The sequence below is a fragment of the Bradyrhizobium sp. BR14999 genome, assembly GCF_056106085.1.
The window spans coordinates 565,493-1,016,309 of record NZ_CM148536.1; the positions used below are offsets into that span (position 1 = coordinate 565,493).

Genomic DNA, 450,817 nt, shown 5'->3' on the forward strand with positions numbered 1-450,817 from the left:
GACCTGGCTGAACCGCGGCGACCTGCCGCTCTACCGCGAGCTCGGGCCTGAGAATGGCAATGGTTACGCGGAGGTTGGCGACGCACTCCAGGGCCAGAAGCGCTCGATGGTGCGGGTCAATGCACGTGGCGAGGTGATCGTCTCGGTCGCGGTCCCCGTGCTGCGCTCGCGTGCCATCCACGGCGCCTTGATGCTGTCGACCCAGGGCGACGACATCGACCAGATGGTCACCGCCGAGCGCCTCGCCATCCTGAAGGTCGGCGGTGTTGCCGCAACGGTCATGATCATGCTGTCGCTGCTGCTTGCCAGCACGATCGCAGGTCCGGTGCGCCGGCTCGCCGACAGCGCCGAGCGGGTCCGCCGCCGCATCAAGGCCCGCATCGAGATTCCCGATTTCACCCGCCGCCGCGACGAGATCGGCCACCTCTCCGGCGCGCTGCGCGACATGACCAGCGCGCTCTACAGCCGCATCGAGGCGATCGAGATGTTCGCCGCCGACGTCGCCCATGAACTGAAGAACCCGCTGACCTCGCTGCGCTCGGCGGTCGAGACGCTGCCGCTGGCGCGCAACGAGACCAGCCGCGCACGTCTGCTCGAGGTGATCGAGCACGACGTCAAGCGGCTCGACCGTCTGATCTCGGACATCTCGGACGCCAGCCGCCTCGATGCCGAATTGCAGCGCCAGGATGCGATCCCGGTCGATTTGCGCCGCCTGCTGACGACGCTTGCGTCCGTCGCCAACGAGACCAAACTCGGCCACGACGTCGCGGTCGAGACCCGCTTCGAGGGCCGCGGCCCGACCGACACGTTCGCCGTGACCGGTCACGATTCACGGCTCGGACAGGTCGTCTCCAACCTGCTGTCCAACGCACAATCGTTCTCGGAAGCCGGCAGCAAGGTACGCCTCACCTGCCGCCGCGCGCGCGGAGAGATCGAGATCGTGATCGACGACGATGGCCCCGGCATCCGCGACGACGCGCTGGAGCGCATCTTCGAGCGCTTCTACACCGACCGTCCGCATCAGGGCTTTGGCCAGAACTCCGGCCTCGGATTGTCGATCTCCAAGCAGATCGTCGATGCCCATGGCGGGCGCATCTGGGCGGAGAACCGCGCAGGCCCGCTCGATGCCGACGGCGCGCCGACGGTCACGGGCGCGCGCTTCGTGGTGAGACTGCCGGCGCTATGAGCGACGGCGGTCCCAGCGTGCACGCCTCCGCCGTCAAGGTCGGGAATTTTGCCGTGCTGATCCGCGGTCCCTCGGGCTCCGGGAAGTCGCGCCTTGCCTTCGATTTGATCATGGCGGGCCGGTCGGGCCTGATCGAAAGGGCCGTTCTGGTCGGGGATGACCGTGTCCATCTGGCGACAGTCGGCCATGAAATTGAAGTCCGCCCCGCTCCGGTATTGGCTGGCCTGATCGAGATCCGGGGCTTGGGAATCCGCCGCTGCGACTTCGTGGAGCATGCGATGGTCGGCCTCGTGGTCGATCTCGACGCGGCGGACGCCGAGCGCCTGCCTGCGACAGAATCGCTGAAAACCAGCATTTCTGGTGTCGAAATACCGCGAATCCCTGTTAGCCGCGGCTATTCGCCCCTCCCATTGGTTGTTGCGGCCTTGACCACTACCAAGAGTTCATCTTCCGTTAAGCCCTCAGCCGATTGTTTGAAGGGAAATGGTAACCATATGAACCCCACTATCGCGACCGAATAGACCGGCGCAGCTCCCCTCATCCATCCGTCTAGATTCAGGGAGATACGCAACATCCCCTCTTGCGCAGGGGCTCTGGATGGTCAAAGTGGCGCGTTCGTGCGGCGCACCAAAAGCGCCCGCGAGGAGTTTTCCGATGATTGGTCTAGTACTTGTGACCCACGGGCGCCTTGCCGACGAATTCAAGGCAGCGCTTGAGCATGTCATGGGCCCACAAAAGCAAATCGAAGCGATCACGATCGGTGCCGAAGATGATTCCGATCTCTGCCGAAGCGACATCATCGAGGCGGTTAACCGCGTCGATTCCGGCGACGGCGTCGCGATCCTCACCGACATGTTCGGCGGCACGCCGTCGAACCTCGCAATATCCTGCATGAGCCGGCCCAAGGTCGAAGTGCTCGCGGGCATCAACCTGCCCATGCTGGTGAAGCTCGCCAAGGTGCGCGAGGAGCGTCCGCTGCCCGACGCGATCGCGATGGCGCAGGAAGCCGGCCGCAAATACGTCACCATCGCCAGCCGCGTGCTCGCCGGCAAATGAGCGACGACGCGCCGCAAGCCGCAACGGGCGTGCCCGCGGGGGCGATCTCCAAAGAGCTTCTGATCATCAACAAGCGCGGCCTGCACGCCCGCGCCTCGGCGAAGTTCGTCCAGGCGGTCGAGCGCTTCAACGCGCAAGTGTGGGTGACGCGCGGCGGCGAGACCGTCGGCGGCACCTCGATCATGGGCCTGATGATGCTGGCTGCGGGTCCCGGCACGACCATCACGGTCGCGGCTGCCGGCGACGAAGCCGAAGCGGCACTCACGGCGATCACCGAGCTCGTCGAGAGCAAGTTCAACGAGGAAGGGGTTTAGGCCCTTCTCTCGCCACGCGCCGTGCTGCGCTCCCTCGCCCCGTTCTTACGGGGAGAGGGTTGGGGTGAGGGGCCTCCCTCCGCGCATGAGACCCGGATCGCAAGAGCGATCCGACCTCTCCCCGCAAGCGGGGAGAGGTAAAGAGAGCTCACTTTCCCGGCGGCACGATGTAGATGTTCCAGCTCATCGCCGGACCGGCCTTGCCGTGGGTGAAGCGGCGCGTCGTCATCACCATGCGCTCGGCGTTCGGCGCGACTTCCGAGACCCACTTCTCGAACTTGGGCAGACGTTCGTCGGTCGCATCGAACACGCCGATGAAGCCGTAGGTCCTGACGTCCTCGAGCGAGGTCAGCCCGGACGCCCAGGCTTCGTTCGGCGTGAACGGGCTGGGGTGATCGGGGCTGTAGAACACCATCGGCTGAATCGTCTCCATGGTCCCGGCGACGACCGCCCAGCGCGAGGCAAAGCGCGCGTGCCAGGCCTGCGTCAGCTCGCGCGCCAGCTCCGAGCGCGCGCCATAGGTCGCCGTGTTGCCGGCATTGGCCGCCATCTCGCGTGCGGCGATCCAGGGCGAGGCGGCGAGCGTGGCGCCGCTGAGCACGAGCCAGATCGCGGCGATGTTGAACAGCACCGAGCTCTGCACCCGCAATGCGGGGATCGCGACCAGCGCCAAGGGCACCAGGAAGAACAGCGAGATGCCCCAATCGGTCTTCATGTAGATGCTGAACACCAGCGCGCCGAGCGGCGGGCCGAATGCGACGATGATCTGGATGATCCAGACGTTCAGCGCCCGCGAGAGGTTGACGCCCGGATTGGTCCCGCGTGCCCAGGCTCGCGTGACGATGCGCAAGGGCGCGCGCATGAGCAGCGTGAGCCACGGCGGCACCAGCGCCATCGCCAGCGCGGCGAGCGCGGCCGGCAGGGCCAGCAGCGCGAAATTATGCAGGAAGTAGCCGGCGACGAGCTGATGCACCTGGCTGCTGTCCTCGAGGCTGTAGGTGTCGCCGGCATAGGTCAGCGGCACGAAATGCGCATCCGCCAGCCAGACGATGTGCGGGATCATCGCCACCACCATCGTCGCGATAGCGACCCATGGCGCCGGCGACGACAGGAAGCGCAACCGCTCGGGATGGATCAGCGCGGCAAGGCCGATGGCGCCGATCATGGTCAGCACCCAATATTTGGTCATCAGCGCCAGCGCGCCGGCCAGCCCGAGCAAGACTCCGGATTGCCAGCTCCGCTTCGCGAAGGCGTTGAGATAAGCGAGCACGAGCAGCGGCAGCGTGACGAGCTGGAGCAGATCCGGGTTGTACTTGAAACCCTTGAAATTGAAGATCGGGTAGAGCGCGATCATCACCGCGACCAGGAACGCACGCCGCGCGTCGACCACGCGCAAGGCAACCAGCCAGCAGATCACCATGCCGACACTGACGGTCGCCATCGCAAGCGCATAGGTCGCCCAGTCCGCCGCCGGGAACAGCTTGAACCAGAGGCCGGCGATCCAGCCCGACAGCGGCGGATGCTTGCCATAACCCCAGAGCAATTTCTGGCCCCAGCCATAGGCTTCTGCGACGTCCATGTGAACGTCCTGCGCCGCCTTGAGATTGATCAGGATGAAGGTCCAGAGCACCGCATGCAGGATGGCGAGTTGGATCACCAGCCAGAGGCGGGCCTCGGGGCGGATCGCGCAGGCAACCAGCCAGGCCCGGAAGCGGTTGTAACTGAGCCGGGTCTTGGTGCGCGCTCTGGCGGAGGGAAGTGACGTGGTCGACATGGAGCGTTGCGTAGCGCGTTTTGCGCTGGAGTGAAATCAGCTTGGCGTGAATGAAGGACGCGGGGATCCCGAGCACGAAAAATCCGCAATCACCGGGCCAGCAGTTCCGGGCGATATTCAAAGTGCATCGTGTCGTAGTGATACCATTTGCCGCCCCAGATGAACCCGTGGCGTTCGAAGATGTCGACGATCTCCTGCGGAATCCTGTTCTTGTACGGGATGGACTTGCCCCGGCCCGCCCACAGCCAATAGTCGGAATATCGCAAATTCAGGTCGATCGCGGCTGCATAGCCATGCATGCTCATCTTTCCGGTATCGGCGACCGGCCGGCACGACAGCACGCCGGCAATTGGAAATGCAGCGGCCTTCAGCGCCGGCGCGAGCTTGTCGATTTCCGCCGACACCTCCTTGAGTCGGTCCGCTACGCCATTGATCCGGGTCACCTGGATCGCCTTCCCCCATGTTCGAGGCAGCCAGATGATGGTGACCAGATTCCGCTGAACCGCTCCACTGTGACAGTCGCCATACATCTTCCTGAAGAATGCTTCGTTTCGAAATCTTCCTGGATCGGCGTTCAATGCGGGCGGCGCATAAACGCCGACGGGATAAGGCAAACGGAGCTGGTCCACGATCGAGGCGTCGCGCAGGCGCTGATCAAACGACTTGTCGTCGATGCCGTCGTCGACCGGCATCGCCGTGCCATCGCGCCAGACAATTTGCTTGCCGTCGTGACCGGACAGAGCCTCGGGATAGGCGCGAACCAACCGATCGAGAAGCTCGGCTCTGGTCTGGGCCTTCGCCGGGGCAGAGGCAAGCACGAGAACGAGGAGGACGCGTGCTGCCCGCAGCGCCGTCATCATCGACGCTTGCCGGTCTGATCGAGCAGCGCGACATTCGCCTCCTCGATCGAATTGAGCTTGGGATTCCATGTATTGGGCGAATACCATGAGAAGCGCTCAAAGCGGGCCTTGAGATCTGCCGCTTCGAAATATCGTCCGCGTCGCGCAAAGATCTCGTTGCGCGCGATACGGAGTTCGTCGTTCGAAAGTCCACGCAGATCAGCGGACGTGAGCAGACGTCGATCGGAATCGGGAAAGATGAAGCCGCTCTGAGCCGGGCCGCCGGATTCATAGCGTTCGATCAAGGCGACATTTGCCTTCTCGACGGCGCCGAGCTGAGGGTCCCAGGTCCGGGGGACGTACCAGGCGAACTTGCTGAATCTCGCTGTCAAATCGGGCGCGCTGAAGTAGCGTCCTCGCCGGGCAAAGATCTCGTTGCGCGCAAGGCGCAGCTCATCCTTGCTCAGCGCCCTCAGATCGGCATCGGCAAGCAGCCGGCTATCGGAATCCGGAAACAGGAAATCCGACTGAGTCCTCGTCACCGGCGCGGAAGACGGAAGGTTTGAGGTGGGCGCCGTCACCGTCGCCGGCACGTCGACTGCCGCGACCTGCCCTGCCGCTGCGCCCGAAAAGTAGAATGAGCCGTCGATTGGTGAGGTGGAAACCCAGGGCTGCTGGGCGCTGCCGGTCGCACGCTTGACGATGAGCCCCACCTGATTGAACGTCTGCAGCACGTCGAGCCCGGGTCGCTGCATCGTTTCGACCAGCGCCCGCGTGTAGGGACTATGCCCGTCGGCGCCGTCGAGCGCGACGTTTCCAGGCTGGGTGGCGTAGGAGAGCAGCGTTCCCTCCGGAGCCCGGATCTGCGCCAGGCCGCCGTCGGAGCCACGCAGGCCACGCCCGCCGAATGGATTGTTCCTACAAGCATCGAGGATGACGATGTTCAGCTTGGTTCCTGCTCCATCCATCTGGCGAAGCACCAGTGCGGCATCGACCATCTGGAAATCCACGTCGGTCTCGCGCGTCGGATTCGCCGTGATCGGCACGAGATAGTTCGTCCCGCGAACCTGGATGCCGTGCCCGGCGTAGTAGAACAAGGCGACGTCGGCGCCGATCAATTGGTTGCCGAAGCGCTGGACCGCGTTGTCGAAGCCCGCCTTGTCCAGCTCGACCTGGGCACTCCCGCCGACCAGCGCGAAGCCGAGCCGCTGCAACGTATCGGCCACCAGCTGCGCGTCGTTCGCGGGGTTCTCCAGCCGCGGCACGCTCCGGTAAGCGGAGTTGCCGATGACGAGGGCGACACGCTTTTCAGCGGCGGCCGGGAAGGTGAAACATGCGGCAAACAACAAGGCAGAAAGAATCTTCCAATACATGGCCCGCTTCCATGACAGAAAGCTGGAGGAATAACAGAGCGCGCCCCTGAAATCGATGGCCGCGGAGCTCGGGAACGACCGCAGCCGCTAGAACGGGGCGGCCGGCGACACCGCCCCGATGCCCAAATCGAAACATTGCCCCATCCGAGCGGTTCAGCCGAGCACAGGGGCTGCCGAGCGCGTCGCCCCTGCTGCCGCGGGTGGTCAAGTGAATGGTTGCCGCACGGGGATGTGAGTGGTATCCCGCGCCCATGACGACCGTCCCCATTTCCAACATCCGCAATTTCTCCATCGTCGCCCATATCGACCATGGCAAATCGACGCTGGCCGACCGCCTGATCCAGATGACCGGCGGCCTCTCCGACCGCGAGATGGCGGGCAAGGAGCAGGTGCTCGATTCCATGGACATCGAGCGTGAGCGCGGCATCACCATCAAGGCGCAGACGGTGCGCCTCGCCTACCGCGCCAAGGACGGCAAGGATTACATCTTCAACCTGATGGACACGCCCGGCCATGTCGACTTCGCCTACGAGGTCTCGCGGTCGCTGGCGGCCTGCGAGGGTTCCCTCTTGGTGGTCGACGCCAGCCAGGGCGTCGAAGCGCAGACGCTCGCCAATGTCTACCAGGCGCTCGACAACAACCACGAGATCGTCCCGGTCCTGAACAAGGTCGACCTGCCCGCCGCCGAGCCCGAGAAGATCAAGCAGCAGATCGAAGACGTCATCGGCATCGACGCCTCCGACGCGGTGATGATCTCGGCCAAGACCGGCCTCGGCGTCCCCGACGTGCTCGAAGCCATCGTCACCCGCCTGCCGCCGCCGAAGGGCGACCGCGACGCGACCTTGAAGGCGCTGCTGGTCGACAGCTGGTATGACGTCTATCTCGGCGTCGTCGTGCTGGTGCGGATCGTCGACGGCACCATGAAGAAGGGCCAGCGCGTCCGCATGATGGGCACGGGCGCGGCCTACGACGTCGAGCGCGTCGGCTTCTTCACGCCGAAGATGCAGCAGGTCGACGAACTCGGCCCCGGCGAGATCGGCTTCATCACCGCCGCGATCAAGGAGGTCGCCGACACCCGCGTCGGCGACACCATCACCGACGACAGGAAGCCGGTCGCCGACATGCTGCCCGGCTTCAAGCCGGCGATCCCGGTGGTGTTCTGCGGCCTGTTCCCGGTCGATGCCGACGACTTCGAGACGCTGCGCGCCGCGATGGGCAAGCTGCGGCTGAACGATGCCAGCTTCTCCTTCGAGATGGAGACCTCGGCCGCCCTCGGCTTCGGCTTCCGCTGCGGCTTCCTCGGCCTGTTGCACCTCGAGATCATCCAGGAGCGGCTGTCGCGCGAGTTCGACCTCAACCTGATCGCGACCGCGCCGAGCGTCATCTACAGGATGAAGCTGACCGACGGCCAGGAGATCGAGATCCACAACCCCGTCGACATGCCCGACGTGGTCAAGATCGCCGAGATCGACGAGCCCTGGATCGAGGCGACGATCCTCACTCCGGACGAATATCTCGGCAGCGTGCTCAAGCTCTGCCAGGACCGCCGTGGCTCGCAGAAGGAGCTCACTTACGTCGGCTCGCGCGCCATGGTGAAATACGATCTGCCGCTCAACGAGGTCGTGTTCGATTTCTATGACCGCCTGAAGTCGGTCTCCAAGGGCTACGCCTCGTTCGACTATCATCTCACCGATTACAAGCCGGCCGATCTCGTCAAGATGCAGATCCTGGTCAATGCCGAGCCGGTCGATGCGCTCTCCATGCTGGTGCATCGCACCCGCGCGGAAGGGCGCGGCCGCGCCATGGTCGAGAAGATGAAGGAGCTGATCCCGCCGCACATGTTCCAGATCCCGATCCAGGCGGCGATCGGCGGCAAGGTGATCGCGCGCGAGACCGTCCGCGCGCTGCGCAAGGACGTCACCGCAAAATGCTACGGCGGCGACATCACCCGTAAGCGCAAGCTTCTCGAGAAGCAGAAGGAAGGCAAGAAGAAGATGCGGCAGTTCGGCAAGGTCGACATCCCGCAGGAAGCCTTCATTGCTGCGCTGAAGGTGGATAGCTGAGGCGACGGCTTTCAGTTCGCCAGACAGGTCCGGTCCAGGCAGTTCGGACCGGAAATAAAAAATGCGAAAACAACCCCATGCACAGTAGCCGGGGGTTGTTTGCATTGAGATTTTTCGATTTTACGAAATTCGTTTGACGCGTCGGGCAAAACACTGGCAGAATGGTATCATCGAAACCCTTGCCTTACAGCCGTATATCTATTCCACGCCCCTCTGCGCGATCCTGATCCCATCGGTGATCCGGTCGCTCGGGTGCAGCACGACGCGGTCCCCGGCGGTGAGACCTAGTCGAATTTCGGCCATGCGGCTGTTGCGGTGGCCGATCTGGACGAGAGTCGTTTTTGCACGATCGTTCTCGTCGGCAAAAACGGCCCATTGGTCGCCTTTTCGGAACAAGGCGCTCACCGGCACCGTCAAAGCGTCCTGAGCACTCCAGGTGGTGACGTGGACGATGACCCGATAGTCGTGTCCGAGTGAGACCCAGGCCTCAGTCGGGTCGCTGAAATCGATGGTGACGCGGACCCGCTGCTCCTCGATGCCGAGCGCGGAGACTTTCAGGAATCCGGACGGGTCCACACGGACCACCTTTCCCCTGATGGGCTGCCCGCCCCAGCCGTCGATGCGGACCGGCGCGCCGACCTTGATCTGGACCGCGTCGGTTGAGAGCAGGTCGGCCACGACTTCGAGATCGAGCGGGTTGCCGATATCGACCAGCGGCGCCCCGGGCAGGACCGTGGCCTCGCTGTCCTGGATGATCTTTAGCACCCGTCCGCTCGCAGGCGCGACCACCCGAACACAGCACGTCGGCTCGGCCGAGGGCGCGGCGTTGGCAGGATCCATCAACCGCGCCGCGAGGCTGGTCCGCACCGCGCGGCGCATGTCGACCTGAGCCTTCGCACTCGCCAAGGCGGCCTCGTTAGTGGCGACCTCGAACTTCACCTTGTCGAACGCCTGTGCGGAGATGGTCTGCGTCCGCGACAGCGCCTGGGCGCGCTGGAATTCGGTCCTTGAAAAATCCAGCGCGGCCTCGATCCGCTTCACTTCTGCCTCCTGCTGCTGGATCGCCGCATCCGCGGCCAAGACTTCGGCTTGGAGCTGATCCCGCGAGCGCACGTCGATGAAGCCCGGAAGCGCCGGCTGCATCAGGGCGATGATGGTCTGATTGGCGACGACCTCGTCGCCGACGTGAAGCGAAGGTCCCTGCTCGCCGAGCGGATGCGAAATCCTCAAGACCTTTCCCGCGATGGGCGCCGAGACCGTGTAAACATGGCGGACATGGGTTTTTCCGTCGTCATCCGCCGTGACTTCGATCGGCCCTTTCGAGACGGTCGCAAGATCCACCAGAACCGGGCGGGGCCAGGCGAACCAGGCCAGGCCTCCCGCGATCGCTGCCAGGACCGCAGCACCGACGATACGTTTGGTCCACTTTGCCGGCATGGCTAGTCTCGCGTCTTGAGGACCGCGATGAGGTCCAGTTTGTCGATGCGTTCGCGGATAATGACTGCGGAGGCGACGGCCGCCAACACCACGACCGAGGTGGCGATGACGTAGGTCGAATGTTCGACGACGAGACGCACGCGCATCAGTTCGCCGGCCAGGTTCGTCTTCATGACCCAAGCGAGGGCGTAGCCCATCACCCATCCCGGCGGCTGGGCGATCAGGGTGAGGATGGCGAGCTCCAGCAGCAGGATGCGCAGCACCTCAACGCGCGTGAAGCCGAGCACGCGCAGGCTGGCCAGCTCGCGCGCGCGTTCGGACAGCGAGATGCGGGCGTTGTTGTAGACCACGCCGAACGCGATCACGGCGGCGAGCCCGGTGTAGATGCTCGCCATCGTGGTGACGAGCAGCGCCACGGTCTTGCGGAAGTTCGCCAGCGAGACGCGCTGCAGCGCCACGCCGCCAACCGTCGGCATGGACTTCACGGCGGCGTAGAAGTCCTCCGTCCGGTTCTCGTCGAGGCTGAGATTGACGCTGGTCACGACGGGCGCCTCGCGCATCAGCTTGCGCAGTGCCGCGATCTCCATCATGCCCCTGATGCCGAAATAGTCCTCGACGGTCGCGACGACCGGCACCGTGACGGTTCGCCGGGCTCCCTCCAGCAGATCGATCTCGACGCTATCGCCGGGCCCGACGCCGAGGATGTGGGCGAGCATGCCGGAGATGGCGAGGCCCGTTTCCGGGAGCACGACCGGCCGAAGCTCGACGTCGATGATGCGCCTGAGGTCGGCGTCGGCCGGCCGGCCGCTGATGACGATGCGGCGTTCGACGTTGCCGTGGCGAATCCGGACCGGCACCTCGCGGAACGGCTCGGCCGCAAGAACGCCTGGTAGCCGGTTCACCTGCTCCACGACATTCGCGATCCGCTTCTCGGCAAAGCCGACGGTTGCGTCCTGTCGGTCAGCGAGGAAGTAGGTGACGTCGATCAGGTGCTCCATGCTGTCCCGCGTGAACAGCGAGACCACAAGGATCGCAGTCGCCAGCGCCATGCCGAGCGCGGTGAAGAAGGCCCGCACCGGATGCCGGGCAATGTTGCGGATCATCATCAGTGTCGGCTGTGACACGATCTGATCGAGCTGGATGCTCGCCGGAAGCAGCCGCCGATAGACCGGCGGCGCCGGCGATTGCATGGCGACGGCGGGCGGCAGCTTCACCACCTCGCGCAGCGCCCGGAATGCGCCGATCGCGGCGGCAGCCGCGCTGAGCGCGCCCGCAGTGACGTACAGGTCCGGCGCCTGCGCGAATACCAGGAACGGGAAGTGGAAGAATTCGCCGAACAGCGCGGTGACGCGCAAGCCGAGCCAGGTGCCGGCGACGCCGCCCAGGATGATGCCGATCACGACGATGAAGGCAACGAACTTGAAATAGTGCAGCACGATGCTGCTGTCGGCGTAGCCGAGCGCCTTCAGCAGACCGATCTGCTCGCGCTCGAGCGCGACCAGCCGGGTCAAAGTGAGATTGACCAGGAACGCGGCGACCAGCAGGAAGATCGGCGGCAGCGTGCGGCTCATATTGTTGAGCATGTCGAGCTCATGATCGAGCCAGGCGTGCGAGGTCTGGTCCTTGCGGCCATGAGCCGCCTGCCCCCCATAGGGGTCGAGCAAGGTATCGAGCCGCGAGATCACCTCGCGCTCCGAGGTGCCGGGTTGCAGCTTGACCGAGACCGCCAAAAAGGCGCCATCGAGATCGTAGACGCCGGCAAGCGCCTTCACCGACATCCAGACGATCGCGTAGCGACGGTCATCCGGCATCAGGTCGCCCGGTCCAACGGTGTAGACGAATTCGGGGGACAGCGCGGTGCCGACGATGACGAGCTCGCGCTTCCTGCCGTTCAGGATGGCCGAGAATCGCGCCCCTTCGGAGAAGCCGTGAGCCCGTGCAAACGGCTCGTTCACGACGACCTCTTCGGCCCGTCCGGCCTCAGGAAGACGTCCGGAACGCATGTAGAGTCGATTGAGGTGCGGCTCGCCGTTATCGGGCAGCGAGACGAACTGGGCGCTGGCGGGCTCGGAGAAGCCGGGAATATCCAGCAGCGCCAGCTTGGCGATGCGGGTGTCGACGACGGCGACACCGGGGATCTCGCCGATCCTGGCGGCGAGCGCCTTAGGCGCGCGCTTCGCCTGGGCGAACACGTCGGCGAAGCCATAGCGTTCGTAATAGGCGGTCCGGGTCTCTTCCAGGGAACGATGGGAGCCGACCGCAAGCACCAGCGTCGCAACGCCGCCTCCGACGACCAAGGCGACGGCGAGCACCTGAGCCCAGAGCCGCCTGACGTCGCGAAACAATTTGATGTCGAGCGCTGTCATGTCGTCACCAGGTGAGCTCGGCGGCTTGCCGCCGGCTCGCGTTCTTCTGGATCCGGGAGATCCGCCCGTCGGCGAAGAACAGCACCCGGTCGGCGACCTCCTGGATGCTGGCATTGTGGGTGATGATGACCGTGGTGGTGCCGAGCTGCCGGTTCACCCCGAGCAGCGCTTCGATGACGCGAATGCCCGTCTTCGAGTCCAGCGCCCCGGTCGGCTCGTCGCACAGCAGCACCGCCGGTCGTTTCGCGATCGCGCGTGCGATGGCGACGCGCTGCTGCTCGCCGCCGGAGAGCTGGGCAGGGAAATGATGCATCCGCTCCTCGAGCCCGACGAGAGCCAGCGCGTCGGCTGGCCGCATCGGGTGCTGGGCGACCTCGGTGACCAGTGCGACGTTTTCGTAAGCGGTGAGGCTCGGCACCAAATTGTAGAACTGGAAGACGAAGCCGACATGGTCGCGACGATACTTCGTCAGCTCGCGCTCCTCGAGATCCGTCAGGTCAAGGTCGCGGAAGAACAGCCTGCCGCTGGTCGGCCGGTCGAGACCGCCCATGATGTTGAGCAAGGTCGTCTTGCCGCTTCCGGAGGGACCGAGCAGCACGACCACCTCCTTCTCGGTGATATCGAGGTCGACCGCGTTGAGGGCGTGCACCATCACCTCGCCGGAGACGTAGGTCTTGGTCAGCGCTTTCGCGGTGAAGACTGGCACGCCCATCGACGTCCTTTCAAGCCAGTGCCGTTCGCGGGCATCTCCTCGCGCGAGGGTCAGCCGTGACGATAGCCGCCGGAAGAGCCCTGACCGGATTGCCGGTTGAGATGGGGAAAGAACGCCGGCACCTGCGCAGCGTACCGCGCATAGGTCTCGCCGAACTCGGCCCGGGCCTCGCGCTCCTCGTCTCTGGCAAGCTTCACATACATGACGGTCAGCACCGGAAACATCGCCAGCGTCAGAAGCGTTGGCCATTGCAACAGGAAGCCGAACATTACCAGCACGAAGCCGACATATTGCGGGTGGCGGACGTAGTTGTAGGGGCCGGTGGTGGCTAAGCTGCGGGTCTGCTGCGCGTCGTAGAGCACTTTCCAGGCGGCGGAGATCAGGACGAACCCGGCGCCGATCAAGATGAAACTGAGAATGTGGAAGGGTCCGGCGTGCGGATTCGTCTTCCAACCGAACATCATCTCGAGCAGGTGGCCGGCATCATGCGAGAACCAATCGACATTCGGGTAGCGCGACTGCAGCCAGCCCGAAAGAAAGTAGATGGTGAGCGGGAAGCCGTACATTTCGACGAACAGCGCCACCAGAAACGCGCTGAAAGCGCCGAAGGAGCGCCAGTCGCGGGAGGTCTGCGGCTTGAAGAAGCTGTAGGCGAACTGGATGAACACCGCCGAGTTGACGATGACGAGGCTCCAGAGGCCGTAGGCGGGCGCGGCGTCGTGCATCACGCGCTCCTCGAATCGTTCGGCCGGCCGCTGCCGTGATGGTGTCCGCCGTGCATAAAGAGGTGCATCAGGGGACAGGCGAGGAGCGGCAACCAAACCAGGAGGCCGAGCACATGGGCTCTGTGCTCGGTAAACAGAAGCGCACCAGCGATGGCCAGGAATCCGATCAGGACCAGACCGGCCTTGGCTTTGACGGACATGCCCTCCTGCGAGGGCTCTCCATACCGGGAATGGTCCTGTACCGACATCGGCACGCTCCTATGTTCTTCGGAGCATAGGAGCAGCGCTGCGATCATTGTTGACGCAGATCAACGGCTCTCAAGACGCGGCGACAGAGCTACGAAGCTCATCCCTTGACATTGCTCAAAGCCGATCTGCCGCGGAGGCCTACCATGTAACTCCCGCAATCCGGAGAACCGAACATGATCACCAAGAAATTCGTCGCCGCCATTGGCGTCGTGTCCCTGCTGGCCGTTCCTGCGATGGCTCAAACCACGGACAAAGAGAAGAACGGCCATCACTACAGCGGCGGGCCGAAGACCGAAGTCCCGCATCACATGGGCAGCAAGAAGGAGACCACCGGCGCTTCAACGAAGACTTCATCGGGCGGTCATCATTACACCGGCGGACCCAGCACCTCGACGCCTCACCACATGGGCGACAAAAACAAATAATACCGTCATTCCGCGCGCCCGGTCGTCCGCCTTGCTTGCCGCACACGATGGATGCCGGGCTCGCGCTACGTGCGACCCGGGATGACGGGCGCGGGGGCTGCCTTGGTAGCGCTGCTATCCTCCTCGACGTTCGACAGGATTGGCTGCTTTTGGTTAGTGGTCTCATTGCTTCCGATCAACGCGCAGCCATAGCCTGATTGACGCAAGTTGAACAAAGGCAAGGTAGTTGGCGGCAAGCCTGTCGTAGCGCGTTGGGGTCCGGCCTAACGCAACGTCCGTGACGCGGCCCTCGGTTCGGCGCTCATGGGCAAAAGCGGACATCGATCAGCCGAAAACTTCATTAAACCGACGAAAATGACCCCAAACGGACCTCAACTATCATCCACCAGGCTCCCGTTTAGGTATCCAGAGCGCACGGACGATTGCCGGGACCCCTGCACGGCAACGTAAGAATTGTGAGGAACGGATCGACCTCATCCGACTTTGTCGTCACGTACCCCTTCCGTGGTAGCGCCCTCGGAGCGTTGATTTACCCCCTGCGGACCGGCCCGACCGATCGGGCGATAGGTGCGCAAGTGGATGATCCTCTTCGCAACAAGCTCTTAGCCCTTCTTCCCCGACGGGACCTCGAGTCTGTAAGGGAGAGGTCGTCGGTCGTCGGATATGCCCAAGGCGATGTTGTTCAAAAGGAGGGGCAGGAAGTCACGGCCGTTCACTTCCCGCTATCGGGCATGTTCTCGCTTTTGGTCGTGCTGAAAGATGGTCGGACGGCCGAAACCTCCGTCGTCGGGCGGGAAGGCATGATCGGAGCCCGTGCGGGCTTTGGGCCCCCGCGCACGTCCCTCGTTCGCGTCGTCGCCCAGCTACCGGTTCAAGCCTTGAAAATTTCAGCGAAGGAGTTTCGGAACTTGGTGACGCACAGCGCGCCTATGGCGAAGCTGTGTGTCAGGAGTGCTGACGTGTTGCTCGACCAAACCAGGATGACAGCTGCCTGTAATTCGCTGCATGGCGTCGAACAGCGCTTCTGCCGGTGGTTGCTCCACACGGCGGACCGCGCGGAAAGCGATCACTTCGTACTGAAACAGGAGCTACTGTCTGAGATGTTGGGCGTGCACCGCACATACGTCACGGATGTCGCAAACAGGCTGCAAAAACGAGGAGCCATTGCCTATTCGCGGGGAAAACTTCAGATCCTGGATCGCAGCCTCGTGCGAGATTTATCGTGCGAATGCTATGGCCTTCTCAAGCGAAATAGTTCCTAGCATTTCTTTCGAGCTCGCGAATATTTACGTCGACAACCAGACATAACGGGTATTTACTTCTTCGATCACCGCACCGTCCTTAAGGCAGTTATCGGTGAAGAGAACGCCGGTTGCGCTCCCGCCCCAACTTAAATGGAGCAGCGCCGATGCGACGCCGTTTCAAACAAACCAGCACCCTCGAACAGCGGCTGCTCGAACAGGCAGAACGTCTGCGCCAGCGGGCCCAAGCCACTCCGCCCGGCGTTGAACGCGAAGGACTTTTGCGTCGTGCGCGCCAAGCCGAGACCGCTTCCCGCGTCAACGACTGGCTTCGTCCAAGGAATTGCCGCCGCCAACCTAGCGCGGAGCAGCAATTCAATATGGTCGGATACCGAGCATTTATTATCGGCGAGGATGGGCACATCTGCGATGCGCGGGTGATTGAGGCGGCCAGTGATGAAGCCGCTGTCAAGGCCGCACGGCGCTTGATCAATCGCCACGGCGTCGAGATATGGCAACTCGGTCGCAAGGTCGCGATCCTTGACGCCGATGATGCAGCGCCGAGTGCTGCCCCCACGCTCCCGCCTGCTTAATAGCGAAGCAACGCGATGCTCATTCTAATCGACAATCCGGAGCGCCGCGCCGAGCTGATCTCGCGAGTTCGGGCCCGTATCGATTGCGAAACTGAAGAGGTGAGCGAAGCGCTGTGCGAAGGTCGCCCAGCGACCCGCGCCTTACGCTTGCTTGAGACGCTCACGAAAATCCTGGCAGAGCTGGAGGTGCAAAAGTAAGCCGCCTCGGTTGGCGGCCTTTTTCATTTCGAACGTCACCTATTGGCCCTTCGCGACATTGCACTGCCGCGCGATCCCGGTCGCTAACGGGGCATAGGATGTGCAGAGGACTCGTCGTTCAGAGATGAGCACGCGGCAATAGCCATCCCATGATCTTCTGATACGGATCGCGACGACTGCGGACGAATGCGTTCTCGTTCTGCTGAGCGGCGGTCCTGGCGAATTCGGAAATCCCCTCCATAGACTGCCGTTTATCCTTCGGAAGCTTCGCCCATTGGCGAATGATCTTCCGGCGGGCTTCGCGTTGCTTTTCCCTTACGTCAGGCATCGGGACGCTCCTTGAAGAGGATTTATTCCGGTCGACCTAGTATTGTTTGGGCTCACTAGAACTTCAACGTCCAATCAAGAACTCTTAGCCCCCCTGATCGTGCGGCAGGAGCGAGTCTCATATTGGCTTTGCAGGCCCGCCGGCCTAGAATTGCGGCGATCGCAGGACGGGCGAAATGCAGTATGTTTGCGACGCACCGAAGGGCAAGACCTGGTTCCGTATCGAGACGGAAGGTGAAGCGATGCATGAGTCGCGCCTGATGGGTCACACAGTTGAGAAATATTTCCGCCGCGAGCGGGAGAAGGCAGTCCAGTCCTGGCGTCCCGAGCGGCCCAACGCGATCGAGCGCGACATCGGCCTCGAGGCCCATATACAGCGAGAGATGCCGCTTTTCCTCACGCTGCGCGACAGGGAGGGCAATGCACTGACGACAGCGATGCTGCCACCCGGTGGCAAGGATCGCGGCGGGTTCCGGATCATCATCGTTGCCGCATCCAATGCCGATCCTTATCCTCAGCACGACGCGGCCATCGCTGCACTGGGAGCGCATTTCGGTCTCACACTCGATCGCAACCGCTGCTTCCCCTACGGCCGCCAAGGAGCCTGACAAGTATCGCCGCTTGATTGGAGCGATGTCGGCTCATGGCCCTTCGCGTCTTTTGCTGCGATTGCACAAAAGCGGTCGGTTTCGGGGCGAAGCGGACATCGACGAAGGTCCGGTAGCCGAGGAGGCCAGCCTGACGCCTTCAGTCGAATTGCGTCCATGATCGACGAGGAGCAGCGACCGCGCGGTCATCTGGAAAGCCACCCCTGAGAATGGGCGACCGATATCATGCCTTCAGGCGATAGGATGTGGAAGGCAGTTGTTGCAGGGTTGTGTGGAAGCATCACGCATTCGCTGCTGATGTATTTCAAATCTTGGGCTGAACTGCTTCCGTCATTCCAGCCCTACGAAAGTCTCCAGACGACACTGAGCCATGTAACGGGCACCGCAATCCATCCGGTGGTGCCTTGGTTGCTTTCATTCCTGAATGGCTCAACCTTCGTCAGTTTCATATTTGGACGTCTTTATCGATGGCTGCCAGGCAACGTCGGTGCGATCAAAGGAATGATATACGGTGTGCTCGGATGGGCGATTATGGGACTGGTGTTCTTTCCTATGATCGGCCTTGGGCTATTCGCACTCCAGGTTGGACTTGGCATTTCACCCGCACTGTTCTCGGTGGCAATGCTCCTAACCTACAGCGTAACACTGGGCATCGTTTACGGCGCACTCAATTCCTGACTTGTTTGAATGTGAGCAGCGCATGTCCGTTTGGGGTCACAAGCGGCGGTCGAAGCGAGCGCGGCCCCGCGTCGGCCGCTCTACCGACAATAGCCGACATCACAACAGGATCAGCGTTGGTTCGGCTAAGGGGCCAACAGGCGACATTCGCAAAATGAAAGAGGCCGCCAACTGAAGCGGCCTTAGTATAGCTCCCAATTCCTTCGGTCGGGCGCTCTTTTGTGAGCGCCGGGCGTCAATTTTCCAGTCCGGTAGCGCTAATCGCAACGGCGGATCCTGCGAACCGAACCGTCGTCGCGCTCGATCGTGACGGTGCGGCATCCACCGCGATATCCGCGATCATATCCGTAAGCGCGATAAGCGGGTCGATCGTACTCTCGGTAGTAACGCCGCTCCGGGCCCACTCTCACGCCGCCGAGCGGAGTTTCAACGGCAACCTGAGCTGACGCGGGCGCAATGGAGATCGGCGTGGCGATAGCGAAACCAGCAACCGCCATTACACCGGCCAATAACAGAGTTCTCATACGAGTTCCTCCTGAGTATTGCAGTTGCTTTCCAACATCCCAGGTAGGGCAAGGTTCCTGCACGACATTCATCCAAACGGCGGGCGGCTCAGATCTAGGTCGCCCGCCTCGGATGGAATGCGGATAGTGCTGGCCCGCCGCGCATATTCCTGAGCCAAACAAAATGCCGACCGGAATGCCTGTTGAGGGTCAGACTCCGAAGAACTCGCTTTCAGCACAACGAGTCAGCCTTGCTTCAATCAGCCGACATCAAGGCGGAGTTTGGAGGTCTGCGTCGAGCCAAAGCGGCGGTGCATTTCTGCAGCTACACAAGAGGACGAAAGGTCCGAGCCCCTTGCGGGAATGCCGGCTAAACATTCGCCGCAGTCGGCAAACTGCATTGGCAAAAATCGCGCGCACTTCGGATTTTCAAAAGGCATGGCGCAAGTTGACGATTCGACCAATCAACTTGATCCCGTCTCTACAGTTGCCCTCGGGATGCCAACTGAGGTGTTTCAGCGGCCGGTGCGCACTGGCTCCGAGACGATCTGAAGCAAGTCAGGTCGAATAGGAACAATTGGTGAACTCCGCCGTTCGTAGCGCACCGGCCGATGAACGTTCCAGGTCAGCCAAGAAGGCCGCTCAAACTCGCAAACGCCGCGCGGCGTGAAGGAGGCACAAATGTCGACATGCGAAACCTGCGGCAATGACTATGACAAGGCTTTTCAGGTGGTGATGAACGGCCAGGCGCACACGTTCGACAGCTTCGAGTGCGCAATCCATGCCTTGGCGCCAACGTGCAAGCATTGCGGAACGCGCATCGTAGGACACGGCCTGGAAAAGAGCGGCACCTACTATTGCTGCGACCACTGCGCCCAGAAGGAAGGCGTGACCGACCTCCGCGATCGTGTGTAGAGCCAGGAATAGACTCGGCGGTGTTGCACGCACCTTCCTCGGGAATTTTGGCGCCCACTCGGGGAGGTGAGATGAAACGGATTGCCGTTGCTGGGCGCCGCTTTCGCGAGAATAGACGACCGACGAGCCTGCGGTCTCCGCTGACTTGAGACGATCTCAGTACGAGTTGCGCTATGGCGCCCGCAAATAATCGCCTTGTTACGGTGTTCGGTGGAACGGGGTTTCTCGGCCGCCGCGTTGTTCAACATTTGCTCCGGTCGCCCGAGTTTTTCGTTCGAATTGCATCAAGACATCCCGAGCGAGGCAGACAGCTTTTTGGTCACGACGACCCACGCCTCCAATCCGTGAACGTCGATCTACGCGACGAGGGTTCGATAGCCGCTGCTGTTGATGGCGCATACGGCGCCATCAACGCGGTCAGCCTCTATGTTGAACACGGACAGGAGACTTTTCACTCCGTGCATGTGGAATCAGCCCGGCGATTGGCGGCCAGGGCACATCGAGCGGGCGTCAAGCGGCTCATCCACGTTTCCGGAATCGGCTCTGATGCCACCTCGCCGTCCCTCTATATTCGCAAGCGTGGCGAAGGCGAACTCGCGGTCCGCGCAGCATTTCCTGAGGCTACGCTGGTTCGCCCGGCGGTCATGTTCGGCCCGGATGACGCGTTTCTCACCATCATCCTCAAGCTGCTCCGCCGATATCCGATCTATCCGATGTTCGGCCGCGGATCGACGCGATTGCAGCCGGCCTATGTTGACGATGTGGCCGACGCGATCACAAGAGCGCTTCTGAACACCGAATCGAACGCAATCACGTATGAATGCGCGGGTCCTCGCATCTACACCTACGAAGAGCTTCTCAGAACCGTCGCGCACGCAGCCGGCCGCAGCCCCGTGCTGATTCCTGTACCGTTTACTGCTTGGCATGTCGCAGGATGGATTTCGGAGCTGCTTCCAAGGCCACCCATCACACGGAATCAGGTGGAATTGATGCAGATCGACAGCATCGCGTCGGTGGGAATGCCAGGATTTTCCGAGCTTGGAATCCCGCCGCAGTCAGTCGAACAGGTTGTACCGGCCATGTTGCGGGAAAGCTCGTAGGATGAGTTGAGTTCTTGCGAAACCCATCGCCCAAATGGGCGGACGCAGAATCTGGTAATGCTCTGTTAGCTCGATCCGATTTGTGAGGAAGAGGTTTGATGGGTTTCGCTTCGCTCTACCCATCCTACGAGCTGGACTCTGTCAGCTCCAAGGAGTTCTAATGTGTGTCTTGCTCCACATTACCGTGGGAGGAACTCACATGAAAAAGCTCTTGGTGATAGCGGGCTTGGTGGCGTTCTCATTCCCAGCGACCGCGCAAGACACGCCGACGCGGGTCACCCCTGATGCACTTGCGTGGAAGGAAAACCCGAGCTTTCCCAAAGGTGTCCAGCTCGCAACGCTGGTTGGAGACTCAACAAAAGCGGGGGATGTGGTTGTCTTGCGTATCAAATTTCCCCCTAATTTTCAGATGCCGCCGCACACTCATCCCTATTCCGAGGTCGTGACCATCATAAGCGGCGATATCGGGACTAGTCACGGCGAAACGTTCGAGAAGAAGGGCGAGTTGTTAAAGCCAGGCTCATTGTGGGTATATCCGGCAAAGCACCCTCACTACGCCTGGACCGGAAACGAGGAGGCCGTTCTCCAAGTTCAGTTTGTCGGTCCTGGAGGCATCGATTACATCAATCCAGCCGACGATCCGCGCAAGAAGTAAGCGTGGTCCCTACCGTCTTCGTGGCTCCCGATCGGATGGAGTGAAGCAGTTGGATGTGACCTTGATCCTCGCTACCAAATAGAGGACCATCGCGTTCCTGACCGCTCACGGCAGAATGGGCGAGGAAACGCAGCAATGAACGCAACTGCCGAATTCGGCTTGGTCGACCGTGCCCGCGCCATCGCGCCGCTGATTGCGAGCGAAGCGAATGAGATCGAGCTCACGCGGCGGCTGACGCCTCCTGTCGTCAATGCCCTCACCGAGAACGGGCTCTATCGCGCCCTCCTCCCGCAAAGCCTCGGCGGCGCTGAAGCCCCGATCGAGATCTTCATGCAGATGCTGGAGGAGATCGCGAAGGCGGATGCCTCGACCGCCTGGTGCCTCGGCCAGTGCAGCGTCTGCGCGATGATCGCGGCCTCGCTCGACCGTGACACCGCGGAGGAGATCTTCAATACCGCGCCCGGCATCCTCGCCTGGGGTGCGATCGCGCATGAGGCGCGCGCGGTCGAGGGCGGCTATCGCGTCACGGCGCGGTGGGATTTTGCCTCGGGCTCGCGGCAGGCGAGCTGGCTGGGGGCGCATGTGCGTATCGTCAATGCCGACGGCACGCCGCGGAGGAATGCCGACGGGTCGCCGGAGGTGCGCACCATCCTGTTTCCGGTCGCGAGCGCTGTGCTGCACGACGTGTGGCAGGCGATCGGGCTTGCGGGCACCGGCACCGATTCCTACGAGGTCAGCGACCTCTTCATTCCCGAGCGCTTTACGGCGTTTCGCGACGTGCCGTTTGCGCTGCGCGAGACGGGTCCGCTCTACAAGATCGGTACCGGCTCGACCTTCAGCCTTGGCTTCGCCGCGGTCTCGCTCGGCGTGGCGCGGGCGACACTGGATACGGCCATCGCACTGGCGCGTGGAAAACATCAGTCGCTCGCGGCCAGCGCCATGCGCGACAACGGCGCGGTCCAGGGGCTGATCGGCCGCACCGAGGGGGACTTGCGCGCTGCGCGCGCCTATCTCTATGCGACCGCGCATGCGATGTGGCGCGATCTCTGCGCGACCGGCGAGTTCAGTGCGGCGCATCGCAGCGCGGTTCGCTTGGCCGCGACCTGGACCATCCACCAATCGGCGAAGGTGGTCGACGCCGCCTATCACATGGCCGGCGCGACCGCGGTGTTCCGCAGCAATCCGTTCGAGCGACGGTTTCGCGACATGCACGCCATCGCGCAGCAGATACAAGCGCGCGACACGCACTATGAGGATGTGGGGAAGGCGATTTTGGCGGGGGGACGCTGAACGGCAGCCGCGATGACGTTGCACTCCCTCGCCCCGTTCTTACGGGGAGAGGGTTGGGGTGAGGGGCCTCTCTCCGCGGATGCGATCGGCGTGAGACCGGTACCCCCTCACCCGTAGGGCTATCGCTTATGCATTTCGCGGGGACCACCCGCGAGTTTGCTCCGCCTCTCCCGCTTGCGGGAGAGGCCGACGCGTCCCGGGCGATGCGAAGCATCGTCCCGAGCGCGGCGGGTGAGGGCTCGGGGAGAGGTGAGGGAGCATCACGCTCTTGCGCCGCACTCACGCCACCAGCGCAGCGTCCTCGTCCGCGGCATCGATCCCACGCTGCGCCGCCAAGAGGCTGATGATCTCCGCATTCGGCCTTGCCTTGCTGAACAGAAAGCCCTGGCCCTCGTCGCAGCCCTCGGTGCGGAGGCAGCTGAGCTCGGCTTCGGTCTCGACGCCTTCGGCGGTGATGGTGACCCCCAAGCCCTTGCCGAGGCTGACGATGGAGCGGATGATCGCCTGGGCTTCGCGGTTGGCCCCCAGATCGCGCACGAAGGACTGATCGATCTTGATCTTGTCGAAGGGGAAGCTGCGCAGATAGCTGAGGCTGGAATAGCCGGTGCCAAAATCGTCCATCGAGATGCGCACATCGAGCGCGCGCAGCGCATGCAAGGTCGCCAGCACCTGCGCGCTCTTTTCCAGCAGCAGCGTCTCGGTGATCTCGAGCTCGAGCCGGCGCGGCGGCAGGCCGGAATGTTTCAGCGCGTCCGTCACCATCGACAGCAGATTGCCGCTGCGGAACTGGAGCGGCGACAGGTTGACGGCGACGCGGACGTCGTCCGGCCAGGCCGCCGCATCCAGGCACGCGCGGCGCAGCATCAAGCCGCCGAGCGGATTGATCAGCCCGGTGTCCTCGGCGACCGGAATGAACTCGGCCGGCGAGACCATGCCGCGCTCGGCATGCGGCCAGCGCACCAGCGCCTCGAAGCCGGTGATGCGGCCGCTCTGGAGGTCGATCAGCGGCTGGTAATAGGGGCGCAGCACGTCGTTCTGGATCGCGTCGCGCAGCTCGACCTCGATCTTGCGCCGGCTCTGCGCTTTTGCATCCAGCGCCGCCTCGAAGAAAGCGAAGGTGCCGCGCGCATCGGCCTTGGCACGCGACAGCGCCATGTCGGCGCCCTTGAGCAGCTTTTCGGACTCATCGCCGTCGCCGGGCGCCATGGCGATGCCGATCGATGCGCCGATCACCACGGAATGGCCGTCGAGCAGATAGGGATCGGCGATGGCCTCGAGCAGGCGTTTTGCCAGCATCACCGCGTCCTCGGGACGTGCCAGGCCGCTTTGGACGATGGCGAACTCGTCCGAGTTCAACCGCGCCAGCGCGTCCTCCTCGCGCAAGGTGGAGCGCAGCCGCTTGGCGACGCCGCGGAGCAGCTTGTCGCCGACCGCGTGTCCCAGCGTGTCGTTGACCGCCTTGAAATTGTCCAGCCCCAGCATCAGCAGCGCGACCTTGTCGGTGCTGCGCCGCGTATGCAGCAGCATCTCGTCGACCTGCTGGCGCAGCAAATTACGGTTCGGCAGACCGGTCAGCCCATCGTGCTGGGCCATGAAGGCGAGCCGCGCCTCGGCGCTCTTGCGCTCGGTGATGTCCATCAGCGCGAGCAGCACCGCGGGCCGCTCGGCATAAGTCAGTTCGCGCGAGTAGATTGCAAGGTCGATCAGCGCGCCGTCGGCCTTGACGTGCTTCCAGGTGCGCCCGGCCTGCTCCGCGCCGGTTGGATCGGTGGTCCAGGGCGGCTCGCTGTCGAAAGCCTGCAGGGAGCGGATCTTCAGCCGCTCGAACTCGGCGCGGCTATAGCCATAATGCGCGATCGCGGCATCGTTGACGCCGAGGATGCGTTCATCGTCCAGCGCGCAGACGATCATGGGGACGGGATTGCCGTCGAACAGCAGGCGGAACGAGGCCTCGCGCTGCTTCAATTCGGTGATGTCGACGCGCAGGCCGACGACGCCGCCATCATCGGTCAATCGCTCGTCGATCAGGATGACGCGGCCGTCAGCGAGCTTCTGCTCGTGACGCGCGCCGGGCTGATAGAGCTTTTGCAGCCGCTCGGCGATCCACTCGTCCTCGTGGCCGATGGCCTCGGGATAGTCACCGCGGGCGACACCGACGCGCAGCGTGTCCTCCAGGCGCGCGCCTTCGACGAACAGATCGGCGGTCTTGCTGTAGATCTCGGCGTATTTCTTGTTCCAGAGCAGGTAGCGGCCGTCGGCATCGAGAAACACGATGCCCTGCGGCAGGATGTCGATGGCCTGGCGCAGGCGCTCATGGGATTTGTGCGCTTCCGCGATCGCGGCTTCCGCCTCGGCGCGGCTGCGCAAGAGTTCATCGCGGTCGGCAGGCGGATGAGGCGTGCGCGCGAAGCGCGGCTTGCGCGGCTGTCGGCCGGCTTGGACAAGCACGTTGCGCTTTCGCTTTGCTGTCTTTCGAGACCCCAAACTCAACTTCACTCGTCCCAGTCACGCCCAGTGACCGCAAGTTTTGGGGCAAGTGTCTGAAAAAAAAGTAATCTTGACCGGCTGCGGCCCGCGCGAGTGGCCGCTTGCTGCCTGTTTGCGAGGCGCGACTGCGTCGACGGGCGCCGCCAACCTCATCCCGGCGCCGCGGTGAAGGAACGATCTGGCGCAAAATTGCGCGCGCGCTTGAATCATTTCCGAAATCGCGCGCGATTGCATGCGACCCGCGGTTATTCCTCACGTCGCGCACGAATTTTGGTCAATGCAGAACAGGGTTATCGCGCGATTAAGGATCGACCATCGCGCGTGCGACTTTGGGATGACGCGACGGATCTTGGCTGGCCGTGTGATCGCCGCATGGCCCTCAATCCTTAACCCTGACGCGGCGTTGGGTTATAAGGATTCGGCATGAGTCCCCGCCGCCTCGCTCCTCTCCTGCTTTTTGTGACATTCCTGGCCGCCGGTAGCGCGCTGGCCCAGGACAAGGGCAGCGTCACCCCAAAACCGCTGCCGCCGCTCGCCAATCCGAACGACCCCTCCCTCGCCGCCAAGGAGCTGTTCGCGCGCAAGCTGCTGCCGTCGAAGGGATCGGCCCATGTCATCGGCTCCTACACCAAGGGCTGCATCGGTGGTGCCATGCAGATGCCGCTCAACGGCGACAATTGGCAGGTGATGCGGCTGTCGCGCAACCGCAATTACGGCCACCCCGACATGATCGCCCTGATCAAGCGGCTCGCGGCCAAAGCGCACAAGGACGCCGGCTGGCCCGGCATCCTGGTCGGCGACATCGCGCAACCCCGCGGCGGACCGGCGCTGTCGGGCCATGCCAGCCATCAGATCGGTCTCGATGCCGACATCTGGCTGACGCCGATGCCGGACCGCCGGCTCTCGCGCGAGGAGCGCGAGGAGATGTCGGCGGTGATGATGGTTCGCCCCGACCGGCTCGACGTCGATCCGAAGGTGTTCACGCCGGGCCATGTGCTGGTGCTGCGCGATGCGGCGCGGGAGCCGGGGGTGCAACGCATCTTCGTCAATGCCGCGATCAAGAAGGCGCTGTGCCGCGAGGCCAAGGGCGACCGCGCCTGGCTATCGAAGATCCGCCCCTGGTGGGGCCACGACTATCACTTCCACATCCGCATGCACTGCCCGGCGGGCGCCGGAGAATGCGAGGGCCAGCCGTCGCAATCCGAGGACGAAGGCTGCAAGGCCTCCGATCTCGCCTATTGGTTTTCGGATGCAGTGCTGCACCCCAAGCCGCCGCCGGAGCCGCCGAAACCGAAGCCGCCAATGACGCTGGCCGACATGCCGGCGGCATGCAAAGCCGTGCTGCATGCAGCGGATGCGAAGCCGTAGCCTCTCAGCCGTCGTCCTGGCGAAAGCCAGGACCCATTACCCCAGGGTGGAGACGTGACACGAGCTGATAACTCCAGTCTTCGCAAAACTACTCCCTGGGCAATGGGTCCTGGATCGGCGCTCCGCTGGTCCAGGACGACGAACGAGGTTTGACCTGAGGCCGAGGGCTGCTATCTTCGCGAGCAGCGATATCCCTGCCGGCCGTAAGCCGTCGCAAGGCCCGTGGAACAGCGCGTCCGCCCGTCGCATCAGACCCACCCAACGCCAGATTTGCGCGCGTCACCGCGCGCGAACTCGCACGGAGCGCTATCCATGTTTCGTATTGCCGCACTTGTCACCGCCTTCGTCATCCTCGCGGGCGCAAGCCTGTCGCCCGCCGCCGCCGAGGACAAGACCATCACCGTGTTCGCGGCCGCTTCGATGAAGAACGCGCTCGATGAGGTCGACGCGGCCTACACTGCCAAGACCGGCGTCAAGTTCTCCGTCAGCTATGCCGCAAGCTCGGCGCTGGCCAGGCAGATCGAGCAGGGCGCGCCGGCCGACGTGTTCGTCTCGGCCGATACCGACTGGATGGACTACGCGATCGCCAGGAAGACCATCAACGAATCCACCCGCGTCAACCTGCTCGGCAACAGCATCGTGCTGATCGCGCCGAAGGACTCCAAGGTCGACAACGTCGCGATCACGCAAGGCTTCGATCTCGCCAAGCTCGCCGGTGACGGCAGGATCGCGACCGGCGACGTGAAATCCGTGCCGGTCGGCAAATACGCCAAGGCTGCGCTCGAGAAGCTGGGCGCCTGGCAGGCCGCCGAGCCGAAATTCGCCATGGCCGAGAGCGTGCGCGGCGCGCTGACGCTGGTGGCGCGCGGCGAGGCCGTGCTCGGCATCGTCTATGCGACCGACGCCAAGGTCGAGCCGGGCGTGAAGATCGTCGGCACCTTCCCGGCGGATTCGCACCCCCCGATCATCTATCCCGTCGCCGCGACCACGACCGCGAAGGGCGAGAGCAGCGACTATCTCGCCTTCCTGCGCTCGACGGCCGCCAAGACCATTCTGGAAAAATACGGCTTCAAGTTCCTGATCAGCCCCACCACGTGATATCTCTGGCTTGATGTCTGAGATTTCACCCGCCGAATGGACGGCGATCCTGCTTTCGCTCAGGGTCGCCATTGTCGCAACGCTGGTGGCGACGCCGTTCGGCATCGCGCTGGCATGGCTGCTCGCGCGGCGCGATTTCTGGGGCAAGTCGCTGCTCGACGCTACCGTGCATCTGCCGTTGGTGCTGCCGCCTGTGGTCACCGGCTATCTGCTGCTGCTCAGCTTCGGCCGCCGCGGCCCCGTCGGTAGTTTCCTCGCCGACCATCTCGGCATCGTGTTCTCTTTCCGCTGGACCGGTGCTGCGCTCGCCTGCGGCGTGATGGCGTTCCCGCTTCTGGTGCGGCCGATGCGGCTGTCGATCGAGGCGATCGACCGCCGGCTCGAGCAGGCCGCCGAGACGCTTGGCGCGGCACCGTGGAAAGTGTTCTTCACGGTGACGCTGCCGCTCGCGCTGCCCGGCGTGCTCGCCGGCATGGTGCTGGGCTTTGCCAAGGCGATCGGCGAGTTCGGCGCCACCATCACTTTCGTGTCCAACATTCCCGGCGAGACCCAGACGATCTCGTCCGCGATCTATTCGCTGATCCAGACGCCCGACGGCGACGCTGCCGCAGGGCGGCTCGTCATCGTCTCGATCGTGCTCGCGCTCGGGGCACTGATTGCGGCAGAATGGTTCGCCCGCCGCGCCACGGCGCGGCTGCACGGGAATTGACCATGCTGCGCGTCGATGTCGAGAAACAGCTGGGTGAGTTTTCGCTGCACGCGTCCTTCACCAGCGAGGGCCGCGTCATCGGCCTGTTCGGCGCCTCGGGCGCCGGCAAGACCTCGCTGGTCAACATGATCGCGGGCCTGTTGCGGCCCGACCGCGGCAGCATCGTGATCGACGGCGAGACCGTCGACGACACCGCGGCCGGCATCCATGTGCCGGCCTGGCGCCGCCGCATCGGCTATGTGTTCCAGGACGCGCGGCTGTTTCCGCATCTCAACGTGGCGCAAAATCTCGACTATGGACGGCGGATGAACGGCCTGGCCGCCGATCCGGCCCAGCATAAGCGCATCATCGATCTCCTCGACATCGGCGCCCTGCTCGGCCGCCGCCCCGGAAAGCTCTCCGGCGGCGAGCGCCAACGCGTCGCGCTCGGCCGCGCGCTGCTATCGAAGCCGCGCCTCCTGCTGCTCGACGAGCCGCTCGGCGCGCTCGACGAGAGCCGCAAGCTCGAGATCCTGCCCTATCTGGTGCGGCTGCGGGACGAGGCCAACGTGCCGATGGTCTATGTCAGCCACGACGCCGCCGAGCTGCGCCAGCTCGCCACACAGATCGTGATGCTGAAGCAGGGCCGCGTGACGAGTTTTGGCGGGGTGAAGGTGCTGACGTGAAGACGTAGCCCGGATGGAGCGGCAAGCGTAATCCGGGGCGGTGCCGCGGGCGAGAGCGCACCCGGATTTCGCTTCGCTCCATCCGGGCTACGCGGCTGCATCATTCAGAGCTACCAGCCGCGCTCGACGTTGCGCACCTCACCGGTCCTCGCATCGACATAGACTTCCATCCAGCGGCCGACACGATCCCGTCCGTCAACCTCCCATTCGTCGCCAAGGAAGTTGGTGTGCGAGACCGTCACGACGCCGAGATCTGTCGCGACATCGAGTGCGGCCTGCATCGAGATCTGATCGCCGGTGTCATAAGCCATCGCCGGTGCGGCAGCGCCAAGCGCAAGGGCTGTGAGAATCGGAAGGATGAACTTTCGCATTGCATACTCCTGTCAGTCCAAGCGGTTACGCGCCTTAGAACGAGCGGCATGGCGGAGTGTTCCGGGTTTCAAGGTCACGAAACCGCGCAAATCTTCGGCGGTTGCGGCGATTTGGTGGCGGTTCCTCTTCGTGGTCGTCCTGGCGAAAGCCAGGACCCATAACCACCAACTGCGGTTTGGCGAGGACTCGTGGTTGCCACTCTCGGCAACAACTTGTTCCTGGGGTAATGGGTCCTGGCTTTCGCCAGGACGACACCCCAAGTTAAACCCCCGCCACCGACGCCCACACATCGGCGAGCTTGCGCCGCAGCGCTTGCGTGCGGGTCAGCGGCGCGGGGGTCTCGTCCTCTTCCGGCAGGCGCAGGCCGACGACGTTGACGCGGCCGCCGGAGATCGAGCGCGCGACCAGCACGATCGTATCCAACGCGAGCTCGGCGCCCTCCTTCGGCGCGCGATCGAGATGAACATCGAAATAATCGGCCAGCGTCAGCTTGCCGTCGTCCGCGCCGAGCTTCACGCCGTAGATCTCGGCGAGCTCGGCAAGCGTGTGCTCGCCGGAGACCACGAAGTCGCCGAGCAGATGCGGATCGGGCGCCGAGCTCGGCTGCATGTCGACGAAGAAGCGGTCGAGCGCCTCGGCCTTTTCCGGCGGCGCCAGCAGGTAGATGTAGTCGCCCGGCGCGACCGGATCGGCCTCCGTCGGCGTCAAGATGTTCTCGTTGCGGATCACCAGCGTCGGCTTGGACCAGGACGGGATCAGGCCACGGCGGAAATACAGGCTCTTCGGCCGCACCGGATAGCCGACCAGTTGCTGCTCGAGCTGGCCGGGCAGATCCAACTCGACGCGGCGCGGACCGCGCTCGGCGCGCGGCAGCGCCACGTGCAGCTTGCGCGCGGCAGACGCCAGCGTCCAGCCTTGCAGCAGCAGCGAGATGATGACGACGACGAAAGCCACGTCAAAATAGAGATAGGCCTTGGACAGGCCGACCAGCATCGGAATCGACGCCAGGAAGATCGCGACGGCACCGCGTAAGCCGGTCCAGGCGATGAAGACCTTCTCGCGCCAGTTGAAGCGGAACGGCGCAAGGCACGCGAGCACCGCGAGCGGCCGCGCGACCAGCATCAGCATGAGAGCGACGGCGACTGCCGGCAGCACGCTGGCACCGAGCCGGCTCGGCGAGACCAGGAGGCCGAGCAGCACGAACATCACGATCTGCGCCAGCCAGGTTGCGGCGTCCAGGAAGGCCACCACCGAATTATGCGCCCGCGTCGGCCGGTTGCCGATGATGATGCCGGCGAGATAGACCGCGAGGAAGCCTGATGCGTGCATGATCTGCGAGCCGCCGAAGATAACGAGCGCGCCTGTCGTCACGAACGGCGCATGCAGGCCCTGCGGCAGCGCCACCTGATTGAGCGCGATCACGACCAGGCGTCCGCCGATGACGCCGACCACGGCGCCCAGCACCGCCTCCTGAACGAATTCGATCAGCACATGGCCGGGCGAGCTCGAGCCCAGCGAGATGTACTCGACCAGCATGAGCGTGAGGAAGATCGCAAACGGATCGTTGGTGCCGGATTCCGCCTCCAGCGTCGCGCCGACGCGCGGGCGCAGGCGCAGGCCCTGGGTGTGCACCAGCAGGAACACCGCGGCGGCGTCGGTCGAGGCGACCACGGCGCCAACCAGCAGCGACTCCGTCCAGTTGAGATCGAGCGCGTATTTCGCGAATGGCGCCGTGATCAGCGCCGTCAGCAGCACGCCGATGGTCGCGAGCACCACGGAAGGCGCGAGCACGGTGCGGATGCTGGCAAAGCGCGTCCGCAAGCCGCCGTCGAACAGGATCAAGGCGAGCGCGACCGAGCCGACCAGATAGGTGGTGCGGACGTCGTCGAACTGGAGCTGCCCGGGGCCGGAATCGCCCGCGAGCATGCCGATCGCAAGGAAGACCAGCAGTAGCGGCGCGCCGAAGCGCAGCGCAAGCAGGCTCGAGAGGATGCCGGCCATGACGAGGACAGCGCCGAGCAATATGGCGAGACTGACGGAGTCGAGGGAGGCCATCCACCTTCCGGGTAAAAATCGCTGGAATTGCATCCTTATCGTCGGCGGACTCGCGCGCCAACCCATTTTCTCCCGCTCGCGGCAATCTGGCCGCATTTTGCGGCCTTAACGCGCATCACTTCGCGGTGTATCGATGGTCCGGCGGTGCCCTTTGTGGGATTCTGCGGCTCCCTCGAATCAATTCCTCCCGCCCGCTTCCCGACGAGACCGACCCGATGGACATGGACCTCAAGGATTTCATGGAGTTCGTGCAGACCACCGCGCGCAGCGTCGGGGCGGAAATCTCCTCACCCTGGTTCTACCTGCAATTCGGTCTCATCCTGACCGCGGCCGGCATCGCCTATGCCGCGGAGGCGGCCATTCGCATCCGCGTCGACATGACGTCGCTGGCGATGCGCTGGCCGCTGCCGCTCCGGCACTTCGTCCGGGTGATGGTCGCAAGCGCCTCGACGGCGGTGTTCACCCTGCTCGTGATCATTTCACGCGTGGTGATGTACCATGCGACCTGGCCGAGCCGCAGCTATCTGTTGATGGTCGCGGCCAAGCTCGGGCTGGCGTGGCTCGTGATCCGGCTGCTCACCTCGGTGCTGCGCAACGCCTTCATCGTCAAGCTGGTGTCGATCACGGCGTGGTTCGTCGCCGCGCTCTCCATCCTCGGCCAGCTCGATGCGACGGTCGAGCTGCTCGATTCCTTCGCCATTGTGCTCGGCGGCCTGCGGCTGACCCCGCTGTTGGCGCTCAAGGCCGGCGCGCTGCTGCTGATCGCGCTCTGGCTCACCAACATCGCGAGCAATTTCGCCGAGAGCCGGATCAATGCGACCACCGATCTGACGCCCTCGGTGCAGGTGCTGCTGGTGAAAATCATCCGCATCGGGCTGCTTGCGGTCGCGATCGTGATCGCGCTCGGCGCGGTCGGGATCGATCTGTCGGCGCTCGCGGTATTCTCCGGCGCGGTCGGCGTCGGCATCGGTATCGGCCTGCAGAAGATCGTCGCCAATTTCATCTCGGGGATCATCCTGCTCGCCGACAAGTCGGTGAAGCCCGGCGACCTCGTCACCATCGGCGACAACACCGGGCGCATCAGCGCGATGAAGACGCGCTATATTTCCGTCGCCGCTGGCGACGGCCGCGAATTCCTGGTGCCGAACGAGGATCTGGTGACGCAGAAGGTCGTCAACTGGACCTATACCGACAAGAACACGCTGGTGAAGATCGCCTTCGGCACCAATTACGACGCCGACCCGCGCCTGGTCTGCAAGCTCGCCGCCGAGACCGCCACCGCCCATCCGCGCGCGCAGAAGGGCAAGCCGCCGAATTGCATTTTGACCGAGTTTGCCGAGGCCGGCATGAAGTTCTCGCTGACCCTGTGGCTCGCCGATCCCGACGGCATGGACACCGTCAAGAGCGACGTGATGCTGGCACTGTGGGACGCCTTCAAGCGCGAGGGCATCCGGGTTCCCTACCCCGTCCGCGAAATCCGCATTCGAGGTGGCGCGCTACCGGTGGAAACCACCGTAGAAGTCCCGAATTAGGCCCGCTTTTGGGTGCAAAGGTCACGCTTGGCTTGCATGAAGGCCCGCAATCATTAAATTAGGGCCTGAAATCAAGCCTTTCCGCCGAACATCGAAATCAGGCCCCGAGCCCGGAAGACAGTTCCCGCATGAGCTACGTCGAAGCCACTGATACCTCCCTGCGCAAGACCGGACAGATCAAGCTGCATGGGCCGAGCGCCTTTGCCGGCATGCGCAAGGCGGGCGCATTGGTGGCCAAGTGCCTCGACGAGCTCACCGACATCGTCGGGCCCGGCGTGCCGACTTCGCGCATCGACGAATTCGTCCGCGACTTCGCCTTCAGCAACAACGCCTATCCGGCGACGCTGATGTATCGCGGCTACCGTTACTCGACCTGCACCTCGCTCAACCACGTGGTCTGCCACGGCATGCCCGGCGACCGCCCGCTGAAGGAAGGCGACATCGTCAACATCGACGTCACCTTCATCGTCGACGGCTGGTACGGCGATTCCAGCCGGATGTATGCGGTCGGCCCGATCGCGCGGAAGGCCGAGCGGCTGATCGAAGTCACCTATGAAGCGATGATGCGCGGCATCGCCGCGGTGAAGCCCGGCGCCACCACCGGCGACATCGGCTACGCCATCCAGAGTTTCGTCGAGCCGCAGGGCATGAGCGTGGTGCGCGATTTCTGCGGCCACGGCCTCGGGCGCATGTTCCACGACGAGCCGAACATCATCCATATCGGCCGTCCCGGCGAGGGCGTGCAGCTCAAGCCCGGCATGTTCTTCACCATCGAGCCGATGATCAATCTCGGCAAGCCGCACGTCAAAATCCTCTCCGACGGCTGGACCGCAGTGACCCGCGACCGCTCGCTATCGGCGCAGTTCGAGCATTCGGTCGGCGTGACGGCGACGGGCGTGGAGATCTTCACGCTGTCGGAGCGGCACGGCGAGAAGCAGATCGGGTGAACTTTTCGCCTTCGAGAGCGTCGAGTAGCCGCAAACCTTAGCGATTCATCGATTTTGCGGCGAGGCGCACAGCGCCGTTGCCAAATGAGCTAAATGGCAAGTTCTCGACGATGAGCCGCCTGATTGACTCATCGTCGACTGAACAAACTGAGAAGAGAGGTACACCCCTCTCCTTCATGATCCGGTCGCGCGCATCTCCTTCGACGCGATTGATTAGGGTAACTAGTCGTCCGTGAAGAACGCCGATTTCAGCCGGTGACGAGCTGAAGTCGAAGCGTGATCGGGACGAGGATTTGGGACAGCAAGAGAGCGAGCCACCGGATCAGACGGCGGAAGTTGTAGCCGACGGCGGCGAGGATGGCATTGGCGGCGTCGCCCTCGCGATACCAGAGATAATTGCGGCCCATTCGGTGCTCGGATTTGAGATGGCCGATGACCGGCTCGACGGCGGAACGCCGGCGCAGCTCGCGCTTGATCTTCGGTGTCACCCACCGCTTCTGCCCTGAGATGAACACCCTGAACTTGTAGTCGGGTGGCGCATTGTGGCCGCGATAACCTTTGTCGAGAACAAGGCGCTCGATGATGTTGCCGATCAGTGCCTCCATGTCCGGGATGACGGTTTCGAGTGTATGGCCGTCATAGGGATTGCCGGGCAGCGCCTTCACATGGGTGACGAACTGGCCACCCCTGGCGTGCGATAGCGTGGTGGCAACGGAAACCTTGACCCCGAACTCGTAGGGCCGGTGGGCCTTGCCCTTGCCGATGCACTCCACCTCCGGAGCGTGCAGCGAGTAGACCTTCGGTCCACGCTGGTGCTGCTTCTGTTCAAGCACCCGTCGCGCCCGCGCCAGCATGCGCTCCAACCCGATCCCACCGAGCAGGTCAGCGTTGCCACCGAGCTTGCGGCCGATGTCACGGATGACGCGACCCAGATAGGTTCGGAGCGTCTTCAAGGCCCGGTTGGCGCGCTTGAACTGCTTGGCATGGGCATAGCGCTGGTGCTTGATCAGCGCGAACTTGCCGACCCGCCCGTAGGACTGACGCAGCGTGATGCCGGCGGCCTTGGCGAGCCGCACCAGGATCTCACGGGCGCGGTTCAGGAGCCTGGCATCGGTCGGGAACATCACGTTCTTGGGCTGCACCGTGGTGTCGACGATGGCGCGGTTGAGATCGGACGGCTTGATCGCCTCGGTCTTGGTGGCGACCGCAAGGCTCTCCTGCAGCAGGGCTTGCAGCTTCTCCTCGCCCATGCGCTGGCGCCAGCGCGTCAATGAGGAGCGATCGAACACCAGGCGGTGCTGGAAGAACTCTTCGCCGCAGAAGAACTGGTAATAAGGATTCTCCACCCAGCGCTCGCACAACACCTCGTCGGAGAGGTCGTAGGTGTGCTTGAGAATGGCCAATCCGGCCATGAGCCGCGTCGACAGCGGCGGCCGACCTGGCTTGTCCTCATAGACCGCCCCGAGCCGCTGCTCGAGGAACGACCAGTCGATCGTCCGCGAAAGCTTCACCAGCGGGTGACCCATATCGATGATCGCGTCCAGCCGGGAGCGCAGAAGATCGGACTGTCCGCTGTCGCGTCGTTCCTTCGGCTTCATCGTTCCCTCCCGATGCCACCACGGAATCACGACGCGCGATTCGACGGAATCCCGAAAATGAAATTGCAAGCTTTTGGGTCCTCAAAGCCCCAAAGCTTGCAATCTCAAACCTCTCTCCGCTCCAGAAATCGACTCCCGCTCAATGGCTTGGGAGGTTCTTCACGGAAGACTAACTACCCCGCGCACGGTGGCATGACGGAAATGAAGATGTCTCAGAGCATTCAACAAAATGCTCGCATCAGACGCTATGTCATCGACAACAATGACACTCTCATTCTTCACGAGGGAGCCATCGAACGGCGGCCCCATCTTGTAACTCATGTCGGTCTTAAAAAGGGAGATAGGTTTCCCGAGAATCCTTGCGACAGCGTGTGACAAAAGGATATTTCCCTTCTTGATTCCGACAATTCTATCGAAATCGCCGAGAAGCCGCATTTTCTCTGCAAGTATACGAGAAAGGACCTCCAGCTCGTCGTGATCAGTAGCGGCAGCCATGAGGTCGATATAGTACTTGACCAAGACCCGGTCCTCCAGAAGGCCCGTGTCGCGGGCTACGCCACCGCGAACGATATGGCCCCGAGCGATCGTAGAAATCGCCTCTTCAGGCTGACCTTGTTCGACCATTCTTTTGACGGAATCGATCGACCTTTCCACAAACGGCACTTCCTCAGCTTCGCCGAATTTCACCGTTGCTGTGGCAAAGAATCTGGTGGTTGCTTCTTTTCCTGCCAGGATAAGGTGATCTTGTTGGTCTCGACTGCTGTCGCGGCTGAAGGTAGGCGTGTCCCCTACATTAATTCGAACGACATTAGAAAGCCGGGCGATATCCATATACTTTTCCTGAACACGATCCTGCGCGACGAGAATTGAGTCGAATACGGAGAAGACATGAGCCAGCACCGAGCTGTTCTTACTGCTTGTCGGCTTTGAGATAAGGGCGAATCCAAGAACGGGGATGAATTCGTTCTGCTCATCATGTTCATCATCGAATAGCCACATCGGAAAATTGCTTAGAACTCCCCCATCGACTACTTCCTCTCCTCCGCCATGCGAAACCGGAGGAAACATCATCGGGAAGGAGCAGGAAGCCAGCACCGCCTCCGCTATTTCGATAGTCGGCGTAGTGCGCTTGCTGTAAACAAAGATTTCCTGAGTAGTGATATTGGCGGCCACAATCTTCAGTGGACCGCCCTTCAAGTCCTTGAATCTTACCCTGTCCAAATCGGGAAACTTCCGGCCAATCAGATCGCGGAGCCAATTCAGCAGGGCCGACGGGTCGGCCATTCCGCGATAGTAGCGAAAGAAGAACGTTCTCCATGCACTGATCTGGAAGAACCGCGAATAGGGCGCGTCGTAAAGATGCTCCCTGAGCTCAGTCGTCGAGTAACCACAAGCGAGGAGCGCTGCCACAATGGACCCAGCCGACGTCCCGCCCCAGCCGACGAAATTGAGTCCGTGCGATTTCGCCTCCTCGACGGCACCGAGAAGCGCAGCTCCCTTGATGCCCCCACCCGAAAAGACTGCAAAAAAATCTTTCGGCATTACTGTCCTCCAAGAATGCACCATCGATTTCAATACCTCAGACGAACAGCGTTCGGCGCTTTCGTCTTCTATCGGGACATCCAATCGGATTCGAAAGTCTTGTTTGCCGGGTTCAGCCCCTTCGCCCACCGAGCGAGGAACATGAACGGCGTATCCAATATCCCGACAGTGAATTTAGCGATGATCGCTGACAGCACGATTTGGAACAGCACAGCGTCCGGCATGACCCCATAAAACGCGATCAGGAAAAAGACGACGGTGTTCACCCAATTACCTAAAATGGTGCTCACGCCATTTCGCACTGCAAGCGCAAGCCAGCCTTTCCTATATTTTGCCTTGAGGTAGGAAAAAATCGAAACACAAACCAAACCACCAATTGCTGCGATGATTGCGGCAGCGGTTATCCTGGGTGTTACGGTGAAGAGCGTTACGATTGCAGAAGACGCATCGTCAGTCCTGGCTGCGGGTGTCCAGATCGAGACGGTCGTGTAGGCCATGAACGCGACCTGCGCGGCCAAATTCGCTGCCACCAATTTCAGCGCCTCACGTCGACCCCAATACTCCGTTAAAATGTCGTTGGCCAAGTAGGTCACTGAGAAAATAAAAACGCCGAGCGATGTCGTGAGGCCCAAAAATTCAACTTGCTTGGTCACCGTGACGTTCGAGACCAAGATGCATCCCACGGTAAATACGAACACCGCGGTACGTCCGAGATAGACGCATCCAATCAACGCGAAACACATGCTGAAAAAAGCGACGAGGCAATAAAGCTCTGACATGATCTCCCCCGAGCCGCGCCTTATTTTTACGTGTTATTTCATGTTTACACAACCATTATTAAGACACCCTGGATTCGAGGCGCGCTCATGTGCTGCCAGAGTGGTGCGACAGGAAGCACTCGGATGCCACTCGGTGGGGCACTGCGATGCTGAGACGAATGAGGAGACAAAAGGAAGCGCTGAGCTACCTTCTCCAGAGCGCCACGAGGATAGTGGGCTCGGTTCTATCGCCGTCGGCGGAACGACGACGGCGGCCGTTTGTAGGTCGCCGCGAATGCGTCGTTGAATCGGCGGACGCTGCCAAAGCCCGCCGCGAAGGCAATCTCCGCAAAATTCATGGTGGTCTGGTCGATCAGGCGCTTGGCTTCCTGCACGCGCCGGGTTGCCGCGATCTCGCTCGGGCTCGCGCCGGCATGGCGCATGAACAGGCGGAGCAGATGGCGCGGCCCGACCCCCAAGGCTTCGGCAAGCTCCGCCGCCGATCCGCGATCCAGGAATCCCTCGTTGATCAGACGCATCCCGCGGGCGACCGTGGTGGCCGTTCCCATCCAGGCTGGAGATCCCGGCGCGGCCTCCGGCCGGCACCGCAGGCAGGGGCGGAAGCCGGCCCGCTCGGCGGCGGCCGCCGTCGCATAGAAGGTGACGTTCTCGGAGTGAGCAGGGCGAACGGGACAGACCGGCCGGCAATAGATGCGCGTCGAACGAACGCCGGAGAAGAACAAACCATCGAAAGCGCGGGCACGCGCGAGGCGCGCCCGATTGCACGTCTCCCAATCGAGATGCGGTGGCAGCGCCTGCTGGTGTGCCGAGCCTGTCGCCATGGCCTGACAATAATTTCGATGCGGCCTGACGGATAGCTGGAATCGGACTCGATCGGGCGATGAGGTCCGAATTCAGCCAGCCTGCCCGGCCGCTTCGGCTCATGGTGTCGATCGCCCTCAGGAGCGAACCGCATGAGCACACAGGCGCAACAAAGATGTCAGGACGAACGGCCGTCGCATTCGAGATCGGCCTCCTGCTGCTTCTGTCCCTGATCTGGGGCAGCTCGTTCACGCTGATCAAGGTTGCGATCCCGACCATTCCGCCCTTCACGATGGTTGCCGCGCGGGTGACGATCGCGGCTATTCTTCTGGTCCTGATCGCGCTCGCGCAGGGACATGACCTTCCCCGCTGGGGATCGGCGTGGGCGGCCTTCCTCGTGCAGGGGCTGCTGCAAAGCGCGCTGCCGTTCACTCTGATCGGTTGGGGCGAGATGCATATTTCGAGCGGTCTTGCCGGCGTGCTCAACGCGACGCCGCCGATGTTCGTGCTTGCAATCGCGATGATGACGGGGCGCGGGCGACAGACCATCAGCGGCCGCAAGCTCATCGGCGTCGCTCTCGGCCTCGCGGGTGTTGCCGTAACGATGGGCATCGATGCGCTGCCGGGGATCGGCACGGCCGCTCCGCTGGCCCAGATCGCCGTGCTCGGCGCGAGCCTTTGCTACGCGCTCGCGCCGATCTGGGGCCAGCGCTTCTTGGCCCTGCCTGCGATCGTCACCGCGGCCGGAGCGATGAGCTGCGCCGCGCTTCTGATGGTCCCGGCCGCCGCTGTCCTCGAGCAGCCATGGACGTTGGTGCCGCCATCGGCGGAGGCGATCGCGGCGGTGACCGCGCTTGCGGTGATCTGCACGGCCTTTGCGATGGTGATCTATTTCCGGCTGATCCACACGCTCGGCCCACTCGGCACGACCAGCGGCAGCTATCTGCGCGCGGGCTTCGCGGTGGCGCTCGGCACCGCATGGCTCGGCGAGCGCTTTACCTGGTCCAGTCTTGCCGGAATGGCGCTCATTCTCGTCGGTGTGGTGGCGGTCACCGTGCCCTGGCCCGCGCCAAACGCCAAGGGACCAACCAGCGCGCCGTGCCGCAATTGACGGTTGCAAAAACGCTGGGCCCCGGCAATGCTGGCGGCCGATGCCCGCCAAGCCAGACCACGACAAGAGCAAGCCTGAGGACACGCCGCATTATCACGGCCACCGCGAGCGGCTGCGCGAGCGCTTCTACAGCGCGGGCGCGGATGCGCTCAGCGACTACGAGCTGCTGGAGATGGCGCTGTTTGCCGCGCTGCCGCGGCGGGACACAAAACCGCTGGCGAAGACGCTGATCAAGACCTTTGGTTCGTTCGCCGAGGTCGTGCATGCCCCGGTGGCGCGCCTGCGCGAGGTGGACGGCGTCGGCGAGGCCGCGATCCACCAGCTCAAGCTGATCGCAGCGGCGGCGCACCGCGTCGCCAAGGGCGAGGTCAACAGCCGCAACGCGCTGTCGTCCTGGAACGAGGTGATCGATTATTGCCGCACCAGCATGGCCTTCGCCGAGAAGGAGCAATTCCGCCTGCTCTTCCTCGACAAGCGCAACCAGCTCATCGCCGACGAGGTGCAGCAGACCGGCACCGTCGACCATACCCCGGTCTATCCCCGCGAAGTGATCAAGCGCGCGCTCGAGCTCTCCGCGACCGCGCTGATCCTGGTGCACAACCACCCATCCGGCGATCCCTCGCCCTCGCAGGCCGACATCCAGATGACCAAGGCGATCATCGACATCGCAAAGCCGCTGGGGATTTCCGTGCACGACCACATCATCGTCGGCAGAAGCGGCCACGCCAGCCTGCGCGGGATGCGGTTGATCTAGAGCGGAATGGCTTTAGCCTGTCTCCGCTTGGGGATTGTCCCATTGCGGAAGCACCCTCTCCCCAACCCTCTCCCGCAAGCGGGAGAGGGAGTGCACCTCCATTATGACCGGCAATGTCATCGAACGGACTGCCATCCTTTCGGCGTCCAGCGGAGCAGCGCTCCCGAAAGCGGCTTCGGCGCACGGGCCACGACGTTCTCGGCGAGCGTACGCAGCGCGTCGAGCGCGGCGCTGCTGTCCTCGCCCGAATAGAGCACGAGATCGGGCGTCGGAACCGCCAAGATCAGAACGCCACCCTGGGCTTGCGCGAGCGGCGCCCAGCTGTCGATCAGCGCAAGCCGGCTTGTCGCGTAGTAATCGCCCTTCAACGTGCCGAACTGTCCCGGCACGGCCGGCTTTGCAGCGGACATGAGCGGCTTCAAGCTGCTGCGGACATTGGCGATGGCGATGTCGAAGACCTGGTCCGACGTCAAGCCGAGCGCAGCACGATCCTTGTCATTGAAGATCCTGACCGTGCGCGGCGAGTCGAGCACCGGGACGATCACCAGCCCCTCCGCGAGCGGACGCGTCGGGATGGTACCGGCAGACTCGAGCTCGCGAAGCGCCTGCCGCATATAGTCGGTCGAGCGCACCACAATTCGGAGAGCTGCTTTTGTCGGAGCGTCCGTTACGTTGCCGGTCGTTGCGACGACCCCGCCGACATAGGTCTCGATCTCCTTGGCGCAGCCGCTCGTGTTGGTCTTGCAGAAGGCGTAGATGCGATCGAGGTTGGCTTGCAAGGGACCGATCGAAAGCGTCAGAGGGCCCTTGATCACGACTTGTGTGTTACGAACCACGGCCTTTATCCGTGCCGCCACGAAAGCAGTGAACGCAGGCTCGTCGGTGGGGATTCGTTGCGCAGATGCAGGGCCGGCGGCGAGGAGAGAGCCGCCGACGATCGCAGCGGTCAGCCACCGGCACATGCGAGACCGGATACACATACGCCCCGCTCGGGCCTGTTGCGCCAAAGGGCGGGCATGTCGCGACAGCACGCTTGCAGCGCCCTCAGACCGAGGGGCCCCTGGCCAGAGCAAAGGAAAGCATGATCGCATCCGGCGTCTGCTTGAATTCTCTGGTCACCGTCTCGTGCACGAGGCCGGCAAGGTCGCCCAACGGCTTGGTTTGATAAAGGCCCGGAAACATGACCGTCACCGATGCGAGGCGGCCATTGTGCCAGTTGAAACCGACCTTCGGCCTTACGCCGGTTGACTGCTCGAGATCGCCCTCTACGGCCCGTGCGTACTGCATTCCGTTTTTCAGCGCGCCAAAGGCATCGCAGCCGGACAGGGCAAAGGCGAGGACGATGATGACGATGGCTCTGAACATCGAAAGGACCTGAACAGAATGCACGCTCTACGTTGGATTGCGGCAACCGTATCATGCAACACGCCGATCAGACCACAGAAAAGACGTGGCGGCGCCCAGCCGCCGGAGGCGGGGTGTCGCGGCCGTTAGTGGTGGCGGATCGCCGAGCCGGCTGCGGGCTTGCCTACAGAGCGGGGTTACGGTTCGACCCAGCGCTGCACGGCTTCGACTGTGTCGGCCGGCGTGGTGTTGAAGCAGATCGCGGCTTCCGGCGCCAGGCGATGGACGAGGTTGAGCACCCTCTCGAACAGCAGCAGGCGCTCCTTGGGCTCGCGGAGCCCGGCGCCGATCACGATGCAGTCGAAGCGCTCGTCGCGCAGCGCCGCCGTCACGGCGGCCTCGGCGGTCGCATCGAGATCGATCAGGCAGCTCGTGACCTCGAAGCCGAGGCCGCGCAAACGCAGGAGCTGGGCCTCGATGTAGCTGCGGACATGCTCGGGCGTGAGCTGCGGGAATGCGCTATAATCCGCATTGCCGGGCTCGATGCCGATCGCGAGGACATGCTTGGCCATGCGGATCTCCCAACGGAATCACCTGTTCCGCTAACCGATTCCCTGCCGGTCCGGTTCCCGTGAGAAGCTATCGCGCGGCCGCCGCGGCAGTGCTGAACGATGTCGTCGCCTATTGACGCAGCATGATCAGGGGATCGGCGGTGTCGGGAACGCGCCGCCACTGCGCATTGTCGTCGGCCTCGAACTGCCAGGCCTCGCCGGCCTTCGACATCAGGATGATCTGGCCGCGCTCGAGCCGCCATTGCGTCGGGTTGAACTGCGCGATCGCCGCGTCGCATCTCGGCTTGAGGAAGACCTGGAAATTGTCCGGGCCCGCCTCGGTGTTGGTCAGCGTCAGCCCGCAGACCGGCTGGCCGTTGCCGCGCACCATCGACCAGTCGCCGATCATCTGGTCCATCGACTTGGCCATCGAGCGCGCGGCGGCGAGATCCTGCAGGATGTAGACGCCTTCGCCCTGGCGCAGGCCCTCGAAGATGCCGGCCTCGACCTCGGTGAAGTCGATCACGGCCTCACCGGTCGCATCCTGCAAGCGGACGATGTCGAGACCTCGAACGTTCCAGGCGACGATGTCCTTGGTGAAAGGCAGCGCGGTCTTGCAGGCCGGCTCCAGCTCCAGCTTAAAACCCTGGCCCGCGGCGTCGCCCTTGAGCGTGACGACGCAGGTCTTGCTGCGCTCGGTGGTCGACAGCTCCCACTGCCCGGGCATCTGCTTCTTCAGGGTCGTCGCATCCTGCGCATGCGCGATGCCGATCGCGGCCAAGTAGGCCGCGACGGCGAATGCAACGCCCCGAAGAGCTCTCATCAGCGCCCCCTAAACGGCGTTTCCGCAACCGGCGTCAGCGGCGCCTTGCCGGCGAACCAGGACTTGAGATTGTCGACCACGAGCTGGTCCATCGCGTTGCGTGTTACCACCGAGGCCGAGCCGATATGCGGCAGCAGCACGACGTTCTGCATGGACTTGAGCTCGTCCGGCACGTTCGGCTCGGCCGCGAACACGTCAAGGCCGGCGGCGAGAATGGTGCCGGATTTCAGCGCCTGCACCAGCGCCGGCTCGTCCACCACCGAGCCGCGCGCGACGTTGATGAGCACGCCGCGCGGGCCGAGCGCCTTCAGCACCTCGGCATTGATCATCTTGTTCGTGCTGGCGCCGCCGGGCACGATCACCATCAGCGTGTCCACAGCCTTCGCCATCTCGATTAAATCAGGATAGTGCTTGTAGGAGACGTCCTTGGACGGATTGCGGGAATGGTAGACCACCGGCACCAGCGATGCATCGAGCCGGCGCGCGATGGCCTGGCCGATTCGGCCCATGCCGACGATGCCGACCTTGCGGTCGCGCAGCGAGCCGACGCTGAGCGGATAATTCTGCGTCTGCCACAGTCCGGAGCGGACATAGCGGTCGGCCTTGATGAACTCGCGCAGGGTGGAGATCAGAAGGCCCATCGCGACGTCAGCGACTTCCTCGGTCAAGACGTCGGGCGTGTTGGTGACGATGATGTTGTGCTCGGCCGCGTATTTGGTGTCGATGTGGTCGTAACCGACGCCGAAGCTCGCCACCATCTCGATCTTGGGCAGCTGCGACAGCGAATCCTTGTCGGCGCGCACGGTGTGATAGGTCACGGCGACGCCGCGGATCCTGTCGCGCACGGCCGGCGTCAGCCTCTCGAGGTCACCGCGCGTCTCGGCCTTGTGCACGACGAAATGGTCGGAAAACCCGTTGTCGAGGATCGGCCGCACCGGCCCATAGATCAGAAGGTCGATCTTTTCGGACGAAATCGAACCGGTAGACATCAGCTTTCCTTTCCAAGCGCGCTCTCATGCCAGCGCCGTAAAACGAGGTGCGAAACTAGCGCCAGCACCCCATAGATGACAATCCCGGCCAGCGACAACAAAAGCAGCGCCGCGAACATGCGGGGTATGTTCAATCGATAGCCTGACTCGGCGATCCTGTAGGCGAGCCCGGAGCCGGCACCGGCCGTTCCGGCCGCGATCTCGGCCACGACTGCGCCGATCAGCGACAGGCCGCCGGCGATGCGCAAGCCGCCGAGAATGTAGGGCAGCGCCGCGGGCAGCTTGAGAAAGCGCAGGGCCTGTGGCGGCGAGGCGCCATAGAGCTGGAACAAGCCGGCGAGATTGCGGTCGACCGAGTTGAGTCCGAGCGTGGTGTTGGACAGCACCGGGAAAAAGGCGACGATGAAGGCGCAGACCACCACTGCGGTCTGCTGCTCCAGATAGATCAGAAGCAGCGGCGCAATCGCGATGACAGGCGTCACCTGGAGGACGACGGCATAGGGGAACAGCGAATATTCGACCCATTTCGACTGATTGAACAAGAGCGCCAGCGCGATGCCGCCGACGCTCGCGGCGACAAACCCTTCGAGCGTGGTCAGCAGCGTGGTCGCGAGCGACTGCGACAGCACCGCCCAGTCCTTGATCAGTGTCAGAAAGATGACGGAGGGCGCCGGCAGCACGTAGGGCGGAATCTCCTTGATGCGAACCACCAGTTCCCAGGCGAGGAGGCCGGCCGCGAACACGATGACGGGAAGCACGAAGCGCATCGCACGTTGCGCGCCGGACGGTTTTACGGTGACGGCAGCTTGCGCGTTCATAGCGTCGACTGCCCTGCATAGGATGGAGCCAGCGCGGCCGACACTCTTCGGCAATAATCGGAATAGGCCGCTGAGGTGCGAAACTCCTCAGCGCGCGGCTCGATTGTCTCGATACGGAGGTCGGCTTGAATGCGGCCGGGCCGCGCCGTCATCACCACCACGCGCTGCGACAGGTAGACAGATTCGAACACCGAATGGGTGACGAAGATGATGGTCTTGCCGAGGCTGCGCCACAGCGCGAGCAAATCATTGTTGAGGCGGAAGCGCGTGATCTCGTCGAGCGCCGCGAACGGCTCGTCCATCAGCAGGATATCGGGATCGGTGACGAGCGCGCGCGCCAGCGACACCCGCATCTTCATGCCGCCGGAGAGCTCGCGCGGAAAGGCATCGGCAAAATCGGCGAGCCCGACGCTGGCGAGCGCCGCGTCGGCACGCGCGCACGCCTCGGCCTTCGGAACGCGGCCAAGCCTCAAGGGTAGTCGCACGTTGTCGCGCACGCTGGTCCAGGGCATCAGCGTCGGCTCCTGGAACACGAAACCGATGCCGTGGCCCGGCTGCGGCACGCCCTCGTGGCGCGCCACCCGCACGATTCCGGACGAGGGCGTGCTGAGCCCCGCGATCAGCCGCAGTGCGGTCGACTTGCCGCAACCGGACGGGCCCAGCAGCGAGATGAACTCGCCCTTGCGCACCGCGAGGTCGAGCGGGCCGAGCGCCATGACGCCGTTGTCATACGTCTTCGTCACGCCGCGCAGGTTGACGGCGAGAGCCGTCAGGCTGGCCTCGACGGCGGATGACGTTGAGCGCTCTACCATCGATCGCAGGCTGTGATGCGGTGGGATCGAGCTGCAACCTGCACCTCTCCCCAACGGGGAGAGGTCGGCGCGCAGCGCCGGGTGAGGGGGCTCAGGTCCCAGGAGAGAGCGTAACCCCTCACCCGCATCGCATCTGACGATGCGATGCGACCTCTCCCTTCGGGAGAGGTGGACGACGCCGACGCACCTTGCTCAAATCTCAGCATGCGTTACGGCTTGTTCGGGCGCAGCTCGACGCCGACGCCCTTGTTGACGAAGCGCAGCGTATAGGATTTGCGGAAATCGAGATCGGGCTTCACCACGCCCGCCTTCACCATCTTGTTGAAGAAGGAGGTATAGCGCTCGTCGCTCATGGCGCCGATGCCGTTCTTCAGGCTGTCGCCGGAATCAATGATGCCGTGCTCCTTCATCTTGGCGACGGAATAGGCGAGCAGATCGTCGGTCATCTCCGGATTGAGCTGCTTGATCATGGCATTGCCGGCGGAATTGTCGCGGTAGATGTAATTGTACCAGCCGATCATGGAGGCATCGACAAAGCGCTGGACGAGATCGGGCTTCTTCTCGACCACGTCGCGGCGGGTCTCGATCAGGGTCGAATAGGTGTTGAAGCCGTAATCGGCGAGCAGCAGCACGTTGGGCTTGAAGCCGGCCGCCTTCTCGACCGCGAAGGGCTCCGATGTCACGTAGCCCTGCATGGCGCTCTTGGGGTTGGCGATGAAAGGCTGCGGATTGAAATTATAGGGACGGACGTTCTTCTCGCTGAATCCATATTCGGACTTCAGCCACTGGAAGTAGCTGGTCATGCCCTCCTTGGAGACGAACAGCGTCAGCGGCTTGAGATCCTCGATCTTGGCGACCTTGGCGTCGGGCTGCGTCAGCATCACCTGCGGATCCTTCTGGAAGATCGCGGCGATGGTGACGACGGGGACGTTGTTGGCGACCGCATCGAACGACATCAGCGTGTTCGCGGCCATGAAGAAATCGATCTTGCCGGCGATCAGCAGCATCCGGTTATTTTCATTGGGCCCGCCGGGCACGATGGTGACGTCGAGGCCGTATTTCTTGTAGGTGCCGTCGGCGACCGCCTGGAAGAAGCCGCCATGCTCGGCCTCGGCGACCCAATTGGTGCCGAAGGTAACCTTGTCGAGCGTCTCGGCCCGCACTGGCACGCTTCCGACCAAAGCGGCCATCAGGCCCGCCGTTAACGCTCGCCGCAGATGAGAAGGGCTCATGAAGGGACTCCGTCGATCGTTGCTGGCCGATGTGAACGCAACGCGATAAAACCGCATGAAGTTCGGGGACGCGAGCCGGCCGGGCCCGCGTCCCCTCATACCCCAAATTACGTGACAAATTCAGGCAAAGAAACCTCCAAAGAAACCTGCAAGGAAAGCTCAATGATGCCGTCGCGCGACTGGACCGAGAACCGCTGGGCCGATGCGGCCCCGGCCGAGGTCTCGCGCTGGATTGCGGTGCTGCCGCTGGCGGCGACAGAGCAGCATGGCCCGCATCTGCCGCTCGAAACCGACGTGCTGATCGCGAACGCGTATCTGGCGCGCGTGCGCGAGCTGTTGCCCGAAACCGTTCCGGCCAGTTTTCTGCCCGTTGAACCAGTTGGCATCTCCACCGAGCACATCGACTATCCGGGCACGCAGACGCTGCCGATTGACGTCGCGCTGAAGCGATGGACAGGGATCGGCGAAGACGTCGCTCGTCGCGGCGTGAAGAAGCTCGTCATCATCACCAGCCACGGCGGCAACAGCGCGGCCATGATGCTGGTGGCGCAGGATCTTCGCGCGCATCACAAGCTGTTCGTGGTGACGACGTCGTGGTCGCGGCTATCAGGCGCCGACAAACTGTTCCCAGCCGATGAAGTGCGCCACGGCATTCACGGCGGCGCGGTCGAGACCTCGATCATGCTGGCGCGCTATCCCGATCAGGTGCGCATGAATGCGATCGCGGATTTTCCCGCGAGCAGCATCGCGATCGAGCAGCAGTATCGCTGGCTGTCGACGCAGCGTCCCGCGCCGTTCGCCTGGCAGGCGCAGGATCTCAACGCCAGCGGCGCCGTCGGCAACGCGACCTTGGCTGGGGCGGAAAAGGGCGAGCAGCTTCTCGATCAGGGCGCGACAGCCTTTTGCGAACTGCTGAGCGAGGTCGATAACTTCGACGTGAACAGGCTCGCCAAGGGGCCCCTCGGCTAGCTCCCATCTCCCTGGAATTGTTCAGGAAAGCACAGGGTTCGGCGACCGCCTTTCCCGGCTTCGAACCGGACACGAGGAGCCTCCGTCCAACTGGGCACGCGGGCCACAACGGACCGCCTCAACCCCGGATGGAGTTTCACATGTCGATCAAGACCAAGATTGCCGCCACAGCTCTGGCTGCCCTCGCCGTGACCGGCAGCATCGTGTCCACCACTTCCCCGGCCGAAGCCAAGCAGCCCGGCTGGGTCTGGGGCGTGGGCGCCGGCATCGCCACCGCCGCCGTCGTCGGCTCCGCGATCGCCGCCAGCAATGATCCCTACTACTACGGCTATCACCGCTGCGGCTGGGTCGCCCAGTACAACGCCTTCGGCCAGTACGTCGGCCGCGTTCGTACCTGCTACTGATCTGAGTATCTGAGGCCGATCTCCCACGTGGATCCTGCGTCCGACACGGGCGCCTCATCCACCCCGTGTCGTGCCCCCGACCCCGCCCGGCGTCCCCCCGGGCGGGGTCATCTGTTTTGGACTCCGACTTTGTTGCAGTCCCGTCACACACGGGTGCGAACCATCCTCTGCGGCGACGCGCGCCAGTTGCTATTGCGAATTAATCGCAATAAGGTCCGTAGCAAGACGAGGGGCTTGGGACGAAATCGCGCCGGATCGAGATCATCTCGGTCGACCGCGTGAGCACCTAAGACCTGATGACAGGGTCGCCGCGAATCGGCAGGGATGTCGCGGCGGGTGGATGCATTCGCGTTTGGGGGCGTGCGTTTTGACGTTGAGAAGTCACCGTTACAGGTACTTGCGGACGGCTGCGGCGATTGCCACCGGCGTGTTGGCTTTGCCCGCCAAAGGTACCGCGGCCGATCTGCCGCTGAAGGCGCCGGCGCTGAGCGCGGTCTATGATTGGACGGGCCTCTATATCGGCGCGCATGCCGGCTATAGCCGGGGTTCGTCGCACTTTGCGCTGAACGACGGCACCGCAATCGGCGACAGCGGCGTCTTCAGCGGCATGATCGGCGGCGTGCAGGCCGGCTACAATTACCGGCTCAATTCCGGCTGGCTGGTCGGCGTCGAAGGCGATTTCTCGTTTCCCAACTACATCACCTCGAACTCGATCGTCTCCTTCCTGGCCACCCCCGCCAACACCGTCACCCAGCAATGGGACTACACCACGAGCCTGCGCGGTCGCGTCGGCTACACCAGCGGCCCGTGGCTGCTCTACGCCACCGGCGGCTTTGCGTGGATGGGCGAGCGCTATTTCGACACGCCGGCTTCCGGCGCCGAAGTCCCGAAAATCCTGAACACGCGGCCCGGCTGGATTGCGGGCGCGGGCATCGAATACGGCTTCGCGCCGCATTGGAGCGCGCGGCTCGAATATCTCTACAGCCGCTTCGACGGCGCCAATGTCGCCTTCTCCACGGGAGCCCAATACACTTCCTCGTCGCTCGACTTCCAACAGGTCAGGCTCGGCCTCAACCGCAAGGTCAATTGGCCAGGCATGCCGAGCTATGACCCCAAGAACTTGCCGAAGAGCTCCCTGATCGACACGGAATCCGATCGCTGGGAGATTCACGGCCAGAGCACCTATCTGCCGCAGGGCTATCCGTCGTTCCCCGCGCTCTACACTGGGCCGAACTCGCTCTCACCCTCGGCGCAGGCCAAAGCGACGTGGAGCAACAGCCTGTTCCTGAACGCACGGCTCTGGGACGGCGGCGAGGTCTATTACAATCCCGAACTCCTCCAGGGATTTGGACTGAACGACACGGTCGGTGCCGCCGGATTCCCGAACGGCGAAGCGCAGAAGTCGAACTTCCCCTATCCGCATTACAACACCTCGCGCCTGTTCGTGCGCCAGACATTTGGCTTCGGCGGCGAGCAGGAGGAGCTTGCGAGCAGCCAGTTGCAGCTCGGCCAGAAGGTCGACGTTTCCAGGCTCACCTTGCAGGCCGGCAAGTTCGCGGTCGTCGACGTGTTCGACGGCAATGCTTACGCCAAGGACACCCGCAAGGACTTCATGAACTGGTCGCTATGGGCGCCGGGCGCCTTCGACTATTCCGCCGACAAGGTCGGCCTCACCTATGGCGTCACTGCCGAGCTCAACCAGAAGCACTGGGCGCTGCGCGGCGGCTATTTCCTGATGGTCGCCGAGCCCAATTCAAATCATTTCGACACAAAAGTCGGGGAGCGCGGCCAATACGTGCTCGAGCTCGAGACGCGCTTCTCGCTGTTCGGCCAGCCCGGCAAGCTCAGGACCATGGGCTGGCTCGACAGCGCCAACATGGGCAGCCTCCGCGAGACGCTGGATAATCCCGCGCTCAATCTCGACATCGCGCAGACCCGGCGCGGCCGCCTGAAGTATGGCTATGTGCTCAACCTCGAGCAGGCGATCACGGACGATGTCGGGCTGTTCGGCCGCTGGAGCTGGAACGATGGCAAGAGCGAGACGATCGCCTTTACCGACATCAACCGCAGCCTGTCCGCCGGACTGTCGATCAAGGGCACGAAATGGGGCCGGCCGGACGACGTGATCGGCATCGGCGGCGCCATCAATGCCATCTCGCAAGACTATCGGGACTTCCTGGCGGCGGGCGGTCTCGGTATTCTCATCGGCGACGGCGCGCTCAATTACCGCAAGGAGCGCATCCTCGAAACGTATTACGCCTATGCGCTGAACAAGAATCTCACTCTCACTGCCGACTATCAGCTCATCGTCAACCCCGCCTACAACGCCGACCGCGGACCGGTGTCGGTGTTTTCAGGACGGCTGCACGGGGAGTTCTAAAGCGCGATGAAATGAGGCTTGATCGCTGCAATGACGGAGGTGCGCCCCCTCTCCCGCTTGCGGGAGAGCGTCGGGGAGAGGGTGCTTCCGCAGTGGGACAATCCCCGAGAGGAGAAAGCCCTCACCCGGCGCTTCGCGCCGACCTCTCCCGCAAGCGGGAGAGGTGAACCTACGCGGCGCGGATCGCGTCCAGGAATTTTCCGACCTCGAGCTTGAGACGGCTGCTCTCGCCGGACAGCGATCTCGCGGACGCGAGCACGTTGGCGGAGGCCGATCCGGTTTGGCTCGCACCGCGCTGCACGTCGACAATGCTGGCGGAGACCTGTTGAGTGCCGCGCGCCGCCTGCTGCACGTTGCGGGAAATCTCCCGCGTCGCCGCGCCCTGCTCCTCGACCGCCGCGGCGATTGCGGAAGCAATCTCGGACATGCGGCCGATGGTGCCGCCGATCGCCTTGATGGCGCCGACCGAATCCTCCGTCGCGGTCTGAATGCCCGTAATCTGCTGGCTGATCTCGCCGGTGGCCTTGGCGGTCTGCTCGGCCAGTGCCTTGACCTCGGAGGCGACCACGGCGAAGCCGCGGCCGGCCTCGCCGGCCCGCGCCGCCTCGATGGTGGCGTTGAGGGCCAGAAGATTGGTCTGGCCTGCGATCTGGCTGATGAGCTCGACCACGTCCCCGATCCGCCCCGCCGCCTTGGCGAGCTCGCCGACATAATCGTTGGTGCGCCCTGCCTGCTGCACCGCCTCGCCGGCGATGCGCGCGGAATCCTGGACCTGCCGGCTGATCTCGTCGACCGACGAGGCCATTTCCTCCGCCGCCGCGGCAACGGTCTGCACGTTGGTCGAGGCCTGCTCGGAGGCGGCAGCGACGGTCGCGGTGACCTTTTCCGATTGATCGGCCGTATTCGTCAGCGTTCCCGCCGAGACTTCCAGCTCCGACGATGCCGACGACACGGTGTTGATCACGTCGCCGATCATGGCCTCGAACTCGCGCGCGATCTGATCCATGCGCTGGCCGCGCTGAAGCTTCGCCTCGGCTTCGACCGCGGCGGCCTCGTCGGCGGCTTTCTTGGCGACGAGTGAATCCTTGAAGTGCCGGAGCGAGCCCGCGACCTGACCGATCTCGTCGTTGCGGCCGCTCGCGGGAATCTCGACCTCGTGCTGCCCGGCGGCGAGCGTTCCGATCACATCGGCGAGCCGGCCGAGCGGCGTCACCACGCGGCTGCGCAGCATCACGGTCACACCACCGAGCGTGCCGAGCAATGCCAGCACCGCGACGGCCGCAAGCGCCAGCATCGCCAGCGCACCATCACGAGAGGACGAGGCGCGCTCGGCCGCTTCGGCCAGCGCCGCGTCGCGCACGCCGTAGAACATCTGGATGGCTGGCACGATGACCTTTGCCAGCTCATCGCTGTCGATTCCATATTTGCCATCGCTGCGCGCAGCAGCCATCTCCTTGTCCACCGCAGCCGCTGCTTTTCCGAAATAAGATTCCGTTGCCGCCTTCAGCGCGGTGGCGATCCGCGGCGGATTCCCGAGCTGGTCGATGCCGGCCTCGATGCGCTCGCGGTCGGCTTCCACACGCCCCTGCATGCGATCCATCAGCGAGAATTCGGCCGCCGTGAGCGGGCGACGCGCGGACAGCGCGGGGGACAGCGTGGCCGCGCGGCTGCCGGCGGCAACGCGCAGATCCTGCGCCGTCCGCGCCAGGCTCAACAGCGCCGCAAGCGAGGAATCGGCATTGATGACCTTCGCCTCGAGCCGGTTCATGATCGGCTCGATACTGCCGAGGACCTCGGCGACTCCGGGCAGGAAGCCCTTGATCGCAGAGCTATCGCGCGCCGCCAGAGGAAGGCCCATCGCGCGATCGGCCGCGGTGTAGATCTCCTTCAACCGCCGCGTGGCACGGTCGAGGTTCTCGACCATCGCAGCACCGTCATCGAGCACAATGATGGCTCGCCTTGCGCCCTCGAATGCGGCATCGGCGGCTTTCCCCGCCTTCGCGGCATTATCGATCTGGGCCTGTGTGGCTGCGGCATCCTGGAAGATCGGTCCAATGTAGGGGGCGCGAAGGCCGGCGACCTGCTGGCTGACCATCAGGGTCGCCGCAAAAGCGTCGACGGTCTTGATCGCGTCGGAGCGGTTCGTGAAGATGCGCGCCTGGGGTATGAGCACCTCGGCGCCGAGGATGACTGCAAAAACCGTCACCGTCAGCATCGACAGCGCGAAAAGCTTCCCGATCCGCATCCTGGTCCCCGAATACATTCTGCAAATGTCGGAAAACCTAGCCGGCGGCCACTAAGAGCCCGTTAAGTAACGCCCCGTAGTTCCGCGGAGTGCCATCTCGTCGCGGACCTGTCGGAACGCCGTCGATCACGGTTCCCCGTGGTGCCGGATGCGACAGAATGGTCGGCATTTCCTCCCGGAATACCTATATCAATACTCGTGCCCTCATCCGGCGACACTGGCTTACTCTCGGAACGTCAATGCTCTCGATCGAACTCGTCATCGTCGTCGTCCTGATCGTCATCAACGGCCTCTTGTCCATGTCCGAGCTGGCCGTGGTGTCGTCCCGTCCGGCGCGGCTGTCGCTGCTCGCGGCCAAGGGCGTCCGTGGCGCCGAGCGGGCGCTGACCCTGGCGGCCGATCCCGGCAAATTTCTTTCGACGGTGCAGATCGGCATCACGCTGGTCGGCGTGCTCTCCGGCGCATTCTCGGGCGCGACGCTCGGGCAGCGGCTGACGCAATGGCTGGTCGAGCTCGGCATGTCATCAGGCATTGCCGACATCGTCGGCGTCGGCCTCGTCGTCACGCTCATCACCTACGCCACCCTGATCGTCGGCGAGCTGGTGCCGAAGCAGGTGGCGCTGCGCGATCCCGAGAGCATCGCGGTCAGGGTCGCGCCCGCGATGCACCTGCTGGCGCGGATCTCGCTGCCGCTCGTGTTCCTGCTCGATGTCTCCGGCAAGCTGATCCTCACGCTGCTCGGCCGCGGCGGCAGCGCCGAGGAAAAGGTCTCGGAGGACGAGATCCATCATCTTGTCCGCGAGGCCGAGAGCGCAGGCGTGCTCGAGCCCGGCGAGAAGGAGATGATCGCCGGCGTGATGCGGCTCGGCGACCGCCCAGTCGGCGCCGTCATGACGCCGCGCACCGAGGTCGACGAGATCGACCTGAACGATGATCCGGAGACCATTCACGAGATCATCGCAAAGAGCCCGCATTCGCGCTTCCCCGTCTCGGACGGCGATCGCGACAAGCCGATCGGCGTGCTCCAGGCCAAGGACCTGCTGATCGCTTATATGAACCAGCGCGCGCCGGATCTGCGCGCACTCGTGCGCGAGGCGCCGGGCATTCCGGCCTCGGCGGATGCCCGCGACGTGCTGACCATCCTGAAAGCTGCGCCGGTCCATGTCGGCTTCGTCTACGACGAATACGGCGCCTTCGAAGGCATGGTGACGGCCGCAGACATCCTCGAGTCGATCGTCGGCGCCTTTCATTCCGAGGAGGGGCCGCCCGAGCCGGCCTTTGTCAGGCGCGACGACGACTCGCTCCTGATCTCCGGCTGGATGCCGGTCGACGAGTTCGGCGAGCTGCTCGGCATCGAGCTGCCGCCGCACCGCTACAACACGGTCGCTGGCCTCGTGCTGCAACAGTTCAGCATGCTGCCCAATGTCGGCGACGCCTTCGACTTCGCCGGCTGGCACATCGAGGTGGTCGATCTCGATGGACGACGGATCGACAAGATTTTGGCGAGCCGGCGCGGCGAGCAGGCGGCGGCGTGAGGCGCGCGCTCGCTAATATCTTCAGTCGTGTCCCCGCACGGGCGAAGTTTGTGGCACCGCTTCCCTCTCCCCTTGTGGGAGAAGGGATGTTGATATTTTCTGTGTAAAATCAACGCATTGACGGACTGCTGTCTGCCGTTCTGTCTCGCCCGGCCGGGACGCCGGAAAAGGCTGTGGATGCATCGATAAGCCGCCGTCATTGTCGCACTGCGGGTGAGCTAGATCAACGCACGGACGGGCGTGCCGGGGCGGCGAGACGCTGCACGAATCGCCTATGCTGTCCTCATGGCTGAAGAACAACCGTACCTTGCCGACAAGCAGGTCCACGCGATTGAGCCGGGCGCGTTTCTGCTCGACCTCTATCGGCTCATTTGCATGGTCTCGTCATCTCGCGACGTGGCGAGGCAAGGCCTTACCTCGCCCGCCATCGCGATGATGCAGGGAGGCTACTTCAAATCCGAGGTCACGCGCATCTTGATCTCCTGTGCGGCTGGCGTGCGAATCCACTTCGATCAATCGGGGGGACCAGCAGACGAGCCGGGGTCGGATTGCGGAAAGCTGTTTCCAAACTGGGCGACGGACAAGAGCAAGTTCGAGGTGCTCACCTTGCGCGAGGCGTGCAACAAGATCATTCACGCAACTGACATCCGGTTCGATGTCGTAGTCCCCGATGCAGCCAACAACCCAGATGAGGAGGGTGCTTACTACCAACCACGCCTCTACCTGTATGGAAGCAAGGGGCGCAACGATTGGCGCGCCGAACTGTCGTTGCTCGACTTCGCACGCTGGAGCGCGGTGGCGTTCAAATGGTTTGCCTTCTTGGGATGACACATGGGAGCTACAGGTCCGCAGGATGAGTGACAGCAAGGAATTCGGAACGTCGATAGACAAGCCCCTAAAAACCACGCGGCGATCACTCAGCGGAAAGCAAGTCCATTCGATCGTTGCCCGGCGACTTCGTAGCCTCGACAGGCTTAGTTTTCTGGAGAGCTTCGCCATCTTCATGGGCAAAGCCCAGCTTGTTGAGCTAGGACTGAAGAACCTCCTAATGAGCAAGCACGGCTATGACGAAGAGAGGATCAAACGCTGGACGCTCGGGCGCGTGGTAAAAGAACTGGGCGAGCGCGGGTTGCGACAAGACTTCATCCACTTGATGGAAGAGTTGAAGGGGTGTCGCAACTACATTGCGCACGAAATGCTGGCCAACGACGCGCTTATGCGAAGATTGGCAGGAACTGGCGCACATCGCATTGCGTGGAAATCGCTGCGCCGTGGCCTCTATCTGGTAGAAGAGGCGATTGTGGTACACGATTTTCTTTTTGGTGGTGAATGACCAGTCCCACGGCCAAGGTCCTGCTTATCCCGCTCATTGTCGCGCTGCTGACCGGCGCAGCGTCGGCGCAACAGCGCACCTTCTACGACTCGTCCGGCAAGGTCGTCGGCCGCGCCGCTACCGACAGCCAAGGCACGAAGACCCTCTATGACGCGAGCGGGAAGGTCGTCGGCCGCGAGAGCACCAGCGGCAACACGACGACGATCTACGATCCCGCCGGTAGAGTCATCGGACGCGCGACGAACCCCTGAGTCGCGGGCGAAGGCGTCAGAGTCAGTGAAACGTGTCACTGGGTCGGAGGAGCAGACGCATGGTGCCGACCGCCTGCTCAACGCATGGAGCAAGCCAATGAAAAAATATCTGATCGCTGCGGCAGTTCCGTTATTGCTGGCCACTACCGCAGACGCCGCACCCAAGATGCCGTCGATGTTCCACGGCCGATGGTGCGGCGAGAACCATATGCTGAAGCATTGCGGGAAGAACGATGACGGCATCCGCATCACGGCTGACGGTTTCGAGTACGAGGCAGGCGAGTTTGGCTGCCGCCTTATCGGTCTGACACCGCAAAAACCCACGCGGCGCGACGTCGAGTATCGCGCGACGTTCGTGTGCGGTGGCGAGAAGATCAAGAGCCATCGGCTCTACTACCGGATCGGGTTCTACGACGACGACCGGAACGACGGCCTGTTCATGTGGGAGACGGATTCGACGTTCATGAAGGAAACAAAGCACGACTTCTAGGAGAAGCACCTGATGGACATCACCAACACGCGGCAAGGTCGTCGGCCGCGAGTCGACCAGTGGCAATCAGACGACGATCTATGACTCGTCCGGGAGGAACATCGGACGGTTCACGATGCGGCGCTGATGCTCGCCCGCCAGTCAGGACCTCCTAATCAGGACTTCGGTCAGAAAGAAGGTGAACGCATGAAACGTCTTCTTACTGCGGTAGCGCTTGTGCTGCTGATCCCGGCTGTCCCAGCCAAGGCGGACACAACACCGCCGCCGTATCTTCTGCACGTCGGCGACGTGTTTCAGGATCAGACGTTGCACGCCAAGTTTGGCTTCGGCTGCTACAGCGCCGAAGTCATGAAGCAGGGTGTCCTTGCCTCGAACTATCTGGACTTCCTCGACCAGCACGACCCGATGAACAGCAAGACCGGGTGCATGGAATTCAGATCGTCGCGCAACACCTACGACATGATGTGGACCGTGATCCGTGTTCAGGACTGGGAGCACGGTCAACTAGTCTGCCTGCAGCCGTCCATCAACTTCAGCAGTGATAAAAACTTCTGCTGGTGGACGACACCTCGCCGATAATCCCTTCGCCTCTATTCGGACGTGCTGGACTCAGTGTTACGTAACACTGGGTCAGACTAGAGGTGACAACTGGGCCCGTCGGGAGATCCGCCTAGTTCGGGAGGTGGCGCGAAGCGCCGGATGAGGGGGTTCTTTCCGCACAGTTAATCGTAAGAGGAGTGCTCGCGGAGACAACCCCTCACCCGTCTCGCCGCTACGCGGCGAGCCACCCTCTCCCACAGGGGGAGAGGGTACATCCTCACCCGAACCTCACCCCGATCCGCTTTTCCTTGCGCCACGCCACGGTGCAGGACAGATGCTTTCCGTCGGCGTGGACGAACAGGGTGAAACGGTCGGGGATGCCGACCGGGCTGGTGACGTCGAGGGCTGCGCCGGTCTCGGACAGGTTGCGGACGGTGCAGTCGATCGCGCCACCGCCGAACTCGATGGTTCCGGCTTTCAGAACACGATGTCTCGCCTTGTCGCGCCGTTCGTCCATGGGGCTACACCCAAAGTTGAACCAAGCGTTTAACGCAGCCTCTCCGGCAATGAATTATGCGCCGGAGCCGGCGGTCTTGCAACCGAGGCGACGCTCACAGCGCGGGCTGGAACGTCTCGGAGCGCGCCATCCGCCAGCCGTCGCGGAACCGCGGATCTTCCGTGCCATCGAGCAGCTCGCCGGGCCGCAGCGCCGGATAGAGCTGTGCGAAGGATTGCACCTGGGTCGTCGATGTCCGCTGGCTGAAATGGATCGGGCGCAGTTGCTGCGGATGTTCGAGGCCGGCGGCGGCGATCAGCTCGGTCAGCGAGTGCAGCGTCGCATGGTGGTAATTCTGCACGCGGTCGATCTTGAGCGGCACGTAGAGCGCGCGCGCACGCGTCGGGTCCTGCGTCGCGACGCCGGTCGGGCAGCGGTCGGTGTGGCAGCTCAGCGACTGGATGCAGCCGAGCGAGAACATGAAGCCGCGCGCCGAATTGCACCAGTCGGCGCCGATCGCCATGGCGCGCGCCATGTCGAAGGCGGTGGCGATCTTGCCGGACGCGCCGATCTTGATGCGGTCGCGCGCATTGATGCCGACCAGCGCGTTGTGGACGAAATTGACGCCCTCGCGCATCGGCATGCCCAGATGATCCATGAACTCCAGCGGCGCCGCGCCGGTGCCGCCCTCATTGCCGTCGACGACGATGAAGTCGGGATAGATGCCGGTCTCCATCATCGCCTTGCAGATCGCCAGGAATTCCCAGGGATGGCCGATGCACAGCTTGAAGCCCGCCGGCTTGCCGCCGGACAGGCGGCGCATCTCGGCGATGAACTGCATCATGCCAATGGGCGTGGAGAAGGCGCGGTGCGAGGCCGGCGAGATGCAATCCTCTCCCATCGCGACGCCGCGGATCTTGGAAATCTCTTCCGAGACTTTTGCGGCCGGCAGCACGCCGCCATGACCCGGCTTGGCGCCCTGACTGATCTTGAGCTCGACCATCTTGATCTGGTCCTCGCCGGCCACGCGCGCGAACGCCTCGGGGTCGAAGGTGCCATCGCGATGACGGCAGCCGAAATAGCCGGAGCCGATCTCCCAGATGATGTCGCCGCCCATCTCGCGGTGATAGGGGCTGACGCCGCCCTCGCCGGTGTCATGCGCGAAGCCGCCTTTCTTCGCGCCGGCATTGAGCGCACGCACCGCGTTCGGGCTGAGCGCGCCGAAGCTCATCGCCGAGATGTTGAACACCGAGGCCGAATAGGGTTTTGCGCAATCCGGCCCGCCGATGGCGACACGGAATTTTTCCCTGGCATGCGCCTTGGGCGATACCGAGTGATGCATCCACTCGTAGCCCTCGCGATAGACGTCCTCCTGGGTTCCGAACGGCCGCTTGTCGAGCTCCATCTTGGCGCGCTGATAGACCACCGCGCGGGTGTCGCGCGAGAACGGCATGCCGTCCTTCTCGCTCTCGAAGAAGTATTGCCGCATCTCGGGGCGGATTTCTTCCAGCAGGAAGCGGATATGCGCCGAAATCGGATAGTTGCGCAGCACCGCGTGGCTCTTCTGCAGGAGATCGCGGACGCCGAGCAGGGTCAGCGCGGCGAAGATCAGGATCGGGACCAGCAGGATGTCGAAGATCTTGCGGTCGGCGATACCGACGCCGATCAGGAGCGCGGTGACGACCGCGCAGATCGTCAGCACGATGAAGCGCGGCGAGAATGGAAGCAGCAGGGTTTCCATGACCCCCTCTTCCGCCAGTGGCAGGCGTTTCGGAGCTTCTTGCGTCTTGTTGTTATCGGCCACGATCACGTCCTCTCGCCAGCATGAGCGCTACGATACGCCTGTGCCTGTCATACGGATATGACGCGGCCCTTGTTTCAGGCTAGCGAATTCGGCTGAGACAAATCAATCAGCCCGATGGGCGGGCTTTTGCAGTGCAGCAGGAAGATGGGAGAGAAAGGGACGGTCAGCCGGGCAAGACGCTTCACCCACCGCCGTCGTCCTGGCGAAAGCCAGGACCCATAACCCCTAAGCGGGGTTGTTGCGAAGACTGACAACGACCAGCCTTCGCCAAACTTCACTCGGTGGGTATGGGTCTTGGCTCCCGTGCGCAATTGCGCACAAGGCCAGGACGACAACCGAGAGCGCACAAAGAGCGGGCTTACCGCTCGACGAACGCCTTCTCGATCACGAAATGGCCGGGCTTGTTGCCGGAGCCCTCGACGAAGTCGCGGCCCTCGAACATCAGCTTCAGCTCTTCGAGCATCGCCGGGCTGCCGCACATCATGACGCGGTCGGTTGCGATGTCGAGCGGGCCCTGGCCGATGTCGTTGAAGATCTGCTCGGAGTTGATGAGGTCGGTGATGCGGCCGCGGTTGCGGAACGGCTCGCGGGTCACGGTCGGATAGTAGACCAGCTTGTCCGCGAGCAACTCGCCGAACACCTCGTCCTCACGCAAATTCGCGACGAGCTTCTCGCCATAGGCGAGCTCGGAGACCTGGCGGCAGCCATGGACCAGCACGATCGACTCGAACTGATCGTAGACCTCGGGGTCCTTGATCAGGCTCGCGAACGGCGCAAGGCCGGTTCCGGTCGAGAGCAGCATCAGCCGCTTGCCGGGAAGGAGATTGTCGGTGATCAGCGTGCCGGTCGCCTTGCGGCCGACCAGGATGGTGTCGCCTTCCTTGATCTTCTGCAGGCGCGAGGTCAGCGGACCGTCCTGAACCTTGATCGAGAAAAACTCGAGCTGTTCCTCGTGATTGGCGCTCGCCATGCTGTAGGCGCGCAGCAGCGGGCGGCCGTCGACCTCGAGGCCGATCATGGCGAACTGGCCGTTCTGGAAGCGGAAGCCGGTGTCGCGTGTGGCGCGGAAGCTGAACAGCGTGTCGGTCCAGTGGTGGACGGAAAGAACCTTCTCTCGGTAAAACGCGCTCATGATTTTCGATATTCCGAATATTTGCGGTTTTCGGGCAAAAGCATTGCCCGGCCCCTGACAGCGGGGCGGGCACCATCTGCCATGGCGGAGGATTTCGCGTGTGTGATCTACGCCATTGAGACCAATAATCAACCTCGTTTCGGAAGCAATTGATGCCGATCAAACCGGCATTTGGGCTGAATTGGGCGCATCATTAATGAATTTTCTGCCCAGCGCGCGCGGCGGGCAATTTCTTTTCCCTTGGGGGCTCGACGGCAGCACTTAATTTCCATCGCGCTAACGAGAATTTCATTAAGAATAGCTCTGATTTTCACCCCGGTTGGGCGCCGTTTTCCGCATTTTTGCGGCTTTTGGCGACAGGAACGACTGAATCACATGGCAAACGGCGAGCGGATCTTTGTCCAGGCGATCAGGCGCTATTGCGCACAGCACGGCATCACGGTCGATGTCCGCGCCAGTGGCTGGCTGATCGCGATGCGCCGGGGCGACGAGCGCCGCTTCGCTTTCGGCTACGACATCGGCCTCAACAGCGCCATCGCGCATCGTCTCGCCAACGACAAATCGGCCACGGCCGAAGTGCTGGCGCTTGCGGGCGTGCCCTGCATTCCCCATCACCTCTTCCTCAACCCGAAGCTGGGCAAGAATGTTGTTGGCCCCACTTGGCGAGAGGCAATGCTCGAGCTGCTTCGCGACCATCCGCAAGGCGTGGTGGTGAAGCCCAACGAGGGGACATCGGGGCGCTTGGTGTTCAAGGTGACGACGGAGGCGGAACTCGACCACGCGGTTGGTGAAGTTTTCTCGATGAGCGCCGGACTCGTGATCTCGCCCTATGTCGCGATCGAGGAGGAGGTCCGTGTGGTGCTGCTCGATGATGTACCTCTCATCGTCTACAGCAAGCAGCGCGGCACAGATTGGCGACACAATCTCGATGCCGGCGCAAAGCCGGTGTTGCTGGAGGACGGCGAGGCTCGCGAGGCTTGCGTGAGACTCGCCACCCACGCAGCAAACGCCATCGGCATCGCCTTTGCGTCAATTGACGTGGTCCGCGTTGATGGCACCTGGCGCGTGCTCGAGATCAACTCCGGCGTGATGATGGAAACGCTGGGCAAGCTGCATCCGGAGCTGGTGCAGGCGACCTATGACGCGGCGCTGGACCGGGTGTTTGGGGACGACAGGTGATTTGAACTCTCGCCGCGAGCTCGCTGCCCCTCTCCCCTTGTGGGAGAGGGTGGCTCACCGCGTAGCGGTGAGACGGGTGAGGGGTTTCTCTCCGCGCGCGCCCTTTCACGATTGAATTCGCGGATGCATACCCCTCATCCGGCGCTTCGCGCCACCTTCTCCCACAAGGGGAGAAGGAAGAGCAGTGAGTCCGCGGCGCCCAGCCCTGCAACAAATTCAACCTAATTATTCGCGCTCGGCGAATCGTCCATGGCCTTGAAGGCTTCCTCCAGCTGCAGCGAGATCGGCACGTTCAGCCGTTCGCCGGTGGGGAGCCTTGCGGTGAACCATTTGTTGTAGAGCGGGACGAGGTCGCGGTTGGAGCCGAGCTTGCGGAAGGCGCGTTCGACCACGGCGGCGAGTTGCGGTTCGCCCTTCCTGAACATGATGCCGTAGGGGTCGTAGGACAGATAGTCCCCGACCACGCGAAAATATTCCTGCGCCTTGTGACGCGCGATCAGGCCGTAGAGCAGGATGTCGTCGGTCGCGAACGCATCCGCCTTGCCGTCGGCCACCATCCGGAACGACTGCTCGTGATCCGGCGCGGTCACGATGTTAAGGCCGAGCGAGAGCTTTTTGTCGACGGCGTGCATCGCCTGCTCGTTGGTCGTGCCCTTGGTCACGACGACGGTCTTGCCCTTCAAATCCGCGACACCGGAAACGGCCGCTCCCTTCGGCACCATCAGCTTGGTGCCGGCGACGAACATCAGCGGCGAGAACGCGACGCGCTTGCCACGCTCGGCATTGGCCGTGGTCGAGCCGCATTCGAGATCAATCTTGTTCTGAAGCACGGCCTCGATGCGATCGTCCGAGGTGACCTTGACGTAGTCGATTCTGAGATTGGGATCGTCGACCTCGACGCCGATCTCCTCGACGATGGCCTCGCAGAGCTCGAGGCTGTAGCCGATCGGGCGCCCCGCCTGGTCGAGGAAGGAGAACGGCGGCGAGCTCTCGCGGTAGCCGAGCCGCACGGTGTGCGCCGTCTTGATGGCCGACAGCGTCGGGCTGAGCCCCTCGCTGCCGCCGGTCTGTGCGACCGCCGAGGTCGCGAGCAACGATGCTGCTGCGACCCACAGGACGCCGACGATCACTAACCTCGCCAGTGTCTGGCCCATGGTTCGCTCCTATCCATGGCCGGCCATCGCAGGCACTTCGCCCGGAACCATGTCCTCAGGCACGAGGTCGCCCGGTTCAAGCGCATGCTCGGGCCCGAGCTCGCCTTCCCATTTCGCAACCACCGAGGTCGCAAGCGTGTTGCCGATCACGTTGGTGGCGCTGCGGCCCATGTCGAGGAAGGTGTCGATTCCCATGATCATCAAGAGGCCGGCCTCGGGGATGTTGAACTGCGCCAGCGTCGAGGCGATCACGACGAGGGAGGCGCGAGGCACGCCAGCGACTCCCTTGGAGGTGATCATCAGCGTCGCCAGCATCGCGAGCTGGGTGCCGAGCGGCATGTCGATGTGGTAGCTCTGCGCGATGAAGATGCTCGCGAAGGTGCAGTACATCATCGTGCCGTCGAGGTTGAAGGAATAGCCGAGCGGCAGCACGAAGCTCGAGATCCGCGACGAGGCGCCGAAGCGGTTGAGGCCCTCCAGCGTCTTCGGATAGGCCGCCTCCGAGCTCGCCGTCGAGAACGCGATCATCAGCGGCTCGCGGATCAGCTTGAGCAGATGACTGTAGCGCGGCCCGATCACGATGAAGCCGACGATGACCAGAAGGCCCCAGAGGATCGCCAGCGAGAGATAGAAGCCGCCCATGAAGACGACGAGCTTCCACAGCACGGCAAGCCCGTTCTTGGCGACCGTCGCGGTGATCGCGGCCCACACTGCGAGCGGCGCGAACAGCATCACATAGCTTGTCACCTTCAGCATGATGTGGCCGACGTCGTCGATCAGCGCCAGAATCGATTTGGAACGTTCAGGCATCGCGCCCATCGCCACCGAGAAGAACACGGCGAAGATCACGATCTGGAGGATCTCGTTCTGCGCCATCGCGTCCGCAATCGAGGTCGGGATTAGATGGGTCAAGAATTTCTCGATCGAGAAGGCCGAGACCGGCAGGCCGGTCGATTGGCCTGCCGCGGGCAGCGTGCCGGGGAAGTTGGCGCCGGGCTGGAGCAGATTGACCATCACGAGGCCGAGCAGCAGCGATACGAAGGAGGCACTGACGAACCAGCCCATGGTCTTGGCGAAGATGCGGCCGAGCTTGGAGCCCGAGCCCATATGGGCGATGCCGCCGACCAGGGTCGCGAACACCAAAGGCGCGATGATCATCTTGATCAGGCGCAGGAACATCATGGCGATCAGGTTGATGGAGGATGCCCAATCGGCGCGCGTATCGGGCAGGAAGTTGTAGATCGCCGAGCCCATGACGATGCCCAGCACCATCGCGGCCAGAATGTATTGCGTGAACCTGTTGGACATCGCTTACCCCCACGTACACCGGCGCTTCATGATGTCGCAGATATCACAGCGACGCAACACGCTTTGCGTGTGTTCGCGTTGGCCGGATGTTCCCATTGTGAAATGGATCGCGGCGATCTAGCTTTCACGCAGCGCACAACAGATGCGGCTTGCACGTTTTCTTGGCTGCGGCTGCATCAATAATTGCCAAACAATCGAAGAGGGGAACGCCATGAGCGGCAACATCAATCGTCAGATTCTCCTGGTGGAAAAGCCCAGCGGCAAACTTGGCCCCGAGCATTTCAAGATGGTGGAGAGCGCACTGCCGGAGCCGAAGGACGGCGAGGCCTTGCTGCGCGTGCGCTACATCTCGCTCGACGCCGCCAACCGTGCCTGGATGCACGGCGCGACTTATCGCTCCGCCGTCGAAGCCAACAGTGTGATGGCCGGTGGCGCCATCGCCGAGGTCGTCAGCTCGAAGGCGCCGGAGCTTGCGGCGGGCGACATCGTATTCGGCGACACCGGCTGGCAGGAATATGCCGCGGTGCCTGCGAAGCACCTCACCAAGATGCCGAAGCTCGAACCAATGACGCATCTGCTCAGCGTGTTTGGCATCGCCGGCCTCACCGCCTATTTCGGCCTGCTGGAGATCGGCAAGCCCAAAGAGGGCGAGACGGTCGTTGTCTCCGCGGCCGCGGGCTCGGTCGGCTCGATCGTCGGACAGATCGCCAAGATCAGGGGATGCCGCGTGATCGGCATCGCCGGCGGCGCGGACAAGTGCAACTGGCTGACCGCCGAGCTCGGCTTCGATGCCGCCGTGGACTACAAGGACGGCGCGGTGTTCAAGGCGCTACGTGCAGCCGCGCCAAAAGGCATCGACGTCTATTTCGACAATGTCGGCGGCGACATTCTGGAAGCCTGCCTGCCGCAGATGAACAATTACGGCCGCATCGCCTGCTGCGGCGCGATCTCGCAATATGACGGCGCTCCTGCCGCCCATGGCCCGCGCGGCGTGCCCGGGCTGATCGTGGTGAAGCGGCTCGTCATGCAGGGCTTCATCGTGATGGACTACATGAAGGACAGCCAGCGCGCGCTCGCAGACCTCCAGGCCTGGGTCAAATCCGGCAAGCTGAAGGTGCAGGAGGACATCATCGATGGCCTCGAGAACACACCGAAGGCGCTGATCGGATTGCTCGCGGGTGAAAACCGCGGCAAGCGGATGGTCAGGCTCTGACGCCGTATCGTTTGAGCATGATTTTCGAAAAGCCGCTGCAGACTTTGCACTAAGGCCTGTTTACAGTCGCTAGTTTGCGAGGAAAGCCGCGACGAGATTGAGGAGGCCGGCAAAGCAGGCGTCTGTCTTTTCGTAGCGAGTTGCGATGCGGCGGAATGCCTTGAGCTGGCAGAAGAAGTTCTCGACCAGGTGGCGCCATTTGTACATTTCGGCGTCGTGCGGGATGCGCCCGGCGCGGTCGGCCTTGGACGGGATGACCGCTGCGGCGCCGCGTTGGTTCAGATTGGCGCGCAGCCAGTTATTATCGAAGGCCTTGTCGCCGATCAGCGCTTCAAAATCGAGGCCAGTGATCAAAGGCTCGACGCCAATGCTGTCGTGACGCTGGCCGGGCAGCAGGGTGAAGCGAATGAGATTGCCGAGTGCGTCGACCAGAGCCATGATTTTGGTAGTCAGGCCACCACGCGAGCGGCCTATGGCCTGATTTTGAGTCCCCCTTTTGCCCCGGTGCCATGTTGGTGGACCCGGACGAGTGTGCCGTCGATCAGGACATATTCGAAATCGGGATCGTCACAGAGAGCTTTGAAGACCCGCTCCCAGACCCCCTTCTGCGCCCAGCGCCAGAAGCGCGTATACACTGTGAACCACTTGCCGAACGCTTCCGGCAGATCTCGCCACGGCGAGCCCGTGCGCGCAATCCAAAGAACTGCTTCGATAAAGAGCCGGTTGTTACGCCCGGTGCCGCCGGGATCACCGGCTTTGCCAGACAATTCCGGCGCAATCCGCTCCCACTGCGCATCGCTCAACATCAATCGAATCAAGGCTGATCTCCAATTTTCAGCCTTGAATCAATTTTCTACTGATTTGGGAATCCTGTCTGTAAACAGGCCTTAGCGCGGCCCGTCGGATCCGGATCATGCTCTCGTTGCGGCGCAATTGCGCCGGCATAATTGACTTGCGGCAGAGGTCAAAGCGGCGAATGATGCCGCTCGCGAGGCATTACTCGCGACGATTGCGATCGCATCACATTTTCAGAATCGTCGGCGTCACCGACGGGGCAGGAAATACTCAGATGTTCAACACGTTGAAACATGCATCAACGCGCCAGGCGTTGCTGGCCGCAGCGTTCTTCGCAACTGCAACAAGCGCATTCGCGCAAACGCCGACCGAGGCGCAGAAGAGCGCCATCCGCTCGGCATGCCGCTCGGACTTCATGGCGCATTGCGCGAGCGTGACGCCCGGCGGGGTGGAAGCGTATCAATGCCTGGCGAAGAACATGTCGAGCCTGTCATCGGGATGCCAGACCGCGGTTCGCGCGGTCGAGCCTGCTGCGGCTCCGAAGACCGAGGCCGCGCCCGCCGCGCCGAAGTCCGAGGCTCCACCCAAGGCAGCAGCGGCGCCTGCCACGCCGAAGGCTGACTCCGCTCCCGCTGCAAAGCCGGCCGCCGCGCCGGCGCCGAAGGCTGCTGCCGCCACGCAGCCGAGCAGCGCACAGGTTGCGGCGGTCAAGAGCGCGTGCCGCGCCGACTATCCCAAGGTCTGCGCCAGCGTGCCGCCGGGCGGCGCCGCCGCGCTCGAATGCCTGGAGAAGAACAAGGCCAAGGTCTCGCCGGCCTGCGAGAAGGCCGTGAGCGCCGCAGCCGGCGGTGGCGCGGCAGCAACGGCAGCGCCCGCGGGTGCAGCTCCCGCGGCAGCAGCGCCGGCGGCCGCACCAGCGGCGATCGTTTTACGCCCGCTGCGGCCGCGCGAAGAGCTGTTCATCGTCAGGTCGGCCTGCGGCGCCGATATCCGCACGCTCTGCGCCGGCGTCGCGCCCGGCGGCGGCCGCATCGTTCAATGCATCTCCAGCAATGCCGCCTCGCTATCGCCGGCGTGCAAGGACGTGCTCGCCCCGTTCGCAGCGCGATGAGGCGGCGCTGGATCGCGCGCCAAGGCACGGGGCAATGGTTGGCGGCGTGCGCAAGTGAATTCCCGCACGCCTGCAACGACAAACCTTTTGCAAGGATCCGATTTCGATCACGACCAGACCGGGAGGACAACATGCGTTCATTGCTGCTCGTCGCTTCTGCACTCCTCGCCTTCGCGGCGACCATGACATTCGAGGCCACCGACGCCAACGCGGTGGTCTGCGCCCGTGGCGTGTATCGCGCTGGCTGCGCCGGGCCGAACGCGGCCGTCGTGGTCCGCAAGCCGGTTCCGGCCGTCCGCTGCACCCGGGTGCTGGTGAACGGGGTCTACGTGAAGCGCTGCGTCTGACGGTGCGGATGGCCAAGTCCGCGTGGTTTGGCTATGCTTGCGCGCGAAACTGCTTCGGACACGCGCCAAAGGCGCGGTCCGAGAGTGAGCTTCGGCGCGCCACGCTTTGCCGATAATTCTGCTGGCGCCGGACGCCGGAGCACATTAGTCTACCCCTAGATAGTAAGTATACTGTCAATTATGGAGGCAGACGTTGCGGATCGCCGTGATTGGCGGGGGGCCCGGTGGGCTCTACTTCGCCTATCTCTGGAAGAAGCGTCACCCCGAGGATCAAGTCGACCTGTTCGAACAGAACCCGGCCGACGCGACCTGGGGCTTTGGCGTCGTGTTCTCGGACCAGGCCCTGGAATTCCTGCGCGCCGACGACCCCGAAACGGTCGATGCGATCGCGCCGCATATGGAGAGCTGGGAGAACATCACGCTGAACCTGCACGGCGACAGCGTCGCCATCGACGGGGTCGGCTTCTCCTCGATCGGACGGCTCGAGCTCCTCAAGTTCCTGCAGCAGCGCGCGCTCGATGCCGGCGTCACCCCGCGCTTCGACACCCAGATCCATGCGATCGACCAGCTCAACGGCCACGATTTGATCGTCGCCGCCGACGGGCTCAACTCGCTGGTGCGCCGGGCCTATGAGGGCGATTTCGGCACCTCGCTGTCCTACTCCTCCAACAAGTTCGTCTGGTACGGCACCTCGAAACGCTTCGACACGCTATCGCAGACTTTCGTGAAGACCGACCGCGGCGCCTTCAACGCCCATCACTACCGCTACTCGCCCACCATGAGCACCTTCCTGGTCGAATGCGATCACGCGACATGGCACGCCTATGGCTTCGCCTACAAGGACGTCGAGCAGTCCAAGGGCATTTGCGAGGAGGTGTTTGCCGATACGCTTGGCGGCCATTGCCTCGTCTCCAACAAATCGGTCTGGCGTAACTTTCCCTGGGTCTGGAACGAGTACTGGTCGTTCAAGAACATGGTGCTGCTCGGCGATGCCCTACACTCGGCGCATTTCTCGATCGGCTCGGGCACGCGGCTCGCGATCGAGGATGCCATCGCGCTGGTCAAGGCGCTGGAATCGGACGCGCATCTGGCGACCGCGCTGCACCGCTACCAGGCCGCGCGCAAGCCGGTGGTGCAGAAGCTCGTCAACGCCGCGCGCACCTCGGCCTTCTGGTACGAGCATTTTGCCGAGCACATGCAGCTCGATCTGATGGATTTCGCCTACAGCTACATCACCCGGTCCGGCCGCATCGACGATTCCCGGCTGCGGGCGATGTCCCCAGCCTTCATGGCGCGTTACGAGGTCGCCAAGAACGGTGGAGGTGCGGCATGAGCAACGTGATTCGCGACCAGGTGCCCGCGGACAGCGCGGGCGCACGCGAGATCGGCTTTGCCGTCCCGCAAATCTATAACGCCAGCCGCGTGCTGTTCGACAATCTCGACAAAGGACGCGGCGACAAGCTCGCGCTGATCGGTCCGGCGGGCATGCGAACCTATGCTGAGCTCTGCGCAGAGGCTTGCCGCTGGGGCAACGGCCTCGTATCGCTTGGTCTCCAGCGCGGCGACCGCGTGCTGTTGTTCCTCGACGACACGCCGGCCTATCCGGCCGCCTTCTTCGGCGCAGTGCGCGCCGGCTTCGTGCCGCTCCTGATCAACACGTTGACGCCGCCAGACCTCTTGCAATTCTATCTCGCCGATTCCGGCGCGACCGTTGCGGTGGCCGATGCCGAATTCGCGACGCGCTTCAATGCGGAAGCCTGCAAGGATACGGATCTACGCACGCTGATCGTCGTCAATGGCGAGGCGCGCGACCACGCGGCGCCTGTTGCGATGGCAGCTGCAAGCTGGCTCACGCAATTCCCGGCCGAGCTCGCGGAAGCCGACACGAATCGCGACGAGATGGCGTTCTGGATGTACTCCTCCGGCTCCACCGGCCGGCCCAAGGGTATCGTGCATCTCCAGCACGACATGGCCTATAGCGAGGCTGCCTTTGCGCAGAGCGTATTGAAGCTGACGTCTGACGACATCTGCTTCTCGGTGCCAAAAATCTTCTTCGCCTACGGTTTTGGCAATTCCGTCACCTTCCCGTTCTCGGCGGGCGCGGCAACACTGCTGCTGCCGGGCCAGCCGAAGCCCGCGGCGATCTTCTCCGTGATCACGCAGTATAAGCCGACGGTCTTCTTCGGCCTGCCGACGCTCTACACGTCGCTGACCAAGGCCGAAGGTGCCGAGAAGACCGACTTCTCGTTGTTGCGCATGTCGCTCTCTGCGGCCGAGGTGCTCTCCGCCGAGGTCTTCAACGGCTGGAAGACGCTCACGGGCCTCGAGATCGTCGAGGGCCTCGGCTCGACCGAGGTGCTGCACATCTATCTCTCCAACCGTCCAGAGCAGAAAAAACTCGGCGCCGCCGGCCTGCGCGTACCCGGCTACGAGGTCGCGCTGCGCGACAAGGACGGCCGCGACGTCGGCGACGACGAGGAAGGCATCTTGTGGGTGCGCGGCGATTCCAACACGCCGCTGTACTGGAACCGGCCGGACAAATCCGCCGAGACCATCCGCGACGGCGGCTGGATCTACACCGGCGATCGTTTCGTCCGCGATGCCGACGGCTTCCACTTCTTCCGCGGCCGGGCCGACGATCTCATCAAGATCTCCGGCCAGTGGGTCTATCCGCTCGAGGTCGAGCTGTGCCTTGCCGATCACCCGGACATCCGCGAATGTGCAGTGTTCGCGGCCGAGCTGCCGGACCGGCGCATGACGCTGAAGGCGGTGGTGGTGATGAACAACCGCGTCATTGATCAGAGCGAGACGACGCGCAAGCTCCAGGATTATGTGAAGGGCAAGCTATTGCCCTACAAATATCCGCGCGAGGTGATCTTCATCGACGAGCTGCCGAAGACGGGCACGGGGAAGATCGACCGGCAGGCGTTGCTGCGGATGTGAGGCGACGAGGATGGCGCCACACATTAGGTGTCGTCCCGGCGCAGGCCGGGACCCATACGCCGCAGCAGTAGTTGTGGCGTCAGGTGGTCCTTTCCAATCTTCGCCAAATTATGATTCGTGGTTATGGGTCCCGGCCTTCGCCGGGACGACACTGAGTGTTAGGCTGCAATCCCTCACCCACCCTTCCCCAGATGCTCCAGCGCGTCCTCGGCCCGCAGTGGCACCCGTGACGCCTCGTTGTTGAGGTCGACGAGCTGCACCAAGAGCCCCAGCAGTGCCTTGCGCTCAGTGGGCTTGAGCGGCTCAAGCATACGCGCCTGCGCCCGCTCCACGGCGGGGATGATCTCGCGCAGGATCGCGGCGCCGGATTTCGTCAAATAGAGCAGCTTGATCCGCTTGTCCTCGGGCGCCGGCTTGCGCTCGATGAAATCCTTGGCCTGAAGACGTTCGATCACGCTGCCGAGCGTGGAGCGGTCGAAGGCGATCACCGCCGACAGACGCGTCGCGTCGATGCCGGGATGGGTGTGGATCGCGATCAGCGCCGCATATTGCACCGGCGTCAGGTCAAACGCCTTGCACTCCTCCATGAAGATCGAGACCGCGATCTGCTGCATGCGCCGGAACAGATAGCCCGGCGCGGCATAGACCGCGTCCATCGTGATCGGAGGAAGAGGCTTACTCGGCATCGGGCTGCTTCTCCGGGGCGGCATCGGCAAAGGCCGCTAGCGCCTTGGCGGCGGCTTCTGCCTTCAGCAGGCGCGGATAGGCCGACACATCGACGCCAAAGCGGCGGGCGTTGGCGAGCTGCGGCACCAGACAGAGATCAGCAAGCGTCGGCGCATCGCCGAAGCAGAACGGCCCAGGCTCGTCCTTGATCAGCGTCTCGCATGCCGACAGCCCCTCGCGGTTGACCCACGCCGCCCACTCCTGGACCTTTTCCTCGGGCAGGCCGAGCTCGCGCAGCCGCGCCAGCACCTTCAGGTTCTGCACCGGATGGGTGTCGCAGGCGATCGCCAGCGCGAAGGCGCGCACCTTGGCGCGGCGCAGCGGATCCTTCGGCAGCAGCGGCGGATTGGGGTGCATTTCGTCGAGCCATTCAATGATCGCAACCGATTGGGTCAGCACTACACCCGCATCGCTCTCCAGCGCCGGCACCAGACCTTGCGGATTGATGGCGAGATAGGCAGGCGCGCACTGCTCGCCCTTGCGCAGATGATGCGGCAAATGCTCGGCACCGAGGCCCTTGAGGTTCAGCGCGATCCGCACCCGATAGGCGGCGCTGGAGCGGAAATAGCCATGCAGCTTCATCGGAACCCTCCCGTTTTCCCGTTGCTTGTACGTCGTTCGTCACGTTGACGCTAGCCAGATCGTCAGTATACTGTCAATCAACAAGACGATCGGGAGCAGCAACCATGGAAGCCGTGACCAAGACGCCGGAACGCGAGGCGTTCTACAAGAAGATCGACGGCGAAAATCTCACCGCGCTGTGGACGGTGATGAGCGATTTGATCACGCCGGAGCCGAAGAGCGCCTGCCGGCCGCATCTCTGGAAGTTCGACGTCATCCGCGACTACATGACGGAAGCCGGCAAGCTGATCACCGCCAAGGAAGCCGAGCGGCGCGTGCTGGTGCTGGAGAACCCGGGCCTGCGCGGACAGTCGAAGATCACGACGTCACTCTATGCCGGCGTGCAGATGGTGGTGCCAGGCGACGTCGCGCCCGCCCATCGCCACAGCCAGTCCGCGCTGCGCTTCGTGCTCGAAGGCAAGGGCGCCCACACCGCTGTCGATGGCGAGCGCACCGCGATGGAGCCCGGCGACTTCATCATCACGCCGTCGATGACCTGGCACGATCATTCCAACGAGACCAATGAGCCGATGTTCTGGCTCGACGGCCTCGACATCCCGCTGGTGCAGTTCTTCGACTGCTCCTTTGCGGAAGGCTCCAAGGAAGACCAGCAGAAGATCACCAAGCCGGCCGGCGACAGCTTCGCGCGCTACGGTCATAATCTGCTGCCGGTGGACGTGAAGCGGAGCTCGAAGACCTCGCCGATCTTCAGCTATCCCTATGCCTACACCCGCGAGGCCCTGGAGAAAGCCCGCGTAAGCCAGGAATGGGACGCCTGCCACGGCCTGAAGCTGAAGTTCAGCAATCCCGAGACCGGCGATTTCGCGATGCCGACCATCGGCACCTTCATCCAGCTGCTGCCGAAGGGTTTCAAGACCGCACGTTATCGCGCGACCGATGCGACGGTGTTTTGCCCGATCGAGGGCAAGGGGCGCAGCCGGATCGGCGACACCGTTTTCGAATGGGGCCCGCGCGATCTGTTCGTGGTGCCGAGCTGGCACTGGGTCACGCACGAGGCGGATGAGGACGCCGTGCTGTTCAGCTTCTCGGACCGGCCGGTGCAGCAGAAGCTGGATCTGTTCCGGGAAGATCGCGGGAATGCGTGAGGCGAAGGTCTCGTAGGGTGGATTAGCCGAAGGCGTAATCCACCAACTTCGTTCGGCAAACGCAGAAGCAGAAGAGGTGGGTTACGCCTTGCGGTTTGCGCTTTACGCAATCCGCAAGGCTAACCCACCCTACGGCAGCTCGGATCGTGGCTACCGCCAGTGCAACAGCCGCATCTCCAGCCCGCCGATCACTTTCCCCACCGCAAGCCCGAACACCGACAGGATCACCACGCCCGCGAGCAGCTGATCGGTCTGCATCAGATTGCCGGCCTGGAGCACGAACGCGCCGATGCCGTATTGCGCGCCGATCATTTCGGCGCTGACGACGAGCAGAAGCGCGACTGAGGCGGTGATACGGAAGCCGGCGAGGATCGCAGGCAGCGCGCCGGGCCAGATCACCTTGCGCACGATGGTGGCGAAGGGAACGTTGAAGCTCTGCGCCATGCGGATCAGGTTGCGCGGCACCGCATCGACGCCGCTATAGACCGAGATCGCGGTCGAGAAGAACACCCCGAGCGCAATGGTCGCGATCTTCGGCTCTTCGCCGATGCCGAGCCAGAGGATCAACAGCGGCAGCAGCGCGATCTTGGGGATCGGGAACAGCGCCGAGATGAAGGTGATGCCGACGCTGCGCGCGAGCCGCGACAGGCCGATGGCGAAGCCGACGGCAACGCCGGCCGCAGTCCCGAGCAGCCAGCCGACGCCGATGCGCAGCAGCGAGGCCGAAACGTGCTGCCAGAGCGCGCCGGAGATTGCGAGCTCGTAGATCGCGCGCGCGATCGCCGATGGCGCCGGCAGGAACAGCGGATTGACGAGGCCCACGGTGCCGGCGGCCTGCCAGACTGCGATGACGAGCGCGAGCGCGATCCAGCCGCCGAAGCGGCTCGACGCAGGCACGAAGCCCGCACCGCGGAAGCGGACGCGCCGGGTCGCCTCGTCCTTCGCTGAAGTTTCCGCCAAGGCCCGATCAAGCATGTTGGACCTCGCGCTCGGCATCGATCGCCTCATTGCGGATGAGCGACCAGATCTGGTTTTGCAGCGCGAGCAGCTTCTCCCGCGCCGCGGTCTCGCCGCGTTCGGCGCGCGTCATCGGCACGGTCACAACCTCGCGAATCCGCCCCGGCCGCCGCGACAGCACCACGATGCGGTCGGCAAGCCGCGCCGCCTCTTCGAGATTGTGCGTGACATAGACCGCGCCCATGCCGCCATCGGCGAGCAGGCTAACGAAATCCTCCATCAACAGCTCACGCGTCTGCGAATCCAGCGCCGACAGCGGCTCGTCCATCAGCAGGATCGCAGGTTTGACCGCCAGCGCGCGCGAAATGCCGACGCGCTGACGCATGCCGCCGGAGAGCTGTTTTGGATAGGTTTTGCGAAAATCGGTCAGGCTGGTGCGGCGGAGCGCATCGTCGACCAGCGCCCGGCGCTGCGTCGCCGAGAGCTGCGTATGCAGCAGCGGGAATTCGACGTTCTCCTCGACCGTGGCCCAGGGCAAGAGCGCAAAATCCTGGAACACGAAGGTCAGCGGATTGAGGCTGTCCGCCGGCGGCGTCCCGCGCAGCTCGGGCGCACCGGAGCTCGGCTGCAGCAGGCCGCCCAGGATCGACAGCAGCGTGCTCTTGCCGCAACCGGAGGGACCGACGATCGCCACCACCTCGCCGGCGCTGACCGTAAAGGAGACATCGTCGAGCACGGCGAGATCGCCGAAGCGGTGGGAGATGTGGTTGGCGATCAGGTCCATGCGGCGAGCCCGCCTTCTTCACCCTCCCCTGGAGGGGGAGGGTCGGTTCGTACTGAGCGAAGCGAAATGCGAACCGGGGTGGGGTGACGGTCTATCCGCATTGACGCTGACGATGCCTGCTCTCGAGCTTTCTGCGAACGATCGGTGCGAACGACGGACAGACCGCCGCCGTGGCTCACCCCACCCCGCTCGCCCCGGTCGATGCTGCGCATCGCCGGTGCGATCGACCCTCCCCCTCCAGGGGAGGGTGGCAGATCGCTCGCCGCAAGAGTCTGCATCGTCAACATCAATCCGCCTTCACATAGTCCTTCGCGATGATCGCGTTCGCATCGAAGCCCTTGTCGGCAAAGCCCTGCTCCTGCAGCCATTTGATCTGGTTGTCGACGTTCTTCACGTCCAGCTTGCCGTCGGGGTCGATATAGGCACAATTGCCGACCACCTGCTCGACCGGCAGGTTGGTGTACTTGGCAATGATCTCCAAGAGCGGCTTCGTCTTGTCGTTGATCGGCGCGACGCCGTCCTTCATCGCGGCGAGGATGACGTCGTGATATTCGCGGTCGGCCTTCGCGAGCGCGCCGAGCAGTTTTGTCACCAGCACCTTGTTGGTCAGTGTCTTCGGCGAAGCAAACACGGCCCCTAGCTGCCACGGCGTCTCGTCACCGACCCAGCCCAGAAACTTTGCGCCGCCCTCGTCCATCAGCTTGCGCGCGGTGGAGATCGGCAGGAGCGCGGCGTCGACCGTCTCGCCCTTCAGCGCGGCCGCCGCATTCGACAGCGATTGCAGCGGCACGATCTTCACGTCCGTAAGCTTGAAGCCGTATTTGTCGGCGAGCAGGCCGAGCGAATAGTGAAAGCTTGACCCGACCTGCGTCACCGCCACGCGCTTGCCGGCAAGATCCTTCGGCGTCTTCAGGCCGGCGGCATAGGCGTTGTTGCTGGCGAAATAGCCGATCAGGGGATAGCCGGCCTTCTCGCGGCTCATGCCGCCGATCACCTTCAGCGTGCCCTTGCCGGCGAGATTGTAGAGACCTGCGGTGAAGGCGGTGATGCCAAAATCGACGTCACCCGAGGTGGTGGCGACCGCGATCGGCTGTGCCGCATCGAAGAACTTCAGCTCGACCTCGAGGCCAGCCTCACGAAAATAGCCCTTGTCCTGGGCGATGAAGACCGGCGCGGAGGACGACAGACGAAGCACGCCGATCTTCGCCTTCAACGCGTCTTCGGCCCTGGCCGTGCTCATCGCCATGATCGCCAAAAGGCCCACTAGCGCGAGCCGCGCAATCCCGATCATCCCGTTTCCTCCAGTGGTGCTCTTGGTCGTTCTTGCCGTCCGCTACAGGCCCTCGGGCACCATCTGGTCCCGCCCGATGAAGGCGCCCTGTTGTTTCAACGTTTCCTGCAATTTTTCAACGGGGATGTCACGCGGGATCCGGTTTCCGGACAGCGCCAGCGCGGCGGCGGAACCGGCGGCCTCGCCCATCACGAAGCAGGCACCGGAGACCCGCGCCGCCGACTGGCCCTCATGGGTCATCGAGGCACAGCGGCCGGCGACCAGGAGATTGTCGACGCCTTCGGGCACCAGCATGCGATAGGGCAGCTCGTTATAGCCGCGCGATTCCGGGATCGGCGGGAAGGTGAAGACGACGTCGCCGGGCACATGGGCCTCGATCGGCCAGCCATTGACGCCGATGGAATCCTCGAACGAAGCGCAGCCGAGCACGTCCTCGCCGCTGAGCTGATAACCGCCCTTGATGCGGCGCGTCTCGCGGATGCCGAGCTGCGGCGGCAGATCGACGATGTAGGACTTTTCGAAGCCTGGCACGGTGCTACGAAGGAACTCGTACGCGGCGAGGGCCTGCTTGCGGCCCTCGATCTCGCCGCGGGTGAGATCGTCGGGCTCGACGCCGTTGATGGCGTGGCCGTCCTCGCGCGCCACCTGGGTAAAGTTCACCCGCCATTCGATGCCGGATTTTTGCGGCCGCACGATCGCGCTCTTGCGCGGGAATGTGTGGGTGCCGGCCGCGATGGCCTTTTCCATCAATTGCGGAATGGTGCGCCAGGCATCTCCCGCCTTCGCGGGATCAATCCCGTTGAGACGCAGCATCATCGAGGGATACATCGGATGGCCGTGCTCGTCGCCGATCTCGAACGGCGCACCGGTCCACACCGCGAGATCGCCGTCGCCGGAGCAGTCGATGAAGATCTCGGATCGCACCGCCTGCCGGCCGGCCTTGGTCTCGACCATCAGCGCATCGATGCGGCTGTCGTCGCCCATCACCACGCCGGCGCCGAGTGCATGGAAGAGGATGTTCACCTTGTGGCTGGCAAGCAGCTCGTCGGCCGCGATCTTGTAGGCGGCGGTGTCATAGGCCTGTGCAAAGACCTTGCCGAGGATCAGGTGCGGCGCATTGAGACCGTTGAGCCGATCAATCCGCGCCAGCAGCTCGGACGCCATGCCCTGCACCAGCCGCCGGTGCTCGCCATGGACATTGCCGTGCAGGCCGCAGAAATTAGTGACGCCGGCTGCCGTACCCATGCCACCGAGAAAGCCATAGCGCTCGACCAGCAGCGTCTTCCGCCCGGCGCGCGCGGCTGAGGCCGCAGCGACAATGCCGGCGGGGCCGCCGCCGAGCACGACGACTTCATATTCGCCATAGAGCGGCACCTGTCGTGCCGGTTCTTCGATCATCATGGCCCGCATGGCGCGTCCGCTCCCAAATCTCTTGCTTGGGACGACTATGAATTAGCGCGCGAGGAGCTACAATCCACTAAAATACGCGATCAGCTTTCGCGAATCGAGAAAGGTCGCCATGGACATCCTCGTGAACCTGCAAGCCTTCCTCGCCACGGCGGATGCGGCCGGATTCTCCGCCGCCGGGCGAAAGCTTGATGTCTCGACCTCGGTCGTCGCCAAGCGCGTCACGCAGTTAGAGGCGCGGATCGGCACACCGCTGTTTCATCGCTCGACCCGGCAGTTGCGGCTGACCGAGGCCGGACAGCGCTACGTGCATCGCGCGCGCGGCGTCGTGGCTGACGCCACCGACCTGCTCTCGCGCATGGGCGAGAAAGGCCACGATCTCGTCGATCACCTCCGCATCAAGGCGCCGACCTCGCTGACTGTGGCGCGTCTCGCCGACGCCTTCAGCGCGTTCCAGACCCAGAACCCGCGGCTGAAGCTTGAGATCGTGCTGATCGATCGCCCGGTTGATCCCGTCACCGAAGGCTTTGATATCGCCATCGGCGCCTTCCCGCATTCCTTCGGCGGCGTGGTCGACGAGCCGCTGTGCCCGCTGAAGCGGCTGCTTTGTGCTTCACCGACTTATTTGAAGAAGCACGGCACGCCAAAACATCCGCGCGACCTCGTCGAGCATCGCTGCCTCAGCTTCATGCCGACCGGCCCCGAATGGGTCTTCGACGGACCGCGTGGCCGCATCAGCATCCAGGTCAGCCCGCTGCTTTCCTCCAACGAGGGGCACGTGCTGGCGCGCAGCGCCATCGCCGGCAACGGCATCGCGCTGATGTCGCATTATCTCGTCGCGGATGCCTTGCGTGACGGTAGCCTCAAGCCGGTGCTGCGCGATTTCCCAATTCCGGAATTGTGGGTGAAGGCCGCGATTCCCGAACGGCGCCGCAACGCCGCTGCGGTGCAGGCGCTGCTCACGCTGCTGAAAACATCACTGGCGACGTCGCTGTGAGCCTTGCGGCGCGCCGTAGCCCGCATGGAGCGCAGCGGAATGCGGGGACACCGGCCCCGGATTTCGCTTCCGCTCCATCCGGGCTACATGCTTGCCTCGAGACGGTTGCCCGAGAATGACGGACCTGACAGAAGTGCCAGCATGGACTCGACGCTTATGAAATTTCCCCTCCCCGCTTTGATCGCCCTGCTGATCTCAGCCGCTCCCGTCGCAGCCCTTGAGCAAAACTGCCGCTTCATCCAGGCCAAGGCCGATCGCGAGGCCTGCTACAAACGGCAGGAGGACGAGCTGGCGGCCAAGCGCAAGCCTGCACCGGCCACCGACGAAAGCAAGACACTCGAAACCCTACGCCAGATGCGGCAGGAGGACGACGCCGTCCATCGCAGCATCAACAACATCTGCCGCGGCTGCTAACGCCTAACCTTTGCCGCCGCCCCAATTCGCCGCTCGCTTCTCGGCAAACGACGCCAACCCTTCCGCCGCCTCGACGCTCTGGCGCTTGACCGAATGCAGGTGTACGAGCCGCGTGTACGCGGCATCGTCCACCGCCATGCCGCCGAACGAGCTCTCCAGCGCGAGCCGCTTGGTCTCGGCCATCGCCTCCGGCCCGTTGGCGAGCAGTTGCTCGACCACCTTGGCGCCGGCGACTTCGAGATCGGCGAGCGGCACCACCTCGTGAACGAGGCCGATGCGGCGGGCGTCCTCGGCGCCGAAGCGCTCGCCGGTCAGGGCGTACCGGCGGACCTGGCGCACGCCGATGGCGTCGCAAAGCTGGGGGATGATGATCGCCGCGGTCAGGCCCCAGCGCACCTCGGTGATCGAGAATAGGGCGTTTTCGGCCGCGATGACGACATCGCAGGCCGCGATCACGCCGGTGCCGCCACCAAAACAGCCGCCCTGCACCAGCGCGACCGTCGGAACCGGCAGTGTGTTGAGCCGCTGCACGGCCTCGAAGGTCGCTCGCGACGCCGCCTCGTTCGCTTCAGTCGATTGCGGCCGCACGCCGTTGATCCATTTGAGGTCGGCGCCGGCCTGGAAATGCTTGCCATTGCCCCGGAGCACGACGACGCGCAAGTTCGGCTTGTTGCCGAGATCGTCCATGGCCGCGAGCACGCCCGCGATCAGCGCGCCGTCATAGGCGTTGTTGACCTCGGGACGGTTCAAGGTGACGGTCGCGACGCCGCGCTGATCAAGGGTCCACAGAACGGGGCTGGCAGTCATCGGCGCTCCTCCGGTCGGTTTGTTTGCCCTGCACTATGACCGAGGCTGCTTGCCTTGATCCATATCTTTCCGGCGTAGGGCGGCCGCGTCCATCGCATGGCGGCTTGTGTCATGCTGGCGGCTGATGGCACCAAGGGATCAGGACGGGACATCACATGCGCATCTGCATTTTCGGCGCGGGCGCCGTCGGCAGCCACATTGCGGTCCGGCTCGCACGCGCCGGCCATGAGGTCTCGTGCGTGATGCGGGGGGCGCATCTGGAGGCGGCTCGCGCAGGCGGCCTCAAGCTGCGCGTCGGCGATTCCGAGGTCAGCGCCAAGGTGAACGCGTCAGGCGATCCGGCCCAGCTCGGTCCCCAAGACGTCGTGATCTCGACGCTGAAGGCCACAGCGCTTCAGGGGCTGGTCTCCAGCATCAAGCCGCTGCTCCAGGACGACACCGCGATCGTGTTCGCGCAAAACGGCATTCCCTGGTGGTACGGCATCGGCCTGCCGCCGCGGCATCCGGGCCCGCCCGACATTTCCTTTCTCGATCCCGGCGGTCGGTTGCGTGCCTGCATCCCGAAGGAACGGATCGTCGGCGGCGTCGTCTTCTCCTCCAACGAGGTGATCGCGCCCGGCGTGGTGCAGAACCTGACGCCGGACCGCAACCGCCTGCTGATCGGGGAATGCGACGACCGCAATTGCGAGCGCATCACCAAGCTGCGCGGCGTCTTCAACGATGCCCGGCTGGAATCGCCGCCGGTGGCCGAGATCCGCGAGGCGATCTGGTCAAAGCTGCTGACTAACATGTCGCTGTCGGTGCTGTGCCTGCTCACCGGCCAGACCGCGCGCGGCGTGCGCGACGACCCCGCCTTCACTGAAGTCATTCCGCGCATGCTGAACGAGGCCAACGACATCGCCCAGCATTTCATTCCCGAGGTCAAACGCGTGACCCGGAGCGGCCCCGCCCCCAACCACAAGCCGTCGCTGCTGCAGGACTACGAGCTCGGCCGCGCCATGGAGATCGACGTGCTGGTGAAGGCGCCCGCTGCCTTCGCGCGCACCGCCGGGCTGTCGACGCCGACGCTCGACCTGATCGCCGCGCTCGCGATCCAGAAGGCGCGCGACAAGGGGCTTTACTCGGCCTGAGATTCAGGCGAGCCCGTCGATCCAGGCCGCCAGCGCGTCCAGCACCTCGGTGAGCGCCTCATCATTGGTACGGCCGGACTTCTTTAGCACCGCAAACGAATGGTCGCCGGCTTCGACCTGATGCAGCGTCGCCTTCGGGCCGAGCTTCTCGACGACAGGCTTGAGATAGCTCAGATCGGCAAGCCCATCGCGCGTGCCTTGCAAGAACAGCATGGGAATAGCGATGCCGGCGAGGTGCTCGGCGCGCTCGGAGGACGGCTTCTTGTCGGCGTGCAAGGGGAAGCCGAGGAAGGCGAGCCCTTTGACATCAGCTAATGCAGCCTTGGACTGCGCCTGTGATGTCATGCGCCCGCCGAACGATTTTCCGCCCGCCACAAGCTTGAGACCGGAACAGAGCCGTGCCGCCTCAGCGACCGCCGCGCGGATGGCGGCGTGCGCGACGGCCGGCTGGTCGGGACGCCCCTTCTTCTCCTCCATGTAGGGGAAATTGAAGCGGAATGTCGCAATGCCGCGCTCCGCAAGGCCCGCCGCGACCTTCTCCATGAAGGAATGCCGCATGTCCGCACCCGCGCCATGCGCAAGGACGTAGCAGGCGCGCGCGTGGGCCGGCAGCGTCAAGATTGCGGAGACCGTGCCGATGCGTTCAATGTCGAGCTTGAGCTCGGTCGTCTTGCTTGTCATGACGTCGTCAGGCCCTCGCTCAATGGCGCATACCGCTCGCCGGCCATAGATAGTTCAGGACTTGGTCGAGGGTCATCATGATCTCGCGGCGTCCGGCCTCGTTCTTCACAGAGCCGAATTTCTCCTCGAGCGCAAGCTTGGCAAAGCCGTGAACGGTGGACCAGGCCGCCGCAGCCGCTGTCTTCGCCTCCTTCGCGGTGCCGCCGACCAGCTCGGCGACGACGATCTCGAACGCGTGACCGGCGGCCCTGCTCGCCTGCCTCAAACGCGCATCGTCTGCCACGAGGCGCTTGTTCGCAAACATCATCTGGAACCGGCCGGGATGTGTCAGCGCAAAATCGACATAAGCAAGTCCCTGAGCATGGAGCTTGTCGCGCGCACCGTGCTTGCCGGATGCCGCCTCGCGCAAAGCACCGGCAAGCGCGTCGTAACCGCGGATCGCGACTTCGGTGAGAAGCCCCTGCGCGTTGCCGAAATGATGCGACGGGGCAGCCGGCGAAACCCCGGCGCGGCGCGCGGCTTCGCGCAGCGTGAAACCCTCGGCACCCTGCTCGGCAAGAATGGCTTCGCTCGCAGCGATCAACGCCTCCTGCAATTCACCGTGATGATAACCGGGCTCCGGCTTTGGCCGCGTCGCGCCGGCACCGCGCTTGGCGTGTTTCTTCATGTAACTTGACACTGTTCAGATTGCGGCATATCTATCTTAACACTGTTTAGATAGGTGGCCCCGGAGTTCGAAATGACCGAAATGCAGGATATCACCCCAAGTAGTCCCGTAAAGCGGCGTCATCTGGTCGGAGGCGCCGCGCTCGGCATGCTCGCGAGCGCCGTCGGTGGCCTCGCCGGCGGCGTGGCGCTCGGCCAGGGCGCAGCGCTGCCGCAGCAGAAGCCCAGCGGCAAGCGCCGATTCGAGGGCAAGGTCGTCATCGTCACGGGCGGCACCTCCGGCATCGGCCGCGCCGCGACGCTGATGTTCGCGGCCGAAGGCGGCCAGATCGCCTTCTGCGGCCGCAACGCCGAGCGCGGCAAACAGGTGGAGAACGAGGTGCGCGAGGCCGGCGGCGACGCGGTCTTCGTTCGCGCCGACGTCCGCGACGAGGCCGAGATCAAGGCGCTGGTCGACAAGACGATCGAACGCTACGGACGGCTCGACGTCGCCTTCAACAATGCCGGCATTTCCATCGAGCGTCCCCTTCACGAATACAGCGCGGCCGAATTCGACGACGTGATCAGCACCGACCTGCGCGGCGTATTTCTGTCGATGAAGTATGAGATCCCTCACATGCTGGAGAAAGGCGGCGCGATCGTCGTCACGGCATCGTCGAACGCCATTGCCACGACAGCCAAACGCTCGGCCTATTCGGCAGCCAAGCGCGGGTTGGTCGGCCTGGTCCAGGCCGCGGCACTCGACTACGCAAAGCATGGCATCCGCATCAACACGCTGGTTCCCGGCACCACCGACACGCCGATGATTCGCCGGCTCGCCGGCATGGAGAATCTGCCCGATGCAGCCTGGCACGTCGGCATCGCGCAATGGGCCAAATCCAATGTTCCGGGCTTGCAGCGCGTGGCAACGCCCGAGGAGATCGCCGCGTTCGCGCTCGTGCTGGCCTCCGACGATCATCCCTACACGACTGGCGGTCAGTTCATCATCGACGGCGGCAAGACCGCACATGGCGGCTAGATCGGGCGCAGCCTGAAAACACAATTCGCGGCGAGCTCGAATGACGTACCAAGAGGAGCAGCCTTGCGCCCGTGCCAGCCGTTGTGGCAGGCCTGACACGCTGGCTGTCGCAAGGCGCGACATCACCGATCGAGGTTTCCATGTCCTACCGCTCCTCCTGGATGACCGAAGAGCTCGAAATCTTCCGCGACCAGTTCCGGAAATACCTTGCCAAGGACCTGGCGCCGCACGCCGAAAAATGGCGCGAGCAGAAGATGGTCGACCGTTTCGCCTGGCGCGGGCTCGGCGAGATGGGCGCGCTGCTAGCGAGCGTGCCGGAGGAATATGGCGGGCTGGGCGCCACCTTCGCCTATGATGCGGCAGTGCTGGACGATCTCGAGAGCACGGTGCCGGAGCTGACGACAGGCGTCTCCGTGCACAGCGCCATCGTCGCGCACTACATCCTCAATTACGGCTCGGAGGAGCAGAAGAAGCGCTGGCTGCCGAAGATGGCCTCGGGCGAGATGGTCGGCGCCATCGCCATGACCGAGCCCGGCACCGGCTCGGATTTGCAGGCCGTGAAGACCACGGCGAAGAAGCAGGGCAATTCCTACGTCATCAACGGCCAGAAGACGTTCATCACCAACGGCCAGGCCGCCGATCTCGTCATCGTGGTCGCACGCACCGGCGATGCTGGTGCCAAGGGCATTTCGCTGATCGTGGTCGAGACCGCCGGCGCGGACGGCTACAAGCGCGGGCGCAATCTCGACAAGATCGGCCTGCACGCCTCCGACACGTCGGAACTGTTCTTCGACAACGTGACCGTGCCGCCGGAAAACCTGCTCGGCAAGGAGGAAGGCCAGGGCTTTGTGCAGCTGATGCAGCAATTGCCGCAGGAGCGCCTTGCGCTCGCGGTCGGCGCCGTTGCCGCGATGGAGCGCGCGATCAAGCTCACCACCGACTACACCAAGGAGCGCAAAGCCTTCGGCAAGCCGCTGATGGACTTCCAGAACACCGCCTTCACCCTCGCCGAGCGCAAGACCGAGGCGATGATCGCCCGCGTCTTCGTCGACTGGTGCATCGAGCGTCTGATCGCAAAAGATCTCGACACGGTCACGGCGTCGATGGCGAAATATTGGTGCTCGGAGAAGCAGGTCGAGACCGCCGACGAATGCCTCCAGCTGTTCGGTGGCTACGGCTACATGCAGGAATATCCGATCTCCCGCATCTTCATCGATTCCCGCATTCAGAAGATCTACGGCGGCACCAACGAAATCATGAAGCTGTTGATCGCAAGGTCGCTATGATGATCAAGCCGCTGTAGCTCCATTCATCGCGTGCGCCGGTCCGGCTACTTCATCCGCTTGTCGGCGGCGATGAAGTCGATGAAGGTCCGCACTTTCGCTGAGAGATATTTGCGGCTCGGATACACCGCGAACAGCTTTCCCTCGAAAATGACCTGCTCGGACATGAGGTGCTCGAGACGTCCGGCGGCGATGTCATCAGTGACCAGCCATTTCGGCAGGAAGGCGAGGCCCATGCCCTCCAGCGCGGCCATGTGCAGCAGCGTTTCGTTGGCGCTGCGCAGCACCGGATTGAGCTTGACGGTCTCGGGGCCGTGCTCGCCCTGGAAGGAGAAGCTCTCGCCGGGATAAAGCGCGTAGTGCAACAGCGCCTGGCCGGAGAGATCGGCAAAGGTCGTCGGGCGGCCTGCGCGTTTGAGAAACGCAGGGGCTGCAACCAAATAGAACGGGACTTTGGTGATGGGCCGCGCGATTAGCGCCTCGTCGGGCGCGCCGGTCGCGCGCAGGGCGAGGTCGATTCCCTCCTCGACCAGATTGACCAGCCGTCCGCTGAGATCGACATCGAGGCGCACGTCCGGATAGCGCGCCTGATAGTCTGCCAGCACGCCGGCAAAGATCGCGTTCGCCATCCACACCGGCGCGGTCAGCCGCAGCGTGCCGCGCGGAACAACGGTCGCCTTGCTGACGGCGGCCTCGACCTCGTCGAGCGAGTCGAGCATCTGCCGCGCCTGCTCGAAATAGAGTGCGCCACTTTCGCTCAGGCTGACGCGCCGGCTGGTCCGGTTCAACAGCCGGGTGCCGAGCCGCTTTTCGAGCTGCATCACATGCTTGCTCGCCATCGCGGGCGAGATGCGCAGCCGCTGCGCCGCAGTCGCAAAGCTCTTCAGCTCGGCGACCAGGCAAAACACCCTCATGCTGACCAGGTTGTCCACGAGATCATCAATATCCAGGAAATGAACCAATCCTGGAACGGATAATGATCAAAAATGGTGAAACTATCAAATGGTGGCGACCCTCACATCCCTGGAGAACCACCATGTCCACCACCACCTTCGAGACCGCCGCCCCCGGCCGCGCCTTGCGCATCGGCCTCTGGGTCGCGCAGGTCCTCCTCGCCTTCGTCTTTATCTCGGCGGGGCTGGTCAAGCTGACGACACCCATTCTCCAGCTTGCGGCGATGATGCCTTGGGCAGGCCAGTATTCCGAGCCCTTCGTCCGCTTCGTCGCGCTGGTCGATCTCGCCGGCGGCATCGGCATTCTGCTGCCAGCCCTGACACGGATCCTGCCGCGGCTGACCGTGCTGGCCGCGCTCGGCTGTTCCGTGCTGCAGGTGTTCGCGCTGGTCTTCCACCTCTCGCGCGGCGAGGCTCCGATCGCGCCGCTCAACGTCGTCCTGCTGGCGCTCAGCCTGTTCGTGCTGTGGGGACGCAACAGCAAGGCTCCGATCGCACCGCGTCATTTCTGACCGGTCGCCACAGCCATGATTTCAGCCAACGGATGGTCCCGCAGGGGGCTGCTCGCCGGCGCATCAATCCTCACGGCCGGCGGCCCCGCCGCGGCCAAGGAGGATCGTCTCGCCGACGGCGTCGTGATCCTGATCGACAGCAACGAGCCCTACGTCATGGGTCACGCGATCAGCTATTCCGCCAATCTCTCCAAGCATTTTGCCGAGAGGGGCGCGAGATTGCTGATCGAGGTCGTCGCCAACGGCAAGGGCATCGACGTCTTCCGGGCCGACAAGACTCCCCTGGTCGAGCCGCTCGCGACGCTGCGGCAGTCGCTGCCGAACCTCACCTACAGCATGTGCGCCTCGTCCAAGGCGATTGCGGAGGCCAAGGAGCAGGTCTCGATCCCGCTGATAGCAGGCGCGAGCCTCGTCCCATTCGGCATCGGACGCGTGGTCGATCTGCAGCTGAAGGACTGGGCCTATATCCATGCGTGAGGCGGCGCGCGAAGGAGGCTCAGTGCTGTCGCGACGATCGATCCTGATGGCCGCGCCGGCCTGTCTCGCTTTCCTGCGCGCAGGTCACGCCCAGGACAGCTGGCCGCCAGTGTTCGAGGCCGGCCGCAGCCAATTTACTGTGGTGCGGCCCCGCGCGCCGATGCCACAGCTCAGGCTTCAGGACCCGCACGGTCGGGACGCCGTCGTGACGGCCAAGCCGGGCCACATCACATTGGTGAACTTCTGGGCCACCTGGTGCGCAGCCTGCCGGCTCGATCTACCCATGCTCGCAAGTCTGGCGGCATCACGGCCTGACCGGCTCGACATCGTTGCGATCTGCACGGACACCAAAGACCTGCGCAAGATCCGCACATTCCTTGGCGGCCTCGCCGTGCAAAACCTCGCCTGCTATGTCGATGCCTATGGCACAGCGGCCGAAGCATCCACCGCGATGTTCTCGCTTGTCGGCATGCCCATCACCTATCTCGTCGGAATGAGCGGCCGCGTCGAGGGCTACATCACCGGTGCGCCCGAGTGGCTCTCGCCCGCGGGCGCGCGCCTGCTCCAATTCTATCGCGAGCAGGGCTAGCGATCATCAATTCGGATGCCACCAGCGGCCGCCGATCACGACGCCTTCGGAGACGATCTTGCGGTCGCCGATCAGGTGCTCGCCGACGACGTCCTCGTAATCGAACTGGCCCTGCTTGACCGAGATCAGCGTGGCGTCGCCGACGCTGCCCGGCTTGAGGCTGCCGAGCTCGGGGCGCCGCAACGCCATCGCCGCATTCACCGTCGAGGCCGCGATCACATCCGGCAGCTCCATGCCCATGCACAGGAATTTCGACATGGTCGTGACCTGGTCGTAGGCGGGACCGTCGATGCACAGCATGTGGATGTCGGATGAGATCGTGTCCGGATAGAAGCCGTTGGCGAGCATGGCGCGCGCGGTCTTGAACGCGAACGAACCCTTGCCGTGGCCGATGTCGAACAGCACGCCGCGCTCGCGCGCATCCAGCACCGCCTTCTTCACCGTGCCCTGCGCGGTCGCCGGCGTGTTGGGGAAGGGCCGGAACGCGTGGGTGAGCACGTCGCCGGGACGCAGGCGCGCCAGCACGTCCTCATAGCTCGGCGGCGGATGATCGATATGCGCCATCAGGGGCATGCCGACCTCGTCGGCAACTTCCAGCGCAATGTCGAGCGGCACGGTCCCCGACGTGCCCGACGAATGCAGGCCCACGCGCACCTTGATGCCGACGATGAGGTCGCGGTTGGCATCGGCAACCTTCGCCGCATCGACCGGATTCATCAGCCGCAGCTCCTCGCTCTCGCCGACCATGATCCGGTGCGAGAAGCCGAAGATGCCGGCATGCGAGACGTGCAGGTAAGCGAGGATGCGGACCTGGCTCGGCTCGATCACATGCTTGCGGAAGCCGGCGAAATTGCCCGGCCCTGCACTGCCGGTGTCGATCGCCGTGGTGACGCCGGAGAGGCGGCAAAATTCCTCGGCATCGATGCCGAGCGAGGTGCCGCCCCAGTAAACGTGGGTATGGAGATCGATCAGCCCCGGCGTGACGATGAACCGCGAGACGTCGCGGACCTCGGTGCCCGGATCGGCCTTGAGCCCGCCGCCGACCGCCGCGACCTTGCCGCCGGCAAAGGCGACGTCGGTCACGGCGTCGAGCTTCTGGGACGGATCGACCACACGGCCGCCGCGCAGGATCAAGTCGAAAGGCATCATGGTCTCCGGAATTGTGGGCAGGCATTGCAGATGGCAGCCGTGCGACCTTAGTCGCCGTCCTGCCTATAGCAAATCTTGTAGCAAATCTTGCACCAACCGGGCAAAGCGCGGAGGTGATCGGAGCCCGCCGCTCGCCGGTCAACCGTGCCTGCGCCACTCCTTGAAATCATCTTCGACGAATGCGGCGGCGGCCTTTGCAGCAGCATGCAGCCAATCGTTGTCGCGTTTAATCAGGTCTGCGGCGATCGTGGTCGATGCGCCTGCCGTCGCGGCGTGAATGGCGCCGATGTCAAAGCCCATGACGTTGAGCAGATCGAGCTCCAGGCTCATGTTCGCGTGATCCCCGAGATTGATCTTGCGGGAGTCGGGCGCAAGGCGCCGGATCACGAAGCCATTTTGGCGTTCGAGCACGAGGTGTGGATCGGGAGCTCGATACGAACCTTTTGCGAGGTCGAGAAAGCGCAGCTTGCCTTTCCGATCATGCGCCCAATCCCAGGCCGACGGCACCAGCGCCTTAGCTTCCCTGACGATTTGGCCGCCGCACCAATCGGCAATGGCGAGGAATCGCGGCCGGCCCAAGCTGCCGACACCTGCCACGCGCGTCGCGAAGCGATCGAATGCGGCATCGGGCGGTAATTTCTTGCGGAGTGTTGCGGCAACAGCAGACGGTGGCTTCGCTCGCGGATATTTCTCCACGTCGCCCCAGAACTCATGGCGTTCGTCGTCGGTGCATGTCACGTAAGCGCGCATCCAGCTCGCCTGCTCATCCAGGAGCGAGGGCCGCGGTTGTTTGAGACCCTTCTTGTAACCATCGAGAATCGCCTTTGCGGCGTCACCATTGCCGACGTGGGTCATGGCCCTCGCCTTCTTTTTCTTGGCCTTTGGCGCGAGCCGGGCGCTTGTCGCAAGGCGCACGAGGTCGAAGGGATAGGCAATGCTCGCGGCCTCGTCGAAATCGTTGACGCCCCAGACGAGGCGTCCCTCCGCGTCGCGCCAAGTCCCGAAATTTTCGATATGGGTGTCCCCCACGGACGGCACGCGCGGCGCGTCCGTCAACTCCGGGCAGAGCGCTTCGATAGACCTGGCCCAGCGGAAGAAGGTTGCACGAAGGAAGACGAACGGGTCGTCCTTCATCTTTTTGTGCTTTTCGTCGAGGTCGCGCTCGACGACCTTGCATTGGGAACGCAGCCAGCGCTCGAACTCTCTATTGTCGTCCAGAAATGAACGCGGCCCGATCCCGCCGCGGCTATTTGACTTCTGCTTGATCACCGCCAGAACTTTCCAAAAAGAATGATGATGAGCGAGTTCGCGGAAATGATTGCGGGCTGTTTCGCTATGAACAGGCGTCCAGATATTCAACCGCAGAGCGAGCACGATAGACCCGGCGCTATTTTCGCGCTAGTCGGATGATGTTGCGTTGCAATTGGCCCCCGCAGGGTCACAGCAAGCGAACGCGAGGGCGAAACTAAAAGATAGGGAATATGCGCGCGAGCCCACCCAGCATCTGGCGAGCAATACGTTAAGTATCTGAGATTATGGCGATCCCGGGAAGACTCGAACTTCCGACCTACGGTTTAGGAAACCGTCGCTCTATCCGGCTGAGCTACGGGACCGCGGAACCCGAACGTTGCGGGTTCGGTCCCCTCTTAGCAGAGCAGGATGCCGTTCGCCAGCCGCATCGCGGGCCGGGTTGTCGTCAAGGGAAGCGAGGCGGCTGTACAATCTCCTCCCGGATCCCTCTCTGCGGAGCAGCCCACATGATCGAAAGCATCAGCGCCATCACGCTCGGCACGCATGATATGGCGCGTGCTGTGCACTTCTATCGTTCGCTGGGGTTCGAGCTCCTCCATGGCGGCGAAGCCGCTGCATTTACCAGCTTTCGCGCCGGGACCGGCTATCTCAACCTGACGGCACAGCCGGACGACAAGCGCTGGTCCTGGTGGGACCGCATCATCTTCTATGTCGCCGATGTCGATGCGACCTTTGCGCAGGCGCGCGCCGCCGGATGGCAGCCGTCGACCACGCCGCGCGATGCGGAATGGGGCGAACGTTATTTCCATCTCACCGACCCCGACGGCCATGAGCTCAGCTTCGCGCGCCCCCTGCGCCGGCCGTGAAACGGCGGTCGGCTACGCCCTGATATTGTTGTCCCTGACCACCTTGCCCCAATAGGCGACCTGCTTGTCGAAGAAGGTCTTGAATGCGGCGCCGCCCTCGAGCAGCAAGGTCATGTGCTGCGTGTCCTTGAGTTGAGCGGCGGTCGCGGGCTCGCTCAGGATCTCCCTGGACGCCGTCGCCATGGCCGAGACGATGTCGGGCGGCGTGCCCGCCGGCGCGAAGATGCCCCACCAGGCCAGCGTCTCGAAATCCGGAAAGCCGGCCTCGATCGCGGTCGGCGTATCCGGCAAGGCCTGCAGCCGCTCGCGGCCGAGCTGCAGGATCGGGCGCAGCATGTTGGTGCCGAGCTGGGCCGCGACCAGCGCCGCCGATCCTGCGATCAGATCGACATGACCGCCGAGCACGTCGTTCATGGCCGGGCCGCCGCCGCGATAGGGCACGTGCATGATCTCGACCCCGGCCTTGCTGCCGAGCACGGTCATGGCGAGATGGCCGAGCGTGCCGATGCCGACGGAAGCGTATTTGACCGCGCCGGGCGTCGCCTTGCAGGCGGCGACCACGTCGGCAAAGCTCTTGTAGGGACGGCCCGCGCCGGCGGCGATCACGTAAGGCGCGGTGCCGATCAGCAGCACCGGCATCAGCTCGCGCTCAACATCGACCGGCGGCTTGTCGAGGATGGCCGGGATCACCGCGTGGGAATCGAATGTCACCAGGAACGTCGAGCCGTCCGCCGGGCTCTTGGCGACCTGTGCCGCACCGAGCGCGCCGGCGGCGCCCGACTTGTTCTCGACCACGACGATGCGGCCAAGCTTGGTTTGCAGGTTGGACTGCAACAGCCGCGCCATGGCGTCGGTCGATCCGCCCGGCGGGAACGGCACCACCAGCGTGATCTTTCCGGCCTGCGCCGCTGCCGGCGCCATTGCGAGAATGGCCGGCGCGGCCAAGAGCGTGCGTCGTGTGATCGTCATGGTCCCCTCCCTTTGATCTTTGCGCCCCGCTTTTGCTCTTTGGCGCTAGAGCATGATCCGGACTCGAAGGGCCGCGTTAGCGCAAAGTGTGCAGCGGTTTTCCGAAAGATCATGCTCAAGAAAATAACCTAAGCGCGAAGCGCTTAGGTCGTCCCGAAGCCCGACCCCGGTTTTCTGTATTCTGGCCGCGGCGGGCTGAAGATGTCCAGCACGCGGGCGCCGTCGGGGCCGGCGCGCATGGTGTGCGGCACATTGCCAGGCGTGCGCCAGAAATCGCCCTTCTTCACCGGGATCTCCTCGTCGCCCTGGACGCGGACGGCGGAGCCGTCGAGCAACACACCCCATTGCTCCTCGGGATGATGATGCAGCGTGCCCTGCGCATGCGGCGCCAGCGTCACCACCGACAGCATCGCCTGCTCGCCCGAGAAGATGCGCGTGGTCACTCCCGCCGCGAGCTCGCGAAACAAGCCGTCGCTGGGATTATCAATGTTATGGAATTCGTCCTTCTGGCTCACGCCATCCTCCCCTTCGTTCTCGCCTGATCAGGATTTTCCATACGAGCCCTGATAGCGTCCCTCGCGGATCGCCTTCAATGTTTCCTCCTCGCGCGCGACCTGGGCGCGGACGGCTTCCAGCAGCGCGGCGGCGCCCGCGGCGGGAAACGACACCACGCCGTCCTCGTCGCCGACGACGATGTCGCCGGGTGCAATCACGCTGCCGCCGATCGCCACCGGCACGTTGATCTCGCCGGGACCGTTCTTGTAGGGGCCGCGGTGGATCACGGCGCGGGCGTAGCAGGGAAAGTCATCGGCCGCGAACGCCGCAACATCGCGGATCGCGCCGTCGATGACATAGCCCTCGGCTTTGCGCCACTGCGCAATGTTCTTCATGATCTCGCCGACCAGGGCTCGCGTCTCGTCGCCGCCGCCGTCGACCACGATGACGTCGCCGGGACCGACCAGCTCGAGCGCGCGATGGATGGCGAGATTGTCGCCGGGACGGGTACGCACCGTGAAGGCCGTCCCCACCAGCTTGCCGCCGCGGTGATACGGCTTCAGCCCCACCGCGCCCGGCAACCGGGCGAGATTGTCTGAAATGACCGAGGTCGGCGCACCGCGGAAGCCCTCGATGATGTCGGCGGGCGGCTTCGGCACGCCGTTGGCAGCGATGGTGATGGTCATCTCGTCAGTCCTTCCGTGATGTGTCTCAGTCGGCGTGCGCTCGCGCCTTGGCCGGCCAAATCCGGAAGGCGCGCCCCTCCTTCATCCACGCCGCGCGCTCGTCGCGCAACAGGGTGCGGCGGACTTTTCCGGAATCATCGCGCGGCGGGGTGCTGACGATCTCGAAGCTCTCCGGATGCTTGTAGCGGCTGAGCCTGTCCCTCAAAAACTCCGCCATGCCATCAGCGATGGCCTGGCCGTCCGCGTCCGGCTCCGGCTCGATGATGGCATGCACGCGCTGGCCCAATTCCGGATCGGGCAATCCCACCACGACGCAGGAGCGCACGCCGGGGCAGGCGGAGACGGCGGCCTCGACCTCGGCCGGATAGATGTTGGCGCCGCCGCGCAGCACCATGTCGGCGAGGCGGTCGCCGAGATAGAGATAGCCTTCCGCATCCAGCCGGCCGATATCGCCGAGCGATTCCCAGCCGTCGGCGCGGCGCTTCGGCTCGGCGCCGAGATAGTGATAGGTGGCGTCCTTGCCGTCATTGTTGAGGAAATAGATCTCGCCGGTCTCGCCCGGCGCGACGTCGTTGCCGTCCTCGCCGATGATGCGAAGCTTCGCCATGTCGCCGATCTTGCCGACCGAGCCCTTGTGCGTCAGCCATTCCGCACCGGAGATGATGCAGGAGCCCTGGCGCTCGGTCCCGCCATAGAGCTCCCAGATCCTGTCAGGCCCGAGCCAGGCGATCCAGTTCTCCTTCAGCCAGGGCGGCATCGGAGCTGCCATGTGGAAGACCGTCTGAAGACTCGAGAGATCGTAGGCATTGCGCACGCTCTCCGGCAGCGCCCAGATCCGGTGCATCATGGTCGGCACGAAATTGACCCATTGCACGCGCTCGCGTTCGATCTGCCGCAGCGTCTCCTCGGCGTCGAACTTGACGAGGCCGGTGAGCTGGCCGCCCGTGAACAGCGCGTAGTGCGACACGATGAACGGCGCATTGTGATAGAGCGGACCGGGATTGAGCAACGAGACCCCGAACGGAATGTTGAGCGGCGGCGCGGCCACCGTGTCGGTCACCGCCGGATGGTGATCGAGGATCACCTTCGGCCGGCCGGTCGAGCCGCCCGAGGTCATGGCCTTCCAATAACGCGCCACCGGCGGATTGAGCGGCTCGTCCGAAAAACCTTGCGGCACGAAATCCGCGGGCAGGCGGTTCGGCGCGTTCCAATCAGCCTCGCCGCCGACCACCAGCGCCGGCTTGAGGATGTCGAGCACCGCGGCGGCTTCGCCGCGCGGTAGCCGCCACGACAGCGAGGTCGGCGTCGCCCCGCACTTCCACACCGCAAAGGACGTCTCGAAGAACGCGTTGCCGTTGGGCAATCCGATCGCGACGAAGTCACCGGGCTTGACGCCCCTGGCCATGAACGCCTGCGCGCGCCGGTTGGCGCCACGCTCGAGTTCATCCCATGTCAGCGTATCCTGCCCATGACGAACGGCGATCGTGCCGTGTGGTTTGCGTTCAGCGTACCAGCGCGGCACGTCGGACAGGGGCAGCAGCATCAGGCGTTTCCACTTCGTCTTCTTGGCGCCGCCTCACGATGAGGCGTTCACGGTGCGAAGTGTAACAGCCGGAGACGAGCCTTCAAGACGCAAGCCTTCAACGCATGCACATCAGCGCTCCGCGCCGCAGCCCGGACTATCGAACAGCGCCGCAAGCCCGCATGTCGAGGTCAGCATCTTGTCGGCGTCGTGGCCGACGCCCGCGACGTCCCAGACCCGGTGATTGGGCGTGCCGTGGTTGCGCTTGGCCATCGTCTCCGCATAGGCGTGACCGCGGGCGTAGCGCGTGGCCCCTTGCGCCTTCGCCATGCAGCTCTTGTCGAGCGCGGGATGCTCCGGATTGGTGTCGAGGGTGCCGAGCAGATAGATCACCTCGCGCTCGACATAGCGTTGTTCGAGCGCAGCCGGCGTGACGTTCGCAAGATAGGGCGGCCGCTCATCCATGCCGTATTTCCAATTGTTGTAGCCCGGACAGGAGGCGGCGATGGCGGGCACCGGCCGCTCGGCGCTGAAATAGGCATAGGACGACGGGTTGGCGACGACGTAGCGGACATCGATGTGCTGGCGCGACAGCATCGCTTCGCCCTTGCCGGCGATGGCGTAGCGCTGCGCGACCTGGCCGCCGCCGGAATGGCCGGCGACCACGACCTGCTTCAGGTTCGGGAAGATGCGCCGGTCGGCGAGCTTTGCCATGATCGCATCGAGCGCCTCGAACGAGGAGACCGGATTGGGCGCCAGCGCGGCGTCCCCGCCCTCCCATCCCTCCAGCGACCAGCGCAGCATATCTGCCGGCAGCTTGTGGGCCTCGACGTCGATCTCCGCCAAGAACTGCGGCACGATCATGAGCGCGCGCTTGCCGTCGTCGCCCGCTGCGACCTGCGCGGTGTGGGCTGACAGATAATATTCGTCGGCATTGCGCAGCCGTCCATGCAGCACGATGATCGCGCGCGAGATCGCCGGCAGCGGCATCGACCAGTCGCTGGAGAGGTAGAGCGGCAGAATGCCCTGGGCGCCGACCGCGAGCCGCGCGTCCGCAATCGCCCTCACCGGCTTGCGGTTGGGCGCCGCTTCGTCCGCCGCGAAGGCATGGCCGCAAATCAGCACCAGCGCGATTGCGACGAGACCGGCCAACGCTCGCATGACGGACATTCCCCTTCGAAGTCAAATCGATAAAAGTCTAAGCACATCATCTGCGCGCGGCTGTGACTCGCGCGCCACGTCAAGCAAAAAATGTCAGCAGCCCAGCCATGAAATTCCCGGGTTCCATGGGTGACAAGCCGGCGATAAAGAGGCAAAAATCCGACTCGACTCGGGGCGGGTTGAGTTTTGCAAGGAATGCTCTCGTAGAATGTCGGTCGTAGTTGCATCGCGTCGTGCGGCGCTTCTCGTTGCCGCAGCAGGATTTTTTCTGCTGACCTTGCCGCATGCCCAGGCCCAATGGTGGAAGCGCGCGCCCGTCGACTTCGAGGAATGCGCCGACGCCGCTGAAAAATCCTCGACAAAGGCCGAGAAGACCGCGGCGCTTGCCGACTGCAACGCGAAATTCGCCGGCCGCCGCAAGGCTGGCGGCGGCTATTCCTATTACGACTTCCTCCAGGATCGCACCTTCGACATCGCCGGGCCGAATCCGACCCCGGAAGAGCAGAAGAAGATCGACGCAGCCTACACCGCCTATCTCGCCAACCAGCGCCGCATTAATGAAGCGGCCCAGGCCACCGCGCGTCAGCAGCGCGAGCAGCAGGAACAACAGGTACAGCAGTTCCACCAGGTCGCGCTGCGAACCGACATCGAGCGCGTGCCCGTCCCGGTCCAGCGGCCGAAAGTGCAGCAGAATGTCGGCCAGCGAAAGGGCGCGCCCTGCACCAAGGGCTCCTTCTCCTGCGAATGGCCGCGGCTGTCGGAAAGCTTGAACGATTTGAAGAAGTTGTTCAATCCAACGCCGACCAAGCCGGCGAAGAAGGGCTGAGTTTCGCTGTTTTTGTAACGCTGTCGCCACACTCCGCAGTCGTCCCGGCGAAGGCCGGGACCCATAACCACCAAATTGAGTTTGGCGAAGACTCGTGGTGACCAGTCTCGCGCCCCAACTACTCCCTGGGGTAATGGGTCCCGGCCTTCGCCGGGACGACAGCGGAGGTTGTTGCGCCGAGGCTGGCGTCAATTCGCGTGCTTCTTCTTGCTCCGCTTCGGTTTGGCCACCGACGCACTCGCGGGCGCCGCTGCCGTTGGCGAAGCGCTCAGCGCCTTGCGGCTCTCCTGCAATCGCGCGTCATAGCCTGGAGAGTTCACGACCGTCGGCGGTCTTGCATGAGCGAGCGTCGATGCGCCGCAGAGCGCAGCCAGCGCGATCCCGACCGCCAAACAACGCTTCATCGCGCTCCTCCTTCACTCACGCTGCCCCCCGAATCTGCTGCGGCGTCAGCCCGGGCGGCCCCTTGCCCGCGGCTTCGGCTTCCTTGATCAGCGCAACAATGCGGCGCATCAGCGGCACATCCACATTGCTTTGCTCGGCCAGCGCGATGACGGCGCCCTGGAGATAGTCGATCTCGGTCTTGCGCCCGTGCTTCAGGTCCTGCCACATCGAGGAGCGCGCTTCGGGATCGATCTTCATCGTGCGTCCCAGGATCGCGTTGAAGATCACGTCGGGCAGCCGCAGCAAGGCCGGCGTCCATCCCATTGGGATCGGCGTTGCCGAGACCGGCGCGATGCCGGCGGCCTTCAGCGCGGCGAGGCCCTCCGCCATCTGGTCCGCGAACAGCCTTCGCCAGTCGCGGTCCGCCAGTTGCGCGGCGAGCGGCATGTCGGACAGCGCGCTGAGCGCATTGTTCAGATTAATGATCAGCTTGCCCCATTGCACGCCGGTGATGTCGCGGCTCGCGCGTACCGTGAGGCGGGCCACCGACAGCGCGAGAGCTGTGTTCGCATCGTCCTTACCAACATGGATGTCGCCGGAGGTCGATCGGTGGAAACGGCCCTCGCCCATCGCGATCACGTTGAACGGCACCATGCCGGCGAGCACACGTCGATCGCCGAGATGCTCGCGCAGCACCGCGACATTGCCAATGCCGTTCTGAAGCGAGACGATAACGGCGTCGTGCGGCGCATGCCGCGCGATCTGCTCCGCGACATCGGCGGTGTCGGCGCTCTTCACTGTCACCAGCACGATGCCGGCGCTGTGGAAGATCGAAGGATCCTCCGACAACGCGAGCTGGCCAGCACCGAGCTTGTTCTCGGAGCCGTCGAAATCGGTCAACCGCAGGCCGAACCGCTCGATCTCGGTCTTCACCCGCGGCCGCACCAGCAGCGCGACGCGGCGGCCCGCGGCCGCCAGCATGCCGCCGACGAAACAGCCGATGGCACCGGCGCCGGCCACCACGATCGGTCGATCCGTAACCACTGACCTCGCTCCCTGAATGACCGGCCTTCGATAGCAGAGGCGAGGCCGGCTGCCCATCGCGTCGCGGCCGCCTTGTAACCGTCATGACCGCCCCATATGTTTTCGCCCCGGGGGAGCCTGTCAGCGGCGAGCGCTCGCCGAACGAGACGCCAAAGGAGAGCACCATGGGTCTACTCGACGTCCTCAACGGCATGCAGAACGGCCCGCGCGGGCCCAGCGCGCCGAGCTCCGAGAAATCCTCCGGCGGCATGTCGCCGATGACCATGGCGCTGCTCGGCCTGATCGCCTGGAAGGCGTTCAAGCATTTGACCGCAAACCAATCCGGCACGGCGCCGCAACCGTCGCCGACGCCTGCGCCGCCGCCGGTCAACGCCGGCGCGGGCGGTGGCCTCAGCGATTTGCTCAAGGGCGGTCTCGGCGGCCTGCTCGCGGGCGGCGCGGCTGGCACTGTGCTCAGCGGCGGGCTCGGCGATCTCCTCAACCAGCTCCAGCAGAGCGGACACGGCGACACCGCAAATTCCTGGGTTGGCAAGGGCGAGAACAAGCCGATTGCGCCGGGCGATCTCGCCAGCGCGCTCGGCGCCGACCAGATCGACAGCCTGTCCGCCCAGAGCGGCCTGTCACGCGAGGAGCTGCTGTCCGGCCTCAGCCAGTATCTACCGCAGGTGATCGATCATTTGACGCCGGACGGAAGGTTGCCGACCGAGAACGAGCTCTCGGGTCGCATCTGATTGTCGACAAAGGGAGGGGAGCACTGTCATGAGCATGGGCGGCCTGTTGTGGATCATCCTCGTCGGCTTCGTCGCCGGCCTCATCGCGCGCTGGCTCGCACCGGGGCCGAACAATCCGAGCGGCTTCATCCTCACCACCATCCTCGGCATCGCCGGCGCGTTTCTGGCGACCTTCGTCGGCCAGGCCATCGGCCATTACAGCCCCGACCAGGGCGCCGGCTTCATCACCGCGACCATCGGCGCGGTGGTGGTGCTGTTCATCTGGCACCGCCTGGTGGCCAGCGGCGTGATCAAGGGGTAGACCGCTGTCGCTTTGCGGTATGACCTATCAACAAACTCGGTGTCGTCCCGGCCTAGTGCGCAATTGCGCACGAAGGCCGGGACCCATAGCCACCGAACTGAGTTTGGCGAAGACTGGCAATTGCCGACTTTGCGCTACAATCGCGGCCCGTGGTTATGGGTCCCGGCTTTCGCCGGGACGACAGCGGTATTTGCCGCGCTCGGCGAACGCAATCACGTAATCAAATGCATCCCCGCGTCCATGCGCACGACCTCGCCGGTCATGTTGCTGGAGGCCGGCATTGCGAGGAAGCAGACGAGCTGCGCGATGTCTTCCGCGCTTGAGGCGACCTTGAGCGGCACCTTCGCCACCACGCTGTCGCGCACCTGCTTGGCCCCGGCCTCGCCGCGGCCCTTGGTGAACCAGGGCGTGTCGATATAGCCGGGGCACACCGTGTTGACGCGGATCAGCGGCGCCAGCGCGCGCGACAGTGACAGCGTCATGGTGTTGAGCGCGCCCTTGCTCGCGGCATAGGCGATTGACGAGCCGACACCGCTGATGCCGGCGACCGAGGACACGTTGACGACGGCGGAGGGCCGCCCCGAGGCCTTGGCGCCGGCCTCGAGCAGGCTGCGCGCCGCGCGCACCATCTGGAACGGACCGATGGTGTTGACACCGTAGAGGCGCTGGAAATCTTCCGCCGACAAGCCATCGAGATCGGCATGGACAACGTGCTTGGTGGTGCCGGCATTGTTGACGAGCACGTCGAGCCGGCCCCAACCGGCCGTCGTCGCGACGATCTTGCGGCAATCGTCATCCTTCGAGACGTCGCCCTGCGCGACCAAGACTTCCGCGGCGCCGGCCTTGCGACAGAGCTCAGCCGTGGCCTCAGCTTCCTTCTGGCTCGAGGAATAGTTGATGACGAGCCGGGCCCCGTTCCGCGCGAGAATTTCCGCGGTCGCGGCACCAAGGCCGGATGCCGATCCCGTCACGATTGCGCACAAACTATCCTTGGCCATCCTGGTTTCCTTCCCCTGTCTCTGATCTCGGCGCCTTGTTTAGCGAGTTTGCCGCGCCCTGCAAATCGAGCAAACTCCGCTAAGCGGAATTAACCTCCTATTGGTCTTTGCGCCCATGCCTGCGCCGCAGGTTGACCTGCGATCAGCGCTTGTCAGGGCCATGGCTTTTTCCGATCATCGGGCGCAAGAAGAACCTGCGCGCCGGCCCACCGGGGCGGACGCGCCAATGGCAAAACACGGGGAACGCTGTGGCGGAGAGTGACAATATCGTCGTCGAGACCGCGGAAAAAATCTTCGCTGATCTCGCCGATCCGCAAACCATCAACAACGACAAGAAGAATTCGTGGCAGGCACCGCTGTGGCAGGCGCTGAGCGAGGCCGGCCTGCCGCTATCGTGGGTGCCTGACGACCTCGGCGGCTCCGGCGCCAGCCTTGCCGACGGTTTTGCGCTTCTGAACGCTGCCGGCCGCTTTGCGGTCGCCGTTCCCCTGGCCGAGACCATGCTCGCGGGCTGGCTGCTGGCGCAGGCCAAGATCGCATCGCCCGCGGGCGAGATGACGGTGCTGCCGGCCTCGCCAAAGGATCGCATCACGCTCGATGCCGACGGCGCGCTCTCCGGCCGCGCCCGCGGCGTGCCCTTTGCCAAGGCGGCGAAGCATTTTGCGGTGCTGGCGCACGGCAAGGACGGCATTTCCATCGCGCTGGTCGATGCGGCCAAGGCGCGGATCGAAGCCGGGATCAACGTCGGCTACGACCACAGCGACACCGTCACGCTCGACAAGGTTCAGCCCGTCACCGTCAAGCCCGCTCCGAAAGGTTTTGACCAGACTACCTTGATGCTGATGGGCGGTGTCGCGCGCAGTCTCCAGATCGCCGGCGCGCTGGAATCGATGCTCGATATCTCCGTGCGCTATTCCAACGAGCGCGTCGCCTTCGAGAAGAAGATCTCGAAATTCCAGGCGGTGCAGCACAATCTCGCACGCCTCGCCGGTGAATCCGCCGCAGCGCTTGCAGCGGCGACCTCGGCGGCCGATGCCATCGCGAACGCAAAATCGTTCGACGACGAGGTCTATCTCGAAGCCGCCTCCGCAAAGATCCGTTGCGCGGAAGCAGCAGAGAAAGGCGGCGGCATCGCCCACCAGGTTCACGGCGCAATCGGCTTCACCATGGAGCACATCCTGCACCGCTATTCGCTGCGGGCACTGGCCTGGCGCGACGATTTCGGCTCGGAAAGCCACTGGGCCGTCGAGCTCGGCAAGCTCGTTGCAAGACGCGGCGCCGATGAATTGTGGCCGCTCGTGGCTTCGCGCTGATCAGGGGACGACCACAATGACCGCTGCCCTCCGTTTCGATCCGATCCGCCTGCCGGAAAAATGTGAGCAATTGCGCAAGGAAGTGCGCGCCTTCCTCGCCGAGGAAATTGCCGCCGGCACTTTCGATCCGCACAAGCCCAATCGCGAAGACACCGACGCGCCGGAATTTTCCCGCCGGGTCGGCGCCAAGGGCTGGCTCGGCATGACCTGGCCCAAAAAATACGGCGGCCAGGAGCGCTCTTTCCTCGAACGCTACGTGGTGACCGAGGAGATGCGCGTCGCCAATGCGCCGACGCGGCGCTTCTTCGTCGCCGATCGCCAGAGCGGGCCGGTGCTGCTGAAATACGCGCCCGAGCACATCAAGATGGAGATTTTGCCGCGCATCTGCCGCGGCGAGATCTGCTTTGCCATCGGCATGAGCGAGCCGAACTCCGGCTCCGACCTGTTCGCCGCGAAAACGCGCGCGACCAAGACCGACGGCGGCTATCTCATCAACGGCACCAAGATCTGGACCTCGTCGGCGCATATCGCGGACTACATGATTGCGATCTTCCGGACGTCGCCGCCGACCAAGGAGAATCGCCGCCACGGCCTGACGCAATTCCTGGTCAAAATGAAGCAGCCCGGCATCCAGGTGAACCCGATCGGCCAGATCACCGGCCAGTACGAGTTCAACGAGGTCGTCTTCACCGATCACTTTATCCCCGACGATCATGTGCTCGGCGAGGTCGATGGCGCCTGGAAGCAGGCGACATCCGAACTTGCCTATGAGCGTTCGGGCCCCGAACGCTTCCTCGAAACCTATTACGTGCTGACCGAGCTGGTGCGCGCGATCGGTCCCAACCCGGACACGCGCAGTGCCGAAGGCATCGGGCGCCTCGTCGCGCAGCTCCACACCATGCGGCGCATGTCGGTCTCGGTTGCCGGCATGCTGCAAGCCGGCAAGGAGCCGGTGGTGGAGGCGTCGATCGTCAAGGACATCGGCACGGTCTGGGAGCAGCAGCTGCCGCACCGCGTGCGCGATCTCGCCGCCTTCGTCGAGGAGACCGCGACCAACCGCGAGACGCTGGAGCGGCAGCTCGACTTCGCCATCAAGACCGCACCCAAACTCACCATCCAGGGCGGCACCACCGAGGTGCTGCGCGGCATCATCGCCCGCGGACTGGGACTTCGATAGTGCGGATGAGAGCGATGCTCTGGCAGCGCGCGCCCTTCACCTCTCCCATCGGGAGAGGTCGGCGCGTAGCCCCGGGTGAGGGGTTAGGATCCCACGATAGAGCTGAGCCCCTCACCCGATTTGCTGGCGCAAATCGACCTCTTCCTCTGGGAGAGGTGGTTCTTCGCTACTGAGATACTGGAGGCACAAAATGACCACGTACAAGGATATCGGCGTCGAGAAGGTCGGACACGTCGGCACCATCGAGATCCGCCGTCCGCCGCTCAATTTCTTCGACATTTCGCTGATCAACCAGATCGCGGATGCGCTCGACGAGTTCGACCGCGACATCGAGATCCGTGCCTCGGTTTTGTCGGCGCAGGGCAAAGCGTTCTGCGCTGGCGCCAATTTCCAGGATCCAGCACGGCAGGCGCAGGAAGCGCGCGAGGCTGAGAAGACCGCCAAGGGCGATCCGGCCGACAGTCTCGGGCCGATCAACCATCTCTACATTCAGGCCGTGCGCATCTTCCGCGCCAAGAAGCCGATCGTCGCCGCCGTGCAGGGCGCCGCCATCGGCGGCGGCCTCGGTCTTGCGGTATCGGCCGACTTCCGCGTCACCTGCCCCGAAGCGCGCTTCTCCGCGAACTTCACAAAGCTCGGCTTCCATCCCGGCTTCGGCCTGACCGTGACGCTGCCCGAGCTGATCGGCAAGAACAACGCCGAGCTGATGTTCTACACCAGCCGCCGCGTCACCGGCGAAGAAGCGCTGAAGTGGGGCCTCGCCAACGAGCTGGTGCCGCAGGACCAGGTGAAATCAGCCGCGATGAAGCTCGCCGGCGAGATCGCCGAATGCTCCCCGCTCGGCCTGCTCTCCACCCGCGCCACGATGCGCGCCGACCTCGCCGACCGCGTGATGGCCGCGACCAATCACGAGCTCGCCGAGCAGACCCGGCTGCGTGCGACGGAAGACTTCAAGGAGGGTGTGAAGGCGACGGAGGAGCGGCGCGTGGCGAATTTTAAGGGAAGGTGATTGCGGCCGCGGCGCTGCGACACCCTTCGCTGTCGTCCTGGCGAAAGCCAGGACCCATTACCCCAGGGAGAAGTTGCGGCGCGAAGCTGGTAACAACGAGTCTTCGCCAAATTACCCCATGGGGTAATGGGTCCTGGATCAGCGCTCGCTTCGCTCGCTTGTCCAGGACGACAGCAAGGTGTGTGGCCGCCTACTTCCTTCCCACCACGAGCGCGTCGACGATCGTCACGCCCTGCCCCTCCGGGTGTACCAGCACCGGGTTGAGCTCGATCTCCGCGATCTCCTGCGCATGCCGTGCGGCGAGCACTGAGACATCCGCGATCAATTGCGCCATCGCTGTGACATCCGCTTTCGCCGCTCCGCGAAAACCGTTCAGCAGCGGCGCCGCCTTCAATCCCGCCAGCATTGCGCCGGCCTCCTCCGCACCGACCGGCGCCGGACGATAGACGACATCGCGGAACAGTTCTGTGGTGACGCCGCCGAGCCCGACCATCACCATCGGCCCAAACGTCTGGTCCATCATCGTTCCCACGATGATCTCGACGCCCTTCTTCGCCATCGGACCAACCAGCACACCCTGGATCGCCGCGTCCGGCCGCTGCGTGCGCGCATTGTCCAGCAGCGCTTCGAACGCCAAAAACACTTCGCCCTTGGTGGTGATGTTGACGCGCACGCCGCCGACCTCGCTCTTGTGCGCGATGTCGGGCGACTGGATCTTCATCACCAGCGGAAAGCCCACGCGGGCGACGGCTTCATCCAGCCCGGCCTTGTCCGTCACCAGCACTTCGTCCGGCAGCGCGATGCCGGCGGCGCGGAGCAATGTCTTGCTGTCGGCCTCGGACCATGCTTGCGGCTTCAAATGCGCAGAGAGATCGCGCACCGGCAACCGCGTCTCGTCCGCGGGTTTCGGCAGATTGAATTTCGCGTAGTCGACGAGCCGCCGCAGCGCAACGCCGACATGAGTCAGACCCGAGAGGACCACGACACCGGATTTCGCGAGTTCCCGCCGCGCGAAGTCGGAGGGGACCGTGTAGGAATAGAATGCGACCGGCTTCTTCTGCGCCGCCAGCACCGGCGTCAGCTCGGCCTCGTCGAACGGCTTGCGCACCTCACTCGACAGTGACAGCACGATCAGCACCGCATCGACCTCGTCTGAGGCGCTGAGCAGATCGACGCTCTTTTGCAATCCGCCGGAGGTCACGCCTTGCGCGGTGACGTCGATCGGGTTGCCCGCGGTGCCGTAGGACGGCATCAGCATTCGGATCCCCGCCTGGATCGTTTCGGAGAGCTCCGGCACCTGCAAGCCCTGCAGTGCCACGGCATCCGCGCCCCAGATGCCGGCGCCGCCGGAGACGGTGACGACGGCGACGCGATCGCCCTTGGGCAGCGGATTGCTGGCGAGCAGCGCCGCGATCGTCAGCGCCTCGTCGAGATCGTTGGAGACGATGAAACCGTATTTCGCGAACACCGCGTCATAGGCCGCCGACCAGCCGGCCATGCTCGCCGTGTGCGAGGCCGCCGCGCGCTGGCCGGCGCCGGAGCGGCCGACTTTTGTCACGATGACGGGCTTCCTCGCCTCGGCGGCGCGCCGCGCGGCGGCCAGAAACTTGTCGACGTCGCGGATGCCTTCGATGAACAGCAGGATCACGTCGGTCGAGGTGTCCTGCACCAGATAATCCAGGAACTCGCCGGCGCCGAGATCGGATTCGTTGCCGGCGCTGACGACGTAGCTCACGGCGATGCCGATCGCCCGCGCGCGATGATAATAGGCAAAGCCGATGCCGCCGCTCTGCGCGACGATGCCGATCCGCTTGTGCGTCGCGACCAGCGGCACCACACCCGGCTTGACGTCCACCGCGGGACTGAAGGTGGCCGCCACGCGCTGCACCTGGCTGAAGAAGCCCTCGGCGTTCGGGCCGGAGATCCGCATGCCGGTGCGCCCCGCCAGCGCCGCGATCGCATCCTGCATCGCGGCGCTGGCGCCGCCCTCCTCGGCAAAGCCGGAAGAGATGATGACGGCGTTCTTGACACCGGCGACGGCGCATTGCTCGAGCGCGGGCAGTACCGCGCGCGCCGGGATGACGATGACGGCGAGATCGATCGGCGCGCCGATCTCGGCGATCGATTTGTAACAGGCGAGCCCGTCGATGTCGGCATAGTTCGGGTTCACCGGATAGATCTTGCCGGGATAATCGTTCTTGCGCAGCATCGACAGCAGCCGCCCCGGAATCTTCTCGTGATCGCGCGAGGCCCCGATCAGCGCGATGCTGGCGGGCGCGAAGAAGCTGTCGAGCGGATGCGGCATGTGCAGATTCCAGTTGTTGATCTGGTGCTATCCCCGTCATGCCCGGGCTTGTCCCGGCCATCCACGTCTTGCTTCTCAACGATCGTCAAGAACGTGGATGCCCGGGACAAGCCCGGGCATGACGACACAACGAGAAATGTCGCAAGTGGTCAAGCAACGAGCCGGAACGTTACCCCACCTAACAAGAACTCGTTGCCGGCAACCGCATGCCCCTTCTCCCGCGCGGCATGCAGCACACGTGCAGCATCCGTCACCCGAAATTCCAGTGCGCTCATGATTTCGCTGGTGCCCTTGACGAAGCGGAAGGTTGCGTTGGGCAGCTTCAGTTCGGCGTCGGCGCTTGGCGCAACACCGATGATTCTGCCCCAGTGCTCCGCCAGCCCCTGTGGATCCGGGCTCTGCATCTCGACGGCCGTCAGCGCCTGCGTCACATCCTTGCGGATGAATTTTTGCCAATCGGGTCCCGCCGGTGGATAGGCGCCCAGAATGTCGTCGCTGCCTTCGGTGTGGTTGAACTCGATGAAGGCGGCGCGGCAGTCGCGGGGGTGGAGCTGCACGCCGTGATAGGGTGCGTGGTCGATGACATTGGCCGTGCGCACGCCAAGCGCGTTGGCGTTGCGACCGCGCTCGTCCGGATCGTCGCAGCAGAAGATCGCCATGTAGCCGCCGCGGCCGCCGGTCTTCTCGATGAAGCGGCCGGCCGTGGTGCCGTCCTTGAACGGCGCAACGACTTCCAGCAGGATCGTGTCGACCGGGAGCAGCGCGTTCTCCAGACCGTATTTCGCGACATTGCCGTCGCGATAGCACACGGTGAGACCCATGATCCTGGCGATATCCGTGATGACAGGCTCAAGCTGCGGCGCAACCAGGCAGATCTGACGCAGCCGGATATAGGGCGCCATCGTCATGCGCCCTTGAAGGTCGGCTTGCGCTTCTCGACGAAGGCCTTGGCGGCCTCCTTGTGGTCCTCGGTGTCGCCGCATCGGGTGTGATGGATCGCTTCGCCATCGAAGCAATCCTCCAGCGCCAGATGCTCGGCATTGTTGATGTTGCGCTTGATAAAGCCGAGCGCGATCGAGGGGCCCTGCGCCAGCGACAGCGCGAGCTCGTGCGCGGCGGCGTCGATCTCGGCGTCGGGCACGACCTTGGTCACCATGCCGATGGCATGCGCCTCCTTCGCGGTGAGGACCGGCGACATCAGATAGAGCTCGCGCGCCCGCGCGCTGCCGAGCAGCTGCGTCAGAAAATAGGTCCCGCCGTAATCACCGGAGAAGCCGACCTTGGCGAAGGCCGTGGTGATCTTGCAGGACTCGCTGGCGATGCGCAGGTCGCAGGACAGCGCCATCGACAGACCGGCGCCGGCCGCCGCGCCGTCGAGCTGCGCCACGACAGGCTTTGGCATCTGGTGCAGGATGCGCGAGACCTCCATGCCGCGGCGCAGGTTTGCGAGTTTCTGCTCGAACGGCAGCGGCGCCCGGCCCTCCGCCATCGACTTGACGTCGCCGCCGACACAGAAGCTGCCGCCCGCGCCCTTGAACAGCACCGCGCGCACCTCCGGATCGTCAGCCGCGCGCCGCGCCGCCTCGACCAGCCCGCGCACCATGTCGGGGTTGAGCGCGTTCTTCCGCTCCGGCCGGTTCATGGTGATGGTGAGCAGCCCGCCTTCGAGCTTTTGCAGGACCATGTCGTTGCTCATGGGGTGGTCTCCGTTGTTGTTGTCTAGCCGAGCTATCACCACACCGTCATTGCGAGCGAAGCGAAGCAATCCAGGAATGTTTCCGCGGAGACAGTCTGGATTGCTTCGTCGCAAGAGCTCCTCGCAATGACGTCGTGACTACGTCACGCCGTCACTTCTTCACCAGCGGGCAGCGCGACTGCTCCAGCGACTGGAACGCCTCGTTGCCTGGCACGGTGGCGAGCAGCTTGTAATCGTCCCAGCGGCCCTTGGACTCCGACGGCTTCTTCACCTCGAACAGGTACATGTCGTGGATCATGCGGCCGTCCTCGCGGATCTTGCCGTTATGAGCAAAGAAGTCGTTGATCGGCGTCTCCTTCATCATCTTCATCACCGCAGCAGCGTCGGTCGTGCCGGCCGCCTTCACCGCCTTCAGATAATGCGTGACGGAGGAGTAGACGCCGGCCTGTGCCGAGGTCGGCGGCCGCTTCACGCGCTCCTGGAAGCGCTTGGAGAAGGCGCGCGTCTCGTCGTTCATGTCCCAGTAGAACGCTTCGGCCAGCAGCAGGCCCTGCGCGGTCTCCAAGCCGATCGAGTCGATATCGGTGACGAAGGCGAGCAGCGGCGAGACCTTCTGGCCGCCCTTCATGATACCGAACTCCGCCGACTGCTTGATGGCGTTGACGGTGTCGCCGCCGGCATTGGCAAGACCAATCACCTTGGCCTTCGAGGCCTGCGCCTGGAGCAGGAACGACGAGAAATCCGAGGTGTTGAGCGGATGACGGACGTTGCCGAGCACCTTGCCACCGGTCTTGGTGACGACGTTGCTGGTGTCCTTCTCCAGGTCCTGGCCGAAGGCATAATCGGCGGTGAGGAAGAACCAGGTGTCGAGGCCCGACTTCACGGCGGCAAGCCCGGTCACGTTGGCCTGGGCGAACGTGTCGAACACGTAATGCACGGTATAGGGACCGCAGGCTTCGTTACTGAGGCGGATCGAGCCGGGACCGTTGAAGATGATGATCTTGTTGCGCGCCTTCGCGATCTCGCCGGCGGCGAGCGCGGTCGCGGACGCCGCGACGTCGTAGATCATCTCGACGCCCTGGTTGTCGAGCATGTCGCGGGCGATGTTGGCGGAGAGATCGGCCTTGTTGAGATGGTCGGCCGCCAGCACCTGAATCTTGCGGCCCAGCACCTCGCCGCCAAAGTCCTCGACAGCCATCTTGGCCGCGGTCTCGCTGCCGGGGCCGGTGATGTCCGCATAGAGGCTCGACATGTCGAGGATGCCGCCGATCTTGAGCGGCGGCTTGTCCTCCGCCTGCACGGCACTCGCACTCAGCGCAAATGCGGCAGCAAAAATGCCCGACAGAATATGCTTCATCGAAAAAGACCTCCCTTATCGCGCCGTGCTCTGATGGCGGCTTGGTTATTGCTCTTGGCCATTGGTCTTGGCTATCGCTATTGGCGGCAATCATGCCGCATGCGCGAGAGGGCAGCAAGCGCGAGGTGCCGTTACAAGCGCATGATTGCCGTGCATGTTTTCCGCAAAGCGGAATGGTGGAGTGGCGAAATGTTTCCACGTCATTGCGAGCGCAGCGAAGCAATCCAGAATCTTTCAGCGGAGAGACTCTGGATTGCTCCGCTCCTCGCAATGACGGCGTGTGAGGCAATGGCGAAGGATCACATGATCTGCCGTAGGGTGGGCAAAGGCGCACTCTTCGCGCCGTGCCCACCGCCCGCGGTGGCCAAAGACGTGGGCACGCTTCGCTTTGCCGACCCCTACGACAGCCCTTCGTCGTTTGCTACATTTGGGTTAGAACTGGTGCGCACGCAACCTCTCCGGATCACGTGACGCGCCCCCTTCACCTCATCGTCGCAATCCTTCTCGTCGCGGGTCACAGCGCATTCGCGAGCCCATGCCAATTCGAGTCCCAAGGCGAGGGCCGTGTCGCCGCGATCGTCGATGCGCGCAGCATCCGCCTCGACGACGGCCGCGAGATCCGCCTCACCGGCATCGAGCCGACGGCGACGACGAAGCAGGTGCTGACCTCGCTGCTCGCCGGCCGCGACGTGACACTACGGAGCCCTGACGACACGCCCGATCGTTACGGCCGCCAGAATGCGCTGGTCTTCGTCGGCGAAAGCGACACCTCCGTGCAGGCGACGTTGCTCGCCCAGGGCGATGCCATCGTCTCCGCCGAGATCGCGGACAGGGACTGCGCGGCCGCCCTGATGGCGTCGGAGGCCGAGGCGCGGCGCCAAAAAAAGGGCAGCTGGGCTGACTCGTCGGCCATAAAAAACGCGGAAAGTCCGGACGATATTTTGGCGGGGATCGGGCGCTTTATGGTGGTCGAGGGCAAAGTCCGGTCGGTCCGGCAAGCTGGGGCAATGACCTACCTCAACTTCGGACGAAACTGGACACGCGGCTTTGCGGCGACTATCTCAAAGCGCACGTTACCGGCGTTCGAAAGCGCCGGAATTACCCTTAAGTCCCTGGAAAATAGACGTATTCGAGTTCGGGGCTGGGTCGAGGGAAACACGGGGCCGCGTATCGATATACGCCTCGTGGGACAGGTCGAGTTGCTAGGCGCAAACGAGCCGACAGGGGTAAGGCCCTAAAAGGGCCGGGCACGGGTTAAGCGACGTGAATGGGGTGCTAGAACGGCACGAACGAGGTGATGGCCGCCGCCTGCGGGCAGCGCCGGCTGCGCTATGCCTTGTCCTGGGCACGGCCTTGGCGGGTTGCGGCGACATGGGCCGGTTCCAGACCGCTGCGACCCCGCCGGTTGTGGCGATGCCCAAGCCGAAGCCTGCTGTGGCGCAGACCCCCGCCACCGAGAAAGAGCATGAGCGCATCCTGGCGAGCTATGGCGGGACTTATGACGATCCCAGGCTGGAATCGCTCGTCAGCAAGACCGTCGACCGGCTGGTCGCAGCCTCCGACCGTCCCGATCAGGGATACAAGGTCACCATCCTGAATTCCGGCGCGGTGAATGCGTTTGCGCTGCCGAACGGCCAGCTCTACGTCACGCGCGGCCTGCTCGCGCTCGCCAGCGACACTTCGGAATTGTCGTCCGTGCTCAGCCACGAGATGGCGCATGTGCTGTCCAAGCACGCCGCGATGCGCGAGGATCAGGCGCGCCAGGCCGCGATCGTCACCCGCGTCGTCACCGACATGAGCAACGATCCCGATCTCACCGCGCTCGCGCTCGCCAAGACCAAGCTCACCATGGCGAGCTTCTCGCGCAAGCAGGAGATCGAGGCCGACGGCATCGGCGTCGGCATTTCCGCCCGCGCGCATTTCGACCCCTACGGTGCCGCCCGCTTCCTTTCGGCGATGGAGCGCAATGCCGAGCTGAAGGCCGGCAAGAGCTCGCTCGATCCGCGCGCGCAGGATTTCACCTCGTCGCATCCGGCTACCCCGGAGCGCGTGCAGAATGCACAGACCATCGCGCGGCAATATTCAGCGCCCGAGGGCGCCGAACGCGACCGCGAAACCTATCTCGCCGCGATCGACAACCTCGTCTATGGCGAAGACCCCAGCGAAGGTTTTGTCCGCGGCCGCAGGTTCCTGCATCCGAAGCTCGGCTTCACCTTCCAGGCGCCGGACAATTTCACGCTCGACAACACCGCGCAGGCCGTGATCGGCGTGCGCGACGGCGGCTCGCAGGCGATGCGCTTCGACGTGGTGCGGGTGCCGGCCGAGCAATCGCTCGGCGATTACCTGAATTCCGGCTGGATGGAGGGCGTTGAGAAGGCGTCCACCGAAGATCTCACCATCAACGGCTTTCCGGCGGCGTCCGCCACCGCCAAGGGCGATCAGTGGCAGTTCAAGGTCTATGCCCTGCGCTTCGGCAGCGACGTCTATCGCTTCATCTTCGCGACACGGCAGAAGTCGACCGAGAGCGACCGCAACGCGCGCGAGACCGTCAACTCATTCCGCCGCCTGACGCTCGACGAGATCCAGGCCGCGCGCCCGCTGCGCATCAAGGTGATTACAGTGCAGCCCGGCGACACCGTGGAATCGCTGTCCCACCGCATGGCCGGCGTCGATCACCCCGCCGAACGTTTCCGCGTGCTGAACGGACTCGATCGCAACGCCCAGGTGAAGGTGCGCGACCGCGTGAAGATCGTGGCGGATTGACGTGCGCTAAGCGCGCGTCATCCCGGAGGCGCTTGAGCGGCGAACGCGAGATCTAGAGCTACGAGCTTCGCTGCCGTAGAGCCTGTGATGTGGGGACGGCGCGAGCCCTACCGCCCCGCATCCATATCGCCGGCCTCGCGCTGGCCGCTGAGCCAGAGCGCGAGCAGGGTCCAGAACGCGCCCGACAGCAGGTACGCACCCGAGGCGATGACGCCGAGATTGGTCGCGAGCAGCAGTGCCACCAGCGGAGCGAAGCCGGCGCCGAACAGCCAGGCCATGTCCGAAGTCAGCGCCGAAGCCGTGTAACGGTACGTCTGCTTGAAGTTCGAGGCGATCGCGCCCGAGGACTGGCCGAAGGACAGGCCGAGCAGGATGAAGCCGATCACCATGTAGATGGTCTCGCCGAACGCGCCGGCGTCGAGCAGCTGCGGGGCAAAGCCGCTATAGATCGCGATCGCAATCGCCGATCCCATCAGCAGCGACTTGCGGCCGACACGGTCGGCGATGATGCCGGAGAGCACGATCGCGACGACCCCGAACACGGCGGCGACGATCTCGATGATCAGGAAGCGCACCGGGCTTTCGCGGGTGAACAGGAACACCCAGGACAGCGGAAACACCGTGACCATGTGGAACAGCGCAAAGCTCGCCAGAGGCGCGAAGGCGCCGAGCATGATGTTCTGGCCTTCGCGCGCGACGGTGTCGGAGATGCGCGCCGGCTGCAATTCGCGGGTCTCGAACAGCGAGGAATATTCTTCCGTCGTCACCATGCGCAGGCGAGCGAACAGCGCCACGACGTTGATGGCGAAGGCGACGAAGAACGGATAGCGCCAGCCCCAATCGAAGAAGTCATCGGCCGAGAGGTTGCCGGCGAAATAGGCGAACAGCGCGCTCGCCACGATCAGGCCGAGCGGGGCCCCGAGCTGCGGCACCATCGCGTACCAGCCGCGCTTCGAAGACGGCGCATTCAGCGCCAGCAGCGAAGCGAGACCGTCCCAGGCGCCGCCCCAGGCCAGACCCTGGGCGAGACGCGCCAGCGCCAGCAGCCAGATCGCGGCGACGCCGATCTCGTGATAGCCGGGCAGGAACGCGAGAGCGACGGTGGCGGTGCCGAGCAGGAACAGCGCCGAGATCAGCTTGGCGGTCTTGCCGTAGGCGCGGTCGACCGTCATGAAAATGACGGTGCCGATCGGCCGGGCCATGAAGGCCAGCGCGAAGATCATGAAGGAATAGAGGGTGCCGGTCAGCTCGCTCGCGAACGGGAACACCAGGCGCGGGAACACGATCACCGAGGCGATCGCGAAGACGAAGAAGTCGAAGAATTCCGAGGTGCGGCCGATGATGACGCCGATGGCGATCTCGCCGGGACTGGCCTGGTCGTGGCCGTGCTCGCCCGAGTGGAGGTCTGCCATTGCGGGGGTCTGTGCCGTCGCCATTCGTGCGCCCTTAACGTCCTGAAAACCAAAGCCGACCGCCCGGCGCGATGCCGGGCATTCTGGTCCTCTCTGACCCAACATTCCGCACTGCAACATTGGACAAATTGTCCAATGTCCGGATTGTTGCGCCGCAGCTACCCCTTGGCCCCGCAAAGGAAACTCATTCTCATAAGGCTCGGCCCGTGTCCCGTCTCAAGATCCTGGCGCTGCTACCACTGGCAGTTGCGCTCAGCGGCTGCAACTACATCGTGCTGGCGCCCGCCGGCGATATCGCTGCCCAACAGCGCGACCTCGTCATCATCTCCACCGTCCTGATGCTCCTGATCGTCGTCCCCGTGATGGCGCTGACGGTGCTGTTCGCCTGGCGCTACCGCCAGTCCAACAGCTCGGCTCGCTACGAGCCGGAATGGGACCACTCGACCAAGCTCGAGCTGGTGATCTGGTCGGCGCCGCTCTTGATCATCGTCTGCCTGGGCGCACTGACCTGGATGGGCACGCATCTGCTCGACCCCTATCGCACGCTCGGCCGCATCCATGCGGAGCGCGCCGTGGATCAGTCCAAGGCTCCGCTCGAGGTCGACGTCGTCGCGCTCGACTGGAAGTGGCTCTTCATCTATCCGGACTACGGCATCGCCACCGTCAATGAGCTGGCAGCTCCGGTCGATCGTCCGATCACCTTCCGCATCACCGCGTCCTCGGTGATGAACTCGTTCTACATCCCCGCGCTCGCCGGCCAGATCTACGCGATGCCGGGCATGGAGACCAAGCTCCACGCCGTCGTCAATCACACCGGCACCTACAAGGGCTTTTCGGCGAACTATAGCGGCGCCGGCTTTTCCGGCATGCACTTCAACTTCCAGGGCCTCGACGACAAGGGTTTTGACGCCTGGGTTGCCAGCGCCAAGTCGGCCGGCGGCTCGCTCGGCCGCGCTGAATATCTCCAGCTCGAAAAGCCCAGCCAGAACGAACCGGTGCGCCGCTACGGCACCGTCGATTCCGATCTCTACCGGCTGATCCTCAACATGTGCGTCGAGACCGGCAAGATGTGCCAGAGCGAGATGATGGCGATCGACGCCAAGGGCGGCAACGGCCATGAGGGCCTGAACAACACCCTGCCGCTCACTTACGACAAATACGCCCGCCGCGGCACGGTGCTTGGGCCGGAGCCGAGCTTCGTCGCCGGCACCTGCACGCCGGATGCGCCGCAAGGCGCCGCGACCACCGCGTCGATCAAGGCTCCCACCGACACCGCGCCGCTGCTCGGTGCCGGCCTGAAGCGGCCGAGCTTCGCGCCGCTGAAGTCCTCGTCCTTCTTCCTCGGACAGCGTCCGAAGTCAGACTCCTAAAGAGATCCCGCATGTCTCCTGATCTTCTCAAGCTCATCTTCGGCCGGCTCGGCTTCGAATCGCTGCCGCTGCACGAGCCGATCGTCGTCGGCACCTTCGCGGTGGTCGCGCTCGGCGGCGCCGCACTGCTCGGCGGCCTCACCTATTTCCGCCTCTGGGGCTATCTCTGGCGCGAGTGGTTCACCACGGTGGACCACAAGCGCATCGGCATCATGTACATGATCCTCGGCATCGTGATGCTGCTGCGCGGCTTTGCCGACGCACTGATGATGCGCGGCCAGCAGATGCTCGCCTTTGGCGGCTCCGAAGGCTATCTCAACGCCCATCACTACGATCAGGTCTTCACTGCCCACGGCGTGATCATGATCTTCTTCGTGGCGATGCCGCTGGTCACGGGCCTGATGAACTACGTCGTGCCGCTCCAGATCGGCGCGCGCGACGTGTCGTTTCCTTTCCTGAACAATTTCAGCTTCTGGATGACGGTCGGCGGCGCGGTGCTGGTGATGGCCTCGCTGTTCATCGGCGAATTCGCCCGCACCGGCTGGCTGGCTTATCCGCCGCTGTCGAACATCGGCTACAGTCCCGACGTCGGCGTCGACTATTACATCTGGGCGCTGCAGGTCGCCGGCGTCGGCACGACGTTATCCGGCATCAACCTGATCTGCACCATCGTCAAGCTGCGCTGCCCCGGCATGACCATGATGAAGATGCCGGTGTTCACCTGGACCTCGCTCTGCACCAACGTCTTGATCGTCGCCTCCTTCCCGGTCCTGACCGTCGTGCTCGCGCTGCTCTCGCTCGACCGCTATGTCGGCACCAACTTCTTCACGAACGATTTCGGCGGCAGCCCGATGATGTACGTGAACCTGATCTGGATCTGGGGCCATCCCGAGGTCTACATCCTGGTTCTCCCCGCCTTCGGCATCTTCTCGGAGGTCACCTCGACCTTCTCCGGCAAGCGGCTGTTCGGCTACACCTCGATGGTCTACGCCACGGTCGTCATCACCATCCTGTCGTACCTGGTCTGGCTGCACCACTTCTTCACGATGGGCTCGGGCGCCAGCGTCAACTCGTTCTTCGGCATCACCACGATGATCATCTCGATTCCGACGGGCGCGAAGATGTTCAACTGGCTGTTCACGATGTATCGCGGTCGCATCCGTTACGAGCTGCCGATGATGTGGACGATCGCCTTCATGCTGACCTTCGTGATCGGCGGCATGACCGGCGTGCTGCTCGCGGTGCCGCCGGCCGACTTCGTCCTGCACAACAGCCTGTTCCTGATCGCGCACTTCCACAACGTGATCATCGGCGGCGTGGTGTTCGGCGCCTTCGCCGGCATCAACTACTGGTTCCCGAAGGCGTTCGGCTTCAAGCTCGATCCGTTCTGGGGCAAGATGTCGTTCTGGTTCTGGGTCACCGGCTTCTACCTCGCCTTCATGCCGCTCTACGTGCTCGGCCTGATGGGCGTGACCCGGCGCCTGCGCGTGTTCGATGATCCGTCCTTGCAGATCTGGTTCATCATCGCCGCGATCGGTGCCGTCTTCATCTTCATCGGGATTCTCTCGATGCTGATGCAGTTCGCGGTCAGCCTCCTCAAGCGCGAGCAGCTCGAGGACGTCACCGGCGATCCCTGGGATGCGCGCACGCTGGAATGGGCGACCTCCTCGCCCCCGCCGGACTACAACTTCGCCTTCACGCCCGTCGTGCACGACAACGACGCGTGGTGGGACATGAAGAAGCGCGGCTACCAGCGTCCGCTCACCGGCTTCAGGCCGATCCACATGCCGAGCAGCACCGGCACCGGCATCATCCTCGCCGGTCTTGCCACCGCGATGGGATTTGGCCTGATCTGGTACATCTGGTGGCTGGCCGCCGCGAGCTTCATCGCGATGCTCGCCGTCGGCATCGGTCACACCTTCAACTATCACCGCGACTTCGACATTCCGGCTGAAGACGTCATCCGGACCGAGGACGCGCGCACCAAACTGCTCGCCGGAGCCAAGTAAATGACTGTCGCGATCAATCCCTCGCAGACCGGCGAGCCGGTCTTCTACCTCGCCGACGAGCACCCGCATCCGGAAGGCTGGAGCACCTCGCTCGGCTTCTGGATCTATCTGATGAGCGACTGCCTCATCTTCGCGATCCTGTTCGCCACCTTCGGCGTGCTCGGCGGCAACTATGCCGCCGGTCCCGCGCCAAAGGATCTGTTCGACCTCGACCTGGTCGCGGTGAACACCTCGATGCTGCTGCTGTCGTCGATCACCTATGGCTTTGCCATGCTGACGATGCAGCAGAACAAGGTTGCCCAGACCCAGATGTGGCTGGCGATCACCGGCCTGTTCGGCCTCGCCTTCATCGGCATCGAGCTCACCGAGTTCGCCCACATGATCCATGAAGGCGCAACGCCGCAGCGCAGCGCCTTCCTGTCCGCCTTCTTCACTTTGGTCGGCACCCACGGTCTGCACGTCTCTTGCGGCCTGATCTGGCTGGTGACGCTGATGGTGCAGGTTTGGAAGTTCGGCCTGATCGAGGCCAACCGCCGCCGCCTGATGTGCCTGTCGATGTTCTGGCACTTCCTCGACGTGGTCTGGATCGGCGTCTTCACCTTCGTCTATCTCCTGGGAGTTCTGCGATGAACACCGATACTCACGCCGCCCACGCCGACGATCATCACCACGGCGACAGCCACGCCCACGGCACGTTCTCGACCTACATGCTCGGCTTCGTGCTCTCGGTCGTGCTGACCGCGATCCCGTTCTGGCTGGTGATGAGCGGTGCGCTGCCGAGCAAGCAGATCACCGCGCTCGTCATTATGGCCTTCGCGGTCGTGCAGATCGTCGTGCATATGATCTACTTCCTGCACATGAACACGACGTCCGAGAACGGCTGGAGCATGATGGCGCTGATCTTCACCATCGTCATGGTGGTGATCGCGCTGTCCGGTTCGCTGTGGGTGATGAACCACCTCAACAGCAACATGATGCCGATCCATCAGATGACGGGCATGAAGTGAGCGAACCCCGGACCGTGACGGGCAAGGCAAGCGGGACGCGCGGCAAGGCTGCGCGATCCCCGTCCCTGTGGCTCACGGTCCTCTCGCTGACGGCGATTACCCTTCTGATTGCGCTTGGCGTCTGGCAGATCGAGCGCCGCGCCTGGAAATTGGCGCTGATCGACCGCGTCGAGCAGCGCGTTCATGCCCCGGCGGTGCCGATCCCCTCGGCCGCTGCGTGGCCCACGATCAGCGCCGCGAACGACGAATACAGGCATGTCAGCGTCACCGGCCATTTCCTGCATGACCGCGAGACGCTGGTTCAAGCCGTCACCGAGGAAGGCCCCGGTTATTGGGTGCTGACGCCGCTCAAGCGTGACGACGGCACGGAGGTCCTGATCAACCGCGGCTTCGTGCCGTCCGAGCGGCGCGACGCATCGACGCGCCGGAACGGCAATCCCGACGGCCCGGTCGAGATCACCGGCCTGTTGCGCATGACAGAGCCGAAGGGCGGATTCCTGCGGAACAACGTGCCCCAGCACAACCGCTGGTACTCGCGGGATGTCGCCGCGATCGCAGCGGCACGCGGCCTCCACGAGGTCGCGCCCTTTTTCGTGGATGCCGACGCCGGATCACAAATTGCCGGCGGTCCGATCGGCGGATTGACCGTGATCCGCTTTCCCAATAACCACCTGATCTACGCGCTGACGTGGTTTGCCCTGGCCTTCATGCTGGTCGGCAGGCTTTTCGTCACATTCGGCGGCGGGCTGTTCCGCCGCAAACGCTTCGTCCATGAACCGGCCGGCGGCTCCGATGCCGCTGCCCGCAGGACGGGATCAGATGCTGGAACGATCGTCGAGCCGACCTGACGACGCAAAGTCGAGTCCCCGGACGCTTGCCCATGGCGGCGAGCTGGCCGTGACGCTGCAGTCGCAGGCGGACGCGCGCGGCGAGTTGATCGGCACTGCTCCCACCGACGACGAGACCAACCGCAAGAACATGGCGCTGCTGATCCAGCTGCGCTGGACCGCGGTGGTCGGCCAGATCGTGACCATCGGCGTCGTGCATTTTGGCCTGGGTATTGTCTTGCCGTTGGAACGGATGGGCGCGGTGATCGGCGCGCTGGTGCTGCTCAACGTCTCCAGCCTGGTCTGGGTGCGCCATCGCGCGGCGATCACCAACAATGAGCTTTTGGTCGCGCTGATGCTCGACGTCGCCGCGCTGACCGCGCAGCTCTTCCTCTCTGGCGGCGCCACCAACCCCTTCACCTCGTTGTTCCTGCTCCAGGTGACGCTGGGCGCGGTGCTGCTCGACGCCCGCTCGACCTGGTCGCTGGTGGCACTGACTTGCGCGAGTTTTGTGTGGCTGACGCTCGCTTACCGGCCGCTCGACCTGCCGCCAAATCCCATCAGCGAGACCTACAGCCTCACCGTGACAGGCATGCTGCTGGGCTTCGTTCTCAACGCCGTGCTGCTGGTGGTGTTCGTCACCCGCATCAACAGGAATTTGCGCGAGCGCGACGCGCATCTGGCGGCGCTGCGCCAGCATGCGGCCGAGCAGGATCACATCGTGCGCATGGGCCTGCTCGCCTCCGGCGCGGCCCATGAGCTCGGCACCCCGCTGGCCTCGCTCTCGGTGATCCTCAGCGACTGGCGCCGCATGCCCGATCTCGCCGCCGATCAGGAACTCGCCGAAGATCTCGCGGAGATGGAAACCTCGCTGCAACGCTGCAAATCGATCGTCACGGGCATCCTGGTGTCGGCGGGCGAAGCGCGCGGCGAAGGCTCCTCGCCGACGACGGTGACGGCCTTTGTCACTGCACTGGTGGAGGAATGGCGCGATGCGCGCTCGGCGCGCACGCTCTACTTCGTCAATACGTTCGGCGAGGACGTCGCGATCGTCTCCGACGTCGCGCTGAAGCAGGTGATCTTCAACGTGCTCGACAATGCCTACGAGGTCTCGCGGGAATGGGTCGAGCTCGTCGCCGAGCGCGAGGGCGACAATCTCGTGCTGGCGATCAGCGACCGTGGCCCGGGCTTTGCGCCGGAGATGCTGGCGCAGCTCGGAAAGCCCTATCAGTCGAGCAAGGGTCGTGCCGGCGGCGGGCTCGGCCTGTTCCTGGTGGTGAACGTGGTGCGCAAGTTGGGGGGCAGCGTGACCGCCGAGAACCACAGGAAGCGCGGCGCCACCGTTCGCCTCACGCTGCCGCTCGCAACGCTTGCGATCGGAGGGAATTTTGACGCCTGACCGCTCGCTCATCGTCGTCGAGGACGATGCCGGCTTCGCCCGCACGCTGAAACGCTCGTTCGAGCGCCGCGGCTACGAGGTCGTGCTGGCCGCCTCGATCGAGGAGGTGCGCCAAGTGCTGGAGGAGCGATCCTTCGGCCATGCCGTGGTCGACCTCAAGCTCGGCGGCGCCTCCGGGCTTGCCTGCGTCGAGCTCCTGCACACGCATGATCCCGACATGCTGATCGTGGTGCTGACCGGCTTTGCCAGCATCTCCACCGCCGTCGAGGCCATCAAGCTGGGGGCCTGCCACTATCTGGCGAAGCCGTCGAACACCGACGACATCGAGGCCGCCTTCAACAAGGCCGAAGGCAACGCCGAGGTCGCGCTCGACACCCGGCCGACATCGATCAAGACGCTGGAATGGGAGCGCATCCACCAGACCCTGATCGAGACGGATTTCAACATCTCGGAGGCGGCACGGCGGCTCGGCATGCATCGGCGCACGCTGGCGCGGAAGCTGGAGAAACGGCCGGTGAAGTGAGGCGAAGGCCGGGACCCATAACCACAGTGAGTAGTTTGGCGCGAGATGATCATTGGTAGTCTTTGCCAAATGCAATTCGGTGGTTATGGGTGCCGGCCTTCGCCGGGACGACACCGCATTTCTTGAACCGGCTTCGCTCCCATTCTCTCCTCGTTGTTCTGGACCAGCGAGCACCGATCCAGTATCTCCGCGCGAGTGCAGACCCAAACAAAAAGCCCGGCCAAACGGCCGGGCTTTTGATCTCTTGCAATCGACTGAGGCGCTTACGCGGCCTCGTCGGCGACGGTGGTGTCGTCGCCATCGGTATCGTCGGTATCGCCCTCGGCATCCGAATCGGCTTCGCCGTCGGCGGCTTCCGCCTTGGCGTTGGCGCGGCGCGGGCTCTTGGCGAGCTGGGCCTCGATCTCCTTGACCGCTTCGGTCTCGGTCGAGTGCTGCACCACCGCGATCTCGCGGGACAGACGATCGAGCGCCGCTTCATAGAGCTGGCGTTCGCTGTAGGACTGCTCCGGCTGCGACTCCGAGCGGTAGAGGTCGCGCACGACTTCCGCGATCGCGACGATGTCGCCCGAATTGATCTTTGCTTCGTATTCCTGGGCGCGGCGCGACCACATGGTGCGCTTGACGCGGGCGCGGCCCTTAAGTGTCTCCAGCGCCTTCTTGACCAGCGCCGGATCGGACAGCTTGCGCATGCCGACATTGGCGACCTTGGCGGTCGGAACGCGCAGCGTCATCTTGTCCTTGATGAAGTTGATGACGAACAGCTCGAGCTTGGCACCGGCGATCTCCTGCTCCTCGATGGCCAGGATCTGGCCGACGCCGTGAGCGGGATAGACGACGAATTCGTTGGCCTTGAAGCCCTGACGCTGCGTCACGACCTTCTTTTCCTCGACCTTCGGCGCAGCAGCGGGCTTGGCGGCCGGCTTGGCAGCGGCAGGAGCCTTGGCATGAGCAGCAGCAACGGGAGCCTTCGGCGCGGCGGGCTTGGCAGCGTGAGCCTTCGCAGGATGAGCCTTGGCAGCAGCAGGCTTGGCAACGGTCGCTTTCGCGGCCGGTTTGGCAGTCTTGTTAGGCATTGCGCTTCTTTTGTTCTTCGAGGACTTTGCAGCCGGCGCCTTCGTCGCGGTCCGACCCTTGGATGCGCTACGGCTGGCCGCGGCGACTTTTTTGGCCTCCTTATGGGAAGCCCTCGCTGAAGTACTCTTTTTACGCGTTTTCTGTGACACAGCCTGCGCGCGGAAAACTGCCACGCCCCTGTTCGACATTTGGTTTCACGGGAACCCAGAGGGGCCAACGGGGCTGACGGGGTTCGGCTTAATGTGCCCAATATAGCACATTTCCCGCAAAAATCAATGATTTAGGGGTCTTGAGGGCTGGTTTTCGGCGGCAACGCCGCTAATAGGGTTAAGTTTGGGCCCTAATTAGTCTCCCGAGCCCGGGTTCGGAGAAAAATATTTCTCGAACTTGCCTTCCATGCCGTCGAATTCCTTGGCATCGGCGGGTGATTCTTTCTTCTGGGTGATGTTCGGCCAGCTCTTGGCGTAGTCGGCGTTGACCTGGAGCCACTTTTCCAGACCCGGTTCCGTGTCCGGCTTGATGGCGTCGGCGGGGCATTCCGGCTCGCACACGCCGCAGTCGATGCACTCGTCGGGATGGATGACGAGCATGTTGTCACCCTCGTAGAAACAGTCGACCGGGCAGACCTCGACGCAGTCGGTGTACTTGCACTTGATGCAGTTTTCAGTGACGACGTAAGTCATCCAACGCTCCGAAAAGCTCTTTTAAAAGTCGCGGCTTGCGTAGCGCGGATGGCCCGGCGCTGCAAGGTCGGCAACAGCCGATCATGACACTTGTGTGCGTTTGATCGGCCAAGAAATGAATACCAAGCGCAATTAATTGCGCTCGCCGAGCTCTTCGTAGAGCGCGCGGGCCGAGGCGGCATCGCCGCGGCGTTCGTTGAAGGCGGTGACCTTCAAGACGCGCACGGTGCGATCGAGCGCGATGGTGAGGACATCGCCGAGCTTGATCGCATGCCCCGGCGATGTCTCGCGTGCGCCGTTGACGCGAACGTGGCCGGTGACGACCAGTTCAGCGGCGGAGGTGCGCGCCTTCACCACGCGGGCGTGCCACAGCCATTTGTCGATGCGCTGCCGCTCGGTCGTAAGATTACTCCTTCCGGCCGGACAGCTGTTCTTTCAGCGCGGCGAGTTTTGCGAAGGGCGAGTTCGGATCGACCGGACGATCGCGTTCGCGCGGGTTCGCGCTGGAGGCATAGGGACGCAGCGACGGACCGGACTCACGGTCGCGACGGTCGCGGCCCTTGTCGCGGTCGCGGCCACGATGCTCGCGACCACCGTCGCGATCGCCGGGCTTACCCTTGTTGCGATCGCGGTCCTTGCCCTGGAAGCTGCGATTCCTATCCTCGCGGCGATCACCGCCCTCGCCACCTTCACGCGGCTTGCGAAAATCCTTAGCCCCATCGCGGCGATGACCACCATGACGATGGCGCTCGCCGCGTTTCTCGCCGTCGGCTGACTGCGCTGCTTCGCCCGGCGCGGCCGTGGCGCCCTCTGCAGCCGCCTGCGGGCGGTGATGATGACGCTGATGGCGATGGCGCTCGTGGCGCGGCTTGCGGTCCTCATGACGGCCGCCGGGACGCCAGACCTCGACGAGCTCGGGCTCGGCCGGCGTCGCCGCAGCCTCAGATGCCGCAGCCTCAGGCGCGGCAGCGTCAGGCGATGCGGCAGCTTCCGTTGCCGCGGTCTCGGCGGCGGCGGCTTCGAGGCCGGCAGCCTCCGCCGGCGCAGCGGTCTCTTCCACCGGCGGCGCGATGCCGGGGGCATCTTCAGGCGTGACGGGAGCCTCGGGCGAAGCTTCCAGCGCCGGCTCCGCGGGCGCCGCCTCGTCCTGCGGCTCCACGCCGGGCGCGTCTTCGACGGTGACGGGTTCAGCGGCGGCATCCGTGGATGCCTCTGCAGGCAGACCCGCAACGGCCTCCGCCGCGGTCTCGATCTCGGTTTCGGTCGAGGTCTCCGCGCTGCCCTCGACGGGCGGCGTCTCTGCCGCGACGGTCTCGGTCACCACAGGCTTTTGCGGCAGCGGCGGACGCTTCTCCATGCGATAGCCGAGCGCGCGCAGCACGGACGCAAAATCCTCGCCGGCCGATCCCGTGAGCGAGGTCATCGCCTGCGTCACCACGAAGCTGCGGCCGTCGAACGCGCCGGCGGGCTTTTCGCCGGGCGAGTTCTCGCGCCAGGCCAGCGCCGGGCGGATCAGATCGGCAAGCCGCTCCAAAATGTCGACGCGCACGGCGCGCTCGCCGGCCTGCTTGTAGCCGAGCACGCGATAGGCATCGCGCGGCAGCTGCTTGTCGACCGGGAACGAGGTGCGGCCCGACGATGCCAGATGCTGCGCGCCCGAGAGCGCGGAGAGATCGACATTGTCCTGCTTCAGCGCCCACAAGAGCGCGGCGAGCGCGCGCGCGGCGGGCTTGAGCAGGCCGGGGAAATAGATGTGATAGGCGCCGAAGCGGACGCCATATTTGCGCAGGACCGCGCGCGAAGGCTGATCGAGATCCTTCAGCTCGTTCGCGATTCTGGGACGCTCGAGCACGCCGAGCGCCTCGACCAGCTGATAGGCGATGCCGCGGGCGATGCCGGTGACATCCTCGGCCTTCGACAGCTCGAACATCGGCCCGAGCAGCTTTTCGATATGCGTCTTGAGCCAGAGCTCGAGCCGCGCCTGCACTTTTTCACGCGGCGCCCCAGTCAATCTCTCGTCGGAGATGATCCGGATGCGCGGATGCAGCGCGTCGTCTGCGGCGGACAGCCGCGCCACGGCATCGCCGGTCCAACGGATCATGCCTTCCGAGGTCAGCACGAACTGCTCGTCCGGCGCGTTGCCCAGCTTCTCGGCGCGCGTGTTGATCTCGCCGGCGAGCACCGCTTGCGCTGCAGCCTGCAAGGCTTTCGCATCGGAGCCGGCTTCCGCCACGTCCGGTGCAAAGGTGAAGCCGTCGAGGCGGCCGATGACATGGCCTTCGACGATGACTTCGCCGGTCTTGCCGATTTCAGTATTCAAGCTCGTGTTCTCCCGCAGGCGGCGCATCAATACACTGGTCCGACGATCAACGAAACGCTCAGTCAAGCGTTCATGGAGCGCATCCGATAATTTATTTTCGACCTCCCGCGCGATCCCCTGCCAGCGTTCGGGGTCTTTCAGCCAGTCCGGGCGGTTGGCGACGAAGGTCCAGGTGCGAATCTGCGCGATCCGGGCCGACAGCGTGTCGATGTCGCCGTCGGTGCGGTCGGCCTGGTCGACCTGGGCGGCAAACCAGGCATCGGGGACGCATCCCTTCTGCATCAGGAAGCCGTAGAGCGTCGTCACCAGCTCGGCATGGGCGGCGGGCGACAGCTTTCGGTAATCGGGGACCTGGCAGGCCTCCCAGAGGCGTTCCACGGCGTCTTTGCCATGCGCGATATCGCGCACCTCGCCGTCGCGGGCGGCGTGGTCGAGCACGCGCATGTCCTCGGCAACAGGCGCGCGCGTCAGCGCCTCATGGCCCGGGGCTAGGTTCAACGACACCTGGAGCGCGCCGAGCGAGGAGAAATCCAGCTTCGAGTTGCGCCATTGCAGCATCTTCACGGCGTCGAAGGTATGGTTCTGCAGCGCGTTGACGAGCTCGGGCTCGAACGGCGCGCAGCGGCCGGTGGTGCCGAAGGTGCCGTTGCGCGTGGCGCGGCCGGCGCGGCCGGCGACCTGCGCGAACTCGGCCGGGGTGAGGCGGCGGAACTGGTAGCCGTCGAACTTCCGGTCGGAGGCGAAGGCGACGTGGTCGACGTCGAGATTGAGGCCCATGCCGACCGCGTCGGTGGCGACGAGATAATCGACGTCGCCGTTCTGGAACATCGCCACTTGCGCGTTTCGGGTGCGCGGCGACAGCGAGCCCAGCACCACGGCGGCGCCGCCATGCTGGCGGCGGATCAGCTCGGCGATGGCGTAGACCTCGTCGGCGGAGAAGGCGACGATGGCGGTACGGCGCGGCTGGCGCGTGATCTTGCGGTCGCCGGCGAATTCGAGGCTGGAGAGGCGCGGCCGCGTGATCATGGACACGCCCGGCAACAGCCGCTCGATGATCGGGCGCATCGTGGCAGCGCCGAGCAGCAGCGTCTCGTCGCGGCCGCGGCGGTTGAGGATGCGGTCGGTGAAGACGTGGCCGCGTTCGAGGTCCGAAGCGATCTGGACCTCGTCGATGGCGAGGAACGAGACATCAAGGTCGCGCGGCATCGCCTCGACGGTCGAGACCCAATAGCGCGGCTTCTTCGGCTTGATCTTCTCCTCGCCGGTGACGAGCGCGACGCTCTCCGGCCCCGCGCGATCGGCGATCTTGTTGTAGACCTCGCGCGCAAGCAGACGCAGCGGCAGGCCGATCATGCCGGAGGGATGCGCCAGCATCCGCTCGATGGCGAGATGGGTCTTGCCGGTGTTGGTCGGCCCGAGCACTGCAGTGACGCCGGCGCCGGGCGCGCGCTCGGAAGCGAAGGGGGAGGGAGAGAAAGCCATATCCAGGGATTAGGTAGTGGCGATTTGGGCGAATGTCAGTGCCGTTTTGGGGCGGGAGCGCGAAGCGCTTGAAAGTCACCTCGCCCCGCTTGCGGGGAGAGGTCGGCGCGAAGCGCCGGGTGAGGGGGCTCTCCGCGAGTCGAACTGTCTCCGTTTTCGCGGATGCAGCCCCTCACCCCAACCCTCTCCCCGTAAGAACGGGGAGAGGGAGAAGAGAGAGCTCCCCAAACCTCGCGCAACTGTCTCACTTTGCGACGCTTTTCCCGTTAGCCTTAAGCTTCGGAACGACTCTAGAACGAATCGCGGCCGAATCGCTGACTCCCTGATGAGTCCTGTTCCGTTCACGCAACATGTCGCGGGACTCGTATTGGTTGCGCACTAGATGGAGTTTTGCCCGATCGCACAAGCGACGTTTCGGTGGCGGGTTTCTTAAAATTGGGGATGGCGCGGAGTCGAATCAGAATCGGGCGGGAGTCAAATGGATTCCCGTCTCGCCGGCCTGCCAAAACAAAAAGTGCGAAAACAACCCCATGCACAGTAGCATGCCATTGAATTTACACACTTTCTTACCCTCCCCTGGAGGGGGAGGGTAGGCGCACATGGAGCGCAGCGAAATGCGCGACGGGGTGGGGTGATCTCTCCCCACGGGCACTGTTCGTGCGGAGAGATCACCCCACCCCGCTCGCGCTACGCGCGATCGACCCTCCCCCTCCAGGGGAGGGTGAAGGCTTACTGCGTCTTCGCCACGCGTGGCGGCTGGGGAGAGGTGATGAAGCTGGTCGCTTCCAGCATGGCCGGCCCCAGCGGCGTCGGCACTTTCAGCCAGAACGGGACCAGGATGCGCGTGCCCGCCACCGGCGCAAACGCGATCTCGATGTTGCGCTGGGCGGCGAGATATTTGATCACGGGGCGATCGGGGATGTAGCCGGCCACAGGCACGAAATAGAGCGCGCAGACCACGACCGGGCCCCTATAGCCCTTCTCGGCCTTGACGCTCTCCATGCGCTTGAAATCGAGCTTGAGATCGTAGCGCATGCGGCCGTCGAACACGGGCGCTGCGTTGTGGCAAGCCTCTGGCGAGACCGGATCGCCGGTGCCGGGCACGCGCAGCAGCGAGGCCGTCATCGGGTCCCAGACGCCGCGGCGATGCGCCTCGGTGACGACGATGCGGTCCGGATCGACCGGCGGCTCCGGCAGGATCGCGAACTCCTTCACATTGCCCTTGTCGAGCGTGATGCGGATCTCTTCGGTCTTCTTCGAGGTGGTGGTGGAGGCCTGGTAGCCGGTCGCAACCAGCGCGCCGTTGACGACGCGGCCCTGCGAGGCGCCGGTGCCGGACCCGCCGGTGAACGACTTCAAGATCCCGGTGGTGCCGCCGGAGGCCGCGGCCGCGAACACGTCGTCCTGGATGTCGATGTTCCAGGCGCCCCTGCCGACGGGAATGCCCGCCAGCGACGCCTCATATTGCGCCTCGAGCTTGCCCTGCGCCGCCACGGGCTCGGCCGCCCACGCCAAGGCGAGGCCGCACAGGGCCGCCAGGGCCAGCTGGCCGGCAGAGCGCCGCCGGGGCGAAACGGGGGACGAGGTGGGCACGAAGCTTTCCAATCGGGGCGCCAATCGATGCGTTACTTAAGCCGAAATCGGCGGTAGGCAATGCGTCCGGGCGCGCAGGCGCGGAACTCCACCGGATTCTTCCGGCGCGATTACGCCCTTTATGTGATGGTAAGGCGTTCCGATCATTGCCGTTTTGGTGATTGGGGCGCCGCGGGCTCGAACACCTCTCCCCACCCCCTCCGCTGTCATGCCCCGGCTTGACCGGGGCATCCAGTACGCCGCGGCCCCTCTGGTCAACCACAGCCGTCTCGGAGTACTGGATCGCCCGCCTGCGCGGGCGATGATACCGCGGGTGGGCATTGCGCCGGGCACGAAACCCACCCCAAATCCTTGACTACCCGCCCCTTCCCCCCTATACGTCCGCCCGCTCCCTGCAAGGACAGAGAATTCGCCCCCGTGGCGCCCAGAATGGCGGCCGCAACTCGTTGGGGGTTTAGGATAAGGATTTTTGCCATGTCTCGCCGCTGCGAACTGACGGCCAAGGGCCCCCTCGTCGGCCACAAGGTCAGCCACTCCAACATCAAGACCAAGCGCCGCTTCCTGCCGAACCTCGTCAACGTGACGTTCATCTCGGAAGCCCTCGGCCGCAACGTGCGCCTGCGCGTCTCCACCACCGCGGTGAAGAGCGTCGACCACAATGGCGGCCTCGATGCCTTCCTGCTCAAGGCCAAGACCGACGCCCTCTCCCCGCGCGCCCTCGAGCTGAAGCGCGCCATCCAGAAAAAGGTCGGCGACACCGCGCCGGTCAAGAAGGCCAGCTAAGTTTTTCAGAATTGGGCGGGGGCTAAGTTGCGTCGCGTGGCGTAGGCTTAGCCAGTTGCGTTTTGCGTTACGGCCGGATCGGAAGATCCGGCCGCTTTTGTTTGTGGGGGTGATGAGGTCCTGAGCGGTAATTAAATGCTCCTCGCATTGAGATAGTTGAAAACCTGACGCAACTTTTCCGCGCATGCTTGACACCTAACGCGTCTGTAGCCAGCGTCATGCAGATCAACTACAGCTAGATCCACCACGCGCGCCTGCCGAGCCCATTTCTTAGAGAGGTCGAGGCGCTGCTTGGGGCAGGCGTTCTCGAGGTGGTGATAGCATCACCAACTCTGGCACAAGGCCTAAACCTCAATGCAGCAGTCCTTCTGATACCAACGCTATATAGATCGGGAGTGCCACTCACGGGCGAAGAATTCGCAAATGTTGCAGGACGAGCGGGACGAGCATTTGTTGATCTTGATGGTCTCGTACTCCACGTAATGTTCGAGCCCGAGAGTTGGCGCTTGGATGTTTGGGCTCGCCTGATCAACTCGTCGAAAGCTCGATCTCTCGCGAGCGGAATTGTTAGCGTCGTAAACGAAGTCATGGCTAGGTTGGCCAGAACAGGCGTATTCGGCCGACATGACGCGATGGAGTTTCTGGCGAATTCTCAGAGTGCATGGTTCCCTCCGGATCAACCAAACGATACCGAGAGCATGGTCAGTTTGATCGAACGCCTCGATGCGACTGTACTCGGCCTGGTCGAAGCGCTGGATAGCAATAGCGATGAACTTCCCAAACTCCTCGATGCTGCTCTGACTAGCTCTCTCTGGTCTCGGCAAATCGCCCGACTTGCAGCCGAAACCAAGGGGCATCAGCTTTGGATCATGGAAGCGCGCTCGCGGCTCATCTGGAACAAATCGACTGCTCAGCAGAGGCGTAGCCAATTTGCAATGGGAATCGGTCTGGATTCTGGCTTGGCAATCGAATTGGTCGCCGATGGGCTTACTTCGCTTACCGCGAAGCTCTATGGCGATGCTAGTTAGAGCCGGGCTACCTTCACGCATCGCAGCGCGCGAGGCCATAGAGCAGACGCAGCCCATCTTCTCGAATCTTTCTGAGATGAATTCCTGGCTTGAGTCAAACGAAGTTATCGCTCTGACAGATCAGCCAAACTTTCCGACGCCAGAGACCTCAGCAATTTGGAAGCAATTCCGAACCGAAGCGCTGTCTTCACCGATACAGCGGTGGAACGAGCAACGCTGGACTTTGGAACTTGCTCCTCCAACATGGTTCAACGCTAAACTTCCTGCTCGCGTATATGTGGACGAATCGACCGGAAGAGTCTCGATCACCTCGCCCGACTATCGCGAGATAGTTGGCGTTAAACAAAAGCTCTCCAATCCAATCCCTGCACTTATGCAAGTTAACTTTGAAGCCAACGCGAACACGGTCACTATTAAGCGCTTGGGCAGAGGAAAGGCAAGTTGGCATAGCTCGTGACGGCGGAGGGTTCAATGCACCGATGCCTGCCTTCGAATTACAGGTCGACGACCTCGCAGAGTTGATGAGAGGCTGGCGGCTGATGGCTCTGAATTCCCGTGCAGGCCAACAAGATCGTCACGAAGACATCAACCAACCTCCGCAAATCCGCTATTCTCGCCCCGGTAGCATCACCCGGAAGCGCATCCCATGGAGCACGCAGCCAAACCCGACCCAAAAAGCTTCGTCATCTGCTGGGACGGCACCGCGACGAGATCTCGGAGAGCATCTCCAACCTCCTGAAGCTCGATCGCTGCCTGCGCAAGCCCGGCAAGACGCAGCCGCGGCAGATGCTGCCCTACGATCCCGGGATCGGCACGCTGACGACACTCGTAAACGGCGCCTCTCGCGCGTTAACCGTCCATTAACCAACGCAGCCTAGCCTGCGGCAATCGTCCAGCCATCATTAGCTCGAAATGCCTTCCCGGTTCGCTCCAGGAGAAGCGCCGATGTGCGTTGAGTTGTTGACGTATGCCGATCTCAGTGCCCGCCTCGCTATCTCGCGAGAGGCCGCGCGTTCGCTGGCGAGACGCCGCCGGTGGCCGCGCTCGCGGTCGGAGGACGGCAAGGCGCTGGTGAGCGTTGATTTCTCCGAGCTCCGCTACACACCCCGCCCGCGACGCGGCCGCCGGGCAGACCCGATCGATGCCTCCCTGGCCAAGATCGAGGCCTTCAAGATCGCGGCCTTCAAGGCGGAGGTCGCATGGCTCGAAATGGTGGCAGCCAACACAAGGGCCGATTTCGAGCGCGAGCGCGAGCGCGCCGATCGCCTCACGATCGAGCTGATGCAGGCGGCCGCCGAGACGATGGCTGCCAATGCGTGGGCGGCACGACTGGAAGACGAAGTGGCGGACTTGCGGACCGGTCGCCGGGCTGGCGGCGCGATCGCGGGGCACGCCGCGCGTCGATTGGGACATCTGGCCGCTGCGATCGTGCAAGCAGACCGCGCGGCCTGCAGGTAGCACGCGATACTCATCTCCATCCCCGGCATGCCGGAGCAATCACGAGGGAAGCATGACTGGCATCACCGATATCCACGAAATGAAGGCCCGCATCGTCGTGTTCGGGGTCGGCGGCGCCGGCGGCAATGCGGTCAACAACATGATCACGGCCGGGCTGCAAGGCGTCGAGTTCGTGGTCGCCAATACCGACGCGCAGGCGCTGGCCATGTCGAAGGCGAGGCACCTGATCCAGCTCGGCACAAAGGTAACCGCAGGCCTCGGCGCCGGCTCGCAGCCGGAATTGGGACGCGCCGCAGCCGAAGAGGCGATCGATACGATCCGCGATCAATTGACCGGCGCACACATGGTGTTCGTGACGGCCGGCATGGGCGGCGGCACCGGCACCGGGGCTGCCCCCATCGTCGCCAGGGCCGCGCGCGAGCTCGGCATTCTCACGATCGGCGTGGTCACCAAGCCGTTCTACTTCGAGGGCCAGCGCCGCATGCGCTTTGCCGAAGCCGGCATCGAGGAGTTGCTGAAGACGGTCGACACCCTCTTGATCATCCCGAACCAGAACCTGTTCCGGGTGGCCAGCGACAAGACCACATTCGCCGACGCCTTCGCCCTTGCCGACCAGGTGCTCTATTCGGGCGTGGCCTGCATCAGCGACCTCATCGTCAAGGAAGGCCTGATCAATCTCGATTTCGCCGACGTCCTCTCCGTCATGAAGGAGAAGGGCAAGGCCATGATGGGACGGGGCGAGGCGTCCGGCGAGAAGCGCGTGCTCGCCGCCGCCGTGGCCGCGATCTCCAATCCATTGATCGAGAATCCCTCGATCAAGCGCGCCAGTGGCCTCATCATCTCCATCACCGGCGGCAAGGATCTCATGCTGTACGAGGTCGACGAAGCCGCGACCCGCATTCGCGACGAGGCCGACCCGGACGCCAACATCATCGTCGGCGCGTCGTTTGACGACAGCCTCGAAGGCATCGTCCGCGTCTCGGTGGTGGCGACCGGCATCGATAATCTCGACCCCGCAATTCAGGCGCAACCAGTGGAAACCGCCCTCACCCAGCTCGCCGGCCGGCTGCGCAACGACGGCCGGCGCATCGCCGATCGCATCGAGCGCAGTGCACCCCTTGCGCAAGTGGAAAGCCCGCCGCTGCGCCCGCACCACCCCGTGGGGCCACCGGCAAGGCCGAGCCTGGAACATGCACGCCACGCCGCCGACCGGCCGCTCGATCCTTACGGCCGCACCGCTGCGCGCAACGCGCCCGACGAGGCCGTTCTCGATATCCCCGCCTTCCTGCGCCGCGCCGCCAACTGAGCGGTGGCGAGAGGGGAGTTACTCGTTGCAATGCCGGATATGGACCGCTGCTACGCGGCTCCAAAGCGCGATGAAATCAGGTTCGGCCGGAGGTCCACCTCTCCCCAGCGGGGAGAGGTCGGATTGCTATGGCGCGCAATTGCGCGCCTGAGCAATCCGGGTGAGGGGCCGCGGCGCTCAGTGAGCCCGCATCCCCTCACCCGGATCGCATCTTTCGATGCGTATCACCCTCTCCCCTTGTGGGAGAGGGTGGCTTCGCGATAGCGAAGCCGGGTGAGGGGTTCTCTCCGCGCGCGAAGCTATTGCAGTGAGTTCGAGGAGAGATACCCCTCATCCGGCGCTGCGCGCCACCTTCTCCCACAAGGGGAGAAGGGAAAGCAGCCACCTGCCAACTTCACGCGGCCGTGCTGCGCGGGCTCTCCGCTGTTTCCTTCTTGTCCGTCTCCTTGTCGCGAGACAGCCATGCTGGAAAACGAAGCAGGCGTTCGTTGCTGTCTTTCGGCAGCTCGATGGGCGGCGCTTCATTGGCCGAACTCGGCAGGTCCAGCGCGACGTGGCCTGTTCGCACCGCATCCGCGCGCTGATCCAGTTCGCGCAACAGGGGATCGAGCACGCTGTCGATTTCGGTCGCCACCGACACCAGGAAACTGTTGAGCTCGCGCGCCTCGGGCACGACTGCCGCAGCCGACTCGATCGCCTTGGAGAGACCATCGACGACGGGTGCAAACGCGCCGGCGGCTTGCTTGACTCGCGTTTTGATCGCTTCGATCTCGCACAAGACGCGCTCACGCTCCCGCCTTTTCTTCTCTTCCGAAAGGCGGGCTTCGATTTCGGCGATCTGGGCCGTCAGGGTCGTGGCTTCGGATGCGAGTGCATCGCGTCTTCCGCGCGCGCGATCGAGATCGCGGCTGAGATTGTCCACTAAGTCGTCCTTTCCAAACATGGCTTTGCTCCGTACGACAGCCGTTTTGGTCTGTAGGACGGCCTTGGCGCGAACCGCCAGCCTGGCAAGCGAACGAAAGGCTGGATCGGCCGAAACAGGCATCAATTTCGGTCGCGTCACATGGGCCGACATGGTGATCCCCCACTCGTCCACATTAGGCGACGGCATGGTTAACAAGTTGTTAATGTCAACAGGTGAGAGATGGGGCAAAATGCCGGCGACGCCGCCTTCGGCTGCTCGCCGCCGTCCATTTCCGCTATACTCGCCCCGGTAGCATCACCTCGAGGCGCATCCCATGGAACCCGCCCACACCACCAAGCCAGAGCCGAAGAACATCGTCATCTGCTGTGACGGCACCGGCAACGAGATCTCGGAGAACATCTCCAACGTCCTGAAGCTCTATCGCTGCCTGCGCAAGACCGACAAGACGCAGCCGCGGCAGATGGTGTTTTACGATCCCGGGGTCGGCACGGTGACGGAGCCGACGACGTGGAATCGCTGGAAGGCCAATATCAACCTGGTGCTGGGGCTCGCCACCGGCTACGGGCTCGATGACAACGTGCTGTCAGCCTATTGCTTCCTGGTTCAGCATTATGCGCCGGGCGACAAGATTTATTTGTTCGGCTTCTCGCGCGGGGCCTATACCGTGCGGGTGCTGGCGGGGCTGATCCACAAGGTCGGGCTGATCTCGCCGGAGCAGGTGAACCTCGCAGGCAGCGGCCTCATCGCCTACAAGCAATATTCCGGCACCGGGCGCGGCAACGACATCGAGGACCTCACGGATATCGCGACCGACGAGAGCGGGCCGCTGCCGAAGGACCAATTCGATCTCGCCGCGCAGTTCGCGCGCATCACCTCGACGCGCTGGCCGACCATCCACTTCATCGGCGTCTGGGATACGGTGGCGAGCGTGATCGTGCCGCGCGCCGACCGGCTGTATTGGCCGAGCTTCGAGGAGCTCGCCTTCACGCTGCGCAATCCGAGCGTCAAGATCTTCCGCCAGGCGGTCGCGATCGACGAGCGGCGCTGCATGTTCCGCCTGAAGCAATACAGGGAGCCGCAGGAGTTCTGGAGCAACCGCTATGTGCCGGACGAGAAGAAGGTGCCGCAGGACATTCTGCAGGTGTGGTTCGCCGGCGTGCACAGCGACGTCGGCGGCGGCTATCCGGAGGCGGAGAGCGGGGAGTCGAAATATCCGCTGATCTGGATGATCGAGGAGGCCGCGAAGGCGGGGCTGAACTTCAACCCGCGCACCGTGAACCAGCTCGCCTTCGGCATCCAGCGCAAGAACTCACCGTTCAGCTATGTCGCGCCCGCCTTCACCGGCAAGACCGGCGTGCTGCACAACTCCATGACGGCGGGCTGGCGGCTGCTGGAGTATTTGCCGAAGAGCGCGAAGTACAAGGAATGGCCGGAGCGGAAGGTGGCGCTCGGCTTCTACATTCCCGACAGCGAGCCGCGCGTCATCCCCGAAGGCGCGCATGTGCATGAGAGCGTGGTGAAGCGGATGGCGGTGGAGCCGGACTATCGGCCGGTGAATCTGCCGAAGGATTTTGTGACGGTGCCGATGCCGGTGGGGCCGCATGGGGGAGACGATGCGGGCACACTGCTACCCTCCCCTGGAGGGGGAGGGTCGGATCACATGGAGCGGAGCGAAATGTGAGACGGGGTGGGGTGACGGCCTCTCCGCATCGAACACTGCCCGAGTGGAGAGATCACCCCACCCCGCTCGCGCTTCGCGCGATCGACCCTCCCCCTCCAGGGGAGGGTGGCACCCCGCTACCGCCGCTTTCTGCAGTCGCTGCAGCTTTTCATTAAAATTCTCCGCCCTGCCTTAGCGGGATCGCATCATCTCTCTTCCATCATCGCCTCCGATCACCGCGAGACAGCGGAGCTGGAGGAGACGTGCCGCACTATCCGCGCAAATATGCCCGCGTGAAGCCTTCGGGGCTGGTGTCGCGCCAGGCCAAGATCATCACCGACCCGCGCGCGCCCGTGATTCCCTGCACGCTGATCGACTATTCGCCCGGCGGGGCCTGCGTCGATCTCGGCGGACAGGTGAGCATCCCCGATCGGTTCGAGCTGTTGCACGTCAACACCAAGAAGCGCTGCCGCATCGCCTGGAAGCGCGGGACGCGGGTGGGCGTGGTGTTTTAGGGGCTGCGTGCTTACCCTCCCCTGGAGGGGGAGGGTCGGCTCATGTTGAGCGAAGCGAGACATGAGACGGGGTGGGGTGAAGGTCTCTCCACTTCGCACGCTGCCCGTGGGGAGAGATCACCCCACCCCGCTCGCGCTTTGCGCGATCGACCCTCCCCCTCCAGGGGAGGGTCAGAAAGCCTACTTCCGCATCCTGGCCTTCGCGCCCGCGACGATCTGCATGGCGACGCCGGCGGACCAGCCGAAGAGAGCAAGCCAGGCGAAGTTGATGTGCGGATCGAGCCTCAGCACGATGACGGCGACGGAGGCGAGCGCGGTGAGCGTGGCGCAGAGCGTGCCGGCCGAGCTCAGAAATTCCGCAGCGTCGATGGCGTTGTGCGCGTCGTCGAAGGGCATTTGCGGCGTATCGATGCCGAGATAGAAGCCGATGAAGCCGAGCACCATCATCACCAGCAGGAAGCCCTGCGTGGTGAGCGAGGAGATCGCCGATCCCACATAGGCGCCGACGAACAATCCGCACGCCGCCCCCGCCATCGCAAGACCCACGCGCTCGAACACATGGGCAGTTTTGCGAACACCAAAACGCATGGCCGGCCTCCGTGAGGCGTTGAGGAGACAGGTTAGGCCAGTTTTGGGGTGCGTGGAAGGCGAGGAGTTTTACGGATGCGTGAGGTTACTCCCTCTCCCCGTTCTTACGGGGAGAGGGTTGGGGTGAGGGGCCTCTCTCCCCACACGAGCGTAGCGCCGCACCTGTACCCCCTCACCCGGATCGCATCTGCGATGCGATCCGACCTCTCCCCGCAAGCGGGGAGAGGTGAAGAACTCACCGCGCCCCGAACGTGGTCCTGCCGAACAGCGCCTTTTGCGTCGAGGGCTGCGAGCGCCAGTATTGCGGCGGGGCTTCAACCTCGCCGCCGACGTCCGCGGCGGCGTGCCACGCCCACCGGGGGTCGTAGAGCATGCCGCGGGCGAGCGCGACCATGTCGGCCTTGCCGCTGGCGACGATCTCTTCCGCCTGCTTGGCTTCGCTGATCAGGCCGACGGCGATGGTGGGCAATCCGGTCTCGCGCTTGATGGCCTCTGCGAACTGCACCTGATAGCCGGGGCCGAGCGGAATCTTCTGCAGCGGCGAGACGCCGCCCGAGGAGGCATCGATCCAGTCGATGCCGCGTGCCTTCAGCGCCTTGGCAAAGGCGATGGTCTGCGTCAGATCCCAGCCGCCCTCGACCCAGTCGGTCGACGACACCCGCATGCCCACCGGTTTGTCGGCGGGGAATACGGCGCGCACCGCGTCGAACACCTCGAGCGGAAAGCGCATGCGGTTCTCGAGCGAGCCGCCATAGACGTCGGTGCGCCTGTTCGAGATCGGCGAGAGGAACTGGTGCAGAAGATAACCGTGCGCGCCATGGACCTCGATGGCATCGATGCCGAGCCGCGCGGCGCGCTTTGTGCAATCGACGAAGGCCTCGCGGATGCGCTTGAGGCCGGCGGCATCGAGCGCGAGCGGGGCGGCCTCGCCCTCCTTGTGCGGCACGGCTGATGGCGCAACCGCCTGCCAGCCGCCGTGCTCGATCGGAATCAGCTGGCCGCCCTCCCAGGGCCGCGCGCTGGAGGCTTTGCGGCCGGCATGGGCAAGCTGCATCCCGATCGCCGTGGAGGAATGCTTGCGCACCGAATGGAGGATCGGCTTCAAGGCGGCTTCGCAGGCATCGCTGTAGAGCCCGAGGCAGCCCGCCGTGATGCGGCCGATCGCCTCGACATGCGTCGCCTCGATGCAGAACATCGCCGCGCCCGACAGGCTGAGATTGTTGATGTGGGTGAAGTGCCAATCCGTGGCGACGCCGTCATCGGCCGAATATTGGCACATCGGCGACACCACGACGCGGTTCTTCAACGTCAGTCCGCGCAGCTTGATCGGGGAAAACAGGGCGCTCATGCGGGAGTTCCGGGGGATGGAGGATGCTGCAGGGAGTGTAGTGAGGCAAACGCGGATTGCTAGGCGCGCGGCGGGAATGGGGGCCCGTGGGGCCATGCATTGCGGTGCTGGCTTGGCCGAAGGTCGCACCACAATCTCCGCCGTCGTCCCGGCGGAGGCCGGGACCCATAACCACAGGGAGGAGTTTGACGAAGGCTGCTCGTTCGGGATTAGCAACATCCGCGATCGATGGACCTCGCGGTATGGGTCCCGGCCTTCGCCCTAGGGCATGCACATATCTGGTGCGGCGGATTGACTCGGATCGGCCTGGGAGGATTCCAGAATCAGAGTTCTGTGTGATTCGTATTGCGGCACTCCATGATTTGGACGGGGTGCCGCGATGTTGTCACGGATTGACTGGACGCTGGGCCGGTTCGGGGATCGTCGTCTCGATAAAGGGGGGCGGCGTTCGTCGAACGCATGGTTGTGGGCAAAACTGTCTGCCTTCGGCAGCTCTCCAGGGGGAACCGCGCGCTGGAAGTGCGGTTCAACCGCTTTCTTGGCCATGACAAGGTGACGGTGGAGCGGATCATCGAAAGCTGGAGCGAAAGCACGGTCGCTGCGGTAGAGGGCCGCCACGTGCTGGCCATCCAGGACACCAGCGAGATCCACTTCAACACCACACCGCAACGCCGGCGCGGGCTCGGAGAAATCGGCAAAGGCAATAACCACGGCGTGCTGCTGCATCCGCTGCTGGCTGTGGATGCCGATGACGGCAACTGTCTTGGACTTTTGAGCGGGCAGATATGGACGCGCACAGGTCGCCGCACGACCTCGCACGACGATCGGGAGTTATCGGACAAGGAATCGCAGCGCTGGATATCCACTGCCATGGCGGCCAAGCCGCTCCTCACCAAGGCCACAGCGGTGACGGTGCTGGGTGACCGCGAGAGCGATATTTTTGCCCTTTATGCCAGCTCGGCCGAGCAACACTTCCACGTCATCGCGCGCAGCATGCATGATCGCAAGCTTGCCGACCGCAGCGGCTTGTATGAGGTCAGCGATGCCATGGCCGCGGTGGATCGGCGTGCGATCCAATTGCCTGCGCGCGCCGCGCGGCCCGCCCGCCTGGCTCACCTCGAACTTCGCTTTGGCGCAATCGAGCTCGCCCGCCCACAGAGTAAGTTCCTGCGCCATCTGCCGGAAAGCTTGCCATTGGCGGTGGTCGATGTGCGCGAGATCAATGCCGAAACCGGGGTAGAGCCGCTGCACTGGCGGCTTCTCACCTCTCACGAGGTTACCGGCATCGAGGACGCCTGGCGCATCGTCCAATGGTACAAGCAACGCTGGATCATCGAGCAGTTCTTCCGCATCCTGAAGACACAAGGCTTCAAGCTCGAAGACAGCCAGATCGGAACCGCCGATCGCCTTCTCAAGCTGGTCGCGATTGCCGCTAAGGCGGCCGTCATCACAATCCAACTTCTGCAGGCCCGCAATGGCAGTCGCCAACCCATTCTCGCTGCCTTCGACAACGGCCAAATTAACGTGCTCACCGCCCTCAACCGTCAACTCGAAGCCGGGAGCAAGCGATTAAAGAACCCACATCCGCCCGATAGCCTCGCTTGGGCCGCCTGGATCATTGGTCGCCTCGGCGGCTGGGACGGCTACCCATCGTCCAAGCCGCCGGGCCCGATCACCTTCAAGAACGGCCTCGAATACTTCCACGCCGTCGCAGCAGGATGGAGCCTCAGAGATATGTGCATGCCCTAGGGCCTTCGCCGGGACGACAGCTGAGAGCTACTCCACCAGCGTGAATTGCAGCAACAATGTCCGCTGCAGCATCGAGAAATTGTCGTCGGAGATCAGGGTCAGCACGGTGTCGCCCTCGGCCGTGACATGGGCGTCGATGCCTTCCATGTTGTCGATCTCGTGGCCGAGATCGGCGGAAAACAGCATGAGGCCGTCGACCAGCGCGCCCGGCGCGATCGACTTCAAGGGGATCGCGCGGATGCGGATGTTGACGCCGGTGAACCAGGAGAATTTGCGTTCGAGGATGAGGAGATCGCCCGAGGCCAGCAGCACCGCGTCGCTGATGTCGAAGTTCTCGGAGCGCCGCACGCTGAACTGGCCCGGCGTCGGGCCGCCGATCAGGAACGCGACGAGATTGCCGTCGGCGTCGAGCCCGCGCTCGGAGAAGGCGATCAGCGTGCCTGCGAGCGCCTGGTTCTGGTTCTTGGGAACGACGACGAGCGCCTCCAGCCCCTTGTTGTAGGGCAGCTTGCGGACCGCAGGCGGCACCGCGATCACCTCGCCGCGGGCGCGGGTGCCGCCCTTGGCGAAATCATAGCGCAGGATCTGGTTGACGCGCTCGAGCCCGACATAGACGAGGTTGCCGTCGCGCGCGAGCGACTCGCTGTCGTACCAGAGCCGCTTATCCGTGATCGGCCGCCCGTCAGCACCGAGCAGCGGCGCGGCCTCGACGTCCGCGAGCCCAACCATCTCGCGGCCGGAATAGCGGATGGTGCCGGTGAACCAGCCGCCCTGATCGGAGATCGCGAGGAAGCGTTCACCTTTGTTGTCGAGAAAGCGGATGCCGGACAGGCCGCCGAAACCGCGATAGGGCGAGGTCAGCACCAGGCCGCTGCGAAAATCCAGCGAGCCGAAGCGCGTGCGCGCGCGGTCGCGCGACTCGAAATTGGGAATGCTGCGCGCGTTGACCTCGACGCTGACGGGCGCAGCGACGGCGTGCTCGAGCTGGAGCGCGCGCGGCGGCGGCTCGGTCGCGGGCTGCAACTGCGCTTGCGCCCGCGCCAATCGCGGCATCGTCAGAATGGAAAATCCCGCCGCCGCGTGGCCGAGAAAGCTGCGGCGGGATTGATGGTTGCTCACGAATGCAATTTGCGGCGCGGCCGGCCGGGCGCTTGCGTCGGCACGGTGTTGGTCTCGCTGAAGAGCTCGGCGAGCTTCTCGGTGATGGCGCCGCCGAGCTCCTCGGCGTCCACGATCGTCACCGCGCGGCGATAATAGCGCGTCACGTCGTGGCCGATGCCGATCGCGATCAGCTCGACCGGCGAGCGGGTCTCGATCTCCTCGATGATGTGGCGCAGGTGCCGCTCGAGATAGTTGCCGGGATTGACCGACAGCGTGGAATCGTCGACCGGCGCGCCGTCCGAGATCATCATCAGGATCTTGCGCTGCTCGGCCCTCGCCAGCAGGCGCTTGTGCGCCCAGTCCAGAGCCTCGCCGTCGATGTTCTCCTTCAGGAGGCCCTCGCGCATCATCAGCCCGAGATTCTTTCGCGCACGACGCCAGGGGGCATCGGCCGATTTGTAGATGATGTGGCGGAGATCGTTGAGACGGCCGGGATTGGCCGGCTTGCCGGCGGCAAGCCAGGCTTCACGCGATTGCCCGCCCTTCCAGGCGCGCGTGGTGAAGCCGAGAATCTCGACCTTGACGCCGCAACGCTCCAGCGTGCGCGCGAGAATGTCGGCGCAGGTCGCGGCGACCGTGATCGGGCGTCCACGCATCGAGCCGGAATTGTCGAGCAGCAGCGTCACCACGGTGTCGCGGAACGTCGCCTCCTTCTCATGCATGAAGGACAGCGGGTGATAGGGATCGGTGACGACGCGCGACAGCCGCGCGGGATCGAGGATGCCCTCTTCGAGATCGAACTCCCAGGCGCGGTTCTGCTGCGCCATCAGCCGGCGCTGCAGCCGGTTGGCGAGGCGGGCGACGATGCCTTGCAGATGCGCGAGCTGCTTGTCGAGATAGGCGCGCAGACGCTCCAGCTCGTCATGGTCGCAGAGATCCTCGGCCGCGATGACCTCGTCGAATTTCGGCGCGAAGGCATGATATTCCGGCCCACGCGGCTCGTTCCTGCCGTGCGCGTTCGGACGCGTCGCCTCGCCCGGGGTCTCGTCATCGCCGAGTTCGCCGTCGTCGAAGGTATCCGAGGTCGAGGCCTGCGCGCTTTCCATCGCGCTCTCGCTCATCTCCTCCGATGTCGCCTGGGCCTGGTCGGCGCTCATCTCCTGCGCGGCATCGGAATCGGGCGAGCCCTCGGCGCCGGACTGGTCGTTGTCGCCATCCTGGTTCTCGTCGTTCTCGTCATTGTCCTCGGTATCGGCGTTGCGCTCGTCGCCGAGCTCGAGCGCCGAGAGCAGATCATGCACGGCATCGCCGAACCGGGTCTGGTCCTCGAGGACGCCGTCGAGCCGGTCGAGCCGCCTGCCGATCTTGTCCTCGAGAATGGGCCGCCAGAGATCGACCATCTTCTTCGCAGCCGCCGGCGGCGCCATGCCGGTCAGGCGCTCGCGCACCAGCATCGCCAGCGCATCGGCGAGCGGCGCATCGGCGCGGTCGGTGATCTCGTCGAACTTGCCGCGATGGAAATGATCGTCGAGCATCGCGGTGAGATTTTTGGCAACGCCCGCCATGCGGCGCGCGCCGATCGCCTCGACCCGCGCCTGCTCCACCGCCTCGAACACGCCGCGCGCCTGCGGATTGCCCGGCATCAGCTTGCGATGAACTTTCGGATCGTGACAGGCGAGCTTGAGCGCGATGGAATCGGCATGGCCGCGCACGATCGCGGCGTCACGCCTCGTCATCTTGCGCGCGGGCTCCGGCAGCCGCGCCTTGCCGGGCGCAAGGCCGGGACGCTCGGCCGCGAATGAGATGTCGAGCTCGGGCGATTTCGCGATCGCCTTCAGGCAGGAGGCGACCGAGCGCTTGAACGGCTCGGTCGGCGCTTCCTTGTTGCTGCGGAATTTGGAGTTGGAGGTGGTCATATCACCTTAATCCGTCGTCCCGGCGAAAGCCGGGACCCATAACCACCGGCCGTCGTTGGGTCAGGAAACTATCAGCGTCGCTTCAATCGAGACATCACGCGGTATGGGTCCCGGCTCCCGTGCGCAATTGCGCACTAGGCCGGGACGACATCAAACCTCAGCTCAGCGCCACGTTCACCGCCGATTCCGGCAGCTCCGCGTTGAAGCAGCGCTGGTAGAACTCGGCGACCAGCGGACGCTCGAGCTCGTCGCATTTGTTGAGGAAGGTGACGCGGAAGGCGAAGCCGATATCGCCGAAGATGTCGGAGTTCTCCGCCCAGGTGATCACCGTGCGCGGGCTCATCACCGTCGACAGATCGCCGTTGGCGAAGGCGTTGCGGGTGAGGTCAGCGAGGCGCACCATCTTGTTGACGATGTCGCGGCCCTCCTGAGTGCGATAGTGCTTGGCCTTGGCCAGCACGATCTCCACTTCCTCGTCATGGCTGAGATAGTTCAGCGTGGTGACGATCGACCAGCGGTCCATCTGGCCTTGGTTGATCTGCTGGGTGCCGTGATAGAGGCCCGAGGTATCGCCGAGTCCGACGGTGTTCGCCGTGGCGAACAGGCGGAACGCCGGATGCGGCTTGATCACCTTGTTCTGGTCCAAGAGCGTCAGGCGGCCGGAGACCTCAAGCACGCGCTGGATCACGAACATCACGTCGGGGCGGCCGGCGTCGTATTCGTCGAACACCAGCGCGACGTTGTTCTGCAGCGCCCAGGGCAAAATGCCGTCGCGGAATTCGGTGACCTGCTTGCCGTCCTTGACCACGATCGAGTCCTTGCCAACGAGGTCGATACGGCTGATGTGGCTGTCGAGGTTGACGCGCACGCAGGGCCAGTTCAGGCGCGCGGCGACCTGCTCGATATGGGTGGATTTGCCGGTGCCATGATAGCCGGTCACCATCACGCGGCGGTTCTTGGCAAAGCCGGCGAGAATGGCGAGCGTGGTGGCGCGGTCGAAGCGGTAATCGGAATCCACTTCGGGCACATGAGGATCGACTTCGGAATAGGCCGGGACTTCGAGATCGCTGTCGATCCCGAACACCTGGCGCACCGACACTTTCATGTCGGGCTGACCGGAAACTTCCTCAACTTTGGACAGGGCGGCGGTCGTCATCAATCCTCCGAGGTCCCGGGCGGTCCCGAAACCGGTTATTCGCACGTTGGCTGCGGCTGGGTGCTGAAACTCAACCTATCAGAGACAGGTGGCCGGCAGAAGCCCGCCCACCAATCAAAGTTCCATTGTCTTTTCATTTAGATAGGCAAGGAACGCAGTTTTTGGAGGGCTGCCTTGCGAATCACGCTCGATTTCCGGGCGGCCGACGCCTCTGCCTGCGCGGATGGCACTGTTGCCGCATGTGCTTACCTATGTAGGGTCTGAATTCCGGTACTCCAGCCCGCTACAGAGACGACGTGACATCCTTCCTCGATCCCTTCATCGCCTTCGTCTCGGCCCATGCGTGGCTGGCCTATCTGACCCTGTTCCTGGCGGCGCTGCTCGAAGCGGTGCCGGTCGTGGGGTCGGTGATCCCCGGCTCGACCATCATCCTGGCGCTGAGCGCGCTGGTTCCGGGCGGCGAGCTGAAGCTGCCCTGGGTGCTGCTGGCGGCCGCACTCGGCGCGGTGCTCGGGGACGGATCGGCCTATTGGATCGGGCACCGGCAGCAACGCGAGATCCTCGATACCTGGCCGCTGATGAACTATCCGCGGCTGGTCGCGCAGAGCGAGAGCTTCTTCCATCGCTTCGGCACCTGGGCGGTGTTCTTCGCCCGCTTCGTGCCCCCGATCCGCGCCTTCGTGCCCGTTACCGCCGGTGCGCTCGGCATGGCGCCAGCGAAGTTTTACGCAGTGAACATCCCGGCGATCCTGGCCTGGGCCCCCGCGCATGTGCTGCCGGGCGTGCTGGCGGTCTCAGCGCTGCATGAATATGCCGGGCTGCATCATCATGGGCATGTCGGCAAGCACATCTGGATTTTGACCGTGGTGGCCGTGGCGATCGTGGTGAGCGTTGGGCTCTGGTTCATCCGCCGAAGGCACGGCAGCGGTGTCGCGGAAGCGAAGCCGCGGGGTTGAGGACTTTCCCTCGAGTCGTCCTGGCGAAAGCCAGGACCCATTACCCCAAGGCGTTGTTTGGCGAAGATTAGGCGCTCGGTACTCCTAGCGTCCGCATCGGTAGATTCCGCGGTATGGGTCCTGGCTTTCGCCAGGACGACGGCGGAGAGGGCCGCTCTCGCAACGTCCCTAACCAACACCCCCCGCCCTCCGTCCCGGTGCCGGTCCCACATACCGCGCCCGCGGCCTGATCAGCTTGCCGAACTGCAATTGCTCGCTGGCGTGGGCGATCCAGCCGACGCTGCGGGCCATGGCGAACAGAGCGAGCTCGCTGCCGGCGGGCAGGCGCAGGGCGTGCACGAGCACGGCGAGTGCATAGTCGATGTTGACGAACTCGCCGGTCGCCTCCGCGATCCGCTCCGGCACCTCGCGGGTGAACTTTCGCGGTGCGCCGGCGCGCGACAAGGCATTCAGCAGCGATTGCGCGCGGGGATCGCCGCGCTTGTAGACGCCATGGCCGAAGCCGGCAAAGCGCTCGCCGAGCGCGACGCGCTCGCGCACCATCGGCTCGACGTCGCGATCGATCAGCGTCTTCACGAGCTGCGAGGCCAGCACGCCGGCGCCGCCATGCTTGGGCCCTTTCAGCGCGGCGAGGCCGGCGATCACTGCGTCATAGAGATTGAGACCGGTCGAGGCGGCACAGCGCGCGGTGAAGGTCGAGGCGTTCAATTCATGGTCGGCGAGCAGCACGAGCGCGCGGCGGATCAGATCGGGAGCATGCTTGTTGTCGGCCGCCCACGCTTTCGCAACCTGCTGATGCAGCGGTTCGGCCGATGGCTCGGCATTGAGCATGGTCGCGACCAGCAGGCGGACGATGCGCGCGCCGACCATGGCGCGGCCATCGGGCGCGCGGGTGAAAGCGCGCGGATCGGCGCTCGCGGCCAGCGCAAGCACGGCGATGGCGCGGTCGATCGGCGCCGCCCGCCGCGCGGCCTGCCCGATCGTCCGCATCTCCTCTGAAAGAAGGGGCTGATTGTCCGGATCAAACGGATCGACGCCGGAGACGTCCCACAGCAGCGTCGCCGTGTGCTCCAGCGTGTCGCTCTCGGCGAGATCGACGCAGTTGACCCCGCGGTAGATCGCGCCCTCCTCGGTGATGGTCGAGATCTCCGTGTCCATCACCGGCAGGTCGGCGTCGAAGCTGCGCAGGCCCCTCGGCTCCGGCGACGGCACCCGGCGCTCCTTCAGGGCGCGGACGTCCTCGGCGCGGTAGCGGTTCTTGCGGGAATCCGGTGTCGGCTCGGAGCGGATCAGGCCGCGGCTGACATAGGCGTAGAGCGTGGCCGGCGAGATCGCGAGCTCGGCGGCGGCTTCCCGGGCGGAGAGGTAGAGCTCGCTGGAATTTTTCATATTGATTTATGTAATCAAGATTGATCAATCTGTCGAGAGGTCCGACCTTTCCCGTGCGTCAAACAGGAGCTTGGGCCATGAACATCCACCTCACCAAAAGCCAGATCGGGCTGGACGGCGTTCCCGCGGCCGAGACCGTGCTGAGCCATGTCGATGGCGAGCGCGGCGAGCTGATCATCGCCGGCGAGCATGTCGGCAGCCTCGCCGCCAAATCGAGCTTCGAGGGCGTCACCGCCCGGCTCTGGAACGGCGCCAGCAAGACCAGCTTAAGCGAAGCCAATGTCCGGGCGAGCCTGGGTGCCGCGCGCGAGCGCGCCTTCGCGCGATTGCCGGACCTGTTGCCGGCGACACAGGGCATGGGCATCATCGACGGGTTTCGCGCGGCGGTCGCGGGACTTCGCGCCGAACACGGTCTGGAGCACGAGGCCACCATCGTCGGCGCGTTTCCGGTGATCGCCGGCGCGCTGGTCCGCCGCGCAAAAGGGCTCGAGCCGGTCGCGCCCGATCCCAGCGTGAGCCACGCCGCCGACACGCTGCGCATGCTGCACGGGCGGGCGCCTGCAACGCGCGAGGTCACCGCGCTCGATGCCTATCTCGTCACCGTCTGCGACCACGGCATGAATGCCTCGACCTTCACGACGCGCGTGGTGGCCTCGACGCAAGCCGATCTGTTCGCCGCCGTGACCGCGGGCTATTGCGCGCTCACCGGCCCCTTGCATGGCGGCGCGCCGGAGCCGGTGCTTGAGATGCTCGATGCGATCGGCTCGCGCGAACGCATCCAGAGCTGGGTCGATGCGGCGCTGGCACGCGGCGAGCGGATGATGGGCTTTGGTCACCGCGTCTATCGCGTGCGCGACCCGCGTGCCGACGTGCTGAAGACCGCGATCGAGGCACTGGCTTCCAATGGCGCCGACTTGCCATTTGCCGGCGAGGTCGAGGCGTATATCCGTAGCGCGCTGCGCAAGAAGAACCCAGACCGGCCGCTGGAGACCAATGTCGAGTTCTTCACCGCCATCCTGCTCGATGCACTCGCAATTCCGAGGCAGGCCTTTACGCCGATCTTCGCGGTGGCGCGTGCGGCAGGATGGACCGCGCATGCGCGCGAGCAGCAGCGCACGGGACGGCTGATCCGGCCGAGTTCGTCCTATGTGGGGGCCATGCCGAAGGAATGATGAAGTAGCCTGGATGGAGCGAAGCGAAATCCGGGAAAATCGCTTGTGTGAGAAAGACCCGGATTACGCTGACGCTCCATCCAGGCTACGCGGCTAAGGACTAAGGGAAAGGCGACAGCGGAGCTCCCACTCCGCTGTCGTGCAGGCAAAGTCCTGATCTACGACAGGTTGAGAAGGGTCTATACGTCTCCGACGAGCACTGTGGAACGAATGCGCGGCCGGCGAATTGCCTGATCTGGCCCCGCAGAGGAACGCGATGCTGGACTTGCTTGGACATTCGGACGAGGCCAGGATCGGCGAGATCGCGAGGCAAGCAGCGAGCAGGAGCGCTGACGGCGCGGATTCCGAGAGGCGATTCCGGGACTTGCTCCAGGCGCTGCCCGCCGCGATCTATACGACCGACGCAGAAGGCCGCATCACCTTCTTCAATCAAGCCTGCATCGATTTTGCCGGACGGACGCCAGAGGTCGGCGCGATGTGGTGCGTGACATGGAAGCTCTATCTGCCCGACGGCACGCCGCTCCCCCACGATGAGTGCCCCATGGCAATCGCGCTCAAGCAGAACCGGCCGGTGCGCGACGTCGAGGCTGTGGCCGAACGGCCGGACGGCTCACGGATTTGCTTCATGCCATATCCGACGCCGCTGCGCGACGAACGCGACCGACTGGTCGGCGCAGTGAACATGCTGGTCGACATCACGGCTCGCAAGCAGGCCGAGCAGCGGATGATGCTCCTCGCCTACGAGGTCGATCATCGTTCGAACAATCTGCTCGCGGTGACGCAGGCGATACTGCGGCTGACGAAGGCCGAGACCGCTGCAGAATTCCAGGCCGCGTTTCAAGGTCGACTTAGTGCGCTTGCCAACGTGCAGAGGCTGTTCTCGGCGTCGCGCTGGACCGGTGCGAGTCTGAAGACCATCGTCGAAGACGAACTCCGGCCCTACGTAGGCGGAGACGGCGAACGTATCAGCATCACCGGAGACGACATCCGGCTGCCGGCGACGCTCGCCCAATCGATCGCGGTCGCCGTGCACGAGCTTGCGACCAACGCCGCCAAATACGGGTCGCTATCGACGCCTTCGGGCCGGCTGGAGATCCGCTGGGAGACCAATAGTGCAGAACCTCTGGTGCTGCACTGGTCGGAGCGCGGCGGTCCCAGGGTCGATGAGCCGCCGACGCGCAAGGGCTTTGGCATCGGCGCGGTCGATGGCATCATCCGGACCTTGCGCGGACGGGTGACCCGGTGGTGGAAGCCGGAAGGACTGGTTTGCGAACTGTCCTTCCCGGAGGCGTAGCCTTATGCCTCCCGCACCACCGTCTTCAGATAGTTATACGCCTTGATGATCTCGATCAGGCGGTCTTCGGTCGAGCGGTCGCCGCCATTGGCATCGGGGTGGTGCTGCTTCACCAGGGCCTTGTACTTGGTCTTGACGTCGGCGAGCGTGGCGTCGGGGCCGAGGCCCATGACCTGGAGCGCCTTGCGCTCGGCGTTCATCACCTTGCGCGTCTCGGCCTTGGGCTGAGCCTCGGGACCGCGGCGCCAGCTGGCGCGGCCGTTGATCTCACTGAACATGCTGAACGGATCGAAGGCGCCATCGATCTCGGCTTCCGAAGCTTTCTTGCCGCCGTTGGCGCCCATTTTCCAGGTCGGGCGGTGACCGGTCAGCGCATCCTTCTGGTAGCGTGCGACCGCATCGGCATTCATGCCGGAGAAAAAATTGTAGTTCTGGTTGTACTCGCGGACGTGCTCCAGGCAGAAGTGCCAGTACTCGCGCGAATTCTCGCGCCCCTTCGGCGCGCGGTGGCTGCCCTTGTTCTGGCAGCCGGTCCATTCGCAGGCGACCACGGTCTCGCGCGGCATCGCTTCCGGCTGCTTGCCGCGCGGCTTGACGCGGATGGAGTCGAAGAACTTTGATGAATCGATCGGCATGGCTGACTTTGACTACGCAATGCAAAAACCTTCAAGTCTTGACATTGCAATTAGCTGGAAACCCGGTCCCAATTACCTGGGACTCCCGGGTATTGACCGGGTGCGATCGCGCACCTTAATGGCACACACATGGCTATCAGAGACACTATCAGCAACAGGTTGCAAGAAGCTTTCAGGCCGGAAAGTCTGCAGGTCGTCGACGAGTCGCACTTGCATGAGGGCCACGCCGGCCATCGGCCGAGCGGCGAGACACACTTCCGTGTGTATATCGTGTCTGAGGCCTTCAAAGGGAAGAGCCGGGTCGATCGCCACCGCATGATAAATTCGGCGCTGGCGGCGGAACTCGCCGGCGGCGTCCACGCGCTCGCGATCCACGCGAAGGCGCCGGGGGAAGGGTGATCTCCTCTTACCCTTCCCTGGAGGGGGAGGGTCGCTTCACACCGAGCGCAGCGAGATGCGAAGCAGGGTGGGGTGACCGTCTCTCCGCGCTGAGCACTGCCCGAGTGGAGAGATCACCCCACCCCGCTCGCGCTGCGCGCGATCGACCATCCCCCTCCAGGGGAGGGTAAGAATCAAAACGACGTCCCGGCCCGTCTCGGCTTTGCCTCCTCCAGCTCCGCCTCGCGCGGCACCGGTGAGATACGGAGCGCGGTGATGCGGTTGCGTTCGCGGCGGAGGACGCGGAAACGGAAGCCGTGGAAGGTAAAGCTCTGGCCGCGGTCGGGGATCGAGCGCGCCTCGTGAATGACGAGGCCGGCCACCGTGGTCGCCTCCTCGTCGGGCAGGTGCCAGTCCATGGCGCGGTTGAGATCGCGGATCGGCACCGAGCCGTCGACCACGACCGAGCCGTCCGGCTGGGCGCGCACGCCCGCGACCACGACGTCGTGCTCGTCGGAGATGTCGCCGACGATCTCCTCCAAAATGTCTTCCAGCGTCACGAGCCCTTCAACCTCACCGTACTCGTCGACGACGAGCGCGAAATGGGTCTTGCGGCGGCGGAACGCCTTGAGCTGCTCGGAGACCGGGCGCATCTCCGGCACGAACCAGGGCGGCAGCGCGATGGTGGAGACATCGATCCGCGAGGTGTCGCCGTCGGAGGCGCGGATCGCGCGCAGGAGATCCTTGGCGTGGAGCACGCCGATGATGTTCTCGGGCTTCTCGCGCCACAGCGGGATTCGGGTGTATTCGGTCGCCAGCACCTCGCGCACCAGCTCTTCCGGCGGCAAATCGGCATTGATCATCATCATCTCGGTGCGATGGATCATGACGTCGGAGACCTGGAGCTCGCGCAGATCGAGCAGGCCGCCGAGCATGTCGCGATCATGCTTCTCGAACTTGCCTTCGTGGTGCAACAGGTCGACCGCACCGCGCAGGCGCTCGGTCGGCGACAGGATCGCCTGGTGCTCGCCGGCGAGGCCAAACAGCCGCAGCAACAGGCGCACAATGACTTCCACGATCCGCAGCAGCGGCCCCAGCACGTACATGGTCAGCCGCATCGGGCGTGCGACCGCGAGCGCCACGCGGTCCGGCGCGTTGATGGCGATGGTCTTCGGCAGAACCTCCGCGAAGATCACGACCAGCGCCGTCATCACCCCGGTCGCATAGAGCACGCCGACATCACCGAACCAGGCCGTGAATATCGCGGTGGCGATCGCGGAGGAGCCGATATTGGCGATGTTGTTGCCGAGCAGCAGCGCGCCGATCAGGCGTTCGCGCATGTCGAGCAGCTGCGAGACGACGTCGGCGTCATGATTGCCCTGCTTGGAGAGCCTGAGCATGCTGGAGCGCGAGGCGCCGGTCAGCGCGGTCTCGCTCGCGGCGAAGAACGCCGAGACCAGGAGGCAGAGGACGACGATGGTGAATCCGAGCCAGTCCATGCAGCACTCTAGCTTCTTGTTTGGACGCGTTGTCTTGACGCGAACCGGTATCCACTTCGCGCGAAAAACGCTTTGGCGCCGTTCAGCCGCGCATCACGCCTTCTGCGCAAGCTTCTCTTGCAGGAAATCGCGCACCGGGGCGGGCTCGACATCCTTGGCGATCACCGCGCGCCCGACGGCCTCCAGCAGGATGAAGGTGAGCTTGCCGCGCTTGACCTTCTTGTCCTGCGCCATCAGCGCCATCAGCGCGTCGGCATCGGCAAGGCCTTCCTGGGCAAAACCCGCGATGTCCTGCAAACGCGTCGGCAGGCCAGCCTCGACCAGATGCCGCTCGACGCGCGCCGCGTCCTGCTCGCCGATCATGCCGAGCTTGGCCGAGAACTGCGCCGCCAGCGTCATGCCGATCGCCACGCCCTCGCCGTGGAACAGGCGGTCGGAGAAGCCGGTCGCCGCTTCCAGTGCGTGACCAAAGGTATGGCCGAGATTGAGCAGCGCACGCTCGCCGGTTTCGCGCTCATCACGCGAGACGACGCCGGCCTTGGCGCGGCACGACGTCGCGATGGCATGCTCGCGCGCCGAGCCACCCCTGAAGATGTCGGCATGGTTCTTCTCCAGCCAGCTGAAGAAGGCTTCGTCGCCGAGCACGCCATATTTGGCGACCTCGGCATAGCCGGCGCGGAATTGCCGCGGCGACAGCGTATCGAGCACGGCGGTGTCGGCGATGACCAGCACCGGCTGGTGAAAGGCGCCGAGCAGGTTCTTGCCCTGCGGCGAGTTGATGCCGGTCTTGCCGCCGACGCTGGAATCGACCTGCGCCAGCAGCGAGGTCGGCACCTGCACGAAATCGACGCCGCGGCGCAGGATCGCCGCAGCAAAGCCGGCGAGATCGCCGACCACGCCGCCGCCGAGCGCGATGACGAGATCGTTGCGCTCGATTTTTGCGGCGATCAGGGCCTCGCTGACCTTTTCCAGGCCGGCATAGGTTTTGGAGATCTCGCCTTCCTCGACCACGATGCGCGCGGTCGGAATGCCGGCGGCAGCAAGCGAAGCCTCGGTCGGCTCGAGCCAATATTTCGCAACGGTGCGGTCGGTCACAACAGCGGTGCGCACGCCGGGGCGCAAGCGCGCGACGCGCTCGCCGAGCGAGGCTAGCACGCCGCGGCCGATGACGATGTCATAGGCGCGCTCGCCCAGCGCGACATCGACATTGACAGGATCGGAATGTTTCAAGGGCGCAGTCATCGTACGGCACTCGCAACGTCAGCAGGCGGCACGCCGCAGAGATGGGCGTGCAGCGTCTCGATGCATTCCTCGACGATCTTGTCGTGCGGCACGTCGCGCGAGGCGATGGTGAGGTCGGCATGGCGATAGACCGGCTCGCGCTCGGTGAGCAGGCGCGTCACGGTTCCTTCGGGATCGGCGGTCTGGAGCAGCGGGCGATCGGCACGGCGCCGCACCCGGCGCATGATGACGTCGTGGTCGGCCTTGAGCCAGATTGAGACGGCCTTCGCGGCGATGCGCGCGCGCGTCTCCTCGCGCATGAAGGCGCCGCCGCCGGTCGCGAGCACGATCGGTCCACCGTCCAGCAGCCGCGCGATCACGCGGGCCTCGCCGTCGCGGAAATGCGGCTCGCCATGGCGCTCGAAAATTTCCGGTATGGTCATGCCGGCCGCCGCCTCGATCTCGGTGTCGGCGTCGACGAAAGGCAGCTTGAGCCGCGCCGCCATGCGGCGGCCGATGGTGGATTTGCCCACCCCCATCATGCCGACGAGCACGATCGAGCGCGCCCCGAGCGCCGACAGGATGTCGGCCTCAGGCGAACCGGATAGCGGCAACGCGGCGTCGGACATGGATCTCGCTCGATCTGCCGCCAAAGGCGGCATGCTTTTGCCACCTATACGACCCCGCAGGGGGCCTCGCCAGAGGACTCTTGCCACGAAACGGCGAACATGTTGGATGATTTCATTGGTTAATTTGCCCTCCGGACCCCAGCACGATGCCCAGCCTGTTCCGCTTCCTGACGGTCGTCGCCGTGATCGCCGGCATCGTCTATGGCGTGGTCTTCGCGCTGGCGAACTTCGTCAGTCCGAAGCCGCGGGAAATGACGGTGACGATCCCGCCTGACAAGTTTCTCAAGAAATAGCGGCTAGGCTCCAGGGCATGCGCACCAAGCCCTCCGATAGCAAGCTCACCGGCCTGTTCCTCGACATGCTCGCGGCGGAACAGGGCGCCGGGGCCAACACGCTCGATGCCTACCGCCGCGACCTCACCGATTTCTCGGAATTTTTGGGCCGCGCCGGCCACAGTTTTGCGGATGCGGAGACGCAAGTCCTGCGCGACTATCTCGCCGATCTCGATGCGCGCGGCTTCAAATCCACCAGCGTCGCGCGGCGGCTGTCGGCGATGCGGCATCTGTTCCGCTTTCTCCTCAACGAGCGCATCCGTGCCGAGGATCCCGCGGCGATCCTGTCGGGACCGAAGCGCGGCCGCGGCCTGCCAAAAGTGCTGTCGATTGCGGATGTCGACCGCATGCTCCGCCGCGCCAAGGAATTGAGCGAGGCGGCGGATCAATCGCCGTCGAAACGGCTGCGCGCTCTGCGGCTCTATTGCCTGCTCGAGGTGCTCTACGCCACCGGCCTGCGCGTCTCCGAGTTGGTGGCGCTGCCGCGCTCGGCCGCCAAGCGCGATGCGCGCATGATCGTGGTGCGCGGCAAGGGCAACAAGGAACGCCTGGTGCCGCTCAACGACGCCGCGCGGCAGGCGATGGCCGATTATCTCGCGGCGACGGAAGCTGCGAAGGCTGACAAGAACCGCGTGGCCGCCTCGAAATGGCTGTTTCCCTCCTTCGGCGAGAGCGGACATCTGACGCGCCAGCATTTCGCCCGCGATCTGAAGGAGCTCGCGGTCGCCTCCGGGCTTCAGGCCCGCCTGGTCTCGCCGCACGTGCTGCGCCACGCCTTTGCCAGCCACCTGCTGCACAATGGTGCCGATTTGCGCATCGTGCAGACCCTGCTCGGCCACACCGACATCTCCACGACCCAGATCTACACCCATGTGGTCGAGGAGCGGCTGAAGAGCCTGGTGCGCGACCTGCACCCGCTGGTGGAGAAGTGAGGCGTGGGAGGTGCGCCCCCTCTCCCGCTTGCGGGAGAGGGTTGGGGAGAGGGTGTCTCCGCAAAGGGACAACCCCCTAGAGGTGAAAGCCCTCACCCGCGCCTTTGGCGCGACCTCTCCCGCAAGCGGGAGAGGTGACGATCCACCTTGACTTCGGCCACATCTCCGCGGAAAGAGCCGTGGCCTCACGATTGATTTGGCTGGCGTCTCACGAGCACACAGGCCAAACCATTGAAGAAGCTAAACTTCTTTCCACAACCCCAACCTCGTTTCGCTCTCTCGCCCCGTCCCCTTATATTGAGTTGATGCCAGACCAGATGCGCAGCTATCTCGATTTCGAAAAGCCCGTCGCCGAGCTCGACTCCAAGGTCGACGAGCTCAGGATGTTGGCGGCCTCCGGCACCGACATCGCCGAGGAGATCGGACGGATCGAGGACAAGGCGGCGCAGGCGCTGGCCGATCTCTATCTGAACCTGACGCCGTGGCAGAAGATGCTGGTAGCGCGGCACCCGCAGCGGCCGCATTTCAACGACTTCATCAAGGGCCTGATCACCGAATTCACGCCGCTGGCCGGCGACCGCAAATTCGGCGAGGACGAGGCGCTGGTCGCGGGCTTCGGCCGCTTCCGCGGCGAGCCGATCTGCGTGATGGGCCAGGAAAAGGGCGATTCCACCGAAAGCCGCATCCGGCACAATTTCGGCATGGCGCGGCCGGAAGGCTATCGCAAATGCGTGCGGCTGATGGAGATGGCCGAGCGGTTCGGCCTGCCGGTGCTGTCACTCGCCGATTCCGCCGGCGCCTATCCCGGCATCGGCGCCGAGGAGCGGGGACAAGCCGAGGCGATCGCGCGCTCGACGGATGCCTGCCTGGCGCTCACGGTGCCGAACGTCGCCATCATCACCGGCGAGGGCATGTCGGGCGGCGCCATCGCCATCACCACCGCCAACAGAGTGTTGATGCTGGAGCACGCGATCTACAGCGTGATCTCGCCGGAGGCCGCCTCCTCTATCCTCTGGCGCGACGGCACCAAGGCGCAGGAAGCCGCCAACAACATGAAGATCACCGCCCAGGACATGCTCCGCTTCGGCGTGATCGACAGCATTTTGAAGGAGCCGGTCGGCGGCGCCCACCGCGACCCCGCCGCCATGATCGCCACCACCGGGGACGCCATCGCCAAGGCTTTCGACGAGCTCCGGGGTCTCGACGGCGACGCCATCCGCAAGCAGCGGCGGCAGAAATTCCTCGATATCGGCCGGAAACTGGGCTGATTCGGCCGGGTTCGACGACAAATACGGCTCTCTCAGCTCGTCGTCCTGGCGAAAGCCAGGACCCATACCGCGGAATTTCGCGATTGGGGACGCTGGGAGTACCGAACCACGAGTCTTCGCCAAACCACTCCCTGTGTTATGGGTCCTGGCTTTCGCCCGGACGACACCGAGTTTGACGCTGGGGCAACCCCATCTTCCCCAGTAACCCCGCATTAACCCTTTTTTTGCCCAAATCGGCGATCTCTGTTCCAAATCGACCGAAAGGCCCAAGTTACGTCCCAAGTCACGTCCAAAGTCGCGTCCATTCAGTCTTCGTTGACCATGCCACTGGGCCAACGGGCTCGTGATCTCCGCTCGGGTTGCGACCACATGACCCAGAGGTTAGAATTTTAATCAATGGCTTCAGGGCATAAGCGCTGGGGCGTGGTCTGAAAAAGCCCGTCGTGACGGGTCCGGATTTGCGGTCAGGCCATGCTTCAAAAGAATTGGGGTTCGCGCTTCGCTGCCCGGCACGGTGTGGGGTCCATCTTGATTTCTCGTTCGCTTGCTCGCGCGCTTTTGGCTTCGGTTGCGCTGGCCGCCAGCATCGTGCTGGCCGGCTGCGACACCGACCAGGTTTCGCTCGCGACCAACGCCAAGGCCAATCAGCCGGTGCCGCCAAAGCTTCTCGCCGCAATGGCCGAGAAGAACATGGACCTGCAATCGCCGATCCTGGTCCGCCTGTTCAAGCAGGAGGCCGAGCTCGAGGTCTGGAAGCAGACCCGCTCAGGCCAGTTCGCGCTGCTCAAGACCTATCCGATCTGCCGCTGGTCGGGCGATCTCGGCCCCAAGGTGCGCGAAGGCGACCGCCAGGCACCGGAAGGATTCTACTCGATCAATCCGAGCCAGATGAATCCGCAGTCGGCCTATTACCTCTCCTTCAACACCGGCTATCCGAACGCGTTCGACAAGGCGCTTGGGCGCAGCGGCTCGCAGCTGATGGTGCACGGCGATTGTTCGTCGCGCGGCTGCTACGCCATGACCGACGAGCAGATCGCGGAGATTTATTCGCTGGGGCGCGAATCCTTCTTCGGCGGCCAGAAGGCGTTCCAGCTCCAGGCCTATCCGTTCAAGATGACGCCGGTGAACATGGCCAAGCACCGGAACAATCCGAACATGGCCTTCTGGAAGATGATCAAGGAAGGCTATGATCATTTCGAGGTGACGCGGCAGGAGCCGAAGGTCGATTTCTGCGAGAAGAAATACGTGTTCGATGCAGCGAAGCCGGCGGACGCCAAGCGCGACCCGGTGTTCGACGCCTCGGCGAAGTGCCCGGCTTATGTGATCCCCGAGGACATCGCCAGCGCGGTGCGCGAAAAGCAGGCCAAGGACGAAACGGAATACGCCAAGCTCGTCGCCAAGGGCACGCCGGTGGCGCGCATGAACACCGGCATCGACGGCGGCATGAACAAGATCTTCGCTGCCAAGATTCCGGAAGGCTCGACCGGCCTGTCGGAGGGCGCTGAAGGTACCACGCTGCAGATGCTGGCGATGGCGAAGGCGCCCGGCACGATCCCCGGCCACGTCAATCCGCCCAAGCCGAACCTCGATGCGGCAGCAAGCGCGCCGCAGGAAGAGCCGGTCACAGCCAGCAGCGCGCCGGCAACCAGCACCCGCGTCGCCGCGGCTGCGCCGGCCGAGAGATCGCAAGAGAAATCTCAAGGCGGCGGCTTCTTCTCCAACCTCGGCCGCAAGATGGGCTTAGGGACCGCCGACACCACGGCGACGACCACGCCTCCGCCGCAAGCCACGGCGTCCGTCGCGCCGGCCACGACCTCCACGACCCCGCCCACGGCGGCGTCGAGGCTGAAGGCCGCAGTGACCCGCTTCGCGCCGGGGCATGACAAGTCCAAGGACGCCACGAAGGATGCGCCGAAACCGGCCGTCGCCGCCAAGCCCGCCGAGCCGGCGAAGCCAGACACGCGCCTCGCCGCAACGCGCCCGGCGCTGAAGCCGTCGGTGTCGGATGGCGCGGGTGACAGCGGGCAGCTCGCCGGCGCCGCGCCGGTGGTGCAGTCGAACTCGTTCGACAGCCGGTTTGGGGCGGTGAAGTAGGGGCGGTGCGCCGTCCCATCCCAGCCTGACGCCGTCATTCCCCGCGAAGGCGGGGAATCCAGTATTCCGGAGACAGCCGTTCTCGATCGAGAAGCCGCGGCGTACTGGATGCCCCGCTTTCGCGGAGTATGACAGCTGAGGTCGGTGTGAGAGCGGCGCGCTTCACGCGCATGTCCTACGGCGCCAGATACCGCATCAGCTCCGGATTGCTCCGCACCTCGCCTGCCTCGCCTTGCAACGCGACCCTGCCGCGATCGAGCACGTAGGCGTAATCGGCGACGCGGAGCGCGAGGTCGAGGTGCTGCTCGACGATGATGACGGCGATGGTCTTCGCGAGCTCGATCAGGCGCTCGGTGATCTCCTCGATCACGCCGATCCAGACGCCTTCGGTCGGCTCGTCCAGCAGCAACAATTTTGGATCGCCCAGCATGGCGCGGCCGATGGCGAGCATCTTGCGCTCACCGCCGGACAGCGTGCCGGCGGGCTGGTCGAGGCGCTGGCCGAGCTTCGGGAAGATGGTCAGGACGCGATCGACGGCGGACGCATCCTTGCTCACGAGCGAGCCGACCGCGAGATTGTCGCGTACCGACAGGCGCGCGAACACCGAATGCTCCTGCGGGACGTAGCCGATGCCGGCGCGCACGCGCTCCTGGGTGGCGCGGAGGCTGATGTCGCGGCCGTCGAAGGCGACCTCGCCCTTCCAGGCCGGCAGTTCGCCGACGATGGTCTTCATCAGCGTGGTCTTGCCGGCGCCGTTGCGGCCGAGCACGGCGACGCCGCCACGCCAGGGAATGCCGAGGCTGACGTCGAACAGCACTTGGCTGCGGCCATAGCCGGCGTCGAGATGCTTGATGTCCAAAAATTCAGGCACGGCGCAGATAAATCTCCTGGACAGATGTGTTGGCCTGGATCTCGGACACCGTGCCTGACGCCAGCACCTTGCCCTGGTCGAGCACGGTGAGGCGATCGCAGATGTCGCGGATGAAATCGAGGTCGTGCTCGACGATGACGAGCGAGCAATGCTGCTTGATCGGCTGGAGCAGTTCGCCGGTGACGCGGCGCTCCTCCAGGCTCATGCCGCCGGTCGGCTCGTCGAGCAAGAGAAGTTTGGGCTTGCCCGCCAGCGCCATCGCGATCTCCAGCCATTGCTGCTGGCCGTGCGACAGCGCGGCGGCCGCGTCGAAGGCGCGGTCGGCGAGGCGAAACTGCCTCAGCATGGTCATGACCTGGTCGTGCAGCAGCCTGCGCGTGCGCGAGAGCACCAGGTCGAACAGCGAGCACTGCGCCTGCAGCGCGAGCAGGATGTTGTCGTACAGCGTCAGCGACGGCAGCACGGACGTGATCTGGAATTTCAGGCTCATGCCGGCGCGCGCGCGCTCGGTCGGCGTGAACGCGGTGATGTCGGTGTTGACGAAGCTCACCTTGCCCTGCGTCGGCACTTCGGCCCCGGCGATGCACTTCATCAGCGTGCTCTTGCCGGAGCCGTTCGGACCGATCAGCCCGTGAAACTCGTTCTCGCCGACGGTGAGCGCCGCGCCGTCGAGCGCGGTGAGCTTGCCGAAGACTTTCCTGATGCCGGCGGCTTCAAGGAGCGGCATTGCGCTTCTCCTTAGGCTTCGCACCGAAGCTGCCGACCCGCTCGCGCTCACCCAGCACGAAGCTGATGAGACCGAGCGGCCGGAACAGAATCACGAGCAACAGCAAGAGGCCGAGAATGATCGGCCAGACGTCGCGATAATTGTCCGACAGCCAGAAGCTGACACCCTCGACGATGACGGTGCCGATGACGGCGCCGATCAGCGTGCCGGAGCCGCCGAACAGCACATAGAGCACCACCTGCGTCGAGACCACGACGCCGACCATGTTGGGCCAGACGAAACCTTCGTGGAAGGCATAGAGGCTGCCGGCAAGCCCGGCGATGGCGCCGCCGATGGTGAAGATGATCGCTTTCAGATGCTGCGCCTTGTAGCCGAAGAAGGCGATGCGCTGCTCGTTCTCGCGCAGGCCCGCCAGCGCAAGGCCGAATTGCGAGCGCACCAGGAAGCGGCAGAGCAGGTAGACCACGACGAGGATGCCGAGCACGAGATAGTAGAACGCCGGCCCTTCCGAGAATTCGTATGAACCAAGCGACATCGGCGCGATCGAGGGGATGCCGTTCTGACCGCCGAGATAGTACCAGCCGCGCGCCAGGCGGTCGGCGGCATAGGAGCCGGTCAACGTGCCCAGCGAGACGAAGATCACGCTGGAGGGATGCCGTCCCAGCAGCAGGAAGCCGCCGAGCAGCAGCGCAAAAGTGAGGCCGATCAGCGTACCCGCCGGCAGCACCAGAAGGATGTTGGTGATGTCGAGGTCGCGCGCGAGCAGCGCGACGCCGTAGCCGGCCGAGCCAAAGAACAGGGCCTGGCCGAAGCTCATGATTCCGGCATAGCCCCAGACGAGGTCGAACGACAGCGCGAACAGCGCGAGAATGATCACGCGCGTTGCGAACACCGTGAGGTAATCCTGCAGCACCAGCGGCGCGAGCAGCGCCGCGACGAGCACGACCCCTTCCACGATCGGCAGGACTTTTCGCGCCGACGATCGCTCGGCTGGCACGCCTTCGGCCACCGAAACGTCCATCTCGTCCCCGACCGCGGCGTGGACCGCCCGCTTAGCTACACCCATCGATTTCAGCATTCCGAGTTAAAGCCCTCCATGGTGGCCGATCCACCTCTCCCCAGCGGGGAGAGGTCGGATTGCGCCTGGCGATGCGAAGCATCGTCCAGAGCAATCCGGGTGAGGGGCCGCGGCGCCCAGTGAGACCAGATCCCCTCACCCGGATCGCATCTCGCGATGCGATCCGACCTCTCCCTACGGGAGAGGTGAAGATTCAGCATTCCTTGGGATCGACGAGCCCGCTGCTGCGGGCGACGATCTCATAGTTTCCGCCCTTGGCGACCGCGGTGTACATCTTCATCTTGCAGTGCCGCTTGCCTGGCACCATCTCGGCAGGTCCGCCGGGACCTTCGGCGATCTTGGCGTGGTCGAGCGCGGCGGCTACCGACTCGCGGTCGATCTTGCCGGCCTCCTTGACCGCGGCTTCCCACAGCTTGAGGCCGCGATAAGTGCCGGTGGCGGCGCTGCCGGCGGCGAACAGGAAGTTGCCCGGGAAATCCTTCTCATAGGCCGCCTGGATCTTTGCGTCGAACGGGTTCTCCTTGGTCAGCACCTTGAAATAGTCGAGACAGCTGGCGAGGCCCTCGATCTCGGCGGCCTGATTGATGTTGAGCGTGTTCTCGTCATAGTAGACGCAGGCGAGGCGCCCGCCGTTCTTGAGGAAGCCGGCTTCATAAAGCTGCTTGAAGAACGGGCCGACGCCCGGCGGAATGACGGTGTTGAAGACGACGTCGACCTTGTTGGAGATGATGCGGTTCACGGTTGCAGAGAAGTCGATCTGGTCGAGCGGGTAATATTCCTCGAACACGACCTCGCCGCCATTGGCCTCGATCACCTTGCGGGCATAGATGTTGAGCGTGTGCGGCCAGACATAGTTGGCGCTCGGCAGCGCGAACTTCTTGCCGCCGTTCTTGATCAGCCAGGGGATGAACTCGTCGCATTGCTGCGCCGGCGTCGGGCCGGTGCAGAACAGGTAGGGCGTGCACTCCTTGCCCTCGTAAAGCTGCGGATAGATGTAGAGCGTCTTGCCGCGCGCCACGATCGGATCCTTGATCGCGTTGCGCATCGAGGAGGTGATACCGCCGAGCACCATGTCGACCTTGTCGCGCTGGATCAGTTTTCGCACGTTGCCGACCGCGACGGATTCGTTCGAGGCGGTGTCCTCGATGTAGAGCTCGAGCGGCCGGCCGAGCAGGCCGCCGGCGGCGTTGATCTCCTTGATCACCATCTTGGCGACGTTGGCGTCGGCATTGCCGGCATAGGCGATCGGGCCGGTGAGGTCGGTGGCGATGCCGACCTTGATCGGGGCTTCGGCCGCATTGGCCCAGGGCGCCGGGATCACCCAGCTGCCGACGCCGGTCGCGACCGCACCGGACGCAAAGGCGAAATTGGAGAGGAAGCGGCGTCGTGAAAGCTGAGTACGATCGAGCATGTGACTAAACCCCTTTTCCAGCGATGAGGCCCTGCGGGCGGAATTTGATGAAGACAATGGCGAGCACGAAGACGAGCACGTCGGCGACGACGGGCGCCATCACCCAGGGCAGCGCCGCGCTGAGCGTGCCGATGACGCCGGCGCCTGCGACCGGTCCGATGAAGGAGCCGACGCCGCCGACCATGACCGCGACAAAACCCTGGATCAGGAAGCGCAGGCCGAGGTCGGCAAACAGGCTGAACACCGGCACGATCAGCGCACCGGCAAGGCCGGCCAGCGCTGCGCCAAACGCAAACGTGGCGCCGTAGATCAGTGGCGTGGAGATGCCCGACGCGCGCGCCAGCGACGGATTCTCCAGCGTCGCCCTCACGCGCAAGCCAAAACTCGTGCGCGACAGCAGCAGATAGCAGCCACCCATCACCAAGAGCGTGATGACGATGATGGTGAAGCGCCAGGCCGAGATGTGCATGGCGCCGATGTCGATGGAGCCGCCGATAGGTTCGGGCACGGTGAGATAGAAGCCGCCGATCAGACCGCGCACGGATTCGCGGATGATGAGGCCGAGCGCATAGGTGCCGAGCATGGCGACGATGGGCGCGGCGTAGAAGCGGCGGATGATCAGCGCCTCCAGCACGAAGCCGAGCGCGCCGACCACGAAGGGCGCGGCAGCCATGCCGGCCCAGATCGGCAATCCCTTGGCGTAGGCGAGATAGGTGATGTAGGCCCCGAGCAGGACAAACTCGCCCTGCGCGAAGTTGAAGATACCCATCATGCTGGCGATGATCCCGAGCCCCAGCACGATCAGGACGATGATCGCGCCGAAGCTCAGGATCTCGAACGCCGCGACGAACGCGTTAGCCATGCGCCGGAGCCTTTCCCGCTCCGATGGAATCGGAACGGGGCTCTGGATTCTTGTTTTGACGCGTTTTCTTGACGCGAACCGGTATCCACTTCGCTCGAAAACGCTCTGGCGCTCCGTTCGCCTGCATCGAAGCCTCGCTCACATCTTCTTCCAGTCGCCGATCTGCTCGAAGGCATGGGCGGCACGGTAGATCGTGGCTTCCTCGAACATGCGGCCGACCAGCATCAGGCCGACCGGCAGGCCGTCGACCATGCCGCAGGGCAGCGACATCGCGGGATGATGGGTGATGTCGAATGGCGCGGTGTTGGAGATCATCTCGAGCGCGCGGGCAACGTAATCCTCGCGGCTGGCATTGGGGGCCGGCAGCGGCGTCGCCTTCATCGGCGTGGTCGGCATCAGCAGCAGATCGTAATCCCCGAACGCTTTGTCGTAGGCCGCGGTCAGCCGTCGCGAGATGTTGAGCGCCTTGCCGTAGAAGCGTGGGCCGAAATTGTTGTTGATGTAGGTGCCGAGCATCATGAACAATTTCGTGGTCTCGGACAGCGAATCGGCCTGCCGGCGCCAGCCGCGATGAAAGTCCATCAGCGAGGTCGAATAGAGATCGCCGCGGCTGAGGCCGTAGCCGTCGCCGAACATCATGGTCTGGGTCAGGCCTTCGGTGCCGATCGGGGTCCAGATCGCGCCGCCCAGGAGGTGCATCGGGATCGACACCGTTTCGATGCTGGCTCCGAGATCCCCGAAGCGTTTCGCCGCCTCGCGCACGCTCTCATTTACCGCGGCCTCTGCACCCGGCTGCTCAAAGCCTTCCTTGACGATGCCGATCTTCATGCCCTTGACGCCCTGGCCGAGCGCTTTGGTGTATTCCTCGACCTTCGGCGCCTTGATGCGGGGATCGTAGCCGTCGTCGCCGGCGAGCACTTCGAGCAGCAGCGCATTGTCGGCGACCGTCGCAGTCATCGGGCCGGTATGATCGACGTAGATCTCGATCGGCATGATCCCGGTATAGGGCACGAGGCCCCAGGTCGGCTTCATTCCGTAGATGCCGCAGAACGATGACGGCATGCGGATCGAGCCGCCCTGATCGCCGCCGATCGCCATGTCGACCTCGCCGAGCGCGACCACGACGCCCGAGCCTGACGACGAGCCGCCGGCCGAGTAACCCATCTTGTGCGGATTGTGCACCGGCCCGTAGGAGCCGGTGTGGCTGCCGCCGGACAGGCAGAAATGCTCGCAATGGGTTTTACCGACGATCTCGGCGCCGGCATCGAGCATGCGCGTGACGATGGTGGCGTCGAAATCGGGCACATAGCCTTCCAGCGTCGACGAGCCGTTGGTCATGGGCACGCCGGCCAGCATGATGTTGTCTTTCAGCGCGACTGTCTTGCCCTTGAGCTTGCCGCTGGCGGCGCCCTTCACGGTCGACTTGCGATACCAGGCATTGCGGGGGTTCTCTTCGGCTGAGGGCCGATAGCCCGGCGTGCGGGGATATTTCACCTCCGGCACCTCGTCTGGCATCGTGGCCACGAGATTGTAGGCCTCGATCGAGCCCTGCATCAGGCCGCGGAACGAGGCGACGTCGTCGTCGGTCAGCGAAAGGCCGCACTGCTCGGCGACGCTGCGAAGTTGGGCTGGCGTGGGAAGGACAACTGTCACGGCGCTCTCCTCAAAGGCTTCTTGATCCCTGGCGTGGACGGAAGCCGCTTGGGCACCGCGCCTGCACAGCGCGGAGCCGACCGGCTTCACCTCGATATTACAGACGGAAATATTTTCCTTTTCAAGTATTATTTCGAAGATCCGCGTCGGCCAATGGACAATCTCGCTCAGACCGGCTTGATCAGCTTGAAGTCGAGACCGTCAGCCTCGGCGAGATACATCTGCATGCGGGCGTGACCGTTGCGAACGGTGACCGGGCCACGCGCGCCGCCATAAACGACGTTGCGCCCCGCCGCGAGCATGGGAGCCATGGACAGCGAACCTGCCTTGTTCGCGACGGCTTCGAGGAAACGCAGGCCTTCGTAAGTGGACTGGCCAAGCGAGCCAATCGGCGGAGCGTTCGGTCCGAACATCGTGCGATAGCGGCTCTGGAAGTCGTCGTTGGCCCGCGAGCCGATGCCGGGGAAATAGCCAGAGGCGCAGAACATGTTCTCGCTGTTGTCGGCGCCGATGCCGAGCAGCACCGTCTCGTCCATCGCGCCCGCGAGCCGCAGCGTCGTCGCGGCAAGCCCGCATTCGCCGAAGGCACGGTTAAAGGTGATGCTGTCGGTGCCGATCAGCGAGATCAGCACGACATCGGGCTTCGTGGCGCGGATGCGCGCCAGATGCGGCTCGTGATTATCTTCGCCGAGGGGGACGAACTCCTCACCGACGACCTGCCCGCCGGTCTCCTTGATGTAGTTCTTCACGGCGCGATGCGATTGCCAGGGCCAGACATAGTCGCTGCCGATCAGGTACCAGCGCGACGCCTTCTTGACGTCAGCGAGCCAGTGGATCGAGGGCCGGCTCTGCCAGCGCGGCGTCTCGCCGATCGCCATCACGCCCGGCGTGCGCTCGCCACCCTCGTAGACCGGCGTGTAGATGTAGGGGATGCGATGACGCGTGGTGACGTCGCGCAAGCCGACACGGATCGCACTGGTGTGCAGCCCGACGATGAGATCGACCTCGTCGAATGCGATCGCCTGCTCGGCGCGGTTCAGCACCTCGTCAAGCGGCCCGCCGGCGTCGTAAATGGAAAGCTCGATTTCGCGCCCGAGGATGCCGCCGCGCTTGTTGATCTCGGCGACGGCGAGCTTGGCACTGTTGGTCGCACAGGGGCCCCAGACCCCGGGCGAGCCGGTGCAGCAGATGAAGCCGCCGACCCGCAGCTTGTTCGCGCCGCGCCGCCGGAAGAAGGCTTGATCCCTGGGCGACAAGACACCATCAGCCGCCGATGACGACGACAGATTCCTGAACAGCAAGGACGGCGGCAACGCCGGGCCGCCGTGAGCCGGGAAGTTTACCGTCGCGCGCACGCCAACTCCTGTCTGGGACCAGACCTGAAAGCACATTGAGCAGGCGGCCGCGGCTTCCGCCCTTTTGTTGGGCAATGATCCTATTTTGAAAATATTGAATATTCAACAATTGAAGTGCATATAGATGCAGCATTGATTGCAAGACATTCACTCATTTGGGTCAAGACGAAGTCTTAGCCGTGGCAAAACCGTCGAAAGAAAACTCCCCGATCACCGAACACCTCGCCTACCTGCTCGCGCAAGCCAACCGCGAAATCAACCGGCAGCTCGAACTGCGGTTGAGCAAGGAGGGCGTGCCGGTCGAGCAATGGCGCATCTTGAAAGTGCTGTCGGATGGCAACGGCCATTCGATGGGCGAGCTTGCTGATGCCGTGCTGCTCAACCATCCGACATTGACCAAGATGATCGACCGCATGGTCTCGGACACGTTGGTCTACCGCGTGCAGGACCCCAACGACCGCCGCAAGGTGCTGATGTTCATCTCCGACCGCGGCAAGGTGCTGAGCAAGAAGCTCAACTCGCTCGCGGTGGACCAGGAGGAGCACATCCTGGAGAGCTACGGCGACAAGTCGACCAGCGAATTAAAGCGGCTCTTGGAGAGCTTGATCGACAGCTCGAATTGAGGGGTGAGTAAGTTCGGCTTCTCAAAGCACGTCGTCCTGGACAAGCGAGCAGAGCCGAGCGCTGATCCAGGACCCATTACCACCGCATTTGGTTTGGCGAAGACTCGCGGTTGCCGGCGTCGCGCCGCGACTTCCCCCTGTGGTAATGGGTCCTGGCTTTCGCCAGGACGACGGTGGGGTGAGAGCTGAGCGCGACGCACTCAACTGTCATCGCCCGATTTAATCGGGCGATCCAGTATTCCAGAGAAAGCTGTGATTGAGCCGAGGGGCTGCGGCGTACTGGGTCGCCCGGTCAAACCGGGCGACGACGGCGGGGAGTGAGGCGCTGACGTCGCGCCTCACAAATACATTCAAGCCTTACGCATACTTGCCGTGGCAGTGCTTGAACTTCTTGCCCGAGCCGCACGGGCAGTCCTCGTTGCGGCCGACCTTGCCCCAGCTGGCCGGGTTCTTGGGATCGCGAAGGGCGGCGTCGGTGGCCTGGGCGCCGAGCGTGACGCTGGCGAGCGCCATCTCGTCTTCGCCGGTGTTCGGGTCGAACTTGTGCGCCTCCATCGCCGGCAGGATGGGAGCTTCCTGCTCTGGCGGGACGATCTCGACCCGCATCAGCTGCGCCGTCACGGCCTCGCGCAGATGCGCGCTCATCTCCTGGAAGAGGTTGAAGGCCTCGGTCTTGTACTCCTGCAACGGATCGCGCTGGCCGTAACCGCGCAGGCCGATGACCTGGCGCAGATGATCCAGCATGATCAGATGCTCGCGCCAGAGATGATCGAGCGTCTGCAAGAGAATGGTCTTCTCGACGTAACGCATCACGTCGGGACCCCATTGCGCGACCTTGGCCGCCATGTGCTCGTCGGCTTTGGTCTCGATGCGGGTCAGCAGCTCCTCGTCGGCGATGCCCTCTTCCTTAGCCCATTCGTCGACCGGCAGGTCGAGATCGAGCACACGCTTCAATTCATCCTTCAGCCCGGCGACGTCCCACTGCTCGGCATAGGCGTGCTCGGGCACGTGCTTGGCGACGAGATCGTCGATGAAGGCGTGGCGCATGTCGGCGATGGTCTCGGCGACGCTCTCGTCCCTCATCAACTCGACGCGCTGATCGAAGATCACCTTGCGCTGGTCGTTCTGGACGTTGTCGAACTTGAGGAGGTTCTTGCGGATGTCGAAGTTGCGCGCCTCGACCTTCTGCTGCGCCTTCTCGAGCGCCTTGTTGATCCAGGGATGGATGATTGCCTCGCCCTCTTGCAGGCCGAGACGCTGGAGCATGCTGTCGAGACGGTCCGAGCCGAAGATGCGCATCAGGTCGTCTTCGAGCGATAGGAAGAACTTCGACCGGCCGGGGTCGCCCTGACGGCCGGAACGGCCGCGCAGCTGATTGTCAATGCGGCGGGATTCATGCCGCTCGGAGCCGATGATGTAGAGGCCGCCGGGCTTGTTCACGGTCTTGGCGGGCTTGCTCCCCTTCGCCGGCTCGATCTCGACGGTCTCCTCGGCCTTCAGCACGATGTCGCGGAAATGCGCGATGTCGGCCTTGATCTGCTCGATCTTCTTGGCCTTCTCGGCCTCGTCCTCGATGCCGGTGGTCTCCTGCTGGATGCGCATCTCCAGCGAGCCGCCGAGCTTGATGTCGGTGCCGCGGCCGGCCATGTTGGTCGCGATCGTGATTGCGCCGGGCACGCCGGCTTCGGCGACGATATAGGCTTCCTGCTCGTGGAAGCGCGCGTTCAGCACCGCGAACAGCTTTGCCGGCTTGCCGGCGCGGGCCGCGGCATAGAGCTTGTCGAGCGCATTGTCCTTGCCGAAGTCGATCTGCTTGTAGCCGTTCTTCTTGAGGAATTCGGCGAGCACTTCCGACTTTTCGATCGACGCCGTACCGACCAGCACCGGCTGGAGCCGCGAATTGGCACGCTCGATCTCGGCGAGGATCGCGCCGTATTTTTCCTGCTGGGTGCGGTAGACCTCGTCGTCCTCGTCGAGACGCGCGATCGGCAGGTTGGTCGGAATCTCCACGACCTCGAGCTTGTAGATGTCGAACAATTCGTCCGCTTCGGTCGCGGCCGTGCCGGTCATGCCCGCAAGCTTCTCGTACATGCGGAAGTAGTTCTGGAAGGTGATCGAGGCCAGCGTCTGGTTCTCGGGCTGGACCTGGACGTGCTCCTTGGCCTCCAGGGCCTGGTGCAGGCCTTCCGAATAGCGGCGGCCCGGCATCATGCGGCCGGTGAACTCGTCGATGATGACGACCTCGTTGTCGCGGACGATGTAGTCCTTGTCGCGCGTGAACAGCGTGTGGGCGCGCAGCGCCTGGTTGATGTGGTGCACGACGGAGACGTTCTCGACGTCGTAGAGCGACTCGCCCTTGAGCTGGCCGGCATCGCGCAGCAGGGTCTCGATCTTCTCCATGCCGGCTTCGGTCAGCGTCACCGTGCGCTGCTTCTCGTCGACCTCGTAATCGGTCTTGTCGAGCTTGGGCAGGAAGCTGTCGATGGTGTTGTAGAAGTCGGAGCGGTCGTCGAGCGGACCGGAGATGATCAGCGGCGTGCGCGCTTCGTCGATCAGGATGGAGTCGACTTCGTCGACGATGGCGAAGAAGTGCGGCCGCTGGACCATGTCCTCGAGCCGGTACTTCATGTTGTCACGCAAATAATCGAAGCCGTATTCGTTGTTGGTGCCGTAGGTGATGTCGCAGGCATAGGCCGCCTTGCGCTCGGCATCGTCGAGGCCGTGCACGATCACGCCGGTGGTCATGCCGAGGAAGCCGTAGATCTGACCCATCCAGCCGGAGTCGCGGCGGGCGAGATAGTCGTTGACGGTGACGACGTGGACGCCCTTGCCGGCGAGCGCGTTGAGGTAGACCGCGAGCGTTGCGACCAGCGTTTTGCCTTCGCCGGTCTTCATCTCGGCGATGTCGCCCTCGTGCAGCACCATGCCGCCGATCAGCTGGACGTCGAAATGGCGTTGGCCGAGCGTGCGCTTGGCCGCCTCGCGCACCGTGGCGAAGGCGGGCACCAGGAGGTCGTCGAGGGTCTTGCCTTCGGCGATCTGCTTCTTGAACTCGGCGGTGCGGGCCTTGAGCGCCTCGTCGGAGAGTTTCGAGACTTCGGGCTCCAGCGCGTTGATCGCGTTGACGCGGGACTGATATCCCTTCACCCGCCGGTCGTTGGCGGAGCCGAAAAACTTGCGGGCGAGCGCGCCGATCATGCCTAGTTCCTGTGTTCGCGATTTAACCGCGTTGCAGCCAAGAAGTTGTCACCCGCCTGCCTATTCAACTCACCGTGACGCCGATGGCGCCTTCAGCCCGGACTGCGGGGGTCGTCCGCCATATGGGTGGGAATTGAGCAAGTCTGGGTTCAACGGCCAAAAACGCAGCAAAATAAACGCCATCGCCATGGACGCGACCGGGCCAGAGATATGGCCGGCCCCTAGCCTTGTCAACGGCGGCCGCATTGCGGCTAATTCATCATTTTGACAGACTTTTCGCGTTGCCAAGCCCCCCTGATTGGGCGAGTGTCCGCCCCGCTCGAGCAGCCCCCTGCTTCAACATAAGGATTTTCCATGACCACCTCGTTCCCGGTAACCACCGGCCAGCGTTTCCGCCATGCGTCCGCTCTGGCCGGCTGCCTCGCTCTGGCGCTGTCCCTGGCGTTCGCCGGGCCGCTCCGCGCCGCCGACGATCCGGTGCTGGCGAAGGTCAATGGCGCGGAAATCAAGAAGAGCGACGTCGCCATGGCCGAGGAAGAACTCGGACCGAGCCTCGCCCAGATGGACCCGGCGACCAAGGACGAGAACGTCCTGTCGTTCCTGATCGACATGAAGATCGTCAGCAAGGCTGCCGAGGACAAGAAGGTCGCCGACAGCGAGGAGTTCAAGAAGCGCCTGGCGTTCGCCCGCAACCGCCTCCTGATGGACAGCCTGCTCGCGGGCGAGGGCAAGGCCGCCACCACCCCCGACGCCATGAAGAAGGTCTATGAGGAGGCCTCCAAGCAGATCACCGGCGAGCAGGAGGTGCGCGCCCGCCACATCCTGGTCGAGACCGAGGACGAGGCCAAGGCGGTGAAGGCCGAGCTCGACAAGGGCGCCGATTTCGCCGATCTCGCCAAGAAGAAGTCCAAGGATCCGGGCTCCGCCGATGGCGGCGACCTCGGCTTCTTCACCAAGGAGCAGATGGTGCCGGAATTCTCAGCCGTCGCCTTCGCGCTCGAGCCGGGCAAGATCTCCGACCCCGTGAAGTCGCAGTTCGGCTGGCACGTCATCAAGGTCGAGGAAAAGCGTAACCGCAAGGCGCCGGACTTCGAGCAGGTCAAGGCCCAGATCGAGAACTACGTCACCCGCAAGGCCCAGGCCGAGTATGTCGCCAAGCTCCGCGCCGAAGCCAAGGTCGAGCGGCTGGACCAGCCGGCGGATGCGGCAAAGGACGCCAAGCCGGCCGATGCGGCCAAGCCGTCCGACAGCAAGATGGCGCCGCCTGCGAAGAAGTAAGCCGAAGACATTTTCGACGTCGCGATGGCCGGGCATGTCCCGGCCATTTGCGTTTTTGGTGTGGACAGGCGCGGCAAATACAACGGTCGTCCTGGCGAAAGCCAGGACCCATTACCACCGTCATCAATTGTTCACGAAGGCAATCGCCATCGCGCAAACCGATACTTGCTGCGGCGTATGGGTCCTGGCCTTCGCCAGGACGACACTGTGTATGCGGCGCGCCTCTCCCAATCCGCCGAGTGAGATGATAGGAAGCGCCTCCCGCCCCGTTATCGGAAGCCCGCGATGTCCTCCTCCGTCTCTCCCCTCGCCCCGAAACACGTTCCCGATATGCCCGTGATCGCGGGCGTCCGTCTTGCGACCGCCGAGGCCGGCATCCGCTACAAGAACCGCACCGACGTGCTGCTGGCGGTGATGGACAAGGGCACGGCCGTGGCCGGCGTCTTCACCAAGTCGAAATGCCCGTCCGCGCCGGTCGAATGGTGCCGCGCCAAATTGAAGGGCGGCAAGGCCCGCGCCCTCGTCGTCAATTCCGGCAACGCCAACGCCTTCACCGGCAAGACCGGCCGCGCATCCACGGCACTGACCGCGAAGATCGCGGCCAAGGCTGTTGGGTGCAGCGAGAGTGAGATCTTCCTCGCCTCGACCGGCGTGATCGGCGAGCCGCTGGACGCGACCAAGTTCGACGGCGTGCTGGGCCGTCTCGCTGAGACCGCTGAGCCCGGCGATTATCTCGCCGCGGCCAAGGCAATCATGACCACCGACACCTTCCCGAAGGTCGCGACCGCGACCGTGAAGCTCGGCAAGGCCAAGGTCACCATCAACGGCATGGCCAAGGGCGCCGGCATGATTGCGCCCGATATGGCGACCATGCTGTCCTTCATCTTCACCGACGCGCCGATCGCGCCCGCCGCGCTGCAAGCCCTGCTCAAGAGCGGCGTCGAGGACACCTTCAACGCCGTGACGATCGATGGCGATACCTCGACCTCGGACACGCTGCTCGCCTTCGCAACGGGCGCCGCCGCCGCGCATGGTGCGCCAAAGATCAGCCGCGCCAGCGACCCGCGCCTGAAGGCCTTCGTCAAGGCATTCAACCAGGTGCTCGCCAATTTGTCCGAGCAGGTGGCCCGCGACGGCGAAGGCGCGCGCAAGCTGGTCGAGATCACCGTCGAGGGCGCCAAGACCAAGGCTTCGGCGCGCAAGATCGCGATGTCGATCGCCAACTCGCCGCTGGTCAAGACCGCGATCGCCGGCGAGGACGCCAATTGGGGCCGCGTGGTGATGGCGGTCGGCAAGGCCGGCGAGCCGGCCGATCGTGACAAGCTCTCGATCTCCTTCAACGGTATCCGCGTCGCCAAGAGCGGCGCGCGCGATCCGTCCTATGACGAAGCCCAGGTGTCGGAGGCGATGAAGGCGCCGGAGATCGCGATCAAGGTCGCGCTCGGCCTCGGCAAGGGCCGCGACCGCGTCATGACCTGCGACCTCACCAAGGAATATGTCGCGATCAACGGGGATTACAGGTCGTAAGGCAGCATGGCCGATCTCAAGCTCACATTGGTGGTGGCCTGCGCGCTGATCGACGCCGACAAGCGCGTCCTGATCGCGCAACGCCCCGAGGGCAAGGCGCTGGCCGGCCTCTGGGAATTCCCGGGCGGCAAGCTCGAGCTGGGCGAGCGGCCCGAGCAGAGCCTGATTCGCGAGCTCCACGAGGAGCTCGGCATCACGGTCGCCGAGCCGTGCCTGGCCCCGCTGACCTTTGCGAGCTACGGCTACGAGACCTTCCACCTGTTGATGCCGCTCTACATCTGCCGGCGCTGGGAGGGGCAGGTCACGGCGCGCGAAGGCCAAAACCTCGCCTGGGTCCGCGCCAACAAACTGCGCGACTACCCGATGCCGCCCGCGGACATCCCGCTGATCCCGCATTTGATTGATTTGTTGATGTGAGCAGTGTCCCGGACGCTGCGCTGCGTCCGGGACACACGTCACTCTTTCCCCGCCTTCTTCACCGCCTCGGCCAGGCTCGCTTTCGCCGACCCCGGCTTGAGCGGCTGCTGCTGGCTCGCATGCGGGGCCCAGCCGGAGAGCCAGATGATATCGAACGTCGCACGGATGCGGCCGTCGGCATCGGCGAAGCGCTCGGCATAGATCTCGGCCATCCGCAGCAGCGTCGCGCGACGGCTCGGCACGCGCCGCCGCTCGATCAGCACATTGGCCGCACCCATGCGGCGGAGATCCTGCATCAGCGCAAACGCATTGGCATAACGCACCACGACCCGGTCGACGTCGGTGACCGGCAGCGCAAAGCCCGCCCGCTGCAACAGCGCGCCGATATCGCGCAAGTCCGCGAACGGCGCGACGCGCGGCGACACGCCGCCTTCGCATTCGGCTTCGGCGGCCGCAAACGCCTGACGCAGCTCGGTCAGGCTGTCGCCGCCGATCATGGCGGCGAGCAGCAACCCGTCCGGCTTCAAGGCGCGGCGCACCTGCGCGAGCACACCCGGCAAGTCGTTGACGAATTGCAGCGCCAAAGCCGAGACGATGAGGTCGAGACTTTCGGGTGCAAAGGGAAGCTTCTCCGAACCCGCGGCATCGAGCGCGATGTGCTCGATGGCCGGTAGCCTCGTGCGCAGTCCTGCGAGCCCTTCACCGGGCGTCCAAAGATCGGCCGGTGCCTGGAATTCCCGCATCACCGCGGCCAGCCGGTCGGACATGTCCTCGGCGACACGATCGAGCAGGAAGGCCACCGGACCTTGCGCCTGCGCGCGACCCTGCCGCGCGTGCAACAAAGCGCGATCGAACAGGGCGGGAGGGGATTGCGGAGCTTGAGCCATGCCGCTGGTTACGCCGATCCAAGTCGTTCTGGCAATCTCCCCTCTGGTGTCCCGGACGCGGTGCGGCACGCAGTGACGCTCCGCTGCGTCCGGGGCATGAGAGTGCTGCTTGAGCGGATAAGCACGGAACGCTAGCCTTCCCTCATGGCCGCCGAACCCGCCCCCGCCCGATCCATCGCCGCCCCTCTGCGTGCTGCCTGGACGGCTGGCCGCCAGGCGCTGTCGCGCGCGGCGCGGCTTGCCCTCGACATCGCACTGCCGACGCAGTGTGTGTCCTGCCATGAGCCGGTCGACGGCGAGGGCGTTTGCGCTTCCTGCTGGGCGCGGCTGTCGTTCATTGAACGACCTTATTGCCCGCGGCTCGGCATTCCCTTTGTGTATGACCCCGGTCCCGACATGCTGTCGATGGAGGCGATCGCGAGCCCGCCGGCCTACCAGCGCGCGCGAGCGGCGGTGCGTTATGACGACGTCGCGCGCACGCTGGTGCATGCGCTGAAATACCAGGACCGCACCGATTTGGCGCCCGCCATGGGCCGCTGGATGGCGCGCGCCGGCGGCGAGCTGCTCTCTGGCGCAGACATGCTGATCCCCGTTCCCCTGCATTGGCGGCGGGCCTGGCGGCGCCGCTACAACCAGTCCGGGGCGCTGGCGCGGATCATCGCGCGGCAGAGCGGCGTCGAGGTCCGGGGCGAGGTATTGCGGCGGGTGCGCGCCACCGAGCAACAGATCGGCCTGTCGCGGGCCCAGCGCGCCACCAATGTGCAGGGCGCGTTCCAGGTATCCCCCGACCGTCAGCCCGAGATTCAGGGCCGCCGCATCGTCCTGGTCGACGATGTCTTGACATCGGGCGCCACGTTGGACGCCTGCGCGCGGGCTCTGCTGCGCGCCAAGGCCGCCCAGGTCGACGTGCTGGTCTTTGCCCGGGTTGTGGAGACCCGGTAAAGTCCCATATAATTCAACGAATTCATGACATGAGAGCGCCAGACGAGATGACTGCTGCCATCGAGATCTACACGAGGCCGGGCTGCGGCTATTGTTCCGCCGCCAAGTCGCTGTTGAGCCGCAAGAAGGCGACCTTCACCGAGTTCGACATTGCCAAGAACCCGTCCTGGCGCCAGGACATGTACGGCCGCGCCGGCGAAGGCTCGACATTCCCGCAGATCTGGATCGGTGGAACCCATGTCGGAGGCTGCGACGAGCTCTACGCGCTCGACCGCGAAGGCAAGCTCGACGGCATGCTCGACAGTATCAAGGCCGTCTCATGAGCGAGGATCGGACCTTCACCGCCGCCATGGTGCAGATGCGCACCGGCCTAATGCCCGGGCCGAGCCTTGAGCAGGCTACCAAGCTGATCCGGCAGGCGGCTGCGGACGGCGCGGACTACGTGCAGACGCCCGAAGTCAGCAACATGATGCAGCTGAACCGCAAGGCATTGTTCGAGCATCTTCAGAGCGAAGAAGACGACACCTCTCTGAAGGCATATCGGGCCCTCGCAGCGGAACTCGGAATCCATATTCATGTCGGCTCGCTCGCGCTCCGATTCTCGCCTGAGAAGGCGGTCAATCGCTCCTTCCTGATCGGGCCCGAGGGCAACGTGCTCGCGAGCTACGACAAGATCCACATGTTCGACATCGAGCTGCCGGACGGCGAGAGCTATCGCGAATCCGCCAATTACCAGCCGGGCGAGACCGCCGTGATCTCCGACCTGCCCTGGGGCCGCGTCGGTCTGACGATCTGCTACGATGTCCGTTTCCCCGCGCTCTACCGCGCGCTCGCCGAGAGCGGCGCGTCCTTCATCACCGTGCCCTCGGCCTTCACCCGCAAGACCGGGGAAGCGCATTGGCACGTGCTGCTGCGTTCGCGCGCGATCGAGACCGGCTGCTTCATCTTCGCCGCGGCGCAGGCCGGCCTGCACGAGAACAAGCGCGAGACCTACGGCCACTCCCTGATCATCGACCCCTGGGGCGAGATCCTCGCCGAGGGCGGCGTCGAGCCCGGCGTCATCATGGCCAAGATCGACCCGGCCAAGGTCGAGACGGCGCGCCGGGCGATTCCCTCGCTCCAGCACGGCCGCCGCTTCGGCGTCGCCGATGCCAAAGCCGGGCCGGACCATCTGCATCTCGTACGGGGATCGGCATGATCCGCTACGCACTGCACTGCGACCGGAACCACGCTTTCGAAAGCTGGTTTCAGAGTTCGTCCGCGTACGATTCACAGGTGAAGCGCAAGCTCGTGACCTGCCCGATCTGCGGCTCGGCCAAGGTCGACAAGGCGATCATGGCCCCGCGCATTGTCGGCAAGAAGGGGCGCGGCCGCGCTACGCCGCCAGCGGAGGCCACGGCGAGCGCCACGCCTGCGCCCGAGGCTGCGCCGTCAGGACCGACCTCGCTGCTGATGGCGCAGGAGAAAGAGCTGCGCACGAAGCTCAAGGAGCTGCGCGACCACATCGTCAAGAATGCCGACAATGTCGGCGAGCGCTTCGCCAACGAAGCCCGCGCCATGCACTACGGCGACAAGGAGCACCGTCCGATCTATGGCGAGGCCTCGCCCGACGAAGCCAAGTCGCTGATCGACGAAGGCATCGAGGTGTCACCGCTGCCGGTGCTGCCGGAAGACCGGAACTAAACCCCTACCAGCACAGCCACGCCGACCACGATCAACGCGATGCCTGCAAGCTCGCGCGGCGCGATCGGCTGCTTGAACGAGTAATAAGCCACGGCTTGCGCGAACAGCACCTCGATCAAAGCGAGCGTGCGGACATTGGCGGCGGCCGTGAGCGCGAACGCCAGGAACCAGAATTGCGAGGCGAAGGCGCCCGTGAAGCCCGCGAGCATCGACGGCCGCCACAATCCGAGGATTCCCCGCAACACGTCTGGCGCGCGCCAGAGCAGATAGATCGTCAGCACCAGCGTCTGCACGAACAGGCCGAGCACCAGCGTGAACGACGAGGCTGTCACGAACGACACGCCCGGAACCGTGATGATGGCGCCGCGAAAGCCGACCGCGGAGAGCGCGAAGGCCGCCGCGGCGACGAGCCCCGTGATGGTCGGCTTCAATTCCGCAAAGCTCTTCTCGCCGCCGGGCCGCAGCGCAGTGATGACAACGCCGACGGTCGCGATCACGATCGCCAGCACCTTCAGCCAGGTCAGGTGATCGCCGAGGAACACGAAGCCGAAGATCGCGGTCTGGATCGCTTCGGTCTTGAGGTAGGCCGTCGTCACCACGAAGGAGCGGTCATTCATGGCGAGCAGCATCAGCCCGGTGGCGACGATCTGGCTGAGTGCGCCGAGCAAGAGCCACGGCCAGAACACGATCGGCGGCATGCCGACATGATCGCCGGTGGCGACCAGCACCACCGCGAGAAACAGCAGCGAGAACGGGAAGCCGAACAGGAAGCGGATGTTGGTCGCGCCCCAGGTCCCCAGCGGCTTCGTCAGCGACCGCTGCATCGCATTGCGCGCGACTTGCCCGAGCGCGGCAATGATCGTGAAGGGAATCCAGAGGCTGGCTATGGTGAACATGGGGGGATGGGGGGCTACGGGAGTGTTGGTGCAAACTGCCGGGGACGCGGCAACAGGTCAATCATGCGCGCGTCATAGGAGCGATGCTCTCGCGACAAACTCGCTGTCGTCCCGGCGAAGGCCCTAGGGCATGCACATATCTCTGAGGCTCCATCCTGCTGCGACGGCGTGGAAGTATTCGAGGCCGTTCTTGAAGGTGATCGGGCCCGGCGGCTTGGACGATGGGTAGCCGTCCCAGCCGCCGAGGCGACCAATGATCCAGGCGGCCCAAGCGAGGCTATCGGGCGGATGTGGGTTCTTTAATCGCTTGCTCCCGGCTTCGAGTTGACGGTTGAGGGCGGTGAGCACGTTAATTTGGCCGTTGTCGAAGGCAGCGAGAATGGGTTGGCGACTGCCATTGCGGGCCTGCAGAAGTTGGATTGTGATGACGGCCGCCTTAGCGGCAATCGCGACCAGCTTGAGAAGGCGATCGGCGGTTCCGATCTGGCTGTCTTCGAGCTTGAAGCCTTGTGTCTTCAGGATGCGGAAGAACTGCTCGATGATCCAGCGTTGCTTGTACCATTGGACGATGCGCCAGGCGTCCTCGATGCCGGTAACCTCGTGAGAGGTGAGAAGCCGCCAGTGCAGCGGCTCTACCCCGGTTTCGGCATTGATCTCGCGCACATCGACCACCGCCAATGGCAAGCTTTCCGGCAGATGGCGCAGGAACTTACTCTGTGGGCGGGCGAGCTCGATTGCGCCAAAGCGAAGTTCGAGGTGAGCCAGGCGGGCGGGCCGCGCGGCGCGCGCAGGCAATTGGATCGCACGCCGATCCACCGCGGCCATGGCATCGCTGACCTCATACAAGCCGCTGCGGTCGGCAAGCTTGCGATCATGCATGCTGCGCGCGATGACGTGGAAGTGTTGCTCGGCCGAGCTGGCATAAAGGGCAAAAATATCGCTCTCGCGGTCACCCAGCACCGTCACCGCTGTGGCCTTGGTGAGGAGCGGCTTGGCCGCCATGGCAGTGGATATCCAGCGCTGCGATTCCTTGTCCGATAACTCCCGATCGTCGTGCGAGGTCGTGCGGCGACCTGTGCGCGTCCATATCTGCCCGCTCAAAAGTCCAAGACAGTTGCCGTCATCGGCATCCACAGCCAGCAGCGGATGCAGCAGCACGCCGTGGTTATTGCCTTTGCCGATTTCTCCGAGCCCGCGCCGGCGTTGCGGTGTGGTGTTGAAGTGGATCTCGCTGGTGTCCTGGATGGCCAGCACGTGGCGGCCCTCTACCGCAGCGACCGTGCTTTCGCTCCAGCTTTCGATGATCCGCTCCACCGTCACCTTGTCATGGCCAAGAAAGCGGTTGAACCGCACTTCCAGCGCGCGGTTCCCCCTGGAGAGCTGCCGAAGGCAGACAGTTTTGCCCACAACCATGCGTTCGACGAACGCCGCCCCCCTTTATCGAGACGACGATCCCCGAACCGGCCCAGCGTCCAGTCAATCCGTGACAACATCGCGGCACCCCGTCCAAATCATGGAGTGCCGCAATACGAATCACACAGAACTCTGATTCTGGAATCCTCCCAGGCCGATCCGAGTCAATCCGCCGCACCAGATATGTGCATGCCCTAGGGCGAAGGCCGGGACCCATAGCCACAGGATTGGATTTGGCGAAGACTCGTGGTTACCGGCCTCGCGCCGCAACTCTTCCCTGGGGTTATGGGTCCCGGCCTTCGCCGGGACGACATTGGAGTTGTGGATGCAGCGAGCCGCTTACGCGCGGCCTCACACCATCCCTTCCGCCACGACCATGTAGTTCACGTCCATGTCGGAGGAGAGGGTCCATTTGTCGGCGAAGGGGCTGTAGACGACGCCGGTCTGCTCGGTGATGACGAGGCGGTTGTCGAGCAGGTATTTTGTGAGCTCATCGGGAGTGACGAACTTGTTCCACTCGTGGGTGCCGCGCGGCAACCAGCGCAGGACGTATTCGGCGCCGACGATGGCGAGCGCGAAGCTCTTCCAGTTCCGGTTCAGCGTCGAGACCACCATCAGACCGTTCGGCTTCAGCATCGCCGCGCAGCGCTTCAGGAAGACGCCGACGTCGGTGACGTGCTCAATCACTTCCATCGCCAGCACGATGTCGAAGCGCTCACGCGGATCGATCTCTTCCACGATGGTGCAGCGGTAGTCGATCGCGAGATGGCTCTTGTCGGCGTGCAGCTTCGCGGCGGCGATGTTGCTCGCCGAAGGATCGATGCCGATGACCTGCGCCCCCAAGCGCGACAGCGGCTCGCACAGCAGGCCGGCGCCGCAGCCGATATCGAGCACGCGCAGGCCGCCGAGGCAGTTGAGGCTGCGCACATTGCGCTCGAACTTGCGGCAGGCGGCGTCACGGATGTAGCCAAGCCGCAGCGGATTGATCCGGTGCAGCGGCGCCATCTTGCCCCTGGGGTCCCACCACTCCGCCGAGAGTTTTGAGAATTTCGCGATCTCGGCGGCGTCGACGGTCGAACCCGGCGGGATGGTTGCGGAAGTATTTTGCTGCATGCTCATGGTTACGCGCGGTCCTACCGCGTGGTGATCGAACTACGGAAGGCGAGCGGCGAGGCGATGGTCTTGATCGTCTCGATTCCCTCGCCGACGCCGCGAATCGTCACGTCGCCGTAGTTGAGAATCCGTCCAAGAATGGTCTGGTCGACGTCGACGCTCTCGACCTTGTCCAGCGCCATCTCGAAGGTGCGGCGCTTGATGAACCCGGTCTTGTGCACGACCCGGAGGTTGGTGACGTCGGTTTCGGTGGTGAAGCGATGGAACCAGCCCTTGATGGTCCAATACAGGGCCGCCAGAGCCACGAGACCCGCGGCTGTAAGGCAAAGCAAAACGAGCCCGTCGGCGGTTGCCTGCCGCGACAGGATCAGCAGGGCCAACGTTACGATCCAGGCCACGATGGCCGGAAAATAGAAGATCCAGTGCGCATTGGTCGAATACAGCACCCGCTCGCCCGGTTGCAGGATCTCGTCGATATAACGCGCCATGGCCTCGGTTAACCCACTACCCCCGCACCCTGCCCCCGCAGGAACCCGCTTGCCCCCGGCCCCGCCGCTCTGTATACGCGCGGTCGGTATCCGCGAGGCACCCGTCCGGTGCGGTCACCATACTGATCCTTATGAGGGAATGCACGCGTCGTCATGAGCCGCCTCGTGATGAAATTCGGCGGCACGTCCGTCGCCAACATCGAACGTATCCGCAACGTCGCGCGCCACGTGAAGCGTGAGGTCGACGCCGGCCATGAAGTGGCCGTGGTCGTCTCGGCGATGTCCGGCAAGACCAACGAGCTGGTGGCGTGGTGCACCGAGGCCTCGCCCCTGCACGATGCGCGCGAGTACGACGCCGTCGTTGCCTCCGGCGAACAGGTGACGTCCGGCCTGCTTGCCATCGTGCTGCAGGGCATGGGCATCCAGGCCCGCTCATGGCAGGGCTGGCAGATCCCGATCAAGACCAGCGACGCCCATGCCTCGGCCCGGATCGAGGACATCGACGGCAGCGAGATCATCAAGCGCTTTAGGGAACGCAAGGAGGTCGCGGTCATCGCTGGCTTCCAGGGCATCAACCCCGAGACCGGTCGCATCACCACGCTCGGCCGTGGCGGCTCCGACACCTCGGCCGTGGCGATCGCCGCCGCCGTCAAGGCGGACCGCTGCGATATCTACACCGATGTCGACGGTGTCTACACCACCGATCCGCGAATCGTGCCGAAGGCCAAGAGGCTTGATAAGATCGCGTTCGAAGACATGCTGGAACTGGCCTCCCAGGGCGCCAAAGTGCTCCAGGTCCGCTCGGTGGAACTCGGCATGGTCCACAACATGCCGATCTTCGTCCGCTCGAGCTTCGACAAGCCCGAGGATATCGACCCGCATGCCAACCAGCCGCCCGGCACGCTGATCTGCAGCGAGGAGGAGATCATGGAAAGCCACGTCGTCACTGGTATCGCCTTCTCCAAGGACGAGGCCCAGATTTCGGTGCGCCAGGTCGAGGACAAGCCGGGCGTGGCGGCCTCGATCTTCGGCCCGCTGGCGGATGCCAACATCAACGTCGACATGATCGTGCAGAACGTCTCGGAGGACGGCAAGACCACCGACCTCACCTTCACGGTGCCGGCCGCCGACTACACCCGCGCCAAGGACACGATTACCGCCGCCAAGGCCAAGATCGGCTATGCCCGGCTCGATACCGCCACCGACGTCGCCAAGATTTCGGTGATCGGCAGTGGCATGCGCAGCCATGCCGGCGTCGCCGCCCAGGCGTTCTCGGCCCTCGCCGGACGGAATATCAACATCCGGGCCATTACAACCTCCGAGATCAAATTCTCGGTTTTGATCGACACCGCCTATACCGAGCTTGCAGTGCGCACCCTACACACGCTCTACGGCCTCGATCAGACTTAGACGAATTTTCTGTTAGCGGTCGCAGCAAACGCGAAGGTGTCCACACATTCGCGTTTGGCAGGCGTTTTGCTTGGCAAAACAAGCCCCAATTCGCTATAGGCGGACAGGGTGGGCTGCCAGATACTGTGCCCCAGTTGAGGCGATGCCGATTCGGCTCTGGCAACCACCAGGGCCGGCGCCGGACGAGCAAGCTTGTTGTTTTTCTGGATTTCCGGGCGAGCCACCGACGGCCCTTCGGGGCCCGGCAGACGGAGGAGATTGACGGTACATGCGGAGCGCGTCGGGAGGTCCCCGCGTCTTGTTGAGACGGCTCCGCGAAACCATGGCGGAGCAGGTCTCAGCCCAGGAGCGGCTGGACAAGATCGTGGTGCTGATTGCCGCCAACATGGTGGCCGAGGTGTGCTCGGTTTATGTGCTGCGCATCGACAACACGCTGGAACTCTACGCCACCGAGGGTCTCAACCGCGAGGCGGTGCACCACACCGTGCTCAGCGCCCATGAGGGCCTGGTCGGCCTCGTCGCCAGCGAGGCGACGCCGCTCAACTTAAGCGATGCGCAGAGCCACCCGGCCTTCTCGTTCCGCCCCGAGACCGGCGAAGAAATCTACCACTCCTTCCTCGGCGTGCCGATCCTGCGGGCCGGCAACACGCTCGGCGTGCTGGTGGTGCAGAACCGCGCCAAGCGGAACTATGTCGAGGAGGAGCTCGAGGCGCTCCAGACCACCGCCATGGTGCTGGCGGAGCTGATTGCCTCCGGCGAGCTGTCCGCGCTTGCCCAGCCCGGCCAGGAGCCTGCCGCGCGTCATTCCGCGCAGAAGGTCGGCGCCATCCTGTCGGAAGGCATCGCGCTCGGCCATGTCGTGCTGCACGAGCCGCGCGTGGTCATCAAGGACTACATCGCCGAGGACCTGCCGAAGGAAATCAAGCGGCTCGACACCGCGCTCGCCAAGCTGCGCGCCGATCTCGACCGCATGCTGGAGCGCGGCGACGTCGCCGACGGCGGCGAGCACCGCGACGTGCTGGAAGCCTACCGCATGTTCGCCAACGACCAGGGCTGGTCGCACAAGCTGCACGAAGCGGTCGCCACCGGCCTCACCGCGGAAGCCGCCGTCGAGCGCGTGCAGTCCGACACCCGCGCGCGCATGCTGCGCTCGACCGATCCGTATCTACGCGACCGCCTGCACGACCTGGAAGATCTCGGCTACCGCCTGATGCGGCAGCTGGTCGGCCAGGACCACGCGCCTTCACGCGAGCAATTGCCCGACAACGCCATTGTCATCGCCCGTGCGATGGGCCCGGCGGCGCTGCTCGACTACGACCGCAAGCGCCTGCGCGGCATCGTGCTGGAGGAAGGCACCGCAAATTCCCACGTTTCGATCGTGGCGCGCGCGCTCGGAATCCCTGCGGTCGGCGAAGTCCCGAACGCGCCTGGCATCGCCGATCCCGGTGACGCCATCATCGTCGACGGCACGTCGGGCTCGATCTATGTGCGCCCCTCGCAGGAAATCGAGGCCGCCTTCGCCGAGCGCGTGCGCTTCCGCGCCCGCCGCCAGGCGCAGTATCTGGCGCTGCGCGATCGGCCTTGCGTTACCAAGGACGGCCAGAAGGTCGAACTGATGATCAACGCTGGGTTGGCCATCGACCTGCCGCATATCGACGACACCGGCAGCGCCGGCATCGGCCTGTTCCGCACCGAATTGCAATTCATGGTCGGCCAGAGCCTGCCGCGCACCAGCGACCAGCTCGCGCTCTATCGCACCGTGCTGGATGCGGCCGGCAGCAAGCCCGTCACCTTCCGCACCCTCGACATCGGCGGCGACAAGGCGCTGCCCTACATGGAGGCGGTGATCGAGGAGAATCCCGCGCTCGGCTGGCGCGCGATCCGGCTCGGGCTCGATCGTCCCGGCCTGTTGCGCGGCCAGATCCGCGCGCTGTTGCGTGCCGGCGGCGGCCGCGCACTGCGCATCATGTTCCCGATGATCTCGGAGGTCGCCGAATTCGATTCGGCCAAGGCGCTGGTCGAGCGCGAGCTCACATATTTGCGCCAGCACGGCCACACGCTGCCTGAAAGAATCGACATCGGCACCATGGTCGAGGTGCCGGCCCTGCTCTACCAGCTCGACGAGCTGCTGAAGAAGGTCGACTTCATCTCGGTCGGCTCCAACGATCTGTTCCAGTTCCTATTCGCGGTCGACCGCGGCAACGCAAAAGTCTCCGAGCGCTTCGACACGATGTCGGCGCCGATCCTGCGCGCGCTGCGCGACATTGCACGCAAGTCCCATGCGGCGAAGAAGTCGCTGTCGCTCTGCGGCGAAATGGCCTCCAAGCCGATCGGCGCGCTGGCGCTGATCGCACTGGGCTATCGCTCGCTGTCGCTCTCGGCCACCGCCCTCGGCCCGGTCAAGGCGATGGTGCTCGACCTCGACGCAAAAAAGGCCGAGGCGATGCTTGGCCCGTTGCTGGACGCGCCTGCGGGCAGCGTCGCGATCCGGCAGAAGCTGACGGAATTTGCCGAGGCCGAAGGCCTGGCGTTGTAGCGAGCCTGGCGCCGCTTCCGCTCTCCTCGCCTCCGTCCGCCCATTTGAGACTGTACCGATGTCGTCACTCCCCGAAGCCAAACTGGACGTCCTGCTCGCGCATCACGCCTCACTCGAGGCCGAATCGCTGGGCCAACTCGCCTCCGACCGTTATGTGCAGATCACGCGCGAGCTCGCCGAGATCACGCCGCTGATCGAGGCGGTGAAGACCTATCGTTCCGCGGTCAGGGAGCTCGCCGATACCGAAGCCCTGATCGCCGATCCCGCGACCGATGCCGAGATGCGCGGCATGGCGGAAGCCGAGCGCGACGAGCTAACGGCCAGGATCGAGGAGCTGGTCCAGAAGATCCGCGTCGCGCTGCTGCCCAAGGACGCCATGGACGACCGCAACGTGGTGCTGGAAATCCGCGCCGGCACCGGCGGCGACGAAGCTTCGCTGTTTGCCGGCGATCTGTTCCGGATGTACGAGCGCTTCGCCGGCCTTCAGGGCTGGAAGGTCGAGGTGATCTCGGCCAGCGAAGGCACCGTCGGCGGCTACAAGGAGATCATCGCCGAGGTGCAGGGCCGCGGCGCGTTCTCCAAGCTGAAGTTCGAATCCGGCGTGCACCGGGTACAGCGCGTGCCCGATACGGAGACGCAAGGGCGCATCCACACCTCCGCGGCGACGGTCGCGGTGCTGCCGGAGGTCGAGGATGTCGACGTCGACATCAAGAACGAGGATCTGCGCATCGAGACCATGCGCGCGCAGGGCGCCGGCGGCCAGCACGTCAACAAGACCGAATCGGCGATCCGCATCACCCACATCCCGACCGGGATCGTGGTGATGATGCAGGACAGCCGCTCGCAGCACAAGAACCGCGCCTCCGCCATGAACATCCTGCGCTCGCGCATCTACGATGCCGAGCGCCAGCGCGTCGATGCCGCGCGTTCGGCCGAGCGCAAGGAGAAGGTCGGCTCCGGCGACCGCAGCGAGCGCATCCGCACCTATAACTTCCCGCAAGGGCGCGTGACCGACCATCGCATCAATCTGACGCTCTACAAGCTGCCGCAGGTGATCGCAGGGGAAGCACTCGGCGAGCTGATCGACGCGCTGACCACAGAGCACCAGGCCGCGCAGCTCGCCGCGCAGGGCGCGGCGGCCTGACGCGTGAGCAATCCCTTCACCGGACGATCGATCGAGAGCGTGCGGCGCACGCTGGCCACGCAATTGAGATCGGCCCAGCTCGACGAAGCCGAGCTCGATGCCCGCATCCTGCTTGGCGCGGCACTCGGCCTCGACCTCACTGGCCTGATCGCGCAGGCCGCCCGCCCCCTCACGGAAGCCGAGGCGTCGCGGCTCGCACAGCACCTACAGCGTCGCATCGCCGGCGAGCCGGTGGCGCGCATTCTCGGCACACGCGAATTCTGGGGGCTGCCATTTCGCCTGTCCGAAGCGACCCTGGTCCCGCGTCCCGATACCGAGACCGTGGTCGAGCTCGCACTCGAAATCCTTCGCGAGCAGAAGGCATCTCATCCACCCCGCATCGCCGACGTCGGCACCGGATCCGGCGCGATCCTGCTTGCGCTGCTGCACGAAATTCCTGATGCCTTCGGCGTCGGCACCGACCTCAGCCTGACCGCGCTCGTCACGGCCAGGGACAATGCCAGGGCTCTCGGCCTCGCCGACCGCGCCGCCTTCGTCGCCTGCTCCTATGCGGCGGCGCTCTCGGGCCCGTTCGATCTCATCGTGTCGAACCCGCCCTATATTCCCTCGGCCGAAATCCCGAAATTGAGCATCGAGGTGCGCGAGCACGATCCGCATCTGGCACTCGACGGTGGCAATGACGGATACGACGCCTATCGCGCCCTGATCCCGCAGGCGAGCGAACGCCTCGCCCCCGGGGGCGCGCTGATCGTCGAGGCCGGACAGGGCCAGGCCCGAAATATTGAAACCTTGATGGCGGCTGCCGCGTTAGTGCCGGACAGGCCACCCAAGGCCGATCTGGCGGGCATTCCGCGGGCCGTTTCGGCCCGAAAAATGCCCCCATAAAAGCCGGATTGGCCTGTAAAAACCTCTTGGAATATCGCGTGGGAACGACTACGTTTCGGTCAACACATCGGTGCCGGCCCCGTAGACCTACGGGCGAAAGCCGGGCTCTCGGGCGAGAGCTTTACTTATTATAGGTTCCAAGCCGCAGGTCCTGTTGAGCGCGATGGCCAGTGGAGCTGCGCTGCTCTCCGACCGCAACGTGAACGAAAGCCTATTGCGCTTGAAGACTTACGCAAGAAAGCTGGGCCTGTTTCGGCAGGCGATATGAATGGGTTCGCTGGCAATGAATGCTGGCGGGTGGGGAACGCGTCTTTGTTGAACGCGACGGTCGACGAACATCGGCAGGGTTCAGGCTGCTCTTGCACGCGGTGCGTGCGAGAATCGTGAACCGCTGTCACCAGGTCACTCCGAGCAATCAGTAATGCGTGCAACCTTTAGGGCTGGAATTAAAGGCAGGACATGAGAAACGGTCAGAACAAGCAGCGGATGCGCAACCGCAACAACAATAACAACAACAACCGGCGCGGCCAGAACCCGATGACCCGGGTCTTCGAGTCCAACGGGCCCGACATCAAGATCCGCGGCACGGCTTCGCACATCGCTGAAAAATATCTTCAGCTGGCGCGCGATGCGCGCTCCTCCGGCGATCCCGTTGCGGCCGAGAACTACTACCAGCATGCCGAGCATTATTTCCGCCTGATTGCGGCCGCCCAGGAGCAGTTCCGCCAGAACCAGCAGCAGCCGCGCGGTGACGAGCCCATCGCCAGCAGCGACGACAGCGAGGACGATGGCGAGAATTTCTCGGCCTTCGGCCAGGAGCCGGGCTTCGTCCCGCAGCCGCCGCAGCAGCCTTTCATGCGCGACCGCGATGGCCAGCGTGATCACCATCAGCGCGATCATCAGCCGCGCGACAACCAGCAGCCCTATCAGCGCGATCAGCAGCAGCCGCGCGAGCACCGCGAACGCGAGCATCGTCCGCAACCGCAATATCAGCCGCAGCCGCAGAATCAGCCGCAGCCCGTCATCTCCGATGCCGGCAGCGTCGATCGCCTGCCCTCCTTCATCACCGGCGCGCAGCCGCAAGTGAATGTCGGCGCGAATGGCGGCCAGGGCGGCTTCGAGGGTGGTGGCGGCGGTGGCGAGCGCTATCCGCGGCGGCGCCGCCGGCCGCATGGCCCGCGCCCCGAGCGCGAAGCCGCCCCGGTCGCGTCCAGCGACGATCTCGCGACCGGCGAGTAAGCTTCTTCCGATTTCGTGAACTGCATCGTCCCGGCCACGCCGGGACGATTTGTTTTTGGCGATGCGCGTTGGCTGAGTTGCACCTCTCCCGCTTGCGGGAGAGGTCGGCGCGAAGCGCCGGGTGAGGGCTCTCTCCTCTTGGCGAATCTCTCTGCGGAGGCACCCTCTCCCCACCCCTCTCCCGCAAGCGGGAGAGGGAGCGCTCCGTCTTCGCGGCAACGCCGATGGCTCAGCTCCGTGTCACCGTCGTCGAGGACGGCACCAGCACGGGCTTCGCCAACGAGGGAATCAGCCGTGCCCGCTCGCGCTTGGCGGGGATGGCGCGGTAGACCTGCTTGGTGGCTTCGACGATGTGCACGCCCGCAAAGGGCAGTGACAGCGCCGCACCGGCGCGCTCCCACATCTGCGCCGATTTCAATACCCAGCCGCCGGCGTAAGGCGGCATGAACAGCGCCTCGCCCCAGGCCGTCGGCGTGAACCAGGTCTGGCGCAGCAGCTCGGTGATCTGCGAGCGCGAATAGGGCCGGCCATGGCCGAACGGCGTGCTGTCGGTGCGCGTCCATACCCCACGCCGATTCGGGATCACCGCGATGACGCGACCGGACGGCGCCAGCACGCGCCATACTTCGCGCAGCAGCGCAGCCGGATCGTCCGACATCTCCAGCGCGTGGACCAGCAGAATGCGGTCGACCGCGGCGTCAGGAAGCGGCAGCGAGAACTCGTCGACCAGCGAGGCCAGCGCGGGCCGCCCGGTCGGCCATTTCAGGACGCCCTGGGCCGCCGGCATGAACGCGATGCAGCGCTCGGCATCCTCGCGGAACAGTCCGAGATAGGGCGTGGGGTAGCCGATGCCGAGCACGCGCTGACCCTCGGCGCCCGGCCAGCGCTGCCTGATGCCGCGATTGATCATTTGCCGCGCCACGATCCCGAGGCGGCGGGAATAGAACTCGCGGAGGTCGACGACGTCGATGGTCATGACGGCAATGTAACATGCGTAAGGCCGCCGCCGCGCGCGGAATATTGCATTGCCTGCGCAACGTTAACGCCATATTTGTCTGGCGGGGCTGAGCCCGATGGAGATGTCATGGCCGCCGAAATTCGTACTTTCACCTGTTTAAACGACAATTTCGGTTATCTGATCCACGATGTGGAAACCAAGGCGACGGCGTCGATCGATGCCCCGGAGGCAGGTCCCATCCTCAAGGCGTTGGAGCGCGAGGGCTGGCAACTCACCGACATCCTGATCACCCATCATCACGGCGATCATGTCGGCGGGGTCGCCGAACTCAAGCAGAAATTCAATTGCCGCGTCGTCGCGCCGCATGACAAGACCACGAAGATTGCCAACGTCGATTTGCGCGTCGCCAATGCCGACGTGGTGAAGATCGGCAACCTGCTGGCGCGCGTCGTGGAGACGCCCGGCCACACGCTCGACCACGTCTCCTACGTGTTCGACAATGAGAAGACCGTATTCGCCGCCGACACGCTGTTCTCGATCGGCTGCGGCCGCGTGTTCGAAGGCACCTATCCGATGATGTGGGATTCGCTGTTGAAGCTGCGGGCCCTGCCCGACGACTTCAAGCTCTATTGCGGCCACGAATACACGGCATCCAACGTCAAATTCGCGCTGACCGTCGACCCTGACAATGCGGCGCTCCAGGCCCGCGCGGCGGAGGTCGCCAAGCTGCGGGCCGAGAACAAACCGACCATTCCCGTACTGCTCGGCGACGAGAAGCGTGCAAACGTGTTCCTGCGCGCCGACGAGCCCTCGGTCGCCGCCAGGCTGCACATGAAGGGCGCGGATGCCGCCGCGGTGTTCGGCGAGCTGCGCGAGCGCAAGAACAAATCTTGAAGAACAAGTCCTGACGGGGACCGATGCCGACCGCAGCCGAGATCATCGCCCGCCTCGAGCTCCGACCGCATCCTGAAGGCGGGCACTACCGCGAGACGTTTCGCGACCAGGCGACCGACGCGCAAGGACGCTCGCGCTCAACCTCGATCTACTTCCTGCTCGCGCGCGGCGAGCGCTCGCATTGGCATCGCATCGATGCGGTCGAGACTTGGCACTATTACGCCGGCAGCCCGCTGACGCTGCGCATCGCGCATGACGGCGGCTGCTCCCAGCACGAGGTGCAGCTCGGCACGGACCTCGTCAGCGGCCAGCGGCCGCAGGCGATCGTGCCGGCAAATGCCTGGCAGATGGCGGAGACGACGGGCGAGTGGACCCTGGTCGGCTGCACCGTCGCGCCCGCGTTCGAGTTCGCGACCTTCGAGCTCGCGCCACAGGGCTGGGAGCCGTAGCTCCACACAGTCATTCCGGGGCGCCGCGCAACCGGCGAACTATGATGCGCAGTTGCGCATCAGAGAATCCATCTCGGCACCAATGACGCGGATAAATGGATACCGGGTTCGCGCTTCGCGCGCCCCGGAATGACAATCAGCGCTTCCGCAGCACCATGTCCTTCGCCGCGATCAGGCCGCCGCCGGCGATCAGGATTGCGGCGACGGCGATGTTGGCGCTGGCCTTTGCAAAGCCCGCAGCGATGAGGAAGCCGGTGGAGAGCAGCGGCGTCGCGTAGGAGGCGGCGCCGAGCACGCGGATGTCACCGCGCTTCATGCCGATGTCCCAGGCGTAGAAGGCAGCACCGACGGGACCGATGCCGAGCGCGACCACGGAAAGCCATTGCAGCGTGGTCTCCGGCCAGACGGTGGTCTCGAGCGCGGCATGCATCAGCGCGGCGAGCGCCGCGGTCGCAAGGCAGAATCCGGCGACCGCATCGGTCGGCACCGTCTTCAATCGTCGCGACAGCACCGAATAACTCGCCCAAACGAAAGCGGCGATGAAAGCCGCGACCAGTCCCGGCACCGCTCCCGACGCAAAGCCGCTGCTATTGCCGGCAAACAGCAGCACGGTGCCGACGAGACCGAGCACGGCGCCGATGATGTGATGCAGGAACAGCCGCTCGCCCGGCAGGAAGGACGAGAACAGCACGATCAGCAGCGGCCAGAGATAGTTCAAGAGGCCGGCTTCAGCCGGCGGCGCGAAGCGCAGCGCGAGGAAATAGAGCGCGTGATAGCCGAACAAGCCGCCAACGCCGACGACCCAGACGACGAGCGGCTGGCGCAGGCTGTTCGCCGCCTCGCGGCGGCCGATCCAGGTGAGCAGGCCGACGAGACCGCCGATCGCGAATGTCATCGCGGCGAGCTGGAATGCCGGGATCTTTCCGGTCGCCACCGTCATCACTGAGAGCAGCGACCACATCAGGATCGCGGTCAATCCGATCAGCGTCGCGGTGCGGGGAATCATTGTGAAAGGCCTCGTCATTCCGGGATGGCGCGTCGCGCCGGACCCGGAATCTCGAGATTCCGGGTTCGCCGCTGTCGCGGCGCCCCGGAAATGACAGTGCATGGACAAATGCCCGGGACAAGCCCGGGCATGGCGATGTTGCCAATATCAGTCCGCGTGATGCCGACGCATCACACCATGTACTGGCCGCCGTTGACGGTCAGCGTCGAGCCGGTGATGGCGCCGGCCTCATCGGCGGCGAGGAACACGACGGCGCGTGCGATCTCCTCGGGCTCGCCGAGACGGCCGATCGGGATCAGCGGCAGGATCGCCTTTTCCAGCACGTCCTTCGGCACCGCCTGCACCATCTCGGTGTTGATGTAGCCGGGGCAAATCGCGTTCACGGTGACGCCGCCCTTGGCGTTCTCCAGCGCCAAGGCCTTGGTGAAGCCGATCTCGCCGGCTTTCGCCGCAGAATAGTTCACCTGGCCGAACTGGCCCTTCTGTCCGTTGATCGAGGAGATGTTGATGATGCGGCCGAACTTGCGCCCGCGCATGCCTTCGATCACCTGGCGCGACATGTTGAACAGCGAGCCGAGATTGGTGCCGATCACGGCGTTCCATTGCTCGAGGCTCATCTTGTGGAAGGCGCCGTCCTTGGTGATGCCGGCGTTGTTGACGAGCACGTCGATCGGGCCGACCTCGGCCTCGACCTTCTTCACGCCCTCGGCGCAGGCATCGAAACTGCTGACGTCCCATTTGTAGACCGCGATGCCGGTCTCGGCCTTGAACTTCTCCGCTGCAGCATCATTGCCGGCATAGCTCGCCGCAACCTTGTAGCCGGCCGCCTTCAGCGCCTTGCTGATCGCAGCACCGATGCCCCGCGTACCACCCGTGACCAATGCAACACGTGCCATATCGTATTCCTTCCCTTGGACTCTTCGGACGTTTCTGACGCGATCGTTTTTTAACTGCGGATTATGCGGGACGTTTGACGGACATCAAGAACAAAACGCCCGGCATTGAGCCGGGCGTTTCTCTTTAGTCGAGGCGTGCGCAGTTGCGAAGAATATTTGATTTGCAACCGCCGCCTTTTTAGTCGCGTGCAACGCACTCACTGATGTGTGCAGCGCACGCGCAAATGACGCGTAAGTTACGTGTCAGGCTTCCTCAGTCACGTGCCAGACACATCGCGATGCCCATGCCGCCGCCGATGCACAGCGTGGCGAGACCCTTCTTCGAATCGCGCTTCTGCATTTCATGCAGCAGCGTCACCAGCACGCGCGCGCCGGATGCACCGATCGGATGGCCGATCGCAATCGCGCCGCCATTGACGTTGACCTTGGAGGTGTCCCAGCCGAGGTCCTTGTTGACGGCGCAGGCCTGCGCCGCGAAAGCTTCGTTGGCCTCGATCAGGTCGAGATCGCCGACACTCCAGCCGGCCTTCTTCAGCGCGGCGCGCGAAGCCGGGATCGGGCCCGAGCCCATGATCTTCGGATCGACGCCGGCCTGCGCCCAGGACACGATGCGCGCAAGCGGCTTCTTGCCTTCCTTGGCGGCCTGCTTCGCGGTCATGAGCACTACGGCGGCAGCGCCGTCATTGATGCCGGAAGCCGAACCCGCGGTGACCGTGCCGTCCTTCTCGAAGGCCGGCTTGAGCTTGGCCATCCCGTCGAGCGTCGCGCCATGGCGCGGATATTCGTCGGCGCTGACGACGACGTCGCCCTTGCGGGTCTTGATGGTGACGGGAACGATCTCGTCGTTGAACCTGCCGGCCTTCTGCGCGGCCTCGGCCTTCTGCTGCGAGGCGACCGCGAACTCGTCCTGCTGGGCGCGGGTGATCTGCCACTGGCGCGCGACGTTCTCGGCGGTGTTGCCCATGTGATAGCCGTTGAAGGCATCCCACAGGCCGTCCTTGATCATGGTGTCGACCAATTCGAGGCCGCCCATCTTGACGCCGCCGCGCAGGTGCTGGGCATGCGGGGCCATGCTCATGGACTCCTGTCCGCCGGCGACCACGATCTCGGAATCGCCGTTGAGCAGCGCCTGGTAGCCGAGCGCGACGGTGCGCAGGCCGGAGCCGCAGAGCTGGTTGACGCCCCAGGCCGGGCTCTCCACCGGAATGCCGGCACCGATCGAGGCTTGGCGGGCTGGGTTCTGGCCCTGAGCGGCGGTCAGAATCTGACCCATGATGACTTCCGAGACGCGGCCGGGCTCGATGCCACCGCGCTCCAGCGCCGCCTTGATGGCGATGGCGCCGAGATCATGGGCGGGAAGGGTCGCGAACGCTCCGTTGAAGCTTCCGACCGGGGTGCGGGCGGCGCTGACGATGACGACATCGTCTGACATGGGCATCTCCTGAGGTTGATTGGGGGCAGGCGGGGCTGGGAAAACGGCTCGCCAGTCTCGGACGGCATCCTGTTAACGTCGTTGCGGCATGTCAATCGGCCGGAGACCGAATTCATGCCGCAGCGCATTCAAAATAGTGTTCTTGGCGCTTTCGCAAGCACGTTTTTGCTGCCCGATTAACCGTGGCGCACAAAACGGTAGCGTGACCCCTTTGAAAATGCTTATTTTGTTGCGTTGCGTACTCTTCCCGCCCTGCGGCATTGCCCGTCGGGTTCCTGTTCTCCGCGCTTGCAAGTGAGAGCCCATGGCGAAATCAGACCAACCCACCACCATCAAGAAATACGCGAACCGCCGGCTCTATAATACCGGAACGAGCACTTATGTGACGCTCGAGGACCTCGCCGCCATGGTCAAGGACGGCGAAGATTTCCTGGTCTACGACGCCAAGACCGGCGACGACATCACCCGCTCCGTGCTCGCCCAGATCATCTTCGAGCAGGAGAACAAGGCCGGCCAGAACCTGCTGCCGACCACCTTCCTGCGCCAGCTCATCCGCTTCTACGGCGACAGCATGCAGATGGTGGTGCCGAAATATCTGGAACAGTCGATCGCGACCCTGACCCAGGAGCAGGAGAAGTTCCGTAAGCAGATCGCCAACACGCTGTCCGGCACACCCTTTGCTCCGCTCGAGGAGCAGGTCCGCCGCAACATGGAGCTATTCCAGCAGACCTTCTCGATGTTCAAGCCCTTCGCCGCGCCTCGCCCGGCGGCCGGCGCGGAGCCGGAGCCCGATGCAAATGCCGAGGCGCCGAAGGACAGCAACATCGACGATCTGCGCCAGCAGATGAAGGAAATGCAGGAACGCCTCGAGCGGATGTCGAAGAAGGACGAGTAGGTCCTCTCATTGGCGCCAACCCGCCGTGCCACGGGCGGACGATCGGACGCCTTGACCGACTGCTTCCCAATGTCGTCCTGGCGAAGGCCAGGACCCATACTCCGAGGCGGTGGTTGTTGATGCGGGCTGAGGCCGCAAATTGCGACCACAACATCGAGTGGTGATAATGGGTCCTGACTTTCGCCAGGACGACGCTGGAGAGGCATGCCGCCATGTCCGACCGAAGCGCGCATTGGGACAACGTCTACGCCACCAAGGGCGAGGCCGAGGTGAGCTGGTTTCAGAGCAGCCCGACGACCTCGCTCGCGATGATCAGAGCAGCCAACCTAGACCCCGAGGCCGCCATCATCGACATTGGCGGCGGCGCATCGCGGCTCGTCGATGCTCTGTTGCAGGACGGACATCGCGATATCGCCGTGCTGGATCTCTCTGCCAACGCGCTTGACGTAGCGAAGAAGCGACTCGGCGCAGCCGCGTCAACGGTCGACTGGATCGTTGCCGACGCCACGACTTGGCGCCCGGCAAAGACATACGGTCTATGGCACGATCGCGCGGCGTTTCACTTCCTGACCGATCCCCGCGACAGAGCCGCCTATGTCGAGCGCCTGCGGTCAGCACTTGCGCCCGGCGGTCACGTCATCATCGCGACGTTCGCGCCCAACGGCCCGGAGAAATGCAGCGGTTTGCCGGTGCAGCGCCATGACAGCGCGAGCCTTTTGGCGGAGTTGGGGGCGGAGTTCGAGCTAATCGAAGCGCGCCGCGAGACGCATCACACGCCGTGGGATTCGACGCAGGCGTTTCAGTTCAGCCGGTTTCAAAAGCGCAACTAAAGGTCGCTGTCATGCCCCGGCTTGACCGGGGCATCCAGTACGCCGCGGCCTCTCGATCAATCACTTCCGTCTCTGGAATACTGGATCGCCCGGTCAAGCCGGGCGATGACAGCGGAGTGAGTGGCGCGAAAGCGCTCGCAATGACGGAGCTCGCAGCTCAAGCCGCCAGCTTCACCGCATGCGCAAAATCCCAATAGAGTTTTCGCGCCCGGGCGTAGAACGGACCCGGCTTCAACTCGCGCTCGTCGATTCGGATCACGGGCGCGACCTTGGCGAAATTGCCGGATGAAAAGATCTCGTCGGCGGCGAGGAAATCGGCATAGCGCAGCGTCTTCTCGACCACGGTGATGCCGTCGCCGCGAAGCAGGCTGATGACGCGCTGGCGCGTGATGCCGTTGAGGAACGTGCCGTTGGGCACCGGCGTGTAGACCACGCCGTCCTTGGCCATGAACACGTTGGAATTGCCGAACTCGGCGACGTTGCCGAGCATGTCGAGCATCAACGCGTTCTGAAAGCCGCGCGAGGCGGCTTCCGCCAACGCGCGCGAATTGTTCGGATAGAGGCAGGCGGCCTTGGCCTCGACCGGGGCGCATTCGGCGGTGGGCCTGCGGAACGGCGACAGCGTGATGGCGTTGCCGACGGGTTTTGGCATCGGCGCCTCGTAGATGCACAGGCACCAATTGGTGGTCTCGGGGTCGAACAGCACGCCGCCGCCCGAGCCGTTCTGCGCCCAATACATCGGACGGATGTAGAGTTCGGCATTGGCCGCAAAGCGCGCAATGCCCTCGCGCGCGAGCGTGAGCCAGGTGTCGGTATCGACCACCGGCTTGAGGCCAAAATTGACCGCCGATTGATTGGCGCGGGCGACGTGGCGGTCGAGATCGGGCGCCACACCCTCGAACGCGCGCGCGCCGTCGAACACGATCGAGCCGAGCCAGGCCGCATGGGTGCGCGGCCCCATGATCGGCACGTTGCCGTCGTGCCATTTGCCCTCGAAGAAGGTCCAGCTCGGCGAATATTCGATCGGCTTCTTGATCTCGGCCATGACCGGCCTCCCCTTGGAAATATCCGGGCACTATTGTCCCAATTTCTAAACGATTTGCTGCGGAGATTGGGTAAGTTACCCTGTCCCCTTGTGGGAGAGGGTGGCTTCGCGGCACGCGAAGCCGGGTGAGGGGTCTCTGTCCGCGAACTCGATAGAGGTTCTATGCGGATACGGACCCCTCATCCGGCGCTTCGCGCCACCTTCTCCCACAAGGGGAGAAGGAAAATCGCATGCCGCTCGATCCACTCGCAAAGCGCTTGTTGACCATGATGGCTGCCGCCGCGCCGCAGGCACGAAGCCGGCCGAGCGTGGAGGCACGGCGGCAGTCGCTGGCCAAGCTGATGCAGTTCGCGCGCGCAGAAGCACCGGATGTGACGACGTCCGACGGCACGCTGCCCGGCCCTGGCGGCGAGCTGCCCTATCGCCTCTATGCGCCCGCAAGCGCCGGTGAACGCGCGCCGGGCTTCGTGTTCTTTCACGGCGGCGGCCTCGTCGCCGGCAGCATTGCCACGCATGACCGCATCGCGGCGGCGCTGGCGCATGCGACCGGCTGCCGCCTTGTCTCGGTCGACTACCGGCTCGCGCCCGAGCACAAATTTCCCGCCGCCGTCGACGATGCGATCGCCGCTACCGAATGGGTCGCGCGCGAAGCACCAACACTCGGCATCGATGCCGAACGGCTGGTGGTCGGCGGCGACTCTGCCGGCGCCACGCTGGCTGCGATCGTGTGCCAGGAGGCGGTTCAGAACGCAGGCCCCTCCATCGTCGCGCAATGCCTGATCTGCCCGGTGCTGGATTTCGAAGAGACCTCGCCTTCGCGCGAGGAATTCGCCGAGGGTCATTTGATCGATCGCGCCACCATCGAAGCCGATCTCGCCGACTATCTGCCGGGCGGCCTGGATGCCGCCGATCCCCGCGTCTCGCCCCTGCGCGCGACGCGGCTCACAGGCCTGCCGACGGCGATCATCCACACCGCCGAGTTCGATCCGATGCGCGACGAAGGCAATGCCTATGCCCGCAAGCTGCTCGCCGCGGGCGTCGTCGTCGAGCATGTCTGCCACGACGGCATGGTCCACAATTTCCACGCCATGGGCGCGATCCTGCCGCAGGCGCAGCTCGTGCTATCGCAGATCGGCGAGCAGGTCAGGCGCGCGGTCGCGAGGTGAGGTCTTTCCCCTCATCCCGTTGTGGACGAAGAAAGCAGCGTCACACCCTGGCGCCGATCACCGCGCGCGCCGCGGTCACGTATTCAGGCCAATGCGCGTCCGCATAGCGCTCGGCCTGGCGCGCACAAGCAAGGTCAGGCGCATGAGCTGCTGCAATCATGCGCGCAAAGCGCTCTTCGGCAACGGTGGCGTCGTCCGTGGCAAGCTGCGGCGCGGTGGCTACCGCTGCGGTCGGGGCGACGACGAGCCCCGCCAGTCCAGTGAGCAAGATGCGGCGTGACGTTTTCATGGCTGTCATTTCCTGTTGCCCTGTCCTGTTTCTTTTGCGCTTGCGATCGTGAGCGGCGAATGCGTGCGACAAGGTAGCGCTCCACTTCCGCCCGGTCCAGAAGCGCAAATGTGGCAAGCTAGTCCGGCACCGGCACGTCGAACGTGTTGAGCGTGACCGAGACCATGCAGTAAACGCCGACGAGGTAGGAGAGTTCGGCCGCGCCGTGCTCGCCAAACTCCTTCACGGCGGCGCGCCAAGTCAATTCCGGCAGAACGCCGCCGCCGACCAGCGCTGACGCCACGTCATAGGCGACGGCCTCCTGCCTGGTGAGATCGACCGGCCGCTGTCCGGCGACGATGGTCGCGAGCTTCTCGTCGGACAGTCCGCGCCGCTCGGCGACCAGCACATGGGCATAGAGCTCGTAGCCGGAGCGGAAATGCGAGCCGGTGACGAGGATGGCGACCTCGCGCACCGGCGCCGGCAGCAGCGGGTTCGACGCGATCGCCTTGACCAGCTCCCACACCGGCTTGCCGAAGCGCGGCTCGCGGATCCAGGGATTCCAGGGGCCGAGCAGCGCGCCGTCCTCGCGCATGTTCACAAAACCCTTGAAGTGGTCCTTGATGCCGGCTCGCATGTCGTCATAGAGCGGCTTCTGTTCGTCGGTCAGATCCTTGGGATCGAGAATGGGAAGGCGCACGGCGGGGATCTCCTCGTTGAGTAGATGCGAGGCTCGCCTGCAGGCACGAGCAAGGCAAGTGAAGTTGCCGTGACGGGCCCGCTCAGAATTCGAGCGGCGCGTTGTCGACGACTTCCTTCATCACGAAGAAGGTGCGGGTCTGGCGCACGCCGGGCAGCGCGATGAGCTGCTCGCCGTGGATGCGGTTGAAATCCTCCATGTCACCGACGCGGATCTTGAGGAAATAGTCGAAATCGCCGGCGACGAGGTGGCAGTCGAGCACGAACTTCAATTTAGCGATCGCCTGCTCGAAAGTGGCAAAACTCTCCGGGGTCGAGCGGTCGAGCACAACGCCGACCATTACCAGTGTGCCCTTCGCCACCTTCTTCGGCGCCACCATGGCGCGCACAGTCGCAATGAAGCCGTCCTCGAACAGGCGCTGGGTGCGGCGATGGCAGGTGGCGGGGCTGATCGCGACGGTTTCGGCCAGCTCGGCGTTGCTGAGCCGGCCGTTATTCTGCAGCAATCGCAAGATCTTAAGGTCGATACGGTCGAGCCGGGCGGACATGGAAGAAACTTTCATTTCAAATCGGAATTCTGGAATGATTAGATGCTCTAAGCGTCAACTACGCAAGCTATGTCGCAACATTGCCGTCGCATTTGAGAGCACATTTCCTGCCGCAAGTGCTAGTTGCTGCGGCCAGCTCAACGCCAATCGGGATGACCCATGATGCTGGAAAAATTCGCGCGCTACCCGCTCACCTTCGGCCCGACACCGATCGAGAAGCTGGAGCGGCTGTCAAAACATCTCGGCGGCCAGGTCGAGGTCTATGCCAAGCGCGAGGACTGCAATTCCGGCCTTGCCTATGGCGGCAACAAGCTGCGCAAGCTCGAATACATCATTCCGGACGCGATCGCGTCCAACGCCGACACGCTGGTGTCGATCGGCGGCGTGCAGTCCAACCACACCCGCATGATCGCGGCGGTCGCCGCCAAGCTCAGCATGAAGTGCCGTCTGGTGCAGGAAGCCTGGGTGCCGCACGAGGACGCGGTCTATGACCGCGTCGGCAACATCATGCTCTCGCGCATCATGGGCGCCGACGTGCGCCTGGTCGATGACGGCTTCGACATCGGCATCCGCAAGAGCTGGGAGCAGGCGATCGAGGAAGTGAAGGCGGCGGGCGGCAAGCCTTACGCGATTCCCGCCGGCGCCTCCGTGCACAAATTCGGCGGCCTCGGCTATGTCGGCTTCGCCGAGGAAGTCCGCAGGCAGGAGAAAGAGCTCGGCTTCAAGTTCGACTACATCGTCGTCTGCACCGTCACCGGCTCGACCCATGCCGGCATGCTGGTCGGCTTCGCCGCCGACGGCCGCGCCCGCAAGGTGATCGGCATCGATGCATCGTTCACCCCTAGCCAGACGAAGGCCCAGGTGCTCGAGATCGCGCAGAACACGGCAAAGCTCGTCGAGCTCGGCAAGGAACTCGTCACTGATGACGTCGTGCTGATCGAGGACTACGCCTATCCCGCCTATGGCGTGCCGTCGGAAGAGACCAAGGAAGCGATCCGCCTCACCGCGCGCCTCGAAGGCATGATCACCGACCCCGTCTACGAGGGCAAGTCGATGCAGGGCCTGATCGATCTTGCGAAGAAAGGCTATTTCGAGAAGGGCGCGAAGATCCTCTACGCCCATCTCGGCGGCGCGCCTGCGCTGAACGGGTATGCGTACGCGTTCCGGAATGGGTGAGGCACTCAGCTCCCGCCTCATACACAGCTGTCGTCCCGGCGAAGGCCGGGACCCATAACCACCGCGCCTCGTTTGGCGAACACTCGAAGTTCGGTACTGCTACCGAAGGCAATCGACAAATCACGCGGTATGGATCCCGGATCTGCGCGCGCTTTAGACGCGCTTGTCCGGGATGACGATCGGGGATAGGGCGCGCGCCCTACCTCGTCCTGATGATCTGCAGCAGCTCGTCGCCGTAATGCTCGAGCTTCTTGTCGCCGATGCCGGGCACGTTGCGGAGTTCGTCCAGCGTCGTCGGCCAGGCCCGGACGATGCCGTCGATGGTGGCATCGTGCAGCACGACATAGGCGGGCACGCCGCGCTCGCGGGCGACGTCGGAACGCCAGGAGCGCAACCGTGCGCGCAATTCGGGATCGACATCGCCTTGCGGCGCGCTCGCCGCGGGCGCGAGGTCGCCGCGGCGCGATTTGGCCCGGCTCGAACGGATGCGGGTGCCGGGCGCTTCCTCGCGCAGCCACACCTCCGTTTCGCCGCGCAGCACGCCGCGCGAAGAATCCGTCAGCTTCAGCGCGCCGAATGCTTCGCTGTCGCTCTGCAAATGCCCCATTGCCACCAATTGCCGCAGCACCGTGCGCCACTGCTTTTCGTTGAGCTCGCGGCCGATGCCGAACACCGAAAGTTTGTCGTGGCCGAACTGCGTCACCTTCTCGGTCAGGCGTCCGACCAGCACGTCGATCAGGTGCATCGCGCCGAAGCGCTGGCCGGTGCGGTAGACGCAGGACAGCAGCTTCTGCGCCAGCACCTTGCCGTCGCGCATCTTTGGCGGCGTCAGGCAGTTGTCGCAATTGCCGCAACTCTCGCCCATCACGATCTCGCCGAAATAGGCGAGCAGCCGACCGCGCCGGCAATGCGGCGTTTCGGCGAGGCCGACCAGCGCGTCGAGCTTGCCGATCGAGACCCGCTTGAAATCGTCGGACGCGTTGGATTCGTCGATCATGCGGCGCTGCTGCACGATGTCCGAGAGGCCATAGGCCATCCAGGCGGCCGACGGCTTGCCGTCGCGGCCGGCGCGTCCCGTCTCCTGATAATAGGCCTCGATGCTCTTCGGCAGATCGAGATGGGCGACGAAGCGCACGTCGGGCTTGTCGATGCCCATGCCGAACGCGATGGTCGCGACGATGACGATGCCGTCCTCGTTGAGGAAGCGGTCCTGGTTCCGCGAACGCACGCTGCTATCGAGGCCGGCATGATAGGGCAGCGCAGCAATGCCGGCGTCTTGAAGCGCGGCGGCGACCTCCTCGACGCGGTTGCGGGACAGGCAATAGACCACGCCGGCATCGCCCATGTGGCGCTCGCGGATGAATTCCTTCAGCTGCGACACCGCATTGCGCTTGTCGACGATCTCGTAGCGGATGTTGGGCCGGTCGAAGCTGGAGACGAATTGCGGGGCGCCCGTCAACTCAAGCCGCTCGACGATCTCCTTGCGCGTCAGATCGTCGGCGGTCGCGGTCAGCGCGATGCGCGGGACGTCGGGAAAGCGCTCGGCGATGATGGACAGACCAACATATTCGGGCCGGAAATCGTGGCCCCATTGCGAGACGCAATGGGCTTCGTCGATCGCGAACAGCGCCACCTTCGCCTGCGCCAGCATCGACAGGCAGCGCGGCGTCACCAGCCGTTCCGGCGCAACATAGAGCAGGTCGAGATCGCCTGCGATCAGGCGGCGCTCCACCTCCGAGGCCTCCTGCGGATTCAGCGACGAGTTCAGCGCGGCCGCGTTGACACCGGCTTCGATCAGGCCGGCGACCTGGTCGCGCATCAGCGCGATCAGCGGCGAGACCACGATGCCGCAGCCCTCGCGCAGCAGTGAGGGGAGCTGATAGCAGAGCGACTTGCCGCCGCCCGTCGGCATCAGCACCAGACAATTGCCGCCATCCGTCACGTGCCGGATGATCTCGCCCTGCGCGCCGCGGAACCCCGGCAGTCCGAACACCGAATGCAGCACCGACAACGCATCGCGGCCGTTGGCCGGCGCTGGCAGTGGAGCGGTGGAAGGGGAGGACATGGGCGTGTCGGGAACAAGGCCGTGAGATTCGTTACAAGGCCAGTCGCATGACCGCGCGGGCGTGGCAAGGCCGTTTGCGGGGCAAAGGCAGTCTTCCCTCTCCCCTTGCGGGAGAGGGTGCCGAGCGAGGCTCGGCGGGTGAGGGGTTCTATCCGCGAACTCGATAGAGCCTACTATGCTGAGACAACCCCTCATCCGACGCTTCGCGCCACCTTCTCCCGCAAGGGGAGAAGGAAGAGGGCAGCTACACCCCGATCCGTCGCAAAGCTTCCGCGACCGTTACGATCGGCATGTTGCGTTTCCGGGCCGCCTTCAGCGCATGGCGCATCAATTGCGGCGTGCAGCCAAAGGGGCTCGGCGCGTTGGCGACGTCGTGGCCGTAGAAGATCAGCCAGCCGCCGCTTTCGATCGCCTCATCGAAATAGCGATCGATGCCAGCCAGATCGATCTCGCAATCGATCAAAGGCGACGCGCGCAGGAACTGGAGGTCGATGACGTCGCTGTTAACGCCGGGAAGGATGCCGCGCGCCGAGCGATAGGCCCTTGTAAGCTGCGGCTTGCGCCAGACCGAGGCGAGGCCATACGGATAGGCGAAGTTCTGCAGCACGATCGAGGAATCGATGCTGCGGAAATAGTTGCGGTTTCGCTCGATCTCGCGGGCCATGGCGGCCGCGTCGAGATCGACCGCGCACTGATGTGAGAACGTGTGGCAGGCAATCTCGTGACCGGTCCGGTGAAGCCGCACGATCGCGTCATTCGACAGCCCATGCCAATGGTCCGACGGCTGATCGATCAGGCTGCCGGAGAGGTAGAACGTGCCGCGGCCGTCATGCTGCTCCAGGAGCTCGGCACCTTCGCCTGCGGCGCTATCGGGGGCATCGTCGAAGGTGAAGCTCACCATCGGCGCGCGCGCAGGCAACCGGTGCGGCGCGGCGCGGAAATGCCGGGCCAGCCGATTGCTCACGCGTCCCTGGAGTTCCGACCACACGCTGCGTTCCCTGCGATTTCGTATTTCTCTACTGAAACATTCGTGCGCTGGTTGAGGCAAGCCTAACGCTCAAGTAATGCTAACGCGAAACCAATATATTTTGGCTAGCGCGCCGAGACCGGCGCGTCGGCATCCGCGCCGAGATATTGCAGCCAGTTCCGGAACAATGCCGCCGCCGCGCGGCCGGCGGCGATATCGGCGCGCAAATTCAGCGCAGGCAATTCGTTGGTGAGCGCCGGATGGCGCTGGTGCCGCGCCTGCTTCTCGAAGCGAGCAAGCTTCTCTTCCGTCGCTGCGTCAAAATAACTCACGGGCAGGTTCGGATAGTTCTCGCGCTCACGCGCGAGATAGCGGCCGATGTCGCGCAGATATTCGCGCTGGAGCGATAGGGCATCATATTCCGGGTGGCCCTGGAAGAACACGAAGCGGCTGGCATATTGGCGGACGAAGACATCGACGCCAGCCTCCTCCGAACGTGTCAGCACCTGGTATCCGGCCTGAACGAGGTCGCCCTCGGCGATTTCGTTCAGGCGCGAATGCGAGACCTTGAGCGGCGTAGGCGCACCGCGCGTCAGGGGATCATGCGTCACAGTTTCGCAGTCGAAGATGCCGTGACATTTGGCCGGCAGCCGCCGGCGTTCGATACGGTCGAGATGCAGCACCGCCGCATGCGCGGCGAGGCACGACCAGATCGTCGAGCGCGTGTTGACCTTGGCCCAGTCGACGAGGTCGGTCAGGTCGCGCCAGTACGGCTCCTGGTCGAGCTCGGGCGCGACCGGCTCGGCGCCGGTCACGATCAGCCCGTCGAATCTCTGGCGCTTGAGATCCGTAAGATCGGAATATTCGCTCTCGACATGCCATTTGGCTTCCGGCGAGCGCTTCACGGAAGGCAGCGAAAAGCAGTGGAAGCGGATGCGGCGCGGGCCCGCGGCGGCCTGGAGCAGCTTCATGAACTGTCGCTCGGTCGCCTTCAGCGCCGGGTCCGGCATGTTGTTGATCAGCCCGATGGTCAGCTCGGCGCCGCTCCGATCAAGCGCGAGATCACCCCCGGCCGGCACCAGTGCCGGGCTCGACATGAGTTGATCCCTGTCGATCAAGATCGTCATCGACGCCGCCCGCCTACTCCGCGGCCTGGAGACGCGACGACGGACAGGCCTTTTCCAGCGCCTGGTCGATGTCCTCGATGATATCGGCGGAATGCTCGATGCCGATCGACAGGCGGATCGTTTCCGGCAGCACGCCGGCGGTGCGCTGCTGCTCTGCCGACATCTGCCGGTGCGTGGTCGAGGCCGGATGGCAGGCGAGCGACTTGGCATCGCCGATATTGACGAGGCGCGTGATCAGCTTCAGCGCATCGTAGAAGGTCTTGCCGGCTTCCATGCCGCCCTTGATGCCGAAGGTGAACAGCGAGGAGGCATTCCCGTTCAGATATTTCTGCACCAGCGGATAATAGGGGCTGTCCGGGAAGCCCGTGTAATTGACCCAGGCCACGCGCGGATCATTACGCAGGAATTCGGCGACCTTGCGGGCGTTCTCGACGTGACGCTCCATGCGCAGCGCCACGGTCTCGATGCCCTGGAGCAGCAGGAAGGCGTTGAACGGCGAGAGCACCGAGCCCATGGTGCGCTGATAGACGCTGCGCGCGCGCTCGATATAGGCGGTCCTGCCGAAGCGCTCGGCATAGACGAGGCCATGATAGGACGCGTCCGGCTTGTTGTAAGCCGGAAAGCGGTCGGCGTATTTCGCCCACGGGAAGTTTCCGGAATCGACGATGGCGCCGCCGAGCGTGGTGCCGTGGCCGCCCAGGAACTTGGTCAGCGAGTGCACGGCGATGTCGGCGCCGTAGTCGAACGGCTTGAGCAGAATGGGGGTCGCGACCGTGTTGTCGACGATCAGCGGCACGCCATGGGCGTGCGCGATTTTCGCCAGCGCCTCGATGTCGCAGACATTGCCGGCGGGATTGCCGATGGTCTCGGCGAACACGGCGCGGGTATTCTCGTCGATCAGCTTCTCGATCGCATCCAGCTTGTCGCTCTCGGCGAAGCGGCCGGTGATGCCCTGCCGCGGCAGGATGTGCGAGAGCAGCGTGTGCGTGGTGCCGTAGAGCTGCGGCACGGAAACGATGTTGCCGCCGTGATCGGCGACATTGACAAAGGCGAAATGCAGCGCCGCCTGGCCGGTCGCAACCGCGAGCGCGCCGACGCCGCCTTCGAGCTGCGCAATGCGCTTCTCCAACACCGCGCTGGTCGGATTGGCGATGCGGCTGTAACGAAAGCCCTCGGCCTCGAGATTGAAGAGCGCCGCGCCATGATCGGCGCTGTCGAAGGCGTAGGCCGCGGTCTGGTAGATCGGCACGGCGACGGCGTGCGTGGAGGCTTCCGGTTCGTAGCCGGCGTGAATAGCGATCGTCTCGTTGCGCATCGTGCCACCTCCGCGTGGGGCGGGCCGCACTTATTGGCCTCACGGCATGTGCGTTGTCCGCCGTCCTCCTGTTAGAGGCGGGTGGTAAAGCGGACAATAATTCGCCTAGAGATCGAGGAAGTAACCCTAACGCTTGTTGGCGAGGTGGCCAGAATTCGGGTTAAACCGGATTAACGAATTGACGAGGTTTGCTGCGACAGCGGCGTTACTTTTGCCTTCTCCCCCTTTGGGGAGAAGGCAAGTCAACGCGGCGATAGCCAGGCTACACCTAAGCCATCTGCTCCCACAGCCTGTGGGCGAGCACGCCGGCGCGTTTCTCGATCGCGGCCGCGGCATCGAGCGCAAGATCCTCGCGATATCGCCCGGCAATGAGCTGCACGCCGATCGGCTTGCCATCATGGAGGGCCACCGGCACCACCGCGCCGGGCAGGCCCAGCACGTTGATCGCGGAAATGAAGCGGATCTCGCCCCAGAAGATCTCGCGCACGCGCTCGGGACTGACCGTGTCCTCGCGCGGGCCCGGCGTCGGCTTCACCGTGGTCGGCGCCAGCACGACCGGATACTCCTCGAAGAACAATTGCCAGGCGCGGATGTGGCCGTTGCGCGCGGCCGTCGCCTGCATCCAGGCTTTGAGATCGAGCACATTTGCCTTCGTCTTCATGCCGCCCCAGGCCTTGTGAAAATCCTCGGAGGTGACCTTCAGCATGCTGGCTTCCTGCATCACCACGGTCTCGTTGGTGATGATGTCGCACCAGGTCTGCCAGACGCCGTTGATGTCGGGCACCTCGACCTCGCTGACGCGATAGCCGGAACGCTCGAGATGATCCGCGGCTTGGCGCAGCGCCGCGGTGACCTGCGGATCGACGTCCATGTCATCGGGGATCTTTGCCAGCGCGACCTTGATCGGCCCCTTCGGCTTCGGTCCGGCCAGCGGCGCCGGCACCCACCAGGGATCGCGCGGATCGCGTTGGCTCATCACCTCCAGTGCGAGGCGAACGTCGGCGACGTGACGGGCGAGCGGCCCCTGCGCCGACATCAGATGGGCCAGCATCGGCCGCTCGGCGGTGGCGCTTCCGTTAAAAGCGGGGATGCGTCCCTGCGTCGGCTTGATGGTGGCAATGCCATTGCAGTGCGCGGGCCAACGCAACGAGCCGCCGATATCGTTGCCATGGGCGATGGTGCCGATGCCGACGGCGACCGCCGAGCCTGCGCCGCCGGAAGAGCCACCGCAGGTGATGTTCGGATCCCAGGGGTTCAGTGTCAGCCCGTGCAGAGGATTGTCGGTGAAGCCGCGGAAGGAGAATTCCGGCGTATTGGTGAGTCCGATGACGATCGCACCGGCCTTTTTCAAGTTGCGCACCACGGGGGAATCCGACGGCGCGATGAGGTCCTCGTTGGCGGGAACGCCGTTGAAATTTGGCCGGCCTTCGTAGTCGACATTCTCCTTGATGGTTATGGGCACGCCATGCAGGAGGCCGAGCTCGCCGCCCTTCGCGCGCTGCCTGTCGGCTGCATGCGCAGCCTTCAACGCCTCTTCCGAGAGATCGACGACGACGGCGTTCAGCCTCGGATTGATGGCGTGCATCCGTTCGAGATGCGCTTCGACGGTCTCGACGGCGGAGATTGCACCGGAGCGGATGGCAGCCGCAGTCTCGACCGCCGACCATTGCCAGGCCGGCCCCTTGGGACGGCGCGATGAGGCTGGCTTGAGCCGCGTGGCTTTCTTTGCCTTCTTCGCAACGACGCCCTTGCGGCTTGTGCTTTTCTTGCTGGCGGTCTTTGCCGGTTTCTTCGAAGCAGCTTTTTTCCTGGTCGTCGTCTTCGCCACGTCGCATCTCCTGAAATTGCGCCGCAGACGTTACGGATGGCGAAGGGACGTGTACAGGTGCGTTTTCTGCATGGCGCGATGGCGCGGCGCGGCGAATCGTCCACGAACGCGCCGCTGCGCTATTCCGCCGGACAAGCCGCAACGGCGGCTTGCGCGCGGTCCAGCCGGAGGCTCCACAGCGCCAGCACGAGACCGACGGCGGTGATGCCGGCTGCGACCAGAGGGAGCGCCGAAAGGCCGAGCCCGCGATCGATGGTGACACCGCCGGCCCAGGCACCGAGGGCGTTGCCAAGATTGAACGCGGCGATGTTGAGGCTGGAGGCGAGCGTGCGGCCATTGGGGCCAGCCGCTTCCAGCACGCGAAGCTGGAGCGGGGCGACGGTCGCAAAGGCGGCGATGCCCAGCAGCAGGATCAGCACGACCGCCGGGATCTTGACCGACAGTACGGCGGCAAGACCAAGAAGCACCATGGCGAACGCGGCGAGCGTTCCGGTCAGCGCGCCGGCGAGGCCACGGTCGGCGAGCTTGCCGCCGGCGACGTTGCCGATCGCGAGCCCGACGCCGAATACCAGCAGGATCGGCGAGACCGCGGTCTCCGAAAAGCCGGTGAAGCGCGTCAGGATCGGCTGGATATAGGTGAAGACGACGAACAGGCCGGCAAAGCCGAACACGGTCATGGCAAGGCCGAGCAGCACCTGCGGGCGGCCGAGCACCGATATTTCCTCGGCAAGCGAGACCGGCTTGTCGCCGTTCCCGACATGGCCGGGCACGAGCGCGGCGACCACAGCAAAGGCGATCACGCCGATGACCGTCACGGCCCAGAATGCCGCGCGCCAGCCGAGCATCAGGCCGAACCAGGCGCCGAAGGGCACACCCAGCAGTGTCGCGACCGTGAGGCCGATGAACATGGTGGCAATCGCCGAGGCCCGCTTGTCCTCGGCGACGAGGCTCGTCGCCACCACCGACCCCACGCCGAAGAAGGTACCGTGGGCGAGCGATGTCAGCACGCGCGCGGCCATCAGCAGCTCGTAGTTCGGCGCCAGTGCGCAAGCGGCATTGCCCAGTGTGAAGATCGCCATCAGCGCCAGCAGCACGGACTTCCGCGGCATGCGCCGTGTGGCGAGCGTCAGCACCGGCGCGCCGACGAACACGCCGAGCGCATAGCCGGAGATCAGCAGGCCCGCGACCGGCACCGAGACATGCATCTCGGCGGCGACCTGGAGCAACAGGCCCATGATGATGAATTCGGTGGTGCCGATGCCGAAGGCACCAGCGGTGAGCGCAAGGACGGCGGGAGGCATGCGTGGCTCCGATGGATGAGACGAGCCACGCAGATAGCCGCACCGCAGCAAAACCATTAGAATGTCCGCAATCCAATCATTTGTGACGTGAATTCAACATGGCCCGCTTCGACACCAACCGCTCCGCTGAGATGGAGGTTTTCGTCCGCGTCGTCGACTTAGGCGGCTTCACCCAGGCCGCGCAAAAACTGCGCCTGACGCCGTCGGGCGTGAGCAAGTTGATCTCGCGGCTCGAGGCACGGCTCGGCTCGCGCCTGGTCAACCGCACCACGCGCAAGCTGACCCTGACCGAAGAAGGCCAGGCGTTCTACCAGCGGGCCGTGCGGATCCTCGCAGAGATGGAGGAAGCCGAACGCGAGGCGGCCTCCGGTGCGGCCCCGCGCGGTCGCCTCACGGTAAACAGCAACATTCCGTTCGGCATGCTGCATGTGATGCCGCTGATCCCGCGCTTCCTGGAAGCGCATCCCGACGTCACGCTCGATCTCGTGCTCACGGACACGCTGATCGACCTGATGCAGGAACGCGCCGACGTCGCGATCCGTGTCGGTCCATTGCGTGCGTCGCGTCTCGTCGCACGGAAACTCGGCACCAGCCGCATGGTCGTGGTCGGCGCGCCGGACTATCTCGCACGCTGCGGCACGCCGAAGACGCCGGCCGATCTCGCCGATCACCGCGGCATCGGCTGGACCTTTCCGCGCAGTACCGCGGCTGGCCATTCAAGCGCGGCGACCACACCGAGGAAGCGGTGCCGCCGCCCGTCGCGCGCGCCAGCGACGGCGAAGCCGCGCGCCGCCTTGCGCTCGGCGGCGTCGGGCTCGCGCGCCTCGCCCTCTTCCACATCGGCCCCGACATCGAATCGGGCCGCCTCGCGCCGGTGCTGCAAAGCTACAATCCCGGCGACCGCGAAGACATCCACGCCGTCTATGTCGGCCACACCGCGCCGCTTCCGGCGCGCGTCCGCGCGTTCATCGATTTCCTCGCCGAGCACGTGCGGGTGAACGATCCCGTGCTGAAAAGGGCGGGGGACGGGAGATGGAGATTGGTGGGATGAGGCCCGATGGCTAACAGAATGTCAGTCAGCCGGGCGCCGCCATCGCAAGGAATCCATCTCTTCCCTGACTAAAATGCAGCCGTGTCAGCGCTGTTCCCAAGGCAACGTAATGAGGAGCAACGCGCTGTGGCATGGATTCGGCCGAACGTTGTGATCACTCGAGATCCGCATCGGACCTTGTGGAGTTCGTGGCTGGGCCCTCGTACCCGATTGCGGCCTGGGCTGAGTCTACCCACCTGATCGATAGGTAGGCAAAAGAGGAGAATCCAATGACTGAGTTCGCAAGGCCGCGCGCCATTGGCTTCAACCACATAGCTTTGGAAGTCGGAGAGATCGAAGAAGCACTGGCATTCTACGGCCGTCTGTTCAGCTTCGAGCTACGTGGCAAGACCGACACCATGGCCTTCATCGATCTGGGCGACCAGTTCATAGCGCTGCAGAAAGGCCGCCGGCAAGCAGCGGACGACGGCCGCCATTTCGGGCTCGTGGTCGACGACAAGGAAGCGGCGCGCAAGGCACTGGATGCCGCCGGTGTCGCCGTGATCGATGGACCCTTCCTCGATTTTCGCGATCCGTGGGGCAACCGCGTTGAGATCGTGGGTTATGACAACGTCCAGTTCACCAAGGCTCCGAACGTGCTGCGCGGGATGTGCCTGACACACCTCGGCAAGAACGAGCATGCGAAGAAGGAACTCGCCGAGAAGGGCATGGCGGTGGGGCCAGGCTGAAACAGGCCGTGACGCTCTCGTCTCTGCACGGATCAGAACCAGTATCGTTTTTGGAACGCGCGATCGTCGCCTCCGTTGTGTTGACATATCAATCGAAGAAGCCCCCGCATCATCGAAATCTGTCGGGGCAGACTGGCATAGGAGTTGATCATGAAGAAGATCAGCGATGTGATGACGCGCGACGCGAAAGTCGTAAATCCTAACGACACGATACAGAATGCAGCAAAGCTGATGAAAGAGTGCGATTGTGGCGTATTGCCCGTGGGTGAAGGTGACCGCCTCGTGGGCATGATCACAGACCGCGACATTGCGGTGCGCTGCATCGCGGACGGCAAAGGGCCGAACAGCAAGGTCCGTGACGCGATGACCCAAGAGGTGAAATACTGCTTCGAAGACGAGGACATATCTCACGTCTGTACGAACATGAGTGAGATCCAGGTACGACGATTGCCCGTGGTAGACCGGAACAAGCGCCTGGTCGGGATCGTGTCGCTTAGCGATTTGGTGCGCCAGTCGGCAGGGACTGCCAAGGCGCTGCATGGAATCGCGCGGCCGAGCCAGCAGCACAACCAGAGTTCCGCCACCGCCTGAGCCTCTCACCGATGGTAGGCACCTGATTTTAGAGTATCCGCGCATCGCCGGAAACGGCGGCCAGATAGGCCGTTGAAGTAACGGACGCTTGGCCGTCGCCCACTCCCTCTTTTCGCTCCAGCACCGACCTGGAGCGGGGCGTGATTCAAGGGGCAGGTTCAGCACGGTGCTCCGGGAACTTCTTATTTGGATGCCGGGGAACTGAGCTGCATTAACACAGGCCGCGGACGAAAATTTCCGGGAACGACTGCGCCGTGTGGCAGTTATCCAGTCAGAGCAAGTAACTTTTGAAAGGTGGAATCCTTTAAAAAGTGAAAGCTCGAGCCCCGTCATTCCAATCATTGGATGGCGGGGTCTATTTTTGTTTCAGGCAGCCAACTGCAGGACCTTCTCTTCAATCGACCGGCGCGAGATGCCGTACCTGTCGAGCAATTCGTCTTTCGTGCCGGAGCGCGGCAGTCGCGCAACCCCCAGCCGATGCACCGGCGCCGTCGAGCCGACCGCGGTCGACACGGCATCGCCCAGCCCGCCATCGATCGCGTGGTCCTCGACGACAATCAGCCCCCCGGTATCGCGAGCGGCTGCCGATAGCGTGACGACATCGATAGGCTTCACCGAGTAGGCATCAATCACACGGATCGAAATCCCACGTGCATCGAGCATGTCGGAAGCGGCCAACGCCTCATGCACCGTAATACCAGCCGCAACGACAGTGAGCCGATCTTGCAGCGACGAGCGCAGCACCTTGCTGCCGCCGATCGGAAACTCCTCCGCATTGGAGTAGATCACCGGCGTCTTGGGCCGTGTCGTCCGGATGTAGACGATGCCATTGGTACGCGCCGCCATCGCGGTCAGCTGCTCGGCGCTCACCGCATCTGCCGGATACAAGACCGTACTTTCGATCAGGGCGCGGAACATGGCGAGATCCTCAAGGCCCATCTGTGACGGGCCGTCCTCGCCGATCGACACGCCGCAATGGCTGCCGCACAGGACGAGATGGGCGGGCCGCGAATACTGCGCCATGCGGATGAAATCATAAGCACGCGTGAGGAAGCAGGCGAACGTCGCTGCACATGGGATCTTGCCCGCCGCCGCGAGTCCGAGGGCGACGCCGACCATGTTCTGCTCGGCGATGAAACTCTCGAAGAACCGTTCCGGGTATCGGGCCGCGAACGGCTCTGTTCCGGTGGAGTTCTTCACGTCGCCGTCAAGCGCTACCAGCGCGGGCTCCTCGCCAGCGAGCTTCTCCAGCGCGTGCCCGAACGCCTCGCGGGTGGCGACCTTATCGCCCAGCCGATAGGCGGGAGGGGCGTGTGTCGCGGCCACGCGCTGCGGGCGCGCCATCTGGCCGACGCGACGTGGCTCGACGACGGGCGGCGCCTGCGTCTCATCGCCCAGTTCGTCGAGTGCCTGCGCCATCTGCTTGCGGTCGAGCGGTTTGCCGTGCCATCCGTCCGCTCCTTCCAGGAACGAGACCCCTTTGCCCTTGATGGTACGCGCGAGGATGGCGGTCGGGCCACCGTCATGCGCGGTCCGAAATGCCGCAAGGATCGCTGTCATATCGTGACCATCGATCTCGATGGTGCGCCAGCCGAAGCTCGCGAACCGACGCGCGAACACCGCGGTATCGTGGTGATAGGGCGCCGCCTCGCTCTGGCCGAGACCATTGATGTCAACGATCGCAGTCACGTTCGCAAGACCATTGAGCGAAGCAAACTGCGCGGCCTCCCACACGGAGCCTTCCGAGCATTCGCCGTCGCCAAGCAGGCAGAACACGCGGGCATCGATGCGGTCCAGGCGGTTCGCCGCTGCGAGCCCATTGGCCGCCGCAAGCCCCTGTCCGAGCGATCCGGTCGCGACCCTGACCCATGGATTGAGCGGAGTCGGATGGCCTTCCAGCGTGCTATCGATCCGCCGCAGTGACAGCGGATCCTCGCTGATGGCGCCGGCTTCGTGCAAGGCCGCCCACAGGATTGGCGCCGCATGGCCCTTCGACAGAACGAACGTATCGACATTGCGCGCGGCCGCATCGAGCGGATCCCAGCGCATCTCGCGGAAGAACAGCGCTGCCACGATATCGGCGCACGACATGCAAGAGGTGGGATGACCCGAGCCCGCTTCCGTCGTCATGCGGATCACCAGTCGCCGCAGCCGGCGGGCCTCTGCGCGCAGATCGTCCGCATCACGGAAGGCCACAGCGCGCTCACCCTTGGTGGCGAACAGCTTGAGCAGCGAGTCGAACGGATCGATGAACTTCTGGACCGCGTCGTTCTCGAGCTGGGCCGTGACCAGATCGAACGACACCCCAAGCCGGCCCAGATCTTCCATGACGCGCCGCGCGCGCTGCACATCGTGCGTGACCGTGGCCTGCACAGTGCCGTGCTCGCGGAACCCCGCGATGGTCTTGCGCGTCATCGTGTTGATGGTCATTGGACCGATCAACGGCTCGACATACATGAGATCCGGATAGTCCGGGTTCTTGGTGCTGGTGCTCGCCCATAGCATCCGCTGTACCCGCGCGCCTTTCTCGGCGAGCGCCATCCAGCGGTTACTCGCCCGGATATGGCTAAATGCCTGATAGGCGAGCTTGGCGTTCGCGATCGCGACCTTGCCCAGAAGGCTGCGTGGATCAGGATCGGGAGGCAGGCGGTCGGGCACGATGCGCTGCCGCAGCAGTCGATCGACGAGCACATCGATGCGACTGAGGAAAAAACTTGCGACCGAAGCGATGCGTTCGATCGGCTGGCCTGCGTCCAGCCGCCGTTCAAGCGCTCGCAGGTAGGCCTCGGCCACCGCCTCGTAGCGCGCGATCGAGAACAGCAGCGTGATGTTGACGTTGATGCCTTCGAACAGCAGCTGTTCGACGGCCGGAACCCCTGCCGGAGTGCCGGGAATCTTGATGAACAGGTTGGGCCGGTCGACCAGTGTCCACAGCCTCCGCGCCTCCTCGATCGAGGCCTCTGTATCGTGCGCGAGGTGGGGCGATACTTCGAGGCTTACGAAGCCGTCGACGCCCGCGGTCTCCTCATACACCGGGCGCAGGATATCACAGGCGTTGCGTACGTCGCTGGTAATGAGTTCTTCGTAGATGCCGGCTGGGGATCGGCCCGCCGCGGCTGCGCGAACGATGTCATCGTCGTAATCCGCGCCTTCCGCGACCGCCTTCTCGAAGATGGCCGGATTCGACGTGATACCACGCAAGCCTTCCTCGCCAACCCGCCGTGCCAGATCGCCGCTATTGATCATTCGCCGGGTGAGATCATCCATCCAGCAGCTCTGGCCTTGCGCCAAGAGTTCGATCGTCCGGTTCATATGCGGTCTCCTTGGTTCAAGTGCCTGGAAAGCCGACCATGCACTGCCTTTCACGCACTGCCTTTATTGCCATTCGCCCTTGATCAGCGGACCGATGGGATGCTCGCGCGGCGACATCTTGAGCTGGCGGAAAATGTCGGCATTGCGGGCCGTCTCGTGTTCGGTCTCGATATCGACCCCATAGGCGCGCTCGGGATCGACGCGCGCGCCGATCAGGATGAATTCGGCGCCTTCATAGTCGAGCAGATGCGGGTCTTCCGATGCGAAGCGCCGGCCGCGGAATTGCCGCTCGACCGGTTTGGGGTAATGCGCCTCTTCCCGCTCTGACAGTCCCGCGCCGGGCGGAGACCCGGCCTCGGGGTTCTTGATAGACAGAATGTACGCCGCCTGGCGCTCGATATTCAGCTCCTCCTGGACTTCGCCGGGCCGCCGTGGCAGTTCGAGTTCATAGCTCAAATGGAGATTGCGACCGCGCTTGATTAGCGCATAGACGCCTTCGCCGGCGGGCCGGACCGGCGGCAGCGTGCGTTCACCGCGCGTCCTGGTCGCATAATGATGCTCACGGAATTCGTTCTCGACGGCGGGACCGGACTTGATCGCTTCGATGAACCCCCAGATGCGTTCATGATCACGCGCCTCGGGCAGCCGCTTGCGCCCGAGCACCGCCACACGAAGCCGGGCCTGTCGTTCCGGCTTCATCACCATGTAGAAGCGCTGGATGTCGCCGAGGTCTTCGACCTTATCTTCCTCGATCCGGGGTCGGTAGGCAAAATAGATGTCGCCTTTTTCGACGATCTCCTCCGAAACCTCCGCCTCCGGGTCGCCGCGCCTCCGTCGCACAGAAACCATGTCGCAGCCTATCGTGCTCAACCCTTCTGCCCTGCACCCTGCTCAACGGAATGCAAACGCACGTGTTCCTAGGTTCGGGCCGGGACGCGATGCGGCCGTGTAGTTCCTCGCAACGGGGCCCGAGGAGGCTGCGGAAGCTTTAGGAACGACCAAGGCTTGGGCCGCGTTGCTGCTACGCCGGGCGCGGACCCGCTGCCGCAGCCGTGAGTTCGCCATGGAGGAAGAAGGCCTCCGCAATTTCACCATCAATTTTGGGCCGCAGCATCCTGCGGCCCACGGCGTGCTGCGCCTGGTGCTGGAGCTTGATGGCGAGGTGGTTCGTCGCGTCGATCCTCACATCGGCCTGCTCCATCGCGGAACCGAAAAACTGATCGAAAACAAGACCTATCAGCAATCGATCGGGTATTTCGACCGGCTCGACTATGTCGCGCCGATGAACCAGGAGCATGCGTTCTGCCTCGCAGCGGAGCGGCTACTTGGCCTGGAAGTGCCGCGCCGCGGCCAACTGATTCGCGTGCTGTTCTGTGAAATCGGACGGCTGCTCTCGCATCTGCTCAACATCACGACCCAGGCGATGGACGTCGGGGCGCTCACCCCACCGCTGTGGGGGTTCGAAGAGCGTGAGAAGCTGATGGTATTCTACGAACGCGCATCCGGTGCGCGCATGCACGCCAATTACTTCCGTGTCGGTGGCGTGCATCAGGACCTGCCACCGAAGCTGATCGATGACATCGAAGCCTTTTGCGATCCGTTCCTGCGCGTGGTGGACGATCTGGATCGGTTGCTGACGGGACTTCGCATCTTCAAGCAGCGCAACGTCGACATCGGCAGGGTGACGTTGAAGCAAGCCTGGGAGTGGGGATTCTCGGGCGTCATGGTGCGTGGCTCCGGCGCCGCCTGGGACCTTCGCAAGGCGCAGCCCTATGAATGCTATCCGGAGATGGATTTCGACATTCCGATTGGCAAGAACGGTGACTGCTATGACCGCTATCTGGTCCGCATGGAAGAAATGCGCCAGTCGGTGCGCATCATGAGACAGTGCATCGCCAAACTCCGGGCTCCTGACGGGCAAGGTCCGGTCGCAGTGCAGGACAACAAGATCTTTCCTCCGCGCCGCGGCGAGATGAAGCGCTCGATGGAAGCCCTGATCCATCATTTCAAGCTTTACACAGAAGGCTTTCACGTGCCTGCCGGGGAGATCTATGCGGCAGTGGAAGCCCCCAAGGGCGAGTTCGGCGTGTATCTGGTTTCCGATGGGACCAACCAACCCTACAGGTGCAAGATCCGCGCTCCATCGTTCGCGCATCTGCAGGCGATGGACCTACTCTGCCGCGGCCACTTGCTCGCCGACGTCTCGGCGATCATCGGGTCGCTGGACATCGTGTTTGGGGAGATCGATCGATAATACCGTGAAAGGAGATCGCCATGCCACAGATCCAGATCGGCCAGCAGCCGGTCACGCAAATTACCATCATCGAAGCCGAACCGGAGAAGCAGGCCGAAGCCCTATCGCTCATGAGGGAGCGAGCTCGCTTCATGCAGCGTCAGCCGGGGTTCATTTCCGTCAGCCTGCATCGCAGCCTCGATGGGCGTCGTATCGTGAATTACATTCAATGGGAAAGCCGTGATCTCCTACAGGCCGCGCACCAATCACCTGAATTTCGCAAAGCCTGGAGTCAATTCGGAAGTCTCACCGACGACATCGATCCTCATTTGTACGAGGTCGTCGACGTCCTCGCGAAGAGCGAGTGAAACCGACGCTCGATGAGCGCGAGAGCGAAACGCCTCAGCTCATCTGCCCCACGATGATGGAACCGGAGCAGCGCGGGGCTGTTAGGCGGACATGAACATCCGACGCGCTTTTTCGAGGACAGCCCGTCCTGCCTGGAGGGTGGGACTATTTGCACTTGCGCTATCGCCGCTATCCGCCCTTGCTCAAGACGGCTCCGTTCTGACCTATCATGGCGACAACAGCCGAAGCGGCCAGTACGTCGTTCCCGCGCTATCCTGGGATAAAGCCAGATCGGTTCAGCTGGATCGCACGTTCAACGCCCGTGTCGCGGGCTCGATGTACGCTCAGCCGCTGTACTGGCGTCCTCCTGGCGCGAACGCCGGGATGCTATTCGTGGCCACCGAGGACGACGTCGTCCAGGCCCTCGACGCGACGACCGGTAAGGAATTGTGGAGGCGCGTGGTCGGGCGTCCAGTGCGCCGTTCGTCGCTGCCGTGCGGAAATATCGATCCGCTTGGTATTACCGGGACGCCGGTGATCGACCCTGCAACCCAAGCCATCTATTTCGATGCTGCCGTGGAGCGAGGAAACGGCCCGCGCCACGAGGTGTTCGCGCTTTCGACAAAGGATGGCAGCGTTCTCCCCGGCTGGCCGATCGATGTGGCCGACCTTCTGCAAAAGGCAGGACGACATTTCGACCCGAGCGTCCACAACCAGCGCGCGGCGCTCACGCTTCTCGACGACACTGTCTATGTCGCCTTCAGTGGCCATTTTGGTGATTGCGGGAACTATCACGGCTGGGTGGTCGGACTTTCCCTGCGCGAGCCCGGCAAGCATGTCAGCTTCGCAACGCGTGGGCGAGGGGGCGGGATCTGGGCGCCGGGCGGTCTGAGCGTCTCCGAGCATGACATCTACTTTGCGACTGGGAATACGCTCGGCGCGCCGACCTGGAGCGACGGTGAAGCCGTGTTTCACTTTGGACCCGACCTGCGCCGCAGAGACGACAAGAGGGACTATTTTGCGCCATCGGATTGGAAAACACTCGATGCCGCCGATGCGGACCTCGGGGGCAGCAATCCGCTTACTTTCAACATAACCGGAGCGGGCGGGGATCGCGCTCTGATCCTGGCGCTGGGGAAGGATGGCAAGGCTTATCTTCTCGATCGAAATAGTCTCGGCGGCGTCGGCGGCCAGCTGGCGGTCGAAACAGTATCCCAGTCGTCGATCGTCACCTCGCCGGCCGCCTATCGCGTCGGCGATGATGTCTTTGTTGCCTTCCAGGCCTCCGGAGCGCATTGCCCGCAACCCGGCCGAGGTCACGATTTGACGGTCTTGAAGATCGCAGCAGGCTCCCCGCCGGCGATAGCCACTGCTTGGTGCGGTGCGCTCCGCGGCCGCGGCTCCCCCGTTGCGACCACCACGGACGGCCATTCCAACCCGATTGTTTGGATTGTTGGCGCCGAAGGCGACAATCGGCTGCACGCATTCCGCGGCGATACCGGCGAACCGATTTTTGTAAGCGAGGCCTTGAGCGGCCTCCGACGCTTCCAGACGCTGATCGCGACGCAGGACCGCCTCTATGTGGGCGCCGACGGGCGCATTTACGCCTTTCATTTTTGAAAGGCACGCATATGCAGCTTCGCGAGACCGAATGGCACCTCTCCCATACCGGGAACTCGGCATTGGCCTCATTTGTTCAATGGTGAGATCCCCTTGAAGCTGGGGTCTCGCGCTTGCAGCCCCGCCGACGCGGAAGTGATCCCATCCCGCTCGGGGGCCGGTCATCTCGCGAACGGAGCTATAGATGGCGGAATTGGCCTGTCATTCCGAGATGCGGCTGTTCGCGCTGAACGCGACGGCCGATCTTGGCAAAGCCACGGCTCAGGCGTTGGGTTGGTCGCTTGCTGCACACGAGGAGCGTGAGTTCGAGGATGGCGAGCACAAGGCGCGCCCCCTCGATTCGGTACGTGGCACAGACGCATACGTGATACAAACCCTGCATAACGGGCCAAACCAAAGCGTAAACGACAAGCTCTGCCGATTGCTCTTCTTCATCGGCGCTCTCAAAGACTGCGGCGCCGCTCGCGTCACCGCGGTCGTGCCGTATCTTTGCTATGCGCGAAAGGATCGCCGCACCAAGCTCAACGACCCGGTAACGACGCGCTACATTGGCAGTCTCTTCGAGGCTGTTGGTACTGACGCCGTCGTCGCCCTCGAGGTGCACAATCCGGTTGCGTTCGAAAATGCCTTCCGCTGCCGGACCGTCGCACTGACGTCGACAACGCTATTCGTTAAGTTTGCCGCGCACTTATTGGATGAAAGCTTCAGCGTGGTGTCTCCGGATCCCGGTGGCGTGAAGCGCGCACAACTCTTGCGAGAAGCGTTGGAAGCCACGCTGCATCGTCCGATCGGCAAGGGGTACGTCGACAAGCACCGCAGCGCCGGCGTGGTTTCGGGCGACCTCTTCGTCGGCGATGCAGCCGATGCGACGGTGCTCATCATTGACGACCTGATCAGTACCGGAACCACGCTGCTGCGTGCCGCGCAGGCGGCACGGCGCGCAGGCGCCCGTCGCGTATTGGCTTTCGTGACACATGGGCTATTCATGCCTGGGTCCGCCGAGGTCGTTGCGAATCCTGCCATTGAGCAGTTTGTCGTGACCGATGCGGTGCCCGTTCGAATTGACGATGCCGCTGCGCGCGCCAAGGTCAAAGTCCTCCCTGTCGCCCCACTGCTCGCCGAGACGATACGCCGGCTGCACGAGAACCGCGATCTCGCCGACCTCCTGGTCTTCTGAGCAATCCAACCAGCTTGATTGCGTCCGATGCCGCCAGGCGAAGATATTGGCGCGCGACCCGCGGCCACTTCTCGGGACTGCGCGGCTCGGGCTCGAGGAGATGGGCGATCGCAAGACGGGCGCGCAATGTTGCACGATGACACCGATAAAACGTCATTAGCTCGTCGCCCGGACTGTCCTTGAGTTCTTGCCGTATCCGTCGTGTAATGTACTCGCCGATCCATCCTGCCCCAAGGCGCTCGCATTCAAGGTCAAGGAAAGCGATCTCGTCAAATGGATCGACCGCACGCAGGCGCGGATTGAATTCGATGCAGTCAATGATGCGAACTGGATCGCCAAGCCAGATGTGCTCGGGCCGCAGGTCGCCGTGACCATCGATGATCTTTCGGCGACGGATGCGATCGGCGAGTAGGTCTGATCGGCGATCGAGGAAACGGCGTTGCATCTGGTCGATCCACTGTATCAGCCCCGCCGGCATCGCGAGCCGCCTGTCAAGCAGCACGCGCCGATTATAGTCGAGGCTTCGGTACCATTCGGCTAGTCGGACGGCCGACGAAATGAAGGTAGGCTGTGCGCGGCGATAGAACTGGGCAAGGACAGCGGCCAGCCGATCAAGCTCCCAAGTTTTGACATCCCCCTCAACAATGCTGTTATCCAGCATATTCCGCTCGTCGAGGCGACGCATCATGACGAGCCAATCCACCGCCTCCCCTGAGCCGCCGATGGCAAGCCCCTTGGGAGACCAGACCAGCGGCAGGACGTCGAGATATACGTCCTGGGCGAGGCGGCGATTGAGGCGCAGCTCAGCCCGGCACGCGGCCTCACGTTTGGCCACGCTCGAAAAGTCAAGATATGGAAAGCGGACCGGCTTCTTCAGCTTGTAGGCTTTATCCCCGACGAGAAAGACCCATGACATATGGGTCTCGCGAGTGGTGATGGTGGCTGCGCCTTCCGGATACACATTTCGCCGGCTCAGAAAATGTACTTTGTCACGCAGCCGCAGCTCGCGGATTTCGCTCTCGCTCTGCTCTCGCGCTTCCATTGCTGGCGCCCATCAACGCTGCAGGAACGGCGCAGCCCCCGCTTTGCCGAGTTGCATTGATCGCCTGCACCTTAGAGGCCTTCATCCGCCCAATCTGGGCGAGCGATACCACAGGAGCGGTTCCCGCCCCGTCGCCGGGCGGCTTGTCGAAGCCGACGCGAAGGCCTTCCGGAGCTGCGAAACCAAAGCTGGCAGCGCCCGTTGGTAGCAAAGGGAATAAGAAGTGAGAGCGAAAATGGTTGCTCGTGCTCGACCGGGACAGAGCGGTGAGGTCCGGGACGTTTCCATTCCACCTAGTGGGCTTGCCGGTATATTACACATTCCCGAAGGCAGCCGTGCCGTAGTCGTCTTTGCCCATGGAAGCGGATCGAGTCGCTTCAGCCCGCGCAATACGGCAGTTGCCGCCGCTCTCAATCATCATGCGCTAGCGACCCTGCTGTTGGACCTCTTGACCGTCGATGAAGAAGCGAACCGCGCGAATGTATTCAACATTGAGCTGCTGGCCGACCGTTTGCTTGATGCGGTGCGCTGGCTGGATCAGGACCGGACCATGGCTCGGTTTGCGGTGGGTCTGTTCGGCTCGAGCACGGGAGCAGCAGCAGCGCTCATGGCAGCAGCCCGGCTCCGCAACCGAATCGGCGCTATCGTCTCGCGCGGCGGCCGTCCCGATCTCGCCGGCGATGCAATCGATCAAGTCAATGCTCCAACCCTCTTCGTGATCGGCGGCAATGACTTCGGGGTGATCGAGCTCAATCAAGACGCATTTGCGCGGCTTCGAGAACCCAAGGCAATCGAGATCGTTCCGGGAGCCAGCCATCTCTTTTCGGAACCGGGAGCCATCGAACAAGTGACAGACCACGCAGCACGATGGTTCGCCCGTTACCTCACGCCTATGGCTCCAGGAGCAGGTTCGAAGGCAGGACAGCGACATGCCGTTCAGAGATAGAATCGAAGCGGGTCGAAAGTTGGCGGCGCCCCTCGCCACGTACGGGAACCAGCACCCGGCCATTCTGGCGCTCCCTCGGGGTGGCGTGCCCGTGGCAGCTGAGGTCGCAGCCGCGCTGCATGCGCCGCTCGATCTCATCATCGTTCGCAAGGTCGGCGTCCCGTTCCAAAACGAGTTGGCAATGGGTGCCGTCGTAGATGGTGGCGCACCGATCGTGGTGCGCAATGATGATGTCATTCGGCTCGCAGGCGTCAGCGAAGCCGATTTCCAAGCCGAGTGCCGCAAGGAGATTGCCGAGATAGAGAGGCGGCGTCAGCGCTATTTGGGAGATCGTCAACGTCTTGAGATTTCCGGTCGGACGGCAATCGTTATCGACGATGGCATTGCGACCGGCGCCACCACGCGGGCCGCCTTGCAGGCGACGCGAAAACGAAATCCAAGCCGGCTCGTTCTCGCGGTTCCCGTTGCACCGACCGAGATTGTCCCGCAAATGCGCGCAGAATGTGATGATTTCGTCTGTCTTGAGGAACATACCGCGTTCGCCGCCATCGGTTACTACTATCGGGATTTCGGCCAGGTCTCCGACGACGAAGTGCTCGACATGTTACGACGCTTTCCGATTTCGTCCGATCTGCGCCAGTCGCGGGAAAGAGCCCAGCAATGATCGACTGTCCTTTCTGCAAAATCGTCAGCGGCGAGATGCCGTCAGCGAAAGTGTATGAGGACGAGGAACATCTCGCCTTTCTCGACATTCGCCCGCAATCCCCCGGGCACACTCTCATCATCCCAAAGAAACACCAGCGCTGGGTCTGGGACGTACCGAACGTTGGCGCGTATTTCGAAGTCGTACGGACGGTTGCGCGCGCAATGCAGAAGGCGTTCTGCGAGGAAATACATTCCCGCATCATGGGCGAAGAAGTGCCGCATGCGCACATTTGGCTGTATCCCGCTCCAGGTAGGGCGAAAGGCGACCCGAGAGATTTTGAGCGGAATGCGAGAGCAATTCGCGACGCACTTGAGCCGCTATGATCCGGAGTTCTGGGCATCACGTTCGCCGACATTCATCGTGCAGCGGCCTGATGCGCCGTGTTCAGCCTTAGGAACAAGCGCCCTCGATGCGATGTTTTCCCATGAGCGCCACTGCTCGCGAGGCAGCGATGTTCCTGCACCGGATCAAAATCCTCACGCTCGCCGGGTTCACGATATGGATCGACATCTCGTGGCTCATCCTGGCAGCGCTGTTGATCTGGACGCTGGCGCTCGGCGAGTTCCCTCGCACAGTTCCGAATTTGTCCGCCGCCACATACTGGTGGATGGGATTCGCAGGCACGATCGGCCTGTTCATCTCGATCATCCTGCATGAGCTGAGCCATGCGCTGATTGCGCGGCGTTACGACATGCCGATTGCCGGCATTACGCTGTTCATCTTCGGCGGGGTCGCCGAACTGAACAAGGAGCCGAGCAGCGCCAAGGCAGAATTCCTTATGGCGATCGGCGGGCCGATCGCCAGCATGGTGCTTGGCACCATCCTGCTCCTGGTCGCCGCCGCAGGCGAGAAGACCATGTCCCCCGCCGCATTCGGCGTGCTCGACTACCTTGGCGGCCTCAATTGGATCTTGGCACTGTTCAATCTCATTCCCGCCTTCCCGCTCGACGGCGGACGGGTGCTGCGCGCTGGCCTTTGGGGCTGGATGAACGATTTTGGACGGGCCACGCGCATTGCCGCCGGCAGTGGCGAGTTCTTCGGCCTTGCCATGATCCTGTACGGCATCCTGGAATTCATCACCGGCAGCACAATCAGTGGCGTCTGGCTGTTCTTTATTGGCTTGTTCCTGCACGGCGCCGCCGGCGCGGCACGGCACGAGTTGACGCTTCGCCACACCTTCGGCGGGCTTCCCGTTTCCACGCTCATGCAACGCAATCCGATCGGCGTCGCCCCGGATATTTCCATTGCGGAATTGGTCGAGGATTACTTTTACAAGTACTACTTCAAGGCTTTTCCCGTGCTGCGCGACGGCGAACTCATTGGCTGCATCATGGCGAAGGATGTCCGCGATCTTGATCCCTCCGACACCACCCGGCGCCGCGTCGCTGATGTCATGCGCCCCTGCTCGCCGGAGATCATTGTCCCTCCGCATCTGGATGCACTGGAGGCGCTTGCAAGGATGCAGGGCGGTCGGCACAGTCGTCTGCTCGTGGTTGAACAGGGACGGCTTCTCGGCGTCCTGGCCTTGTCCGATATGCTTCAATACCTCTCGCTCAAGCAGGAGCTCGACCGAAACATGCAGGATCTGCCATGGAGCGCTGCCAAGACCCGTAATGCGCGATCTGCCCACTACGGGCATCCCGCCCGCTGACGCGCGAGCCAATGTCCAAGCAAATTCGCTCAGATTGCGTTTAGCGGATGGCAACAGGGAACGCATTGTCCGCAATTGCCCTTGATCCCTTAAGTGGCTGAGGACTTCGGCCCGGTTCTCATGCGCGCTCCCGTCTGACTTGCCGCGCCGGCTTGTCGCTGCGCATGCCGAGAAACACCGGATGTCGCATCTCCCCCTCGCGGGTCCATTCAGTGAACTTGACCTGGCACACGAGCCGCGGCTTGATCCACGTGGTCCGGTCCTCGTGCGGAACGTCCGTAAACGGCTTCTTGTCTGTTCTCAACTTCATCATGCGCGCGTGCAGCGTCGCGAGCATCTCTCGGGAGAATCCCCCACCGCTGTGACCAACATAGACAAGCTTGCCCTTGTCGTACACGCCAAGCACCAGCGAGCCAAAGTGCTGGCGGCTCCCGCGCGGCGCGGTGAAGCCGACGACAATGGCTTCCTGTTCCTGGTCGGCCTTGATCTTGAGCCAATCTTTCGTGCGCCTGCCCGAGTGGTAGAGACTTGCGGCACGCTTCGCGATAATGCCCTCCTCCCCCGCTCGTCGTGCTTTGTTGAACGCCGCCTTGCCATGCCGCTTTCTGTGTCCGCTGTAGTGGACGAGTGGGTGCCGGGTAAGGATGGCGTGCAAACGGTCCTTGCGCTCAAGCAACGGCTTGCGACGCAGGTCGCGGCCATCGAGGAAGAGCAGATCGAACACATAATAGCGGAGACGCGCCTTGCCTTTCAGGGCATTCTGCAGCAGCTGGAATCGGGATCGACCCTCCGCGTCGAGCGCCACTAGCTCGCCGTCAATCACGGCATTGCGCTTGATGATATCGAGCGCTTCGGCGACTGGGGCATAACGCCTGGTCACGTCGTTGCCATTGCGCGAGTAGAGGGAGCCATTTCTGCCTCCGGTTTTTGCGACAAGCCGGAAGCCGTCCCATTTCGTCTCGAAGATCCATTCCTTGTCATCGAATGGCGCGTCGATGAGGGTCGCCAGCATTGGCCTGAGGTCACTTTTTCGCATGCGTCTTGATCAGCAGCCATTGCTTCGGGCTCTTCAGGCGCACGAGCGAATATGCCCCGCGAAGCTTGCTTCCCTTGAGAACGAAGCTCAGGCGTCCTCGCCGCAAGCCTGCTCGCATGGTTCGCTCGCTCTCTGCTGCGCTGGCCGCGCCCTCGGCTTCGTAAGTACCGCCGTCCCATTTTTCAACGAGCCCTGCGCGTCGAAAACTCGCGTCAATGACCGTCGGTTCCAAGGCGAATCGGCGGCCGGTCTTGGCGCGGTTGGAAATCAGTGGCGCGACGGCAGTTGATAGAGCCAGAGCATTTGCATTGCCAGGCTTGGCGCCGGAACCGATGGCCAAGGCACGCGTCGCCAATACACATCTCGATCACCGTCGTGTCGCGCCTGAAGGCCTGTTCCGACGACCGCGGCTATACGTGGTTGGCGAGGCACCCGGCGCAGAGGAAGCTGCGCAGGGCAGGCCTTTTGTCGGTCCGGCCGGCAGGGCGTTGCGCGAGATGCTGGATGAAGCTGGGATCGATCCCCAACAGGTGCGTTTGGCAAACGCCATTCCTTTCCGGCCAATCGCGCATTCCAAAGAGCGGAAGCCACGTAATCGCAGCCCAACAATCGAGGAAGTCGATCGCTATGGCGCAGCAGTGCTGAACGACATTCGGCGGTCCAGGCCAGGCGTGATCGTTGCTCTTGGCAGCACAGCGGCTCGCCTGTTCGGCCAGTCGCAATCGATCCGTGTGACGCGCAAGGCAAAGCTCCAATTTGAAGGTCACCCGCTCCGCATCACTTTCCATCCAGCTTACGTCCGCCGCTTCGGCGGACGGAACGGCGACGCTTGGCGTCACGCGGTCGCCGATCTACGCCGGGCCTGGAACGACTCGGCGGTTCATTTGGATCCAAATCGTGCTTGAGGATCTCGACAGGGCGTACTGCCGACTGCGGCGGGCGCAGTCGACGCATAGCAATGGGCTAAAGAACCCAAGCGCGCGAAATCGTAGTTTGGCGCAGACAATCGTGCAAATGGCGGAGAGAGTGGGATTCGAACCCACGGTACGGTTTCCCGCACACACGCTTTCCAAGCGTGCGCCTTAAGCCACTCGGCCATCTCTCCGGAGCGCCCTCTCTTGAAGGGGCGCCGACGATTTTGCAAGGGATCGCGGGTAAATCGGGCGAATTTTCCGCAACATATTGTATTTACGAGAGAATATCCGATGCCGATCGACGCCCGATCCGCCCGCCGGCTGAACCTGCGGCGGGTTTGGGGCGACGATTCACGTGAGGACGCCAAACCGCCAGGGGGATGCCATGACCGTCTGCAAGACCATCACTGCGCTGAGCCTGATTTCGGCCCTGGGTATCGCCGTCGCCGCGCCGGCGATGGCGCAGGTCTGCACCCGGCAGGGCGTTGACGTGAGCTGCGACGACGGGCGGCGCGGGGTGCTTTCGGGCGATGCCATCGTCTGGCCGGACGGCACCCGCTCGAGCTCGACGCCCCATCCAAGCGTGATCATCGGCAACAAGAGCTCGGTGCATGTCGGGCCCGGCGTGTTCGTCGGCCAGGGCAAGGGCATCGTGCCGCTGGATGATCCCAACGCACCGAACAAGCGGCAGTGCGCGATTCTGGATGGCGTGTCGTATTGCTATTGAGGCACTCGTTTTCCTCTCTCCCCGTAAGAACGGGGAGAGAGACGGAAAGAGCTCAATTCAGCTTCTCGATCGCGACCGCGACACCCTGGCCGACGCCGACGCACATCGTGGCCAGCGCGAGCTTGCCGCCGCGCTTTTCCATGCCATGCACGGCGGTGAGCGCGAGACGGGCGCCGCTCATGCCGAGGGGATGGCCGAGCGCGATGGCGCCACCATGCGGATTGACGAAGTCGGCATCATCAGGCACGCCGAGCTGACGCATGCAGGCGATGCCTTGCGAAGCGAAGGCTTCGTTCAGCTCGATCAAATCGAAATCACTGATCTTCTTGCCGAGCCGCTCCATCAGCTTGCGAGTCGCCGGCACAGGTCCAATGCCCATGATGCGCGGCGGCACGCCGGCCGAGGCGAGGCCGAGAATGCGCGCGCGGGGCGTCAGACCGTGCCTCTTCACCGCAGCTTCGGATGCGAGGATCATTGCGGCGGCGCCGTCATTGACGCCGGAGGCGTTGCCGGCAGTGACCGTGCCGGGATTGCGCACGATCGGCTTCAGCTTGGCGAGACCCTCCAGCGTCGTCTCGGGCCGCGGATGCTCGTCCTTGTCGACCGTGATGGGACCGGCCTTGCCGCCGGGAATGGTGATCGGCGTGATCTCTTCCGCAAAATAGCCGGCCGCAATCGCCGCGCCCGCGCGCTGCTGCGAGCGGATGGCGAAGGCATCCTGGTCGGCGCGCGAGACCTGGAATTCCTCGGCGACGTTCTCGCCGGTCTCCGGCATCGCATCGACGCCGTACTGCGCCTTGAGCAGCGGATTGATGAAGCGCCAGCCGATCGTGGTGTCGAAGATCTCGGCCGAGCGCGAGAACGCCTCCTGCGCCTTGCCCATCACGAAGGGAGCACGGGTCATGGATTCGACGCCGCCGGCAATCGCAAGCTCGATCTCGCCGGAGCGGATCGCGCGCCCCGCAGCGCCGACCGCATCGAGGCCGGAGGCGCAAAGCCGGTTCAGGGTCTGGCCGGGGACCGAATCCGGCAAGCCCGCCAGCAACAGCGCCATACGCGCGACGTTGCGATTGTCCTCACCAGCCTGATTGGCGCAGCCGAAGAACACTTCATCGACCTGAGCCCAGTCGAGATTGGGATGCTTGGCCATCAGCGCCTTGATCGGGGTAGCGGCGAGGTCATCGGCGCGCACCTTGGCGAGTGAGCCGCCGAAACGGCCGATCGGGGTCCGCACGGCATCGCAGATAAAGACGTCACGCATCGTTGTTCTCCCTGAATGCCGCGATCCGGCCCAAATTCTTCAATGTCCGCGGAGTTTTAGGAGGGCGCCCGCGGCAGGTCAATTGACGGTTTCGCGTGCGTTTTGCAGGGCCTGCCGTCCGCCACGCATGCCGCCGTGCGGACAACGTGGAAAACCTCGCCTCTCCGGCCAAAGCGATAGGAGCGAGGGGCGAAATTTTGTAGGTTGCGCCGCCCATGACAATGCAACAGCCCATTCCCGCGCCAGAGCCCGAATCCACGCCCGCTCCGCCGGCGGAAGCCGCCGCGCGCGTGACGCCGATGATGGAACAGTACCTTGAAATCAAGGCGGCGCATCAGGGATTGCTGCTGTTCTACCGGATGGGAGACTTTTACGAGCTGTTCTTCGAGGACGCCGAGATCGCCTCGAAGACGCTCGGCATCGTCTTGACCAAGCGCGGCAAGCATCAGGGCGCGGATATCCCGATGTGCGGCGTGCCGGTCGAGCGCTCCGAGGATTATCTGCACCGCCTGATATCGGCCGGCCACCGCGTCGCCGTGTGCGAGCAGACCGAGGACCCCGCCGCGGCGAAAGCGCGCGGCAACAAGAGCGTGGTGCGCCGCGGCGTGGTGCGGCTGGTCACGCCGGGCACGCTGACGGAGGACACGCTGCTCGACGCGCGTGCCAACAACTACCTGCTGGCAATCGCGCGCGCCCGCTCTTCCGCCGGCGGCGACCGGTTTGGCCTTGCCTGGATCGACATCTCCACCGCCGAGTTCATGGTGACGGAGTGTTCGGGCGGCGAGCTTGCCGCGACGCTGGCGCGCATCAATCCGAACGAGGCGATCGTCACCGACGCGCTCTACAACGACAGCGAGCTCGGACAGACCCTGCGCGAGCTGCCGGCGGTGACGCCGCTGACCCGCGACGTCTTCGACGGTGCCACCGCCGAAAAGCGGCTGTGCGATTATTTCGCGGTCGCGACCATGGACGGGCTGGCGCAGCTGACGCGGCTGGAAGCCACGGCTGCGGCCGCCGCCGTCACCTATGTCGACCGCACCCAGGTCGGCAAGCATCCACCGCTGTCGCCGCCAGCGCGCGAGGCCTCGGGCGCGACCATGGCGATCGATCCCGCCACCCGCGCCAATCTCGAATTGACGCGCACGCTCGCGGGCGAGCGACGCGGCTCGCTGCTCGACGCCATCGACTGCACGGTGACCTCGGCCGGCTCGCGCCTGCTGGCCCAGCGTCTGGCGGCGCCGCTGACCGACGCGCCAGCGATCGCGCGGCGGCTCGACGCCGTCAGCACCTTCGTTGCCGATTCGGCAACGCGCGAAGACATCCGCAGCATCCTGCGCGGCGCGCCCGACATGTCGCGGGCGCTGGCCCGTCTCTCGGTCGGCCGCGGCGGGCCGCGCGACCTCGCCGGCATCCGCGACGGCATCATCGCAGCCGACCAGGTGCTGACGCGGCTGTCCGAACTCGACCAGCCACCGCACGAGATCGCCGCGGTCATGGCGGCGCTGCAAAAGCCGTCGCGCGAGCTCGCATCCGAATTTGCCAGCGCACTCGACGAGCAACTGCCGCTGATCAAGCGCGATGGCGGCTTCGTGCGCCAGGGTTACGAGCCTGCGCTGGACGAAGCCCGCAACCTGCGCGATGCCTCGCGCCTGGTGGTGGCCTCGATGCAGGCCCGCTACGCCGACCAAACCGGCGTGAAGGCCCTAAAGATCCGGCACAACAACGTGCTCGGCTATTTCGTCGAAGTGACCGCGCAGCACGGCGACAAGCTGATGTCGCCGCCGCTGAATGCGACCTTCATTCATCGCCAGACGCTGGCGGGCCAGGTGCGCTTCACGACCTCCGAACTCGGGGAGATCGAGGCCAAGATTGCCAATGCCGGCGACCGCGCGCTCGGGCTCGAGCTCGAAATCTTCGAGCGACTGTCCGCCAAGGCGCTCGAGATCAGTGAAGACTTGCGCGCCGCCGCGCACGGCTTTGCGCTGCTCGATGTCGCGACGTCGCTCGCCAAGCTGGCGGTCGACGAGAACTATGTGCGGCCCGAGGTCGACACGTCGCTCGGCTTTGCCATCGAGGCCGGCCGCCATCCCGTGGTGGAGCAGGCGCTCAAGCGCAATGGCGAGCCGTTCATCGCCAATGCCTGCGACCTGTCGCCAGCGCCTGGACAGAAGTCCGGCCAGCTCTGGCTGCTCACCGGTCCCAACATGGCCGGTAAATCGACTTTCCTGCGCCAGAACGCGCTGATTGCCCTGATGGCGCAGATCGGCAGTTTCGTGCCGGCGACGCGGGCGCGGATCGGCATCGTCGATCGCCTGTTCTCGCGCGTCGGCGCCGCCGACGATCTCGCCCGCGGCCGCTCCACCTTCATGGTCGAGATGGTCGAGACCGCGGCGATCCTGAACCAGGCCGGCGAGCGCGCACTCGTGATCCTCGACGAGATCGGCCGCGGCACCGCGACCTTCGACGGCCTCTCGATCGCCTGGGCCGCGATCGAGCACCTGCACGAGAGCAATCGCTGCCGCACGCTGTTCGCGACGCATTATCACGAGCTGACCGCGCTCTCGGCCAAGCTGCCGCGGATGTTCAACGCCACCGTGCGGGTGAAGGAGTGGCAGGGTAACGTCGTGTTTTTGCATGAGGTGCTGCCGGGCTCGGCCGACCGCTCCTACGGCATCCAGGTCGCCAAACTCGCCGGCCTGCCGCCGGCCGTGATCACGCGGGCCAAATCGGTGCTGGCGAAGCTGGAGGCCCAGGATCGCGGCCAGACCGCCCGCGCGCTCGCCGACGATCTGCCGCTGTTCGCCGTACCCTCGCGCGCCGCGGCAGAAGCTGCGCCGCCGAGCGAAGCCGAGCTTTTGATGGATGCGCTGAAGGCGCTGCACCCGGACGAGATGTCGCCACGCGAGGCGCTGGATGCGCTGTATGCGTTGAAGGCGAAGCTGCCGAAGCAGTCATAGTGCCGTAGGGTGGACAAAGCGACTTGTCCGCCGTAGCTCGAAGAGCGAAGGCGGAAGCGTGCCCACCATGCAACGACGAATCCGCAGGCAGATGGTGGGCACGGCGCGCGAAATGCGCGCCTTTGCCCACCCTACGGTACGAAGCTCACGCAGCCGCCAGCCGCTTCCTTCGCCCGTTCCACCACAGCGTCAGATTCCAGACGATGCAGGTGGCGAGCCCCATGCTGAGGCCGATCGCGGAGCCGAAGTTTGCGGCGCCGAGATGCATCACCGCGATCGCCATACCGAACCCGAGCAGGCCCCAGGCGGAATTGGCGAGCACGGCGGCGGTCGGCGGGCCGCCGATGCGCGGGTGTAGGATCACCATCATGCTGGTGAAGACGATCGGGTAGAGCGCGATGACGCCGGAGACCCGCGGGCCGACCCAGCCCGACGTCGAAACCACGATCGCGACCAGCGTCGCCACCAGCGCGGCGCGGAACGGAATGTCGTACCAGCGACGCGTGACCAACGGCATCTTCACGTGGCGGCACTTGGCGAGCAGCGGAATGCAGATGCCGAAGGCAATCAGGTTCACGGCGAGTCCGGCCGTCAAGGTCCAGTCGAACAGGCGGATGATGGAGGCCAGCACGATCCACACGGCTATCGCGCTGCCGGCACTCACCAGCAGATTGTTCCGCTGCGCCAGCACGACATAGCAGAGGCCAAGGACGATCGTCGCGGCGTTCACCGGAAGGCTCGACAGCGCGCCTTGCGCGATGAAGGCGGCGTCATGGTCGAGCGCGAGGAAGACATAGGAAGGTCCCGCCGAGATCGGCAGCGTCGCCACCAGCGCGCCGATCACCGGTCCCGAGCGTTCGGTGATGATCGACGCCGTCACGACGAACGCCGCGGCGATCGCCATGCGCAGGAGAAGGAAGAAGATGAAGTGGAGGTCGGGGGACATTTTTGGCTTCTTACCCTCCCCTGGAGGGGGAGGGTCGGCTCATATGGAGCGCAGCGAAATATGAGACGGGGTGGGGTGACAGTCTCTCAACAGACACGGTGCCCGAGTGGAGAGATCACCCCACCCCGCTCGCGCTGCGCGCGATCGACCCTCCCCCTCCAGGGGAGGGTATAGAGAGTCACATCCGCTGCATCGACACTGACACCTTCGGGCCGTTCTTGATGGTCTGATAGACCACGCAATAGCGCTCGGTGAGCTTCAGCAACAGATCGAGCTTGTCCTGCGGCGCATCCGTGTCGACCTCGAAGCGCAGGCGGATCTCGGCGAAGCCGACCGGGGTCTCCTTGTCGACGCCGAGCGTGCCGCGGAAATCGAGATCGCCCTCGGCATAGACGTTGCCGGTCCTAAGCGGCACCTCGATCGCGGTCGCAACCGATTTCAGCGTGACACCGGCACAGGCGACCAGCGCTTCCAGCAACATGTCGCCGGAGCAGAGCTCGAGGCCGGAGCCGCCGGTGGCGGGATGCAGGCCAGCCATCGCGATGGCGCGGCCGGTCTCGACCTTGCAGGCGATGCCGTCGCTGTCGGTGGAGCCCTTGGCCTTCAGCGTGATCAGCGCAGCCTTGGGATCGGTCTTGTAGCGCTCCTTGATCGGGGCCTGCATCTGGCGCAATTGGGCAGCGTCCATGTTCGTTCTCTCCCGGAAAGATTGCTCCTCGATGTACCGGCTTGAAGGCGGATTGTCACCACCACATGGCCTGACCGGGACCCTGGGTTGCGTCACGGTCGGGCACGCTGCGGTCGAGCGAACGGTCGAGCGACGTCAGCACACTTCGCTTGAAATTCTCGAACAGCGGCGAATTGCGGTCGCGCGGCCGGCCCAGATTGATCTCGATCTGGTCGAACAGCCGGCCCGGCCGCGGCCGCATCACCAGCACGCGATCGGCCAGCACCACGGCCTCGTCGACGTCATGCGTGACGAGGATCAAGGTCGGCCGCGTGTCGGCCCAAAGGTCGAGCAGATGATCCTGGAGGTCGCGGCGGGTGAAAGCATCGAGTGCGGAGAAGGGCTCATCGAGCAGCAACACCTCAGGCTGCGGCACCAGCGCGCGTGCGATCGCGACGCGCTGTGCCTGTCCGCCGGAGAGCTCGCGCGGCCAGGCCTGCGCCTTGTCAGTGAGCCCGACGCGCTCGAGCGCGCGCGCCACCTTCTCGCGCCGCTCGGCTGCGGGCAGATCGGCAAGGCCGAAGCCGATATTGTCGGCGACGCTGAGCCAGGGCAAAAGCCGCGGCTCCTGGAAGATGATGCCGATCTTGGCGTGCGGCGAACTGATCGCCTCATCGTCGAGCGTCACCGTGCCGGAGCTGGCGCGATCGAGGCCGGCGATGGCGCGCAGCAATGTTGATTTGCCGCAGCCGGAGCCGCCGATGATGGCGATGATCTCGCCTTGGCGGATCTGCGCGGAGAAACGCGCCAGCGCCTGCACGCCGTTGGGATAGGTCTTGCTGACCCGGTCGAGCGCGAGCATCGTCTCAAGCTCCCTTCGCGCGGGAGAAGGCGTCCTGCCAGCGCAGGAAGGGCGCGGCGGCAACCTCGATCAGCCAGTCCGTGAGCTTGCCGAGGATGGCGAAGATCACGATGGCGGCGAGGATCTGTGCGGGCTTGCCGAGCTGCTGGCCGTCGAGCAGGAGATAGCCGAGACCTTCGGAAGCGCCGATCAGCTCGGCCGCCACCACGAACATCCAGCCCAGACCGAGGCCGACGCGCAAGGAGACGACGTAGGCCGGCAGCACCGCGGGCAACAGGATGCGGCGGATCATGGCGGGCCCGGAGAGACGGAAGGTGCGGCCGACCTCGACGATCTTGCGGTCGACCGAAAGGATCGCGCCCATCACGCCGAGATAGACCGGGAAAAACACGCCGACCGCGATCAGCGCGATCTTCGAAGTCTCGAAGATGCCGAGCCAGAGAATGAACAGCGGCACCCAGGCGAGCGAAGGAATCGCGCGCAGCGCCTGCACGGTCGGATCGAGCAGCCGCCGCGCCAGCGACCAATAGCCGGAAATGGCCCCGAGCAACGTGCCTGCAACGACGCCGAAGGCGAAACCGAGCCCGACCCGCCACAGCGTCGCTGTGATGTGGCGGACCAGCTCGCCGGAGCGGGCGAGCTCCGTGATGGTGGCCAACACGCGCGAGGGCGGCGGCACCAGACGTCCGTTGGACCAGCCGAGCCAGACCACAAGCTCCCAGCCAAGCGCCAGCGTCAGCGGCAGCAACAGCCCCAGCATCGGCCGCGCATAACGTGCGACGCGCGAAGGCGCGGCAACGCTGTCGGCCGTATCAGAGGATTGTTGCAGGACTGGCGCGTCGGAGATCATGGTTCTAGCAAGCGCGTCTGGTCGGGGAATGCAACACTACTATTGCCGCGCCCTCCGCCAGGTCTTCCCTTCTCCCCCTGTGGGAGAAGGTGGCGCGAAGCGCCGGATGAGGGGTTCTCTCCACTCGCAACACTGACCGTGAGGAAAGATACCCCTCACCCGGCTTCGCGTGCCGCGAAGCCACCCTCCCCCACAAGGGGGGAGGGTAAGAAGATCAATTCGTCGGCAGCGGGACCTGGTCGTCGATCAGGGCGTCCAGCGTCGCTTTCACGTCGACCTTGGCATCGACGACGCCGGCTTGCTGGAGCGCGAGGCCGGCAGCGAGGATCGACTCGCGCTGGGGCGCGCCGATGCGGCTGTGCGTCAGCTCGGTGCGCTCCTTGAGCTGCTTGTCGACGACGGCGTCAGGCAGTTTTGTGACGGCAATGAAGGTCTTCTTCAGCTCGTCGTAATTCACCAGCGAGTACTTTCGCGCCTCCTCGTATACCGCAAGCACGCGGCGAGCCGCATCCGGATAGTCCTTCAAGAACTGCTCGCGCGCATTGAGGATGCCCCAGGTGTTGGCGTCGGCCTTGCGATAGAACAGTTTTGCGCCCTCCTCGACCTCGGCCTGCGCCATCATCGGATCGAGCCCGGCCCAGGCATCGACGTCGCCGCGGATCAGCGCGGTCTTGCCGTCGGCATGCTGGAGCAGCACCGGCGTGATGTCCTTTTCGGTGAGACCCGCGCCAAGCAGGGCGCGCACCAAGAAGATGTGCGGATCGGTGCCGCGAGTCACCGCAACGCGCTTGCCCTTGAGGTCAGCAACGCCAGCGATCTTGGAATCCTTTGATGTCACCAGCGCCGTCCATTCGGGACGCGAATAAACGTAGATCGATTTGATCGGGTTGCCGTTGATGCGGGCGACCAGCGCCGCCGAGCCCGCGGTCGAGCCGAAATCGATCGAGCCGGCGTTGAGGAATTCGAGCGCCTTGTTGGAGCCGGCCGACTGCACCCAGGTGATGGTGATGCCGTCCTTGGCGAACTCTTTCTCCAGCAGGCCCTTCTGCTTCAGGACCATCGAAACCGGATTGTAGGTCGCCCAGTCGATGCGGATCTCCTTGAGCGGATCCGCCGCCCGTGCCGCAGGGGTCATTGCGAGCGCGACGGCTCCCACCAACAGAATGCGTCGTGTAATCCTGGTCATGCCCAGCTCCTCCAAAACTTCATTGTTTTTCAAGGAGTTATGGCTAGAGGTCAACGAGAAAATCCGTCCCTTGCAAGCGCGCGGTCCGAGAAGGGATTTGCCCAAAGCCGCAGCTTTCCAGCATGGAACGGCTATTGCCAGAGAATGGCGGGTGACAGCGCCTGCCGCCTCTTATATCCGGTGAGACATGGACAGCGTCGCGATTGAGCAGAAGCCAGAGACGGATGACCGCTTCGACACCGCGCGGATCACCGCCGCGGTCGATGCGCTCGCCGAAAAGCACGAGGGCCGCGAGGACACGTTCCGCACGGCCATGGCGCAATTGCTCAAGGCCGAGCTGATCGCCTCGCGCGCCGCGGCACAGGCGATCCTTTTGAAGGACCGTCACGGAAGGCGCTGCGCCGAGCGGCTGTGCCATGTGCAGGACGAGATCATCCGCATCCTCTATTCAGCGGCAACACGGCATCTCTATCGCTCGCCGATCCCGAGCGGCGCCGAGCGCATGGCGGTGGTGGCGACCGGCGGCTATGGCCGCGGCCTGATGGCGCCGGAATCCGACATCGATCTCTTGTTCATCCTGCCCTACAAGCAGACCGCCTGGGGCGAGCAGGTCGCCGAAGCCATCCTCTACTGCCTCTGGGACATGGGGCTGAAGGTCGGCCACGCCACCCGCTCGGTCGACGAATCGATCCGCCAGGCGCGCGGCGACATGACGATCCGCACCGCCATCCTGGAGACGCGCTTCCTGACCGGCGACAAGCCGCTCTATGACGAATTGGTCGAGCGCTTCGACAAGGAGGTGGTGCAGGGCACCGCGTCCGAATTCGTCACCGCAAAACTCGCCGAGCGCGAGGAGCGGCATCGCCGCGGCGGCCAGTCGCGCTATCTGGTCGAGCCCAACGTCAAGGACGGCAAGGGCGCCCTGCGCGACCTGCACACGCTGTTCTGGATCGCAAAGTATGTCTACCGCGTCCGCGACACCGACGAGCTGGTCGAGCGCGGCGTGTTCGACGCGCAGGAATATCGCAGCTTCCGCCGCTGCGCCGATTTCCTCTGGTCGGTGCGCTGCAATCTGCATTTCTACTGCAATCGCGCCGAAGAACGCCTCTCCTTCGATCTGCAGCGCGAGATCGCAGTCCGGCTCGGCTACACCTCGCATCCCGGCATGCAGGACGTCGAGCGCTTCATGAAGCATTACTTCCTGGTCGCCAAGGAAGTCGGAAACCTCACCGCCATCCTCTGCGCCAAGCTCGAGGACCAGCAGGCCAAGCCGGCGCCGGTGCTGAGCCGAATGATGGCGCGGCTGCGGCCCAGCACCGTGAAGCGGCGCGTGCCCGATAGCGACGACTTCATCGTCGACAACAACCGCATCAACATCGCCGCGCCCGACGTCTTCAAGCACGATCCGGTCAATTTGATCCGCATCTTCCGCCTGGCGCAGAAGAACAACCTCGCCTTTCATCCCGATGCGATGCGCGACGTGACGCGCTCGCTCGGCCTGATCAACGGGCAGCTTCGCGAGAATCCCGAGGCCAACCGGCTGTTCATGGAGATCCTGACCTCCAACGACGCCGAGACCGTGCTGCGGCGGATGAACGAGACCGGCGTGCTCGGGCAATTCATCCGCGCCTTCGGCAAGATCGTCTCGATGATGCAGTTCAACATGTATCATCACTACACCGTCGACGAGCATCTGATCCGCTGCATCGGCTTCCTCCAGGACATCGAGCGCGGCGGCATCGAGGAGTTCGCGCTCGCCAGCGACCTCATGCGCAAGACGAGACCCGAGCACCGCGCGGTGATCTACATCGCGACGCTACTGCACGACGTCGCCAAGGGCCGGCCGGAGGATCACTCCATCGCCGGCGCCAAGGTGGCGCGGCGGCTGTGCCCACGGCTCGGCTTCAGCCCGGCCGATACCGAGCTGGTCGCATGGCTGATCGAGGAGCATCTGACGATGTCGACGGTCGCGCAGTCGCGCGACCTTTCGGATCGTAAAACGATCGAGAACTTCGCCGCCGTGGTGCAGTCGGTCGAGCAGATGAAGCTCCTGACGATCCTTACCACCGCCGACATCCGCGGCGTCGGCCCCGGCGTGTGGAACGGCTGGAAGGCGCAGCTGCTGCGCTCGCTCTATTACGAGACCGAGCCGGTGCTCACCGGCGGCTTTTCGGAAGTCGATCGCGGCAAGCGCCTCGCCGCCGCGTACGCCGAATTCCGCATGGCCTTCGCCGAATGGCCGGAGGACGAGCTCGATGCCTATATCGGCCGGCACTATCCGGCCTATTGGCTCAAGGTCGAGCTGCCGCGCAAGATCCGCCATGCCCGCTTCGTCCGCTCCAGCGAGCAGGCCGGCCACAAGCTCGCGATCAATGTCGGCTTCGACGAGGTGCGCGGCGTCACCGAGCTCACGATCTTCGCGGCCGACCACCCCTGGCTGCTCTCGATCATCGCCGGCGCCTGCGCCTCGGCCGGTGCCAACATCGTCGACGCCCAGATCTACACCACGACCGACGGCCGCGCGCTCGACACGATCTCGATCTCCCGGGAATATGACCGCGACGAGGACGAGGGAAGGCGCGCCACGCGCATCGGCGAGATGATCGAGGACGTGCTGGAAGGCAAGCTGCGCCTGCCGGAGGTTGTGGCGCGGCGCACCGTGCGCAGCAAGGCGAAGCCCTTCGTGATCGAGCCGGAAGTGACCATCAACAACCAATGGTCGGACCGCTACACGGTGATCGAGGTCTCCGGCCTCGATCGCCCCGGCCTGCTCTACGAGCTGACCACCGCGATCTCGAAGCTCAACCTCAACATCGCCTCGGCCCATGTCGCGACCTTCGGCGAACGCGCGCGCGACGTGTTCTACGTCACCGATCTGCTGGGCGCGCAGATCAACGCGCCGACGCGGCAGGCCGCCATCAAGAGCGCGCTGACCCATGTGATGGCCGGCGATAAGGCGGTGCAGCCGGCGGCGTGACCCTCGCCCGTCATTCCGGGGCGCGCGTAGCGCGAGCCCGGAATCCATTCATCCGCAGAGTCGGTGGCGCGATAGATTCTCAGGTGCGCAATTGCGCACCATAGCTCGCCGCTCCGCGGCGCCCGGAATGACGAGGGGGGAGGCCTAAACCTCTACCCCTTCATGCCGCAGCAGCCAGCGCTTGCGCTCGAGGCCACCGCCGTATTTCACCAGTGAGCCATCCGCGCCGATCAGGCGGTGGCAGGGCAGCACCACGCTGATCGGATTGGAGCCGTTGGCATGGCCGACGGCGCGAATCGCTTTGGGCATATCGATCCTTGCGGCAAGCGCGCCGTAACTCATCGTGGTCCCGGCGGGGATTTGCGCGAGCGCGGTCCAGACCTTTTGCTGGAACGACGTGCCGGCGATGCGCCATGCGATGGCCGAGAGCTGGCCGAGGTCGCCTTCAAAATAGCCCGACAGCGCAGCCCGCATCTGCGTCGGCGCAGGCTGATCGCGGAGGTCCACCGCACCATAATGCAGCCGCAACAGCTCGCGCATGCGGTGCTCGTAGTCTTCCCAATCGAGCGCGCGCAAGACGCGCTCGGCGTCGGTGACGAGCAGGGCGATGCCGATCGGCGTCGCCAGGCGATCGAGACCGAAGCGTTCAGGCGTTTTGGTTGATCGAGCGGGCATTGCGGCACCGTTGCATCGAAATACGTCCGTCGCACTTGCCATGCCGGCCGTGCTAACGTCCACCCGAAAGCTGACGCTTTTGGGGGAGCTCAACTTGATTTTGATCGCCAATCTTCTGGTGGCGCTGGTCGCCGTCCTGCATGTCTTCTTCCTGATCCTGGAGATGTTTCTCTGGGACAAGCCGCTGGGCTTGAAGGTGTTTCGCAACACGCCTGAGAAGGCCGAGATGACGAAGGTACTGGCCGCCAATCAGGGCCTCTATAACGGCTTCCTCGCCGCCGGCCTGATCTGGGGTCTCATCCACGGCAATCCCGCCTTCGCGTTCCAGATCAAGGCGTTCTTCCTGCTTTGCGTGATCGCGGCCGGCGCTTATGGCGCCGCGACCGTCAGCACACGCATCCTGATGGTGCAGGCGCTGCCGGCGGCGATCGCGCTGGTAGCATTGTTCCTGGCCTAGCTTTTGGCCTGAGACGCTACGGCGCAGCGCCGTGATCCTTGCGCGGCGGCGAGCGTTCCTCCACAATCTTCGGCAGCGATGGCGACCGTTGCAATCAACGGACAAAGACCATCGATCGAAAATTCCGTCAGGAGGAACGACCCAATATGACCAATCGCAGAGCCTTCCTAGCTGCCACGACAGCGCTCGCCTTCGCGTTCTCAGCGAGCCAAGCCCTCGCCCAGAAGAAATACGACACCGGCGCGAGCGACACCGAGATCAAGATCGGCCAGACCGTCCCGTTCTCCGGCGCCTATTCCGTCTACGCCAATATCGGCAAGACCCAGGCCGCCTATTTCAAGATGATCAACGATCAGGGCGGCATCAACGGTCGCAAGATCAATTTGATCCAGTATGACGACGCCTATTCGCCGCCGAAGACTGTCGAGCAGGTGCGCAAGCTGGTCGAAGGCGACGAGGTGCTGTTCACTTTCCAGCTGATCGGCACCGCTGCGAACGCCGCCGTGCAGAAATATCTCAACGGCAAGAAGATCCCGCAGCTCCTCGCCTCGACCGGCGCGGCGCGGTTCAACGACCCGCAGAACTATCCCTGGACCATCGCCTATAATCCCAACTACGTGTCCGAGGGGCGCATCTACGCAAAATACATTCTCGCCAATCATCCCAACGCCAAGATCGGCGTGCTCTACCAGAATGACGACATGGGCCGCGACTATCTCGCGGGCCTCAAGAGCGGCCTCGGCGACAAGGCCGCCAGCATGATCGTCGGCGAGGTCTCCTATGAGGTCACCGACCCGACCGTCGACTCGCAGGTGGTCAAGCTGAAATCGATGGGCGTCGACCTGTTCTACGATGCGTCGACGCCGAAATTCGCGGCTCAGGCGATCAAGAAGCTTGCCGACCTCGGCTGGAGCCCGGTGCATATCCTCGACATCAATGCGAGCCCCGTGTCAGCGACGTTGAAGCCCGCAGGCCTCGACATCTCCAAGGGCATCATCTCCACCAATTACGGCAAGGACCCCGGCGATCCCCAGTGGAAGGACGATCCGGGCGTGAAGGCCTTCTTCGCCTTCATGGACAAGTATTTTCCGGAAGGCGACAAGCTCAACACCGTCAACACCTACGCCTATTCGGTAGCCGAGCTGCTGGTGCAGGTTCTGAAGCAATGCGGCGACAACTTGACGCGTGAGAACGTCATGAAGCAGGTCGCCGGCATCAAGGGCTATACGCCCAGCCTAGCGCTGCCCGGCATCAAGATCACCACGGGCCCGAACGACTATCGCATCAACAAGCAGATGCAGATGATGAAGTTCAACGGCGAGCGCTGGGAGCTGTTCGGACCGATCATCGCAGACACCGGGCCGTCGGGTTAGTGTTGGTCTCGTAGGGTGGGCAAAAGCGCTCTTGCGCCGTGCCCACCACCTCTCCACGATCGCATGAGACGTGGTGGGCACGCGCCGGAATGCGCATTCGCGCACTCCGGCGCTTTGCCCATCCGCACTACGAAGGTATCTCGCCAAAGTTCTTCCCCACCGGCAGCACCGCGTGGCGGATCAGCCGGGAATCCTCCACCGCTGCCTGCCTATGCTTCACCGCTTCGCGATAGACGGGATCGCGGATCATCTCGACGAAGGCAGCAACGCTCGGGTATTCGGCGATGAAGCAATGGTCCCAGCGCTCGTCCTGCGGACCGATCAGCATTAGCTCGAATTTGCCTTGCCAGACGATGCGGCCGCCGAGGCGCTCGAACACCGGGCCGCTCTCGCGGCCATAGGCCGCATAGGCTTCCGCGCCGCTGGCCTTGCGGCCGTCCGGATAGGCCGCCTCCTTGCGCAACCGCACCAGGTTGAGCATGTGGATCGGGCCCGGGCGGTCGTTCTCCCGGAATTGCGCGAAGATCTCCTTGGTCGGATCGATGTGGCCCATGCGAGTTCCCTCTTTCTTGATGCGGGCGATCCTAGCTCCGGCGCCTCAGAAGCGGAACTGCGGCCGGCGAATGCCGCACCTCCTAATCGCGCGTTAAGCTTTGTGTAACCGGGCCTTAAACAGCGACCGCTAGCGTGCGGCGGGGCGGGCTGACCGGGCGTTTTGCGTATGGCGTGGGGAAAGAAAAAGGGTGGGCGGAAGGAGCCGTTGTTCGGCTTGCCCGCGGCGCTCGCCGATCTGCGCCTGACCGCGGCGGACCGCATTCCCGGCGGCGAGGACAAGCCAAAGAAATCAGCGAAATCATCCGCCAAGCGCAAGAGCGAGGATGCAGGCGACGAGCCGCCGCCGCGCGAGCGCAAGGCTCCGGCCGGTCGCAGCGGCGCGAAACGCCGATCGAAATCGCGCGGAGGCCTCAGCCTCGGCCGCCTGGTCTATTGGGGCGCGGTGCTCGGGCTGTGGGGCGTCATCGCCGTGATCGGCGTCGTGGTCTATGTCGGCGCCCATCTGCCGCCGATCCAGTCGCTGGAGATCCCCAAGCGCCCACCGACGATTCAGATCGTCGGCATCGACGGCAGCATGCTGGCGCAGCGCGGCGAGATGGCCGGCGCCAATATCGCGCTGAAGGATTTGCCGCAGTACTTACCCAAAGCGTTCATCGCCATCGAGGACCGCCGCTTCTATTCGCATTTCGGCATCGACCCGGTCGGCATCCTGCGCGCCCTCGTCACCAACGTGCTCCATCGCGGCGTCTCGCAGGGCGGCTCGACGCTGACGCAGCAGCTCGCGAAAAACCTGTTCCTGACCCAGGAGCGCACCATGCAGCGCAAGCTGCAGGAGGCGGAGCTGGCGATCTGGCTGGAGCGCAAGCATTCCAAGAACGAGATTCTGGAGCTCTATCTCAACCGCGTCTATTTCGGCTCCGGCGCTTACGGCGTCGAGGCCGCGGCGCAGAAGTATTTCGGCAAGTCGGCCAAGAACGTCACGATCGCTGAAGCGGCCATGCTGGCGGGCCTCGTCAAATCGCCCTCGCGGCTCGCGCCGAATCGTAATCCGGAAGGCGCCGAAGCGCGCGCGCAAATCGTGCTCGCGGCGATGGCGGATGCAAAGTTCATCACCGACGCGCAGGCCAAGGCCTCGATCGGCCATCCCTCCTACGAGGTGAAGCCGGTCGGCGCCGGCACGGTCAATTACGTCGCCGACTGGATCGGCGAAGTGCTGGACGACCTGGTCGGCCAGATCGACGAGAGCATCAAGGTCGAGACCACGATCGATCCAAAGCTCCAGAGCGTGGCGGAAGCCGCCATCATCGACGAGCTCGCGGCCAAGAGCGTGAAGTTCAACGTCAGCCAGGGCGCACTGGTGGCGATGGCGCCCGATGGCGCCGTGCGCGCCATGGTGGGCGGGCGGAACTATTCCGAGAGCCAGTACAACCGCGCGGTCACGGCGAAGCGCCAGCCGGGCTCCTCGTTCAAACCGTTCGTGTATCTCACCGCGCTCGAGCAGGGGCTGACGCCGGATACCGTCCGCCAGGACGCGCCGATCGAGGTCAAGGGCTGGAGACCTGAGAACTACACGCACGAATATTTCGGCGCGGTGACGCTGACGCAGGCGCTGGCGATGTCGCTCAACACGGTTGCCATACGCCTCGGCCTCGAGGTCGGGCCGAAGAACGTGGTGCGCACCGCGCACCGGCTCGGCATCTCCTCGAAACTCGAGCCCAATGCCTCGATCGCGCTCGGCACGTCCGAAGTCTCGGTGGTCGAGCTGGTCGGCGCCTATGCGCCGTTCGCCAACGGCGGCCTCGCGGTGACGCCGCATGTCGTGACGCGGATCAAGACGCTGGGCGGCAAGCTGCTCTACATGCGCCAGCCGGACGAGCGCAACCAAGTGATCGACCCCCGCTATGTCGGCATGATGAACTCGATGATGCGGGAGACGCTGATATCAGGTACCGCCAAGAAGGCCGAGATCCCGGGCTGGCCGGCGGCCGGCAAGACCGGCACCAGCCAGGATTACCGCGACGCCTGGTTCATCGGCTACACCGCCAACCTCGTCACCGGCGTCTGGCTCGGCAATGACGACAACTCGCCGACCAAGAAGGCGACCGGCGGCGGCCTGCCGGTCGAAGTCTGGACGCGCTTCATGCGCACGGCGCACGAGGGCGTGCCGGTGGCGGCCTTGCCGAATTCACAAGCCAGCTGGGGCCTGTCGAACCTCGCACAGGCGGCCTCGCAGGTCGCGTCGCCGACAGCGGCAGGACCAGCACCGACGAACAATGGCGGCTATCGCCCGCCGTCCCCCACGCGCGCCAATGTGCGCCCCGAGGCAGCCGCAGGGCTTGATGGCTGGCTGATGGACCGCCTGTTTGGCGGGAATCGATAGCTTGGGGCTGAGGGCCTTGGGCCCCTCGAAACAAAAACTGCGAAAACAACCCCATGCACAGTAGACGGCAATCGCCGGCGCGATGCGCGGCTGATGATGCGAAGCGTTTGATGCGGCGGGACTAAACGAGCGAGACGCGCAATCGTCGCGAAGTGTGGCGAAAATCGAGCGAGAGGCTTGGGTGTTGCTCCACCCTGCCCTGTCATTCCCGCGAGGGCGGGGAATCCAGTACGCCGCGGCTTCTCGATTGAACCACTAAGGCTCCCGGATACTGGATCGCCCGCCTGCGCGGGCGATGACGGCTTTTGCTGAGCTGGTAACTCGCCCACCCATCCTCGCATCACCGCTTCGGCAATTCCTGCCTAGCGCGGCAAGATTCTCCGCGGCCCCGCAGCTCCCCGAACGCAAAAACGCCAGTCTCTTCAAGCGTCCGACACCGGCCCGAGATTTGCTCTCCTAGGTTGAGTCCCGAACATTCGGGTTTAGTGTGAAGGAGCGTTCCATGATTTCAGGCCTGTCCAGCGCGGCGCTGCCCTATCTGCGTCCTGCATCGACGTCCGGTTCCAATGCGACATCGACGTCGGATCTCAAACCGGTGGAGTCGACTGCAACCGATGCGGCGACCGCCAGCCCCGGAATAAGCGTCTCCCAACTGAAGCCGCTGCAAGGTGCCAAGCCGATATCGGTGGCGGACAATCCGGTCCTGCGCGACCTCATGGCAACGAACTGGCTGACGACCCATGGTGCGAGCGCCGGTCAACCTTCCATCTCGGACAATGCGCCTGAGAACACCTATGCTCAGGTGAAGGTCGGCGGCAAGGTGGTCGCCACGCTGTACAATGGCGGGTCTTCGACGATGACCAACGAGGCCGCCGCGAAGATCGGCAAGCTGGAGGATCCTCCAGGTCTGGGGGGACCGGATCTGGCGCAATGGCGGGCCGACCAATACGCCGCGCCGCTTGGCGGCACGGTCGAAAAAGCTTCCACCGCGATCACGCAATCGCAATGGACGCCGCGCCAAAGCAGTTCTGCGACCTATAGTCGCGAGCAACTCGATGCCGCCTTTCAGGCGATGCTGGCCGAGGGCCAGAAGAGCGCCATGCAACTGCAATCGTCCTATCTGGCGTCACGCGCGCTTCAGGGGACGAGTGCGGATATCAGTGCGTGAGCGTCGCTTGATGCCGCTCCGCTCTCCGCTGTCATTCCCCGCGAAAGCGGGGAATCCAGTACGCCGCGGCCTCTCGATTCAATTACGACGGCCTCTGGAATACTGGATCGCCCGCTCCAGTGCGCAATTGCGCACAAGGCGGGCGATGACACCTTCCAAGACCGCAGCAGCGCGCCCTAATCCTCGGCCCCATACCGATGCAGGTCATTTCCGTACGTATCGAGCCACTTCTTGGCGCGCTCCATTGACGGACAGACTTTTCCGCAGACGCGCCAGAACCGCGCCGAGTGGTTCATCTCGACGAGATGGGCGACCTCGTGGGCGGCGAGGTAGTCGAGCACGAAGGGCGGCGCGAGGATCAGGCGCCAGGAGAACGACAACGAGCCGGCCGAGGTGCAGGAACCCCAACGGCTGGACTGATCACGGATCGAGAGCCGCTTGACCCTGACGCCGAGCTCGGTCGCGTAGGCCTCCGCCGAGCGCTGAAGGTCACGGCGCGCCTCGCGCTTGAGGAAGTCGCTGACGCGGCGATCGATATAGTCGAAGCCGCCGGCGACGCAGAGAATGCGTTCACCGCTGTCGCGCATCTCGGTCCACACCGTGCCACGCTCACCGGCGCGGTGAACGATGCGATGGGGAACGCCGCGCAGCGGTATCACCGTTCCCGACTGGAACGGAGCGGCCTTCGGCAAGCGACCGAGACGTGCAGCGATCCACGCACCGTGACGCTGCGCGAAGTCCTTGGCCTCGACGAGCGTGCCACGCGGCGGCATGGTGAGGATGGCTTCGCGGTCACTCGGATGAATTCTGAGCGTGTAGCGGCGCGCGCGTCTGTGTCGGCGCAACCGGATCGCGAAAAACTGCGATCCGTGGGTGATGACGAGGGTCTTCGGTTCGTGGGGCCGCCGATAAAGGAGCGCGCGAGTGGCCATGTCTGTCAGTCCGGGGGGCAGGAGGGCGCCCGGATTCTGCCATAACCGCCGCCATGGAAAGCGCTCGGCGCAAAAACAAATCATTTGCCCAATATACAGCGGTCAAGCGTCCGGGAGACCCTACAGACTGGGGTTGGAACCCGTTTTTTTCGCCCCCGCTGGACGCATGCGGCACCCCCAAGGGGTGAGTGCCGACTCACTCCTATAAAGCTACCTAAATACCGCGAATCTGGGACGGAGCCGCCCCCTGTCGGAGCCTCCGACAGGACCTGAATTTTCGACGGGAAAGCCGAAATACGCGACTAGAGCCGTTCCGATGAAATCGGAGCGGCTCTTGTTTCCTGCTTTGACGCGTTTTCTTTACGCGAACCGGTCGCCACTTCGCTCGAAAACGCTCTATTCGGCCGCGAGCGCCTGCAATGAGCTCGGATTCGCCGCCGAGACCATGAAATCATGAATCCGCGGCACGATTTCCGACTTGAAACGCGAGCCGTTGAACACGCCGTAATGTCCGACGCCCTTCTGGACGTAATGAACGCGGCGATGATCGGGAATCGAGCTGCACAAAGTGTGCGTTGCTTCGGTCTGACCAAGACCGGAGATGTCGTCCTTCTCGCCTTCGACCGTCATCAACGCCACGCGCGTGATCTTGGAGGGATCGACGCGTGTTCCACGATGGGTCATCTCGCCCTTCGGCAGCGCGTGCTTCACGAACACGGTGTCGACGGTTTGCAGATAATACTCGGCGGAGAGGTCCATGACCGCCAGATATTCATCGTAGAATTCGCGATGCTTGTCGACGAGGTCACCGTCGCCCTTCACCAGATTGGCGAAGAGCTGCTTGTGCGCATCCATGTGCCGGTCGAGATTCATGCTGATGAAGCCGTTGAGCTGCAGGAATCCCGGATAGACGTCGCGCATCATGCCCGGATGCGGGAACGGCACCTTGGTGATGACATGGTTGCGGAACCAGTCGATGCCGCGCTCCTGAGCGAGGTTGTTCACCGCGGTCGGATTGCGGCGGGTATCGATCGGCCCGCCCATCAGCGTCATTGAGGTCGGCACGAAGGGGTCGCGCCGCGCTTCCATGATCGAGACGGCGGCGACGACGGGCACGGAGGGCTGGCACACCGCCATGACATGGGTGTTGCCGCCGAGGACATGCAGCATCTCGATGACATAGTCGATGTAGTCGTCGAGGTCGAAGCGGCCCTCGCTGAGCGGCACCATGCGGGCATCGGCCCAATCGGTGATGTAGACTTCATGCGCGGGCAGGAGGGCTTCCACCGTGCCGCGCAGCAGCGTGGCATAATGGCCGGACATCGGCGCCACGATCAGCACGCGCGGCTGCGGGCTGCGCAAGGGGCGCGCGAACTTGCGATCGAAGTAGAGCAGCTGGCAGAACGGCTTTTCCCAGACCGAGCGGATCTCGACGGGCACGCGGATGCCGTTGACCTCGGTGTCGTTGAGGCCCCATTCCGGCTTGCCGTAGCGGCGCGTGGTACGCTCGAACAATTCGCAGGCCGCGGCGACCGACTTGCCGACCTCGGTGCGCGCCCAGGGATTGAGGGGATTCTGAAACAGGAGCTTGGTCGCATCGGTGACCGCGCGGGCTGGATTGAGAGAGGCATGTGCCATCTCGTACATCCAGTACATCGGCGTCGTCAGGACCGGACTGCCTTCAGCCGCCAGGGGCGGCGCGCCGCCAAACTCACCAATAGGCATCGCTATATTCCTCTTCGCATCGCAGCATACTGCCGAATGCGCAATATTGCGTCAATGCATGGTTCCGTACATCTACGTGCCGGAAAAGCCAAAACCAGCCTGAATCCACGGGAAAGTGACGTTATTCGCCCGCCGAGAGCAGCGAGCCGTGCTTCCTGGCGCTTCGCAACAGGGCAAGGAATGCCCCAAAAGATGCAACCAGCAGTACTGCATTGATGGCCAATGCCTCCAGCATCAGATCGGTCCGAAAGGTTTGCTCGATCAGGAGCGCGCGCATGCCCTCGAAGGCGTAGGTCGGCGGCAACGCCCAGGCGACGTATTGCAGCCAGGCCGGCAGCACGCTGACGGGATAGTAGACGCACGCCAGCGGCAGGATGGCGAACATCAAGGTCCAGACGATGCTCTCGGCGCCGAGGCCGTTTCGCAGCACCAGGCCCGAGACGAAGATGCCGACTGACCAGCTCGTGAAGATCAAATTGCAGAAGAAGGCGATCAGCGGCAGGCCGAGGGCATAGACGTTGAAGTGAAACAGGAACAGCGCGAGCAGCGTCATCGGGATGATGCCGATGGCGAGCCGGATCAGGCTCATGACCATCAGCGACAGCAGAAACTCGATCGGCTTGAGCGGGCTCATCATGAGATTGCCGATGTTGCGCGCCCACATCTCCTCCAGGAACGAGATGGAGAAGCCGAGTTGCCCGCGGAACAGGATGTCCCAGAGGATGACGGCGCCGATCAGCGTGCCGCCGGCGCGCGCGAAGAAATTGGCATTTTCGGCGATGTAGAGCTGGAGAAAGCCCCAGGTGATGACTTGCAGCGCCGGCCAGTACAAGAGCTCGAGCAGCCGCGGCCAGGACGACATCAACAGGTACCAATAGCGCAGGATCATCGCGCCGATGCGATGCACGGAGATGCCGCGGTGGAGGGACAGCTCGGTCATGGCGGCCCTTTGTAGCCCGGATGAGCGAAGCGACATCCGGGACTTTGCTTGCGGCGTTCCCGGGTATCGCTGCGCTCACCCGGGCTACGGCAGCAACACAGGGGCTCCCTCACCGTGCCGCCTCCTTCGCGCCGTTCACCCGGCCGCGCGCGACGTCCAAAAACACCTCCTCCAGCGTGGTGCGGTTGTAGCGCGCCATGATGGCTTCCGGCGTGTCGTCGTCCTCGATGCGGCCGCGCTTCATGATGATGACGCGGTCGCAGAGCCGCTCGACCTCCAGCATGTTGTGCGACGCCAGCAGGATGGTGGCGTTGTGCTGCTTGCGATAGCGCTCCAGATGCGCCCGCACCCAATCGGCGGTATCAGGATCGAGCGAGGCGGTCGGCTCGTCCAGCAAGAGCAGCTCGGGCTGATTGATCAGCGCCTTCGCGAGCGCAACGCGGGTCTTCTGCCCGGCGGAGAGCTTGCCGTTGGCGCGGTCGATGAAATCGCCGAGGTCGAGATCGTCGGCGAGCCCGGCGATGCGGCCAGCGAGGTTCTTCACCGCATAGAGCTTGCCGAACACGGTGAGGTTCTGCCGCACCGTGAGCCGCATCGGCATGTCGACATAGGGGCTCTCGAAATTCATCCGCCCCAGCACGGACCCGCTCTCCTCGGGCATGCGATGCCCGAGCACCTGCACACGGCCGGAGGTCGGCAGCACCAGGCCCATGATCATCGCGATGGTCGTGGTCTTGCCGGCGCCGTTGCCGCCGAGCAGCCCGGTGATGCTGCCGCGCGAAAGCGAAAAGGAGATATCGTCGACGGCGCGGGTCTGGTTGTAGACCTTGACGAGATGATCGACCGCAATCGCCGCGGGTGCGCTGCGATCCGCGACAGTCGGCCAGCTTGAAGCCTTGTCATTCTCGGTCATGCTGGCCGTTCTTCTGCTATTGCAGCCGATAGCGCAAGGCTTGTAATTCCCGGGCGGTTCCGCGAGCCGCGCGTTTGTGACCTTAGAAGGCACCGCCACATTGGCCGATATGACCGAAATTGCCGATTCCGACTTTCGCCACGCGCAGCGGCATATCCGGCTGGACACGATCCTGCGGCTGCGCTGGCTCGCGGTGCTGGGGCAGCTCGCCGCGATCTTCATCGTGGCGCAGGGGCTGGAATTCAACGTCGAGATCGTCCCCTGCGTCAGCATCATCGCCCTGTCGGCGGCGCTCAATCTGGCGCTCCAGACCGCGGCCAATCCGATGCAGCGGCTGGAGCCGATGCAGGCGGCCGGACTGCTGGCGCTGAACATCGTGGAGCTGGCTGGTCTGTTATTCTTTACCGGCGGCCTCCAGAACCCGTTCTCGTTCCTGTTCCTCGCGCCCGTGCTGATCTCGGCCACGGCGCTGCCGGCCCGCTTCACCTTCGGCCTCGGCCTCCTCGCTGTGGCCTGCGCCTCGGTCCTGTTCTTCTTCCATTCGCCGCTGCCGTGGGATTCCGACGATCCGCTGGTGCTGCCACCGATCTACCTCGTCGGTGTCTGGCTCTCGATCGCGCTCGCGATCGGTGTCACCAGCCTCTACTCCTTCCAGGTCACCGAGGAGGCGCGCAAGCTCGCGGACGCGCTGGCCGCAACCGAGCTGGTGTTGACGCGCGAGCAGCATCTGACCCAACTCGACGGATTGGCTGCCGCAGCCGCACACGAGCTCGGGACGCCGCTCGCGACCATCTTCCTGATCTCGCGCGAGCTGGAAAAAACGGTGAAGGACCCGAGCTTTGCCGCCGACCTGAAAACCTTGCGCGAGCAGACCCAGCGCTGCCGCGACATCCTGAGCAAGATCACCCAGCTCTCCTCCACCGGCGCACCGTTCGACCGCATGAAGCTGTCGGAGCTGATCGAGGAGGTGGTGGCGCCGCATCGCGATTTCGGTGTCGACATCAAGGTGCGGATCGCGGTGGCGGTCGCGGCCGAGCCGGTCGGCTCGCGCAATCCGGCGATCCTCTACGGCATCGGCAACATCGTCGAGAACGCGGTCGATTTCGCCCACACCACCGTCGAGGTGAATGCCTGGTGGAACAAGGACGATATCGAGCTCGTGATCTCCGACGACGGCCCCGGCATCCCACCCGACATCCTCAAACGGATCGGCGAGCCCTATCTGTCGCGGCGGCGGACCCAGGATGAAGGCGGCGAGCGGCGCGGCCTTGGCCTCGGCGTGTTCATCGCGCGTACGCTGCTCGAACGCACCGGCGCCAAGGTCTCGTTCACCAACCGGACCTTTCCGGACCACGGCGCGGTGGTCCAGATCAATTGGCCGCGAGAGCGTTTTGAGGCTATCGAGACGCTTGAAGAAACAATAGGATAGGCCGCGACCTTGCGTCGCACAACGGAGCCGATCGACCATTTGCCGCCTTGGCACCGATCGATTGCGACGCCATATGTCAATGCGCTGGAGAGAGGACAACACCTTGAACGCCATCGCCGAACTGAACGAACAGACCGACCGCTCGCTTCTCATCGTGGAGGACGACAAGCCGTTTCTGGAGCGGCTGTCGCGCGCGATGGAGACACGGGGCTTTGCCGTAACATCGTGCGACACCGTCTCGGACGGTCTTGCGCAGATCGGCAAATCGGCACCGGCCTTTGCGGTGGTGGATCTGCGGCTCGGCGACGGCAACGGTCTCGACGTGGTCTCGGCGCTGAAGAAGAAGCGCCCCGATGCGCGCGCGATCGTGCTGACCGGCTATGGCAACATCGCCACCGCCGTAACCGCGGTGAAGATGGGCGCGATCGATTATCTCTCCAAGCCAGCCGATGCCGACGACGTCGTCGCCGCGCTGCTCTCGACCAGCGCGGAGAAATCCGAGCTGCCGACCAATCCGATGTCCGCCGACCGCGTCCGCTGGGAGCACATCCAGCGCATCTACGAAATGTGCAACCGCAACGTCTCGGAGACGGCGCGCCGGCTCAACATGCACCGCCGCACGTTGCAGCGGATTCTGGCCAAGCGCGCGCCGCGGTAGTTACCATCGCAGTCTCGTAGGGTGGGTTAGCCGAAGGCGTAACCCACCTCTTTTCGTGCAGCAGCTAAAGTGGTGGGTTACGCCGAGCAGATGCGCTTTGCGCATCTGCAGGGCTAACCCACCCTACGACGTCTGCGCTCGCGATCGCCGCTACTCCCAAAAATCCGCGTGCCCCTGCGGATCGACCAGGCGGTTGATCCGCAGCGCAGCCGCCATCGCAAAGCGCACCGTCATCTGCTTGCGCGTGGCGGCAGCAAGCTTGTGCTCGGGCGCCTCGCAATGCATGTGCGCGCCATAGGCGTCGGCGACGATCAGGCCGGTGTCTTCAGGAAAGATCTCGCACGGCAGATCCTGCGTGAAGGCGAAGAACAGCCGGTCGCAATGGGCGCGGTATTCGTGCCATTTCTGGTCGGCGCGCAGATCCTCGACCGATGATTTGATCTCGATGATCCAGATCTCGCCGCGCTCGTTCAGCGCGACGAGATCGGCGCGGCGGCCCGATGGCAGCGGCAATTCGCTGATGCAGGAGAAGCCGAGCGAGCGCAGCAGTCGCGCGGTGCCGCGCGCGACCGCCAGCGCCGTCTCCGACTGGCGGCGGTCCGGCGGCGGTACGAGGGCGATATTGCGGGCGGTGTTGTCCATGGGGGAAGGATAGCCGATTCCGTTGGGATGCACACTGCCGAGAATGGTCGAGCCGTTGCCCATTCTCAAATGTCGTCCTGGCGAAAGCCAGGACCCATTACCCCAAGAGGCCGTTGTCGCACGCAGGCGGTCATCCTGAGTCCTCGCCAAACTACATTCGGTGGTAATGGGTCCTGGATCTGCGCTTCGCTTGTCCAGGACGACATTGGAGAATGATGCTGTCAGATAGCCTTCAGCCGCCGTCCCGGCCCCAGTGCGCAATTGCGCACTAGGCCGGGACCACGGCTAGGATGGCGCCGCCACCACCACGCCTTCATTCCCCCGCAAGTCCAACACGCCCTCCAGCCGCTCACCTTCCCGATCCAGAAACGTCGACAGCAAGATCTCGCTGCCGAAGCGGATGGCGCTGGTGGTTACGGCGATCGGATCGGGGCCGAGATTGAGCGCCACGACCACCGCTCTGCCGCCGGCCTCGCGGCGATAGAGCAGGAGATCGCCTTGCGCCGAGATCGGATGATAGTCGCCTGCCATCAGCGGCGGCGAAGCCTTCCGCAAGGCGATCAGGCGCTTGTACAGGTTCAGGATCGAGCGCGGATCGGCTTCGAGAGCGACGACGTTCTCGCGGATGTGATCCTCCGGCAGCGGCAGCCACGGCCGGACCTCCGCGAAGCCGGCGAAGTTCGAGGAATCCCACTGCATCGGCGTGCGGCAGCCGTCGCGGCCGACACCGATGCCGGGCACGTTCTTCTCGAAGGGATCGCGCGTGTCCTCCGGTGCGATCGCGAGCTGATGCATGCCGATCTCGTCGCCGTAATAGAGCGTCGGCGTGCCGCGCAGCGTCAGCAACAGCATGGCAGCGACACGGGCCTGCTCGGGACCGACGCGGCTTGCGACGCGCGGACGGTCGTGATTGCCGAGCACCCAGTTCGGCCAGGCGCCGCGCGGCAGCGCCTTCTCGTAATCCTCGATGATCTTCTCGATCGAGCGCGCGCTCCAGAAGGTCGAGAGCAGCGCGAAGTTGAACGGCATCTGCGCGCCGGTGAGATCGTTGCCGTAATAGGCCATCAAGCGATGCAGCGGCAGATAGATCTCACCGATCAAGACGCGCGCGCCAAAGCCATCGGTGAGACGCCGCATCTGCGCGATCACGTCATGCACCTCGGGCTGATCGGTCGAGTATTGCGTCAGGATCTTCTCGTTCGGCGGCCGGCCCTCGACGTAATGCGGGTTTGGCGGATTGTCGCGGAATTCGACGTCCTTGATCAGGTGCCAGATCACGTCGACGCGGAAGCCGTCGACGCCCTTCTCCAGCCAGAACCGCATCACGTCATAGATCGCCGCGCGAACATCCGGATTGCGCCAGTTGAGGTCCGGCTGCTGGGCGAGGAAGGCGTGATAGTAATATTGCCCCGTGATCTCGTCGAATTGCCACGCGCTGCCGCCGAACTCGGACAGCCAGTTGTTCGGCACGCCGCCATCGGGCGCCGGATCGCGCCAGATGTACCAGCCGCGCTTGGGATTGTCGCGCGAGGCGCGGCTCTCGACGAACCAGGGATGCTGGTCCGAGGTGTGGTTCGGCACGAGGTCGAGGATCAGCTTCAGGCCATTGTCGTGGGCGGCGGCGAGCAGCGCGTCGAAATCCGCCATCGTGCCGAACAGCGGCTCGATGCCGGTATAGTCGGAAATGTCGTAGCCGAAATCCGCCATCGGCGAGGGGAAGATCGGCGACAGCCAGATCGCGTCGACGCCGAGCGATTTGACGTAAGGCAGCCGCCTGAGAATGCCAGCGAGATCGCCGACGCCGTCGCTGTTCGAGTCCTGAAACGAGCGCGGATAGATCTGATAGAAGATGCCGTCGCGCCACCAATTCTCGTTGCCTTGAGCCATGCCGAAAGACCACCCAAATCTGCGCCTCGCGCGGGAGAACGCGACAGCGACGCCCCGGTTCAAATTGGCAGGTCAATTGGGACGGCCGTGTGACGGCTGTTCCCGAGCTCGTTCCGACTGTTTGGCCCGAATCTTTTGCTTGGCGGCCTGGCAAAAATCGGCATTGTGCGGCCATGACCGAACAAAATGACACCAAAGCCAAAGCCGGCGCGATCATCGTTCCCGTGACGTTGTTCGAGCAGAACTGCACCATCATCTGGGACGAGCCTTCCAAGAAGGCCGTGGTGATCGATCCCGGTGGCGACGTGCCGAAGATTCTGGACGCGATCAAGCAGACCGGCGTCAGCGTGGAGAAGATCTGGCTGACCCATGGTCATATCGACCATGTCGGCGGCGCTGCCGACTTGCGCGACGCGCTGAAGGTGCCGATCGAGGGACCGCATGAAGCGGACAAGTTCCTGCTCGACAACGTGGTCGAGAGCGGCGCGCGCTTCGGTATGACCGGGGTGCGCAACTTTGCGCCGGACCGCTGGCTCAACGAAGGCGACAGCGTGTCGATCGGCGGCTTGCAGTTCGACATCTATCACTGCCCCGGCCACTCGCCGGGCAGCGTGGTGTTCTTCAACAAGGACTTGCGCTTTGCCCATGTCGGCGACGTCCTGTTCGCAGGCTCGGTCGGACGCACTGACCTGCCCGGCGGCAGTCACGCCACGCTGATCAACTCGATTCTGACCAAGCTCTTGCCGCTCGGCGACGATGTCGGCTTCATCTGCGGCCACGGCGCCGGCTCCAGCATCGGCCAGGAGCGGATGACCAATCCGTTCATCACCGGCGAGATGTAAGCGTTTTTTGTTTGAGCATGATCTGTTCGGAAAACCGCTTCACACTTTTCCGGATCATGCTCTACTCGGCGGCGTCCGCCAGTGCAGCGGGTTCGCCGAGGTTACGCTCGCCCCATTCCCGGATCGCGGCGACGACCGGCACAAAACTCCTGCCCTTGCGGGTCAGGCGATATTCGACCTTCGGCGGCACCTCGCCGAAATCCTTGCGGTCGATCAGGCCGCTCGCCGTCAGCGCCTTCAATTCGCGGCTGAGCACGCGCGGGGTGATCTCCGCGCTGCCTTCCGTGCCGCGCAGCAGGCCGCTCCTGATCTCACCATAGCGGCGCGGACCGTCCTTGAGGTCCCAGACGATGCGCAGCTTGTATTTGCCGCTGATCATCTTCTGAAACGCCGCGACCGGACAGGCGCGCGCGGGGTTCGCTCTTGCCTTCGCCATGTCGTCTCCTCCATGCGCAGCCAGCGCGCGGAAGAATAGGAGCGCCGGCGAAAAAGTCCATACTATCAATTTTGTCCATACTTGCAGGATCGCTTGCAAGCCGCAGATGATGACGCACACGACGAAGTAAGGAGCGTCACATGAAGCACTTCATGATCACATATGCGTTCAGGAACGGCACGACGGAGGCCTGGCATCAGGAGATCGGCCGCTTCATCAAGGCGATCGACGGCGATCCGGAGCTGAAAGGGCGGATCGGCTATCGTGTCCTGAAGCACCGCGATGACGGCAGCTATATCCACCTCGCCAGCGTCACCGACGATGCCGCGCAAAAGGCGCTGCAATCGCGCGACTTCTTTAAAACCTATCAGGAGATGACGCGGAAGGTGGCCGGCGGCGAGGTCACGGTGACGCCGATCGAATGGATCGATCAGACGGCGTAGTGTTGAAGCGAAGCTAAGCCACAAATTCCGCTGTCGTCCCGGCGAAGGCCGGGACCCATACTCCGGAGAGGGAGTTTGGCGAAGACTCGTCGTTCGGGACTCATACCGAGCGTCATTGATAGATTCCGCGGTATGGGTCCCGGCCTTCGCCGGGACGACATAGAATTACTTCATCAACCCCGCCGCGGTCAGCGCGCGCGTGATGATCTGGCCGAGATCGAAGCTGCGTGTCCGCTCGCGCTTCGGCTCGGCCGGCTGTGCGGCGACCGCTACGCGGATCGAGCGGGCGAGATGCGGCGCGGGCGTCAGCGCCGGCTTCGGCGTTGCAGGCTTTGCCTCCGCCTTTGGCGCTGTCTCCGCAATCCAGCCGGTGAGGCCGAAGAATTTTGCGATGTGGTAGGACGAGGAGATGCCGGCCTCGATCAGGAACGCGCCTTCCATGCCGTAACGCTGGTCGTTGTCGGCGAGACCGAGCGGCGTGCCGTGCGCCATGTCGGTGATGGCGTAGGATTCGACCAGGGTCTCGCCGTCCTGGTTCCACCAAGCCTGGCGCGGATAGCCGTCGACATTGGTCTCGGCCATCGGCACCTCAGGCAGATCATGCAGATCGAGCCATTGCTTGACGATCTCGTTGGCGTTGCCGGGATTGACGGTGCGGTCGGCGCTGCCGTGCCACACCGACACCTTCGGCCAGGGGCCACGATGGTGGGTGGCGTTGCGCACGAGATCGCCGAGCTCACGCGCGGGACGCGCGGGTGAATGGAACATGCCGTCCAGCGCCTCGCGCAGATTCGAGGCGATGCCATAGGGCAAGCCCGCGATCACCGCGCCGGCTGCGAAAACTTCCGGATAGGTCGCGAGCATCACCGATGTCATGCCGCCGCCGGCGGACAGGCCTGTGATGAAGATGCGCCTCTGATCGATGCGGTGCGCTTCGACCATGTGCGTGATCATCTCGCGGATCGAACGCGCCTCGCCGCTGTCCCGTGCGGTGTCCTCCGGATTGAACCAGTTGAAACAGGTGTTGCCGTTGTTGATGCGCTGCTGCTCGGGCATCAGCAGCGCGAAGCCGTAATGCTTCGCCAGCGTCGACCAACCGGCGCCGAGATCGTAGCCGGAAGCGGTCTGGCCGCAGCCATGCAGCACGACGACGAGCGCGCGCGGCTTCTGCAGCTGCGCCGGCACGAAGGCGAGCATGCGCAACGCGCCGGGATTGTCACCGAAGCCCGTGACCTCTTGCAACGGGCTGGATGAATCCGCGCTGCGGCCGAGCTCGGCAAAGCGCAGACCGTCCAGCTTTGGCAGACGTCTCAACAGATCGACATTTCGGGCTAGTGACACGGCAACTTCCTGGTGGGCAACTTCCAACGTTCAGCCAAACCAGATAGTTGCTGCGTTGCAAAATAAAAAGTCTGTGCGCTGTCAATCCCACGAAAATCGCCGGGATTTCCCGCGGAATCCGCATGTATTAACCGCTATGCCTCAACTTGGTGCAGAGGCGCGGCGCATCCAGGCCAGAAATGCGGCGCAGATCATGATTAATGTCACAAACAGCGCAAGCGAGACGAGAAATCCTGCGCGCGCTGATTGCAACGATTCGACGGCGAAGAACACCGCGCCGATTGCGGCCACTCCGGCCGCATTTCCGATCTGCGCCGTGGTGCCGTACATGCCGGAGGCCGAGCCTGCTGCGACAGGTTTTACGCTCGCGAGCACCGCGCCCGACAACGGCGCCATCACCAATCCCTGACCGTAGCCGAAGACGATCATCGTAAGCGCAAGCGCAAGCGGCGTCGGTGCATCGACATAGAACGCGACGAGCGCGAGCGCGGCAAGACCTGCGATCTGGAGCGCGCAGCCCTCGAGCAACACCTTGGTGCCGCGATGTCGCGCCCGCGCGCCGCTGTGGCGCGAGGCCACGACGAAGGCGAGCGCGAGCGGGATGAAGGCCATGCCGGCCGAGAGCGGCGGGATCTTCAGGCCGCGCTGCATGTACAGCGTCATCACCAGATAGAACGAGAGGTTGGCGACGAAAAAGAAGAACGCCGCGCCGAGGCCGCGCAGGAAGGCGGCGTCCGACAGCAGCGTGAGATCGACCAGCGGCATGCCGCCGTCACGCGCGACCGCGTGCTCCAGCTTCAGGAACGCGGCGAGGATCGCGCCGCCGATTGCCATCACCGCCCACAACCACGGCGCCCAGCCGGCATCATGACCGAACAGCAGCGGGCCGATCAGGCACAACAAGCCTGCGAACAGCACCACGCTGCCCTTGATATCGAGCTTTGTACCTGATCGCCGCAGCACCGACGGCATGATGCGCCAGGCGGCAGTGGCGATGGCGAGGCCGCTGGGGACGTTGACGAAGAACACCGCGCGCCAGCCGGTGCCGGCGAGATCGAGCGTGACCAGCAGACCGCCGAGCAGGAAGCCCGCGGCGCCGGCAAGCCCGAGCACGATGCCGTAGATGGCGAAGGCGCGGCTGCGCGTCTCGTCGGTGAACAACAGATGCAGCGTCGCCAGCACCTGCGGCACCATCAGCGCCGCGGTCGCGCCCTGCGCCAGCCGGGCGATGATCAGCTCCGCGCCGGATTGCGCAAGCCCACACCACAGCGAGGTCAGCGTGAAACCCAGCACGCCGGCGAGGAAGACGCTCTTCGTGCCGTGGATGTCGCCGAGCCGGCCGCCGGTGACCACCAGCGTGGCATAGGCGATCAGGTAGATCGCAATGACGGATTCGATCTGCGCCGGCGACGCTTTCAGATCGACCGCGATGGTGGGAATGGCGACGTTGACCACGAAGGCGTCGACGCCGAACATGAACTGCGCGGCGACGACGATGGCCAGCACCCACCAGCGGCGCGAGGAATCGAGTTGTTGTGTGACGATCTGATGCATCGGCGCATGACCCCGGACTATCGTTGCCCGATCATTTCAGATCGCGCGTGGTGTCGCGATTACCTGCGAGGTAGGATTCCCGCGCTTCCGCGATTGCTTCGCCTCTCCCCGCGTGCGGTAGGGCTATCGCATATGGCGTGAATAATGCTTCGGCATCGGCAGTGGGCTCCCTCTCCCGCTTGCGGGGGAGGGCTGGGGTGGGGGTGCCTCCGCGTCGGGATTGTCGAGAATTGCGGAGGCGATCCCAGTGCGGTGAGAGCCCTCACCCGCCGCGCTCGGGACGATGCTTCGCATCGCCCGGGACGCGTCGGCCTCTCCCGCAAGCGGGAGAGGCCGAGCAAACTCGCGGGTGGTCCCCGCGAAATGCATATGCGATAGCCCTACCGCGTGCGGGGAGAGGCCGGAATTCAAACGCAGTTTGAATTCCGGGTGAGGGGGAGCTTCCGCGAGTCGCACTGCCACTGAATTTGCGGAAGCAGTCCCTCACCCCGCCCTCTCCCCGTAAGAACGGGGAGAGGGAGACGAGACATCTCATCGCGCCTCCGCGCATGCCTGCATTCCGCCGCGCGGGACATCGTGCGATTGCGTTCGCTTCCGCGAGCACGTAGCCTTGCCGCTTCAACAACCAGAAAATCAAAGCCGGAGAGAACGCCATGGCGCGCCTGAAATTCGGAGCCTTTCTTGCCCCGCATCACCCGATCGGGGAGCATCCGATGCTCCAGTTCCGGCGCGATCTCGACCTGGTCGAGCAGCTCGATAACCTCGGTTATGACGAGTTCTGGTGCGGCGAGCATCACTCTTCCGGCTGGGAGATGATCGCATCGCCCGAGATGTTCCTGGCCGCGGCCGGCGAGCGCACCAAGCGGATCAAGCTCGGCACCGGCGTGGTGTCGCTGCCCTACCACCACCCCTTCAACGTCGCCCAGCGCATGGTGCAGCTCGATCACATGACCGGCGGCCGCGCCATCTTCGGCTCCGGTCCCGGCGCGCTCGCCTCCGACGCGCACACGCTCGGCATCGACCCGATGACGCAGCGCGACCGCCAGGACGAGGCGATCGGCGTGATCCGCCGCCTCTTCAACGGCGAGCGCGTCACCGCGAAGAGCGACTGGTTCACCATGAACGACGCCGCACTGCAGATCCTGCCGCTGCAGGAGGAGATGCCGTTCGTGGTGGCCTCGCAGATCTCTCCGTCCGGCATGACGCTGGCCGGCAAATACGGCATCGGCATCATCTCGCTGGGCTCGATGACGACGCAGGGGCTGATGTCGCTGCAACAGCAATGGCAGTTCGCCGAGGACGCGGCGAAAAAGCACGGCACCACGGTGAGCCGCGCCGACTGGCGCGTGCTCCTGACCTGGCATATCGCCGAAACCCGCGAGCAGGCGCGCCGCGAAGCGGGCGCCGGGCTGATGCGCTGGCACAACGAATATAATGTCGGCACGCTGCAGCGGCCGGGTCTCACCGCGTTCTCCTCGCCCGACGAAGCCGTGGACAAGACCGCCTTCGTCGAGGGCGCAGCCTCCACCATCGGCACGCCCGACGATCTCGTCAAAACCATCAAGAACGTGATGCAGGTGTCCGGCGGGGTCGGCGCCATCATCGGCTTCGTGCACGACTGGGCCAATCCGGAAAACACCCGCCGCAGCTGGGACATGGTAGCGCGCTACGTCGTCCCGGAGATCAACGGCTACATCGACGGTCTTCGCAAGTCGCAAAAATTCGTGATCGAGAACCGCGCGATCTTCGAGCGTGCGGGCCAGGCCGTGATGGCCAAGATCATGGAGAACGAGAAGGCCGCCGAGGCGCTGAAGGTGACCGGCCCCGGCCGCGTCGCCATCCCCGCCGTCAACGCCCCGGATTTGCAGAAGGAAGCGGCGAAGCGGTAGGCTGCAGCCATCTCTACTCGTCGTCCCGGCGAAAGCCGGGACCCATAACCACCGAATTGTGTTTGGCGAAGATTGGTAATTGCCAGCTCGCAACAAACTACTTCCTGGGGTTATGGGTCCCGGCCCCCGTGCGCAATTGCGCACTAGGCCGGGACGACGATGGTACGTGTCGCGATTTTGTGCGCAAGACGACCCCCGCTCATCGCGACCGGATCGTGCTATGCTCGCGGAGCTTGCCAACCGGAGCAATCGTCATGTCGATGCAGAATGTGGCCGCCCCTGCGCTTGGCTTCACCCCGCCGAGACGCAATGAGCTGACCCACATCCCCGGCGACGAAGGCTGGCCGATCATCGGCAAGACCCTGCAGGTGCTCGCCGACCCCAAGGGGCACATCGAGGCGAACGGCGCCAAATACGGCCCGGTCTACCGCACGCACATTTTCGGCGAGACCAATGTCGTGCTGCTCGGGCCCGAGGCCAACGAGCTCGTGCTGTTCGACCAGCAGAAACTGTTCTCGTCGACGCATGGCTGGAACAAGGTGCTCGGCCTGTTGTTTCCGCGCGGCTTGATGCTGCTCGATTTCGACGAGCACCGCCTGCATCGCAAGGCGCTGTCGGTCGCGTTCAAGGCCGGGCCGATGAAGTCATATCTCAGCGATCTCGATCGCGGCATTTCCGCGCGCGTGGCGCAGTGGAAGGCCAAACCCGGCGAGATGCAGCTTTATCCGGCGATGAAGCAGCTCACGCTCGATCTCGCTGCGGCCTCGTTCCTTGGCGCCGACATCGGCCCCGAGGTCGACGAGATCAACCGTGCCTTCGTCGACATGGTCGCGGCCGCCGTCGCCCCGGTCCGCCGCCCCCTGCCCGGCACCCAGATGGCGCGAGGGGTGAAGGGACGCAAGCGCATCGTCGCCTATTTCCGCCAGCAGATTCCGCTGCGACGCGGCAATCACGGCGGCGATGACCTGTTCTCGCAGCTCTGCCGCGCCACCCACGAGGACGGCGCGCTGCTCTCGGAGCAGGATATCATCGACCATATGAGCTTTTTGATGATGGCGGCGCACGATACACTGACCTCGTCGCTGACCTCCTTCATCGGCGAGCTCGCCGCCAATCCGGACTGGCAGGACAGACTACGGGCAGAGGTCCTCGCGCTCGGCCTTGCCCCGGATGCACCGAGCAGCTTCGACGATCTCGAGAAGATGCCGCTGACGGAGATGGCGTTCAAGGAGGCGCTGCGGATCAAGCCGCCGGTCCCCTCGATGCCGCGCCGCGCGATGCGCGATTTCACTTTCAAGGGGTTTACGATTCCGGCCGGCACCGCCGTCGGCGTCAATCCGCTCTACACCCATCACATGAAGGACATCTGGCCGGAGCCGGACCAGTTTGATCCAATGCGCTTCACCGAGGAGGCGCAGCGTGGCCGCCACCGCTTCGCCTTTGTGCCGTTCGGCGGCGGCGCGCATATGTGCCTCGGCCTGCATTTCGCCTATATGCAGGCGAAATGCTTCGCGCGGCATTTCCTGCAGAACATCGAGGTATCGCTGGAGCCGGGCTACAAGCCGGACTGGCAGATGTGGCCGATCCCGAAACCGCGGGATGGTTTGCGGGTGCGGGTGACGGCGGTTTAGCGCCACCGCCGTCATTGCGAGCCAACGGGTCCGCGCGAAGCGCGGCCCGATGACAGGCTCCGCGAAGCAATCCAGAATCTTTCCATGGAGGGATTCTGGATTGCTTCGTCGCAAGGGCTCCTCGCAATGACGGAAACCTGCTTTCGTAGGGTGGGCAAAGGCGCGGAGCGCCGTGCCCACCATGTCTCTCCCGGTTTGAACACCGACGGTGGGCACGGCGCGCGAAGGGCGCGCCTTTGCCCACCCTACGGCTTCGGCGCCCGTGGCTCCTACGCCCCCTGATCGAACGCTTTGCGCAAGGCCACATAACCCTGCTGCTGCTGGCTCCAGTTGCGGCCGCCGGTCATGGCACCGTCGATGACGAGGTCGTGGCCGTTGATGAAGCTGGATTCGTCGCTCGCCAGGAACACCGCGGCATGGGCGATGTCATCAGGGAGACCGGCGCGCGGGATCGGCTGCGCGGTCTTGTAGACCTCGCGCATCACCGCCGGCGTCTTCTCGGCCGCGTCGGTCGACAGCCCCAGCGCCTTGCCGAAGATGCCGGTTGCGATCGCGCCGGGCGAGATCGAGTTGACGCGCACATTGGACTCGCCGAGCTCCATCGCTACGCATTTGGTGAGATGGATCACCGCCGCCTTGGCCGCGCTATAGACCGTCGAGGACGAGAACCCGGCGAGACGGCCGGCGATGCTGCCATTGTTGATGATGCTGCCAAAACCCTGCTTCTTCATGTGGGGCGCGGCGTGCTTCATGCCGAGCATGACGCTGCGCACCAGCGTCGCCATCGCCGCATCGAACCGCTCGGCCTCGAGGCCCTCGATGCCGCCGGTCTGCGCCGGGCCGCCCGCATTATTGAACAGACAGTCGATCCGGCCGAATCTGTCGACCGCGAGCGCGATCAGCGCCTGCAACTGCGCTTCGACCGTGACGTCGGTCTGGCGGAAGATGCAAGTCGCCCCGAGCTGCTTCGCCAACGCCTCGCCTTCCGGCACGCGCCGACCCGCGATCACAATTTTGGCACCTTCGGCAACGAAGACTTCCGCGGTACGCAATCCGATCCCGCTCGTCGCGCCGGTGATGACCGCAACCTTGCCGTCTAGCCTGCCCATGGATTGTTCCCGTTTTTGAATGATTTGATTTTCAGATGGCGGACACTGACAGATGACGGCGCCGCGACGGTCACTATTCCCGCCGGCCCGCGGCAAGGCAAGCTTTGCTTGCGCGTCCGACATGCGTAACATTCGCAACCATGGCTCGACTTTCGAACGGGCATCGCGACCGGGCGGGGCATGGGAAAGCTGATCGACGAGTTCCGCAAAGGCTGGCAGGGCGTGGCACCGCCATCGCTCGGTCTGAGCATCGCCTTCGCGGCCGCCTGCTTGCTGATTGCGACGGCGGCGCGCTGGGGTCTCGCGCAGGTCCGGCCCGACGTCTACTTCACCCCGTATTTCCCGGCCGTGTTCTTTGCCGCCGCGTTCGGCGGCTTCCGGATCGGCGTCGTGACGGCACTCGTCGGCGGCGTGCTCGGCGTCGTCGTCAATTTCAGCGATGCCTTTGCCGATCACGCGCGATTTGCCCTGCTGGCGCTTTACTGGGCCGTGAGCGCACTGACCATCTGGGGTGTCGAGCATTATCGCTCGCTGCTGATCGAGCAGCGCCGGATTTCCAAGCGCCTGATCGAGGAAGAAGACTATCGCAAGCTGCTGGTCGATGAGCTCCAACACCGGCTGAAAAACAAGCTGTCGACGGTGCACGCCGTGCTGCACCAGGTGCTGCACGACCAGCCGCAGGTCTGGGCCCGCATCGATCCGAGGCTGCGGTCGCTGGCCACGACCGACGATTTGATCTCGCGGATCGACAAGGCGGGCTGCGACATCCGCGATCTCCTGATCGCGGAGCTCGGGCCTTACGGCCACGTCCGCTTCACGCTCAATGGCGACCGGCTGTTCCTGCCGCCGAAGCTCGCGGTCACGCTGTCACTGATGTTTCACGAGCTCGCCACCAACGCGGGCAAATATGGCGCGTTCTCGGCGCCGCGCGGATTGTTGCAGGTGTCATGGACCGTCAGCGGCGATCGCCTGACCATCACTTGGGACGAGACCGAGGGACCAAGCATCGGCGAGGTGTCGGCGCCGGGCTTCGGCACCAAATTGCTGAAGTCGGCGCTAACCGCCTTCGACGGCAAGACCGAGCTCTCATTCTTGAAGACGGGCCTCCATTGCATCATGCAATGCCGTATCCCCAAGGGCGGCTGACGGACAGCAAAGTTCGGTCGATCGGTCACCTCTCCCTACGCCGGGCAATCGCATATGGCCTTTGGGGCGGCCTGAGCGCGCGCCTCGTGCTTCGAGACGACCGCGGAGCCTGTCATCGGGCCGCGCTTTGCGCGGACCCGGTGGCGGTCTCCTCAGGATGAGGCTAAGATTTGCTGCCGCACACTCCGCCCTCATCCTGAGGAGCCGCCTCAAGCGGGCGTCTCGAAGGATGGCCGCAGGGAAGTCGCTTTCAAATGCGATTGCCCTGTCTCCCTACGGGAGAGGTGTCGACTACGGCTTGCACCGTTTCAACCGAAACTCATCGCGCGATGAAGTTCGATACAAGCGAAAGAGAGCCGCGCGCTCCGCTCGCAGTTTGGCGGGGCTCATTGACCCTCTGTTAATGACGATCGACGTCACGCGTCGGATCGTCGCAAGTTTCGTCCAAAACACCCCCGTATTTCTTCGGACCCCTTAACCAAACTTAAGAGGGAACCGCGCTAGATCGCGCCCATTGCAAAAGCGCGCTGAAACAACAAGATTCATGACTTCTATGAACGACAACGAATATTTTGGCGCGAGCGAAGCCGAGCTCGGATTTCTCAAGGAAATCGTTAGAATGCTGCCGGCCGGCCTCACCGTGCAGGACGCGCACGGCGAGCTTTTGCTGGTTAACGATGCCGCGGCTTCCCAGCTCGGCATGGACGGCAGCCGTCCCTCGCCCGATCTCGCGCCGCGCCGCGAAGCCTGCCGACAGGCGCTGAGCGCCGGCCAGGCGGTCGTCACCGAGGAAGCCCTTCACAACGGCGCCGCGCGCCAGGTGCTGCTCACGACCCATCGTCCTGTCCGCCTCGCCGGACGCCAGCTCCTGATCTCGGCATCCTCCGACATCACCGAGCAGAAGAATTTCGAGGACCAGCTGTTCCGCTCGGCCTATTTCGACGAGCTGACCGGGCTGCCCTCGCGGCGCGTGATCGAGCATCGCACCAACGGCCTGCTCGCACGCGATCGCGGCGAGCGTTTCGCGCTGGCCTTTCTCGACGTCGACAATTTCAAGCATATCAACGACTATTACGGCCACGCCGTCGGCGATGCGCTGCTGGTCGAGCTGTCGAAGCGGCTCGGACGCGACTTGCGCGATTCCGACATGCTCTCGCGCATCTCCGGCGACGAATTCCTGCTGCTGCTGTCGCCGATCCAGAGCCAGGAGGAAGTCGCCGAATTCATGCAATCGACGCTGCAACGGCTGACCGCGCCGTTCTTCATCGACCATTCGGAAATCTTCGCCTCCACCTCCGTCGGCATCAGCCTCTATCCCGATCATGGCAGCAGCTTCGAGACCCTGCGCCAGAACGCCGATATCGCGATGTACCGCATCAAGAACGACGGCAAGGGGTCGGCAGCCTTCTTCGACTCCAGCATGGAGCGCGAGGCGCTGGCGCGGATGAAGGTCGAGCAGTCGCTGCGGCTCGCGATCCTGGAAAAGCGCTTCTGCTGCGCGTTCCAATCCAAGGTCGACATCAGAACGCAAGCGGTGAAGGGTATCGAGGCCCTGGTGCGCCTGCGCGACGACGAAGGCGTGATCCAGGCGCCCGGCTCGTTCATCAACCTCGCCAGCGAGCTCGGGCTGATCGACGAGCTGACCCACCTCGTGCTGGCCGAGATCGTCAAGTCGATCGACCTGATCAACGAGACATTCGGCGCGGAAGCGACCATCAGCATCAACGTCGCCGCCAAGCAGGCCGGCAACCCCGAATTCATGCGCAGCTTCGCGCAGGCGCTGGACGACACCGGTTTTCCGCAGCGTTTCATGATCGAGCTGACGGAAGACGCCTTCGTCGCCAAAAATCATTTCCAGGACGAGATCCTGCCGATGTTCCGCAAGCTTGGCGTCGGCATCTCGATCGACGATTTCGGTACCGGCTATTCCTCGCTCTCGGCGCTCGCCGACATCACCGCCGACGAGATCAAGATCGACCGCTCCTTCATCACCGACATCCATAAGCGTCCGCGCAGCCAGGGCATTCTGCGCGCGATCGAATCCTTGAGCGAAGCGCTCGGCATGACCGTGATTGCCGAGGGCCTCGAATCCTACGAGGAGCTCGCCTATCTCCAGGCCGCAACCAAGATCCGCTACGCGCAGGGCTATTACTTCTCCCGGCCGATCTTCCTGGAGGAGCTGAAGTTCGCAACGACGGTGGCCAGCGAAGCGCGGGTCAACGTGGCCAGCCGCCCGATGCAGCAGAACCGCCAGGGCTATTCGCGAGCGAGCGGGTATCGGCGGTAGGGGTGCGACGGCAACACCCTCAATGTCGTCCTGGCGAAAGCCAGGACCCATTACCCCGGGAAGGGGTTGTGGCGCGAGCTGGTAACCACGAATCTTTGCCAAGCCACCTTTTGGGGTAATGGGTCCTGGATCTGCACTCCGCTTCGCTGCGCTTGTCCAGGACGACGCCGGGGATGGACGACCCGGCAAGCAACCCAATTCCCCCTTTGAAATTACTGGCCTTTTGGTAATACACAGGCTGACTTCCCGCGAGGTACGTCATGTCCGCCGCCTCCTCCATCAGCGACCCCGCCTATCTTCGTGCGCGCGCGATGGAGACGCTGTTCGAGCGGCTGGAAAAGCTGTGCGAGGGCGCGATCGCGATCGACCGGGGCGGGCGGGTCGTCTACGTCAACGAAAAATATCTCACAGCGCTCGGCCTCAAGCGGACCTCTGAGGCGATCGGCCGTCCCATCGAGGAGGTCATTCCGAACAGCCTGATGCGGAAGGTGGTCGAGACCGGCGAGCCGATCCTGCTCGACATCATGGAGCTCGGCGGCGAGCAACTGGTCGTCACCCGCATGCCGATCGAGGACGAGAACGGCAAGGTGATCGGCGCGATCGGCTTCGTGCTCTATGACCACCTCGAGAGCCTGAAACCCCTGCTCGCCCGCGTCGCCCAGCTGGAGAGCGATCTGCGGTTGGCGCGGCGGCAATTGTCCAACGCCCGCGCGGCGCGCTTCACCTTCGCCGACTTCGTCGGCACGACACCGGCCATCGCACAGGCCAAGGAGCTCGCAAGCCGCGCCGCACGGCAGAGCGTCACGGTGCTGCTCACCGGCGAAACCGGAACGGGCAAGGAGATGCTGGCGCAGGCGATCCACAACGCCTCGTCGCGGGCGGAGAAGCCGTTCGTCAGCGTCAATGTCGCGGCGATTCCCGACACGCTGATCGAGTCGGAATTCTTCGGCACGGCGCCGGGCGCCTATACCGGCGCCGACCGCAGGGGGCGCGAGGGCAAATTCCGCATTGCCGACGGCGGCACGCTGTTCCTCGACGAGATCGGGGAGATGCCGCTGCAATTGCAGGCCAAGCTGCTGCGCGTGCTGCAGGAGCGCGAGATCGAGCCGCTCGGCTCGGACAAGATCTCCAGGGTCGACGTGCGCGTGGTCGCCGCGACCAATGTGGATCTGCGCAAGCGCGTCAGCGAGGGCACGTTCCGCCCCGATCTTTACTATCGCCTCAACGTGCTCTCGATCGACTTGCCGCCGCTGCGCCGGTGCCTGGATGATCTTCCCGATATCTGCGCCCGGCTGCTCGAGGACATCAGCGCATCCGGCGACTATGTCAGCGCCCGGATCACGCCGAGCGCGCTCGCCGCACTCGCGCGCTATGACTGGCCGGGCAACGTGCGCGAGCTGCGCAACATCCTGGAGCGAGCGCTGATCCTCAGCGATTCCGGGCGGCTGACGGGCGAGGATTTCGTTCGCATCCTTCCCGTCGGTGCCGAGGTCAGACTAGCTCCGCCCGAACGCCCGGCCGGAACGGTCGTGCCCTATGCCGAAGCCGAGGCCGAGTTCGAGAAGCACACGCTCGAACAGGCGCTCGCCGCCAGCAACGGCCAGATCTCCGAAGCCGCCAGGATGCTGCGGATCTCGCGCGCCACCTTCTACAAGAAGCTCGCCAAGTTCGGCCTCGCCGCGGGGCCGGCCTCCGTCTGAGTTTCGAGACACGGGACTGTCCGAAGTCTCGGATTCCGGACAGCGCAGCTCGCCGCTTTGTCCGGATGACTCCACTGAAATTGCTGGGGTTTCGCCCATTTGCACCAATTGACGCCATCTGGCGCGGACCTTGCTCTTCGCTCTTGCACAATGACGCGTGCTGCACACGCGCATTCGCAACCAGGGAGGACGCAAGATGAGTGAAGCGATCTCGGTCCATCAGCTTCAGGCCAAACAGCCCTCGCACGTCACCGTCGCCACCGCGAGCCTGATCGGCACGGCCATCGAGTGGTACGACTTCTTCCTCTACGGCACCGCCGCGGCGCTGATCTTCAACAAGCTGTTCTTTCCGACCTTCGACCCGATGATGGGAACGTTGCTGGCGTTCGCGACCTATGCGCTCGGCTTCATCGCGCGCCCGCTCGGCGGCGTCGTGTTCGGCCATTACGGCGACAAGATCGGCCGCAAGACCATGCTTTATCTAACGCTGTTGATAATGGGCGCCGCCACTGCGGCGATCGGCTTCCTGCCGACCTACGAGACCGCCGGCATCTGGGCTGCGATCCTGCTCGTCACCTGCCGCCTGATCCAGGGCTTTGGCTTAGGGGGCGAATGGGGCGGCGCGGTGCTGATGGCGGTCGAGCATGCGCCCGCCGACAAAAAGGGCTTCTACGGCAGCTGGCCACAACTCGGCGCACCGCTCGGCCTCGTGCTCGGCACGCTGGTGTTCTCGGTGGTGTCCTCGATGCTGACCGACGCGCAGCTCTATGCCTGGGGCTGGCGTATCCCGTTTCTGTTCTCGATCGCGCTGGTGCTGGTCGGCCTGTGGATCCGCTTCACCATCGCGGAATCGCCGGAGTTCCAGAAGGTCAAGGATACCAAGCAGGAAGTGAAAATGCCGATCGTCGACGCGATCCGGATGTATCCCAAGAACATCCTGCTGGCGATGGGCGCGCGCTTTGCCGAGAACGGCTTCTTCTACATCTACGCAACCTTCGTGCTCGCTTATGCCACGCAATCGCTCGGCATGAACAAGCAGGACATGCTCAACGGCGTCTTGATAGGCGCGGCGATCGAGACCTTCACCATTCCGACGTTCGGCGCGCTCTCCGACCGCGTCGGGCGGCGGCCGATCTACATCTTCGGCGCGGTGTTCTCGGCGCTGATGTCGTTCCCGCTGTTCATGCTGCTGGCGACCAAGAACCCGCAATATGCCTGGATCGCGATCGTGCTGGGCCTCGCCGTCGGGCACGCCGCGATGTATGGCCCGCAGGCGAGCTTCCTGTCGGAGCTGTTCGGCACCAAGGTGCGCTATAGCGGCGTCTCGCTCGGCTACAACCTCGCCTCGATCTTCGCCGGCGCGCTGTCGCCGCTGATCGCGACGGGATTGATGACGGCGTACGCGCCGGCGACCTGGCCGATTTCGCTCTACATGATCGCGCTGGCGCTCATCACTGTCGTGTCGGTCTACTTTGCCACCGAAACGCGCAAGATAGTTCAGGGCTGAGTGTCCCGATCAGGCCTTCCAGCGCGAGGAGCAGCCTGTTCCAGGGCTGCTTCTCGCGATAGGATCAGGCACCAACGGCATGCGGTCGAAACGATCGGGAGGAACGCCGTGAGCCAGCACCCAGCTCTGCCTTACCTGCGCAATTCCGAGAAGGGCAAGATCGTCACCGCAGCCGAGGCGGTCATGCTGATCCGCGACGGCGATACGGTGGCGACCGGGGGCTTCGTCGGCATCGGCTTTGCCGAGGAGATCGCGATCGCACTGGAGGAGCTCTATCTCTCCAACGAGGGCGATGCGCCCTATACGCAAGGCAAGCCGCGCAATCTGACGCTGGTCTATGCCGCCGGCCAGGGCGACGGCAAGCATCGCGGCCTCAATCATTTCGCGCATGAGGGCCTGGTCCGCCGCGTGATAGGCGGGCATTGGGGCCTTGCGCCGAAGCTGCAGCAGCTTGCGATCGCGGGCCAGATCGAGGCCTATAACCTGCCGCAGGGCGTCATCACCCATCTGTTCCGCGACATCGCGGCGCGGCGGCCCGGCCACATCACCCGCGTCGGCATGGGCACCTTCGTCGATCCCCGACACGGCGGCGGCAAGCTGAATGCGCGCACCACCGAGGACATGGTGGAGCTGATCACACTGCGCGGCGAGGAGTGCCTGCTCTACAGGACGTTTCCGATCAATGTCGGAATCATCCGCGCCACCACCGGCGATCCCGACGGCAACCTCACGATGGAGAAGGAGGCGCTGACGCTGGAGGCGCTGGCCATCGCCATGGCCGCGCATAATTCGGGCGGCATCGTCATTGCCCAGGTCGAGCGCGTCGCCGAGGCCGGCAGTCTCAATCCACGCCAAGTGAAGATTCCCGGCATTCTCGTTGACTGCGTCGTCGTGGCGAGGCCGGAGAACCATTGGCAGACCTTCGGCACGCCATACAATCCGGCCTTCTCGAGCGAGATCCGCGTCCGTGCCGCCTCGCTGCCGGTGATGCCGGTCAGCGAGCGCAAGATCATCGCCCGGCGCGCCGCGCTCGAATTGAAGGCCAACAGCGTCGTCAATCTCGGCATCGGCATGCCCGAAGGGATTGCCTCGGTCGCCAACGAGGAGCGGATCATCGATTTGATCACGCTGACGGCGGAGCCGGGCGTGATCGGCGGCATTCCGGCGAGCGGCATCGATTTCGGCGCGGCGATCAACACGCAGGCGGTGATCGACCAGCCCTATCAGTTCGACTTCTACGACGGCGGCGGCTTGGATGCCGCCTTCCTCGGCCTCGCCCAGGTCGATCGTGCCGGCAACCTCAATGTCAGCAAGTTCGGGCCGAAACTCGCGGGTGCCGGCGGCTTCATCAATATCAGCCAGAATGCCAAGGAGGTCATCTTCGTCGGCACCTTCGGTGCGGGCAAGCAGCGCATCGCGGTGAACGACGGCAAGCTCGTCATCCTTGACGAAGCCAAGTCGCGCAAGTTCGTCGATAGCGTCGAGCACGTCACCTTCAGCGGCCCGTTTGCCGCCGCGCGCAAGCAGCGCACGCTGTACGTCACCGAGCGCTGCGTGTTCGAGCTCAGGCCTGATGGCCTCGAGCTGACGGAAGTTGCGCCCGGCATCGACATCGAGCGCGACATCCTGCGCCTGATGGATTTCAAGCCGCTGATCCCGCGCGATCCTGCTCTGATGGACGGCCGCATCTTCCGCGAAGATCTCATGGACCTGCGCGAGCGCCTGCTCACCATCCCGCTCGACCAGCGCTTCACGCTGGACGAGCAGCAGAATTTGTTCTTCGTCAATCTGGAGCGCTACCCGCTGCGCAGCAAGGCCGAGATCGACACCATCGCCTCCATCGTCGAGGCGAGGCTCGCCCCGCTCGGGCGCCGCGTCTACGCCATCGTCAATTATGACAATTTTTCCATCCTGCCGGAGCTGATGGACGATTATTCGGCCATGGTCCGCAGCCTGGTCGATCGCTTCTATTCCGGCGTGTCGCGCTACACCACGTCGGGCTTCCTGCGCATCAAGCTCGGCGAAGCCCTGGAGAAGCGCGGCGTTGCGCCGCATATTTTCGAGAGCGCGGACGAAGCGCAGTCCGATCGGCGGCAGGTCGAAGGAGCCGGCGCAGCGCACGCCATGCAGCAGGCCCAAAAATGATGCATGCTCGTATGCGCCAAATCCGCTTCGCCGGAAGGTTCAATTGCAATGTTCGTAGTGTTGTGCAAATCGCTGTTGCCAGAAGCTTTAAATCAGGAGGGACCATCGTGCGTCGATCACTCATCATAACAACAACCATCCTCGCGCTCGCCGCGGGCGCGTCCGCACGGGCCGACGATCTCAAGATCGCGCTGATCTACGGCAAGACCGGTCCGCTCGAGGCCTATGCCAAGCAGACCGAGACCGGCCTGAAAATGGGCTTTGAATACGCCACCAAGGGCACCATGACGCTCGACGGCCGCAAGATCGTCGTCATCACCAAGGACGACCAGGGCAAGCCGGACCTGGCCAAGGCTGCGCTCTCGGAAGCCTATCAGGACGATAAGGCCGACATCGCGATCGGCACGACCTCGTCGGCCGCGGCGCTCGCCATTCTCCCCGTCGCCGAGGAGAACAAGAAGATCCTGATCGTCGAGCCCGCGGTCGCGGATCAGATTACCGGCGAGAAGTGGAATCGCTACATCTTCCGCACGGCGCGCAACTCCTCGCAGGACGCGATCTCCAACGCCGTCGCGATCGGCAAGCAGGGCGTCACCGTCGCGACGCTGGCGCAGGACTACGCCTTCGGCCGTGACGGCGTCGCCGCCTTCAAGGAGGCGCTCGCCAAGACCGGCGCGACGCTCGCCGCCGAGGAATATGCTCCGACCAACACAACGGACTTCACCGCCGTCGGCCAGCGCCTGTTCGACGCGCTGAAGGACAAGCCGGGCCGCAAGGTGATCTGGGTGATCTGGGCCGGCGCCGGCAATCCGCTGGCCAAGCTCCAGGACATGGATCCGAAGCGCTACGGCATCGAGCTGTCCACCGGTGGCAACATCCTGCCGGCGCTCGCCGCCTATAAGGGCCTGCCCGGCATGGAAGGCGCGACGTACTATTTCTATGCGATCCCGAAGAATCCGGTGAACGACTGGCTGGTCGCCGAGCACCAGAAGCGCTTCAACGCGCCGCCGGACTTCTTCACCGCGGGCGGCTTTGCCGCCGCGATGTCCGTCGTCGCCGCCGTCACCAAGGCGAAGTCGACCGACACCGAGAAGCTGATCACGGCGATGGAAGGCCTGGAGTTCGACACGCCGAAGGGCAAGATGGTGTTCCGCAAGGAGGACCATCAGGCGCTGCAGAGCATGTATCACTTCAAGGTCAAGGTCGACCCGAACGTCGCCTGGGCCGTGCTTGAGCCGGTGCGTGAGCTGAAGATCGAGGACATGGACGTGCCGGTTCGCAACAAGCGGTGAGTGCTTCACCTCTCCCAAAGGGAGAGGTCGCGCCGAAGGCACGGGTGAGGGGTCCGCTCTCTCGTGGGACCTGAGCCCCTCACCCGATTTGCTGCGCAAATCGACCTCTCCCCTCCGGGGAGAGGTGTACCGATGGACCAACGCGGTTTGCTAGAATGGCCCTGACCCTCGAAACCCGCGACCTCACCATCCGCTTTGGCGGCCATGTCGCGGTCAACAACGTCACCTGCACGTTCCGCCCGGGCGAGCTCACGGCCATCGTCGGGCCGAACGGCGCCGGCAAGACCACCTATTTCAATCTGATCTCGGGTCAGTTGCGTGCATCCAGCGGCAGCATCCTGTTCGACGGCACCGACATCACGGGGCAGTCCGCGCCGATGCGCACCCGCGCAGGCCTCGGGCGCGCGTTCCAGCTCACGAATCTTTTCCCGAACCTCACCGTGGAGGAGAACGTCCGCCTCGCGGTGCAGGCGGCGAACGGCACCCATTACGACATGCTGCGGCCCTGGATGGTCCGCCGCGACCTGATTGCCCGCGCAGACAACATCCTCGACCAGGTCGCGCTCGGCAGTCGGCGCGGCGTCGCCGCGACCGCGCTGTCGCATGGCGACCAGCGCAAGCTCGAAGTCGCGCTGATGATCGCGCTGGAACCTGATGTCTTCATGTTCGACGAGCCGACCGCCGGCATGAGCATCGACGAGGTGCCTGTGGTCCTCAACCTGATCGCGCAGCTCAAGCAGGACCGGAGCAAGATCATCCTGCTCGTCGAGCACAAGATGGACGTGGTGCGCTCGCTCGCCGACCGCATCATCGTGCTGCATAACGGCCAGCTGGTTGCGGACGGCCCGCCTGCCGAAGTGATCGCCTCGCCAATCGTGCAGGAGGCCTATCTCGGCGTAGCGCCCAAGACCGCTGCAGGGAGTGCGGCATGACCGACCTTTTAAAGCTCTCCGGCGTGCACACCCATATCGGCCGCTATCACATCCTCCAGGGCATCGATCTCGCAGTTCCGCAGGGGCAGACCACGATGCTGCTCGGCCGCAACGGCGCCGGCAAGACCACGACGCTGCGCACCATCATGGGCCTCTGGCAGGCCTCGCACGGCGAGATCAGCCTCGCCGGCGAGCGCATCGAGAGTCGCGCCACGCCGGACATCGCGCGGCTCGGCGTCGGCTACGTGCCGGAGAGCATGGCGGTGTTCTCCGACCTCACGGTGAAGGAGAATTTGGTGCTGGCGGCGCGCGACGGGCCGCTGGACGATGCCCAGCTCGACTGGATTTTTGGCTTCTTCCCGGCGCTGCGCCGATTCTGGCTGTCGCGGGCGGGAAGCCTCTCGGGCGGGCAGAAGCAGATGTTGTCCATCGCGCGCGCCATCATCGAGCCGCGCAAGCTGCTTTTGATCGACGAGCCGACCAAGGGCCTCGCGCCCGCCATCGTGATGGCGCTGATCGAGTGTCTGAAGGAGATCAAGCGCAAGGGCGCGACCATCCTTCTGGTCGAGCAGAATTTCTTTGCCGCCCGCGAGCTCGGCGACAACGTGCTGGTGATGGACAACGGCACCATCGTCCATCGCGGCGAGATGGCGGCGCTGGCGGCCGACGTGCCGCTGCAAGAGCGACTGCTCGGCCTGAGCCTGGAGGCGCATCAGTGACTGAACTCGCCGCAAATGATCCGCTGCCGAAGCCGAAGCGCGACATCGCGCCGATCCTGCTGCCGGTCGCGCTCGCGCTTCTCATGATCCCGCTGATCGGCTCGACCAGTTCGTGGCTGACGCTGACCGCCGCGAGCCTCGCCATGGGCATGATGATCTTCATCATGGCCTCCGGTCTGACCCTGGTGTTCGGCCTGATGGACGTGCTCAATTTCGGCCACGGCGCCTTCATCGCGGTCGGCGCCTATGTCGCGACCCTGGTGCTGGCGCCGTTTGCGGCCTCGATCCAGGCCGATTCGCTGTGGGTGAACCTGGCGGTGCTGGCGCCGGCAGCGCTGCTGTCGATGGCGGTATCAGGCGCGCTCGGCCTGATCGTCGAGCGCGTGCTGATCCTGCCCGTTTACGGCCAGCATCTGAAGCAGATCCTGATGACGACGGGCGGCCTGATCGTCGCCGAGCAGACGCTCTATGCGCTGTGGGGACCGCAGATCATCCCGATGCCTCTGCCGACTTCGCTGCGCGGGTCCTTCATCCTCGGCGACGTCGCGATCGCCAAGTACCGCGTGCTGGCGATGCTGATCGGCCTCGCCGTCTTCATCGCGATCCAACTCGTGCTCAACCGCACCAAGCTTGGCCTCCTGATCCGCGCCGGCGTCGAGAACCGTGAGATGGTCGAGGCGCTCGGCTATCGCATCCGCCGGCTATTCCTCGGCGTGTTCATGACGGGATCGGCACTCGCGGGCCTCGGCGGCGTGATGTGGGCGCTCTATCGCGAGCAGGTTCACGCCTCCATGAGCGACGACCTCACCGTGCTGATCTTCATCGTCGTCATCATCGGCGGGCTCGGGTCGATCGGCGGCTGCTTCATCGGCGCCGTCCTCGTGGCCATGGTTGCCAATTACGGCGGCTTCCTGGTGCCGAAACTCGCCCTCGTCTCCAACATCCTGCTGATGGTCGCCATTCTGATGTGGCGGCCGCGCGGCCTCTATGCGGTGACCAGCCGATGATGATCCTCTCCGGCGACCCGCCGCGCAGCCGTGTCCTCACGCTTGTTCTCGTCCTCATCATCCTGGCGCTGGCGGCGACGCCGTTCCTGTTCCCGGGCGCCAAGGCGCTGAACGTCGCGGCCAAGATCTGCGTCTTCGCCGCCCTGGTCGCGTCCTACGACCTGCTGCTCGGCTATACCGGCTCGGTGTCGTTCGCCCACACCATGTTTTACGGCATCGGCAGCTACGCGATCGCGATCGCGCTGTACGGGATGGGCCCGAACTGGGCCGCGGTCGCAACCGGCATCGTCATCGGCCTGCCGCTCGCGGCTCTGCTCGCGCTCGCGATCGGGCTGTTCTCGCTGCGCGTCGCCGCGATCTTCTTTGCCATGATCACGCTCGCGGTCGCTTCCGCCTTCCAGGTGCTGGCCTCGCAGCTCTCCTGGCTGACCGGCGGCGAGGATGGGCGCAGTTTCCAGCTGCCCGAGCTGCTGCGGCCCGGCACGGTGCTGGTCTCCAAAAGCCTGTTCGGCTTCGAGATCAACGGCCGCATCCTCACCTTCTACCTGGTGTTCGCCATCTCCGCCCTGATGATCCTGGCTCTGCTGCGGGTGGTGAACTCGCCGTTCGGACGCGTGCTCCAGGCGATCCGCGAGAATCGTTTCCGCGCCGAGGCGCTCGGCTTCCGCACCGTCTTCCATTTGACCTACGCCAACTGCCTTGCGGCGCTGGTCGCCGCGAGCGCCGGCATCCTGAATGCGCTGTGGCTGCGTTATGCCGGGCCCGATACCTCGCTCAGCTTCTCGATCATGCTGGATATCCTGCTGATGGTCGTGATCGGCGGCATGGGCACGATCTACGGCGCGATCATCGGCGCCACCATCTTCATCCTCGCCCAGAACTATCTGCAGTCGCTGATGGGCGTCGCGTCCACGGCGGCGTCGGAAGCCGGCCTGCCGCTGCTGCCGGGCCTGTTGCATCCCGACCGCTGGCTGCTGTGGCTCGGGCTGCTGTTCATCGCCAGCGTTTACTTCTTCCCGACCGGCGTGGTCGGACGGCTGCGCAAGGCCGGCGGCGGCAAGAGCGCCGGCGCCTCGCATTAAGCGAAGATTAATGATGCAGCGCGCCGGTTCGCTGCATGTGGATGCGATCTCGCAATGGGATTAATGCCCAGGTAACTGGCTTTCCTAAGGTTTAGGCCATTTGTGTGGTGTATTCCTGCCCTTCCAGGGAGGGGGAATGCGCCACGTCTTGTCAGGGATCGCAGCCGGAATGTCCCTAGCCGCGAAGAACGGCTGGGAGGCAGCGATTCGGCGCGGGCCGGTGCTGTGGCTGACCCTGTGCGGCGTGTTGCTGGTCGCGGGCATTTTCACCGTGACGGCCATGGCCATCGGCGAATTCCGTGAGCGGACCCTCGCCAACCGCGAGCGCGAGCTGGAAAACACGGTGCAGCTGATCGCGCGGCACTTTGATCAGCAATTTGAAGATTCCGACGTCGTCGCCGCCGATGTGATCGGGCAGATGAACCTGCCGGAGATCACTTCGCCCGCGATGTTTCGCGAGCGCATGTCCGGGCTCGCGATCAACCAGATGCTGCGCAGCAAGATCAGCTCCGTCTCTTATCTCGGCGACATCGCGATCTACGACGCCGACGGCGAGCTGATCAACTGGTCGCGGGCCCAGCCGCTGCCGAAGATCAACATCTCCTCGCGCGCTTACTTCCAGACGTTCAAATCGGATCCGATGGCCGAGCCGGTCATCCTGGAATCCGTCCGCAGTTTCATCATCGACAAATGGACCACGATCGTCGCGCGCCGGCTGAACGGCGCCGACGGAGGATTCCTCGGCGCGATGGTCCGGCGGATCGATCCGGACAGCTACCAGCAATATTTCGCGTCCGTCGCGCTTGCCGAGGGCACGGCGATCTCGCTGTTCGATCGCGAAGGCAAGATGCTGGCGCGCTATCCGCATCTCGAAGAGATGATCGGACGAAGCTTCAAGAATGCGCCGCTGATGCAGAAGGTGCTGACTAAGGGCGGGCAGCACACGCTCCGCGTCCGGAGTCCGCTCGACGGCGAGGAGCGGCTCGGCTCGGCCGCGTCCCTGAATCATTTTCCCCTGGTTATCATCGCGACCAATACCATGTCGGCTGCGCTCGCGGACTGGAGGCAGCAGACCGGCTTCCTGGTCGCTACGGCTGGCGTCTCGGCAGCCGTGATCGCGCTGATCCTCTATCTGATCATCCGACAGATCAACCGGCAGAATCGCGAGGCCCAGGAGCGAATCGAGGCGGAGCGGCGGCGGCTCGATACCGCCCTCAACAACATGTCGCAGGGGCTGATCCTGTACGATGCCGCCGGATACATCGTCATTTGCAACCGCCGCTACGCTGACATGTTCGGTCTCTCCCACGATGTCATCAAGCCCGGCTGTCACATCAACGAGGCGATGTACCATCGCAAGGAGCGTGGCGCGTTCGACGGCAATGTCGAGGAATTTTGCGCCGACGTCATGCGGATCGTCGCCGAAGGCACGGTCTCCACGAGAACTCATCAGCTGGCCAATGGCCGCGCCTTCCACGTCATCAACACCCCGCTCGCGCAGGGCGGCTGGGTCGCCACGATCGAAGACATCACCGAGCGCCGTAACCTGGAGCAGGAGCGCGACCGCAACCACACTTTCCTGCGCGAGATCATCGACCACATCCCCTCGCAGATCACGGTGAAGGACGCGCGCACGCGGCAGTATCTGCTGATCAACGGCGTCGCCGAGCAGCAATTCGGCCAGTCACGCGAGGACGTCGTCGGCAAGACCGCCTTCGACATCTTCCCGACGCCGTCAGCGACGGTGGTAACCGAGGACGACAACAAGGCACTGCAATCTCTCAAGGGGCTCTTCAAGGACGAGCATCCCTGGCAGACCCAGGCCATGGGTCTGCGCTACATCACCTCGACCCGGATCGGCCTCCGCGACAAGGCCGGCGAGCCGCGCTATCTCATCCACGTCGTCGATGACGTCACCGAGCGGCGGCGCGCCCACGAGAAGATCGCGCATATGGCGCACTACGATGCGCTGACCGACCTGCCGAACCGCACCCTGTTCCGCGAGCAGATCGAACGCGAGCTGGCGAAGGTCGCCAGCGGCGGGCAGTTCGCGCTGCTTTACATCGACGTCGACGAATTCAAGGGCATCAACGATTCGCTCGGCCACCATGTCGGCGACGAGCTGTTGAAGGCGATCGCGGCCCGTCTGCGCGGCTGCCTCAATCAGGGCGACCTGATCGCGCGGCTCGGCGGCGACGAATTCGCGGTCATCCAGACCGGGATCCAGTCCTCGGCCGACGTGGTGTCGTTCGTGACGCGGATCTACGAAGCGATCCGGCAGCCCTATCACTGTCTCGGCCATCAGCTCTCCACCGACGCGAGCGTCGGGATCGCGCTGGCGCCGCAGGACGGCTCCGATCTCGATCAGCTCATCAAGAATGCCGACCTCGCGATGTACGGCGCCAAGGCCGAAGGGCGCCGCACCCACCGCTTCTTCGAGCCGGCGATGGACGCCTGCGCCAAGGCGCGCCTGGCCATGGAGCAGGATCTGCGCCAGGCCCTGGTCAACGGCGGCTTCGAGATTCACTACCAACCGCTGGTCGATCTGCGCTCGGGCGAGGTCTCCGGCTGCGAGGCGCTGCTGCGCTGGCGCCATCCCGAGCGCGGCATGGTGTCGCCGGCGGAGTTCATTCCGGTCGCCGAAGACACCGGCCTGATCAACGAGCTCGGCGACTGGGTGCTGCGCATGGCCTGCAACGAGGCCGCGACCTGGCCTGCGCATGTCCGCGTTGCGGTCAACGTCTCGCCGGTGCAGCTCAAATGCGACACGCTGGCCTTGCGGATCGCCGGCGCGCTCGCCGCCTCCGGGCTCGACCCGCGCCGGCTCGAGCTTGAGATCACCGAGGCCGTGCTGATCCGCGACGACGAGGCGGCGCTCTCGATCCTGCACCAGCTCCGCGCCATCGGCGTGCGCATCGCGCTCGACGATTTCGGCACCGGCTACTCCTCGCTCAGCTATCTGAAGCGCTTCCCGTTCGACAAGATCAAGATCGATCGCTGCTTCGTCGCCGACATCGCGGAGACGAACGGCGCGCCTGTCATCGTGCAGGCCGTGGTCAACATCGCCGCCGCCAGCAGCATGACCACGGTCGCCGAGGGCGTCGAGACCGAGGCCCAGCGCGAGATGCTGCGCAACCTCGGCTGCACGGAGATGCAGGGTTATCTGTTCAGCGCGCCGAAGCCGGCCGCGGACATGCGAAAGCTGTTCGGCGGCGATGGCTTGCCCGGAATCTTGCCGGTGGCGGCGGTGGCCTGATGGCGAAGCCAGGCAAGCCTCCGGCCAAGACCGTCGATGTCGCCGATTCCTACGCCGTGCGGCTGATGCAGCATCTGGTGGTGCCGACCTTCGTGATCGACCCGAAGCGCCGCGTCGTGATCTGGAACAAAGCCTGCGAGCGGCTGACCGGCGTGACCGCCTCGGAGGTGATCGGCACCAATAAGCACTGGCGGGCCTTCTACGAGACCAAGCGCCCCTGCCTCGCCGACCTCGTCGCACTGGACCGCCCAGAGCAGCTTCCGGAGTACTATTCGGAATATGCCGCGCGCGGCCATAACGGCCTCGGCTTCAGCGCCGAGAACTGGTGCGTGATGCCGAAGCTCGGCAGCCAGCTCTATCTCGCCATCGACGCCGGCCCGATCCACGACGAGGCCGGCCAGCTGATCGCCGTGGTGGAGACGCTGCGCGACCTCACCGACCAGAAGCGCGCCGAGATGGCGCTGAAGGAGCTCGCCACCAAGGACGGGCTGACCGGCCTGTCGAACCGCCGCGCCTTCGACCAGATGCTGATGAGCGAATGGGCGCGCGCCCAGCGCACGCAGAAGCCGGTGGCGCTGCTGTTCGTCGACGTCGACCATTTCAAGCTCTTCAACGACCGGCACGGCCACCAGAGCGGCGACGAATGCCTGCGCGCGGTCGCCGCTGCCGTCAGCCGGCACGCAATGCGCCCGCTCGACCTCGCCAGCCGCTATGGTGGCGAGGAGTTCGCGCTGATCCTGCCGGACATGGATTGCGATACCGCCTGCGTCGTCGCTGAGGAGATCCGCTGCGCCGTCATGGCCTTGCAGATCGCCCACGGTGCCATCGGCGCCGGCGACCACGTCACCCTCAGCGTCGGCGTCGCAAGCCACATTCCCAGTGGCGCCGATGGCGGTCCCGACCGGCTGCTCGGCGCGGCCGACGAGGCGCTCTATGTGGCCAAACGGCTCGGCCGCAACCGCATCATCTGCGCCGAACGGGTGCTGGCCGAGTTCGCCGCCCTCGGCCGGGAGGCCGCAGCGGTTCCGGCCCCTGTCCGGCGCAAATCGGCCTAGAGCCATTTCCGTTTCGATGGAATCGGAACGGGGCTCTAGATGCTTGTTTTGACGCGTTTTCTTTACCCGAACCGGATCCACTTCGCTCGAAAGCGCTTCGAGCGCGAGCCGGTGAGAACCGGTTGCCCGCCCCTCGCCAATCGGCTACATGAAGCCTCGACTAGCACCCGTAGCTCAGCTGGATAGAGCGTTGCCCTCCGAAGGCAAAGGTCACACGTTCGAATCGTGTCGGGTGCGCCAATAAATTCAATTGGTTAGGGGCCGTTCGGCCGTTCGATCTCTTCGCTTGCGTAAGCGATGGGTAAGCAAATCAATGGAATTAGGCTCTTTCGACGACCATCGAGTTGATGTCCGCCTCCATCGTTGCATCGGTTAACCGCGATCCCCGCAAGCCACTAACGAGATCACACTCGCCCACCTGTCGCAGAGCATCCGCCGCGCCAGTCAAGAACCCAACCAATCGCCCGCTGCCCGATGAAGCCGCCCAAGTAGCCCAGCATCGAATGCGCCGCGCGCGTGGTGCCGTAGTGCGCTGTGTTATGATTCCCCATCACTCAGGCGCCGTACTCATGTGCCGCAAAGCCAATCTTGCCGACGACCGCATCAAGAAGCTCTGCAGCAGCATCACCGAAAGCCAGCTTTCTGAGATTGCCCAGATGAAGGACTTGCTCAACCGCGAGCAGAAATCAGCGCAAAGCAGCTCGCGCTAATCTGCCCATCGCCGCGAGTTCCTTCGCCCTGTGCTCGGCGCGCTGAACCGTGGAACACATCGCGATGTCGATATGTTCTCTAAGCGGAGTGGCAACCCGCTCCATGTTCCTTATCGAGGTTGTGCTCGCCCACATCAGAACTGACCTCGGCACTCTGGCCGCAGCGTTACCTGAATCGCGGTGACTCCTGGATTCGAAAGGACGGCAATGGCGCGATGGGACTTACGGGATCGGTTCTCATTTGAGGGACAGAGCATCGCCTGGGGCGTTGCGGGCGAGGGGCGGCCGGCCGTTGTCGTGCATGGCTCGCCCTTCTCCTCGCGTGAATGGCGTCGGATTGTGCCCTGGCTCGCTCGGCACCGGCGCGTTTTCTACTACGACCTTTTGGGCTACGGCCAATCGGCCAAGCCAGATGCGGACGTCCTCCACGAAGCCCAGAACGGCCTGCTCGCCGCTCTCGCGGGTCACTGGAGCATCGACCGGCCAGACATTATTGCCCACGACTTCGGCGGTTCGGCCGCGCTGCGCGCGCATCTACTGGACGGCGTCGAGTACCGCAGCCTCATGCTGATTGATCCCGTCGCGATCAGCCCGCAAGGCTCGGTTCTCGTCCAGGCAGCAAAGGCGCACCCGGGTGTGTTCTCCGGATTGCCAGCCTACGTGCACGAGGCGATTCTGCGCGCCTACATAAGCGCCGCGGTGAAGTACCGCCTGCGCGAGGAGGACATGCGGGCTTACATAGAGCCATGGCTTGGCGGCGAGGGGCAGAACGCCTTCTGGCGACAGATCGCACAGATGGACGACAAATATTCGCAAGAGGTGGAAGGGCGGTACGGCGAGATCCGGTGCCCCGTCGCCATTCTGTGGGGCGAGGAGGACGAGTTCATTCCATTGGTGGATGGCAAGGAACTCGCCCGACGCATTCCGGACTCTTCGTTCACAGTCATTCCCGATGCGAAGCACCTCGTCCAGGAGGACGCGCCGGAGGCGATCGTCGCCGCGGCCCTTGACTTTTGGGGCCGGCTGGACCCGAGGAGCTAACCGCATCGCGGCGAAAGCGCTTGTTTTAAAGACCTGTTTGTTCTGAATCGCGTTCTTTGCGTGTGCCGCAGGTCAGCTTCCGGCACCTGCCGTATCGGCAAACGGCGCACTGGGCTCGCACACGTAGAACAACGCCATGCGCGCTGGCACGTCGCCCTTGTTGAACCCGGTCATATTGATACCGACCGGTTCAACGAACACCTGTCCTGCCTCGATCGCTATCGGTTCCCGGCCGTCCAGAGCCAGTGTGAACGTGCCCTCCAACATATACACGGTCACCGGAAACCGGTGCGAGTGATACGGGGTGACGTCGCCCGGCAACAGCGTAGCGAAAAGCACCCGCACCTCCTGCTCCGGAAGGCTCGGCATGCCGCTGACGACCTCGCGATGGAGCGGCGTCAGCTTGGCCATTCCGCTGTCTTGGGCGCTGCGTGTCAAGCCAACGGTCAGGCCTGCAATCATGGTCTCGACGCTGCATTTCTCGTGCATATCTGCCTCCCTTGATGGCCGGACCGAGGCTAGCAAACCGGCTCCGCGCACGGCAGCCGCAAATCTGCCAGAACGGCCCGCAGAAATGCATCATGCGGCACGTTCGAAGGCGGTCCATTGAAGCGTGGGCACGGGCCACCTCGCGCTTCGCTTCGCTCGATTGTATCATCCCTCCATGAGCGAATCCGACACGGTGACCGGCGAAGCCTCGCCCGTCCGCAAGATCATCCATATCGACATGGATGCTTTCTATGCGTCCGTGGAGCAGCGCGATAATCCGGACCTGCGCGGAAAGCCGGTCGCAGTCGGAGGCTCTGCGGAACGCGGCGTGGTCGCGGCCGCCAGCTATGAAGCACGCAAGTTCGGTGTTCGCTCTGCCATGCCATCCGTGACTGCGAAGCGGCAGTGTCCCGATCTGATCTTCGTCAAGCCGCGCTTCGAGGTCTACAAGGCAATCAGCCGGCAGATTCGCGACATCTTTGCCGAGCATACGCCCATAATCGAGCCATTGTCGCTCGACGAGGCCTATCTCGACGTGACGGAAAACCTACAAGGCATCCCGCTGGCGCGGGACATCGCCCTGCGCATCCGCGAGAAGATCAAGGCCGAGACGGGCCTCAATGCTTCGGCGGGCATCTCCTACAACAAGTTTCTGGCAAAGCTCGCCTCCGATCATCGCAAGCCCAACGGTCAGTTCGTGATCTCGCCGGAAATGGGCCCCGCTTTCGTCGAGACGCTGCCCGTCGGCAAGTTCCACGGAATAGGCCCGGCGACGAGCGCGAAGATGAACGCGCTCGGCATGTTCACCGGTCTCGACATTCGCAACCAGACGCTGGAGTTCATGAATGCGAATTTCGGCAAGTCGGGCGCCTATTACTACTGGATCTCGCGCGGTGTCGACGAACGTCCGGTCCGGGCCAACCGGATCCGAAAGTCGATTGGCGCGGAGAACACGTTCTCAACCGATCTCACCGAGTTCGAGGCGCTGGCCGTCGAGCTCAAACCGCTCGTCGACAAGGTCTGGCGGCATTGCGAGGCGACCGGCAACCGCGGCCGCACCGTCACCCTGAAGATCAAGTTTGCCGACTTCGAGATCATCACGCGCAGCAGGTCCGTCGCAGCGGCGGTTGCAGGACGGGACGATTTGGAACGGCTGGCTTGCGGCCTGCTCGAAGCCGAGATGCCGCTGCCCAAGCGCGTCAGGCTGCTGGGGGTCTCGCTGTCTTCGCTCCAGGTCGGCGGCGATTCGGAGCCTCAGCTGACATTGGGTATTTGAACGCGACCGGTGGGCCCCTGGGGCGAACGCGACATCTTTATCCGCGACGCGGCGCCAAACCTGTCGTAGAGACATCAAAACACGCCTTTTCGCGATTGATGTTGGGATGCTTGCCTTATTGATACGCCTCGGACTGCGCTTCGAAGACCGCATCGAGGAGCGGCGGTTTGTCGATCAGTACGTCCGAGGCAGTCTCGGGTGGACGCAGATCGCGATGCTGCTCGGTGCCGCCACCTATGCCGGCTACACCATCTGGGATTGGGTGCTCTATCCCGAAGTCGTTCCGACCACCCTTGCAATCCGCGGTGGCACTGCCCTGTTCGTGCTGCTCCCGCTGACCGCGCTGCTGTCCCGGCGATGGATGAAGCCATGGGCAGAGACGATTTTCCTCGTCTACTGCGTCATTCCCGGCTGCATCCTGCCGAGCATTTATCTCGTGCTGCCGTCAGGCTTCACGTTTGCCGCTCCGGGCATGATGATGATCATCCTGTTCGTCTCGACCATGCTGCCATTGCGGATCGGCTCGCTGGCGATTTTCTGCCTGCTGTCGTGGGTAGCGCTGCTGGTCGCCGAGACGTTCGCGCTGACCATGCCAACGGGCCTGCGATTCATCAATCATTCTCTCGTCGGAAACGCCTACGCATTGTCGCTCTATGCCGTGGCTGCGCGCGAGTACCGGGCGCGAAAGCAATTCCGAACGTCCGAGGCGCTGCAACGGGAAAAAGAACGCTCGGAGAAATCGCTCCGCGATCTCCGCGCGACCCAGGAGCACCTCGTGCAGGCAGAAAAGCTCGCCTCACTCGGGCAATTGGTGGCAGGCGTCGCTCACGAGGTCAGCACCCCGCTTGGCCTCGCCTTGACGACCTCGACAGCCATGCAGACTGATCTACAAGCAATGGCTGACGCATTGGGCGGAACGTCGGTCCGGCGATCCGATCTTACGAAGGGGATTGACCGGCTCAAGCAGGGGCTCAACCTGACCTTCGACAACCTGCACCGCGCATCCGAGATGGTGCATAGTTTCAGGCAGGTCGCCGTCCATCAGGCCGATGAGGACCGGCGCACGTTCGAGCTCAGGGATTGGCTGTCGGAGTTGACGTCCAAGCTTGGACCGCTGCTGTCGCACCACGGCCTGGCGGTCGACGTACAATGCCCGGCGGGAATCACGCTCAACAGCTATCCCGGAGCGCTTGCTCAGGTGATCAGCAATCTCGCGCTCAACACTGCCGGGCACGCCTATCCTGACAAAAGCGGCGGCAGGTTTGTCATCACAGTGAGCCAACCGGACCCGAGATCAGTCCGCCTGGTCTGTGCCGATGAAGGCGTCGGAATCCCCGAGCCATTGCAAGCGCACATCTTCGATCCGTTCGTTACGACCAGTCGGGAGCGTGGCAATGCCGGCCTCGGGCTCCACATCGCGTTCAATTTGGTTGTCTCATCGCTCAACGGTCGGCTGCGACTCGAGAGCAAGGCGGGTCCGGGAACTCAGATCGCCATCGAGATTCCCGCTGAAGCAACAGTGTAAGAGAACAGCGAAGTCTCGAGGCCTGACGCTATTGCGCGCGGTTCCCAATGAGTGAGCCAGGTGGACCTTTATGCGGTCAACCTCTCTGCAGCTCCAGCCCGGTCCTTTCGCAATCTCTCTCACGAAAACCCGCGGGCGCAAGCGTGCGCACGCCCATCCTGTGGTGGCTGATTGGGCGAAGCGGCCCGGTGCGTCATCGAGACCTCTTGAAAGTCGTCGGGCCTCATCTCGCCGGTGCCCTCGCTTCAGTCGTGACTGTGTGTCTGCTGCATCGCTGGCTGCTGGCGCGTTCGATCGGCGAGATTCCCGATTTGGCAGCCTGCTTCTGCCTTTCGTATGCGGTCTCGCTCACGATCATCGCGCTGTTTCCGGCCTGTCGCGGCGCTACGCACGCAGCGTCCGTGGCGGATGACACGATCGGCACCAAGCTCGTTGGCAAGACACTTGTTGACAAGACACGCGTTGGCAAGACAACGGAGCTGATTGCCACGTGACCGGGCACGCTAAAGCCGTGCGCCACAGCAGCGAACCGTAGTTCGCCGACCGCGGCGCACGTGTCTCAAAATGTCCCGCTCGGGCCGATCAATGCCTCACATGCTCGAACACCACGATCACGCCGGTCGGTTCCGGCTCGTGCGCCATCAGGCGGGTCAGGTCGGAATCGCCCCAATCGGCGAGGCTGACGACTTCGCCGCTCTCGCGATCGGTACCAAGCGACGGTGTGGGCTCGAGAACTTTGAGGCCCATCTCGTCGACGAAGAAGGTGTGCTCACCGAACATGCTGTTAAGCTGCGGCATGGCGGGATGTTCGTCGGGCAGCACCTGAGCACCGAGTTGGTTGACAGTCTGCTTCACTTGTTCGGATGTGAGCTTCATGAGCTGCTCCGTTCTGTCACGTCGGGTTTCATTGAGCTGAGCCAGAGCGGACGTTCCCTGCGCCGGTGTGCCGCCTGGCTCAAACTCCGAACAAGTGCTGCGCACAAATGTTCCTTAGAAATGTATTTCGTGATCGAGCGCTGCCTCTGCCGCGCTCATGGCACGGGATCGCCACAGGATGTCCACGATCCGGCGGCCAATGGCCTTCTATTGGCCTGCTACTCGCTCCTGTCCTCACCGATCGACAATGCGCAGATGCGTGACAGATACGTGTAGGGCAGGCCGGTCTCCTCGGACCAGGCGTTGAATTGCGCCTGCACTTTGGCGAGATCGCGCTTCGACTTCACCTCTTCGGCAATGTCGAGACCCGCATCGCGCAGGCAAGCCACCACGTCCTTGGAGGTCACAAAACCGTCCCAGCCGACGAAGCGCAGCAGCATCTGGCCGGTGTTGCCGCCTAACCGGCTGCCGCGCTTGGCGAGGAGATCGAGCAGCCCGATCTCGTCGGACGATGGCCATTTCGCCAGAAACTTGCCGAAGCTGCCGTGTTCCTTCGCGATCTCCTGCACGAAAGCGGCATTGTCGCGCACCGACATGATCTTGGCGCCGTTGCGTACGATGCGTGCATCGCGCAGCAGGGCTTCCCAATACTCCTCGGGCTGGAAGCTGAGCTTGGCCGGCTGGAAATGCAGGAAGGCGTCTTCGAAACCGTCCCATTTCGTCTCGATCACGCTCCAGGCAAAGCCGGCGCAAAACACCCGCTTCGTCATCTCGGCGAGGATGCGGTCGTCGCCGAGCTTCGCCAGCCGCTTGAGGTCTGGCTTGTTAGGCATCAGCTTCTCCAGCGCCTTGGGCCCGCCCTTGCGTTTCTCGGCGCGGGCACGAATGGTCTTGAAGGGGGTCATGCGGACACGAGCGGTTGAAGGGTGCGCCACGAGATCAGAATTCGATGATCCGGTCCAGCCCGCTGCGCGGATTGATCAGAAGGAGCAGCCGTGCTGGCCTGCTTCTTGCTTCGTGACATTCGGAATTTCATGACATTTTTCAATTTCCCGCGGACGGATTTTGATGCGCTGCCTGGTCGTGGCCGACCTGCATTATTCGCTGCCGCAGCTCGACTGGCTGGTCAGCGCGGCTCCGCAGTTCGACCTCGTGATCTTCGCGGGCGATGCGCTCGACATCGGCTCGATGGTTGATTTCCGCGCGCAGATCGTGGTGGTGAAGAAGTACCTCGCGCTGCTCGGCGCCAAGACCCGCGTGATCCTCTGCTCCGGCAATCACGACCTCGATGAACGCAATGCAGACGGCGAGAAGATCTCGCGCTGGATCTCGGAGGTACGAGAGCTTGGGATTGCCTGCGACGGCGACGGCCTCAGCATCGGCGGTACCTTGTTCACGGTGTGCCCATGGTGGGATGGACCGGTGGTCAAGCAGCGCCTCGTCGAGCAGCTCCGTGATGCCGCCGCCAATCGCCCGCGGCGCTGGATCTGGGTGCACCATGCGCCGCCGACAGAATCGCCGACGAGCTGGGGCGGCAAGCGCTTCTTCGGCGACGTCGAGCTGGTGCAATGGATCATGCAGTATCAGCCGGCGATGGTGATCTCCGGCCATGTGCATCAGTCGCCGTTCATCAAGGATGGCTCCTGGTTCGACCGGCTGGGCGAGAGCTGGGTCTTCAACACCGGCCTGCAGCCGGGCCGGCCGCCGACCTACATCGTGCTCGACTTCGATGCGGACAAGGCGTTCTGGCTTGCGGCCGGGGAAGCGCAATGGATCGACCTGAGCGCGCCGCTGAAGCGACCCGCCGCTCCGATTGAGAATCCGCCGGACTGGCTTAGATCCTTGGATCGGATTGCCGATCCGAGCCTGGCGAGACCTCCTGCGGCGGTAGGTTGATCATGCTCTGCAGCACCTCGCCGACCATGGCCAGATGGGAGCCATGGTCGGCATATTGCCGCTTGAGGTCGGCGAGATAGGTGTTGGCGGCGTTGAGCCGCTGGGCCAGCATCTTCGCGATCAGAAGCGCCATGCCGGGCTGCTGCTCGAGAAGCGAGGCGGCATCTTCGAATTCGTAGATGACCACATCGGAGCAGGCCCGCACCGTCGCGGTATGCGGCTGGCCCAGCAGCACCGACATTTCGCCGAGCACAGCGCCCGGCTCGGTGACGGTGGCAACCACCATCTCGCCCTTGAGCACCTCGAGCTTGCCCTGCATCAGCACGTAGAGATGGCCGCTGGTGCCGCCCTCGGTGATCACCACGGTACCGGCTTTGACCTGCCGCTCCGTCCCGCCGCTGCAATAATCCAGAACTGCGCGCATCGCCAAAGGCTCCCCTCACGGCGACAGTAGAGCATGATCCGCGCCCTACGCTTGCTCAAGATTACAGCAAGTGAAGGCCGGGCGTCACGCTCGTGAGAGCGCAGGCACCTCCTCGGGCATGATCGCCTGGAGGCCGCCGAAACGGCGTTCGCGACCATGGAAGGCGGCGAGCGCCTCGGCGAGATCGCCGGCATCGAATTCAGGCCACATCCGCTCGGTGAAATGCAGCTCGGCATAGGCGCCTTCCCAGAGCAGAAAGTCCGACAGCCGCTTCTCGCCCGAGGTGCGGATGATGAGATCGACGTCGCGCAGGCCCGCCTCGCCGGTGACGAGTTGCGAGAACGCTTCGCGGGTGAGGCTGGTCAGCGCCGCTGCCTTCGCCGCGGCATTGAGGATGGCGTCGCGCGCGGAATAATCGACGGCGATGCGCAAATGCAGCGTGCTGCCTTGGGCGGTCGCCTCTTCGGCGCGCGCGATCGCGCTGGCGATGCCGTCGGGCAGGCGGTCGCGGCGGCCGATCACGGTGAGGCGCACGCCGTTCTTGACCAGGCTCTGCACTTCATTGGAAAGGTAGAAGCGCAGCAGCGTCATCAGCGCGGCGACCTCGGCCTTGGGCCTGCGCCAATTGTCGGTGGAGAAGGCATAGAGCGTCAGCGTGCCGATGCCCTGTTTGGGCGCGGCCTCGACGATGCGTCGGATCGTCTCGACGCCGGCCTCGTGGCCGCGCAGGCGCGACAGGCCGCGCCGCGTCGCCCATCTGCCATTGCCGTCCATGATGATGCCGACGTGAAGCTTGTCGTCGCAGGACACAGGGTTACTTTGCATTACAAAGTCTCCGGTCAAAAAGGGGGTTCAGGTCGAAGCGAAACCGAGGCGTCCGAGCGGCGGCGCCTCGCGGCCGGCGGCCTTGGCGGCATCGCGCACGAGGCGTTCGAGCACGGCGAGATAGTCGAGGAAACGGCGGCGGCCGGACTTGGTGAGGCGACAGGTCGTGTGCGGGCGATTGCCCTCATAACCCTTGGTCACCTCGACGAGGCCGGCCTCCTGGAGCACGGCAAGATGCCGGCTGAGATTGCCGTCGGTGAGGCCGCAGAGCTGCTTGAGGTCGGCGAATGCCAGCCCTTTGGGATGCGCCATCAACGAGGTCAGCAGGCCGAGCCTCGCCTTCTCGTGGATGACGCGATCGAGCCCTTCGTAGGAGAACGGCGCGCTGTCAGACTTCGACATCATGGTCTCCGGACGCGACATACAGAATGGCCGCCATCACCGACTGCCCGATCACGAAGGGCAGACCCATGGTCCATGGCGATAGCGTGTGAGTTTGGCTGGCGTGCACCACCACTGCAAAGCCTGAAACGAAATACCAGGCGCCGGCGAGCGCGACGGTGCGCGGCAGCGAGCGGACGGAGGCGAAGATGCCGAGCGACACCAGGATCTGCCACAAGCCGGGCAACAGCCACAGCGTTTCCGCCGCAAATTTCCACATCACCACCGCAAGCAGCACACCGGCGACGCCTGCGGGCAGGAAATGCTCGACCGCCTGGTGGATCATGGCATCGGCGAGGCCGGAATGATGGCGGCGCGAGCGCGCGCGCATCTCGATCCCGATGATCAGGCCGGAGAGCACCGCGGCGATGAACCAGCCGATGAAGAAGTCGAGCGGCTCGCTGGTGGGATCGCCGAGCAACCAGAATTGCAGAACCGCGGTGATGAGCGCGACGGCACCTGTCGCGGCCATTGTCGCCGGGCCGTAGCCGCGGAACGCGGTGCCCGCCGCGATCTGGCTGCGGATCGTCACGATGTCGGCCAGCGCCTTGTCGAGATCGCGCATTGGCAACGCCAAAACCTCGTTCCGCCCCTGCTACCCAGAGCCCTGTTACTTTGTATTGCAAAGTATATAGCAGTGCAGAGTAAAGGCAAGCCCGGATGTCGCGACAGCCAGATCGAACTTGAAAGAACAACTGGCGGTTGCGCGACACCGCGTCCCACAGATAAGATGGAGCGAAAAGCATTTCCGGGGGCTGGTATGTGGCTTAAGTCATTTGTCGTTGCGTCTTTGTTGCACGTGGGTGTCGTCAGCGTCGCGCATGCGGCGGGACCGTTCGGCTCCGTCAATGTCGGCAACTGGATCGGCGGCGCCTTCAGCAATGACGAGACGGGAGCGTTCTCGCATTGTGCGGCCACCGCGCCTTACGCCAACGGGGTGAGTCTCGTCGTCGCGCAGAATGCGGCCGGCTCCTGGCTTCTGAGCCTTGCCAGCCCCGGCTTTCGCTTCAACAAGGGCGATACCGCGCCCGTCGACTTCATCTTCGACGGCCAGGAGCAGGCCAGGTTGTTTGCGACCTCCAACGCCCCAAACATGGTGACGACCATCCTGCCCCTCAATGTCGCTCGCACCTTCCAGAAGGCAAGCCTGATGGTAGTGACGACCAACGGCAGCAAGCCACTCCAGTTCGTGTTGACGTCGACGGCACCCATGGTCGCGGCGCTGGCGAACTGCGTCACGCGGGTGAAGGCGGACGGGCTCAGCAAGGCCGGGGACTTCACCAAGGGTACAGCGAAGCCAGCGGCCACAGCGGACAAGCAGGCACCACCGCCGGCCAGCAAGTCCGCCAAGTCCAAGAGCGGCACCGGCTTCGTGGTCAGCGCCAATGGGCACATCGTCACGAACAACCATGTGATCGAGGGTTGCAGCGACCTCAAGGGCAATCTCACGGGCGAGGCCGCAATGGTGTTGCGCGTCGTATCGAGCGATGCAAACAACGATCTGGCCCTCTTGCAGGCGCCGTCGACAGCGACGTTCAAGGAGTTTGCCCGGATTCGCGACCGCTCGATCCGCTCCGGCGATTCCGTCGTCGCGATCGGCTTTCCCTATCACGGGCTGCTGAGCTCGGACTTCACCGTGACCACCGGTATCGTGAGCTCGCTCAGTGGCATGCGCAACGATTCGCGTTTCCTGCAGATCAGCGCGCCCGTGCAGCCCGGCAATAGCGGAGGCCCGCTGTTCGACACCACCGGGCAGGTCGTGGGTGTGGTCACCGGAAAGCTCGACAATCTGCGGATCGCGGTCGCAACCGGGAACATCCCCGAAAACATCAACTTCGCCATCAAGACCGGCGCGCTGCGCGACTTCCTCGACAATTCCGTGGTGCCCTACCAGACCGCCGAGCCGAAGAGCGAGCTCAAGACGACCGACATCGCCGGCAACGCCCGGCCCTATACGATGCTGATCTCGTGCAACGCGACGGAGCAGGCCGACGCGAAGCGGTGAAGGCGGGCACCGACCGCGCCTAACCTCCGACGTCGTCCTGGCGAAAGCCAGGACCCATTACCCCAATAAGGGGTTTGACGAAGATTGGTCGTTCGGTACGACAACCGAGCGCCATCGATAGATTCCGCGGTATGGGTCCTGGCCTTCGCCAGGACGACATCGAGAAACGAACCGCTCCCCTCACCCGTGGCAGCACGCCTCCTTCGTCGCCTGCGGTTCGTACTGGTCGCGCAGGCGAACCCAGTCCATCGGATAGGGCAAGCCCTCCTCGTGACGGCCGAGCGGCGTGAGGTCGAGGTACTGATAAGCGGCGTTCATCATATCGAGGCCGCGGGCGAAGCATGAGTAGGTGTGAAAGATCTCGCCGGCCTCGTTGCGAAAGAACACGCTGATGCCGGGCAGCTCGGGCCCGTAGAACGGCGTGGTGCCGAAATTGTACTTCGGCACGCCCTTGTCGATCTGCTCGGGTGTGAACGAGACTTCGTAATCGTAGTTGAAGTCGTTGCTTCCCGAGGAGACCCAGTCGAAGGTCCAGCCCATCCGCTTCTTGAATGCGTCGAGCTTGGCAACAGGCGCGAGCGAGATCGCAACCATGCTGGTGTCGCGCGCGGCCAGATGCGGCACCATGCGCTCGAAACCGTCGGCCCAGAACGAGCAGCTCTTGCAGGCGGCGTCCCAATCGGGTGCGAACATCACGTGCTGCACCACGAGCTGCGGCCGCCCCTTGAAGAGATCGCCGAGCGTCAGCTTGCCGTTCGGTCCGTCGAACAAATAGTTCTTGTCGACCTTGACCCACGGCAATGCACGGCGCTCCTCGGCCAGGCGCTCGCGAGCCGCAGTGAGCTCCTTCTCATGGGCGAGATGAGCCTTGCGGGCGGCGATCCATTGCTCGCGCGAGACGATCTGATGTTGCTGCATGGTGTCCTCCTCTGATCTGGATCAGGCGACGAAGGCATCGAGCTTGTCGAAGAACGAGCTCCAGCCGCGCAAATGGTTGTCGCGGGCGGTTTCGTCGAAGAATTGGGCGTGATGGAAGACCATCAAGGTGCCGCCGCTGTCCGGCTTCAGCGTGATCGTCACCAGCGATTCGCGCTCCGGCGTCGAATGCCAGGCCCAGGTGAACACCAGCCGCTCGTTCGGCACGACGTCGCGATAGGTACCGCCGGCCTCGAAATATTCGCCGTCCTCACGGGTGAAGCTGATGCGAAAGCTGCCGCCGGTGCGGACGTCGAGCTCGGCTCGAAGCGTCGCCGGCTTCATGTTCGGCGGCCCGAACCATTGCGCTAGCTGCTCGGCTTGCGTCCAGGCCGCGTAGACCTTTTCCGGCCGCGCGCGAAGCCGGCGCGTGAGTGTGAGGCTTGGGCGTTCCGTTGGGCGCTCGGCGGCGCTGAGATCGGCGTTGACGGCTGCGTTGGCCATGTCTCTTCCTCCACGAAGGCAGCAAGGCGATCGAGATTGTCGGACCAGAATTGCGCGTAGCGATTGAGCCAGTTCATCGCCTGCTCCATCGGCTGCGCGGTGAGCCGGCAGGCGACCGTGCGCCCGGTCTTCTCCCGCACGATCAGGCCCGCATCCGTGAGCACGTCGAGATGCTTAATGATCGCCGGCAGCGAGATCGGGAACGGTGCGGCCAGCTCGCTCACCGACAGGCTGTCCTGCTCGCCGAGCCGTGCCAGCAGGGCACGCCGCGTCGGGTCGGATAGCGCCGCAAAGGTCCGGTCCAGCGTCTCGTCTTGATACTTAACCATGAGGTTTAGTATAAATGCGAACCGAGATGCGTCAAGCCCGAACCTCCGCACGCGGTTCTGCACGAGCGCGTGATCAGGCAGCGGGGCAGTGGGGAACGTGGGTTGCGCTAGTATGGCGCGACGTCGCGCGTGCGGCGGTGCACTCGCGGCTGAGGTTGCATCTGGCCGTAGCCAAAGCGAGGATTGCGACCGCAGTACAACAGCCGGCCGGAGATGCTGGCCTGGCACTGCTCATAGGTGCTGTAGGCGCATTCGCCGGGATAGTCGTACTCGCCGCCTTGCGCACACCAGGGATAGTCGCGCGCGGCGGCTGGGGGAATGTTGGCGAATCCGGCAAGGACCGTCACGCCGAGCGTCAGCAGCGCCAATTGGGTGTTGCGCATGATCCAACTCCTCTCTTGCTGGCGTCAGATACGCCACCATCCTCACGAGGTTTCGTCGCGCCGGTTTATTCCAGATCAAGTATATCGCGCGCGCAAGAAAAAAGCCCTGCCGAACGGCAGGGCTTCAATCGCGTTCATCACAAGATCGCTACTCGACCTTCAGGCCGGCGAACTCGACGACCTTCTTCCACTTCTCGGTCTCGGCCTTGATCTCCTCGCCGAACGCCTCGGGCGTCTGCACCCGCGGCTCGCCGCCGAGCTCGACCAGACGCTTGGCCATGTCGGGCTCCTTCATCAGCGTGTTGATCTCGCTGTTGAGCTTGGCGATGATCTCCTTCGGCGTGTTCTTCGGCGCGCCCATGCCGAACAGCGCGCTGGCTTCATAGCCCTTGACGGTGTCGGCAATCGGCTGCACGTCGGGTAATTGCGGCGAGCGTTCCGTGGTGGTGACGCCGATTGCGCGCAAGCTGCCGGAGCGGATGTGCTGGATGATCGAGGGCATGTTGTCGAAGATCACCTGCACCTGGCCGCCGAGCATGTCGGTGATCGCGGGCGCCGCGCCGCGATAGGGCACGTGCTGCATCTTGCAGCCGGTCATGGCCATGAACATCTCGCCGGACAGATGCACCGAGGTGCCGTTGCCGGACGAGGCCATGTTCACCTTGCCGGGATTGGCCTTCACATATTCGATGAACTCGGCGACGTTCTTGGCCGGCACGTCCTTGTTCACGGTCATCACGTTCGGTACGCGCTGGAACGAGGCGACCGGCGCGATGTCGCGCACGAAGTTGAACTTCAGGTTGGCGTAGAGCGAGGCGTTGATGTAGTTGGCCGGGTTGACCAGCTGCAGCGTGTAGCCATCGGGCTCGGCGTTGATGACCGATTCGGTGGCGATATTGTTGCCGGCGCCCGGTTTGTTCTCGACCACGAATTGCTGGCCGAGCCTTTCCGACAGCCGCTGGCCGAGCAGCCGCGCCAGGATGTCGGTGGCCCCGCCCGGCGGATAGCCGACCACCCATTTCACCGGACGGGTCGGATAATCGGCGGCAAGGGCCTTGGACAGCGGGGTGGCTGCAAGCGGACTGGCGGCGAGCAGGCCCAGCGCGGTACGGCGAGTGATCATCTCAAGGGTTCTCCCAGTGTTGTTCTTGAAGGCCGGATATCTTGTAAAATGTCGTCGGCGGGGCTTGTAACAAAGCTTGGCGCAGGCGGAAAGTGCACGGGGCGCATCACGACGAAAGGATGAGACATGCCGGTCAAGGTCGAGGCTCTCGATCATCTCGTGATCAACGTCGCCGACGTTGCGGCCACCGCGGAGTGGTACCGCAAGATTCTCGGCATGGAAGTCAAGGTGTTCGACCCCGGCGGCGGCAAAGCGCCGCGGACTTCGCTACAATTCGGTAACCAGAAGATCAACGTGCGGCCGCGCGATGGCGACAAGGTGGAGTGGTTCACCGCGGACCACCCAACCGCCGGCAGCGAGGATCTGTGCTTCCTCACCTCCGCCGCTCCCGAAGAGGTGGTGGCGCATCTGCAGGCCCATGGCGTCGCGATCGAGGAAGGGCCGGGCCCGAGGCAGGGCGCCCGCGGCACGCTGCGCTCGGTGTATTGCCGGGATCCCGATGGCAGCCTGATCGAGATCTCGTCGTATGAGGATTAGGGCCTGGCGGCCGGCCCCAAGCACCGTCATTGCGAGCCAACGGGTCCGCGCGAAGCGCGGCCCGATGACAGGCTCCGCGAAGCAATCCAGACTGCTTCCGCCGGAACAGCCTGGATTGCTTCGTCGCAAGGGCTCCTCGCAATGACGGAGGAGAGAGCGGGCGGCCCCACGCCATTTGCTTCCCGCGCCATCGGGTGGCAGGAAGACGCAATAATCCAAAGACAGCCGCCATCAAGATGCAGGCTGCACGGGAGGACACATGCCCATTCAACAGACCGCCGCCGGAATCGTGGGCCCTTTCGACGGGCTCGACGTGCCGTGGCTGCTGAAGCTGCGCGCCGAGGTGCGCAGCTCACATCCGTTCCTGATCTGGGCGCCGTTCGATGCGCCGGCGCGACGCTGGAGCTATGGCGAGTTTCACGAGCGGGTCGGCGCCCTCGCGGCGGGCCTCGCAAGGCGCGGCGTCAGGCGGGGCGAATATGTGCTCATCCATCTCGACAATTGCATTGAGGCGATGCTGGCGTGGTTCGCCTGTGTCGAGCTCGGGGCCGTCGCGGTGACCACCAACACCCGCTCGGCGCCGGCCGAGATCGCGTACTTCGCCGATCATTGCGGCGCGGTCGCCGCGATCACGCAGCCGGCCTATGCGGAAGTTGTCGCGCAGAACTGCCGCAACATAAGCTGGATGGCGGTGACCTCGCACGATGCGGGCACAGCGCCGGCGCAAGCGGTCGCGCGCGGCGACAGTTTCGAATCCCTGTTCACTGAGAGCGCGGATCGCCCCAGGCGCGCCACCGATCCGCTCGCGCCGTGCAGCGTGCAATACACCTCGGGCACGACGTCGCGCCCCAAGGCCGTGCTGTGGACCCACGCCAATGCGCTGTGGGGCGCCAAGATCAACGCCGCGCACGAAGACCTTCATGCCGGCGACGTGCACCAGACCTATCTGCCGCTGTTCCACACCAACGCGCTGGCCTATTCCATGCTGGCGACGCTGTGGGTCGGCGGATCTTGCGTGATCCAGCCGCGCTTCTCCGCCAGCCGGTTCTGGCGCGTCGCGCGCGAGCACGGCTCGACCTGGACCTCGACGATTCCGTTCTGCATGAAGGCGCTGCTCGAGCAGGAGATCCCGAACGACCACAAATTCCGCCTGTGGGGCAGTGCGATCAACGAGCCGCCGGCCTTCGCCGCGTTCGGCGTCAAGATCATCGGCTGGTGGGGCATGACCGAGACCATCACCCACGGCATCGTCGGCGAGGTCGATCAGCCCAACATCCCGATGTCGATCGGCCGCGCGGCGAGCGAGTATCAGATCCGCATCACCGATGATGACGGCCGGCCGACGGACGTCGGCGGCACCGGCAATCTCTCGATCAAGGGCATCCCCGGCCTGTCGCTGTTCGCCGAATATCTGCACAATGAGAAGGCGACGCGCGAGAGTTTTGACGAGCACGGCTTCTTCCTCACCGGCGACCGTGTCGAACGGCTTCAGAACGGCTACATCAAGTTCGGCGACCGCGCCAAGGACATGCTGAAGGTCGGCGGCGAGAACGTCGCGGCCTCCGAGATCGAGCAGGTGATCGCGCTCGTTCCCGGCGTGCGCGAGGCGGCGGTGGTGGCGAAGACCCATCCGATGCTGGACGAGGTGCCGGTCGTCTTCATCATCCCGCAGGGCGGCGTCTTGGGTGCTGCGCCCGACCTGCATGATCGCGTGATGGCGGCCTGCCGCGCCGGCCTTGCCGACTTCAAGGTGCCGCGCGAGATCAGGCTCGTCGACGACATGCCGCGCTCGACGCTGGAGAAGGTGGCGAAGGCGGAGCTAAGGAAGATGGTGGGGTGAGGCGCCGCCAAACGGCACGCTGCCGTAGGGTGGGCAAAGCGACTTGTCCGCCGCAGCTCGAAGAGCGAAGGCGGAAGCGTGCCCACCATTGTCACCGCGAACGCCGATGCATGGTGGGCACGGCGCGCAAAGGGCGCGCCTTTGCCCACCCTACGGCAGCGGGCCTTCGCCAGGACGACGATGAAATCAAAACGCCCCCAGCGCCACCGGGCGGAACGCCTGCAACAGCTGCTGGTCGAGCTTGCCGCCCATGCCTTCCATCATCGTGAACGCACGCGAGTGGGTGAAGGGCATGCGGTAGGCACGCTTCTCCACCAGGGCGGCGTAGATGTCGACGATCGTCGTCAGCCGCACGATGTCGCTGATCTGGTTCGACGACAGGCCGTTGGGATAGCCCGAGCCGTCGAGGAATTCGTGGTGATGCAGGATGACGTCGAGCATCTCCGGCGGGAAGCCGCCTTGCGCGGCGAGCGCGTCATAGCCGCGGCGCGGATGCTGGCGGACCTCGGCCATCTCCTCGTCGGTGAGCTTGCCGGGCTTGTCGAGCAGCGCGGAGGGAACGAAGGCCTTGCCGACGTCGTGCAGCAGCGCGGCGCGGGTCAGGCGGCGCTGGTCGTCCTCGCGCATGCCGAGATGCTGGGCGAAGGCGACGGCGAAACCGGTGACGAACAGGCAGTGGCGATAGCTGCCGACATGGTGGCAGCCGACCGTGGTAAGCCATTCGCGCAGCGAGGAGTGCTTGATCGCCTTCAGGATCTTGCTCTCGGCGGCAATGACGTCGTCGAAGGTCAGGGGCACGCCGAGCGGCAGCTTCTCGAACATCTTGGCCAGGACCGCATGCGCCGCCTCGACGCCGCGGTTGAGCGTCTTGCCGCGATCGGTCGCGTCATAGACGGCGGTGTCCGGGAAGGCGGAACGGATGCGCTGAAGGATGGCGTCCGCCTGCAGCGGGCGCGAGATGGTGTCGGTGGCGCCCAGCGCCCAGGCCTGCATGGTGCCGTGATGCAGGGCGTCGGCGAGCACGAACAACCGCGGCATCGACCGATAGGCATCGCCGCGCAGCTTGTTGCGCACCCGCTGCACGCTCTCGGGCGAGCGCAAATTGATGTCGACGACGAGGCCGGAGAGATCGCGCGACGGCTTCTCGGGAATGTCCTGGGTCGTGACCGTCGAGACCTCGCCAACCGCTTTCAGGATGCTGACGAGCTCGCTGCTCTCGTCGCTCCGGTCGGAGGCGAGCAGAAGCCGGCGTTTGGCGGCGGGTTTGGCTGAGGCGTTCATGAACTTCCCCAAAAGGAACCGAGAGCACGAGTATTGGCCTTAAGCCTAAGCCGGATCAGGTTCTCTGGCCCTTAAGAGGCGTGCTCAATGGAACCCTGCGGAATTGAGTGCAATTTGAGGGATTTCCGCAAAAAGTCGAAAAACAACCCCATGCACAGTAGCCGGTCATTGATAACAAAGAGAATTTTTAACCCTACAGTCTCCGTCATGGCCGGGCTTGTCCCGGCCATCCACGTCTTGCCCGCGGCACGCAGAACGTGGATGCCCGGGACAAGCCCGGGCATGACGGCGAGTATGGAGATGCAGGGCACCCCAAAGGAAATCCGCCGGAGGTTGGCCTCCGGCGGATCATCTTACGCAACAATCGCGCTCGGTCTCACGCCTTCATGCTCGCCTTCACGGCTTCGGCTGTGATCGGCAGCGCCCGGACGCGGGCGCCGGAGGCGTTGAAGATGGCGTTGCCGATGGCGGGGGCCACCACCGTCACCGCGGGCTCGCCGACGCCGGTGGCCTTCTCGCCATTGGCAATCACGGCGACAGCGACCTCGGGCGTCTGGCTCATGCGCAAGGGCGTGTAGCTGTCGAAATTGGTCTGCTCGATGCCACCGTCCTTGAGTGTCGCCTTCTCGTACATCGCCAGCGACAGGCCCCACAGCGCCGCACCCTCGACCTGGGCGCGGATGTTGTCGGGATGTACCTGGGTGCCGACGTCGGTTGCGACCGTGAGCTTCTTCACGGTCACCGCGCCCGACGGCGCCACCGCGACATGGGCGACGCACGCCGTCCAGCTCGCACTCGCCCGTTCCTGCGATGAGACGCAGGCCACGCCCATGCCTTCTCCCTTGGGGAGTTGCTTGGTGCCGTAGCCGGACAACCCCATCGCGGCGAGCAGCGTGTTGCGCAGCCGCTGCGCGCCGCCGTCGTTCTTGCCCGCGCCATCGAGCAGCGAGATGCGGAACTGCGCCGGATCCTTGCCCGCCGCCGCCGCGATCTCGTCGATCATGCTTTCGACCGCCCAGAAGGTCCAACCCGGCGCCACCGAACGGAGCTGGCCCGACGGCGTGGCGTTGTGCGCGAGCTCGTTCTTGATCGCGCGCACATAATGGTTGGGCACGGTGTAGAAGAAGTCGGCCCCGTTCACCGTGAAGGAATCGAGCGGACCTTTCTTGTCGACCGACGGCGTCAGGAAGTCGGGGATTCCCCAGCGCGCGGTCGGCCAGGCCGAGACCACGTCGTGGCTGATCGCAATGAGCTTGCCATCGCCGTCCACGCCGGCCTTGACCTTTTGATAGGTGAGCGGGCGCGAGAAATCCATCGTCATGTCGTTCTCGCGCGAGTAGATCACCTTCACCGGCTTGCCGACCGCCTTCGCCGCCTGCACCGCCGGAATCATCATGTCGGCATCGAGACGCCGGCCAAAGCCGCCGCCGAGCCACATCTGGTGCATGACCACGAACTTCGGATCGATTCCGGCAGCGCCTGCCGCGATCGCGCCGGAGCGCGTCGCGAACTGGTTGCCGGAATAGATGTGCAGGATCTCGCCCTTGAACTCCGCCGTCGCGTTCATCGGCTCCAGCGGCGCGTGGATGTTGATGCTGGTGGTGTATTCCGCCTCCAGCACTTTCGCCGCCGAACCGAACGCGGCGTCGGGATCGCCGTCCTTGACGAAGAACTGGCCGGAATCCTCCAGCGCCTGAAGCCGCTTGGCTTCATCGAGCAGCGACTGGCTCGACAGCTTGGCGTTCGGACCGCCGTCATAGGCGATCTTCAGCGCCTGCGCGGCCTTCTTGGCGTTGGCATAGGTGCCGGCCACCGCGACGACCCAGCCCGACGTCGTTCCGGTCTTGTCGTCGAGCGTGACGGCCTTGATGAAGCCCGGCACCTTCTTGGCGCCGCTGTCGTCGACCGATTTCACCGTGGCGCCGAAGCGCACCGGCGGCGTGACCACCGCGCCATAGACCATGCCCGGCAGCATCACGTCGATGCCGTACTTTGCCGTGCCGTTGGTCTTGGAGGGGATGTCGAGCTGCGGCACCGAGACGCCGATCATGGTGTATTGATCCGGCGTCTTCAGCTTGATCGCCTTGAGCTCATCCGGCGTGAAGGTTTTCGTCGCTTTGCCGCTTTTCACGATTTCGGCGAACGACATCTGCTTCTTCGACTTCGGATGCACGATCATGGAATCGCGCACCACGAGCTCGCTGGCCGGCACACCCATCGCGGCGGCCGCGCCTTCCGTCAGTGCCATGCGGCCCGCGGCACCCGCCCGACTCATCGCCTCAAAATTCATCATGGTCGACCAGCTGCCGCCGGTGATCTGCGCGCCCAAGACGGGATCGTTGAACTTCGGATCGTTGGAGGCAAGCGTGACGCGCATGTCGCTCCACTTCGCGCCGAGCTCCTCGCAGACGATCTGCGCCATGGTGGAGGCGATGTGCTGGCCCATGTCGGCCTTGCCGCAGGTCACGGTGACGAGACCGTCGGGCGAGATCGCATACCAGACGCTCGGCTCGAAATTGGCAGGAGCCGCAGCCGCCGCAGAATCGATGCCGGGTACGCCGGCATAGCCGAGCACCAGGCCGGTGGCGGCGGTGCCGACCAGGAAGGAGCGGCGGCTGAGATCGGTCGTCTCGGGGGTCACGTTCTTCACATGCTCGTTCATGTGGGCCTCCGTTCGCTGGAGGTGGCGGACGCGGTGCGCATCTCGGATGCGGCGCGCATGATCGCCTTCTGGATCCGCGAATAGGTCATGCAACGGCAGAGATTGCCGTCCATATGCGCCACGACCTCTTCCTTGGTTGGATTGGGATTCTTCGCAAGCAGCGAGGCCGCCTGCATGATCTGCCCGGACTGGCAGTAGCCGCATTGCGGCACCTGTTCGGCGATCCACGCCTTCTGCAAGGGATGATCGCCCTTGGCGGACAGGCCTTCGATGGTGGTGATCTTCTTGCCGGCGACGTCGCCGACCATGGTCTGGCACGAACGCACGGCTTCGCCGTTGACGTGCACGGTGCAGGCCCCGCACAGCCCGGCACCGCAGCCGAACTTGGTGCCGGTCATCTGCAATTGCTCGCGGATCGCCCAGAGGAGCGGCGTGTCGTTCGCCGCATCCACGGACAGACTCCGCCCGTTGATGGTGAGAGTTGGCATAGGCGTCTTCCCCTGCCGGTGCATGAAGCCGCTTACGGCGGCAACTTGTCTGGCGGACGCCCACCGGGCTGGCGTCCCGCCTTGGCAGCGAGCATGATCGCGTTCACGCGCGGAGGCAAATGCAATTTGGAAGCAGTCGAAAAGGCCAGCTCTGCGCTTGCTCGTTGTGCGCCGCGCCAACGGCGCCGACACAGCCACTGGACACAACAGCACGTGCGCCAGACATGCGTGCCATCGCATTCAGGCAGTTTCTTCGAGGTAACTTGGCGGACTAGACTGTGACGAAGTGAGCTGAAGTCATAGCGGCGCCACGAACGTCCCTTCTCCCCTTGCGGGAGAAGGTGGCGCGAAGCGCCGGATGAGGGGTTCTCTCCACGCGCGAAACCATTCGTGAGGATAGAGACCCCTCACCCGGCTTCGCTTCGCGAAGCCACCCTCCCGCAAGGGGAGAGGGTGCAGCGACGCCCGCGGCGAGAAACAGAAGGGTAGGAGACATGCCGAAGATCAATCGGGACGGCGTCGGGATCTATTACGAAGTCCATGGCGAGGGGCCGCCATTGCTGCTCACTCACGGTTATTCCTCGACGTCGGCGATGTGGCATGGGCAGGTCGATGCGCTCGCGAAAGACCACAAGCTGATCTTGTGGGACATGCGCGGCCACGGCCAGTCCGATTACCCCGACGATCCCAAAGCCTACAGTGAAGCGCTGACGGTCGGCGACATGGCGGCGATCCTCGATGCGGTCGGTGCGAAGCGCGCCATCATCGGTGGTCTCTCGCTCGGCGGCTACATGTCGCTCGCGTTCTATCGCGCGTACCCGGAGCGTGCTCGCGCGCTGCTGATCATCGACACCGGCCCCGGCTTCAAGAAGGACGACGCGCGCGAAGCCTGGAACGCGCGGGCGCTTGCCACCGCCGACCGGCTCGATCGTGAAGGCCTCGACGTCTTGAAATCGGCAACGCGCGAACGCGCCACCGCCAGCCATCGCAACGCCAGGGGGTTGGCGCTCGCCGCGCGAGGAATGCTGACCCAGCGCGACGCGCGCGTGATCGAGCTATTACCCGAGATCAACGTGCCGTCGCTGGTCGTGGTCGGCGCCGACGATACGCCGTTCCTGGCGGCGTCCGACTACATGGCGGCAAAGATCCCCGGCGCACAAAAGGTCGTGATCCCCGCCGCCGGACATGCCGTCAACATCGATCAGCCCAAGGCTTTTGTTGACGCGGTCGAGCCTTTCCTGAAGAACTTGCCGGGATAGGCCGATCAAGCAAGGACGTAGGCGATGAAGCTGATGATGCTGGCTGCTGGCATGATGTTGCTATCGATGTCTGCGCAGGCCGAGCCGTTCGGCACCATGCCGCCGCGCCGGCCCTTCGTCGCGACCTTGTCGAACAACACGCCGCTCGCCTTCGGCATGGATGCCGAGCAGACCGCGCGCGCCCTCGGACAGCCGCTGCAATATGTGCGGGGACGTCCCGGCAACGAGATCTACCTCGCTTTGCGCAACATCGGCGGCAGCGGCTTGATCCCTTACCGCCACCGCCTATTCCTGCAATTCCGCCATGGACGATTGGCAGGATGGAAGGAGGATTACGGCGAGAACTGGATGTGGGAGTGAGGGTGGCTGCGCGCCGACAATTCCGGATCGTCATGGCCGGGCTTGTCCCGGCCATCCACGTTCTTCTGCGCTGAGACAAGACGTGGATGCCCGGGACAAGCCCGGGCATGACGAGTTTGTGGAGCATTCCGAACTCTCAATCAATGATCAACCAAGAAGGACAACCCGCGTGGGACAAGACATCAAGCTGACGGCTTCGGACAATTTCCAGCTGGGCGCCTATCGCGCCGATCCCTTGGGCACGCCGAAGGGCGCGGTGGTGGTGATCCAGGAGATCTTTGGGGTCAATCACCACATCCGCTCGGTCTGCGATCGTCTCGCAGGGGAAGGCTATGCCGCGATCGCGCCGTCGATCTTCGACCGCACGTCGCCGAACTTCCAGTCGGGCTATTCGCCCGACGAGATCGCGGAGGCGCGCAAATTCGTCGCCAATCCGGACTGGGCCGCGATGCTCCGCGACGTCCAGGCAGCGATCGATGCGGCCAGAAGCGTCGGCCCGGTCGGCATCATCGGTTTTTGCTTAGGGGGCAGCGTCGCCTTCGTTGCGGCGACGCGGCTGTCGGGCCTCAAGGCCGCGATCGGCTATTACGGCGGCGCTATCGTGCGCTTTGCCGATGAGACGCCGAAGGTGCCGACGCAGCTGCATTTCGGCGAGCAAGATGCCGGCATTCCCCTGACCGATGTCGCGACCATCAAGACGAAGCGGCCCGATGTGGAGGTCTTCGTCTATCCGGGCGCGCAGCACGGCTTCCATTGCGACGAGCGGGCCAGCTATGACAAGGCCAGCGCCGACATCGCCTGGCCGCGCAGCATGGCATTTTTCGCGAAGCATTTGACGAAATAGCGTGCCGTCATTCCGGGATGCGCCGCGAAGCGGTGCAGGCCCGGAATCCATCGGGCCGCGGGCTCTGCGGTGGAATGGATTCTCTGATGCGCAATTGCGCATCATAGCTCGCGACTTCGTCGCGCCCCGGAATGACGAGGGGAGAAAGTTGGGCTGAAGCCTAGAACCAGCGCTCGCCGACGAACACAGTGTCGCCCGGCGCAAGCGGCGTGCCGAGGGGGACGACCGCGCGCATCGCGCCGCCGGCTTCCGTGTGCGTGACGGTGACGACGTCGCGCTTGGCGCGCGGCGAGAAGCCGCCGGCGATGGCGACCGCGCTTTCGACCGTCATGTTCGGCACGTAAGGATATTGCCCTGGCGCGAGGACCTCGCCGAGAATGAAGAACGGGCGATAGGCCTCGATCTCCACGGCGACCGAGGGCTCGCGGATATAGCCGTTGCGCAGGCGTGCGGCGATTTCGCCGGCGAGGCCCGCCGTGGTGCGGCCGCGCGCGGGCACCGCACCGATCAGCGGCATGGTGATGGAGCCGCCGGCGTCGATCGCATAGCTGTTGGTGAGACCTTCCTGGCCGTAGACCACGACGCGAAGCCTGTCGCCGGCGTCGAGATGATAGGAAGGGTCATAGCGCACCGGCGCCGCCATTGGCGCGGCGTAGCCGACCGGCATGGGCGCGGGCGAGGAGGCAAAGGAATTGCGCAGCGCGCCGATGGCGCCGCCACCGTCGGCAACGACGACCGGCTGCGGCGCGCTGTAGGGCTGACCATAGGCCATGGAGTCGAGATCGGCGCGCGGCGGCATCACCGCGACGGGGCCGGCGGTCTGCATGCAGCCGCCAAGCGCGGCGGACGCTGCCAGGGACGCTGCCAAGATCGACCATCGAAACGCGCGTGCAACCGGCACCGGACCTATCCCTCGAAACGAGACGGCTCCAGTCTTGCACCGGTTATGGTTAATAAAGCGTTGAGTGATGTGGTCACTGTCGCACCCTCCCCTGGAGGGGGAGGGTCGCTACGCATGCAGCGAAGCGAAATGCGTAGCGGGGTGGGGTGACGGTCTCTCCGCAATGAGCACTGCCCGAGTGGAGAGATCACCCCACCCCGTCTCACATTTCGCTGCGCTCAATGTGAGCCGACCCTCCCCCTCCAGGGGAGGGTAAGCGCAGCACACTTCGAGTTTACAATTACGCGCTCACACCAACCCCGATCGGGCAGGACACGCCGGTGCCGCCGAGGCCGCAATAGCCGGCGGGATTCTTGGCCAGATATTGCTGATGGTAGTCTTCGGCGAAGTAGAATTCGCTGGCGGGCGCGATCTCGGTGGTGATGGCACCGATCCCTTTTGCGGCGAGCGCCTTCTGGTAGAGCGCCTTCGACTCCTCGGCGGCCTTCTTCTGCGCGTCGCTGAAGGTGTAGATGGCGCTGCGGTACTGCGTGCCGACGTCGTTGCCCTGGCGCATGCCCTGCGTCGGGTTGTGGCTCTCCCAGAACGTCTTCAAGAGCCTCTCGTAGGAGATCTTGCTCGGATCGAACACGACCAGCACCACTTCGGTATGGGCGGTGCGGCCCGAACAGACCTCTTCATAAGTCGGGTTCGGCGTGTGACCGCCGGCATAGCCGACCGCGGTCGCGTAGACGCCATCGCCGAGCTGCCAGAACTTGCGCTCGGCGCCCCAGAAGCAGCCGAGCCCGAACATCGCCTGCTCGAGACCGGCGGGATAAGGCGGCTGCAGCTTCACGCCGTTGACGAAATGGGTGGTCGCGGTCGGGATGGCTTGCGCACGGCCGGGCAGCGCCTCAGTTGCGCTCGGCAATGCGGTGGTCTTGCGCATGAACAGCATGATGGGTCTCCGAAACGAGCTGTCCGTCGCGTGAGCGAGCTCAAGAGGTCGAGCGCTCAGGCGGCGTGCTCGCGATCAGGTGGGAATATAGGCATCTACGCAGCGACAGGCAGCTCTGTTACGCGGCCCGCGCGCGCTCAATCCCGGGAATTGAAAGCTCAATCCCGGGAATAGCCGATCAGCGGTTTGCGCGGGCGGAACAGGATCATCAGCAAAATGCCGAGAATGCCGAGGACGGCGAAAACCGGCTGATCCAGCACTAGGCGGATCACCGAAGTCCAGAGCCAGGGCGCCTTGGCCTCGACCCAGGTCCGGAACGCGGTCTGGCTGGCCTGATTGATGTCGTTCCAGAACTGGCCGAACCGGGTGAATTTGAGGGTCTGGTCGGCCACCCAGCGGGCGCCGTCATAGACCATGAAGATGAACCCGCCGGCGAGCAGCAACAGCCCAATCAGTCGGAAAAAGCCGCGGATCATGCCTCACCTGCCATGGTCGTGCGATCGGACGACCCTCCAGAATGTTGCCAGCCAATAGCCGGGCGACGGCAGAAATTCAACCTCTTCAGGGCGTTACGGCCCGCCTCCAGCCCGTTCAGGCCGGTTTTCCAGCTCCCGAAAGCGTTGACGGTGCGAAAGACCCTCTCTATAAGGGCGCCAACTGGCGGTGGGCGCAATCCTGCCGCCGCTGTTCTTTGAGCAGGTGCAGGCCCTTTGAGGCCTCATGTTCCCGGGACAGCCCAGCAACCGAACACCCTAAATCCGAGCGTCGATTCCGCGGTCAAGCAGCCGGCGCTACCCGACCAAGACGCGACCGGTACCGCAAAGGACATTGAGACCATGGCCAATACCACTTCCGCCAAGAAAGCGACGCGCAAGATCGCCCGCCGCACCGCCGTCAACAAGTCGCGCCGCACCCAGATGCGCGGCGCCGTGCGCACCGTCGAGGAAGCCATCAAGACCGGCGATCGCGCCGCTGCCGTCAAGGCGCTGGCGAGTGCCGAGCCGGCCTTGATGCGCGCCGCCCAGCGCAACATCATTCACAAGAACAACGCCAGCCGCAAAGTCTCGCGCCTCACCGCGCAGATTGCCAAGCTCGCGAAGTAGTCTTCCGGCATCCGATCGGTCGATCCGATCGGCGCGTCAAACAGCCCGGCATCGCGCCGGGCTTTTTTGTTGGCTGTCATATTCAGGCAAGCCGTCACGGCACGATCGATCCTCGGATTGGAAGATCTGTATCGCCTGCGCTATTCTTCGTTCCGTAATTTTACTGCCGAAATTTTGCAACAGCGGAAACTTTCACCGCGTTGCAAAAACCCCTGTGCTGCGGGCTCGAATTGAATCCGCGGGCGACGAAACTTCTGCACACCGTAGATTCACAGGAACGCGTCTCGGCGTGGAGTTACCCTGCAAAACGAGTCTCGAAAAGCGATGACTCAATAATCACTTATCAACATAGCAGCGAGAAGCATTTGGAAAATTCGCTCGCGCGTCGGGTGCGTGACGAATTTTTAAAAGTTTTTTGGCGTAGGCGGAGAATTGTCACACGAGGCGCGGCATTTTCGATTCTGTGCACGAATCCAAAAACTTGCTTCGGAGCCTGTGAACAACTCGCGCGCGGCGTTAACGCAGATCAAGTTTTTTGGCGCCTCAAGTGTGAATCAATTTCGTTGCGAGTCTTTCCGCTTAGTGTATTCCTTAAGTCGTTCGCGGCGCCCACGATCTTGAGACCAGCGCGGTTTTGGAAACGGGGCGAGCGTGCAAATCGGCGGCGGTGTGCACGTAGGCGACGCTTCAACAAGCGATTGTCGGTTCGAAACCCATAGCAATGTGGGAATGGTAGCTCTTTGTCTGAATGTCTCCAAGCGGGATCTCAACTGTCCCGCTCGCGCCAGGCGCAAATGAGAGACGTCGTAAAGCTACCCCGATAGACGCGAGGCGAAGCCGAACGAACGGCGAGTACAGACGGGCAGGGCATCCGCGACTGGGGCTTTCAGGGGCGGCTGTCTTTTCACACGCAGGACCTTGTCGTGAGCAATCACGGCGGGACGGGGAGGTATCATGTCCTACGGATTCAACGCGGTATTGACACAGTTTCGTTCTTTCGACGATGCCGTCTCCGATCCGTCAAGCGACCAGCCTCCGACGTGTGAGGGCGCGCAGAGTACGCGCTGACCTCGCGACCCCTCCATCTCCGACATCGCTGATCTGACCCGCGGCGTTTCCGCCGAACGGTCGAGCCGTGTCTGATGATGGACTCGCTTGAGGTCGCGCCATCCCAGGGATTTCGGCAGGAACCCTGCATGGCGCTCACAACGCAACCTTATCTCTCAAGAGAAGTTTTCTGACGATGACAATGGAACAGGATCGCTGGTCACGCGTGAAGGGTCGGCTGCGCTCGAGCGTTGGCGAAGACGTTTACACGAGCTGGTTTGCGCGCATGGATCTGGAAGGCGTGCAGGACGAGAGCGTGCGACTCTCGGTGCCGACGCGCTTCCTGAAGAGCTGGATTCAGGCCCATTATGCCGAGCGCGTGCTGTCGTGCTGGCAGGCCGAGATGCCGGAAGTGCATCGTATCGATCTCACGGTCCGCTCGGCGGTGCGCCCGGTCGCGCAGCCGAAGGAAGCGCCCGCCCCGGTCGAGGCGCGCCGCGCGCCGACCCCGGAGCTGCGCTCGACCGCGACCGCGCCGGTCTCGGCCAATCACGACGCGCTCGGCGGCTCGCCGCTCGATCCGCGCCTGACCTTCGCGAGCTTCGTCGTCGGCCGCTCCAACACGCTGGCGCATGCGGCCGCGCGCCAAGTCGCCGAAGGACGCCGCGGCGACCCAGTGATGTTCAACCCGCTCTACATCCATGCCGGCGTCGGCCTCGGCAAGACGCATCTGCTCCAGGCGGTGACCTGGGCCGGCAATTCCGGCAACGAGCGCAAGGTGCTGTATCTCACCGCGGAAAAATTCATGTACGGCTTCGTCGCCGCGCTGAAGACGCAGACGGCGCTCGCTTTCAAGGAAGCGCTGCGCGGCATCGACGTGCTCGTCATCGACGATCTCCAATTCCTGCAGGGCAAGTCGACGCAGGCCGAGTTCTGTCACACGCTGAACGCGCTGATCGACGCCGGCCGCCAAGTCGTGATCGCGGCCGACCGTCCGCCGTCCGATCTCGAGAGCCTGGACGATCGCGTCCGCTCGCGGCTCGCCGGCGGCCTCGTGGTCGAGATGGGCTCGCTCGGCGAGGAGCTGCGGCACGGCATCCTCAAGTCGCGCGTTGCCGCGGCCCGCGCCCACCATGCGACGTTCGAGGTGCCCGAGGAGGTGCTGCATTATCTGGCGCGCACCATTACCCATAACGGCCGCGACCTCGAAGGCGCGATCAACCGTCTGCTCGCGCACTCGAAACTCAACAACCGGCCGGTGACGCTGGAAATGGCCGAGCACGAGGTGCGCGACCTTGTCCGGCCGCAGGAGCCCAAGCGGATCAAGATCGAGGACATCCAGCGCGTGGTGGCGCGGCAGTACAACGTCAGCCGCTCCGATCTGCTGTCCTCACGCCGGACCGCCAACGTGGTCCGCCCGCGCCAGGTGGCGATGTATCTCGCCAAGACGCTGACCCTGCGCTCGCTGCCCGAGATCGGCCGCCGCTTCGGCGGACGCGACCACACCACCGTGCTGCACGCCGTGCGCAAGATCGAGGCCCTGGTCTCCAAGGACACGGCGCTGTCCGAGGAAGTGGAGTCGCTGAAGCGCCAGCTTCAGGAATAAACGCCTAGGGCTGCCGCCATTCTCCCGCCGCCCCGGCCATGCCTGGGCGGCGGCCTTCGTTTGGGCGGTAAATCGTGGGGAACTGCCTCCGATCCCTTGAATCCGGGGGCCATCCGCGCCACCTTGCGCGACCCTGACAGCTTTGGTCATATCGGCAGGAATGATCCGGCTTTTCGGGGTCTTCGGTGCCGTGGCGCGCGTCCCGCTGCCCGGCCTTCTCAACGCTGTGTTTTCCTTGGGGATCGGGCGAGTAATGCAATGAAGGTTACGGTCGAACGCGCGCAATTGCTGAAGTCGCTGGGCCATGTCCATCGCGTGGTCGAGCGCCGCAACACGATTCCGATCCTCGGCAACGTGCTGGTCCGCGCCGAGAATGCGAAATTGTCGCTGAAGGCGACCGACCTCGACCTCGAGGTCACGGAGACGCTACCTGCGGAAACCGCGACCGCGGGCTCCACCACTGTGCCGGCGCACATGTTCTACGACATCGTCCGCAAGCTGCCGGACGGCTCGCAGATCGTGCTTGAGGCCGACGGCGATCGCGCGGTGCTGGCGATCCGCGCAGGCCGCTCGCGCTTCACGCTGCAGACCCTGCCGGAGAATGATTTCCCGGATCTGGCCGCCGGCGACATGTCGCACTCGTTCTCGCTCGCCGCCAAGGACGTCAAGCGGTTGATCGACCGCACCCAGTTCGCGATCTCGACCGAGGAGACGCGCTATTACCTCAATGGCATCTATCTGCACGCCGCCGGCACCGCCAAGGCGGCGACCCTGCGCGGCGTCGCCACCGATGGCCACCGCCTCGCCCAGCTCGACCTGGTCCAGCCCAAGGGCGCCGAGGGCATGCCCGGCGTCATCGTGCCGCGCAAGACTGTCGGCGAGGTGCAGCGCCTGATCGAGGACACCGAGGCCGAGATGACGATCGAGCTGTCGCAGGCCAAGATCCGCTTCACCATCGGCAATGTGGTGCTGACCTCGAAGCTGATCGACGGCACCTTCCCCGACTACGGCCGCGTCATCCCGCAGGGCAATGACAAGGAGCTCGTCGTCGACAAGAAGGATTTTGAGAACGCGGTCGACCGTGTTTCGACGATTTCGAGCGAGCGCGGGCGGGCGGTGAAACTGTCGCTGTCGGCGGGCAAGCTGGTGCTGTCGGTGACCAATCCGGATTCCGGCAGCGCGACCGAAGAGCTGGAGGTCGAATACGCCTCCGACGCTCTCGATATCGGCTTCAACTCCCGCTACCTGCTCGACATCGCCGCCCAGATCGAAGGCGACGTCGCAACACTCAGGCTCGCCGACCCCGGCTCCCCCACCCTGGTGCAAGACCGCGACGACAAGAGCGCACTGTACGTGCTGATGCCGATGCGGGTGTGAGCGAGGTGCTCCCTCGCCAACGCAGATTGCCTTTAGAGCCGAACGCGATGCGCATTGCTGTGCCCTCTCCCCTTGTGGGAGAGGGCAGCTCCGCTGGAGGAGACACAGTCGGTCGGGTGAGGGGTTAGTGCCGCAGGATCCGTCCCATCGGCCAGTCCCCAAACGTCTCCGCCAATTTGCGAAGAATATGCGGCACGAACCGACGGACGCAGAAGCGGCCATGTGGCGCTTGCTCAGGGATCGTCGGCTCTCCAGCTACAAGTTTCGCCGGCAAGTTCCATTCAAGAACTACGTTCTCGATTTCGTCTGTTTCGACAAGCGCCTCGTGATCGAGATTGACGGAAGTCAGCATGCGGGATCGCAGCGTGATGCAGTTCGCGAAGCCGCACTTTTCGCAGAAGGTTTCGCGGTCGCGCGCTATTGGAACAACGACGTTTTGCAGCAATCCGTGTCCGTATTAGAGGATATTCTTGCAAAGCTTGCCGGGCGGTAAGATACCCCTCACCCGTCGCCTCACTGCGTGAGGCGCCACCCTCCCCCACAAGGGGGGAGGGAAAGCAAAGCCCGGCAATGACGAGCTGATATGACCCCCTCCCGCATTCATCGTCTGACGCTGACGCAGTTTCGCAATTATCGGGCGGCGGGGCTCGAGACGGCGGCTGACATGGTGGCGCTGGTCGGGCCGAATGGGGCGGGCAAGACCAATTGCATCGAGGCGATCTCGTTCCTGTCGCCGGGGCGGGGCTTGCGGCGCGCGACGCTGGAAGACGTCGCCGACAACCAGGGCGACGGCTCCTGGGCGGTGTCGGCGCAGGTCGAGGGCGCGCTGGGGCTGGCGACGCTCGGCACCGGCATCGATGCGCCGCGCACTGACGCCGCCATCAGCCGGCGCTGCCGTATCGACCGCGAGCCGGTCAATTCCGCCGCCAGCTTCGGCGACCACATCCGCATGGTGTGGCTGACGCCGGCGATGGACGGGCTGTTCATGGGCGCGGCCTCGGAGCGGCGGCGCTTCTTCGACCGCCTGGTGCTCGCCATAGACAGCGACCATTCCAGCCGGATCAACGCACTGGAACGCTCGTTGCGCTCGCGCAACCGCCTGCTCGAGGCACGCAATTACGACGATCATTGGTGTGACGCGATCGAGCGCGAGACCGCCGAGCTTGCGGTCGCGGTGGCCGCAACGCGCGGCCAGACCGCGGCACGGCTGACCGGCATGCTCAATGCGCGCGCGCAAGCCTCGGCCTTTCCGTCGGCACAAATCGCGCTCGACGGCTGGATGGAGAACGCGCTGCTTCAGGAGACCGCGACGTCGGTCGAGGACCGCTACCGCCAGATCCTGCGCGACAACCGTCCGCGCGACGCCATCGCCGGCCGCACCACCGACGGCCCGCACCTCACCGATCTCCAGGTCATCTACGCGCCCAAGAGCATGCCGGCGCGCGATGCCTCCACCGGCGAGCAGAAGGCGCTCTTGATCGGCCTCGTGCTGGCGCATGCGACGCTGGTGGCGGAAATGACCGGCATCGTACCGCTGCTGCTGCTCGACGAGGTCGTCGCCCATCTCGATCCGAACCGCCGCGCGGCGCTGTTCGAGGAGCTGAAGAAGCTCGGCGCACAAGTGTGGTTGACCGGTGCGGACCCTGCCGCCTTCGCCGAGATCGGCGCGGGAGGCGAGGTCTTTGACGTCGAGAGCGGACGCGTCTCCGCCCGTAGGTAGGCCGCTGCATTGAACCCGCCCGGTTCCGTCAGCGACTAGCTGCCAGAGGCCGCTGGAAGCGGCCATCGCGCAAGATTTCCAACACGCGCGATATCCTTGGAGCGTGAGCATGACGACGGTGAGGCCTGGGGTGCGAGCTCCGGCACGATGGCAAGTTTTTGCGTGCGGCCTTGCTCTCTTCGCAAGCTGCCTGCTCGCGGCAAGCGCCGGCGCCTTTGTGTCGAATCTGCCGCCGCTCTTTTCTGCCGCGCTCACGCTGGATCCGGATGCCAAGCTGCCTGCGCCGACCCGCTACAGCTATCGCGGGATCCACACCACCGTGATGCCGGGCATCGAAGCCCCGCTCCGGACCCGGCTCGAAGCCACCGTGCCCGCAGGGCTCAACGACGTCCTCGCCTTCTATCGCACGGAGCTCGGAAAGCTCGGCTGGCAGGAGCAGGATGGCGCGGTGATCACCGCCGATCACGTGCGCCTCGACTTCGTCTCCCCAATCGGGCCGGCAGCGCTGGAGCTCGACCGCAAGGCCGGCAGCACCTCGGTCCACCTCGTGCAGAAGAATTCGGATGCAGCGACCCGGGCGAACGTCCTGCCCGCACCCGGCCAGGCGAAGCTGGTGTTCAGCAACATCGGCGAGCAGGAAGCCGTGCTCACGATCAACGAGCGGACCATCCCGCGCCCCGCCGGCGCGAACGCCGTCGCGCTGGATCTTGGGCCCGGCAAATACTCCTACAGGCTGGGCGTGCCGGACCGCCCGGCCATCACGAACAGTCTCACCGTCGCCGCCGGCGATACCTGGGAGCTCACGGTCGGGCGCGACGGTGAGGCGTGGCCGCCGCTCCAGCTGTATTGAGGGCTCCGAAACTGACCTTTCCGTTCCCACAAATTCAAGGGTTTTCGAGGCCCCAAACGGGCCTTCGAATCGGGCTTTTTGCAGCGCGCTGAATCGGCTTTCGAAAGCCTTGAAAATCGGTCCAAAAACCCTATCTTCCCAAAGGGTTGCGAGGAGATACTTTGCGCTAGGCGCAAACCCTCTTTCATGGCACAAATAGCCTGCAAATCAGCGCCTTTTGCGCCGCTGATTCGGGCGACATCTCAAAGGCCTCTCATGACAGAACCTGCTCGGCAGCCGCGTGCCGAAAACGAGCCCTCCAACGCGAGCGACTACGGCGCGGAATCGATCCGCGTGCTCAAGGGTCTCGATGCCGTCCGCAAGCGCCCGGGCATGTATATCGGCGACACCGACGACGGCTCGGGCCTGCACCACATGGTCTACGAGGTCGTCGACAACGCCATCGACGAGGCGCTGGCGGGTCACGCCACGCGCGTCGACGTCATCCTCAACGCTGACAATTCCGTCACGGTGCGCGACGACGGCCGCGGCATTCCCGTCGACATCCACAAGGGCGAAGGCATCTCCGCGGCCGAGGTCATCATGACCCAGCTGCATGCCGGCGGAAAATTCGACCAGAATTCCTACAAGGTCTCCGGTGGCCTGCACGGCGTCGGCGTCTCCGTCGTCAACGCGCTGTCCAGCAAGCTCGGCTTGCGGATCTGGCGCGACAACAAGGAGCACTACATCGAGTTCGCCCATGGCGATGCCGTGGCGCCGCTCAAGGTCGTTGGCGATGCGCCGGGCAAGCGCGGCACCGAGGTGACGTTCCTGGCCTCGACCGAGACGTTCAAGAACGTCGAATATGATTTCGCCACGCTCGAGCACCGTCTGCGCGAGCTCGCCTTCCTCAATTCCGGCGTCAACATCGCGCTCTCCGACACGCGCCACGCGGTCGAGAAGCGCGAGGAGATGCACTATTCCGGCGGCGTCGAGGAGTTCGTCAAATATCTCGACCGCAACAAGAAGTCCCTGGTGCCCAAGCCAATCATGGTGCGCGCGGAAGCCAACGGCATCGGCGTCGAGGCTGCTTTGTGGTGGAACGACAGCTACCACGAGAACGTGCTCTGCTTCACCAACAACATCCCACAGCGTGACGGCGGTACCCATCTGGCCGGCTTCCGCGGCGCGCTGACGCGCCAGGTCAACGGTTATGCCGAGGCCAATGCGAAAAAGGAAAAGATCGCGCTGACCGGCGACGACTGCCGCGAAGGCCTCACCGCCGTGCTGTCGGTGAAGGTGCCGGACCCGAAGTTTTCGTCGCAAACCAAGGACAAGCTGGTGTCCTCGGAGGTGCGTCCCGTGGTCGAGAACGTCCTCAACGAGGCGCTCCAGGCCTGGTTCGAGGAGCACCCGAGCGAAGCCAAGATGATCGTCGGCAAGGTGATCCAGGCCGCCGCCGCCCGCGAAGCCGCACGAAAGGCGCGCGAGCTGACGCGCAAGAGCCCGCTCTCGGTCTCGTCGCTGCCGGGCAAGCTCGCCGACTGTCAGGAAAAGGATCCGGCCAAATCCGAGCTCTTCATCGTCGAGGGCGACTCGGCAGGCGGCAGTGCCAAGCAGGGCCGCAACCGCGAATTCCAGGCGGTGCTGCCGCTGCGCGGCAAGATCCTCAACGTGGAACGCGTTCGTTCCGACACGATGCTGAAGAGCGAGCAGATCGGCACGCTGATCACCGCCCTCGGCACCGGTATCGGCGACGAATTCTCCATCGAGAAGCTGCGCTACCACAAGATCATCGTGATGACGGACGCCGACGTCGACGGCGCTCACATCCGCACGCTGCTGCTGACCTTCTTTTACCGGCAGATGCACGACATCATCGACGGCGGCTATCTCTACATCGCCCAGCCGCCGCTCTATAAGGTCTCCAGAGGCAAGTCCGAGCAATACCTGAAGGACGAGCGCGCGCTGGAGGATTACCTGATCGACGCCGGGCTCGACGATTGCGTGTTCGTTCCCGGCACCGGCGGCGACCGCACCGGGCGCGATCTGCGCTCGCTGGTCGACGACGCCCGCGTGGTCCGCAGCATCCTGCGCAATTTGCACAGCCGCTATAACCGCAAAGTGGTCGAGCAGGCCGCCATCACCGGCGTGCTGAACAAGTCGATCTACGGCAATCCCGAGAACGCGGCGGCCGCCGCGCAATATATCGCGAGCCGGCTGGACAACCAGGCCGAGGAGGTCGAGCGCGGCTGGGTCGGGCAATTCGTCGAGGGCCAGGGGTTCCTGTTCGAGCGCACCGTGCGCGGCGTCAAGGAAGCGGCTGTCATCGACGACGCGCTGCTCGGCTCGGCCGAGGCCCGCAAGCTCGACGAGTACACGACGAAGCTCCAGGACGTCTACGCCCGCTCCGGCAAGCTGCGGCGCAAGGACAGCGAGCACGTGGTGCACGGTCCGGTCGATCTGTTCGAGGCGGTCACCGATTCCGGGCGCAAGGGCATCGCGCTGCAGCGCTACAAAGGTCTCGGCGAGATGAACCCGGAGCAACTCTGGGAGACCACGCTCGACACCGAGGCGCGCTCGCTCTTGCAGGTGAAGGTCAAGGAGGTCGACGAGGCCGACGACATCTTCACCAAGCTGATGGGCGACGTGGTCGAGCCGCGCCGCGACTTCATCCAGGAACATTCGCTGAGTGCGACGATCGATATCTAGCGCGCGACGCGTTTTTGCTTGACCGGTGCTGACCGCGAGCAAAGATCACCTCTCCCGTAGGGAGAGGTCGGAGCGCATCGCTAGATGCGATCCGGGTGAGGGGATCTGATTTCACTGGGTGTCGCGGGCCCTCACCCGGATTGCACTGGACGATGCTTCGCATCGCCAGGCGCAATCCGACCTCTCCCCGTCGGGGAGAGGTGAGGCCCCCCTGAACCTCACCTCCCGCCATCGCGACGAAGTGGCATGAACCCGCGGGCCATTCCGGCCGGGAAGCGCTCACGCCATGACCAGCTCCGCAATGACCAGTTCCACCGCGCCATCCCGCCGGCTCGGCATCATCGGCAGCATCGTCGGCGTGCTGGCGCTGATGGCCGCCGTGCTGCCGCGTTGGGTCGTGCCGATCGTGTTTCCGCCGCCGCCAGCGGAGCAGGTCATCGTCGACACGGGACATCGCATCAAGGACCGCGTGATGGCGCGGGTGAAGGGCGTAGAGTATCAGGCTCCCAGGATCGAAAAATCCGCGGCGCGAAGCTGGAGTGAAACCGCATCGGTCACCGCGATCTCGCTCGGCCTGCTCGCTATCCTGCTCTCGGTGCTCGCGCTCATCTTCCGGGAAGAGCGGCTCCTCGCCGCCGTGGCCGCCACGCTCGGCACCGGCGCCATCGCGATCGAAATTTCCTACGTCATGATCGGCGCGCTGATCCTGATTGCCATCCTTTACGTGGTCGGGAATATCATTGGGTTGTTCTAAGGGCCGCCTGTCACAAGCTCCCGAGGGACGGGCTCGAGCCACGGCCACCACAATTGCTCCCGCGCTCAATTCTCTGTAGTTTCCGCCTCCGAAACAGCCCCACCAACAGGACAGCGAGAACCCCGTGGCGCCCATCCAATACATCGTCGAGGGCGGTCACCGGCTCTCGGGCTCGATCGAGCCGTCCGGCAACAAGAACTCGGCGCTGCCGATCATCGCGGCGGCACTGCTGACCGAGCATCCGGTGACGCTTCAGAACGTGCCGCGGATCCGCGACACCGAGACGCTGGTCGAGCTGATCCGCTCGGTCGGCGCCGCGGCGGAGTGGACCGCGCGCAATACGCTGCGCATCCATGCCAAGAGCATCCGCGCCGCCGATCTCGACCCCGAGCTGTGCGTGCGCATCCGCGCCTCGATTCTGTTGGCGGGTCCCCTGCTCGCCCGCTGCGGCGAAGTGATGCTGCCGCCGCCCGGCGGCGACGTCATCGGCCGCCGACGTCTCGACACCCATGTGCTGGCGCTGGAGCAGCTGGGCGCAAAGGTCACCGCGACCGACCGGCTCGAATTCCGTGCGCCGAAGCTCGCCGGTGCGGACGTGTTCCTGGACGAGCCGAGCGTCACCGCGACCGAGAACGCGCTGGTCGCAGCTGTCGCCGCCGATGGCGTCACTTATCTGCGCAATGCCGCGTCCGAGCCGCATGTGCAGGACCTCGCCAATTTCCTGGTCGCGCTCGGCGCGAAGATCGAGGGCATCGGCACCAACACCATGATCGTGGATGGTCCGGCGACACTGGGGGAAGCGACCTACTCCATCCAGCCCGATCATATCGAGGTCGGCTCGCTGATCGGCCTTGCCGCCGTGACGCGTTCGCCCTTGCGCATCGTGCGTGCCGGTGTCGAGCACCTGCGCTCGATCCGCATGGGATTCGAGCGGCTCGGCATCGTCTGCCGCGTCGAGGGCGACGACCTCATCGTGCCCTCGAACCAGACGCTGAAGATCCAGGACGATTTCGGCGGCCACGTGCCGAAGCTGGAGGACCAACCCTGGCCGGCCTTCCCGGCCGATTTGATGTCGATCGCGATCGTCACCGCCACGCAATGCGAGGGCGTGATCCTGATGTTCGAGAAGATGTTCGAATCGCGGATGTTCTTCGTCGACAAGCTGATCGCGATGGGCGCGCGCATCGTGCTGTGCGACCCGCATCGCGCCATCATCGCCGGCCCCAGCCGCCTGCGCGGCGCGCCGATGACCTCGCCCGACATCCGCGCCGGCATGGCGATGCTGCTCGCCGCGGTCTGCGCCGAGGGCACCTCGACCATCAACAACGCCGACCAGATCGAGCGCGGCTACGAGCGCATCGAGGAACGGCTGAACGCACTGGGTGCGAAGATCAAGCGCGTGCCGGAACGGAAGGGCTAGCTCTTCCCTTCTCCCCTTGCCGGAGAGGGCAAAAAAACCTCGCACCATCTCGTGCCCCGAACGCAGTATCGTAGGGTGGGCAAAGTGAAGCGTGCCCACCGCTTCTGTTGCGATGTTGGATCGATGGTGGGCACGGCGCAAGCGCGCCTTTGCCCACCCTACGATTCCGAGCTAGCGGATAGAAACCCATCACCCGTCTCGCCGCTATCGCGGCGAGCCACCCTCGCCAGCAAGGGGAGAGGAAAAAAGCACGGGCCATGTTTTCGACGTGTGGCTGTGCTAGGGACCGGCCATGCTCGACACCGTGCAACATCATGCGCAGCCGCAAGCCGGCGCGCCGTCAAACCATCTCGCCGATGAATTCGCCGAGACGTTGCGGCTGGCCGTGCCGATGATGCTGACGCAGCTCGGGCAGATCGCGATGATCACGACCGATCTCGCGATGATCGGCCGGCTCGGCGAGGACGCGGTGGCCGCGGCGGCGCTGGCGCATACGGTCTATTTCGTCAGCTTCACCTTCGGACTCGGATTGATGTCAGCGGTGTCGCCGCTCGCCGCGCAGGCCTTTGGCGCCGGCGATGTCAGGCTGATCCGCCGTTCCTTGCGCGTCGGATTGTGGGTCGCACTGCTGATCTCGCTGCCGATGATGGCCTCGCCGCTCTATGGCGAGCAGATCCTGCTCGTGCTCGGGCAGGCGCCGGATTCTGCCGCGCTGGCCCAGCGCTATCTCAACGGGCTGGCCTGGGGCATTGCGCCGGCGCTCGGTTTCATCGCGCTGCGCAGCATGATGAGCGCGGTGAACCGGCCGCAGGCTCCGCTCTGGATCACGCTCGCCGCGATCCCCGCCAATGCCGCGCTGGTCTATGTCCTGATCCATGGCCTGTTCGGCCTGCCGAAGCTCGGCCTGCTCGGCGCGGGGCTTGCGACCACGCTGGTCAATCTCGGCACCTTCCTCGCCGCGCTCACTATTGCCGCGTGGCGAAAACCGTTCGCGGACTATCACCCGCTCGTCCATTTCTGGCGGATCGACTGGCCCCTGATGCGCCAGCTCATCGCGATCGGCGCGCCGATCTCGTTCTCGCTGCTGATGGAATACGGCCTGTTCTCCTCGGCGGCGCTGCTGATGGGGCTGATCTCGACCACCGCGCTCGCCGCGCATCAGATCGCGCTCCAGGTCACCGCCGTGCTGTTCATGGTGCCGCTCGGCATCGGCATGGCTGCCACCGTGCGCGTCGGCCACGCCTTCGGCCGCAACGAGCCGGCCGGCGTCCGGCGCGCGGGGCTCGTTGCCGCCGTGCTCGGCATTGCGTTCGTCGCGGCCCTGACTGTCGCGATCATCCTCGGCCGCTATGAGCTGGGACGGCTGTTCTTCGGCAGCAGCGAGGCCAGCGCGCCGACCGTCGCGCTGACCGCGACACTTTTGCTGGTCGGCGCGACTTTCTTCATCGCCGATGCGCTCCAGACCATCATGGGCGGCGCCCTGCGCGGCATCAATGACACCCAGATGACGCTTGTGTTCGCAGCAACAGGCTATTGGTGCGTCGGCTTCCCGATCGCCTGGGTCCTCGCCTTCCACGCCAGCCTCGGCGCGGTCGGCGTCTGGATCGGGCTGTCGATCGGATCGTTCGTTTATGCCGGCCTGTTGATCTTGCGCTTTGGCATGCTGACGCGCAAACTGGCGGGATGACAGGCTCGGTTCGCGAAGTCACACCCGATGTCGATGCCGGCGCTGTACTATCAGGCGCGCAGTTCATCGATGCCTTTCGTGTAGAGGTCGGCGCGACGCAATTGAGCGCCCGCGAGGCCTGCACCCGAATGGTGCTGCACGGGCCGCGCTGGATCGATGCGCTGACGCGCTTGCGCAACATCCTGGTGAAACCCTTCGGACTGAAGACGTCGGGCGAAGGTGCTCCGGCTCCGTACGGGATGATCGGCCTGTTTCCAGTGCTGAGCGAAACGCCGGAGCAGCTCATCGCCGGGTTTGACGACTACCATCTCGATTTCCGCGTCGTGGTTGACGTCGCCGGCGACGGGGCGGACCAGCAGGTGACATTGACCACGTTGGTGCGGACCAACAATCTGCTCGGGCGTACCTACCTCACGCTGATCGTACCGTTCCACAAGCTCGTGGCCCGCAGCATGATGGGAGACATCGTGGAGCCGGCCGGATGACGCTGTCCGTCGATCTCTTCTACTCCTACCGCAGTCCCTTCAGCTATCTGGCCCTGCCCAAGACACTGAATCTCGTCGCCGAGTATGACCTCGCGGTCAACCTGCGGCCGGTCTACCCGCTCGCGGTCCGCGTGCCTGGATTCTTCAAGAAGGCCAGCCCGAACTTCATTCGCTATGTGGTGCTCGACAGCACGCGTGTGGCGCAGCACGAGGGCATTCCGTTCCGCTTTCCAAGGCCCGATCCGATCGTGCAGGACAAGACGACGCTCGACGTTGCGGCGGAGCAGCCTTACATCCACCGCCTGACCCGGCTGGGCGCGATGGCGCAGCTCGAGGGCCGCTCGCTCGAATTCACACATGCGATCGCGCGCGTGCTATGGGACGGTTCGGTGGCGGGATGGAACGAGGGCGCTCATCTCGCGCGCGCGGCCGAGAAGGCCGGCTTCGATCTTGCCGCCATGGATGCCGCAATCACCGCTGACCCGGATCGCTACGAGCAGGTGATCGCGGAGAACGAGAAGGACCACGCCGCGTCGGGCCATTGGGGCGTGCCGACCTTCGTGTTCGAGAACGAGCCGTTCTTCGGCCAGGACCGCATCGACCTCTTGGTCTGGCGCATGCAGAGCAAGGGGCTGAAGCGGCGCTAGCTCACTCCGCCACCCGCGCGGGCTTGTCGGCCGCTGCCTCCGACCATTCGCCGACGACGCGGTCGAGATCGCAGAGGTTCTGGTGCATCTGCTCCAGCGAGAAGCCGAGCGCGAAGAAGCGCTCGGCGGTGTCGCTCGGCTGGCCGCGGATCAGACCATCGTGACGGACGGCGGCGACCGCCTCGGCGTAATGCTGGAGCGCAACGTGGACCGGATGGAGCGGCGGCGCGCCGGCGCCCTCCCGCAAGGCCGCAGCGGCTGAGCGCAGGAAGCGGGCGATCACGGTCGAGACCTCCGTCAGCGGAGCTGCGAGCCGCGTCTGCACCTCGGCCGGCAGCGGCACCACGGTGGCGCGGCCGATCATCACGACGTCATGCCGCAGCCGCAGGATGGTTCGCAGCAAGGGACCGGTATCCGGCCCGCTCGACAGCCGCGCGGCGCGCTCGCGTTCGGCTTCGGCGCCAATCGCGTTGAGGCTGACCATCGCAGTGCCGATGCCGTCCTGGATCCGGTGCAGCGCGTCGTTGTCGCGGCCGCGCGTGAGGCCCGCGAGCAGTTCGGTGAAGGCATCGGCGATCAGTTCGAGCAGTCTTGCTGCGCTGGCGCGGATCTGCCGCACCGCGCGCGAGGGCAGCACCAGGAAGGAGACGAGCAGGCCCGTGATGGCACCGACCGCGACCTCGCTGACGCGATCGATCGCCGAGGTCATGGGATCGGAGTGATGCATGGTCGGAACAAGGAGCACGATCACGGCGGTGACCGTCGCGGCGCTGAGGCTCGGATTGATCGCGGCGATGAAGGCGAGCGGGGCGACCGAGAGCACCAGAAGCCCCAACAGGCCCGCTTCACCGGAGTACGGGATCAGGATCGCGATGGCGCCGCCATAGATGGCGCCGCCGATGGTGCCGAGCATGTAGTCGCGCGTCGCCTTCAGCGAGCGGCCGACGCTCATCTGGGTCACGATCAGCGAGGTCAGCACCGCCCAGAGCGGCAAAAGCAAATGCAGCGCGGTGGCGATGGCATAGGCGGCTACCGCCGCCACGGTGACTCGGATCGCCAGCCCCAATTGCGTCCGTCGCGCCCGAATCCGGTCGAACAGCTCTCTTGCGCGTGTCATCGTCAACGTCCCGGTCCGATCCTCTTGCGCCAGGCAAAAGCATGGCTGATGCCCGCCCCCGCTAGGCCGCTTGAAAGGCGAAATTAGCCCGCCTAACTTGCCGGCCAAAGCGAGGAAACACGATGGCCCACGAAACCGCAACGCTCGCCGCCTATGTCTTCAATCTGAAATATCAGGATATTCCGGCGGAGGTGCTGGATCGCGCCAAAGTGCTGACGCTGGACTTCCTCGGCAGCGCCATCCGCGCCCGCAGCGAGGCGGAATCGACCCCGTCGATGCTAAAGACGCTGGAAGCGCTCGCGCTCGATGCCAAGGGCGAATCCACCGTGTTCGGCGACAGCAAAACCTGGACGCCGGCGGTGGCGGCCCTGCTCAACGGCGCGCTGGGACATTCGCTCGACTTCGACGACACGCACGCGGATTCCTCGCTGCATCCGAGCGCGCCGGTGGTGCCGGCCGCCTTCGCGGTCGGCGAGATGGTCGGCGCGTCGGGCCGCGACGTGCTGACCGCGATCGTTGCAGGCTATGAAGTCTGCTGCCGGCTCGGCAATGCGCTCGACCCGACCTCACACTACGCGCGCGGTTTTCATCCGACCGCGACCGCCGGCACCTATGGCGCGGCCGCGGCCGCCGCAAAACTGTTCGGCCTCTCCGAGCAGCAGATCATCGCCGCCTTCGGCGTCTCCGGCAGCCAAGCTGCCGGATCGCTGCAATTTCTGGTCAACGGCGCCTGGAACAAGCGCTACCAGGTCGGCGCCGCCGCGATGAACGGCGTGATCGCCGCGACACTGGCGCGCAACGATTTCGTCGGCGCGACGGAATCGGTCGAGGGCAAGCACGGCCTGCTCGCCGGCTACACCGACGATGCGCATCCGGGCAAAGCGGTGGCCGAGCTCGGCAAGACCTACGAGACGCTGAAGATCGGCGTCAAACCCTATCCGAGCTGCCGCTACACCCATGCGGCGATCGACGCGCTGATCGCAATGCGGCGCGAGCACAATCTGACGCCGGACCAGGTCAAGCGTGTCGAGATCGGCCTGCATCGCAACGGCATCACGCTCACCGGCGATGCCGCGACCAAGCGGCATCCGACCTCGATCGTCGGCGGCCAGTTCTCGATGTTCTTCACCGGCGCGCTCGCGCTCGACCAGGGCTCATTCGGCTGGGACGATTACAACCGCCTTGGCGACGCCGCCGTCGACGCCCTCGCCGACAAGTTCGACGTGGTGCAGGACGACCGGCTCGAAATCGGCCGCACCCATCCGTTCGGCGCCCGCGTCAGCATCACGACGGACGATGGCGTGCATGAGCGGCTCTATGCCGATCCCTCCGGCGAGCCGAATTCGTTTCCTGACAGGCAGGCGATGCAGCAGAAGTTTTTGACGCTGGCGCGGCCCGTGCTGAACGCGCGCGCTGAGAAGTTTGCGGATGCGATCATGACGCTGGAGCGGTTCGACCGCGTGGCGAAGGCGACGGAGCTGGGGAGGCAATAGCTCGAGCGCGCATGCTCACCCTCCCCTGGAGGGGGAGGGTCGCTTCGCATGAAGCAAAGCGCAATGCGAAGCGGGGTGGGGTGATCTCTCCACACGGGCACTGCTTCAAAGGATAGACCGTCACCCCACCCCGCTCGCGCTGCGCGCGATCGACCCTCCCCCTCCAGGGGAGGGTAAGAAGCGCCGCACCGCTCCTCTCAATCCGCCCCGGCCATCTTCCCCTTCTCGCGCGTTGCGGCCACCACATCGCGCACCAGATCGAACACGCCATCTGCTTCCGGCGGCCAGTTCGGCGAGCGTCCCATGCGCACGATCACCAGCCGCTCGGACGGGATCACGATCGTGTACTGCCCGATCGTGCCCTTGGCGAAGAAGGCATCGCGCGGCCAGCCGTGCGCGATGCGAAACTTCGCGCCAAAGCTGTCGCCCTGGTTGGTCCAGAAGCCGGCGCCGATGCCAACCCAGGCCTTCGGCGTGGGCGAGGACGAATAGCTCACCCAACCCTCGGGCAGGATGCGCTGGCCGCCGGCGACGCCGTCATTGAGATAGAGCTGGCCGAAGCGCGCCCAGTCGCGCGCCGATGCCAGCATCTCGCTCGAGCCCTCGATCGTGCCTGAAGCGTCGAGCTGGAGCGTGACATGGCGCATGCCGAGTGGAACGAACAATTCGCGGCGCGCGAAGTGCAGTGCAGCAGCTGCGGGATGTCCGCCGGCCGCGTTGCGGATCAGATGCGAGAGCAGGATGGTGTTGCCGTCGTGATAATTCCACGCTGCGCCCGGCGCGGTCGCGAGCGGCATGCTCGCGGCATAGGCGGCCATGTCGTCTTCCACGAATTTCATGCGGTTCACCGGCTCGAAGGCGGAGCCGAGCGAGGCCTGCAACGAGCTGCCGAGTGCCAGCCCTGCGGTGTGGCGCAGCAATTGATCGACGCTGATGGCATGGCGCGGGTCATCCGCATGCTTCCAGGCGGCGACCGGCGCGGACCCGTCGAGCTTCAGCTTGCCCTGACGCACCAGCACGCCTGTCAGCGCCGAGATCACCGATTTGGTCATGGAGAAGCCGAGCAGCGGTGTCTCCGGTCCGATGCCGTCGGCATAACGCTCGGCGATGACGCGGCCCGCCTTCATTACGACGATCGCGCGGGTGCGGCGATAGGGCGGCTGCACGGGTTCGGCAAAGGCGCGATCGAGCGCGGCAGCAAGCTCGGGACTTTGCGGCGGCACGATCGCCGGACCGGCGATCTCGGGCAGCAGCGCGGGCTGCCGGTCGTCCGGCGGCGGGATGACTTCGGCGAGCGGCTCGCCATGCGCGAGCGTGCAGCCGAGCCCCTCGCGATAGACGGCATGGCTGCGGCCGAGGCCAAATAGTGTCACCGTAACGTCCTTGCGCACGCGGTCGACGCGATACTCCATCGCCCAGCTGATCAGGCCGGTGCCGGGCATCGCATCGTTGGTCTCGGTGAAGGTGCGCCGCGGATCGAGGCCGGAGACGAAGGTCTCGGAGCACAGGATGCCGGCGACAAAGCCGGTGGCGACCTTCGGCACGTCGCGCGCTCGCGCGGCGCCAAGCGCGAGACCGGCACAGGCGATGGTGGCGAGGAGGACGATCTTGCGGCGGCGGGTCACGGGCTGTCTCCGGCTTGGGGCGTGTGCCCGGGACGAAGCAGGAGACATGGGATATGTGCTCGCCGGATTTGGAAAATGGCGTGGCTGGATTTGGCCGGGACTGATCGATTCTGAAATAACGCAACAGATCCAACAGCTTGAAAATCGGGCTGGTCTGTCGCACCGGGGACGGTGGACCCCCCTCGCCCCGCTTGCGGGGAGAGGGTTGGGGTGAGGGGGAGCCTCCGCGGGGACGGCGACAGACGGACTCGCGGAGGCTCCCCTCACCCGAAATTTGCTCCGCAAATTCCGGCCTCTCCCCGCAGGCGGGGAGAGGCGAAGAGCCCATCACGCCGTGCTCGCTTTAAGCCGCCGATATTCCGTCGGGGTCACGCCGGTCACCGCCTTGAAGGCGCGGTTGAAGGGGCCGAGGGACTGGAAGCCGGCATCCATGGCGATGGTGATGACGGGGACTTCGGCCTGGGCGGGATCGGCGAGTGCGGCCTTGGCTTCCTCGATCCGGTGATTGTTGAGGAAGACGTTGAAGTTGCGATAGCCGAGGCGCTGGTTGATCAGCCGGCGCAGCCGGTATTCGGGAATTTTCAGCCGATTCGCCAGCACGCCAATGGTGACGTTCTCCTGGCGATAGATCCGCTCGTCCGCCATCAGCCGCATCAGGGCATCGATGAGCTTCTGGTCGGCGGCGTCTTCTGCCGCCGGGGCTTGGCTCAAAACCAGCGGCGGCGCGGCCTCCGCAGCCACCGGAAACAGGTCGGCACCATCGACGCGCATCATCGCATAGGCGATGGCCGCAACGATGCAGGCGAGCACGCCCGCATTGATCGTGTCGGCGAGTTCGCCAACCTCCGTTCCGGCCACGACAATCTGGAGCAGCGCGTTCAGCCCGCCATAGAGCGCGGCCGCGCAGACGATGAAGACGCGAACGCGGCGGCGGCGCTCGACCAGATCGGCCGACCACGAACTGATCGTCTGCACCACCGCGAGCGCAATGAAACCGAGCACGATCAGATTGACGACGGTGACGGCAAGCCGGACGTTTCCGCCCGGTGCGATCCAGAGACAGTTGACGAAGCTGAACGCGGTCACCAGTCCCCAGATCAATCCGTGCCACCAGCGCAAGCGAAACTCGTCGTCGAACAGCGCGCGCGTGAACAGCCAGAACACCACGATGTTGCCCGTCGACAACGCAATCAGCGGCGCATGCCAGGCCGGCACCAGCGACGACACGCCGACCGAATAGCTCGCCGCATGCGCGGCCGAGCCGATCGCGAAGCCAGCGCCGAGCCGGGCTGCCAGCACGTGGCCGAAATCAGAGACGAGCGACGCTCCAAGCACAAGCAGCAGCGCCACGGACGCGGCGCGAAATGCGAGTTCTGTTGCGGCAAATGTCATCGGGCGATGCGACGGTCGCGATTGAAATCAGCCGAACATCCTTCGTCAGGCGTATTTTTTCAAGGACCATCCGCACCACAACTGTCATCGCACGGCTTGACCGGGCGATCCAGTACTCCGAGACGGCAGTGGTTAGACCGATGAGCCGCAGCGTACTGGATTCCCCGCCTTCGCGCAGGGCTGTCCGGGGAATTCTATGCATAACAGAAGCTGATCTGGTCGGGGGAGCTTCTGTCGCGGGCAGCGGATGGGTTCACCTTGGGAGGTCGGTCGATGTCGGCAATTGGTTTTCGTGCGAACAGCGACGCGGCGACAAGACCTGCGAAGCGGATAGCCGGCATGATTAGACGACTTTCGCGTGCGGCGATCCGCAGCAGCAGATAGGCGATCATGGCGGCGAGGATTTGCAGACGGACCGCGTTCTCGGAGCGGCCGAGAAATTTGCGAAGCTTGAGGTGCTGCTTGATCCAGCGGAACAACAGCTCGATCTGCCAGCGTGTTTTGTAAAGCGCAGCGATTTCGATGGCCGAACGCTTCAGATCGTTGGTGATGAGGGTCAGTTTTGTACCGTCATCGCGTTTGAGGCGTATGCGGCGCATCGGAACAGCAAGTTTGGAGCTGCTGAGGAGCTTTACCTCAGCATCGTCGATGATTTTAAAGCCCTTCCCCTTTTGTTTCCGCAGCTTCCGCCAGCGTGTAGCTCTGAAGCGCAGATTCTTCTTCTGGCGGGTGACGAAGCAGGCGCCCGCGTCGTGAAGCCGTGTCCACCAGGCATAACTGCAATAGGCCTTGTCGAACACATAGGTGGCGCCGGCCTCGATCGGGAATTGCTGGGCTGGTGTGACGTCATTGACCGTCGACGGCGTGATCGCCAGACGGCGCGGATGATCCGAGCCGGGATCGTAAACCACGTGAAGCTTGAGACCACGGGTACGTCCGTTCCAACCGGCCCAGGTGCTGAGTTGATCCAGCGGAACCGGCGTCGCATCGATCAGCCGCAGCATCTCGGCACCCTCCCGCTTCAGCGCTCGGTCGGCATGCCCAGACAATCGCTCAAAGACTTCTGCGAAGATACTGACCGGCCGTCGGGCATTGGCATCCGCAAGCGTCGAGCGCGCCAATTTGCCGACACCAAGATGGTAGTGATGATGCGAATTGGCGTTCCAGATCGCCTCAAGGGCACGCAAGCTGTCGACGCCACTGAGCTGGGAGAATATCAATGCGACAAGATGATCCCAGCTGTCGAACGTCTTGTCGTAGGCGTCGCCATCCAAACGATCCACAGTCGTCTGAAACTGCCGCCGATTGATCGGTTCAAGCAGCCTTCCAAAAATGCTATCGCTAAACCGCATGCCCGGCCCCTTTCTGAGTCTCGATAACCAGAAAGTACCTGCTTCAAGCCGGGAAAACCCGGGCATGCTCCGCGACACAGTGAATCATTCCCCGGACAGCCCTGCGCCTTCGCGGGGAATGACAGCGGTGGGTGAGGCGATGATAGTTCTGCACAAGGCGCTATTGCGGTCCGCGACGTTGAGCCCCGGCTTTGTCGCGACGGCGCTGCAAATTCCTGCTAGTCTCGCATCCAACAAAGCCAAAAGGAGTCCACCGATGAGCTGGCAACCCTCCAACGATCCCGTGCTCGGCGATCCCATGTCCTGCGATGCGCTCGATCTCGTCATCGTGCCGCGCACGCGCGATCTCGGGGACGGATTTGAGGTGCGGCGCGCATTACCGCATGGCAAGCGGCAGATGGTCGGGCCCTTCATCTTCTTCGATCATTTCGGACCGGTGCAGTTTGTCTCCGGCAAGGGCATGGACGTGCGGCCACATCCACATATCGGGCTTGCCACCGTCACCTACCTGTTCGACGGCGCGATCATGCATCGCGACAGCGAGGGCAACGTCCAGGAGATCGCGCCCGGCGCGATGAACCTCATGACCGCCGGGCGCGGCATCGCCCATTCCGAGCGCACACCGGACGCGCAACGCGCCTCGGGCCAGAAGATGCTGGGCTTGCAAAGCTGGATCGCGTTGCCGGCGGGATCCGAGGAGATCGCACCGTCGTTCCAGCATTATGCGGCAGGCGATTTGCCGATGATCTCCGAGCGCGATTTTACCGCGCGGGTGATCGCGGGCTCCTCGTTCGGCATCACCTCGCCAGTGTCGATGGTCTCGCCCTGGTTCTACACCGAGGTCACGGCGGCGGAAGGCGCGAGCGTGCCGCTCGATCCCGATCAGGAGGAACGTGCGATCTACCTGGTCGACGGCGAGGTCGAGATCGCGAACGAACGCTACGAAGGGCCGCGGCTGCTGATCTTCCGTCCGGGCGACCGCATCACCGTGAAGCCACTGAAGGCGACCCGGATGATGTTTCTCGGCGGCGATGCACTGGAGGGTCCGCGCCACATCTGGTGGAATTTCGTCTCCTCCAGCAAGGAGCGGATCGAGCAGGCCAAGCAGGACTGGAAAACCGGCCGCTTCGCGGCAGTTCCGCAGGAACATGAGTTCATTCCGCTGCCGGAATAGGCTAATCCGGTTTCCGGCCGCACTGTCAGCCGCGGCCGGATTTCTTGCGCGAAGGCTTTGCCGATGACCACCATGCTCTCCAGCGACCTGCCCCTCCCCAAGATCGGACGCGGCAAGGTGCGCGATATCTACGCCGTCGACGACGACCGCCTGCTGCTCGTCACCACCGACCGCATCAGCGCCTTCGACGTCGTGATGGACGAGACCATCCCGATGAAGGGCGCGGTGCTGACTCAAATCAGCGCGTTCTGGTTCAACGAGCTCGAAGGCGTGGTGCCGCATCACATGATCAGCGCCGACACCGACGCGATCATCGCGGCCGTGCCGGCCTTGATGCCCCACCGCGCCGAGACTCTCGGCCGCGCCATGCTGTGCAAGCGCACCACCGTATTTCCGATCGAATGCGTGATACGCGGCTACCTCTCGGGGTCGGCCTGGAAGGAATATGCCGCGAGCGGCACGCTGGCCGGCGAGAAGCTGAAGGCCGGCCTCGTCGAGAGCGAGAAGCTCGAGCCTGCCATCTTCAGCCCGGCAACCAAGGCCGAGAGCGGCCATGACGAGAACATCACCATCGCGAAGATGCGCGCGGTGGTCGGCGACGAGGTCGCCTATACGCTGGAGAGCATGACGCGCGCGATCTACTCGCTCGGTGAGGAGCTGGCGCGCGAGCAGGGCATCATCATCGCCGACACCAAGTTCGAGTTCGGCCGTGACAAGGACGGCCGCATCATCCTGATCGACGAAGTCATGACCCCGGATTCCTCGCGCTTCTGGGCGGTCGATGCCTACAAGCCTGGCCAGCCGCAGGCGAGCTTCGACAAGCAACCCTTACGCGACTATCTCGACGTCGAGCGCCGCGCCGGCCGCTGGAACGGAGACGCCCCACCGCCGCCGCTGCCCGCCAGCGTTGTGGATGCAACCAGCAAGCGGTATCTCGAAGCTTACAGGCGCGTGACGGGGAAAGAGCTGAAGATTTAGCCCTGCTGTTGCACCTCGCTTCGTCATTGCGAGGAGCCCGCGACAAAATTGCGAAGCAATTTTGCGCTGGCGACGAAGCAATCCAGGCTGTCTCCGCGGAAAGATTCTGGATTGCTTCGCTCGCAATGACTCGGAGAGACTGATGCGCCCTCACACCCCCGCCATCATCACGTATTTGATCTCGACATACTCTTCCATGCCGTGATGCGAGCCTTCACGCCCCAGGCCGCTTTCCTTGACGCCGCCGAAGGGGGCGACTTCCGTGGTGATGAGGCCGGTGTTGACGCCGACCATGCCTGATTCCAGTGCCTCGGCGACGCGCCAGACGCGGCCGAGATCGCGGGAGTAGAAGTAGGAGGCAAGGCCGAACGGCGAGGCGTTGCACATCGCGATGACATCGGCTTCGTCCTTGAAGCGGATGACGGGTGCGAGCGGGCCGAAGGTCTCCTCCTGCGACACCAGCGAGTCCGGCTTGACGTCGGCCAGCACCGTCGGTTCGAAGAACGAGCGTCCGAGCTCGCTGCGCTTGCCGCCGGTGACGACCTTGGCGCCGCGCTTGACGGCGTCGGCGATGTGGCGCTCGACCTTGTCGACCGCCTTCATGTTGATCAGCGGACCCTGCGTGACGCCACCCTCGGTGCCGTCGCCGATCTTCATCGTCGCGACCTTCTTCGACAGCTTCTGCACGAACTCGTCGTAGATGCCATCCTGGGCATAGAGGCGGTTGGCGCAAACGCAGGTCTGGCCCATGTTGCGGTATTTCGAGACGATGGCGCCTTCGACCGCGGCGTCGATATCGGCATCGTCGAACACCACGAACGGCGCGTTGCCGCCAAGCTCGAGGCCGAGCCGCTTCACGCCGACGGAGGCCTGCTGGTAGAGGATCTTGCCGACGGCGGTCGAGCCGGTGAAGCCGACGAAACGAACCGCCGGATGCTCGCACAGCACCTTACCGATCGGCGGCGCGTCACCGGTGACGATGTTGAACACGCCCTTGGGCACGCCGGCCTTCTCGGCAAGAGCCGCGAGCGCGAGCGCGGACAGCGGCGTCTCGTTGGCGGGCTTCAACACCACGGTGCAGCCGGCCGCCAGCGCCGGCGAGACTTTTCGCGTGATCATCGAGTTCGGGAAATTCCACGGCGTGATCGCGCCGCAGACGCCGATCGGCTGCTTGATCGCGAGCAAGCGCGCGTCGCTCCGCTGCGTCGGGATGGTCTCGCCATAGACGCGCCTCGCCTCCTCGGCGAAGAACTCGACATAGGCGCCGCCGATATCGACCTCGCCGAGCGCCTCGGTGAGCGGCTTGCCCTGCTCGGAAGTGAGGATCAGCGCGAGATCCTCGCGGTTGGCGACGATCAGCTCGAACCATTTGCGCAAGATGTTGGAGCGCTGCTTGGCGGTGAGCTTGGCCCAGGCCGGGAACGCGCGCTCGGCGGCTTCGACCGCTTTGGTGGTATCGTCCGCGCCGAGCTGCGGAACCTTGGCGAGCTCGACGCCGGTCGCGGGATTATTGACGGCGAAGACCGGCGAGCCGGTCCAGGCGCCGTCGATGTAACAGGCTTCCCTCAGCAGCGACGGGTCCTTCAACCGGTCGCGCAGATTGGACGAGGCTTGCGGGGCGCGGGCGGCAGTCGGGGTCATGGCGTTACTCCTCAGGGCGCGATCGGGTCGGCCCGGAATATAGGGACAGACGGCGCGCAATGCACCGCCCCGCAACGCACATCTGCTGGGAGTTAAACTGAGGGCCGCAGGTCCCTTACCTCTCCCCAGCGGGGAGAGGTCGATTTGCTCCTGGCGATGCGAAGCATCGTCCAGTGCAAATCGGGTGAGGGGGCGCAGGACCACGAAAGAGCGTAAACCCCTCACCCGCGCCTGCGGCGCGACCTCTCCCTATGGGAGAGGTTTGGCATCGCGATCGAGGAAGCAGCTACGCCGCGCCGCTCAGATAGGTCTCGCGGCGCCCGATCATGCGCTCGGCGGCGGCCTTGGCGTCGGCCTTCGAGGAGGTCGCGCAGGTGCGGTATTCGAGATCGGGCACGTCCGAAGTGTCGCGCCGGCCGAACCATGACTTCGAACCGACCGGCAGCAATGCCAGCGCCTGCGCCAGATTGTCGACCGCCCCGAAGGAGTACAGCGCGCCGGTGCCGGCGATGCGAACCTCGTAAATGCCCGGCGAGATCGGCGCCTCCAAATTGTCGCCCCGTCCGGGACGGGGATAGCGCTTCCATTCACTCCAGGTCGAAATCATTTGAGGTCCCCTCGCGGCCGATCAGCAGCCGCCAATTTGCATCAAGTCTTAACGTCACCGGCCAATTGGCCGCGTGCTGAAGCGCCGCAACGCACAAAATGTTTCAAGTGAGTCAAACACGCGAAACATACCGCCAGCGCCCATTCATGGCCACGGCGAGATGCAGCCATCCACCGCAGGTTGTGAAAGAGTGTTGCAGTTCAGCTCCGTTGTCGTCCTGCGTGGAACGCCGACCGTCAAGTCACGACATCGCGACCGGCGCAGGTACATGGATGCGCTTGCCGCGCCGAGCATGCGGGAGGACAATCAATCACTTCCAACAATAATCAAACCGGAGGAAACACGCATGCAAAGCCGAGCCCAGATCGACGAACTTCTGCGCCAGAAGAGCGACGCAAAGGAAATTCCCGGAGTCGTCGCCATCGCCGCCAGCGGTAAAGAAGTGCTGTATCAGGGTGCGTTCGGCAAGCGCGACCTGTCCAAGCCCGATGCGATGACCGCGGACAGCGTGTTCTGGATCGCCTCGATGACGAAGGCGGTGACATCAGCCGGCGCGATGCAGCTGGTCGAACAGGGCAAGTTGTCGCTGGATGCGCCGATCGGTGAAGTGCTGCCCGATCTCGCCACGCCGCAGGTGCTCGAAGGCTTCGATGCCAAGGGCGAGCCGAAGCTGCGGCCTGCGAAGGGGCCAATCACGCTGCGCCACCTCATGACCCACACTGCGGGCTTCTGCTACAACATGTGGAACGGCGATCTCGCGATGTATCTGGAGAAGACGGGGATCCCCGCCATCACCACCTGCCAGAATGCGGCGCTGAAGACGCCAATCATGACCGATCCCGGCACGCGCTGGGAATACGGCACCAATATCGATTTCGTCGGCAAGGCGGTGGAGGCCGTCAGCGGCAAGCGGCTCGATGCGTATTTGCGCGACAATCTATTCGCGCCGCTCGGCATGAGCGACACCGCGTTCAAGATCACCGATAGCATGCGCAAGCGTCTGGTCGGCATGCATGCGCGCGGCGAGGACGGCCAGCTCGCATCGATGCCGTTCGAGCTCGAGCAGGAGCCGGAATTCCACATGGGTGGCGGTGGCCTCTACTCGACCGCGGGCGACTACATCAAGTTCACCCAGATGATTCTCAACAAGGGCCGCGGCAACGGCAACCAGGTGCTGAAGGCGGAGACGGTCGCGACGATGGGACAGAACCACATCGGCGATCTCGCCATGGGCAAGATGACGACGGCGGCGCCGATGTACACCAACGACGTCGATCTCTATCCGGAGCAGGTGAAGAAGTGGGGGCTGAGCTTCCTCATCAACACCGCCAAGACCGCGGAAGGGCGCAGCCCGAACAGTCTCGCCTGGGCGGGCCTCGCCAACACCTATTACTGGATCGACCCGTCGCGCGACGTCACCGGCGTGATCCTGATGCAGCTGTTGCCGTTCGCCGACGCGAAGTGTTTGGAGACGTTCGCGGGCTTCGAGCGCGGGGTTTATGCCGGGCTCGATGCTGCCGGGAGCGGGCAGAAGGCGGCGTGAGGGGCGCGCACGGCCGCGCAGCTCTCAGCACACGACGACTGTCATCCCCGCGAAGGCGGAGGATCCAGTACGCCGCGGCCTCTCGGTTCAATCACTGCCGTCTCGGAATACTGGATCGCCCGCCTTCGCGGGCGATGACAGTTGAGAGTTTGGCGCGCACCTGAATCCACATCGTCATTGCGAGCGTAGCGAAGCAATCCAGTCTGCTGCCGCGGAAAGATGCAATACTGGATTGCTTCGCTTCGCTCGCAATGACGGGGAGAGAGCGAGCCCTACCCCGTCAGCCCGCGCTGCTCGGCGAGCTCCTTCAGCGACACCTGGGGCCGCGCCCCGATATGCTGGATCACTTCGGCCGCCGCAAGCGCGCCGAGCTCGCCGCACTGCTTGTACGCGAAGTTGCGCGCGAGGCCATACAGGAAGCCGGCGGCGAAGAGGTCGCCGGCACCAGTGGTGTCGATGACCTTGTCGACCGGGAATGCCGGCGCGACGGCGTCTTCCACTGAGACCACCATGCAGCCCTTCTCGCTGCGGGTGACGACGCCGAGATTGACGTCGTTGCGCAGCTGCTTCAGCGCGGTGTCGAAGTCCGAGGTCATGTAGAGCGAATGCAGCTCGGCCTCGTTGGCGAAGACGATGTCGACAGTGCCGTTGCGCATCAAGGACAGGAACTCGTCGCGATAGCGGTCGACGCAGAAGGAATCCGACAACGTCAGCGCGACCTTGCGCTTGGCATCATGGGCGATCTTGGCCGCCTTGACGAAGGCGTCCTTGGCGTTCTTGGGGTCCCAGAGATAGCCTTCGAGGTAGACGATGCCGGCGCCGGCGACCTCGACCGGATCGATGTCGGCGGGCGACAGATCCTGCGCCGCGCCGAGATAGGTGTTCATGGTGCGCTCGCCGTCGCCCGTGACCAGGATGTAGGAGCAGCCGGTGGCGGGGCCGTCCGTTGCGGCGGGCGTGTTGAAGGCGACGCCGGCAGCGCGGATGTCGTGGACATAGAGCTTGCCGATCTGGTCGTCCTTGACCTTGCCGACATAGGCGGCGCGGGCCCCTAAGCTGCCGATGCCGACGATGGTGTTGGCGGCCGAGCCGCCCGAGACTTCCGTCGCAGGGCCCATGTCCTTGTAGATGGCGGCCGCCCGTGCCTCGTCGATCAGGGACATGCTGCCCTTGGTCATGCCATGCTTGGCCAAAAAGGCCTCGTCGGTCCTGACCAGCACGTCGAACAGCGCGTTGCCGATGCCGAGAACGTCATATTTCACGTCAGCCATTCACCTTGATCCTGTTTGGCGGATTGCGATCCCCGCGGAAATCCGCTTCCTGTCAGCTTGAAATCTGGCTCGCGGCCTATCACGACCGGACCCGCGCGGGCAAGCAACGGTATTATAAAGGGCCGATGATCCGCTCCTTCCTGACCGTCTCGACGGGAACGCTAGCCTCGCGGCTACTGGGCTTTGCCCGCGATTCCCTGATCGCGGCGCTGCTCGGCACCGGCGCCGTAGCGGATGCGTTCCTGGCGGCATTTCAGCTCGTCAACGTCGTGCGCCGGCTGCTCAGCGAGGGGGCGCTGAATGCGGCACTGATCCCGGCCTGGCTGCGTATCCGCGACCGCGATGGCGAGATCGCTGCGGCGGCATTCGCCGGACGCGTGCTCGGCACGGTCAGCGCGGCTCTGGTCGCGATCTCGATCGGCATTGCGCTTCTGATGCCACTGATCATCACGGTGATCGCCCCGGGCTTTCTCGGTAGCAGCACGCTCGATCTCGCCGTGCAGAACGCGCGGCTGATGCTGCCTTATCTCGCCTTCGCCGGCCCCGTCACCGTGCTGATGGGACTGCTCAACGCACAAGGGCGCTTTGCGCTGACGGCGTTCTCGCCGCTGCTGTTCAACATCGCGCTGATCGCCGCGATCGCGGTGCTGTTGCTGGGGCATGCCGATGCGGTTCTCGCTGCGTGGATGCTGGCCGCCACCGTCGGCGTCGCAGGCCTGCTGCAATTGCTGATGCTGCTGTCGCAGCGAAGCGCACGCCTTGCGACGCCGTTGCGCGTGAGTTTCGACAAGGAGATGCGGGCCTTTTTTGCCAAGGCCATTCCCGGCATGATCGCAAGCTCGGGCCCGCAATGGTTAATGGTCGCCGGCGCGATCATCGCCTCGACGACGCCCTCCGCTGTGTCCTGGCTCTATTTTGCCAACCGCCTGATCGAGCTGCCGCTCGGCATCGTCGGCGTCGCCATGGGCACGGTGCTGGTGCCGGAGCTGACGCGTGCGGTCGGTAGCGGCGACCGCGTCGCGGTGGCGCATGCCGAATCGCGCGCGCTGGAGCTGGCGACCGGGCTGGCGCTGCCGGCCACGCTCGGCCTGATCGTGCTGGCCGATCCGATCGTACGGCTGCTGTTCGAGCACGGTGCGTTCAGCGTCGAGGACAGCGCGGCTACCGCGCACGCACTGATGTGGCTGGCGCTGGGCCTGCCGGCGCACGTGCTGATCAAGGCGCTGTCGCCGGCCTTCTACGCCCGCAGCGACACGATGACGCCGTTGCTCGCGACCGCCAAAGGTTTCGTGGTGACGGTCGCGCTCGCGGTTCTGCTCGGTCATGTCTTTGGCGCGAGCGGGATCGCCGCGAGCATCGCGGCCGGCGCCTGGAGCAGCGCGCTCTCGCTGCTTCGGAAAGGCACGACCGAATTCGGCTTCTCGGTCGACGCAGCGGCCCGCACGCGATTGCCGCGAATCGTGCTGGCCGCGATCGCCATGGGCGCCCTGCTCTGGCTGACCGCCGGTCTCGTGCCTGCCGAGACCCATGGCTTGATCAAATTCGTCGCACTGGGTGTGCAGATCGCGGCCGGGATCGCCGTCTACGGCCTGCTCCTGCAAATCCTCGGTGCAGCCTCCTGGCGCGAGGCGGCTAACGCGTTGAAACGGCCGGGCCATTAGAGCGCTCGGCGCCAGGCTCTTCACCTCTCCCGATGGGAGAGGTGGAATTGCCCTTGACGGGGCTGCGCCGCTGTTGGAAACGACGGCCGTATCTTCCAGGAAAGCTGACCATGCCATTCGTTGAACGAGTCTTTTCGGGCGTCCAGCCGACGGGCAATCTGCATCTCGGCAACTACCTCGGCGCGATCGTCAACTTCGTGAAGATGCAGGAAACGCACAACTGCATCTATTGCGTCGTCGACATGCACGCGATCACGCAAGGCGTCGATGTCTGGGGCGGGCCGGCCGAGCTCACGCGCAACACCCGCGAGGTCACCGCGGCGTTCATCGCTGCCGGCATCGATCCGAAGAAGCACATCGTGTTCAACCAGAGCCAGGTCTCCGGCCATGCCGAGCTCGCCTGGATCTTCAACTGCGTCGCGCGCATGGGCTGGCTCGGCCGCATGACCCAGTTCAAGGAGAAGGCCGGCAAGGACCGCGAGAACGCCTCGGTCGGGCTGTTCGACTATCCCGTGCTGATGGCGGCGGACATCCTGCTGTACCGCGCCACTCATGTGCCGGTCGGCGAGGACCAGAAGCAGCATCTCGAGCTCTCGCGTGACATCGCGCAGAAGTTCAACAACGATTTCGGCGATTCCATTCGCGCTCAGGGACACAATGACGGCCTGTTCTTCCCGCTGCCGGAACCGCTAATCACCGGTCCGGCGACGCGCGTGATGAGCTTGCGTGACGGCACCAAGAAGATGTCGAAGTCGGATGCGTCGGACAATTCGCGCATCAACCTCACCGACGATGCCGACACCATCGCGCAGAAGATCCGCAAGGCGAAGACCGATCCGGAGCCGCTGCCGAGCGAAGAGAAGGGCCTGGAAGCGCGTCCCGAAGCCGACAATCTCGTTGGCATCTTCGCCGCGCTCTCCGGCCGCTCCAAGGCCGACGTGCTCAGGGATTTCGGCGGCGGCCAGTTCTCCAGCTTCAAGAACGCGTTGGCCGAGCTGTGCGTCACCAAGCTCGCGCCGATCGCCGGCGAGATGAAGCGCCTCGTCGCCGACCCCGGCCATATCGACGCGATCCTGAACGAGGGCTCCGACCGGGCCCGCACTATCGCCGACGAGACCATGAAGCTCTCGAAGGACATCGTCGGCTTCATCCACCGGCGCTGATCATCGCGTCAGCGAAATCTGGCTGGTGCCACCGCACCGGCCGCCCCCCTCTCCCAAAGCGGAAGAGAGTGTGGCAGCATGCCGGCCGTGCACACGCCGGGACATGCATGACCAGCAAGCGCCTTTGCTTCGAGCCGGGTCACAAGCCCAAATGCCTCGTCATCGTCGACGACACCGCCGAATGGGATCGCGCGGTGTATTACGCCAGCCGCTGGGCGATCCGCGCCGGCGGCGGCGTGGTGATGCTGCGCATCATCGAGCCCGAACAGCAGACGCAGGAATGGCTTGGTGTCGCCGACATCATGCGCGCCGAGGCGCAGGAAGCGGCGGAAGCCGCGCTTGACCGCGCCGCCGGCCGCGCCAACGGCATCGCCGCGATCACGCCGGAGCGGGTGATCCGGGAAGGCGCCGCGATGGAACAACTGCTCGCGGTGATCGACGAGGATCCTGATATCGCCATGCTGGTGCTGGCCGCGAGCCCTGGTGCGGAGGGACCGGGGCCTTTGGTCTCGCTGCTCGCGCATGCGCTCGGCACGTTTCCGGTTCCGGTGACGATCATCTCCGGCGCGCTGAGCGACCAAAGCGTGGATTCGCTGTCTTAGCTTCTCGCCTCTCCCCGCCTGCGGGGAGAGGCCGGAATTCAAGCGCCGCTTGAATTCCGGGTGAGGGGGAGCCTCCGCGCGTCCAACTCTCACCGTCCTCGTGGAGACTCCCCCTCACCCCAACCCTCTCCCCGCAAGCGGGGAGAGGGAGAAGAGGCGTCCTAACTCGCTGATATAACAACGAAACAGCTCCCACACCCCTTGATCGTGCGTTCCCCGTCGCCATCTGCTACTGGATAGAGCACGCGCCGGCCTTGAACCGGCGACGTCTGGAGAAAACCATGTTCATTCAAACCGAAGCCACCCCCAATCCCGCCACGTTGAAGTTCATTCCCGGCCGCGTCGTGGTCGACGGCAGCCCGGTGGAGTTTTCGAGCCGCGAAGCCGCAAGCCGCTCGCCGCTCGCCGAAAAGCTGTTCGACGTGCCCGGCGTCACCGGCGTGTTCTACGGATCGGACTTCATCACCGTGACCAAAGCGAGCGGTGAGTGGCAGCAGCTCAAGCCCGCGATTCTCGGCGCGATCATGGAGCACTATATGTCCGGCGCGCCGCTGCTCGCCGACGGCACGGCGCAAAGCGATACCGAACTCGACGACCACCATGAATTCTTCGACGAGGCCGATGCCGAGACGGTCGACATGATCAAGGATCTGATCGAGACCCGGGTGCGGCCGGCCGTCGCCAATGACGGCGGCGACATCACCTTCCGCGGCTTCAAGGACGGCGTCGTCTATCTCAACATGAAGGGCGCCTGCTCGGGCTGCCCGTCATCGACTGCGACGCTCCAGCACGGCATCCAGAACCTGCTCAGGCATTTCGTGCCCGACGTGGTCGAAGTCCGGCCGATGTGAATTGCACGGTCTGCGCACCGATTTCCTTCCGTCATGCCCGGGCTTGTCCCGGGCATCCACGTTTTTGGGGCCGCAAAGTCGTGGATGGCCGGGGCAAGCCCGGCCATGACGGCGAGAACCTTAGATATCATCCAATTGCCAATGCTATGATCACGTCATGCTGATCCTCGCCATCGATACTGCGCTCGACGCCTGCTCCGCCGCCGTGCTCGACACCGAAACGGCCGAGCTGCGCGCGCAGGAATCGCTGCCGATGAAGCGTGGGCATGCCGAAGCCTTGATGCCGCTGATCGCGCGGGTGATGCAATCGGCGGAGCTCGGCTTCACCGCGCTCGACCGCATCGCGGTCACCGTCGGTCCTGGAAGCTTCACCGGCCTGCGCGTCGGTATTTCGGCCGCGCGCGGCCTTGCGCTCGCGGCGAAACGGCCGGCCGTCGGCCTGACCACCTTGTCCGCCTATGCTGCCGCCATCGTCGGCCAGAGCCGATCGGCGCCCGTGATGTCCGCGATCGATGCGCGGCACGACCACGTTTATTTCCAGATCGTCGCCGGCGACGGCAGCCAGCTGGTGCGACCGAAGGTCGCCAGCATCGACGAGGCGATCGCGGCTTCGCAATTCGGCGCGCCGCATCTGGTCGGCAATGCCGCAAACATCCTCGCCGAGCGCTGGCCGAAGGGTGCGCCGCAACCCATTGCGGTCGACGCGCAGCCCGCGCCCGATATCGGCTGGGTCGCCTGGCTCGGCGCCGCGGCCAATCCCGACACGACCCCGGCGCGGCCGTTCTATCTGCGCACGCCCGATGCCAAGCCGGCCGCGCAGCCACAGCTCGCAGCACAAGCTGCAAGCTCATGATGGGATGGTTCTCGCAATGGTGGCGCGGCAGCACTGCCGCCGTCGAGCCCGCGTCTGCGCGCGACGCCGCGCGGCTGGCGCAGCTTCACGGCGCCTCCTTCGCGCGCGGCTGGGGCGAAGGCGAGTTCGAGAGCATGCTCGGTGAGCGCAACACGCTGGTGCATCGCTTGCGCCTCGGTCGCAAGACGATCGGGTTTGCGGTGTCGCGGATCGGCGCGGACGAAGCGGAAATCCTCTCGATCGCAGTCGATCAGGCCTATCGCGGCCGCGGCCTCTCCCGCACGCTGCTGATGACCCATCTCGGCCACCTCGCCGGGCGCGGCGTGCGCATAATATTTCTCGAAGTCGAGGAAAATAACCAGCCGGCGCGCCGCCTCTACGATCGGGCCGGATTCATGGTGGTCGGGCGCCGCGAACGCTACTATAAGCAGCCGAACGGGGAACAATTGAACGCCCTTCTGATGCGACGTGACTTGTCGTAACATTGATGGCAGAAAGCGCCTCCGCCAGGCAGACAATCCTATGACCGCACTGAAACCTACTTCCGCATCCAAGGCATCCGGCATCGAGGCGCGTTGTGCCGCCACCGGCATGCGCATGACCGAGCAGCGCCGCGTCATCGCCCGCGTGCTCGCGGAGGCGGTCGACCATCCCGATGTCGAGGAACTGTACCGGCGCTGCGTCGCCGTCGACGACAAGATCTCGATCTCGACGGTCTACCGAACGGTGAAGCTGTTCGAGGATGCCGGCATCATCGAACGCCACGATTTCCGCGAGGGCCGCGCGCGCTACGAGCAGATGCGCGACAGCCATCACGACCATCTCATCAATCTGCGCGACGGCAAGGTGATCGAGTTCACCTCCGAAGAGATCGAGAAGCTCCAGGCCGAAATCGCCCGCAAGCTCGGCTACAAGCTGGTCGATCACCGCCTCGAGCTCTATTGCGTCCCGCTCGACGACGACAAGCCGACGTCTTAGTTGGGCATGATCTCCGCGCAAACGCGGCCCGCGTTTGTCGCGCGGGAAAACCGCTCCACCTTTTCCGGATCATGCCTTAGTGCCCATCGACCTCATCATCTTCGACTGCGACGGCGTGCTCGTGGACAGCGAGGTGATCTCCTGTCGCGCACATGCCGATGTGCTGACGAGGCACGGCTATCCGATCACGTCGGATCAGGTGTTCGAACGTTTTCTCGGCCGCTCGACGCGGCAGGCGAATCTCGAGATCGAGACCGAGCTCGGCCGCAAGCTGCCCGAGGCCTATCACGGCGATCTGCAGGACGAGCTGTTCCGCTCGTTCGAGGCCGACCTCGAAGCAATCCGCGGCATCCATGATGTGCTCGATGTCGTCACCCAACGCGTCTGCGTCGCCTCGAGCGGCTCGCATCAGCGCATGCGCGTGAGCTTGGGGAGCACGGGCCTCTACGAGCGCCTCGCACCAAATATCTTCTCGGCCTCGCAGGTGAAGAACGGCAAGCCGGCGCCGGAGCTGTTCCTGTTCGCGGCCAACGAAATGGGCGTGCCGCCCGAGCGCTGCGTCGTGATCGAGGACAGCCTGGCCGGCATTGCCGGCGCGCGAGCTGCCGGGATGCCCGTGTTCGGCTTTTACGGGGGCAGCCATTGCCGCGATGGCTATGCCGAAACCCTGCGCCTGGCCGGCGCCGACCTGCTCTTTGCCGACATGCATCAGCTGCCGGAGCTGGTCCGGCGGGTCGAGGCGGACGCCTTGGCGGGCTGATTTTCGCCCTCTCACCGTCATTCCGGGACACGCCCGACGCGGGCGACCCCGGAATCTCGCGCCAGAACCTCTGGATTCCGGGTTAGCGACTGCGTTGCGCCCCGGAATGACGGCCCCAAATGGCCCCATTCGCTGGATTTTCGCGCCTCCAGCCTATATCTGAGGGGCGTCCTCCAGCTCCATTTTCGGGTTCCATGACGCCGCCGCGCAAGCTGCACATCAAATCATATGGCTGCCAGATGAACGTCTACGATGCCCAGCGCATGATGGACACGCTGGCTCCGGAAGGATTCGTGGAGACGGCCAGCGCTGAGGACGCCGACCTCGTCATCCTCAACACCTGCCATATCCGCGAGAAGGCCTCGGAAAAGGTCTATTCCGAGCTCGGCCGCCTGCGCGTTGCCAAGGACGAGGCCGCTCGCGCGGGCCGCGCGATGCAGATCGCGGTCGCGGGCTGCGTGGCACAGGCCGAGGGCGAGGAGATCGTGCGCCGCGCGCCTGTCGTCGACGTCGTGGTCGGACCGCAGAGCTATCATCATCTGCCCGAGCTATTGAAACGCGCCGGCGACGAGGGCCGTGCGATTGAGACCGAGTTTCCCGCGGCCGACAAGTTCGGCTACCTGGCCCAACCGAAGCCCGATGCGATCCGCGCGCGCGGCATTTCCGCCTTCGTCACGGTGCAGGAAGGCTGCGACAAGTTCTGCACCTTCTGCGTCGTGCCGTATACCCGCGGCGCCGAGGTGTCGCGTCCCGTGGCGAAGATCGTGGACGACGTGAAGCGGCTCACTGAGAACGGCGTGCGCGAGCTCACGCTGATCGGGCAGAACGTCAACGCCTATCACGGCGAGGGGCCGGGCGGAAAAAGCTGGCCGCTCGGCCGGTTGCTCGAGCATCTGGCGCAAATCCCGGGCATCGCCCGGCTGCGCTATTCGACCAGCCATCCCCGCGATGTCGATGACAGTTTGATTGCGGCCCATCGCGATCTCGGTGCCCTGATGCCGTTCGTGCATCTGCCGGTGCAGTCGGGCTCGGACCGGATTCTGGCCGCCATGAACCGGAAACATACCGCCGATGATTACCGGCGGGTCATCGACCGTTTCCGCACCGCACGCCAAGACATTGCTTTTTCATCAGATTTTATCGTCGGCTTCCCCGGCGAGAGTGAGCAAGATTTTCTGGCCACCCTCGCGCTTGTCACGCAAATCGGCTACGCTGCGGCTTATTCGTTCAAATATTCCGCCCGGCCGGGAACGCCGGCCGCGGACATGCAGGAGACGGTGTCCCCCGCCGAGATGGACCAGCGATTGGAGCGGCTCCAGGAACTGATCGACAGCCAGCAATCGGCCTTCAACAAGGCTGCGATTGGCTCAACGATCGATGTGCTGTTCGAGCGTCCGGCTCGCAAGGAAGGCCAGATCGTCGGCCGCACCGCTTACCTCCAGCCCGCGCATGTGATGGCCTCGCCCGACATCATCGGACAAATCCTGCCGGTCCGGATCGACAGCCTCGAGCGCTACAGCTTTCTCGGCGAGCTCGTGACACCGCGCAACGCGCGCGAGCCCGCTTTATCGCAAGCCACTGGAGCCTGAACCCTTGCCAAAAAGCGCATCGGATTCGTCTTCGTTCGCTCCCAGCCGCAAATTTGACCGCGACATGCAAGTACCGCCCGAGACCCAGGTCGTCATCGATTTCGACGACAACCGTGCCGCCTCCGCGCTGGTCGGCCCGTACGGCCAGCATCTCGCGCAGATCGAGCGGCGGCTCGGCGTGATCGTCGACTCCAAGGGTAACCACATCACCATCGGCGGCACGCGCGACGGCTGCGACGCCGCACGCCGCGTGCTGGAGATGCTCTACGCGCAAGCCGTGAAGGGACAGGATCTCGACCAGGGCGAGGTCGAGGGCGCGATCCGCGCCGTGATCGCCCAGGGCTCGCTGTTCGAGTTCGATGCCAAATCGGCCAAATCAACCTTCGACAGCATCAATTTGCGCAAGCGCCCGGTGCGCGCGCGCACGGCCGCGCAGGATTCCTACATCCGCGCACTGAAGCGCCACGAGCTGGTGTTCGGCATCGGCCCCGCCGGCACCGGCAAGACCTGGCTCGCGGTCGCGTATGCCGCGCAGCTGTTCGAGCGCAAGGAGGTCGACAAGATCATCCTGTCGCGTCCGGCGGTGGAAGCAGGCGAGCGGCTCGGCTTTTTGCCCGGCGATCTCCGCGAGAAGGTCGATCCCTATCTGCGCCCGATCTACGACGCGCTCTACGATCTCATGGACGCGCGCATCGTCGAGCGGGCGCTCCAGACCGGCGAGATCGAGATAGCGCCGCTCGCCTTCATGCGCGGCCGCACGCTCACCAACGCCGCCATCATCCTGGACGAGGCGCAGAACACCACGTCGATGCAGATGAAGATGTTCCTGACCCGCCTCGGTGAGAACAGCCGCATGATCGTGACAGGCGATCCCTCGCAGATCGACCTGCCGAACGGCCAGACCTCGGGTCTGGCGGAAGCAACCCGGCTCCTGAACGGCGTCGAGGGGATTGCGCAAGTGCATTTCAAAGCCGAGGACGTGATCCGCCACGAGCTCGTGGCGCGGATCGTCGCCGCTTACGAAGGGTCGCCGCAGCGGCCGGCCACCGGTCAATCCTGACGAGGCAACAGCCGGACCAAGCGGGCGCGTACAGCGCGCCTTTTCGTCCCAGACAGCACAATGTCCCATTCCAACCTACCCACAACCGAGGTTCTCGTCGTCGCCGATTGCTGGCAACGCGAGCCCGATTCCGAAACCGTGATCCAGCGCGCGGTTGCGGCCGCCGCCGAGAACGTCGACGAAGACGTCGCCGACGCCGAAGTGGCTGTGATGCTGACCGATGACGCCGGCATCCGCACCCTCAACGGCAACTGGCGCGGCATCGACAAGCCGACCAACGTGCTGTCGTTCCCTGCGCTCCAGCCCGAGGGCGAGTGGAAGCCGGGCGATGCGCCGCGCATGCTCGGCGACATCGCGATCGCCTACGAGACCATGCGGCGCGAGGCGGACGAGGAACACAAGCCGTTCGATCATCATTTGAGTCATCTCGCCGTGCACGGTTTCCTGCATCTGATCGGCTACGACCACGAGAACGACGACGACGCCGAGGAGATGGAGGCGCTGGAGACGCAGATCCTGGCGCATCTCGGCATTCCCGATCCCTATGCAGACCGCCCGGGGACGAATTGAGATGCCGGATTCCGATCCAATCCAGGACAACCCGCGCAACACGCGCAATTTGCCCGCCGTCGTGACCCAGGGCGAGGTGATGCGCCCGACCGCAGAAGGCTGGCTCTTGCGCGCCATCCGGACGCTGTTCGGCTGGAAGGCGGGATCGGTGCGCGACGACCTCCAGGTCGTGCTCGACGCGTCGACGCCTGACGACACCGGCTTCTCCGCGGTCGAGCGCACCATGCTGCGCAACATCCTCGGCCTGCACGAGCGCCGCATCGCCGACGTCATGGTCCATCGCGCCGACATCGTCGCGGTGAAGCGCGACATCCCGCTCGGCGAATTGATGGACCGCTTCGAGAGCGCCGGCCATTCGCGGCTCGTCGTCTACAACGAGACGCTGGACGATCCCGTCGGCATCGTCCACATCCGCGACCTGCTCGCCTTCATGACCGCGCGTGCGCGCGTGTCGGAGGCCACCAAGACCAAGCGCAAGAAGCCGCTGCCGGCCGGGCTCGATTTGCGCGCCGTCGATCTCGCGCTGCCGCTTCACGAGGCGCGCATCATCCGCAAGCTGCTCTACGTGCCGCCGTCGATGCGGGCGATCGACCTGCTCGCGCAGATGCAGGCCACGCGCATCCACCTCGCGCTGGTTGTCGACGAATATGGCGGCAGCGACGGGCTGGTCTCGCTCGAGGACATCGTCGAGCAGATCGTCGGCGAGATCGACGACGAGCACGACAGCGACGAGCCGCCCTCGATCGTGCGCCTGCCCGACAACGCCTTCATCGCCGACGCCCGCGCCAGCCTCGACGACGTCCGCTCGGTGATCGGCGAGGATTTCGTCACCGGCGAGGCCGGCGAGGAGGTGGAGACGCTGGGCGGCTATCTCGTCAGCTTCGTCGGGCGCCTGCCGGTGCGCGGCGAGGTGATCTCGGGCCCCGGCACTTACGAGGTCGAGGTGCTCGACGCCGATCCGCGTCGCGTCAAGCGGCTGCGCATCTCGACGCGGAAGGAGCGTCCCGCGCCCCGCACCCAGCGCGAGAGCCGCCGCCGCGAAGCGGCGCCGGAGAGCGGTCAACCGCCGGCCAGTGACACGCCGACCCCGCCGCCGAGCGACGGGGCCGGTCCGCAGTGAGCCCGCTCCAGCGACTTCGGCAGATTGCGCTTGCCATCATCCTCAGCTGGGGATGGAAGCGCGCCGTCATCGCCATGGCCGCCGGGGCGCTGTCGGTGCTGGCGCTGGCGCCGTTCAACCTCTTCCCGGTGCTGTTCGTCACCTTTCCGGTGCTGGTCTGGCTGATCGACGGTGCCGGCGGCGGACGATATGGCGGCGTTCCTGCCGCGGCGCTGACCGGCTACTGGTTCGGGCTCGGCTATTTCGTGCCCGGCCTCTACTGGATCGGCTACGCCTTCTTCGTCGAGGCCGACGTGTTCGCCTGGCTGACACCATTCGCCGTGCTGGGCCTGCCGGCCTATCTCTCGATCTTCACGGCAATCGGCTTTGCGCTGGCGCGCCTGCTCTGGACCAAGAACGCCACGCGCGTGCTGGCGCTCGCAGCAAGCCTCACCATCAGCGAATGGCTGCGCGGCCACGCGCTGACCGGCTTTCCCTGGAACGCGTTCGGCTACGCGCTGTCCGAGCCGCTGCCGCTGGCGCAGACGGCATCGCTGATCGGCCTGTGGGGCATGACGTTCCTGACAGTCACGATCTTCGCGAGCCCAGCGACGCTGTTCGATCGCGCGCCCGATCGCCGACTGCAATGGCGCGCGCCGGCCGCCGCAATTGCGCTTCTGATCGTCATGGGCATCTTCGGCGCGATCCGCCTGTCGCTGCATCCGACCACGATGGTTGCGGGCGCCAAGCTGCGCCTGATGCAGCCGAACCTCCAGCAGGACGCGAAATTCAACTACGCCGCCAAAGCGGAGGTGATGAAGAAATATTTGGCGCTGTCCGACCGCGCCTCCGGCCCGCAATCGACCGGCGTGCGCGATGCCACCATCCTGATCTGGCCCGAATCCGCCTTCCCGTTCTTCCTGACTCGCGAAGCCGACGCGATGGCTGAGATCGCCGACCTTCTGCCGAAGGGCACGGTGCTGATCACGGGTTCGGTCCGCGCGCCGGATCTGCCGCGGGGCACACCGATCACGCGTGCCTATAACTCGATCTACGTGATCGATCACGACGGCAGCGTGCTCGCTGTGTACGACAAGCTGCATTTGGTGCCGTTCGGCGAATTTCTTCCCTACCAGGGGCTGATGGAGAAGCTCGGTTTCGAGCAGCTGACGCGCGTGCGCGGCGGCTTCATTCCCGGCACCGTGCGCCATGCGCTGCCGGTCGCCAGCGCGCCGCCCGCGCTGCCGCTGATCTGTTACGAAGCCATCTTTCCCGGCGAGGTGGGCGGACGCAGCGAACGTCCGGGCTGGATCGTGAACCTCACCAATGACGGCTGGTTCGGCATCTCGACCGGTCCCTATCAGCATCTGGAGCAGGCGCGGATGCGCGCGATCGAGCTCGGCTTGCCGCTGGTCCGCTCCGCCAATACAGGCATCTCCGCAGTGATCGATCCGGTGGGGCGCACCATCGCCAGTCTCGGCCTCGGAATCGAAGGCATTTTGGATGCAGGTCTGCCCGCCGCGATCCCGCCGACGATCTATGCGCGGGTGGGCGACGTGCCCGCAGCCATGCTCGTCGCGCTCGCCGTGATTGTGGCGATCCGCCGACGTGTCGCCAAACGGCACCTCTGATCGCCTCGCCGCGGACTTAGCCGGAATCCTTTGACAACCGTAGTCCCACGGTTGACAGACTGCACGCGGGCTCCCCATTCTGCAACAGCTGCAAAAGACAGCGGTGCGTTGCTAAATTTCTCCGCAATGTTTCCCAATAAGAGGGTCTGATTTGACGGTGCTGACACCCGAGGCACGCTTGTTGATTGCGCCGAGGGTGATGTTTGGAGGGCTGAGGAAATGTCGAAAGCGCCCAACCCTGTTGACAAATATGTCGGCAGTCGCGTGCGTATGCGCCGCATCATGTTGGGCATGAGCCAGGAAAAGCTCGGTGAAGCTTTGGGCCTGACTTTCCAGCAGATCCAGAAATACGAGAAGGGCACCAACCGGGTCGGCGCGAGCCGCATCCAGCAGATCGCCGAGATTCTCCAGGTGCCGGTGTCGTTCCTGTTCGAGGGCGGGCCGAGCGGTGTGCCGGGCCCGGAAGGCTTCAGCGAAGGCGCCTCGCCATCTTACGTCTCGGATTTCCTCGCGACATCGGAGGGACTCGCCTTGACCAAGGCGTTCACCCGAATCACCGATTCCAAGATGCGCCGCTCCATCGTCGATCTCGTCGAGCAGATCGCCGCCCGCGAAGGCCCCGACAAGCGCTGACGCGTCATCGCAATGGCGATTTGAGACTGCCCCAAATCTGGCCTATGTCGTCATTTGCGGCCGCGCCCTCGATGCGCGTCCTTTCCGATGATGCGATTCAAAGGCATAGATGCGTTCATGGCCAGCTCCAATTGGTTCGATTCCCAAACCATTCTCGATGGCATCCGGCGCTGGGTTGAGATCGAGACGCCGACGGATGCACCTGAACAGGTCAACAAGCTGATCTCCGTGGTCGCGGAGCAATACCGCGATCTGCCCGTGACGCTCGAGCGCGTCGCCGGCGTCGGCGGCTGCGGCGATCATCTCGTGGCGCGCTCGACCTGGGGCCAGGACGAGCCGGGCATCCTGGTGCTGAGCCACCTCGATACCGTTCATCCCATGGGCTTCATCGAGCGCCTGCCGTTCAAGATCGAAGGCGACAGTGCGTTCGGTCCGGGCATCTACGACATGAAAGGCGGCGCCTACATCGCCCATCACGCCTTTGGCGCGCTCTGCGCCACCGGCGATCGTTCGCCGCTCGGCATCACCCACATGTTCACCTCCGACGAGGAGATCGGCAGCCCGACCTCGCGTGCGCTGATCGAGCGGGAAGGGCGCAAGGCCAAATACGTGCTGGTGACGGAGCCGGCGCGCGACGGCGGCAGGATCGTCACGGGGCGCAAGGGCGTCGGACGCTTCCGAGTCTTCATCAAGGGCGTCCCCGCTCATGCCGGCACGCGACCCGGGGACGGCCGAAGTGCCGTCCGCGAGCTCGCCAACGTGATCCTGGCGCTGGAGGGAATGAACGACCTGAAGCGCGGCGTCACCGTCAATGTCGGCGTGGTGCGCGGCGGCACGCGCCCCAATGTGACGCCGGAAGAGGCCTATGCCGAAGTCGATCTGCGCGTGCTGAGCCTCAACGACGCCGACGAGTTCGTCGGCAAGATCCTCGCGCTCACGTCGAAGACCGACGGCGTCACCGTTGAGATCACCGGCGAGCTCAATCGTCCGCCTTACGAGAAGAGCAATGCAGGCGCCGCGCTCTACGAGCATGCGAAGACGCTTGCCGCCGAGATCGGCTTCGAGCTGATCGACACCCACACCGGCGGCGGCTCGGACGGCAATTTCACCGCTGCGCACACTGCGACGCTCGACGGGCTCGGCGTCGACGGCAAGGGCGCGCACACCCATTATGAGCAGCTCTATGTCTCGTCGCTCGAGCCGCGCGCGCGGCTGCTCCATCGCCTGTATCAGACGCTGCGATGAGCGAACGCAAATCAGATTCCGAGCGCGATGACAGCGAGCGCGCCTTCTTCGGGCGCCGCAAGGGCCACAAGCTCAGGCAGCACCAGGCCGGGCTGATCGATCATCTGCTGCCGCATCTTGCGCTCGACATCGCGGGTGACGCGCCGGCGAATGCCGGCGAGATCTTCGCCCCCGCGGCGAGCGAGGTGCGGCTCGAGATCGGCTTCGGCGGCGGCGAGCATCTCGCGGCCGAGGCGCAAAACTTTCCCGCGACCGGCTTCATCGGCTGCGAGCCCTATGTCAACGGCATGGCAAAAATCCTCGCGCAGATCGAGGCGGCCAATATCGGCAACATCCGCCTGTTCGCGGGCGATGCAGCGGAGCTCTTGGCCTGGCTTCCGCAAGCCTCATTGTCGCGGATCGACCTGATCCATCCCGATCCCTGGCCGAAACGGCGGCACTGGAAGCGGCGCTTCGTGCAGGACAGGACCATTGCCGCAATGGCGCGCGTGCTGAAGCCTGGCGGCGAATTCCGCTTCGTCTGCGACATCGACGATTACTGCGCCTGGACGCTGTCGCATCTTGCGCGCTCTCCGGACTTCAAATGGCTTGCCGAACGCGCCGACGATTTCCGGCAGCCCTGGGCGGGCTACACTATGACGCGCTACGGCCGGAAAGCCGCGCGCGAAGGGCGCAAGGCGGCCTATCTGCGGTTCGGGCGGGTCGGTTAGCCGTCATTGCGGAGCGCGAAGCTAGATCGTCTGCCGGTTGCGCCAGAAATTCACGACGCGTTCGGCGGTCGTCGGCATCAGGCGCGTGAAGTTCATGCGCGCGGTCTCGATGTCGGCATCGGCCGGGGTGCGGTGCGGGCCGTACCAGAGCAGGATGAGCGCGCGCACCGTGGGCCAGCCGAGATTGAGCACGCGCCCCAGGATCAAAATCGGATCGCAGCGATCACCGGCGATCAGGCGGTCGAGCATCGAAAGGCGGACACCGGACATCGCCGAGAGCGAGGCGATCGATTCCTCGTATTTGTGCGCCTTGGCGAAACCGAGCAGCGCGCTCTCGCCGAGATGGCCATCACGATGCAGGGTCAGCACCGTGCGCTGTGCCGCCGAAAAATCGCGGCGCGGCCCCGGCGGCAGCGCCGCCTCCTCGATTGCCGCCATCGTGCGCTTGATCTCGATCTGGCGCGCGGGATTGACCACGCTGGAGAGGCGACGGCGGATGACGTCGAGCGTGCCGTCGAGAAGCTCCTTCAATTGCTCGCCCGAGAGATCGTTGCGCTGACCGATCTTGAGCGTCAGCACGCCGTCCTGCGCGGCGCGCTTGATCAGCTCGGAATAGCTGCCGGGCGAGAACACCGCACCGGCATTGCCCGCGGCGCGACGCACCACGTCGCGATCACCGCGCTCGACCAGCACGTCGGTGACGACAGCCGGCAAGATGGGGCGCTCTGTCATCGCCAGCAAATGACCCTGCCCCTTCAACCGCGCGATCTCGACCAGGGCGGCCTCGTCGAGCACGGGCGAGCGGCGCAGCACGGGGCCCGCGACCATAATCTCGTTTTCGCGCGCGAGCTGGTTCACCAGATGCGGCGGCGCGTTGCCGACGCGCGAGAAGCGCTCGGCAAGATCGATGCGCGAGGCGAGCTCGGCATGCGGGACGAGATCAATCAGGAGATTGTCGAACAGATCGATCAGTTCGGGGCCGAGTTTTTCGGCATCCCGGAAAAACAATGCAGAGATGGCCCGCGCGATCTCGCCGCGACGCCGCGGATCGCCGCGTTTGACGATATCGTCCAGTCCAGGAATCAGCGACGTGGCAACGGTCATGAAACGCAACTCGGGATCTTGGCACGCCGTGGGCGCGCCATAGATCAAGCCGCCCCACAATCGGAGAATCTAGGCCTGCTTGATGAAGGAAGCGTTGCGCGGCGGGCCGTTAGATCGGGCGCAAAAAGCCTTCTCTGCCCTGCAATGGGCCTTGTCCGGGAGGGTAGAAAAGGCTATATCAGCGCCAATTCATCTTCTCATACGATCCGCGTAGTGAGAGTGGGCCCGAAAGGACCCGCTCTTTTTTATTACCTGAACGCGGCTTGGCGGAAGATGCGGCCCGACGCGTTGTCGGGAGAGTTCCGAAGCGGGCTTTGAAATTAACCAAGCCTTAACCATCGAGCGCCTGACCCCTGCTATGACCGAACCGAACTCTGGTTCCACGGATGCCGAATTGCTGGCCGAGCCGCGGCTCGTGGTCGAGCCGGGCGTCGCGGCCCGGGTGTCCGCGGTTGCAGCTCCCGTGCTCCAGGGCATGGGCTATCGCCTGGTGCGGATCCGCATTTCCGGAGAGGCCGGCTGCACCGTGCAGATCATGGCCGAGCGGCCGGACGGCTCGATGCAGATCGAGGATTGCGAGGCGATCTCGCGGGCGCTGTCGCCTGTGCTCGACGTCGCCGACCCCATCGATCGCGCCTATCGGCTGGAAATCTCCTCGCCGGGGATCGACCGTCCCCTGGTGCGACGCTCCGATTTCGAGCGGTATGCCGGACATCTGGTGAAGATCGAGATGGCGGTCGCCCATGAGGGGCGGAAGCGGTTCCGCGGCACGCTCGGCGCTGTCGAAGGCGATCGCGTGCATCTGCATCGCGACGACGTCAAGGCGGGTGATGATCCCGACGTTCTCCTGACCATGGAGGATATCGGCGAGGCACGGCTGGTGCTGACTGACGAGTTGATCGCCGAATCGATGCGTCGCGGCAAGGCCGAGGCGCGCGAGATGCGCCGCAATCTCGGTCTCGAGCCGCCGCCGGCGCCGCACGCCAAGATCAGCGAGAAGACCACCAAGAACACCAAGCCGAAGAAGAAGCCGGCACCGACCAATACGAAGAAACATCGCCTGGCCGCCGAACGCGCGCGGCGCGGCGAGATCGAGCCTGACGAAGGAGACTAGCCATGGCAGTCAGCGCCAATCGACTTGAATTGCTCCAGATCGCGGACGCCGTTGCGCGGGAGAAATCGATCGACCGCGGCATCGTCATCGCCGCGATGGAGGACGCCATCGCCAAAGCGGCGCGGGCCCGTTACGGCAGCGAGACTGACGTTCACGCCGAGATCGACCCGAAGAAGGGCGAGCTGCGGCTGTCGCGCCACATGCTGGTGGTCGAGAAGGTCGAAAACCATTCCAACCAGATCTCGCTGGTGGATGCGCAGCGCGCCAATCCCGGTGCCCAGGTCGGCGACACCATCGCCGACACGCTGCCGCCGCTGGAATATGGCCGCATCGCCGCGCAGTCGGCCAAGCAGGTGATCGTGCAGAAGGTGCGCGAGGCCGAGCGCGACCGGCAATATCAGGAGTTCAAGGACCGCATCGGCGACATCGTCAACGGCGTCGTCAAGCGCGTCGAATATGGCAGCGTGATCGTCGATCTCGGCCGTGGTGAAGCCATCATCCGCCGCGACGAGATGCTGCCGCGCGAAGTGTTCCGCAACGGCGACCGCGTCCGCGCCTACATCTTCGACGTCCGCCGCGAGACGAGAGGCCCGCAGATCTTCCTCTCCCGCACCCATCCGCAGTTCATGGCAAAGCTGTTCGCGCAGGAAGTGCCGGAGATCTATGACGGCATCGTCGAGATCAAGGCGGTCGCCCGCGATCCGGGCTCGCGCGCGAAAATCGGCGTGATTTCCCGCGATTCCTCGGTCGATCCGGTCGGCGCCTGCGTCGGCATGCGCGGCTCGCGCGTGCAGGCGGTGGTGAACGAATTGCAGGGCGAGAAGATCGACATCATTCCCTGGTCGCCCGACATCGCGACCTTCGTGGTCAACGCGCTGGCGCCGGCGGAAGTCTCCAAGGTCGTCATCGACGAAGATCGCGAGCGCATCGAGGTCGTCGTCCCCGATACCAACAACCAGCTTTCGCTCGCGATCGGCCGCCGCGGCCAGAACGTGCGTCTGGCCTCGCAGCTCACTGGCTGGGACATCGACATCCTGACCGAGCAGGAGGAATCGGAGCGCCGCCAGGCGGACTTCGAGAACTCCACCCGCGTCTTCATGGAATCGCTCAACGTCGACGAAGTGGTCGGTCAGTTGCTGGCGTCCGAAGGCTTCACCTCGGTCGAGGAACTCGCGATGGTGGACGTCAAGGAACTCGCCAGCATCGAGGGTTTTGACGAGGAGACCGCGCAGGAGCTCCAGAACCGCGCCCGCGAATATCTCGAGCAGCTGGAAGCCGAGCTCGAGGCCAAGCGCAAGGAACTCGGCGTCGAGGACGCGCTCAAGGACGTGCCCGGCGTGACCTCGAAAATGCTGGTGAAGTTCGGCGAGAATGACATCAAGACCGTCGACGACCTCGCCGGCTGCGCCACCGACGATCTGGTCGGCTGGACCGAGCGCAAGGAAGGCGGCGAGCCGACCAAGCATGCTGGTGCGCTCGACGGCATCGACATCTCCCGTGACGATGCCGAAGCCATGATCATGCAGGCCCGCGTCAAGGCCGGCTGGATCACCGAGGCCGATCTTGCCAAGCCCGAAGAGGCCGAGGCGACCGAAGATCAGCCGGCTTAAGGCGTGTTCAGCAAAAGTGGAGACCGGTTTTGCGTGAAGAACACGCGACTTAGAAGGCGAAGGAGGATGTCGACCGGATGCTCGTCAGCACTGACAGCGAACTCGACCATGGGCCGCGGACCGAAAAGTCCGCGACCATGCGGATGTGCGCGGTCAGCCGCGAGGTCCGGCCGATCGACGAGCTGATCCGCTTCGTCGTATCGCCCCAAGGCGACATAGTTCCCGATCTCAAGCGCAAGCTGCCCGGACGCGGCATGTGGATCACCGCCTCACGGCAGGTGGTTGCGGAAGCCGTGCGGCGTCACCAATTTAGCAAGGCCTTCAAGCGCGAGCTGCACACCCCCCAGACGCTTCCCGCCGACATCGAGACGCTCCTGGTTCGGAGCGTGACGGAAGCCCTTGGGATCGCCGCCAAGGCGGGCCAGGTCGTGGCCGGTTTCGGCAAGGTCGAGAGCGCCCTTCGGGAAGGCACGGTCGAGGTCCTGATCCACGCCAGCGACGGGGCCGCGGACGGAATCCGCAAATTGGACATGCTGGCGCGTCAAAATGCCGGAAATCGCGGCGCCAGGCCGCCGCTTCCCGTCATCACCGCGCTGAAATCGATAGAATTGGATTTGGCACTGACCCGGTCAAATGTGATACATGCTGCGCTGCTCGCGGGCCCGGCGAGCAGGTCATTCCTGTCACGTAGCCAGATGCTGGTCCGATACCGGATGGCGGACGATGACAAGACTGCCGAAAAGCACGGCCAGGATTTCTGAGAGACAACGACGAACCGATATGACGGTGCGGCAACGCACAACGACAACAGATCAGGATTAGGACTGCTGAATGGTTGATACCAAGACCCCTGGCGACAAGAAGCTGAGCGTTCCGAGCAAGACGCTATCGCTCAAGCCGCGCGTCGAGACGGGCACCGTGCGCCAGAGCTTCAGCCACGGCCGGAGCAAGCAGGTCGTGGTCGAGAAGCGCGGCAAGCGCCGCATTGGCGACGGCCCCGAGCCGCACGCGCCCGAGGTGACGGCGAAGCCGGCACCGGCCGCGCCCGCGCCGTCGCGCCCGGCGCCACCGCCCGCCTCGCCGCGCAACGCCGGTTCCGGCGTGGTGCTGCGTACCCTGACCGAGGACGAACGTTCCGCCCGTGCCAGCGCGCTGGCCGATGCCAAGCTGCGCGAGGTCGAGGAGCGCCGCCAGGCCGAGGAAGAGGCCCAGCGCCGCGCGGTCCGCGAGGCCGCCGAACGCGCCGAGCGCGAAGCCGCCGAGGCCCGCCGCAAGGCCGAGGACGAGCGTCATCGCCACGAGGACGAAGCCAAGCGGAAGGCCGAGACCGAGGCCAAGAAGCGTTTTGGCGAAGGCGAGCAGCCTTCTGCCGCACGGCCCGCAACGGCAGCTCCGTCCGCTCCTGCGCCGCGGCCCGGCGCCCCCGCGGCGCGGCCCGGCACCCCCACGACGGCACGTCCGGGAACCACGACGGCGCGGCCTGCAACGACGACCGCGCAGCGTCCGGGTGGACCGGCTGGCCGCGGCCCCGCAGTTGCGGCCGAGCCCGACGAGGAAGAGGCTCCGCGCCAGATCCGTCGCGGTCCCGGCGGCGCCATGCGTCCCGCGGCAGCCCCCAAGACCACGCACAAGCCCGGCCCGCAGAAGGAACGCGGCCGCCTCACCGTCGTCACCGCGCTCAACGCCGATGACGTGCGCGAGCGCTCGATCGCCTCGTTCCGCCGCCGCACCCAGCGCCTCAAGGGCCATGCCTCGAACGAGCCCAAGGAAAAGCTCGTCCGCGAGGTGACGATTCCGGAAGCGATCACCATCCAGGAACTCGCCAACCGCATGTCCGAGCGCGCGGTCGACGTCATCCGCATGCTGATGAAGCAGGGCGCGATGCACAAGATCACCGACGTGATCGACGCCGACACCGCGCAGCTGATCGCCGAAGAGCTCGGCCACACCGTCAAGCGCGTCGCCGCCTCGGACGTCGAAGAAGGCCTGTTCGACCAGGTCGACGATTCCACCGACACCGAGACGCGGTCGCCAGTCGTGACCGTGATGGGTCACGTCGACCACGGCAAGACTTCGCTGCTCGACGCGCTGCGCCATGCCAACGTGGTCTCCGGCGAAGCCGGCGGCATCACCCAGCATATCGGCGCCTATCAGGTGCTGTCGCCCGAGAGCGGCAAGAAGATCACCTTCATCGACACGCCCGGCCACGCCGCGTTCACCGCGATGCGTGCCCGCGGCGCCAAGGTCACCGACATCGTCGTGCTGGTGGTCGCGGCCGATGACGGCGTGATGCCGCAGACGGTCGAGGCCATCAATCACGCCAAGGCGGCAGGCGTGCCGATCATCGTTGCCATCAACAAGATCGACAAGCCCGACGCCAAGCCCGAGCGCGTCCGCACCGAGCTGCTCCAGCACGAGGTGCAGGTCGAATCCTTCGGCGGCGAAGTCGTCGACGTCGAAGTGTCCGCCAAGAACAAGACCAATCTCGACAAGCTGCTCGAGATGATCGCGCTGCAGGCCGAAATCCTCGACTTGAAGACCAATTCGGAGCGTCCGGCCGAAGGCACCGTGATCGAGGCCAAGCTCGATCGCGGCCGTGGTCCGGTCGCGACCGTGCTGGTCCAGCGCGGCACGCTCCGTGTCGGTGACATCATCGTCGCCGGCGCCGAGATGGGCCGCGTCCGCGCGCTGATCTCCGATCAGGGCGAGACGGTGCAGGAGGCCGGTCCCTCGGTGCCGGTCGAGGTGCTCGGCTTCAACGGTCCGCCGGAGGCCGGCGATCGTCTCGCCGTGGTCGAGAACGAAGCCCGCGCCCGCCAGGTCACCAGCTACCGCGCGCACCAGAAGCGCGAGAACGCGGCGGCCTCGATCTCCGGCATGCGTGGCTCGCTCGAGCAGATGATGTCGCAATTGAAGACGGCGGGCCGCAAGGAATTCCCGCTGATCGTCAAGGCCGACGTGCAGGGCTCGCTGGAAGCGATCCTCGGCTCGCTGGAGAAGCTCGGCACCGACGAAGTCGCCGCCCGCATCCTGCATGCCGGCGTCGGCGGCATCTCGGAATCCGACGTGACGCTCGCGGAAGGCTTCAACGCCGCGATCATCGGCTTCTCGGTCCGTGCCAACAAGGAGGCCGCCGCGGCCGCCAAGCGCAACGGCATCGAGATCCGCTACTACAACATCATCTACGACCTCGTGGACGACGTGAAGAAGGCGATGAGCGGCCTGCTCGCGCCGACCTTGCGCGAAACCATGCTGGGCAATGCCGAGATCCTGGAGATCTTCAACATCTCCAAGGTCGGCAAGGTCGCCGGCTGCCGCGTCACTGACGGCACCGTGGAACGCGGCGCCAATGTGCGCCTGATCCGCGACAACGTCGTCGTGCACGAAGGCAAGCTGTCGACGCTCAAGCGCTTCAAGGACGAAGTGAAGGAAGTCCAGTCCGGCCAGGAATGCGGCATGGCCTTCGAGAACTATCACGACATGCGTGCCGGTGACGTCATCGAGTGTTATCGCGTGGAGACGATCCAGCGCTCCCTGTAAGTCCAAATCTTACCGAAGCGTTCGGATCTTTTTGAACTGAAATTGCGGGAGTGCGATGGCCGGATTTTTCCGGCCATCCACCTCTCTTCGTTTCAACAGGACAAATGACAATGCCCGTGTCCCAAACACGGGCATGACGAGGTGATTTTCGAGAATGCCCCGCCACCATCAAAAGAAGAGTTCGCCAGCCGGAGGCTCGCAACGTCAGTTGCGCGTCGGCGAGCAGGTTCGCCATGCGATGGCCGAGATTCTGGCGCAAGGCAACGTGCATGATGCGGATCTCGAAGGTCACATCATCACCGTGCCGGAGGTGCGGATGTCGCCGGACCTGAAGCTCGCGACAATCTACGTGATGCCGCTCGGTGGCCGCGACACCGAGATCGTCATCGCTGCGCTCGAGCGCAACAAGAAATTCCTGCGCGGCGAAGTCGCGCGGCGCGTTAACCTGAAATTTGCACCTGACATTCGCTTCCGCGTCGACGAACGATTCGACGAGGCGGAACGGATCGAGAAGCTTTTGCGAACACCTGCGGTGCAGAAGGACTTGGAACAGGATCCGGATTCGGATCGGGAAGAAGAACGATGACGATGGACCCGGCTCACGACACGATCAGCGGCGAACAGGCCGATCAACGCGACGTGCAGACAAATAATTTTGCGGATCTGGGCAGCAATTCTCAATCGTACCAGGAGCAGCGCCGCGTCAATAACGATCCGCGTACCAAGCAGCAGAAGGGCAACCAGCCGCGCCGCGACCGGCGCGACGTCCACGGCTGGGTCGTGCTCGACAAGCCGATCGGCATGACCTCGACCCAGGCCGTCGCCGTGCTCAAGCGCCTGTTCAACGCCAAGCGCGCGGGACATGCCGGCACGCTCGATCCGCTCGCCTCGGGCGGCCTGCCGATCGCACTCGGGGAGGCCACCAAGACCGTTCCCTTCGTGATGGACGGCCGCAAGCGCTACCAGTTCACCGTATGCTGGGGCGAGGAACGCGACACCGACGATATCGAGGGTCGGGTCACCGCGACCTCCGACCAGCGCCCGACCCGGGAGGCCATCCTGGCCCTGTTGCCCCGCTTCACCGGGGTGATCGAGCAGATCCCGCCGCGCTATTCCGCGATCAAGGTCCAGGGCGAGCGCGCCTATGACCTCGCCCGCGACGGCGAGGTCGTGGAGCTGGCGCCCCGCCCCGTCGAGATTCACCATTTAACCCTTGTGGATCAACCGGATAACGACCGGGCCGTGTTCGAGGCCGAGTGCGGCAAGGGCACCTATGTCCGGGCGCTGGCCCGCGATATGGGCCGGATTCTCGGCACTTATGGCCATATCTGCGCGCTGCGGCGGACCCTGGTCGGCCCATTTGGCGAAAACGACATGATTCCGCTGGATCAGCTGGAGGCTTTGTGCGATAGAGCCGCGTCCGGCGAGGGCAGCCTCGCCGACGCGCTTTTGCCCGTTGAGACCGCGCTGGACGACATCCCGGCACTGGCCGTCACTCGGGCTGATGCGGCAAGGCTCCACCGGGGCCAGGCCGTTTTGTTGCGCGGACGGGATGCGCCCACTTGTAGCGGCACAGTCTATGTCACGGTGGCAGGCCGTCTTTTGGCGCTTGCCGAAGTTGGCAATGGCGAAATCATCCCCAAGCGTGTGTTCAACCTGACCGGCCTGACTGCCAACCCCGGTCGCAACGAGAGAAATTGACGATGTCGATTGCCGCAGAACGCAAAGCGGAAGTCATCAAGACGAATGCCACCAAGGCCGGCGACACCGGCTCGCCCGAGGTTCAGGTCGCGATCCTGTCGGAACGCATCAACAACCTCACCAACCATTTCAAGACCCACGTGAAGGACAACCATTCGCGTCGCGGCCTCTTGAAGCTGGTCTCGACCCGCCGCTCGCTCCTCGACTACCTCAAGAAGAAGGACGAGGCGCGGTACAAGGCGCTGCTCGAGAAGCACAACATTCGTCGTTAAGAGTTCCTGCGCGCGCCACTGGCGCGCGTTTTCGCGCGTGGTTTCGAACGAAAGCGCTTCCTTAAAGGTTTTTGATCGAGGCTGCGTGCGCGTCGGATGCGAGCCGTTGACGGCGAACATCCGGGGCATGATGAGCGAAGACCAAGGTTCGGTGTTCGCGTTCGTGCCGACTGACAGTCCAGCAGCAATCCGGCGGCTGGGCACAACGGGCAAGGCGCCCGTATGACCCGAAAGGATGGACGCCATCCGACATCCAAAAACCATGGCAGGATCGCAGGACGCTGATCACCCGCTCCGATCAGCGCCCCGCAATCTTGCGCATGGTTTTTGTTTTTCGAAGCGTGTCCCTTCTTTCGAGAACCCATGAAAGAAGACCTCTATGTTCAATAAGCATTCAGTCGAGATCGACTGGGGCGGACGCCCTCTCAAGCTCGAAACCGGCAAGATCGCCCGTCAGGCCGACGGCGCCGTCATCGCCACCTATGGTGAGACCGTGGTGCTTGCCACGGTCGTCGCGGCGAAGGCGCCGCGCGAAGGCGTCGACTTCCTGCCGCTGACCGTCGATTACCAGGAAAAGACCTACGCTGCGGGGCGCATTCCCGGCGGCTATTTCAAGCGCGAGGGTCGTCCGACCGAGAAGGAGACGCTGGTCTCGCGCCTGATCGACCGTCCGATCCGCCCGCTGTTCGTCGACGGCTGGCGCAACGAGACCCAGGTGATCGTCACCGTGCTCTCGCACGACATGGAAAACGATCCCGATATCGTGGCGATGGTCGCGGCCTCCGCCGCGCTGACGTTGTCCGGCGCGCCCTTCAAGGGCCCGATCGGCGCGGCGCGTGTCGGCTTTGCCAATGACGAATTCGTCCTCAACCCGACGCTCGACGAGATGGTCGACACCCAGCTCGACCTCGTCGTCGCCGGCACCGCCGACGCCGTGCTGATGGTCGAGTCGGAGGCCAAGGAGCTCAACGAAGACGTGATGCTCGGCGCCGTGATGTTCGGTCACCGCCACTTCCAGCCGGTCATCAACGCGATCATCGAGCTCGCCGAGAAGGCCGCCAAGGAGCCGCGCGAAGTCACCGCGATCGACAATTCGGCGCTCGAAAAGGAAATGCTCGGCTTGATCGAGCAGGAGCTGCGCGCTGCCTATGCAATTCCGATCAAGCAGGAGCGCTATGCCGCGGTCGGCGTCGCCAAGGAAAAGGTGATGGCCCACTACTTCCCGGAAGGGCAGGAGCCGAAATACGACAAGCTCCGTGTCGCCGGCGTGTTCAAGGAGCTCGAGGCCAAGATCGTTCGCTGGAACATCCTCGACACCGGCAAGCGCATCGACGGCCGCGACGTCAAGACGGTGCGCAACATCGTCGCCGAGGTCGGCGTGCTGCCCCGCGCCCATGGCTCGGCGCTGTTCACCCGCGGCGAGACCCAGGCGATGGTCGTGACCACGCTCGGCACCGGTGAGGACGAGCAGTACATCGACGCGCTGTCGGGGACGTACAAGGAAACGTTCCTGCTGCACTACAACTTCCCGCCCTACTCGGTCGGCGAGACCGGCCGCCTCGGCGGCACCAAGCGCCGCGAGATCGGCCACGGCAAGCTCGCCTGGCGCGCGATCCACCCGGTGTTGCCGCCGCATCACGAGTTCCCCTACACCACGCGCGTGGTGTCGGAGATCACCGAGTCCAACGGCTCCTCCTCGATGGCTTCGGTCTGCGGCGCCTCGCTGGCGCTGATGGATGCCGGCGTGCCGCTCAAGCGGCCGACCGCGGGCATCGCGATGGGCCTGATCCTCGAGGACAAGCGCTTTGCGGTTCTCTCGGACATCCTCGGTGACGAGGACCATCTCGGCGACATGGACTTCAAGGTCGCCGGTACCGAACAGGGCATCACCTCGCTCCAGATGGACATCAAGATCGAGGGCATCACCGAAGAGATCATGCGCGTCGCCCTTGGCCAGGCCAAGGAAGGCCGCATCCACATCCTCGGCGAGATGGCCAAGGCCCTCACCGCGGCCCGCGCCGAGCTCGGCGAATACGCGCCGCGCATCGAGACCTTCAAGATCCCGACTGACAAGATCCGCGAAGTGATCGGCACCGGCGGCAAGGTGATCCGCGAGATCGTCGAGAAGACCGGCGCCAAGGTCAACATCGAGGACGACGGCACCGTGAAGGTCGCCTCCAGCGACGGCGAGGCGATGAAGGCCGCGATCAAGTGGATCAAGTCGATCGCGTCCGAGCCGGAAGTCGGCCAGATCTATGACGGCACCGTCGTCAAGGTGATGGAGTTCGGCGCCTTCGTGAACTTCTTCGGTTCCAAGGACGGCCTCGTCCACATCAGCCAGCTCGCGGCCAGCCGCGTGCAGAAGACCTCCGACGTCGTCAAGGAAGGCGACAAGGTCAAGGTCAAGCTGCTCGGCTTCGACGACCGCGGCAAGACCCGCCTGTCGATGAAGGTAGTCGACCAGACCACCGGCGAAGACCTCGAAGCCAAGGAGAAGGCCGCCGAGGGCGACAAGGCCCCGCGCGAAGCAGCCGGCGAGTAAGTTCTCGCTACACGGTCAAAAACACGAAGGGCGGCCGAAAGGCCGCCCTTTTTGTTTTATTGCTTCGATCGATCAACGCGCTGCTTTTCACCTCTCCCCAATGGGGAGAGGTCGATTTGCGAAGCAAATCGGGTGAGGGGGTTTGGTCCCACGAGGAGCGTAACCCCTCACCCGGCGCTTCGCGCCGACCTCTCCCTATGGGAGAGGTGAACCAGCCTCACGCCGCGATGTCGTAGCGGTCGAGGTTCATCACCTTGGTCCAGGCCTTGGCGAAGTCCTTCACGAACTTCTCCTTGGAGTCCGAGGTGGCATAGACCTCGGCGAAGGCGCGGAGCTGCGAGTGCGAGCCGAAGATCAAGTCGGAGCGCGTGCCGGTCCACTTCACCGCGTTGGTCTTGCGGTCGCGGGCCTCATAGCTGCCGTCGGCAACCGGCGCCCATTGCGTGCTCATGTCGAGCAGGTTGACGAAGAAGTCGTTGCTCAGCGTTCCCACTTTCGCGGTGAGGACGCCGTGCTTCGAACCGTTCGCGTTGGCGCCGAGCACACGCAGGCCGCCGACCAGCACGGTTAGCTCGGGCCCGGTGAGCTTCAGCAGCTGCGCGCGATCGACGAGCGCCTCTTCGGGCATCATGAACTGATGCTTCTTGCCGGTGTAGTTGCGGAAACCATCGGTCCGCGGCTCCAGCGGCGCGAAGGAGGCCGCATCCGTCTGCTCCTGCGAGGCGTCCATGCGGCCCGGCGTGAAGGCGACCTTGACGTCGACGCCGGCATCCTTGGCGGCCTTCTCGACCGCGGCGGTGCCGCCGAGCACGATCAGGTCCGCAAGCGAGACCTTCTTCGCGCCTGAGGACGCGTTGAAGTCCTTCTGGATCGCTTCGAGCTTGCCGAGGACCTTGGCGAGCTGAGCCGGCTGGTTGACCTCCCAGTCCTTCTGCGGCGCGAGGCGAATGCGAGCGCCGTTGGCGCCGCCACGCTTGTCCGAGCCGCGGAACGTCGAAGCCGACGCCCACGCGGTCGAGACCAGCTCGGACACCGACAGACCCGAGGCCAGGATCTTGGTCTTCAGCGAAGCAATATCCTGCTCGCCGACCAGCTCGTGATCGACCTTCGGAATCGGATCCTGCCAGATCAGCGTCTCCTTCGGCACCAGCGGTCCGAGATAGCGCTGGATCGGGCCCATGTCGCGATGGGTGAGCTTGAACCAGGCGCGGGCGAAGGCGTCCGCAAACTGATCGGGATGCTCGAGGAAGCGCCGCGAGATCTTCTCATAGGCCGGATCGAAGCGGAGCGAGAGGTCCGTCGTCAGCATGGTCGGCACATGCTTCTTGGACTTGTCGAAGGCATCGGGAATGACGGCCTCGGTGTTCTTGGCCTTCCACTGCTGCGCACCCGACGGCGCCTTCGTCAGCTCCCATTCGTACTTGAACAGGTTCTCGAAGAAGTAGTTGCTCCACTTGGTGGGCGTCTGCGACCAGGTGACTTCCGGGCCGCCGGTGATCGCATCGGCGCCGACGCCGGTGCCGTGCTTGCTTTTCCAGCCGAGGCCCTGATCTTCCAGCGCGCCCGCTTCCGGTTCCGGACCAACCAGCGACGGATCGCCCGCGCCGTGGGCCTTGCCGAATGTGTGACCGCCGGCGATCAGTGCGACGGTTTCCTCGTCGTTCATCGCCATGCGGAAGAAGGTCTCGCGGATGTCCTTGGCCGCCGCGATCGGATCCGGCTTGCCGTTCGGGCCTTCCGGATTGACGTAGATGAGGCCCATCTGCACCGCGCCGAGCGGCTCGGCGAGCTGACGCTCACCGCTGTAGCGCTCATCGCCCAGCCAAGTGCCTTCGGGACCCCAATAGAGCTCTTCCGGCTCCCAGACGTCGGCGCGGCCACCCGCAAAACCAAACGTCTTGAAGCCCATCGATTCCAGCGCGACGTTGCCGGCCAGCACCATCAAATCGGCCCAGGAGATCTTGCGGCCGTATTTCTGCTTGATCGGCCAGAGCAGGCGGCGTGCCTTGTCGAGGTTGGCGTTGTCGGGCCAGCTGTTGAGCGGCGCGAAGCGCTGCTGACCGGCGCCGGCGCCACCGCGGCCATCGGTGATGCGGTAAGTGCCCGCGCTGTGCCAGGCCATGCGGATCATCAGGCCGCCGTAATGACCGAAGTCGGCCGGCCACCATTCCTGCGAATCCGTCATCAGGGCTGTCAGGTCCTTGACGACCGCGTTCAGGTCGAGCGACTTGAACTCCTTGGCATAGTCGAATTCTTTGCCCATCGGATCGGACAGGTCGGAATTCTTGTGCAGCATCTCGATGCTGAGCTGGGTTGGCCACCAGTCGCGGTTCACGCGCGTTGGTTTTCCGCCCGTAAACGGGCACTTCGAAGTGTCATCCATGATTACCTCCTCTGGTGGCGTCCGACGGCGCCTTTGACCAGGTAGAACCACTCTAAGCGTCGCCTCCCATCAGGTGAAGTTGACTTTAATGATCGCTGCGATAGGATTTTCTGATGATAAACCTGACGCTGCGGCAGCTCCGCTATTTCGATGCGCTGGCGCGCCACGGCCATTTCGGCCGCGCAGCCGAGGCCTGCTCGATCTCGCAGCCGGCCTTGTCGATGCAGATCAAGGAGTTGGAAGAGACCCTCGGCGGCCTGCTGCTGGAGCGCAGCGCGCGGCAGGTCGCGCTGACCCGGTTCGGCGAGGAGCTCGCGCAACGCGTCCGCGACATCTTGCGCTCGGTCGATGAGCTCGGCGATTTCGCCCGGGCATCACGGGACCGCTTTGCCGGCCGCCTGCGCATTGGCATGATCCCGACCATCGCGCCCTATCTCTTGCCCAAGATCACCAAGAACCTGACGCGCATGCATCCGGAGCTCGATATCCGCGTGCGCGAGACCATGACGCCGCGGCTGATCCAGGAGCTGGTCGAGGGCCGGCTCGACACCGCCATCGTCGCGCTGCCGGTGTCCGAGCCCTCGCTCACCGAAGTCGCGCTGTTCGACGAGAAATTCCTGCTGGTGCGGCCGGGCGCGGACGAGGGAACCCCGGTGCCGTCGCGCGAGATGATGCGGGAGATGCGGTTGTTGCTGCTCGAGGAGGGGCACTGCTTCCGCGATCAGGCGCTGTCCTTCTGCAACATGCAATCGGCGCCGCCGCGCGAGATGCTGGATGCGAATTCCCTCTCGACGCTGGTCCAGATGGTCAGTGCCGGCATCGGCGTCACTTTGATCCCGGAGATGGCGGTGCCGGTGGAGACGCGATCGGCTTCGGTCTCGCTGGCGCGCTTCCGTGACCCCCAACCCTCGCGCACCATCGGCATGGTCTGGCGCAAGACCAATCCGCTGGCGCGACAGCTGCTGCAGATCTCCGAGGTGGTGTGCCTGTCGGCCGGCAAGGCGCGCCCGCGTCAGGCTGCGCGCAGTCAGCGGGCTTGAGCGCCGGATGTCGCATCCGATCATCCGCCCTGCGCGCGCCGACGAACATGACGAGGTCGGCCGCGTCTGGATGGAGAGCTGGGTCTCGACCGGCCTCGCCGAGGCCAGCGACTTCCTGCTGGCTAATCTGCGCGCGCGCGTCCGGCGCGAGATCGAGACCGGCTGGAGCCTGTTCGTCGCCGACGACAACGGCACGATCGCCGCGATGCTGGCGCTGCATCTGCCGAAGCGCTATCTCGACATGCTTTTCGTCGCGCCCGCCTATCAGAGCCAATCGCTCGGCCGGCAATTGCTCGCCTTCACACGCACGCAACTGCCTGACGAGATGTACCTGCGCTGCGTGCGCGAGAACGAGAAGGCCTGGCGCTGGTACGAGCGCGAGGGCTTCGTGTTCGAGAAGGAAGAGATCGAGCCGTCGAACGGGTTCGTGATGAAGTATTATCGGTGGAAGAACAAGGGAAACGCGCCATGATCAAGCTCTATTGGTCGCCCCGCTCGCGCTCGTTCACGACGCTCTGGCTGATGGAGGAGAGCGGCCTTCCCTATGAGCGCGTGCTGACCGACATCTCGACCGGCGCGCAAAAGGCGCCGGACTATTTGAAGATCAATCCGATGGGCAAGGTGCCGGCGCTGACCGACGGCGACGCCGCACTCGGCGAGGCCGCCGCGATCTGCGCCTACATTGGCGATCGCTATCCCGGGACCAAGCTCGCTCCCGCTGTGACCGATCCGCGCCGCGCGCGCTATCTGCAATGGCTGTTCTTCTCGCCGGGCTGCATCGAGCCCGCCATCATCCAGATCTACACCAAGATCGAGATTCCGACCTCGACCGCGGCCTGGGGCAGCGCGACGCAGGTCTTCGACGTGTTGGAAGCCGCACTCGCGAAGGGACCGTGGATTCTCGGCGAGGAGTTCTCAGCCGCCGACATCACGATCGGCTCCGGCCTGAATTTCGCGGTGCGGCTGTTCAAGATGGTGCCGTCGCGCCCGGCCTTCGACGCCTATCTCGCGCGCTGCATGGCGCGGCCGGCATTCCAGCGCGCCGAGAAGATCGCGGCGGGGTAAATGAGCTCTCGTAGGGTGGGCAAAGCGTAAGCGTGCCCACCCTCTGTTTCGAATTGTCGAAAGATGGTGGGCACGTCGCTTGCGCTCCTTTGCCCACCCTACAGAATCTCAGCTATTCCGTCTTCAAGTCGTCAGGTCTCGGCATCAGGATGATGTTGTAGCCGGAATCGACGTAGTGGATCTCGCCGGTCACGCCGCCGGAGAGATCCGACAACAGATACAGCGCCGAGCCGCCGAGCTCGTCGAGCGTGACGCCGCGGCGCAGCGGCGCATGCTTCTGTTGGAACGCGAACATCGCCCGCGCCTCGCCGATGCCGGAGCCGGCGAGCGTGCGGATGGGGCCTGCGGAGATCGCGTTGACGCGGATGCCGCGCGGCCCGAAATCGGCGGCGAGATAGCGCACCGAGGCTTCCAGCGCCGCCTTGGCCACGCCCATCACGTTGTAATTCGGCATCGCGCGCTCCGAGGCGCCGAAGGTCAGCGTGATCATGCTGCCGCCCTCTGTCATCAGCTCGGCAGCGCGTTTTGCGACCTCCGTGAAGGAGAAGCAGGAGATCACCATGGTGCGCGAGAAATTCTCGCGGCTGGTGTCGGCGTAGCGGCCTTTCAGCTCGTTCTTGTCGGCGAAGCCGATCGCGTGGATCACGAAGTCGAGCTGGCCCCACTTGTCGCGGAGCGCAGCGAAAGTCGCATCGACACTGGCGATGTCCTCGACGTCGCACGGCAGCACCAGATCGACGCCGAGCTGCTCGGCCAGCGGCTTGACGCGCTTGCCGAGGGCCTCGCCCTGGAAGGTGAAGGCGAGCTCGGCACCGTGGGCATGTAGCATCTTCGCCATGCCCCAGGCGATCGAATGATCATTGGCGATGCCCATGATCAGACCGCGCTTGCCTTTCATCAATCCTTCCATCTCACGATCACCTTCCGCTTTCGTCATGCCCGGGCTTGTCCCGGGCATCCACGCCCTTCGAAACCTGAGGCCAAGACGTGGATGGCCGGGACAAGCCCGGCCATGACGGGAAAATCAACGGTGCGCCAACAACGCCGTCACGCATCCAGCCGGCTGAACACCAGCGTGGCGTTGGTGCCGCCGAAGCCGAAGGAGTTCGACAGCACGGTGCCGATTTTGACGTTGTCGATGCGCTTGCGCACGATCGGCATGTCCGCGAATACGGGATCGAGCTCCTGGATGTGCGCGCTCTCGCAGATGAAGCTGTTGTTCATCATCAGCAGCGAATAGATCGCCTCCTGCACGCCGGTGGCGCCCAGCGAGTGGCCGGTCAGCGCCTTGGTCGCCGAGATCGGCGGACACTTCTCGCCAACGCCGAAAACTCTGCGGATCGCATCGATCTCCGGCGGGTCGCCCGCGGGCGTCGAGGTCGCGTGCGGATTGATGTAGTCGACTTTGGTCTTCACCGTCGACATCGCCATGCGCATGCAGCGCTCGGCGCCTTCGCCCGACGGTGCGACCATGTCGTAACCGTCCGAGGTCGCGCCATAACCGACGATCTCGCCATAGATGCGCGCGCCGCGCGCCTTGGCATGCTCGAGCTCTTCCAGCACCAGCACGCCGGCGCCGCCGGCGATGACGAAGCCGTCGCGATTGACGTCGTAGGGACGCGAGGCCGTGGCGGGCGTGTCGTTGTATTTCGAGGACATCGCGCCCATGGCGTCGAACAGCACCGACAGCGACCAGTCCAGCTCTTCGCAGCCGCCGGCGAAGATGACGTCCTGCTTGCCGATCTGGATCGTCTCATAGGCGTTGCCGACGCAATGGTTCGACGTCGCACAGGCCGAGGAGATCGAATAGTTCACGCCCTTGATCTTGAACCAGGTCGCAAGCGTTGCGGAGGCGGTGGACGACATCGCCTTCGGCACGGCAAACGGTCCGACGCGCTTCGGTCCCTTGCTGCGGGTGATGTCGGCGGATTCGACGATGGTGCGCGCCGAGGGGCCGCCGGAGCCCATGATGATGCCGGTGCGGATGTTGGAGACTTCGTCAGGCGACAGACCGGAATCCTGGATCGCCTGCTCCATCGCGACGTGATTCCACGCCGCGCCCTGACCGAGGAAACGCATGGCACGGCGGTCGACCACCGTCGCAGGATCGAGCGTCGGCTCGCCTTGCACCTGCGAACGGAAGCCGAGCTCGGCATATTTCTCAGCCCGCGAAATGCCCGACTTCGCCTCGTGCAGGCTCGCAAGCACTTCCTGGGTGTTGTTTCCGATCGACGAGACAATGCCCATCCCGGTGACCACAACCCGCCTCATGACAGCCTCGCCTAAATCGTTGCCTTCTTGGTGATGCGCTCAGCCCAGGCTCGTGCCCTGCTTGAACAGGCCGACCTTCAGGTCCTTGGCGCGATAAATAATCTGGTCATCGACCGAAAGCCACCCGTCGGCGATACCGAGCACGAGCTTTGAACGCATCACGCGTTTGATATCGACGTTGTACACAACCTTGCGGGCCTCGGGCAGCACCTGGCCGCCGAACTTCAGCTCGCTGAGGCCGAGCGCGCGGCCGCGACCTTCGCCGCCGATCCAGCCGAGATAGAAGCCGACCATCTGCCACAGCGCATCGAGGCCGAGGCAGCCGGGCATCACCGGATCGTTCTTGAAGTGGCAGCCGAAGAACCAGAGGTCGGGTTTCACGTCGAGCTCGGCGCGCACCAGGCCCTTGCCAAACTCCCCGCCATTGTCGCTAATTTCCGTGATGCGGTCGAACATGAGCATCGGCGGCAGCGGCAACTGGGCATTGCCCGGGCCGAACATCTCGCCGCGGGCACACGCCAGCAGATCTTCGTATTCGTAACCGTTGCGCCTGTTCAGCATGCACGAGCCTCTGTTCTAATCCCGATTGAGCGACGTTTTTTGGCGAAAATGGGCCCCGTCTCGGTCGGAGAGCAACGCCAATTGCCATCGTCAGGCGCACCTGCCGCAAGCCCCGATGGACTGCGGACGGGCCGCCATGCCTGGCTGCGCCAAAATCGGCTAAGCGGAACCGCGCGCTCTCTAACACAGGCATTTCGGGTCGCAAAGCGCGTCCATGAAGGTAAAATGACCGCTCCCCTCGCCCGGTTCCAAGTCTGATTAGAACCTCTCTAGTTGCGAGAAACTTGCATCTGCATCTTTCTGTTCTTATATTGCAGGGAGATATTGTTCACGCGTGCCCGAAATCTGGAAATGAGCGAGAATACCGCGCCCCATCACGACGACGACGTCCATTCAGCGGCCCTCTTGTCGGGCCGCCAGCCGGCCCTGACCGGCTGCCCGTGGCACGACGTCAACGAAATGCTCCAGTCCGCGGGGCTCCGCCCGACGCGCCAGCGCATGGCGCTCGGCTGGCTCTTGTTCGGCAAGGGTGCGCGCCACCTCACGGCTGAAATGCTCTATGAGGAAGCGACCCTGGCCAAGGTTCCGGTGTCGCTGGCGACCGTCTACAACACGCTGAACCAGCTCACCGATGCCGGCCTGCTGCGCCAAGTCAGCGTCGACGGCACCAAGACCTATTTCGACACCAACGTCACCACCCACCACCACTACTACCTCGAGAACAGCCATGAGCTGGTCGATATCGAGGATCCGCATCTGGTGCTGTCCAAGATGCCTGAAGTGCCCGAGGGTTACGAGATCTCGCGCATCGACATGGTCGTGCGCCTGCGCAAGAAGCGCTGAGATCGTCCTAAATCGCTTATATTTAGTCGTCATGGTCGGGCTTGCCCCGGCCATTTTCGTTTCCGGGATGGTGCGCTAGCGCCACCCGGGATGAGCCTGCGACGTCAGTTCACCTGCTCGTCCGAGTAGACGCCCCAGAGGCGCTCCTGCTGGATCCAGCCGTCAAAGCCGTTGCCGGTGACGTGGCACCAGTTTGTGGTGCACTTCTTCACCTGCGTGACGACGCCGACCTGGAGCTTGGCTGCAACCGCGCTGTCGGGATCGGGACGGTCGTAAATCGGCGCGAGGTCGTCCTTGTGTTTCATGGTGACGACCGCGGTGCGGCGACCCGACAGCAGCGAGTGATAGACCCAGCCCTCGGCGCCTTCGGAATCGCGCACCCGGCGCCAGTTCTCGAATTCAGCGGTGATTTCGACCGGCAGGCCGGCGCGGGTATAGACCCAGGCCACGTCATTGTCCTTGGTCGGGCCGGCGCGAACGTTGACGTGATCCGACTTGAGGCTGACATAGCGCGGCACCGGCAGCCCGCTGGCGGTCTGCGGGGTGTTGTCCTTCGCCGAATGCGAGGGGCTGACCGAGGCGCTCAACCAGGTACAAACGAGCGCCATCACCGAACAAAAACGCCCCAACGCCATCAAACCCGTCTCCTGTCGAAGACCCGCCCGAGCCGGGTCCTCACCCCAAAATCCAAAACCCTGCCGCGTCGGCCCCTGTCCCGCCCCACGCGGGTGTTCCCCAAAGCCAGGTCCGCAAGCCCTAACCCGTGGTTCTTGTCTTGGCCCGGCCTTCTGCTAGAGAGGACGGACGCTTGAACAACCAGTTTGCCCCGATTTTCCGGCCGGAAATATCGGGAGAGCTTGAAGGAAACGCCGGGGACGACACGGCAAGGGCAGTGTCGAACAACCGGGTTAATGAGGCCTCAACGGCCGGCCTTTGGTGACAGAGGCGGCCTGCGGCACCTCATGAGGCAGGACATGTCGGTGAAGAAAAAGCCCCTCGTCGTGGTGACGCGCAAGCTGCCGGATTCGATCGAGACGCGGATGCGCGAGCTGTTCGACGCGCGGATCAATCTCGACGACACGCCGATGTCGGCCGAGCAGATTGCGGAAGCCGCGCGCACCGCCGACGTGCTGGTTCCGACCGTGACCGACCACATCAGTGCCGATGTCGTCAATCAGCCCGACTGCAAGCTTCGCCTGATCGCCAATTTCGGCAACGGCGTCGACAATATCGACGTCGAAGCCGCGCATGCCCGCGGCATCACCGTCACCAACACGCCAAAAGTTCTAACCGAAGATACCGCCGACATGACCATGGCGCTGATCCTCGCCGTGCCCAGGCGGATGATCGAAGGCGCCTCGATCCTGACCGAAGGAAAACCTTGGCCGGGCTGGTCGCCGACCTGGATGCTCGGACATCGAATCGGCGGCAAACGGCTCGGCATCATCGGCATGGGCCGCATCGGCCAGGCCGTGGCGCGCCGCGCCCGCGCCTTCGGCCTGCAGATCCACTATCACAACCGCCGTCCCGTCGCGCCGAAGATCGCCGAAGAGCTGGGCGCGACCTATTGGGAAAGCCTCGACCAGATGCTGGCGCGGATGGACATCATTTCGGTGAACTGTCCGCACACGCCGGCGACCTATCATTTGCTCTCGGCGCGGCGGCTGAAGCTGATCCGGAAAGACGCCTACATCGTCAACACCGCGCGCGGCGAGGTCACCGACGAGGATACGCTGATCAAGCTGATCGAAGGCGGCGATATCGGCGGCGCCGGCCTCGACGTCTACGAGCACGAGCCCGCGATCAATCCAAAACTGGTGCGACTCGCAAAGGCCGGCAAGGTCACGCTGCTGCCGCACATGGGCTCGGCCACGATCGAAGGCCGTGTCGAGATGGGCGAGAAGGTGATCATCAACATCCGCACCTTCCTCGACGCCCACAAGCCGCCGGATCGCGTGCTGCCGAGCATGCTCTGATCGCGTGCGGCGCTCAGGTGCGATGGGCGCTGAGGTCGGTGACGACGGGCCCGTCGCCATTGAGCGGATTGGCCGGATCTCGCCCATAGCGCAGCGTCTCGAAGCGCATCGCGCGCGCATCGATCATCAGGAGGCGGCCGATGAGTCCGTCACCAAAGCCGACGATCTCGCGGATCGCCTCCAGCGCCATCATCGAGCCGAGCACCCCCGCCAGCGCCCCCATGACGCCGGCCTCCGCACAGGCCGGCACCGTGCCGGGCGGCGGCGCCTCCGGAAACAAGCAGCGATAGGTCGGATTGAATTCGCCCTGCTCGTTCTTCTCATGTGCGCGGATGGTGGTGAGCGAGCCGTCGAAAGTGCCGAGCGCCGCCGTGATCAGCGGCCGCTTTGCAAAGAAGCAGGCGTCCGAGACCAGATAGCGCGTCGAGAAATTGTCGGAGCCGTCGAGCACGAGGTCGTAGTCGCCGATCAGGCTGAGCGCATTGTCGGCGTTGAGCCAGGTGGCGTGGCCGACGAAACGGACATGCGGATTGAGTGCGGCGATCCGCTCGGCGGCGCTTTCGACCTTGTGCCGTCCGATATCGGGCGTCGTATGGATCACCTGGCGCTGCAGGTTGGACAGCGACACCACGTCGTCATCGACCACGCCGAGCGTGCCGACGCCAGCGGCGGCCAGATACATCAAAGCGGGCGCGCCGAGCCCGCCGGCACCGATCACCAGCACGGAAGCCCGCTTCAGCGCAGCCTGGCCGGGACCGCCGACATCGCGCAGCACGATATGGCGGGCATAGCGTTCGAGTTCATCCGGGCTCAGCATCGTCCTTCGTTCCTCTCACCCGTCATGGTGAGGAGGCGCAAAGCGCCGTCTCGAACCATGAAAGGCCCCGATCTCGCCTGTGGCCATCCTTCGAGACGCGGCCTTGAGGCCGCTCCTCAGGATGAGGACTTGGGTTCGTGGCCTCTATCGCCACCTGAACCACCCCATCATTGGTCGCGACCAAGGAGATGTGCTTCAATGACATGGCGTTCAATGGGCTGGCTGGATTTGTCATGAGATCGATGCTTGCGGCAACACTGATGTTTGCAGCCGCCACAGGCGCGAACGCCCAGATGACGGCGCCTCAGGTCCCCGGCACCAGGCAGAAGGCGGTCCAGACCGTGCCGATCCAGCCTCCGGCGATGCGGACGCCGTCGGCCACAGTGGATGCCATGGCAAGAGCTGAGCGGCTGGCGCTCCAGTCCGACCTCGCCTGGGTCGGCCAGTATAACGGCGCCATCACCGGCGACGTCAGCGAGCGCATGGTCAACGCCATCAAGGAGTACCAGAAGGCCAAGGGCGGCAAGCCGACTGGCGTGCTCAATCCGCAGGAGCGCGCCGCGCTTGCCGAGACGGCACGAAAGAAACAGGAGAGCGTCGGCTGGAAGATCGTGACGGAGCCGACCAGCGGCGCCCGGCTCGGCATCCCCGGCAAGCTGGTACCGCAGCAGGCGAGCGACGCCAACGGCTCGAAATGGACTTCGCCGACCGGCACGGTTCAGGTGCTGCTCAGCCGCCGCAAAGAAGCGAACCCGACCTCGGCGAAACTCGCCGACTTGGAGAAGGAGCCGTCCGGGCGCAAGGTCGATTACACCGTGGTGAAGCCGGACTTCTTCGTGCTGTCGGGATTGCAAGGCCTGAAGAAGTTTTATGTCCGCGGCACCTTCAAAGGCGACGAGGTCCGCACCATGACGATCCTCTACGACCAGGCGACCGAGAACACGGTAGAGCCGGTCGTGATCGCGATGTCGAGCGCGTTCAATGCGTTTCCGTCGGGACCGCAAGCCGGGCCGCCGCCGCGCAAGACCGTCGAATACGGCACCGGCATCGTCGTCAGCGACGATGGTGCGATCGTCACCGACCGCCTCGTCACCGATGGCTGTCTCGCGATCACGATCGCGGGCTATGGCAGCGCCGACCGTCTCGCCGAGGACAAGGAGCACGATCTCGCGCTCCTGCACATCTACGGCGCGCGCGGCCTGAAGCCGCTCAGCCTCGCCGGCGGTACGGCAAAGACGAGTGTCGATGTCGTCGGTATCGCCGATCCGCAGAGCCAGGGCGGCGCGGCCGGCGTATCGAGCCTCAAGGCTGCGCTGGCGCCGGTCACGAGCAGCGATTTCGCGCTATCGCCTCCGCCGTCGGCGGGATTTTCCGGCAGCCCGGCCATCGACGCCGACGGCAAGTTCGCGGGCGTCGCGCTGCTGAAGCCGGCGATGGTCGCGGGCCCCGCAACATCGATGCCGGCGTCACAGGCGGTGATGGTCGCCGCGGACGCCGTGCGCGATTTCCTGAAGGCCAACCAGGTCACGGCGAACGGCACGACGACGGATGCCAAAGCCGCCGTCGTGCGCGTGATCTGTGTGCGCAAATAAGTCTCGTGTCCCGGACGCGCTGCAACGCCCCAGCGTTGCTGCGCAGAGCCGGGACCCAGGCCACTACAAATCCTGTGCAAGAGTTTCTGGGCCCCGGCTCAGCAGCGCATCACTGCGTGCTGCGCTGCGTCCGGGGCACGAGCTCGGATCGATCGGAGCACCGCCTTACGTACGACTACGGGTCCGGTAATGGTACGGATTCGCTGGCATTCGCTATTCCGCCATCATCGTTACCGTTGATTCGGACCTCCGCGATCCCCTTTGGATCGGGCCGGCACGTCCTGAGCGAGAAGAGCTCAGCATCGAGATCGATGCACGTTCGCGTGGCGTATTCCTGACCCAAGCATTCCAAAGGATTGATCTTCAATGCACACGATCGTACTGGCCACCCAAAAGGGTGGCAGCGGCAAGAGCACGCTTGCCATCGGCCTCGCGCTCGCCGCCAAGCAGGCCGGCCTCACCGTCCGCCTGATCGAGACCGACCCGCAGGGCACCCTATCCAGCTGGCAGCGCCGCCGCACCACCGAGGATCTCGTCGTCGAGCCGATCTATCACGCCGCCGACATCGCCCCGCGCCTGAAAATGCTGGCCGACAGCGGTCTCCAACTCGCGATCGTCGACACCGCGGCCGGCCTTAGCGCCGCCACCACAGCTGCGATCCGCCATTCCGATCTCTGCCTGATCCCGGCCCGCCCGAGCGTCGCCGACATCGAGGCGACCGCTTCGACGCTCAGCGTCGCGCGCGCCTGGAAGCGCCACTTTGCCTTCGTGCTGAACCAGACCCCGATCCGCGGCCAGCGCATCGACAATGCCGCCAGCACCCTGGCCGAGGAAGCCGCGCTCGATCTTGCCGAGGTGCTCGCGCGTCCGCTGATCGTGATGCGCAACGATCACCAGGACTCACTCGCGAACGGTCTCGCGGTCAGCGAATTCGCGCCGAACGGCAAATCGGCGGACGAGATCCGCGGCCTCTGGCAGTGGATCGAGACCCGGCTCGAACTCTCCGCCACGAGCCATCTGCTGGCCAGCCAGATGATGACGGCTGCGGACGGCATGCTGCATGTCAGCGCCGAGCTTTCGGCGGACAAGACCAAGATACTGGCGTCGTGAGCGGGGCGATCGCTCGGACGGCAACGGGCTCTTCACTATCCGGTTGAAGAGCCCAAGCGACGAAGCAATCCGGCCACCAGCCCGGCCGGGTTGCTTCGCTTCGCGTTTTTTTGGGAAGCTCCATCCATCCGTCATTGCGAGGAGCCCTTGCGACGAAGCAATCCAGGCTATGTCCTCGGAAAGATTCTGGATTGCTTCGCTGAGCCTGTCATCGGCCCGCGCTTCGCGCGGACCCGTTGGCTCGCAATGACGCGCGTGGTGGACTGGTCGCCCTCGTCGGGACTCGACGCCGTTGGACCGCTCGCCTGATCCTCATTTCTGACATTTCGGACACCAGAAGGTCGACCGGCCGTTCTGCGTAAACCGCTTGATCGTGCCGCCGCAGCCCGGCGTCGTGCATTTCTCGCCCTCGCGGTCATAGACCCTAAACGAGTGCTGGAAATAGCCGAGCTCGCCCGAGGTCTGGCGATGATCGCGCAAGCTGGAGCCGCCGGCCTTGATGGCATCGTTCAGCACGGTGTGGATCGCGCCGACCAATCGCTTGGCATGGTCTGTCGGCTCGCCCCCGGCAACGCCCTTGCGTTGTCCGGCCTTGGTCGACAACGTCGCGGCGATCCGGCGCGGCGACAGATGCGAGCGGTGCAGCGCCTCGCAGACATAGATGTTGCCGAGCCCCGCCACCACGCGCTGGTCGAGCAGCGCCGCCTTCAGGCTGGTGGTCTTGCCGGCACAGGACCGCGCCAGCATCGCGGCATCGAACTCGTTGCCGAGCGGCTCGGGACCGAGCCCGCGCAGCAGCGGCTCTTCATCAAGCGCATTGCGCGCAATCACTTTCATGTAACCGAAGCGGCGCGGGTCGTTGAAGACGATGTCGGCGCCCGAGGACATCCGAAACAGCACGTGGTCGTGCGCTGAGTCCTTGCCGCGGCGATAGTGAAACGCGCCGGGCGCGGCATCGTTGTCCGGCTTGATGACGCGGAACGAGCCCGACATGCCCAGATGCATCAGGAGCACGTCGCCGGAGGCGAGATCGGCCATGAGATATTTTGCGCGGCGGCCGAGCCCGGTGACGACCTGCCCCTTGAGCCGCGCCACGAAGTCTGGCTGGAACGGAAAGCGCAAATCCGGCCGCCGGGCCTCGGCGTTGAGGATTTTCGCGCCCTCCATGACGGGCTGAAGGCCGCGGCGGACGGTCTCGACTTCGGGCAATTCAGGCATGGTCGGGCATTCACCTTATGAGGGCGGTGTGATAGCGCCATTGCGGCGGGCGCGCTATGGTCCGCCTCGTGGAGTAGAGTAATGGATCGGCCGGGCGAAACCACGCATTTTGGCTTCAGGGACGTCCCCTTAGGGGACAAGCAGACGCTGGTGAACGATGTGTTTCACAGCGTGGCCTCGCGCTATGATCTGATGAACGACCTAATGTCCGGTGGCCTGCACCGGGTCTGGAAGGACATCATGATCAACGCGCTCGACCCGCCGAGGAGCGGCCGGCCGTTCGCGCTGCTCGACGTCGCCGGCGGCACCGGTGACATCTCGTTCCGCGCCGCCAAGGCGGCAGGATCCGGCTTCCATGCCACCGTCTGCGACATCAACACCGACATGCTGGCGGTCGGCCGCGAGCGCGCCATAAAGCAGCATCTCGAGACCCGGGTTGATTTCGTGGAGGGCAATGCCGAGACGCTCGCCTTCGCCGATCGCAGCTTCGATGCCTATACGATCGCCTTCGGCATCCGCAACGTGCCGCAGATCGACCTTGCGCTACGCGAGGCCTATCGCGTGCTGAAGCCCGGCAGCCGTTTCCTGTGCCTGGAATTCTCGACCGTCGAGATGCCGGGCCTCGATCGCCTCTATGATTTGTTCTCGTTCAAGGTGATCCCGCCGCTTGGCCGCATGGTCACGGGCGACGCCGAGTCCTATCAGTACCTGGTCGAGTCGATCCGCAGGTTTCCAAAGCCGGGCGTCTTCGCCGACATGATTCGCGACGCCGGCTTTTCCCGCGTCAGCTGGCAGACACTCAGCGGCGGCATCGTCGCACTGCATTCAGGCTGGCGTTTGTGATCTCTGCCATTAGCCACATTGCGCGCCTGATCCGCGCCGCGTTCGTGTTCGCGCGCGAGGGCGTGTTCGGCTCGGTCGATCGGAGCCTGGTGCCGCCACCGGGACAGCTCGCGCTGAAGCTGGCGCGGCTCGTCGAGCGGCGCGGCGTCAAGCATGGTCCGCGGATATCGCGCGCCCTCACCCGAATGGGCCCGGCCTACCTCAAGCTCGGGCAGTTCCTGGCAACGCGCCCCGACGTCGTCGGCGTCATCATGGCGCGCGACCTCGAAAGCCTCCAGGACCGCCTGCCGCCGTTTTCGCAAGCCGAAGCGGAAGCTGCGATCACGACCTCGCTGGAACGGCCGCTGACGGATGTATTTGCGAGCTTCGGCCCGCCGGTCGCGGCCGCCTCGATTGCGCAGGTGCATCGCGGCGAGGTCATGCGCGACGGCATCCGCAAGCCGGTCGCGATCAAGGTGCTCCGGCCCAACGTCGCCGCACGTTTCCGCCGCGACCTCTCCGACTTCTTCTTCGTCGCGCACAAGGCCGAAGCCTATTCTTCCGAGGCACGGCGCCTGCGCCTCATCGAAGTCATCAACACCATGTCGCGCTCGGTCGCGATGGAGATGGATCTGCGGCTGGAGGCCGCGGCGCTGTCGGAGATGGCGGAGAACACGCGCGACGACCCTGATTTCCGCGTGCCGATCGTCGACTGGGATCGCACCACGCACAACGTGCTGACGATGGAGTGGATCGACGGCATCGCGCTGAACGATCACAAGCGCCTTTCAGAGGCGCAGGTCGACCTGCCCGATCTCGGCCGCAAGGTGATCCAGAGCTTTTTGCGGCACGCGCTGCGCGACGGCTTCTTCCACGCCGACATGCATCCGGGCAATCTGTTCCTGGATGATACCGGCCGTCTCGTCGCGGTCGATTTCGGCATCATGGGCCGGCTCGGGATGAAGGAGCGGCGCTTCCTCGCCGAGATCCTGCTCGGCTTCATCACCCGCGACTACCGCCGCGTGGCCGAGGTGCATTTCGAGGCGGGCTATGTGCCCGCGCATCATTCGGTCGAGAATTTCGCGCAAGCGATCCGCGCCATCGGCGAGCCGATCCACAACCGCACCGCCGAGGAGATCTCGATGGCGCGGCTGTTGACGCTGCTGCTCGAAGTCACCGGCCTGTTCGACATGAGGACGCGGCCCGAGCTGATCCTGCTGCAAAAGACCATGGTCGTGGTCGAGGGCGTGGCGCGCGGCTTCGATCCCAAGCTCGACATCTGGAAGGTCGCGGACCCCGTGGTGCGCGAATGGATCGAGCGCAATCTCGGGCCGATCGGCCGGGTCCAGGGCGCGCTGGCGGGGACCGGAGACATCGCGCGCGTGCTGATGCGCCTGCCGGAGATCGCCGAGCGGTCGGTGAAGGTGCTGGAGCAGCTCGAGACCATGACGCGGGAGGGCATAGGGCTGTCGCCGGAGAGCATCGCCGCGATGGGCCGCAGCGAGGGCCGCAAGAACCGCGGGCGCACCGTGGCGCTCTGGATCATCGCCGCGACCTTCATCGGCATTCTGATCGCCGTCCGGAATCTATGATTGCACTGCAATCACACAGATGATAGCATCGCTATCATTCCGCGCTGGAGGGCGTCATGGCAAGCCTGACCATCCGCAAGCTCGACGACGCCGTCAAAACCTATCTGCGGCTACGCTCGGCCAAGAATCGCAGGTCGGTCGAGGAAGAGGTCCGGGTTATCCTGCGGGAGCTGATCGAGGGCCGCGAGGAGCCGCTGACGCCGTTTGCGGTGCCGCCTGCGGCAGCCTCAGCCCCGACACCCCAACGTATCAGCGCCGCTCCCGAGGCCAGCGTCACCCTGATCATCGGCGGCGGCATCGCAGCCTACAAGTCGCTCGACCTGATCCGAAGGCTCAAGGAACGGCGCGTCGAGGTCCGCTGCGTGTTGACCAAGGCAGCGCAGCAATTCGTCACGCCGCTGGCGGTGAGCGCACTGTCGCATGAGCGCGTCTACACCGACCTGTTCGACCCCCAGAGCGAGTTCGACGCCGGCCACATTCGCCTCGCGCGCGACTGCGACCTGATCGTGGTGGCGCCGGCGACCGCCGACCTCCTGGCCAAGATGGCGAACGGCCATGCCGACGATCTCGCCAGCGCGATCCTGCTCGCGACCAGTCGCAAGGTGCTGCTGGCGCCGGCGATGAATCCGCTGATGTGGAACAACGCGGCGACGCGCCGCAACGTTGCGCAGCTCCAGCGCGACGGCGTGGTGTTGGTCGGGCCCAATTCCGGCGAGATGGCCGAGGCCGGGGAGGCCGGAACCGGCCGCATGTCGGAGGCGATCGAGATCGCCAATGCCGCCGAGCGGCTGCTGCGACCGCCCGTGCCGCGCCCGCTCGCCGGTAAACGCGTGCTGATCACCGCAGGACCCACGCACGAGCCGATCGATCCGGTGCGCTACATCGCCAATCGCTCTTCCGGCAAGCAGGGCTTTGCCATTGCCGCCGCCGCCCAGGCCGCCGGCGCCGAGGTGATTTTGGTGAGCGGCCCGGTCGATCTCAGCGATCCCCAGGGCGTCACGGTGAAGCATGTGGAATCGGCGCGGCAGATGCTGGAGCAGGTACAGGCCGCGCTCCCCGCCGACATCGCCATCTTCGCCGCCGCCGTCGCCGACTGGCGCGTCGCCAACGAGGGCGAGCAGAAGCTGAAGAAGACCGCAGCCGGCATGCCACCGCTTCAATTGGTCGAAAACCCCGACATCCTCGCCACCATCTCCAAGCTGACCGACAAGCGCCCGCCGCTGGTGATCGGCTTTGCCGCCGAGACCGAGCATCTCATCGACAACGCCAAGTCAAAACTCGCGCGCAAGGGCTGCGACTGGATCGTCGCCAACGACGTCTCGCCGGCCACCGGCGTGATGGGCGGCGACCGCAACACCGTGCACCTCATCAGCCGCAAGAATGGTGAGAAGAACGGCGAGATCGCAGTTGATTCCTGGCCGGTGATGACCAAGGAACAGGTCGCCATCGAACTGGTCGCGCATGTCGCAAGGAGCGTGGCCGACAAATCCCGGGAGCCGGCATCTTGAGCACCAAAGTCACGGTCGAACTGCAACGCCTCGCCCACGCCGAAGGCCTGCCGCTGCCTACCTATCAGACCGCCGAGGCCGCGGGCCTCGATCTGATGGCTGCGGTTCCGGACAGCGAGCCGTTGACGCTTGCGCCCGGCCACTGCGCGCTGGTGCCAACGGGCCTCGCAATCGCATTGCCGCCGGGCCATGAGGCCCAGGTGCGGCCGCGCTCGGGGCTTGCCGCCAAGCACGGCGTCACCGTGCTGAACTCGCCGGGGACGATCGATGCGGACTACCGCGGCGAGATCAAGGTGATCCTGATCAATCACGGCCAAGCCCCCTTCGTGATCAAGCGCGGCGAGCGCATCGCGCAGATGGTGATCGCGCCCGTGGTGCAGGCCGCGCTGGTTCCCGTGGCCACCTTGTCGACAACCGATCGCGGCGCCGGCGGTTTTGGTTCCACCGGTCGCTAGTTCTTCACCTCTCCCGCTTGCGGGAGAGGTCGGCACGGAGTGCCGGGTGAGGGCTCTGTCCTCTGGGGGAATGTCCCATTGTCGAGACACCCTCTCCCCAACCCTCCCCGCAAGCGAGGGAGGGAGCGTACCTTCATCGAGGCAAGCACTCCGCATTGCCCCGCTAACGCGCGACAGCTCCAGCTGAATCACCCGAAGAACTACGTGCGTTGGAACATCGTGCCCGGCATTTTTGGGGGGCCGCCTTTGCGTTCACGATCTGGACTCTTACCGGCGGAGTTGCGGTGAGGGTATTGTCTTTTGATTCGCGCGCGACGGGGGTCGCCGCGCGCAAATCCGTGCGATCTTGGGGCAACTATGTCAGGCGTGATCGTGTCGATGCGTCGGACGCTGTTGTCGTGCACATCGTTGGCGCGCAACGGCTTGTTGGGGAGCGCTTTCGCGGCGCTGCTGCCGGCTGCGCCGGCTGAGGCCGCCGACCTCGTCGATACTCTCTCCATCATGCTGGATTTCAACCGGCAGGAACTCGCGGTGCTCGCCACCGCGCTGGCCCTGCTCGGCTTCTCGGTGGTGGCTGCGATCCTGTTGATGCGCACGCGCGTGCGCACGGCGGACAACGAGGCGCGGCTGCGCGCCCGGATCGGGGAACTGCAACTCCAGGCCGATCGCTTCGGCGCCCTGCTGTTCGCCGAGCCGCAGGTTCTGATCTCCTGGCCGGCCGGCGACAACCGCGCGCAGATCTCCGGCGACATCTCGATGGTGCTGCCGCGCGATTCTTCGCCGCAGCGCGTGCTCGCATTCGGAACCTGGCTGCCGCCGGAACCCGCGCTGCAGATGGATCACGCCGTCGATGCGCTGCGCCAGCACGGCGACGGGTTCCAACTGACGCTGACCACCGCGCACGGCCATACGCTGGAAGCCATCGGCCGCGCCATCGGCGGCCAGGCCATTGTCAGGATTCGCGAACTCTCTGGGCTGCGGCGCGATCTGGCCGAGACCAATCTGCGTTACAAGGCGCTCTCCGACGAGACCGAGATGCTGCGCGGCTTCGCCGCCGCTTCCCCATGGCCGATCTGGGCCAAGGGCGAGAACGGCGCACTGACCTACGCCAACCCCGCCTATGTCCGCGCGACCGAGGCGAACAGCGTCACCGATGCTCAGGAGCGCAAGCTCGAGCTGCTCGACAGCGCCGACCGCACCGCGATGGATCGGGGACTGAAGGACGCGGCCAACTTCAACTCGCGGCTGCCGATCGTGATCGGCGGCGAGCGGCGCATGTATGACGTGCGCGCGGTCAATGTCGGCAGCGGCAGCGTCGGCGTCGCCATCGATGCCAGCGAGGCAGACGCGCTGAGCTCGGCGCTCGTACGCATGGCGGAGGCGCATCGCCGTACGCTCGACCAGCTCTCCTCGGGCGTTGCCGTGTTCGACGGTCAGCGGCGCCTTGCCTTCTACAATGATTCCTACCGGCGGCTGTGGGACCTCGACCGCACCTTCCTCGACGCCAATCCTGATGATTCCAGCGTGCTCGACCAGCTCCGCGCCGCGCGCAAATTGCCGGAGCAGCCGGACTTCCGCGCCTGGAAGGGCAAGCTGCACGAGGCCTACCGCGCGGTCGAGACCGCCAAGGACACCTGGTTCCTGCCCGACGGCCGCGCCCTCTCGGTCGTCACCACGCCGAACCCGGAAGGCGGCGTCACCTATCTGTTCGACGACGTCACCGAGAGCCTCGACCTCGCCCGCCGCTTCGACGGCCTGATCCGCGTGCAGCGCGAGACGCTCGACAGCCTCGCCGAAGGCGTCGCGGTGTTCGGCAGCAATGGCAAGGCGCAGCTGTTCAACCCGGCCTTCGCCCGGATGTGGAAGCTGTCCAGCGATGCCATGCGCGGCGAGCCGCATATCCAGACGGTCGAAGGCTGGTGTCATCAGCTGTTCGACGACCCCGGCGTCTGGCGCCAGATCCGCGAAGCCATCACCTCGATCGAGAACCGCGCCGACATCCCGCTCAAGCTGGAACGCAAGGACGGCAGCGTGCTTCATGGCATGATCCGCCCGCTGCCTGACGGCGCGACCATGTTGACGTTCCAAGACATTACTGACACCGAGAATGTCGAGCGCGCGCTGCGCGAGCGCAACGAGGCGCTGGAGGCTGCCGACCAGATGAAGGTGGATTTCGTCCACCACGTCTCCTACGAGCTGCGCTCGCCGCTCACCACCATCATCGGCTTCGCGCATTTCCTCAGCGATCCCTCAACCGGGCCGCTGACGCCGAAGCAGGCCGAATATCTCGACTACGTCACCAAATCGACCAACGCGCTGCTGGCGCTGACCAACAACATCCTCGATCTCGCCACCATCGACGCCGGCGCGATGAAGCTGGAACTCGGCCCGGTCGACGTCAGCAAGACCATCGAGCTCGCCGCCGAGGGTATCCAGGACCGCCTCGCCACCGACCGCATCCGCCTCAAGGTCGAGATCGCGCCCGACATCGGCAGCTTCATCGGCGACGAGAAGCGCGTGGTGCAGGTGCTCTATAACCTCCTCGCCAACGCCGTCGGGTTTTCTCCACAGGATTCCACCGTCGGCATCAGCGCACGCCGCACCGAACGCAGCGTGGTCTTCACCGTGACAGATTCCGGGCCTGGAATACCGGCCGACATGAAGGACAAGGTGTTCAACTGGTTCGAAAGCCGCTCGCAGGGCTCGCGTCACCGCGGCGCCGGGCTCGGCCTGTCGCTGGTGCGCTCCTTCGTCGAGCTGCATGGCGGCAAGGTGCGGGTGGATTCGATCGTCGGCCGGGGCACGGTCGTGATCTGCGATTTCCCGACCGACCAGGCGGCGCATCGCGACGCCGCCGAATGACCGAACCAACCACATTCTCCGTCGCGCTTCACAACGAGACGGCCACTGCGCAATTGATGGCCGACCTTGCGCTGCTGGTCGGCCCGGGCGATGTCATCACACTCACCGGTGATCTCGGCGCCGGCAAGACCGCGGCGGCGCGCAGCCTGATCCGCTATCTCGCCGGCGACGACGCGCTGGAAGTGCCGAGCCCGACCTTCACGCTGGTGCAGGGCTACGAGCTGCCGCCCTTCCCGGTGATGCATGCCGATCTCTATCGCGTCGAGGACGAGAGCGAGCTCGAGGAGATCGGGCTGTCGCCGCTCCCCGATGCCACCCTCGTTCTGATCGAATGGCCCGAGCGTGCGCCGTCGGCGATGCCGGAAGATCGCATCGACATCGCGCTGACGCACCGGCCGGCGCTGGGCTCGAATGCACGCGCGGCCGACATCACCGGTTACGGCAAGGGCGCCGCGCAGGTCGCGCGGCTGCAGGCGCTGCGCGAATTCCTCGATGCATCCGGCTATATCGACGCGACGCGACGGCGCATGAATGGCGACGCCTCGACGCGCTCCTATGCGCGGCTGCTGCGCGACGACGAGATCGTCATCCTCATGAACTTTCCGCAGCGGCCCGACGGAGCGGCCCTCTACAACGGAAAGTCCTACAGCGCCGCGGTGCATCTCGCCGAGAACGTCAAGCCGTTCGTCGCCATCGACGAAGGCCTGCGCGCGCAAGGAATCTCCGCGCCCGCGATCCATCATTCCGATCTCGATCATGGCTTCCTGATCACCGAAGACTTCGGCAGCGAAGGCGTGATCGAGGGCGATCCGCCGCGCCCGATTGCCGATCGCTACGAGGTTGCGACCGATGTGCTGGCCATGCTGCACGGCAGGACGCTGCCGGAAACCTTGCCGCTGGCCGGCCAGAGCTACGACATCCCCCTTTTCGACACCGAGGCGCTGCTGATCGAGATCGGGTTGATGCCGGAATGGTATCTGCCCGATCGCAACGCGCCGCTGAGCGAGAAGGCGCGCGCGGAGTTTTTCGCGATGTGGCGCGAGCTGCTGAGGAAGCCGCTGGCGGCGCCGCGGACGTGGATCATCCGCGACTATCACTCGCCGAACCTGATCTGGCTTGGCAATCGCAGCGGCATCGAACGCGTCGGCGTGATCGACTTCCAGGACACCGTGCTCGGTCCGCAATCCTACGACGTGGTGTCGCTGCTCCAGGACGCCCGCATCGACGTGCCGGAAAGCCTCGAGCTGACGCTGCTGTCGCGCTACATCAAGGCGCGCCGCGCCGCCGACGCCAGCTTCGATCCGGCCGGCTTCGCCGAGCTCTACGCCATCATGTCGGTGCAGCGAAACACCCGCCTGCTCGGCACCTTCGCCCGGCTCAATCGCCGTGACGGCAAGCCGCATTATCTGCGTCACCAGCCGCGGATCTGGACCTATCTCCAGCGCTCGCTCGCGCATCCCGCGCTCACCCATCTGCGCGAGTGGTATCTCGCCAACGTCCCGCCGCCGCAGCCCTAATCCGGGGCCCGATTTACCGGCCGTTAGCCAAGATGTCGCTATTCTGGCGGCGAGGCAGCCGGATCGTCACGGGGCTGGAGCAAGGGCAGATGGCGACGAAAGCGGATCAGCGCGGAAATAACCGGGTCGTTTTCGAGCGCGGGGTTCCGGCCCAGATGATGGGCATCGACGGCACCTGGCGGCGCGACTGCACCATGGAGGACGTTTCCGAGACCGGCGCCAAGCTGACCATCGACGGCTCGGTCGATGGCCTGCACTTGAAGGAATTCTTTCTCCTGCTGTCGTCGACCGGACTCGCGTACCGGCGCTGCGAGCTGGCCTGGGTCAATGGCGACCAGATCGGCGTCAATTTCCTCAAGCTCGGCGACAAGAAGAAAAAGGCGCGCTCCACAGCCATCGGGGCGTGACGGCAACACTCGTCGTATAACCGTCACGGCGGGCGATTAAGGCGGTTGGGATGCGGTGCGGCGGGCCAAGGCTCATGCTAGGATTGCCGCGAAAGTGAAATAAAGGGATTTGAGAAAGCGAAGAATGTCCGTCAAACCGACCAAAGCCATGGTGCTTGCCGCAGGGTTCGGCCTGCGCATGCGCCCGCTGACGGACAAGATGCCGAAGCCGATGGTGCCGGTGGCTGGCCAGCCGCTGCTCGACCACGTGCTCGACAAGCTCAGTCATGCCGGCGTGACCGAGGCGGTGGTCAACGTGCATTACCTGCCCGATCAAATCATCGATCACACCGCATCGCGCCAATCTCCGCGCGTGATCATCTCCGACGAACGCGACCAGGTGCTCGGCACCGGCGGCGGCGTGGTCAAGGCGCTGCCGCTGCTCGGCGATGCGCCGTTCTTCCACGTCAATTCCGACACGCTGTGGATCGACGGCGTGCGCTCCAACCTGACGCGGCTTGCGGAAAACTTCGACCCCGCGCGCATGGACATTCTGCTCTTGATGGCGCCGACCGCGACCAGCATCGGCTATAGCGGCCGTGGCGATTACGGCATGCTGCCCGACGGCGCCCTGCGCAAGCGCAAGGAGAAAGAGGTCGTTCCGTTCGTCTATGCCGGCGCGGCGATCATGTCGCCCGCGATCTTTGCCGATGCGCCCAAGGGCGAATTCTCACTGACAAAAATGTTCGATCGCGCCAACGAGCAGGAGCGGCTGTTCGGCCTGCGCCTCGACGGCGTCTGGATGCATGTCGGCACGCCTGATGCCGTGCATGCGGCGGAAGAGGCGTTTCTGGAGAGCGTGGCGTAAGCCGCAGCTCGTGACCCGGACGCGGTGCCGTAGGGTGGGCAAAGCGAAGCGTGCCCACCTCCCAAGCTGAAACTCTGTGAAAGACGTGGTGGGCACGGCGCAAGCGCGCCTTTGCCCACCCTTGTATTAGCCTGATCGGTTATATTGAACCGTTCCGTGAGGAATGGCCCAGCCCGGGTAGCCGCCCGAGCTGGGTCGCCGTTCGATCGGATCGGTACCCACCGAAGCCTTGAGGGCTGTCTGACGTAGCGAGATCGCGATCGGCACTTCATCGGGACCCGAATGGTTGAACGAACTTAAGGTTCGCATAACAAGGGAGGGATCGACGAAGATGGCCAAGCATAGCACGATCTGTGCCGGGATCGATACCGGCAAACGGAAGCTCGATGTGGCGATCGAGGGCCGCGGCGAGCAGTTGCAGGTGAAGAACACGGCGGAAGGCCATGAGGCTTGCTGACGTGGCTGCGACAGCAGCGCGTCAAACGCATCGGCATCGAGGCGAGTGGCGGTTACGAACAGCCTGTCGTCGCCGAACTGCGACGCAAGGGGTTTGTGGTTGTGGTGTTTCAGCCGGCTCAGGTCCGGGGCTATGCCAAATTCCACTTGCAGCGAGCCAAGAACGATAAGATCGATGCCGCCCTTATCGCAGCTTGCACCGCAGCGGTGCGGAAGATCCATGCCGCTCCCGATCCTCGGTTGCTGCCATTCGCCGAGCAACTGACCATGATCGATCAGATCGGTGAGGATATTGCGCGCCTCAAGAACAGGATCGAGAGCTGCCGTAATGTGGCGATTAACCAGCTCTGGCGCAAAGATATCACTCGTCTGGAGCAACGTGAGAGGGCCGCACTCAAGGCTCTGGTCGCCTCGCTCCGCGAGCATCCCGACCTTGCCAAGAGGCTTGCGCTGATCAACAGCGTCGACGGCATCGGGCTGCCGACCGCCGTTGCCATCCTGGTGCGTCTGCCAGAGATCGGCCGGATCACGCGGGAGCAAGCTGTCGCTCTCGCCGGGCTGGCGCCCTATGACGACGACAGCGGCGACCAGGTCGGGGTGCGGCATATCGAGGGCGGACGCAAGCGGCTGCGTCGCGCCCTTTATACGGCTTCACTGGCTGCATCGTTTCGATGGAACCCGCAGCTGATCCAGCTCTACCAGAGGCTGACCGCAGCCGGAAAGGAACACAAGCGCGCGCTCGTTGCCTGCGCCAGGAAGATGCTGATCTTCGCCAACACGGTGGTGGCCCGCGGTACCGCCGTGGTGCGGCGAACCGCCGGTAGGATCACTTTCTGCTTCTTAGTTCGACCGGGACGCGCTTCTTCGTCCCGACCTACGGCCCCTCATGACGTCGCGCGCAGCGTCCGTCAAGGATGGCCGTCGCTCGCTCGAACCTCACATGGTCTGTTGCCAGGCCACGCCTTGACGGACGCGAGCACGGCGTCATCATGGCAGGCGCAGACGAGCCACCATTCTAATGGTTGCTACGAGACCTGCGTCCGGGGCACGAGAGCGGTGATGCCGCGAACAGCGGGGAAGACCTCGCCCACACCCATGACCATTTGAGCTCGCCTCCCTATATTGGCGCCTGATTCCCGAATCAGGCAGCCCATGCGCGTTTTCAGCGTTCCCATCTCAGTTCCGTTCCTGCGCACGGTCGTCGCGGCCCTGCTCGACGGTCGGCTCGTCGATGGCTTCGAGGCGCGTAAGGAGCCGGCGCGGCTTGCCGATGCCACGCTGTATCTGCCGACCCGGCGCGCGATGCGCGTGGTGCGCGAGATCTTCCTCGATGAGATGAGGGCGGACGCGGTGGTGCTGCCGCGCATCGTCGCGCTCGGTGACATCGATGAGGACGAGCTCGCCTTCGCCGACGAGGGCGAGCAGTTTTCAGGTGCAACACCTCTCGACATTCCGCCGCGGCTGGGTGAGCTCGAACGGCGGCTGACGCTGGCGCAGCTCGTGGCGGCCTGGGCCAAGGGCCCGGTGCTGGCGCCGCTGGTGGTTGGCGGCCCAGCTTCGACACTGGCGCTGGCGTCCGATCTTGCACGGCTGATCGACGACATGGTGACGCGCGGCGTCGACTGGAGCGCGCTCGATGGGCTCGTGCCTGATAACCTCGACCGCTACTGGCAGCACTCGCTCGAATTCTTGCGCATCGCGCGCATTGCCTGGCCCAGCCATCTCGCCGAGATCAAGCGGATCGAGCCAGCGGCGCGACGCGATCTCCTGATCGCGGCGGAAGCCAGGCGGTTGACCGCGCATCCGAGCGGGCCGGTGATCGCGGCCGGTTCGACCGGCTCGATGCCGGCCACCGCAAAATTCCTCCATGCGGTCGCATCGCTGCCACATGGCGCCGTGGTGCTGCCGGGCCTCGACACCGATCTCGACGATGACGCCTGGCGCACCATCGGCGGCGTGCGCGATGCGCTCGGCAAATTCGCGGAGCATCCGGCCTCCAACCATCCGCAATATGCCATGCACGCGCTGTTGCAGCGTTTTGGCATCAAGCGCAGTGACGTCGAGATTCTCCAGCCGCCGGCGGAAGGCGGCCGCGATCTGCTCGCGTCGGAATCGATGCGACCTTCGGCCAAGACGGAAGTTTGGCATGACCGGCTGAAGCAGCCGGATGTCGCCGCAAAGATCGCCGGCGGCATGAAGAATCTTGCGGTCGTGGAAGCTCCCAATCCTGAAATGGAAGCCCTCGCGATCGCGATCGCGATGCGCGAGGCGCGGCACCTCGACAAATCGGCGGCACTGGTGACGCCCGATCGCGCGCTGGCGCGGCGGGTGATGGCTGCGCTGACGCGATGGGATCTCGCCTTCGACGATTCCGGCGGCGACGTGTTGATGGAAACATCGGCCGGCGTCTTCGCCCGCCTTGCGGCAGAGGCGGCGACCAAGGGCCTGGAGCCGCCGACGCTTTTGGCGATGCTGAAGCATCCGCTGTGCCGGCTCGGCCGTGCGCCCAGTGCGTGGAAGGCAGCGATCGAGGGCCTCGAACTAGCGGTCTTGCGCGGCACGCGCCCACCCGCAGGCACGGCCGGCCTCCTGCGCGAATTCAACCGCTTTCGCGACGAGCTGGCAAAACTGTGGCGCAGCGAAGTCTCCGCGCTCCATAAGGCCGAGCCGCGCGCGCGGCTCAAGGCCGAGGACCTCGACCGCATCCAGGCGCTGATCGATTTCTTGCAAAAAGCATTGGCGCCGATCGAGAGCCTGGCCTCGTCAAGACCGTATGACTTCGCCGAGCTCGCGCACCGGCATCGCGAGATCATGATCGAGCTGTCGCGCGACGAGCAGGGCATTCCGCTCGCTTTCGAGGAGCGCGAAGGCCTCGCCCTCGCCAGCGCCTTCGACGACCTGCTGCGCGCCGGCACGACCAGCGGGCTGATGGTGCCGTTGCCTGACTATCCCGATGTCTTCCAGACCGCGTTCGGCGATCGCGCGGTGCGGCGGCGCGACAGGCCGGGCGCCCGGCTGCAAATCTACGGCCCCCTGGAATCGCGCCTGATGCAGGCCGACCGTATCATCATTGGCGGCCTGATCGAGGGCGTCTGGCCACCGGCGCCGCGGATTGATCCCTGGCTCAGCCGGCCGATGCGGCACGAGCTCGGTCTCGACCTGCCGGAGCGCCGCATCGGCCTCTCCGCGCACGACTTTGCGCAATTGCTCGGCGGCGACGAGGTGATCCTCACCCATTCCGCCAAGGCCGGCGGCGCGCCGGCGGTGGCGTCGCGCTTCCTGCACCGGCTCGAGGCGGTGGCGGGCGATGATCTCTGGAAGGCGGCAGTTCGCGCCGGCGAGAAATACGTGCAGTTCGCCGGCGCAATGGACCAGCCCGACGAGGTCAGGCCGATCAAGCAGCCCGAGCCGCGACCTCCGCGCGCGACGCGGCCGACAAGCATGTCAGTCACTGCCATCGAGGACTGGCTGCGCGATCCCTACACGATCTACGCAAAGTTCATCTTGCGTCTCGCTGCGCTTGATCCGGTCGACATGCCACTCTCGGCCGCCGATCGCGGCTCGGCGATCCATGATGCACTCGGCGAGTTCACGGAAACCTATGCGGCACGCCTGCCCGACGATCCCGCCCGCGTTCTGCGGGCAATCGGCGAGAAGTATTTTGCGCCCCTGATGGAGCGCCCCGAGGCGCGGGCACTGTGGTGGCCGCGCTTCCAGCGCATCGCGCGCTGGTTCGGTGAATGGGAGACGGCGCGGCGCGATGCGATCGAGGCCATCACGGCGGAGACCCACGGCGAGATCTCGATCGTGCTCGATCATCAGCGTAGCTTCCGCCTCTCTGCGCGCGCGGACCGCATCGAGCGCCGCAAGGGCGGCTTCTATGCCATCCTCGACTACAAAACCGGGCAGCCGCCAAGCGACAAGCAGGTCCGCATGGGCCTGTCACCGCAGCTGACGCTGGAAGCCGCGATCCTGCGCGAAGGCGGCTTTCCCGACATCCACGCCGGTGCGTCGGTCAGCCAGCTCGTCTATGTCCGCCTGAGCGGCAACAATCCGGCCGGGGAAGAGCGCATCCTCCAGCTCAAGGTAAACAAAGGTGACGAGCCAATTCCGCCGGACACTGCCGCCGCCGACGCCAGAGCCAAATTGGAGGCGCTGATTCGCGCCTTCGAGGACGAGAACCAGCCGTACACCTCGCTGAACCTGCCGATGTGGGCGAACCGCTACGGCACCTATGACGATCTTGCCCGGATCAAGGAATGGTCTGCGGCCGGTGGATTGGGGATCGAGGAATGGTGAAGGCGCCGCGCCCCATCCCCGACGAGGTGCGCGCGCGGCAGGCGCGCGCATCCGATCCGACCGCCTCCGCTTTCGTGTCGGCCAATGCCGGCTCGGGCAAGACGCATGTGCTGGTGCAGCGTGTCATCCGGCTGCTGCTGTCGGGCGTGCCGCCGGAAAAGATCCTCTGCATCACCTTCACCAAGGCCGCCGCTGCCAACATGGCCGAGCGCGTATTCACCACGCTCGGCCATTGGGTGACGCTGGATGATGCCGGGCTCGATGCAGCCATCCGCGCCGTCGGCATTCCTCACCCCAGCGCAAAACTGCGACGCGAGGCGCGAAAGCTGTTTGCCTGTGCGCTGGAAACGCCGGGCGGGTTGAAGGTGCAGACCATCCACGCGCTCTGCACCCGCTTGCTTCAGCAATTCCCGTTCGAGGCCAACGTGCCCGCGCGCTTTGCCGTGATCGACGAACGCGATCAGACCGACATGATGGAGCGCGCCAATCTGAAGGTGCTGCTCGACGCCGCGCGTGATCCGGAGAGCGTCACAGGCCGCGCGCTGTTGACGGCGATGGCGAACGCCGCCGACGTCACCTTCAAGGAGGTCGTGCGCGAAGCGTGCCTCAGCCGCGATCATTTCATGGCCTGGACCGACGAGGCCGGCAATGCCGAAGCCGCTGCGGCGCAGATGGCCGCGGTGCTGGGCGTCGACGCCGGCGACCGCATCGAGGACGTCGAGACGGAGATTCTCGACGGTCCGTTCCTGCCGCGATCGCGCTGGGACGATATCGCCTTCGCGCTTGAGGACGGCAGCAAATCGGACAACGACCAGGCCGGCCGGCTCCGCGAAGCAAAAGTCTTTTCCGGCGGCGCTCAGGTCGATGCCTATCTCTGCGTCTTCCTCACCGACGACAAGCTGCCGCGCAAGGCCGTGCTGACCAAGAAGTTTTGCGATCACAACCCGTCCGTCGCCCGCCTGTTCGAGGCCGAGGCGCAGCGGCTCGGTGGGCTGGTCGAGAAGCGCCGCGCGGTGACCATGCGTGACCGCACCGCGGCCCTGCTGCATATCGCGACCGCGGCGGCCGCAAACTACCGCCGCGAGAAGCAGGAGCGCGGGCTGCTCGACTATGACGACCTCATCGACAAGACGCTGGCGATGCTGGACCGCGTCTCCTCGGGCTGGGTGCATTACAAGCTCGACCGCGGCGTCGATCACGTTTTGATCGACGAGGCCCAGGACACCAGCCCGCGGCAATGGGACATCGTTGCGCACATCATCTCCGAATTCACCGCAGGCGAAGGCGCGCGCGAAGGGCTGAACCGCACCGTGTTCGCGGTCGGCGACGAGAAGCAGTCGATCTTCTCGTTCCAGGGCGCAGCGCCCCGCGAATTCGACGCGCGCCGGCGCGAGCTGCACCGCAAATTCACCGCGGCCGGGCTGAAGTTCGATCCGGTCGCCTTCACCTATTCGTTCCGCTCGGGCGCCGCGATCCTGCACTCGGTCGATCACGTCTTCCGCGATCCCCAGATCTACAAGAGCATCCACTCGGTCGAGATCGGCCATCCCCTGCACAATGCGCTCGCCGATGCAGGCCCGAGCGTGATCGAGCTGTGGGACCTCGCGGAGGCCGACGAGCGACAGGACATCGAGGGCTGGCGTGCGCCCTTTGACGGCGTCGCCGTCACCAGTCCCGAAGTAAAACTCGCGCGCCGCATCCAGGCCGAGATCAAGCACCTGGTCGAGAGCGGCACGCTGACGGGGCACGAAGGCGAACGGCGGCCGCTGCGCTATGGCGACATGCTGATCCTGGTGCGGCGGCGCGGTAACGCATTCGATGCCGTGATCCAGGCGCTGAAGCACGCTGGCGTCCCGGTCGCCGGCGCCGACCGGCTCAAGCTGACCGAGCACATCGCCATCATCGACCTGATGAACCTTGCGGACGCGCTGCTGCTGCCGCAGGACGATCTCGCGCTCGCGGTGGCGCTGAAGAGCCCGCTGTTCGGGCTCGATGACGACGACCTGTTCACGCTTGCCTGGGACCGCAAGGGATCGCTGCGCCGCGCGCTGGGCGAACATGCGGACACAAGCGAGAAGTTCGCCACGGCATTGCGGCGCCTGGAAGCCTGCGAGATGCGCGCGCGCGAGGAGACGCCGTTCGCGTTCTACGCTTGGCTGCTCGGCGGCGATGGCGGCCGCGCACGCATCCTGCGCCGTCTCGGGCACGAAGCCAACGACGCGCTCGACGAGTTCCTGGAGCTGGCGCTGAACTATGAGCGCAAGGCGCCGGCCTCGCTGCAGGGCTTCATGGCCTGGCTGCGTTCGGCCGACACCGAGGTGAAGCGCGACATGGAGATCTCGCGCGACGAGGTGCGGGTGATGACCGTGCACGGCGCCAAGGGTCTGGAGGCTTCCGTCGTATTCATGGTGGACACGACATCCTCGCCCGCGGATTCGCAGCGGCTGCGGCTAATTCACGTGCCGCGCGGCAATGGCGGCGAGGTGGTGGTCTGGGCCGGCCGTAAGGCCGACGATCCCAAGCCGGTCGCCGAGGCGCGCAAGGCCATGCTCGAGGAGACCGAGGACGAATATCGCCGCCTGCTCTATGTCGCGATGACGCGCGCCGCGGACCGGTTGATTGTCGGCGGCTGCATGCCCGGCAATATGAGGACCGTCCGCAAGCTGAGCTGGTACGATCTGGTCGATACCGGCCTCGCCGGCTCGGACCTGGACAAGCAGATCATCGAGACGCCGCTCGGCAAGGTGACGCGATTCGCCCGACCGGAAGACGTCGCGGCGCTGGGCGCGCCGGCGACGTCCGTGGACCAGACAATTGCTTTGCCGGACTGGCTGCGAGCGCCGGCCCCGCGCGAGATTATCGACGAGGATCCCGTGCGCCCCTCGGGCCAGTCGGCCGAAGAGGGCCGCCGCGTGCGCACCGGCGAATCGGTGCAGTCCCGCGCGCTGGCGCTGCAACGCGGCACGCTGGTGCACCGGCTGCTGCAATCCCTGCCCGACATCGCCGCCGAGCGCCGGCGCGAGGCCGCACGCGACTTCATGGCGCGCAATGCCTCGGACTGGCCCGAGGCCGACCGCACCGCACTGGCCGACAAGGTGCTCGCCTTGATCGCTGAGCCGCGCTTCGCCCCGGTCTTTGCCGCCGGCAGCCGGGCCGAAGTCGCCATCGTCGGTAAATTGGAGCGGCCGGAGCGCACCCCGGCGCTGGTGTCGGGGCAGATCGACCGGCTGGTCGTTCGCCCCGAGGAGGTCCTGATCGTCGATTTCAAGACCAACCAGGCGGCACCCAGAAGCGCGGCCGAGGCTTCCGCCGCCTATGTCCGGCAGCTCGCGCTGTACCGGGCGGTGCTATCGAGGCTTTATCCCCAAAAGCCGATCCGCGCCGTCCTGCTCTGGACCGAGGCCCTTGAATATATGGAGATTTCAGCCCCCGCGCTGGACGCGGCGCTGGCATCCCTTCATCTCGGTGTGAGCGTCCTTGACCCGGCAAGGAGCCGTTCATAGGTTGACCCCATGATCCCGGGCGCGATTCCAGATCGCGCCGATTCTTTCAACCGAGTGAGGTACTCCAATGGCCGTTAGCAAGGTTTCCGACGCCGATTTCGAAGCCGAAGTGCTCAAGGCGAACGGCCCCGTGGTCGTCGATTTCTGGGCCGAATGGTGCGGCCCCTGCCGCATGATCGCGCCCGCCCTCGACGAGATTGCCGGCGCGATGGGCGACAAGGTCAAGATCGTGAAGCTCAACGTCGACGAGAGCCCGAAGACCGCCTCAAAGTACGGCGTGATGTCGATCCCGACCCTGATGATCTTCAAGGGCGGCGAGATGGCCTCTCGCCAGGTTGGCGCGGCGCCGAAGGCGAAGCTCCAGCAGTGGATCACCTCCGCGGTCTGATCCTTCTCGCGCAGGATTATTTTCGAGAACGGCCGGCGATAGCCGGCCATTCTGCGTTGGTGGGGCGTGTTCAGCGTAGGACCCGCATCCCTTGCCAGCCCCTCCCGCCAAGCGCGCCCGAAGATCGACCTCTCTCGTCGCGATGGAGGCGCGTTCGGTCGACGAAATCCCGCGCGGCAAGGTGTGGCAGTACGAGCCGAAATGGGACGGCTTTCGCTGCCTGCTGTCGCGCAACGGCAGCGACGTCGATCTGCGCTCGAAGTCCGGCGAAGACCTCGCGCGCTATTTCCCCGAGATCGTTGCCGCCGCGTTGAAGCTGAAGGCGGACCATTTCACGCTCGACGGCGAGATCGTCGTGCCGCACGGCAAGGGTTTTTCGTTCGACGCATTGCTGCAACGAATCCATCCCGCGGCAAGCCGCGTGAAGAAGCTCTCGCAGGACACGCCGGCGCTCTACCTCGTCTTCGATCTGCTCGCCACGGCGAAAGACAAGCACCTCGCCGGAAAGTCGTTGATCGAACGACGGTCGGCGCTCGAAGCGTTCGCGAACGCCAACCTCAAGGGCAGCATCTTCCGTCTTTCACCGTCGACAACGAGCTACGCCACCGCCAAAAAATGGCTGGCGCAATCCGGCGGCGGTTCGGACGGCGTCATCGCCAAGCGTATCGACCTGCCCTACCAAGCCGGCACGCGCGACGGCATGCAGAAGATCAAGAAATTCCGCAGCGCCGATTGCGTGGTCGGCGGCTTCCGCTACGCCACCAACAAGATCACCGGCCGCGACGTGGTCGGCTCGCTGCTGCTCGGGCTCTACGACGATGATGGCTTGCTGCACCATGTCGGCTTCACCTCGGCGATCAAGGCCGAGCAGAAGCCTGATCTGACCGATCGGCTCGAAGCATTGATTGGCGAGCCCGGCTTCACCGGCAACGCGCCGGGCGGGCCGAGCCGCTGGTCGACCGAGCGCTCCGCAAAATGGTGTCCGCTCAAGCCGAAGCTGGTGATCGAGGTCTGCTACGACCATTTCAGCGGCGAACGCTTCCGCCACGGCACCTCGCTCCTGCGCTGGCGCCCCGACAAGGCGCCGCGGCAATGCACATTCGAGCAGCTGAAGCAGAAAGTAGCCGATCCGATGAAGCTGCTGAAGTGAGCTAGCAGTAGCCCGGATGGAGCGCAGCGTAATCCGGGAATTGTGCCACAAGCGACGACGGCCCCGGATTACGCTGCGCTCCATCCGGGCTACAAGATCACAACTACCCGATCCATCCCGTCGCCAGCGCGTTCGCCAGCTCCGGCTGCCCGTTTCGCCGCGCCAACTCCGCCATCGCTTCATGATCGTACACGACGTGCCGGAACGTCACCTGCCAGGCGCCATCAGCAAGTTCGAGAATGGCATAACGCGCGTGCGGCGTGCCGGCTTCGACGACGTGCGGATACGGATGCTTGTCGCGATAACCAGGACTGCCGACGCTGCCGGGATTGACGATCAGCCGGCCGTCGCGCAGGCGCACGGCGCGGGCGAGGTGAGTGTGGGCGCAGAGGATCAGCGACTGCGTGATGCCTTGCGCAAATTGCTCGATGCGATCGAGCGGGGACAGCGCCACCGTGCCGTCGGGATGCACCGTGTCGAGCCAGTACACCTCGTCGCTGCCGGGCGTCGCGTGGCACAGGAACACCTGCTCTCGGAACACCCGCGTCATCGGTTGCGCACGCAGCCAGTCGAGCTGCGCGGCATTGAGCTGCGCATGGGCGGGACGATCCCATGAGCCCATCTGTTCCGGAGCGCGGTCGAGCAGATAGCGGTCGTGATTGCCGAGCACGTGCACGGCGTCGAGCGTCATCAGGATCTCGATCGTCCGGCGCGCATCGAGCGGTCCGCTCAGCATGTCGCCGAGATTGACGATGTCGGCAATGCCTTGCGCGCGGATGTCGGAGAGCACGGCTTCGAGCGCGAGGTGGTTTCCGTGGACGTCGGCAATCGCGGCAAAGCGCATCGTTCATCACCGTAGCCCGGATGGAGCGAAGCGAAATCCGGGGCCTTCATCGCTTGTGGCACGATCCCGGATTGCGCTGCGCTCCATCCGGGCTACGCAAACTCATGCAGGAGGCGTGCCGTTGATCGCCAGCACGTGGCCGGCCAGATAGAGCGAGCCGGTGATCAGGATGCGCGGTGGCACCTCGTAGGCGAGCTTCGCCAAGGCGCGCAACGCGGCCTCGATGCCGGGCGCGGGCTCGACGCGCATGCCGAGACTGCGCGCGGCGTCCGCGAGACGGTCGACCGGCATCGCGTTCTCGGTATCAGGGATCGGCACTGCAATGATGTGACGGGTGAGACCGGCGAAATTGGCGAGAAAGCCCTGAGCATCCTTGTTGGCCATCATGCCGGCGATGACGACCAGCGGCCGCGACACCCGCTCTTCGAGATCGCCGAGCGCAGCCGCGGCGACACGGCCGCCCTCGGCATTGTGCCCGCCATCGAGCCAGATTTCCGAGCCCTGCGGTCCCCAGGAGAGCAGCTCGCCGGAGGTGATGCGCTGCATTCGGGCCGGCCATTCCGCGCCGACGATGCCGGCCTCGAACGCCGCCTGGTTAACCTTGAACGCCGGGACGGCGCGCAGCGTCGCGATTGCAAGGCCGGCGTTGTCGAACTGGTGGCGGCCAAACAGGCGCGGCGCTGCAAGATCCATCAAACCGCGCTCGTCGGAATAGACCAGACGTCCGCGCTCGACATTGACGTGCCAGCTTTCGTTCGCCGCAAACAGCGGTGCGCGCATGCGCCTGGCCTGCGCCTCGATCGCGTTCATCGCCTCCGGCGATTGCTCGGCGCAAATCACGGGTACGCCGCGCTTGATGATCGCGGCCTTCTCGCCGGCGATCGATGCCAGGGTCGACCCAAGGAAGTCCATGTGATCCATGCTGACAGGCGTAATCACGCAGGCCGCCGGCACATCGATCACATTGGTCGAATCGAGCCGGCCGCCGAGGCCGACCTCGAGCAGCACCACGTCGGCCGGATGCTGTGCGAACAGATGCAAGGCCGCGGCGGTCTTCAGCTCGAACAGGGTCGCAGCCTCGCCAGCATTGGCGCGCTCGACCTCTTCGAGAGCGGCGCGCAATTCATCGTCACTGACGAGCACGCCGCCACCGACGCGACCCAGCCGGAAGCATTCGTTGATGCGGACGAGATACGGCGAGGTGTAGGCGTGGACGCGCAAGCCTGCTGCCTCCAGCGTCGCGCGCAGATAAGCGAGCGTCGAACCCTTGCCATTGGTGCCGGCGATGTGGATCACCGGCGGCAGCTTGCTTTCGGGGTGGCCGAGCCGCGCGAGCAGGCGGTGCATCCGCTCGAGCCCGAGATCGATGCGTTTCTGATGCAGGGCCGACAGCCGCCCGATCAATTCGCCGAGCGGCGGCTTTGCGCTGTCAGAGGACGCGTTCACGCGTGGGGCGCGGCCGGCGCCGTCTCGGCGGCCGATACGATCTGCGCCGGGCTCGCGACCGGCTGCACCGGCTTCGATGCGCTTTCCAGCGCCGGCGCCTTGGTCAGCAAGCGGCAGAGTCGCGCCAGCGTCGGACGCAATTCGTGGCGATGCACGACCATGTCGACCATGCCGTGCTCCTTGAGATACTCGGCGCGCTGGAACCCCTCGGGGAGTTTTTCGCGGATGGTCTGCTCGATCACGCGCGCACCGGCGAAGCCGATCAGGGCGCCGGGCTCGGCGATCTGTACGTCACCGAGCATGGCATAGGACGCAGTGACGCCGCCGGTGGTCGGATTGGTCAGCACGACGATATACGGCAGTTTTGCCTCGCGCAGCATCTGCACCGCAACGGTGGTGCGCGGCATCTGCATCAGCGACAGGATGCCTTCCTGCATGCGCGCGCCGCCGGATGCGGCGAACACGATGAACGGCGCATTCTTCTCGACCGCAAGCTCGAGCCCGCGCACGATGGCCTCGCCCGCGGCCATGCCGAGCGAGCCGCCCATGAAATCGAAATCCTGCACGGCAACGACGACGGCGGAGCCTTCGAGCTTGCCGTAGCCGACCTTGATCGCGTCGTTCAGGTTGGTGCGGGCGCGCGCGTCCTTGATGCGGTCGACGTATTTCTTCTCATCGCGAAACTTGAGCGGATCGGGCGTGACCTCGGGCAGCGCCACGTCGAACCAGGTCTCGTTGTCGAAGATCGACTTCAACCGGGCCACCGCACCCATGCGCATGTGGTAGTTCGAGCCGGGGATGACGAACTGATTGGCTTCGACGTCCTTGTAGAACACGAGCTGTCCGGAATCCGGGCACTTGATCCACAGGTTCTCCGGCGTCTCCCGCCGCAGCATGTTGCGGATCTTCGGCCGGACCACATTGGTAAGCCAGTTCATGGTTTGCTCCGATGTGCGAACCCGCCTCGCGGATCGCCTGAAGGGATATATGGCGGCCGGGCCGCTGCCCGGCAAGCCGCCGTGTCGCCCGCCCGAAAAGCGGAATTATGGCCTATTCCGCCGCCTGTTGCGCACCCTTGACGCCCTGGGCCAGGGCCGCCGTCAGTTCGGCGACGGCCTTGACCGTTTTGCCAGTCGCCCGCCCGTCCGCATCAAGGCTATTCTTGAGCGCATCGACCAGCGCGGTGCCGACGACGGCGCCATTGGCATGCGAGGCAATGGCGCGCGCAGCCTCCGGCGTGCGGATGCCGAAGCCGACGCAGACCGGCAGTTTTGTGTGTCGCTTGATGCGGGCAACTGCTTCGCTCACCGCCGAGGAATCCGCGGCCGCAGCACCGGTGATGCCGGTGATCGAGACGTAGTAGACGAAGCCCGAGGTATTGGCGAGCACGGCCGGCAGACGCTTGTCGTCGGTGGTCGGCGTCGCCAGGCGGATGAAGTTGAGGCCGGCCTTCATCGCGGGCAGGCAGAGCTCGTCGTCCTCTTCCGGCGGCAGATCGACGATGATCAGACCATCGACGCCGGCGCTCTTGGCATCGACGAGGAACTTGTCGACGCCATAGATGTAGATCGGATTGTAATAGCCCATCAGCACGATCGGCGTCGCGTTGTCGTCCTTGCGGAAGCCGCGCACGAGCTCCAGCGTCTTCTTCAGCGTCATGCCGGCCTTGAGCGCGCGCAGACCCGCCGCCTGGATCGACGGACCATCGGCCATGGGGTCGGTGAAGGGCATGCCGATCTCGATCACGTCGGCGCCCACCTTCGGCAGCGCCTTAATGATCTCGAGCGACGTCGCCGGATCGGGGTCGCCCGCCATCAGGAAGGTCACGAAGGCCGAGCGGCCCTGCTTTTTCAGCTCGGCAAAACGGGTGTCGATACGCGTGGTCATGGTTTTGCGGCCGCTGTGCTATACCTCTCCCCTCCGGGGAGAGGTCGGCTGCGAAGCAGCCGGGTGAGGGGGATGGAGAGGTTCAAATCCAGAGCGCGAAGGCTCCGCGAGTCGCAGACGAGCGCCGAGGCAAAGCTTTGGCAGGCGCTGCGCAACAGGCAGCTCGCCCGCTGGAAGTTTCGCCGCCAGCATCCGATTGATCGGTACGTCGTCGACTTCGTGACGCTGGACGGAAAACTGATCATTGAGGTCGACGGCGTGACGCATTCCACTGCCTCGGAGCTCGATCGAGACAAACGTCGGACCGAAGCGCTCGAAGCTTGCGGCTTTCTCGTCGTTCGTGTCTCGAATACCGACGTGTACGAAAATCTCGAGGGTGTCCTCGAGCTGATCGCAACCTCACTGAGGTTCGAGTGAGTGGATAGACCCCTCACCCGGCTGCTTCGCAGCCGACCTCTCCCCGACGGGGAGAGGTGAAGAGAGTGCGACACCCGCCTCACTTGTTCTTGCCCCTGAGGATATCGCCGACTTGCGGGACGTCCTTGTCGCCGCGGCCGGAGAGGTTGACGACCATCAGGTGATCCCGAGGCCGCTTCGGCGCGAGCTCCATCACCTTGGCGATGGCATGGGCGGGCTCGAGCGCGGGAATGATGCCTTCGAGCCGCGACAGCAGCTGGAACGCGGCGAGTGCTTCGTCATCAGTCGCGGAGAGATAGTTCACGCGGCCGATCTCGTGCAGCCAGGAATGTTCGGGGCCGATGCCGGGATAGTCGAGACCGGCCGAGATCGAATGCGCGTCCTGGATCTGGCCGTCGGCATCCATCAAGAGATAGGTGCGGTTGCCGTGGAGCACGCCGGGACGGCCGCCCGCGATGGAGGCGGCGTGCAGCTGCGTGAGGCCATGGCCCGCGGCCTCGACGCCGAAGATCTCGACCGAGGGGTCGTCAAGGAACGGATGGAACAGGCCCATCGCGTTGGAGCCGCCGCCGATGCAGGCGACCAGCGAATCCGGCAGCCGGCCCTCGACCTCCTGCATCTGCGCCTTGGTCTCGGTGCCGATGATCGACTGGAAGTCGCGTACCAGCGTCGGATAGGGATGCGGGCCCGCCACCGTGCCGATGCAGTAGAACGTGTTGTGCACGTTGGTGACCCAGTCGCGCAGCGCCTCGTTCATGGCGTCCTTCAGCGTGCGCGTGCCCGACTGCACCGGAAATACCTTGGCGCCCAGCATCTCCATGCGGATGACGTTGGGCTGCTGCCGCTCGACGTCGACGGCGCCCATATAGACCACGCATTCCAGGCCGAAGCGCGCGCACAGCGTCGCGGTGGCGACACCGTGCTGACCGGCGCCGGTCTCGGCGATGATGCGCTTCTTGCCCATGCGCCGCGCCAGCATGATCTGGCCGAGCACGTTGTTCACCTTGTGCGAACCGGTGTGGTTGAGCTCCTCGCGCTTGAGGTAGATTTTCGCACCGCCAAGATGCTCGGTGAGGCGCTCGGCGAAATAGAGCGGCGAGGGCCGGCCGACATAGTTCTTGAGATAGCCGTTCATCTCGGCCTGGAACGCCGGATCGGCCTTGGCTGCGGTATAGGCCTTCTCCAGATCGAGGATCAGCGGCATCAAGGTTTCAGCGACGAAGCGGCCGCCGAAAATGCCGAAATGGCCGCGCTCGTCGGGGCCGCTGCGGTAGGAATTGGGTTTGGCGACGTTCATCGGACACTCAACTCTTGGCTTGTATCTTGGCTGGCGCGCGCGGCGCGAATGAAGGCCTTGATCATCTCGGGATCCTTGACGCCGGGGGCGCTCTCGATGCCGGAGGAGACGTCGACGCCGCTGGCGCCGGTGACGCGGAGGGCTTCGGCGACGTTGTCGGCGTGAAGCCCGCCCGAGACCATGTAGGGCAGGATCAGATCGAGATTTTCGAGCAGGTGCCAATCGAAGGGCGCGCCGAGACCGCCGGGGCGGGTTGCATCTTTCGGTGCGCGCGCATCGAACAGGATGCGGTCGGCGACTGCGGCGTAGCCGGGCAGCACAGCGAGATCGGCAGATGTGGCGACCGGCACCGCCTTCATCACCGGACGGCCGAACCGCTGCTTGATATCGCGCAGCCGCGCCACGCTCTCCTTGCCGTGGAGCTGGAGAATGTCCGGCGACAGCGCGTCCATGATATTGTCGAGCGTGGCGTCGTCGGCATCGACGGTCAGCGCGACCTTGAGCGCGCGCTGCTTCACTTGGCGTCCGAGCTCGCGGCCCGCTTGCAACGACAGGTGCCGCGGCGACGGCGGAAAGAACACGAACCCCACCATGTCGGCACCCGCCTCGAGCGCCACCTCGAGCGTCTCGGGCGTAGACAGGCCGCAGATCTTGACGAGCAGGGACATGATCTCAAAGCGAATGGAGGCCGCGGGCCTGCGGCCGGAAAACGGGGCTTTCGGTTGCGGCCGCTTCTACAACGTCGCGCGCTGCTTGTCTCGCCCGATGGGCCCGTAAAGGCCGACCCCCGAGGCGACGGGGAGGCGCTGGGACTCGGGCTTTGCTGCGGCCATTTGGGCCCGCAGATCGGCCAGTTCGCCCCTGGCAGCCCGTGCATCCGCATCATTCCGGCGCGCCGCGCGCCGCCAGTGCCGCTGGCCGAGCCAGACGGCGCAGCCACCTGCCAGGACGCCAAGGGCGGCGACCAGGATCAAAAGCAGGAACAGCGGCAAGGTGACCGACAGGGACGGGTCGGACGACAGGAAGGGATCGAAGGAGACGGTGACGAAATGCCGGTTGGCGACGGCGAAGACCACCAGGAGCAGGCCCAGCGGAATCACGATCAGCGCGGTCAGGAACTTTCGCATCTCGCTTCGCTCGCCTTGAATCAAGCTTGCGGCCGCATCGCCGCGACCGCAGGAAATCTTGACGCCGGCCTCAGTCTGCCGCGCCGGGATCCGGATGGTCTCGGTTCAACCGCTCGCGCATTTCCTTGCCGGTCTTGAAGAACGGAACGCTCTTCTGGTCGACCGGCACATGGGCGCCGGTGCGCGGATTGCGCCCGGCGCGTGCCGGGCGGTGCTTGACCGAGAAGGCACCGAAGCCGCGCAGCTCGACGCGATCACCGCGTGCGAGGGCCGCTACGATCTCTTCGAGAATCGCATTCACAATGTTCTCGACATCCCGCTGGTACAGATGCGGGTTGTGCTCGGCGATACGCTGAACAAGTTCGGATTTGATCATCGAGAGATAGGACCCGGAAGCGTGCGGATGACCATTTCCGTGAAAATACCGTGATCTGTCAAGACGCTAAATCAAGGTTGAGCGTCGTGAAAATGCGTGACAAATGCCGAAAAAGCAGGCTGCCCCGGCACCCGTCCCGCGGGAAAAAGCTCTCGGACTCGCCCAGTTCCCGTCAGTTTGACGCGGCCGGCTGCCACAAGGCCAGCATTCCATCCATTCCGAACCGATCGACCGCCTGTGCGACGCCAGTTTGCCCGATTTGATGCGCAATCGCGCCTAAACCCAGCGCTTCCAGCGTTACGGCGGCCGCCGTCTTGAGGAACGGCAGATCTCCGAAGCGCGGCTGCAGCTTGTAATCGCGCACGCTGAGCCCCTTCTTGACGCCCTTCTGCTCGACCAGCCAGGTCACCGCCGTCTTCTCGTCGCCGATCTGATCGATCAGCTTGAGATCGATCGCCTGGCGGCCGGTGAAGACGCGGCCATCGGCCACTTTCTCGAGCTGCGTGTCATCCATGCCACGCCGCTCCTTCACCAATCCCCTGAACCAGGCGTAGGAGTCCTTCACCAGCGCATCGAGCGCGGCGCGGGCCTCGGGACTGGTGGGCTCGAAACCGTTGGGCGCGGCCTTCAGCGGCGACGACTTCACCTCCTCGACCTTGACGCCGATGGTCTTCAAGAGCTCGGTGACGTTCGGATACTGGAACAGCACGCCGATCGAGCCGACCAGCGAGCTCTGCTGGGCGATGATGTGGTCGCTCGCAATCGCGGTGATGTAACCGCCGGAGGCGGCAAGACCCTCGACCACGACGACGAGCGGCTTCTTCGCCTTCAGCCGGGTGAGCGAATCGTAGAGCTGCTCGGAGCCGGCGGTGGTGCCGCCCGGCGAGTTGATGTGAACGATGACGGCCGCGGCCTGCGAATTCTCCAGTCGCTCCAGCGCCTGGGTGCGATCGGAATCGCTGCGGATCAGGCCCTCGATGTGGACGCGCGCGATCGACCCGGCAGATGCGAACGTGCCGCGTGCACCTGGCGTCGCGATCAGCGCGAAGCTCGCGATCGCCGCGATCGCGATCAACGCGGCCATCACGCGCCAGAACGTCAGCTTGCGGCGGATCCTGCGGCGATCAACGATGATGTCCGAATCGAGCGACATCGGAATATCTCCAAATGAATGGCTAGGCGCGTTGTGCCGTCACAGCGTGACCAACGGCTTACCTGGATACATCAATTGCGGCGCAATTTGAAGAAAACAAGGCTGTGACCGCGGTAGGTGCGTAGCCCGGATGGAGCGCAGCGAAATCCGGGACAGTCCGTCCGTGAGGCAACGACCCCGGATTACGCTTGCGCTCCATCCGGGCTACAAGCGTAACAAAAAAGCCCCGGCTCGCGCCGGGGCTTTGATGTCAGCGAAACCTGCGTTTCGCTTACTTGTTGTCGCGGTTCTTGAGCGCAGTGCCCAAGATGTCGCCGAGCGTCGCACCCGAATCGGAGGAGCCGTACTGCGCGATGGCTTCCTTCTCTTCGGCGACTTCGAGCGCCTTGATCGACACCTGGACCTTGCGGGCCTTCTTGTCGAACTGGATCACGCGGGCGTCGACCTTCTCGCCGACGGCGAAGCGTTCGGCGCGCTGGTCGTTGCGGTCACGGGCGAGCTCGGAGCGCTTGATGAAGGTCGAGAAGTCGGTACCGGCGATCTTCACCTCGATGCCGCTCTCCTTCACCTCGAGCACTTCGCAGGTCACGACCGCGCCCTTCTTGACATCGCCCGGTTCGGCGAAGGGGTCGCCTTCGAGCTGCTTGATGCCGAGCGAGATGCGCTCCTTCTCGACGTCCACATCGAGCACCACGGCCTTCACCATGTCGCCCTTCTTGTAGTTGTCGATCACCTGCTCGCCCGGAAGCTTCCAGTCGAGGTCGGAGAGGTGGACCATGCCGTCGACGTCGCCTTCGAGACCCAGGAACAGACCGAACTCGGTCTTGTTCTTGACCTCGCCCTCGACCACCGAACCGGTCGGGTGACCTTCGACGAAGACCTCCCACGGGTTGCGCATGGTCTGCTTGAGGCCGAGCGAGATGCGGCGCTTGACGGAATCGACTTCCAGCACCTGCACATCGACTTCCTGCGAGGTCGAGACGATCTTGCCGGGGTGCATGTTCTTCTTGGTCCACGACATCTCGGAGACGTGGATCAGGCCTTCGATGCCCGGCTCGAGCTCGACGAACGCGCCGTAGTCGGTGATGTTGGTGACGCGGCCGGTGAAGCGGGCACCCAGCGGGTACTTGGCTTCGATGCCCTGCCACGGATCGTCCAGCAGCTGCTTCATGCCCAGCGAGATGCGATGCGTCTCGTGGTTGATCTTGATGATCTTGACCTTCACGGTCTGGCCGATCGAGAGCACCTCGGTCGGGTGGTTGACGCGGCGCCACGCGATGTCGGTGACGTGCAAGAGACCGTCGATACCGCCGAGATCAACGAACGCACCGTAATCGGTGATGTTCTTGACCACGCCGTCGATGACCTGACCCTCTTCGAGGTTCTGCACCAGCTCCTGGCGCTGCTCGGCGCGGGTCTCTTCCAGCACGGTGCGGCGCGACACGACGATGTTGCCGCGACGGCGGTCCATCTTGAGGATCTGGAACGGCTGCGAGTTGTTCATCAGCGGCGCGACGTCGCGGATCGGACGGATGTCGACCTGCGAGCGCGGCAGGAAGGCCACGGCACCGTCGAGATCGACGGTGAAGCCGCCCTTGACCTGGTTGAAGATGACGCCGTTGACCTTCTCGTTGTTCTGGAACGCCTTCTCGAGCTTGCCCCAGCTCTCTTCGCGGCGCGCCTTGTCGCGCGACAACACGGCTTCGCCGAGGGCGTTCTCGATGCGATCGAGGAACACTTCCACCTCGTCGCCGACCTTGAGGTCGCTGTCACGGCCGGGGCCGGAAAATTCGCGCAGGGCCACGCGGCCCTCGGTCTTCAGGCCGACGTCGATGACGGCCATGTCCTTTTCAATTGCAACCACCTTGCCCTTGACGACGGAGCTTTCCTGCAGGTTGCCACCTGCGAAGGACTCGTCGAGCATCGCGGCGAAATCGTCGCGCGAGGGGCTGTAGGTATCAGCAGAAGTCGAAGCCATTTGTTCTCCAGTTGCGGATGTCTTGCCGGCCGTTGGGTTCATGGGCGCATCGCACACGCAGTGTCGGAAGGTCCGCAAGACCTTCGAGCGACCGCTCGCTGCTCCGGCTCGGCGCCGGAACTGCGGAAGCGGGCCGGCTGAGGCCCGCGCGTTCGATACGTGGAATCGTTGTCCGGAGCCTGGATCGCGCCGGTCCCCATCAGGGACCGAAGGTTATCGACCTCAAAGAGCGGGAGCGGGCGCTTCCTCCAATGACGGCTGCGGCTTAACCCCGCGACCGGCCCGCTCGGACGGCCTCGATAATGTCGATGGCGGCCCGGACGCCGCCTTCTATATCCAGTTGGGAGTTATCAAGCAAGTGAGCATCCGGGGCTGGTTTTAAAGGCGCAATCGACCGGTTCTTGTCGCGCTCGTCGCGCTGGACGATGTCGGCGAGCACGGCCGCCTCGTCCGCCTCCTCCCCCCGCGCCCTCGCCTCCATGGTCCGGCGATGGGCGCGAACCTTGGGATCGGCGACGACGAAAATCTTCACGTCGGCATGGGGGCAGATCACGGTTCCAATGTCCCGGCCATCGAGCACGGCCCCGGGCGGATCAGCGGCGAATTGCCGCTGGAAATTGACCAGGGCCTCGCGGACCCCAGGGATCGCCGAGACGATGGAGGCCCCCTCGCCGACCTTCTGGGTCTTCAGGGCGGGATTGCCGAACCTTTCGGGGTCGAGCTCCAGCGCCGCCGCGACCGCCGCGGCTTCATCGCGGAGATCGTGACCGGACTGCATCAGCTCGTAAGCCACCGCACGATAGATTACGCCGGTATCGAGATGACGATAACCGTAATGGTGGGCGAGGCGCTTGCCGAGCGTCCCCTTGCCCGAGGCCGCCGGCCCGTCGATGGCGATGATCATGAAAACTCGGCCCCTAGCGAACGCATCATCGGGATGAAGTCCGGAAAGCTGGTGGCGATGAAGGCGGTGTCGTCGACGCTCACCGGCTGGTCGGACGCGCAACCCATCACCAGCGCGGACATCGCGATGCGATGATCCATATGGGTGGCAACAACGCCCCCGCCGGGCACGTGACCGTGGCCCTCGACGATCAGATCGTCGCCGGAGACCTCGACCTTCACGCCGTTGACGCGGAGCATGGCAGCCGTGGCTTCCAGCCGGTCGGATTCCTTGACGCGCAGCTCTTGCAGGCCGCGCATGATGGTGGTGCCTTCGGCGAAGGCGGCTGCGACCGCCAGCACCAGATATTCGTCGATCATCGACGGCGCGCGCTCCGGCGGCACCTCGACACCGCGCAGTTTCGACGCGCGCACGCGCAGCTGCGCCATCGGCTCGCCGGCATCGCGACGGACGTCGTTTTCCTCGATCGAGGCGCCCATTTCGCGGAGCGTGGTGAACAGGCCGGTGCGCAGTGGATTGGTCATCACGTCGGACAGCACCACGTCGGAGCCCTCGGCGATCAGCGCGGCAACGACCGGGAAGGCCGCCGACGAGGGATCCGCGGGCACGACGACGGTGGCACCGTGCAGCTCAGGCTGGCCGATCAGCGTGATGCGGCGGCCGTGCTGGCCTTCCTGCACTGATGTGATGTCGGCACCGAAATGCTTCAGCATCAGCTCGGTATGGTCGCGGCTCGCCTCGCTCTCAATCACCGTGGTGGTGCCGGGCGCAGCCAGGCCCGCCAGCAGCACGGCCGATTTGATCTGGGCCGAGGCGACCGGGGTCTTGTAGGTGATCGGAAGCGGATCGCGCGCGCCCTGGAGGGTCAGCGGCAGACGGCCGCCCTCGCCGCCCGACACAACCCTGGCGCCCATCTGTTCGAGCGGGTCGAGGATCCGGCGCATCGGGCGGCTGCGCAGGGAGGCGTCGCCTTCGAACACCGCCGAGATCGGGCATCCCGCAACGGCGCCCATGACCAGGCGGCAGCCGGTGCCGGAGTTACCGAAATCCAGCGCCGCCTTGGGCTGGGCGAAGCCACCGACGCCGACGCCGTTCACCGTCCAGGCGAAATCGCCGGTGCGCTCGACCCTGGCGCCCAGCGCCCGCATCGATTTCGCGGTGTTGAGGACGTCTTCGCCCTCGAGCAGGCCCGAAACCTTGGTCTCGCCGACCGCGAGCGCGCCCAGGATCAGGGCACGGTGGGAGATCGACTTGTCCCCGGGCACCCGTACTTTCCCGGTCAGGGGGCCGCTGGCGCGAGACTGGAGCGGCCTCGGTTGGTCGGAATGGGTCAAGATTGTGTCCTTGGATGCCTTGAAGGCTGGGCCGCAGGTACCACATGGTCCGCGCCCCGTCACGGGCATGTCGTTCTTCCGTAATGCGCTATTGACAGCGGGCCGCCAACTAGCCAAGTGAAGCACCGCTTTTCAGACATTCCCAGGATTCCTGCCGTGGCCAAGTCCGAACTCGGAACCAAACGTATTTGCCCGACCACGGGCAAGAAATTCTATGACCTCAATAAGAATCCGGTGATCTCGCCCTATACCGGCGAGGTGGTGCCGATCGCCCCCATCGCTCCCGCACGTGCGTCCCGCGGCACTGAAGCCCGCAGTATGGCCCAGGACACCGCGCCGGAGCCGGCGGAGGCCGAGGAATTGGTGTCGCTCGAGGAGGCCGATGCCGAGGAGAACACCGGCAAGGTCAAGGCTGTCGTGCCCGAGTCCGAGGACGATATCGAGGTCGACGAGACCATCGACGACGACGATGATGATGATTCGACCTTCATTGCCGACGAGGAAGAGGGCGATGAGGACGTGACCGACATCATTGGTGATGTCGGAGGTGATGAAGAGACTTGAGATCAGCCCTGATCTGTGAAAAAGGGTGCACCGCGCGAGTCACCAGGGCTCGCCGGTTGGGGTGATCCACCAGATTCACCCCGTCTAAGGTTAAGGGGCCATAGCTCAGCTGGGAGAGCGCTTGCATGGCATGCAAGAGGTCGGCGGTTCGATCCCGCCTGGCTCCACCACGCTTCGCCCTTCGGGCTTCGCGTGGCGCAGCCGCGCAGAGCCCGAAGGGTGAAGCGTGGTGTCCGGCGTAGCCCGAAGGGCGAAGACGGACTGGTGCGACGCCCACCTAACGACTACCCAAGCGATAGCCGTCAATGTGGTACGTCTACATTCTCCGAAGCGTTGACTTTCCTGATCAGGAATACGTCGGCGCCACGGAAGATTTGAAGCGGCGAATTCCGGAACACAATGCCGGCAAGTCTAGCCACACCGCTAAATATAAGCCTTGGAAATTGATCTGGTACTGCGCCTTTCCTGACAAGTACAAAGCTCTGGCGTTTGAAAAGTACCTGAAGTCTCATTCCGGCCGCGCCTTCACGAAGAAGCGGCTTTCCTAGGCTCTGACGAGCTTCCCTACTCCCCGATCACCGCATTCAGCCTATCCCGCAGCGCGACGATCTCGTCCTTCATCGCGACCAGTTCCGGCACCGAGCAGTCCGACGCCGCCAGAATCGATTGCGGCACGCTGCGCGCCTTGTCTTTCAGCGCGTGGCCCTGCGGCGTCAGGGCGATCAGCACCTGACGCTCGTCCTCGCTCGAGCGGGTGCGTTTGACGAGATGGGCGGCCTCGAGCCGCTTGAGCAGCGGTGTCAACGTGCCCGAATCCAGGAACAGCTTCTCGCCGATGTCCTTCACCGGCACGTCGTCGCGCTCCCACAGCACCAGCATGACGAGATATTGCGGATAGGTCAGGCCGAGCCGGTCGAGCAGCGGCTTGTAGACGCGGTTGAAGGCATGCGCCGCCGAATACACCGCGAAGCAGATCTGATTGTCGAGCCGCAGCGGCGCGTCCGCTGCCGATAGTTTCCGGGCCATGGCGAATCTCACGGGATTTGCCCCGCATTGTGGGGCCGGGCGGCCGCATATTCAATTGCGAACAATTAAATGTGAGGCACCACAATTTAGATTGCGCACAATCTAATTGTCTGCGATACAGATCGCACCACCCGAACCCCCAGGGAGATGAAAATGTCCGTGAACGTCCTCTACAAGACCAGTGCCAAGGCGACCGGCGGCCGCGACGGCCATGCCGCAACCCTCGACGGCGCGCTCGACGTCAAGCTGACCACGCCGAAGGAGCTCGGCGGCGGCGGCGGCGCCGGCAACAATCCCGAGCAGCTGTTTGCAGCCGGCTATGCCGCCTGCTTCATCGGCGCGATGAAGTTCGTGGCTTCGCAGGGCGGCCCCAAGGTTCCCGCCGACGCCTCCGTTACCTCGACCGTCGGCATCGGCCCGCGCTCCGAGGGCGGCTTCGGTCTCGACATCGATCTGGCCGTCTCGCTGCCCGGCCTGGCCCGCGCCGAGGCCGAGGCGCTGGTCGAGAAGGCGCACCAGGTGTGCCCATACTCCAACGCCACGCGCGGCAATGTCGACGTTCGCCTGACGGTCGTCTGACCGGAAGTGCGGATTGGCTGGCCCGAGATCCCCCTCGGGCCGGCCGCTTCCACCTGATTTGCCACGCTGCGGGATTGCGCCGCGGCGGCGCATACGGCCCTACGCGCGGGGCCATTGCTGGCGTGCACGAACCTCGCTAGGCCTGTGATCAAACGTCGACACAGGGGAAGCGAAGGCATGAGTTCTGAAGCCGCCACAGGTGCCATGAGCGGATTGCGCGTCATCGATCTCACGCGCGTGCTCGGCGGTCCCTACTGCACCCAGATCCTCGCCGACCACGGCGCCGACGTCATCAAGGTCGAGCCGCCCGCAGGCGACGAGGTGCGCGAATGGGGCCCTCCCTTCCACGAGGAGGACGCGGCCTATTTCGTCGGCATCAACCGCAACAAGCGCTCGATCGGCCTCGACCTCGCCTCCGAGGGCGGCCGCGCCGTGCTGCTGAAGATGCTGGAGACGGCCGACGTCCTGATCGAGAATTTCAAGCCGGGCACGCTGGAGAAATGGGGCATCGGCAACGAAGTGCTGCGCGCAAAATTCCCGCGCCTCGTGCATTGCCGGATCTGCGGCTTCGGCGCCGACGGTCCGCGCGGCGGCAATCCCGGCTATGACGCCATCATCCAGGCCATGACCGGCATGATCGCGGCAACGGGATCGCCGGAGAGCGGGCCGATGCGGATCGGCGTGCCACTGGTCGACATCACCACCGGCCTTTATGCGGCGATCGGGATCCTGATGGCGCTGTCGGAGCGCCAGCGTTCGGGCCAGGGCCAGTTCCTGGAGACGACGCTGTACGAGACCGGCCTTGCCATCATGCACCCGCACACCGCGAATTATTTCATGCACGGCAAGCCGCCCTCGCTCACCGGCAACGAGCATCCCAACCTCGTGCCCTACGCGATCTTCCCGACCAAAACCGACAACATCTTCATCGGGGTCGGCAATGACGGCACCTTCCGCAAGCTCGCCAAGGAGATCGGCAAGCCCGAGCTCGGCACCGATCCGCGCTTTGCCCGCAACAAGGACCGCATCGCCAATCGCGAGGCGCTGCGCGCCGAGCTTGCGGCGGTGTTCAGCCAGCACGAGGCCGAGCCGCTGTGCAACCGGCTGCTCGCGGCGGGTCTCCCCGCAGGCCCGGTGCAAAAGATCGACCAGGCGCTGACCAACCCGCACACGATCGCGCGCGGCGATATCATCGAGAAGGACTGGTACAAGGGCGTGGCCTCGCCGATCCGGCTCGACCGCAGCAAGCCCAGCCTGCGCCGCCTGCCGCCGAAATTCAGCCAGCACTCGGCAGAGGTGCTGGGCGAGTTCGGCTACTCCAAGGCGGAGATCGAGGCGATGGTCGAAAAAGGCGTGGTCTGCGGCCCCGAGCGCAAGCGCTGAGATTAAGAGAGATTGAACGGCGGCGCCGGTCCGCTCCCTCCCCCGCTTGCGGGGGAGGGCTGGGGAGAGGGTGTCTCCGCAGTGAGACTCCTCAAGAGGAGAAAGCCCTCACCCGGCGCGCGGGACGATGCTTCGCATCGCCCGGAACGCGCCGACCTCTCCCGCAAGCGGGAGAGTTGTTCGAGCCCGTAGCCCGATCGTCAACCCGACGCCATTCCGCGCGGACGGCCCTTCCCCATCCGAACAGTTAATGCCGCACTGCGGCGCGGGCGCACATGTGCGCCGCGACCGCAGGAAGCTGGACACGCACGTCTTCGCCTATTTTCCGGCTTCCCTTTTCCAGCGCTTGCCGCTTTCGTTTCGGCCGCTTACACAGTCATGTGAACGTCATATGGCGCTGCTAGCGCAAGCGCTTCTTTATTGACGGGCAAGGGAGGTTTTCTTGATGGCTCTTCGACATTTTGGTGCGGCTGCGGCTGTTGCAATCACGGTTGGCGTGTCGGCCTCGCCGGCCCTGGCCGTGACTGAAATCCAGTGGTGGCACGCGATGACCGGCGCCAACAACGACGTCATCGTCAAGCTCGCGAACGACTTCAACGCATCGCAGAGCGACTACAAGGTGATCCCGACCTACAAAGGCAATTACGCCGACACGATGAATGCCGGCATCGCCGCCTTCCGCGCCGGCAACGCCCCGCACATCATGCAGGTGTTCGAGGTCGGCACCGCGACCATGATGGCCGCGACCGGCGCCGTGAAGCCGGTGTACAAGCTGATGGCCGAGACCGGCGAGAAGTTCGATCCGAAGGCCTATCTGCCCGCGATCACCGGCTACTACTCGACCTCGAAGGGCGAGATGCTGTCCTTCCCCTTCAACTCGTCGTCGACGGTGATGTGGGTCAATCTCGACGAGCTGAAGAAGGCCAATGTCGAGATCCCGAAGACCTGGCCTCAGGTGTTCGACGCCGCCAAGAAGCTGCACGACAACGGCCATCCGACCTGCGGCTTCTCCAACTCCTGGGTTACCTGGGTCAATCTCGAGCAGCTCTCCGCCTGGCACAACGTGCCGCTGTCGACCAAGGCCAACGGCCTCGACGGCTTCGACACCGTGCTCGAATTCAACAGCCCGGTCCAGGTCAAGCACCTCGAGAAGCTGGTCGAGCTCCAGAAGGACAAGACCTACGACTATGCCGGCCGCACCAACACCGGTGAAGGCCGCTTCACGTCAGGTGAATGCCCGCTCTATCTGACCTCCTCGGCGTTCTTCGGCAACGTCAAGGCGCAGGCCAAGTTCAGCTTCACCGCCGTCCCGATGCCCTATTATCCCGACGTGAAGGGCGCACCGCAGAACTCGATCATCGGCGGCGCCTCGCTCTGGGTCATGGGCGGCAAGTCGGCCGAGGATTACAAGGGCGTCGCGAAATTCCTGAGCTTCCTCTCCGACACTGATCGCCAGGTCTACATCCACAAGGCCTCGGGCTATCTGCCGATCACCAAGGCGGCCTATGAGAAGGCCAAGGCGGAAGGCTTCTACAAGGATCAGCCCTATCTCGAGACCCCGCTGCTCGAGCTGACCAACAAGGAGCCGACCGAGAACTCGCGCGGCCTGCGCCTCGGCAACATGGTTCAGCTCCGTGACGTCTGGTCGGAAGAGATCGAGCAGGCGCTCGCCGGCAAGAAGACCGCCAAGCAGGCGCTGGATGCCGCCGTCGAGCGCGGCAACACGATGCTGCGTCAGTTCGAAAAGACCGCCGTCAAGTGAGGCGATCAGCGGCAGGCCGGTAACCCGGCCTGCCGCTCCTGCGGGCATCATGCAAAAGCAAGCCATTTTCCAATCGAAACTATTGCCCTACGCGCTGGTTGCGCCGCAGCTCGCGATCGTCCTGATTTTCTTCTACTGGCCGGCCTGGCAGGCGGTGATCCAGTCCTTCCTGCTCCAGGACGCCTTCGGTCTTTCGACCAGCTTCGTCTGGTTCGACAATTATCTCGAGCTTCTGAAGGACCGCGCCTATTTCGAGGCGATCGTGCGGACCTTCTTCTTCTCGTTCGCCATCGCAGTCTCGTCGCTGTCGTTTGCACTGCTGCTCGCGGTGATGGCGGACAAGCCGCTGCGCGGCTCGATGCTGTACCGCACGCTCTTGATCTGGCCCTATGCGGTGGCGCCGCCGGTCGTCGGCGTGCTCTGGATCTTCATGCTGCACCCCTCGCTGGGCGTGCTCTCGCGGTACTTGCGCGCCCTCGGCGTCGACTGGAATCCGCTGCTCGACGGCGACCAGGCCGCAACGCTGATCATCCTCGCCGCCGCCTGGAAGCAGATCTCCTACAACTTCCTGTTCTTCCTCGCCGGCCTGCAGAGCATCCCCCGAAGCGTGCTCGAGGCGGCCGCGATCGACGGCGCGCGCCCGATGCGCAGGTTCTGGACCGTGACCTTCCCGCTGCTGTCGCCGACCATCTTCTTCCTGCTGGTCGTCAACATCGTCTACGCCTTCTTCGATACCTTCGGCATCATCGATACCATGACCCGCGGTGGTCCCGGCAAGTCGACGGAAACGCTGGTCTACAAGGTCTATTCCGACGGCCTGCTCGGCGGCAATCTCGGTAGCTCGGCGGCGCAATCGGTGATCCTGATGATCATGGTGATCGTGCTGACGGGGATCCAGTTCCGCTTCGTCGAACGCAAGGTGACCTACTGATGGTCGAGGAAGAAGGCTTTCGGCGCTACGTCGCGCACATCATCCTCTGGATCGGGATCGCGATCGTCGCGTTTCCCGTCTACATCGCGATTGTCGCCTCGACCCAGGACAACGCGCTGATCGCGAACGGGCAGATGTCGCTGCTGCCCGGCGGCCATTTCTTCCAGACCTACTATCAGACCATCTTCGTCGGCACGAGCGGATCGACCCGCGAGCCGGTCGGCAACATGATGCTGAACTCGCTGATAACGGCGCTGCTGATCGCGGTCGGCAAGATCGCGATCTCGATCATCTCGGCCTATGCGATCGTGTATTTCCGCTTTCCGTTCCGGATGCCGATCTTCTGGCTCATCTTCATCACCCTGATGCTGCCGGTCGAGGTGCGCATCTATCCGACCTACAAGATCGTCGCCGATCTGCACATGCTCGACAGCTATGCCGGCCTGTCGCTGCCGCTGATCGCATCCGCCACCGCGACGCTGCTGTTCCGACAGTTCTTCATGACGGTGCCGGACGAACTGCTGGAGGCGTCACGCATCGACGGCGCCGGTCCCTTCCGCTTCTTCTGGGACACGCTGCTGCCGCTGTCGCGCACCAACATGGCGGCGCTGTTCGTGATCCTGTTCATCCTCGGTTGGAATCAATATCTCTGGCCGCTGCTGATCACCACCCGCGACGACATGCAGACGATCCAGATCGGCATCCGCAAGATGATCACCACCACCGACGCACTCACCGAATGGCCGATCGTGATGGCAACCGCCGTGCTGGCCATGCTGCCGCCGGTGTTCGTCGTCGTCGCCATGCAGAAGCTGTTCGTGCGCGGCCTGGTCGAGACGGAAAAGTAGGTTCTTGGAAATGAGTTTTCATGGCTAACGTCACCCTGCGCAGCGTCCGCAAGACCTATCCCGGCGGCTTCGAAGCCATCAAGGGCGTCGACGTCGATGTCGGCGACGGCCAGTTCTGCGTGCTGGTCGGTCCAAGCGGCTGCGGCAAGTCCACATTGCTGCGCATGGTCGCGGGGCTGGAGACCGTCACCGGCGGCGAGATCGACATCGGCGGCCGCGTCGTCAACCAGATCGAGCCGGCCGATCGCGACATCGCGATGGTGTTTCAGAACTACGCGCTCTATCCGCATATGAGCGTCTACAACAACATGGCTTACGGCCTGCGCAATCGCGGCATGGCCGAAGCCGAGATCAAGACCCGCGTCGAGGAAGCCGCGCGCGTGCTCGAGCTCTCCGCCATGCTGGAGCGCAAGCCGCGCCAGCTCTCAGGCGGCCAGCGCCAGCGCGTCGCCATGGGCCGCGCCATCGTGCGCCAGCCAAAAGTGTTCTTGTTCGACGAGCCGCTCTCCAATCTCGACGCCAAGCTGCGCATCGCGATGCGGGTCGAGATCCGCAAATTGCAGCGCCGCCTCAACACCACGTCGATCTATGTCACCCATGACCAGCTCGAGGCGATGACGCTCGCCGACATCCTGGTGGTGATGAATGGCGGCCAGGTCGAGCAGATCGGCAACCCACTCGCGATCTACGAGAAGCCGGCCACCACCTTCGTCGCCTCCTTCATCGGGGCACCACCGATGAATTTGATGTCGACGCGCCCTGACGAGATCAGATCGCAGCTCAATGATGCAGGCGAGGCCGGCATCGTCGGCATCCGCCCGGAGGACTTCGTCATCACCGACCAGACCCCGGCCGGCGGCGTCGCGCTGCCGCTCACCGTTGAGGCGATCGAACGCGTCGGTGCCGAAACCTTCGTCTACGGCTCGCGCCAGCAGGAGGAGCAGCGCGTCGCCGCCACCCCCGGCGAGTTGCCGCCGGGCGAGGTCATCGTCCGCATTCCCGGAACCGAAGCGCCAGCGATCGGCCAGCACATCCGCGTCGCGGCGGTGCGGTCGAGGCTGCACCTGTTCAGCGGCGACGGGCGCAAGCGGATCGAGGCCTGATCGGTTCCAGGGGCCGGCCAACCAAAAAGTGCGAAAACAACCCCATGCACAGTAGAAGGGGCTTGTTTTCGTTGGGATAAATCGTCCGCAAATTCCCCGTGCTGGTCGCAGGTGGAAACAGGGCATCCACAGCCTCCCCGGCTACCTGCTTGAACCCACTCGGGGATATGCCCATATTGCTGACCAAGGGGTGCCGCTTGCGGGCCCTGAAACACCAAAGTCGCTTCTGCGAGGACTTTGTAAACTATGTCTCGTGTTCCAACGCTCTCCAGTCCCTTTCTGCTGGGCTTCGACGAGATCGAGCGCGTGCTCGATCGGGTCGTCAAAGGCGCCGACGGTTATCCTCCCTACAATATCGAGAGGTGCGACCGCGCGGATGGCCAGCCCGAGCGTTTGCGCATCACGCTGGCGGTTGCCGGATTCACCCGCGACCAACTCGATGTAACCATTGAGGAAAACCAGCTCGTGATCCGCGGGCGGCAGCAGGACGACAAGACCCGGCAATACATCCATCGCGGCATCGCCGCGCGCCACTTCCAGCGCACCTTCGTGCTGGCGGAGGGGATGCTGGTGCTGGGTGCGGATCTGAAGAACGGGCTGTTGTCGATCGATCTGGCCCGGCCTGAACCGGAGAGGATCGTTAAGACAATCGCTATCAATGAGCACGAATAATGGAACGAGTAGCGGACTCGACCGCTTAGTGTTCCAGAGGAGTCGAGACCATGAGTGAAGGTCACGTTGCGTTCGAATATGAAGCCAAGAATGTCTCTCCGGAGACGCTGGCAACCCTCGGCGAAGGTCATATCGCCTATGTGAAGCAGATCCGCTCCGAGGACGTGCCGGACCTGTTCCCCGAGGCGCCCAAGGTTGCGCCGGGCCTCAAGCTCTTCGCGCTCCACGCCGCCGACGGCACGCCGATCATGCTGACCGACAGCCGGGAAGCCGCGATCGCCAACGCCTGGAGCAACGAGCTGCAAGCGGTGAGCGTGCACTAAGCGCACGCGCGTTCGCACGAATAGAGTTTCAAGCGGGCATGCCTTCACGCGAAGGCGTGCCCGTTTTCATTTTGAGCGATATCGTCTCGGCATCGTCATTGCGAGGAGCGAAGCAACGAAGCAATCCAGAATCCCTCCGCGGAAAGATTCTGGATTGCTTCGCTTCGCTCGCAATGACGGAGTGTGAGGCTACAGGGTGCTCAACTCTCGTGTCCCGGACGCGGTGCAGCGCGAAGCGTTGCGGCGCAGAGCCGGGACCCAGAAAGCAACACGCACAATGTGGAGACATGGGCCCCGGCTCTGCAGCGCACCGCACTCGACGATGCTTCGCATCGCGAGGGAAGCGCTGCGCTGCGTCCGGGGCACGCTCCCTTACAGTCGGCAATGACGGTGTTGAGAGAGTTGCGCTCGCAGTGACGCTCAGGCCGCCGTCGCGGGCGGCAGGGCCAGCACCGAATAGATCGCCTGGGCGTCGCGCGAGGCGCGGAGTTTTTTGGCTATGTCCTGGTCGCGGAGCAGGCGGGCGATGCGGGCGAGCGCCTTGAGATGGTCGGCGCCGGCGCCTTCGGGAGCGAGCAGCAGGAAGACGAGATCGACCGGCTGGCCATCCATTGATTCGAAATCGATCGGGCGATCGAGGCGCGCGAACAGGCCGAAGATCTTGTCCAGCTTGGGCAGCTTGCCGTGGGGAATGGCGACGCCGTAGCCGACTGCGGTGGTGCCGAGCTTCTCGCGCTGAAGCAGCACTTCGAAGACGGAGCGCTCGTTCTGCCCGGTCAACTCGGCGGCCTTGGCCGCGAGTTCCTGCAAGGCTTGCTTCTTGCTGTTGACTTTCAATGCCGGGAGAATCGCCTCGGGTGCGACCAGATCGGTAATCGGCATGGAAGCTTTCCGAGGTGAATTAAACCGTCAGTTCCGATTTGGCCATCTTGGAAGACCAAGCTGAGCCGGCGTCAATAACATGAAGCAGGAGGAGGACTTAGCCCCGGTCCTGATGTGGGGCGCTTCTACTCCAACGCAATCCCGGTGCCAACTCCCGCGTGCGGCTTTGCCCACGGTCATTGTTAAGGCTTGCGGAGGGGCCGGAACCATTAACCGTCCACCTTGCGGTCTGTTTTGCCGCCCGGAGGGTCGATCCAGCCCACATTGCCGTCGGCCCGACGGTATATGATGTTCACCCGGCCCGAGGAACCGTGCTGGAAGACCAGGCAAGGCGCCCCGCTCAGATCGAGTTCCATGACGGCCTCGCTGACCGACAGCGACTTGAGCGAGGTGGTTTGCTCCGCGATGATCACGGGACTGTAGCCGGAGACCTCGTCCTCGCCCTCGGGCGCCTCGAGCACATAGCTCGTGGCATTGAGCGCAGCCATCGCCTCGGTGGCGGCATGGGCCTTGCGGGCGGAACGGTCCTTGAGGCGGTTCTTGTAGCGGCGCAGCCGCTTCTCGATCATCAGCAGCGCCTGGTCGGCGCTGGCATAGGCATCCGGCGCGTTCGAATCGGCTTCCAGGGTGATTCCCGAATCGAGGTGCAGCGCGCAATCGGTGCGGAAGCCGAAGCCGTCCTTGCTCAGCGTGATGTGGCCGGAATAGTTGCCGTCGAAATATTTGCGCAGCACCTCGTCGGTGCGGTCGGCAACGCGGCCGCGCAGGGCGTCGCCGACGCTGATGCTCTTGCCCGAAATCCGGAGAGTCATGTGATGCCTCGCTTGGTTTGCGCCTCAGCTGCGATGACGGGTCACCGCAGCTGAAGTTGTTCCCTGCGCATGATCTTCCCGCAAACGCGTTCCGCATTTGTCGGGAGGGAAAACCGCTGTGCACTTTTCCGGTTCATGCGCATGCTTGGATCGGTCTCAATGGGGAGGTGAGAGTAGCGCGATTTCGCCCCGGCGCAATCAGGCCGGCTCGGTGTTGCGGGAACGATCGGACATTGCGGTGGAGAGGACGTTACCAAGAGCGCTCTGCTTGTCGCGGCGACGTTGCACCGAGGAGGGTATGCGCATGGCTTCGCGGTACTTCGCGACCGTGCGGCGGGCAATATCAATGCCCGAGGCGCGCAAGCGTTCCACGATGGTGTCATCCGACAGGATCGCCGTGGGCTCTTCCGAATCGATCAGCTGCTTGATGTGGTGGCGAACGGCTTCGGCGGAATGCGCCTCGCCGCCGTCGGCCGAGGCGATCGAAGCCGTGAAGAAATATTTCAGCTCGAACGTGCCGCGATTGGTCGCCATGTATTTGTTGGCGGTGACGCGCGACACCGTGGATTCATGCATCTGGATGGCGTCGGCGACGGCCTTGAGATTGAGCGGCCGCAAGTGTGCCACGCCATGGGTGAAGAAGCCGTCCTGCTGGCGCACGATCTCGGTTGCAACTTTCAGGATGGTGCGGGCGCGCTGGTCGAGCGCGCGCACCAGCCAGGTCGCGTTCTGAAGCGCATCGGTGAAGTAGGACTTGTCGCCGTCCTTGCCGATCTTCTTCGACAGCTCGGAATAATAGGTCTGGTTGACCAGCACGCGCGGCAGGGTGTCGCTGTTGAGCTCGACATGCCAGCCGCCGTCGGGACCCGGGCGGACATACACGTCGGGCACCATGGTCTGGAGCCGCGCCGAGCCGAACTTCATGCCGGGCTTGGGATTGAGGCGGCGGATCTCGCCGATCATGTCGGCAATGTCCTCATCGTCGACGCCGCAGAGCTTGCGCAAGGACGCGATGTCGCGCTTGGCGAGGAGATCGAGATGCTCGACCAGCGCCTGCATGGCCGGATCGTAGCGGTCGAGCTCGCGGAGCTGGATCGCCAGGCATTCGCTCAAATTGCGCGCACAGACGCCGGGCGGATCGAATTTTTGCAGCACGGCAAGGACGTCCTCGACGTCCTGTTGCGATGCGCCGAGACGCTCGGCGGCCTGGCCGAGATCCGGCGGCAGATAGCCGGCCTCATCGACGAGGTCGATCAGGTACTGGCCGATCATGCGCTGCGCCGGCGCGGTGAAGGCGACCGAGAGCTGCTCGGCAAGATGGGCGGCGAGCGTCATCTCGGCGGCGACGAAGGCCTCGAGATTGTAGTCTTCATCCCCGGAGGCGCCGCCGCCCCACTCGGTGTAGGTCGTCGGCGCGGCGTCCTGGGCATTGCGCGCGGCCGCCTCGGCCGGCTCCTCGGAGAAGACGTTGTCGAGGCCGGTGTCCAGGGTCTGCTCGATCTCGGCGCGGGTGCCGAGATCCCTGCTCATCCATTCTTCCTGGCCGGGCTCGAAGGCCTCCGCACTGCCGCCAAAGCCGTCGTCGCCGAGACTGTCGCCGTTACTATCGTCTTGGCCGCGGGCCTCCTCGCCGTACTGGCCGGCGTCGGCGGAAGCTTCGCCGCCGGCTTCGTCATTGGCCCGCTCCAGCAGGGGATTACGCTCGAGTTCCTCCTCCACGAAGGTCGTGAGATCGAGATTGGACAATTGCAGCAGCTTGATCGCCTGCATCAGCTGCGGCGTCATGACCAGCGACTGCGATTGCCGGAACTCTAATCTCTGCGTGAGCGCCATGAAGCAAGAACCGTTCCCAAAAATTGGTCCGATTTTTGCTTATCCTAGTCCGGGCCCGATGTACACGTCTTGACGAACGCAAAAACGGGCTAGAGGCGGAATTCCTCGCCAAGGTAAAGCCGGCGCACGTCCGGATCGGCGACGATCTCATCCGGGGTACCCTCGGTCAGGATTTCACCGGCATAGACGATGTAGGCGCGATCAGTGAGGCCGAGCGTCTCGCGCACATTGTGGTCGGTGATCAAGACGCCGATGCCGCGATTGGTGAGATGGCGGACGAGATCCTGGATGTCCCCGACCGCGATCGGATCGATGCCGGCGAAGGGCTCGTCGAGCAGCATGTAGTTCGGCCGCGTCGCCAGCGCGCGCGCGATCTCGACGCGGCGGCGCTCACCGCCTGATAGCGCGATCGACGGCGATTTCCTAAGGCGCGTGATGTTGAACTCGTCGAGCAGCGAATCGAGCTGCTGCTCGCGCTTCTTGCGCGAGGGCTCGACCACTTCGAGCACGGCGCGGATGTTCTGCTCGACGGTGAGGCCGCGGAAGATCGAGGCCTCCTGCGGCAGATAGCCGATGCCGAGCCGCGCGCGCTGATACATCGGGAGTTTCGTGACGTCGTGGCCGTCGAGCTCGATGGCACCGCGATCGGCCTTGATCAGGCCGGTGATCATGTAGAACACGGTGGTCTTGCCGGCGCCGTTCGGACCGAGCAGGCCGACCGCTTCGCCACGGCGCACATAGATGCTGACACCGCGCACCACCTGACGGCTGCCGAAGGCCTTTTCCACGCTATGCACAGCCAGGAAGCCCGGCCGCCGCAGCAACTGCGGCCCGCCCGTGCCATTGGACCTGGTGGCGGCCCTGACGGGGTGAACCGCCTGCGGCCGCGGCGGCTCGGCTTGATAGTCGGCCTGGTAGTCACCCTGGAACTGGTCGGGCGCCCGCATCGCCTGGTCACGGGCGAGCGGCGGCGCGTCCCGTACCGGGCTGGTCACGAGACCGCCGACGTTGTCACCGAGCGCGGTGATGTCCTGCCGCGCAAATCCTGGCCGGCCGCGTTTGGCGGGGCGTCGACGGAACATGCTGAAGAGATCGACCATCCCCGCCTTCTAGCCTTTCACGACGATCCTGCACGACAATCCTGCACGATGATCCGCGCGTGATCCCGCGATCTGCCGCCCCGGCCTTGCGATTTGCCGGTGCCGCATGAGTGAAGGGATGTCTCATGCCCAGTGAAACACGCCCGAAAAGCGGCGAACCCCGCTTCGAAAGCCCTTCGCGCTAGATACAGTCTTGCCGGGCAAGCTTCAACCTCGGATCGGGAGCATCCGAGACAAGTGATTGAATTTACTTTTGTTTACTTGCGCCCGGCAATTGCAGAGGCGGCGCCCCGCCGGGTTTGGCGCCCTGGCCGCAATCACTGCTGCCGCCCTGCGGCAGCAAGACCTGAACCCGGCCGCTATCAGATTCCACCCGCGACACGCCGGTCGTCATGTCGACCTTCAGCCGATCGCCACGCATCACGTTCTTGCACTGCGTCATCACCACCTGGCCCGCGCCGCCGCCGAACATGGTGATGAGATTGGTCTTGGTGTCGAAGATGGCAAACTCGCCTGTCACCACCTGGTCCTTCTGGGTGACCACGACATTGCCGTGCGCCTCCAGCCGCTTGATCGCGGAGCTGCCGCCCGGCCCCGGCGTCGCCGACTGCATCGGCGTGGTCGACTTCGCGCCCTTCGCCGCGGGCTGCTGCGGTGTCGCCGGCTTATCGCCGCCGCTCGAACTCGTAATACACCACCAGCGTCTTCGAGGTCATGGTGGTGTCGCCCTGGATGACCTTCACATTGCCGGAGAAGGTCGCCTCCTTCTTCTTGTCGCGCATCTCGAGCGAGGCCGCTTCGATCTGAATCGGCTGATCCCGGTTTTGCGAGAAGCCCTGCAGCGCGTTGTTCGGCGCGTTCGCCGAGCTCTGTGCACGCGCCACATCGGCAGCGATCAAGAGACCTAGGCTCAGCGCAGCCGCACGGATGATGGCACTGCGCTTGTCGTCGTTGCGCGAAAAAAACCTGATCATGAAAATCACTTTGAATTGGCAGACTTGTTCTGAGGCGTGCGCGTCTTCGCAGGTGGCGCTGGATCGGGTGGCGCAGGCTGCGCGGCGGCGCTGTCGTCCAGCTTGTCCAGGTGCATCACCACGTTGCCCTCGAAGCGGATGAGATCGCCGCCCTCCGTGATCCGCAGCCGGTCCGCAGTCAGCGTGCCGTTGGTCAGCTTGACGTCGACGCGCTCGTCGGAAGTGACCGTGCCCTTGTTCATGTCGACGAAGGCGGAGTTCAGCCGCGCCTCGTAGCCGGTGGAGGTGCGCAGCAAGATGTCCTTGTGCAGATCGAGCTGCTGCTGCTTGTTGTCGAAACGGCCGGTGCGAGCGTCGAGGAACAGGGTGGATTGATCCTCCATCAGCACCTTCGCGCGCAGGTCGGCGAGATCGACATGATCGGGGTCGGTGATGTCCTGCGTCGCGGTCTTGGCCCAGAGCTCGTAGGGCCGCTGGTCCGGGGTGAAGCCGGCGAGATGCGGCGATTCCATCGTGATCTTGGTGCCCGACACCACCATGTTTCCGGAATCGAGCGGCAGCTTCGGCATCAGCATGCGGAACGGATTGAAGACCGACACGCCGACGATGGCGGCCATCGATAGCAGCACCGCGCCCGGCACCGCGACGCGCAGAATCCGCACCAGGCGGCTGTGGCGCGCCGCGCTGGCGAACTTCGCCGCAAGCGCGGCGTCGTAGGTGGGATTCTGGGCCGAGTTCACCGCTGCTCCAGCGTGTCGCTAACCTTGTCCAGTCGAAGGCGCCCCATTGTACCCGGCGCCGCCGAAATATGCAGCCGGCGACAGGCCGTTACGAAAGTGTCCGAAACGGGGCGACAGCCCTGAACCTGGCGACCACCGGAGGCGTCAGGAATGCGCGAAAATGTCCTCTTCCGCCCACCCCTGCAGGTCGAGCAGGGCGCGGGTCGGCAGGAAGTCGAAGCAGGCCTGCGCCAGCTGGGTGCGGCCTTCCCGCACCAGCATGGCATCGAGCCGCTCGCGCAAGCCGTGCAGATGCAGCACGTCGGAGGCGGCATAGGCGAGCTGCGGCTCGGTCAGGCTGTCGGAGCCCCAGTCGCTGGACTGCTGCTGCTTGGAAAGGTCGATGTTGAGCACCTCGCGCACGAGGTCTTTCAGGCCATGGCGGTCGGTATAGGTGCGGGTCAGGCGGGAGGCGATCTTGGTGCAGTAGATCGGCCCGGTCATGATCCCGAAGGTCTGGTACAGCACCGCGATGTCGAACCGCGCAAAGTGGAAGATCTTGGTGATGGCGGGGTTGGCCAGCAGCGCCTTCAGATTCGGCGCATCGGTATGACCCTTGGGGATCTGCACCACGTCGGCGCTGCCGTCGCCGGGCGAGAGCTGCACCACGCAGAGCCGGTCGCGGTGCGGGTTCAGCCCCATGGTCTCGGTGTCGATCGCCACCGCTCCGGTGTAGCGGGACAGGTCGGGCAGGTCGCCGCGATGCAGGCGTACGGTCATGGCGTTTCAAAACCTCGAATCGGTCTGTCGGCAGAATAGGCTAATCGGGATTACCAGCGATGTATCCACTCGCAGCACGCCGCGCAAGCGCCGGCCGTGACCTTACGGGCCCGATCAGATCGCCGCCAGCATGATGCAGATCATCGCCGCCACCGTGATGCGGCTGGGGCCGTCGCGGAAAGCGTAGATGATGGGATCGTCAGGCATCTCGCGGCGATGCGCCATCATCAGGGCGCGGCCGAACCAGTAGAGCAGCAGCGGGTTGAGCAGCCATAGCATCCAGGGGCGGCTGTAGAGCGGCGTCACTGCGGAGGAGGAGACGTAGAGCGAGAACACGGTCACCGCGTTCATCGCGCTCGCCGCCGCCATCGCGGCGATGACATGCAGATCGGTGATCCTGTAGTCGCGGTTGGAGGGATCGGCGAGGCCCGCGCTCTCGCGCATGCTGAGCTCGCTGAAGCGCTTGATCAAGGCGAGCGAGGTGAACACGAACAGCGAGAAGATCAACAGCCATTCCGACAGCACCACGCCGACGCCGACGGCGCCGGCGATGATGCGCAAGCTGTAGAGGCCCGACAGCGTCACCACGTCGACCAGCATCTTGCGCTTGAGCGCGAGCGAATAGGCGATCGTGGTGACGAGGTAGGCGCCGAGCACGCCGAGGAAGAGGGGCGAGATGCAGAGGCCGGCGACGAGCGCGAACAGCCACAGCGCAGGAATCGCTGATAGCGCGGAGGAGATCGGCAAATCGCCGGCCGCGAGCGCGCGATGGCGCTTGGTCGGATGCTGCCGGTCGGCCGCGAGATCCAAGAGATCGTTCATCAGATAGGCGCCCGACGCGCAGGCCGAGAACGCCATGAACGCCAGCAGCGCATGGCCGAGCGTCGAAAGATTCATCTGATGCGCGGTGAGCGCCGGCACGAACACCAGCGTGTTCTTGGCGTATTGATAGAGGCGCAGCGCCTTGGCCCAGGTTTTTAGGCCGACGCGACTTCCGCCTCGGTCGTCGATGCGCTCGATCGCGCCGCGATCGAACGGCAGCGTGTTGCCTGCAGCAAGATCGGCCGGCGTCACGACGCCGTCAAAACCAAGATGCGCGGCAATGCCCGCCGCATGATCGGCGAAACGTCCGGCGACGAGATAGATCTTCGCGCCCCGCGCCCGCGCCGCCAGCGCCCGGTTCAGCACATCGGAATCATAGGGCAGATGGGCATAGTCGATCTCGGCCCGCGCCAGGATATCCGTGAGCGCCGCCATGCCCGTCCGTCCGCCAGCGCCGAAGCGGGCCAGCATGCGGCCGGGCGCGCTGAACAGCGCTTCCATCAGCAGCTCGGAACGCAGCAGCGCGCCTTCCAGATCGACGACAAGCGTCCGCCCAGCCGCCGCAGTCGCCGACGGTGCCGGGGCGCCAGAATCATGCTGCCGGGCAGGCTGCTCCATCCAAAAATGCTCTTACTTGCCGCCAAATGACCGGCCCAAAGGCTGGGGAGGCCGGGGAGCAGGGGAAATGGACGGCCGCGAGCCTAAGGGGCATTCGCTAAGGGCGGCTTAATTCCGCGTAGGAGGGGGCGGACGGTCTCCCGCCGAAGGCCCTGTTGCCCAAATCCCACAACCCACGCGCGCGTCCTGTTCCGGCAGAGCTTTTGCCTTGCGCCCCGTGGACATCGTCCCCGTCCACCCTATCTGCCAGTTTCTCGCGCCCCCGTCGCCCTCACCCTGAATCAGGTACCATGACCGAACAGACGCTCGCCGCGCCCGTCGACGACCCAAGGGAACGCCAACGCGGCTTTTCGCGCTATCAGGCGCTCCTCATCGCGTTGCTCGCGTTCACGCAATTCACGATCATCCTCGATTTCATCATCATGTCGCCGCTCGGCGCCATCCTGATGCCCTCGCTCAACATCACGGCCGGGCAGTTCGGTGTCGCGGTGTCGGCCTACGCGTTCAGCGCGGGGATCTCGGGCATCCTCGCCGCGGGCTTTGCCGATCGCTTCGATCGCAAGCGCCTGCTCTTGTTCTTCTATGTCGGCTTCACGCTCGGAACCATGCTCTGCGCCGCCGCGCAGAACTACCATGTGCTGCTGCTCGGCAGGATCGTGACCGGATTGTTCGGCGGCGTGATCGGCGCGGTCGTGCTCGCCATCGTCACCGACCTGTTTCCGCTGCACCTGCGCGGCCGCGTGATGGGCTTCATCCAGACCGCGTTTGCCGCGAGCCAGGTACTCGGCATTCCCGCCGGGCTGTTTCTCGCCAATCACTGGAACTGGCATGCCTGCTTCGCCGCAATCGTCGTGGTGTCGATCGCCGCGATCGCGATCATCGCCCTGGTCATGGAGCCGGTCGATGCGCACCTGAAATTGAAGCAGGACAGAAACCCGTTCCGCCATCTGATCGCGACGATCGGACAGACGCGCTATACGCTGGCCTTCGCCGTCACGACGCTGCTGGCGACCGGCGGCTACATGCTGATGCCGTTCTCCAGCGCCTTCACCGTGCACAATCTCGGCATCGACATTACGCATCTGCCGACGATCTATCTCGTCTCCGGCCTGTTCAGCATCGTCACCGGGCCGCTGGTCGGCAGGGCGAGCGACGCGTTCGGCAAATATCCGACCTTCGTGTTCGGCAGTGTGGTTTCGGTGATCATGGTGCTGATCTACACCCATCTCGGTCACGTCTCGCTGGCGACCGCGATCCTTGTCAACGTCTTGCTGTTCGTCGGCATCTTCTCGCGCATGATCCCGTCGCAGGCCTTGATGTCGGCGATCCCCGACGCGAGCCAGCGCGGCTCGTTCAGCGCGGTCAGCGCCTCGCTGCAGCAGCTCTCCGGCGGGCTCGGCTCGATGCTCGCCGCAGGCATCATCGCGCAGCAGGCGGACGGCTCGCTGATCCATTTCGATCGCCTAGGCTACATCGTCGTCGCGACCTCGATCGTCTCGCTGGTCGCGATGTATTTTGTACAGAAGGCGGTGGCGGAGCGGGCGGGGAAGCGGGTGGTGTGAGGGCGGGCGGGCTGATTCGTCAGGCTCGCTCTTCAGGCTCATCGTTGCTCTCCAGTTTCTTCCGTAGCGCCGTGACGACACGGTGAACGGCTTGCAGGTCCTTGATTGCGAGCCCTTCCGAAAGGCTGTTGGCCCATGGCGCCTGCAAAGCCATGGCAGCGTCGAAAGTGCGCCGTCCCTTATCGGTCAGGACGACAAGTTGCGCTCGCCGGTGATGCGGGTTGGCCTCGAACGCCACAATCCCTTCCGCGAGAAGGTCGTTGACGATCCGCTGCACGTTCTGCCGATTGGCACCCAGATCGCGGGCAAGCCATGCGACTGGCTGGGGGCGCTCTGCGTGCACGATGGCGCCGAGGATTTGCCAGCGGGCGCTGGTGAGCCCGAGGCCGGCCACCAACCGGTCGCCTGCGGTCAAGAGCAGGCTGTTCAGCCGGAACAAGTCGAGCATGAGGTTGGTCAGAGCATCGCCGGCTGACGTGCGTTCGGATTTCAACATATGTCACCATAAGTCTTTATTGACATTATAATGTCAAGTTGGTATATAGCATCGTACCATAATGGCATCATGCAACCAACCTCACGGAGGCTTCATGTCGCACCTACGCCCACTGGACCCCGCCTTTCCGATCGATCGTCAGCTCGGCATCGATACCAGCCCTGTCGTGCTGGTGAATGTCTTCACACTCGACAAGGCCGACGAGCAGAGCTTCCTCCAGGTCTGGCAGGACGATGCCGCCTTCATGAAGCGGCAGCCGGGCTTCATCTCCACCCAGCTTCACCGCGCGATCGGCGACAGCCCGACCTATCTGAACTATGCCGTCTGGGAATCGACCGCCCACTTCCGGGCTGCGTTCACGCACCCTGAGTTCAGATCGAAGATCTCAGCCTATCCCTCGTCCGCCGTCGCCTCTCCGCACCTGTTCCAGAAGGTCGCCGTGCCCGGCATCTGCGTCGCGTAGCTCGCTTCGAAAACGGCAGGATCCGATGACCAAGATCATCCACCCGATCGCGGGCGCGGTCGCACTGACGACTGTTGCGACCTTCTGGCTTTCCACGGCTCTCACGGAGATGCTTGCATCACACGCGAGCGTGACCATGGTCAAAACGGCCATCCCCTGGGGCTTCCTGTTGTTGGTTCCGGCGCTGGCGGTGACGGGAGGCTCGGGGTTCTTCCTCGCCAAGGAGCGGCGTGCGGGCCTGATCGGTGCGAAGATCAAACGGATGCCGTTCATCGCCGGCAACGGCGTCCTGCTTCTGATTCCCGCCGCCTTGTTTCTCGCCTCCAAGGCGAAGGCCGCCGAGTTCGACTCGACATTCTACGCGGTTCAGGCGCTAGAGCTGCTTGCCGGCGCGACCAACATCGTTCTTCTCGGTCTCAATATGCGGGATGGCGTCAAGATGAAGGGCCGACTCCGCGCCCGCCCACGCCATCGCCTCGACGCCAAGACAACAATCTGAGCACCGCCCGCGACCTCGCTCTCGATCGATCCGCCCCGCTCATGTCCGGAATTGCCGAACTCCCCGGTTTCCGAAAGGCAATGATGATGAAATTGGAGATCCGGGACTCCTAGAGTCCATAAACGCTGTGTCCCCGGTGACGGGTACCGGTCAGCGGCTCAATTTCCCTGCAAATGAGCGATTTCAACCACTTGGGTTGGGGATGGTGCCCAGGAAAGGACTCGAACCTTCACGGCCGTTAAGCCACTGGCACCTGAAGCCAGCGCGTCTACCAATTCCACCACCTGGGCATGCCGTTTGGGGCACGGAGGCGGTTACTACGGTTCGGTGACGCCGTTGTCAATTCATGCTTGAAGGCTGCTTCGGGATGCCGATTGCGCATCGCAAACCGGCCCGATACAAGCCTGACAACACGTTACCCCACCTGCAGGAACCGACCCCCATGGCATCGAATCTGGACACGCTCGTCACGATTTTCGGCGGATCGGGGTTTTTGGGCCGGAATGTCGTCCGCGCCCTGTGCAAGCGCGATTACCGGATCCGGGTGGCGGTGCGGCGGCCGGAACTGGCCGGATACCTCCAGCCCTCCGGCAAGGTTGGGCAGGTCCACACCGTGCAGGCGAACCTGCGCTATCCGGCCTCGGTCGAGGCGGCGCTGCGTGATTCGCATGTCGTGATCAACCTCGTGGGGGTCCTCACCGAGGGCGGCCAGCAGACCTTTGACGCCGTCCAGGCCAAGGGTGCCGAAACCGTCGCCAAGGCGGCGGCCGCCGCCGGCGCCAGCCTGGTGCATGTCTCCGCCATCGGCGCCGACGCCAAATCGCCCTCGCGCTATGCCAAGGCCAAGGCGGCCGGGGAGGAGGCGGTAAGGGCAGCCGTGCCGTCGGCGACGATCTTCCGTCCCTCTCTGATGTTCGGGCCCGAGGACCAGTTCACCAACCGCTTTGCCGCGCTGGCCCGGATTTCGCCGGTGCTGCCGCTGATCGGCGGCGAGACCAAGGTACAGCCGGTCTATGTCGCCGACGTCGCCACCGCGATCGCCGATGCCGTCGACGGCAAGACCAAGCCGGGCGCGACCTACGAGCTCGGCGGGCCGGATGTGCTGACCATGCGCGCGATCATCGAGGCCATCCTCGCAATCACCAATCGCGAGCGGATGCTGATCCCGCTGCCGTTCGGGCTCGCCCGCTTCAAGGCCAACTTCCTGCAATTTGCGCCGGGCGCGCTGAGGCTGACGCCGGACCAGGTCACGATGCTCGAGCTCGACAATGTCGTGTCGGATGCGGCGAAGGCGGCGGGGCTGACGCTGGAAGGGCTCGGCATCACCCCCGATTCGCTCGAGACCATTGCCCCGCAATATCTCTGGCGTTTCCGCGCGGCGGGCCAGTTCCAGCGCAAGAGCGCGTGAGGTTTCCTTTTTCACCTCGCCCCGCTTGCGGGGAGAGGTCGGATCGCGCTCGGCGATGCGAAGCATCGTCCGAAGCGATTCGGGTGAGGGGGGTACAGGTCTCTCGGCGATCTCGCGTGCGGAGAGGGGCCCCTCACCCCAACCCTCTCCCCGTAAGAACGGGGCGAGGGAGCAGACCGCGGCCGCAGTGCGAGCCCTTCGAGCTCAAAAATTCAGCTTCTTGAACACCGCTTCCGGCAGCGTCTTGATGATCAGCATCACCAGGCGCCATTTGCCGCTGACATAGACGACGTCGGTTTTGCTCTCGACGGCCTGAAGGATCGCATCGCCGACCACCGGCGCTTCGACCGTGAGCGGGCCGATCAGCTTCATGCCTTCCGTCATCTTGGTGCGGACGAAGCCGGGTTTTACGGTGACGACATGCACGCCACCGCGGCTGGCGCGGGCGCGCAGGCCCGACAGGAAAGCGGAGAAGCCGGCCTTGGCCGAACCATAGACATAGTTCGAGGCGCGGCCGCGATCGCCGGCAACGGACGACACGCCGACGACCGTGCCATTGCCGCGGCCTAAAAACTTTTCGGCGAACAGGCCGAGGATCAGCGACGGGCCTTCGTAGTTGGAGCGCATGATCGTGGTGGCGTGGGCGAGATCGCTCTCGGCCTTCTCCTGCACACCGAGCAGGCCGACGATCGAGACAACGACGTCAGGCAACGCCGGCAGGCCGCCGACAAAGCTCTCGAACGACGCAGTGTCGAGCACATCGAATTTATGGAGTCCGACCTCGATGGTGTAGCGCGCGCGCAGATCGGCGGCATCAGGCTCCAGCACGGCGACGTCGCGGCCTGCGAGGGCGACATCGTATCCCGCTTTGGCAAAGGCGCGCGCGGCGGCGCGGCCGATATCGGAGGAGCCACCCAGCACCAATACTGACTTGCGTGACGTCACGGCCTAGACCTCATCAAACAGGCGTTGTGAAAGTTTCGAGCGGATGGTCCCGGCGGGATCGAGCGATTTGCGGATCGCATTGAAGCGCTGCAAGGCCGGATAGCCGGCGGCTAACGTCGCGCGCGACTGGCGCGCATCCTTGGCGAGATACAGCCGGCCGCCGGCAGCGACGACCAGGCGATCGATCTCGTCGAGGAAATTCAGGATGTCGCCCCTCAGCGGGAAATCCAGCGCCAGCGTGTAGCCGGGCAGCGGAAACGACAGGATGCCGTCGCCCTGGCCGAGCTTCTTGAGCACAGCGAGGAAGGAGGCATCACCACGCCTTGCGACGCGCTCGAGGATGTCGCCGAGTACGGCGCGCGCGCCCTGCTCCGGGATCACGCATTGATGCTGGAGGAAGCCGCGCTTGCCATAGATGCGATTCCAGTCTTTGAGGCTGTCGAGCGGAAAGAAATACGGATAGAGCGAGACCAATTGGCTGCCGCGGGCGCGCCGCGCGCCCATGCGGTAGTACAGCTCATTGAAGGCGCGGATGCTGATGCGGTTCAGCGTCATCGAGGGCAGATCGACGGGCACACGGAGGCCGGGATCTTTGCCGACGGGAAATGCAGCGGCGCTAGCGGCGAGCTCGTCTTTGCCGGCGTGCTCGCCGAGATAAACCAGCGCGCGGCCGAGATCCTTGCCACGCGCGACACAATCGATCCAGGCCACCGAATAGGTCGCGGAATCGCCCGCATCGAGCGCGCGTATCGCCGCGTCGAGGTCGGATGCGGAGATCACCCGCTCGCGGATCCATCCCGTTTCGGCCGGCCGCAATCGCATCGTCGCCTCGAGGATGATTCCGGTCAGGCCCATGCCGCCGACGGTCGCAAAGAACGCATCGGAGTTCTGCTCGCGCGAGGCTTCCATCACCTCGCCCTGTCCGGTTCGCAGCAGAATGCTCTCGACATAGCGGCCGAAGCCGCCCTCGCAATGATGGTTCTTGCCATGCACGTCGGCCGCAATCGCGCCGCCGATTGACACGAAGCGCGTGCCGGGAACGACGAAGGGCAGGAAGCCGCGCGGGCCGAATGTCTCGATCAGGTCCGACAGCAGCACGCCGGCCTCGAGGCGGATGCGTCCGGTCGCCGGGTCGAACCACCTGACCCGGTCGAACCCCGTCATCGCGACGGTCCTGGCGGCGCCGATCGCGGCATCGCCGTAGGCGCGGCCATTGCCGCGCGCGACGGTGCCGGCCGAGACGGCCTCGCCGACCGCCGCGAACGAGCGCGGCCGCAGCACATCGCTATCGACGACCGGGAAACGCCCCCAGCCGCTGACGAGGGTCATGGTTCAGCTCCTGTGCCGGGCTTCGCCCGGCGCTGGAAACTGACTACCGATCAAAAGCTTATTTTGCGTTGAAAGCGTGTTCGGGGCGTAGCCCGGATGGAGCTGGCGGATCGGCGCGAAGCGCCGCCCGATGGCGCAATCCGGGATCGTGCAGCAAGCGACGCCCGCCCCGGATTACGCTTGCGCTCCGTCCGGGCTACAGCCAGGCGCTTTAGTGCCCCAGCGCCAGCGCGATCAGGCCGAGCGTGCCGACGATGACGCGCCACCAGGCGAACAGCATGAAACCGTGCCGAGTGACGTAGGTCAAAAACGTCTTGACCACGATGATCGCGGTGATGAACGACACCACGAAGCCGATCGCGACGATGTTCATGTGGTCCATCGTCATCTCGGAGCGGTTCTTGTAGAAATCGTAGGCGAACGCGCCGATCATGGTGGGGATGGCGAGGAAGAACGAGAACTCCGCCGCCGCGCGCTTGTCCGCCCCGAGCAGCATGGCGGCCACAATGCTGGCGCCGGAGCGCGACACGCCCGGGATCATCGCCACGCACTGCGCGATGCCGATATAGAGATACATCAACAGCGGAAACTTGGTGGCATCATACTCGCGCGGCTTGAGCTCGAGCCTGTCGACCCAGAGCAGGATGGCGCCGCCGACGATCAGCGTGAAGCACACGACCCACGGATTGAACAGCATGAGCTTGATGTACTTGCCGGCGACGAGGCCGACGATCACGGCCGGCAGGAACGCCACCAGCACGCCGATCACGAAGCGGCGCGCATAGGCATCGCCCGTGAACAGGCCAATCGCGACGTCCCAGAGCTTCTTGAAGTAGAGCCCGACGATCGCGAGGATCGCACCCAGCTGGATCAGAACCGTAAACGAATCCCAGAAGGCTCCTTCGCCGAGGTGGAAGAAGCGCTCGGCAAGCAAGAGGTGGCCGGTCGAGGACACGGGAAGGAACTCGGTCACACCCTCGATGATGCCGAGGATCACTGCCCGTATTGCATCTGACATATTTACGGTCCATTTCGGCTGGAAAAGCGGGGCTCTTCTCGCCTATTCGCCCCCATGCCGCAATCGCAAAATGCGACATCACGCCCTTGCTTCGCGGTTTTGAGGAACTAGTGTGGCGCCGCACAAACATTGATGGATTCTTAAGCACCATCAAATAGTCAAAGGCTTCATGTTTACGCTGTTTCATCATCCGTTCTGCCCGCATTCGCGCTTCATCCGCCTGATCGCGGGCGAATACGGGCTCGACCTGAAGCTGGTCGAAGAGCGCAGCTGGGAACGACGCGAGGCGTTTCTGCTGCTCAATGCGGCGGGAACGACGCCGGTTCTGGTGGACGACGAGCAGCCGCCCATACCGGGCGCGGCGATCATCGCCGAATATGTCGACGAGGCCCATGGCGCCGAGATGGGACCCAAGCGCCTGATGCCGCAAACGATCGGCGAGCGGGTCGAGGTGCGCCGGCTGATGGCCTGGTTCAACGAAAAATTCTTCGAGGAGGTCTCGCACCCTCTCGTCACCGAGCGCATCTACAAGCGGTTCATGAGCGAGGAGGACGGCGGCGGCCCGCCTTCGGCCGACGTGATGCGCGCCGCCAAGGCCAACGTGCGCTATCATCTGGCCTATATCGGCTGGCTGGCGCAGACGCGTAACTTCCTCGCGGGCGACCGGCTCACCTACGCGGATCTCGCCGCCGCGGCGCATCTCTCGGCGATCGACTATCTGGGCGACGTGCCATGGAGCGAGGACGACGCAGCAAAGGCGTGGTACGCGCGGGTGAAATCCCGCCCGTCGTTCCGTCCGCTGCTCAGCGAATGGCTGGCCGGCGTGCCGGCGTCGCGGACTTACGTGGACCTGGATTTCTGAGCTCCGATCCGGCTGAACTGAAGACGGCGCTTACGCGCGAAGCCCGCGCGCTCGGCTTCGACTGCATCGGCATCACCGCACCGGGCACGATCGAGAGCGCTGGAAAATATTTCCTCGAATTCATCGCCTCGGGCGGCCATGGCGACATGGACTGGCTTGCCGCAAGCCCTGAACGCCGCGTCGATCCGCGCGGGCTGTGGCAGGACGTGCGCTCGGTGATCATGCTCGGCGTCAATTACGGCCCCGACCAGGATCCGCTTGCGATCCTCAAGCAGAGCACGCGCGCGGCAATCTCGGTCTATGCGCAGGGCGATGACTATCACGACCTGATCAAGAAACGGCTGAAGGCGCTGGCGCGCTGGCTGGTCGCGACCGCGCCGTCCGACGTGAAGGTGTTCGTCGACACTGCGGCGGTGATGGAGAAACCCTTGGCGCAAGCCGCGCATCTGGGCTGGCAGGGCAAGCACACCAATCTCGTCTCGCGCGAGTTCGGCTCCTGGCTGTTCCTCGGCGCGATCTACACCACGCTGGAGCTGCCGCGCGACGATGCGGAGATCGACCATTGCGGCTCGTGCCGCGCCTGTCTCGACATCTGCCCTACCGCGGCGTTCCCCGCGCCCTATAAGCTCGATGCGCGGCGCTGCATCTCATATCTCACCATTGAGAACAAGGGACCGATCCCGCACGAATTTCGCAAAGCCATCGGCAATCGCATCTATGGCTGCGACGATTGCCTCGCCGCCTGCCCCTGGAACAAGTTCGCGCAGGAGGGGCGCGAGACCAAGCTCGCCGCGCGCGACGAATTACGCGCACCCGGTCTCGCTGAGCTGGCACGGCTCGACGACGCGGCGTTTCGTGCGCTGTTCACGAAGTCGCCGATCAAACGCATCGGCCGCGATCGTTTTGTGCGGAACGTGCTGATCGCGATTGGCAACTCCGGGGAGGTGGTGCTGGCTGCGGAGGCGCGGCGATTGCTGCAGGATGCGAGCCCGCTGGTGCGCGGAGCTGCGGTGTGGGCGCTAGCGCAGTTGATGTCGAAGGAGGAGCTTGCGGCGATGAAGAGCGCTGCGTTGAGCGGAGAGTCCGACGATAGCGTGCGTGAGGAGTGGCGCGCCGCCTCCTAACTCTCGGTGTCATGCCCCGGCTTGACCGGGGCATGAAGTACGCCGCGGCTTCTCGACTCAATCACTGCCGTCTCGGAGTACTGGATCGCCCGATCAAGTGTTCAGCCCGGGGACATGACCGACGGGTGTTCGGGGACATAGCCGACACTTTTTCCGCTCGCCAAGTCGATGATAGCGACTTGGTGGGCGGCGAAGAAGACCCCGTATTGCGCAGCGTTTGCCGAGGGGCGGATGGCAAGGCGCTCGCCGCAGAAGGCCTGGGGGACCTTCCAAAGACATCCCTTGAAGCTGACATAGGCCTTGGTCGTGGAGACGCGGCGTACGATCTCGTGGCTGTCGTATTCGACCTCCGGCAATCGATCGGGCATGGCTCGCTGGCTCGGCCGATATCGACTGGCCGGGACCTGTTGTCCGAGCGCTTCGTGCGGTCGCTCGAAGTTGTAGACTTCCCGCCAGGCGTCGAAGGCGCGCTGTGTCTCTGCGAGATCGCGGAAGTGCCGCAGCGCGAACACCTCAGCCGCGAGCGTGCGGTGGAACCGCTCATTCTTGCCACGGCTTTGCGGGTGATATGGGCGGCTGTGGATGACCGCGATGCCGAGCTTGAGCAGCCATACCGAGAACCGCGTCCATCGTTCGCCCGAAGGATCGCCCCAAGGCGAACCATTGTCGACGAAGAAGGCCTCCGGGAGGCCGTAAAGGCGAAAGGTCTTCTCCAGGCGGCTGCGCACGGTATCTGTGCGTTGATCAGCACAGGCCTGCAGGCACAGATCATAGCGCGAGTGGTCGTCCACGACCGTCAGAGGATGGCATTGGGCATCATTGCCGAGCCGAACCCAGCCTTTGAAGTCCATCTGCCACAACAGATTGGGGGCCGGCATCTCGAAACGCTGGCTGGCCACCGCGCCGCCGGCCGGAGGCTTGATGCGGCCGGACCGACGCAAGATCTGATGGACTGTTGAGACGGCTGGCGCGCGAAAGCCATCGCGCTCGAGACAACGAGCTATCTTGCGAGCTCCCCAGGCCGGATGAGCATCGCGTACCGCGGTAATGCGCGCCTCGAGCTCGCAATCGGTCTGTCCCGGGCTCGCATGCGGTCGCCGCGAGCGGTCCTCGATGTCCTGGTCGGCCTGCCATCGTGCAAGCCATTTGTAGCCCGTATCGGGATGGATATTGAACCGCCGACAGAGTTCTCGTCGGTTCGCTCCCTCCTGCATCGCAAGCCGAACGAACTCTCGCCGCTGATCCATCACCGACACCTCTCGCCAGGGCATGGACTTGGCCTCCCACACTGCCAAATCCGTGCACTATGACGTGTCGGCTATGTCCCCGAACACCCGTCGGTCATGTCCCCGGGCTGAACATCAAGTCGGGCGATGACAGCGGTTGTTGTGGCTTGAGCGGTGCGCACCCGACCCTCATGCGACACCCACTCTTGATTTCCTCACCTGTTCCCGCACAGTCGCGCGTCATGACAAACATGCCTTTCTTCACCCGCGACGGCGACACATTCCATCCGACGGAAGTCGCCAACGGCCCGTGGGATCCGAAATCGCTGCACGGGCGCGTCATCATCGGCCTGCTCGGTTTCGCCATCGAGGAGCGCTATTCCGGCCCCGAATTCGTGCCGGCGCGGCTCACCGTCGACATGTTTCGGCTGCCGACCATCGACAGGCCGATCGAAGTGACGACGCGGCTGGTGCGCGACGGCTTGCGCATCCGCGTGGTGGAGGCGGAGTTCGTCTCCGGCGGCGTCAGCATGGCGCGCGCCTCGTGCCAGCTGTTGCGGCGAACGCAGAATCCGGAAGGCAACGTCTGGTCGCCGCCGAACTGGGATGTGCCGAAGCCGGCCGACATTCCCAAGCCGACCGATCCCAGGCTCGGCATGAACGGTAAATGGACGACGCGGCCGATCGTCGGCCATATGGGCTCGCTTGGTCCGCGCCGGCTCTGGATGAGCGAGGTGCGCGAGCTCGTTGCGGGCGTGCCGATGACGCCGTTCGTCCATGTCGCTGTTGGTGCCGACTTCGCCAGCCCCTTTGCCAACGCCGGCGACAAGGGGCTCGGCTACATCAACAGCGACGTCACGATCTATCTGCACCGCCTGCCGGTCACGAACTGGATCGGCTTCGAGGTGGTGAACCATCACGCCACCGACGGCGTGGCGATCGGCGAATGCTGGCTCTATGACGTAGAGGGCCCGATCGGCACCGCCACGGTCGCCGCGCTGGCGCAGCGCAAGCCGATGGTGAATCCGTCGAAGCGGTAGGAGCGCGCGCCGGAATGACGAAGTGGGAGAGAGCGGCGCTCAACTAAGATGCCGCTGCATCTCCGGTCGCGCCTTCAGCTCGGCGCCCTGCTTGGCGACGATCTTCACAATCCGTTCCGGCGCAAATTTCAGGTCGACAAACGCAGGCGCGGTGTTGGCGACCTCGTGATAGCTGGCGATCTTGCCGCCCGTCAGCGTCATGATCGCCACGCCCTCGAACATCGCCCGCGCGCCGTTCGCTTCCGCCAGGGTCGAGCGATAGCTGAACGTGTAGCGCGCATAGAGCGTGGTGCCGTCGGTGACGGGATCGTGCATGTCCCAGCGGAAATCGGTCGCCGCGCGATAGAACCAGTCGTCGATCATTTCGGCGATCTTGGCGCGACCAGCGAACGCACCGTAGAACACGTCGTGGTAAATGCTGTCCTCGGTGAACAGTTCGGCGAAAGCCTTGCCGTTGCGCTGCTCGACCGCATCGCAGAAGGCGCGCAGCATGGCGGTGGTGGTGGTCATTGTGTTGCCTCCCGCTGCTTCTTATTGTGCCCTCTCCCCTTGCGGGAGAGGGCAGCTCCGCTCGTTGATACGCATTCGCTTGGGTGAGGGGTCTGTCTCGGCGAACACGTCTATTCGAGTTCGCGGAAACAACCCCTCATCCGGCGCTTCGCGCCACCTTCTCCCGCAAGGGGAGAAGGAAGAGAGACACTTCACTCGATCTCCGCGACCGCGGCAAGAATGCGCGCGATGTCCTGCGGGCGGGAGAGGCGGTGATCGCCATCCTGGATCATGGTCAGCACGACGTCGTCGGCCGGCAGACGATGCGTCAGCGCGAAGGCGTGCTGCCACGGCACGTCGGGATCTTTCGCCCCTTGCAGGATGCGGACGGGGCAGCCGAGATCGATGGCGCTGCCGAGCACGAGGTGATTGCGTCCCTCCTCGATCAGGTTTCGCGTGATCGGATAGGGCGAGCCGTCGCCATAGTCCGACGGCCGCATCCAGACGCCTTTGGTCTCGATCTCCTTCTTCACCGCGGGCGAGAAATTCTTCCACATCAGCGCCTCGGTGAAGTCGGGCGCCGGCGCGATCAGGACGAGACCGGCCAGCGAGGCCTTGGCTTGCTGTTGCTCTTGGCGCTTCTTGATCTCGCGCGCGAGCAGCAGCGCCATCCAGCCGCCCATGGAGGAGCCGATCAGGATTTGCGGACCGTCGCAGAAGCGCTCGAACACCGCGACGCTCTCCTCCAGCCAGCGCCCGATAGTTCCATCGGCGAACTCGCCGCCGGATTCGCCGTGACCGGAATAGTCGAACCGGACCACGGCGCGGCCGTGCTCTCTGGCCCAGGCGTCCAGCGCCAGTGCTTTGCCGCCCTGCATGTCCGATTTGAATCCGCCGAGCCAGACCAGCCCGGGGCCCGTTCCGCCACGGCGGCGCACCGCGATCCTGCGCGCGGACGGGCCCTCGCCGACATCAATGAAGTCGAGCACGGTATCGGGAATTGCATCGGTCATGGAACGTTTACTCTGGCTGTGTGGTTTGAGCTGTTTGGTCGCGCCTCGCAGCTCAATTCGGTGTCGGCATTGGCCCTTTGGGACGCTTGCGGAACAGAAGCAAGGTGTCTATGTCGTCTGCGTGCCAACGGGCGTGACCAAAATGCCTCGCATTTGAGGGTTTTTCGCGTCTCGCACGAGCGACTTGCTTGCCGGCAAACGCATCTTCCTTCAAAATGGCCGCTTCCTTCACAACTTTGGAGAACCACCCATTCGCCGTCCTAATAAAGCTCCGCCCGCTGCCAGCAAAGACGGGCCCCGCATCAATGATGATATCCGCAATGCGCAGATCCAGCTGATCGATCAGACCGGTGAGAACAAGGGCACGGTCGAGACCGTCGTCGCCATCCGGATGGCCCAGGACGCGGGCATGGATCTGGTCGAGATTTCGCCGAATACCAGCCCTCCCGTCTGCAAGATCATGGACTACGGGAAGTACAAGTATTCCGCGCAGAAGAAAGCCGCCGAAGCCCGCAAGCGGCAGAAGACCGTCGAGATCAAGGAGATCAAGCTCCGCCCGATGATCGACGATCACGATTACGACGTGAAGATGCGCGCGATGCAGCGGTTCTTCGAAGAGGGCGACAAGGTCAAGATCACGCTGCGCTATCGTGGTCGCGAAATGGCGCACCAGGAGATCGGCACCAAGCTTCTGGACAAGATCAAGACCGACGTCGCCGAGCTCGCCAAGGTCGAGCAGGACGCAAGGTTCGAAGGCCGCCAGGTCGTCATGGTGCTGGCGCCGCGCTAACGCCGGCTTGTTAGGACTGAGAGTTCAACGGCCCGTCCGGATCTCCGGCGGGCCGTTTGTGTTTCAGGTCCTTGTCGCCTGCCACGTGCCGCTGCACTGGTCGCCGGAGATGATGCCTCTCCACGAACCGGCGCCGTTGATGCCGGCGAGCCGGCCGCCGCCGTTGGCGTGGGAGGCGCCGACCGAGACCTGGACCGCCACAGTGCCCCCGCGATTGACCTTGCCGGACACCCGGCCTCCGCCGGCAGACGATACCCGGCTGCCGGTGACGGTGAAGGGAACGCTGTAGCCGGAGCTGCAATTGCCCCTCGTGGTGGCGAAGGTGACGTTCCAGATGCCGTCATAGCCACCGGCGCGGGCATCGGCAGTCGACGGCACCATGGCGGCGGCAAGTACGGCGAGCAGCGCCAGGCGGCGCGGGCGGGCAAAGGTGGAAATCGATTGCGGGAAATGGGCCATTTTGGTCCTGCTCCGGACATGAAGGCGTGGATATTGGGGGTGGCAACTTCAAATAGTCGGCGGGCAGGTTCCGGCGGTTCATCGTTGCCATTTGGCTCCCGCTCTGTCATAAGCCCAGCCTTCATCGCCCGGCTGATTAAGGGCTGCCGTGGCGGTGTACCGTGCGGGTTTCGCGCTTGTTCGCAAAACCTGAGCACAATCAACGCTCTAACGAGCATTTTAGACGGCCAGCCGCCTTCACGGGCGGATTTCTGTTGTGGCCATAGGAGAGCCAAATGCCCAAGCTGAAGACCAAATCGGGCGCTAAAAAGCGCTTCAAGGTGACTGCCACCGGCAAAGTGATGCACGCCCAGCGCGGCAAGCGTCACGGCATGATCAAGCGGACGAAGAAGCAGATCCGTCAGCTCCGCGGCACCCGCGTGCTGTTCAAGACCGACGGCGACAACGTCAAGAAGTACTTCTTGCCGAACGCCTGATCGCGTCCACGATCACTGCCACCTCGCCCCGCTTACGCGCGGCGATCCGAAAACAAAGTCATCTCTGAAGGATTTCTGTCATGTCTCGCGTCAAACGCGGTGTGACCGCCCACGCCAAGCACAAGAAAGTCTACAAGGCCGCCAAGGGTTTCTACGGCCGCCGCAAGAACACCATCCGCGCCGCCAAGCCGGCCGTGGAGAAGGCCGCGCAGTACGCCTTCCGCGACCGCAAGCGTCGCAAGCGCACCTTCCGCGCGCTGTGGATCCAGCGTCTCAACGCCGCGGTGCGTCCGTTCGGCCTGACCTACAGCCGATTTATCGACGGCCTTGCCAAGTCGGGCATCACCGTGGACCGCAAGGTGCTGTCGGATCTCGCGATCCGCGAGCCCGCCGCGTTCCAGGCGATTGCCGAGAAGGCCAAAGCTGCGCTGGCGGCGTAAGCCGTCTTCCACTGTGCTCTGCGCAGCATTCAGCTTGTGATAGCCCGGGTAGGGGCGCGTCTCGCGCTTTATTGCCCTGGCCGTCACCTGTCGCGCCAACACTCTTCTCCGACGTGGATGCCCGGCAGAGTGCCGGGTGTGACGGGCTAGGATCATCGGCTCAGCATCCTGGCCAAAAGGGATTGCCATGACCGATCTTGCTCAGCTCCAAGCCCAGATCACCGCCGACATCGCCGCCGCCACCGACGAGGCGGCGTTAGAGGCCGTGCGCGTCGCAGCCCTCGGCAAAAAGGGCTCGATCTCAGCGCTGCTCGCCACGCTCGGCAAGATGTCGCCGGACGAGCGCAAGACGCAGGGCGCCGCGATCAACCAGGCCAAGGACGAGCTCAGCCAGGCGCTCGCGTCGCGGCGCGACGTCTTGAAGTCGGCGGCGCTCGATGCCCGGCTTGCTGCCGAGACCATCGACGTGACCCTGCCGCCGCGCGATGCGGCGGCTGAAGCCGGCCGCATCCATCCGCTGAGCCAGGTTTGGGACGAGCTGACCACGATCTTCGCCGACATGGGCTTCTCGGTCGCCGAAGGTCCCGACATCGAGACCGACGACTACAACTTCACCAAGCTGAACTTCCCGGAAGGCCATCCCGCGCGCGAGATGCACGACACCTTCTTCTTTCATCCGAAAGAAGATGGCTCGCGCATGCTGCTGCGGACCCACACCTCGCCGGTGCAGGTACGCACCATGCTGAGCCAGAAGCCGCCGATCCGCGTGATCTGCCCGGGCCGCACCTACCGCATCGATTCGGACGCGACCCACACGCCGCAATTCCACCAGGTCGAAGGCCTCGTCATCGACAAGCACTCGCATCTCGGCCACCTCAAATGGATCCTGCATGAGTTCTGCAAGGCATTCTTCGAGGTCGACCACATCAACATGCGCTTCCGCCCGTCGTTCTTTCCCTTCACCGAGCCGTCGCTGGAAGTCGACATCCAGTGCCGCCGCGACAAGGGCGAGATCCGCTTCGGCGAGGGCGAGGACTGGCTCGAGATTCTCGGCTGCGGCATGGTGCATCCGAACGTGCTGCGCGCCTGCGGCATCGATCCGGACGAGTACCAGGGCTTTGCCTGGGGCATGGGCATCGACCGCATCGCCATGCTGAAATACGGCATCGCCGATCTGCGCCAGCTGTTCGACAGCGACGTCCGCTGGCTATCCCATTACGGCTTCAAGCCGCTCGAAGTGCCAACGCTTGCCGGAGGGCTGAGCTCGTGAAATTCACTCTCTCCTGGCTGAAGGATCATCTCGAGACCGACGAGCCGCTCGACAAGCTCGCCGATAAGCTCACCATGATCGGGCTCGAGGTCGAGAACATCGAGGACAAGGCGAAGGCACTCAAGCCCTTCACCATTGCGAAGGTGATCTCGGCCGAGCAGCATCCGAATGCGGATCGCCTGCGGGTCTGCATGGTCGACACCGGTGACGGCGGCGCGCCGGTGCAGGTCGTGTGCGGCGCGCCGAATGCGCGGGCCGGACTCGTCAGCGTGTTCTCGCCGCCCGGCACCTACATTCCCGGCAAGGACATCACGCTCGGTGTCGGCACCATTCGCGGCGTCGAGAGCCGCGGCATGCTGTGTTCAGCGGCCGAGCTGCAGATCTCCAACGACCATGACGGCATCATGGAATTGCCAGCGGACGCCCCGATCGGCGCCGGCTACGCCGAATGGGCCGCGCTCGGCGATCCCGTGGTCGAGATCAATCTGACGCCGAACCGGCAGGACTGCACCGGCGTGCACGGCATCGCGCGCGACCTTGCCGCCGCCGACATGGGCAAGTTCAAGGACCCCACGATCAAGCCGATCAAGGGTGAATTCCCCTGCCCCGTGAACATCACGGTCGAGGATTCCACGCTGTGCCCGGGCTTCGCGCTGCGCCTCGTGCGCGGCGTCAAGAACGGGCCGTCGCCGGAATGGCTGCAGAAGCGGCTGACCGCGATCGGGCTGCGCCCGATCAACGCGCTGGTCGACATCACCAATTTCATGACCTTCGATCGAGCGCGGCCACTGCACGTGTTCGACGCCAAGAAGGTGAAGGGCAACCTCGTCGTGCGCCGCGCCCGCGAGGGCGAGACGCTGCTCGCGCTCGACGGCCGCACCTACAATCTCGATCCCGCGATCTGCGTGATCGCGGACGAGCACGGCGTCGAATCGCTCGCCGGCATCATGGGTGGCGAAGCTTCCGGCTGCGACGAGAACACCACCGACGTGCTGATCGAATCGGCGCTGTGGAACGAAATCAACATCGCCCAGACCGGCCGCAAGCTCGGCATCAATTCGGATGCGCGCTACCGCTTCGAGCGCGGCGTCGATCCGGCCTTCATGGTGCCGGGGCTCGAGCTCGCGACCAAGCTGGTGATGGAGATGTGCGGCGGCACGCCGTCGGAGACCGTGGTGGTCGGCAAAGCCTTCGGCGACGACCGCGTAATCGATTTCCCGGTCACCGAGGTCAAGCGTCTCTCCGGCATCGAAGTGCCGCAAGCAGAGATGAAGCGCATCCTGACCCATCTCGGTTTCATGATGGCGGGCCCGGGCCCGGTGGTGAAGGTCGCAGTTCCCTCCTGGCGCACCGACGTGCACGGCAAGGCCGATATCGTCGAGGAGATCGTCCGCATCTTCGGCGTCGACAAGGTGCCGGAAACGCCGTTCGAGCGCGGCGAGGACGCGCGCAAGCCGGTGCTGACACCGCTTCAGCTCCGCACCCGCCGCGCGCGGCGCGCGCTGGCAAGCCGCGGCATGGTCGAGTCGGTAACCTGGTCGTTCATCGCAAAACCTGCGGCAAAATTGTTCGGCGGCGGTCAGCGCGAGCTCGAAGTCGCCAACCCGATCGCGTCGGACCTGTCCGACATGCGCCCGACCCTTTTGGCGGGCCTGATCGCCGCGGCGCAAGCCAATGCTGATCGCGGCTTTGGCGATGTCGCGCTGTTCGAGGTCGGGCAACTGTTCAGGGGCGACCGCCCGCAGGATCAATTCATGGCGGCGAGCGGCGTGCGCCGCGGCTTTGCCTCCTCGGAAGGTCTGGGACGGCACTGGTTCGGTTCGGCGCAGGCTGATGTGTTCGATGCCAAGGCGGATGCGCTGGCGGTGCTTGCCGCTGCCGGCGCGCCGATGCAGGCGCTTCAGATCGTCGCCGGTGGTCCCGGCTGGCTGCATCCGGGACGCTCGGGCACCATCCAGATCGGCCCGCAGAACGTGCTTGGCCATTTCGGCGAGATGCACCCGCGCGCGCTCGAGGCGCTCGGCGCCGACGGCCCGTTGATGGTGTTCGAGGTGATTCTCGACCGCATCCCCGAGGCGAAGAAGAAGCCGACCCGTGCCAAGCCTGTGATCGAGCTGTCGGCATTCCAGCCGGTCTCGCGCGACTTCGCCTTCATCGTCGATCGCACCGTCAAGGCCGGCGACATTGTGCGCGCGGCGCAAGGCGTCGACAAGAAGCTGATCACCGGCGTCAACGTCTTCGACGTCTACGAGGGCAAGGGCATCGACGACGGCAAGAAGTCGATCGCGATCGCGGTGACCATTCAGCCGCGCGAGAAGACGCTGACCGATCAGGAGATTGAGGCTGTGGCCGCGAAGGTCGTGTCGGAGGTGACGAAGAAGACCGGTGGCACCTTGCGGGGATGAGTCTCACCGACTTTCTTCCCAAGGACGTCAGCCTCACCATTGCGGTGGCGCTCTGCGCCGTCGCTTTCGTTTCGGGCACCGCCCGCGGCTTCTCCGGCTTCGGCGCGGCGCTGATCTTCATGCCGCTGGCAAGCAGCATCGCGGCGCCACGGCTCGTTGCCGCCTTGCTGCTCGTGATCGATTTCGTCGCGGCCGCGCCGCTCCTGCCCGATGCCTGGCGCAAGGCGGACCGCAAGGCCACTGCCGTGATCGTGCTGGGCGCGCTGATCGGCGTGCCCCTTGGCACCTATTTCCTCAGCGTGCTCGAGCCCGTCACCACGCGCTGGATCATCTCCTGCTTCGTCGCCGCGCTGCTGCTCCTGCTGCTGTCGGGCTGGCGCTATCGCGGCAAGGACCACGCCTGGGTCTCGGTCGGCATCGGCGGCCTATCCGGCTTCTGTAGCGGGCTGGCGCAGACCGGCGGCCCGCCGATCGTCGGCTATTGGCTCGGGCGCCCGATCGCGCCGATCGTCGCGCGCGCCAACATCGTGCTGTTCTTCGGCGCGTCGGACTTCTTCTCGATGATCAGTTACGCGACGACGGGCCTGATCTCGCGCGAGTCGCTCGTGCTCTCGATGATCGTCGGCCCGGTTTACGCGCTCGGCGTCGCGTTCGGTGCCTCGCTGTTCGGCCGCGCCAGCGAGAAGGTGTTTCGCGGCATCTGCTACGCGCTGATTGCGCTGGCGGTGATCGCGGGATTGCCGGCGCTGGATGGGGTGTTGCGCTGAACCATCCTCGCGTCGTCCTGGCGAAAGCCAGGACCCATTACCCCGGTCAGCATCTTTAGCCCGGGTTGGTGACCACTAGCCGTCGCCAAAACCCCTCCCTCGGGTAATGGGTCCTGGATCTGCGCTCCGCCCTGGACAACGCTACGCGCTGCCAAGGGCTGCGCTTGTCCAGGACGACGACTGAATCAATTCCGCGGCGGCCTCGCCCTGCGCTTCTTCGTCGACTGCGTCGGCACGTCCGCGGGCTCGTCCTTGAGCGCGCCGATCTTGCGCAGCGCGGCCTCCGCGGCGCGTTCGCCGCTTTCCCAGGCGCCGTCGACCGTGCCCCACAGCGTCTCATGCGTGGCTTCGCCGGCGAGGAACATGTTGCCGATCGGCTCTGCCAAAACCTTTCGCGAGAGCTGGCCGCCGGGCGAGGCCGCCGACATCGCGCCCATGACATGGGGCGAGGCATTCCAGCGCGTCGCGCTGGTCTTCTGCACGGCGGCCGCAGCCTCGCTGCCGAACAGTTTGGTGATCCACTCCTTCGCGAAAGCCGTCATCGCCTTCTCGCCCTGCTCGGCGAGATCGCGGCCGAACGAGCCGCCGACGTCGATCGAACACAGCGAGGAGCCGCCGATATTGGCGAACATGCGGGCCGTGCGCGTCGAGTTGCTCTGCTCGATGAGAATGTCATCACGCGACAGTCCGAGCGGATTGCCCGGCAGTTGCAGCACGATGTGATCATAGCTGCCGAGGGTGAGCTTCGATGCCGCGTCTAACGTGCGTTTCGGAATGTCGGGCGCGAACTTGATCGCGCCTGAGGTCAGCACGTTGGTCGAGACCGTGATGATGGCGGCGCGGGCGGCAATCTTGCCGCTCGGGGTCTCCACGCCGACGTCGCGATTGCTCCAGACGATCCGGCTCGCCGGCGTCGACAGCGCCACCGGCGCCTGCTCGCCGAGTTTCGCGATCAGCGTCCCCAGACCCTGGCGGCAGGCGATCGCGCCATTGCGGTCCTGCGCGCGGGTCTTGTCGATCGCCGAAAGCTCCTTCAGATCCTTGCCCGCAAAGCCCGCGCCAAGCATGAACTCGGCCGCGCCGGCCCAGTCGCCGAGATCCTTCGGCAGCGCGGAGGCGCAGGAAGTATCCAGCTTGCCGCGCGCGGCGTCGTCGATGGCGCGGTTGGCGCGGACCAGCGCGGCCAGGAACTCCTCGGTCTCGCCGGCGCGCGCATTGCGGCGGCCGATGCGCATCTTCTGACCTGACGGGGCCGGCAGCACGTCGAGCCCGGCGCTGCGCGCCAGCCGGATCATCGGATTGGTCTCGGGATTGTGCATCCAGCGCGCGCCGCGGTCGAACGGCGTGCCGAAAGTCGTGCTATCCGTGATGCAACGGCCGCCGATCTGGGCCGCCGCTTCCAGCACCACAACCTTGCGGTTGGCGGCCATGATGCGCCGCGCTGCGGCAATTCCCGCGACCCCCGCGCCGATCACGACGATGTCAGCCTCCCGCGGCGGGGTCGCGGCGGTTGCGCGCAGCACCGGCATCGCGGCAAGGGCCGCCGACGCCGAAAGGAAACCGCGGCGCGTGATTGTCATGTCATGGTTTCCGGGGACTTGCGGCGAACGGGAACAGCCCGCGAACCTTGCCGTATCTGATGTTGCGCAGCAACCATCATGGTGAATCAATCGTGCTTGATCTCACAGAGTGATGAACCGAATTGCAACACGTTTCGACCATGATAGAGAAGGGAAAAAGACGGCCGGAAAAGGCCGTGGGGGGGAGTTCGAAATGGGGACGGTCCTGGACTCAGTCGGCAAGCTGATTGCCGCGTACCTCTCGAAGGAGGTGCCGGGCTACGAGCCGTTCACGCCGAGCGACCCCGAGCACCTGCGCGGCGTCATCGAGCCCGGCGACGTGCTGCTGGTCGAGGGCAACAACCGCATCTCCGGCATCATCAAATACCTGACGCAGTCGACCTGGTCGCATGCTGCGCTCTATGTCGGTCCGATCGAGGGCGCGGAAGAGGCGGACGGCGAACCGCATGTGCTGATCGAGGCCAATATCGGCGAGGGCGTCACCTCTGCGCCTTTGTCGAAATATTTCCCGTATCACACTCGCGTCTGCCGCCCGGTCGGGCTGTCCTATGAGGACCGCACCACCGTCTGCCGCTATGCGATCAACCGCATCGGCTTCGGCTACGATACCAAGAATATTGTCGACCTCATGCGCTTCCTGTTCCCGCTGCCAGTGCCACAGCGCTGGCGGCGGCGCATGATCGCGCTGGGATCGGGCGATCCGACCAAGATCATCTGCTCGGCGCTGATCGCGCAGGCGTTCGACGCCGTGCGCTACCCGATCCTGCCAAAGATCACCAAGGCCGGCAGCCGCGCTGCTCGCCGCGAGATCCTGCACATCCGCGATTCCTCGCTCTACATGCCTCGCGACTTCGACATCTCGCCCTATTTCGAAGTCGTCAAACCCACCATCGTGCACGGCTTCGACTACACGGCCTTGCACTGGGCCGACAAGCAGAAGCCGCTCGAGGAGGTGGCGGGCACATTCAGTGTGTTTCCAGAAACGCTCCGTGCGCCGCCGCTCGTTCCTGAAGCGATTGACCAAGAGACGCCGGCTGAGATTTCGGCTGAGGAAGTGAGCAAGCCACCTGCCGAGATCGCCGGCCATGTCCCGCTGCTGAAGAGGCTGGCGATGTACCGCCCGCGGCGGCGAGGCCGGGCAAGAGAGAGGGCGGCGTAGCTCCACTGTCGTCCCGGCGAAGGCCGGGACCCATTACCGCGTGATCTATCGATTGCGTGCGGTGAGAGTACCGAATGACGAGTCTTCGCCAAACCCCTCCCTGAGGTTATGGGTCCCGGCCTTCGCCCTAGGGCATGCACATATCTCTGAGGCTCCATCCTGCTGCGACGGCGTGGAAGTATTCGAGGCCGTTCTTGAAGGTGATCGGGCCCGGCGGCTTGGACGATGGGTAGCCGTCCCAGCCGCCGAGGCGACCAATGATCCAGGCGGCCCAAGCGAGGCTATCGGGCGGATGTGGGTTCTTTAATCGCTTGCTCCCGGCTTCGAGTTGACGGTTGAGGGCGGTGAGCACGTTAATTTGGCCGTTGTCGAAGGCAGCGAGAATGGGTTGGCGACTGCCATTGCGGGCCTGCAGAAGTTGGATTGTGATGACGGCCGCCTTAGCGGCAATCGCGACCAGCTTGAGAAGGCGATCGGCGGTTCCGATCTGGCTGTCTTCGAGCTTGAAGCCTTGTGTCTTCAGGATGCGGAAGAACTGCTCGATGATCCAGCGTTGCTTGTACCATTGGACGATGCGCCAGGCGTCC

The 450,817-nt window shown here is 64.4% G+C and carries 419 protein-coding genes, 5 tRNA genes and 3 pseudogenes (2 of these 427 cut by a window edge); 237 read left to right on the forward strand and 190 right to left on the reverse strand.

Features of this window, described 5'->3' with window-relative positions; all coding sequences use genetic code 11:
* The 4 genes from ACR9YP_RS02620 to ACR9YP_RS02635 form a co-directional block, all read left to right on the forward strand.
* Positions 1-1,186 carry the 3' portion of a stimulus-sensing domain-containing protein gene (locus ACR9YP_RS02620; protein WP_438104226.1) on the forward strand. 611 nt of this gene lie to the left of the window's left edge, so the window shows 1,186 of its 1,797 coding nt (coding positions 612-1,797); its start codon lies beyond the left edge, outside the window; it ends in the stop codon at positions 1,184-1,186.
* Positions 1,183-1,707, forward strand: a complete 525-nt coding sequence (locus ACR9YP_RS02625) for an HPr kinase/phosphorylase (protein WP_091884756.1) — start codon at positions 1,183-1,185, stop codon at positions 1,705-1,707. Before ACR9YP_RS02620 ends, ACR9YP_RS02625 begins: the two co-directional genes overlap by 4 nt.
* Positions 1,708-1,840: 133 nt before the next feature.
* Positions 1,841-2,242: a PTS sugar transporter subunit IIA gene (locus ACR9YP_RS02630; RefSeq protein ID WP_007597752.1), complete on the forward strand. Its 402-nt coding sequence runs from the start codon at positions 1,841-1,843 to the stop codon at positions 2,240-2,242.
* Positions 2,239-2,556: an HPr family phosphocarrier protein gene (locus tag ACR9YP_RS02635; protein ID WP_091884753.1), complete on the forward strand. Its 318-nt coding sequence runs from the start codon at positions 2,239-2,241 to the stop codon at positions 2,554-2,556. Before ACR9YP_RS02630 ends, ACR9YP_RS02635 begins: the two co-directional genes overlap by 4 nt.
* Positions 2,557-2,704: 148 nt before the next feature.
* Here the strand turns inward: ACR9YP_RS02635 and ACR9YP_RS02640 are convergent, their stop codons facing one another.
* The 3 genes from ACR9YP_RS02640 to ACR9YP_RS02650 form a co-directional block, all read right to left on the reverse strand.
* The gene (locus ACR9YP_RS02640) at positions 2,705-4,330 is read right to left on the reverse strand and encodes a glycosyltransferase family 39 protein (RefSeq protein WP_438104222.1); all 1,626 of its coding nucleotides are present in this window, start codon (positions 4,328-4,330) and stop codon (positions 2,705-2,707) included.
* An 89-nt stretch (positions 4,331-4,419) separates the two neighbouring features.
* Positions 4,420-5,190: a M15 family metallopeptidase gene (locus ACR9YP_RS02645; protein ID WP_438104220.1), complete on the reverse strand. Its 771-nt coding sequence runs from the start codon at positions 5,188-5,190 to the stop codon at positions 4,420-4,422.
* The gene (locus ACR9YP_RS02650) at positions 5,187-6,542 is read right to left on the reverse strand and encodes a caspase family protein (protein WP_474218958.1); all 1,356 of its coding nucleotides are present in this window, start codon (positions 6,540-6,542) and stop codon (positions 5,187-5,189) included. Before ACR9YP_RS02650 ends, ACR9YP_RS02645 begins: the two co-directional genes overlap by 4 nt.
* Before the next feature lie 251 nt (positions 6,543-6,793).
* On the opposite strand from ACR9YP_RS02650, the gene lepA reads away from it, so the two are divergent.
* Positions 6,794-8,605, forward strand: coding sequence for a translation elongation factor 4 (gene lepA, locus ACR9YP_RS02655; RefSeq protein ID WP_474218960.1), 1,812 nt, complete (start codon positions 6,794-6,796; stop codon positions 8,603-8,605).
* A gap of 198 nt (positions 8,606-8,803) precedes the next feature.
* Here lepA and ACR9YP_RS02660 read toward each other — a convergent pair whose 3' ends face one another.
* The 5 genes from ACR9YP_RS02660 to ACR9YP_RS02680 are packed head-to-tail and all read right to left on the reverse strand — an operon-like array spanning position 8,804 to position 14,093.
* Entirely contained in the window at positions 8,804-10,042 is a 1,239-nt protein-coding gene (locus ACR9YP_RS02660) for an efflux RND transporter periplasmic adaptor subunit (protein WP_438104215.1), read from the reverse strand.
* A gap of 2 nt (positions 10,043-10,044) precedes the next feature.
* Positions 10,045-12,408 carry an ABC transporter permease gene (locus ACR9YP_RS02665; protein ID WP_438104214.1) on the reverse strand — a complete coding sequence of 788 codons (2,364 nt, stop codon included), beginning with the start codon at positions 12,406-12,408 and terminating at the stop codon, positions 10,045-10,047.
* Between the two features lie 4 nt (positions 12,409-12,412).
* Positions 12,413-13,120 (reverse strand): ABC transporter ATP-binding protein, encoded by a 708-nt coding sequence (locus ACR9YP_RS02670; RefSeq protein ID WP_474218962.1) that lies wholly within the window; start codon positions 13,118-13,120, stop codon positions 12,413-12,415.
* Positions 13,121-13,170: 50 nt separating this feature from the next.
* Complete coding sequence (locus tag ACR9YP_RS02675) at positions 13,171-13,845, reverse strand: methyltransferase family protein (RefSeq protein WP_474218964.1); 675 nt, start codon at positions 13,843-13,845, stop codon at positions 13,171-13,173.
* Positions 13,845-14,093, reverse strand: coding sequence for a DUF2933 domain-containing protein (locus ACR9YP_RS02680; RefSeq protein ID WP_438104209.1), 249 nt, complete (start codon positions 14,091-14,093; stop codon positions 13,845-13,847). The genes ACR9YP_RS02675 and ACR9YP_RS02680 overlap by 1 nt, the downstream gene beginning before the upstream one ends.
* Positions 14,094-14,267: 174 nt before the next feature.
* Here ACR9YP_RS02680 and ACR9YP_RS02685 point away from each other — a divergent pair, with 174 nt between their 5' ends.
* The 4 genes from ACR9YP_RS02685 (at position 14,268) to ACR9YP_RS02700 (ending at position 16,551) form a co-directional block, all read left to right on the forward strand.
* Positions 14,268-14,519, forward strand: a complete 252-nt coding sequence (locus tag ACR9YP_RS02685; RefSeq protein WP_438104207.1) for a hypothetical protein — start codon at positions 14,268-14,270, stop codon at positions 14,517-14,519.
* 575 nt (positions 14,520-15,094) lie between these two features.
* Complete coding sequence (locus ACR9YP_RS02690; RefSeq protein WP_438104206.1) at positions 15,095-15,781, forward strand: Crp/Fnr family transcriptional regulator; 687 nt, start codon at positions 15,095-15,097, stop codon at positions 15,779-15,781.
* A 146-nt stretch (positions 15,782-15,927) separates the two neighbouring features.
* A complete protein-coding gene (locus ACR9YP_RS02695) occupies positions 15,928-16,353 on the forward strand; it encodes a hypothetical protein (protein ID WP_438104204.1) in 426 nt (141 codons plus the stop codon).
* 15 nt (positions 16,354-16,368) lie between these two features.
* Complete coding sequence (locus ACR9YP_RS02700; protein WP_474218965.1) at positions 16,369-16,551, forward strand: hypothetical protein; 183 nt, start codon at positions 16,369-16,371, stop codon at positions 16,549-16,551.
* Between the two features lie 118 nt (positions 16,552-16,669).
* On the opposite strand, the gene ACR9YP_RS02705 is transcribed toward ACR9YP_RS02700, so the two are convergent.
* Positions 16,670-16,879 carry a hypothetical protein gene (locus ACR9YP_RS02705; RefSeq protein ID WP_063707793.1) on the reverse strand — a complete coding sequence of 70 codons (210 nt, stop codon included), beginning with the start codon at positions 16,877-16,879 and terminating at the stop codon, positions 16,670-16,672.
* A gap of 175 nt (positions 16,880-17,054) precedes the next feature.
* On the opposite strand from ACR9YP_RS02705, the gene ACR9YP_RS02710 reads away from it, so the two are divergent.
* The 6 genes from ACR9YP_RS02710 (at position 17,055) to ACR9YP_RS02735 (ending at position 22,627) form a co-directional block, all read left to right on the forward strand.
* Positions 17,055-17,486 carry a hypothetical protein gene (locus ACR9YP_RS02710; protein WP_438104202.1) on the forward strand — a complete coding sequence of 144 codons (432 nt, stop codon included), beginning with the start codon at positions 17,055-17,057 and terminating at the stop codon, positions 17,484-17,486.
* Positions 17,487-17,729: 243 nt separating this feature from the next.
* The gene (locus tag ACR9YP_RS02715; protein ID WP_438104198.1) at positions 17,730-18,164 is read left to right on the forward strand and encodes a DUF6789 family protein; all 435 of its coding nucleotides are present in this window, start codon (positions 17,730-17,732) and stop codon (positions 18,162-18,164) included.
* A gap of 1,184 nt (positions 18,165-19,348) precedes the next feature.
* Positions 19,349-19,582 (forward strand): hypothetical protein, encoded by a 234-nt coding sequence (locus ACR9YP_RS02720; RefSeq protein ID WP_247276393.1) that lies wholly within the window; start codon positions 19,349-19,351, stop codon positions 19,580-19,582.
* Between the two features lie 173 nt (positions 19,583-19,755).
* A complete protein-coding gene (locus ACR9YP_RS02725) occupies positions 19,756-20,682 on the forward strand; it encodes a complex I NDUFA9 subunit family protein (RefSeq protein ID WP_438104193.1) in 927 nt (308 codons plus the stop codon).
* Between the two features lie 199 nt (positions 20,683-20,881).
* On the forward strand, positions 20,882-21,337 hold the full coding sequence (locus ACR9YP_RS02730) for a cupin domain-containing protein (protein ID WP_438104192.1): 456 nt from the start codon (positions 20,882-20,884) through the stop codon (positions 21,335-21,337).
* A gap of 135 nt (positions 21,338-21,472) precedes the next feature.
* Complete coding sequence (locus ACR9YP_RS02735; RefSeq protein ID WP_438104190.1) at positions 21,473-22,627, forward strand: acyl-CoA dehydrogenase family protein; 1,155 nt, start codon at positions 21,473-21,475, stop codon at positions 22,625-22,627.
* Between the two features lie 279 nt (positions 22,628-22,906).
* Here the strand turns inward: ACR9YP_RS02735 and ACR9YP_RS02740 are convergent, their stop codons facing one another.
* Positions 22,907-25,075, reverse strand: coding sequence for a sensor domain-containing protein (locus tag ACR9YP_RS02740; RefSeq protein WP_474218970.1), 2,169 nt, complete (start codon positions 25,073-25,075; stop codon positions 22,907-22,909).
* A gap of 462 nt (positions 25,076-25,537) precedes the next feature.
* On the opposite strand from ACR9YP_RS02740, the gene mepA reads away from it, so the two are divergent.
* From mepA to modC, 4 genes are all read left to right on the forward strand, one after another.
* Positions 25,538-26,482, forward strand: coding sequence for a penicillin-insensitive murein endopeptidase (gene mepA, locus ACR9YP_RS02745; RefSeq protein WP_438104187.1), 945 nt, complete (start codon positions 25,538-25,540; stop codon positions 26,480-26,482).
* A 312-nt stretch (positions 26,483-26,794) separates the two neighbouring features.
* Positions 26,795-27,580 carry a molybdate ABC transporter substrate-binding protein gene (gene modA / locus ACR9YP_RS02750; protein ID WP_438104185.1) on the forward strand — a complete coding sequence of 262 codons (786 nt, stop codon included), beginning with the start codon at positions 26,795-26,797 and terminating at the stop codon, positions 27,578-27,580.
* Between the two features lie 13 nt (positions 27,581-27,593).
* Entirely contained in the window at positions 27,594-28,289 is a 696-nt protein-coding gene (modB, locus tag ACR9YP_RS02755) for a molybdate ABC transporter permease subunit (protein ID WP_130217833.1), read from the forward strand.
* Between the two features lie 2 nt (positions 28,290-28,291).
* On the forward strand, positions 28,292-28,954 hold the full coding sequence (modC, locus tag ACR9YP_RS02760) for a molybdenum ABC transporter ATP-binding protein (protein ID WP_130217835.1): 663 nt from the start codon (positions 28,292-28,294) through the stop codon (positions 28,952-28,954).
* A 110-nt stretch (positions 28,955-29,064) separates the two neighbouring features.
* Here the strand turns inward: modC and ACR9YP_RS02765 are convergent, their stop codons facing one another.
* Complete coding sequence (locus ACR9YP_RS02765) at positions 29,065-29,325, reverse strand: PepSY domain-containing protein (protein WP_128936962.1); 261 nt, start codon at positions 29,323-29,325, stop codon at positions 29,065-29,067.
* A 262-nt stretch (positions 29,326-29,587) separates the two neighbouring features.
* Positions 29,588-31,381, reverse strand: coding sequence for a potassium/proton antiporter (locus ACR9YP_RS02770; protein ID WP_438104182.1), 1,794 nt, complete (start codon positions 31,379-31,381; stop codon positions 29,588-29,590).
* A gap of 215 nt (positions 31,382-31,596) precedes the next feature.
* Between ACR9YP_RS02770 and ACR9YP_RS02775 the strand changes: the two genes are divergently transcribed.
* Both ACR9YP_RS02775 and map read left to right on the forward strand, forming a co-directional pair.
* Positions 31,597-32,913 carry a mechanosensitive ion channel family protein gene (locus tag ACR9YP_RS02775; RefSeq protein ID WP_474218972.1) on the forward strand — a complete coding sequence of 439 codons (1,317 nt, stop codon included), beginning with the start codon at positions 31,597-31,599 and terminating at the stop codon, positions 32,911-32,913.
* Positions 32,914-33,041: 128 nt separating this feature from the next.
* Positions 33,042-33,860: a type I methionyl aminopeptidase gene (map, locus tag ACR9YP_RS02780; RefSeq protein ID WP_128940269.1), complete on the forward strand. Its 819-nt coding sequence runs from the start codon at positions 33,042-33,044 to the stop codon at positions 33,858-33,860.
* Positions 33,861-34,108: 248 nt separating this feature from the next.
* On the opposite strand, the gene ACR9YP_RS02785 is transcribed toward map, so the two are convergent.
* From ACR9YP_RS02785 to ACR9YP_RS02800, 4 genes are all read right to left on the reverse strand, one after another.
* A complete protein-coding gene (locus tag ACR9YP_RS02785) occupies positions 34,109-35,458 on the reverse strand; it encodes an IS5 family transposase (RefSeq protein ID WP_474218974.1) in 1,350 nt (449 codons plus the stop codon).
* 159 nt (positions 35,459-35,617) lie between these two features.
* Positions 35,618-37,000: a patatin-like phospholipase family protein gene (locus ACR9YP_RS02790; protein WP_474218975.1), complete on the reverse strand. Its 1,383-nt coding sequence runs from the start codon at positions 36,998-37,000 to the stop codon at positions 35,618-35,620.
* 68 nt (positions 37,001-37,068) lie between these two features.
* Positions 37,069-37,779: a queuosine precursor transporter gene (locus ACR9YP_RS02795; protein ID WP_438104174.1), complete on the reverse strand. Its 711-nt coding sequence runs from the start codon at positions 37,777-37,779 to the stop codon at positions 37,069-37,071.
* 224 nt (positions 37,780-38,003) lie between these two features.
* Positions 38,004-38,600 carry a bifunctional transcriptional activator/DNA repair enzyme AdaA gene (locus ACR9YP_RS02800; RefSeq protein ID WP_438104172.1) on the reverse strand — a complete coding sequence of 199 codons (597 nt, stop codon included), beginning with the start codon at positions 38,598-38,600 and terminating at the stop codon, positions 38,004-38,006.
* Positions 38,601-38,755: 155 nt separating this feature from the next.
* On the opposite strand from ACR9YP_RS02800, the gene ACR9YP_RS02805 reads away from it, so the two are divergent.
* Complete coding sequence (locus ACR9YP_RS02805) at positions 38,756-39,691, forward strand: DMT family transporter (RefSeq protein ID WP_438104170.1); 936 nt, start codon at positions 38,756-38,758, stop codon at positions 39,689-39,691.
* A 40-nt stretch (positions 39,692-39,731) separates the two neighbouring features.
* Positions 39,732-40,445, forward strand: coding sequence for a RadC family protein (radC, locus tag ACR9YP_RS02810; RefSeq protein ID WP_438104168.1), 714 nt, complete (start codon positions 39,732-39,734; stop codon positions 40,443-40,445).
* A gap of 116 nt (positions 40,446-40,561) precedes the next feature.
* Here the strand turns inward: radC and ACR9YP_RS02815 are convergent, their stop codons facing one another.
* From ACR9YP_RS02815 to ACR9YP_RS02850, 8 genes are all read right to left on the reverse strand, one after another.
* Positions 40,562-41,281 (reverse strand): DUF1444 domain-containing protein, encoded by a 720-nt coding sequence (locus tag ACR9YP_RS02815; RefSeq protein ID WP_438104167.1) that lies wholly within the window; start codon positions 41,279-41,281, stop codon positions 40,562-40,564.
* A gap of 208 nt (positions 41,282-41,489) precedes the next feature.
* Complete coding sequence (locus ACR9YP_RS02820; protein ID WP_091896844.1) at positions 41,490-41,810, reverse strand: hypothetical protein; 321 nt, start codon at positions 41,808-41,810, stop codon at positions 41,490-41,492.
* Positions 41,811-41,986: 176 nt separating this feature from the next.
* Positions 41,987-42,361, reverse strand: coding sequence for a hypothetical protein (locus ACR9YP_RS02825; RefSeq protein ID WP_438104165.1), 375 nt, complete (start codon positions 42,359-42,361; stop codon positions 41,987-41,989).
* 109 nt (positions 42,362-42,470) lie between these two features.
* On the reverse strand, positions 42,471-43,163 hold the full coding sequence (locus ACR9YP_RS02830) for an AprI/Inh family metalloprotease inhibitor (RefSeq protein WP_438104163.1): 693 nt from the start codon (positions 43,161-43,163) through the stop codon (positions 42,471-42,473).
* Positions 43,163-44,152, reverse strand: a complete 990-nt coding sequence (locus ACR9YP_RS02835; RefSeq protein ID WP_438104161.1) for a 2-hydroxyacid dehydrogenase — start codon at positions 44,150-44,152, stop codon at positions 43,163-43,165. Before ACR9YP_RS02835 ends, ACR9YP_RS02830 begins: the two co-directional genes overlap by 1 nt.
* Positions 44,152-44,970 (reverse strand): ABC transporter permease, encoded by an 819-nt coding sequence (locus tag ACR9YP_RS02840; RefSeq protein WP_438104160.1) that lies wholly within the window; start codon positions 44,968-44,970, stop codon positions 44,152-44,154. The genes ACR9YP_RS02835 and ACR9YP_RS02840 overlap by 1 nt, the downstream gene beginning before the upstream one ends.
* Positions 44,967-45,782 (reverse strand): ABC transporter ATP-binding protein, encoded by an 816-nt coding sequence (locus ACR9YP_RS02845; protein ID WP_438104158.1) that lies wholly within the window; start codon positions 45,780-45,782, stop codon positions 44,967-44,969. Before ACR9YP_RS02845 ends, ACR9YP_RS02840 begins: the two co-directional genes overlap by 4 nt.
* A 209-nt stretch (positions 45,783-45,991) precedes the next feature.
* On the reverse strand, positions 45,992-47,014 hold the full coding sequence (locus tag ACR9YP_RS02850) for an ABC transporter substrate-binding protein (protein ID WP_438104156.1): 1,023 nt from the start codon (positions 47,012-47,014) through the stop codon (positions 45,992-45,994).
* A gap of 162 nt (positions 47,015-47,176) precedes the next feature.
* Between ACR9YP_RS02850 and ACR9YP_RS02855 the strand changes: the two genes are divergently transcribed.
* From ACR9YP_RS02855 to ACR9YP_RS02865, 3 genes are all read left to right on the forward strand, one after another.
* Positions 47,177-47,983 (forward strand): creatininase family protein, encoded by an 807-nt coding sequence (locus ACR9YP_RS02855; RefSeq protein WP_474218978.1) that lies wholly within the window; start codon positions 47,177-47,179, stop codon positions 47,981-47,983.
* A 140-nt stretch (positions 47,984-48,123) separates the two neighbouring features.
* A complete protein-coding gene (locus ACR9YP_RS02860) occupies positions 48,124-48,387 on the forward strand; it encodes a hypothetical protein (RefSeq protein ID WP_438104155.1) in 264 nt (87 codons plus the stop codon).
* A gap of 340 nt (positions 48,388-48,727) precedes the next feature.
* On the forward strand, positions 48,728-50,767 hold the full coding sequence (locus ACR9YP_RS02865; protein WP_438104153.1) for a carbohydrate porin: 2,040 nt from the start codon (positions 48,728-48,730) through the stop codon (positions 50,765-50,767).
* A gap of 169 nt (positions 50,768-50,936) precedes the next feature.
* Here the strand turns inward: ACR9YP_RS02865 and ACR9YP_RS02870 are convergent, their stop codons facing one another.
* Entirely contained in the window at positions 50,937-53,012 is a 2,076-nt protein-coding gene (locus tag ACR9YP_RS02870) for a methyl-accepting chemotaxis protein (RefSeq protein ID WP_474218980.1), read from the reverse strand.
* Positions 53,013-53,251: 239 nt separating this feature from the next.
* Between ACR9YP_RS02870 and ACR9YP_RS02875 the strand changes: the two genes are divergently transcribed.
* The 6 genes from ACR9YP_RS02875 to ACR9YP_RS02900 all read left to right on the forward strand — a co-directional run bounded on the left by ACR9YP_RS02875 (position 53,252) and on the right by ACR9YP_RS02900 (position 57,200).
* A complete protein-coding gene (locus tag ACR9YP_RS02875; protein WP_474218981.1) occupies positions 53,252-54,547 on the forward strand; it encodes a hemolysin family protein in 1,296 nt (431 codons plus the stop codon).
* Positions 54,548-54,832: 285 nt separating this feature from the next.
* Positions 54,833-55,375, forward strand: a complete 543-nt coding sequence (locus ACR9YP_RS02880) for a hypothetical protein (RefSeq protein ID WP_438104152.1) — start codon at positions 54,833-54,835, stop codon at positions 55,373-55,375.
* A 25-nt stretch (positions 55,376-55,400) separates the two neighbouring features.
* Positions 55,401-55,880 (forward strand): hypothetical protein, encoded by a 480-nt coding sequence (locus ACR9YP_RS02885; RefSeq protein ID WP_438104150.1) that lies wholly within the window; start codon positions 55,401-55,403, stop codon positions 55,878-55,880.
* Positions 55,877-56,131, forward strand: a complete 255-nt coding sequence (locus ACR9YP_RS02890; RefSeq protein WP_438104148.1) for a hypothetical protein — start codon at positions 55,877-55,879, stop codon at positions 56,129-56,131. The genes ACR9YP_RS02885 and ACR9YP_RS02890 overlap by 4 nt, the downstream gene beginning before the upstream one ends.
* Positions 56,132-56,228: 97 nt before the next feature.
* Positions 56,229-56,621 (forward strand): hypothetical protein, encoded by a 393-nt coding sequence (locus ACR9YP_RS02895; RefSeq protein WP_438104147.1) that lies wholly within the window; start codon positions 56,229-56,231, stop codon positions 56,619-56,621.
* Positions 56,622-56,747: 126 nt separating this feature from the next.
* Positions 56,748-57,200 carry a hypothetical protein gene (locus ACR9YP_RS02900; RefSeq protein ID WP_474218983.1) on the forward strand — a complete coding sequence of 151 codons (453 nt, stop codon included), beginning with the start codon at positions 56,748-56,750 and terminating at the stop codon, positions 57,198-57,200.
* Positions 57,201-57,438: 238 nt separating this feature from the next.
* Here ACR9YP_RS02900 and ACR9YP_RS02905 read toward each other — a convergent pair whose 3' ends face one another.
* From ACR9YP_RS02905 to ACR9YP_RS02915, 3 genes are all read right to left on the reverse strand, one after another.
* Positions 57,439-57,678 carry a PilZ domain-containing protein gene (locus ACR9YP_RS02905; RefSeq protein ID WP_438104144.1) on the reverse strand — a complete coding sequence of 80 codons (240 nt, stop codon included), beginning with the start codon at positions 57,676-57,678 and terminating at the stop codon, positions 57,439-57,441.
* Positions 57,679-57,772: 94 nt separating this feature from the next.
* Entirely contained in the window at positions 57,773-59,461 is a 1,689-nt protein-coding gene (locus ACR9YP_RS02910; protein ID WP_438104142.1) for an FMN-binding glutamate synthase family protein, read from the reverse strand.
* Positions 59,462-59,819: 358 nt separating this feature from the next.
* Positions 59,820-60,593: a ferredoxin--NADP reductase gene (locus ACR9YP_RS02915; protein ID WP_091896801.1), complete on the reverse strand. Its 774-nt coding sequence runs from the start codon at positions 60,591-60,593 to the stop codon at positions 59,820-59,822.
* A 375-nt stretch (positions 60,594-60,968) separates the two neighbouring features.
* Between ACR9YP_RS02915 and ACR9YP_RS02920 the strand changes: the two genes are divergently transcribed.
* Positions 60,969-61,772, forward strand: coding sequence for an ATP-grasp domain-containing protein (locus ACR9YP_RS02920; protein ID WP_438104141.1), 804 nt, complete (start codon positions 60,969-60,971; stop codon positions 61,770-61,772).
* 221 nt (positions 61,773-61,993) lie between these two features.
* Here the strand turns inward: ACR9YP_RS02920 and ACR9YP_RS02925 are convergent, their stop codons facing one another.
* Both ACR9YP_RS02925 and ACR9YP_RS02930 read right to left on the reverse strand, forming a co-directional pair.
* On the reverse strand, positions 61,994-62,926 hold the full coding sequence (locus tag ACR9YP_RS02925) for an amino acid ABC transporter substrate-binding protein (RefSeq protein ID WP_438104139.1): 933 nt from the start codon (positions 62,924-62,926) through the stop codon (positions 61,994-61,996).
* Between the two features lie 9 nt (positions 62,927-62,935).
* The gene (locus tag ACR9YP_RS02930; RefSeq protein ID WP_438104137.1) at positions 62,936-64,234 is read right to left on the reverse strand and encodes a dicarboxylate/amino acid:cation symporter; all 1,299 of its coding nucleotides are present in this window, start codon (positions 64,232-64,234) and stop codon (positions 62,936-62,938) included.
* Between the two features lie 211 nt (positions 64,235-64,445).
* Between ACR9YP_RS02930 and ACR9YP_RS02935 the strand changes: the two genes are divergently transcribed.
* The gene (locus ACR9YP_RS02935) at positions 64,446-65,447 is read left to right on the forward strand and encodes an NADP-dependent oxidoreductase (protein WP_438104136.1); all 1,002 of its coding nucleotides are present in this window, start codon (positions 64,446-64,448) and stop codon (positions 65,445-65,447) included.
* Between the two features lie 69 nt (positions 65,448-65,516).
* On the opposite strand, the gene ACR9YP_RS02940 is transcribed toward ACR9YP_RS02935, so the two are convergent.
* A protein-coding gene (locus tag ACR9YP_RS02940; RefSeq protein WP_474217651.1) for an IS5 family transposase occupies positions 65,517-66,265 on the reverse strand; the annotation gives its coding sequence in 2 pieces (ribosomal slippage) (positions 65,517-65,935 and positions 65,935-66,265; 750 coding nt in all).
* A gap of 251 nt (positions 66,266-66,516) precedes the next feature.
* On the opposite strand from ACR9YP_RS02940, the gene ACR9YP_RS02945 reads away from it, so the two are divergent.
* From ACR9YP_RS02945 to ACR9YP_RS02960, 4 genes are all read left to right on the forward strand, one after another.
* Positions 66,517-67,353, forward strand: a complete 837-nt coding sequence (locus ACR9YP_RS02945) for a cysteine rich repeat-containing protein (protein WP_438104134.1) — start codon at positions 66,517-66,519, stop codon at positions 67,351-67,353.
* A gap of 131 nt (positions 67,354-67,484) precedes the next feature.
* Positions 67,485-67,700: a hypothetical protein gene (locus ACR9YP_RS02950; RefSeq protein WP_018316432.1), complete on the forward strand. Its 216-nt coding sequence runs from the start codon at positions 67,485-67,487 to the stop codon at positions 67,698-67,700.
* Between the two features lie 193 nt (positions 67,701-67,893).
* Positions 67,894-69,033 carry an FAD-dependent monooxygenase gene (locus ACR9YP_RS02955; RefSeq protein WP_438104132.1) on the forward strand — a complete coding sequence of 380 codons (1,140 nt, stop codon included), beginning with the start codon at positions 67,894-67,896 and terminating at the stop codon, positions 69,031-69,033.
* On the forward strand, positions 69,030-70,643 hold the full coding sequence (locus ACR9YP_RS02960; RefSeq protein WP_438104131.1) for a benzoate-CoA ligase family protein: 1,614 nt from the start codon (positions 69,030-69,032) through the stop codon (positions 70,641-70,643). The genes ACR9YP_RS02955 and ACR9YP_RS02960 overlap by 4 nt, the downstream gene beginning before the upstream one ends.
* Before the next feature lie 173 nt (positions 70,644-70,816).
* On the opposite strand, the gene ACR9YP_RS02965 is transcribed toward ACR9YP_RS02960, so the two are convergent.
* Positions 70,817-71,329 carry a MarR family winged helix-turn-helix transcriptional regulator gene (locus ACR9YP_RS02965; protein WP_438104129.1) on the reverse strand — a complete coding sequence of 171 codons (513 nt, stop codon included), beginning with the start codon at positions 71,327-71,329 and terminating at the stop codon, positions 70,817-70,819.
* Positions 71,319-71,951 carry a maleylacetoacetate isomerase gene (maiA, locus tag ACR9YP_RS02970; RefSeq protein WP_438104128.1) on the reverse strand — a complete coding sequence of 211 codons (633 nt, stop codon included), beginning with the start codon at positions 71,949-71,951 and terminating at the stop codon, positions 71,319-71,321. The genes ACR9YP_RS02965 and maiA overlap by 11 nt, the downstream gene beginning before the upstream one ends.
* Positions 71,952-72,055: 104 nt before the next feature.
* Between maiA and gtdA the strand changes: the two genes are divergently transcribed.
* Complete coding sequence (gtdA, locus tag ACR9YP_RS02975; protein ID WP_438104126.1) at positions 72,056-73,096, forward strand: gentisate 1,2-dioxygenase; 1,041 nt, start codon at positions 72,056-72,058, stop codon at positions 73,094-73,096.
* A gap of 150 nt (positions 73,097-73,246) precedes the next feature.
* On the opposite strand, the gene ACR9YP_RS02980 is transcribed toward gtdA, so the two are convergent.
* The 4 genes from ACR9YP_RS02980 to ACR9YP_RS02995 all read right to left on the reverse strand — a co-directional run bounded on the left by ACR9YP_RS02980 (position 73,247) and on the right by ACR9YP_RS02995 (position 77,538).
* Complete coding sequence (locus ACR9YP_RS02980; RefSeq protein WP_438104125.1) at positions 73,247-74,071, reverse strand: ABC transporter permease; 825 nt, start codon at positions 74,069-74,071, stop codon at positions 73,247-73,249.
* A complete protein-coding gene (locus ACR9YP_RS02985) occupies positions 74,064-74,837 on the reverse strand; it encodes an ABC transporter ATP-binding protein (protein ID WP_438104123.1) in 774 nt (257 codons plus the stop codon). Before ACR9YP_RS02985 ends, ACR9YP_RS02980 begins: the two co-directional genes overlap by 8 nt.
* 286 nt (positions 74,838-75,123) lie before the next feature.
* Positions 75,124-76,128 carry an ABC transporter substrate-binding protein gene (locus ACR9YP_RS02990; RefSeq protein ID WP_091893558.1) on the reverse strand — a complete coding sequence of 335 codons (1,005 nt, stop codon included), beginning with the start codon at positions 76,126-76,128 and terminating at the stop codon, positions 75,124-75,126.
* 42 nt (positions 76,129-76,170) lie between these two features.
* On the reverse strand, positions 76,171-77,538 hold the full coding sequence (locus ACR9YP_RS02995) for an FAD-dependent oxidoreductase (RefSeq protein ID WP_438104121.1): 1,368 nt from the start codon (positions 77,536-77,538) through the stop codon (positions 76,171-76,173).
* 109 nt (positions 77,539-77,647) lie between these two features.
* On the opposite strand from ACR9YP_RS02995, the gene ACR9YP_RS03000 reads away from it, so the two are divergent.
* Positions 77,648-78,532 (forward strand): LysR family transcriptional regulator, encoded by an 885-nt coding sequence (locus ACR9YP_RS03000; protein ID WP_438104120.1) that lies wholly within the window; start codon positions 77,648-77,650, stop codon positions 78,530-78,532.
* Between the two features lie 156 nt (positions 78,533-78,688).
* Complete coding sequence (locus ACR9YP_RS03005; protein ID WP_474218988.1) at positions 78,689-78,946, forward strand: hypothetical protein; 258 nt, start codon at positions 78,689-78,691, stop codon at positions 78,944-78,946.
* A 3-nt stretch (positions 78,947-78,949) separates the two neighbouring features.
* Here ACR9YP_RS03005 and ACR9YP_RS03010 read toward each other — a convergent pair whose 3' ends face one another.
* Entirely contained in the window at positions 78,950-79,753 is an 804-nt protein-coding gene (locus tag ACR9YP_RS03010) for an enoyl-CoA hydratase-related protein (protein WP_438104116.1), read from the reverse strand.
* A 155-nt stretch (positions 79,754-79,908) separates the two neighbouring features.
* Here ACR9YP_RS03010 and ACR9YP_RS03015 point away from each other — a divergent pair, with 155 nt between their 5' ends.
* The gene (locus ACR9YP_RS03015; RefSeq protein ID WP_438104115.1) at positions 79,909-80,883 is read left to right on the forward strand and encodes a ketopantoate reductase family protein; all 975 of its coding nucleotides are present in this window, start codon (positions 79,909-79,911) and stop codon (positions 80,881-80,883) included.
* 3 nt (positions 80,884-80,886) lie between these two features.
* On the opposite strand, the gene ACR9YP_RS03020 is transcribed toward ACR9YP_RS03015, so the two are convergent.
* Positions 80,887-81,564: an alpha/beta hydrolase family protein gene (locus tag ACR9YP_RS03020; protein WP_438104113.1), complete on the reverse strand. Its 678-nt coding sequence runs from the start codon at positions 81,562-81,564 to the stop codon at positions 80,887-80,889.
* A gap of 19 nt (positions 81,565-81,583) precedes the next feature.
* Complete coding sequence (locus ACR9YP_RS03025; RefSeq protein WP_438104111.1) at positions 81,584-82,231, reverse strand: TetR/AcrR family transcriptional regulator; 648 nt, start codon at positions 82,229-82,231, stop codon at positions 81,584-81,586.
* 72 nt (positions 82,232-82,303) lie between these two features.
* Here ACR9YP_RS03025 and ACR9YP_RS03030 point away from each other — a divergent pair, with 72 nt between their 5' ends.
* Both ACR9YP_RS03030 and ACR9YP_RS03035 read left to right on the forward strand, forming a co-directional pair.
* A complete protein-coding gene (locus ACR9YP_RS03030) occupies positions 82,304-83,248 on the forward strand; it encodes an SDR family NAD(P)-dependent oxidoreductase (RefSeq protein WP_438104109.1) in 945 nt (314 codons plus the stop codon).
* 140 nt (positions 83,249-83,388) lie between these two features.
* Positions 83,389-84,534: an acyl-CoA dehydrogenase family protein gene (locus tag ACR9YP_RS03035; protein ID WP_438104107.1), complete on the forward strand. Its 1,146-nt coding sequence runs from the start codon at positions 83,389-83,391 to the stop codon at positions 84,532-84,534.
* Positions 84,535-84,578: 44 nt separating this feature from the next.
* Here the strand turns inward: ACR9YP_RS03035 and ACR9YP_RS03040 are convergent, their stop codons facing one another.
* On the reverse strand, positions 84,579-85,463 hold the full coding sequence (locus ACR9YP_RS03040) for a LysR family transcriptional regulator (protein ID WP_438104105.1): 885 nt from the start codon (positions 85,461-85,463) through the stop codon (positions 84,579-84,581).
* A 104-nt stretch (positions 85,464-85,567) separates the two neighbouring features.
* Here ACR9YP_RS03040 and ACR9YP_RS03045 point away from each other — a divergent pair, with 104 nt between their 5' ends.
* From ACR9YP_RS03045 to ACR9YP_RS03055, 3 genes are read left to right on the forward strand one after another with little or no spacing between them, the layout of a single operon-like run.
* Positions 85,568-85,996, forward strand: coding sequence for a DoxX family protein (locus tag ACR9YP_RS03045; RefSeq protein WP_474218990.1), 429 nt, complete (start codon positions 85,568-85,570; stop codon positions 85,994-85,996).
* Positions 85,997-86,011: 15 nt separating this feature from the next.
* A complete protein-coding gene (locus ACR9YP_RS03050) occupies positions 86,012-86,473 on the forward strand; it encodes a DsrE family protein (protein ID WP_474218991.1) in 462 nt (153 codons plus the stop codon).
* Positions 86,466-87,062, forward strand: a complete 597-nt coding sequence (locus ACR9YP_RS03055; RefSeq protein WP_438104099.1) for a TlpA family protein disulfide reductase — start codon at positions 86,466-86,468, stop codon at positions 87,060-87,062. Before ACR9YP_RS03050 ends, ACR9YP_RS03055 begins: the two co-directional genes overlap by 8 nt.
* A gap of 6 nt (positions 87,063-87,068) precedes the next feature.
* Here ACR9YP_RS03055 and ACR9YP_RS03060 read toward each other — a convergent pair whose 3' ends face one another.
* The 3 genes from ACR9YP_RS03060 to ACR9YP_RS03070 form a co-directional block, all read right to left on the reverse strand.
* Positions 87,069-88,208, reverse strand: coding sequence for an amidohydrolase/deacetylase family metallohydrolase (locus tag ACR9YP_RS03060; RefSeq protein ID WP_438110499.1), 1,140 nt, complete (start codon positions 88,206-88,208; stop codon positions 87,069-87,071).
* A gap of 141 nt (positions 88,209-88,349) precedes the next feature.
* Entirely contained in the window at positions 88,350-89,585 is a 1,236-nt protein-coding gene (locus tag ACR9YP_RS03065) for a DUF2252 family protein (protein WP_474218993.1), read from the reverse strand.
* 162 nt (positions 89,586-89,747) lie between these two features.
* Positions 89,748-89,824, reverse strand: a tRNA-Arg gene (locus tag ACR9YP_RS03070).
* 144 nt (positions 89,825-89,968) lie between these two features.
* Between ACR9YP_RS03070 and ACR9YP_RS03075 the strand changes: the two genes are divergently transcribed.
* The gene (locus ACR9YP_RS03075; RefSeq protein ID WP_438104096.1) at positions 89,969-90,328 is read left to right on the forward strand and encodes a VOC family protein; all 360 of its coding nucleotides are present in this window, start codon (positions 89,969-89,971) and stop codon (positions 90,326-90,328) included.
* Positions 90,329-90,340: 12 nt separating this feature from the next.
* On the opposite strand, the gene ACR9YP_RS03080 is transcribed toward ACR9YP_RS03075, so the two are convergent.
* The 5 genes from ACR9YP_RS03080 to ACR9YP_RS03100 form a co-directional block, all read right to left on the reverse strand.
* The gene (locus ACR9YP_RS03080) at positions 90,341-91,297 is read right to left on the reverse strand and encodes a tripartite tricarboxylate transporter substrate-binding protein (RefSeq protein ID WP_438104094.1); all 957 of its coding nucleotides are present in this window, start codon (positions 91,295-91,297) and stop codon (positions 90,341-90,343) included.
* A 143-nt stretch (positions 91,298-91,440) separates the two neighbouring features.
* On the reverse strand, positions 91,441-91,812 hold the full coding sequence (locus ACR9YP_RS03085; protein WP_130213649.1) for a cupin domain-containing protein: 372 nt from the start codon (positions 91,810-91,812) through the stop codon (positions 91,441-91,443).
* 27 nt (positions 91,813-91,839) lie between these two features.
* Positions 91,840-92,478: an RraA family protein gene (locus tag ACR9YP_RS03090; RefSeq protein WP_438104092.1), complete on the reverse strand. Its 639-nt coding sequence runs from the start codon at positions 92,476-92,478 to the stop codon at positions 91,840-91,842.
* Between the two features lie 25 nt (positions 92,479-92,503).
* On the reverse strand, positions 92,504-94,021 hold the full coding sequence (locus ACR9YP_RS03095; RefSeq protein WP_474218995.1) for an AMP-binding protein: 1,518 nt from the start codon (positions 94,019-94,021) through the stop codon (positions 92,504-92,506).
* Positions 94,022-94,132: 111 nt separating this feature from the next.
* Positions 94,133-95,161 carry an alpha/beta hydrolase gene (locus tag ACR9YP_RS03100; protein ID WP_438104090.1) on the reverse strand — a complete coding sequence of 343 codons (1,029 nt, stop codon included), beginning with the start codon at positions 95,159-95,161 and terminating at the stop codon, positions 94,133-94,135.
* 208 nt (positions 95,162-95,369) lie between these two features.
* On the opposite strand from ACR9YP_RS03100, the gene ACR9YP_RS03105 reads away from it, so the two are divergent.
* The gene (locus ACR9YP_RS03105; RefSeq protein WP_474218996.1) at positions 95,370-95,987 is read left to right on the forward strand and encodes a hypothetical protein; all 618 of its coding nucleotides are present in this window, start codon (positions 95,370-95,372) and stop codon (positions 95,985-95,987) included.
* A 188-nt stretch (positions 95,988-96,175) separates the two neighbouring features.
* On the opposite strand, the gene ACR9YP_RS03110 is transcribed toward ACR9YP_RS03105, so the two are convergent.
* The gene (locus tag ACR9YP_RS03110; RefSeq protein WP_438104089.1) at positions 96,176-96,391 is read right to left on the reverse strand and encodes a hypothetical protein; all 216 of its coding nucleotides are present in this window, start codon (positions 96,389-96,391) and stop codon (positions 96,176-96,178) included.
* A gap of 16 nt (positions 96,392-96,407) precedes the next feature.
* Positions 96,408-97,415, reverse strand: coding sequence for a 2-dehydropantoate 2-reductase (locus ACR9YP_RS03115; RefSeq protein ID WP_474218997.1), 1,008 nt, complete (start codon positions 97,413-97,415; stop codon positions 96,408-96,410).
* Between the two features lie 164 nt (positions 97,416-97,579).
* Here ACR9YP_RS03115 and ACR9YP_RS03120 point away from each other — a divergent pair, with 164 nt between their 5' ends.
* The gene (locus tag ACR9YP_RS03120) at positions 97,580-98,146 is read left to right on the forward strand and encodes a YidB family protein (protein WP_438104086.1); all 567 of its coding nucleotides are present in this window, start codon (positions 97,580-97,582) and stop codon (positions 98,144-98,146) included.
* A 28-nt stretch (positions 98,147-98,174) separates the two neighbouring features.
* Positions 98,175-98,447, forward strand: coding sequence for a GlsB/YeaQ/YmgE family stress response membrane protein (locus ACR9YP_RS03125; RefSeq protein ID WP_197962173.1), 273 nt, complete (start codon positions 98,175-98,177; stop codon positions 98,445-98,447).
* 212 nt (positions 98,448-98,659) lie between these two features.
* Here the strand turns inward: ACR9YP_RS03125 and ACR9YP_RS03130 are convergent, their stop codons facing one another.
* On the reverse strand, positions 98,660-99,445 hold the full coding sequence (locus ACR9YP_RS03130; RefSeq protein WP_438104085.1) for an SDR family NAD(P)-dependent oxidoreductase: 786 nt from the start codon (positions 99,443-99,445) through the stop codon (positions 98,660-98,662).
* 248 nt (positions 99,446-99,693) lie between these two features.
* On the opposite strand from ACR9YP_RS03130, the gene ACR9YP_RS03135 reads away from it, so the two are divergent.
* The 3 genes from ACR9YP_RS03135 (at position 99,694) to ACR9YP_RS03145 (ending at position 102,944) form a co-directional block, all read left to right on the forward strand.
* Entirely contained in the window at positions 99,694-100,758 is a 1,065-nt protein-coding gene (locus ACR9YP_RS03135; protein WP_438104083.1) for an acyl-CoA dehydrogenase family protein, read from the forward strand.
* 16 nt (positions 100,759-100,774) lie between these two features.
* Positions 100,775-101,935: an acyl-CoA dehydrogenase family protein gene (locus ACR9YP_RS03140; RefSeq protein ID WP_128940312.1), complete on the forward strand. Its 1,161-nt coding sequence runs from the start codon at positions 100,775-100,777 to the stop codon at positions 101,933-101,935.
* 190 nt (positions 101,936-102,125) lie between these two features.
* Positions 102,126-102,944, forward strand: a complete 819-nt coding sequence (locus ACR9YP_RS03145) for an enoyl-CoA hydratase/isomerase family protein (RefSeq protein ID WP_438104081.1) — start codon at positions 102,126-102,128, stop codon at positions 102,942-102,944.
* A 190-nt stretch (positions 102,945-103,134) separates the two neighbouring features.
* Here ACR9YP_RS03145 and ACR9YP_RS03150 read toward each other — a convergent pair whose 3' ends face one another.
* From ACR9YP_RS03150 to ACR9YP_RS03165, 4 genes are all read right to left on the reverse strand, one after another.
* On the reverse strand, positions 103,135-105,249 hold the full coding sequence (locus ACR9YP_RS03150) for an acetate--CoA ligase family protein (protein ID WP_438104079.1): 2,115 nt from the start codon (positions 105,247-105,249) through the stop codon (positions 103,135-103,137).
* Positions 105,250-105,398: 149 nt separating this feature from the next.
* Positions 105,399-106,151: a VOC family protein gene (locus ACR9YP_RS03155; protein WP_474218999.1), complete on the reverse strand. Its 753-nt coding sequence runs from the start codon at positions 106,149-106,151 to the stop codon at positions 105,399-105,401.
* A gap of 2 nt (positions 106,152-106,153) precedes the next feature.
* On the reverse strand, positions 106,154-106,945 hold the full coding sequence (locus tag ACR9YP_RS03160) for an enoyl-CoA hydratase (RefSeq protein ID WP_091893499.1): 792 nt from the start codon (positions 106,943-106,945) through the stop codon (positions 106,154-106,156).
* 151 nt (positions 106,946-107,096) lie between these two features.
* Positions 107,097-108,302 (reverse strand): ABC transporter substrate-binding protein, encoded by a 1,206-nt coding sequence (locus ACR9YP_RS03165; RefSeq protein WP_438104076.1) that lies wholly within the window; start codon positions 108,300-108,302, stop codon positions 107,097-107,099.
* 54 nt (positions 108,303-108,356) lie between these two features.
* On the opposite strand from ACR9YP_RS03165, the gene ACR9YP_RS03170 reads away from it, so the two are divergent.
* From ACR9YP_RS03170 to ACR9YP_RS03180, 3 genes are all read left to right on the forward strand, one after another.
* A complete protein-coding gene (locus ACR9YP_RS03170; RefSeq protein ID WP_474219002.1) occupies positions 108,357-108,773 on the forward strand; it encodes a hypothetical protein in 417 nt (138 codons plus the stop codon).
* Complete coding sequence (locus ACR9YP_RS03175) at positions 108,770-109,540, forward strand: thermonuclease family protein (protein ID WP_438104072.1); 771 nt, start codon at positions 108,770-108,772, stop codon at positions 109,538-109,540. Before ACR9YP_RS03170 ends, ACR9YP_RS03175 begins: the two co-directional genes overlap by 4 nt.
* A 133-nt stretch (positions 109,541-109,673) precedes the next feature.
* Complete coding sequence (locus ACR9YP_RS03180; RefSeq protein WP_370989526.1) at positions 109,674-111,065, forward strand: M48 family metalloprotease; 1,392 nt, start codon at positions 109,674-109,676, stop codon at positions 111,063-111,065.
* 107 nt (positions 111,066-111,172) lie between these two features.
* Here ACR9YP_RS03180 and ACR9YP_RS03185 read toward each other — a convergent pair whose 3' ends face one another.
* Positions 111,173-112,501 carry an MFS transporter gene (locus ACR9YP_RS03185; protein ID WP_091893495.1) on the reverse strand — a complete coding sequence of 443 codons (1,329 nt, stop codon included), beginning with the start codon at positions 112,499-112,501 and terminating at the stop codon, positions 111,173-111,175.
* A 182-nt stretch (positions 112,502-112,683) separates the two neighbouring features.
* Between ACR9YP_RS03185 and cyoA the strand changes: the two genes are divergently transcribed.
* Genes cyoA through ACR9YP_RS03220 form a run of 7 tightly spaced genes read left to right on the forward strand, consistent with a single transcriptional unit; the run spans position 112,684 to position 119,612 of the window.
* Positions 112,684-113,847, forward strand: coding sequence for a ubiquinol oxidase subunit II (gene cyoA / locus ACR9YP_RS03190; protein ID WP_438104070.1), 1,164 nt, complete (start codon positions 112,684-112,686; stop codon positions 113,845-113,847).
* Positions 113,848-113,858: 11 nt separating this feature from the next.
* Positions 113,859-115,856 (forward strand): cytochrome o ubiquinol oxidase subunit I, encoded by a 1,998-nt coding sequence (cyoB, locus tag ACR9YP_RS03195; protein WP_474219004.1) that lies wholly within the window; start codon positions 113,859-113,861, stop codon positions 115,854-115,856.
* Positions 115,857-116,486, forward strand: coding sequence for a cytochrome o ubiquinol oxidase subunit III (cyoC, locus tag ACR9YP_RS03200; protein ID WP_091893490.1), 630 nt, complete (start codon positions 115,857-115,859; stop codon positions 116,484-116,486).
* On the forward strand, positions 116,483-116,863 hold the full coding sequence (gene cyoD, locus ACR9YP_RS03205) for a cytochrome o ubiquinol oxidase subunit IV (protein ID WP_091893488.1): 381 nt from the start codon (positions 116,483-116,485) through the stop codon (positions 116,861-116,863). Before cyoC ends, cyoD begins: the two co-directional genes overlap by 4 nt.
* Positions 116,860-117,711, forward strand: coding sequence for an SURF1 family protein (locus tag ACR9YP_RS03210; protein ID WP_438104068.1), 852 nt, complete (start codon positions 116,860-116,862; stop codon positions 117,709-117,711). Before cyoD ends, ACR9YP_RS03210 begins: the two co-directional genes overlap by 4 nt.
* The gene (locus ACR9YP_RS03215; protein WP_474219006.1) at positions 117,683-119,089 is read left to right on the forward strand and encodes an ATP-binding protein; all 1,407 of its coding nucleotides are present in this window, start codon (positions 117,683-117,685) and stop codon (positions 119,087-119,089) included. The genes ACR9YP_RS03210 and ACR9YP_RS03215 overlap by 29 nt, the downstream gene beginning before the upstream one ends.
* Positions 119,079-119,612: a response regulator transcription factor gene (locus ACR9YP_RS03220; protein WP_091893483.1), complete on the forward strand. Its 534-nt coding sequence runs from the start codon at positions 119,079-119,081 to the stop codon at positions 119,610-119,612. Before ACR9YP_RS03215 ends, ACR9YP_RS03220 begins: the two co-directional genes overlap by 11 nt.
* Positions 119,613-119,875: 263 nt before the next feature.
* Here the strand turns inward: ACR9YP_RS03220 and ACR9YP_RS03225 are convergent, their stop codons facing one another.
* The 5 genes from ACR9YP_RS03225 to ACR9YP_RS03245 all read right to left on the reverse strand — a co-directional run bounded on the left by ACR9YP_RS03225 (position 119,876) and on the right by ACR9YP_RS03245 (position 126,713).
* Positions 119,876-120,688, reverse strand: coding sequence for a CarD family transcriptional regulator (locus tag ACR9YP_RS03225; RefSeq protein WP_091893477.1), 813 nt, complete (start codon positions 120,686-120,688; stop codon positions 119,876-119,878).
* A gap of 345 nt (positions 120,689-121,033) precedes the next feature.
* The gene (gene fdxA, locus ACR9YP_RS03230; RefSeq protein WP_018643465.1) at positions 121,034-121,372 is read right to left on the reverse strand and encodes a ferredoxin FdxA; all 339 of its coding nucleotides are present in this window, start codon (positions 121,370-121,372) and stop codon (positions 121,034-121,036) included.
* 132 nt (positions 121,373-121,504) lie between these two features.
* Positions 121,505-121,756, reverse strand: coding sequence for an RNA-binding S4 domain-containing protein (locus ACR9YP_RS03235; RefSeq protein ID WP_438110497.1), 252 nt, complete (start codon positions 121,754-121,756; stop codon positions 121,505-121,507).
* Positions 121,757-121,778: 22 nt separating this feature from the next.
* Positions 121,779-125,174: a helicase-related protein gene (locus ACR9YP_RS03240; RefSeq protein ID WP_474219008.1), complete on the reverse strand. Its 3,396-nt coding sequence runs from the start codon at positions 125,172-125,174 to the stop codon at positions 121,779-121,781.
* A 729-nt stretch (positions 125,175-125,903) separates the two neighbouring features.
* Positions 125,904-126,713 (reverse strand): DUF3108 domain-containing protein, encoded by an 810-nt coding sequence (locus tag ACR9YP_RS03245; protein WP_438110495.1) that lies wholly within the window; start codon positions 126,711-126,713, stop codon positions 125,904-125,906.
* A 528-nt stretch (positions 126,714-127,241) separates the two neighbouring features.
* On the opposite strand from ACR9YP_RS03245, the gene rpmB reads away from it, so the two are divergent.
* From rpmB to ftsZ, 6 genes are all read left to right on the forward strand, one after another.
* Complete coding sequence (rpmB, locus tag ACR9YP_RS03250; protein WP_091893463.1) at positions 127,242-127,550, forward strand: 50S ribosomal protein L28; 309 nt, start codon at positions 127,242-127,244, stop codon at positions 127,548-127,550.
* Positions 127,551-128,248: 698 nt separating this feature from the next.
* Positions 128,249-128,578, forward strand: coding sequence for a hypothetical protein (locus ACR9YP_RS03255; RefSeq protein WP_438104062.1), 330 nt, complete (start codon positions 128,249-128,251; stop codon positions 128,576-128,578).
* On the forward strand, positions 128,562-129,035 hold the full coding sequence (locus ACR9YP_RS03260) for a hypothetical protein (RefSeq protein WP_474219009.1): 474 nt from the start codon (positions 128,562-128,564) through the stop codon (positions 129,033-129,035). Before ACR9YP_RS03255 ends, ACR9YP_RS03260 begins: the two co-directional genes overlap by 17 nt.
* 98 nt (positions 129,036-129,133) lie before the next feature.
* Complete coding sequence (locus tag ACR9YP_RS03265) at positions 129,134-129,442, forward strand: hypothetical protein (RefSeq protein ID WP_438104059.1); 309 nt, start codon at positions 129,134-129,136, stop codon at positions 129,440-129,442.
* A gap of 207 nt (positions 129,443-129,649) precedes the next feature.
* On the forward strand, positions 129,650-130,036 hold the full coding sequence (locus ACR9YP_RS03270) for a hypothetical protein (RefSeq protein ID WP_438104058.1): 387 nt from the start codon (positions 129,650-129,652) through the stop codon (positions 130,034-130,036).
* A 52-nt stretch (positions 130,037-130,088) separates the two neighbouring features.
* Positions 130,089-131,342: a cell division protein FtsZ gene (ftsZ, locus tag ACR9YP_RS03275; protein ID WP_438104056.1), complete on the forward strand. Its 1,254-nt coding sequence runs from the start codon at positions 130,089-130,091 to the stop codon at positions 131,340-131,342.
* 394 nt (positions 131,343-131,736) lie between these two features.
* Here ftsZ and ACR9YP_RS03280 read toward each other — a convergent pair whose 3' ends face one another.
* Complete coding sequence (locus tag ACR9YP_RS03280) at positions 131,737-132,417, reverse strand: hypothetical protein (RefSeq protein WP_370989507.1); 681 nt, start codon at positions 132,415-132,417, stop codon at positions 131,737-131,739.
* A gap of 163 nt (positions 132,418-132,580) precedes the next feature.
* On the opposite strand from ACR9YP_RS03280, the gene ACR9YP_RS03285 reads away from it, so the two are divergent.
* A complete protein-coding gene (locus ACR9YP_RS03285; RefSeq protein WP_474219010.1) occupies positions 132,581-133,948 on the forward strand; it encodes a DUF2235 domain-containing protein in 1,368 nt (455 codons plus the stop codon).
* A gap of 242 nt (positions 133,949-134,190) precedes the next feature.
* Positions 134,191-134,442 carry a PilZ domain-containing protein gene (locus ACR9YP_RS03290; RefSeq protein ID WP_091893446.1) on the forward strand — a complete coding sequence of 84 codons (252 nt, stop codon included), beginning with the start codon at positions 134,191-134,193 and terminating at the stop codon, positions 134,440-134,442.
* Positions 134,443-134,622: 180 nt separating this feature from the next.
* Here the strand turns inward: ACR9YP_RS03290 and ACR9YP_RS03295 are convergent, their stop codons facing one another.
* On the reverse strand, positions 134,623-135,030 hold the full coding sequence (locus ACR9YP_RS03295) for a hypothetical protein (protein WP_370989505.1): 408 nt from the start codon (positions 135,028-135,030) through the stop codon (positions 134,623-134,625).
* Between the two features lie 235 nt (positions 135,031-135,265).
* Complete coding sequence (locus tag ACR9YP_RS03300; RefSeq protein WP_474219012.1) at positions 135,266-136,378, reverse strand: NADH:flavin oxidoreductase/NADH oxidase; 1,113 nt, start codon at positions 136,376-136,378, stop codon at positions 135,266-135,268.
* Positions 136,379-136,837: 459 nt separating this feature from the next.
* Here ACR9YP_RS03300 and ACR9YP_RS03305 point away from each other — a divergent pair, with 459 nt between their 5' ends.
* A complete protein-coding gene (locus tag ACR9YP_RS03305; RefSeq protein ID WP_438103448.1) occupies positions 136,838-138,127 on the forward strand; it encodes an IS4 family transposase in 1,290 nt (429 codons plus the stop codon).
* Positions 138,128-138,154: 27 nt separating this feature from the next.
* On the opposite strand, the gene ACR9YP_RS03310 is transcribed toward ACR9YP_RS03305, so the two are convergent.
* The 3 genes from ACR9YP_RS03310 to cobS form a co-directional block, all read right to left on the reverse strand.
* On the reverse strand, positions 138,155-139,246 hold the full coding sequence (locus tag ACR9YP_RS03310; RefSeq protein WP_438104052.1) for an esterase-like activity of phytase family protein: 1,092 nt from the start codon (positions 139,244-139,246) through the stop codon (positions 138,155-138,157).
* On the reverse strand, positions 139,243-141,144 hold the full coding sequence (gene cobT, locus ACR9YP_RS03315) for a cobaltochelatase subunit CobT (protein WP_474219013.1): 1,902 nt from the start codon (positions 141,142-141,144) through the stop codon (positions 139,243-139,245). Before cobT ends, ACR9YP_RS03310 begins: the two co-directional genes overlap by 4 nt.
* 157 nt (positions 141,145-141,301) lie before the next feature.
* Complete coding sequence (cobS, locus tag ACR9YP_RS03320; protein WP_091893436.1) at positions 141,302-142,300, reverse strand: cobaltochelatase subunit CobS; 999 nt, start codon at positions 142,298-142,300, stop codon at positions 141,302-141,304.
* Positions 142,301-142,596: 296 nt separating this feature from the next.
* On the opposite strand from cobS, the gene ACR9YP_RS03325 reads away from it, so the two are divergent.
* Positions 142,597-143,256, forward strand: coding sequence for a DedA family protein (locus ACR9YP_RS03325; RefSeq protein WP_438104051.1), 660 nt, complete (start codon positions 142,597-142,599; stop codon positions 143,254-143,256).
* A 168-nt stretch (positions 143,257-143,424) separates the two neighbouring features.
* On the opposite strand, the gene ACR9YP_RS03330 is transcribed toward ACR9YP_RS03325, so the two are convergent.
* A complete protein-coding gene (locus ACR9YP_RS03330; protein ID WP_438104049.1) occupies positions 143,425-144,645 on the reverse strand; it encodes a citrate/2-methylcitrate synthase in 1,221 nt (406 codons plus the stop codon).
* Positions 144,646-144,722: 77 nt separating this feature from the next.
* Here ACR9YP_RS03330 and ACR9YP_RS03335 point away from each other — a divergent pair, with 77 nt between their 5' ends.
* Both ACR9YP_RS03335 and ACR9YP_RS03340 read left to right on the forward strand, forming a co-directional pair.
* On the forward strand, positions 144,723-145,817 hold the full coding sequence (locus ACR9YP_RS03335; RefSeq protein ID WP_438104048.1) for a citrate synthase/methylcitrate synthase: 1,095 nt from the start codon (positions 144,723-144,725) through the stop codon (positions 145,815-145,817).
* 256 nt (positions 145,818-146,073) lie between these two features.
* A complete protein-coding gene (locus ACR9YP_RS03340) occupies positions 146,074-147,111 on the forward strand; it encodes a sensor histidine kinase (RefSeq protein WP_438104046.1) in 1,038 nt (345 codons plus the stop codon).
* A 2-nt stretch (positions 147,112-147,113) separates the two neighbouring features.
* Here the strand turns inward: ACR9YP_RS03340 and ACR9YP_RS03345 are convergent, their stop codons facing one another.
* On the reverse strand, positions 147,114-147,746 hold the full coding sequence (locus tag ACR9YP_RS03345) for a J domain-containing protein (protein ID WP_438104045.1): 633 nt from the start codon (positions 147,744-147,746) through the stop codon (positions 147,114-147,116).
* A 129-nt stretch (positions 147,747-147,875) separates the two neighbouring features.
* Between ACR9YP_RS03345 and ACR9YP_RS03350 the strand changes: the two genes are divergently transcribed.
* Positions 147,876-148,145, forward strand: coding sequence for a BolA family protein (locus tag ACR9YP_RS03350; protein ID WP_091893424.1), 270 nt, complete (start codon positions 147,876-147,878; stop codon positions 148,143-148,145).
* A gap of 173 nt (positions 148,146-148,318) precedes the next feature.
* Here the strand turns inward: ACR9YP_RS03350 and ACR9YP_RS03355 are convergent, their stop codons facing one another.
* The 3 genes from ACR9YP_RS03355 to ACR9YP_RS03365 form a co-directional block, all read right to left on the reverse strand.
* The gene (locus ACR9YP_RS03355) at positions 148,319-149,623 is read right to left on the reverse strand and encodes an HlyC/CorC family transporter (protein ID WP_091893423.1); all 1,305 of its coding nucleotides are present in this window, start codon (positions 149,621-149,623) and stop codon (positions 148,319-148,321) included.
* Positions 149,624-149,716: 93 nt separating this feature from the next.
* Positions 149,717-150,865, reverse strand: coding sequence for a 3-dehydroquinate synthase (gene aroB / locus ACR9YP_RS03360; RefSeq protein ID WP_474219014.1), 1,149 nt, complete (start codon positions 150,863-150,865; stop codon positions 149,717-149,719).
* Positions 150,862-151,473 (reverse strand): shikimate kinase, encoded by a 612-nt coding sequence (locus tag ACR9YP_RS03365; RefSeq protein WP_164939658.1) that lies wholly within the window; start codon positions 151,471-151,473, stop codon positions 150,862-150,864. The genes aroB and ACR9YP_RS03365 overlap by 4 nt, the downstream gene beginning before the upstream one ends.
* Before the next feature lie 146 nt (positions 151,474-151,619).
* Here ACR9YP_RS03365 and ACR9YP_RS03370 point away from each other — a divergent pair, with 146 nt between their 5' ends.
* From ACR9YP_RS03370 to ACR9YP_RS03385, 4 genes are all read left to right on the forward strand, one after another.
* Complete coding sequence (locus ACR9YP_RS03370; RefSeq protein WP_074116966.1) at positions 151,620-151,766, forward strand: histidine kinase; 147 nt, start codon at positions 151,620-151,622, stop codon at positions 151,764-151,766.
* Between the two features lie 17 nt (positions 151,767-151,783).
* On the forward strand, positions 151,784-152,737 hold the full coding sequence (gene xerD, locus ACR9YP_RS03375) for a site-specific tyrosine recombinase XerD (protein WP_438104037.1): 954 nt from the start codon (positions 151,784-151,786) through the stop codon (positions 152,735-152,737).
* A 305-nt stretch (positions 152,738-153,042) separates the two neighbouring features.
* Complete coding sequence (locus ACR9YP_RS03380; RefSeq protein WP_091893415.1) at positions 153,043-154,005, forward strand: acetyl-CoA carboxylase carboxyltransferase subunit alpha; 963 nt, start codon at positions 153,043-153,045, stop codon at positions 154,003-154,005.
* Between the two features lie 528 nt (positions 154,006-154,533).
* Positions 154,534-156,099 (forward strand): L,D-transpeptidase family protein, encoded by a 1,566-nt coding sequence (locus ACR9YP_RS03385; RefSeq protein ID WP_474219015.1) that lies wholly within the window; start codon positions 154,534-154,536, stop codon positions 156,097-156,099.
* A gap of 175 nt (positions 156,100-156,274) precedes the next feature.
* On the opposite strand, the gene ACR9YP_RS03390 is transcribed toward ACR9YP_RS03385, so the two are convergent.
* The 7 genes from ACR9YP_RS03390 to ACR9YP_RS03420 form a co-directional block, all read right to left on the reverse strand.
* Complete coding sequence (locus tag ACR9YP_RS03390) at positions 156,275-156,970, reverse strand: branched-chain amino acid ABC transporter ATP-binding protein (RefSeq protein WP_370990089.1); 696 nt, start codon at positions 156,968-156,970, stop codon at positions 156,275-156,277.
* On the reverse strand, positions 156,963-157,697 hold the full coding sequence (locus ACR9YP_RS03395; RefSeq protein ID WP_438104035.1) for an ABC transporter ATP-binding protein: 735 nt from the start codon (positions 157,695-157,697) through the stop codon (positions 156,963-156,965). The genes ACR9YP_RS03390 and ACR9YP_RS03395 overlap by 8 nt, the downstream gene beginning before the upstream one ends.
* A complete protein-coding gene (locus tag ACR9YP_RS03400) occupies positions 157,684-158,775 on the reverse strand; it encodes a branched-chain amino acid ABC transporter permease (protein ID WP_474219017.1) in 1,092 nt (363 codons plus the stop codon). Before ACR9YP_RS03400 ends, ACR9YP_RS03395 begins: the two co-directional genes overlap by 14 nt.
* 193 nt (positions 158,776-158,968) lie before the next feature.
* The gene (locus ACR9YP_RS03405) at positions 158,969-160,186 is read right to left on the reverse strand and encodes a substrate-binding protein (RefSeq protein ID WP_474219018.1); all 1,218 of its coding nucleotides are present in this window, start codon (positions 160,184-160,186) and stop codon (positions 158,969-158,971) included.
* Between the two features lie 4 nt (positions 160,187-160,190).
* On the reverse strand, positions 160,191-161,048 hold the full coding sequence (locus ACR9YP_RS03410) for a branched-chain amino acid ABC transporter permease (protein WP_128940348.1): 858 nt from the start codon (positions 161,046-161,048) through the stop codon (positions 160,191-160,193).
* 138 nt (positions 161,049-161,186) lie between these two features.
* Entirely contained in the window at positions 161,187-162,701 is a 1,515-nt protein-coding gene (locus tag ACR9YP_RS03415; RefSeq protein ID WP_438104032.1) for an amidase, read from the reverse strand.
* A gap of 167 nt (positions 162,702-162,868) precedes the next feature.
* On the reverse strand, positions 162,869-164,056 hold the full coding sequence (locus ACR9YP_RS03420; protein ID WP_438104030.1) for a substrate-binding domain-containing protein: 1,188 nt from the start codon (positions 164,054-164,056) through the stop codon (positions 162,869-162,871).
* 179 nt (positions 164,057-164,235) lie between these two features.
* On the opposite strand from ACR9YP_RS03420, the gene ACR9YP_RS03425 reads away from it, so the two are divergent.
* The gene (locus ACR9YP_RS03425; protein WP_128930249.1) at positions 164,236-164,679 is read left to right on the forward strand and encodes a MarR family winged helix-turn-helix transcriptional regulator; all 444 of its coding nucleotides are present in this window, start codon (positions 164,236-164,238) and stop codon (positions 164,677-164,679) included.
* 357 nt (positions 164,680-165,036) lie between these two features.
* Here ACR9YP_RS03425 and secA read toward each other — a convergent pair whose 3' ends face one another.
* Positions 165,037-167,877 (reverse strand): preprotein translocase subunit SecA, encoded by a 2,841-nt coding sequence (gene secA / locus ACR9YP_RS03430; RefSeq protein ID WP_438104029.1) that lies wholly within the window; start codon positions 167,875-167,877, stop codon positions 165,037-165,039.
* A 354-nt stretch (positions 167,878-168,231) separates the two neighbouring features.
* Here secA and ACR9YP_RS03435 point away from each other — a divergent pair, with 354 nt between their 5' ends.
* The 3 genes from ACR9YP_RS03435 (at position 168,232) to mutT (ending at position 171,099) form a co-directional block, all read left to right on the forward strand.
* Positions 168,232-169,155: a peptidylprolyl isomerase gene (locus ACR9YP_RS03435; protein ID WP_130215850.1), complete on the forward strand. Its 924-nt coding sequence runs from the start codon at positions 168,232-168,234 to the stop codon at positions 169,153-169,155.
* Positions 169,156-169,440: 285 nt separating this feature from the next.
* Positions 169,441-170,682, forward strand: a complete 1,242-nt coding sequence (gene argJ / locus ACR9YP_RS03440) for a bifunctional glutamate N-acetyltransferase/amino-acid acetyltransferase ArgJ (RefSeq protein ID WP_438104027.1) — start codon at positions 169,441-169,443, stop codon at positions 170,680-170,682.
* Positions 170,683-170,688: 6 nt separating this feature from the next.
* Positions 170,689-171,099, forward strand: coding sequence for an 8-oxo-dGTP diphosphatase MutT (mutT, locus tag ACR9YP_RS03445; protein WP_438104026.1), 411 nt, complete (start codon positions 170,689-170,691; stop codon positions 171,097-171,099).
* 38 nt (positions 171,100-171,137) lie between these two features.
* On the opposite strand, the gene ACR9YP_RS03450 is transcribed toward mutT, so the two are convergent.
* Positions 171,138-171,986, reverse strand: coding sequence for a methyltransferase domain-containing protein (locus ACR9YP_RS03450; RefSeq protein WP_438104024.1), 849 nt, complete (start codon positions 171,984-171,986; stop codon positions 171,138-171,140).
* Between the two features lie 144 nt (positions 171,987-172,130).
* Between ACR9YP_RS03450 and ACR9YP_RS03455 the strand changes: the two genes are divergently transcribed.
* Genes ACR9YP_RS03455 through ACR9YP_RS03470 form a run of 4 tightly spaced genes read left to right on the forward strand, consistent with a single transcriptional unit; the run spans position 172,131 to position 174,611 of the window.
* Positions 172,131-172,928, forward strand: a complete 798-nt coding sequence (locus tag ACR9YP_RS03455) for a ComF family protein (protein WP_438104022.1) — start codon at positions 172,131-172,133, stop codon at positions 172,926-172,928.
* A gap of 47 nt (positions 172,929-172,975) precedes the next feature.
* On the forward strand, positions 172,976-173,251 hold the full coding sequence (gene grxC / locus ACR9YP_RS03460; protein ID WP_091898955.1) for a glutaredoxin 3: 276 nt from the start codon (positions 172,976-172,978) through the stop codon (positions 173,249-173,251).
* Entirely contained in the window at positions 173,248-174,126 is an 879-nt protein-coding gene (locus ACR9YP_RS03465; protein WP_091898954.1) for a carbon-nitrogen hydrolase family protein, read from the forward strand. The genes grxC and ACR9YP_RS03465 overlap by 4 nt, the downstream gene beginning before the upstream one ends.
* Positions 174,123-174,611, forward strand: a complete 489-nt coding sequence (locus ACR9YP_RS03470) for a DUF1178 family protein (RefSeq protein ID WP_128930256.1) — start codon at positions 174,123-174,125, stop codon at positions 174,609-174,611. Before ACR9YP_RS03465 ends, ACR9YP_RS03470 begins: the two co-directional genes overlap by 4 nt.
* On the opposite strand, the gene ACR9YP_RS03475 is transcribed toward ACR9YP_RS03470, so the two are convergent.
* The 4 genes from ACR9YP_RS03475 to ACR9YP_RS03490 all read right to left on the reverse strand — a co-directional run bounded on the left by ACR9YP_RS03475 (position 174,608) and on the right by ACR9YP_RS03490 (position 178,521).
* On the reverse strand, positions 174,608-175,507 hold the full coding sequence (locus ACR9YP_RS03475; RefSeq protein WP_370990100.1) for an EamA family transporter: 900 nt from the start codon (positions 175,505-175,507) through the stop codon (positions 174,608-174,610). The genes ACR9YP_RS03470 and ACR9YP_RS03475 overlap by 4 nt on opposite strands.
* Positions 175,508-175,630: 123 nt before the next feature.
* Positions 175,631-176,920, reverse strand: coding sequence for an IS4 family transposase (locus ACR9YP_RS03480; protein ID WP_438103448.1), 1,290 nt, complete (start codon positions 176,918-176,920; stop codon positions 175,631-175,633).
* A 351-nt stretch (positions 176,921-177,271) separates the two neighbouring features.
* Positions 177,272-178,039 carry a bifunctional 2-polyprenyl-6-hydroxyphenol methylase/3-demethylubiquinol 3-O-methyltransferase UbiG gene (gene ubiG, locus ACR9YP_RS03485; RefSeq protein WP_438104018.1) on the reverse strand — a complete coding sequence of 256 codons (768 nt, stop codon included), beginning with the start codon at positions 178,037-178,039 and terminating at the stop codon, positions 177,272-177,274.
* Between the two features lie 14 nt (positions 178,040-178,053).
* Positions 178,054-178,521, reverse strand: a complete 468-nt coding sequence (locus ACR9YP_RS03490) for a PH domain-containing protein (RefSeq protein WP_370990102.1) — start codon at positions 178,519-178,521, stop codon at positions 178,054-178,056.
* 153 nt (positions 178,522-178,674) lie between these two features.
* On the opposite strand from ACR9YP_RS03490, the gene ACR9YP_RS03495 reads away from it, so the two are divergent.
* Positions 178,675-179,931 (forward strand): aspartate kinase, encoded by a 1,257-nt coding sequence (locus ACR9YP_RS03495; protein ID WP_438104016.1) that lies wholly within the window; start codon positions 178,675-178,677, stop codon positions 179,929-179,931.
* On the opposite strand, the gene ACR9YP_RS03500 is transcribed toward ACR9YP_RS03495, so the two are convergent.
* Positions 179,928-180,155, reverse strand: a complete 228-nt coding sequence (locus tag ACR9YP_RS03500; protein WP_438104015.1) for a hypothetical protein — start codon at positions 180,153-180,155, stop codon at positions 179,928-179,930. The two genes, ACR9YP_RS03495 and ACR9YP_RS03500, sit on opposite strands and share 4 nt — an antisense overlap.
* 44 nt (positions 180,156-180,199) lie before the next feature.
* Here ACR9YP_RS03500 and ptsP point away from each other — a divergent pair, with 44 nt between their 5' ends.
* The 4 genes from ptsP (at position 180,200) to ACR9YP_RS03520 (ending at position 185,735) form a co-directional block, all read left to right on the forward strand.
* On the forward strand, positions 180,200-182,467 hold the full coding sequence (gene ptsP, locus ACR9YP_RS03505; protein ID WP_438104013.1) for a phosphoenolpyruvate--protein phosphotransferase: 2,268 nt from the start codon (positions 180,200-180,202) through the stop codon (positions 182,465-182,467).
* A gap of 58 nt (positions 182,468-182,525) precedes the next feature.
* Positions 182,526-183,611, forward strand: coding sequence for a peptide chain release factor 1 (gene prfA, locus ACR9YP_RS03510; protein ID WP_438104012.1), 1,086 nt, complete (start codon positions 182,526-182,528; stop codon positions 183,609-183,611).
* Between the two features lie 3 nt (positions 183,612-183,614).
* Positions 183,615-184,496, forward strand: a complete 882-nt coding sequence (prmC, locus tag ACR9YP_RS03515; RefSeq protein ID WP_438104010.1) for a peptide chain release factor N(5)-glutamine methyltransferase — start codon at positions 183,615-183,617, stop codon at positions 184,494-184,496.
* A gap of 459 nt (positions 184,497-184,955) precedes the next feature.
* Positions 184,956-185,735, forward strand: a complete 780-nt coding sequence (locus ACR9YP_RS03520; protein ID WP_128930263.1) for a DUF4167 domain-containing protein — start codon at positions 184,956-184,958, stop codon at positions 185,733-185,735.
* Between the two features lie 229 nt (positions 185,736-185,964).
* Here the strand turns inward: ACR9YP_RS03520 and ACR9YP_RS03525 are convergent, their stop codons facing one another.
* Complete coding sequence (locus ACR9YP_RS03525) at positions 185,965-186,711, reverse strand: class I SAM-dependent methyltransferase (protein WP_091893760.1); 747 nt, start codon at positions 186,709-186,711, stop codon at positions 185,965-185,967.
* A 108-nt stretch (positions 186,712-186,819) separates the two neighbouring features.
* Between ACR9YP_RS03525 and gloB the strand changes: the two genes are divergently transcribed.
* Complete coding sequence (gene gloB / locus ACR9YP_RS03530) at positions 186,820-187,587, forward strand: hydroxyacylglutathione hydrolase (RefSeq protein WP_370990106.1); 768 nt, start codon at positions 186,820-186,822, stop codon at positions 187,585-187,587.
* Between the two features lie 23 nt (positions 187,588-187,610).
* Positions 187,611-188,036, forward strand: a complete 426-nt coding sequence (locus ACR9YP_RS03535; RefSeq protein ID WP_438104006.1) for a cupin domain-containing protein — start codon at positions 187,611-187,613, stop codon at positions 188,034-188,036.
* 136 nt (positions 188,037-188,172) lie between these two features.
* Here the strand turns inward: ACR9YP_RS03535 and yddG are convergent, their stop codons facing one another.
* From yddG to ACR9YP_RS03550, 3 genes are all read right to left on the reverse strand, one after another.
* Complete coding sequence (yddG, locus tag ACR9YP_RS03540; protein WP_438104004.1) at positions 188,173-189,042, reverse strand: aromatic amino acid exporter YddG; 870 nt, start codon at positions 189,040-189,042, stop codon at positions 188,173-188,175.
* Positions 189,043-189,212: 170 nt separating this feature from the next.
* Positions 189,213-189,938 (reverse strand): acetoacetyl-CoA reductase, encoded by a 726-nt coding sequence (gene phbB / locus ACR9YP_RS03545; RefSeq protein ID WP_091893769.1) that lies wholly within the window; start codon positions 189,936-189,938, stop codon positions 189,213-189,215.
* 253 nt (positions 189,939-190,191) lie between these two features.
* Positions 190,192-191,370, reverse strand: coding sequence for an acetyl-CoA C-acetyltransferase (locus ACR9YP_RS03550; RefSeq protein ID WP_091893771.1), 1,179 nt, complete (start codon positions 191,368-191,370; stop codon positions 190,192-190,194).
* 304 nt (positions 191,371-191,674) lie between these two features.
* Here ACR9YP_RS03550 and phaR point away from each other — a divergent pair, with 304 nt between their 5' ends.
* Together phaR and ACR9YP_RS03560 are read left to right on the forward strand one after the other, a co-directional pair.
* Positions 191,675-192,265, forward strand: a complete 591-nt coding sequence (gene phaR / locus ACR9YP_RS03555; RefSeq protein ID WP_091893773.1) for a polyhydroxyalkanoate synthesis repressor PhaR — start codon at positions 191,675-191,677, stop codon at positions 192,263-192,265.
* A 212-nt stretch (positions 192,266-192,477) separates the two neighbouring features.
* Positions 192,478-193,095 carry a class I SAM-dependent methyltransferase gene (locus ACR9YP_RS03560; RefSeq protein ID WP_438104001.1) on the forward strand — a complete coding sequence of 206 codons (618 nt, stop codon included), beginning with the start codon at positions 192,478-192,480 and terminating at the stop codon, positions 193,093-193,095.
* A 157-nt stretch (positions 193,096-193,252) separates the two neighbouring features.
* On the opposite strand, the gene ACR9YP_RS03565 is transcribed toward ACR9YP_RS03560, so the two are convergent.
* The gene (locus ACR9YP_RS03565; protein WP_438104000.1) at positions 193,253-194,140 is read right to left on the reverse strand and encodes a branched-chain amino acid aminotransferase; all 888 of its coding nucleotides are present in this window, start codon (positions 194,138-194,140) and stop codon (positions 193,253-193,255) included.
* Positions 194,141-194,370: 230 nt separating this feature from the next.
* Here ACR9YP_RS03565 and ACR9YP_RS03570 point away from each other — a divergent pair, with 230 nt between their 5' ends.
* The gene (locus ACR9YP_RS03570) at positions 194,371-195,306 is read left to right on the forward strand and encodes an alpha/beta hydrolase (RefSeq protein ID WP_474219023.1); all 936 of its coding nucleotides are present in this window, start codon (positions 194,371-194,373) and stop codon (positions 195,304-195,306) included.
* 40 nt (positions 195,307-195,346) lie between these two features.
* Here ACR9YP_RS03570 and ACR9YP_RS03575 read toward each other — a convergent pair whose 3' ends face one another.
* The 3 genes from ACR9YP_RS03575 to ACR9YP_RS03585 all read right to left on the reverse strand — a co-directional run bounded on the left by ACR9YP_RS03575 (position 195,347) and on the right by ACR9YP_RS03585 (position 196,821).
* Complete coding sequence (locus tag ACR9YP_RS03575) at positions 195,347-195,595, reverse strand: hypothetical protein (RefSeq protein WP_438110491.1); 249 nt, start codon at positions 195,593-195,595, stop codon at positions 195,347-195,349.
* Positions 195,596-195,713: 118 nt separating this feature from the next.
* Positions 195,714-196,274 (reverse strand): carboxymuconolactone decarboxylase family protein, encoded by a 561-nt coding sequence (locus ACR9YP_RS03580; RefSeq protein WP_438103996.1) that lies wholly within the window; start codon positions 196,272-196,274, stop codon positions 195,714-195,716.
* Positions 196,275-196,356: 82 nt separating this feature from the next.
* Entirely contained in the window at positions 196,357-196,821 is a 465-nt protein-coding gene (locus tag ACR9YP_RS03585; RefSeq protein ID WP_091893785.1) for an Lrp/AsnC family transcriptional regulator, read from the reverse strand.
* A 162-nt stretch (positions 196,822-196,983) separates the two neighbouring features.
* Here ACR9YP_RS03585 and ACR9YP_RS03590 point away from each other — a divergent pair, with 162 nt between their 5' ends.
* Entirely contained in the window at positions 196,984-197,997 is a 1,014-nt protein-coding gene (locus ACR9YP_RS03590; RefSeq protein ID WP_438110489.1) for a 1-aminocyclopropane-1-carboxylate deaminase, read from the forward strand.
* 199 nt (positions 197,998-198,196) lie between these two features.
* On the opposite strand, the gene recQ is transcribed toward ACR9YP_RS03590, so the two are convergent.
* The 6 genes from recQ to ACR9YP_RS03620 form a co-directional block, all read right to left on the reverse strand.
* Entirely contained in the window at positions 198,197-200,062 is a 1,866-nt protein-coding gene (gene recQ, locus ACR9YP_RS03595; protein ID WP_474219024.1) for a DNA helicase RecQ, read from the reverse strand.
* A gap of 244 nt (positions 200,063-200,306) precedes the next feature.
* A complete protein-coding gene (locus tag ACR9YP_RS03600; protein ID WP_474219026.1) occupies positions 200,307-201,050 on the reverse strand; it encodes a polysaccharide deacetylase family protein in 744 nt (247 codons plus the stop codon).
* Between the two features lie 104 nt (positions 201,051-201,154).
* Complete coding sequence (gene metA / locus ACR9YP_RS03605) at positions 201,155-202,156, reverse strand: homoserine O-succinyltransferase MetA (RefSeq protein ID WP_474219027.1); 1,002 nt, start codon at positions 202,154-202,156, stop codon at positions 201,155-201,157.
* Positions 202,157-202,169: 13 nt separating this feature from the next.
* On the reverse strand, positions 202,170-203,471 hold the full coding sequence (locus ACR9YP_RS03610) for an O-acetylhomoserine aminocarboxypropyltransferase/cysteine synthase family protein (RefSeq protein WP_438103991.1): 1,302 nt from the start codon (positions 203,469-203,471) through the stop codon (positions 202,170-202,172).
* 268 nt (positions 203,472-203,739) lie between these two features.
* Positions 203,740-205,299, reverse strand: coding sequence for an amidase family protein (locus ACR9YP_RS03615; RefSeq protein ID WP_370990118.1), 1,560 nt, complete (start codon positions 205,297-205,299; stop codon positions 203,740-203,742).
* Positions 205,300-205,418: 119 nt separating this feature from the next.
* The gene (locus tag ACR9YP_RS03620) at positions 205,419-206,600 is read right to left on the reverse strand and encodes an MFS transporter (protein ID WP_438103989.1); all 1,182 of its coding nucleotides are present in this window, start codon (positions 206,598-206,600) and stop codon (positions 205,419-205,421) included.
* A 98-nt stretch (positions 206,601-206,698) separates the two neighbouring features.
* Between ACR9YP_RS03620 and ACR9YP_RS03625 the strand changes: the two are divergent.
* The 3 genes and pseudogenes from ACR9YP_RS03625 (at position 206,699) to ACR9YP_RS03635 (ending at position 208,970) form a co-directional block, all read left to right on the forward strand.
* Positions 206,699-207,651: pseudogene (locus ACR9YP_RS03625) on the forward strand (LysR family transcriptional regulator).
* 269 nt (positions 207,652-207,920) lie between these two features.
* Entirely contained in the window at positions 207,921-208,379 is a 459-nt protein-coding gene (locus ACR9YP_RS03630; RefSeq protein WP_438103987.1) for a VOC family protein, read from the forward strand.
* Positions 208,380-208,529: 150 nt separating this feature from the next.
* A complete protein-coding gene (locus ACR9YP_RS03635; protein ID WP_091893903.1) occupies positions 208,530-208,970 on the forward strand; it encodes a CBS domain-containing protein in 441 nt (146 codons plus the stop codon).
* 366 nt (positions 208,971-209,336) lie between these two features.
* Here ACR9YP_RS03635 and ACR9YP_RS03640 read toward each other — a convergent pair whose 3' ends face one another.
* On the reverse strand, positions 209,337-212,282 hold the full coding sequence (locus ACR9YP_RS03640) for a transketolase (protein ID WP_474219028.1): 2,946 nt from the start codon (positions 212,280-212,282) through the stop codon (positions 209,337-209,339).
* A 63-nt stretch (positions 212,283-212,345) separates the two neighbouring features.
* Complete coding sequence (locus ACR9YP_RS03645; protein WP_438103981.1) at positions 212,346-213,131, reverse strand: hypothetical protein; 786 nt, start codon at positions 213,129-213,131, stop codon at positions 212,346-212,348.
* 214 nt (positions 213,132-213,345) lie between these two features.
* On the opposite strand from ACR9YP_RS03645, the gene ACR9YP_RS03650 reads away from it, so the two are divergent.
* The 4 genes from ACR9YP_RS03650 (at position 213,346) to ACR9YP_RS03665 (ending at position 217,660) form a co-directional block, all read left to right on the forward strand.
* Positions 213,346-214,536: an NADH-quinone oxidoreductase subunit D gene (locus ACR9YP_RS03650; protein ID WP_091893905.1), complete on the forward strand. Its 1,191-nt coding sequence runs from the start codon at positions 213,346-213,348 to the stop codon at positions 214,534-214,536.
* A gap of 20 nt (positions 214,537-214,556) precedes the next feature.
* Positions 214,557-214,883, forward strand: coding sequence for an antibiotic biosynthesis monooxygenase family protein (locus tag ACR9YP_RS03655; RefSeq protein WP_438103979.1), 327 nt, complete (start codon positions 214,557-214,559; stop codon positions 214,881-214,883).
* Between the two features lie 91 nt (positions 214,884-214,974).
* Positions 214,975-216,483, forward strand: coding sequence for an outer membrane protein assembly factor BamB family protein (locus ACR9YP_RS03660; protein ID WP_438103977.1), 1,509 nt, complete (start codon positions 214,975-214,977; stop codon positions 216,481-216,483).
* A 184-nt stretch (positions 216,484-216,667) separates the two neighbouring features.
* Complete coding sequence (locus ACR9YP_RS03665) at positions 216,668-217,660, forward strand: ribose-phosphate diphosphokinase (RefSeq protein WP_438103975.1); 993 nt, start codon at positions 216,668-216,670, stop codon at positions 217,658-217,660.
* Here the strand turns inward: ACR9YP_RS03665 and ACR9YP_RS03670 are convergent.
* Positions 217,572-218,702: a hypothetical protein gene (locus ACR9YP_RS03670; protein ID WP_438103974.1), complete on the reverse strand. Its 1,131-nt coding sequence runs from the start codon at positions 218,700-218,702 to the stop codon at positions 217,572-217,574. The two genes, ACR9YP_RS03665 and ACR9YP_RS03670, sit on opposite strands and share 89 nt — an antisense overlap.
* A 235-nt stretch (positions 218,703-218,937) precedes the next feature.
* Here ACR9YP_RS03670 and ACR9YP_RS03675 point away from each other — a divergent pair, with 235 nt between their 5' ends.
* The 4 genes from ACR9YP_RS03675 to ACR9YP_RS03690 all read left to right on the forward strand — a co-directional run bounded on the left by ACR9YP_RS03675 (position 218,938) and on the right by ACR9YP_RS03690 (position 222,005).
* Positions 218,938-219,648, forward strand: coding sequence for a dienelactone hydrolase family protein (locus ACR9YP_RS03675; RefSeq protein ID WP_474219029.1), 711 nt, complete (start codon positions 218,938-218,940; stop codon positions 219,646-219,648).
* Entirely contained in the window at positions 219,632-220,312 is a 681-nt protein-coding gene (locus tag ACR9YP_RS03680; protein ID WP_438103969.1) for a phosphoribosyltransferase, read from the forward strand. The genes ACR9YP_RS03675 and ACR9YP_RS03680 overlap by 17 nt, the downstream gene beginning before the upstream one ends.
* Positions 220,309-220,677, forward strand: coding sequence for an HIT family protein (locus ACR9YP_RS03685; protein ID WP_474219030.1), 369 nt, complete (start codon positions 220,309-220,311; stop codon positions 220,675-220,677). Before ACR9YP_RS03680 ends, ACR9YP_RS03685 begins: the two co-directional genes overlap by 4 nt.
* A 101-nt stretch (positions 220,678-220,778) precedes the next feature.
* Entirely contained in the window at positions 220,779-222,005 is a 1,227-nt protein-coding gene (locus tag ACR9YP_RS03690; RefSeq protein ID WP_474219032.1) for a CBS domain-containing protein, read from the forward strand.
* A gap of 118 nt (positions 222,006-222,123) precedes the next feature.
* On the opposite strand, the gene ligD is transcribed toward ACR9YP_RS03690, so the two are convergent.
* Together ligD and ACR9YP_RS03700 are read right to left on the reverse strand one after the other, a co-directional pair.
* Complete coding sequence (gene ligD / locus ACR9YP_RS03695) at positions 222,124-223,017, reverse strand: non-homologous end-joining DNA ligase (protein WP_438103966.1); 894 nt, start codon at positions 223,015-223,017, stop codon at positions 222,124-222,126.
* Between the two features lie 10 nt (positions 223,018-223,027).
* Positions 223,028-223,381, reverse strand: a complete 354-nt coding sequence (locus ACR9YP_RS03700) for a DNA polymerase ligase N-terminal domain-containing protein (RefSeq protein ID WP_438103964.1) — start codon at positions 223,379-223,381, stop codon at positions 223,028-223,030.
* Here ACR9YP_RS03700 and ACR9YP_RS03705 point away from each other — a divergent pair.
* Positions 223,374-223,946, forward strand: a complete 573-nt coding sequence (locus ACR9YP_RS03705) for a uracil-DNA glycosylase (protein ID WP_438103963.1) — start codon at positions 223,374-223,376, stop codon at positions 223,944-223,946. The two genes, ACR9YP_RS03700 and ACR9YP_RS03705, sit on opposite strands and share 8 nt — an antisense overlap.
* A gap of 110 nt (positions 223,947-224,056) precedes the next feature.
* On the opposite strand, the gene ACR9YP_RS03710 is transcribed toward ACR9YP_RS03705, so the two are convergent.
* A tRNA-Ser gene (locus ACR9YP_RS03710) sits at positions 224,057-224,146 on the reverse strand.
* 194 nt (positions 224,147-224,340) lie between these two features.
* Between ACR9YP_RS03710 and ACR9YP_RS03715 the strand changes: the two genes are divergently transcribed.
* Complete coding sequence (locus ACR9YP_RS03715) at positions 224,341-224,682, forward strand: hypothetical protein (protein WP_438103961.1); 342 nt, start codon at positions 224,341-224,343, stop codon at positions 224,680-224,682.
* Positions 224,683-224,734: 52 nt separating this feature from the next.
* Here ACR9YP_RS03715 and pcaF read toward each other — a convergent pair whose 3' ends face one another.
* A complete protein-coding gene (pcaF, locus tag ACR9YP_RS03720) occupies positions 224,735-225,943 on the reverse strand; it encodes a 3-oxoadipyl-CoA thiolase (protein WP_128940398.1) in 1,209 nt (402 codons plus the stop codon).
* A 215-nt stretch (positions 225,944-226,158) separates the two neighbouring features.
* Here pcaF and mutS point away from each other — a divergent pair, with 215 nt between their 5' ends.
* The gene (gene mutS / locus ACR9YP_RS03725) at positions 226,159-228,900 is read left to right on the forward strand and encodes a DNA mismatch repair protein MutS (RefSeq protein WP_438103959.1); all 2,742 of its coding nucleotides are present in this window, start codon (positions 226,159-226,161) and stop codon (positions 228,898-228,900) included.
* A 145-nt stretch (positions 228,901-229,045) separates the two neighbouring features.
* Here the strand turns inward: mutS and ACR9YP_RS03730 are convergent, their stop codons facing one another.
* The 5 genes from ACR9YP_RS03730 to ACR9YP_RS03750 form a co-directional block, all read right to left on the reverse strand.
* A complete protein-coding gene (locus tag ACR9YP_RS03730; RefSeq protein WP_438103958.1) occupies positions 229,046-229,846 on the reverse strand; it encodes a hypothetical protein in 801 nt (266 codons plus the stop codon).
* 178 nt (positions 229,847-230,024) lie between these two features.
* Positions 230,025-230,534 (reverse strand): OsmC family protein, encoded by a 510-nt coding sequence (locus ACR9YP_RS03735; protein ID WP_438103956.1) that lies wholly within the window; start codon positions 230,532-230,534, stop codon positions 230,025-230,027.
* A gap of 55 nt (positions 230,535-230,589) precedes the next feature.
* Positions 230,590-231,375: an ABC transporter ATP-binding protein gene (locus ACR9YP_RS03740; RefSeq protein ID WP_438103954.1), complete on the reverse strand. Its 786-nt coding sequence runs from the start codon at positions 231,373-231,375 to the stop codon at positions 230,590-230,592.
* A gap of 4 nt (positions 231,376-231,379) precedes the next feature.
* The gene (locus ACR9YP_RS03745; RefSeq protein ID WP_474219034.1) at positions 231,380-232,225 is read right to left on the reverse strand and encodes an ABC transporter permease; all 846 of its coding nucleotides are present in this window, start codon (positions 232,223-232,225) and stop codon (positions 231,380-231,382) included.
* 214 nt (positions 232,226-232,439) lie between these two features.
* Positions 232,440-233,411, reverse strand: coding sequence for an aliphatic sulfonate ABC transporter substrate-binding protein (locus tag ACR9YP_RS03750; protein ID WP_474219035.1), 972 nt, complete (start codon positions 233,409-233,411; stop codon positions 232,440-232,442).
* 187 nt (positions 233,412-233,598) lie between these two features.
* On the opposite strand from ACR9YP_RS03750, the gene ACR9YP_RS03755 reads away from it, so the two are divergent.
* A complete protein-coding gene (locus ACR9YP_RS03755) occupies positions 233,599-236,388 on the forward strand; it encodes a [protein-PII] uridylyltransferase (RefSeq protein WP_474219037.1) in 2,790 nt (929 codons plus the stop codon).
* A gap of 144 nt (positions 236,389-236,532) precedes the next feature.
* Here ACR9YP_RS03755 and ACR9YP_RS03760 read toward each other — a convergent pair whose 3' ends face one another.
* Positions 236,533-237,063 carry a methylated-DNA--[protein]-cysteine S-methyltransferase gene (locus ACR9YP_RS03760; RefSeq protein WP_438110485.1) on the reverse strand — a complete coding sequence of 177 codons (531 nt, stop codon included), beginning with the start codon at positions 237,061-237,063 and terminating at the stop codon, positions 236,533-236,535.
* A gap of 40 nt (positions 237,064-237,103) precedes the next feature.
* Between ACR9YP_RS03760 and ACR9YP_RS03765 the strand changes: the two genes are divergently transcribed.
* Both ACR9YP_RS03765 and ACR9YP_RS03770 read left to right on the forward strand, forming a co-directional pair.
* Complete coding sequence (locus ACR9YP_RS03765) at positions 237,104-237,520, forward strand: DUF1304 domain-containing protein (RefSeq protein WP_474219038.1); 417 nt, start codon at positions 237,104-237,106, stop codon at positions 237,518-237,520.
* Positions 237,521-237,666: 146 nt separating this feature from the next.
* On the forward strand, positions 237,667-238,893 hold the full coding sequence (locus ACR9YP_RS03770; RefSeq protein ID WP_091893915.1) for an ABC transporter substrate-binding protein: 1,227 nt from the start codon (positions 237,667-237,669) through the stop codon (positions 238,891-238,893).
* Positions 238,894-239,020: 127 nt separating this feature from the next.
* Here ACR9YP_RS03770 and ACR9YP_RS03775 read toward each other — a convergent pair whose 3' ends face one another.
* Positions 239,021-239,446 carry a DUF1330 domain-containing protein gene (locus tag ACR9YP_RS03775; protein WP_438103951.1) on the reverse strand — a complete coding sequence of 142 codons (426 nt, stop codon included), beginning with the start codon at positions 239,444-239,446 and terminating at the stop codon, positions 239,021-239,023.
* Positions 239,447-239,614: 168 nt separating this feature from the next.
* Between ACR9YP_RS03775 and ACR9YP_RS03780 the strand changes: the two genes are divergently transcribed.
* Positions 239,615-241,828 (forward strand): transglycosylase domain-containing protein, encoded by a 2,214-nt coding sequence (locus tag ACR9YP_RS03780; RefSeq protein ID WP_474219039.1) that lies wholly within the window; start codon positions 239,615-239,617, stop codon positions 241,826-241,828.
* Between the two features lie 502 nt (positions 241,829-242,330).
* On the forward strand, positions 242,331-242,996 hold the full coding sequence (locus tag ACR9YP_RS03785) for a hypothetical protein (protein WP_474219040.1): 666 nt from the start codon (positions 242,331-242,333) through the stop codon (positions 242,994-242,996).
* 176 nt (positions 242,997-243,172) lie between these two features.
* On the opposite strand, the gene ACR9YP_RS03790 is transcribed toward ACR9YP_RS03785, so the two are convergent.
* The 4 genes from ACR9YP_RS03790 to ACR9YP_RS03805 all read right to left on the reverse strand — a co-directional run bounded on the left by ACR9YP_RS03790 (position 243,173) and on the right by ACR9YP_RS03805 (position 247,506).
* Complete coding sequence (locus ACR9YP_RS03790) at positions 243,173-244,012, reverse strand: M48 family metallopeptidase (protein ID WP_438103949.1); 840 nt, start codon at positions 244,010-244,012, stop codon at positions 243,173-243,175.
* Positions 244,013-244,324: 312 nt separating this feature from the next.
* On the reverse strand, positions 244,325-245,653 hold the full coding sequence (locus tag ACR9YP_RS03795; RefSeq protein WP_370991025.1) for a polyhydroxyalkanoate depolymerase: 1,329 nt from the start codon (positions 245,651-245,653) through the stop codon (positions 244,325-244,327).
* A 121-nt stretch (positions 245,654-245,774) separates the two neighbouring features.
* On the reverse strand, positions 245,775-246,593 hold the full coding sequence (locus tag ACR9YP_RS03800) for an ABC transporter permease (RefSeq protein WP_128930315.1): 819 nt from the start codon (positions 246,591-246,593) through the stop codon (positions 245,775-245,777).
* A 109-nt stretch (positions 246,594-246,702) separates the two neighbouring features.
* Positions 246,703-247,506, reverse strand: a complete 804-nt coding sequence (locus ACR9YP_RS03805; RefSeq protein ID WP_474219043.1) for an ABC transporter ATP-binding protein — start codon at positions 247,504-247,506, stop codon at positions 246,703-246,705.
* A gap of 109 nt (positions 247,507-247,615) precedes the next feature.
* On the opposite strand from ACR9YP_RS03805, the gene ACR9YP_RS03810 reads away from it, so the two are divergent.
* Both ACR9YP_RS03810 and ACR9YP_RS03815 read left to right on the forward strand, forming a co-directional pair.
* Positions 247,616-248,935 carry an ActS/PrrB/RegB family redox-sensitive histidine kinase gene (locus ACR9YP_RS03810; protein ID WP_128940626.1) on the forward strand — a complete coding sequence of 440 codons (1,320 nt, stop codon included), beginning with the start codon at positions 247,616-247,618 and terminating at the stop codon, positions 248,933-248,935.
* 103 nt (positions 248,936-249,038) lie between these two features.
* Positions 249,039-249,593 carry an ActR/PrrA/RegA family redox response regulator transcription factor gene (locus tag ACR9YP_RS03815; RefSeq protein WP_164934823.1) on the forward strand — a complete coding sequence of 185 codons (555 nt, stop codon included), beginning with the start codon at positions 249,039-249,041 and terminating at the stop codon, positions 249,591-249,593.
* A gap of 150 nt (positions 249,594-249,743) precedes the next feature.
* Here the strand turns inward: ACR9YP_RS03815 and ACR9YP_RS03820 are convergent, their stop codons facing one another.
* Positions 249,744-250,235 (reverse strand): MmcB family DNA repair protein, encoded by a 492-nt coding sequence (locus tag ACR9YP_RS03820; protein WP_091893874.1) that lies wholly within the window; start codon positions 250,233-250,235, stop codon positions 249,744-249,746.
* A 285-nt stretch (positions 250,236-250,520) separates the two neighbouring features.
* The gene (locus ACR9YP_RS03825) at positions 250,521-252,122 is read right to left on the reverse strand and encodes an alpha-amylase family glycosyl hydrolase (protein WP_438103947.1); all 1,602 of its coding nucleotides are present in this window, start codon (positions 252,120-252,122) and stop codon (positions 250,521-250,523) included.
* Between the two features lie 173 nt (positions 252,123-252,295).
* On the opposite strand from ACR9YP_RS03825, the gene ACR9YP_RS03830 reads away from it, so the two are divergent.
* Positions 252,296-252,964, forward strand: coding sequence for an MBL fold metallo-hydrolase (locus ACR9YP_RS03830; RefSeq protein ID WP_438103945.1), 669 nt, complete (start codon positions 252,296-252,298; stop codon positions 252,962-252,964).
* A 61-nt stretch (positions 252,965-253,025) separates the two neighbouring features.
* Here ACR9YP_RS03830 and ACR9YP_RS03835 read toward each other — a convergent pair whose 3' ends face one another.
* On the reverse strand, positions 253,026-253,400 hold the full coding sequence (locus tag ACR9YP_RS03835; RefSeq protein WP_438103943.1) for a winged helix-turn-helix transcriptional regulator: 375 nt from the start codon (positions 253,398-253,400) through the stop codon (positions 253,026-253,028).
* 140 nt (positions 253,401-253,540) lie between these two features.
* Between ACR9YP_RS03835 and ACR9YP_RS03840 the strand changes: the two genes are divergently transcribed.
* Complete coding sequence (locus tag ACR9YP_RS03840) at positions 253,541-253,843, forward strand: hypothetical protein (RefSeq protein WP_370991020.1); 303 nt, start codon at positions 253,541-253,543, stop codon at positions 253,841-253,843.
* Between the two features lie 165 nt (positions 253,844-254,008).
* On the opposite strand, the gene ACR9YP_RS03845 is transcribed toward ACR9YP_RS03840, so the two are convergent.
* Positions 254,009-255,184, reverse strand: a complete 1,176-nt coding sequence (locus ACR9YP_RS03845; RefSeq protein ID WP_438103941.1) for an extracellular catalytic domain type 1 short-chain-length polyhydroxyalkanoate depolymerase — start codon at positions 255,182-255,184, stop codon at positions 254,009-254,011.
* 141 nt (positions 255,185-255,325) lie between these two features.
* Complete coding sequence (locus tag ACR9YP_RS03850; RefSeq protein ID WP_438103939.1) at positions 255,326-256,738, reverse strand: MFS transporter; 1,413 nt, start codon at positions 256,736-256,738, stop codon at positions 255,326-255,328.
* Positions 256,739-257,391: 653 nt separating this feature from the next.
* Between ACR9YP_RS03850 and ACR9YP_RS03855 the strand changes: the two genes are divergently transcribed.
* Positions 257,392-258,627, forward strand: coding sequence for an LLM class flavin-dependent oxidoreductase (locus tag ACR9YP_RS03855; protein WP_370991017.1), 1,236 nt, complete (start codon positions 257,392-257,394; stop codon positions 258,625-258,627).
* A 254-nt stretch (positions 258,628-258,881) separates the two neighbouring features.
* Entirely contained in the window at positions 258,882-260,258 is a 1,377-nt protein-coding gene (locus tag ACR9YP_RS03860) for a cytochrome P450 (RefSeq protein WP_474219045.1), read from the forward strand.
* A gap of 269 nt (positions 260,259-260,527) precedes the next feature.
* On the opposite strand, the gene ACR9YP_RS03865 is transcribed toward ACR9YP_RS03860, so the two are convergent.
* Positions 260,528-261,367 carry an SDR family NAD(P)-dependent oxidoreductase gene (locus ACR9YP_RS03865; protein ID WP_438103934.1) on the reverse strand — a complete coding sequence of 280 codons (840 nt, stop codon included), beginning with the start codon at positions 261,365-261,367 and terminating at the stop codon, positions 260,528-260,530.
* Positions 261,368-261,547: 180 nt separating this feature from the next.
* On the opposite strand from ACR9YP_RS03865, the gene ACR9YP_RS03870 reads away from it, so the two are divergent.
* The 15 genes from ACR9YP_RS03870 to ACR9YP_RS03940 all read left to right on the forward strand — a co-directional run bounded on the left by ACR9YP_RS03870 (position 261,548) and on the right by ACR9YP_RS03940 (position 281,246).
* Entirely contained in the window at positions 261,548-262,513 is a 966-nt protein-coding gene (locus ACR9YP_RS03870; protein ID WP_438103932.1) for a sensor histidine kinase, read from the forward strand.
* 553 nt (positions 262,514-263,066) lie between these two features.
* Positions 263,067-264,800 carry a putative bifunctional diguanylate cyclase/phosphodiesterase gene (locus ACR9YP_RS03875; RefSeq protein WP_474220996.1) on the forward strand — a complete coding sequence of 578 codons (1,734 nt, stop codon included), beginning with the start codon at positions 263,067-263,069 and terminating at the stop codon, positions 264,798-264,800.
* Positions 264,801-265,060: 260 nt separating this feature from the next.
* Positions 265,061-266,500, forward strand: a complete 1,440-nt coding sequence (locus ACR9YP_RS03880) for a sigma-54 interaction domain-containing protein (RefSeq protein WP_438103930.1) — start codon at positions 265,061-265,063, stop codon at positions 266,498-266,500.
* Positions 266,501-266,696: 196 nt separating this feature from the next.
* Positions 266,697-268,007, forward strand: a complete 1,311-nt coding sequence (locus ACR9YP_RS03885; protein ID WP_438103928.1) for an MFS transporter — start codon at positions 266,697-266,699, stop codon at positions 268,005-268,007.
* Between the two features lie 108 nt (positions 268,008-268,115).
* On the forward strand, positions 268,116-270,152 hold the full coding sequence (locus ACR9YP_RS03890) for an acyl CoA:acetate/3-ketoacid CoA transferase (RefSeq protein ID WP_438103926.1): 2,037 nt from the start codon (positions 268,116-268,118) through the stop codon (positions 270,150-270,152).
* 107 nt (positions 270,153-270,259) lie between these two features.
* Positions 270,260-271,444: a substrate-binding domain-containing protein gene (locus ACR9YP_RS03895; protein ID WP_474219047.1), complete on the forward strand. Its 1,185-nt coding sequence runs from the start codon at positions 270,260-270,262 to the stop codon at positions 271,442-271,444.
* A 155-nt stretch (positions 271,445-271,599) separates the two neighbouring features.
* Positions 271,600-272,376 (forward strand): ABC transporter ATP-binding protein, encoded by a 777-nt coding sequence (locus tag ACR9YP_RS03900; protein ID WP_438103922.1) that lies wholly within the window; start codon positions 271,600-271,602, stop codon positions 272,374-272,376.
* Positions 272,373-273,095, forward strand: a complete 723-nt coding sequence (locus ACR9YP_RS03905) for a branched-chain amino acid ABC transporter ATP-binding protein (protein WP_438103920.1) — start codon at positions 272,373-272,375, stop codon at positions 273,093-273,095. The genes ACR9YP_RS03900 and ACR9YP_RS03905 overlap by 4 nt, the downstream gene beginning before the upstream one ends.
* Positions 273,092-274,102, forward strand: a complete 1,011-nt coding sequence (locus ACR9YP_RS03910) for a branched-chain amino acid ABC transporter permease (RefSeq protein WP_474219048.1) — start codon at positions 273,092-273,094, stop codon at positions 274,100-274,102. Before ACR9YP_RS03905 ends, ACR9YP_RS03910 begins: the two co-directional genes overlap by 4 nt.
* Complete coding sequence (locus tag ACR9YP_RS03915) at positions 274,099-275,184, forward strand: branched-chain amino acid ABC transporter permease (protein WP_438103917.1); 1,086 nt, start codon at positions 274,099-274,101, stop codon at positions 275,182-275,184. Before ACR9YP_RS03910 ends, ACR9YP_RS03915 begins: the two co-directional genes overlap by 4 nt.
* 169 nt (positions 275,185-275,353) lie before the next feature.
* Positions 275,354-278,440, forward strand: coding sequence for a bifunctional diguanylate cyclase/phosphodiesterase (locus tag ACR9YP_RS03920; RefSeq protein ID WP_474219050.1), 3,087 nt, complete (start codon positions 275,354-275,356; stop codon positions 278,438-278,440).
* On the forward strand, positions 278,440-279,495 hold the full coding sequence (locus ACR9YP_RS03925) for a sensor domain-containing diguanylate cyclase (RefSeq protein WP_438103915.1): 1,056 nt from the start codon (positions 278,440-278,442) through the stop codon (positions 279,493-279,495). The genes ACR9YP_RS03920 and ACR9YP_RS03925 overlap by 1 nt, the downstream gene beginning before the upstream one ends.
* 163 nt (positions 279,496-279,658) lie before the next feature.
* Positions 279,659-279,735, forward strand: a tRNA-Arg gene (locus ACR9YP_RS03930).
* Positions 279,736-279,842: 107 nt separating this feature from the next.
* Entirely contained in the window at positions 279,843-280,205 is a 363-nt protein-coding gene (locus tag ACR9YP_RS03935) for a DUF305 domain-containing protein (RefSeq protein WP_438103913.1), read from the forward strand.
* A 207-nt stretch (positions 280,206-280,412) separates the two neighbouring features.
* Positions 280,413-281,246: an alpha/beta fold hydrolase gene (locus tag ACR9YP_RS03940; RefSeq protein ID WP_438103912.1), complete on the forward strand. Its 834-nt coding sequence runs from the start codon at positions 280,413-280,415 to the stop codon at positions 281,244-281,246.
* 72 nt (positions 281,247-281,318) lie between these two features.
* On the opposite strand, the gene ACR9YP_RS03945 is transcribed toward ACR9YP_RS03940, so the two are convergent.
* Positions 281,319-281,735: a cupin domain-containing protein gene (locus tag ACR9YP_RS03945; RefSeq protein WP_438103910.1), complete on the reverse strand. Its 417-nt coding sequence runs from the start codon at positions 281,733-281,735 to the stop codon at positions 281,319-281,321.
* 175 nt (positions 281,736-281,910) lie between these two features.
* On the opposite strand from ACR9YP_RS03945, the gene dinB reads away from it, so the two are divergent.
* The 3 genes from dinB (at position 281,911) to ACR9YP_RS03960 (ending at position 285,030) form a co-directional block, all read left to right on the forward strand.
* Positions 281,911-283,011: a DNA polymerase IV gene (gene dinB, locus ACR9YP_RS03950; RefSeq protein ID WP_438103908.1), complete on the forward strand. Its 1,101-nt coding sequence runs from the start codon at positions 281,911-281,913 to the stop codon at positions 283,009-283,011.
* 106 nt (positions 283,012-283,117) lie between these two features.
* The gene (locus ACR9YP_RS03955) at positions 283,118-284,536 is read left to right on the forward strand and encodes a sensor histidine kinase (protein WP_438103906.1); all 1,419 of its coding nucleotides are present in this window, start codon (positions 283,118-283,120) and stop codon (positions 284,534-284,536) included.
* A gap of 143 nt (positions 284,537-284,679) precedes the next feature.
* Entirely contained in the window at positions 284,680-285,030 is a 351-nt protein-coding gene (locus ACR9YP_RS03960) for a hypothetical protein (RefSeq protein WP_438103904.1), read from the forward strand.
* An 88-nt stretch (positions 285,031-285,118) separates the two neighbouring features.
* Here the strand turns inward: ACR9YP_RS03960 and ACR9YP_RS03965 are convergent, their stop codons facing one another.
* Both ACR9YP_RS03965 and ACR9YP_RS03970 read right to left on the reverse strand, forming a co-directional pair.
* The gene (locus ACR9YP_RS03965; RefSeq protein ID WP_091898453.1) at positions 285,119-285,412 is read right to left on the reverse strand and encodes a hypothetical protein; all 294 of its coding nucleotides are present in this window, start codon (positions 285,410-285,412) and stop codon (positions 285,119-285,121) included.
* 218 nt (positions 285,413-285,630) lie between these two features.
* Positions 285,631-286,317: a DNA-3-methyladenine glycosylase I gene (locus tag ACR9YP_RS03970; RefSeq protein WP_438103902.1), complete on the reverse strand. Its 687-nt coding sequence runs from the start codon at positions 286,315-286,317 to the stop codon at positions 285,631-285,633.
* Positions 286,318-286,480: 163 nt separating this feature from the next.
* On the opposite strand from ACR9YP_RS03970, the gene ACR9YP_RS03975 reads away from it, so the two are divergent.
* Positions 286,481-287,308, forward strand: coding sequence for a metallophosphoesterase family protein (locus ACR9YP_RS03975; protein ID WP_474219052.1), 828 nt, complete (start codon positions 286,481-286,483; stop codon positions 287,306-287,308).
* Here ACR9YP_RS03975 and ACR9YP_RS03980 read toward each other — a convergent pair.
* From ACR9YP_RS03980 to ACR9YP_RS03995, 4 genes are all read right to left on the reverse strand, one after another.
* The gene (locus tag ACR9YP_RS03980; RefSeq protein WP_474219053.1) at positions 287,247-287,732 is read right to left on the reverse strand and encodes a Crp/Fnr family transcriptional regulator; all 486 of its coding nucleotides are present in this window, start codon (positions 287,730-287,732) and stop codon (positions 287,247-287,249) included. The two genes, ACR9YP_RS03975 and ACR9YP_RS03980, sit on opposite strands and share 62 nt — an antisense overlap.
* Positions 287,733-287,816: 84 nt before the next feature.
* Positions 287,817-288,557, reverse strand: a complete 741-nt coding sequence (locus tag ACR9YP_RS03985; protein WP_091898445.1) for a di-trans,poly-cis-decaprenylcistransferase — start codon at positions 288,555-288,557, stop codon at positions 287,817-287,819.
* Between the two features lie 27 nt (positions 288,558-288,584).
* Positions 288,585-288,959 (reverse strand): transcriptional regulator, encoded by a 375-nt coding sequence (locus tag ACR9YP_RS03990; protein WP_176946122.1) that lies wholly within the window; start codon positions 288,957-288,959, stop codon positions 288,585-288,587.
* On the reverse strand, positions 288,946-289,563 hold the full coding sequence (locus ACR9YP_RS03995; RefSeq protein WP_370990819.1) for a hypothetical protein: 618 nt from the start codon (positions 289,561-289,563) through the stop codon (positions 288,946-288,948). The genes ACR9YP_RS03990 and ACR9YP_RS03995 overlap by 14 nt, the downstream gene beginning before the upstream one ends.
* 195 nt (positions 289,564-289,758) lie before the next feature.
* On the opposite strand from ACR9YP_RS03995, the gene ACR9YP_RS04000 reads away from it, so the two are divergent.
* Positions 289,759-291,003, forward strand: coding sequence for a S1C family serine protease (locus ACR9YP_RS04000; protein WP_128940652.1), 1,245 nt, complete (start codon positions 289,759-289,761; stop codon positions 291,001-291,003).
* A gap of 180 nt (positions 291,004-291,183) precedes the next feature.
* On the opposite strand, the gene ACR9YP_RS04005 is transcribed toward ACR9YP_RS04000, so the two are convergent.
* The 5 genes and pseudogenes from ACR9YP_RS04005 to ACR9YP_RS04025 all read right to left on the reverse strand — a co-directional run bounded on the left by ACR9YP_RS04005 (position 291,184) and on the right by ACR9YP_RS04025 (position 294,257).
* Positions 291,184-291,921: a DUF899 domain-containing protein gene (locus ACR9YP_RS04005; RefSeq protein WP_438103895.1), complete on the reverse strand. Its 738-nt coding sequence runs from the start codon at positions 291,919-291,921 to the stop codon at positions 291,184-291,186.
* A 21-nt stretch (positions 291,922-291,942) separates the two neighbouring features.
* A pseudogene (locus ACR9YP_RS04010) lies at positions 291,943-292,275 on the reverse strand (SRPBCC family protein); the annotation flags it as partial.
* 11 nt (positions 292,276-292,286) lie between these two features.
* Positions 292,287-292,751: an ArsR/SmtB family transcription factor gene (locus tag ACR9YP_RS04015; protein WP_438103894.1), complete on the reverse strand. Its 465-nt coding sequence runs from the start codon at positions 292,749-292,751 to the stop codon at positions 292,287-292,289.
* A 107-nt stretch (positions 292,752-292,858) separates the two neighbouring features.
* Positions 292,859-293,134, reverse strand: a complete 276-nt coding sequence (locus tag ACR9YP_RS04020; RefSeq protein WP_474219054.1) for a DUF3551 domain-containing protein — start codon at positions 293,132-293,134, stop codon at positions 292,859-292,861.
* Positions 293,135-293,282: 148 nt separating this feature from the next.
* A complete protein-coding gene (locus ACR9YP_RS04025) occupies positions 293,283-294,257 on the reverse strand; it encodes a Bug family tripartite tricarboxylate transporter substrate binding protein (RefSeq protein ID WP_438103891.1) in 975 nt (324 codons plus the stop codon).
* A gap of 126 nt (positions 294,258-294,383) precedes the next feature.
* On the opposite strand from ACR9YP_RS04025, the gene ACR9YP_RS04030 reads away from it, so the two are divergent.
* Positions 294,384-294,794 carry a VOC family protein gene (locus ACR9YP_RS04030; protein WP_128940657.1) on the forward strand — a complete coding sequence of 137 codons (411 nt, stop codon included), beginning with the start codon at positions 294,384-294,386 and terminating at the stop codon, positions 294,792-294,794.
* Between the two features lie 259 nt (positions 294,795-295,053).
* Positions 295,054-296,634, forward strand: a complete 1,581-nt coding sequence (locus tag ACR9YP_RS04035; RefSeq protein WP_474219055.1) for an AMP-binding protein — start codon at positions 295,054-295,056, stop codon at positions 296,632-296,634.
* Between the two features lie 186 nt (positions 296,635-296,820).
* Here ACR9YP_RS04035 and ACR9YP_RS04040 read toward each other — a convergent pair whose 3' ends face one another.
* The 3 genes from ACR9YP_RS04040 to ACR9YP_RS04050 form a co-directional block, all read right to left on the reverse strand.
* Positions 296,821-297,915, reverse strand: a complete 1,095-nt coding sequence (locus tag ACR9YP_RS04040; protein WP_091898237.1) for an HD-GYP domain-containing protein — start codon at positions 297,913-297,915, stop codon at positions 296,821-296,823.
* A 376-nt stretch (positions 297,916-298,291) separates the two neighbouring features.
* The gene (locus ACR9YP_RS04045; RefSeq protein WP_474219056.1) at positions 298,292-300,577 is read right to left on the reverse strand and encodes a xanthine dehydrogenase family protein molybdopterin-binding subunit; all 2,286 of its coding nucleotides are present in this window, start codon (positions 300,575-300,577) and stop codon (positions 298,292-298,294) included.
* The gene (locus tag ACR9YP_RS04050; RefSeq protein WP_036002624.1) at positions 300,574-301,065 is read right to left on the reverse strand and encodes a (2Fe-2S)-binding protein; all 492 of its coding nucleotides are present in this window, start codon (positions 301,063-301,065) and stop codon (positions 300,574-300,576) included. The genes ACR9YP_RS04045 and ACR9YP_RS04050 overlap by 4 nt, the downstream gene beginning before the upstream one ends.
* A gap of 494 nt (positions 301,066-301,559) precedes the next feature.
* Between ACR9YP_RS04050 and ACR9YP_RS04055 the strand changes: the two genes are divergently transcribed.
* The 3 genes from ACR9YP_RS04055 to ACR9YP_RS04065 all read left to right on the forward strand — a co-directional run bounded on the left by ACR9YP_RS04055 (position 301,560) and on the right by ACR9YP_RS04065 (position 303,528).
* A complete protein-coding gene (locus tag ACR9YP_RS04055; RefSeq protein WP_474219057.1) occupies positions 301,560-302,324 on the forward strand; it encodes an alpha/beta fold hydrolase in 765 nt (254 codons plus the stop codon).
* Between the two features lie 24 nt (positions 302,325-302,348).
* Positions 302,349-302,684, forward strand: a complete 336-nt coding sequence (locus tag ACR9YP_RS04060) for a hypothetical protein (RefSeq protein WP_128947860.1) — start codon at positions 302,349-302,351, stop codon at positions 302,682-302,684.
* 169 nt (positions 302,685-302,853) lie between these two features.
* A complete protein-coding gene (locus ACR9YP_RS04065; protein ID WP_474219058.1) occupies positions 302,854-303,528 on the forward strand; it encodes a dienelactone hydrolase family protein in 675 nt (224 codons plus the stop codon).
* Positions 303,529-303,688: 160 nt separating this feature from the next.
* Here ACR9YP_RS04065 and ACR9YP_RS04070 read toward each other — a convergent pair whose 3' ends face one another.
* From ACR9YP_RS04070 to ACR9YP_RS04080, 3 genes are all read right to left on the reverse strand, one after another.
* Complete coding sequence (locus ACR9YP_RS04070) at positions 303,689-304,429, reverse strand: polysaccharide biosynthesis/export family protein (protein WP_438103889.1); 741 nt, start codon at positions 304,427-304,429, stop codon at positions 303,689-303,691.
* A 280-nt stretch (positions 304,430-304,709) separates the two neighbouring features.
* On the reverse strand, positions 304,710-305,366 hold the full coding sequence (gene msrA, locus ACR9YP_RS04075; protein ID WP_438103887.1) for a peptide-methionine (S)-S-oxide reductase MsrA: 657 nt from the start codon (positions 305,364-305,366) through the stop codon (positions 304,710-304,712).
* A gap of 158 nt (positions 305,367-305,524) precedes the next feature.
* A complete protein-coding gene (locus tag ACR9YP_RS04080) occupies positions 305,525-305,842 on the reverse strand; it encodes a hypothetical protein (RefSeq protein WP_091898220.1) in 318 nt (105 codons plus the stop codon).
* 360 nt (positions 305,843-306,202) lie between these two features.
* On the opposite strand from ACR9YP_RS04080, the gene rpsT reads away from it, so the two are divergent.
* The 12 genes from rpsT to ACR9YP_RS04140 all read left to right on the forward strand — a co-directional run bounded on the left by rpsT (position 306,203) and on the right by ACR9YP_RS04140 (position 320,753).
* On the forward strand, positions 306,203-306,469 hold the full coding sequence (rpsT, locus tag ACR9YP_RS04085; RefSeq protein WP_028178125.1) for a 30S ribosomal protein S20: 267 nt from the start codon (positions 306,203-306,205) through the stop codon (positions 306,467-306,469).
* Positions 306,470-307,712: 1,243 nt separating this feature from the next.
* Positions 307,713-309,122: a chromosomal replication initiator protein DnaA gene (dnaA, locus tag ACR9YP_RS04090; protein ID WP_027572414.1), complete on the forward strand. Its 1,410-nt coding sequence runs from the start codon at positions 307,713-307,715 to the stop codon at positions 309,120-309,122.
* A gap of 258 nt (positions 309,123-309,380) precedes the next feature.
* On the forward strand, positions 309,381-310,499 hold the full coding sequence (dnaN, locus tag ACR9YP_RS04095) for a DNA polymerase III subunit beta (protein ID WP_091898217.1): 1,119 nt from the start codon (positions 309,381-309,383) through the stop codon (positions 310,497-310,499).
* Between the two features lie 127 nt (positions 310,500-310,626).
* Positions 310,627-310,992 carry an endonuclease domain-containing protein gene (locus ACR9YP_RS04100; RefSeq protein WP_438103884.1) on the forward strand — a complete coding sequence of 122 codons (366 nt, stop codon included), beginning with the start codon at positions 310,627-310,629 and terminating at the stop codon, positions 310,990-310,992.
* Between the two features lie 90 nt (positions 310,993-311,082).
* The gene (gene recF / locus ACR9YP_RS04105) at positions 311,083-312,219 is read left to right on the forward strand and encodes a DNA replication/repair protein RecF (protein WP_370989847.1); all 1,137 of its coding nucleotides are present in this window, start codon (positions 311,083-311,085) and stop codon (positions 312,217-312,219) included.
* 109 nt (positions 312,220-312,328) lie between these two features.
* Positions 312,329-313,069, forward strand: coding sequence for a hypothetical protein (locus ACR9YP_RS04110; RefSeq protein WP_474219059.1), 741 nt, complete (start codon positions 312,329-312,331; stop codon positions 313,067-313,069).
* A gap of 255 nt (positions 313,070-313,324) precedes the next feature.
* Positions 313,325-315,760, forward strand: a complete 2,436-nt coding sequence (gene gyrB, locus ACR9YP_RS04115) for a DNA topoisomerase (ATP-hydrolyzing) subunit B (RefSeq protein ID WP_474219060.1) — start codon at positions 313,325-313,327, stop codon at positions 315,758-315,760.
* 286 nt (positions 315,761-316,046) lie between these two features.
* The gene (locus ACR9YP_RS04120; RefSeq protein ID WP_370989844.1) at positions 316,047-316,514 is read left to right on the forward strand and encodes a hypothetical protein; all 468 of its coding nucleotides are present in this window, start codon (positions 316,047-316,049) and stop codon (positions 316,512-316,514) included.
* A gap of 124 nt (positions 316,515-316,638) precedes the next feature.
* On the forward strand, positions 316,639-317,934 hold the full coding sequence (gene murA / locus ACR9YP_RS04125) for a UDP-N-acetylglucosamine 1-carboxyvinyltransferase (protein WP_370989843.1): 1,296 nt from the start codon (positions 316,639-316,641) through the stop codon (positions 317,932-317,934).
* Between the two features lie 292 nt (positions 317,935-318,226).
* Positions 318,227-319,621, forward strand: a complete 1,395-nt coding sequence (locus tag ACR9YP_RS04130) for an MATE family efflux transporter (RefSeq protein ID WP_438103878.1) — start codon at positions 318,227-318,229, stop codon at positions 319,619-319,621.
* Positions 319,618-320,106 (forward strand): DUF2867 domain-containing protein, encoded by a 489-nt coding sequence (locus ACR9YP_RS04135; RefSeq protein WP_474219062.1) that lies wholly within the window; start codon positions 319,618-319,620, stop codon positions 320,104-320,106. The genes ACR9YP_RS04130 and ACR9YP_RS04135 overlap by 4 nt, the downstream gene beginning before the upstream one ends.
* Entirely contained in the window at positions 320,103-320,753 is a 651-nt protein-coding gene (locus tag ACR9YP_RS04140; RefSeq protein ID WP_438103875.1) for a 2-hydroxychromene-2-carboxylate isomerase, read from the forward strand. Before ACR9YP_RS04135 ends, ACR9YP_RS04140 begins: the two co-directional genes overlap by 4 nt.
* Before the next feature lies 1 nt (position 320,754).
* Here ACR9YP_RS04140 and ACR9YP_RS04145 read toward each other — a convergent pair whose 3' ends face one another.
* On the reverse strand, positions 320,755-321,870 hold the full coding sequence (locus ACR9YP_RS04145; RefSeq protein WP_438103874.1) for an FUSC family protein: 1,116 nt from the start codon (positions 321,868-321,870) through the stop codon (positions 320,755-320,757).
* Positions 321,871-321,992: 122 nt separating this feature from the next.
* On the opposite strand from ACR9YP_RS04145, the gene ACR9YP_RS04150 reads away from it, so the two are divergent.
* Positions 321,993-323,363, forward strand: coding sequence for an MmgE/PrpD family protein (locus ACR9YP_RS04150; RefSeq protein ID WP_474219063.1), 1,371 nt, complete (start codon positions 321,993-321,995; stop codon positions 323,361-323,363).
* A gap of 197 nt (positions 323,364-323,560) precedes the next feature.
* Here the strand turns inward: ACR9YP_RS04150 and ACR9YP_RS04155 are convergent, their stop codons facing one another.
* The 3 genes from ACR9YP_RS04155 to ACR9YP_RS04165 all read right to left on the reverse strand — a co-directional run bounded on the left by ACR9YP_RS04155 (position 323,561) and on the right by ACR9YP_RS04165 (position 327,732).
* Positions 323,561-324,988: a serine hydrolase domain-containing protein gene (locus tag ACR9YP_RS04155; protein WP_438103870.1), complete on the reverse strand. Its 1,428-nt coding sequence runs from the start codon at positions 324,986-324,988 to the stop codon at positions 323,561-323,563.
* 327 nt (positions 324,989-325,315) lie between these two features.
* Positions 325,316-326,380, reverse strand: a complete 1,065-nt coding sequence (locus tag ACR9YP_RS04160; RefSeq protein WP_370989836.1) for a helix-turn-helix domain-containing protein — start codon at positions 326,378-326,380, stop codon at positions 325,316-325,318.
* Between the two features lie 194 nt (positions 326,381-326,574).
* Complete coding sequence (locus ACR9YP_RS04165; protein WP_438103250.1) at positions 326,575-327,732, reverse strand: IS4 family transposase; 1,158 nt, start codon at positions 327,730-327,732, stop codon at positions 326,575-326,577.
* Positions 327,733-327,988: 256 nt separating this feature from the next.
* On the opposite strand from ACR9YP_RS04165, the gene ACR9YP_RS04170 reads away from it, so the two are divergent.
* Positions 327,989-328,906, forward strand: a complete 918-nt coding sequence (locus ACR9YP_RS04170) for a pirin family protein (protein ID WP_438103867.1) — start codon at positions 327,989-327,991, stop codon at positions 328,904-328,906.
* Positions 328,907-328,969: 63 nt separating this feature from the next.
* Entirely contained in the window at positions 328,970-329,884 is a 915-nt protein-coding gene (locus tag ACR9YP_RS04175; protein ID WP_438103866.1) for a phosphoribosylaminoimidazolesuccinocarboxamide synthase, read from the forward strand.
* Positions 329,885-330,034: 150 nt separating this feature from the next.
* Here the strand turns inward: ACR9YP_RS04175 and ACR9YP_RS04180 are convergent, their stop codons facing one another.
* On the reverse strand, positions 330,035-331,525 hold the full coding sequence (locus ACR9YP_RS04180) for an NAD-dependent succinate-semialdehyde dehydrogenase (RefSeq protein WP_474219064.1): 1,491 nt from the start codon (positions 331,523-331,525) through the stop codon (positions 330,035-330,037).
* 286 nt (positions 331,526-331,811) lie between these two features.
* Complete coding sequence (locus ACR9YP_RS04185; RefSeq protein WP_091898185.1) at positions 331,812-332,132, reverse strand: hypothetical protein; 321 nt, start codon at positions 332,130-332,132, stop codon at positions 331,812-331,814.
* Positions 332,133-332,478: 346 nt separating this feature from the next.
* Between ACR9YP_RS04185 and ACR9YP_RS04190 the strand changes: the two genes are divergently transcribed.
* Positions 332,479-333,675: a serine hydrolase domain-containing protein gene (locus tag ACR9YP_RS04190; protein WP_438103864.1), complete on the forward strand. Its 1,197-nt coding sequence runs from the start codon at positions 332,479-332,481 to the stop codon at positions 333,673-333,675.
* Between the two features lie 272 nt (positions 333,676-333,947).
* Here the strand turns inward: ACR9YP_RS04190 and ACR9YP_RS04195 are convergent, their stop codons facing one another.
* Positions 333,948-334,946 (reverse strand): adenosine kinase, encoded by a 999-nt coding sequence (locus ACR9YP_RS04195; protein ID WP_474219065.1) that lies wholly within the window; start codon positions 334,944-334,946, stop codon positions 333,948-333,950.
* A gap of 125 nt (positions 334,947-335,071) precedes the next feature.
* Here ACR9YP_RS04195 and murJ point away from each other — a divergent pair, with 125 nt between their 5' ends.
* The 16 genes from murJ (at position 335,072) to trmB (ending at position 350,351) form a co-directional block, all read left to right on the forward strand.
* On the forward strand, positions 335,072-336,607 hold the full coding sequence (murJ, locus tag ACR9YP_RS04200) for a murein biosynthesis integral membrane protein MurJ (RefSeq protein ID WP_474219067.1): 1,536 nt from the start codon (positions 335,072-335,074) through the stop codon (positions 336,605-336,607).
* A gap of 110 nt (positions 336,608-336,717) precedes the next feature.
* Positions 336,718-337,770, forward strand: a complete 1,053-nt coding sequence (trpS, locus tag ACR9YP_RS04205; protein WP_128946877.1) for a tryptophan--tRNA ligase — start codon at positions 336,718-336,720, stop codon at positions 337,768-337,770.
* Between the two features lie 107 nt (positions 337,771-337,877).
* The gene (locus ACR9YP_RS04210; RefSeq protein WP_165405940.1) at positions 337,878-338,372 is read left to right on the forward strand and encodes a universal stress protein; all 495 of its coding nucleotides are present in this window, start codon (positions 337,878-337,880) and stop codon (positions 338,370-338,372) included.
* 281 nt (positions 338,373-338,653) lie between these two features.
* On the forward strand, positions 338,654-339,223 hold the full coding sequence (locus tag ACR9YP_RS04215) for a NifU family protein (protein WP_438103862.1): 570 nt from the start codon (positions 338,654-338,656) through the stop codon (positions 339,221-339,223).
* 157 nt (positions 339,224-339,380) lie between these two features.
* A complete protein-coding gene (gene tsaB, locus ACR9YP_RS04220; RefSeq protein ID WP_438103860.1) occupies positions 339,381-340,076 on the forward strand; it encodes a tRNA (adenosine(37)-N6)-threonylcarbamoyltransferase complex dimerization subunit type 1 TsaB in 696 nt (231 codons plus the stop codon).
* Positions 340,073-340,558: a ribosomal protein S18-alanine N-acetyltransferase gene (gene rimI, locus ACR9YP_RS04225; RefSeq protein ID WP_438103858.1), complete on the forward strand. Its 486-nt coding sequence runs from the start codon at positions 340,073-340,075 to the stop codon at positions 340,556-340,558. The genes tsaB and rimI overlap by 4 nt, the downstream gene beginning before the upstream one ends.
* A 40-nt stretch (positions 340,559-340,598) precedes the next feature.
* Positions 340,599-341,054 (forward strand): Fur family transcriptional regulator, encoded by a 456-nt coding sequence (locus tag ACR9YP_RS04230; RefSeq protein WP_370989828.1) that lies wholly within the window; start codon positions 340,599-340,601, stop codon positions 341,052-341,054.
* Positions 341,055-341,133: 79 nt separating this feature from the next.
* Positions 341,134-341,814 carry an HAD family hydrolase gene (locus tag ACR9YP_RS04235; protein ID WP_438103856.1) on the forward strand — a complete coding sequence of 227 codons (681 nt, stop codon included), beginning with the start codon at positions 341,134-341,136 and terminating at the stop codon, positions 341,812-341,814.
* Positions 341,815-342,008: 194 nt separating this feature from the next.
* Positions 342,009-343,403: a tRNA (N6-isopentenyl adenosine(37)-C2)-methylthiotransferase MiaB gene (gene miaB / locus ACR9YP_RS04240; RefSeq protein ID WP_474219070.1), complete on the forward strand. Its 1,395-nt coding sequence runs from the start codon at positions 342,009-342,011 to the stop codon at positions 343,401-343,403.
* Between the two features lie 64 nt (positions 343,404-343,467).
* The gene (locus ACR9YP_RS04245) at positions 343,468-344,463 is read left to right on the forward strand and encodes a PhoH family protein (RefSeq protein ID WP_091882190.1); all 996 of its coding nucleotides are present in this window, start codon (positions 343,468-343,470) and stop codon (positions 344,461-344,463) included.
* A gap of 60 nt (positions 344,464-344,523) precedes the next feature.
* Positions 344,524-345,033: an rRNA maturation RNase YbeY gene (ybeY, locus tag ACR9YP_RS04250; protein ID WP_474219072.1), complete on the forward strand. Its 510-nt coding sequence runs from the start codon at positions 344,524-344,526 to the stop codon at positions 345,031-345,033.
* A 1-nt stretch (position 345,034) separates the two neighbouring features.
* Positions 345,035-346,153, forward strand: a complete 1,119-nt coding sequence (locus ACR9YP_RS04255) for a hemolysin family protein (RefSeq protein ID WP_164934831.1) — start codon at positions 345,035-345,037, stop codon at positions 346,151-346,153.
* Positions 346,150-347,763, forward strand: a complete 1,614-nt coding sequence (gene lnt / locus ACR9YP_RS04260) for an apolipoprotein N-acyltransferase (RefSeq protein ID WP_438103852.1) — start codon at positions 346,150-346,152, stop codon at positions 347,761-347,763. The genes ACR9YP_RS04255 and lnt overlap by 4 nt, the downstream gene beginning before the upstream one ends.
* Before the next feature lie 219 nt (positions 347,764-347,982).
* A complete protein-coding gene (locus ACR9YP_RS04265; protein WP_024338547.1) occupies positions 347,983-348,396 on the forward strand; it encodes a helix-turn-helix domain-containing protein in 414 nt (137 codons plus the stop codon).
* 87 nt (positions 348,397-348,483) lie between these two features.
* On the forward strand, positions 348,484-349,641 hold the full coding sequence (locus ACR9YP_RS04270) for a M20 family metallopeptidase (RefSeq protein ID WP_474219074.1): 1,158 nt from the start codon (positions 348,484-348,486) through the stop codon (positions 349,639-349,641).
* On the forward strand, positions 349,638-350,351 hold the full coding sequence (gene trmB, locus ACR9YP_RS04275; RefSeq protein WP_438103850.1) for a tRNA (guanosine(46)-N7)-methyltransferase TrmB: 714 nt from the start codon (positions 349,638-349,640) through the stop codon (positions 350,349-350,351). Before ACR9YP_RS04270 ends, trmB begins: the two co-directional genes overlap by 4 nt.
* A gap of 21 nt (positions 350,352-350,372) precedes the next feature.
* Here trmB and ACR9YP_RS04280 read toward each other — a convergent pair whose 3' ends face one another.
* Positions 350,373-351,455, reverse strand: a complete 1,083-nt coding sequence (locus ACR9YP_RS04280; RefSeq protein WP_474219075.1) for a DUF2336 domain-containing protein — start codon at positions 351,453-351,455, stop codon at positions 350,373-350,375.
* 358 nt (positions 351,456-351,813) lie between these two features.
* On the opposite strand from ACR9YP_RS04280, the gene rimP reads away from it, so the two are divergent.
* The 8 genes from rimP to pnp all read left to right on the forward strand — a co-directional run bounded on the left by rimP (position 351,814) and on the right by pnp (position 362,234).
* Complete coding sequence (gene rimP / locus ACR9YP_RS04285) at positions 351,814-352,569, forward strand: ribosome maturation factor RimP (RefSeq protein ID WP_130220068.1); 756 nt, start codon at positions 351,814-351,816, stop codon at positions 352,567-352,569.
* 2 nt (positions 352,570-352,571) lie between these two features.
* On the forward strand, positions 352,572-354,179 hold the full coding sequence (nusA, locus tag ACR9YP_RS04290) for a transcription termination factor NusA (protein WP_091882215.1): 1,608 nt from the start codon (positions 352,572-352,574) through the stop codon (positions 354,177-354,179).
* 77 nt (positions 354,180-354,256) lie between these two features.
* Positions 354,257-354,940, forward strand: a complete 684-nt coding sequence (locus ACR9YP_RS04295; RefSeq protein WP_438103845.1) for an RNA-binding protein — start codon at positions 354,257-354,259, stop codon at positions 354,938-354,940.
* Between the two features lie 70 nt (positions 354,941-355,010).
* A complete protein-coding gene (gene infB / locus ACR9YP_RS04300) occupies positions 355,011-357,719 on the forward strand; it encodes a translation initiation factor IF-2 (RefSeq protein WP_091882221.1) in 2,709 nt (902 codons plus the stop codon).
* Positions 357,720-357,873: 154 nt separating this feature from the next.
* Entirely contained in the window at positions 357,874-358,305 is a 432-nt protein-coding gene (gene rbfA / locus ACR9YP_RS04305; RefSeq protein ID WP_091882224.1) for a 30S ribosome-binding factor RbfA, read from the forward strand.
* Positions 358,302-359,420 (forward strand): tRNA pseudouridine(55) synthase TruB, encoded by a 1,119-nt coding sequence (truB, locus tag ACR9YP_RS04310; RefSeq protein WP_438103843.1) that lies wholly within the window; start codon positions 358,302-358,304, stop codon positions 359,418-359,420. Before rbfA ends, truB begins: the two co-directional genes overlap by 4 nt.
* A gap of 2 nt (positions 359,421-359,422) precedes the next feature.
* The gene (gene rpsO, locus ACR9YP_RS04315; protein WP_008540131.1) at positions 359,423-359,692 is read left to right on the forward strand and encodes a 30S ribosomal protein S15; all 270 of its coding nucleotides are present in this window, start codon (positions 359,423-359,425) and stop codon (positions 359,690-359,692) included.
* Positions 359,693-360,071: 379 nt separating this feature from the next.
* Positions 360,072-362,234 (forward strand): polyribonucleotide nucleotidyltransferase, encoded by a 2,163-nt coding sequence (pnp, locus tag ACR9YP_RS04320; RefSeq protein WP_370989817.1) that lies wholly within the window; start codon positions 360,072-360,074, stop codon positions 362,232-362,234.
* 217 nt (positions 362,235-362,451) lie between these two features.
* On the opposite strand, the gene katG is transcribed toward pnp, so the two are convergent.
* Complete coding sequence (katG, locus tag ACR9YP_RS04325; RefSeq protein ID WP_474219078.1) at positions 362,452-364,617, reverse strand: catalase/peroxidase HPI; 2,166 nt, start codon at positions 364,615-364,617, stop codon at positions 362,452-362,454.
* A 113-nt stretch (positions 364,618-364,730) separates the two neighbouring features.
* Here katG and ACR9YP_RS04330 point away from each other — a divergent pair, with 113 nt between their 5' ends.
* The 3 genes from ACR9YP_RS04330 to ACR9YP_RS04340 are packed head-to-tail and all read left to right on the forward strand — an operon-like array spanning position 364,731 to position 366,722.
* On the forward strand, positions 364,731-365,657 hold the full coding sequence (locus tag ACR9YP_RS04330; RefSeq protein ID WP_128940689.1) for a hydrogen peroxide-inducible genes activator: 927 nt from the start codon (positions 364,731-364,733) through the stop codon (positions 365,655-365,657).
* A 7-nt stretch (positions 365,658-365,664) separates the two neighbouring features.
* On the forward strand, positions 365,665-366,129 hold the full coding sequence (locus ACR9YP_RS04335; RefSeq protein ID WP_370989815.1) for a GNAT family N-acetyltransferase: 465 nt from the start codon (positions 365,665-365,667) through the stop codon (positions 366,127-366,129).
* Positions 366,126-366,722 carry a glutathione S-transferase family protein gene (locus ACR9YP_RS04340; protein WP_370989814.1) on the forward strand — a complete coding sequence of 199 codons (597 nt, stop codon included), beginning with the start codon at positions 366,126-366,128 and terminating at the stop codon, positions 366,720-366,722. The genes ACR9YP_RS04335 and ACR9YP_RS04340 overlap by 4 nt, the downstream gene beginning before the upstream one ends.
* Before the next feature lie 112 nt (positions 366,723-366,834).
* Here the strand turns inward: ACR9YP_RS04340 and fabI are convergent, their stop codons facing one another.
* The 3 genes from fabI to fabA all read right to left on the reverse strand — a co-directional run bounded on the left by fabI (position 366,835) and on the right by fabA (position 369,554).
* The gene (gene fabI, locus ACR9YP_RS04345; RefSeq protein ID WP_438110481.1) at positions 366,835-367,632 is read right to left on the reverse strand and encodes an enoyl-ACP reductase FabI; all 798 of its coding nucleotides are present in this window, start codon (positions 367,630-367,632) and stop codon (positions 366,835-366,837) included.
* A 137-nt stretch (positions 367,633-367,769) separates the two neighbouring features.
* The gene (gene fabB / locus ACR9YP_RS04350) at positions 367,770-368,993 is read right to left on the reverse strand and encodes a beta-ketoacyl-ACP synthase I (protein WP_438103837.1); all 1,224 of its coding nucleotides are present in this window, start codon (positions 368,991-368,993) and stop codon (positions 367,770-367,772) included.
* 39 nt (positions 368,994-369,032) lie between these two features.
* Positions 369,033-369,554: a 3-hydroxyacyl-[acyl-carrier-protein] dehydratase FabA gene (gene fabA / locus ACR9YP_RS04355; protein ID WP_091882246.1), complete on the reverse strand. Its 522-nt coding sequence runs from the start codon at positions 369,552-369,554 to the stop codon at positions 369,033-369,035.
* Between the two features lie 351 nt (positions 369,555-369,905).
* Between fabA and irrA the strand changes: the two genes are divergently transcribed.
* Complete coding sequence (gene irrA, locus ACR9YP_RS04360) at positions 369,906-370,397, forward strand: iron response transcriptional regulator IrrA (RefSeq protein ID WP_438103835.1); 492 nt, start codon at positions 369,906-369,908, stop codon at positions 370,395-370,397.
* Positions 370,398-370,501: 104 nt separating this feature from the next.
* Here the strand turns inward: irrA and ACR9YP_RS04365 are convergent, their stop codons facing one another.
* Entirely contained in the window at positions 370,502-371,032 is a 531-nt protein-coding gene (locus tag ACR9YP_RS04365; protein WP_370989813.1) for an SH3 domain-containing protein, read from the reverse strand.
* Between the two features lie 339 nt (positions 371,033-371,371).
* Between ACR9YP_RS04365 and ACR9YP_RS04370 the strand changes: the two genes are divergently transcribed.
* A complete protein-coding gene (locus tag ACR9YP_RS04370; RefSeq protein ID WP_438103833.1) occupies positions 371,372-372,373 on the forward strand; it encodes a 2-hydroxyacid dehydrogenase in 1,002 nt (333 codons plus the stop codon).
* Positions 372,374-372,386: 13 nt separating this feature from the next.
* Here the strand turns inward: ACR9YP_RS04370 and ACR9YP_RS04375 are convergent, their stop codons facing one another.
* Positions 372,387-373,190, reverse strand: coding sequence for a HesA/MoeB/ThiF family protein (locus ACR9YP_RS04375; RefSeq protein ID WP_091882261.1), 804 nt, complete (start codon positions 373,188-373,190; stop codon positions 372,387-372,389).
* Between the two features lie 233 nt (positions 373,191-373,423).
* Between ACR9YP_RS04375 and ACR9YP_RS04380 the strand changes: the two genes are divergently transcribed.
* Positions 373,424-374,782: a serine protease gene (locus tag ACR9YP_RS04380; RefSeq protein ID WP_438103831.1), complete on the forward strand. Its 1,359-nt coding sequence runs from the start codon at positions 373,424-373,426 to the stop codon at positions 374,780-374,782.
* A 366-nt stretch (positions 374,783-375,148) separates the two neighbouring features.
* Complete coding sequence (locus tag ACR9YP_RS04385; RefSeq protein WP_474219080.1) at positions 375,149-375,892, forward strand: nucleotide-binding protein; 744 nt, start codon at positions 375,149-375,151, stop codon at positions 375,890-375,892.
* Positions 375,893-376,204: 312 nt separating this feature from the next.
* On the opposite strand, the gene mutM is transcribed toward ACR9YP_RS04385, so the two are convergent.
* Positions 376,205-377,110, reverse strand: a complete 906-nt coding sequence (gene mutM / locus ACR9YP_RS04390; RefSeq protein ID WP_438103829.1) for a bifunctional DNA-formamidopyrimidine glycosylase/DNA-(apurinic or apyrimidinic site) lyase — start codon at positions 377,108-377,110, stop codon at positions 376,205-376,207.
* Positions 377,111-377,191: 81 nt separating this feature from the next.
* On the opposite strand from mutM, the gene ubiE reads away from it, so the two are divergent.
* The 14 genes from ubiE to ACR9YP_RS04460 all read left to right on the forward strand — a co-directional run bounded on the left by ubiE (position 377,192) and on the right by ACR9YP_RS04460 (position 396,916).
* Positions 377,192-377,953, forward strand: coding sequence for a bifunctional demethylmenaquinone methyltransferase/2-methoxy-6-polyprenyl-1,4-benzoquinol methylase UbiE (gene ubiE, locus ACR9YP_RS04395; protein WP_438103828.1), 762 nt, complete (start codon positions 377,192-377,194; stop codon positions 377,951-377,953).
* Positions 377,950-379,524 carry a 2-polyprenylphenol 6-hydroxylase gene (gene ubiB / locus ACR9YP_RS04400; RefSeq protein ID WP_438103826.1) on the forward strand — a complete coding sequence of 525 codons (1,575 nt, stop codon included), beginning with the start codon at positions 377,950-377,952 and terminating at the stop codon, positions 379,522-379,524. The genes ubiE and ubiB overlap by 4 nt, the downstream gene beginning before the upstream one ends.
* 56 nt (positions 379,525-379,580) lie before the next feature.
* A complete protein-coding gene (gene coaBC, locus ACR9YP_RS04405) occupies positions 379,581-381,032 on the forward strand; it encodes a bifunctional phosphopantothenoylcysteine decarboxylase/phosphopantothenate--cysteine ligase CoaBC (RefSeq protein WP_474219082.1) in 1,452 nt (483 codons plus the stop codon).
* The gene (gene dut, locus ACR9YP_RS04410; protein WP_438103823.1) at positions 381,029-381,487 is read left to right on the forward strand and encodes a dUTP diphosphatase; all 459 of its coding nucleotides are present in this window, start codon (positions 381,029-381,031) and stop codon (positions 381,485-381,487) included. Before coaBC ends, dut begins: the two co-directional genes overlap by 4 nt.
* A 357-nt stretch (positions 381,488-381,844) precedes the next feature.
* Positions 381,845-384,349 carry a PAS domain-containing sensor histidine kinase gene (locus tag ACR9YP_RS04415; protein ID WP_474219083.1) on the forward strand — a complete coding sequence of 835 codons (2,505 nt, stop codon included), beginning with the start codon at positions 381,845-381,847 and terminating at the stop codon, positions 384,347-384,349.
* Complete coding sequence (tsaE, locus tag ACR9YP_RS04420) at positions 384,346-385,866, forward strand: tRNA (adenosine(37)-N6)-threonylcarbamoyltransferase complex ATPase subunit type 1 TsaE (RefSeq protein ID WP_474219084.1); 1,521 nt, start codon at positions 384,346-384,348, stop codon at positions 385,864-385,866. The genes ACR9YP_RS04415 and tsaE overlap by 4 nt, the downstream gene beginning before the upstream one ends.
* Positions 385,867-385,955: 89 nt before the next feature.
* The gene (locus tag ACR9YP_RS04425) at positions 385,956-386,273 is read left to right on the forward strand and encodes a PilZ domain-containing protein (RefSeq protein ID WP_438103820.1); all 318 of its coding nucleotides are present in this window, start codon (positions 385,956-385,958) and stop codon (positions 386,271-386,273) included.
* A 124-nt stretch (positions 386,274-386,397) separates the two neighbouring features.
* Positions 386,398-387,120 carry a nucleotidyltransferase family protein gene (locus ACR9YP_RS04430; protein WP_091882291.1) on the forward strand — a complete coding sequence of 241 codons (723 nt, stop codon included), beginning with the start codon at positions 386,398-386,400 and terminating at the stop codon, positions 387,118-387,120.
* A 331-nt stretch (positions 387,121-387,451) separates the two neighbouring features.
* The gene (locus tag ACR9YP_RS04435; RefSeq protein WP_438103818.1) at positions 387,452-387,577 is read left to right on the forward strand and encodes a hypothetical protein; all 126 of its coding nucleotides are present in this window, start codon (positions 387,452-387,454) and stop codon (positions 387,575-387,577) included.
* Positions 387,571-388,683, forward strand: a complete 1,113-nt coding sequence (locus ACR9YP_RS04440) for a transposase (RefSeq protein ID WP_474219086.1) — start codon at positions 387,571-387,573, stop codon at positions 388,681-388,683. Before ACR9YP_RS04435 ends, ACR9YP_RS04440 begins: the two co-directional genes overlap by 7 nt.
* Before the next feature lie 45 nt (positions 388,684-388,728).
* On the forward strand, positions 388,729-391,875 hold the full coding sequence (gene addB / locus ACR9YP_RS04445; RefSeq protein ID WP_438103817.1) for a double-strand break repair protein AddB: 3,147 nt from the start codon (positions 388,729-388,731) through the stop codon (positions 391,873-391,875).
* Positions 391,869-395,378: a double-strand break repair helicase AddA gene (addA, locus tag ACR9YP_RS04450; RefSeq protein ID WP_474219087.1), complete on the forward strand. Its 3,510-nt coding sequence runs from the start codon at positions 391,869-391,871 to the stop codon at positions 395,376-395,378. Before addB ends, addA begins: the two co-directional genes overlap by 7 nt.
* Before the next feature lie 67 nt (positions 395,379-395,445).
* Positions 395,446-395,766, forward strand: coding sequence for a thioredoxin (gene trxA / locus ACR9YP_RS04455; protein WP_008540017.1), 321 nt, complete (start codon positions 395,446-395,448; stop codon positions 395,764-395,766).
* A 142-nt stretch (positions 395,767-395,908) separates the two neighbouring features.
* Positions 395,909-396,916 carry an ATP-dependent DNA ligase gene (locus ACR9YP_RS04460; protein ID WP_438110477.1) on the forward strand — a complete coding sequence of 336 codons (1,008 nt, stop codon included), beginning with the start codon at positions 395,909-395,911 and terminating at the stop codon, positions 396,914-396,916.
* 103 nt (positions 396,917-397,019) lie between these two features.
* Here ACR9YP_RS04460 and ACR9YP_RS04465 read toward each other — a convergent pair whose 3' ends face one another.
* The 4 genes from ACR9YP_RS04465 to trpA all read right to left on the reverse strand — a co-directional run bounded on the left by ACR9YP_RS04465 (position 397,020) and on the right by trpA (position 401,093).
* Positions 397,020-397,760: a metallophosphoesterase family protein gene (locus tag ACR9YP_RS04465; RefSeq protein ID WP_474219089.1), complete on the reverse strand. Its 741-nt coding sequence runs from the start codon at positions 397,758-397,760 to the stop codon at positions 397,020-397,022.
* Positions 397,761-397,862: 102 nt separating this feature from the next.
* Positions 397,863-399,206, reverse strand: coding sequence for a bifunctional folylpolyglutamate synthase/dihydrofolate synthase (locus ACR9YP_RS04470; RefSeq protein ID WP_438103815.1), 1,344 nt, complete (start codon positions 399,204-399,206; stop codon positions 397,863-397,865).
* Positions 399,203-400,144, reverse strand: a complete 942-nt coding sequence (accD, locus tag ACR9YP_RS04475) for an acetyl-CoA carboxylase, carboxyltransferase subunit beta (protein ID WP_091882310.1) — start codon at positions 400,142-400,144, stop codon at positions 399,203-399,205. The genes ACR9YP_RS04470 and accD overlap by 4 nt, the downstream gene beginning before the upstream one ends.
* Before the next feature lie 112 nt (positions 400,145-400,256).
* A complete protein-coding gene (gene trpA / locus ACR9YP_RS04480) occupies positions 400,257-401,093 on the reverse strand; it encodes a tryptophan synthase subunit alpha (protein WP_438103813.1) in 837 nt (278 codons plus the stop codon).
* 72 nt (positions 401,094-401,165) lie between these two features.
* Here trpA and ACR9YP_RS04485 point away from each other — a divergent pair, with 72 nt between their 5' ends.
* Positions 401,166-401,510 carry an endonuclease domain-containing protein gene (locus tag ACR9YP_RS04485; RefSeq protein ID WP_438103811.1) on the forward strand — a complete coding sequence of 115 codons (345 nt, stop codon included), beginning with the start codon at positions 401,166-401,168 and terminating at the stop codon, positions 401,508-401,510.
* Between the two features lie 79 nt (positions 401,511-401,589).
* On the opposite strand, the gene trpB is transcribed toward ACR9YP_RS04485, so the two are convergent.
* From trpB to aroA, 8 genes are all read right to left on the reverse strand, one after another.
* Positions 401,590-402,807, reverse strand: a complete 1,218-nt coding sequence (gene trpB / locus ACR9YP_RS04490; protein WP_438103809.1) for a tryptophan synthase subunit beta — start codon at positions 402,805-402,807, stop codon at positions 401,590-401,592.
* Positions 402,804-403,475 carry a phosphoribosylanthranilate isomerase gene (locus ACR9YP_RS04495; protein WP_438103807.1) on the reverse strand — a complete coding sequence of 224 codons (672 nt, stop codon included), beginning with the start codon at positions 403,473-403,475 and terminating at the stop codon, positions 402,804-402,806. Before ACR9YP_RS04495 ends, trpB begins: the two co-directional genes overlap by 4 nt.
* Positions 403,476-403,541: 66 nt before the next feature.
* On the reverse strand, positions 403,542-403,934 hold the full coding sequence (locus tag ACR9YP_RS04500; RefSeq protein ID WP_091883014.1) for a LapA family protein: 393 nt from the start codon (positions 403,932-403,934) through the stop codon (positions 403,542-403,544).
* 70 nt (positions 403,935-404,004) lie between these two features.
* On the reverse strand, positions 404,005-404,310 hold the full coding sequence (locus tag ACR9YP_RS04505; RefSeq protein WP_008539997.1) for an integration host factor subunit beta: 306 nt from the start codon (positions 404,308-404,310) through the stop codon (positions 404,005-404,007).
* Between the two features lie 172 nt (positions 404,311-404,482).
* On the reverse strand, positions 404,483-405,463 hold the full coding sequence (gene sppA / locus ACR9YP_RS04510) for a signal peptide peptidase SppA (RefSeq protein WP_370989793.1): 981 nt from the start codon (positions 405,461-405,463) through the stop codon (positions 404,483-404,485).
* A 271-nt stretch (positions 405,464-405,734) separates the two neighbouring features.
* Entirely contained in the window at positions 405,735-407,441 is a 1,707-nt protein-coding gene (rpsA, locus tag ACR9YP_RS04515) for a 30S ribosomal protein S1 (protein ID WP_164934835.1), read from the reverse strand.
* A gap of 265 nt (positions 407,442-407,706) precedes the next feature.
* Positions 407,707-408,345 carry a (d)CMP kinase gene (cmk, locus tag ACR9YP_RS04520; RefSeq protein ID WP_474219090.1) on the reverse strand — a complete coding sequence of 213 codons (639 nt, stop codon included), beginning with the start codon at positions 408,343-408,345 and terminating at the stop codon, positions 407,707-407,709.
* Positions 408,342-409,679 (reverse strand): 3-phosphoshikimate 1-carboxyvinyltransferase, encoded by a 1,338-nt coding sequence (gene aroA / locus ACR9YP_RS04525; RefSeq protein ID WP_438103805.1) that lies wholly within the window; start codon positions 409,677-409,679, stop codon positions 408,342-408,344. Before aroA ends, cmk begins: the two co-directional genes overlap by 4 nt.
* A gap of 156 nt (positions 409,680-409,835) precedes the next feature.
* Between aroA and ACR9YP_RS04530 the strand changes: the two genes are divergently transcribed.
* From ACR9YP_RS04530 to ACR9YP_RS04540, 3 genes are all read left to right on the forward strand, one after another.
* The gene (locus tag ACR9YP_RS04530; protein WP_091882337.1) at positions 409,836-410,243 is read left to right on the forward strand and encodes a TIGR02300 family protein; all 408 of its coding nucleotides are present in this window, start codon (positions 409,836-409,838) and stop codon (positions 410,241-410,243) included.
* 94 nt (positions 410,244-410,337) lie between these two features.
* A tRNA-Ala gene (locus tag ACR9YP_RS04535) sits at positions 410,338-410,413 on the forward strand.
* 135 nt (positions 410,414-410,548) lie between these two features.
* A complete protein-coding gene (locus tag ACR9YP_RS04540; RefSeq protein WP_438103803.1) occupies positions 410,549-410,791 on the forward strand; it encodes a GIY-YIG nuclease family protein in 243 nt (80 codons plus the stop codon).
* A gap of 16 nt (positions 410,792-410,807) precedes the next feature.
* Here ACR9YP_RS04540 and ACR9YP_RS04545 read toward each other — a convergent pair whose 3' ends face one another.
* On the reverse strand, positions 410,808-411,269 hold the full coding sequence (locus ACR9YP_RS04545; RefSeq protein WP_438103801.1) for a MarR family winged helix-turn-helix transcriptional regulator: 462 nt from the start codon (positions 411,267-411,269) through the stop codon (positions 410,808-410,810).
* A 153-nt stretch (positions 411,270-411,422) separates the two neighbouring features.
* On the opposite strand from ACR9YP_RS04545, the gene ACR9YP_RS04550 reads away from it, so the two are divergent.
* The 8 genes from ACR9YP_RS04550 to ACR9YP_RS04585 all read left to right on the forward strand — a co-directional run bounded on the left by ACR9YP_RS04550 (position 411,423) and on the right by ACR9YP_RS04585 (position 418,870).
* The gene (locus ACR9YP_RS04550; RefSeq protein WP_061023501.1) at positions 411,423-411,848 is read left to right on the forward strand and encodes an organic hydroperoxide resistance protein; all 426 of its coding nucleotides are present in this window, start codon (positions 411,423-411,425) and stop codon (positions 411,846-411,848) included.
* Between the two features lie 177 nt (positions 411,849-412,025).
* A complete protein-coding gene (locus tag ACR9YP_RS04555; protein ID WP_370989789.1) occupies positions 412,026-413,231 on the forward strand; it encodes a CaiB/BaiF CoA transferase family protein in 1,206 nt (401 codons plus the stop codon).
* Between the two features lie 445 nt (positions 413,232-413,676).
* Entirely contained in the window at positions 413,677-414,993 is a 1,317-nt protein-coding gene (gene ugpB, locus ACR9YP_RS04560) for a sn-glycerol-3-phosphate ABC transporter substrate-binding protein UgpB (protein ID WP_438103798.1), read from the forward strand.
* 49 nt (positions 414,994-415,042) lie between these two features.
* Positions 415,043-415,924 (forward strand): sn-glycerol-3-phosphate ABC transporter permease UgpA, encoded by an 882-nt coding sequence (ugpA, locus tag ACR9YP_RS04565; RefSeq protein ID WP_091882351.1) that lies wholly within the window; start codon positions 415,043-415,045, stop codon positions 415,922-415,924.
* Entirely contained in the window at positions 415,924-416,772 is an 849-nt protein-coding gene (gene ugpE, locus ACR9YP_RS04570; RefSeq protein WP_091882354.1) for a sn-glycerol-3-phosphate ABC transporter permease UgpE, read from the forward strand. Before ugpA ends, ugpE begins: the two co-directional genes overlap by 1 nt.
* 20 nt (positions 416,773-416,792) lie before the next feature.
* Positions 416,793-417,875 carry a sn-glycerol-3-phosphate import ATP-binding protein UgpC gene (locus ACR9YP_RS04575; RefSeq protein WP_438103796.1) on the forward strand — a complete coding sequence of 361 codons (1,083 nt, stop codon included), beginning with the start codon at positions 416,793-416,795 and terminating at the stop codon, positions 417,873-417,875.
* Positions 417,876-418,121: 246 nt separating this feature from the next.
* Positions 418,122-418,547 (forward strand): Hsp20 family protein, encoded by a 426-nt coding sequence (locus ACR9YP_RS04580; protein ID WP_407115843.1) that lies wholly within the window; start codon positions 418,122-418,124, stop codon positions 418,545-418,547.
* Positions 418,548-418,597: 50 nt separating this feature from the next.
* Positions 418,598-418,870 (forward strand): BQ00720 family protein, encoded by a 273-nt coding sequence (locus ACR9YP_RS04585; RefSeq protein WP_438103794.1) that lies wholly within the window; start codon positions 418,598-418,600, stop codon positions 418,868-418,870.
* A 420-nt stretch (positions 418,871-419,290) separates the two neighbouring features.
* Here ACR9YP_RS04585 and ptsN read toward each other — a convergent pair whose 3' ends face one another.
* The 8 genes and pseudogenes from ptsN to ACR9YP_RS04625 all read right to left on the reverse strand — a co-directional run bounded on the left by ptsN (position 419,291) and on the right by ACR9YP_RS04625 (position 427,410).
* A complete protein-coding gene (ptsN, locus tag ACR9YP_RS04590) occupies positions 419,291-419,752 on the reverse strand; it encodes a PTS IIA-like nitrogen regulatory protein PtsN (protein ID WP_091882367.1) in 462 nt (153 codons plus the stop codon).
* Positions 419,753-419,961: 209 nt separating this feature from the next.
* Positions 419,962-420,564 (reverse strand): ribosome hibernation-promoting factor, HPF/YfiA family, encoded by a 603-nt coding sequence (gene hpf / locus ACR9YP_RS04595; protein ID WP_091882369.1) that lies wholly within the window; start codon positions 420,562-420,564, stop codon positions 419,962-419,964.
* A gap of 198 nt (positions 420,565-420,762) precedes the next feature.
* Positions 420,763-422,397, reverse strand: coding sequence for an RNA polymerase factor sigma-54 (gene rpoN / locus ACR9YP_RS04600; RefSeq protein ID WP_438103791.1), 1,635 nt, complete (start codon positions 422,395-422,397; stop codon positions 420,763-420,765).
* A gap of 89 nt (positions 422,398-422,486) precedes the next feature.
* Positions 422,487-423,497, reverse strand: coding sequence for an LPS export ABC transporter ATP-binding protein (gene lptB, locus ACR9YP_RS04605; protein ID WP_438103789.1), 1,011 nt, complete (start codon positions 423,495-423,497; stop codon positions 422,487-422,489).
* A 247-nt stretch (positions 423,498-423,744) separates the two neighbouring features.
* Positions 423,745-424,471, reverse strand: a pseudogene (locus tag ACR9YP_RS04610) (LptA/OstA family protein).
* A gap of 5 nt (positions 424,472-424,476) precedes the next feature.
* Positions 424,477-425,211 carry an LPS export ABC transporter periplasmic protein LptC gene (lptC, locus tag ACR9YP_RS04615; protein ID WP_438103786.1) on the reverse strand — a complete coding sequence of 245 codons (735 nt, stop codon included), beginning with the start codon at positions 425,209-425,211 and terminating at the stop codon, positions 424,477-424,479.
* Positions 425,212-425,355: 144 nt separating this feature from the next.
* A complete protein-coding gene (locus ACR9YP_RS04620; RefSeq protein ID WP_091882381.1) occupies positions 425,356-425,970 on the reverse strand; it encodes a ribonuclease D in 615 nt (204 codons plus the stop codon).
* 114 nt (positions 425,971-426,084) lie between these two features.
* Entirely contained in the window at positions 426,085-427,410 is a 1,326-nt protein-coding gene (locus tag ACR9YP_RS04625; protein ID WP_438103784.1) for a UbiA family prenyltransferase, read from the reverse strand.
* 290 nt (positions 427,411-427,700) lie between these two features.
* Here ACR9YP_RS04625 and ACR9YP_RS04630 point away from each other — a divergent pair, with 290 nt between their 5' ends.
* Positions 427,701-428,972, forward strand: a complete 1,272-nt coding sequence (locus ACR9YP_RS04630; protein WP_438103783.1) for an MFS transporter — start codon at positions 427,701-427,703, stop codon at positions 428,970-428,972.
* A 19-nt stretch (positions 428,973-428,991) separates the two neighbouring features.
* On the opposite strand, the gene ACR9YP_RS04635 is transcribed toward ACR9YP_RS04630, so the two are convergent.
* Positions 428,992-429,468, reverse strand: coding sequence for a MarR family winged helix-turn-helix transcriptional regulator (locus ACR9YP_RS04635; RefSeq protein ID WP_438103781.1), 477 nt, complete (start codon positions 429,466-429,468; stop codon positions 428,992-428,994).
* A gap of 94 nt (positions 429,469-429,562) precedes the next feature.
* On the opposite strand from ACR9YP_RS04635, the gene ACR9YP_RS04640 reads away from it, so the two are divergent.
* Complete coding sequence (locus ACR9YP_RS04640; RefSeq protein WP_474219095.1) at positions 429,563-429,931, forward strand: antibiotic biosynthesis monooxygenase family protein; 369 nt, start codon at positions 429,563-429,565, stop codon at positions 429,929-429,931.
* Between the two features lie 25 nt (positions 429,932-429,956).
* Entirely contained in the window at positions 429,957-430,430 is a 474-nt protein-coding gene (locus tag ACR9YP_RS04645; protein ID WP_438103780.1) for a hypothetical protein, read from the forward strand.
* Between the two features lie 203 nt (positions 430,431-430,633).
* Here the strand turns inward: ACR9YP_RS04645 and ACR9YP_RS04650 are convergent.
* Positions 430,634-430,720, reverse strand: a tRNA-Leu gene (locus ACR9YP_RS04650).
* 152 nt (positions 430,721-430,872) lie between these two features.
* Between ACR9YP_RS04650 and ACR9YP_RS04655 the strand changes: the two genes are divergently transcribed.
* The gene (locus tag ACR9YP_RS04655) at positions 430,873-431,838 is read left to right on the forward strand and encodes a complex I NDUFA9 subunit family protein (protein WP_438110475.1); all 966 of its coding nucleotides are present in this window, start codon (positions 430,873-430,875) and stop codon (positions 431,836-431,838) included.
* Positions 431,839-432,042: 204 nt separating this feature from the next.
* Here ACR9YP_RS04655 and ACR9YP_RS04660 read toward each other — a convergent pair whose 3' ends face one another.
* The 3 genes from ACR9YP_RS04660 to ACR9YP_RS04670 form a co-directional block, all read right to left on the reverse strand.
* Positions 432,043-432,783 (reverse strand): SDR family oxidoreductase, encoded by a 741-nt coding sequence (locus ACR9YP_RS04660; RefSeq protein ID WP_438103778.1) that lies wholly within the window; start codon positions 432,781-432,783, stop codon positions 432,043-432,045.
* 3 nt (positions 432,784-432,786) lie between these two features.
* The gene (locus tag ACR9YP_RS04665) at positions 432,787-434,112 is read right to left on the reverse strand and encodes an FAD-binding oxidoreductase (RefSeq protein ID WP_438103777.1); all 1,326 of its coding nucleotides are present in this window, start codon (positions 434,110-434,112) and stop codon (positions 432,787-432,789) included.
* A 211-nt stretch (positions 434,113-434,323) separates the two neighbouring features.
* The gene (locus tag ACR9YP_RS04670) at positions 434,324-435,130 is read right to left on the reverse strand and encodes an undecaprenyl-diphosphate phosphatase (protein ID WP_438103775.1); all 807 of its coding nucleotides are present in this window, start codon (positions 435,128-435,130) and stop codon (positions 434,324-434,326) included.
* Between the two features lie 169 nt (positions 435,131-435,299).
* Here ACR9YP_RS04670 and ACR9YP_RS04675 point away from each other — a divergent pair, with 169 nt between their 5' ends.
* Both ACR9YP_RS04675 and queG read left to right on the forward strand, forming a co-directional pair.
* Positions 435,300-435,992 (forward strand): glutathione S-transferase family protein, encoded by a 693-nt coding sequence (locus ACR9YP_RS04675; RefSeq protein ID WP_128930451.1) that lies wholly within the window; start codon positions 435,300-435,302, stop codon positions 435,990-435,992.
* Positions 435,941-437,116 (forward strand): tRNA epoxyqueuosine(34) reductase QueG, encoded by a 1,176-nt coding sequence (gene queG, locus ACR9YP_RS04680; RefSeq protein ID WP_438103773.1) that lies wholly within the window; start codon positions 435,941-435,943, stop codon positions 437,114-437,116. The genes ACR9YP_RS04675 and queG overlap by 52 nt, the downstream gene beginning before the upstream one ends.
* A 101-nt stretch (positions 437,117-437,217) precedes the next feature.
* Here the strand turns inward: queG and ACR9YP_RS04685 are convergent, their stop codons facing one another.
* The gene (locus tag ACR9YP_RS04685) at positions 437,218-438,387 is read right to left on the reverse strand and encodes an IS481 family transposase (protein ID WP_474217576.1); all 1,170 of its coding nucleotides are present in this window, start codon (positions 438,385-438,387) and stop codon (positions 437,218-437,220) included.
* A 197-nt stretch (positions 438,388-438,584) separates the two neighbouring features.
* Between ACR9YP_RS04685 and ACR9YP_RS04690 the strand changes: the two genes are divergently transcribed.
* Positions 438,585-439,382 (forward strand): acyl-CoA thioesterase domain-containing protein, encoded by a 798-nt coding sequence (locus tag ACR9YP_RS04690; protein ID WP_438103771.1) that lies wholly within the window; start codon positions 438,585-438,587, stop codon positions 439,380-439,382.
* Positions 439,383-439,421: 39 nt separating this feature from the next.
* Here the strand turns inward: ACR9YP_RS04690 and ACR9YP_RS04695 are convergent, their stop codons facing one another.
* Together ACR9YP_RS04695 and ACR9YP_RS04700 are read right to left on the reverse strand one after the other, a co-directional pair.
* The gene (locus tag ACR9YP_RS04695; protein ID WP_438103770.1) at positions 439,422-439,892 is read right to left on the reverse strand and encodes a nuclear transport factor 2 family protein; all 471 of its coding nucleotides are present in this window, start codon (positions 439,890-439,892) and stop codon (positions 439,422-439,424) included.
* A gap of 191 nt (positions 439,893-440,083) precedes the next feature.
* Positions 440,084-440,884 carry an alpha/beta hydrolase gene (locus ACR9YP_RS04700; RefSeq protein WP_474219098.1) on the reverse strand — a complete coding sequence of 267 codons (801 nt, stop codon included), beginning with the start codon at positions 440,882-440,884 and terminating at the stop codon, positions 440,084-440,086.
* A gap of 250 nt (positions 440,885-441,134) precedes the next feature.
* On the opposite strand from ACR9YP_RS04700, the gene infC reads away from it, so the two are divergent.
* Positions 441,135-441,674 (forward strand): translation initiation factor IF-3, encoded by a 540-nt coding sequence (gene infC, locus ACR9YP_RS04705; RefSeq protein ID WP_091883021.1) that lies wholly within the window; start codon positions 441,135-441,137, stop codon positions 441,672-441,674.
* 63 nt (positions 441,675-441,737) lie between these two features.
* Here infC and ACR9YP_RS04710 read toward each other — a convergent pair whose 3' ends face one another.
* A complete protein-coding gene (locus tag ACR9YP_RS04710; RefSeq protein WP_370988984.1) occupies positions 441,738-442,133 on the reverse strand; it encodes a hypothetical protein in 396 nt (131 codons plus the stop codon).
* Between the two features lie 275 nt (positions 442,134-442,408).
* On the opposite strand from ACR9YP_RS04710, the gene rpmI reads away from it, so the two are divergent.
* The 5 genes from rpmI to ACR9YP_RS04735 all read left to right on the forward strand — a co-directional run bounded on the left by rpmI (position 442,409) and on the right by ACR9YP_RS04735 (position 447,491).
* On the forward strand, positions 442,409-442,609 hold the full coding sequence (rpmI, locus tag ACR9YP_RS04715; protein ID WP_008539890.1) for a 50S ribosomal protein L35: 201 nt from the start codon (positions 442,409-442,411) through the stop codon (positions 442,607-442,609).
* 80 nt (positions 442,610-442,689) lie between these two features.
* Positions 442,690-443,049, forward strand: coding sequence for a 50S ribosomal protein L20 (gene rplT / locus ACR9YP_RS04720; protein WP_027528250.1), 360 nt, complete (start codon positions 442,690-442,692; stop codon positions 443,047-443,049).
* A gap of 187 nt (positions 443,050-443,236) precedes the next feature.
* Positions 443,237-444,319: a phenylalanine--tRNA ligase subunit alpha gene (gene pheS, locus ACR9YP_RS04725; protein WP_438103768.1), complete on the forward strand. Its 1,083-nt coding sequence runs from the start codon at positions 443,237-443,239 to the stop codon at positions 444,317-444,319.
* Positions 444,316-446,724 carry a phenylalanine--tRNA ligase subunit beta gene (gene pheT, locus ACR9YP_RS04730; protein ID WP_474219101.1) on the forward strand — a complete coding sequence of 803 codons (2,409 nt, stop codon included), beginning with the start codon at positions 444,316-444,318 and terminating at the stop codon, positions 446,722-446,724. The genes pheS and pheT overlap by 4 nt, the downstream gene beginning before the upstream one ends.
* The gene (locus ACR9YP_RS04735) at positions 446,721-447,491 is read left to right on the forward strand and encodes a sulfite exporter TauE/SafE family protein (protein ID WP_438103764.1); all 771 of its coding nucleotides are present in this window, start codon (positions 446,721-446,723) and stop codon (positions 447,489-447,491) included. The genes pheT and ACR9YP_RS04735 overlap by 4 nt, the downstream gene beginning before the upstream one ends.
* A 185-nt stretch (positions 447,492-447,676) precedes the next feature.
* Here ACR9YP_RS04735 and ACR9YP_RS04740 read toward each other — a convergent pair whose 3' ends face one another.
* A complete protein-coding gene (locus ACR9YP_RS04740) occupies positions 447,677-449,071 on the reverse strand; it encodes a flavin monoamine oxidase family protein (protein WP_438103762.1) in 1,395 nt (464 codons plus the stop codon).
* A gap of 193 nt (positions 449,072-449,264) precedes the next feature.
* Here ACR9YP_RS04740 and ACR9YP_RS04745 point away from each other — a divergent pair, with 193 nt between their 5' ends.
* Positions 449,265-450,230 (forward strand): YiiX/YebB-like N1pC/P60 family cysteine hydrolase, encoded by a 966-nt coding sequence (locus ACR9YP_RS04745; protein WP_474219102.1) that lies wholly within the window; start codon positions 449,265-449,267, stop codon positions 450,228-450,230.
* Between the two features lie 127 nt (positions 450,231-450,357).
* Here the strand turns inward: ACR9YP_RS04745 and ACR9YP_RS04750 are convergent, their stop codons facing one another.
* Positions 450,358-450,817: the 3' portion of an IS4 family transposase gene (locus ACR9YP_RS04750; protein WP_438103448.1), read on the reverse strand. It continues 830 nt past the right edge of the window; only the last 460 of its 1,290 coding nucleotides appear in the window; its start codon lies off the right edge, out of view; its stop codon occupies positions 450,358-450,360.

Bases quoted from the DNA above. Each gene is read 5' to 3' on its own strand.
- ACR9YP_RS03645 (WP_438103981.1), bottom strand. From the start codon at position 213,131: ATGGTTTCTGTGCGACGGAGGCGCGGCGACCCGGAGGCGGAGGTTTCG.
- ACR9YP_RS03675 (WP_474219029.1), top strand. From the start codon at position 218,938: ATGGTTGCTCGTGCTCGACCGGGACAGAGCGGTGAGGTCCGGGACGTT.
- ACR9YP_RS03455 (WP_438104022.1), top strand. From the start codon at position 172,131: ATGGCCGCCGAACCCGCCCCCGCCCGATCCATCGCCGCCCCTCTGCGT.
- ACR9YP_RS02680 (WP_438104209.1), bottom strand. From the start codon at position 14,093: ATGTCGGTACAGGACCATTCCCGGTATGGAGAGCCCTCGCAGGAGGGC.
- ACR9YP_RS04180 (WP_474219064.1), bottom strand. From the start codon at position 331,525: ATGACCCCGACTGCCGCCCGCGCCCCGCAAGCCTCGTCCAATCTGCGC.
- ACR9YP_RS02860 (WP_438104155.1), top strand. From the start codon at position 48,124: ATGTCGATCAAGACCAAGATTGCCGCCACAGCTCTGGCTGCCCTCGCC.
- ACR9YP_RS04735 (WP_438103764.1), top strand. From the start codon at position 446,721: ATGAGTCTCACCGACTTTCTTCCCAAGGACGTCAGCCTCACCATTGCG.
- cobT (WP_474219013.1), bottom strand. From the start codon at position 141,144: ATGACCACCTCCAACTCCAAATTCCGCAGCAACAAGGAAGCGCCGACC.
- ACR9YP_RS04415 (WP_474219083.1), top strand. From the start codon at position 381,845: ATGTCAGGCGTGATCGTGTCGATGCGTCGGACGCTGTTGTCGTGCACA.
- dnaN (WP_091898217.1), top strand. From the start codon at position 309,381: ATGAAGGTTACGGTCGAACGCGCGCAATTGCTGAAGTCGCTGGGCCAT.
- ACR9YP_RS03150 (WP_438104079.1), bottom strand. From the start codon at position 105,249: ATGCCGCATCCGCTCGACAGCTTCTTCGCGCCCGCCAGCATCGCGCTG.
- ACR9YP_RS03470 (WP_128930256.1), top strand. From the start codon at position 174,123: ATGATCCGCTACGCACTGCACTGCGACCGGAACCACGCTTTCGAAAGC.
- ACR9YP_RS04670 (WP_438103775.1), bottom strand. From the start codon at position 435,130: ATGTCAGATGCAATACGGGCAGTGATCCTCGGCATCATCGAGGGTGTG.
- ACR9YP_RS04465 (WP_474219089.1), bottom strand. From the start codon at position 397,760: ATGCGCTTTGCCGCGATTGCCGACGTCCACGGAAACCACCTCGCGCTC.
- ACR9YP_RS04430 (WP_091882291.1), top strand. From the start codon at position 386,398: ATGTCCGTCAAACCGACCAAAGCCATGGTGCTTGCCGCAGGGTTCGGC.
- ACR9YP_RS03800 (WP_128930315.1), bottom strand. From the start codon at position 246,593: ATGACCGAGCTGTCCCTCCACCGCGGCATCTCCGTGCATCGCATCGGC.
- ACR9YP_RS03180 (WP_370989526.1), top strand. From the start codon at position 109,674: ATGGGCCGGTTCCAGACCGCTGCGACCCCGCCGGTTGTGGCGATGCCC.
- ACR9YP_RS03820 (WP_091893874.1), bottom strand. From the start codon at position 250,235: ATGGACAACACCGCCCGCAATATCGCCCTCGTACCGCCGCCGGACCGC.
- ACR9YP_RS04655 (WP_438110475.1), top strand. From the start codon at position 430,873: ATGGCATCGAATCTGGACACGCTCGTCACGATTTTCGGCGGATCGGGG.
- ACR9YP_RS04195 (WP_474219065.1), bottom strand. From the start codon at position 334,946: ATGGCTGACGTGAAATATGACGTTCTCGGCATCGGCAACGCGCTGTTC.
- rpsT (WP_028178125.1), top strand. From the start codon at position 306,203: ATGGCCAATACCACTTCCGCCAAGAAAGCGACGCGCAAGATCGCCCGC.
- ACR9YP_RS04690 (WP_438103771.1), top strand. From the start codon at position 438,585: ATGACAAACATGCCTTTCTTCACCCGCGACGGCGACACATTCCATCCG.
- ugpB (WP_438103798.1), top strand. From the start codon at position 413,677: ATGGCTCTTCGACATTTTGGTGCGGCTGCGGCTGTTGCAATCACGGTT.
- ACR9YP_RS04045 (WP_474219056.1), bottom strand. From the start codon at position 300,577: ATGAACGAGCATGTGAAGAACGTGACCCCCGAGACGACCGATCTCAGC.
- ACR9YP_RS03775 (WP_438103951.1), bottom strand. From the start codon at position 239,446: ATGGGCCACATCGATCCGACCAAGGAGATCTTCGCGCAATTCCGGGAG.
- ACR9YP_RS02720 (WP_247276393.1), top strand. From the start codon at position 19,349: ATGTCGACATGCGAAACCTGCGGCAATGACTATGACAAGGCTTTTCAG.
- ACR9YP_RS03025 (WP_438104111.1), bottom strand. From the start codon at position 82,231: ATGAAGAAACACGCCAAGCGCGGTGCCGGCGCGACGCGGCCAAAGCCG.
- yddG (WP_438104004.1), bottom strand. From the start codon at position 189,042: ATGATTCCCCGCACCGCGACGCTGATCGGATTGACCGCGATCCTGATG.
- phaR (WP_091893773.1), top strand. From the start codon at position 191,675: ATGGCGAAATCAGACCAACCCACCACCATCAAGAAATACGCGAACCGC.
- modA (WP_438104185.1), top strand. From the start codon at position 26,795: ATGTTTCGTATTGCCGCACTTGTCACCGCCTTCGTCATCCTCGCGGGC.
- ACR9YP_RS03865 (WP_438103934.1), bottom strand. From the start codon at position 261,367: ATGGGCAGGCTAGACGGCAAGGTTGCGGTCATCACCGGCGCGACGAGC.
- recQ (WP_474219024.1), bottom strand. From the start codon at position 200,062: ATGTCCTCCCCTTCCACCGCTCCACTGCCAGCGCCGGCCAACGGCCGC.
- ACR9YP_RS04120 (WP_370989844.1), top strand. From the start codon at position 316,047: ATGACCAGCTCCGCAATGACCAGTTCCACCGCGCCATCCCGCCGGCTC.
- ACR9YP_RS03665 (WP_438103975.1), top strand. From the start codon at position 216,668: ATGGCGGAATTGGCCTGTCATTCCGAGATGCGGCTGTTCGCGCTGAAC.
- rpoN (WP_438103791.1), bottom strand. From the start codon at position 422,397: ATGGCGCTCACGCAGAGATTAGAGTTCCGGCAATCGCAGTCGCTGGTC.
- cyoB (WP_474219004.1), top strand. From the start codon at position 113,859: ATGTCTCCTGATCTTCTCAAGCTCATCTTCGGCCGGCTCGGCTTCGAA.
- addB (WP_438103817.1), top strand. From the start codon at position 388,729: ATGCGCGTTTTCAGCGTTCCCATCTCAGTTCCGTTCCTGCGCACGGTC.
- ACR9YP_RS03010 (WP_438104116.1), bottom strand. From the start codon at position 79,753: ATGACTGCCAGCCCCGTTCTGTGGACCCTTGATCAGCGCGGCGTCGCG.
- ACR9YP_RS02700 (WP_474218965.1), top strand. From the start codon at position 16,369: ATGCTCATTCTAATCGACAATCCGGAGCGCCGCGCCGAGCTGATCTCG.
- ACR9YP_RS03055 (WP_438104099.1), top strand. From the start codon at position 86,466: ATGCGTGAGGCGGCGCGCGAAGGAGGCTCAGTGCTGTCGCGACGATCG.
- gyrB (WP_474219060.1), top strand. From the start codon at position 313,325: ATGACAGAACCTGCTCGGCAGCCGCGTGCCGAAAACGAGCCCTCCAAC.
- gtdA (WP_438104126.1), top strand. From the start codon at position 72,056: ATGGAAGCCGTGACCAAGACGCCGGAACGCGAGGCGTTCTACAAGAAG.
- ACR9YP_RS03000 (WP_438104120.1), top strand. From the start codon at position 77,648: ATGGACATCCTCGTGAACCTGCAAGCCTTCCTCGCCACGGCGGATGCG.
- ACR9YP_RS04635 (WP_438103781.1), bottom strand. From the start codon at position 429,468: ATGTTGAAATCCGAACGCACGTCAGCCGGCGATGCTCTGACCAACCTC.
- ACR9YP_RS04575 (WP_438103796.1), top strand. From the start codon at position 416,793: ATGGCTAACGTCACCCTGCGCAGCGTCCGCAAGACCTATCCCGGCGGC.
- ACR9YP_RS03760 (WP_438110485.1), bottom strand. From the start codon at position 237,063: ATGCCCGCTCGATCAACCAAAACGCCTGAACGCTTCGGTCTCGATCGC.
- ACR9YP_RS03340 (WP_438104046.1), top strand. From the start codon at position 146,074: ATGCTGGACTTGCTTGGACATTCGGACGAGGCCAGGATCGGCGAGATC.
- modC (WP_130217835.1), top strand. From the start codon at position 28,292: ATGCTGCGCGTCGATGTCGAGAAACAGCTGGGTGAGTTTTCGCTGCAC.
- ACR9YP_RS02775 (WP_474218972.1), top strand. From the start codon at position 31,597: ATGGACATGGACCTCAAGGATTTCATGGAGTTCGTGCAGACCACCGCG.
- ACR9YP_RS04035 (WP_474219055.1), top strand. From the start codon at position 295,054: ATGCCCATTCAACAGACCGCCGCCGGAATCGTGGGCCCTTTCGACGGG.
- ACR9YP_RS04460 (WP_438110477.1), top strand. From the start codon at position 395,909: ATGGAGGCGCGTTCGGTCGACGAAATCCCGCGCGGCAAGGTGTGGCAG.
- ACR9YP_RS03410 (WP_128940348.1), bottom strand. From the start codon at position 161,048: ATGGCTAACGCGTTCGTCGCGGCGTTCGAGATCCTGAGCTTCGGCGCG.
- ACR9YP_RS02660 (WP_438104215.1), bottom strand. From the start codon at position 10,042: ATGCCGGCAAAGTGGACCAAACGTATCGTCGGTGCTGCGGTCCTGGCA.
- ACR9YP_RS03790 (WP_438103949.1), bottom strand. From the start codon at position 244,012: ATGATTTGTTTTTGCGCCGAGCGCTTTCCATGGCGGCGGTTATGGCAG.
- ACR9YP_RS04645 (WP_438103780.1), top strand. From the start codon at position 429,957: ATGACCAAGATCATCCACCCGATCGCGGGCGCGGTCGCACTGACGACT.
- fabA (WP_091882246.1), bottom strand. From the start codon at position 369,554: ATGCTGAACAGGCGCAACGGTTACGAATACGAAGATCTGCTGGCGTGT.
- fabI (WP_438110481.1), bottom strand. From the start codon at position 367,632: ATGGAAGGATTGATGAAAGGCAAGCGCGGTCTGATCATGGGCATCGCC.
- ACR9YP_RS03020 (WP_438104113.1), bottom strand. From the start codon at position 81,564: ATGACAAGCAAGACGACCGAGCTCAAGCTCGACATTGAACGCATCGGC.
- ACR9YP_RS03160 (WP_091893499.1), bottom strand. From the start codon at position 106,945: ATGAGCAACGACATGGTCCTGCAAAAGCTCGAAGGCGGGCTGCTCACC.
- ACR9YP_RS04005 (WP_438103895.1), bottom strand. From the start codon at position 291,921: ATGCAGCAACATCAGATCGTCTCGCGCGAGCAATGGATCGCCGCCCGC.
- ACR9YP_RS04040 (WP_091898237.1), bottom strand. From the start codon at position 297,915: ATGAACGCCTCAGCCAAACCCGCCGCCAAACGCCGGCTTCTGCTCGCC.
- ACR9YP_RS04265 (WP_024338547.1), top strand. From the start codon at position 347,983: ATGTCGAAAGCGCCCAACCCTGTTGACAAATATGTCGGCAGTCGCGTG.
- ACR9YP_RS03935 (WP_438103913.1), top strand. From the start codon at position 279,843: ATGTCCGCCTCCATCGTTGCATCGGTTAACCGCGATCCCCGCAAGCCA.
- ACR9YP_RS03165 (WP_438104076.1), bottom strand. From the start codon at position 108,302: ATGAAGCATATTCTGTCGGGCATTTTTGCTGCCGCATTTGCGCTGAGT.
- mutM (WP_438103829.1), bottom strand. From the start codon at position 377,110: ATGCCTGAATTGCCCGAAGTCGAGACCGTCCGCCGCGGCCTTCAGCCC.
- ACR9YP_RS03585 (WP_091893785.1), bottom strand. From the start codon at position 196,821: ATGTCCGCCCGGCTCGACCGTATCGACCTTAAGATCTTGCGATTGCTG.
- ACR9YP_RS03880 (WP_438103930.1), top strand. From the start codon at position 265,061: ATGTCCGCCGCCTCCTCCATCAGCGACCCCGCCTATCTTCGTGCGCGC.
- ACR9YP_RS04175 (WP_438103866.1), top strand. From the start codon at position 328,970: ATGACCACCATGCTCTCCAGCGACCTGCCCCTCCCCAAGATCGGACGC.
- ACR9YP_RS02715 (WP_438104198.1), top strand. From the start codon at position 17,730: ATGTGGAAGGCAGTTGTTGCAGGGTTGTGTGGAAGCATCACGCATTCG.
- ACR9YP_RS02765 (WP_128936962.1), bottom strand. From the start codon at position 29,325: ATGCGAAAGTTCATCCTTCCGATTCTCACAGCCCTTGCGCTTGGCGCT.
- cyoC (WP_091893490.1), top strand. From the start codon at position 115,857: ATGACTGTCGCGATCAATCCCTCGCAGACCGGCGAGCCGGTCTTCTAC.
- ACR9YP_RS04625 (WP_438103784.1), bottom strand. From the start codon at position 427,410: ATGGAGCAGCCTGCCCGGCAGCATGATTCTGGCGCCCCGGCACCGTCG.
- ACR9YP_RS03900 (WP_438103922.1), top strand. From the start codon at position 271,600: ATGGCCCTGACCCTCGAAACCCGCGACCTCACCATCCGCTTTGGCGGC.
- ACR9YP_RS03345 (WP_438104045.1), bottom strand. From the start codon at position 147,746: ATGCCGATCGATTCATCAAAGTTCTTCGACTCCATCCGCGTCAAGCCG.
- ACR9YP_RS02735 (WP_438104190.1), top strand. From the start codon at position 21,473: ATGAACGCAACTGCCGAATTCGGCTTGGTCGACCGTGCCCGCGCCATC.
- ACR9YP_RS03355 (WP_091893423.1), bottom strand. From the start codon at position 149,623: ATGGACTGGCTCGGATTCACCATCGTCGTCCTCTGCCTCCTGGTCTCG.
- ACR9YP_RS04740 (WP_438103762.1), bottom strand. From the start codon at position 449,071: ATGACAATCACGCGCCGCGGTTTCCTTTCGGCGTCGGCGGCCCTTGCC.
- ACR9YP_RS02645 (WP_438104220.1), bottom strand. From the start codon at position 5,190: ATGATGACGGCGCTGCGGGCAGCACGCGTCCTCCTCGTTCTCGTGCTT.
- ACR9YP_RS03255 (WP_438104062.1), top strand. From the start codon at position 128,249: ATGGTCAGTTTGATCGAACGCCTCGATGCGACTGTACTCGGCCTGGTC.
- ACR9YP_RS03295 (WP_370989505.1), bottom strand. From the start codon at position 135,030: ATGCGTTTTGGTGTTCGCAAAACTGCCCATGTGTTCGAGCGCGTGGGT.
- infB (WP_091882221.1), top strand. From the start codon at position 355,011: ATGGTTGATACCAAGACCCCTGGCGACAAGAAGCTGAGCGTTCCGAGC.
- ACR9YP_RS02995 (WP_438104121.1), bottom strand. From the start codon at position 77,538: ATGCGGGCCATGATGATCGAAGAACCGGCACGACAGGTGCCGCTCTAT.
- ACR9YP_RS03830 (WP_438103945.1), top strand. From the start codon at position 252,296: ATGACCGAACAAAATGACACCAAAGCCAAAGCCGGCGCGATCATCGTT.
- ACR9YP_RS03975 (WP_474219052.1), top strand. From the start codon at position 286,481: ATGCGCTGCCTGGTCGTGGCCGACCTGCATTATTCGCTGCCGCAGCTC.
- accD (WP_091882310.1), bottom strand. From the start codon at position 400,144: ATGAACTGGCTTACCAATGTGGTCCGGCCGAAGATCCGCAACATGCTG.
- ACR9YP_RS04630 (WP_438103783.1), top strand. From the start codon at position 427,701: ATGACCGAACAGACGCTCGCCGCGCCCGTCGACGACCCAAGGGAACGC.
- ACR9YP_RS02790 (WP_474218975.1), bottom strand. From the start codon at position 37,000: ATGCCGAAAGATTTTTTTGCAGTCTTTTCGGGTGGGGGCATCAAGGGA.
- mepA (WP_438104187.1), top strand. From the start codon at position 25,538: ATGAGTCCCCGCCGCCTCGCTCCTCTCCTGCTTTTTGTGACATTCCTG.
- ACR9YP_RS04385 (WP_474219080.1), top strand. From the start codon at position 375,149: ATGCACACGATCGTACTGGCCACCCAAAAGGGTGGCAGCGGCAAGAGC.
- ACR9YP_RS04110 (WP_474219059.1), top strand. From the start codon at position 312,329: ATGACGACGGTGAGGCCTGGGGTGCGAGCTCCGGCACGATGGCAAGTT.
- ACR9YP_RS04335 (WP_370989815.1), top strand. From the start codon at position 365,665: ATGTCGCATCCGATCATCCGCCCTGCGCGCGCCGACGAACATGACGAG.
- ACR9YP_RS04025 (WP_438103891.1), bottom strand. From the start codon at position 294,257: ATGATCACTCGCCGTACCGCGCTGGGCCTGCTCGCCGCCAGTCCGCTT.
- ACR9YP_RS03490 (WP_370990102.1), bottom strand. From the start codon at position 178,521: ATGGCGCGTTATATCGACGAGATCCTGCAACCGGGCGAGCGGGTGCTG.
- ACR9YP_RS04330 (WP_128940689.1), top strand. From the start codon at position 364,731: ATGATAAACCTGACGCTGCGGCAGCTCCGCTATTTCGATGCGCTGGCG.
- ACR9YP_RS02650 (WP_474218958.1), bottom strand. From the start codon at position 6,542: ATGTATTGGAAGATTCTTTCTGCCTTGTTGTTTGCCGCATGTTTCACC.
- ACR9YP_RS04485 (WP_438103811.1), top strand. From the start codon at position 401,166: ATGGAGAGGTTCAAATCCAGAGCGCGAAGGCTCCGCGAGTCGCAGACG.
- cmk (WP_474219090.1), bottom strand. From the start codon at position 408,345: ATGATCATCGCCATCGACGGGCCGGCGGCCTCGGGCAAGGGGACGCTC.
- ACR9YP_RS02880 (WP_438104152.1), top strand. From the start codon at position 54,833: ATGGCTGAAGAACAACCGTACCTTGCCGACAAGCAGGTCCACGCGATT.
- ACR9YP_RS02865 (WP_438104153.1), top strand. From the start codon at position 48,728: ATGCATTCGCGTTTGGGGGCGTGCGTTTTGACGTTGAGAAGTCACCGT.
- ACR9YP_RS03155 (WP_474218999.1), bottom strand. From the start codon at position 106,151: ATGGCGCCCTATATCCGGCTGCGTCAGATCTGCCTGGTTGCGCCGCAG.
- ACR9YP_RS02915 (WP_091896801.1), bottom strand. From the start codon at position 60,593: ATGAGCGCGTTTTACCGAGAGAAGGTTCTTTCCGTCCACCACTGGACC.
- ACR9YP_RS04130 (WP_438103878.1), top strand. From the start codon at position 318,227: ATGCTCGACACCGTGCAACATCATGCGCAGCCGCAAGCCGGCGCGCCG.
- ACR9YP_RS03095 (WP_474218995.1), bottom strand. From the start codon at position 94,021: ATGCTGCTGCCCCTGTCCGACGTGCCGCGCTGGTACGCTGAACGCAAA.
- ACR9YP_RS03005 (WP_474218988.1), top strand. From the start codon at position 78,689: ATGAAATTTCCCCTCCCCGCTTTGATCGCCCTGCTGATCTCAGCCGCT.
- ACR9YP_RS02900 (WP_474218983.1), top strand. From the start codon at position 56,748: ATGCTCGCCCGCCAGTCAGGACCTCCTAATCAGGACTTCGGTCAGAAA.
- ACR9YP_RS02675 (WP_474218964.1), bottom strand. From the start codon at position 13,845: ATGCACGACGCCGCGCCCGCCTACGGCCTCTGGAGCCTCGTCATCGTC.
- ACR9YP_RS04190 (WP_438103864.1), top strand. From the start codon at position 332,479: ATGCAAAGCCGAGCCCAGATCGACGAACTTCTGCGCCAGAAGAGCGAC.
- ACR9YP_RS03130 (WP_438104085.1), bottom strand. From the start codon at position 99,445: ATGGCCAAGGATAGTTTGTGCGCAATCGTGACGGGATCGGCATCCGGC.
- phbB (WP_091893769.1), bottom strand. From the start codon at position 189,938: ATGGCACGTGTTGCATTGGTCACGGGTGGTACGCGGGGCATCGGTGCT.
- ACR9YP_RS04550 (WP_061023501.1), top strand. From the start codon at position 411,423: ATGTCCGTGAACGTCCTCTACAAGACCAGTGCCAAGGCGACCGGCGGC.
- ACR9YP_RS04060 (WP_128947860.1), top strand. From the start codon at position 302,349: ATGAAGCTGATGATGCTGGCTGCTGGCATGATGTTGCTATCGATGTCT.
- ACR9YP_RS02695 (WP_438104204.1), top strand. From the start codon at position 15,928: ATGCGACGCCGTTTCAAACAAACCAGCACCCTCGAACAGCGGCTGCTC.
- ACR9YP_RS04365 (WP_370989813.1), bottom strand. From the start codon at position 371,032: ATGGCGTTGGGGCGTTTTTGTTCGGTGATGGCGCTCGTTTGTACCTGG.
- irrA (WP_438103835.1), top strand. From the start codon at position 369,906: ATGAGCGAGAATACCGCGCCCCATCACGACGACGACGTCCATTCAGCG.
- ACR9YP_RS02770 (WP_438104182.1), bottom strand. From the start codon at position 31,381: ATGGCCTCCCTCGACTCCGTCAGTCTCGCCATATTGCTCGGCGCTGTC.
- ACR9YP_RS02845 (WP_438104158.1), bottom strand. From the start codon at position 45,782: ATGGTAGAGCGCTCAACGTCATCCGCCGTCGAGGCCAGCCTGACGGCT.
- ACR9YP_RS03280 (WP_370989507.1), bottom strand. From the start codon at position 132,417: ATGTCGGCCCATGTGACGCGACCGAAATTGATGCCTGTTTCGGCCGAT.
- ACR9YP_RS03380 (WP_091893415.1), top strand. From the start codon at position 153,043: ATGCCAGACCAGATGCGCAGCTATCTCGATTTCGAAAAGCCCGTCGCC.
- pcaF (WP_128940398.1), bottom strand. From the start codon at position 225,943: ATGCGTGACGTCTTTATCTGCGATGCCGTGCGGACCCCGATCGGCCGT.
- ACR9YP_RS03750 (WP_474219035.1), bottom strand. From the start codon at position 233,411: ATGACCAGGATTACACGACGCATTCTGTTGGTGGGAGCCGTCGCGCTC.
- ACR9YP_RS03955 (WP_438103906.1), top strand. From the start codon at position 283,118: ATGCTTGCCTTATTGATACGCCTCGGACTGCGCTTCGAAGACCGCATC.
- ACR9YP_RS03610 (WP_438103991.1), bottom strand. From the start codon at position 203,471: ATGCGCAACGAGACGATCGCTATTCACGCCGGCTACGAACCGGAAGCC.
- ACR9YP_RS04585 (WP_438103794.1), top strand. From the start codon at position 418,598: ATGAGTGAAGGTCACGTTGCGTTCGAATATGAAGCCAAGAATGTCTCT.
- dinB (WP_438103908.1), top strand. From the start codon at position 281,911: ATGAGCGAATCCGACACGGTGACCGGCGAAGCCTCGCCCGTCCGCAAG.
- ACR9YP_RS02665 (WP_438104214.1), bottom strand. From the start codon at position 12,408: ATGACAGCGCTCGACATCAAATTGTTTCGCGACGTCAGGCGGCTCTGG.
- dnaA (WP_027572414.1), top strand. From the start codon at position 307,713: ATGACAATGGAACAGGATCGCTGGTCACGCGTGAAGGGTCGGCTGCGC.
- ACR9YP_RS04640 (WP_474219095.1), top strand. From the start codon at position 429,563: ATGTCGCACCTACGCCCACTGGACCCCGCCTTTCCGATCGATCGTCAG.
- ACR9YP_RS03770 (WP_091893915.1), top strand. From the start codon at position 237,667: ATGACCAATCGCAGAGCCTTCCTAGCTGCCACGACAGCGCTCGCCTTC.
- ACR9YP_RS03920 (WP_474219050.1), top strand. From the start codon at position 275,354: ATGTCCCTAGCCGCGAAGAACGGCTGGGAGGCAGCGATTCGGCGCGGG.
- ACR9YP_RS03855 (WP_370991017.1), top strand. From the start codon at position 257,392: ATGGCGCGCCTGAAATTCGGAGCCTTTCTTGCCCCGCATCACCCGATC.
- ACR9YP_RS04700 (WP_474219098.1), bottom strand. From the start codon at position 440,884: ATGACCGATGCAATTCCCGATACCGTGCTCGACTTCATTGATGTCGGC.
- ACR9YP_RS03590 (WP_438110489.1), top strand. From the start codon at position 196,984: ATGCTGGAAAAATTCGCGCGCTACCCGCTCACCTTCGGCCCGACACCG.
- ACR9YP_RS04160 (WP_370989836.1), bottom strand. From the start codon at position 326,380: ATGACATTTGCCGCAACAGAACTCGCATTTCGCGCCGCGTCCGTGGCG.
- ACR9YP_RS03045 (WP_474218990.1), top strand. From the start codon at position 85,568: ATGTCCACCACCACCTTCGAGACCGCCGCCCCCGGCCGCGCCTTGCGC.
- ACR9YP_RS03215 (WP_474219006.1), top strand. From the start codon at position 117,683: ATGCTGGAACGATCGTCGAGCCGACCTGACGACGCAAAGTCGAGTCCC.
- ACR9YP_RS03285 (WP_474219010.1), top strand. From the start codon at position 132,581: ATGGAACCCGCCCACACCACCAAGCCAGAGCCGAAGAACATCGTCATC.
- ACR9YP_RS03035 (WP_438104107.1), top strand. From the start codon at position 83,389: ATGTCCTACCGCTCCTCCTGGATGACCGAAGAGCTCGAAATCTTCCGC.
- metA (WP_474219027.1), bottom strand. From the start codon at position 202,156: ATGACGATCTTGATCGACAGGGATCAACTCATGTCGAGCCCGGCACTG.
- ACR9YP_RS02985 (WP_438104123.1), bottom strand. From the start codon at position 74,837: ATGGACCTGATCGCCAACCACATCTCCCACCGCTTCGGCGATCTCGCC.
- ACR9YP_RS04675 (WP_128930451.1), top strand. From the start codon at position 435,300: ATGTTTACGCTGTTTCATCATCCGTTCTGCCCGCATTCGCGCTTCATC.
- ACR9YP_RS03680 (WP_438103969.1), top strand. From the start codon at position 219,632: ATGCCGTTCAGAGATAGAATCGAAGCGGGTCGAAAGTTGGCGGCGCCC.
- ACR9YP_RS02785 (WP_474218974.1), bottom strand. From the start codon at position 35,458: ATGAAGCCGAAGGAACGACGCGACAGCGGACAGTCCGATCTTCTGCGC.
- ACR9YP_RS03550 (WP_091893771.1), bottom strand. From the start codon at position 191,370: ATGTCAGACGATGTCGTCATCGTCAGCGCCGCCCGCACCCCGGTCGGA.
- ACR9YP_RS04370 (WP_438103833.1), top strand. From the start codon at position 371,372: ATGTCGGTGAAGAAAAAGCCCCTCGTCGTGGTGACGCGCAAGCTGCCG.
- ACR9YP_RS04380 (WP_438103831.1), top strand. From the start codon at position 373,424: ATGAGATCGATGCTTGCGGCAACACTGATGTTTGCAGCCGCCACAGGC.
- ACR9YP_RS02795 (WP_438104174.1), bottom strand. From the start codon at position 37,779: ATGTCAGAGCTTTATTGCCTCGTCGCTTTTTTCAGCATGTGTTTCGCG.
- ACR9YP_RS02950 (WP_018316432.1), top strand. From the start codon at position 67,485: ATGCGTTCATTGCTGCTCGTCGCTTCTGCACTCCTCGCCTTCGCGGCG.
- mutS (WP_438103959.1), top strand. From the start codon at position 226,159: ATGACAATGCAACAGCCCATTCCCGCGCCAGAGCCCGAATCCACGCCC.
- ACR9YP_RS03110 (WP_438104089.1), bottom strand. From the start codon at position 96,391: ATGAAGCGTTGTTTGGCGGTCGGGATCGCGCTGGCTGCGCTCTGCGGC.
- ACR9YP_RS03300 (WP_474219012.1), bottom strand. From the start codon at position 136,378: ATGAGCGCCCTGTTTTCCCCGATCAAGCTGCGCGGACTGACGTTGAAG.
- ACR9YP_RS02885 (WP_438104150.1), top strand. From the start codon at position 55,401: ATGAGTGACAGCAAGGAATTCGGAACGTCGATAGACAAGCCCCTAAAA.
- ACR9YP_RS03075 (WP_438104096.1), top strand. From the start codon at position 89,969: ATGATCGAAAGCATCAGCGCCATCACGCTCGGCACGCATGATATGGCG.
- ACR9YP_RS03660 (WP_438103977.1), top strand. From the start codon at position 214,975: ATGAACATCCGACGCGCTTTTTCGAGGACAGCCCGTCCTGCCTGGAGG.
- msrA (WP_438103887.1), bottom strand. From the start codon at position 305,366: ATGCTGTTCATGCGCAAGACCACCGCATTGCCGAGCGCAACTGAGGCG.
- ugpE (WP_091882354.1), top strand. From the start codon at position 415,924: ATGGTCGAGGAAGAAGGCTTTCGGCGCTACGTCGCGCACATCATCCTC.
- ACR9YP_RS04150 (WP_474219063.1), top strand. From the start codon at position 321,993: ATGGCCCACGAAACCGCAACGCTCGCCGCCTATGTCTTCAATCTGAAA.
- ACR9YP_RS04255 (WP_164934831.1), top strand. From the start codon at position 345,035: ATGCCGGATTCCGATCCAATCCAGGACAACCCGCGCAACACGCGCAAT.
- ACR9YP_RS03365 (WP_164939658.1), bottom strand. From the start codon at position 151,473: ATGTCCGACGCCGCGTTGCCGCTATCCGGTTCGCCTGAGGCCGACATC.
- ACR9YP_RS02725 (WP_438104193.1), top strand. From the start codon at position 19,756: ATGGCGCCCGCAAATAATCGCCTTGTTACGGTGTTCGGTGGAACGGGG.
- hpf (WP_091882369.1), bottom strand. From the start codon at position 420,564: ATGACTCTCCGGATTTCGGGCAAGAGCATCAGCGTCGGCGACGCCCTG.
- ACR9YP_RS04580 (WP_407115843.1), top strand. From the start codon at position 418,122: ATGTCTCGTGTTCCAACGCTCTCCAGTCCCTTTCTGCTGGGCTTCGAC.
- ACR9YP_RS03635 (WP_091893903.1), top strand. From the start codon at position 208,530: ATGAAGAAGATCAGCGATGTGATGACGCGCGACGCGAAAGTCGTAAAT.
- xerD (WP_438104037.1), top strand. From the start codon at position 151,784: ATGCGCACCAAGCCCTCCGATAGCAAGCTCACCGGCCTGTTCCTCGAC.
- ACR9YP_RS03805 (WP_474219043.1), bottom strand. From the start codon at position 247,506: ATGACCGAGAATGACAAGGCTTCAAGCTGGCCGACTGTCGCGGATCGC.
- ACR9YP_RS03105 (WP_474218996.1), top strand. From the start codon at position 95,370: ATGTCGGTCGTAGTTGCATCGCGTCGTGCGGCGCTTCTCGTTGCCGCA.
- trpA (WP_438103813.1), bottom strand. From the start codon at position 401,093: ATGACCACGCGTATCGACACCCGTTTTGCCGAGCTGAAAAAGCAGGGC.
- ACR9YP_RS03795 (WP_370991025.1), bottom strand. From the start codon at position 245,653: ATGCCTATTGGTGAGTTTGGCGGCGCGCCGCCCCTGGCGGCTGAAGGC.
- ACR9YP_RS03885 (WP_438103928.1), top strand. From the start codon at position 266,697: ATGAGTGAAGCGATCTCGGTCCATCAGCTTCAGGCCAAACAGCCCTCG.
- ACR9YP_RS03525 (WP_091893760.1), bottom strand. From the start codon at position 186,711: ATGACCATCGACGTCGTCGACCTCCGCGAGTTCTATTCCCGCCGCCTC.
- ACR9YP_RS03655 (WP_438103979.1), top strand. From the start codon at position 214,557: ATGCCACAGATCCAGATCGGCCAGCAGCCGGTCACGCAAATTACCATC.
- ACR9YP_RS04540 (WP_438103803.1), top strand. From the start codon at position 410,549: ATGTGGTACGTCTACATTCTCCGAAGCGTTGACTTTCCTGATCAGGAA.
- ACR9YP_RS04505 (WP_008539997.1), bottom strand. From the start codon at position 404,310: ATGATCAAATCCGAACTTGTTCAGCGTATCGCCGAGCACAACCCGCAT.
- ACR9YP_RS02990 (WP_091893558.1), bottom strand. From the start codon at position 76,128: ATGATCGGGATTGCGCGGCTCGCGCTAGTGGGCCTTTTGGCGATCATG.
- ACR9YP_RS02825 (WP_438104165.1), bottom strand. From the start codon at position 42,361: ATGGCCAAGCATGTCCTCGCGATCGGCATCGAGCCCGGCAATGCGGAT.
- ACR9YP_RS02625 (WP_091884756.1), top strand. From the start codon at position 1,183: ATGAGCGACGGCGGTCCCAGCGTGCACGCCTCCGCCGTCAAGGTCGGG.
- ACR9YP_RS03405 (WP_474219018.1), bottom strand. From the start codon at position 160,186: ATGCTCGATCGTACTCAGCTTTCACGACGCCGCTTCCTCTCCAATTTC.
- ACR9YP_RS03810 (WP_128940626.1), top strand. From the start codon at position 247,616: ATGACCGAAATTGCCGATTCCGACTTTCGCCACGCGCAGCGGCATATC.
- ACR9YP_RS03995 (WP_370990819.1), bottom strand. From the start codon at position 289,563: ATGCGCGATCTCGACAAGGCGCTGGCCGACATCGTGACGATCCGCAGC.
- cyoD (WP_091893488.1), top strand. From the start codon at position 116,483: ATGAACACCGATACTCACGCCGCCCACGCCGACGATCATCACCACGGC.
- ACR9YP_RS04695 (WP_438103770.1), bottom strand. From the start codon at position 439,892: ATGACCACCACCACCGCCATGCTGCGCGCCTTCTGCGATGCGGTCGAG.
- ACR9YP_RS03030 (WP_438104109.1), top strand. From the start codon at position 82,304: ATGACCGAAATGCAGGATATCACCCCAAGTAGTCCCGTAAAGCGGCGT.
- ACR9YP_RS03050 (WP_474218991.1), top strand. From the start codon at position 86,012: ATGATTTCAGCCAACGGATGGTCCCGCAGGGGGCTGCTCGCCGGCGCA.
- ACR9YP_RS02870 (WP_474218980.1), bottom strand. From the start codon at position 53,012: ATGCGGATCGGGAAGCTTTTCGCGCTGTCGATGCTGACGGTGACGGTT.
- ACR9YP_RS04000 (WP_128940652.1), top strand. From the start codon at position 289,759: ATGTGGCTTAAGTCATTTGTCGTTGCGTCTTTGTTGCACGTGGGTGTC.
- pheS (WP_438103768.1), top strand. From the start codon at position 443,237: ATGACCGATCTTGCTCAGCTCCAAGCCCAGATCACCGCCGACATCGCC.
- ubiG (WP_438104018.1), bottom strand. From the start codon at position 178,039: ATGAGCATGCAGCAAAATACTTCCGCAACCATCCCGCCGGGTTCGACC.
- ptsN (WP_091882367.1), bottom strand. From the start codon at position 419,752: ATGCCGATTACCGATCTGGTCGCACCCGAGGCGATTCTCCCGGCATTG.
- sppA (WP_370989793.1), bottom strand. From the start codon at position 405,463: ATGTCGCTCGATTCGGACATCATCGTTGATCGCCGCAGGATCCGCCGC.
- ACR9YP_RS02670 (WP_474218962.1), bottom strand. From the start codon at position 13,120: ATGGGCGTGCCAGTCTTCACCGCGAAAGCGCTGACCAAGACCTACGTC.
- ACR9YP_RS02635 (WP_091884753.1), top strand. From the start codon at position 2,239: ATGAGCGACGACGCGCCGCAAGCCGCAACGGGCGTGCCCGCGGGGGCG.
- ACR9YP_RS03435 (WP_130215850.1), top strand. From the start codon at position 168,232: ATGACCACCTCGTTCCCGGTAACCACCGGCCAGCGTTTCCGCCATGCG.
- ACR9YP_RS04015 (WP_438103894.1), bottom strand. From the start codon at position 292,751: ATGGTTAAGTATCAAGACGAGACGCTGGACCGGACCTTTGCGGCGCTA.
- ACR9YP_RS03705 (WP_438103963.1), top strand. From the start codon at position 223,374: ATGGCCAAGGCACGCGTCGCCAATACACATCTCGATCACCGTCGTGTC.
- ACR9YP_RS03785 (WP_474219040.1), top strand. From the start codon at position 242,331: ATGATTTCAGGCCTGTCCAGCGCGGCGCTGCCCTATCTGCGTCCTGCA.
- ACR9YP_RS04055 (WP_474219057.1), top strand. From the start codon at position 301,560: ATGCCGAAGATCAATCGGGACGGCGTCGGGATCTATTACGAAGTCCAT.
- ACR9YP_RS03335 (WP_438104048.1), top strand. From the start codon at position 144,723: ATGAACATCCACCTCACCAAAAGCCAGATCGGGCTGGACGGCGTTCCC.
- ACR9YP_RS04665 (WP_438103777.1), bottom strand. From the start codon at position 434,112: ATGACCCTCGTCAGCGGCTGGGGGCGTTTCCCGGTCGTCGATAGCGAT.
- maiA (WP_438104128.1), bottom strand. From the start codon at position 71,951: ATGAAGCTGCATGGCTATTTCCGCTCCAGCGCCGCCTATCGGGTGCGG.
- ACR9YP_RS03240 (WP_474219008.1), bottom strand. From the start codon at position 125,174: ATGGCTTTCTCTCCCTCCCCCTTCGCTTCCGAGCGCGCGCCCGGCGCC.
- ACR9YP_RS04500 (WP_091883014.1), bottom strand. From the start codon at position 403,934: ATGCGAAAGTTCCTGACCGCGCTGATCGTGATTCCGCTGGGCCTGCTC.
- ACR9YP_RS02945 (WP_438104134.1), top strand. From the start codon at position 66,517: ATGTTCAACACGTTGAAACATGCATCAACGCGCCAGGCGTTGCTGGCC.
- ligD (WP_438103966.1), bottom strand. From the start codon at position 223,017: ATGCTGGCGACCCTCATCGACGCGCCATTCGATGACAAGGAATGGATC.
- map (WP_128940269.1), top strand. From the start codon at position 33,042: ATGAGCTACGTCGAAGCCACTGATACCTCCCTGCGCAAGACCGGACAG.
- lptB (WP_438103789.1), bottom strand. From the start codon at position 423,497: ATGGTCGATCTCTTCAGCATGTTCCGTCGACGCCCCGCCAAACGCGGC.
- ACR9YP_RS04555 (WP_370989789.1), top strand. From the start codon at position 412,026: ATGAGTTCTGAAGCCGCCACAGGTGCCATGAGCGGATTGCGCGTCATC.
- ftsZ (WP_438104056.1), top strand. From the start codon at position 130,089: ATGACTGGCATCACCGATATCCACGAAATGAAGGCCCGCATCGTCGTG.
- ACR9YP_RS02930 (WP_438104137.1), bottom strand. From the start codon at position 64,234: ATGTCCAACAGGTTCACGCAATACATTCTGGCCGCGATGGTGCTGGGC.
- ACR9YP_RS04245 (WP_091882190.1), top strand. From the start codon at position 343,468: ATGCAAGTACCGCCCGAGACCCAGGTCGTCATCGATTTCGACGACAAC.
- ACR9YP_RS03620 (WP_438103989.1), bottom strand. From the start codon at position 206,600: ATGCCTCCCGCCGTCCTTGCGCTCACCGCTGGTGCCTTCGGCATCGGC.
- ACR9YP_RS03690 (WP_474219032.1), top strand. From the start codon at position 220,779: ATGAGCGCCACTGCTCGCGAGGCAGCGATGTTCCTGCACCGGATCAAA.
- rimP (WP_130220068.1), top strand. From the start codon at position 351,814: ATGACCGAACCGAACTCTGGTTCCACGGATGCCGAATTGCTGGCCGAG.
- ACR9YP_RS04140 (WP_438103875.1), top strand. From the start codon at position 320,103: ATGACGCTGTCCGTCGATCTCTTCTACTCCTACCGCAGTCCCTTCAGC.
- ACR9YP_RS04185 (WP_091898185.1), bottom strand. From the start codon at position 332,132: ATGATTTCGACCTGGAGTGAATGGAAGCGCTATCCCCGTCCCGGACGG.
- ACR9YP_RS03535 (WP_438104006.1), top strand. From the start codon at position 187,611: ATGCCGACCGCAGCCGAGATCATCGCCCGCCTCGAGCTCCGACCGCAT.
- ACR9YP_RS03730 (WP_438103958.1), bottom strand. From the start codon at position 229,846: ATGTCCCCCGACCTCCACTTCATCTTCTTCCTTCTCCTGCGCATGGCG.
- ACR9YP_RS04295 (WP_438103845.1), top strand. From the start codon at position 354,257: ATGCTCGTCAGCACTGACAGCGAACTCGACCATGGGCCGCGGACCGAA.
- ACR9YP_RS04135 (WP_474219062.1), top strand. From the start codon at position 319,618: ATGACAGGCTCGGTTCGCGAAGTCACACCCGATGTCGATGCCGGCGCT.
- ACR9YP_RS04375 (WP_091882261.1), bottom strand. From the start codon at position 373,190: ATGCTGAGCCCGGATGAACTCGAACGCTATGCCCGCCATATCGTGCTG.
- ACR9YP_RS03685 (WP_474219030.1), top strand. From the start codon at position 220,309: ATGATCGACTGTCCTTTCTGCAAAATCGTCAGCGGCGAGATGCCGTCA.
- argJ (WP_438104027.1), top strand. From the start codon at position 169,441: ATGTCCTCCTCCGTCTCTCCCCTCGCCCCGAAACACGTTCCCGATATG.
- prfA (WP_438104012.1), top strand. From the start codon at position 182,526: ATGTCGTCACTCCCCGAAGCCAAACTGGACGTCCTGCTCGCGCATCAC.
- ACR9YP_RS03850 (WP_438103939.1), bottom strand. From the start codon at position 256,738: ATGCATCAGATCGTCACACAACAACTCGATTCCTCGCGCCGCTGGTGG.
- ACR9YP_RS04215 (WP_438103862.1), top strand. From the start codon at position 338,654: ATGTTCATTCAAACCGAAGCCACCCCCAATCCCGCCACGTTGAAGTTC.
- ACR9YP_RS04545 (WP_438103801.1), bottom strand. From the start codon at position 411,269: ATGGCCCGGAAACTATCGGCAGCGGACGCGCCGCTGCGGCTCGACAAT.
- ugpA (WP_091882351.1), top strand. From the start codon at position 415,043: ATGCAAAAGCAAGCCATTTTCCAATCGAAACTATTGCCCTACGCGCTG.
- ACR9YP_RS03495 (WP_438104016.1), top strand. From the start codon at position 178,675: ATGAGCCGCCTCGTGATGAAATTCGGCGGCACGTCCGTCGCCAACATC.
- ACR9YP_RS02920 (WP_438104141.1), top strand. From the start codon at position 60,969: ATGGCAAACGGCGAGCGGATCTTTGTCCAGGCGATCAGGCGCTATTGC.
- rpmI (WP_008539890.1), top strand. From the start codon at position 442,409: ATGCCCAAGCTGAAGACCAAATCGGGCGCTAAAAAGCGCTTCAAGGTG.
- ACR9YP_RS03565 (WP_438104000.1), bottom strand. From the start codon at position 194,140: ATGGCCGAGATCAAGAAGCCGATCGAATATTCGCCGAGCTGGACCTTC.
- modB (WP_130217833.1), top strand. From the start codon at position 27,594: ATGTCTGAGATTTCACCCGCCGAATGGACGGCGATCCTGCTTTCGCTC.
- ACR9YP_RS03835 (WP_438103943.1), bottom strand. From the start codon at position 253,400: ATGGCGAAGGCAAGAGCGAACCCCGCGCGCGCCTGTCCGGTCGCGGCG.
- ACR9YP_RS02895 (WP_438104147.1), top strand. From the start codon at position 56,229: ATGAAAAAATATCTGATCGCTGCGGCAGTTCCGTTATTGCTGGCCACT.
- ACR9YP_RS03985 (WP_091898445.1), bottom strand. From the start codon at position 288,557: ATGCAAAGTAACCCTGTGTCCTGCGACGACAAGCTTCACGTCGGCATC.
- ACR9YP_RS02840 (WP_438104160.1), bottom strand. From the start codon at position 44,970: ATGAACGCGCAAGCTGCCGTCACCGTAAAACCGTCCGGCGCGCAACGT.
- ACR9YP_RS02935 (WP_438104136.1), top strand. From the start codon at position 64,446: ATGAGCGGCAACATCAATCGTCAGATTCTCCTGGTGGAAAAGCCCAGC.
- trpB (WP_438103809.1), bottom strand. From the start codon at position 402,807: ATGAACGTCGCCAAACCCAATTCCTACCGCAGCGGCCCCGACGAGCGC.
- ACR9YP_RS03875 (WP_474220996.1), top strand. From the start codon at position 263,067: ATGAACGACAACGAATATTTTGGCGCGAGCGAAGCCGAGCTCGGATTT.
- ybeY (WP_474219072.1), top strand. From the start codon at position 344,524: ATGTCCCATTCCAACCTACCCACAACCGAGGTTCTCGTCGTCGCCGAT.
- murJ (WP_474219067.1), top strand. From the start codon at position 335,072: ATGATCCGCTCCTTCCTGACCGTCTCGACGGGAACGCTAGCCTCGCGG.
- ACR9YP_RS02875 (WP_474218981.1), top strand. From the start codon at position 53,252: ATGCTCTCGATCGAACTCGTCATCGTCGTCGTCCTGATCGTCATCAAC.
- rpmB (WP_091893463.1), top strand. From the start codon at position 127,242: ATGTCTCGCCGCTGCGAACTGACGGCCAAGGGCCCCCTCGTCGGCCAC.
- gloB (WP_370990106.1), top strand. From the start codon at position 186,820: ATGGCCGCCGAAATTCGTACTTTCACCTGTTTAAACGACAATTTCGGT.
- ACR9YP_RS04165 (WP_438103250.1), bottom strand. From the start codon at position 327,732: ATGCGGTTTAGCGATAGCATTTTTGGAAGGCTGCTTGAACCGATCAAT.
- rbfA (WP_091882224.1), top strand. From the start codon at position 357,874: ATGCCCCGCCACCATCAAAAGAAGAGTTCGCCAGCCGGAGGCTCGCAA.
- ACR9YP_RS03185 (WP_091893495.1), bottom strand. From the start codon at position 112,501: ATGGCGACGGCACAGACCCCCGCAATGGCAGACCTCCACTCGGGCGAG.
- ACR9YP_RS03765 (WP_474219038.1), top strand. From the start codon at position 237,104: ATGCCGGCCGTGCTAACGTCCACCCGAAAGCTGACGCTTTTGGGGGAG.
- ACR9YP_RS04210 (WP_165405940.1), top strand. From the start codon at position 337,878: ATGACCAGCAAGCGCCTTTGCTTCGAGCCGGGTCACAAGCCCAAATGC.
- ACR9YP_RS04270 (WP_474219074.1), top strand. From the start codon at position 348,484: ATGATGCGATTCAAAGGCATAGATGCGTTCATGGCCAGCTCCAATTGG.
- ACR9YP_RS02925 (WP_438104139.1), bottom strand. From the start codon at position 62,926: ATGGGCCAGACACTGGCGAGGTTAGTGATCGTCGGCGTCCTGTGGGTC.
- ACR9YP_RS03560 (WP_438104001.1), top strand. From the start codon at position 192,478: ATGTCCGACCGAAGCGCGCATTGGGACAACGTCTACGCCACCAAGGGC.
- ACR9YP_RS03015 (WP_438104115.1), top strand. From the start codon at position 79,909: ATGCGCATCTGCATTTTCGGCGCGGGCGCCGTCGGCAGCCACATTGCG.
- ACR9YP_RS02905 (WP_438104144.1), bottom strand. From the start codon at position 57,678: ATGGACGAACGGCGCGACAAGGCGAGACATCGTGTTCTGAAAGCCGGA.
- ACR9YP_RS02630 (WP_007597752.1), top strand. From the start codon at position 1,841: ATGATTGGTCTAGTACTTGTGACCCACGGGCGCCTTGCCGACGAATTC.
- lepA (WP_474218960.1), top strand. From the start codon at position 6,794: ATGACGACCGTCCCCATTTCCAACATCCGCAATTTCTCCATCGTCGCC.
- ACR9YP_RS03370 (WP_074116966.1), top strand. From the start codon at position 151,620: ATGCCCAGCCTGTTCCGCTTCCTGACGGTCGTCGCCGTGATCGCCGGC.
- katG (WP_474219078.1), bottom strand. From the start codon at position 364,617: ATGGATGACACTTCGAAGTGCCCGTTTACGGGCGGAAAACCAACGCGC.
- cobS (WP_091893436.1), bottom strand. From the start codon at position 142,300: ATGACGACCGCCGCCCTGTCCAAAGTTGAGGAAGTTTCCGGTCAGCCC.
- ACR9YP_RS04425 (WP_438103820.1), top strand. From the start codon at position 385,956: ATGGCGACGAAAGCGGATCAGCGCGGAAATAACCGGGTCGTTTTCGAG.
- ACR9YP_RS03735 (WP_438103956.1), bottom strand. From the start codon at position 230,534: ATGGACGCTGCCCAATTGCGCCAGATGCAGGCCCCGATCAAGGAGCGC.
- ACR9YP_RS02685 (WP_438104207.1), top strand. From the start codon at position 14,268: ATGATCACCAAGAAATTCGTCGCCGCCATTGGCGTCGTGTCCCTGCTG.
- ACR9YP_RS03465 (WP_091898954.1), top strand. From the start codon at position 173,248: ATGAGCGAGGATCGGACCTTCACCGCCGCCATGGTGCAGATGCGCACC.
- ACR9YP_RS02855 (WP_474218978.1), top strand. From the start codon at position 47,177: ATGATGCCGTCGCGCGACTGGACCGAGAACCGCTGGGCCGATGCGGCC.
- ACR9YP_RS03970 (WP_438103902.1), bottom strand. From the start codon at position 286,317: ATGACCCCCTTCAAGACCATTCGTGCCCGCGCCGAGAAACGCAAGGGC.
- ACR9YP_RS02850 (WP_438104156.1), bottom strand. From the start codon at position 47,014: ATGAGCCCTTCTCATCTGCGGCGAGCGTTAACGGCGGGCCTGATGGCC.
- ACR9YP_RS02960 (WP_438104131.1), top strand. From the start codon at position 69,030: ATGAGCAACGTGATTCGCGACCAGGTGCCCGCGGACAGCGCGGGCGCA.
- ACR9YP_RS03940 (WP_438103912.1), top strand. From the start codon at position 280,413: ATGGCGCGATGGGACTTACGGGATCGGTTCTCATTTGAGGGACAGAGC.
- ACR9YP_RS03825 (WP_438103947.1), bottom strand. From the start codon at position 252,122: ATGGCTCAAGGCAACGAGAATTGGTGGCGCGACGGCATCTTCTATCAG.
- truB (WP_438103843.1), top strand. From the start codon at position 358,302: ATGACGATGGACCCGGCTCACGACACGATCAGCGGCGAACAGGCCGAT.
- rpsA (WP_164934835.1), bottom strand. From the start codon at position 407,441: ATGGCTTCGACTTCTGCTGATACCTACAGCCCCTCGCGCGACGATTTC.
- ACR9YP_RS03140 (WP_128940312.1), top strand. From the start codon at position 100,775: ATGACCGCTGCCCTCCGTTTCGATCCGATCCGCCTGCCGGAAAAATGT.
- ACR9YP_RS03990 (WP_176946122.1), bottom strand. From the start codon at position 288,959: ATGTCGAAGTCTGACAGCGCGCCGTTCTCCTACGAAGGGCTCGATCGC.
- tsaE (WP_474219084.1), top strand. From the start codon at position 384,346: ATGACCGAACCAACCACATTCTCCGTCGCGCTTCACAACGAGACGGCC.
- trxA (WP_008540017.1), top strand. From the start codon at position 395,446: ATGGCCGTTAGCAAGGTTTCCGACGCCGATTTCGAAGCCGAAGTGCTC.
- ACR9YP_RS03475 (WP_370990100.1), bottom strand. From the start codon at position 175,507: ATGTTCACCATAGCCAGCCTCTGGATTCCCTTCACGATCATTGCCGCG.
- miaB (WP_474219070.1), top strand. From the start codon at position 342,009: ATGACGCCGCCGCGCAAGCTGCACATCAAATCATATGGCTGCCAGATG.
- ACR9YP_RS03120 (WP_438104086.1), top strand. From the start codon at position 97,580: ATGGGTCTACTCGACGTCCTCAACGGCATGCAGAACGGCCCGCGCGGG.
- ACR9YP_RS03575 (WP_438110491.1), bottom strand. From the start codon at position 195,595: ATGAAAACGTCACGCCGCATCTTGCTCACTGGACTGGCGGGGCTCGTC.
- ACR9YP_RS03060 (WP_438110499.1), bottom strand. From the start codon at position 88,208: ATGCCTTTCGACTTGATCCTGCGCGGCGGCCGTGTGGTCGATCCGTCC.
- ACR9YP_RS02710 (WP_438104202.1), top strand. From the start codon at position 17,055: ATGCAGTATGTTTGCGACGCACCGAAGGGCAAGACCTGGTTCCGTATC.
- ACR9YP_RS02800 (WP_438104172.1), bottom strand. From the start codon at position 38,600: ATGGCGACAGGCTCGGCACACCAGCAGGCGCTGCCACCGCATCTCGAT.
- ACR9YP_RS03915 (WP_438103917.1), top strand. From the start codon at position 274,099: ATGATGATCCTCTCCGGCGACCCGCCGCGCAGCCGTGTCCTCACGCTT.
- ACR9YP_RS03260 (WP_474219009.1), top strand. From the start codon at position 128,562: ATGGCGATGCTAGTTAGAGCCGGGCTACCTTCACGCATCGCAGCGCGC.
- ptsP (WP_438104013.1), top strand. From the start codon at position 180,200: ATGCGGAGCGCGTCGGGAGGTCCCCGCGTCTTGTTGAGACGGCTCCGC.
- ACR9YP_RS04710 (WP_370988984.1), bottom strand. From the start codon at position 442,133: ATGGCCCATTTCCCGCAATCGATTTCCACCTTTGCCCGCCCGCGCCGC.
- rplT (WP_027528250.1), top strand. From the start codon at position 442,690: ATGTCTCGCGTCAAACGCGGTGTGACCGCCCACGCCAAGCACAAGAAA.
- ACR9YP_RS03780 (WP_474219039.1), top strand. From the start codon at position 239,615: ATGGCGTGGGGAAAGAAAAAGGGTGGGCGGAAGGAGCCGTTGTTCGGC.
- ACR9YP_RS03225 (WP_091893477.1), bottom strand. From the start codon at position 120,688: ATGCCTAACAAGACTGCCAAACCGGCCGCGAAAGCGACCGTTGCCAAG.
- ACR9YP_RS03745 (WP_474219034.1), bottom strand. From the start codon at position 232,225: ATGATCTCCGACGCGCCAGTCCTGCAACAATCCTCTGATACGGCCGAC.
- trpS (WP_128946877.1), top strand. From the start codon at position 336,718: ATGCCATTCGTTGAACGAGTCTTTTCGGGCGTCCAGCCGACGGGCAAT.
- recF (WP_370989847.1), top strand. From the start codon at position 311,083: ATGACCCCCTCCCGCATTCATCGTCTGACGCTGACGCAGTTTCGCAAT.
- ACR9YP_RS03945 (WP_438103910.1), bottom strand. From the start codon at position 281,735: ATGCACGAGAAATGCAGCGTCGAGACCATGATTGCAGGCCTGACCGTT.
- ACR9YP_RS04080 (WP_091898220.1), bottom strand. From the start codon at position 305,842: ATGATCCGCGGCTTTTTCCGACTGATTGGGCTGTTGCTGCTCGCCGGC.
- ACR9YP_RS02965 (WP_438104129.1), bottom strand. From the start codon at position 71,329: ATGCCGAGTAAGCCTCTTCCTCCGATCACGATGGACGCGGTCTATGCC.
- ACR9YP_RS04145 (WP_438103874.1), bottom strand. From the start codon at position 321,870: ATGACACGCGCAAGAGAGCTGTTCGACCGGATTCGGGCGCGACGGACG.
- ACR9YP_RS04170 (WP_438103867.1), top strand. From the start codon at position 327,989: ATGAGCTGGCAACCCTCCAACGATCCCGTGCTCGGCGATCCCATGTCC.
- ACR9YP_RS02820 (WP_091896844.1), bottom strand. From the start codon at position 41,810: ATGTTCAGAGCCATCGTCATCATCGTCCTCGCCTTTGCCCTGTCCGGC.
- fabB (WP_438103837.1), bottom strand. From the start codon at position 368,993: ATGAGGCGGGTTGTGGTCACCGGGATGGGCATTGTCTCGTCGATCGGA.
- ACR9YP_RS04435 (WP_438103818.1), top strand. From the start codon at position 387,452: ATGGCCAAGCATAGCACGATCTGTGCCGGGATCGATACCGGCAAACGG.
- ACR9YP_RS02730 (WP_438104192.1), top strand. From the start codon at position 20,882: ATGAAAAAGCTCTTGGTGATAGCGGGCTTGGTGGCGTTCTCATTCCCA.
- ACR9YP_RS02835 (WP_438104161.1), bottom strand. From the start codon at position 44,152: ATGTCTACCGGTTCGATTTCGTCCGAAAAGATCGACCTTCTGATCTAT.
- ACR9YP_RS03305 (WP_438103448.1), top strand. From the start codon at position 136,838: ATGGTTGTGGGCAAAACTGTCTGCCTTCGGCAGCTCTCCAGGGGGAAC.
- ACR9YP_RS03755 (WP_474219037.1), top strand. From the start codon at position 233,599: ATGGACAGCGTCGCGATTGAGCAGAAGCCAGAGACGGATGACCGCTTC.
- nusA (WP_091882215.1), top strand. From the start codon at position 352,572: ATGGCAGTCAGCGCCAATCGACTTGAATTGCTCCAGATCGCGGACGCC.
- ACR9YP_RS04020 (WP_474219054.1), bottom strand. From the start codon at position 293,134: ATGCGCAACACCCAATTGGCGCTGCTGACGCTCGGCGTGACGGTCCTT.
- aroB (WP_474219014.1), bottom strand. From the start codon at position 150,865: ATGACTGCGCCCTTGAAACATTCCGATCCTGTCAATGTCGATGTCGCG.
- secA (WP_438104029.1), bottom strand. From the start codon at position 167,877: ATGATCGGCGCGCTCGCCCGCAAGTTTTTCGGCTCCGCCAACGACCGG.
- ACR9YP_RS03715 (WP_438103961.1), top strand. From the start codon at position 224,341: ATGACCGTCTGCAAGACCATCACTGCGCTGAGCCTGATTTCGGCCCTG.
- pnp (WP_370989817.1), top strand. From the start codon at position 360,072: ATGTTCAATAAGCATTCAGTCGAGATCGACTGGGGCGGACGCCCTCTC.
- ACR9YP_RS04745 (WP_474219102.1), top strand. From the start codon at position 449,265: ATGGGGACGGTCCTGGACTCAGTCGGCAAGCTGATTGCCGCGTACCTC.
- ACR9YP_RS02640 (WP_438104222.1), bottom strand. From the start codon at position 4,330: ATGTCGACCACGTCACTTCCCTCCGCCAGAGCGCGCACCAAGACCCGG.
- ACR9YP_RS04280 (WP_474219075.1), bottom strand. From the start codon at position 351,455: ATGACCGTTGCCACGTCGCTGATTCCTGGACTGGACGATATCGTCAAA.
- ACR9YP_RS03840 (WP_370991020.1), top strand. From the start codon at position 253,541: ATGAAGCACTTCATGATCACATATGCGTTCAGGAACGGCACGACGGAG.
- ACR9YP_RS03630 (WP_438103987.1), top strand. From the start codon at position 207,921: ATGACTGAGTTCGCAAGGCCGCGCGCCATTGGCTTCAACCACATAGCT.
- ACR9YP_RS03145 (WP_438104081.1), top strand. From the start codon at position 102,126: ATGACCACGTACAAGGATATCGGCGTCGAGAAGGTCGGACACGTCGGC.
- ACR9YP_RS04495 (WP_438103807.1), bottom strand. From the start codon at position 403,475: ATGTCCCTGCTCGTCAAGATCTGCGGCCTGTCTACGCCCGAGACGCTC.
- ACR9YP_RS03650 (WP_091893905.1), top strand. From the start codon at position 213,346: ATGGAGGAAGAAGGCCTCCGCAATTTCACCATCAATTTTGGGCCGCAG.
- ACR9YP_RS03090 (WP_438104092.1), bottom strand. From the start codon at position 92,478: ATGACCATCACCATCGCTGCCAACGGCGTGCCGAAGCCGCCCGCCGAC.
- ACR9YP_RS02980 (WP_438104125.1), bottom strand. From the start codon at position 74,071: ATGCTTGATCGGGCCTTGGCGGAAACTTCAGCGAAGGACGAGGCGACC.
- ACR9YP_RS03400 (WP_474219017.1), bottom strand. From the start codon at position 158,775: ATGCTGAAATCGATGGGTGTAGCTAAGCGGGCGGTCCACGCCGCGGTC.
- ACR9YP_RS03640 (WP_474219028.1), bottom strand. From the start codon at position 212,282: ATGAACCGGACGATCGAACTCTTGGCGCAAGGCCAGAGCTGCTGGATG.
- ACR9YP_RS04050 (WP_036002624.1), bottom strand. From the start codon at position 301,065: ATGCCAACTCTCACCATCAACGGGCGGAGTCTGTCCGTGGATGCGGCG.
- ACR9YP_RS03520 (WP_128930263.1), top strand. From the start codon at position 184,956: ATGAGAAACGGTCAGAACAAGCAGCGGATGCGCAACCGCAACAACAAT.
- ACR9YP_RS03450 (WP_438104024.1), bottom strand. From the start codon at position 171,986: ATGGCTCAAGCTCCGCAATCCCCTCCCGCCCTGTTCGATCGCGCTTTG.
- rpsO (WP_008540131.1), top strand. From the start codon at position 359,423: ATGTCGATTGCCGCAGAACGCAAAGCGGAAGTCATCAAGACGAATGCC.
- addA (WP_474219087.1), top strand. From the start codon at position 391,869: ATGGTGAAGGCGCCGCGCCCCATCCCCGACGAGGTGCGCGCGCGGCAG.
- ACR9YP_RS04620 (WP_091882381.1), bottom strand. From the start codon at position 425,970: ATGACCGTACGCCTGCATCGCGGCGACCTGCCCGACCTGTCCCGCTAC.
- ACR9YP_RS02890 (WP_438104148.1), top strand. From the start codon at position 55,877: ATGACCAGTCCCACGGCCAAGGTCCTGCTTATCCCGCTCATTGTCGCG.
- mutT (WP_438104026.1), top strand. From the start codon at position 170,689: ATGGCCGATCTCAAGCTCACATTGGTGGTGGCCTGCGCGCTGATCGAC.
- trmB (WP_438103850.1), top strand. From the start codon at position 349,638: ATGAGCGAACGCAAATCAGATTCCGAGCGCGATGACAGCGAGCGCGCC.
- fdxA (WP_018643465.1), bottom strand. From the start codon at position 121,372: ATGACTTACGTCGTCACTGAAAACTGCATCAAGTGCAAGTACACCGAC.
- ACR9YP_RS04030 (WP_128940657.1), top strand. From the start codon at position 294,384: ATGCCGGTCAAGGTCGAGGCTCTCGATCATCTCGTGATCAACGTCGCC.
- rimI (WP_438103858.1), top strand. From the start codon at position 340,073: ATGATGGGATGGTTCTCGCAATGGTGGCGCGGCAGCACTGCCGCCGTC.
- coaBC (WP_474219082.1), top strand. From the start codon at position 379,581: ATGGCAAGCCTGACCATCCGCAAGCTCGACGACGCCGTCAAAACCTAT.
- ACR9YP_RS03330 (WP_438104049.1), bottom strand. From the start codon at position 144,645: ATGAAAAATTCCAGCGAGCTCTACCTCTCCGCCCGGGAAGCCGCCGCC.
- ACR9YP_RS03965 (WP_091898453.1), bottom strand. From the start codon at position 285,412: ATGAAGCTCACATCCGAACAAGTGAAGCAGACTGTCAACCAACTCGGT.
- ACR9YP_RS03925 (WP_438103915.1), top strand. From the start codon at position 278,440: ATGGCGAAGCCAGGCAAGCCTCCGGCCAAGACCGTCGATGTCGCCGAT.
- ACR9YP_RS03870 (WP_438103932.1), top strand. From the start codon at position 261,548: ATGGGAAAGCTGATCGACGAGTTCCGCAAAGGCTGGCAGGGCGTGGCA.
- ACR9YP_RS03125 (WP_197962173.1), top strand. From the start codon at position 98,175: ATGAGCATGGGCGGCCTGTTGTGGATCATCCTCGTCGGCTTCGTCGCC.
- ACR9YP_RS03740 (WP_438103954.1), bottom strand. From the start codon at position 231,375: ATGCTCGCGCTCGACCGGGTCAGCAAGACCTATCCCAACGGCGTGCAG.
- ACR9YP_RS03570 (WP_474219023.1), top strand. From the start codon at position 194,371: ATGCCGCTCGATCCACTCGCAAAGCGCTTGTTGACCATGATGGCTGCC.
- ACR9YP_RS03860 (WP_474219045.1), top strand. From the start codon at position 258,882: ATGTCGATGCAGAATGTGGCCGCCCCTGCGCTTGGCTTCACCCCGCCG.
- ACR9YP_RS03100 (WP_438104090.1), bottom strand. From the start codon at position 95,161: ATGCGAGCGTTGGCCGGTCTCGTCGCAATCGCGCTGGTGCTGATTTGC.
- ACR9YP_RS02830 (WP_438104163.1), bottom strand. From the start codon at position 43,163: ATGAGAGCTCTTCGGGGCGTTGCATTCGCCGTCGCGGCCTACTTGGCC.
- queG (WP_438103773.1), top strand. From the start codon at position 435,941: ATGGCTGGCCGGCGTGCCGGCGTCGCGGACTTACGTGGACCTGGATTT.
- ACR9YP_RS03480 (WP_438103448.1), bottom strand. From the start codon at position 176,920: ATGGTTGTGGGCAAAACTGTCTGCCTTCGGCAGCTCTCCAGGGGGAAC.
- ACR9YP_RS03080 (WP_438104094.1), bottom strand. From the start codon at position 91,297: ATGACGATCACACGACGCACGCTCTTGGCCGCGCCGGCCATTCTCGCA.
- ACR9YP_RS03980 (WP_474219053.1), bottom strand. From the start codon at position 287,732: ATGCGCGCAGTTCTGGATTATTGCAGCGGCGGGACGGAGCGGCAGGTC.
- ACR9YP_RS03905 (WP_438103920.1), top strand. From the start codon at position 272,373: ATGACCGACCTTTTAAAGCTCTCCGGCGTGCACACCCATATCGGCCGC.
- grxC (WP_091898955.1), top strand. From the start codon at position 172,976: ATGACTGCTGCCATCGAGATCTACACGAGGCCGGGCTGCGGCTATTGT.
- ACR9YP_RS04685 (WP_474217576.1), bottom strand. From the start codon at position 438,387: ATGCCCTGGCGAGAGGTGTCGGTGATGGATCAGCGGCGAGAGTTCGTT.
- ACR9YP_RS02805 (WP_438104170.1), top strand. From the start codon at position 38,756: ATGTCAGGACGAACGGCCGTCGCATTCGAGATCGGCCTCCTGCTGCTT.
- ACR9YP_RS04340 (WP_370989814.1), top strand. From the start codon at position 366,126: ATGATCAAGCTCTATTGGTCGCCCCGCTCGCGCTCGTTCACGACGCTC.
- radC (WP_438104168.1), top strand. From the start codon at position 39,732: ATGCCCGCCAAGCCAGACCACGACAAGAGCAAGCCTGAGGACACGCCG.
- ACR9YP_RS02705 (WP_063707793.1), bottom strand. From the start codon at position 16,879: ATGCCTGACGTAAGGGAAAAGCAACGCGAAGCCCGCCGGAAGATCATT.
- ACR9YP_RS03395 (WP_438104035.1), bottom strand. From the start codon at position 157,697: ATGCCGCTCCTTGAAGCCGCCGGCATCAGGAAAGTCTTCGGCAAGCTC.
- ubiE (WP_438103828.1), top strand. From the start codon at position 377,192: ATGGATCGGCCGGGCGAAACCACGCATTTTGGCTTCAGGGACGTCCCC.
- ACR9YP_RS04230 (WP_370989828.1), top strand. From the start codon at position 340,599: ATGACCGCACTGAAACCTACTTCCGCATCCAAGGCATCCGGCATCGAG.
- ACR9YP_RS03350 (WP_091893424.1), top strand. From the start codon at position 147,876: ATGGCTATCAGAGACACTATCAGCAACAGGTTGCAAGAAGCTTTCAGG.
- tsaB (WP_438103860.1), top strand. From the start codon at position 339,381: ATGCTGATCCTCGCCATCGATACTGCGCTCGACGCCTGCTCCGCCGCC.
- ACR9YP_RS03670 (WP_438103974.1), bottom strand. From the start codon at position 218,702: ATGGAAGCGCGAGAGCAGAGCGAGAGCGAAATCCGCGAGCTGCGGCTG.